The following is a 448,839-nucleotide window of genomic DNA, read 5'->3' as shown; positions in this document are numbered from 1 at the left end:
TGGAGGTCGCGGGTCGTGGCCTGGACATCGAGGGGACCGTGGCGGCGTTGCACCGCCGTCTCGGCGAGGCCGGCGTCGAGCAGCCGAAGGCCGTCGTCGAGCGTCTCGGGGAGAACATCGCCAAGGCCGGGGAGGTCACGATCGTGACCGACGCCGGGGAGGTGCTGCACGGCGATCCGAGCTGGACGCCGCACCAGCACGACCCCGGCGTGGAGGGCACCGAGGACCCGGCGCACGGGGACCGGCCGTTCTACACCTGAGGTCCCCGCGCGCCGCGTCCCGCGGTGACGCCGGTCAGGGCGTGGGCATCCCGCCGTTGACGTTGAGCGTCTCGCCGACGACGTAGCTGGACTCCGGCGAGGCCAGGAAGACGTAGGCCGGGGCCAGCTCGGTGGGCTGGCCGGCGCGGCCGAGCCCCGTCGACTTCCCGAACTCCGGCAGGTCCTGCGGCTGCTGACCGCCGGAGGGCTGCAGCGGCGTCCAGATCGGGCCGGGGGCGACCGCGTTGACGCGGATCCCCTTGGGGGCCAGCTCCTCGGCCAGGCCCTTGGTGAAGTTGTTGATCGCAGCCTTGGTCGAGGCGTAGTCGATCAGCGTCGGGGACGGCTGGTAGGCCTGGATCGAGGTGGTGTTGATGATGGCCGAGCCCGGCTGCAGGTGCGGCAGCGCGGCCCGGACCAGGCGGAACATCGCCAGGATGTTGATGTCGTAGGTGGCCTCGAGCTGCTCGTCGCTGATCGCCTCGATCCCGTCGGTGGCGACCTGCTTGCCGCCGTTGTTGACCAGGATGTCCAGACCGCCGAGCGCGGAGACGGTCTGCTCGACGAGGGTGGCGGCGAAGGCCTTGTCCCGCAGGTCACCGGCGATGGTCTTCACGGTGCGGCCCTCCGCCGTGATGACCTCGGCGACCCGCTGGGCGTCCGACTCCTCCTCGGGCAGGTAGGTGATGACCACGTCGGCGCCCTCACGGGCGTAGGCGATCGCGGTGGCGGCGCCGATGCCGGAGTCGCCGCCGGTGATGAGCGCCTTGCGCCCGGTCAGGCGCCCGGTGCCGCGGTAGGACTTCTCCCCCAGGTCGGCCTTCGGGGTCATCTCCGAGTCCAGGCCGGTGCCGGGAAGCGGGGTGGCCGGCGGCTCGATCGACGGGTAGCGCTTCGTGGGGTCCTGCAGGGTCAGCTGGTCGGTGGTGGTCTGGTCGGCGTCCTGGGACATCGGCGCTCCTCGGGGGTGGTTGGTGCGGGGGTTGCGGCGACGACCGGCTCGACCTGCTGGGGCGGCGCCGGCCGTCGCTCTCCCTGCCCCCTACCCGCCGTGGCAGGGGTCTCACACTTGCCCCCGCGGACGCCCTCTGCCGTGGCACGATTGTTCAACACGCGTTGGAGCCGAGCCGGAGGGGAAGGTCATGGCGGGGATCGCCGTCGAAGCCGCCCTGCACGCCCTGCGCGCCGAGATCTTCGAGGGCCACCTGCGCCCGGGCGACCACCTCGACGAGGTCGGGCTGGGGCGGCGCCTGGGGGTGAGCCGCAACACCCTGCGCGAGGCCTTCCGGGTGCTGGCCGAGGAGCGACTGGTCGAGCACCGCCCGCACCGCGGGGTCTTCGTGCGCGCGCTCACCGTGCCCGAGGCGCGTGCGGTCTACCAGGCGCGCCGCGTCATCGAGTGCGGTGCGGTCCGTGAGGCTGCGGTGCGCCTCGCCACGACGCGTATGCCGCCACAGGCCGCCGTGGAGCGGGTCCGGGCCGGCGTCACTGCTGGTCGGGAGGCTGCGGCGGCCGAGGACTGGCGCGCCGTGGGCAGCGCCAACAGCGCCTTCCACCTGGCCATGGTGGCGCTCGCGGACAACCCGGTGCTGGACCGGGCAATGCGCCAGGTGCTGACCGAGATGCGGCTGCTCTTCGTGGTGGTGGGCCCGGCCCGGGAGGTGCACGAGCACTACGTGGAGCACAACGAGCAGCTGGCCCGCCTCGTGGAGGCCGGCGAGCTGGTCCGGGTCGCGGTGGCGCTCGAGGACTACCTGCTGCAGGCCGAGGAGCACCTCGTCGGGGAGTTCGCGCGAGCGGTCCCGGCGGCGGGCGCAGAGGCGCCCAGGGCTGCCGCAGCCGGGTGAACATCTGATTCGTCAGACAATTGTCGGTCTCACCTCTTGTCCTGATTGTTCAACAAAGTTAGGGTCCGGTCCGGTCCGGACTGTGGCGCCCGTGCCGAGTCTGCCGGGCCGCGTCCCGGCTCCCTCGACCAGGTGGTGCTGCCATGTGGGTGCTCCTCGCCGTCGTGATCGTCGTCGTCGGCTTCGCCCTGCGACTCAACGCGATGCTCGTCGTGACGGTCGCCGGGATCGCCGCCGGCCTGATCGCCGGCCTGTCCCCCACGAAGATCGTCGAGTCCTTCGGCACCGGTTTCGCGAGCTCGCGCTCGGTGACCGTCTTCGTGATCGTCCTGCCCGTCATCGGGCTCATCGAGAGCTTCGGTCTGCAGGAGCAGGCGCGCCGCCTCATCAGCCGGCTGCGCACCCTCACCACGGGCCGGCTCCTCGCGACCTACCTGTTGATCCGCCAGGGCACCGCGGCGCTCGGGCTCGTCTCCATCGGCGGACCCGCCCAGGCCGTCCGCCCGATCGTGGCGCCCATGGCCGAGGCCGCCGCCGAGCGTCGCCACGGCCCGCTCAGCGAGCGCATGCGGGAGCGCATTCGCTCCTTCGCCGCGTCCGCGGACACCGTCGGCCTGTTCTTCGGTGAGGACATCTTCGTCGCCGTCGGGTCGATCCTGCTGATCACCGGGTTCGTCGACGCGACATACGGCCTCAAGCTGGGCGCGCTGCACATCGCGCTGTGGGCGATCCCGACCGCGATCTGCGCGCTGCTGATCCACGGCTTCCGGATGCTGCGGTTCGACCGGCAGCTGGCCCGCATGGCCGCCGAGGACGGCCAGCACGCCCGGGAGGCCCACGACGGTCACGAAGGTCAGGGCGGCGCGACCCGCGCGGAGGTGACCCGATGATCAAGGTCGAGTGGTTGTTCTGGCTGGTCGGAGCATTCTTCGCGGCGGTGGCGGTCATCCGCCTCACCGACCCGACCGACCGCAAGCGCGTGGGCGGGGCGGCATTCTGGGCGGTCCTCGCCGGGTTCGGCTTCCCCGGCAAGGGTGGTCGGGAGACCACGACGGAGGAGCAGAAGGTCGAGCGCGCCCACCGGCACGGCTCGCGGTTGTTCCTCCCGGCGCTCCTGATCCCGCTCATCGCCGTGGTCTTCGGCAGCCTGCTGGTCAAGGTCAAGGTCGGCGGTCACCCGCTGCTGGAGACCAAGTCCGCCACGATCATCGGCCTGGGCGTCGCGTCCCTCGTCGCGGTCGGCGTGGCGATGCTGCTCTTCCGGGTGCCCAACCCGGTGACCCCGCTGCGTGAGGGGGACCGGCTGCTCGACCACATCGGCTGGGCCTCGATCCTGCCGCAGTACCTCGCCACCCTCGGCATCCTCTTCACCGCCGCCGGTGTCGGCAAGGCCGTCGGTCAGGTCACCGGCGCCGTGCTGCCCCAAGGGTTTCCTGCTCGTGGCGGTCATCGTCTACTGCCTCGGGATGGCGCTCTTCACGATCATCATGGGCAACGCCTTCGCGGCGTTCCCCGTCATGACCGCCGCCGTCGGCTGGCCGGTGCTGGTCCAGCAGTTCCACGGGTCGCCCGCGCCGATCTTCGCCATCGGCATGCTCGCCGGCTTCTGCGGCACCCTCGTGACCCCCATGGCCGCCAACTTCAACCTGGTGCCGGCGGCGCTGCTGGAGCTCAAGGACCAGTACGGCCCCATCAAGGCGCAGCTGCCGACAGCCGTCGCCGTGTTCCTCTGCAACATCGTCCTGATGTATCTCCTGTGCTTCCCGAGGTGACCCCGATGAGCTGGCAGCGCCAGTACGCCCAGGCCTGGGCCACGACCATCCCCGACGTGCTGGCGCGCACCTACCCCTACGCGGCCGCGCACGTCGCCACCGGGCCGCAGGACTGCGACGTCACCCCGACGCGCCTGCACCCGTCCTTCCACGGCTGCCTGGACTGGCACTCCTCGTGCCACATGCAGTGGTCCGCCATACGGCTCCTGACCCTGGCGACCGTCGAGCTCGACGACCAGGCGCGCGACGGCCTGGTCGCGGTGCTCGACGACCGGCTCACCCCCGAGAAGGTCGCGGTCGAGGTCGACTACCTGCGCCGTCACCCGCGGTTCGAGCGGCCCTACGGCTGGGGGTGGGCGGCCATGCTCGCGGCGGCCGCGCGGGAGTGCCCGCTGCCCGAGGCCCGCGCGTGGGAGGCAACGACCCGGCCGCTTTACGACGTGGTGCTCGAGCTCGTCTCCGACTGGCTGCCGCGGCTGCACTACCCGGTGCGGTCCGGGGAGCACGCCAACGTCACGTTCGGCCTCGGGCTCGTGCTCGACGCCGGCACAGCGCTGCCGTCACCGCAGGTCGAGGCGGTGCGGGAGCTGGTGGCGGAGCGCGCGCGGTTCTGGTTCGGGGAGGACCGGGACTACCCGGCGGCATGGGAGCCGGGCGGCTCGGACTTCCTGTCGCCCGCGCTGGCGGAGGCCGACCTGATGCGTCGGGTGCTGCCGGCGGAGGAGTTCGGTCGGTGGCTGGACGCCTTCCTGCCGTCGCTGGGGTGCGCCGAGCACCCGCTGCTGCAGCTGCCGGAGGTGGTCGACCCCACCGACGGCAAGGGCGCCCACCTGCTCGGGCTGGCGCTGCACCGCGCGGCGGCGCTGCGGTCCGTGGCGGTGGCCCTGACCCCGCGCGAGCGGGAGCGCATCCAGACGGTGACCCAGGGCCACATCGAAGCCACCGAGCGCCACATCGTCGCCGGCGACTTCATGGCCACGCACTGGCTGGTGTCGTTCGCGATCCTGGCGGCGACCGCGGGGGCCTGAGCGGCGCGCCATACGGACCACAACCGCACCCTCCGGGGTGGTTGTGGTCGGTATCCCGCCCGCGGACGACCACAACTGCACCCTCGGGGGTGGTTGTGGTCCGTATGCCGCCACCCCCGCACGACCACCACGAGCCTCGGGCCGGCTGCGCCCCGGCCACCGCCCGACACCCCACCCCTAGACTCGCGACCGGACCCGGATCCGCCCGGGACGAGAGGGGACGTGCGTGCGTGCTGTCGTGATGGACCAGCTGGCCGGACCGCTGCAGGTGCGTGACGTGGCGGACCCGACGCCCCCTGCGGGCGGGGTCGTGGTCGACGTCCACGCCACCGGGTTGTGCCGCAGCGACTGGCACGCCTGGGCCGGGCACGACGACGTCGCCCTCCCGCACGTGCCCGGCCACGAGCTGGCCGGTGTCGTCAGCGCCGTCGGCGAGGGCGTGCTGCGGTGGCAGGAGGGGGACCGAGTGACGGTGCCGTTCGTGTGCGGGTGCGGTCGCTGCGCCTGGTGCACGGCCGGCGAGGCCCAGGTGTGCCCTGACCAGCAGCAGCCCGGGTTCACGCACTGGGGCTCCTTCGCCGAGCGGGTGGTGCTCCACGCCGCCGACACCAACCTGGTCCGGCTGCCCGACTCGGTGTCGATGGCCGCGGCGGCGGCGCTGGGGTGCAGGTTCGCGACGGCATACCGCGCCCTGACGGCTCGGGCGCGGCTGCAGCCCGGCGAGTGGGTCGCGGTGATCGGCGCCGGGGGCGTCGGGTTGAGCGCCGTCATGATCGCCCGGGCGATCGGCGCGCGGGTCGTCGCGGTGGACCGCGGGCAGGCGGCCCTCGAGCGCGCGGCCGAGCTCGGCGCCGAGCACACGGTGCTCGCGGGGGCCACGACCGGTGGCGACGTGCCCGCGCAGGTCCACGCGCTGTGCGGCGGCGCGCACGTCGCCGTCGACGCGGTGGGGAGCGAGGCGACAGCGGCGGACGGCATACGGTCGCTGCGGCGCCGCGGCCGTCACGTCCAGGTGGGTCTGCTGCCGCCGGTCGACGGGCACCCGCGGATCCCCATGGACCGCGTGATCGCCTGGGAGCTGGACCTGCTCGGCAGCCACGGCATGGCGGCCACCGACTACCCGGGGATGCTGGAGCTCATCGAGAGCGGATCCCTGCGGCCGCAGGACCTCGTCGAGCGCGTCGTGGACCTGACCGAGGCGGCCCGGCTGCTGCCCGCCATGGACTCGGCGGCGCCCGCGGGGATCACGATCATCGACCCGCGCCCCGCGCCAGGCACCCCCGCGCGAGGCACGATGGGTCCATGACGAAGCCCATCCACCACCGCGACGACGTCGACCCCGCCGAGGGCGAGCGCACGTATGGCGACGTCGAGTTCGCGGACCCCGTCAACAAGAAGTACCCGATCGACTCGGCCGGGCACGTGCGCGCCGCGTGGAGCTACATCAACAAGCAGGGCAACGCGGACAAGTACACCTAGGCCGAGGTCGACCGGATCAAGGCGGCGGCGCGCAGGCACGACGTCGACATCGCGTCCGACGAGGGCTGACGCGTCGCCACCCCGCCGCGCTCAGGCGCCGGCGTAGGACCCGATGGAGTACTGGTTGCCCTCGGCGTCGGCGACGCTCGCCGAGCGGCCGCCGTAGTCCTGGTCTGCGGGCGCCATCAGCGAGACGCCGCCGGCGGCCAGCGCCCACTCGTGGACCTGGTCCACCTCGTCGTCCGACGCGACCACGAGGTAGCAGGTGGCCACCCCGACGCGACGCTGGTAGCCGCTGCCGTCCGGCACGTCCCGCCGCGCCGAGCCGACCATGACGCCGCCGTTGTCGCGCCAGGAGTACTCCGCGTGGACCACCAGCGAGGGGTCGTCCTGGTCGCGGTGCAGCGCCCGCTGCCGGAAGCCGAGCGCCTCGAGGAACGCGATGCCCGCGTCCGCGTCGTCGAAGTGGATGCTGTGGAAGAGGGTCGGAGTGCTCATGCCGTCGAGCCTGCCGCAGCCGCCGCCGGCGCGTCTTGAACGACGGGGAACACCTCGGTCCGCCACTGGGTCGGGGTCTGTCCCCCGAGCGCCCGGAACTCCCGCGACAGGTGCGCCTGGTCGGCGTAGCCCGCGCGCACGGCGACGTCCGCCCACGGCCGCCCGGCCCGGCCCAGCTCCAGCGCCGCGCCGAAGCGGTGCAGCCGCGCGACCTCGCTCGGTGCCAGCCCGAACTCCCCCGCGAACCGCGTCACCAGGTGCCGCCGGGACCACCCCAGGTGGTCGGCCAGCGCCGCCACCCGGACCCGCCCGTGGCCGCGGCGCAGCACCGCCCAGCCCCGCACCAGGTCCGCCGGCGGCGCCGCCTGGCGACGGTCGCCGCGGTCGAGCAGCCCCAGCAGGTGCCCCTCCAGCAGCGCGAACCTCCCCTCCCAGGAGGTCGTGGCCGCCAGCCGGGCGTGCAGGTCGGCGGGGATCCCGAGCGGCAGGTCGGCGAGGTCGGCGAGCGCCCGCGCGATCCCGGACATCGGGATGCCCAGCAGCGCACGGCACCCCGTCGGGGTCAGGTCCAGCTGTATGCCGTGCTGCACGCCGTGCGTCCGGATCAGGGCGGGGCGGGTGTGGAGCCCGGACGCCAGCATCCAGTGCCGCCCGCTCGACGCCCCCAGCCACCCCACGTCCAGCGGCTCGTCGAAGCTGATGATGACCGTCGCGCTCGGCCCGGGCAGCCCGTGGTGCACCGCCCGCGGGTCGAGGCGGAGGTCGTATCCCGTCATACGGCTCACGTGCTCGCGGAGCCCGGGGTGCACGGTCCGTGCGGCCTGCATGGACCCAGCCTAGGGAGGGGTGCCGGTGATGGCGAGGGTGAGTTAGATAGACAATCTATATAAATTTTCGTACCGTAGCGCCCATGACCTCCCCCGCCGACCTCGGCTACCACCTGCTGCTGGACGTGGGGCGGTTGCACCGCTGGGCCAGCCACCGGTCGTCGTTCGCGGTCCCCGCGGCCCAGCTGCGGCTGCTCGCGCTGGTCGACCAGCTCGGCCCGGCCCGGGTCGGCACCCTCGCGGTCGCCGACCACTCGTCGCAGCCCAGCCTCACCGCCCAGCTCAACAAGACCGATGCGGCGGGCTGGACCACCCGGGCACCGGACCCCATGGACGCCCGCGCCCAGATGGTCACCCTCACCGCGACGGGCCGCGAGGCCCTGGACGCCGCCCGCCGGGCCCGCGCCGCCGTCATCGCCCCCGTCGTGGAGCAGCTCGACGAGCAGGGGCTGCGCCGGCTGGCCGACGCCGTCGCGGTGCTCGACGACCTCATCGCACGACTCGACCCCGAGAGGACCCCCGCCTGATGTGGCGCCAACCCAAGACCGTCTGGACCGTTGCCTTCGCGTGCGTGATCGCCTTCATGGGCATCGGCCTGGTCGACCCCATCCTCAAGCCCATCGCCGAGGAGCTCGGCGCCTCCCCCAGCCAGGTGTCGCTGCTGTTCACCAGCTACATGGTGGTGATGGGGGTCGCGATGCTCGGCACCGGCTGGGTGTCTAGCAGGTTCGGGGCCAAGCGCACCCTGATGGCCGGCCTGGCCATCATCATCGTCGGCGCCGGCCTCGCCGGCTGCATGAACGGCATCGACGGGATCGTCGCCTTCCGCGGCGTGTGGGGCCTCGGCAACGCCCTCTTCATCGCCACCGCGCTCGCCACCATCACCGCGGCGGCGCGCGGGTCGGTGGGGCAGGCGATCGTGCTCTACGAGGCCGCCCTCGGGGTCGGCATCGCCGCCGGGCCGCTGCTGGGCGGCGCGCTGGGCGGGATCTCCTGGCGGTTCCCGTTCTTCGGGGTCGCGACGCTCATGCTCGTGGCGCTGCTCGGCGTCGGGCTGCTGCTCCCGGCCACCCCGCCGAGCGGTCGCCCCAGCTCGATCACCGCGCCGCTCAAGGCGCTTCGCCACCCGGCACTGCTCACGGTGGGGCTGACCGCACTCCTGTACAACTTCGGCTTCTTCACGCTGCTCGCCTACACGCCCTTCCCGCTGGACCTGCCCGCGACCCAGGTCGGGCTGGTCTTCTTCGGCTGGGGCCTGATGCTCGCGCTCACCTCGGTGGCCGTGGCTCCCTGGCTGCAGCGGCGCATCGGCACCACCGCCGGCATCCTCGTGGCGCTGCTCGGCTTCGCAGCGATCCTGGTGGTCATGGGCGTCTGGACCGGGTCCAAGCCGGTGCTCGTGGTGTGCGTCGTCGCGGCCGGCGCCTTCCTCGGCGTCAACAACACCCTGATCACCGAGACCGTCATGAAGGCCGCCCCCGTCGAGCGCCCCGTCGCCTCGGCCGCCTACAGCTTCGTGCGGTTCACCGGCGGCGCGATCGCACCGTGGCTGGCCGGCCACCTCGGGGAGGCGGTGGACGCCCACCTGCCGTTCTACGTCGGTGCCGGTGCGGTCCTGGCCGGAGTGCTGCTCCTCGGCTCGCAGCGCCACCTCCTGCACGCGATCGACCGCGAGCCCGGTCACGGCGCCGAGCAGCCGCACTCGCTCCAGGAAGCCGCCGTCGTCACCACCGCCGACGCCTGATCCTTGCGAGGATGGGCCGTATGACGAGCCACCAGCGACGTGTCCTCATCACCGGCGCGACGGGCGGGATCGGGCTGCTGCTCGCCGACCGGCTGCGCGACGACTACGAGGTGGTGCAGCACGGCCGCACCCCCAAGAACGACGAGCAGGAGCGGGTGCTGCAGCGCGCCGACCTGGAGGACCTCGACGAGGTGCTCGCGCTGATGGACGGCGTCGACACGGTGCTGCACCTCGCCGGCGCCGCCTCCCCCGACGCGGAGTGGGAGGAGGTGCTGAGCGCCAACGTGGTCGGGCTGCGCAACGTCCTCGAGGCGGCCCGCCGGGGCGGGGTGCGGCGGGTGGTCTACGCCTCCTCCAACCACGCCATGGGGATGTACGACCGGCTCGAGCAGTGGCCGGTCTACCCCCACCAGCTGCCGCGCCCCGACTCGCTCTACGGCGTGTCCAAGGTCTTCGGCGAGACGCTCGGGCGGTTCTACCACGACGAGCACGGGCTCGACGTGATCGCGCTGCGCATCGGCTGGATGACCGGCGACCCGCTGGCGTCCGACGAGGACGTGCTGCACGCCATGTGGCTGAGCGAGGACGACTGCGAGCAGGTCTTCCGGTGCGCCATCGAGGCGGAGGTCCGGTTCGGGCTCTACTACGCTATCTCCGACAACCCCAACCGCCGCTGGGACCTCACCAACACCATGCTCGACCTCGGCTACCGGCCGCGGGACTCGTGGACCGACCGCACCGACGAGCCGGAGGAGGTCGTCGAGGGCGGCGCGCCCGTGCGCGACAGCTGGCCCCGCGACTCCTGAGCCGTATGCCGTGGCCGCCCTCAGGCCAGGCTGCGGCGCATCACCAGGCGCGGCAGCTGCGACGCCACGGCATCCGTCGTGCCGACCACCTCGAAGCCGGCCCGGTCGAACATCGCCCGCGTGCCGACGAACGCCATCGTGGTGTCCATCCGGCCGGGCGGGTCCACCGGGTAGGCCTCGACGGCGGGGGCGCCCCGGCTCTCGGCATACGACACGGCCCCCTCGATCAGGGGACCGGTGACGCCCTGCTTGCGGTGGCCACCCCGCACGACCAGGCAGATGATGCTCCAGACGGGGACGTCGTCGACCGGCCGGATCAGCGCGGACGCCACCAGGCGGGGGATCTCCGACCGCGGGGAGAGGTGGCACCAGCCGACGGGGACGCCGTCGCGGTAGGTGACGACCCCGGGGCGGGTGCGGCGGGCCGCGAGGCGGCGCATCGCCTGCTCCCGGTCGCCGCCCCCGAGCTCCTCGATGTCCCGGGCGCGCAACCGGTGTGACAGGCACCAGCAGTGGGTGGCGCGGCGGTTGGGGTTGATGACGTCGGCGAAGTCCTCGAACCGCGCGGGCGTCAGCGGGTGCGTCGTCCAGGTCGACCCGTCACCAGCCATGCCTCCACCCTGGCAGACGACCACGCAGCCGGCCCGGTGAGGGCCGGCTGCGCGCTGCATCGGCTGGCCGGTTTCAGCCCAGCCGGGACCGGACCTCGGCCAGAGACGGGTTGGTCGCCGAGCTGCCGTCCGGGAAGAGCACCGTCGGCACGGTCTGGTTGCCGCCGTTGATGGTCTCGACGAGCTCCGCGCTCGCCGGCGCGTCCTCGATGTTGACCTCGGTGTAGCCGATCCCGGCCCGGTCCAGGTCGCCCTTGAGCCGGCGGCAGTAGCCGCACCAGGTGGTGGAGAACATCGTGATGGTGCCCGACTCGGGCAGGGACACGCCGGGGGGAAGGATCTCGCGCACGTTCATGGCCAGCGCAACACCGGCCGGTCGCGCCGGATTCCCCGGCCGCTCGCGCCGAATTCCCCGGCCGCTCGCGCCCCACGGCGGACGCGCGGCGCGCAGGATGGGAGCCATGAGCACGCCGACCCCCGCCCATGACGCCACCTGCGAGTTCATCGGCACCGCCACGACGTTGCTGCGGCTCGGCCCGTTCACGGTGCTGACCGACCCCAACTTCCTGCACCGGGACCAGCTGGCCTACCTGGGCAAGGGACTGGTCAGCAGGCGGCGCACCGAGCCGTCGCGTGACCCCGCGACCCTGCCGGACCTGGACGCAGTGGTGCTGTCGCACCTGCACGGCGACCACTTCGACCGGGTGGCGCGCCGCGAGCTGCGGCGCGAGGCACCGGTGCTCACGACCTCGCACGCCGCGCGGCGGCTCGACCGGTGGGGCTTCCACCCGGTGGCGATGGGGCGCTGGACCACCCACACGCTCGAGCGGGACGGCGTCGGGCTGCGCGTGACCGCCACGCCCGGGCGGCACGCGCCGGGCCCGGCGCAGGCGCTGCTGCCCCCGGTCATGGGGTCCGTGCTCGAGCTGGACGACGGGGCGGGCAGGCCGTTCCGGGTCTACATCACCGGCGACACCCTCTACCGACGGTCGCTGCGCGCGGTCGTGGACCGGTGCGGCCCCCTGGACGCGATGGTGATCCACCTCGGCGGCACCCGCATCCTCGGCATGCTCGTCACGATGGACGACCGGCAGGGCGCCCGGCTCGTGCAGGCGGTCCGGCCGGCGGTCACGGTCCCGGTGCACTTCGACGACTACGGCGTCTTCCGTTCCCCCCGTGCAGACTTCGAGCGCCGGTTCGCCCGCGACGGGCTCCCTGGGGACCTGCGGCTGGTCGAGCGCGGCCAGACCGTCTCGCTGGTGCCCTGACCGATGCGCGACACCCACGACCTGCGACGGATCCTCGCGCCGCGGCGGCTCACCGAGGTGGTCGACATCGGCGCCAACCCGCTGGAGGACGAGGCCCCCTACCTCGCCATGCTGCGGGCCGGCCGCTGCCGGGTCACCGGTTTCGAGCCGCAGCCGGAGGCGTGGCGGCGGCTCCAGCAGGCCGCCGGGGACCTCGAGCGCTACCTGCCCCACGCCGTCGGCGACGGCCGGGAGCACACGCTGCACGTCTGCGCGTGGTCGGGGTTCTCGAGCATCTTCGAACCCGACCCGGCGCAGCTGGCGCTGCTCACCGACTTCCCGCGTATGGCGCAGGTCGTCGAGCGTCTCCCGGTGACCACAACCCGCCTCGACGACGTCCCCGACCTGGGGGTCGTCGACCACCTCAAGATCGACGTGCAGGGCGCCGAGCTGATGATCTTCCAGGCGGCCCGCGAGACCCTGGCGGCCACGACGAGCCTGCAGGTCGAGGTCGGCTTCCACCGGCTCTACCGCGGCCAGCCGACCTTCGCCGAGGTCGACCTCGAGCTGCGCGGGCAGGGTTTCGTGCCACAGGGATTCGTCACCACCAAGACCTGGCCGCTCGCCCCCCACGAGTGGGCCGACCCCGACGAGGGGCGCGCCCGCCAGCTCGTCGAGGCGGACGTCCTCTACGTCCGCGACCTCACCCGGCTCGACCTCCTCGACGACGAGCAGCTGCGCCACCTCGCGCTCGTCGCGGCCGAGGTCTACGACCAGGTCGGCGTCGCGCGGATCGCCACGGACGAGCTGCGCCGACGCGGTGCCGTCACCGCGTGACCGGCATACTGGCCGTATGGCGCAGCGCAACGTCCTCGGCGGTGAGCTGGAGGAGTGCGGCCTGGACCCGCTGACCGGCTTCTGGCGCGACGGCTGCTGCACGATCGGCCCGGAGGACCTGGGGCACCACTCCATCTGCGCCGTGATGACCAGCGAGTTCCTGCACCACCAGCAGCTCATCGGCAACGACCTGTCCACGCCCCGGCCGACCTACGGCTTCCCGGGGCTGCGGCCCGGGGACCCGTGGTGCGTGACGGCGCGCAACTGGTGGCTGGCGCACGAGGCGGGGGTCGCCGCCCCGGTCCGGCTGGCCGCGACCAACGCGGCGGTCCTGTCGATCGTCCCGCTGGACGTGCTGCGGACCTACGCGGTGGACGTGCCCGGCGACCTGAGCTCGCTCGACAGCTGACGACGAGCCGCGCCCGATCGCGGGTGCGAGCAGGGCTGCTGGCGGCGCCGAGCCCAACCCACGGCGGGCCGGCTACGTCACCCAGGTGCACCCCCGGAGGTCGAGCGTCGCCCTTCCGGTCGAGGAGGAGGTGGCTGGTGACCTTCGGCGAACGCCTGCGCAAGGCCCGCACGGCCTGCGGCATGTCCCAGGCCGAGCTGGCGGGGGACCAGCTCTCGGTCAGCTACGTCTCCCACCTGGAGTCCGGCCGGCGGGAGCCCACGACCTGGGTCGTCGAGCACTGCGAGCGCCGGCTGGGTCGGGAGCGGGGGACGCTGACCGGGGCAGTGGTGGGGGGCCGCCGGGTTCCCGCCCGTGGTGGACGCCTGCCCCGAGGCGGGGGCCGTGCTGGAGGTGCTGGTGCAGCGCTCGGTCCGGGCGTGGCGGATGGGTGTCGTGCCCGTGGCCCTGGAGGCCTCCGGCGCCGGCGCCGGCCTCGCGGCCGCCCTGGGCCTGCCTGAGGCGTGGTGGCAGCTGTCGATGGTGCAGGCCGAGGCCGAGCTGGACCGCTCCAACTTCGACGCGGCGGCGCACCTGGCCGAGGCCATCGCCGACCACCCGTGGACGGCGGACCGGCCCGACCTGCAGGCCCAGGCGTGCCTGGTCGCGTCGCGGGCGCACCGGCTCGCGGACGACCGGGCCGACGCCCTGGTCCTGGCCCAGCGCGCCCTGGCGGTGATCGGCGAACGGCCCGCCGAGGACCCCGTGCAGGCGGCCGCGCTGGTGTGCGTCCTCGCGGCGCTCCCCACCCCTGACGAGCGCCTGGTCGCGCAGCTGGAGGCCGGGCTGGAGCGCAGCACCGACCCCGCGGTGCGCGGGCCGGTCGCCTGGACCCTCGGCAACCTCGCCTTCGAGCGCGGGCAGGTCCAGCGCGCCCTGGCGCTGCACGAGGAGGCCGAGCGCTCGCTGCGGCCCCGCGTGAGCCTGCGCCAGTGGGCCAGGTTCGCGCGCTCCGCCGCGGACGAGCGCCTCAAGGCCGGCCGGGTGGAGGAGGTCGAGCCGTTGCTGATCCGGGCGCGCATCGGCCTGGAGGCCCTCGGCAGCCACCACGAGCTGGCGTCGCTCGCCGTGACGGAGGCGAGCTACTTCACCGTCCACGGGTGCGTCGGCGCCATCATCGGGCGTCAGGTCGCGTCGACCAGCGGCACGTCCAGCCGGTCGCGAAGCTCGTCCACCGTGGTCCCGTGCACCTCGCGCACCACCACACCGCGCTCCTCGATCAGGAAGACCGCCTCGCTGGTGTAGACCCGCTTCACGCAGCCCAGCCCGGTGACCGGGTAGGTCAGCTCCGGCACGATCTTGGCGCTGCCGTCCTTGGCGAAGAGCGACATCATCACCCAGGTCTGCTTGGCGCCGATCGCGAGGTCCATCGCCCCGCCGACCGCCGGTATGGCGTCCGCGGCCCCCGTGTGCCAGTTGGCCAGGTCGCCGGCCGCCGACACCTGGAAGGCCCCCATCACGCACACGTCCAGGTGCCCGCCGCGCATCATGGCGAAGCTGTCGGCGTGGTGGAAGTAGGACGCCCCGGCCAGCTCGGTGACCGGGATCTTGCCGGCGTTGATGAGGTCGACGTCCACGTCTTCGCCCCGCGCCTGGGGACCCATGCCGAGCATGCCGTTCTCGGTGTGCAGGGTGATCTGCTGCTCGTCGCTCAGGTAGTCGCTGATCAGGGTCGGCTGCCCGATCCCGAGGTTGACGAAGGACCCCGGCTCGATGTCGCGGGCCACCAGGGCCGCGAGCTCCTCCTTGCCCAGGGCACCGCCGTTGCCCAGGGTGGCCGTGGCGCTGGTGCCCGGTCGCTCGCTCATCGCCGTCCGTCCTTGTCGCTGCTGGCGGTGCGCACCGGCACCACGGTGTCCACGAAGATCCCCGGCGTCACGATCACCTCGGGGTCGAGCGCGCCCACAGAGACGAGCTCCTCGACCTGCACCACGCTGCGGGTCACCGCAGTGCACATCACCGGCCCGAAGTTGCGGGCGGTCTTGCGGTAGACGAGGTTGCCGACCCCGTCGCTGCGCAGCGCCTTCACCAGCGCCACGTCCCCGCGGATCGGCGCCTCGAGGACGTACCCCCGCCCGTCGATGACCCGCGTCTCCTTGCCCTCGGCGAGGAGCGTGCCGTAGCCCGTCGGGGTGAAGAAGCCGCCGATGCCGGCGCCCCCGGCGCGGATCCGCTCGGCGAGCGTGCCCTGGGGCACGACCTCCAGCTCGACCCGCCCGGCGCGGTAGGCCTCGTCGAAGTGCCACGAGTCGCTCTGCCGGGGGAAGGAGCAGATCATCTTGGCGACCTGGCCGTTGCGGATCAGCGCCGCGAGGCCCTCGTCGCCGTTGCCGGCGTTGTTGTTGACGACCGTGAGGCCCGAGGCCCCGCTGCGGATCAGCGCCTCGATCAGCTCCACGGGCTGGCCCGCGATGCCGAAGCCGCCGATCAGCACGGTGTCACCGTCCTGGACGACGCCGACCGCCTCGTCGACGTCCGCCGCCACGTGCAACCCGCTCATCGGACCTCCTCCTCGTCGATCTGGGCCAGGGTGCGCTGCGCGATCTGGAAGGCCGTGTTGGCCGACGGCACGGAGCAGTAGATCGCGCTCTGCAGCAGCACCTCCGAGAGCTGCTCGCGGGTCATGCCGTTGCGCATCGCCGCGCGGACGTGCATCGCGAGCTCGTCGTGGTGGTGCCCCGCCACCAGGGCGGTGATGGTGATGGCGCTGCGGGTCACCCGGTCCAGGCCGGGACGGGTCCACACCGACCCCCAGGCGTAGCGGGTGATGAGCTCCTGGAAGTCGCGGGTCAGGTCGTCGGTGCGCGCGACCGCCCGGTCCACGTGGGCGTCGCCGAGCACCTCCCGGCGCACCGCCATCCCCGCGTCGTAGGAATCCTGTGCCACGGCGCCGCCGGCGAACGCGTCGAGCAGCGTCCGGGTGGTCCCGGCCGGGTCCTCCACGGGCGCCTGGTGGGCGACCCCGTCGAGCACCACGGCGCGCGCGTCGGGCACGGCGTCGGCGATGACCTGCGCCGCGGAGGGCGGCGCGACCTGGTCGTCCCCCCCGTTGAGCACCACCAGCGGGTCGCGCACCTCGTCGAGCCGGCCGGTCAGGTCGTATGCCGCGAGCGCCTCGCAGCACGCGGCATACCCCTCGTCGCTGACGTCGTGGGACAGCTCGTGGAGCAGGCGGGAGGCGGTCTGCGGCTCGCGGTCGAGGAAGCCGGGGGCGAACCACCGGGCGGCCGAGCCCTCGACCAGGACGGCGGTGCCCTGGCTGCGGACGGTGGCGGCGCGGTCGTGCCACGCCTGCGGCTCGCCGAGGGCGGCGGCGGAGCAGACCATGAGCGTCCCGGCGAAGGTGCCGGGGTGGTCCACCGCGACCTGCAGACCGGTGGCGCCGCCCAGGCTGACGCCCGCGTAGTAGGCGGGTCCCCCGCCGGGACGGACCCGCCGGACGAGGTCGACGACCGCGTCGGCGAGCTCGGCCACGGTGAACCCCTCGGTGGGGACGGGGCTGCGGCCGTGGCCGGGCAGGTCCCACCCGACCACGTGGAAGCGGTCGGCCACCCCCGGGACCACGCGGGCCCACAGGGTCTCGACGGCGACGCCGAGCGACGAGCCGAGCACGAGCAGCGGCTTGGGGGCGTCAGGGGGTCCGGGTTCGCTCAGCTGCGTGGCGGCCACGGTGGGGATCACGGGTGCTGTCTCCTGTCTGGTGCTGGGCGGGCGGGGCGCTCGGCCGCGCGGGCGCGGTGCTCCCGCAGGATCCGGTCGGTCAGCTCGTGGGCCTGCCCGAGGTAGTCCTCCGGCGCGCCGAGCGCGTCGGGCTGGTCCCGCTGCCCGGGCGGCAGCGCGGCGCGCTTCTCGGACAGGAGGTCGGGCAGCGCCCGGTCGAGGTTGGCGCGCAGCGCCGCGGGGTCCACCTCGAGCCCGCCGAGCAGCTCGGCGGCCTTGGGGGCGGCGCCCCCGAGGAGGCGCAGCAGGTCCCGCACCGTGGACCACTCGGCGTGCCAGGCGCCGTCGGGGCGTTCGTCGACGGCGGAGCCGGCCGCGAGCGCCACGGTGGCCAGCAGTCCGGGAGCCTGCAGCGCCGCCGAGCGCAGCAGCACCGACAGCACCGGGTTGCGCTTGTGGGGCATCGCGGAGGAGCCGCCGCGGCCCGGGGCGGCCGGCTCGCGCAGCTCGCCGATCTCCGGGCGGGAGGCGGTGACGACGTCGGCGGCGATGGTCCCGAGCGCGGCCAGGACGCCCGCCACGGCCGTGGCCAGGCGCAGGACCACCTGGCGGTCGGTGTGCCAGGGCGGCACGTCGCGCAGGGCGAGGCGTCCGGCGAGGAGGGCCGTGCCCTCGTCGGCAGTCACGGTCAACCCCGCGCTCGCGAGCCGGGTCACCAGGTTGGCGCGGGTGCCGGCGGCCCCGCCCCACTGCAGCGGCAGCGCGGCCCGCGCCCGCGCCAGCTCGTCGGTCGCCGCGGACAGGCCGGCCAGCCACCCGGCCGCCCGGAGCCCGAAGGTCGTGGGCAGCGAAGGCTGGCCGAGCGAGCGCGCCACGGCGATCGTGTCGCGGTGCCGCTCGGCGAGGTCGACCAGGGCCGCCAGCGCCGCGTCCAGCTCCGGCAGGGCCGCGTCGAGGACGTCGGCGGCGAGGAGCATCAGGGCGGTGTCCAGCACGTCCTGGCTGGTGGCGCCTGCGTGGACCTGGGAGGCGGCCGGGTGGTCCCCGAGCTGCTGGCGCAGGTCGGCCAGCAGCGGGATGAGCGGGTTGCCGCCCATCGGGCAGCGGCGGGCGAGCGAGGGACCGTCATACGACTCCGCGGCGAAGACCCCGGCGCCCTGGTCAAGGCCCTCGAGCGCGGCCTCGGGGGCCAGCCCGACCTCGACGCAGACCGCCAGCCAGGCATGCTCGACGTCGAGGAGGCGCTGGACCACCGCTCGGTCGTCGGTGCGGTCGGCGACCGGCGTGCCCGCCCACACAGGCGCGAGCAGGCCGAGGTCGCCGGCGACGGGCGGGGTCACGAGGCGGGCCCTCCGGAGCCTCCCGGCCCGGCGGTGAAGCCGTCGTCGAAGGCCAGGAAGACCGTCTCGCCCTCCCCCTGCAGGCGGATGTCGAAGCGCAGCGAGCCGTCCTCCTCGCGGCGGCACACCAGCGTCTCGCGCTCCGCCTCCGACAGCGACGCGAGCAGCGGGTCGTCCTGCAGCCCCTCGGAGTCCGGCAGGTAGGCGCGGGTCAGCAGCCGGTTGAGCAGGCCGCGGGCGAAGACCGTGACCGCGATGAACGGTGGCCGCCCCGGCGTCGTCGGGCCGGGCTCGACGGTCGTCACGCTGTAGCGCCCGACGTTGTCCACGGCCACCCGCGCGAAGCCGGTGAAGGTCCACCCGTCGCGGGTCAGGGACCCGTGCTCCTGGCTGATCCGGCCCTGCTCGTCGGCCTGCCAGAGCTCCAGGAGCGCGTCGGGGATCGGCGTGCCCTGGCCGTCGTAGACGGTGCCGTGCAGCCGGACCGCGCGGGGGTGGGAGGGGGCGACGATCTCGTGGCCATGCTCGACCGGCAGCGCGAAGCCGTAGAACGGGCCGACGGTCTGGCCGGGGGTCGGGACGAGGCGGGTCATCGCTGGTCTCCTTCGACGTCGGACTCCAGGAGCGTGCGGCGGCTGCCGGTGAGCACGATGTCCCAGCGGTACCCGGTGCACCACTCGTGCTGGGTCACGTCGTGGTCGTAGCGGGCCACCAGCCGGTCGCGGGCCTCCTGGTCGACGATCGACTGGTAGATCGGGTCGAGGGCGAAGAGCGGGTCCCCCGGGAAGTACATCTGGGTGACCATGCGCTGGGTGAAGTCCGTGCCGAAGAGCGAGAAGTGGATGTGGGCCGGGCGCCAGGCGTTGTGGTGGTTCTTCCACGGGTAGGGGCCGGGCTTGATCGTCGTGAAGCGGTAGGTGCCGTCGCCGTCGGTGAGGCACCGCCCCACCCCCGTGAAGTGCGGGTCGAGCGGCGCCGGGTGCTGGTCCCGCTTGTGCACGTAGCGGCCCGCCGCGTTGGCCTGCCAGATCTCGACGAGCTGGTGGCGCACGGGTCGTCCCTCACCGTCGAGGACGCGTCCGGTCACGACGATGCGCTCGCCGATCGGCTCGCCGCCGTCCTGGATGGTCAGGTCCGCCTCGAGGGCGTGCACGTCGCGCTCCCCGAAGGCGGGCGCCCACAGCTCGATCTCCTCGGGGTCCACCCGGTGCAGCGCCTTGGTCGGGTGCCGCAGCACGCTGGAGCGGTATGGCGGGAAGTCGAGCCGCGGCTGCGTCTCGCGGCGGGACCGGTCGTAGCCCGCGTGGATCTGCTCCATCTGGGCGCTGATGTCGGCCTGCGTGCTGGTGGCCGAGTCGCTGTCGATCACCGCGCTCTGGTCGAACGTCTCCTGGTCGGACGTCATCGTCACTCCTCTCGGGCGGCCCATTGGGTCGAGGCTATAGTGTGTTCGGTATTTGCACCAGTGTTCGCATGCCGAACGAATACCTGCACCTCCGTCTTGCCATATCTCTTGCCATATGACAGGAAACCTGTATCAATGGCTGCTTGTCTGACTCGTGCCACACCTGGAGAACGAAGAGGTTCCTTCATGGCCACCATCCGCACCCCGCTCGGATCGCCCGGGCACGTCGCACCCCTGTGCTGGTCCGCGGTCCTCATGGACGGCTACGACGCCGTCGTGCTGGGCACCGTCATCCCCACCCTGCTCAAGCGCAAGGAGTGGGGCATCACCACGGCGGGCGCCACGGCCACCGCCACCCTCGGCCTGGTCGGCATGGTGGTCGGCGGCCTCTGCCTGGGCCTGCTCACCGACCGGCTCGGTCGGCGGCGCGTGCTCATGGGATCGGTGGCGGCCTTCAGCCTCTTCACCTTCCTCGCGATCTTCGCCCCCAACCTCGGCACCTTCATGGTGCTGCGCTTCCTCGCCGGCATCGGGCTCGGCGGCTGCCTGCCCACCGCGATCGCGATGGTCGGGGAGTTCTCCCACCGGGACCGCACCTCCAACGCCACCACCACCGTGATGACCGGCTACCACGTCGGCGCCGTGGCCACCGCCGCCCTGGCGATCGTGCTGGTGTCGCGGTTCGGCTGGCAGGCGATGTTCGTCGTCGCGATCATCCCCGCGCTGGTCATCCTGCCGCTGATGTGGCGCTCGCTGCCCGAGTCCCCGTCCTACCTCGAGTCGATGGGGCGGCACGAGGAGGCCGAGGCGGTCGCCCGGCACCACGGGCTGCACGTCGAGCGGGCGACCGACGAGGTGCGCGAGTTCGGCGACCCCTCGCCCACGCACCCGGCCACCGACCAGCGCGGGCTGCGGCTGCTCCTGCAGGGGGACTTCGCCCGCAACACGCTGGCGATCTTCGTCGCCTCCTTCATGGGGCTGCTGCTCGTCTACGGCCTCAACACCTGGCTGCCGCAGATCATGGCCAAGGCCAGCTATGACCTCGGCAACGCCCTCGGGATGCTGCTCGTCCTCAACGTCGGCGCCATCGCGGGGCTGCTCGTCGGCGGCCGCATCGGCGACCGCATCACCCCGCGGTCGGCCGCGATCCTGTGGTTCCTCGCGGCGGCCTGCTTCCTCGCGGCGCTGACGATCCGCCTGCCGCTGCTGGGGATGTACGTCCTGATCTTCCTGACCGGCTTCTTCGTCTTCAGCTCGCAGGTGCTGGTCTACGCCTTCACCTCGAGCAACTACCCGCCGGCGGTGCGGGCGACGGCGCTCGGCATGTCCGCGGGCGTGGGGCGGCTGGGCGGCATCTCGGGGCCGCTGCTCGGCGGCTTCCTGCTCGAGCGGGGGCTCGCCTACCCGGCCGGGTTCTTCATCTTCGGTGCGGTGGGGCTGGTCGGTGCGCTGGCGATGCTGGGCTCCAAGACGCTGCGCGTCAGCACCCCCCGCTGACGCGCCGGCGCCCTCCGGCGACGCGCCGCAGGGTCAGTCGGCGTCGAGCGGGCGCAGCCGCATCGCCGCGCGGCACGACGCCAGCGCCTCGGCGAAGGCCTCCCGCTGCGCCTCGTCGAGGTCCCTGACCATCCACGCCTCCAGCTCGGCGACCTGCTCGGCCTGCTCCCGCAGCAGCTCTCGCCCCGACTCGGTGAGGCTGATCAGCCGCCGGCGCCGGTTGGCGGGGTCGGGGTCGCGCCGGATCAGCCCGCGCCGCTCGAGCCCCGCCACGAGGTCCGCCGCGGACTGGGCCCGCACGAAGGAGTGCCGGGCCAGGTCCGCGGAGGTCATGCCGGAGCGGCGCTCGAGCACGGTGAGCGCGGTGTACTGCAGCGCCGTCACCCCCGCGTCGCGGAGCAGGGCGTCGAGGTGGGCCCGGGTCGACAGCTCCAGCTGCTTGACGACATACAGCAGTGACGGCGTGCCGGCGGGCATCCCCGACGGGCGGGTGTCGTCGTGGTCACGGTCGGTCACCCCGACATTGAACCGCATGAGGCCCGCGACCCCGGATCGCGCCCGCCCCTTGTGCCGACCTCGCACACGTGCCATTATCAGGAAACCTGCTATTCTAGGATGATCCGGGAGGGCCGATGAGTTCCGCTGTCGTGCACGACGGTTGCGAGATCCCCGAGACGCTGGCCCTGCGCCGCGAGGGCGCCGTCGGCGTCATCACCCTCGACCGGCCGGCCAAGCGCAACGCGCTGTCCGACCGCACGATCCTCGGCCTGGAGCAGGTGCTCACCCACCTCGACCCGGGCGTGCGGGCCCTGGTCCTGGACGCCGCGGGCGACCACTTCTGCGCCGGCCTGGACCTGGCCGAGATGGCCGAGCGCGACACGATGGCCGGCATCGCCCACTCCCGGATGTGGCACCGCGCCTTCGACACCCTCGAGCGCTCGGCGGTCCCGGTGGTGTCCGTGCTCAAGGGCGCGGTCGTCGGGGGCGGCCTGGAGCTCGCCGCCGCCACGCACGTCCGGGTCGCGGAGCGCTCCACCTTCTACGCCCTGCCGGAGGGCCAGCGCGGCCTCTTCGTGGGCGGCGGCGGCTCGGTCCGCGTGCCGCGCCTCGTCGGGGCGCACCGCATGGTCGACATGATGCTCACGGGCCGCCGCTACGACGCGGTCGAGGGTCACGCGGTCGGCTTCGCGCAGTACCTCGTGGACGACGGCGCCGGCCTCGACCACGCGCTGGGTCTCGCCGAGCGCATCGCCCGCAACGCGCCGCAGACCAACTTCGCTGTCGTGCAGGCACTTCCGCTCATCGCCGAGGCCAACCCCCGTGAGGGCTACCTGATGGAGTCGTTGATGGCGGCGATCGCCCAGGGCACCGACGACGCCAAGGGGCGCATGCGCGACTTCCTCGAGGGTCGGGCGGCCCGCGTCACCGAGGACTCCCGATGAGCGCCGGCCGCTGGACGCCGGGGACGCCGGCCGCCCAGGGCGACGAGGTGTGGGCGCCGCCGCCGGACGTGCTCGAGCGCAGCCAGGTCGGGCGCTACCTCGCGTGGCTGGCGCGCACCCGCGGCCACCGTTTCACCAGCCACGACGAGCTCTGGCGCTGGTCGGTGAGCGACCTGGACGGCTTCTGGGGCTCGGTCTGGGACTACTTCCAGGTCCAGGGCCGTATGCCGGCCGCCACCGTCCTCGCCGACCGCCGGATGCCCGGGGCGCAGTGGTTCCCCGGGGCCACGCTCAGCTATGTCGACCACGCGCTGGGGCGACCCGAGGACGCGGACCTCGTGGCGGTCATGGGGCGCTCGCAGACCCGTGAGGACGTCGACCTGACCTTCGGCCAGCTGCGCGAGCAGGTGGCGGCGGCGCGGGACGCCCTGCAGCGCCTGGGGGTTCGTCGCGGTGACCGGGTCGTCGGCTACGTCCCCAACATCCCGGAGACGCTCGTGGCCTTCCTCGCGACGGCGAGCCTGGGGGCGGTCTGGGCGGGCTGCGCCACCGAGTTCGGGCCGCGGGCGGTGATCGACCGGTTCGCCCAGGTAGACCCGGTGGTGCTGCTGGTCGTGGGCGGCTACCGCTACGGCAGCAAGGACGTGGACCGCACCGCCGAGGTCACCCAGATCCGCGCGGCCCTGCCGACGGTGCGTCACGTCGTCGATCTCGGCTACGGCCCTTGGCGCGCCCCCGACACCCTGTCCTGGCGCGAGCTCCTCGACGCCGCACCGGAGCCCGAGCGGGTCGACGGCCTCGCGCAGGTGCCGACCGAGGCGGTGCCCTTCGACCACCCGCTCGTCGTGCTCTTCTCCTCGGGCACCACCGGGCAGCCCAAGGCGATCGTGCACGGGCACGGCGGGATCCTGCTCGAGCACTTGAAGAACCACGCGCTGTCCTGGGACATGGGCCCGGGCGACCGGATGCTGTGGTTCTCCACCACCGCCTGGATGATGTGGAACGCCCTGGTCAGCTCGCTGCTCGTGCGCGCCGGCGTCGTGATGATCGACGGCAACCCGCTGTGGCCGGACCTGGAGTGGCAGTGGCGGCTCGCGGAGGAGACGGGCGCCACGATCATGGGCGCCAGCCCGGGCTACCTCATGGCCTGCCGCAAGGAGGGCGTCGACCTGCGGGACCGGCGCGACCGGTTGGCGCTGCGCATGATCGGGTCGGCCGGGGCGCCGCTCCCTCCCGAGGGCTACGCGTGGGTCACCGAGCAGCTGGGCCCCGACGTCCAGCTCAACGTCGGCTCGGGCGGCACCGACGTCTGCTCGGGCCTGGTCCAGAACTCCCCGCTGGTGCCGGTCTGGGCGGGTGAGATCTCCGCGCGCTGCCTGGGCGCCGACGTGCACGCCTGGTCCGAGAGCGGCGAGGAGGTCGTCGGCCAGCTCGGCGAGCTGGTGATCACCTCCCCGATGCCGTCCATGCCGGTCGGGTTCTGGGGCGACGACGACGGCGAGCGGCTGCGCTCGACCTACTTCGACCACTACCCGGGCGTGTGGCGCCACGGCGACTGGATCGTCTTCTCCCCCAACGGGTCCTGCCACGTCGCGGGCCGTTCTGACGCGACGCTCAACCGCGGCGGGGTGCGTCTCGGCACGGCCGAGTTCTACCGCGTGGTGGAGTCCCTCCCGGGCATCGCCGACTCCCTCGTGGTCCACCTCGAGGACCCCGAGGGCGGCAACGGGCACCTGCTCCTGCTGGTCAGCCTGGACGCCGGCGTCGACCTCGACGACGCGCTGCGCAGCACCATCGCCAGGGAGCTGCGGACCGCCCTGTCCCCCAGGCACGTCCCCGACGAGGTGCTCCGGCTTCCCGTCATACCGCGCAACCTCACCGGCAAGAAGCTCGAGCTGCCCGTCAAGCGGATCCTCCAGGGCCGGCCCCTCGAGCAGGTGGCGAGCCGCGACTCCCTCGCGGTGCCGGATGCGCTGGATCCGGTGGTGGCCCTGGCGAGCTCGCGCCGCGCGAGGGACAAGGAGGCCGACCGATGACCACGTATGTCGCCCCCGCCGCCGTCTCGCGCATCGCCGTCGTCGGCGCGGGCGCGATCGGCGCAGCCTGGGCCACCCTGGCGACGTCACGGGGTCTGGAGGTGGTGGTGGCGGACCCCGCCCCCGACGCCGAGCAGCGGTTGCGGGCCACCGTCGAGCGGCAGCGCGAGCAGCTGCCGGCGCCCGAGACCCGCACCGGCACCGGCGATCTCGCGCTGGTGCGGGACGTGGCCGCCGCCGTCCGTGACGCCGACCTGGTCATCGAGGCCGGGCCGGAGCGGCTCGACGTCAAGCGGGAGATCTTCGCCGCGGCCGACGCCGCGGCCCGCCCCGAGGTGCTGCTGACCAGCAGCTCGTCGGGCCTGACGCCGAGCTCCTTCCAGGACGCCTGCCCGGGGCACCCCGGCCGCGTCCTGGTGGCGCACCCCTTCAACCCGCCGCACCTGGTGCCCCTCGTCGAGATCGTCGGGGGCGCAAGGACGGACGAGGCGGCCCTGGACGCTGCGATGGCCGTCTTCGCCCACCTGGGCAAGCACCCGATCCGGATCCACGCCGAGCTGCCGGGGCACGTCACCAACCGGCTGCAGGCGGCGCTGTGGCGCGAGGCCTACGACCTCGTCGCGCGGGGGGTGATCACGGCCGCGGACGTGGACACCGCGATCGCGTCGGGCCCCGGGCTGCGGTGGGCGCTCTACGGCCCCTTCGCGACGCAGCACCTGTCGGGCGGTCCGGGCGGGATCGCCCACGTGCTGGAGCACCTCGGCCCGCCGATGCTCGACTGGTGGGCCGACCTGCGGCAGCCGGACCTGACGCCCGAGCTGTGCCGCACCATCGCCGAGCAGACCGAGGCGGAGCTCGCGGGTCAGGACCTCGACGAGGTGACCCGTCGGCGCGACGAGGCGCTGCAGGCCCTGATCGCGCTCAAGGTCGCGACGGGCATCGACGGCACCTCACCGATGCCTGAGACCGATCCCGCGGCCGCTCAAGGGGGTTCGCATGCGTGACGCCGGCATGGGGTCGTGGCCGCGACGGCGGGCCCGGATGACCCCGGACCACGTGGCCTTCGTCCACCGGGGCGTGTCCACGACATACGGGCAGGTGCAGGAGCGCGCCGACCGGCTCGCGCACGGGCTGCGCGCCCTGGGGGTCGAGCGCGGCGACCGCGTCGCCTACCTCGGCCTCAACTCGGTGGAGCTCGTCCTGACGATGTTCGCCACCGCCAAGCTGGGCGCCGTCACGGTGCCGCTCAACACCCGCCTCGCGCCGCCGGAGACGGCCTTCGTCCTGCAGGACTCGGCGCCGCGAGTCCTGGTGTGGGACGAGGGGTTCGAGCACGTGCTCGGCTCCGACGACGTCGCCGGGCTGGGGCTGCAGACGGTCAGCGTGGCCGGCGCCGACGGGCACCGTCCCTTCGCCGAGCTGCTGGCGGACGGCTCGGCGGAGGTGCTGGACGAGCCGGTCTCGCTCGACGACCTCTTCATGATCCAGTACACCTCGGGCACCAGCGGTCGCCCCAAGGGCGTGATGATGACGCACGCCAACATCTCCTGGAACGTCTACAACGTGCTCGTCGACCTGGACCTCACCTCCACCGAGCGGTCGCTCGTGAGCGCGCCGCTCTTCCACACCGCGGCCCTCAACCAGCTGATGTTCCCCACGTTCCTCAAGGGCGGCACGAGCTATCTCGAGTCCTCGTGGGACGCGGGGCGGGCGCTCGAGCTGATCGAGACCCAGGGCATCACCTGGCTCTTCGGCGTCACGACGATGCTGCTGTCGCTGCTGCGGCACCCGCAGTGGGCGACCCGCGACCTGTCCAGCCTGCGCATCGTGCAGTCCGGCGGGGCGCCGCTGCCCGAGCCGCTGCTGCGCGCCTACCTGGACCGGGGCCTGATGATCATCCAGGGCTACGGGCTGACCGAGTCCTCGCCCGGCGCCACCATGCTCCGCGCCCACGAGGGGGCCACGCGGATCGGGTCGGCGGGCACGCCGTGCTTCTTCAGCGACGTCCGGGCCGTCACGCCCGAGCTGCAGGACGCCGCGACCGGGACGCCCGGCGAGGTGCTCGTCCAGGGCCCCAACGTCTCCCCGGGCTACTGGCACCGCGAGGACGCCACCGCCGAGGCCTTCCTGGACGAGGGGTGGCTGCGGACCGGGGACCTCGGGACGCGCGACGAGGACGGCTACCTGCGCATCGTCGACCGGCTCAAGGACATGATCATCTCCGGTGGGGAGAACATCTACCCGGCCGAGGTGGAGCAGGCCATCTATACCCACCCCGCCGTCGCGGAGGTCGCCGTCATCGGCGTCCCCGACCCGCACTGGGGCGAGGTCGGCCGGGCGGTGGTCAGCCTCCGCCCCGGCGAGACCGCCTCGGAGGCAGAGCTGCTCGCCCACCTCGACGGGCGGCTGGCCCGCTACAAGATCCCCAAGTCCGTCGTCATCATCGACGAGCTGCCGCACAACGCCTCCGGCAAGCTCGTCAAGAACCGCGTGAAGGAGCAGTGGGGGCACCATGACTGAGCTCACGATCGACCTGGACGCCATCACCGCCATCGACGTGCACGTCCACGTCGAGTCCGACGGGCACGGGTGCCTGTCCCTGGACCAGGAGCTGATGGACGCCTCCGCGGCCCACTTCCGCTCGTCGGACAACCGGACCCCCACCGTGGAGTTCCTGGCCGACCGCTACCGCGAGCACGCCATGGCCGCAGTGGTCTTCACGGTCGACGCGACGACCAACCTGGGCCACCCGGGGATCTCGAGCGTGGAGGTCTGTGACCGGGCGGCGCGCCACCCCGACGTGCTGGTCCCCTTCGGCTCGGTGGACCCGCTGCAGGGCGCCGCCGCGGTCGACCTGGCCCGGCGGCTGGTGCGCGAGCACGGGGCCCGCGGCTTCAAGTTCCACCCCTCGCTGCAGGGCTTCTCCCCCGACGACCAGGCCTTCTACCCCTTGTGGGAGGCGATCGAGGAGCTCGGCGTGCCCGCGCTCTTCCACACCGGGCAGAACGGCATCGGCGCCGGCCTGCCCGGCGGGCGCGGCATCAAGCTGCGCTACTCCAACCCCATCCTGCTCGACGACGTGGCCGCGGACTTCCCTGCGCTGCAGGTGATCCTGGCGCACCCGTCGGTGCCCTGGCAGGCCGAGGCCATCTCGATGGCCACGCACAAGGCCAACGTCCACATCGACCTGTCGGGGTGGTCTCCGCGCTACTTCCCGCCCGAGCTCGTCAGGGCGGCGGGCGGGATGCTGCGCCACAAGGTGCTCTTCGGCAGCGACTACCCGCTCATCTCGCCGGAGCGATGGATCGCGGACGTCCAGCAGCTCGACCTCAGGCCAGAGGTGCTGCCGGGCATCCTCAAGGACAACGCCGCCCGCCTGCTCGGCCTGGGCTGAGGCGGCGGGCGGGGCGGCATACGAGCGACGAGGCCTGGAGGACAGTGGTGTTCAGCCTGGACGATGACCATCGAGAGCTGCAGGCCGTGGCCCGCGAGGTGGCCCGCGACCTGGTCGCGCCGCACGCCGCGCGGGTCGACGCCGAGGGCGTCTTCCCCCGGGAGTCGGTGGCCGGGCTGGTGCGCGCCGGCCTGCACGCGGTCGGCCTGCCCGAGGCGTATGGCGGGCAGGGTGCCGACCTCCTCGGCGCCGCCGTCGTGGCCGAGGAGATCGCGCGCGTGTGCACGACCACCCAGCAGGTCGTGGGGGGCAACGAGCTCTTTGCGTGGCCGCTGCTGCTCGGCGGGTCCGAGGAGCTCAGGCGGCGCTACCTGCCGCGGATCGCTTCCGGGGAGTGGCTCGGCGCGTTCGCGCTGTCGGAGCCGGAGGCCGGCAGCGACGTGGCGGCGATGACGACCCGTGCCCGCCGCGACGGGGACCACTACGTGCTCAAGGGGACCAAGCGCTGGATCACCAACGCCGGGGAGGCCGCGGTCTACGTCGTCTTCGCGGTCACGGACCCCGACGCCGGGGCTCGCGGCATCTCGGCCTTCGTGCTCGAGGCCACCGACGACGGCATCGAGCTCGGCGGCCTCGAGCGCAAGATGGGGCTCAAAGGGTCCCCGACCCGCGAGGTCGGGCTGCGGGACGTCCGCATCCCCGCCGACCGGCTCGTGGGTGAGGAGGGGCAGGGGCTGCGGCTGGCGCTCGGGACCCTGGACCGGACCCGCTGCATCGTGGCGGCGCAGGCGGTCGGGCTGGCCCAGGGGGCGCTCGACGTCGCCGTCGACCACGCCCGGCAGCGACGGCAGTTCGGGCAGCGGATCGGGGACTTCCAGGGGTTGGCCTTCCTGCTCGCCGACATGGAGGTCAAGGTCCGGGCCGCGCGGCTGCTGACCTACGCGGCCGCGGAGGAGGCCGAGCGCGGCGGGCCGGACCTGAGCGCGGCGGGGGCTGCCGCCAAGTGCTTCGCGTCGGACACCGCGATGGCCGTCACGATCGACGCGGTGCAGGTGCTCGGAGGCGCTGGCTACACCGCGGACCTGCCCGTCGAGCGGATGATGCGCGACGCCAAGATCACCCAGATCTACGAGGGCACCAACCAGATCCAGCGGGTGGTCATCGCCCGGGCGCTGCTGCGCGACCGGTGAGACACTCCCCCCATCACCAGCAAGGAGGCTCGTCATGACCACGGTCACCGCCACCCCCGTCGCGATCGTCGGCGCCGGCCCGGCCGGCCTGATGCTGTCGCACCGGCTCGCGCAGCGGGGCATCGACTCCGTCGCGATCGACACGCGGACCCGCCGGGAGATCGAGACCACCCACCGGGCCGGGATCCTCGAAGCCGACAGCGCCCAGATGCTGCTCGACGGGGTGTCCGACCGGATCCTGCGCGACGGCTACGAGCACGAGGGGGTCGAGCTGCGGCTGCACGGCCAGGGCCACCGCATCGACTTCCGGGAGCTGGTGGGAGCCTCGGTGTGGCTCTACCCCCAGACCGACGTCTTCATCGACCTGGCCGACGCGCGCGAGCGCGACGGGGGGACCGTCCACTTCGGCGTCACCGACGTGGCGGTGTCCGGCATCGAGTCCGACTCTCCCGTCGTGGGATTCACCGACGCCGACGGCCAGCGCCACGAGCTGCGCGCCCAGGTGGTCGTGGGCTCGGACGGCTCCCGCAGCCAGTGCCGCAAGCTCGTCCCGGAGGCGCGCCGCCGGATCTACGGCAAGGAGTATCCCTTCGCGTGGTTCGGGATCCTGTGCGAGGCGCCGATGAGCGCGCCGGAGCTGATCTATGCGCAGTCCTCGCGAGGCTTCGCCCTGATCAGCCAGCGCACCGAGTCGCTGCAGCGGATGTACCTCCAGTGCGACCCCGACGAGGACGTCGACGCGTGGAGCGAGGACCAGATCTGGAGCGAGCTGCAGGCCCGCGTCGCGGGCGACGGCTTCGAGCTCCGGACCGGGCCCATCGTCGAGCGGGCCCGGCTCAACTTCCGCTCCTTCGTGCAGGAGCCGATGAGCCACGGTCGACTCGTGCTCGCCGGCGATGCGGCGCACACCGTGCCCCCGACCGGCGCCAAGGGGCTCAACCTGGCGCTCGCGGACGTCAAGGTCCTCGCCGAGGTGCTCGAGCAGGCCTTCGGGACGGGCGATCTCGCGGTGCTGGACACCTATGGCCCGCGCGCGCTGGCCCGGGTGTGGCGAGCGCAGAACTTCTCCTACTGGATGACCCAGATGCTGCACACCCCGCCGGGCGCGGACGCCTTCGACGTGCGGCGGCAGATGGGCGAGCTGGAGACCGTGACCTCGACGGTGCAGGGCCGGGCCTACGTGGCGGAGTGCTACACCGGCTGGCCCAGCCACCCGGTCGCCGGGTGAGCCCACCCCCACCTCCCTCCCTCGCCCCGCCTCCCTCCCTCGCCCCGCCTCCCGTCCTCGCCCCCTCCCTCGTTGAGAGGCGACAAACCGGGCCCATCCGGCGCCGATAGCCCCCATCTGTCGCCTCTCACCGAGGGGTCGTGGAGCTCGGCGCCGCCCAGGCTCCCAGCCCACGGGCGTACCGTCGTCGGGTGAGCCTGGACCACCGTGCGACAGCGGACCGGCCGGGCGACCGAGGCCCGGTCGCCTGGGGGGTCGGGCTGGCCTCGGGGGCGGTGACCGTCGGCGTCGCCGAGCTGCTGGCCGGCCTCCTCCAGCGTGGCGGCTGGTCCCGGGGCACGCCCTCCCCGATCGACGCGGTCGGGGGCGCCTTCGTCGACCGCACTCCGCCGTGGCTCAAGGACTTTGCCGTCTCGACCTTCGGCACCCACGACAAGGCGGTGCTGTATGCCGGGATCGCCGTCACCCTCGTGGTGCTCGCCTGCGGGCTCGGGGTCCTGGCCCTCCGCACGGCCCGGGGTGCCCTGGTGGCGCTCGCGCTGCTCGTCGGGGTCGCGATGGCGGCGGTGCTGTCCCGCCCGCACGCCGCCGTCACCGACCTGGTCCCGCTGCTGGTCGGGGGCCTGGCCGGGATGTGGGCGCTGTCGCGCTGGTCGTCCGGCGGTCGGCAGCGGGTGCGCGCGTGCCCGACCGAGTCGCCTCAGGTGTCGCGCCGGGTCCTGCTGGGGTCCGGCGTCGCCGCCGTCCTGGCAGGTGCGGCGGCCGTGGCGGTCGGTCGCCTCGCGGCGGGTGGCGCACGAGCCGGGGCGCTCGCGCGGGCGGCGTTCGTCGTGCCGAAGGTTGCCAGGCCCGTGGTCGTGCCCGCGGGGGCCGAGCTGGGCATCCCCGGGGTAACTCCGTTCGTCGTCCCCGACGCCGACTTCTACCGGATCGACACGGCGCTGGTCGTGCCGCAGGTCGATCCCGCCACCTGGTCCCTCCGCGTGACCGGTCTCGTCGACCGCGAGATCACCCTCGACTGGTCGACCCTGCTGGCCAAGCCCATGCAGGAGTCGATGATCACGCTGATGTGCGTCTCCAACGAGGTGGGCGGCACGCTCAACGGCAACGCCGTCTGGACCGGCTGGCCGGTGCGAGAGCTGTTGCGCGAGGCCGGGGTCCGCGAGGGGGCGGACATGGTGCTGTCAACCAGCGTCGACGGCTTCACCGCCGGCACGCCGCTGGAGGCCCTGACCGACGACCGGGACTCGCTGCTCGTGGTCGCGCAGAACGGCCACGCCCTGCTGCCCGAGCACGGCTTCCCCGTGCGCCTGGTCGTGCCTGGCCTCTACGGCTACGTCAGCGCTACGAAGTGGGTGACCGAGCTCAAGGTCACGACCTTCGCGGCGGACCAGGGCTACTGGACACCGCGCGGCTGGTCGGCGCTCGGTCCGGTCAAGACCCAGTCCCGCATCGACGTCCCCCGCGACGGGGCGACCGTGGCCGCCGGCACCGTCGCCGTGGCGGGCGTCGCGTGGGCGCAGCACCGCGGGATCACGGGCGTGCAGGTGCAGGTCGACGGCGGCCCCTGGGTCGACGCCCGGCTCGGCGCGGACGCCACGTCCGACGCCTGGCGCCAGTGGGTCTACGAATGGCCGGCCACGGCGGGGCGACACACGATCGCCATACGGGCCGTGGACGCGACCGGGGAGCCGCAGACCGCCGAGTCCGCGCCACCGGCACCCAACGGCGCGAGCGGCCACCACACCATCTCGGTCACCGTCTCCTGACCGAGCCGCCCCCGACCGCCCGACCGCCCGACCGCCCGACCACGCAGCCCCCTCCACCGACGGGTGGCGCACGGGGACACCGACCACCGGCTACCGCACCCTGTCCAAGGTCATGGCCGACCCCTAGCCGGTCCGCCGGGGGACCAGCCGCCTCGCCAGCCACGCCAGGGCCTGGGCCGCTCCAGCGCCTGCGCCCCGCTGGTGGTCCACGGCGTCCACGTCGAGCCAGTCGACCAGCGCACCCCGACCCTCGTAGTCCCGACGCAGCTCACGGGCCACCGCACGCGGCACCACCTCGTCCTGCAAGGAGTGGTAGAGCAAGGTCGGCGCTACCGGCGCGCGGCGGCCGAGGAGCTCCCCGTCGAGCACGCACGCCCAGTCCGGGGCGTCCCAGGGCAGGTCGCGGACGGTGAGCTCGCGCAAGGGAGCTCGGTGCTCGAGCAGCAGCCGACGGACATCGAGGTCGACGACGCGTGCGGCGGCGGCGCGGCCGCGCGCGTTGAGGATGCGCCACAGCTCGGGCCGGTCGTAGGCGTGCGCCAGGCCCACGAGCACGGCGAGCGCCAGACCCGAGCACGGGCCCGCGTCGAGCGCTCTCGCGAGGCTCCGGAGGTCGGCGGGCACACCCCCTGCTGCGACACCCCTCAGCGGCAGCTCGGGAGCGTAGCCAGGGTGGACCTCGCCCGCCCAGGCCGCGCAGCGCCCGCCCTCGGAGTAGCCCCACAGGGCCATCGGCGCACGGGCCGACACACCCGGCACGGCATACGTCCCGGCCCGCAGGACGTCGAGCATCGCGTGACCGCCGGGGTCCCCGGCCCCGTAGGTGTGCGGTCCCGCCATGCCCAGCCCCTCGCCGTCCGTCACCGCCACGGTCCAGCCGCGGCCCAGGGCCAGACCGATCAGCGGCAGCTCGGGCTCGTGACCCGTGCGCAGCAGGTATGACGGGGCGCAGTCGCGGCCGAGACCGTGGACCCCGACGCCATAGCTGACGACCGGCCGCTCCCCCGGACGCCGCCAGGACCGGGTCGGCACCAGCACCGTGCCGGAGACGGCCGTGGGCCGGCTGCCGGTCCCCACCGACCCGTGCACCACCTGCCACGCGCGGGCAGGGACCCCGGTGGCGAGCTCCACCTCACGGATCCGGACGACCTCACCGGGCGCGGGGGACCCGTCCACGGGGGCGTAGAAGGGGTCGAGCGACGGTGGGCGGGTCATGGGTCTCCTCCTGGCAGGTCGACGTCCCGCACGCTGCCGGCCAGGCCTGTCATCGACCTGTCACCGGGGGCGTCGACCCTGACAGGGCGGTGAAAGGGGCCCGTCCGACGCTCGTCCCTCATCCAGCAGGAGGGGACATGACCACCACCACCGAACCCGCGCCCACCACGCTCACGACCACCGGCGCCGGGGTGCCCCGCGCCATCCACGTCCGACCCCTCGCCGCCGGCGACACCGCGACCGTGCACGAGGTGGTCGGGCAGCTGTCGCCGGACTCCGCCTACCTGCGCTTCCACACCGGGATGCGCCGGCTGCCCGAGCCGGTGGCCGTCCGGTGGGCCCAGGTGTCAGCGCAGCGGCAGCAGGCTCACGTGGCCGTGGACGGCGCGACGGGGCGTGCCGTCGGTATGGCGCAGTGGTTCCGCACCGCGGGGACCGACGAGGCCGAGGTCGCCGTCATGGTCGCGGACCTGTGGCAGGGACTTGGTATCGGGGCTCGACTGGTGGCGGAGGCGATCCGGTCGGCGCGCGCGGCTGGGGTGGTCGAGCTGCGGGCCGACGTGCTGCCCGAGCATCGGCTCATGCGCGGCTGGCTGGCGAGGCTGGGGGCCTGTCAGGACCTGTCCGACCCGACCGTGCTGCGCCTGTGGATCGCGTCGGCGGGGGAGGTGCCGGCGTCCGCACCTGTGGTTGCATGACCAGGTGCGGGTAAGGGTGCTCGGCCCCCTCGGGGTCGAGCTCGAGGACGGCATCGCGGTCGCCCCGCGGGGGGACCGGCCGCGCGCGCTGCTGTCCGTCCTGTGCGTCCGCCACGGCCGACCGGTCACGGGGGACGCGCTGCTCGAGCAGGTCTGGGGCGAGCGTGGCGCCGCTCTGACGGCCACGGCCGTCCACACCGTCGTGGCTCGGCTGCGCCGCGGGCTCGGGGCCGACCTCGTCCGGACCTCGCCGCTCGGCTACCTCGTGCCGCCCGAGGTCGAGGTCGACGCGGACCGTTTCACCGAGCTGGCGCTTCAGGCCACCGAGGCGGTGGCCGGGCCGGGGTGCGAGCGGCTGTGCCGTGATGCCCTCGCCCTCTGGCGGGGGCGGACGGCATACGACGGGGTCGAGGCCGAGGTCGTGCTCCCCGAGCGCGTCCGGCTGGACGAGCTGCGGCGACTGGTGCGGGCCACCCTGGCCACCTGCCTCCTGGCCCGCGAGGGCGGCCGCGAGGCCCGCGACGCCGCCGCGGCCGAGGCCCTGCTGACGGCGCGGGATCTGACCAGCGACAACCCCCTGGACGAGCGGGCCGCCATGATCGCGATGCGAGCCGCTCATCGCCTGGGACGCACGGGAGAGGCCCTCCTCGTCCACGAGGAGCTGCGTCGGGCGTTGCGGACCCAGCTCGGGGTCGACCCCGGGACGGCCGTCGTCGACCTGCACGCCCGGATCCTCGCGCAGGACAGCGCCCTCGACCGTCCGGCTGCCCTGCCCCTGCACCCCGGTCGCCGGCTGCCCGTGCCGGCCACCCCGACCGTGGGCCGCGAGGAGGAGCTCGCCACCGTGCTCCAGCTCCTGGACAGCGGCAGGCGGCTCGTGACCATCACGGGCCCTGGTGGCGTCGGCAAGTCGCGCCTGCTGGCCGACGTGGGTGCCGCGCTGCGCCCGGGCGCGGAGGTCGTGCACCTGACCCTGGCCGGCTACGGCGGCCGCACCGCCGACGACCTGGCGACCGACCTGGCCCTCGCCATGGGCGTGCCGCTCGGCGGCGAGGACGCCGTGACCTCGCTCGTCCGGTCACTGCGGTCGGCGCAGGGGATCGTGCTCCTCGACGAGGCCGAGTGGGTGGTGCAGCCGGTCGCCGAGCTGACCCTCGCCGTCCTCGCGGGTGCGCCCGACGTGCAGGTCGTCGTCGCGTCCCGGATCCCGCTGCAGGTGGTGGGAGAGCGCGTCCTCGAGCTCGAACCCCTCCCGACCCCTCCCCCCGACAGCCCGCCGGAGGTGCTGCGCGCCTCCCCCGCGATCCGGCTGCTCGCCGACCGTCTCGACGACCGTGGCGTGACCAGCTCATCCGCTTCCCGGAGCAGCTCGCTCGCCGAGCTGCGGGTGCTCGCCGAGGTCGCCGCCCGGCTGGACGGCCTGCCTCTCGCGCTGGAGCTGGCCGCGGCCGCCGCGGACATCACGTCACCCGCGCAGCTGGTCGACCTCGTGCGCCGACCACTCGACCTGACGTCCACCGAGCACGGACGCCCGGACCGTCAGGCGTCGTTGCGCCGCACCCTCACCTGGAGCGTCGCGCGCCTCGATCCCCTCGAGCGCCGGGTCCTCGGGAGGCTGTCGGTCTTTGCCGGACCCTTCACCCTCGTGGCCGCCAGGGGGGTCGCCGGGCTCGACCCGTCCCAGGTCGACGCCGCCGTGCGACGGCTGGCCACCCACCACCTGCTCGCCGTCGACCGCAGCGCCGAGGTCATGACCTTCCGGTTGCTGCGGACCATCCGGGACCTCGCGCGCGAGGAGCTCGTCGCGCCCGACGAGCTCGCGGACGCCCGGGCGCGGCACCGCTCCTGGTTCGCCGGCCTCTGGCGGGACGTGCCCCTGTGCGACGCCCTCGTCGAGCACCTCGGGCGCACCCACGAGGACCACCACGAGGCCCTCGACGACGCGCTGGCCGCCGGCGACGACGTCGCGGCCGCGGACATCGTGACCGCGCTGTGCCGGTGGTGGCTCTTCGTCGAGGCCCCGACCCAGGGACTCCGGTGGACGGCAACGCTGCTCGCGCGCCCCGGCCTCGGGCACCACCAGCGCGCGCGGCTGCAGATCCTGCGCGGTGCCTTCGCCCACCGGCTCGTCCTCGCCCCCCAGGACTACGACGCGCTCACCCTCGCCCTCGCGGACGACCCCGACTGGACCTGCCTGCTCGAGCTCCTCCTCACGATCGATGCGTATGCCGCCGGCGACCTCCCCCTCGCCGACCGCCACCTCGCTCGCGGGCTCGGCACCGCCACCGACCGGGCACCCCACCACCTGCCCGAGCTCGTGGCGACGCGGGCCGTCCTGGACGCAGCGGCCGGTCGCGCCGAGGCCGCGGTCGCGAGCGCGCACGAGGCCATGGCCCGGGTCGGCCCCACCACGAGTGCCGTGCACCACGTCACCGTCGTGCCCAAGGTCGCCCTGGCGCTGCTCGACGCAGATCGCCCCGCGGAGGCCCTGGACCTGCTGCACCGGTCCGTGCGCGAGGCCGTAGCACGGTTCGGCATACAGCCGACGGCCACGGTCGCGACCAACGCGGGCTGGGCCGCTCTCGCGCTGGGCCGGGACGAGGACGCCACCGGGTGGTTCCGGCACGCGATGGTCGGGCCGCACGCGTTCGTGTCCGCCGCGGCGCTGGGCGAGTGCTGCGTGGGGATGGCGGCCGCTCTCGCACGGCGCCGGCCCGCCGTGGCCGCCGAGCTGCTGGGCCTCGGGGACCAGCTGCTCGCGCAGGAGGGCGCCGTCCTGCCGCCGTCCCTCGCGGCGCATGCCGACCGGGCCCGCGCGGCCCTGGACCCGTCTCGCCCGCCGTCGTCGTGGACCCCGGAGCTCGCGATCGCGCGTGCGGTGCAGCTCGTCGACGACCTCGAGGCCGGGGGCCCTCTGCGGTGACAGGCCCGTGAGCCCACCTTCCCTTCGCCTCGCCCCCTCGCCTCCCCTCGCCCCGCCTCCCGTCCTCGCCCCCTCGCCTCGCCCCCTCGCCCCGCCTCCCGTCCTCGCACCCGCCTCCCCTCGTTGAGAGGCGACAAACCGGGCCCATCAGGCGCCGAAAACCCCCATCTGTCGCCTCTCAACGAGAGGTGGTCGACGCGCCATGATGGGCGCATGGGACGGCTCGTCTACACCAGCATCGGTTCGCTGGACGGCTACGTCGCCGACACGACCGGCGACTTCGGCTGGTGCGCGCCCGACGAGGAGGTCCACGCCTACCTCAACGCTCGGGAGCGCGGCGCGGTCACCCAGCTCTACGGCCGGCGCCTCTACGAGGTCCTGCGGGTCTGGGAGACCTACGGCACCGAGCCCGACGCCCACCCCGTCGAGCGTGAGTATGGCGAGCTCTGGCGCAGCCAGCACAAGGTCGTCTTCTCCAGGACGCTGGACGACGTCACCACCTCCCGCACCACGCTGGCCCGGACCTTCGACCCGGCCCAGGTCCGGCGCCTGGTCGACGACACCCACGGCGACGTCGGCATCGGCGGGCCCGAGCTGGCTGCCGTGGCGCTGCTGGCCGGCATCGTGGACCAGGTCGAGTACTACGCCAGCCCGGTGATCGTCGGCGGCGGCACGCATTGGCTGCCGGCGGGGCTGCGGCTGGGGCTGCGTCTGGTCGACGCCCACCGGTTCTCGTCCGGCGTCGTGCACCTCGTCTACCAGGTGACCTGAGGTCCGCGCGCCTGCACCGAGAGTTCTCCCCGGGTTTCCCAGATCGTCCCAATGTATGACGTTACGGGGTGTCACATGACACAGACCAGCCGGGACATCTCGTCACTGTCCGCCACCGATCGCCTGGCGCGTTTCCTCGAGTGGCCGACGGTCCGTCGCGGCCCCTACGGCTGGGGCCGGGTGCTGGCCGGCTTCGCCCTGCTGGTCCTCGGCTGCGGTCTCGTGGCGGTCGGGGCCGGCACGCTCCTCGGGATCGGCGCGTCCGTCGAGGGCGAGCCGACGCAGCCGACGTCCCCCGCCCGCGGCGTACTCCAGGCCGGGCTCCCGATCGCGCTGTGGGGCCTGGTCGTCGTGGCCGTCGCCCGGATGGTCTTCAGGATGCGCGTGGATGACCTCTTCTCCCACCTGCCGGGCATCCGCTGGGGGCTGCTGGTGCGTGCCGCCCTGGTGGCGCTCGTGTGCCCCGGGATCCTCTTCACCATCATGAGCGTGGTCAAGGGACGCAGCGCGCAGCTGACCACGCCGGCCCTGCTGGGCGTCCTCGCGGCGGTGATCGTCATACCGCTGCAGTCCATGGCCGAGGAGCTCATCTTCCGTGGGTTCTCGATGCAGATGGTCCTCGGCAAGCTGGGGACCTCCACCGCCCGCTACTGGGTGGCCAGCCTGGTCTTCGGCATCCTCTTCGCGTCCATCCACGCCGCCTCCAACCTGACGGTGTGGCTGGCGCTCATGGCCTTCGCGCTGCTCTTCTCCTACCTCGTCTGACGCCTGGCCGGGCTCGAGGGGTCCATGGGCCTGCACATCGGCAACAACGTCGCCCTCGGCATCCAGGGCGCGCTCGTCGGCACCGACCTGGCGACCCGCCAGTCCAACGCGACGGCGACGGTGGTCGAGGCCCTGGCCCAGCTGGCCGTCGCGGCCCTCGCTGCGGCCATCATCGTGCGGCTGGGTCGCTGCGACGAGGTCCGCCGGCCGCGCGAGGTCTGACCCGGAGGTCAGTGCGGGAGGGCCTCCGGATAGACCGGCTGCCACATGGCGTCCTGCACCGCCTGCACGACGTTGTCGTGTGGCAGCAGTCTGGCACCGCGCGTCGTCCGCCCGCTCCACGTCGTAGTAGCGGTAGCCGGTGCGCTCATCCACCGTCGTCGCGGGCAGGACCCCGGCGTCGTGGTAGTGCCGCAGCCGCTTGACGCTGAGGTGCGTCATGCGGGCGAAGGTGCCGATGGGGACGAGGGTCATGGCGACAGCCTGACGTCTCCCGTCATGGGAGGGTCAAGCCCGCTGCCTCTCCGGGCCGCGACAGGACGTGTCGAGCGGGTGGCCGTGCTAGTGGGGACCGTTGGCGCGCAGTCCCGCACGCTGGGCTGCGGCGGCGAGCTCGTCGTCATACGTGAGCATCTCGTCGACGTCGAGGCGCAGCGCGGTCGCGAGATGGATGGCGTCCGCGCTGCGCAGGCCCCATCCGGATGATGCCGCGCGCATCAGGTCGTCTCGCGTGACGTCGACCAGGGTGACCGCGTCCAGCGTGTCCCGGACCGACACCGGGTCGAGCTCCCGCCGACGCCCGAGGGCGCAGTGCAGCTCGGTGTGGAGCAGCATCGAGGCGACCAGACGGTCGCCGTCCCGTGCTCCCCGCGTCAGGGCGTCAGCCAGCGCGGCGGACTCGGACTCGTCGACGAGCAGCTTGAGCGCGGCAGAGGTGTCGAGATATCGGATCATCGGTCGCCGCGGAGGTCGGCGAGGATGTCCGAGGACGGCTCCGAGGCCACTCGCCGGATGCGGGTGAAGTCGGTGCGTGGTCGCCTCGCGGGGCGCAGCTGCCCAGCCAGCTCCAGTCGCGCGAGCGTGGACGCGGTCGGCGGGGACAGGATGGCTGCCACGGTGCCGTGGTTGGTCACCGCCATCGACTCGCCGGCCGCGACCCGCGCCAGGATCGCACTGCTGTTGTTGCGCAGCTCCCTGTGCGGGATGGTCTCCATGGCCTCCTCCTCCGCAGATCGCCTGCCGTAGCAATCGTAGCAGTCGTGGGTGGAGGGAACTGGCCGGGACCCGGGTCGCGGACCTGGCGGGCTGCCGATCAGCTGGCCGTATGCCGCCCGCCATGCCCGGCGGGGCGTCCGACGGCTCGTGGTCCCGCTGGTGCGGCCGGTCAGCGGGCGCTGACGGTGCGGGTCGGGCAGTATCGGCTCTCAGGGCCGCTGCTCCTGTCCCGGCGCATAGGCGGGACAGGCGCTGCGCACGACCCGCCACCACCTCCAGCAGAGGATCCACCATGACCCACAGCAGGACCATCGTCATCACCGGCGCGAGCGACGGGATCGGCGCGGCCGCCGCGCGACAGCTCCGGGAGCGCGGCCACCAGGTCGTCGTGGTCGGGCGCTCGGCGACCAAGACCGCCGAGGTGGCGCGCGAGCTCGGGGCGCCGCACCACGTCGCCGACTTCGGTGACCTCGCTCAGGTCCGCGCTCTCGCGGACGAGCTGCTGGCCGCCTACCCGCGCATCGACGTGCTGGCCAACAACGCGGGCGGCGTCTTCGCGCAGGAGACCACCGCGGATGGGTTCGACAAGACCTTGCAGGTCAACCACCTCGCCCCGTTCCTGCTGACCCACCTGCTCATGGGGCGGCTCGTCGAGTCGGGGGCGAGCGTCGTTCAGACCTCGAGCATCGCCCACCGGATGGGGCGGCTAGACCTGGACGACCTCGACAACGCGCGCAGCTGGAGCCCCAACAAGGCGTATGGCGACAGCAAGCTCGCCAACATCCTCTTCACCCGGGAGCTGGACCGCCGCCACGCGGACCAGGGGGTGCGGGCCGTGTGCTTCCACCCGGGAGGCATCCGCACCAACTTCGCCAACGACACCACCAGCATCATGCGGTTCGTCTACCACACCCCCCTGCGCCGGCTGATCCTGGAGGACGTCGACAAGGGCGGCGCCCGCCTCACCTGGCTGGCCGACGGGACGGCCGGCAGCACCTGGGAGCCGGGCGGCTACTACGAGAAGAACCGGCTGGTCACCAAGGTCAACCCCCAGGCCGACGACGCCGGCCTGGCCCAGGCCCTGTGGGAGCGCAGCGAGGCGCTGCTGATGCTCTGAGCCCGTCCCGGCGGGAGCCACCGTTGGGCGCCGCTGTTCGCCATACTGCAACGACCGGATCCACACGACAGCCGCACCAGCAGCACGCGGCGGGGCAAGGAGAGGTCAATGGCGACGCACGTCGAGAAGTCCATCGAGGTGTCCGTGCCGGTGAGCACGGTCTACAACCAGTGGACGCAGTTCGAGGACTTCCCCCAGTTCATGGGCGGGGTCCAGAGCGTGACCCAGCTCGGCGACGACCGTCTCGAGGGGGTCGCCGAGATCGCCGGGGTGCGCCGCCAGTGGCAGGCGCGCATCCTGGAGCAGATCCCGGACCAGAAGGTCGCCTGGGCCGCCACCGAGGGCGCCACCAACGCCGGCGCCGTCACCTTCCGCGACCTCGGCAACGGCCGCACGTCCGTGCCCCTGTCGCTGTCCTACGAGCCCGAGGGTCTCGTCGAGAAGGCCGGCGACAAGCTGGACATCGTCGGGAAGCAGGCCGAGGGCGACCTCGAGCGCTTCAAGACGTTCATCGAGGCCGAGGGCTACGCGACCGGCGCCTGGCGGGGCACGGTCGGCGCGGGCGCGCAGGCGGGCACCCCGGGCGTCGAGGACGCCGCCCTGTCGCGCGGGGACAGCGGCAAGGCCGGGGTCTCCCCCACCGCCGTCGCCGCCGGCGTCGGCCTGGCCGCTGCAGGTGTCGCGGCTGCCGCCATGGCCGGCAGGAAGAAGTCGTCCGACGACGACGTGACGTATGTCGAGACCGCCCCGGTCGAGGCGGCGCGCATCGAGACGGCACCCGTCGACGCGACGCGGGACGACTCCACCCCCGTGATGGACACCACCCGCACCGACCGGGTCGAGGGCGACGCCGACGTCCGGATCATCGACCCCATGGAGTACGGCCGAGACGCGGACGACCTGCATGACGGTGACGCCGGTCGCTTGGACGACGGCGACGCCACTCGTCGCTGATCGCGACCAGCCACCGCGGAGCCACTCAGCCTCATCACGAAGGAGTCATGATGCGAAACCCCCTCGCCACCACCGGTCCTCGCAGAGCCATCGGCACGGCCGCCCTGGCCCTCGCCCTCTCGATCGGCGCGACGGCACCCGCCGACGCGATGCCGTATGCCGCGTCCGGCGCCCCCGCCCGCCTGCCCGCGGCGTCGTCGGCTGCGGCCACGGATCTGAGCGCCTACGCCGACCCGCAGCTCGGTCCGAACGTGCTCGTCCTGAAGCCGACGATGACCACCGCGCAGATCCGGGGCGTCTTCGACGCGGTGGCGCAGCGCCAGGTCCCCAACCACTTCGGGCCGGAGCGGTACGCCATCCTCTTCGAGCCCGGCACGTACGGCTCGGCGGCGGACCCGCTGGTCGTGCAGGTCGGCTACGGCACGCAGGTCGCCGGGCTGGGGCGGACCCCCGCGGACGTCGTCGTGCACGGCTCGATCAACGTCTACAACCAGTGCGACGCCAACGGCTGCATCGCGCTCAACAACTTCTGGCGGTCCCTGTCCAACCTCACGATCAACGTCGCGGGCGGTGAGGGTTGCCGCAAGGACACGCAGTTCTGGGCGGTGTCCCAGGCCGCGCCGATGCGCGACGTCGTGATCAACGGCAGGACCACGCTCATGGACTACTGCACCGCCGGGCCGCAGTACGCCAGCGGCGGCTTCATCGCGAACTCCACCCTGACCGGGCCGCCCGTGGTCAACGGCTCCCAGCAGCAGTTCTTCGTCCGCAACACGGCCCTGCCGGGGTGGAGCAACGGCGTGTGGAACCAGATGTTCGTCGGCTCGCCCGGCGCGCCGGCGACGACCTTCCCGAGCACCGACCCCGGGCCGTACACCACGATCGACCGCACCCCCGTCGTGCGGGAGACCCCGCGGCTCGTGACCCGGCCGGACGGCACCCGCGCCGTCCTCGTGCCCGGCGTGCGCACGGACAGCGCGGGCCCGGCCACGGCGGCCGGGCGCGAGATCCCGCTGGGCCAGTTCGTCATCGCCACCCCGGCCTCGAAGGTGCCCGCCATCAACAAGGCCCTGCGCGAGGGCAAGCATCTGCTCCTCACCCCGGGCACCTACTCGCTGCAGCAGACGATCAAGGTCACGCGGCCGGGGACGGTCGTGCTCGGCCTGGGCCTGCCCGCCCTGTCGCAGCGGACCGGGCAGCCGGTGCTCGCGACCGCCTCCGTGCCGGGGGTGACGATCAGCGGAGTCATGATCGACGCGGGCGCGAAGCGCTCGAAGACGATCCTCCAGGTCGGTGACGCGCACGGCAACGCGGGCTCCACGCGCCGGTCCGGCGGGTCCGGGGACACACCGACCCTCGTGTCGGACGTGTTCCTGCGCGTGGGTGGCGCGGCGGCCGGGTCCACGACCACGGCGATGACGGTCGACGCCTCCGACGTCGTCCTCGACAACATCTGGGCGTGGCGCGCCGACCACGGTGCGGGCGTCGGGTGGGCCACCAACCCGGCCGATCACGGCGTCGTGGTCAACGGGGACGACGTCACGGCATACGGCCTGTTCGTGGAGCACTTCCAGCGCACCGAGGTGGTCTGGAACGGCGAGCGCGGCCGCGTCTACTTCTTCCAGAACGAGAAGCCGTACGACGTGCCGTCCCAGTCCGCCTGGATGATGACCCCGGCCTTCAAGGGCTACCCGGCATTCCAGGTCACGTCTGGCGTGCGCTCCTTCGAGGGCTGGGGCATGGGCAGCTACAGCTTCTTCAACCAGCACCAGGGCATCCACCTGTCCACGGCCTTCGTCGCGCCGACCAAGCCCGGCGTGCGCCTCAACCACCTACTGACCCGGTGGCTCGACGGCGACGGCGGCATCGACTCCGTCGTCAACGGCGTCGGCGCGCCGGTGGACGCGGCGCACCCCGGGCCCTCGACGGTCGTCAGTCACCCCGTCGCGACGCGCTGACCGGGCTGTGCGGCGCCCCGACCCTCCTCTCGGGGGTCGGGGCGCCGACGTGCTGTCGCACGGCGTCCGTCGTCGCGAGGCGTGAGGGGTGGGAGCGGTGCGTGAGCGTGGCGGCGGGCCATTGATTTTCGTCGCGTCAGGAGCGTTGACGGGTCCGGTCCAGGCTCCTGACGATCGGCCGAGAGACTGTGTCCGGCGGGGATCGGGGTTGCGGACCTCGCGGGGTGCCGATCAACTGGCCGTATGACGCCCGCCCTGTCCCTGCGGCCGCTGCGCGTCGCGGACGCCGACGCCATGGTCGAGGTCCTCGCGGACCCGTCGCTCCATCTGTTCACGGGCGGCGAGCCGCCCACCCGCGAGGAGCTGGCCGCCCGCTATGCCCGGCAGGTCGTCGGACGCTCGGCGGACGGCTCCGAGCAGTGGCTCAACTGGATCGTGCTGGCAGGCCCCGACCCACGGCCGGTGGGCTACGTGCAGGCGACGGTGCCGGTCGACGGCGACACCGCCGAGATCTCCTGGGTGATCGGGACGCCCTGGCAAGGCCGTGGCCACGCCACCGGCGCCGCCCGCCTCATGGTCAAGGAGCTGGCACGGCGCGGCGTGCACCACCTCGTCGCCCACATCCACCCCGACCACGAGGCATCTTCACGTGTCGCCACACACCTCGGTCTCGTTCCCACGGACGTGATGATCGACGGCGAGATCCGCTGGACGGGTTCAGCCGGCCCGGCCTGACAACGTGGGTCGCGTCAATCATCGGGCGCGCAGGACCCAGGCCACACAGGGATCCGTCATCTCGCCGAGCATTACGCCCAGCGACGCTGCTCAGGATCCGAGCGCGGATGAGGTGGAACAGATCCGTTTGTTGGTGGAACAAGACCCAGAGGGGTGTACCACCCACGTCGGCAAGCCTCGGAACGACGGCCACAGCGCAGTAACTATCGCGGCCCGGCCAGACACAGACATATCTCCCCCAGAATGCACCCATGTCCCGCGCGGGCAAGAGACGCGAGCTGGGATCCGTCAAGCCCCTGGTGACCTCCCTCACCAACTGTTGCAGGTCGCCCTCGCGCTCGCGCCAACCCACGAGATCGGGACCAGAGAAAGGGGCGATGAAATGGCCCGACAGGGTGGCGCACATGGCACGTAGCTGGGCCACGTCAACGACTATCGACCATCGCCTGTCGCAGGAGGGGATCGTCGAACAGCATCCACACGGCCTGGGTCGCTGCGGGTTCTCCCATCTGGGTGAACCATCCCAGCCCGGCGAGGCGGCCGAGCAGGGGCCAATGGGCCCCACCGTCTAGAGGTTTGTGCGCCGCCGAGGGTGCCCGCTGCTCAGGACTTGTCATCGGCATCCTTGTCGGCGTCGCGCCCGCGGGGTGCACGCTCGACAACCGCGCAGGAGGCCCGGCCGCCGATCAGACGTGCTCGAGTGAAGGGGGCGTCGGCGGCCTCGCTGACCGTGAACTCGTGCCCGTACTTCGTGTGGAAGTAGCGCGCCTCGTTCGCCCTCAGCCCGGCGAGCGCATCGCTGACCGCGGAGGACTCCAGGCCCTGGGCCGACACGTTCGTGAAATCGACGAGTTGGCCCACGCAGGCTCCTCGAGTCGGGGTGGATGCTTGCAGTGTGCCGGTGGAAGTCCCGACGGGGCCCCGAACGCGTCACCGCACGACCGCGGTCAGGCGTTGCCGATCAGGTTGTCCGTGACGGACTTCAGGTGAGCGCGCATCGCGCGCTCGGCCCCAGCAGGGTCACGGTCGTTGAGGGCCTCGAGGATGCTGACGTGCTGCTGGTGATAGCAGCGTCGTCGCTCCGGTGTGGAGGTGCGCCGCTTGAGGCTTCCCCAGACGGGGAGCGCGCGACCAGCGTTGATGACGTCGAACATGGCCAGGACCAGATCGTTGTGCGTCGCTTCGCCGATCGCCCGATGAAACTTGCTGTCCCACGTCTCGAAGCTGTCGAAGTCCTCCGACCTGCCTCCCTGATCGGCGAAGCTGGCGATGCGGGCCAGGTCCGCCTGGGTCGCCGCATGCGCCGCGAGGACGGCGACGGAGGGCTCGAGGACCATGCGCGCCTGCATGATGTCCGCCGGACTGGCGTCCCTGGCCACCCCCTCCGCCACGTAGCCCTCCCGCAAGAAGGTCCCCCGGCCCACCTGGCGCACCACCATCCCCTCCTGCTCGAGGCGGGACAGCGCACGGCGGACAGCACTTCGCGGCAGCTGCAGCGTCGCAACGAGCTCACGCTCCGTCGGCAGCTTGGACCCAGGCGCCAGCTCACCACGGGAGATCCCGTCCTCGACGAGGGCACGCAACGCGCGATCCGGGCTGAGCATGCCCAAGTCTAACCTGATAAACCAATTCAGACCAATAGGCCAGCATGGTCGCGACGCTGCCAGCAGGAATCTAGGGGGTAGACGGCAGGGGACGGGCCGTCTACTCTGGAGGTGGTCTACATTGGTCGTATTGGTCTCGATTGGAGCAGCATGAAGTTCATGACCTTCACCCACGGGGACTCGGTCCGGCGAGTCGGTCTGGTCACGGGGGAGGGCGACACCGCCGTCGTCCATGACCTCACTGACACGCTGCCGGGGGGAGCCGATCTCGTCGACCTCATCGAGCGCTGGTCGACGCTGGCCCCGCAGCTCGCCCAACCGGCAGACCTGCCCTCGACAGCCGTCTCGTCGGTTCGGGTGCTCGCACCCATCCCGGTGCCCCGGCGAAACATCTTCTGCGTCGGCAAGAACTACCGGGAGCACGTGGTCGAGTTCGGACGATCTGGCTACGACTCCCCCGACCGTTCCGAGGCCATCCCCGAATTTCCGGTGGTGTTCTCCAAGGCTCCCAGCTCGGTCACCGGACCCTACGACGACATCGACCCCCACCCCGGGGTCACCTCAGAGCTGGACTACGAGGCCGAGCTGGGCGTCATCATCGGCGTGGGCGGACGCGGCATCTCGCGGGAGCAAGCAGCCGAGCACGTGTGGGGTTACACGATCATCGACGACTTCACCGCCCGCGACCTGCAGCGCAAGCACAAGCAGTGGTTGATCGGGAAGTCCCTTGACACCCACTGCCCCATGGGCCCGCTGGCGGTGACCGCAGACGAGATCCCGGACCCGACCACCCTCCGCGTGGAGAGCTTCGTCAATGGTGAGAGGCGGCAGTCCGCCACCGTGGCTGACCTCATCTTCGACATCCCCACCCTCATCGAGACGATCTCGGCCGGCATCACCCTGCAACCGGGAGACATCATCGCGACCGGCACGCCGGCCGGGGTCGGGATCGGTTTCGAGCCACCGAAGTTCATGACCAGCGGCGACGTCGTCGAGGTCTCCATCACCGGGCTTGGCTCCCAGCGCAACAGCGTGGCCTGAGCCCTCAGACATGCCCCAACCCGAAGGAGCTGGAACACAATGAACATCAACGGACACGAACTGGCTGTCGAGATCAGCGGCAGCGGACCGGCCGTTCTCATGGTCCATGGTCTGGGTGGCACCTCGAACTTCTACCAGGTGCAGGCCGACGCGCTGCAGGACAACCACACGGTCATCCGTGTCGACAGCGCCGGCGCCGGTCGGTCAGAGCTCGCGGCCGACATCAGCATCGAATCCCACGCCGACGACCTTGCAGCCGTGCTCGGGGAGCTCGACTGCGGGCCGGCTGACGTGGTCGGCCACTCCATGGGCACCCTGGTCGTGCGATCCTTCGCGTCCCGTCACCCAGACCTCGTCCGCAAGGTGGTCCTCCTCGGCGCCGTCGACGTGCCTGCCGAGGCCGCTCGACAGGCACAGCGGGATCGCGCAGCCTTGCTGCGCGACCAGGGCACGGCGGCCGTCGCGCCGGGCGTCGTGGCCAACGCCCTGTCCGCGCAGACGCGCGAGTCCAAGCCCGAGGTAGCCGCCTTCGTACGCGAGCTGATCATGCGCCAAGACCCTGAGGGCTATGCCCGCAACTGTGAGGCGCTCGCCAATGCGACCGAGCCTGGCGCCCTGCCTGCTGACCTCCCCCTGCTCCTCATCACCGGTGACGAGGACAAGGTGGGACCGCCGGCGGCCAGCCAGCGCCTCGCCGAGGCTCGCGACAACGCCTCGGTGGTCATCCTCCCGGGCGTGGGTCACTGGACGGCCCTGGAGGCAGCTACCGAGGTCACCGAGCAGCTCGTCGCTCATCTCTGAGTCAAGTGGAGAGATCTCCCCACACGTCTTGCCCTACCACCATCCCGACCTGCACGCTCAACGAGGAGCAGTCATGAGTACGACCAGCAACGCCGTCCACTTCCGGGACGTCAACATCATCGATTCCACTGGTGCACAGCCATACCGGGGCGACGTCCTGGTGACGGACGGACGGATCCGTCAGGTCGGGCACGTCGACGCGACCCCTGAGGGCGCACGCACCATCAACGGACGCGGCCGCACGCTGATGTCCGGGCTGTGCGACGCCCACACGCACTTCACGTGGAACAACAGTGCAGACCTGGACGGCCTCGGAACGCTCCCGGTGGAGGAGCACCTCCTGTTCGCCCTCGAGTCTGCGCGGACCTATCTCGACTCGGGCTACACCATGTGCTTGGGCGCCGCGTCCGCCAAGGACCGTCTGGACGTCGTCTGCCGCGACGCCATCGCTGCCGGTCGATTCCCCGGCCCGAGATATCTCGCCAACGGACCTGAGATCGCCGTCACCGGAGGTGCTCTGGTCAAGGGCATCACCAAGTTCGCCGATGGCCCCGAAGGCATGCGCCGAGTTGTGCGAGAGCTGGTCGACATCGGCGTGGACCAGATCAAGCTCTCGATGACCGGGGAGGAGATCACGGGGTCCAAGCACGCCGAGGACACCTACTTCTCCGACGAGGAGGTCGCAGCGGCCGTCACCGAGGCGCACCGTCGTGGGCGCCGGGTATGCGCCCACGCACGTTCCGCCGAGAGCGTCAAGATGTGCCTGCGGCACAAGGTCGACATCATCTATCACGCCAGTTACACGGACGCCGAGGGCCTCGACCTGCTCGAGGCCAACCGCGACTGGGTGTTCGTGGCGCCTGGACTGAACTGGCTCGTTGCGACCCTCTACGAGGCGGAGGCGTTCGGCTTCCCCCAGGAGGCAGCCGAGGCGGTCGGTTACAAGCGAGAGCTGGATGCGGCCATCTCGGGACTGAAGGAGATGCACCGCCGGGGCGTCAAGATCCTGCCTGGTGGAGACTACGGGTTCGCCTGGACCCCGCACGGCACCTATGCCAGGGACCTGCAGCACTTTGTCGAGCTGCTCGACTTCACGCCGATGGAGGCGATCATCGCGGCGACGGCATGGGGCGGTGAGATCATGCTGCAGCCCGATGAGCTGGGCAAGGTGCAACCGGGCTACCTCGCCGACCTGATCGTCGTGGATGGTGACCCCCTCGAGGACATCACCATTCTCCAGGACCCCTCCAAGATGGACTTCGTCATGAAGGACGGTCGCTTCCACAAGGAACCTGAGGACGAAGCATTCCGTCCACCCGCACCAAGCGACGCCGCCGACATCCTCCACGACGAAGCGGCCGAGACGGTCCTGCAGCGACCGTGACGGGTGGGGCGGGCGGCCGCGACGTACGGCTGGCCCGCCCCACCTTCGCACCCACCATCATGACGATTCTTATCTGCGGGACCTGTCCCCGCTACGACCGGCCCAACCGAGGCTCCTTCGGCCCCCGCATGCAGGCCGCCCTGGTGGCCCAGAACGGGCCCGAGGAGGTGGACGGAAGGCCGCTCCGCGCCCGGTTCGTCCAGTGCCTCGGTGGTTGCCCCAACCACGGGGTCGTGGCCATCGATGCCCCGTTCAAGACGCGAATCCGCCTCAGCGGGCTCGACCCGGGTGATGCCCTGCTGACCGGGGCGATCCTTCGGGCGGCCCTGGCCCACGAGCAGAGCCACGACGGGGATCCTGACGAGCTGGCGATCGCGCAGGCCCTGCGCCCTCACATCAGCGCGGTCACGACGAAGCGGCGCGCGTCACCCATGCCCACGACCACTGCAGCACCGCAGTGCACGCAGTGAGCGACGCCTGAGCGCGGGCCCCGACACCACGTCCCGCGAGGCGCCCGCGCGTCACGGCGCCATGCCATAGACGCGGTCCACCACGATGCGCAGCACGAGGCGCCGCTGCTCGACCATCGCCGCGCGGTACTCCTCCCAGTCCGGGTGCCCGCCGCTCAGCTGGCGGTAGAGCTCGACGAGCTCGTCCGCCGCGGCGTCGTGCGGATCGCTCGCCACCTCGCCCACCCGGGCGGTGCCCTCGGCGACGACATACTCCCACTGGCTGTCGCCGGCCACGAGGTAGCTGGCTCCCGGGTCCCGCCGCAGGTTGCGGGTCTTGGCGCGGTCGTCGGTGACCGAGACGGACAGCGTGCGCGTGGCCGGGTCGTAGTGATGCCTCACGACCGACATCTGCGGGCGGCCGTCGCGCTTGATCGTGGTCAGGACCCCGGTGCGGTCCGGGAGCTCCAGGATGCGGTGGAGGGATTCCTCGCTCATGCCTGCAGCGTATGGCGGTCTGCCGCCTCCCGCCCCCGGTCCCGATCCTGTCAGCGGCGGTATGGCGCCGCAGTCGCGACCTGGCCGCGCTGGGGCTCGGCTCCGTGCTGGTCTTCGCCGTCCCTCATGCCGCCTACCACCTCGTGCATGGCTCGGGGCCCTGGCTCGACGCCGGGCTGGGTGCGAGCGTCGGCGCCTACGGGCGCAAGCAGGGTTCGACGGACCCGCGCCTGGCCTACAACCGGTTCCAGTGCGCCCCCGGGCTGCTCTGGCTCGCCGAGGCCCTCGGTGAGGACCCCGACACGGTGCGACGGGCGATCGCCGCAGTCGAGGCAGGTCCTGCCCGGGGGGCCAGCCAGAGTCGCGCCGTCCGCGAGGTCATCCCCGGGTCTCATCCCCCACACGCCCATCCCCCCGGGTCCTCGGCGGGAGTGCCGACGACCCCTCCCCCTCCCACGACCGTGGGTGAGATCGCCGGTGGTCCTCGGCGATCTCACCCACGGTCGCGATGAGGCGGGGTCAGACGGGGGTGTCGAGGAGCTCGCGCAGGTGCGCGTCCAGCTCGTCGAGATAGGACTGCTCGAAGCCGAAGAGCCCGTAGTGGCCGGCGATGCTGTGCAGCATCCGCACCTCGGCGCCCGGCGTCATCGCGGCCTCGGGCTCGCAGTCGCGCGGCGGGAAGAACATGTCCTGCTCGATCGGCATGACGAAGACCTTGGCAGTGACGCGCGCGAGGGCGGCCGCGAGGTCGCCGCCGGCGTTGCGGGCTACGTCGCCGCGCTGCCACTTCCAGGCCATCGTCAGCAGCGCGTTCGGGTCCATCATCGTGAAGAGGGCCCGCACGAAGTTCTGCTGGAACTCCTCGTAGGTCGAGAACTCCAGGCCCTCGGTGATCGGCTGGACGCCCCTCCAGAACTCCGTCTTCCAGAAGTCCGTCGTCAGCCCCATCGTCGCCCAGATGTCCGCGTGCCGGGTCAGGCCGTCGCGCACATCCTCGTGCGAGGCGTACTCGCCGCCGGCCCAGCCGGGGTCGGAGGTGATGGCGTCCATGAGCGTCTTCGCGAAGAGCGTGTCGTGCGGCGTGTTCTGCGCCGTCCCGGCGATCGGCGCGGCCCGCAGCACCTTGTCGGGGTAGCGGACGGCCCACTCCCACGTCTGCTGGGCGCCCATCGAGCCGCCGACGACGAGCGCGAACCGCTCGACACCGTAGTGCTCGCGCATCAGCTGCTCCTGTGCACGGACGTCGTCGCCGATGCGGACCTGCGGGAAGCGCGACATGGCGATGGACGGGTCATCGGTCGTGTGGGGCGAGGTCGAGAGGCCGTTGCCGATCTGGTTGACGACGGCAAGGAACCACTTCGTCGGGTCGAGCGCGCGACCCTCCCCGATGTACACCTGCCACCACGTCGCGTGCGTCCCGGAGAACCACGTCGGCACGAGGATCGCGTTGTCCCTCGCCTCGTTGAGCTCGCCGAAGGTCGCGACGGCCAGCTGGAGGTCGGGGATGACGCCGCCCTCCTCGAGCTCGAAGCGGCCGATCGACCGCAGCTCGTACGGCCCCTGGATCTCGGGCGTGTAGAACGGGTTATCCAGGGGCATGGCGGGTCCTCTCGTCGCGACGCTGCTGACCGGCTGATGCTAGGCGGTGCGCGCCCCCGGCGGAACCCCGCCCGGGATCCGGACGGTCTCAGCGCGGTCCAGGGGGTCAGGGGGCCGGCGGACGGCGAGGACGCAGGGCACACGCGTGACCACGACGAACCCGCCGAGGTCGACCGACTCCCGCGGCGAGTGCGCGAGCCGGACGTCGCCAGGGCCGTACTGGAGCGTCGGCACCCCGGCCGCGGCGTAGAGGCGCAGATCCGAGCCGTAGGGCGCGCCGCCGCCACGGGTCGCACCGCCCCGACGGCCTCGGCGGCGTCCGCCACCTCGTCGGCCAGCGGATGGCCCGCCGGCAGCCGCCCGGACGCGAACGCCCCGCCGGCCAGGTGACGACGTGAAGATGCTCCCGCAGGCGAATCCGCGCATGCCGAGTACCCGAACCGCCCCCCAATCTCTTAACACCAGCTCTGCGACTGCATGAAAGGCAGGACGCTCAGCGTCCGGGTTGCTCACAGCCATGCTGCTCAAACTAGAGTCCGCTACTCACCAGGAAACGTTGGCAGCCCGCACATTTTCGGCATCCCCGAGCCGGACGCACGCAACGACAACCGCTGGTACGACCCCACCACCGGACGCTTCAACCAACCCCTACCTCTACGCCGCAGGCAACCCCTCCAACGCCACCGACCCCACCGGAAACTGGCCTTCTAAAGAGTCCTGGGGGTGCAACATGGGTATGGGGTTGCTGTCCGCTGACGTCGGGCTCGCCCTCGCCGCTGCGGGCGCGGCCACCGGCGTAGAGATCGCTGTCGCGCTAGGGATAACTGTAGCGGCACCGTCATTTGTGACGGCCTATAGAAAGGAGCAGGGTGAATAAAAACGTCCAGGCAACAGCCACTTCTTTGGGGATCGTATTCTCAATTATGGTTGTGGCGGCCTTCTTGATGAAGAACACTGCGTTCGGCATTATTATGCTGGTGCCGGCGCTTCTCTGTACCGCAATTGCGTTTCGAGAGGTTCTGCGCAGAAAATGACTACCGGCTGGGGCGGGGCGGCGGCGGGTGTGCGGCCGCAGCCCCGCCATCGTTGTCGAGGAGCAATCCGTGGGTCGGGAGCCGACCCCGTTCTTGCAAGATTGAGTGCATATCGACAGAGGGCGCCGGACATCTTAGACAGAATGTGGATTGCTCTAATTTAGAGCGCTTCTCGACAAACATCCGTTGTCGAGATGCGGCCTAGGTTGCACAGCCGCCCGCGGGCTACTTTGCACAGATCGACCCTCACCGGCGCGGTCGTGCAAAGTAGCCGAACATACCGCTGAGCCGGCCGTGCCTCCCCGGACCCGCCAGTTCGGCTCGGGCTGCGGACAGCTCACTGCCGGGCGCTTGCACGCGCTCACGCTTGCCTTCGTGATCTCCAGTCACCTGCTGGAACCGCAGGAGTGATTCCACCTGCTTAACCCTGGCTTCCTTGGCTGCCTGGGCGACGCGCTCGGCGTGCTCCTCCCGGGACTTCACGACTGCCTCGACCACGGCATGACCCTCCGGTCCCAGGACGGAGGAGTTGCTGAAGACGTCGAGCATTTTGTCCAGTGTCTTGCCAATGGTGTGCACGGAGTGAACCTCCGCAGGGGCAACACCACCCATGGGGATCCATTACACGAGGTTTATGAAACATCCGAAGTGCGTTTGTGAAGTCTCCGCTGCATCTCGACATCCGTTGTCGAGATGCAGGCAAGACTGCACGGTCGGGTGCGGGCCACCTTGCATGATCGGTGCACCTGGGCGTCGTCGTGCAGATATCTCTAGACTGGCCCATGACGGATCCTCGCTTTCGCAGCGTTCACTCGGGTCTGTCGCTGAGGGCGTAGTGGAGTCCAGCAGAGTGGTGTACGACGGACCTGAGTGAGCGCGTGCCTGCGACGTAGGCGCGGCCACCGGGTGGATCCTTCGAGTGATCTGCGAAAACCGACTCGAAGAAGGACACCACGATGACCGCTGGACCCAGTATCGACCCTGCCCGGTTCCTCGAGGAGCAGCTGGCACAGGCGAGCCCTGACCTGTTGCGTGACCTGCTGGCCACGTTCGTCAACGCGCTGCTTTCGGCCCAGGCCGACGCGGTGTGCGGCGCCGGGTACGGCGAACGCAGCAGCGAGCGGGTGAACTCCCGCAACGGCTACCGGCACCGCGACCTCGACACCCGCGTCGGCACCCTCGACGTCGCCGTGCCCAAGCTGCGACAGGGCAGCCTGTACCCGGAGTGGCTGCTGGAACGCCGGAAGCGGGCCGAGCGGGCGCTCACCTCGGTGGTGGCGACCTGCTACCTGCTCGGGGTCTCGACACGGCGGATGGACAAGCTCGTGCAGGCCCTGGGCATCACGGGCCTGTCCAAGTCGCAGGTGTCGGTGATGGCCAAGGAGCTCGACGAGCACGTCGAGCAGTTCCGCACCCGACGCCTGGAGGACGCCGGGCCGTTCACGTTCGTGGCAGCCGACGCCTTGGTGCTCAAGGTCCGCGAGGGGGGCCGGGTGGTGCCGGCGCACGTGCTGGTCGCGACCGGCGTCAACGCCGACGGCCACCGCGAGATCCTCGGGGTGCAGGTCACCACCAGCGAGGACGGCGCCGGCTGGTTGGCGTTCTTCCGCGACCTGACCGCCCGCGGCCTGGCTGGGGTCAAGCTGGTCACGTCCGACGCGCACGCCGGCCTGGTCGCCGCGATCGGGGCGAGCCTTCCTGGCGCCGCGTGGCAGCGGTGTCGCACGCACTACGCGGCGAACCTGATGTCCGCGACGCCGAAGAACTCGTGGCCGTGGGTCAAGGCGCTGCTGCACTCGATCTATGACCAGCCCGACGCCGAGGCCGTGCACGCCCAGTTCGACCGGGTCGTCGACGCCCTGGCCGAGAAGCTGCCCGCCGTGGCCGAGCACCTCGAGGACGCCCGCGCGGACATCCTCGCCTTCACCGCCTTCCCCAAAGACGTGTGGAACCAGATCTGGTCGAACAACCCCGTGAACCGCCCCGGGTTCAGTGGAGAGTCGTGTGTGCTTCGGCGGCGGTTGCCGTCGAAGGGTTGCGGGCAGCGTAGTAGGCGTTCTCGTACGCTGCGGGTGCGAGGTAGTCGCACCAGGAGTGCGGGCGGGTCGTGTTGTACCAGTCGACCCACCGCAGGACCTCGAGCTCGACGTGCTCGAGCGTCTTCCACGGGCCTTGGCGGCGGATGAGCTCGGTCTTGAACACGCGGTTCAGCGCTTCGGCGGCGGCATTATCGTAGGAGTCGCCCTTGGACCCGACCGAGGCAACGATCCCGAGCTCCTCCAGGCGCTCGGTGTAGCGGATGGCTCGATATTGGACGCCGCGGTCGGCGTGATGGACCAGGCCGGTCAGGTCTCGTCCCTGACGCTGGCGCTGCCAGATGGCGTGCTCGAGGGCGTCCAGGGCCAGGTCGGTGTGCAGCGAGCTGGTGACTCGCCAGCCGACGACGCGCCGGGAGAACAGGTCCATGACGAAGGCGACGTAGACGAACCCGGCCCAGGTCGGCACGTAGGTGATGTCGGCGACCCACCGGTCGTCCGGGGCTGGGGCGGTGAAGTCCCGGTTCAGCTGGTCGGCCGGGTGGACGTCCTTGGCCGGGATCGTCGTCCGCGGTCGCTTGTGGTCGCCGGCGACCGCGCCGACCAGGCCCAGCGCCTTCATCCGCCTGGCCACGGTGCACCGCGCCACCGGCGGGTAGCGCCGTCCGGTGGGCCGGCCGTGCTCGTCGAGGACCTCTTGCCGGTTGAGCACCTTCCACATCTTCATCACCCCGTAGACCTGGTAGTTGGCCTCGTAGGTGGTCTGGATGCGCTCATCGAGGGCGGCGTCGGTCAGGGCCCGGTTCGACGGCGGGCGCTTCATGGCCGCGTAGTAGGTGCTCGGGGCGATCTTGGCGCCGGCCTCGGTGAGGACGGTGCAGATCGGCTCGACCCCGAACTGGTCCTTGTGCTGGTCGACGTAGTCGATCAGCGACTTGAGGGGCGGTCGAGCTCCGCCGCGAAGAAAGCCGACGCCGACCGCAGAATCGCGTTTGCCCGGCGCAGCTCTCGGTTCTCCTTCTCCAGCTGCACGAGCCGCTCGTGCGGATCGGTCGTTGTCGCTGTCGACCCGGGTGACTGGCCAGGGCCTCGGAACCAGTTCCGCAGGGTCGGCCCCGGGATGCCCAGCTGCTCACCCACCTGGCTGCAGGCGCGCTTGACCGGCATCCCCGGGTTCTCCCTGATCGTCTCGTTCACCGTGCGGATCGCACGCTCACGCAACTCGTCGCTGTACTTCCTCGGTGCAGGCATGACTCCACTCTCCCGTAGAGATCAAGACCCTCCACCAAACCCGGCGCGGTTCACCGCCGAACGCCTCAACCGCGAGATCCGCCGCCGCACCGACAGCGTGGGGATCTTCCCCAACAGGGCAGCGATCGTGCGCCTGATCGGAGCCGTCCTGGCCGAGCAAACCGATGAATGGGCCGAAGGACGCCGCTACCTCGGCCTCGACGTCCTCGCCCGCTGCCGCATCAACCTCATCACCGACACCGACACCGACACCGGCCCCGAGATCGGAGGCGACAACCTGCCCGCCCTCACAGCCTGACCCCCAACGAAGGAACACCCACCGCTACACCACTAGGGACTGTCCGCTTAGCGGTGTAAGTGGCGTTTTCATACTCAGCGGTCTTCGGCGGCCGGCATGCGGTCGGCGAAGGTGATGGCGAAGGCGTTCAGCGCTGGCTTCCAACGCATGGTCCATCGTGTCTGGCCGGTGCCCTTGGGGTCCAGACTCCTGGTCACCAGGTACAGGACTTTCATCGCGGCCTGCTCGTTGGGGAAGTGCCCTCGGGCACGGACCGCGCGTCGGTACCGGGCGTTGAGCGACTCGATCGCGTTGGTCGAGCAGATCACCTTGCGGATCTCCACGTCGTAGTCCAGGAACGGGATGAACTCACCCCAGGCGTTCTCCCACAGGGTGCGGATCGCGGGGTAGGCCTTGCCCCACTTCTCGGCGAACTCCTCGTACCGGTCCCGTGCCGCGGCCGCGGTGGGGGCGGTGTAGATCGGTTTGAGGTCCTTGCTGATCGAGTCCCAGTACTTTCTGCTGGCGTAGCGGAAGGTGTTGCGGATCAAGTGGATGATGCACGTCTGCACGATGGCCTGCGGAAACACCGCGTTCACGCTGTCGGGTAGCCCCTTCAGGCCGTCGCACACGACGAAGAAGACATCCTTGACCCCGCGGTTGCGGAGCTCGGTCAGCACGGCCAGCCAGTACTTGGCCGACTCACCATCCCCGTCACCGGCCCACATCCCCAGCACGTCCTTGCAGCCGTTCAGATCCACCCCGATCGCGGCGTAGAACGGCCGGTTACGCACCTGCCCGTCACGGACCTTCACCACGATGGCGTCGATGAAGACCGCGGCGTAGACCTTCTCCAACGGCCGCGCCCACCACGTGGTCATCTCCTCCACGACGCGGTCGGTGATGCGGCTGACGGTGTCTTTCGACACCGATGCCCCGTACACCTCGGCCAGATGAGCTGAGATCTCGCCGGTGGTCAGTCCCTTGGCGTACAGGGACAGGACCATGGCGTCCAGGTCACCCAGGCGGCGTTGGCGCTTCTTGACCAGCTGCGGCTCGAACGAGCCGTTGCGGTCCCGGGGCACCTCGATCTCGACGGGGCCGGCGTTGTCGGTGATCACGGTCTTGGACCGCATCCCGTTGCGGGAGTTGCCGCTGCCACGCCCTGCCGGGTCGTGCTTGTCGTAGCCCAGGTGCTCGGACATCTCTTCATCCAGAGCTGTCTCGACGACCATCTTCGTCAGCTGCTTGAGCAGCCCATCCGGGCCGGTCAGGTCCATCCCGGCGTCCTTGGCAGCCAGCACCATCTGCCGGATCACGGCCGCGTTCGCTGCCGACAGATCCTGCCCAGCCGGGGGCTGCCCGTCCGGCGCTGCCGCGCCGAACGCCTCACCCGAGGCGTCCTCGAGTGGCTCCTGCGGTTCGAGTTCGTCCACGTGCTTCAGTGTCTCGGTCATGACGACCCTCCTGCCCCTTCCAGGGCGATCAGGCCACTTACACCGTTAGAGCGACAGACCCCACCACTACCCGGGACTTGACCGAGGGGGTTGAGAATGTCGGGGGTCATGGATTCGGCTGGCAGGGGTGACGCAGGTCAGTGGTGGCTGTTGTGGTCGGGCGGAATGGTGACGGTCGGGGCGGGCAAGGGTGTGTCGCCGGCGGTGAGGGCGGGTCCGACGACGAAGGCAGAGAGCGCGAACATGACGCTGAAGGCGAGGACTCCCAGGGTGGGGGCCCAGCGGGTGTGGAAGCGCCGGTGCAGGCGTCGGAGCAGGGGAATGCTCAACACCAGCCCGACCACGTACAGCAGCAGGTTGCCTGCGGTACCGGTCAGCAGGGCGACGCCAGCGAGCAGTCCGATGTGGTGGACGAGGTGTGGGAGGAGACCGAGGGCCACCCCGATGGCTGCCTTGAGCCAGACCCATGCCGCTGCGATCCGTCCCCGAGTGCCGGTGTCGTGGCTTTCGGGAGCGTCGTTGCCTGTTGGCTCGGTGTCGAGCTGCGCGGCAGTTGTCTCGGGCATGCCAGCGGGTCCCTTCGTGATATCCGGGGCGACTGGGCTTCTTAGCGCAGCGCGTGCCCTCCGCGGTTGAGTGTGGCTGTGTCAGGTGATGTTCTGGGTGCGCAGGCGTAGCGCGTTGGTGATGACGCTGACGCTGGACAAAGCCATAGCGGCAGCGGCGATGATCGGGGAGAGCAGCAGTCCGAGGACGGGGTAGAGGACTCCGGCTGCGATGGGGATCCCGAGGGTGTTGTAGATGAAGGCCAGGAACAGGTTCTGGCGGATGTTGGACATCGTCTTCTCGGACAGGCGTCGGGCGCGAACGATGCCGGTGAGGTCTCCCTTGAGGAGGGTGACGCCGGCGCTTTCCATGGCGACGTCGGTGCCTGAACCCATCGCGATGCCGACGTCGGCTGCGGCCAGTGCTGGGGCGTCGTTGATGCCGTCGCCGGCCATGGCGACAACGTGGCCTTCGGCGCGCAGCTTGGACACGATGTCGCTCTTGTGGTCGGGCAGTACTTCGGCTTCGACGCGGTCGATGCCGAGGGTCTTGGCGACGGCGTTGGCGGTGACGCGGTTGTCGCCGGTGAGCATGACGACGCCGATACCTTCCTTGCGCAGTGCCTCGAGGGCAGCCGGGGTGGTCTGCTTGACCGGGTCGGCAATGGCAAACAGCCCCGCGGGTCGGCCGTCGATGCCGATGTGGATGACGGTGGCCCCGTCCGCGCGAAGCTGGTCGGCGCGCTCGGCCAAGCCGGCGGTGTCAATGCCTTCGGAGGTGAGGAAGGCAGCGCTGCCGATGACGACTCGGTGGTCGTCGACGGTACCGAGAACCCCGCGACCGACGGGGGAGTCGAAGTCGGTGACGTCGGGGATGGGCAGGTTCTTCTCGCTGGCTGCGGTGACGATCGCTTGGGCGAGGGGGTGCTCGGAGGCGCGTTCGACGCCCGCCGCGATGCGGAGCAGGTCCTCCTCGCTGCGCCCGTCGGTGACGACGATGCTGGTCACAGTGGGCCGGCCCTCGGTGAGGGTACCGGTCTTGTCAACGACGAGGGTGTCCACCTTTTCCATCCGTTCGAGGGCCTCGGCGTTCTTGATCAGGACACCGAGGCCGGCGCCGCGCCCGACACCGACCATGATCGACATGGGGGTGGCCAGGCCCAGGGCGCAAGGGCAGGCGATGATGAGGACGGCGACGGCGACGATCAAGGCGTGGGCCAGCTTGGGGTCCGGCCCGACCAGCGCCCAGACGATGAACGCGACGACCGCGACCACGATCACGATCGGGACGAAGATGCCCGAGACCTTGTCGGCCATCCGCTGGATGGGGGCGCGGGAGCGTTGCGCGTCGGCGACCATGGCGACGATGCGGGCGAGCATGGTGTCGCGTCCGACTTTCTCGGCGACCATGACGAGCCCACCGCTGCCGTTGATGGTGCCGCCGATCACGGTGTCGCCGGCCTCCTTGGTCACGGGCATTGACTCACCCGTGACCAGGGACTCATCAACCGCAGACCGACCTTCCTGGACGGTGCCGTCGACGGGGACGGCCTCGCCGGGGCGGACCCGTAGCCGGTCCCCGAGCTGGACCTGGTCGAGGGGGACCTCTTCGTCGGTGCTGTCGTCGGTGATGCGGCGGGCGGTCTTGGGGCTCAGGTCCAGCAGGGCCTTGATGGCTCCGGAGGTCTGTTCGCGAGCCCGCAGCTCGAGGACCTGCCCGAGCAGGACCAGGGTGGTGATGACCGCTGCGGCCTCGAAGTAGACGTCGACGGTGCCATCCTCCCCACGGAATGAGCTGGGGAAGACGCCCGGCGCGAGGGTGGCGATCACGCTGAACAGCCAGGCGATGCCGGTGCCCATTGCGATGAGCGTGAACATGTTGAGGTTGCGGGTGCGCAGCGAGGCCCAGCCGCGGGTGAAGAAGGGCCACCCTGCCCACAGCACGACGGGTGTGCCGAGCGCGAACTGCAGCCAGACGGAGGTTGGGCCCGGGATCGTGTCGTGCAGCCATGGGATGAAGTGCCGGCCCATCTCCAGGATGACGATGGGGATGGTGAGTGCGGTGGCGATCCAGAACCGCCGGGTCATGTCGGCTAGTTCCGGGCTGGGCCCGCTGTCTGCGGTGAGCGTGACCGGCTCGAGCGCCATCCCACAGATCGGGCATGACCCTGGTGCGTCCCGGCGGATCTCCGGGTGCATGGGGCAGGTCCACTCGACCGCGTCGCCATGCCCGTTGGTGTCGGATGGCGGCGCGGGCCACGTATCCTCCGAGACCGTCTCCATGTACTTGGCGGGGTTCGCGGTGAACGCGGCTTGGCAGTGTGCTGAGCAGAAGTGGAACCGGCGGCCGTCGTGCTCGGCGCTCAACGCGGTGGTGGGGTCGATGGTCATGCCACACACGGGGTCGCGGACCAGCTGCTCGGCGGCGGCTGGATGGCCGACGTGCTGGTGGTGTTCGGTCATGGTCTCTCCAGCGTGGGGTGGGTGGGTCAGAGCAGGCCCTGCATGGTGGTGATCTCGGCCTTCTGAGCCGTGATGATCGCGTCGGCCAGTTTCTTGACGTCCGGGTCCTGGGTGGTGGCCAGGACCTGCTCGGCCATCGACACCGCTCCTCGGTGGTGGTCGATCATCATCGTGATCCACATCCGGTCGAAGTCCGCGCCCTGAGCGGCTTTGAGCTTGTTCATGTCGGCGGCGCTCATCATGCCGCTGCCGTGATCCATCCCGCCGCTGGCCGACGGCGAGGCTCCCCATGACGTCAGCCATCCGCGCATGGTGGCGATCTCGGGGTCCTGGGCCTTCTTGATGTCGGTGGCCAGCCCCTTGACCTTCCCTGAGGCGGTGGTCTTCGACAGGGCCATGTCGGCCATCTCGATCGCCTGCTGGTGGTGCGGGATCATCATCTGGACGAACATGACGTCCCCGGCCTTGGAGTCGGCGGAGGAGCCGGCGGTGGCGCTACTCGTCATGGGTGTCGCGCTGTGGTCCATGCCAGGCATGGAGCTGTCGGTGGTGTTCGAGCACGCAGTGAGCGTGGCGGCGGTCAGGACACCGGCGGCTGTGAGCAGCGCGGCGCGCGAGGTGAGGCTGGGCATCGGAGGTCTCCTCGGGGGGTTCGGGTGTCTGGTCGAGCCTTCGCCACACACGTCGCGGTCCGACAGTGGTGGGGCTGAGATTTGGTCAAGGTCACTTGGCCCAGCTGGCTAATGCCTCATGCCGCCGTTGTTGCCGTGGTTCATCCACAGCATCATCACGCCCATCATGGCCAGGCAGCCGAGGGCGTAGAGGAGCCCGCCGGCACCCAGTCCCCCGGTGACGATGAGAGCACCGACGAGGATGAGCATGGGTAGGCACATCAGCCACATCAGCCATCCGTGGGAATGACCCCCGGAGGGGGAGTGCTCCGGCGTCGGCTGATCCGTGGGGGCGGGGGGAGGCGGAGCGAACGGGGCGTAGCTCTGCGTGGGGTTCTGCGGCTGGGACTTCATTGGGTCTCTCCTTCCTAGGGTCCGGGCGTTGGTGCCTGACATCTCAGAGTCCTAGGTCACCGTGTTGGCGACATCGAGGTCGGGTGAAGGACGGGTCAAGATCCCTGGCGCCGTTACTGGACGAGGATCTGTGTGCTGGCGCCGGCGTCCATGGTGCGGATCACTGTGTCGCCGACGACGGCGATGATCTCGAGCTGCCCGTCCGGGCTGCGTTGGGCGTGCAGTGCCTCGGCTGCGCCGATGCTCTTGGGGTGCAGGGTCCAGGTACGTCCTGAGTCGGTGCTTGTGGCCAGGCGGCCGGTGGTGGTGACGATCACGGCGGTGGAGTCGTCGGCCCAGGCCGCCAGCACGGCGACCTCGGGCGGTGAGAGCGTGGTCCAAGTGGTGCCGTTGTCGGTGCTGGTAAATAGGCCTCTGCTGGTGGTGGCGAGCAGGGTGCCAGTCCGGGGAGCGGCTGCCAGGTCGCGTGGTGGCGCAGGGATGGTGTGCTGGGTCCAGGTGGTGTTGTCGGTGGTGGTGCGGAGTGCACCGTCGAAGCCGGTGACCGTGCCGGCACCAACGGTCAGGGCGTGGAAGTCGGACTGTCCACCGCGTGACGCGACCTGCCAGGTGGCGCCGCCGTCGGTGGAGGTGATGAGACCGACGGGTTGCGGCAGGTCGGTTTCGGTTCCGGGGTGTCCAGAGGCGTAGAAGGTGCCGTCGGAGGCGACGGCGAAGCTCATCAGGTCGATGACTGGCCCGGTCTGGCGCAGTTGCCCGTCGATCTGCCGGAACAGGCCCTCGTGGGTGGCCAGCAGCAAGTCTCCCGTCCTCGGGTGGCGGGCGACCGCATGGATATGGGTGATCGCGATCGGCGGCTGAGCTGTCGGCTGCCGGGTGGACGAACCCTGCTCCGCGGCGGGGGCGCTGGTCATCGTCGAGAATGTGGCACGTCCCGGTTGCGGGGTCACCGAACCGGCGCACGCTGAGAGCGTGGCCAGCGCCGCGACGATCCCGGCGGCGACGAGAGCATCTCGTTGCAGGCGCCTCATGCGGTGTAGTTGAGGGCGATCATCAGGCCGGCCTCGGCGTGGTAGATGTTGTGGCAGTGGATCATCCAGTCCCCGACGTTGTCGGCGTCCAGGTCGATGGCGAACGACTGCATCGGCGCCATCAGCACCGTGTCCTTCCGCAGCCCCGACGGCAGGGCGAAGGTGTGACCGTGCAGGTGCAGCGGGTGGGTCATCATCGTCATGTTGGTGGCGTGGATCCGCAGCCGCTGCCCGGCCTTGACGGTCAGTGGGTCGTTGTCGCCGAACGTGGCGCCGTTGATGCCCCACTGGTAGGGCTTCATGGAGCCGTTCAGGGTGAGCTGGGCCTGGGCGTCCGGTTCGCGCTCGGGGAGTTTCGCGGATGGGGCCGGCTGGAGCTGGGAGCCGATCAGAATCTGTCCGGTGAGTTCGTTCGGGGTGATGTCCGCACCGGGAGGGGTCCCGCTCCCGGTGCGGACCAGGGCCATGGCCTGGCCGCCGCTGGTCTTGCCGAACGGCCTGGCCACGAAAGGGAAGGCCCCGTCCTTGAGGGTGACGACCGCGTCGTAGCGTTCACCCATGCCGATGTAGAGGGCGTCGACCTCGGCCGGCTCGACCGCGTGCCCGTCGGTGTGGGTGACGGTGAGCCGGTGCCCGCCGAGGGCGACCGTGAAGATGGTGTCGGAGGCGGCGCTGATGATCCGCAGCCGGACCCGTTGCCCGGGTTTGGCGGTCAGGACATCCGGGTCGTTCGGTGGTCGCCCGTTGATGAGGAACAGGGGGTAGGCGACGTCCCCGGCGTCACCCCAGGGGCCGGCTCCCATGCCGCCCATGGAGCCGTGGTCCATGCCACCCATGCCACCCATGCCCCCCATGGAGCCGGTGGCGGGGCCGCCGTCGGCGATGAGCTTCTTGAGGACCTCGTCCGGGGTGGTGCCGGTGCCGTCGACCCAGTCGTCCAGCACGAGAGTCCATTCGGTGTCGTAGTTGCCGGGCTCGTTGGGGTCCTCGATGACCATCGGGGCATACAGCCCCCGGTCGAGTTGAACTCCGACGTGAGGGTGGAAGAAGTACGTGCCGGGGTCGGGAGCGGTGAACTCGTACACGTACGTGGAGCCGGGCCGGATGGGGTCCTGGGTCTGTCCGGGCACGCCGTCGGCGGCGTTGCGCAGCCGGATGCCGTGCCAGTGGATCGTGGTGTCGGCCGGGAGCTGGTTGTCGAGGTTGATTCGCAGGAGATCACCTGCCTTGGCCCGCACCAAGGGACCGGGCACGGTCTCGCCGTAGGCCCATGTCGATACCGACCGGCCACCCAGGTCCAAGGTCACCGGTTTGGCGGTGAGTGCCTTCTCGACGACCCTCTGCCCGGCCGATGGTGTGACCGGGGCCGGTGCCCCGATGGTGCGTGTGGGGGTGCCGGTGGTGCCGCGGGCGCCGGTGCAGGCCGTCAGGGTCGCGGTGGCTGCCACCCCGAGGCCGCCCAGGAGGAGGTTGCGGCGGGTCAGTGCGTGAGTGCTCATGGTGCCTTTCGTGCAGTGCGTTGGTGAGTCAGTGACCGTCGACGATCAGACGTCGCCGCTGCTCGTACTCCTCCGGGTTGACATCGCCGCTGGCCAGGCGCTCCTTGAGCAGGGTCAACGGGTCAGGACGCTGCGTAACGTCCCTCTTTTCCCGACCCGGGAGCAGTGCCCGCAGGGCCAGGACGATGACGACCCAGAACGCCAAGGTTCCGGTTCCCATCGCCAGCCACATCCACCACGTCATGCCGTAGCCGTTTCCCCACATCATCGGCGGGCTCCTTCCCGATCTGACCGGACGTGAGAGGTGCCCGGCACGATCCAGCGTCGGGTCCCGGTCTGAAGGCCCAACTGCCGCCAGGTTCAGGTTTGACGAAGATCCCCGTGGGTCGTGCGCAGGCACCCGTGGACGCGGCACGCGCGTGGGAGAGACTGGCGGATGTGAGGACGACAGCATCAGATGCGCCAGCGACCGTGCTGGTGATCGAGGACGAGACCACCCTCGCCGGGATGGTCGCCGCCTACCTGTCCCGCGCCGGGTACCAGACCCTGGTCGCCCACACCGGTCCGGAGGGACTGGCGCTGGTCCGCGAGTCCGGACCGGAGGTCGTGATCCTCGACCTGGGGCTCCCCGGCCTGGACGGCATCGAGGTGTGTCGGCAGATCCGCACCTTCAGCGACTGCTACGTCATCGTCGTCACCGCCCGCAAGGACGAGGTCGACACCCTCATCGGGCTGTCGGTGGGGGCAGACGACTACGTCACCAAGCCCTTCAGCGTCCGTGAGCTCGTCGCGCGCGTCCAAGCCGTCCTGCGCCGCCCGCGGGCCGGCTCACCGGCACAGACCCAGAGTCAGCCCGCGTGGGTGTTCGGCGCGCTGCGGGTGGACTCGGCCGGTCAGCAGGTCCACCTGCACGGCGAACCGGTCGCCCTCACACCCACCGAACGTGACCTGTTGATGGTCCTGGCCGCGCGTCCGACCATGGCCTTCTCCCGTCGGCAGCTCATCGAGGAGGTCTGGGGGGGCGGCTGGGTCGGCGATGAGCACCTCGTCGACGTCCATATCGCCCACCTGCGCAAGAAGCTCGGGGACAGCCCGGACAGCGGCCAGTACATCGCGACGGTCCGGGGTGTCGGCTACCGGATGGGCCGAGGATGACCGCCAGACAAGCTCCGAGCCGGGCATGGCCACGAGGTCTGGCCGGTCGCCTTCTCGCAGGTCAGACGATCGTGCTGCTCGCCGGGGCCCTGACCGCCGGGCTGGTCGCCACCTTGGTGGGTCCCCCGATCTTCCACGATCACCTTCTTCAGTCCGGCCATCGAGAGAACTCGCCCGAGCTGGCCCACATCGAGATGGCCTACCGGGATGCCTCCCTCATCTCCGTGGGTGGCGCACTGCTGATCTCGCTACTGGCTGCGACCGCAGTCAGCTGGTTCCTCACCCGCCGCCTACGGGATCCGCTCAACCAGATCACTGGTGCTGCCCGAGAACTGTCCCGAGGTCACTACGGGACCCGGGTGCCGAGCATGGGGGCCGGCACCGAACTAGAGACCCTCGCCGACACGTTCAACGACATGGCCGCACGCCTGGAAGGGGTCGAGGACACCCGTCGGCGCATGCTGTCCGACCTGGCCCACGAGCTGCGGACACCGATCGCCACCCTCAGCGCCTACCACGAGGGACTGCACGACGGGGTGGCGCAACTTGGCCCCGAGTCCCGCACCGCACTGGCCGAGCAAACCGGCCGGCTGGCCCGCTTGGCCGACGACATCGACGAAGTCTCCACCGCAGAGGAGGGCCGCCTCGGACTCGACCGGCAAGACATCCCCTTGACCACACTGCTGTGGGCCGCCCACGAGGGCATGCGAGACCACTACGCCGACAAGGGCGTCAACCTCGTGGTCGACACGGACGCCATCGCGGGTCTGCACGTCACCGTCGACCGCAACCGCATCGGACAGGTTCTTACCAACCTCCTGTCCAACGCGCTCCGGCACACCCCTGTCGGGGGGACCGTGACCATTGTCGGCGGCCGGGCCGATCGGGAGGCGACCATCACCGTCGCGGACAACGGGGAGGGCTTGACCACAGAACAGCTCGCTCACGCCTTTGAACGCTTCTACCGAGGCGACTCTGCTCGGACCCGGGACCGCACCGGCTCCGGTATCGGTCTCACCATCAGCAAAGCCATCGTCGACGCCCATGGCGGCAGCCTGACCGCGGACAGCCCCGGTCTCGGGCAGGGCGCGTCGTTCACGATCACGCTGGGCCTGGCATGACGCAGCGCCGGTCGAGTCCGTCCTGGCTCAGCCGACCGGTGCGGCGCACTTATCAGGGATGATCACGTTCGTGACTGACGCATACCTCAGCCCGCGGACACCACGGTGGTCGCCCACAACGGAGGGTGACATCGAATCGGCCTTGCGAGATGGGCTGCTCGAGGAAACGCACTTCCTCGATCTGAAGCGCGAGATCGCGCCAGGTCGAGCCGCCAACAAGGAGCTTGCTCGCGACCTCGCCCAGTTCGCTATCGACGGCGGCACGCTGCTTGTGGGCGTTGCGGAGGTCAAGGACTCCCTTCCCCAACTGGAACCCCAGCCGCTACACGGACTCAGCGAACGCGTGGAGCAGGTTGCTCGCTCACTGGTCGACCCGCCCCTCGCGGTCACAACAGCCCCGATTCAAGGCGGCAAGGACGCCGGCATGGGTTACCTCGTCGTGCAGGTTGCAGCTTCTGGGCAAGCCCCCCACATGGTCGAGGGCGTGTACTACGGCCGAGGCGACAAGACACGGACGCGGCTCTCGGACGAGGAGGTACGGCGCCTGCACGCAGGCAGAGCAGCAGACGTGGAGCCAGCGCGCCACGAACTGGCCAGATACGTCGAGCGGGACCCGATCCCGGCGGATCTTCGACGCCAAGCCCACCTGTTCGTCGTTGCGGTCCCGCTAACCCCCCAACCGGAGATGATGCTGTCCGAGACACACTCACAGGACGCGCACGCGCAGCTCTACTCTCTGTTGACCGAGGGCGGGAGACTTCCAGACGGTCTCGGCCAGTCGTTCGCACCCAACCTGTCCAGTTCCGCGACCTTTCAAAGACGCAGCGACGGCGCGGCGATGACCAGCGGGCTCGACAGCGGTCGGGTGTTGGTGGACCGAGGCACCGGTCGCTTCAACGAGGATGTCTTCGAGGTCGAGGTCTCCGAGGACGGCGTCATCCGGCTCCTCACAACCCGGCTCAGTGATGAGGTTCGTGACGGGAGCCAGATGCTGTTCCCGACCATGATGCCCATCCTGGTACGGCAAGCCGTCGGCATCGCAGCCGCCGTGGCTCACCGTGTCAACGACGGCCGAAAAGTGAGCAGGAATCGACGCCTGAAAACTGAGCAGGTCCGGGCGCCGTCCGACTGAGATCACAGGCCAAAAGCGCCTCCTTGGACAAGGATCACGACGCCCAAGATGATCAGGACGAGTGGGAACAGGATGTGTTCGGACTTCTCGAGGGACTCGTCGATGCCCGGCCGGGTGGCCACGAACTTCGCAATGGCCACGAGGACTGCGACGAACAGCAGGAAGACTGCGCTGTAGGTCAGGATGCTGGCTGGACTGACACTGAGGAAGACGGGGACGTAGACACCGATGTTGTCCCCGCCATTGGCGAAGGTCACAGCCGCGACGGTCAACGGCGCGACCTTCTTGCGGTCATCGAGCTCGTCATCGTCCTCGCCCTGCCATGCCTCCCACGCGGCGCGAAGCCCCAAGAGCAGGGGGATCAGACCGAAGTAGGGGATGGCGGATTCCGGCAGGGCCAGGCTCGCGCCCCAAGTAGTCAGGAGAGCCGCGCCAAGGATGCCCAGGAATCCCAGGTACTGACCCACGACGATGCGTCGCGTGGTTCCTGCGCGGCCAGCGCCACGAGCGAAGAACAGCGACAACACGATGACGTCGTCGATGTTGGTCGCGACGAACAGGCCGACGGCCTGGATCATGGTGGCCAACATCAGCGGACCTCCTGGCAGGCGCTATCGCTGCAGGCCGGATCGAGACAGGGTGCGGCGTCGTTCACGGCCAGTGTCACCTCGACCAGCGAAGTGAGAGCGTCGCGCAGGTGATGATCGGCGATGTTGTAGCGGACCTTGCGCCCCTGCATCTCGGCCACGACAATGCCGCAGTCACGCAGGCAGGCCAGATGGTTCGACACGTTCGACCGGGTCAGGTCCAGACTCTGGGCGAGTTCGGCGGGATACGAGGGCGCATCCAGCAGGCTCAACAGGATGCGCGCTCTGGTGGGGTCAGCCAGGGCCCGTCCGATTCGGTTCAGGGCGTCAAGACGCGAAGCAATGGTCAGCATGTGCTGAATAGTACAGCAGCAGCTGACGTGTTGATGGGTGAGCCCTGGCGCGAGGTGGGGTGCCCCCCAGCCACGCATCTTCTTCTCTGCCCCTAGTTGTTGCGGTCTTTGGTGAGGAGTTCTCGGCGGGCGCGGGTGCGGTAGGACTCGCCTGAGAGGGCGAGGACTTCGGCGTGGTGGACGAGGCGGTCGATCATGGCGGCGGCGATGACGTCGTCGGAGAAGGTTTCGCCCCAGCGGCCGAAGGGCAGGTTGCTGGTGACGATGATGGAGCCTTGTTCGTAGCGGGACGCGACGAGTTGGAAGAACAGGTTGGCTGCGTCGGCGTCGAAGGGCAGGTAGCCGACCTCGTCGACGATGACCAGGCGGTACCGCTTGATCTTCTTGAGTTCGGCGTCGAGTTGCCCTGCCTGATGGGCGGTCTGGAGTCGGCTGATCCAGGCGCTGGCGGTGTCGAACAGGACGCTGTGGCCGTTTTGCGCGGCCTTGATCCCCAGGCCGATCGCGAGGTGGGTCTTGCCGATGCCGGGCGGCCCGAGCAGGACCACGTTCTCGGCCTTCGACACGTAGGTGGAGGTGGCGAGGTGGGCGAGCAGGTCGCGGCGTAGGGACGGGAGGTGGTCGTAGTTGAAGTCCTCGAGGGTCTTCATGGCTGGGAAGTGGGCGGTGCGGATCCGCATCATGGTGCCGGCGGCTTCCCGGTCGGCGGCTTGGCGTTCGAGGACGGCGGCGAGGTATTGCTCGTGGGACCAGCCCAGGTCGCGGGCCTGGTCGGCGATCTCGGACCAGGTCTTGGCGATGGTGGGCATCTTGAGCACGCGGGTGAGGAAGGCGAGCTGGGAAGCGATCCGTTCCCCGTCCTGACTGGTAGACGCTGTGAAGCCCGTGGTGGTGGTGGGCTGGGTGTTCGGGGCGGTGGTCTTGCTGGTCATGAGGCTCCTTGGTGGGTGTGGAAGTCGACGCCGAACAGGGCGTCGTAGTCGGGCAGGGCGCGGATCGCGACGACGTGTCCGTCGTCGTGGGCGCGGGTGGTCGGGGTGTGGCGGGCGCGCTGGTTGTAGGCGTGGCGCAGGTCGTGGGCGATGCGCTGGTGGGCGGGGTCGGTGATCGTCTGGCCCGTCGCCCAGCAGCGGGTGTGGAGCCCGACCAGGGCGTCGTCACACAGGATCCGGACCTGGTCGCCGGTGGTGGTCGCGGTCACGAACCGGCCGATCGCGCGCGGGTCCGCGGAGTAGTCGTTGCCGTCGATACGGATGTAGTAGTCGCGGGCGAGGCGGACTCGGTGGTGCAGACCCACGACGGGCGGCAAGGGTGGCAGGTCGAGCATCGCGGCCCGATCCGTGGTCCAGCGTTCGGTGGGGCTGGCCCCGAGGGCGCGGATACGGCGCTGGTTGGCGTGGGTGGCCAGCCAGTCGGTGACCTGGGTGTTGAAGTCGGCGGGGCTGGTGAAGACCCGGCCGGGCAGGAAGGACGTTTCGAGGTAGCCGTTGCGGCGTTCGACCAGGCCCTTGAACTCCGGGTCGCGGGGCGGGGCGAGGTGGAGGCGGACACCCAGCGTGCCGGTGAACGCGGCGGCCTCGGCCGAGGGTTTGCCGGTGCCGCCGATCGCGGCTTCCCGATCCCACACCAGCGTTCGCGGGACGCGCCCCCACTGGGTGAGGATGTGCCACGTGCCGGCCAGGATGTCGCCGGCCTTGCGGGAACAGATCATCACCGCGCTGGTGTGGCGGGAGTAGCCGCAGGTCATGGTCAGCACCGGCAGGATCCGTTCGGTGCCGTGGCCGACGGGGATGGGTGTGGCGGGGAACCACAGGTCGCACTGGGCGAGTTCGCCGGGCTGGTAGGTGATCCGGTCGGTGGGGTCTGGTGGCTGGAAGTACGGGCGCAGGATGCGGATGCGGTCCTTGAGGATGGTCATGGAGTGGCCCCAGCCGATGCGTTCGGCGATCACGGTCGCGGGCATCGTCGGGTACTGCGCGAGGAGTTGGCGGATCTGTGTCTCGAACGGGTCGACCAGCGACCCGGACGGTGGGCGGTGGTACTGGGGTGGCCGGTCGGACTTGAGCGCGGCGGCGACGGTGTTGCGGGAGATGCCCAGATGGCGGGCGATGGCGGCCTTCGAGAGGCCCTCAGCACGGTGCAGCCGACGGATCTCGGCCCAGTCCTCCACAGTGATCACCCCTGACAGGTTCCTCCGGGCTGCTCAGTTTTCGCCCGTCGTTTCCTGCATAGGTTTCACCCGTCGTCGACACACCGAGCCTCTTACGGCGGCATGTGGTCCATCGGTGTGGCCGCCACCGGTGTGGCCGGGCTGCCGATCTACGACGGCCGCGCTGGATGGGACACCGGGCGCGTGAGCTCGGACCTGGCGAGATACGAGCGGTTCACGCAGGCGTCCAGCGTTGAACTCGCTCAGCACCCCGGCGACGTCGCTAATCGCCTCGTGGGACGGTTCCTTCGTGGCGCGGGCATCGGCCGCTGCCTGCGGCGACTCGAAGAAGGTCGAATTGCTCGCCACAGGCTCAGCCTCCCACCCGGGAGCGACAGGAGCGTGTCAGCCGTCGGGGCAATCGATAACATTCGGCCCTGCTCTCGCGAAATGTCGAGGTGCAGCGAAGGTTGCACGGTCTCGGCGCAATATCTTGCGCAACCGGCGCGGCGGCTGCGCTTTGCGCAATTTACTGGCAACGGCACGGAGCGTCGGGGATGGCCGTCGGAGTTGACACCTGCTCCAGCCATGCCCTCGTGATTCCCTGGTCACGCCTCGGGTGTCGGCCCGTAGACGTGGCTCCCACCGCTCCCCGAGCGGCACTCCACCAGAGTCCGCAACTCGCGCGCGGTCCAGTAGTCACCACCGGGCAAGCACCGCATCGACGTTCGGGGCGCCCTTCGCCAACGTGGTGCGCCAGTCCAACTTCCTGAGATGCTGCAAGTGGCCCACGAGAACGATCGGCGCGAGGTCCACATCTGCCGCGGCCTGAGTGATACAGGGCCCGCTCAGTCGATTAGGAAGCTCCGGCAGCCCATCCGGCAGGACCCACCGGGCGGCTGTCTTGTTGGCCTCACGTTCCTGGGTCGCCTCACGTGAGTGGTCATCGGGGTCGTCGTCAACGTCTATCGTCTCGACGATCGGCGCATCGTTCTTGACGTGGCCATGAGTCAGGTGAGCGATCTCGTGCACAAGGGCAAAAAGCACCTTGTCGAGTCGCTTCCCTCGACCAGACAGGCCAATGACGTGGGTCTCGTCGACAATCATCGCGCAGCCATCGATCTTCGCGCCTGGGAGGGCGGGGACGTAGACCAGTCGGACACCGACGCGGCCAAGCATCTCCGGCAAGGTGGCAAAGTCCCCAGGGGTCTTGAGGATGCGCGGTAAGGCCGCACCGACGGCTTCGAGAGCCTTCCGCGAGTACTTGGCCGTTGGCGCCTTGTGGCGTGCAGTGTGACGGACCATGTACAGCCACGAGGTTTGGAGGGAGGAGAGGGCTTCGCCGTGATTGGAGCGCTTGGCGGCGGCCGCAAGGCGCGGCTCATCATCGAGCGACTTCAATTCGAAGAACCGCATGACCTCGTCCTCGAGTTCGTCCAGCGACTTGCCGGTAAGGACGCCTGTCTTCCTGAGTAGCGGGATGGGACCTTTGGCGTTGAGACGGGCACGACGGCGAACGTCGTCCAGGTCACTCTGCGACTTGGAGTCCTGCTTCTGCAGCCAGAGAAGGTACTGGTCCTGGAGGCTGAGCCACATCTCGGCGCTGGTCCCGAGGGCAGCGCCGATCTGCGCAGCGGACTCGCGAGTGATCTCCTTCTTACCGGAGATGATCTCGGAGACGAACTGCGCCGGGCGGTCGAGGATGGCGGCAAACTCGGCCTGAGTCCAGCCGCGGGCCTCGAGCTCGTCGGCGAGGAACTCCCCTGGGGGGAACACCTCGGCTAGTACTGCTTTCATCTCGTTCTCACTATCGATGTTCAGTGGTAGTCCACGACCTCAAGGAGCACCGCTACGCGGCCTCCTTCGGTCTTGAAGGTCAGGATCAGCCGGAACTGATCGTTGAGTCGCATCGACGTCTGGCCCTGGCGGTCGCCCTTCAGCTTCTCCATCCGCAGACCCCGCATCTCGTACAGGTCACGCTCGTCCACCGCTGCGGTGATGAGCTGGACCTTCTTCCGATACGACTTGATGACCGTCGGGTCCCACCCCTTCGGTGCGTACGCCAACTCCTCGGCGAGCCGGCGCAGCACTTCGTCGTGGTACTCGACGCGCAACGTGACCTCGTTCCATCACCCCAGAGATGAAGACCCGCACCTCACGGATCCTAGGCGGCCCATGCTGCCACTCCGGCCCGACAGACTCCGACACGCCGAGTTGTCATCTTGTCATCATCCCTTAGGTGATGATCATCATGCTACCATGTACGGGCCAAGGAAACCGCCGGTTCACCAACCTCTCAGGAGCCAACATGTCCGACAACACCAGCGTCCAGACGCACGCGAAGACCTACGCGGTGGTCATCAACGGGACCCCGCACACGCTCGACGACGAGATCGTCAGTTACGAGAGCCTGGGCGCGCTAGCCTTCCCGGGCCACGACCCGGCAGCGATCTTCACCGTCGCCTACAAGAACGCGATCGCGCCCCACGGAGGCAGCGGCACCCTCGTGGCTGGCGAGTCGGTCAAGGTCAAGAAGAAGGGAACGAGCTTCGATGTCCGCCTCACGACTCGTTCGTGACAGCCCCGACCTGCAGCGCCTCGCCAGCGAGGGCTACACCGTCCGGATCGTCAAGAACTACCTCGTTGTGGACGACATCCCGTACGTCGACTCCGAAGGGGAAGTTCAGGCAGGATCGTTCATCTGTCCGCTGGAGACGGCCGGCGATCGAACCGTCAAGCCCAGCAACCACGTCATGGCGTTTGTCGGGTCGGCTCCGTGCAACAAAGACGGGGGTGAGATCTCGCCCGGGTTCGCCAACGTCGGCCTTACCTCCGGATGGGCAGCCGGACCGGAGCTGACGCCCGCCGTCGGCTTCTCCCAGAAGCCCCGGCCCGACGGGTACGTCGACTTCTACGAGAAGGTCATGACCTACGCAGCCATCCTGCTCGGGCCCGCGCAGGCGATCGATCCGACCGTGACACCCCTGCAGGGCAAGCCCTTCACCACGGACGAAGACGACGGGGTGTTCGTCTACCTCGACACCTTCTCCAGCCGTGCCGGCATCACTGCCCGCAACGAGCTGCTTGAGTTGTCGAAGGTCGCGATCGTCGGCCTCGGCGGCACCGGCGCCTACATCCTCGACCTGCTCGCCAAGACCCCGATCCGGAACGTCCACCTCTACGACGGGGACACCTTCAGCACGCACAACGCGTTTCGAGCACCAGGCGCCGCGTCCGTCGTTGACCTGAACGCGCGGATGGCAAAGGTCGACTTCTACGCGGCCATGTACGCCAGCATGCGCCGCAACATCCACCCCCACGCCGCCTACATCACCGCAGCCAATGTCTCGGAAGTGACCGACGCTGACTTCGTGTTTCTGGCGATGGACTCTGGACCCGACAAGTGGACGATTGTGAACTCGCTCATCGCGGCCGGCGTCCCTTTCATCGACACCGGCATTGGGGTAAGCGACGACAGCGGGATCGCGGGGCAGATTCGCGTCACCACAGGGCTCCCGGGTGCAACCGACCACGTGACCCAAGGCGGGCTAATCTCCGTCGTCGCCGGTGACGCCGCCGAGTACGACACGAACCTCCAGGTCGCCGAGCTCAACATGGCTGCCGCGGTGATGGCCGTCATCCGCTTCAAGAAGTGGCTGAAGTTCTACGCCGATACTGAGGGCGAACTGCACAGTACCTATCGCATCGACACCAACGAGACTCTCAACAAGTACGCACGGATCTCCGAGCAAGCGGACTCGGGCGAAGGTGCCGGCGTAGCGTGAGTCTGCACAGACTTGAGCCGATCTACGTGACGTATGTGCCCAGCGACCTCGAGCAGGGACGTCTCTACATCTCGATGGAGTACTCGACCGCCGTGCACCTCTGTGCGTGCGGTTGTGGAGCGAAGGCTGTGACCCCGCTCGCGAGTGACGGCTGGACCCTCACGTTCGACGGGTCTGTAACTTTGCGACCATCCGTCGGGAATGGCCAATTGTTCTGCCGGTCGCACTACCTGATCACTCGGGACGCGGTCGAGTGGCTACCGCCCATCGGCGTTGCTGCGACGCGGGCGGCCATCGTGCGAGACCAGACTGCAGCGGCAGCCGATCGCGCTCCAGCACACTCGACCTGGTGGAAACGACTCGTGGACGCGCTGCGAAGACGTCGCGCATAGGGCAGGCTGACAGATCACGCACGCTTGTGGAGCGCGTATGCGAGTTCGAGCTGTTGCTGGTCATCGAGGGAGTTCTCGAACAGGCGGTAGAGGGCGCGGTCCTTGGCCGTGGGCGTCTTGCCTCCCCAGGCGGGCGAAATGTCGATATGGGCGTGGGCAACGTGGACCCACTGCCACGTCAGTCCGTAGGGCGAGCTGGTGTAGCGGGTGCCGGGACGGTACTGGCGAGCCCACTCCTGGAACCAACGACTCGTCAGGTGCCGACGGTGCTCGATCTTGGCTTCGGTGGCGCGGTAGTCCCGCCGGTCCACGTCCTGGATGGCTGCCCAGATCCGATCTTGCCAATCCGGTGCAGCGATCAGCATGGTGCGCGTGCAAGCGCGTGCGCAGCGGGTGCCCATGGGTCCGGGCATACCGAGGGCTTCGGCGGCGGCGGCCCAGGTTGTCACGTCGGGATGCATCCTGGCCAATGAGAGGGAGGCGAAGAGTCGGACCGTCTCCTCGCCGCTCTCGGAGGCACCGGCCAGATGCTCGGTGTACTGCTGGTGGGGGATGACCTGTGGGACGACCTTGTGGTTGATCTTCATCGCAACTCCGGATGGCGGGTGGGTGTCGAGGTGGTGGGACAGACGGCGGTGACCTGACCGTGCAGACAGCACGAGCCTGGTCAGCGTCGGCGTCATGACGGTCCGATCTGCCAGCCATCCAAGCGGCCCCTCGTTCGTGGGCGGGGTTAGCTCGGTCCACGGCATCAACGCAGCCGCGGCGGCCTCGAGATCGGGCGCCTTAAGGATCGCGTCGGCGGTGGCCAGCGTCTCTGCCCGCAGCCCTGGGTCCTCTGGCGGGCGCAGGCCCCAGCGTGGTCCACGATCCCCGGTGCGCCGCTGCGCTTCCGCGGCGAGGCGGGCTGGCCACGTGGCGAGTCTGCGGGCGCCGGGTTGGCTGGCGAGGTGCAGCAGGAGGATGGCTAGGTGTCGCAGGTCGGCCAGGTACATGGCCCCGTCGACCCGGCCGCCCAGGACGACGACGGCGTTCCGGCTGAGGGCGTCCTCGACGCGAGTCTGCATGGCGAGGACTTCTTCGTCGGCGATCTCGACAGAGATGGTGGTGAGGTCGTGCTGGCACTGGCTGGTAGGTCCGGCCGCGAGCGGGTTCCCGCACACGGTGGCGGCGCCGACCCGGCGCAGGTGAGAGTAGCGCTGGTCGCGGAACGGGCGGTTGCAGCCCGGGCATTCGGCGACCAGCAGAGTGCGATGGCGTGTGCAGGCGGTGACGATGAGCAGGCGCCAGCAGGTGCGCCAGGCTCCGTCCTCGGCGAGGCAGGTGGGGCAGATCTGGGTGCCGTGGGCGGGGGTCCAGCCGCGGGCGGCGACCTGCCGGTAGGAGTGCCGGTCGTCCGGGTCGAGGCCAGTCAGGTCGAGCGCGGTTCCGTCGAACGCACTGACGGTCGCCGCTGTGATGGTCTGCTCTGGGATGCGGGCCAGCGCGGCGAGGGCGGCGATGGTCGCCGGCGCGGGGGCGAGCGTCAGATACCGGGTGTTGGCGCCGCGGCTACGAAGGTGGGTCAGGAGTTGGGCGGTGGTCAGGCCGTTGGCGTCGGCGAGGTGCTCGAGCCAGGACTCGATCGACTCCCCGTCGCGGGGTGTGACGGAGATCGGCAACGCGGATGCAATGGTCATGCGGTCCTGCGTCGTGGCTTGTTGGGGTCGCGGAGGCGGTAGGTGTCTTCGCGGCCGTTGCGGTACGCGCGGCCGCCGGCGATGCCGGTGTACCCGGACAGTTCGGCCAGGTCGACGCACTCGACGAGTATGGGGCATCCGATGCAGACCTCGGCCGGTGCCAGCAGCGCCCGGGCTCGGTCGTCGACGGCCTCGGCTGCCAGGTAGTGGCGTTCCCACCGGCCCCAGCGGGCGGCCATGCCTTTGCAGTTTCCGTCCTCCAGGCTCCAGGCGGCGGCGCGGGCGAGAGCCTCGCGGCTGATGCCCCTCATCGACGGACTCCTGTCTGGGTGCACCGGGCGGGTTCGAGGGTCGCGCTGCTGATAGTGATGCTGGCCGAAAGTTCAAGGTCGGGGCCGTGGGCGCACCGCAGCTGGTGCTGCAGGTCGGCGCGTGCCTCGGTGGCCTCCTGCTCGCTCAGGTAGCAGGCGACGGGGTCTTGGCAGTCCCAGACGATCCAGACCCGCTGCTCCGGCGTCGGCGACCGAGCCTGTGTGGGGTCGAGGAAGGCGTCGACGATCAGGCGTAGCTCCTCGAAGTAGTGGGCGTAGAAGGTGGCGTCCATCGCGCCTATCGGGGTGTCGTCGATCGTCCGGAGCAGACGCCTGGCCAGCCGCTCCACTGACTCCACTGACTCGCCGGGTGTGTTGTCGTCGGGTGTCATCGGTACCTCCTGGCGATGCCGGCCCACGTGGTCTGGATCGCTGGGATGTGGAGCAGGTCGGTGTCGGCGATGAGTTGCTGCCCGGTCTCGTGAAGCAGCAGGCGCGTCTCCGGGTCGATGTTTTGGTTGAAGGCGTGAACGTCGCGGTCGGGTGTGGTCGGCCAGGGGCTGGAGCGCATGGGGCCGTGGGTGAACCGGGTCCACATCCACGCCAGCGCCAGCCTCCTGAACGCCGGTTTCGTGGTGATCGCCGAGGGCAGCCGCAGGAGGGTGGTCCTCGGCAGCCGGGTGACGGCCCGAAGTATGTCGCGGCGGCGCTGGTAGTCGATCAACCCGGCTGCGAGCAGCTCCTGCAACGCGGTGGTGAGCAGGTCGCCGTCCTGCTCGCGCAGGCCCTGCCCGGCGTGGACGCCGTCGATGAGCACGCAGGAGGGGATGCCTGTGACCCCCAGGGCGGCCATCGCCTCTCCCTGCGTCTCGGCCTGGCCGCTGGCCTGGCTGATGAGCATGTGCAGGGCGGTGGCCGCGCGGGTCAGCGACAGCCACGCCCCGGGCTTCCGCTCCTCCTCACCTGGGGGTGGCGGGAGCATGCTGGGCACGTGGTCCGGGCGCAGCCCGTCCTGGTGGACGTGGTGACGCAGCCGAGTCAGGAACCAGTCCAGCCGGTCGCGGTCGGCGTCGGTGAAGAGGGCCGATTGATGGCAGCGCAGGTGAGCGGGCTTGCTGCGTCGACCACGACGTCGGCCGGTGAGGACCAGCAGCGCTGCGACGGTGGTTGGGTCCGGGCAGGGGTAGGCACCCCACCTTCGAGCCGCGGCGAGGTCCACCGGAGGCAGGTCGCCACCGCGGCCCAAGGAGTCGCTGCCGATCGTGGCGGCCAGGTCTTGGCAGCGGCGACGCCGCCGGTACAGCACCTGCCTGGCATCGCGGTCCGCTACCGAGGCCTCGGCCAGCCCTACGAGGGTCTGGACGACCTCGAGGACGCGCGGGTGTGCGGGGACCGCGGCGTGCGGGGAGCCGGCTCGTACCAGGTAGCAGGAGCAGCGCAGGCAGACCGGAACCAGCGCGGTCTGCCACAGCAGCTCCCGGTGGCCGGTCGGCACCGTGCAGGACGGGCACACCCAGGCCACGGCGTGGTGCAGTCGCCACCCGTGGCGACGCTGGGGACCGTGGCCACGGACAGTCAGCGGGTAGCGGTCCATCGTCAGCTGCGTCGCCGCCGCATGGTCGAGCGCGGCGAGGGAGCCGATCGTGGACAGTTCGCTCGGCGGGACGTCGATGTCGTGCCGTCGCGTCGGCAGGACCCGGCCCCGGGCCAGGCCGTTGGCGTCTGCCAGCCGGGCCGCATACGAGGACAGCGGTTCCCCGGGGCAGGGCGCGGGCCGGACCGGCAGGAGCGATGCGTTCACGAGGCACCGACCTTGGCCCGACGCTTGGACGCCTTGGGGGTGGCGGTGCGCAGGTCGACCTCGCCGGCGGTGGCCCTGGCGGAGAGCGGGACGGCGTCGAGGTGGTCGGTAGTGATCGTCTCCGAGCCGTCGTCGAACGCGGCCAGCAGGGCCTCGGTGAGCAGGAGGGCGGTGTCGCCGACGTAGCCCTGGGTGCGACGCCAGATGTGGCCGGCGAGGTCTCGGGCGAACACCCCGGCCGGGGCGCAGTCGAAGTAGGGCAGCAGGACAGCCTCGGCGTCCTTGAGGAACCGCTGCCAGTCCCGTTTCTCCTCCTCGGTGCCGAAGCCGTACGGGTGAAGGGTGACGCGTTCGAGGCGGGAGTTGATCTGCGGGTCCAGGTAGATCGGTGAGTCGTGCAGGTCGGCCCCGATGAGGATCATCGTGCCGCTCAGCTCGCCGAGCTCGGTGTTGAGGTACTTGAGGAAGTCGAGCATGTCGCGGGAGTCCTTGTTGGACACGTCGAGGAAGTGGGCGTCGTCGATGAGCAGCAGCCGCACGCCGTGCTGGCGGAAAGCGTGCACCACCCGGGTCGTGGTGACCCGGACCAGGCCCTCGCTGGGGTAGCCCATCGTCAGCAGCAGCGCGGCGAGCACGTCACGGATCCTGGAGGCCGCCCGCAGCGTGATGTAGACGTGCGGGATCCAGTCCGCGGTCACACCCGGTTCGGGGTTCCACGTCGGCCGCGGGTCCGCGCAGGCGGGGCCGAGCAGGTCCCGGTATGCCGCCTGGGCCCAGTCCTTGACGAACGTCGACTTTCCCGACCGCGAACGGGGCGCTGACCGACCCGATGGCCTTCGCACCCGGCGGGCGGAGGGTGTTGCGTCCCACCAGCCGGGTCAGTCGCGTGGCTGCCCGCCGCGCCAGGACCGACGGCAGTACGACGGTGGCCAACCCGGAGCTGAGCAGCTCCCAGTAGGCGTCCTGGGCCGCGTCCGGCAGCTCGTCGAACACCTCCACCGGGACAGGCGAGGGCAGAGCGATCGATGGTGCGGTCGCTTGCTGGTGAACCGCCCCGGGTTCAGTGGAGAGTCGTGTGTGCTTCGGCGGCGGTTGCCGTCGAAGGGTTGCGGGCAGCGTAGTAGGCGTTCTCGTACGCTGCGGGTGCGAGGTAGTCGCACCAGGAGTGCGGGCGGGTCGTGTTGTACCAGTCGACCCACCGCAGGACCTCGAGCTCGACGTGCTCGAGCGTCTTCCACGGGCCTTGGCGGCGGATGAGCTCGGTCTTGAACACGCGGTTCAGCGCTTCGGCGGCGGCATTATCGTAGGAGTCGCCCTTGGACCCGACCGAGGCAACGATCCCGAGCTCCTCCAGGCGCTCGGTGTAGCGGATGGCTCGATATTGGACGCCGCGGTCGGCGTGATGGACCAGGCCGGTCAGGTCTCGTCCCTGACGCTGGCGCTGCCAGATGGCGTGCTCGAGGGCGTCCAGGGCCAGGTCGGTGTGCAGCGAGCTGGTGACTCGCCAGCCGACGACGCGCCGGGAGAACAGGTCCATGACGAAGGCGACGTAGACGAACCCGGCCCAGGTCGGCACGTAGGTGATGTCGGCGACCCACCGGTCGTCCGGGGCTGGGGCGGTGAAGTCCCGGTTCAGCTGGTCGGCCGGGTGGACGTCCTTGGCCGGGATCGTCGTCCGCGGTCGCTTGTGGTCGCCGGCGACCGCGCCGACCAGGCCCAGCGCCTTCATCCGCCTGGCCACGGTGCACCGCGCCACCGGCGGGTAGCGCCGTCCGGTGGGCCGGCCGTGCTCGTCGAGGACCTCTTGCCGGTTGAGCACCTTCCACATCTTCATCACCCCGTAGACCTGGTAGTTGGCCTCGTAGGTGGTCTGGATGCGCTCATCGAGGGCGGCGTCGGTCAGGGCCCGGTTCGACGGCGGGCGCTTCATGGCCGCGTAGTAGGTGCTCGGGGCGATCTTGGCGCCGGCCTCGGTGAGGACGGTGCAGATCGGCTCGACCCCGAACTGGTCCTTGTGCTGGTCGACGTAGTCGATCAGCGACTTGAGGGGCGGTCGAGCTCCGCCGCGAAGAAAGCCGACGCCGACCGCAGAATCGCGTTTGCCCGGCGCAGCTCTCGGTTCTCCTTCTCCAGCTGCACGAGCCGCTCGTGCGGATCGGTCGTTGTCGCTGTCGACCCGGGTGACTGGCCAGGGCCTCGGAACCAGTTCCGCAGGGTCGGCCCCGGGATGCCCAGCTGCTCACCCACCTGGCTGCAGGCGCGCTTGACCGGCATCCCCGGGTTCTCCCTGATCGTCTCGTTCACCGTGCGGATCGCACGCTCACGCAACTCGTCGCTGTACTTCCTCGGTGCAGGCATGACTCCACTCTCCCGTAGAGATCAAGACCCTCCACCAAACCCGGCGCGGTTCATGGTGCCACAGGCGTGCGTCCATCAGATCGCCTCCTCGTCGTAGTCCGGAAGCGGGGCGTCGAAGTCAAAGGAGGAGTCCTGCGCCCGGTCGAGGGTGGTGTTCCCCTCTGCTCCGTGGATCCTCGGGAGTCCTGCTGCGGCCTGCTCTTCCAACTGAAGGTGTGCGTCGGCGACCTCGGCGTGGTCGCGTTGCGACTGCTCCCAACGCAGTTGCGCGGCAGCGAGCTTGGAGCGCCACTCGTCCGTGGTTGGGGCTGCGGTGAGCTCGCCGATCTCATCGATGATCTGGCGCATGACGCGGGTCTTGTTGATGGACCGGTTGCCCCCGCGTTCCTTGAGGCGTTCCAGGGCCCTGTCGCGGACGACATCGCCGAGAGGTGCGTGGATCAGGTGTCGCGCCTTCCACGGGACCTCGTGGATCCGGTCGGTGTCCGGGTGACGGAACCAGAGTCGGGTGACGTCGCGTGGGTCGATGTGGAATGGGATGGCCGAGTCCTGCGCACGGAAGGTTCCGGGTCTGACCGAGCGGAATTCTTCGAGGACGGCCGCGTCATAGGTCAGGTTCTTGTGCTCGACACCGGCGTGCCCGGGGGACAGCCAGATGATCGGGAGGAACTGGTAGAGCAGATCGGGGTGCTGCGGCACGAGGATCCGGCCCGTTGCGTCCGCGAGGGCGTCGTGCATCTCCAAGGGGGTCAGGCGGATGCCCGGTGCTCCGGGCAGGGTGAGTCCGTCGTGCGGCATCCGGTGGTAGTCGAGGGCGACCCACCGTCGGAAGTGGCGCTCGAGCTCGTCGGCGGTCAGGAGCGGCTCGTCCGCCTCGATGCCGATGAAGCGTCCCCGCTGGTGGATGGAGCGGCCCTTGTATCCGGGCACCTGCTGGTAGGCGCGTTCGAGGTCCTCCATCTTCCGCTCGGAGTGCGGGTTGTCCGTGGGCTTTTTGCCGCGCGAGAGGCGCAACTCGATGCCGAAATGGTTCAGCAGGGCACGGAAGTGCTCGCCGACGAAGATGCTGCCGTGGTCGCTGCGCAGCGCGGTGGGGGCCACCCCGGGCAGGTAGTGCACTCCTTGGATCGTCAGGTCACGCTTGACGGCGGGTCGTCTACCGATGTGGACGGGGTTGCCGCCAAGGTCGAGGGACTCGGGGATGCCGCACCAGCGGAAGTCGTCGATGGTGGTTCCGTCGACGACCATGGCGAACTGCCGCATGGCGTCATAGACGAGGAGCCCGACGTCGATGCCGCGGGCTCCCCGCGGAAACACTCGTATGCCGTGGATGACCCGGGTGGCGATCGAATGGATGACGCCGACCTCGACGTTGATGGCGCGCTCCCGCAGGGGGTCGAGGACGAAGTTGTTGGCGATGGTCAGGTCGGTGGCGAGCTCGGACGGGTGCTGGGCCGGGTAGCTCTGGTGACCGGCGACTCGGCGCAGGGCCTTGGAGCGTTGGGCCCGCACTGAGGACCCGGTCGCGCGCCAGTGGTAGCTGAGGAACTCCTGGGTGATCCGGTCCGGCAGGTGCGGGTCGGTGATGCCCTCGTTCTTGAGGGCCACGCGGACCTGCCGTTCGATCTCCTGCAGGTTCGGGCGGCTCTTCGAGCCGTCGTACTGCGCGAACTTCTCCAGGGCAATCCGTCGGAAGTCGGCGTCGATGACATCGAAGGCCTGGCGGCCCTTGATGGCTCGCCCGTCCACGAGGGTGCGCAGCCCACCGCCGACCCAGAGGTTGTCCCAGCGTTGCAGAGTGCGGGGGGCGATCCGGTGGTCCTGCAGTTCCCCGTCGTAGACCCGGCGCATCACCGCCCGGTCGACGGAGCGTTCGAAGGAGACGACCTTGCTCATCTCGCGGTACCGCGCGGCCAGGCTGAGGCCGAAGTCGTCGCCGAACGGGTAGAAGGGCTCACCGGGCTGGGCGAGCTCGCGCAGCCCGAAACGGAACCCGGTCCGTGCCTCGAGGACGCACTCCTGCTTGAAGAGTGCCTCGCGGCGCACCGATTCCTCGAGCTGGGGCCACCACGGGAACAGGGAAGCATGGACGGCCTGTGGACCGTCCTCACCGACCGCTCGCGCCTGAAGCTGGGTGAAGGCCACGGACCGGTCTTCTCCAGTGGAGAAGCGCAGACGCACCCCATGGCGTTCCAGGTCCGTGACGACCGCGTAGCCGTCCGCGGTCAGGATCCGCGACCCGAGAGTGAGGGGAACGGCCGGGTCACTCATGGCACGTCCCGGAGCGCACGAATAGGCGTCGTCCGGCCAATCGGTTGGTCGAGGTCGACGACGAGGGCGCTGATCCAGGCGTAGTGCCACATCGCACTGACCAGGTGGCCCGCACCGCGGTCCGCGTCCAGGACCACCCCGACGGTCGCGCCGGGATCCCGGCAGATCCGGAGGAGCTCGTCCCGGGCGGCCGGGTACCACGGCATCGCCCGCCGGTATGCCGTCAGCCACCGCACGTTGTCCCGCCGCACGGGCGACCCTCCCCCGTAGACCCGGTAGCCCCACCCCACCTCGTCGCACGCCGCCTCGGTCAGGTCGCGGCTCTCGACGAACTTCTCGTCCTGCCGCTCGACGGGCCGGACGTCCCAGATGGTCACGGCACCCTCCCGCCCGAGGACCAGGGGTCAAGTCCGCTGGGGTGGTGTATGAGGTTGATCCCTCGGTTGGGCGTGTCGGTCAGGCCGTGAGGGCCTGAAGTTCGAGGTCGGTGCTCACCTCCTCGGCGTGCTGGGTGTCGACGGCTTGGGCGCGGGCGAGGACGTCGAGTCCGAGGTAGCGGCGGCCTTCGGCCCACTCGTCGTGTTGCTCGGCCAGGACGGCGCCGACGAGCCGGATGATGGATGCGCGGTCGGGGAAGATCCCGACCACGTCGGTGCGTCGGCGGATCTCGCGGTTGAGCCGTTCGTTGGGGTTGTTCGACCAGATCTGACGCCAGACCTCCTTTGGGAACGGCGTGAACGCGAGGATGTCGGCACGAGCGTCCTGGAGATGTTCGGCGACGGCGGGAAGCTTCTCGGCCAGGGCGTCGACGACACGGTCGAACTGGGCGTGGACGGCGTCGGTGTCGGGCTGGTCGTAGATCGAGTGCAGCAACGCCTTGACCCATGGCCAGGACGACTTTGGGGTCGCGGACATCAGGTTCGCTGCGTAGTGGGTGCGGCAGCGCTGCCAGGCAGCGCCCGGGATGGTCGCGGCGATCGCGTTCACGAGCCCGGCGTGCGCGTCGGACGTGACGAGCTTGACGCCGGCCAGGCCGCGGGCTGTGAGGTCGCGGAAGAACGCGAGCCAGCCGGCGCCGTCCTCGCTGGTGGTGACCTGCACGCCGAGGATCTCGCGGTGCCCATCAGCGTTCACGCCGGTGGCTACCAGCACGTGCACCGGCACCACCCGCCCACCTTCGCGGACCTTGAGCACGAGCGCGTCGGCGGCGACGAAGGTGAACGGCCCGGCCTCTTCGAGCCGACGGGTGCGGAACTGCTCGACCTGCTCGTCGAGCTCCTTGGCCATCACCGAGACCTGGGACTTCGACAACCCGGTGATGCCGAGGGTCGCCACCAGCTTGTCCATCCGCCGGGTCGAGACCCCGAGCAGGTAGCAGGTCGCCACCACACTGGTCAGTGCTCGTTCGGCACGCTTCCTGCGTTCGAGCAGCCACTCCGGATACAGGCTTCCCTGGCGGAGCTTGGGCACTGCGACGTCGAGAGTCCCGACCCGGGTGTCGAGGTCGCGGTGGCGGTAGCCGTTGCGGGAGTTGACCCGCTCCGGGCTCCGCTCGTTGTAGCCGGCGCCGCACACCGCGTCGGCCTGGGCGGAGAGCAGTGCGTTGACGAACGTGGTGAGCAGCTCCCGCATCAGATCAGGGCTCGCCTGGGACAGCTGCTCGTCGAGGAAGCGGGCAGGGTCGATACTGGGTACAGCGGTCATCGTTGTGGTTCCTTCTTCGAGTCGGTTTTCGCAGATCACTCGAAGGATCCACCCGGTGGCCGCGCCTACGTTGGAGGCACGCGCTCACTCAGGTCCGTCGTACACCACTCTGCTGGACTTCACTGGACCAGGAGGTCGGGAGTGTGCACTCTGGACCGGCCGTTCGCCGTGCTGAGCGCGAGCCGGGCGGGTTGCGACACCATCCAGACCACGTCCGGGTCTCGGTCGAGCTCACGCACCAGATCGTGCTCGAGCCCGGACTCCAGACGGATCGGACCCTCGAGGGTGACGGAGTGAGCCTGGACTGGGATGTGGCGACTCTTCTCCGTCGACCGTGGGGCACGGATCGAACGCAAGGCGCGCACATCAGGCGGCCCGGTCGTCCAGTCCCAGACCTGAGGGCCGGCGTCGAACCGGAACGTCCAAGAGACCACACGGGCTGGCCGCGGGCACGCGGCATCCCTAGACTGACCCATGACGGATCCTCGCTTTCGCAGCGTTCACTCGGGTCTGTCGCTGAGGGCGTACCGGTAGCAGCCGGTGCGCCCTCACTCCGTCTGGAGCGGGGGCATAGAGACCTAAGGGGAACCTAGCGGAGTGTTGCCGCTCGCGCAACCATTTCCGTCCAGGAGTGCGGGCCCCGCAGCTTGGCGGTGGAAACCGGTGACGTGTCGCTCCTCGAGCGTGCCTGCCGGGGGTTCCTTGCTGCGACCTGTCCACATGTGAGCATTTGCGCAGGTCAGCTCGGCTAGTCATAAATCGACCGGTGAGCCACATCTAGACTCAGGATTAATGACTAGAGGAGGTAACATGGGGCGCCTACCAACCACGATGCCTGACCAGCATCCCGAGCGCCGAGGTGGCGCCTTGAAGCGAACCTTGCAGACCTACCTGCAGTCCGTCGCGGACCCGTCGCCGATTGACGTCGTACGCGGCCTGGACGAGACCGTGCAGCCGGGGACCGAGTACCCCTGCCTGAATCCCGTGTGCGATCAGATGTGCGCGTGGCCCTCCGGCTACGCGGCCGGACGACCGACCAGGTTCTGCTCGCGCAGCTGCCGTCAGATGTTCGACCGGGTGCGAGCACGTCTCGCGTGGGAGGTCGACACGCTCGAGGAGTGGCTTCAGCGCGGCGACCTGCTGGCCAAGGATCGCGCCGCACTCGAACGCGCCGCCGGCCAGCGCCGCTGGGCCCTGGAGCGCTACCCCGTCACCGGGGTGGGGGCCGGCCGGCCAACGTCCTGAGCTTGGAGTGGGGTCAGGCTGACCCGCGCAGTGTCTCCCAGAGCTTCATCATCCCCATGATGGTCAGGATCTCCTCGCGGGACCGGTCGGCGGCGAGGCGTTCAAGCCCGCGCTGCTGGCTGTCGGTGGCCTCGACGATGACCTCCTGGATGGTGTGCCACAGGTCTGGCCCGGAGAAGAAGTCCGGCTTGTTGTTCGCAACTGCCTGGGCCCGCAGGTCGTCGTTCTCGAGCATCTTGCGCAGCACGGTCTCGACCGCGGAGACCTGGTCGCCGTCGGAGAGGCCGTCGCCGTCGAAGAGGGTGTTGATGTGGGCCAGCACCTCCGACCACGGAACCAAGTCGACGTCGTGACGGCCGCGTGAACCGGCTGCCAGGACCGACGCCAACCCCTCGGCCTCGCCCGCATCGAGGTCGAGGTCCTGATCGGGCTGCTTGTGCAGCGCGTGGTGGGTCAGGGTGACATCGGCCAGGTCGATGGTGTCCTCGTGCCGGTTGGAGTCCTTGAGTGCTTCGGCGAGCAACCGCGCGAAGGTCGCCCGCTTCTCCAGGTCGACGTCGTCGTAGTCGACGATCGCAGCGAGGAAGTCATACGTGCCGACGAAGGTGCGCAGATCCCGGCGGAAGGTGTCGAGCCGGTCGACCTCGCTGTCGTCACGACTCTGCAGTGCCCGCCGGTATGCCGTGTTAAACCTCTCCTTGACCGGCGCCAGAGCAGCGGACAGCTTCCCCTGATTGGGCTTCGTGGAGCCGTCGCCCCAGTAGGCCCTCGCGCAGGTGTCAACGTCGACGTCGTCGAAGAGAGCAACGCCGGCGAGCTTGTCCCACTGGTCGAAGACGATGTTGGGATCGCTGGCCTGCGTGAGGTAGGCGCCCTCGTAGTAGACCTTGAACGCGTCGAGGACGTCCTCGGCGTGGTTGACGAAGTCCAGGACATAGGTGGTCTTGCCCGGGTAGGTGCGGTTGAGCCGGGAGAGGGTCTGGACGCACTGCACACCGTCGAGCCGCTTGTCGACATACATCGCGCACAGCAGCGGCTGGTCGAACCCGGTCTGGTATTTGTTCGCCACGATGAGCACCTGGTACTCGTCGGTGCCCAGCGCCTCCGGGATGGTGCGGCCGCGCAGGTCTCTGTTCATCGAGTGCTCGGTGAACTCATCCGGACCTGACTCCGGGTCGTCGACCGAGCCGGAGAAGGCGACGAGGGTGGCGACGTCGGTGAGGTGGTGCTCGGCGATGTACTTGTCCATCGCCCGCTTGTAGCGCACCGCGGACTTGCGGGAGTCGGTCACGACCATGGCCTTGGCGTTGCCGTCGAGCAGGGGCGCGACGTTGGAGCAGAAGTGCTCGACGATGATCGCGACCTTCTGACTGATGTTGTAGGGGTGCAGCTTGACCCACCGCATCACCGACTTCATCGCCTTGGACTTGTCGACCGTCTCGGAGTCGTAGTCCTGCCCGCCGTGGACCAGGCGGAACGCCGTCCGGTAGGTCGTGTAGTTCGTGAGCACGTCGAGGATGAAGCCCTCCTCGATGGCCTGCTGCATCGAGTACAGGTGGAACGGGACCTTGTCGACCTCCTCCCCGGTGTCGGAGGTGCCGAACAGCTGAAGCGTCTTGCCCTTCGGGGTTGCAGTGAAGGCGAAGAAGGAGACGTTCGGCAGCGCGCCGCGCCCCTCGAGCTCCAGCCGCACCAGGTCGTCGACGCCGACCGTGCCGTCCTCTTCGGTGACGTCGTCGAGAACCTTGCCCGACAGGGTCTGTCGCAGCTTGTTGGCCGACTCTCCCGTCTGGGAGGAGTGGGCCTCGTCGATGATCACCGCGAACCGCTTACCCGCCAGCGACTTCGACTCCCGGATCGCCTCCAGCGCGAACGGCACCGTCTGGATCGTGACGACGATGATCGCCCCGCCGGTGGTCAGCGCCTCGGTCAAGGCCTGCGACTTGGAGGAGAACCGCTTGGCGAAGTCGCTGTCTGTGCCCTGCCCGATCGGCAGCACCACGCCCCGCTTGTGGTCGATCTGGTAGATCGCGTCCTGCAATTGGTCGTCCAGCACCGTCCGGTCGGTGATCACGAGCACCGAGTCGAAGACCTTGACCGAGGCCGCGTCGTGCAGCGTGGAGAGCTGGTGCGACAGCCACGCGATCGAGTTGGTCTTGCCCGAGCCAGCCGAGTGCTGGACCAAGTAGCGCTGCCCGGGGCCCTTCTCCTTCGCGTCGGCGAGGAGCTTCGTGACGGCGTCGTGCTGGTGGTAGCGCGGGAAGATCACCGTCGAGGACCGGCTGACCCTGCCGGTCGGCGGGTCCTTGCGCTTGGTCACCTGGACGTGCATGAACTTGCCGAGGATGTTCAGCCAGGTGTCCGTGGCCAGCACCTCTTCCCACAGGTATGCCGTGGCCGTCCCGTGCGGGTTCGGCGGGTTCCCGGCGTGGCCGGCGTTGCCGCGGTTGAAGGGCAGAAAGCGAGTCTCCGGACCGTCGAGCCGGGTGGTCATGTAAACCTCGGAGTTGTCGACAGCGAAATGCACCAGCGCCCGGTGACCGGGACTCAGCAACGGCTCCCGGCGCCGGGTCTTCGGGTCTACCGGTGGGCGGTCGTGCCGGTACTGGCGGATCGCCTCATGCACGTCCTGCTGGAACTCGCTCTTCAGCTCGGCTGTGGCAACCGGCAACCCGTTGATGAAGAAGACCAGGTCGATCGAGTCGGTCTTGTTCTCCGAGTAGTAGACCTGCCGCGCGACCCGCAGCCGGTTCTGGGCATAGCGCTTCGTGGTCGTCGGGTTCATCGATTCCGCCGGACGGAACTGGCACAGGTCCAACTGCTTGGTGAACTTGAACCCGTAGCGCAGAGCCGCCAGCGTCCCTCCGCCCGCATCCAAGGGACGGTCCAGCGACTCGGCGAGCCGGTCCAGCAGTCGCTGCCGGTCCTTGTCGGTCTTCACGACCGCGGCGAGTGTTTCCGGCTGGGTGGCCTCCAGCCAGGCGAACAGGTCAGCGGGCCACAGCGCCCGCTTCTTGTCATAGCCGGTGGAGCCTGGCTCGTAGACCCAGCCATGCGCCCCGAGGTAGTCGCATAACTCGTCTTCGAGCTGCCGCTCATGCTCCACCGCCACGCCTCAGCCCGCCTTCCCGTAGGTGGTGACGTCCAACGTGCCCGTCACCGCCGCCGTGATCAAGGCCGCACGCCGTTCCCGCATTGTGCCCATGAGCGCCCGTGCCTTGTCGACCACTGCATCGATTCGCCTCGTCTCGCGGTCGATCCTCGCTGCCATGGACGTCTGCTGCTCAAGGGGTGGCATCGCAACCCTCAGGGATGCAAGATCGCCGCAGGTCAGTCCCCCCTTGGTGCTGCCGTTCTCATCGCTCATTCGGCGCAGCTCGCCGTATGACGCGCGAAGCTGCCAAAGCAGAAAGCCGGAGTCCCAGTGCCGCTCTGAGGGCTGGACGAATGCCAAGTGCTGACTGGTGGTGGTGTCGATGCCGGTGAGCGTGGCCATCCCCCGAGTCTTGCCCTGTCCCGTCAGGCCAACGAGCAGACTGCCTGCCCTGACTGGGGGCGAGTGACACTGAGCCACGGCCAACTCTGTCACGAGGGCCGAGGGCCCCACCGCAAGTGCTTGATTAACGACGGAGCTGTTCATCCAAGGGATCGTCCCGTCCTCCCAGTAGTCGGGATTGTCGCGGCTCGGTGTCGAACCATTGCCGATGCGAGTCCGACGGCCGAGCTTGTCCAACGGCCAACCCATCGCTTCGAGCGAGGATGGAGCAGCCGAGGAAACGACGGCTGTCCGATGTTCGTTGAGCGCGTCGACAAGTTCCTCCTGCTTGGCGATGAGCGCATCGATCTTCGCCGTTTCGCGGTCGAGGAAGTCGGCGACAGCACGCTGGACATTCAGCGGCGGGATCCGAACGCCGATGTCTCCAATAGCGGCGGCCGATGTCGCAGGGTAACTGACGCCAGCGCTGATGGACTCGACGGTGGAGATGAAGTTGTCTGCCTGGAGCTGCCACGTCAGATAGCGCGGGTACACACGCTGCCGGTCCGGACTGATCACGGCGAACCCTGTCGAGAAGACAAGGGGGCCCTCAGTTGCGGGCACCTCCGTCACGGCCCGCAGATAGGTCCGCACCGTGGAGACGACGGTGTCGCCAGCTACGGCGAGCCTCCTGGCTCTGCTGGGAGCGACTGCGAAATGGGTTGGTTCGGCCGGAAGCGCGAGGGTCCCCTGACCTACGGCCGAGATGTCTACGTACAGGAACTCAAAGCCAGGATCGGCATCCTCCTCTAGGACGTCCTCGTTGATCGAGCTGACGTACTTGAGCCGGATCATCTCGCTCACGAGTCGAGCTCCGCGAAGAGGTCCTGGATCTCGGCGATCAGCCGCTTGACGTCGGCGTCGATCTCCTCAAGCGGACGCGGCGGGACGTACTCGTAGTAGTGCCGGGTGAAGGGAATCTCGTAGCCGACCTTGGTCTTGGCGTGGTCGACCCAGGCGTCGGGGACGTACGGGAGGACCTCGCGAGCGACATACTCGTCGATGTCCTGACCGAGGGGGACGTTCTCGGTGTCGCGCAGCTTTGGGTCCGGCTCGGGGTTGCCCTTGGCGTCCGTGCAGACCTCCGCGGACTCGTCACGCTCACTCAGTGCTGCGTGGATCGCCTTGCGGACCGGTGATCCAACCTGGAGACCGGCGGCGCCGAGCGCCTGGCCTAAGGCCTGATCGAAAGCCGGCCGCGCTCTCCACACGGTCTCGCGGTCGAGGGTCTGCAACGCGCGGCGGAGCTGCTCCTGCGTGCTTTCGTCGAGCTTCTGCACCGCCTTGGCCTGGATCGCCTAGTCGATCCGCACGGCCGTCGCCTGGTAGGCCAGCCGAAGGGGTCGTTCGACAGTGATGGTGTGGAAGCCGAAGGTCTCCCCCGGGAAGACCTTGGAGCGATTGTCGTCAGCGTCGTCGAAGGCGGCATACAGCTTGACGAGGGTCTCGATGTCGGCGGGCAACAACTCCTTGCGCTTCGATCCGAGGGACTTGCGCATCTTGGTGAACATCTGCGAGCCGTCGATGAGCTGGACGTAGCCGCGCCGTTCGGTCGGCTATTTGCGGTCGAGGACCCAGATGTAGGTGGCGATGCCGGTGTTGTAGAACATGTCGGTCGGCAGGGCGATGATCGCGTCGAGGAGGTCGGACTCGATGACCCAGCGGCGAATCTCCGACTCGCCCGACCCTGCGCGCCCGGTGAACAACGGCGATCCGTTGAGGACGATCGCGGCCCGGCCGCGGACGTTCTCGTCGTCGGGGTCGACGGTGCGCATCTTGTCGATCAGGTGGAGCAGGAAGAGCATCGACCCGTCGGAGACGGCCGGCAGGCCGGGGCCGAAGCGTCCGTTGAAGCCGAGCTGCTTGTGCTCCTTGACGACCTCGCGCTGGGAGGTCTTCCACTCCACTCCGAACGGAGGGTTGGAGAGGCAGTAGTGGAAGTCCTTGCCCGCGTGGGCGTCGTCGGTGAGGGTGTTGCCCAGGGCGATGGCGTCAACCGGCTGGCCCTTGATGATCATGTCCGCTTTGCACACGGCATACGAGCTGGGGTTGATCTCCTGCCCGGCCATGAGCAGCCGGGCGGCCGGGTTCTGCTCGCGCAGGTGCTCGTCCATCGTCGAGAGCATCCCGCCGGTGCCGGCCGCGGGGTCGTAGACGCGGCGGTTCACGGCCTTGCCCGGGGTGGTCGCGTCCTCGTCGCCCACCAGCAGCAGGTCGACCATGAGGGCGATGACCTCACGGGGGGTGAAGTGCTCACCAGCGGTCTCGTTGCTCGCCTCCGCGAACTTGCGGATCAGCTCCTCGAAGACCGATCCCATCTCGGTGTTGCTGACGTGCTGGGGTCGCAGGTCGAGCTTGGCGAACTCTTGGACCACCAAGTAGAGGGCGTTGGCCTCCTCGAGCCGCTGCACCTGCTCCTCGAACCCGAACCGGGTGAAGACGTCGCGGACGTTGTCGCTGAAGCCGTCGACGTAGGAGAGCAGGTTGGCCTTGATGTTGGCGCTGTCGCCCGTCAACGACGGGAGCGTGTACGGCGAGGTGTTGTAGAACGAGTACTTCGCTGCCTTGCGCAGCTTGACGTCCAGCAGGTCCTTGGCCGTCCGGTCACCGGAGCGCTTCTGCTCGGACAGCACAGCGTCCTTGGTCGCCGCCAGGACGCAATCCAGCCGGCGCAGGATCGTCATCGGCAGGACGACGTCGCCGTACTCCTTGGGCTTGTAGGGCCCGCGCAGCAGGTTAGCGATCGACCAGATGAAGTTGGCGTCCGGCTTCGACGGCAAGGTGAGGTGTCCTCTCGTGGTGCGTGGCCCCATCCTTGCCCATCACGCCAGCCTCTCGGTGGAGCGGTCTTGCCCGCGCCGTTCGAGGCGGGGGCAAGACCGAGGGTCAGGCCGCCCGGATCAGCACGAAGCCTCGGCGGCGACTCTCATCAAGGTTGTCCCTCAGCTCGCGAGCGACAACATCCTCGATGTGTGGTGGGACCTGGCAGCCGCACGAGGAGCCCCCGCCACGACCGTAGCCGTCAGGAGCTGCCTCCTCGCAGCGCAGCTCCGGCGGGACCCCTCGGGTGAGGGTGACGCAGAGGTCGTGCTCGCACGCGCGACCCACCAGTTTGACGTGACAGCGATGCGGAGACATCGCCACCTCCTTCGCGGCCCACGTTGGGCCGGGTTCGGGAGGTCTCTAGACTTGGCGATTGCTACATCGAGGTTGTCTAGATGACCTCCGGCGGGGCGAGCGTCGCAAGCGCTCGTCCCGCCCTTTTCTTGGACATGCACCCGATTCTCGGGGGCGGCCCCATCCTGACAGCCCCCACTGATAGCAGCCGGGGCTCACTGGGCCAAGCGACACCGGACGCTCCGGCGGCGGGACCATGCATAACGCGACCGTTGGATTGACCGCGCATCCATAAGCAAATGAGTACGTTACATACGAAGCGTCGCTGCGCAAGATTGGCTGCATCTCGACAACTGCCTCGACCACGGCATGACCCTCCGGTCCCAGGACGGAGGAGTTGCTGAAGACGTCGAGCATTTTGTCCAGTGTCTTGCCAATGGTGTGCACGGAGTGAACCTCCGCAGGGGCAACACCACCCATGGGGATCCATTACACGAGGTTTATGAAACATCCGAAGTGCGTTTGTGAAGTCTCCGCTGCATCTCGACATCCGTCTAAAAGTTAGTGGCCATGTTGGTGAAGCGGGAGTAGTGGCCCTGGAAGGCGACCACGATCGTGCCAGTGGGACCGTTTCGGTGCTTGGCCACGATCACGTCGGCCTCGCCCTCGCGGGGAGATTCCTTCTCGTACATCGACTCTCGGTGCAGCAGCACGACCATGTCGGCATCCTGCTCGATCGAGCCCGATTCGCGCAGGTCCGAGACCATCGGCTTCTTGTCGGTGCGCTGCTCGGGCCCACGGTTCAGCTGCGACAGGGCGATGACCGGCACCTCGATCTCCTTGGCCAGGAGCTTGAGGGCGCGGGAGAACTCCGAGACCTCCTGCTGGCGGGACTCGACGCGCTTGCCGGAGCTCATCAGCTGCAGGTAGTCGATGACCACGAGCTTGAGGTTGTTGCGCTGCTTGAGGCGGCGGCACTTGGCGCGGATCTCCATGAGCGACATGTTGGGCGAGTCGTCGATGAAGAACGGCGCCTCGCTGAGCCGCCCGGTCGTGCGGGCGATCTTGGTCCAGTCGTCGTCCTGCAGCTCGCCCTTGCGCAGCTTCTGCAGCTGGATCGAGGCCTCGGCCGAGAGCAGTCGCATGGTGATCTCGGTCTTGCTCATCTCGAGGCTGAACAGGACGGTGGCCTGCTGGTTGTGGATCGCCGCCGACCGCGCGATGTCAAGCGCGAGCGTGGAGTTGTGGGTCGGGATCATTGACCTGCCGGCGAGATACAGGTGGTCGTCGTTGCTCACCTGGATGCAGCGCACGGGCACCGAGGCGATGGGCTTCACCTTCGTGATGAAGCGGGAGTTTCTCCGCTGGAACTGGCGGCGACGAAGCTCCTTGTGCAGCAGCCTCTTGCGCTCCAGCACGAACACGTCCTCGTCCGAGGAGAAGGTGATCGTGAAGGCCGTCGAGCTCGCCGCCGAGCGGCCGCGCACCTTCTTGCGGCACATGCCACTTCGGTAGCCCAAGCCGGAGATGAGTTCATGTACGTCCTCGGCGAGGCGCAGGCTGGTGGTGGTGAATTGCACGCACCCGCCTGCAGACACGGTCCCGTCGGTGTCAAGGAGGCCAGCCAGCAGGGCGCGCCGCTGGGACTCGCTGGCCCGCTGGTACTCAACGGGGATGTGCTTGTCGCCGAGGACGCCGATCGTCCGGAGGCGGGCCTGGAGGGTTCCATGATGCTTCCGGCATGCCATGCACTGGCGGCCCGTCGTGGTGGGGCCGCCGCAGTCGGGGCAGACTGGCGTGGCGATCGGCTTCTGAAACGTCTTGAGGCGCCCCCCGCACGACTTGCCACACGTCCTGACGTAGGCGACGGGGTTGGTGAACGGCGTCCCACACACGGCGCAGCTCCTCTGCTCAGCGACCACCTCGGTGGCGAGCTGCATGAGATAGCGCATCGGGGACGACGTCTTGGTCACGACCAGTCCATCGGCCTCGAGCCTCATCACGATCTCGGGGTCCGCCGTCGTGATCTGCGCAGCAGCAGAGGTCCCGTCTCCCAGCCAGGCCCCCAGCGTGTACGGCTGGACCAGGAGCTCCCGCTCCGCGAGGGCGAGCGCAGCCGCCAGCGGCACGCTGTGGTTGAGGCGTGCGTCGGCTGTGCCCGTGCGCACCGTCGCAGCAATCTCCTCCGTGGTCCGGATCGCGGCGAACGTCCGCTGATTGCGCTGACCGTTCCTGCCGTCACGAGCGGCCTGAAAAGACTTGCGGCTGGCGCGCGTATCCGTCAGCCACTGGTGCTGGGCGTCGGCCACGATGGTCGAGCCGTCCGAGAAGGACACCTCGTAGCAGGGTCGGTCGGTCATGACCTCGGTCGCAGCGACCACGCGGGTCGGACGACCGTCGGCCCCAATGACCTCGTCACCGACCTGGACCTCACCCATCGTGGTCCAGCCGGTCGGTGTCACGAGGGGGGTGTCGAGCGCAAGCGCCTTGCCGACGGCGGGGCGCGCGGCGATCACGATCATCTGGCCGGGGTGCAGTCCGTTGGTGAGCTGGTCGAGCTCGGTGAAGCCGGTGGGCACGCCGACCATCTCGCCGTTCTTGCCCGAGGCGTGCTCGATCTCGTCGATCGTGGCCTCGAGCACCTCGCCGACAGCGATGTAGTCCTCGCCGCCGCGCTTGTCGGCGACCTGGTAGACCTCGGCCTGCGCGGCGTTGACGATGTCCTCGACGTCGCCGCCCTGGCCATAGCCCATCTGCACGATGCGCGTGCCCGCGTCGACGAGGCGGCGCAGGACGGCGCGCTCCTGCACGATCTCGGCGTAGTAGCCCGCGTTGGCCGCCGTCGGCACCGCGTCGATCAGCTGGTGCAGGTAGGCCTGCCCGCCGATGCGCTGTATCTCCCCGCGCTTGGTCAGCTCGTCGGCGACGGTGATGGCGTCGGCCGGCTCCCCGCGACCGTAGAGGTCGATGATCGCCTCGTAGATCGTCTCGTGCGCCGGGCGGTAGAAGTCGAGCCCGCGCAGCGCCTCAACGCAGTCAGCGATCGCGTCCTTGGACAGCATCATGGAGCCGAGCACCGACTGCTCCGCGTGGACGTCCTGCGGCGGCACCCGGTCGTCGCCGCCCCCGCCACCGCCGCGTCCACCCACCTCGGGCCCGTAGTCCCGGCGGTCGTCCAGCTCGGCGATCGACACGTCCTGCTCCCTCGTCCTGCGCTCGGGTCTGCCCCTCGACACCGACTCAACCACCCACCTCTGACAGACCCCCGTCGACAGCCCTCGGGTGCCGGCACGAGCCAGGTCCCACCACGCGCGCGCGGCACGGGGCTGTGGATAACTGGTGGATTGAACGGTCAAGCCATCCCTCGGATGGGCTGATGCAGCACGCTAAGGGTCGCGAATCCGCCTCTGCAACCACGCCCTGTGGACAACGTGTGGACAACACGCGGGACAACGCGGCCAAGTCGGTGGACAACCCTGTGGAGGGTGTGTGACTTTTCCGCAACCTCCCCGTCGAGACCACCCCTGACCTGCTCGTATGCCGTCCCCACGCTGTGCAAGGAAACTTCTCGCTGGGGATTACGCCATCTGAGGAGCCTGGCTCACGGTGTGGACAAACCGGACCATTCAGGACCCCACCCGTGGGCGTCCCTCACCCCTGTGGTAGCCGTTCGTGATCGAGGCGTTACGTTACGGAGCGGTAGGCGGCGTTGACCTGCGGTTTTCCACACCACCAGCCTATCTGGCCCCACTTCTGTGGAAACCGCCACTCCCCGAACCGTCCTCGCCCCCACCTCCACCCCACCCCTATCCTCGCCAGGGTGTCCCCGTCGATCCCGCCGTCACCCGCCCGCGAGATCACGCGCCTCGCCGTCCCGGCCTTCCTCGCCCTGGTCGCCGAGCCCCTCTTCCTGCTGGCGGACAGCGCGATCGTCGGCCACCTCGGCACCCCCCAGCTCGCCGGCCTCGGCGTCGCCAGCGCCGCGCTGCTCACCGCCGCCAACATCTTCGTCTTCCTCGCCTACGGCACCACCAGCGTCGTGGCCCGCCACGTCGGCGCCGGCGACGAGCGCGGCGCGGTCGCCAACGGCCTCGACGGCGTGTGGCTCGCCGCCGCCCTCGGCCTCGTCACCAGCCTCGTGGTCGCCGCAGCAGCCCGGCCGCTGGTGTCGCTCTTCGGCGCCAGCGCCGACGCCGTCACCCACGCCGAGCAGTACCTCCGGATCAGCGCAGCCGGCATACCGGCCATGCTCGTCGTGCTCGCCGCCACCGGCATCCTGCGCGGCGTCCAGGACACCCGCACCCCCCTGGTCGTCTCCGTCGCGGGGTTCACGGCCAACGTGGCCCTCAACCTGCTGCTCGTCTACGGCCTGCACCTCGGCATCGGCGGCTCCGCGCTCGGCACCGTCATCAGCCAGTGGGGTATGGCGATCGCCCTGCTCGCCGTCGTGGTCCGCGCCGCCCGGCGGCTGCAGGCCGACCTCCGCCCGCACCCCGGGAGGGTGCTCGTCGCCGCCCGCGGCGGGGTCCCGCTGCTCGTCCGCACCCTCGCGCTGCGCGCGGTGCTGCTGCTGACCACCTGGGCCGCCGCGGGGCTCGGCGACGTCCCGCTCGGCGCCTACCAGGTGAGCGCCACCGTCTGGAGCTTCCTGACCTTCGCCCTCGACGCGCTGGCCATCGCCGCGCAGGCCCTCACCGGCAAGGCCCTCGGTGCGGGCGACGCCGCCGGGACCCGCGCCATGACCAGCCTGATGGTGCGGTGGGGGCTGGTCGGGGGCGCCATCCTCGGGCTGCTGCTGCTGGCGGTGCACCGGGTCCTGCCGCCGCTCTTCACCCCCGACCCGGCGACCCAGGCGGCCCTCGCCGCGGGCCTCGTGGTCGTGGCGCTCGGCCAGCCCATCAGCGGGTGGGTCTTCGTGCTCGACGGCGTGCTGATCGGCGCCGGCGACGCCCGCTGGCTCGCCCGGGCCCAGCTGGTGCTGCTGCTCGCCTACCTCCCCGTCGTGCTCGCGGTCCGCCACGTCGCCGCCCCGGTCGGGGACGCGGCCGCGCTGATCTGGCTGTGGGCCGGGTTCACCGTCTTCATGACCCTGCGGGGGATCGCGCTGGCGCTGCGGGCCCGCACCGACGCCTGGCTGGTCACCGGCGCCACCCGGTAGCCACACCCCCGCCACTCCGATCACCACGCCGCAGCCCACGACCCGCCGGCTACGGCCCCACGGCCTCCTGCGCCGGGCTCAGCGCCAGCGCCACGCACCCGCCCACCGCGAGCGCCACGCCCGCCAGCGCCACCGGCGCCCAGCCGCCACGCACCCCGTCTCCAAGCACGGCCACGCCCACCACGCCCGGGAGCAGCACCTCGACGACCCACATCACCGCGGTGACCGGGCCGAGGGAGCCGAGCTCGAGGCCGCGGGCATACATGACGGCACCGGCGACGCCCGACGCCACGAGGGCCCACGCCACCGGCTGCGCGGCCACCCCCAGCACCATGGCCAGGCCCTCGCCGCTCGGTGCCTGCACCGCGCGGGCGGCGAGCGCCAGCCCCGAGAAGCCGACGCCGGCCAGCGCCCCCAGCGCCAGCGGGTGGCCGCGGCGCCACAGGGCGGCCGACGCCACGAGCGTGACGACGACGAGGGCGACCACGGACCCGGCATACCAGCTCGGGGGTGCGGTCGAGGCCTCCGACCCGGAGGACAGCGCCACCCCGGTCAGCCCGGCCGTGACCACGGCGATGGCCAGCCAGTCGCGCCCGCGCGGGCTCACCCGCAGCACCACCGTCGCGAGGAGCACGGTCACGGCCAGGGAGCCGGCGAGCAGCGACTGGACGACGAAGAGCGGCAGCGCCCGCAGCGCCACCAGCGACGCGACCCACGCGAGGCCGTCGCAGCCCAGGCCCACGAGGTAGGCCGGGTGGGTGACCACCGCGGCGCCCGACGCCCGGCTCGCCGCGAGACCCTGAGCCACCGACGCCACCGCGTAGAGGAGCATCCCCGCGATCGCGGCGACGAAGCCGACGATCACAGCTCGAGACCCAGCAGGGCGTTCTCGACGACCTCCATCAGGGCGGGATGGATCCAGTACTGCCCGCGGGCGAGCTCGGGGACGGTCTGGCCGAGGGACATGCCCTGGATCAGCGGCTGGATCAGGTTGCTCGCGTCGTGCCCCATGATGTGCGCGCCGAGCAGCTGCCGGGTCTGCGGGTCGGCGAGCAGCTTGCAGATGCCGGTGGTGTCCTCCATCGCCCAGCCGTAGGCGGTCGCGCCGTAGTCCTGCACCTTCACGACGTAGTCGCGCCCGGCCGCCTGCAGCTCGCGCTCCGTCAGGCCGACCGACGCGATCTGCGGGTGGGTGAACACGGCGGCAGGGACGTAGCGGTGGTCGCTGGACCGCAGGTCGTCGGGGTGGGCGAGGTTGTGCGCGACGACCCGCGCCTCGTGGTTGGCGACGTGCTTGAGCTGCCAGTGGCTGCTGATGTCGCCGACCGCCCAGACCCCCTCGACGCTGGTGCGCTGCTGCTCGTCGACCCACAGGCGGGGTCCGTCCATCCGGTAGCCGACCTCCGCGAGGCCGAGCTGGTCGGCGTTGGGCACGCGCCCGGTGGCGACCAGCACGGCGTCGGCCACCACCTCGCCCGACCCCGGGGGCCCGGTCGTCGTCAGGTGCCAGGCCCCGTCGCGGCGCTCGGCGGCGCTGATCTGGGTGCCGAGCCGCAGGTCGTAGCGCTCTCCCGCGATCTCGGTGAACCGCCCGGAGATGAGGTCGTCCTCCTTGCGGAGCAGGGTGCCGCTGCGCTGCAGCCAGGTCACCTCCACGCCGAAGGAGTCGAAGATGTGGGCGAACTCGGCCGCGACGAAGCCGCCGCCCACGACCGTCAGGCGCCTCGGCAGCTCCTCCATCCGCATCACGCTGTCGCTCGTGTGCACGCCGAGCGAGGGGGCCGCCTCGCGCAGGCCGTCGACGTCGAGCATCGACACGCGCGAGCCGGCGGCCACGACGATCTGGTCGGCCGTGATGGTGGCGCCGGTGCCGGTGTCGATCTCCTTGGGCCCGACGAACCGCGCGCTCCCGTCGAACACCGTGATGTGCGGGTCCTGGCGGCGGTACTGCTCGCCGCCCGCGGCGATCTGGTCGATCCGCCCGGCAAAGATCCGGTCGCGGATCTCGCGCCACCGCACCTGCGGGTCGCACGGGAAGGACGCGCCCAGGCGATCGAGGTGCTGCGCGGAGGTGATGACGTCGGCCGGGTAGGCGTACATCTTGGTGGGGATGCAGCCGACGTTGAGGCAGGTGCCGCCGAAGGTGCCCCGCTCGAGGATCGCGATGTCCTGGTCGGCCAGCTCGGGGGTGATGAGCGAGTTGCCCGAGCCCGTGCCGATGATGATCAGGTCGAAGTGACGGTCAGCCATGCTCCCGAGCCTAGACGTGCAGCCTGACCCCAGGCTGCCCCCAGGACCGGTCCTCAGGACTCCCCGGCCAGGCGGTCGCCCGTCACGGCCCTCACCTGGTCCATCGCCTCGAGGGTCGCGATGGTCGCGTCGAGGGGCCGTATGCCGCTCTCCACCCGCCCCTCGCCGAGGCAGTGCGCGACCTCCAGCGCCTCCCAGTACAGCCCGTCATGAGCGGTCGCCGCCTCGAGGTGGCGCAGCTGTCCCCCGTCGCGTCCGTGCAGGGTGAACGACCCCGGCTGGTACCACGGCCCGTCCAGCGACACCCACGCGTCGGTGCCGCTGATCGCGGCGACGGTGGGGGTCTCGACCAGGGCGCTCGCGTGCAGCGCCGACTGCGCGTCGCCGTGCCGCAGCATCATCGTCGTCTGCGCCATCGTGCCCGTCGGCCCCCGCACGCCCTGCGCGGCGACCTCGGTGGGCGCCCCCAGGACCCACGTCGCGAGGGTGAGCGGATAGGTGCCGAGGTCCATCATCGCGCCGCCCGCGAGCGCCGGGTCGTGGATGCGGTGGGCGTCGGGGAAGTACTCGCCGATGTCGGCGGACACCATCGTCGGCTCACCCAGGACGCCGTCGTCGAGCAGCCGGCGGAGCACGCGGAACTTCGGCAGGCACAACGACCACATCGCCTCCATCGCGAGGACGCCGGCGGCGCGGGCGGCCTCGGCGATGCGCCGGGCACCCGAGGCGTCGATCGCGATGGGCTTCTCGACGAGCACGTGCTTGCCCGCCGCGATGGCGAGCAGGGCGTGCTCGACGTGCTGCGGGTGGGGGCTCGCGACGTAGACGACGTCCACGCGCGGGTGGGCGACCAGCTCGGCATACGACCCCAGCGGCTCGCCCCCGAGCCGCCCGGTGAAGCGCTGCGCGCCCTCCTCGGACCGGGAGCCGACCGCGGCCACCTGGTGGTTCGTATGGCGAAGGACGGACGCGACGAACCGCTCGGCGATCCACCCCGTGCCGAGGATGCCCCAGCGCAGGGCGGGGCCCCCGGCGGGATCCGGCAGGCGGGGCTCGGGCAGGCTGTGCGGGAAGGACATCGGCGTCGCTCCTTCGCTCGTTGCTGGGCTGTTGCTGGACAGTGGCCGGTTCATGTCAGATAGTACTGACAATTGTCAACGAAGGAGATCGAGCATGCCCTTGCAGCCCGTCCGCATCGGTCTGATCGGCTGCGGCCGCATCGGCCGGGTCCACGCCCTCAGCGTCACCGCAGCCCCCGGGGCCGTGCTCACGACCGTCGTCGACGCCGTCCCCGCCGCCGCGGAGTCGCTGGGCGAGCTGCACGGCGCCCGCGTCGCCGCCACCCCCGCGGAGGTGCTGGCGTCCGCCGACGTCGACGCCGTCATCATCGCCTCCCCCACCGCCACTCACGTCGACCTCATCGACGCCGCGATCGACGCCGGCAAGCCCGCCCTGTGCGAGAAGCCCATCGACCTCGACATCGCCCGCGTCGAGGCGCTGCGCGGCAAGGCGTCGGCCGCGACCACGCCGATCATGCTGGGCTTCAACCGTCGCTTCGACCCGCACTTCTCGGCGCTGCACGCGCGGGTCGCCGCGGGCGAGATCGGCCGCCTGGAGCAGCTGTCCATCATCAGCCGCGACCCCGCGCCCGCGCCGACGGACTACCTCGCGGTGTCCGGCGGGATCTTCCGCGACATGACGATCCACGACTTCGACATGGCGCGGCACTTCGTGCCGGACGTCGTCAGTGTGTTCGCCTCGGGGACGGCGCAGTTCAGCGAGGACATCCGCGGTCTCGGCGACTACGACTCCGCGGTGGTGGTGCTGACTGGCCGCGAGGGCCAGCAGGTGACGATCACCAACTCGCGGCACGCGGCCTACGGCTACGACCAACGGCTGGAGGCCTTCGGCTCGGAGGGGCTGCTCGAGGCCGGCAACGTCACCGACACCGTCGTGCGCCGCTGGACCGCCGACGCGGTCGAGGTGCGCGAGCCCTACCAGAACTTCTTCCTCGAGCGGTATGCCGCGGCCTACCAGCGCGAGCTCGCGGCGTTCGTCGCCGCCATCCGCGAGGACGCTCCGGTGCCGGTGGGCTTCCACGACGGGTGGGCCGCCCTCGTGCTGGCCGACGCCGCCGCCCGGTCCGCCGCCGAGGGTCGCGTCGTGGAGGTCGACCTCGACGCCTGACCCGTCCGGTCAGGCCGGGTCGATCCACCGCGTCGGCAGGTTGTAGCGCGTGATGATCTCCAACGACGCCGGCACGGTCAGCGGGGCGCCCGACACCAGCCGGTGGTGCCTCAGCACCTGACGGACGGCCCGACGGCAGTCGCTCTGCAGGTCGTGGTGGATCACCGCGTCGATGGCCCCCGAGCGGAGCAGCGCGACGTTGTCCTCGTCGAGGTCGTGCGCGACGTAGGCCTCCACCCGTCGCCCCCGGCGCCGCAGCTCGGCGAGGGTGGCGCGGTTGCCACCACCGACGGAGTAGACCGCGCACACGCCCGGCTCCTCGTCGAGCGCCGGCCCGACCAGGTCGCCCGTGGCGGCATCGAGCCCGTCCGCGTCCGACACCACGAGCACGGGCTCCTCCGGCCGCAGCACCGCCAGCTCGTCCTCGAACGCCCGCACCCGCTCATGCTCCCCCAAGAAGGTCGAGCGGCTCATCGTCACCAGCACCCGCCGCCCCTCGCCGTCACCCACGCCTCGCGGGGTCAGCCAGCGCGACACCAGGAAGGCTGCCGTCGCCCCCGCCTGCTGGTTGTCCAGTCCGACATACGCCACCCGCCTGCTGCTCGGGACGTCGGTGACCAGGGTGACCACCGGTATGCCGCGCCCCGCCGCCCGGTCCACCGCCGCCGCGATGGCCGGGTCGTCCGGCGCCTTGAGGAGCAGCCCCTGCGAGGTGCGGCCTCCCGACCCGACCCGGTCGATCGTCTCCACGAGCTCCTCGACGTCGGCCCGCTCGCGCAGGTGGAACCTCGCCCGCACGGCCGCTGGCCGCACCCACGCCAGCTCGGCCTCGAGCGCCGTCCGCACGGCGCCCGTGAACCGCGCCGGCGCCTGCATCACGACGTCCACCAGCACGGTGCGGGCGCCGAGCCGCAGCTGCGACTGCTGGCGGTCGAGCTCGAGCACGGCCTGCTCGACGGCCCGCACGGCCGCGGCGCTCACGTTGCTGCGCCCGTGCAGCGCGCGATCGACGGTGGCCTCGGACAGGCCGGCCTGGGCGGCGATGTCCTTGAGGGGGTGCGGCGGCCTCATTCCCCGACGGTAGGCCTGATCGCGACTGAGGTCTATCTGAGGTCTTTGACCCCAGCCGACGGCCGGTCCGCGAGCCACCATGGAAGGGAAGGACCACGACGACGAGGAGACGCCATGCCGACCACGACCCGCCCGGCTCCCAGCCCGACCTACACGGCGCAGGACTGCCGCCTCGAGGACCTGCGCGCGGTGCTCGAGGCCCGCACCGACGCCACGGCATACCCGCACGCCCAGGCCGTCGAGCAGGAGGTGCTGCTCTATCGAGCCGACCGGCTGCGCGAGGCGCTCGGCAACGGGCCCGAGGCCGCCCGCGAGGTGCAGGCCGAGCTGGCCCACGCCCTGTCCGAGGGGCCGGGGATCGTGGTGCTGCAGGGCGCCTTCGAGCACGACGTGGTCGACCGGGTCAGCGACGGCTTCCGCACGATCATCGACGAGCAGCGCGCCTCCGGCCGCGTGGCGGGCGACCACTTCGCCAGGCCCGGGGCCAACGACCGCGTCTGGAACGCCCTCGAGAAGCTCGCCGTCACCGACCCCGAGGCGTTCGTCGACTACTACGCCAACGACCTCGTGGCGCTGGCGGCGACGGCCTGGCTGGGACCTGGCTACCAGGTCACCTCGCAGGTCAACGTGGTCAACCCGGGAGGCGCCGGCCAGACCGTGCATCGCGACTACCACCTGGGGTTCCTCGGGCCGGAGGTCAGCGAGCGCTACCCCCGGCACGTCCACATGATGTCGCCGATGCTGACCCTGCAGGGCGCCGTGGCGCACGTCGACATGCCCGTCGAGAGCGGCCCCACCCTCTATCTCCCCCACTCGCACCGCTACGAGCCCGGCTACGTCGCCTACTGGCTGCCGGAGTTCCAGGACTACTTCCGCGAGCACCACGTGCAGCTGCCGCTCGCCAAGGGCGACGCCGTGTTCTTCAACCCCGCGCTGTTCCACGCCGCCGGCACCAACCACTCGACCGACATCCTCCGCATGGCCAACCTCCTGCAGATCTCCTCGGCGTTCGGCCGGGCCATGGAGCGCGTCGACCGGCGCCGCGTGGTCGAGGCCGTCTATCCGGTCCTGCTCTCCCGCCAGGACGCCGGTATGCCGACCGCCCGCCTCCACGACGCGATCGCCGCGTCGGCGGAGGGCTATGCCTTCCCCGCCGACCTGGACGTCGAGCAGCCCGTCGACGGGATGGCGCCACCCAGCCAGGCCGACCGGGTGCGCTCGGCGCTGGCCGCTCGGCTCCCGGTGACCGAGCTCGACTCGGCGTCCGACGCGGCGTCGACCGGTCCGCTCGCGAGCGCAGCGACCGAAGCCGCCACGGCTGCGGGCCCCACGACCGGGGGCGCGGCCTGATGCGCGAGCTCCTCCAGGACCGGGTGGTCCTCGTCAGTGGCGGCACCCAGGGCGTGGGTGCCGCCGTGGCGCGGGCCGCCCTGCGCGAGGGCGCCCGCGTCGTTGTCACCGGGCGCCGCGCGGACGTCGGGTCGGCGGCGGCCGACGAGCTGGCACGCGAGCACGGCTCGCACCGCGCGGAGTTCGTGCAGACCGACCTGGCCGACGTGGACCAGGCACGCGCCTCGGTCACAGCGACGGTCGAGCGCTTCGGCCGGGTCGACGGGCTCGTCAACGCCGCCGGCCTCACCTCGCGCGGGTCGCTGCTCGACACCACCCCCGAGCTGCTGCAGCAGCACCTCTCGGTCAACCTCGTGGCGCCGTTCTTCACGATGCAGGCGGCGGTCGAGGACATGCGTCGTCGGGGCGCCCCCGGCACGATCGTCAACGTGCTGACCATGTCCTCCCACGGCGGCCAGCCCTACCTCGCGCCCTACGTCGCCTCCAAGGCCGGGCTGGCCGGACTCACCCGCAACGCGGCGCACGCCCACCGCTTCGACCGCATCCGCATCAACGGCCTCAACATCGGCTGGACCGAGACGCCGGGCGAGGACGAGGTGCAGCGGCGCTTCCACGGTGCGCAGGACGGGTGGCTCGAGGAAGCCTCCGCCGCCCTCCCCATGGGCAAGCTGGGGCAGGTCGACGAGATCGCCGACATGGTCGTCTATCTGCTGTCCGACCGCAGCGGCGTCGTGACCGGCTCCGTCATCGACTGGGACCAGACGGTGCCCGGCGCCCACGACTGACGCCTGCTGCCTCCACGCCCCGGCCGTCCGGAACTGACCGCTCGGCGGGGGTGCGGGGCGCGGGATCACCGACACCCCGCCTCTCGGCATACGGCTCAGACGAACTCGCCCCGGGAGAAGCTCTCCTCGAGCTCCTCGAGGGAGCGGCCACTGGTGTTGGGCAGCATCTTCCAGAGGAAGAAGATCGCCGCGAGCCCGATCACGAAGAACAGGCCGAACATCCCCTGCAGGCCGGCCTTGCCCACGATCACGGGGAAGGAGAAGGTCAGCGCGGCGTTGACCAGCCACATGCACAAGATGGAGATCCCCATCCCGAAGCCACGGATCCGCAGCGGGAACATCTCGGACAGGGCGACCCAGACCGGCGCGTTGAGGCAGCACTGCATGAAGAACACGAAGGTCACGCAGAGCACCAGGATGACCCAGGCGCGGGTGGTGCCCGCCGGGAGGATCGTCGCCGCGAGGGTGATGAGGCCGTGGATCGTCGTCGTGGCGCAGAACCCGATGATGATGAGCTTGCGGCGGTGGACCTTGTCGATCACCACGAACAAGCACAGCGCGGTGCCGACGACCGCGAGGACCCCGTTGGCGACGTTGGCGATGATCGCCGCGCTGGCCGAGAAGCCCGCCTCGGTGAGCAGCTGGGTGCCGTAGTACATGATCGAGTTGATGCCCGTGACCTGCTGCGCGGCGGCCAGGCCGCAGCCGATGATCACCAGTCGACGGATCCACGGGACGGCCATGTCGGACCAGCCGCCCTTGTGGGACTCGGCCTCCTCATCGGCCAGTTGCTCCACCTCGCCAAGCTCGGCGCGGGCGCGGTCCTCGTTGCGGACCTCCATGAGCACCTGCAGCGCCTCGTCGTAGCGACCCTTCGAGATGAGCCAGCGGGGGGACTCCGGCATACGGAGCATCCCGAAGAACAGGAACACCGCGGGGACGGCGCACACCGCGAGCATGTAGCGCCAGACCCCCTCGTGCTGACCCCAGACGCTGGCGATGATCGCGTTGATGATGAAGGCCAGCATCTGCCCGAGCACGATCGCGAGCTCGTTGCGCCCGCTGAGGGTGCCACGGCGCTCGGTGGGGGCGAGCTCGGACAGATAGACGGGGACGGTGGCCGACGCCGCGCCGACCGCCACGCCCAGGACGAAGCGGGACGGGAGCATGACGCCGAGCCCGGGGGCGAAGACGCAGCCGAGCGTGCCCACGAAGAACACGACGGCGATCAGGGTCAGCGTCCGCTTGCGGCCCAGCCTGTCGTTGAGCACGCCGGAGACGAGCGCCCCCACCGCGGCGCCGATGAGCAGCGTCGCCGTCACGAGACCCTCGGTGACGGTGGTCAGGCCGAGGTCCTTCTTCATCGGCTCGAGGGCGCCGTTGATCACGCCCGTGTCGTAGCCGAACAGCAGGCCGCCGAACGTCGCGACGACGGCGATCAGGTCCAGGCGCCGCTGGTGCGGGCCCGGGCGGAGCGGCGGGAGCGTCACCCCGCCGGGGCTGCTGGTGGGACTGCCGTGGGACATCCTCGTCTCCTTCTGCCTTCCGCAGCACGCGGATTCGTAGCGTCCTTGCTCGTATCGCTATCACAAGTCAAGAGGCCGGTGTAGACACTGTCAATAGATTGTCCTTACATTTACCCCGAACCGTTGCACGACGAAGGAGTCCGCATGACCCTCACCGCCGGACCGTCCGAGCAGGTCTCGCAGCACCCGGGGTTCGACCTCGCGGTGTGCTCCGAGATGCAGCTGCTCGATCTGCCCCACCTCGACCGCGTGCGGCGGCTGCACGCGCTGGGGTTCGCCGTCGAGCTGTGGGACTGGACGCCGCGGGACGTCGACGCGCTGGCGGCGACGGGTGCGCGCTTCACCTCGATGACGGGCTACACGCGGGGCGAGCTGATCGACCCCGCGGGCGCGGACGAGCTGCTGCGCACCGCCCGGGAGTCCGTCGCCGTCGCCCATCGCCTCGGCGACCCGCACCTCAACCTGCACGGCACGGGCCTCGGAGACGGCGGTATGCCGAACCGCCCGCAGAGCGTGGTGACCCCCCGCGACTGGCTCGCCGCCGAGCGGACGCTGCGTCGTGTGGCCGCCCTCGGCGAGCGCGAGGGCGTGACCTTCCAGCTCGAGAACCTCAACCTGGACGTCGACCACCCCGGCGTGCCGTTCGCGCGGGCGGCGGACGTGATCACGCTGCTGGAGTCCGTCGGGTCGCCCGCGCTGCGCATGAACCTCGACCTCTACCACGCCCAGATCGGCGAGGGGAACCTCATCGAGCTGTGCCGCCGGGCCCTGCCCCTCGTCGGCGAGATCCAGGTCGCCGACGTGCCCGGCCGGTGCGAGCCGGGGACGGGCGAGATCAGCTATCCCGGCATCGCCCGGGCCCTCGCCGAGATGGGGTATGCCGGGGTGGTGGCCCTCGAGGGGTGGGCGTCCGGCGACAGCGAGGTGGCGCTCGAGCGCTTCCGGGACGCCTTCACCCTCTGACCCGACCCCCGCCCCCACCCGCCTCGAGCCCACCCGGCCCACCCGCCCAAGCTCGTCGAGAGGCGACGAATGGGGGTTATCCGGCTCGGATAACCCCCACTTGTCGCCTCTCGACGAGGGGACGGACGGGACGAGGCGGGCTGTCTGGGAGCCCTAGTCGCGGACCTTGGGGAGGTCCACGGTGGGCGCGTCGATCGAGCCGTGCTCGACGGTGCTGGGGTCGACGACCTTGCCGGGATCGGCGGCGCGCAGCTCGTGCGACAGGTCGGCGAGCTCCTTGCCGCCCGCCATCTCCTCGGTCAGCTCGTCCAGCGAGACCTCGTCACGGTGGGCGTCCAGGACCACGCGCCCGAGCTTGAGGATGACGAAGTGGTTGCCGACGAGGTAAGCGTGGTGCGGGTTGTGGGTGATGAAGACGACGCCGAGGCCGGCGTCCCGCGCCTTCATGATGTACTTCAGCACCACGCCGGACTGCTTGACGCCGAGCGCCGCGGTGGGCTCGTCGAGGATGATCACCTTGGCGCCGAAGTAGATCGCGCGGGCGATCGCGATGCACTGCTTCTGACCGCCGGAGAGGCTGCCGATGGGGCGGTCCAGGTCGGGGATGACGATCCCCATCTTGGTGAGCTCCTCGCCGCAGACCCGCTTCATGGTGGCGATGTCCATCCCGAAGGGCCCCTTCTTGACCTCGTTGCCGAGGAAGAAGTTGCGCCACACCGACATCAGCGGGGCGAGCGCGAGGTCCTGGTAGACGGTGGCGATGCCGCTGCCGAGGGACTCGCGCGGCGAGGAGAAGTGCCGCTCCTCGCCGTTGACGTACATCTCGCCGGCGTTGTAGTCGTGCAGCCCCGCCATGATCTTGATGAGCGTGGACTTGCCGGCGCCGTTGTCGCCGAGGACGCAGGTGACCTCGCCCTGACGGACGGACAGCGAGACGCCGCGCAGGGCGTGGACGTTGCCATAGCTCTTGCCGCAGTCACGCATCTGCAGGATGGCGGTCGTCGGCCCGCCCTCGTGCGTGGCGACGGTCTTGGTCGCGCTCATGCCGCGTCCGCCCTTCTCTTGACGTACATGTTGACCAGGGTCGCGCCAAGGAGCATGACGCCGAGGAAGGTCTTGAGCCAGTCGACGTCCCAGCCGGCGTAGTTGATGCCGAGGTTGGTCATGCCGTAGATCAGGGCCCCGATCGAGGCGCCGAGCACCGAGCCGTAGCCGCCGGTGAGCAGGCAGCCGCCGATCACCGCGGCGATGATGTAGATGAACTCGTTGCCGACGCCCTGGCCGGACTGCACGTTGTTGTAGTTGAACAGGATGTGCATGCCGACCAGCCAGGCGGCGAAGCCGGTGCCCATGAACAGGCCGATCTTGGTGGCGGTGACGGGGACACCGACGGCGCGGGCGGCCGCCGCGTCCCCGCCCACGGCAAAGATCCAGTTGCCGACGCGGGTCCGCAGAAGCAGGTAGGCGAGGATCGCCGTGAGGACGATCCAGTAGACGACCATCGACTCGATGCGGACGGGCCCGATGGAGAATCCCGAGGCAAAGACCTTCTGGGCGCTCGCCCACCCGTCCATGTCGCTGATCGAGTTGGACGACACGCCCCCGGTCACGATACGGGTGACGGCCAGGTTGATGCCCTGGAGCACGAAGAAGGTGCCGAGCGTCACGAGGAAGCTCGGCAGGCCGGTGACGTGCAGCAGCCAGCCGTTGAACGCGCCGACGGCCAGGGACAGGACGAGGGCGAGCAGCACGCCGACCCAGACGTTGAGCCCGAGGTACCACGCGAGGTGCGCCGCGGCCAGACCCGAGAAGGTCACCGCGACACCCGTGGACAGGTCGAACTCCCCGCCGATCATCAGCAGCGCCACGAAGACCGCCATGACGCCGATGGTCGATGCGGCGTAGAGGATCGTGCCGATGTTGGCGACGTTGCGGAAGGCCGGTGCTACTGCGAGGAAGAGCGCGGCGAGCGCGACCGCCCCGATGAGGGCGCCGACGGCCGGCATACCGAGGAGCAGGGCCACCGGGGACTTGGTGCGGACCCGGTCGTCCGCGGCTGCGGGCGCCGGTGACGACGGCCGCCCCGGCTCGAGGTCGGTGGCGGTGCTCATCGGGTGCCGTTCGCGGCGAACTTCGCGACGTTCTCGACGTTCGTCTTGTCGATGAACGCGGGGCCGGTCGCGACGTTCTTGCCACCACCGAGGGTGTTGCCGTTGGTCTTGTAGAACCACAGCGCGTCCACGGCGAGGTAGCCCTGGAGGTAGGGCTGCTGGTCGATGGCCCAGTCGACCTTGCCGTCCTTGACCGCGTTGACGAGCTCCTTGCTCGTGTCGAAGGTGCCCAGCTTGGCCGAGCTGCCGGCGCCTGAGATCGACTTGACCGCGTCGAGGGCGAAGGGCGCGCCGAGGGTGACGACCCAGTCGATGCTCTTGTCCTGGGTCAGCTTGGCCTGGATGGTCGTGGTGACGGCGGAGTCGTCGCGGCCGTTGACGTACATCCGGTCGACGGTGACCCCGGCAGCGCCCTTCTTGACGCCGTCGCAGCGGTCCTCGAGCTGCTGCTGCCCCTGCTCCTGGATCACGCACACCACACGCTTGCCGCCGGCCTTGGCGATGCGCTCGCCGACCGCGACGCCCGCGTCCGTCTCGCCCTGGCCGAAGTAGCCGATGGCGCCGAGCTCCATCGCGTCGGTCCCCCCGGCGTTGAACATCGTGACGGGGATGCCGGCCGCGACGGCCTTCTTGATGACGGGTCCGAGCGCGCCGGTGTTGGGGCTGGTGACGGCGATGCCGTCGACCTTCTTGTCGATGGCCGCCTGCACGAGCTGGGCCTGCTTGGTGGCGTCGGGGTCGTTGGTGTACTCCAGCTGGACGTTGTCCTTCTTCGCGGCGGCCTCGGCGCCCTTGCGGATGATGTCCCAGAACGTGTCGCCGGGGGCCTGGTGGGTGATCATCGCGATCTTCATCGTGGGGGTGCCGGCGTTGCCGCCGGAGGCCGCGCCGGAGTCGGTCTGCTTGCCGCCGGAGGAGCTGCACGCCGCCATCGACAGAGCGGTCGTGGTGGCCAGGGCCAGGGCGACGGTGGTCTTGTGGGTGCGGTTCATGGAGGTGCCTCTCGTGGGGCGGAGCAGCGACGGTGCTCTCCGGTCGTGATGTGTTGATGACAAACTACGTGTTTGTCCTGCGAGGTGGGCCGACAGCTCGGGCGCGTCGGCCGTGCGACCCTGCTCGCCTCCGACGGGCTCGGGTCGGGGAGTCCGGTCCAGCCGCTGCTCTGCGCCTGGAGGCCGAGGTCCACCCGGCTGGGACCACCTTGGCGGGTCCCCTGCCTCACGTCAAGAGTTTGTCTTGACATTTGCACGTCCTGACGCAATCGAGACCATCCCGCTGCGGCCGAGAGGATTTCGTCATACTTTTGAAAACCCTGGCCGGCGTCGCTACACTGGTCATGTCAGGACAAAGTCCTGGCGCTCACCACGATGGCCGTGCGGGACGCGGCCATCCGGGCTCTGCGGCTCCCCGCGGCAGAGAGAAGGAACGTTGTCCCACACCCTCGTCGAAGACGCCCGCACCCCGCAGGCGCAGACGACCCACGCCGCCCTCGCCGTGCAGGCCGCCCTGCTGGCCTCGCTGGCCGTCGTCCTGACGGTCGTCGGGGCTGTGCTGGCGTCCGCGCCCGTCCTCCTCAGCGCGCTGCTGCCGCTCACCGCGACCGTCGCGCTCTTCCTGACCTGGAACGCCCGCGAGCTCAGCCGCATCTGAGCGGCCGCTCCCGCGCGTGAGCCCCCTCTCCCGACCGGGGAGAGGGGGCTCACGGCATCAGGCGTCGTATGTCGTCCGCCCGCTGACCTGCGGCACCGACTCCCACGCGCGGCTCGCCGCCGCCCGCACCACCGCCTCGTCCACCTCGGCCGCCGACCAGGCGTCCGCCGCGGACGGGGCGACCTGCTCACCGGTCAGCACCGACGCGACGAAGTCCCGGCCCTCCACGACCTTGAGGTCGTCGAAGGAGAGGTTCTGGCCCGGGCCGGGCTGGAAGCGGGCGTAGTCGCCGTGCTGCGGCCCGGCCATGACGGTGGTGTAGCCGTGCACGTCCCCGCCGTCGCCGAGCAGGACCTGCACCTTGGACATGTCCTCGAAGTTCCACCGCACGGATCCCGCTGTGCCGTAGACCTCCACGACGTACTCCGCCCGAGGACCGCGGGCCACCCGGGACGCCTCGAGGGTGCCGACCACGCCCGAGTCGAATCGCGCGAGCACGCCGACGTAGTCCTCGTTGCCCACCGGGCCGCGCTCGTCGGAGACGCGCACCTTGGCGTGCCCGACGCCCTGCTCGAGCGGGAGCGGGCGGTCGGTGATGAAGGTGTCGGTGAGGGCGGCGACCTCGGCCACGCGCCCCACGAGGAACTGCGCGAGGTCGATGCCGTGCGACAGCAGGTCGCCGACGACGCCCGGCCCGGCGGTGGCCTTGTCGTAGCGCCAGGTCAGCGGCCCGTCGGGGTCGCTGGCGTAGTCCGCGATGAGCCAGACCCGCACGTTGGTGACCCGCCCGAGCCGCCCGTCGCGGATCAGCTGCCGCGCGAACTGCACGCCGGGCGCCTGGCGGTAGTTGAAGCCCACGCCGGTGACGAGCCCGGCCTCCGCTGCGGCGCAAGCGATCTCGCCAGACTCCCCGGCCGAGACGCCCATCGGCTTCTCGATCCAGAAGGGCTTGCCCGCGGCCACGGCCGCCAGCGCGATCTCGTGGTGCAGGAAGTTGGGGGCGCAGATCGACACCGCCTCGACGGCGGGGTCGGCGAGCAGGTCGCGGTAGTCGGGATACGCCGCGGCGAAGCCGAACTGCTCGACCGCGGCCTCGCGGGCCCCGGCGACGGGGTCGGCCACCGCGACCAGCCGGGGCCGCACCCGCAGCTCGGGATAGCGCTCCGGCAGCGAGGCGTAGGCGCGCGTGTGCAGCCGCCCCATCCACCCGAAGCTGATGACGCCGACGCCCAGCTCGCGGTAGCCGGTCACGCGCCCAGCTCCCGCTCGAGCCGCTCGCGCATCGCGACGTGGATCTCGTCGGCGCGCTCCTCCCAGCCGAAGACGCAGACCGACACCGGCCCGTCATAGCTCGTCTCGCGCAGGTAGCCGAAGACCTCGTCCCACGGCACCTCGCCCTGGCCGATCTCGTTGTGCTGGTGGATGCGGGCGTCCACGCCGGGCGGGTTGACGATGTAGCGGTTGCCGACGTTGGCCAGGTGGTTGTAGACGTCGGCGACGTGGACGTGCCGCAGCCGCTCCCCGGCATACGTCATCATCGCCCGCGCGTCCCCCGCCCCCTGCGACAGGTGGAACATGTGGGGGCAGCAGAACTCGTAGTTGAACCACGGCTTGTTGACGCCGCGGACGATCTGGACGGCGCGGTCGTTGGTCTCGACGAAGTCGTAGGGGTGCGCCTCGATCGTGCACTCCACGCCGTGCCGCTCGAAGTCGGGGATCAGCTCCTCGATGCTCTTGTAGAGCTGGGCCTCGCTGCGCACCGGCTGGTTGGGGTCGCCGGACAGCTCGGTCGCGATCATCGGGACCTCGAGGTCGTCGGCGATCTCGAGCAGCCGGCGCAGGCCGCGCACGGCGTGCTGGCGGTCCTGCTCGTCCGGCGCCGACCAGTTGTAGACGGGGTTGAAGGTCCAGATCTTGACGCCGGTCTCGGCCATGGCCCGCCTGACCTTGGCGATCTCGGCGTCGTCCACCTTGGGGTAGTGGTGCCACTCGTGGAAGTCCGCGCGCGGCGACAGCTCGAGGAACTCGTAGCCGAGGTCCGCGGCCTTGCGGCACTCCTCGGCGACGGTCAGGTGCGGGTGGTACATCGACGGGTCCAGCAGGATCTTGACCATGTCATCTCTCCGGGGACGCTGGGGCACGGACTGGGGGTGGCTCAGATGGATCGAGCCTGCGGCAGGTGGGGGGATCGCCTGCCGCAGGCTCGGGTCGAGGGCCTCGGGTCGTATGCCGAGGGTGGCCTGGTCAGGCGTAGAGCGCCGGCTTGTCGATCATCTCGACAGCGACGACGCCGTCCTCGGTCAGTGCCTTGACACCAGCGTCGCAGACACACGCGGCAGCATAGCCGTCCCACGCCGACGAACCCGTGTGGCGGTCCTCGCTCGCCGCGGTGATCCACTCCTGCACCTCGGTGACGAAGGCCCCCCGGAACCGCTCGTTGTGGTCCTGCACGATCGCGTGGTGGGCCCGGCCGGTGTCGCGGCGCAGGATCTTCTCCTGGTCACCGAGCGACACGACGCCCCGCTCGGCGACGAGCTCGCAGCGGATGTCGTAGCCGTACTGGCAGTTGACGAAGACCTCGTCGTCGACGCGGACCCCCGACTCGGTCTCCAGGATCAGCACCAGCGGGTCCTGCAGGTGCTCGAACCGCAGGGAGGTCTTCCTGGGCCGGTCCACCCGCGCCGACACGAACTCCTCCCCGAGCAGCCACCGCATCGTGTCGATCTCGTGGATCGCGGTGTCGTTGATGGCCATGTCCCAGGTGTAGTGCGGCGGCACCGTCGGGTTGCGGTGCGCGCAGTGCACCATCAGCGCCTCGCCGATCTCGCCCGAGTCGAGGACGGCCTTCATCTGGCGGTAGGACTCGTCGAAGCGGCGCATGAAGCCGACGGTGACGAGCTTCCTGCCGGCCCGCTCCTCAGCCGCCATGATGGCGCGCGAGCCCGCGGCGTCGGGGGTGAGCGGCTTCTCGCAGAAGACCCGCTTGCCCGCCTCGACGCACGCGACGACGTCGGCCTCGTGGGCCGGGCCGTGGGAGCAGATCATCACCGCGTCCACGTCGGGGTCGTCGATCAGCTCCTGGCTTGAGTGGTGACCCTTCACGCCATACTTGCCCGCGACGGTCGCGACGTTGTCCGCCGCGATGTCGGAGACGGCGACGACCTCCCCGCCCGCGATCACGGAGCGGATGCGGTCGATGTGGGCCTGCCCCATCCCGCCGGGGCCGATCATGCCGATGCGCAGCGTCATGAGATTCGTTGTCCCTTCGACTACTTCAGACCGAGACCGCAGGAGGCGAGGTACTCGCGGGTGCGGATGGCGTTGGGGAGCGGGTAGGACGGGTCGCAGCCGTACATGTCCTGCTCGCAGATGACGTAGAGCTCCTTGTCGAGGCCCGCGAGCGCGTCGATCAGGGTGGGCATGTGGGGCTCCCCCGCCGGCGGGGCCACCGAGACGCCCTTGTGGACGGCCGCGACGAAGGGCCAGTCGTCCTCGTGCGCCTGCCGGACCAGCTCGGGGTCCATCGCTTTGATGTGGACGTAGTCGATGCGCTCCGGGTAACGCTGGATGAGGTCGACGCAGTCACCCTGGCCGTAGACGACGTGCCCGGTGTCCAGGCAGAAGCCGACGTAGTCGGGGTCGGTCGCGGAGAAGATGCGGTCGATGTCCTGCGGCGTCTCGATGTGGGAGTCGCCGTGCGGGTGCAGGACCATCTTGAGGCCGTAGTCCTCCTTCATCAGCCGGCCGAGCTTGTTGGCGTTGGCGATGTAGAGGTCCCAGGCCTCCCCGGTGAGGGTGCGCTCGTCGGTGAGGTCGCCGGTCTTCTCGTCGCGGTACATCGGGGGCAGGTGGACGACATACTCCGCGCCCACGGCGGCGTGGGTCTCCCCGATCGCGCGGAAGGTGCGCTCGGTGTCGGCCCAGGCCTCGGCCTTGTGCAGGATCCCCCAGCCCGTGCCGGCGACGACGCGGAAGCCGCGCTGCGCCATCTCGTCGGCGAGGCGGGCGGGGTCGGTCGGGAAGTAGCCGAACGGACCCGTCTCCATCACGGAGAAGCCGGCCTCGGCCATCTCGTCGAGCGCCTGCTGCCAGGGGATCTGCTGCGGGTCCTGCGGGAACCACACGCCCCACTGGTCGGGGCAGACGCCGATGGTGAGCGCGGCGTACCTCGGGTCCTCGGTGTTGCGGGACCTGTCGGTGCGGGAGGTGTGGTCGGCCATGAGCTGTCCTCTCCGGGGGCTGCCCACCCGGGTGTCGGCGGTGACGGGGACGGCAGGTCGCTGCTGCTGCCGTGGCGGCTCTCACGCTAGTAGCGGCCCAAATGTCCTGTCAATAGATCAAAGACCTACCGCCGGTAGGACGATCGACCGGCCTTCCTTCCCCAGGCTGATGGAACCAAGGCCGGCTGATCTGACCAACCCCGGCTGATCGGGTCCGCGCCCGCCTCGGCAACCACGGGGGCGGCGTCGACGCGCGGACGACCTGATGTCAGAATGTCAGAGCAAAGTTGCCTACGGGCTGCCCGACCCGACCGACCGACCTGACCGACCTGCCCGACCTGACCGACCTGACCGACCTGACCGACCAAGGAGCGCATCGATGAGGATCGCCACCGCCCCCTGCAACTGGAACAACGGGGACATCCCGGACTTCCGCCCTTATACCGCCCCGGGCCGGATGATGGACGAGATGGTCGAGGCGGGCTACGTCGCGACCGAGTGGGGCCCCGGTATGCCGGACGACCCCGCCGTCGTGCGCTCGGAGATGTCACGACGGGGGCTGGAGATGGTCGGGGCGTTCGTGCGGCTGGGGTACCGCGACCGCGAGCGCTGGGACGAGGCCGACGCCGCCGCCCTGGCCGTGGCCGAGCGGGTCAGGGCCGCCGGCGGCTCGATCCTGGTGGCGGCAGAGCTCGGGGACGAGCGCCGCGACGCCGAGGCCGGCCACGTCGACGAGGCCCGCGGCCTGACGGACGAGCAGTGGCGCAACCTGGCCGACGGCCTCGCCCACCTCGCCGACCTGCTCGAGCCCATGGGCATGCGCGTCGTCCTGCACAACCACGTCGGCACCTATGTCGAGACGGCCGCCGAGACGCGCCGCTTCCTCGACGAGACGGATCCCGCCAAGGTCGGCTGGTGCCTCGACGTGGGCCACCTCAAGTACGGCGGCGGCGACGCCCTGGACTTCCTGCCCACCTATGGCGACCGGGTGGCGCACGTCCACCTCAAGGACGTCGACCCCGAGGTGCTGCGCCGGGCCCAGGCCGAGCGGTGGAGCTTCGGCGACGCGCTGCGGGGCATCATCTTCCCCGAGCTGGGCGACGGCCTCGTCGACATCGCGGGGGTCGTGCGGTGGCTGCGCGAGCACGACTACGACGGGTGGATCGTCCTCGAGCAGGACACCACGCACCGGCACCCCAAGGACGCGGCCCGCATCAACCGGGAGTACGTCGAGAAGCTCCTCGCCTGACCGCACCTCGCGCGGCCACGGCGGTGGTCGCGGCGTCGGGCGGGGCGGCATACGGCCCCACCCTGGCGCCATTGGTCACCAATGACCTCTGAGGGGTCTATGTGAACGATCCAACGAATGATTGGTGACCAATGGAGCACGTGGGTGGGCACCGCCGATCCCAGGCCAGAGGCCGTATGGCGCTCGCCCCCGGGTCACGTCCCGCCGGTCCCGCCACCGCAGAGCGGTCGCAGATCCGACGTCAGGGTCGTCCTGGCGTGGGATGTGCGACCACTCTCGTGGCACCCGCTCAGGGGCGGGCGACCTGGTGGGTCAGTCGTTCTGGGGGAAGCCGAGGTTGAGGCCGCCGTGCGACGGGTCGAGCCAGCGCGCCGTCACCGCCTTGGTCTTGGTGAAGAAGTGCACGCCCTCCATCCCGTGCGCGTGCGTGTCGCCGAAGAGCGACCCCTTCCACCCGCCGAACGAGTAGTAGGCCATCGGCGTCGGGATCGGCACGTTGATGCCGACCATGCCGACCTGCACCTCGTTCTGGAAGCGCCGCGCGGCGCCGCCGTCGTTGGTTAAGATCGTCGTGCCGTTGCCGAACGGGTTGTCGTTGATGAGCTGCAGGCCTTCGTCGTACGACGCGACCCGCACGACCGACAGCACGGGCCCGAAGATCTCGTCCCGATAGATCGACATCGACGGCGTGACCTTGTCGAAGAGGGTCGGCAGCAGGAAGAAGCCGTCCTTGGACCCGCCGACCCAGTCGCCGGAGCGCCCGTCCACCACGAGTGAGGCCCCCTCGGACACGCCGGCGTCGACATAGCCGCGGACCTTGTCCAGGTGCGCCTTGGTCACGAGCGGCCCCATGTCGACGCCCTCGCCGTTGCCCTCACCCGTCGTGAGCTGCGCCATCCGCTCCGTGATCTTGGCGATGAGCTCGTCCGCGACGGAGTCGACGACGAGGAGGGCGGAGATCGCCATGCACCGCTCGCCGGCCGCGCCGAAGCCCGCGTTGACGGCGGCGTCCGCCGCGAGGTCGAGGTCCGCGTCGGGCAGCACGAGCATGTGGTTCTTGGCGCCGCCGAGGGCCTGGACGCGCTTGCCGGCCGCGACGGCACGCTCGTAGACGTAGCGCGCGATCGGCGTGGACCCCACGAACGAGATGGACTTGACCTGCGGGTTGTCGAGCAGCGCGTCGACGGCCTCCTTGTCGCCGTGGACGACGTTCATGACGTGGTCGGGCAGGCCGGCCTCGCGCCACAGGTCGGCGATCAGGTTGACCGCGGTGGGGTCCTTCTCCGACGGCTTGATGACGACGGCGTTGCCGCAGGCGATCGCCACGGGCACGAACCACAGCGGCACCATCGCCGGGAAGTTGAACGGGCTGATGACGCCCACGACGCCGAGCGGCTGCAGGATCGAGTAGGCGTCGATGCTGGTGGAGACGTTCTCGGAGAACCCGCCCTTGGTGATGTGGCCGATGCCGCAGGCGAACTCGACGACCTCGAGACCGCGGTTGATCTCGCCGACGGCGTCGGGGTAGGTCTTGCCGTGCTCGGCGACGATGGCCTTGGCGATCTCGCCCTTGCGCGCCTCGAGCAGCTCGCGGAAGGCGAAGAGCACGCGAGTGCGCTTGGCGATGGAGGTCTGGCCCCATGCCTTGGCGGCCTCGGCGGCGCCCGTGACGACCTCGTCGACGAGGGCCGTGCCGGCGAGGTCGAGGGTGCCGGTGACCTCGCCGGTGGCGGGGTTGTAGACCTCGGAGGTGCGCTCGGCCGTGCCTTCCCACGGGGAGTGGCCGATCAGGTGGGTGATGCGCGTGGTCATGGGAGTGGTCCTTTGCTCGATGCCGTATGACGGGAAGCTGGGTGCGGGGCACAGACCCGCCGGGGGTAGCGAGATCAGCCTGGTGAAGGAAGGCCGGTCGATCGCGCTACCGGCGGTAGGTCAGGAGAAGGGGAGGCGGGGGTCGACGGGCTGGGCGTCCCAGGTGCCGCGCACCCAGGCGTGCGCGGGGTCGTCGCAGATCAGCCACGCCCGCTGCTCGCCCGGGCCGGCCATCACGTTGAGGTAGTACATGTCGTAGCCGGTCGGCGCCATCGCCGGCCCGTGCCAGCCGTGCGGCACGAGCACCACGTCGCCGGAGCGCACCTCGGCGAGCACGTCGATCGGCCGCTTGTCGGTGCCGTAGACGCGCTGGTAGCCGATCGGGTCCGGCGCGACGTCGTCACGACCCGGCCCGCCGCTGTCTCCACCCGGCCCGCCGCCCTGCTCCACCTGGATCTCGAAGTAGTAGATCTCCTCCAGCGCCGTCTCCTCCCCCGACCGCTCCTCGTCGTGCTTGTGCGGCGGGTAGGACGACCAGTTGCCGGCAGGCGTGATGACCTCGCAGGCGATGATCGAGTCGGCGTCCAGCACGTCCGGCGTCCCGAAGTTCTGCACCTGCCGGCTCGCCTGCCCGGCCCCCCGCAGCTCGACGGGGATCTCGGCCTTGCGCAGATGTTTCACGGGGAACGCGCTGCGAGCGGTCGCGTGGCACAGCGCGATCCGCCCACCCCGCGGCGCGGTGACGGTGAAGGTCGCGTCGCGCCCGACATAGAGACAGTCGGCCGGGCCGGCGAAGACCGAGGGTCGCCCCTCCAGCTCGTATGCCGCACCGCCCGTCTCGACGACCGCCGCTTCGCAGGCCAGCGGCACCACGACGAACTCGTGCTCCCCGGTGGCGATCTCCCGGGACTCGCCCGGCGCGAGGTCGGCCACCAGCAGGCCGGTGTGCGCCCAGCCGGGGTCCCCGGGCCGGATCCGCACCGCGTAGTCGTCGTCCCCGGTCGTCTGCCAGGGCTTGAACCAGTCGCTCATCGTGCTCCTCCAGAGGGTGCGTGGCTGCGGTGGGCGGGGTTGCCGTGGGCGGGGTTGCCCGCGTGGTCGCCGTGGACGAGCCGCGCGGCGATGTCGACGGCCGCGGCGACGTCGCCGTCGGGTGGGTAGAGCAGCGCCCGACCGACCACGAGCCCGGCGGCGTTGGGGCAGGTCAGGGCGTCGGCCCAGGTGGCGTAGGTGTCCTCGGGGTCGCCGGTGGGGTCCCCGCCGAGGAGCAGCGCGGGCATCGTCGAGGCGTCCAAGACGCGGGCCATGTCGTCGACGACCGGCAGCTTGAGCCAGGTGCGGGCGCTCGTGGCGCCGAGCCCTGCGGCGACGTGGACGGACCGGATCACGGAGTCGGGGTCGAGGTGGTTGACGACCCGCCCGTCGGCGTCCCGCGAGGACCAGAACGGCTCGACCATCGCCATCAGCCCGGCGTCGGCGAGCTCGGTCACGGCACGGGCGCTGGCCTCCAGGGTGGCCACCGTGCCCTCCTCGGACAGCGCGATGCGGGTCAGCATCTTGCCCCCGTCGAGCCCCCGTCGGGCGAGGTCCGAGGCGGCATACGCCGTGAACCGGTCGTCGAGCTCGAACGACGCGCCCTGCAGGCCACCGCGATTCATCGAGCCGACGACGACCTTGTCGTCGAGCAGGCCGAGCAGCAGCAGGTCCTCCAGGATGTCGGGGGTGCCGAGCACGCCGTCGACGCCGGGGCGGGACAGGGCCGTGGCGAGACGCGCGAGCGTGTCGGAGCGGCTGGCCATCGCCATACGGTCGTCGCGGACCCCGAGGGAGCCGCGGGCCGGGTGGTCGCAGGCGACCAGGAGCAGCCGGCCGTCGTCCCCGACGAGGGGGCGGCGCCGGCGGGCGGCCCAGAGCCGGTCGATGCGCTCGGGCTCGCGCAGCCGGGTCGTGGTGAGGGCGCGGACGTCGACGCCGACGCGGTCCATCACCGGGCTCCTGCGCGCTCGGCGAGCAGCTGCTCGACCTCGTCGGGCGTGGGCATGGCGGTGGAGCACTCGAGCCGCCCCACGACGAGGGCGCCCGCGGCGTTGGCGAACCGTACGATGCGCTCCAGGTCCCAGCCCTCCAGCAACCCGTGGCAGAAGGCCCCGCCGAAGGCGTCCCCCGCCCCCAGCCCGTTGACCACGTCCATGAGGATCGGCGGCACCTCGACGCGCTCGTCGCGGGTCTTGGCGAGCACGCCCTTGGGCCCCTGCTTGACCACGGCGAGCTCGATCCCGCGCTCGAGCAGGGCGTCGGCGGCGCGCTCGGGGTCCTCCTCCCCGACGGCGACCCGGCACTCCTCGCGGTTGCCGACGGCGACGGTGCAGCGGTCCAGGACGGCCTCGACCTCCCGCGTGGCGGTGGCCTCGTCGGGCCAGAACATCGGGCGATAGTCCAGGTCCAGGATCGTGTGCGTATGCCGGGCGCGCGCCTCCCAGGCCCCGTGGTGCGCCGCGCGGCTCACCTCGTGCGAGAGCCCGGTGACGGTGGCCCAGAAGATGCGGGCGTCGGCGATGGCCTGCAGCGGCATCTCGTCGGCTGCCATCACGAGGTCGGGCGCCTGCGGGTAGCGGTAGAAGTAGAGCGGGAAGTCGTCGGGCGGGAACATCTCGCAGAAGGTCACCGGCGTGGGCAGGCCCGGCACGGGGGACACGAAGCGGTCGTCGACGCCGAGGCGGGCCAGCTCCCGGTGCACGAACCGGCCGAAGGGGTCGTCGCCGGTGCGGGTGATCACCGCGGTGGCGTGGCCGTGCCGGGCCGCAGCCACGGCGACGTTGGTGGCGCTGCCGCCGAGGAACTTCCCGAAGGTCTCGACGTCCTCGAGGCCCACCCCGATCTGGTGGGGGTAGATGTCGATGCCGACCCGTCCGATCGTCAGCACGTCGAGGGGGCTCGGCGTCGCGGGGGGCGGTGCGTCGGTCATGTCATCCCTTCGGTGGGGCGATCACGGCGGTGGGAGCGGTTCCCAGCCTGCCGCAGCGCTCGCCATACTGTCAAGGTTTGTTAGGACAAACGGACTTTAGTGAGCTCGTGACACTTTGACATATTGCTATTACGCTCACGTAGCGTGACCGTGCAGCTCCCCGTGATCATCGACCGCGCCAGCCCCGTGCCTCTCTACCACCAGCTGGCGCAACAGCTCACGGCCGCCATCGAGGGCGGGGCGCTCAAGCCGGGCGACCCGTTCGAGAACGAGCTGTCCCTCGCGGAGCGCCTCGACCTGTCCCGTCCCACGGTCCGCCGCGCCATCGCCGAGATGGTCGCCCGGGGCCTGCTGGTGCGCCGCCGCGGCATCGGGACCACCGTCGCCAACGAGGTCATCCACCGCCGTGACGAGCTCACCTCGCTCTACGAGGACCTCGCCCGCTCGGGTCGCACCCCGGTCACGCAGGTGTTGAGCTTCGAGCCGGAGTCCTACTCCGAGCGCGCCGCCGAGGCGCTCGGCCTGAGCGCGGACACTCCCATGCTCTCCATCGAGCGCCTCCGCCTCGTCGGGGACCAGCCCCTCGCGGTGCTGCACAACTGGCTGCCGCCGCGCTACGCCGACATCAGCGAGGCCGAGCTGACGGAGCACTCGCTCTACGAGCTGCTGCGCGAGCGCGGCGCCAAGATGGTCGTCGCCCAGCAGACCATCGGGGCCCGCTCCCCGGGCGGGCGCGAGCGCAAGCTCCTCGAGGTCTCCAAGTCCGACCCGCTGCTGACCATGACCCGCAAGGCGTATGCCGCTGACGGGGTTGCCATCGAGTTCGGTGACCACTGCTACCGCGCCGACCAGTACGCCTTCGACATCACCGTCCACGAGCGCTGAGCTGCGGGCTGCACCACGCTGGCATGCGCTGTTGCACGTAGCCTAGAAGCCATGCTGGTTGTAGCGTAGGAATGATGCTGGTTGTAGCGTAGCGCTATGGCCTACACCCGCCGCGTCATCGACGAGGAGCTCGACGCACTCTTCCCCCATGTGGCGGCGATCGCCATCGACGGTCCAAAAGCAGTCGGCAAGACCACGACGGCCCGCGAGCGCGCCCGTGCACAGCTGCAGCTCGACGAGCAGGGTCTGAGGACGACCATCGAGGCCGACCCGACCATGCTGCTGCGTCGCGATCGCCCACTGCTGATCGATGAGTGGCAACGCGTTCCACCGGTGTGGGACGTCGTGCGTCGCGCCGTCGACGACGACTCGCGCGGCGGCCAGTTCCTGCTCACCGGCTCCGCGACGCCGTCGGCCGAGGCGTCGCTGCACTCCGGGGTCGGACGCATCGGCCGCCTGCGCATGCGGCCCATGACACTCCCCGAGCGCGGAGCCACCCACCCGACCGTCAGCCTGAGCGCTCTGCTGAGTGGGCGGCGCCCACCCCTCGAGGGATCGACCGGCCTCACGCTCGCGGACTACGCCCACCACGTCACCTCCTCGGGATTCCCCGCGATCCGCACGCTCGGCGATCGGGCGCGACGCTTCCAGCTCGACTCCTACCTGGCGACGGTCGCTGAGCACGACTTCCCGGAGCTGGGGCACCCCCTGCGTCGCCCCACCGGGCTGCAGGCGTGGCTGCGCGCCTACGCCGCCGCGTCCTCCACGACCGCGAGGCTGGAGGCGATCTCCGACGCGGCCGCCGCCGGCGAAGGCAGCCGCCCGGCTCGCACCACCACGCTCGCCTACCGCGAGACGCTCATGCGGCTGTGGCTCCTGGACCCCCTCCCCGCCTGGACCCCCAGCACCAACCACCTCACCCGCCTGCAGCAGTCCCCCAAGCACCACCTCGCCGACCCCGCCTTGGCCGCCCGCCTGCTCGGCCTGGACGCCGACGCCCTGCTGGATGGCGAGGGTGAGGTCGTCGGCCGTCGCGGGGCGATCATGCTCGGGACCTTGGTCGAGTCCCTGGCCACTTTGAGCGTCCGCGTCTTCGCCCAAGCCGCGGAGGCCGACACCGCGCACCTGCGCACCGCCAACGGTGACCACGAGGTTGACATCGTCGTGGTCACGAGCAGCGGCAAGGTGGTGGCCCTGAGGGTCAAGACCACTACGGCGGTCGACGACGACGACACCCGCCATCTGCGCTGGCTGCGCAGCAAGCTCGGCGATCGCATGCTGGACGCGGCCGTGCTGACCACCGGGCCGGACGCCTATCGCCGCAGCGACGGGATCGGCGTCATCCCGCTGGCGCTGCTGGGGCCATGAGCTCGCCGGCAGAGCCTCGCCGTCGTGGCCTGCTCGACGTGGGTGGCGGGCAGCAGGTCTACTGGGAGGAGTGGGGCGACCCGCGCGGCGTCCCCGCCCTCTATGTGCACGGCGGTCCTGGCGGGACGCTGGGCAGCAGCGCCTACCGGCACCGCTTCGACCTGCAGCGCACCCGGGTGATCGGCGTCGAGCAGCGTGGCTGCGGTCGCTCCGTGCCGCACGCGAGCGACCCCGCGGTGTCCCTCGACAGCAATGACACGGCGCACCTGGTCGCCGACATGGAGGCCGTGCGGTCCCACCTGGGCGTCGAGGGCTGGGTCCTCAACGGCGTCTCCTGGGGCTCGACCCTGGCCTTGTCGTATGCCGTCACCCACCCCGAGCGGGTCCTGGGCGTGGTGCTGGTCGCGGTGACCACGACGAGCCGGGCCGAGGTGGACTGGATCACCGAGGGCGTCGGCGCGATCTACCCGGAGGCGTGGGACCGTTTCGCCGCTCACGCCGAGGACGCGGGCGTCGGCTACACCCGGGGCCGCGGGCGCCTGGTGGAGGCCTATGCGCGACTGATGGAGTCGCCCGACCCGCGCGTGCGCGACGCCGCGTCGCGGGAGTGGGCGCTGTGGGAGGACACCCACGTCTCGATCGGTGCTGGCGGCTTCCACCGCGACCCTCGCTGGGACGACGACGCGTTCCGGGTGGCCTTCCTGCGCCTGACCACCCACTACTGGTCCCACGACGGCTTCCACGACCCACCTCTGCTCGAGCGGTGCGACCGGCTGGCGGGGATCCCCGCCGCGCTGATCCACGGCCGTCGAGACATCTCCAGCCCGGCGGTCACCGCCTGGCGACTGCACACCGCCTGGCCTGGGTCGCGACTGATCATCGACGAGGGCGACGGTCACGGGGGCGCGTCGATGGTCGAGCACTGGCGCGCCGCCAACGACGCCCTCGTCGACCGCCACACCACCTGAGCCAGCCCCCGCTCGCGGCCGCACGCACCGCCGTCAGGCCAGCCTGCACCTCGGCCACCAGGCGGGGACCAGGCCAAGAGGCAGGCCGAGCAGTGCGGCATACCCGTGGTAGTCCCCGGCCACGACGAACAGCACGACACAGGCCAACGCCCCGAGGGCCAGGTTGCGCGCTGTCCTTTCCCGCGCGATACGTCGCTCGATCAGGATCCTTCACCGCGCCGACCAGTACGCCTTCGACATCCCCGTCCACGAGCGTTGACCCGGGTCAGACGCCCCGTGCCCCCGCAAGACCGCCGCTCACGGCTCCTGGTGCTTGTCCGGCCATGGGCACGCGCAGCCCCCGCAGCCTGCAAAGTGCTGGACCCACCTCAGCCGGCACGGGGGTGCACCACCGTCCAGCGACGTGTCCGGGCGGTCAGGGGACATGGCCCTTGGCGCTGTCGATCACGATGAGGAGCGCCAGGACGAGGTAGACGGCCGCCGCAAGATATTCGAGGGCCCTCTGGGCTCCCGCATGGGACAGGAAGCGGTCTCGGAAGGCGCTGGCTCCGACGCCTACCGCCCCGTAGAGGACTACCTCGGTCGCGACGTTCACCGCGCCAAGCATCGCCATCTGCGCTGTCGTGCTCTGAGCCTGGCCGGCGAAGCGGGGCAGGACGGCCAGGAAGAACAAGATGAGCTTGGGGTTGGTCAGACTCACCATCGCCCCGCGCAGGAACCACCGTTGCGACACCACCAGCGGCTCACCGGCCGCTGTCCGCGCGGCTCTGGCCGTGATGATGGCCAGCCAGAGCAGGTAGGCGGCCCCCGCCAGCTTCACGGCATCCAGCGCTGCGGGGTACGTCGCTGCGACCGCCCCGAGGCCCAGGGCGACAGCCGCCGCGTACACGCTCATCCCGGAGCCGATTCCCAGGATCGCTCTCACCGCAGCCGTGCGGCCGCCCTGCAGACCAACGGCGAGCATATAGGTCATGTCCGGACCCGGAGGTGCGAGGAACACGAGGACCACGCCGATGAAAGCGGGAAGGACCGACATGTCGAGCATGGCCACCTCGATCTCCACGACGCAGGGTTGGAACCGGCTTAGGTGGTTCCAATCGTAGAGGCACGTGGGTGCCTAAGGTGGTCCCCATGGGCAGCGCCGAGACCCCAAAGTTCCGCACCGGTGACGTCTTGGCCACGGTCTTCACCGGCACCCTGACCGAACGGCACGGCGACACGGTCGAGTGGATCCCCACCCCCGGCCGACTGCTGGACTGGTTGGCCGTGAACGACCTTGCGGTGGAGCACTGTTCCGACGCCGAGCTCGCGTCGGCTTACCGGCTGCGCGAAGCGATCCACCTCGCCGGCACCGCCGCCGCAACCGGTGAACCCCTGCCTGCATCCGCCCTGCGGACCATCAACGAGGCCGCACGTGGGGGACGCGCCTGTCCCCAGCTCAGCCCCCATGAACAGCTCCGCTGGCGCCTGGGCGACTCCGGGGCTGGCTGTGTCGATGACGCGCTGGCGGTCGTGGCGGCCGACGCGCTCGTCCTCCTGGCGCCAGCCAACCGCGACCGGCTCGCGCTGTGCGCTTCACCAACCTGCCAAGAGATGTTCGTTGACAACAGCCAGAGCCACACCCGCCGCTGGTGCGACATGAACATCTGCGGCAACCGGAGCAAGAAGGCCCGCCATCGCGCCGCAACCCGACCACCTCGATCGGGCGCCTGAACCCCGCGGCCGTCCGTCAGAGACTGTGCTCCAGGAAGCCGACGAGAGCGGCTACGACCTGGCTCGGGTTCTCCTCTGCCATGTGGTGCCCGCTGTCGATGCGTGCGGTCGTGATCGGCCCAGCCACCCAGTCCCTCCACAACGCGGCCGGGTCCCCGTAGAGCTGTTCCAGGTCGTCGCGGATGGACCAGCCGACCAGGGTCGGGCACGGGATCGTGCGGCCTTCGGTGCGCGCCGCGCGGTCGTGGTCCAGGTCGGCGCTCAGGCCTGCTCGATAGTCCTCGAGCATGGCGCGGATGGTGTCGGGGCGCCGGATCGCCGCGGCCACGTAGTCGAAGTTCTCCGGCCCCATCGCGGCCCGCTTGTCGGCGTCGAGCTCGTACCACGCGTCGGGATCGGCGGTGATGACCCGTTCGGCGTGCGGGGAGCCGGTGTAGAAGAACCAGTGCCACCACTCGGTGGCGAAGCGGGTGTTGACCCGCTCGTCCGCTTCGAGGCGCGGCACGGCGTCGAGAACCCCCAGCGCCGTGACTCTTTCGGGGTGGTCGAGGGCACACGTGTAGGCCACTCCCATGCCTCGATCGTGGCCGATCACGGCGAATCGGTCATGACCGAGGGCCTCGGCAAGCGCCACCGTGTCGCCGGCCTTCGCCTCGGCGCAGTAGAGCTTGTGCGCCGCGTCCGGGGTGGGCTTGCTGGAGCGTCCGTAGCCCCGCACGTCCGGGCAGATCACCGTGTAGCCGGCATCCGCCAGACGGGGAGCGACCTGGTACCACGTGGTGTGCGCCCGAGGATGACCGTGCAGCAGCACCACCGCCGGACCCTCACCTCCCGAGCGTCCGTGAAGCGTCACCCCCGTCTCCAGGGACAGGTCCCACTCGTCGAAGCCGCCGAAGAAGGTCACGAGCTCACGCTAGCCGCGGATGGGGTCGTGCGGGGGGCCTCGCCAGGACCCGCGAGGCACCGCTTCTGGGGATCGCGATCACGCGACCTTTTGTCACCGGTCCCGGGGCAGCGCAGCCGCTGAGGCGACCCCGACACCGGGGAAGGATGGTGACGCTATGGCGACACCGAAGCTCCCCAAAGATGGGGCGGCGGTGGCGGGGGTGAGGTGGTGGCCCTCAGGGGCGCCCACCATGCGGTGAGCGCCCCTGCAGCACCAGGGATTACCGACGCGGACGCGACGGGGTGACGGAGGACGACAGGGTCGAGTCGCCCGGGCCGTCCCAGCCCACGAGCGCCGTCGGCGTGCCGACCGCCGGTCGCGTGACCGGCACCCGCACCGCGACCTTGCCGCGTCCGGGCACCTCGACGGTCCGCTTGCCGAGCACGCCCGAGGCGTCCATCAGCGAGACGTGGGCCACGCCCGCCGCAGCGGCGCGGATGGTGACCACGGCTTCGCCATACGCCGGGCGCACCGACTCCACCCAGCCCCCGGTGCGCAGCGTCGCGGACGGGCCGCCCGCGAGGGCGACGTTGTCGACCACGGCCTGGGCCACGGACTGCGGGGAGTCCAGGGAGGACAGCGCCTCGAGCGGGATGACCGGCTCGGTCGGGGTGGTGGAGCGACCGGCCGGCGGGGTGTAGCCGTCGAGCCGGACCTGGCCCCAGCGGTAGGGGTCACCCTGCACGCCGCCCCACACGGACCAGCCGATGCGGGTCTGCCCGGTCTTGTCCTGCGTGTCCGAGTCGTAGGGAAGGATGTTGAGCCCCATGTGGTTCGGGTCCACGGCCGCCGGCAGCTCGCTCATCGGGATCGCCACCTCGGCGGTGTACCCGGTGTACGGCTCGTTGACCTTGACCGCCCACCTCATCCCGGGCGCGGTGGACGCCGCCGGGCCCTGGTGGTTGTCGGCGTCGCGCAGCCCGCACGCCGGGCCCTCCGCGGTGAAGGGGAGGATCGCGGCCTTGAAGGTCGTCGACGTGTTCTCCGAGGTGCCGCGCGGGTCGACGGCGATCTCGAGGGAGTCGGTCCGCCAGTGGCGCTTGCAGTCGTTGGTCGCGAGCGCCGTGCCCTTGACGTCGTCGGTGACCTTGACGGCGACGTAGAGCGTGTCGGCGTCCCAGCTCACCCACGCCTGGGCGGAGCAGTCCGCGGCGGAGGTGCACTCGTCACCCTCCCAGCGGCGCGAGACGTCCAGTGCCGCACCGGGATACTCGCCGGGCGCGATGACACCGTCGAGGGTGGGCTTGGCCTGTGGGGCCGTGGCCTGTGGCACGAGCTCGAGCGCCTGCTGCCCGGTCGAGGTGCCCGTCGAGCTGGTCGTCGTCAACGTGTAGGCGTAGTCCCCGCCGGGAGCGCCGGTCTTCAGCGACGCGTCGGTGTTGGTCACGGTGAACTCGACCGAACCCGTCGCGCCCGCGGCGAGCGTGTAGGGGCGTGAGGCGGGTTCGACGGTGAAGCCCGCCGGCGGCGTCAGGGTCACCTGCCCGCTCTGGCTCGCCTGGGTGTTGTTGGTCAGGTCGACCCGTATGCCGCGTCGCCCGCCGCTCGCCAGCGTGAGCACCGGGGCAACGGTGCCGCTGAGCTGGGGCACGCCGACCTCACGGGTCCACGCCTCGAACTGCTCCACCTGCGGCAGCCACTGCTGGTGCGCGGTGACGGCCGGGGCCACGAGGACCGACTGGTCGACATACCCGCTCCCCTGGGCCGCCTTGAGCCGCAGCGCGATCCGGGCGCGAGCACCGGTCGCGGCGGCCGCGGGCGCGGACAGGGTGAAGGGGATCCGCACGGTCGCGCCGGCGCGGACGGTGGCCGGCACGGCGCCGGCCTGCACGGTCCACCCGGCGGGCAGCACCGGCTGGGCCGTCAGCCCGGTGAGGGCCTGCCTGGCCGGGGCGGTCACCGTCAGCGTGCCGGCGACCCGGCCGCCGGGCTGGACGTCGGCCTGGGCGGTGGTGATGGTGGCCCCGGTCCCGAGGGGGAGCGCCCCGCTCGGGCGGGTGAGGGCGCCGGCGATGGCGCCGTCGGCCGCGGTCGCGGCCGCCGACCCGGGCTCGGGGATCGGCACCCGCGACGCGATCTGGGTCATGGTGTCGCAGCCGATCTTGGCGGGGTCGCTGGGGACGTCGGGGAACCCGGCCCAGCCCTGGGTGACGTACTCCCGCTGGGCGGACCGCTCCACCGCGGCCCAGGTGCGCCCGTCAGGCGCCCGCTCCCCGCCCCACACGCCGTAGACGTCGCGCGTCGGGTCCTTGGGTGCCAGGGTGCTGCCGCAGGTCGGGCCGGTGGAGGAGGTGCCGGAGTAGGAGCGGGTCAGCAGCCGCGAGGGGGCCCACGGCTTGAGGCCCTCCTTGGTCACCTGGTCCGGGAAGCGGCCCGGGTCACCGGCCGCGTAGAAGGCCTCGACCGCGATCCGGGCGGCCTCCTGATGGTTGCCGTGGTTGCCCGGCGACGGGGCCGGGTCCATGGTCATGAGCACCTCGGGGCGGGTCTGCCGGATCACCCGGACCGCCCGGGCCAGGGTGTCGTCGTGGCCCCACACCTTGCGGGTGAGCGGCTCGGAGACGGTGTAGTAGAAGTCGACCTTGTCCAGGTTGTAGATGTTGCTGATCCCGGCCTTGCCGACGGCCCGCCGCTCCTCGGCCTCCCGCAGCAGCCCGAGGGCCGGCCCCTCCTCGGGCCCGACCGCGTTGCCGCCACCCTCGCCGCGGGTGATGGTGATGACGCCGGCCTTGACGCCGTACCGCTGGCGCCACAGGCCGAGGGTGGACAGGGTGCCGGCCTCGTCGTCGGGGTGGGCGCCGACATACAGCAGGCCCAGGTCGACGGGTGTGCCGATCGAGGTGTCCCGGGTCTGGGGGCCGCGGGCGAAGGCGGACAGCGTCCCGGTGCGATCTCCGTGGCCGTCGCCTGCCGGGGCGGCGATCGCGGATCCGATGGCCGTGGTGCCGGCCGTGAGGGCCACCGTGACGGCGGCCAGCGTGGTGCGTGCGGTGCGTCGTCCTTGACGACCGCGCGGGGTTGGTGCCATGCCGTGCTCCTTCTGGGGGTTGGAGCCGGACTACTCGCGGACGGCGCCCTCGAGCATCCCGGCGATGAAGTGGCGTTGCAGGAAGAGGTAGACGATGACCACCGGCAGGGCCACGAGCACGGCACCGGCGGCCAGGAGGGTGAAGCCCTGGGTGTACTGACCCTGGAAGAAGGCCAGCCCGAGCGGCGCGGTGCGCAGCTCGTCGACGTTGGCCATGACCAGCGGGATCAGGAACTCGTTCCAGGTCCACATGAAGGTCAGCACCAGCAGGGTGGTGATGGCGGGGCGCGCCAGCGGCACCAGCACCTGCCACAGCGTCTGCCAGCTGCTGGCGCCGTCGAGGCGGGCCGCCTCGACGACCGAGCGGCTGGACGCGCGGAAGTAGGTGCGCAGCCAGAAGGTCCCGAAGGCGATCGACTGCGCGACCTGGGGCAGCACGATCGCCCAGATCGTGTTGGTCATCCCGAGGCTCTGCAGGTCGTAGTAGAGCGGCACGATGATCGCCTCCGCCGGCATCATGATGCCGAGCAGGAAGACGTAGAACAGCACGCTCTGGCCCCGGAAGCGCAACGCGCCCAGGGCGTAGCCGGCCATGATCGACAGCGGCGTCGCGATGAGCAGCACCAGCGCCGACACGAGCACGCTGGTGCGCATCAGCGTCGCGAAGTGCCCCTGCTCCCAGGCGGCCCCGAAGTTGGCGACGCCCCCGGGCGACCCCGGGTCGCGACCGAAGGCCCCCACCACCACGGTGAGGATCGGGTAGAGCGCGAAGAGCGCGAAGACCCCGAGGATGAGGTAGTTGGCGAGCTGCTCGCCGCGGCTGATCCTCATGCGTCCCTCCGCTCCACGAACCGGGTGATGAGGAAGGAGATCGCGAAGACGACGATGGTCAGGGTGACCCCGATCGCGCAGGCCAGGCCGACCTGGCCGGTCTCGAAGGCCCGGTGGTAGACCTCGTAGGAGGGCACCGAGGTCTGGTTGCCGGGGCCGCCGCGGGTCGTCACGTAGACCAGGTCGAAGGTCTTCAGCGCCGCGATCACGGTCAGCGTCAGCGCCACCGAGACCTCCCCCCGCAGCGCGGGCAGGGTGATCGCGAAGAACTCCCGCACCGGGCCGGCGCCGTCGAGGCGCGCCGCCTCGTAGAGCGTCCGGTCGATCTGCCCCATCCCGCCGAGCATCAGCACCGTGACCAGCCCGGTCTCGAACCACGTGCCGACGAAGCCGACGGCCGGAAGCGCGAGCGCGTAGTCACCGAGCCACGCCCGGGTGAGCCCGTCCAGCCCCACCGCCCGCAGCACCGAGTTGAGGGTGCCCTCGGGGGCGTAGATGCGCCGCCACGCGACCGCCACGACGACCATGGCCACGACCTGCGGCAGGAAGACGACGGTGCGGAAGAAGGTCAGCCCCCGCACCCGAGCCCGCCCCAGCACCGCCGCGAGCAGCAGCCCGACGACGAGCGGCACGACCGCGAAGAAGAGCATCAGGACCAGGGCGTGCCCGAAGGCGGCGCGCAGCCCCTCGTCCTGCACGACCTTGCTGTAGTTGCCGAGGCCCACCCAGGCGCCGAGCGTCAGGCCGTCCCAGTCGTAGAAGGAGATCTGCACCGAGCGCAGCAACGGGTAGAGCAGGAAGGCGCCATAGACCAGCAGCGCGGGGGCGGCATACGCCCACCCGATCGCCCGAGGCTCGCCCGGGGGACCACCGGACCGGCGGGAGAGCCTCGGGCTGCGGGTGCTCGTGCTCATCGGTCAGCCCTTGCCGCCGGTGAAGTCGCCGTAGTCCTTCTGCAGCTTGTCCAGCGTCTGCTCCGGGGTCGCCTTCTTGGCGAGCAGGTCCTGCAGCGCCGCCCCGATGGTGTCGCTCATGGTCGGGGTCGCCCAGTCGAGGTAGGGCAGCAGCCCGTCCGAGGACGTGGTGGTCGCGAACGCCGTGAAGACCTGCTGGCCGAGGGGGTTCGGGGCCTTCTGCTGCGCGGTGTCGACCACCGGGAGGTTCTCGGTCTCGGCGATCACCTTCATCGCGTCGGGGCTGGTGATGAAGTTGATGAACGCCGCTGCGGCGTCAGGGTTCTTGGCCTTGCTGGTGATCGCGAAGGGCTGCCCGGACGCGCCGGTGGTGTAGGTCTTGTCGCCGGCCTTCGCGGGCGGCGGGAGCATGAAGGACACCTTGTCGCCCATCGCCTTGGAGATGTCGGCCTGCAGCCAGGTCCCGGCGATCAGGTAGGTGCCCTGCCCCTTGGTGAAGGCCTGCCACGCCGGGTCGTAGCCCTGGCCGTTGAAGCCCTGGTTGAAGTAGCCCTTGTCGACCCACTCCACGAGCTTGCCGGCGGCCTGCTTGTTGCCCTCGGAGGTGTAGGACGCCCCCGGGTTGCCGAAGCCGAGCTTGCGGATCTCGTCGGGCTTGGCGTACTGCCCCTGCAGCACCCCGAAGACGTGCACCGCCGGCCACTTGTCGAGGTTGCCGAGCATCAGCGGCACCTCACCCTTGGCCTTCAGCGCCGCGAGCGAGGACTCGAAGGACGCCCAGTCCGTCGGCGGCTGCAGCCCGGCCTTGGCGAGCTTGTCCTTGTTGACGTAGACCCCGACGACCTCGCCGACCTGCGGCAGGCCGTAGAGGTTGCCGGACCCGAAGGTCTTGCCGTCGGGCGAGTAGGACACCACCGACCGCAGCGACTGGCTGTAGCGCTTGTCCCACCCGTAGGACTTCATCCACGGGTCGAGCGGCACCAGCTGCCCGGCCTTGACGAACTGCCCCATCTGGGAGCGGGTGTTGTTGGCCTGCACGATGTCGGGCGCGTCGTTGCCGGTCAGCGCCAGCCGCAGCGTCTTGACCAGGTCGTCGAAGGAGCGCGAGACCCGCTTGATCTTGATGTTGGGGTACTTCTCCTGGAAGCTCGCGATGTTCTTGGTGAGCTGGGCGTTGCCGCCGCCGCGGACCTCCTGGTCCCACAGCGTCAGGGTCACGTCGCCGAGCTGGGCGGCGTCGGTCTTGACCGATCGGTCCGTCGCGGAGGCCGAGGAGCCACCCGAGGAGGACGACCCGGGCGCGCAGGCGGCCAGGCCCATCCCGACGACCACGACGAGCGCGGGGACTGCTGTGCGGTTCATGTTGACTCCTTTGCGGGCGGCGGCGGTCACACGTCGGACCGTCGAGCGATCGTGGCGGCTGCGCGGCGCACCGCCCCTGGGGGCACCTCGGGGACCAGGTCGTCGAGGAACTCGTAGCGTCGCAGCACCGCGCGGTGCAGGGCCGTCGGCGCGCTGGACCTGCGCTGCAGCTGCCACCAGTCGGCGATGTCGCCCCACCCGGGGGCGGCGAGGGACCCGCCGAACTGCTGCACCGCGAGCGCCGAGCACAGCGCCCCGAAGGACAGCCGGTGCTCGAGCGGCCACCCGGCGAGCGTGCCGAGGGACAGCGCGGCGCAGAAGACGTCGCCGGCGCCGGTCGGGTCGATCGAGTCGACGCGCAGCGCGGGCACGGTGGCCTCCTCGCCGGTCGAGCTGTCGACCGCGAGGGCGCCGTGGGAGCCGTTGGTCACCACCGCGAGCGGCACCCGGTCCGCGAGGGCATAGAGCGCGTCGTATGCCGTGTCGGTGCGGGTGTAGGCCATCGCCTCGACGGCGTTGGGGGTGAAGGCGTGGCAGTGGGCCAGCGGCTCGAGGACCTGCGGGTCCCAGCGACCGGTCCCGTCGAAGCCGACGTCGGCGAAGAGCAGCGACCCCTGGTCGTGGGCCGCGTCGATCCACGCCAGCTCCTCGCTCTGGTCGCTGGGCACGAGGTCGAAGAGGACGGCGCGGCTGCGCGGCGGGGTGCCGATGAGCGCGGAGGCGGAGACGGGGGACTCGTGGCCGTGGGTGATCATGCGCCGGTCGCCCTCGTGGGAGATGGAGACGGTGACCGGGGAGTGCCAGTGCTCGAACCGGCGGGAGCAGGACAGGTCGATGCCCTCCTGCTCGGCCAGGGTCCGCCAGCAGAAGTCGCCGTAGTCGTCGTCGCCGAAGGCCGCCGCCAGCGAGGTCCGCAGGCCGAGCCGGGCGGTCGCGACCGCGAGGTTGGCGACCCCGCCGGGGCACGAGCCCATCCCGTCGGCCCAGATCTCCTCGCCCCCGGAGGGGATGCGGGTGAGCCCGCTGAAGATGATGTCGAGGAAGACCATGCCGTGCAGCATCACGTCGACCTCGGGGTCGCCCGGACGGCGCAGCCCTGCCAGCGGGTCGAACGTTGTCGGAGTCACCGAGAGCCTTCCTCACCTCGTCGTGATGCAGTCATGATCGTCCCGTACGTCACGAAGCGCAAGCAATAACGCTCATGCAACGATCATGATTGCGTGGCCTTGAGCGTTTGTGATTGCTAGGCTGAGCATCGTGAAGCCCATGCGTCAGGCCGCGGTGCTCGCCCACCTGCGCGCCCACGGGTTGACCAGCGTCGACGACCTCGCGGCCCGGCTCGGCGCCAGCCACGCCACGATCCGCCGCGACCTGCACGAGCTCGAGTGCGCCGGCCAGGTGCTGCGGGTCCACGGCGGCGCTAGCCTGCCCCCCGACGTCGACAGCGACGAGCCGGTCCCCTTCGAGCGGGTGGCCACCCACGAGCAGCGGCACAAGGAGGCCATCGCCGCCCGCGCCGCACGTCTCGTCGTCGACGGTGACGTGGTCCTGCTCGACATCGGCACCACCACGATGCTGCTGGCCCGCGAGCTGCGCGGCCGCCACATCACCGTCGTCACCTCGAGCCTCGCGGTGCTCGACGAGCTCCGCCACGACCGCCACGTCGAGCTGATCCTGCTCGGCGGCATCGTGCGCCGCACCTACCACTCCCTCGTCGGCGTGCTCACCGAGGACACGCTGCGGCAGGTGCGCGTCACCCGCGCCTTCCTCGGGACCAGCGGCATCACCGCCGCCGGCGACGTCCTGGACACGACCCTCGTGGAGGTCCCGGTCAAGCGCGCCATGATCGCGAGCGCCGAGCACGTCGTGCTGCTCGCCGACCACACCAAGCTCCCCGGCCACGGCACGCTGCGGGTGTGCGGGGCGGGCGACATACGGACCCTCGTCACCGACGACAGGGCCGACCCACAGATCTGCTCCGCGCTCGCGGAGCTGGGCACGGAGGTGATCACGGCATGAGGCTGACCATCCTGGGCGGTGGGGGATTCCGGGTCCCCCTGGTCTACGGCGCGCTGCTGGGCGACACCCACGAGCAGCGCGTCGACGAGCTGGTGCTGCACGACGTCGACGAGCGTCGGCTCGGCGTGATCGACCACGTCCTGCGGCAGATGGCCGCCGGCCACCCGGGGGCGCCCCGCGTCAGCGCCACCACCGTGCTCGACGAGGCGCTGGACGGGACCGACTTCGTCTTCTCCGCGATCCGGGTCGGCGGGCTCGAGGGCCGCACCTGCGACGAGCGTGTCGCCCTCGACCTCGGCGTGCTCGGGCAGGAGACGACCGGGCCCGGAGGCCTGGCCTACGGCCTGCGGACGCTGCCCGTCGCGCTCGACATCGCCCGCCGCGTCGCCCGGCTGGCGCCCGAGGCGTGGTTCATCAACTTCACCAACCCGGCCGGGATGATCACCCAGGCCATGCAGACCGTCCTCGGCGACCGCGTCATGGGGATCTGCGACTCGCCCCTCGGCCTCGGGCGCCGCGCGGCCCACGCGCTCGGGCTGCACCTGGACGCAACGCGATTCGGCTACTCGGGGCTGAATCACCTTGGCTGGCTGCAGACCCTGGTGGCCGATGGCCGAGATCACTTGCCGGAGCTGCTCGCTCGCCCCGACCTGCTGCTGACCACCGAGGAGGGACGCCTCTTCGGCCCCGAGTGGCTGCAGACCATCGGCGCCATCCCCAACGAGTACCTCTACTACTACTACTTCACCCGCGAGGCGATCGCCGGGATCCGTGGGTCCGCCGAGACCCGCGGCGAGTACCTCCTGCGCTCGCAGGCCGACTTCTACCGCGCCGTGGGCGACGCGCCCGAGCGGGCGCACGACCTGTGGGTGCAGACCCGGCGGGCGCGGGACGAGACCTACATGGCCGAGGCGCGCTCCGAGGGTGAGGAGCGCGACGCCGCGGACGTCGCGGGCGGCGGCTACGAGGGTGTGGCGCTCGCGCTGATGGCGGCGATCGCGCGCAACGAGCGCGCGTCCATGCTGCTCAACGTGCGCAACGGCAGCGCCGTGCCGGGGCTGGCCGCCGACGCCGTCGTCGAGGTGCCGTGCGTGGTCGACGCGACCGGGCCGCAGCCGCTGTCGGCCGTGCCCCTCACCGGGCACCCGCTCGGGCTCGTCCAGCAGGTCAAGGCCGTCGAGACGCTGACGATCCGCGCCGCGCAGGAAGGGTCCGAGCGGCTCGCCCTGGAGGCCCTGGCGCTGCACCCGCTGGTCGACTCGGTGACCACGGCACGGCTGCTGCTGACCGGCTACCGGGAGCGGATCCCCGCGCTGGACGCCGTGTTCCGCTGACCCTCCCCTTCCCTCCCCCGCCCTCTCCCCCTTCCTCTCCCGAGATCGTGGTCGGTCTGGGCGCCTGGGCGACCAAAAGGGTCCACGTTGGCGGGAGAGGTGGTCCCGTCGGCGGGAGGGCGGGGAATGGTGGGTGAGCTGCGGATCAGGTCGTGCTGCGTATGACGAGCCGCGGGGCCACCACCACCGGCGCCCCACCGGCCGGCGCACCCTCCGCCCGGGTCGTCGCCAGCCGCAACGCCTCCTGCGCGAGCCGGCGTGGCTCCTGCGACACGGTCGTGAGGTCCACCGTGGCGAGCGAGGCAAGGCGCGAGTCGTCGTAGCCCACCACGCTGACCTCCTGCGGCACCCGGACGCCCTCGGCACGCAGGGTCAGCAGCACCCCCGTCGCCACCATGTCGTTGTGCGCGACCACGGCGGTCGGGCGGTCCGCCGGGGCCCGGGCCAGCAGCTGCTCGGCGGCCCGCACACCGGACTCCTCGCTCGGGTAGCCGGCGATGACGTCGGTCGCCAGCCCGTGGGCCCGCGCCGCGTCCAGGTAGCCGCGCCGCCGCGCCTCGCTCATCACCGCGTCACCGCCGTCGACGAAGCAGACCCGCTCGTGGCCGAGCCGCACGAGGTGGTCGACGACGAGCCGCATGCCGAGGTGGTCGTCGGCCCGCACCGTGTCCACGCCGGCCGCCTCGAGGTCCGACCCGACGACCACGGTCGGCAGCCGCTCCCCCAGCGCGGCCAGCTCGGCGCCGGTCAGCTGCGGGCTGATCAGCACGATCGCGTCGCACCGGTCGTGGCGCAGGCTCTCGATCGCGTCGGTGACCGACCGGGCCGCCGTGGTCCCGCTGAGCACCAGGTCGTAGCGGGTGGGCGCGACGGCGGCATACAGCTCCTCGACCAGGGTTGCGTGGAAGGTCTGGTGCAGCCAGAAGGTCACGCCGACCAGGTGCGAGCGGTGCTCGCGCAGCCCCTGGGCGCGACGGTCGGGGCGGTAGCCCAGCCGCGCGGCGGCCTCCTGCACCACCTCGCGGCTGCGGGCCGACACCCCGGGGTCGCCGCGCAGCGCCACCGACACCGACGAGACCGACAGCCCCGTCTCGCGGGCGAGGTCGCGGATGGTGACCCGGGCGGGCGGCATACGGCTCTCCTCTCGCCCGGGTCACTCTCGGATCGGGCGTTGACAGCGTAACCGGAACGTTCTAGTTTCGATGCACCGGAACGTTCCGGCTCAGGCGTCACGATGCGAGGAGGCATCCCATGAGCGACCCCACCACGCCGCTGTCCGTCGCCGTCATCGGCGCGGGTATGGCGGGCCGTAGCCACGCCAACGGGTGGCGCATGGCCACCACGGTGTTCGACCTGGAGGGGCTGCCCCCGGTGCGGCTCGCCGCCGTCGCCGACGTCAACCTCCCGCTGGCCGAGGACTGCGCGCGGCGCTACGGCTACGAGCGGGCCGTCGGCAGCTGGCAGGAGATCGTCGACGACCCCACCATCGACGTCGTCTCGGTCGTCGTCGGCAACGACCTGCACCGGCCCATCGCGGAGGCGCTGGTGCGCGCCGGCAAGCACGTCTTCTGCGAGAAGCCGCTCGCCGGCACCCTCGAGGACGGGCGCGCGATGGCCGAGCTCGAGCAGGGCGCCGCCCGCGAGGCCGGGGTCGTGACCGGGGTCGGTTTCACCTATCGCCGCAACCCCGCGATGGCCCGCGTCGCCCAGCACGTCGCCGACGGCGACCTCGGCCCGCTGTCGCTGGTGGAGGGCCGCTACGACTGCGACTACGCGTGCGACCCGCGCGGGCCGCTGACCTGGCGCTTCACCGGGCCGCTGGGGAGCGGGGCGCTCGCCGACGTCGGGGCGCACCTCATCGACCTCGCCGAGCTTGTCTGCGGACCCATCGAGTCCGTCGCCGGCGGCCAGCTGACGACCCTGATCGGCGAGCGGCCGAAGCCGACGGGATTCGTCGTCGGGCACCGCGCCGCGCCCGTGTCCGACGAGACCGGGCCGGTGACCAACGAGGACACGGCGACCTTCACGGCGCGGTTCGCCGGCGGGGCGGCTGCGACCTTCGCCTGCTCCCGCACGGCCTTCGGGATGCCCAACGGGCTGCGGCTCGAGGTCTACGGCCTGCAGGGACGCGCGGCCGTCGACTGGCACCGCCCGGCCGAGTACACCTTCGACGACGAGCAGCCCACCCGCGCCACCCGCGGCGCCCGGCAGATCATCGCCGGGCCCGACCTGCCCTACTTCGCCGGCGGCTACCCGATGCAGGCGGCCGGCAACGGCGGCGGCAACGCCGAGATGTTCGCCTACGAGTGCCGCGCCTTCCTCGACCAGGTCGCGGGGATCGACGGCGGCACGCCGCCCAACGCGTCCTTCACCGACGCCTACCGCACGATGCTCGTCGTCGACGCCGTCGTGCGCTCCCACGAGTCGGGCGGCGCCGCCGTCGCCCTCCCCACCCCCGGAAGCGAGCTCTGACATGAAGTTCGGCGCCTACACCGCCTGCCTGGCCGACCGGTCCGTCCCCGAGATGCTCGACACGCTGCGCGACCTCGGGCTGACCTCGGTGGAGGTCAATTCGGGCGGATTCATCCCCACCCCGCACCTGCCCGTCGACGGGCTGCTCTCCTCCGCGTCGGCCCGCGACGACTACCTCGGGCTGTATGCCGAGCGCGGCATGGAGCTGACCGCCCTCAACTGCAACGGCAACCCGTTGTCCCCCAACGCCTCCGACGGGCCCAAGCACGCGTCGGACGTGCGCCGGTCGATCGAGCTGGCCGCGCTGCTCGGGGTCCGGCACGTCATCACGATGTCCGGGCTGCCCGGCGCGGAGCCCGGCGCGACCCTGCCGACCTGGGTCGTCAACGCCTGGCACGGTCAGGACCAGGAGATCCTCGCCCACCAGTGGCCGATCGCGGTGAGCTTCTGGCGCGAGATGGACGCCTACGCCCGCGACCACGACGTCCGCGTCGCGCTCGAGCTGCACCCGCGCAACCTGGTCTTCAACACCACGACCTATCAGCGCCTGCTGGAGGAGACCGGCGCCACCAACATCGGTGTGGAGATGGACACCTCGCACCTCATGTGGCAGCAGATGGACGTGCCGACGGTCATCCGCACGCTCGGCGACCGCATCTTCTTCGCCGCCGCCAAGGACATCCAGATCTGCGACGGCGTGCGGACCAAGGGCGTCCTGGACGTCGACTTCACCCCCGTCCCCGCCGACGCGGACGGCCGGGTGCCGGTGGGCTACCACCACTGGTGCGCCTCGTGGCCGCAGGACCCGGCGTGGCGGTTCGTGGCCGTCGGGGCCGGGCACGGCGTCGACTACTGGGTCGAGGTGCTGCGGGCGCTGCGCGAGGTCGACGAGGACATGGTGATCAACATCGAGCACGAGGACGCCGCCATGTCGACCATGGACGGGCTGCGTATGGCGGCCACCGCCCTCCTCGACGCCGCCGCCCGCCTCTGACCACCGCCTCCATCCCCGCGATCGTGGACGCCCTGGGCGCCCTGGGAACCACAACCGACCACGATCGCAGGGGGGTGGGGCCGCGGTCGCGGTCACGGTCAGGGTCACAGGAGGGTCAGCTGCAGCGCGCTCAGCGCGACGCAGGCCGTCACGACCCGCGCGAACCACACCTGGTCGATGCGCGCCACCACCCGCCGCCCCACCCACGCGCCCAGCAGCACGACGGGCGCGAGCAGCGGCAGCAGCACCAGGCCCCGCGCGGTGACCAGCCCCAGCCCCACCATGAACGGCAGCTTGACCACGTTGACGGCGACGAAGAACCAGGCGGTCGTGCCGAGGAAGGTCCACTTCTCGTAGCTCTCGCGCAGGAGATACAGATTCATGGCCGGTCCGCCGGCGTTGGCCACCATGGTCGTGAAGCCGGCGAGCGCTCCATACGCCCGGCCGCTGGCACGAGAACCTGTGCCCGACAACGGTCGTCGCGCGGCGGCCAGCTGGATCCCCAGCAGCACCAGCAGGATCGCCCCGATCGTGCGACGCAGCACCCGGTCGTCGACGAGCGCGAGGAAACCCACCCCGAGACCGACGCCCACGAGGACGGGCAGCACGAGCCGCACCAGCAGACCTCGATCGACCGTATGCCGGTAGGCCCACGTCGCGACCATGTCACCGACCAGCAGGAGCAGCAGCAGCGTCCCGGTGGACTCCTTGGCGGGCAGCGCCATCGCGAAGAGGCCGACCGCCACCATCGCGGCGCCCCCGATCGCCGTCTTGGAGAAGCCGACGACCAGGGCGCCCCCCACGAGCAAGGACCAGGCGAGGAGGCTGAGCTGCGGCATACGGCCTCCTCAGAGGTGGTGGCGCTGGGCCTTCTTCTCCTCGGCGTACTCGGCGTGGGCCCGCTGCGTAGACTCGAGCTCGGACACCTCCGACACCGGCACGTCCCACCAGGCGTGGCCGGGGGGGTTGGGGCCGGTCAGGTCCGTCTCGATGTAGAGGACCGTCGGGCGGTCGGACGCCGCCGCCGTCGCGTAGTGGGCGCGGAACTCCTCGATCCCGGTGCAGCGCAGCACGTCCGCGCCCCAGGAGGCGGCGTTGGCGGCGAGGTCGAAGGGGACGTTCGCACCATCGAGGCGCCCCGACTCGGGGTTGCGCATGCGGTACCTCGTGCCGAAGCGCTGCGACCCGCGGGACTCCGAGAGCGCCCCGATCGAGGCGAAGCCGTGGTTCTGCAGGAGGACGACGATGACCTTGAGCCCCTCGGACACGATGGTCGCGAGCTCCATCGGCATCATCTGGTAGGTCCCGTCGCCGACGATCGCCACCACCTGACGGTCCTCGTGGCCGTCGCTGTCGAGCGCGAGCCGCACGCCCATCGCGGCGGGGATCTCGTAGCCCATGCAGGAGTAGGCGTACTCCAGGTGGTACTGCTCGGGGGTGCGCGCACGCCACAGGGCCTGCAGGTCACCGGGCATCGAGCCGGCGGCGTTGATGACGACGTCCCGGTCGCCCATCAGCTCGTTGAGCGCGCCGAAGACCTCGGTCTGCGCGGGGAGCGGCTGGTGGTCGCGGTGGTAGCACTCGTCGATCACCCGGTCCCACTCGGCCCACAGGTCGGCGGCGCGCTGCTGGTATGCCGCCCCCGTGGTCCAGCCCTCGAGCGCCCCCTGGAGCGCGGTCAGCGCCTCGCGGGCGTCGGCCACGACCATCGTCGCGCTGTGCTTGGCGGCGTCGAAGGGCAAGACGTTGACGTTGACGAATCGCACGTCAGGAGAGGCGAATACGGTGTGCGAAGCCGTCGTGAAGTCGCTGTAGCGCGTCCCCACCCCGATCACCAGGTCGGCCTCACGCGCGAGAGTGTTGGCGGCACTGTTTCCCGTGGAACCAACCCCGCCGACCGACAACGGGTGGTCCCAGTTGATGGCGCCCTTGCCGGCCTGGGTGTCGGCGACGGGGATGCCGGTCGCGGTGGCGAAGGCCCGCAGCGCCTCGCTCGCCCCGCTGTAGATCACGCCGCCGCCCGCGACGAGCAGCGGCCGCTCGGCGGACTTGATAGCCGCGACGGCGCGCTGCAGCGCGGCCGGCTCGGGCACGGGGCGCGCGACGTGCCACACCCGCTTGGCGAAGAGCTCGGTGGGCCAGTCGAAGGCCTCGGCCTGCACGTCCTGCGGCAGGCAGATCGTGACGGCACCGGTCTCGGCGGGGTCGGTGAGCACCCGCATCGCAGCGAGCAGGCTGGGGATCAGCTGCTCGGGCCGGTTGATCCGATCCCAGAACCTGCTGACCGGCTTGAACGCGTCATTGACGGAGACGTCCAGGCTGCGCGGGTCCTCGAGCTGCTGCAGCACCGGGTCGGGGTAGCGCGTCGCGAACTGGTCGGACGGCAGCAGCAGCACCGGCAGCCGGTTGGTGGTGGCCAGCGCTGCGCCGGTCACCATGTTGGTGGCGCCCGGCCCGATGGAGGTCGTGACCGCCAGGGTCTGCAGGCGGTCCTTGGTCTTGGCGTAGGCCGAGGCCGCGTGGACGGCACCCTGCTCGTTGCGGGCCAGGTAGTAGGGCAGGTGCTGGGCCGCGCCGTCGGTGTCCCCCTCGTCGCCCGCAGACCCGTCGGCGTCGGCTGAGACCTGATCCTGCAGCAGCGCCTGCCCCACCCCTGCCACGTTGCCGTGGCCGAAGATGCCGAAGCAGCCGGCGATCAGCCGCTGCTCGTGGCCGTCCCGCTCGGACCACTGGTTGGCCAGGAAGCGCACCACCGCCTGGGCGACGGTGAGCCGCACGGTGGGCGCTGCGGCATACGGGTAGGTCGAGGTCATCGTCGTCCTCCTCGGTGTGGTCGCGTCAGGGTGCCGGGACGAGGATGTCACGCACGACCTGGTCGAGCTCCTCGTCGGCGGCGAGGAACTGGCGCAGCGTCTTGCGGGTCGCGCCGAAGGAGTCGAACTCCTCCGGGGTCATCCCGTCGACGTCGTAGGCGCGGCGGAACTCCGGCACCTTGGCGTAGAGCTCGTCGACGATCGCCTGGTCGACCGGGGCGCTCATGCGCTCCGGCAGCTCGGCCCCAGAGTCGACGATCTTCTGCTGCCACGCGAAGGGCGGCGAGATCACGATGTCGCCGCCGACGAGCTCCGACAGCTGCCGGGTGTTGCGGAAGGCCGCCGACAGCAGCCGGGCGCGCAGGCCGCGCTCCTGGAAGATGCCGTAGGCCTTCTTGAACGCCGCGATCCCGGCCCACTCGAGGTGCTCGGGGTCGATGTCGATGCCCTCGGCCTTCACGGAGTCCTTGAGCCAGTCGTCGAGGCGACCGCACATGATGGTGACGACCGGGGCCATGCCCTCGACGCTGCGACCCTCGGCCTCGCGCCGCCTCAGCCCCCGCTCGATGGCCTCGCCGGCGGCGACGGCCTGCGGGACCGTGAAGGAGACCGTCACGTTGATGTTGACCCCGCGATAGGTCGCCTCCTCGATCGCCTCGATGCCGCGGCGGGTGGCGGGGATCTTGACGATGATGTTGTCGGCGAGCCCGTTGAAGTGCTCCGCCTGGTCCGCGAGCTTGGCCGCGCTGCGGGCGAGGCGCGGATCCGTCTGCATCGAGAGGCGGCCGTTGCGCCCGGCATACCTCTCGAAAGCCGGCTCCAGCAGCTTGGCCGCGTCGATCGACAGCTCCTCCACGACCTTCCACCCGATCTCGGACTCGGTCGCCTCGGGCATCTCCTCGTCCAGCTCGCGGATCCGGGCGCTCCACCGCGGCAGGTCGGCCTTGATGCAGGTGACCGCGATGACGGGGTTGCAGGTGGCCCCCACCGCGCCGTACTCGATGGACTGCTTGAGCTCGACCGGGTCGGCGGAGTCGTTCCACAGGACCGTGGTCGGGTTGCTCTCGACCATGGCGTTGAGGTTGGTGGTCATGCTGTGCCTCCAGAGCACGTCGGCGTGCGCGGACGGGGGTTCCGGACCATTCAAGTCCCGGCGACACAACCCTGTCAACCTAATGTCCTGACAATTAGACATGTGCATGTTCGGGGCTCGTGACGGGGATGCGGTCCGCTAGATTGCCCTGGTGCCGACCGCGTTGCCCGTGAGTCTGGACCGGGCCTCCTCGGTCCCGCTCTACGACCAGCTCGCCGCCCAGCTCCGGGCGGCCATCGACGACGGCGTGCTGCGGCCCGGCGACCCCTTCGAGAACGAGCTGTCGCTCGCCGCGCGGCTGCACGTGTCGCGCCCCACGGTCCGCAAGGCGATCGCCCAGCTCGCGGCCGACGGGCTCCTGGTGCGTCACCGCGGCATCGGCACCCGCGTCGCCTCTCCCGTCGTGCACCAGCGCGACGACCTCACCCCCCTGTATGCCGAGCTCGACCGCACCGGCCGCCGACCCACCACGCACGTGGCGCGGCTGACCCCGGCGCGCCGCAACACGGTCGCGGCCACGGCGCTCGGGCTGGACCCCCGCACCCCGCTGGTCTACCTCGAGCGGGTGCGCTGGTCCGACGGCCGCCCGCTCGTGGTGCTGCGCTCCTGGCTGCCGCCCCAGCTGGCGACGCTCACGGCGTCGGAGCTGACCGAGCGGGGCCTCTACGCCCTCCTCGCCGAGCGGGGCGTCGTCCCGGACCGCGCCCGGCAGCGGCTCGGCGCCCGCCTGGCCACCCTCACCGAGCGCCGGCAGCTCCAGCTGACCCGCGCCGACGCCGTGCTCACGGTGCTGTGGCAGTCCTACGCCGCCGACGGCTCCGCCATCGAGTACGGCGACCACGCCTACCGCGGCGACCAGTACGTCGTCGACAACACCCTCACCTGGTAGCCCACGGCGGACACGCCGCAGGCCCGGCGCCCTGCCCCGTCGAGGGAAGGCGCCGGGCCTGTCGGCATACGGCTCGTGAGACCAGCCTGGTCGGTCCCTCGACCTGGGGTGCTGACCCAGGCGAGTGTGCCGACCTCAGGTCGTCACTTGGCGGCGACGACGTCCAGCTTGACGGTCGCGGAGATCTCCGGGTGGAGCCGGACCGTGGCGGTGTGAGCGCCGAGGGAGCGGATCGAGCCCTGGACCTCGAGGGTGCGACGGTCGACCTGGGGGCCACCGGCGGAGACGATCGCGTCGACGATCTGGCCGGAGTTGACCGAGCCGTAGAGGCGGCCGCCCTGGCCGGACTTCACCGGCACCTTGTAGGCCTTGACCTCCAGACGCGCCTTGGCGTCCTTGGCCTCCTCGATCGACTTGTGCTCGCGGGCGACGCGAGCCTTCTGGATCGCCTCGACCTGCTTCTGACCACCCTTGGTCCACGGGGTCGCCAGACCGCGCGGCATCAGGTAGTTGCGGGCGTAGCCGTCCTTGACCTCGACGATGTCGCCGGGGGTGCCGAGGCCGGTGACCTCGTTGGTGAGGATGAGCTTCATGTCAGTGCGTCCTTTCCCGGGCTCAGCGAGCAGAGCTCGAGTAGGGCAGCAGCGCGACCTCGCGGGCGTTCTTGACGGCCCGGGCGATCAGACGCTGCTCCTGGACGGAGACACCGGTCACGCGACGCGCGCGGATCTTGCCGCGGTCGGAGATGAACTTGCGCAGCAGCGCGGTGTCCTTGTAGTCGATGTTCTCGATCTTGGCGGCCTTGAGCGGGTTCGCCTTCTTCTTGGGCTTGCGCACAACGGGCTTGGCCATTGTGGGACTCCTTGGGGTGTGCGATGCGTGGCGCCGCGCGTGCGATGACGTGCGGCTTCAAGAGATGAGATGTCGTATGCCGGGCCCTGTGGCCGGCACCGACGCTGCTCGATCAGACCTGAGGTCGGACGGGGCCGGTCAGAACGGCGGCTCGTCGTAGGACGGCGCGCCGCCGCCCCAGCCGCCACCCTGGCCCTGCTGGCCGCCCTGGGCGGAGCCACCACCGGTCGACCACGGGTCGTCCGACTGGCCGGCGTTGCCGCCCCAGCCGCCGCCCTGGCCGCCCTGGCCCTGCTGGCCGCCGAAGCCGCCCTGGCCGCCGCCCTGCTGGCCGCCGAAGCCGCCGCCAGCGCCACCCCGCTGGGTCTTGGTGACCTTGGCGGTGGCGTAGCGCAGCGAGGGACCGACCTCGTCGACCTGCATCTCCATGACGGAGCGCTTCTGGCCGGACTCCTTGTCCTCCCAGGACCGGGAGACGAGGCGGCCGGTGACGACCACGCGCATGCCGCGCTGCAGCGACTCGGCGACGTTCTCCGCCGCCTCGCGCCACACCGAGCACCGCATGAAGAGCGTCTCGCCGTCCTTCCACTCGTTGGACTGACGGTCGAAGGTGCGCGGGGTGGACGCCACGGTGAAGTTGGCGACCGCGGCCCCGGACGGGGTGAACCGCAGCTCAGGATCCTGGGTGAGGTTGCCGATGACGGTCAGCGTGGTCTCTCCGGCCATGGTGTCTCCTCGAGCTAGTCGTCTGTCAGGTGATCTGAGTACGCGAGGCTCAGGCGCCCGGGCGCAGGAGCTTGGTCCGCAGGATGGACTCGTTGAGGCCGAGCTGGCGGTCCAGCTCCTTGGCCGTGGCGGGCTCGGCGGTGAAGTTGACCACCGCGTAGTAGGCCTCGGCGTTCTTCTTGATCTCGTAGGCCAGGCGGCGCTTGCCCCACAGGTCGACGTTGTCGACGGTGCCCTTGTCCTTGGTGATGACGGTGAGGAACTTCTCCAGCGACGGCTGGATGGTGCGCTCCTCGAGAGCGGGGTCGAGGATGATCATCAGCTCGTACTGACGCATGCGTTAACCCACCTCCTCTGGTCTCGGCGGTCACGGTCTCTCCGTGACAGGAGGGTGTGCATGTCGCTCGTGGTCACGACCCGGCACCGGCCGGGTCGTCGCACAAGCCTTCCTAGGCTACACGACCTTGAGCAGGACCCGGTCCGGGGCGCCCGCGGCCACCCCGGCCAGGGGGTCGCGCTCGGGACGGCCGGCGGTCGCGGCCTCCCGGTCCGGCACCTCGTCGCGCGCCCGGCGCGTCACCGACCAGGCGAGCCACGCCCAGGCGGCGAGGCGGGCGACCGCCAGCACGGCGAACCAGCCGGCCGGCAGCCCGCGGTCGGGGTTGGTGCGGGCGGCGATGTGCAGCCACACCCCGACGAAGTAGGCCACCTCCACGCCCGCCCAGGTCAGGTGCTCGCGCCACCGCAGCCCGGTCAGCGCGAGCAGCGGCACCAGCCACAACGACCACTGCAGCGGCAGGGACCGCGCGGTCAGGCCGACGCCGACCAGCAGCAGGAGCAGCACCTCGGCGATGCTGGGGCGGCGGGCGGCGCCGAGCGTGAAGAAGGCCGCCAGCACGATCGTCACCACCCACCCGGCCACGGACAGCAACGTCAGCAGGCCCGTGGGGGCCGCCACGCCGAGGGAGGTGAGGACGTAGGCGAGCGAGCCGTAGCCCGCCTCGCTGGTCGCCCACCCCGTGTAGACGTCCAGCGCCTGCCTCCCCGAGAAGGCCACCACGAGACCGATGACGGCGACGGCGGTGAGGAGCGCCATACCGGCCGTGAGGGCCCAGTCGACCAGGCGACCGGCCCGCAGGCAGACCAGGCCGATCGCCACGACGGCCAGCACGGCCGGGGTGCGGCAGGTGGCCGCCAGACCCAGCAGGATCCCCGCCTCGACGGTGCGCCGCCGGCCCCACGCCACGAGTCCCCCCACCGTGAGGGTGATGGCGAGCAGGTCGAAGCTGACCAGCGCGGTCGTCGCCACGACCGGGCTCAGCGCGAGGTGCGTCACCGACCAGCGGGTCCGGGGCGCGGCGCGGACCAGCAGCGCGACGAGCAGCACCAGCAGCACCGTCAGCAGCCCGGCCCACGCGCCGAAGTAGACCTGGGCGGCGTGCAGCGTGCGCGACTGGCCGGCATCGCCCGGGACCAGCACCGACACCAGCCACATGGCCAGGCCGGTGCCGGCCGGCTGGCCGACGCCCGAGCCGTGGCCGTAGGCGAAGCCGCCGTCCGCGAGGCCCGAGCCCTGGTAGACCACCGGGATGTCGGAGTAGCAGGCGTGCCAGAACTGGTCGCCGGCCTTCCAGCCCTGGGACAGGCAGTGGCCCCGCAGCAGCACCGACAGGGCCATGACGACCGTGGCGGCGCAGGACAGCACCACCAGGGCCGGACGGATGCCCTGCCGCCCGATCGCGGCGTAGCGACCCAGCGGGCCGCCCATCCACTCGCTGGTCGCCCGAGCCACCGGGTCCTCGCGCGTCGGAGCGATGGTGCGCGTCGGGTCGCTCGGGTGCATGGGCCCATCATGCCCGGTGGCCACGGGTGGGCGGCGTGCCGCTGGGCGCACCCGCAGGATCAGAGCGCGCCCGCAGGGTCAGGGGGCGGGGGTCGGCGGCCCGGCCGTCGCCGCCGTGGCGGTCGGCGCCGGCGGCTGAGGGGTGGTGGGGGCGGGCGGGGCGACCGTGGCGCGCGGGCTGGGCGGCTGCTGGCTCGGCGCCGGGGCGCTGGGCGCGGGTGCCGACGCGGTCGGTGCGGGTGCAGGGACGGCAGGAGCCGAGGACGTGGGGGTCGTCGTGCCCTGCCCGCCGATGCCGCCCGTGCCGGCGTTCGGGTCGGACGCCTGGGCGGTGCTGGTGGAGCGCGGGCTCCGGCCGAAGTTCTGCCGGTTGTCGTCGTTGAGGCCGACGCGGTCGGGGAAGGACTGCTCGGGCTGGCCCGCCATCACCGTGCGCATGAACTGCGTCCAGATCGGCACGCAGTACTTGTAGCCGCCGACGTTGCGACCGAGCGGCTCGTTGCTCGCGCCGTCGGGGGCGGGCTTGTAGATGGCGCACCCGGCGGTGAGCTGCGGCACCGACCCGATGAACCACACCTCCTTGTGGTCCTCGGCGGTGCCGGTCTTGCCCATGGCCGGGCGGTTGAGCCGCTGCGCGTAGGTCGCGGTGCCCTCCTGGATCGGGTAGGTCAGCGCGTCGATCGCGTCGACGGCGACGTCCCGCGGGATGGCCTGGGTGCTGGCGTTGCCGGCCGTGTAGTCGATCGCCCCGTCGGCGCTCTCGGCGGTCTTGATCATGTGCGGCGTCGCACGCTTGCCCTCGGCCGTGATGGTCGCGTAGCCGTTGGTGTTGTCCAGCACGCTCGGCGTCGCCGTGCCGAGGGTGTTGACCGGGACGTCCTCGATGTTGACCTGCTTGCTGTCCGGGATGCCCGCCTGCACCGCCGCCTTGTGGGTGGCCGCGGGGCCGATCTTGACGTTCATGCGCACGAAGGCGGTGTTGACCGAGTCCGCGAGCGCCTGCCGTATGTCGATGAAGCCGTACTGCTGGTTGTACTCGTTCTCGACCTCCGTGGTGCTGCCGGGGAGCTGGAAGGGCGAGGAGCCGCTCACCTTGGACTTGGTCGAGTAGCCGTTCTCGAGCGCCGCGACGGTCGTGTAGGCCTTGAAGGTCGACCCCGCGGACAGGTGGGCGTCGACGGCGTTGTTGTAGGGCCGCTTGGCGAAGTCCTCGCCGCCGTAGAGCGCCTGGATCTCGCCGGTGCCGGGCTTGATGGCCGCCATACCGGTCTGGGCGCCCGGGATGTCGTCGCTGGCGCCGCGGTCGTTGATCGCCTCGATCATGGCGTCCTGGTACTTCTTGTCGATCGTGGTGACGATCCGCAGGCCACCCTTCTTGATCTGGTCGTCGTCGAGCTTGACCTGGCTGGTCAGCTCCTTGCGCACCATGTCGACCAGGTATCCGTTGGTGCCGCCGGTGACCTCGAGCGGCTTGGCCTTGACGACGGTGGGGTAGACCGCCTTGGAGCGCTCGGCGGGCGACAGCCAGCCCTGCTCGACCATCCCGTCGAGGATCCAGGACACGCGCTCCTTGCTGCGGGCGAGGTTGGTGGCGGAGCGGGCCGGGTCGTAGATCGACGGCCCCCGGATCACGGACGCCAGCAGCGCCCCCTCGGCCGGGGTGAGCTGCTGGACGTCCTTGTTGAAGTAGGCCTTGGAGGCGGTCTGGATGCCGCTCGCGCCGCGGCCGAAGTAGATGGTGTTGAGGTAGTCCTCGAGGATCTGGTCCTTGCTGCGCTGCTGGTCCAGCTTGACCGAGATGATGATCTCCTTGACCTTGCGCTGGACCGTCTGGTCGCTGGTCAGGAAGGTGTTCTTGACGTACTGCTGGGTGATCGTGGAGCCACCCTGGGTGGCACCGCCCTCCAGCGCCACCTTCACGGCCCGCCCGATGCCGGTGAGGCTGACCCCCTTGTTGCTGTAGAAGCTGCGGTCCTCGGCGGCGAGGAAGGCCTTCTGCACGTGGGGGGGCACGTCGGACAGCGAGACGTTCTCGCGGTTGGTGCCCCCGGAGAGCCGGCCCATCTCGGTCTGGCCGTCGGCGAAGTAGACCGTCGAGATCTGGGCCTGGGTGGCCCGGTTGGGCTCCGGGATGTCGATCGTGGAGTACAGGTAGGCGACGACCCCCACGCCGACGAGGGCGAGCACGGCGAGCGTCAGCGCGAGCCAGCCCAGCACGCGGGCCCACAGGGGGCGCCGTCGCTTGGTGGGGGCGTCGGTGGCAGGGCGCGCCGGGGCCGAGGCAGGACTCACACGATCTCCTTCGCACGGGGGCGGCTGGGCGCCCCAGGTCAGGCCAGTATGCCGACCCTCCCTGGTCACTGTGTGGATACGCCGCCGGGCACCCCGTGACCGGCGTACATGACAATCTCGCTCCGACATGACAAAGTCGGCCTTTGTCATCTCATCTCTCACCGAGGAGCACCCATGCCTGCTGTGCGCGTCGCCGTCGTCGGCGTCGGCAACTGCGCGACGTCCCTGATCCAGGGCGTCCACTACTACAAGGACGCGAAGCCGGAGGAGACCGTCCCCGGGCTGATGCACGTGACCTTCGGCGACTACCACGTGGGTGACGTGGAGTTCGTCGCGGCGTTCGACGTCGACGACAAGAAGGTGGGCAAGGACCTGTCCGAGGCCATCAACGCCTCCGAGAACAACACGATCACGATCTGCGAGGTCCCCACGCTCGGCGTCGAGGTGCAGCGCGGCCACACCCTCGACGGGCTCGGCAAGTACTACCGCCAGACCATCGACGAGTCCTCGGCCGAGCCGGTCGACGTGGTCCAGGTCCTCAAGGACACCCAGGCGGACGTGCTGGTCTCCTACCTGCCCGTGGGCTCGGAGGAGGCCGACAAGTTCTACGCGCAGTGCGCGATCGACGCGAAGGTCGCCTTCGTCAACGCCCTGCCGGTCTTCATCGCCAGCGACCCCGAGTGGGCCGCAAAGTTCACCGAGGCCGGGGTCCCGATCATCGGCGACGACATCAAGTCGCAGGTCGGCGCCACGATCACCCACCGCGTGATGGCCAAGCTCTTCGAGGACCGCGGCGTAACGCTGGACCGCACCTACCAGCTCAACGTCGGCGGCAACATGGACTTCAAGAACATGCTCGAGCGCGAGCGCCTGGAGTCCAAGAAGGTCTCCAAGACCCAGGCCGTCACGTCCAACCTGCACGGCTCGCTGGCCGGCAAGAAGGAGGACCGCAACGTCCACATCGGGCCGTCCGACTACGTGGCGTGGCTGGACGACCGCAAGTGGGCCTACGTGCGGCTGGAGGGGCGGGCGTTCGGCGACGTGCCGCTCAACCTGGAGTACAAGCTCGAGGTGTGGGACTCCCCCAACTCGGCCGGCATCATCATCGACGCGATCCGGGCGGCCAAGATCGCCAAGGACCGCGGCATCGGCGGCCCGCTGCTGTCCCCCGCGGCCTACCTGATGAAGTCCCCGCCGGAGCAGCGCCCCGACGACGAGGGTCGCGCGCGGCTGGAGGCCTTCATCGTGGGCGCAGAGCCCCGCTGACCCTCCCCATCCCCCGACACCCCGACCCCCGACACCCCGACCCCCGACCCCCCGACCCCCCGGACCCCCCCGACAACGTGGACTCCTCTGGTCGTGTGAGGACCAGAACAGTCCACGTTGTCAGGTCGGGGGGTGCGGGAGGTGGGCCGGGGGTCTACGGTCGAGTCATGCAGCTGGCCGAGGAACTCCTGCTCCTGCTCACCGACGACGAGACGGGCCGGATGGCGGTGCCGGAGCGGACGCTGGACCTGGCCGTCGCCGGGGGCGCGCTGAGCGAGCTCGGCGCCGTGGAGCGGGTCCGGGTGGTCCAGGAGCACGAGCACGTGCTGGGGTCGCTGGGGCAGCCGGTGCAGTCCGGGCGCCTGGTCATCGACGACGAGGTCTCGCACACGCCCGATCCCGTCCTGGACGGCGCGCTCGAGGTGTTCCGGGGGATGCAGGGGCGCAAGCTCACCAACGTGCTGCCCATCATGGGGCGGGCGCTCTACCCGACGCTGCACCGCGATCTTGCCGAGCAGGGGGTGCTGCGCCGGGAGGCGCCGCAGCGGCAGTCGATGATCCCGCGCACGTCGTGGGTCGCCGTCGACTCGTCCCACGAGGACGCCATACGGCGTCACCTGGGCGACGTGCTGCTGCGCGACGCCGAGCCCGACGACCGGGCGCGCCACCTGATCGGTCTGCTGCACGCGATCGGGGCGGTGCTGGTCGCCATGCCGGAGCTGGAGGTCGACCGTGAGCGGGCGCTGCAGACGGCCCTCGAGGTGCGCTCGCTGACGGACGTGCACGGCCCGTGCGGGCGGGTGCTCGCGGCGGTCGACGAGCTGATGGCCCGCTGACCAGGCCCGGGAGGACCGGCATGCGAGCCGCTCCCCGCCGGTTCCCCCGGCGGTCCCCCCGGCCGCTTCCCCGGCGGTTCCCCCGGCCGAGACTTCCCCGGGCGGGGCGCCCCGGTCGGACCGGGGCAGGAGTCTAGGATCGACGGGGAATCAGCCTCACGCGTCAAGGAGTCTCGTGAAGATCACCGTCGTCGGTCTGGGCAAGATCGGCCTCCCCCTCGCCGTCCAGTTCGCCAGGTCCGGTCACACGGTGGTGGGCGCCGACGTGTCGCAACGCGTCGTCGACCTCGTGACGGAGGGGACCGAGCCGTTCCCCGGCGAGGCGCACCTGCAGGATTACCTCTCGGAGGTCGTGTCGGCGGGCTGGCTGAGCGCCACGACGGACACCGCGGCCGCGGTGAGCGACTCCGACGCGGTGGTGGTCGTCGTGCCGCTCTTCGTCGACGAGGAGGCCCGCCCCGACTTCGGGTGGATGGACTCGGCCACCGACGACATCGCGCGGGGGCTGCGCCGCGAGCGCAACACCCTGGTGGTCTACGAGACCACGCTGCCGGTCGGCACCACCCGCACCCGGTGGAAGCCGCGGCTCGAGCAGGGGTCCGGGCTCGTCGAGGGCGAGGACTTCCACCTGGTCTTCTCCCCCGAGCGGGTCCTCACCGGCCGGGTCTTCGCGGACCTGCGCAAGTACCCCAAGCTGCTGGGCGGCCTGTCCGAGGCGGGGGCGCAGCGCGCCGTCGAGTTCTACGAGCAGGTGCTGCAGTTCGACGAGCGCCCGGACCTCGAGCGCCCCAACGGCGTCTGGGACCTGGGCTCCGCCGAGGCCGCCGAGATGGCCAAGCTGGCCGAGACGACCTACCGGGACGTCAACATCGGGCTGGCCAACCAGTTCGGGAGGTTCGCGGCGGCGCACGGGATCGACGTCTACCAGGTGATCGACGCCTCCAACAGCCAGCCCTACAGCCACATCCACCGGCCGGGCATCGCCGTCGGCGGCCACTGCATCCCGGTCTACCCGCGGCTCTACCTGTGGAACGACCCCGACGCCACCGTCGTGCGGGCCGCCCGGGAGGCCAACGCGGCCATGCCGTCCTACACCGTCGGGCTCGCCGCCGGTGCCGCGGGCGGCTCGCTGGCCGGCAAGCGGGTGGCCGTGCTCGGCGCCTCCTACCGGGGCGGCGTCAAGGAGACGGCCTTCTCCGGGGTCTTCGCCACCGTCGACGCACTGCGTCAGCAGGGCGCCGAGGTCCTCGTGGAGGACCCGATGTACTCCGACGACGAGCTGCGCGGCTTCGGCTGGGAGCCCTACCACGTGGGCGACCCCGCCGACGTCGTCATCGTGCAGGCGGACCACAAGGGCTACGCCGCCCTGACCGCGCAGGACTTCCCCGGCGTCGAGGTCGTCGTCGACGGCCGCCGCGCCCTGGACCGCTCCGGCTTCGAGGGCGTCCGCTACCTGACCGTGGGGACCGCCGAGACGGTCGGCGAGCTCCCGCAGACCAAGGAGATCCGATGACCCGCGAGGGCGTACGCATCGTCGACTCGGCCGACGTGGCCGACTCCGCCCAGATCGGGCCCGGCTCGAGCATCTGGCACCTCGCCCAGGTGCGCGAGGACGCCGTGCTGGGTGAGAGCTGCATCGTCGGGCGGGGGGCGTATGTCGGCACCGGCGTCCGGATGGGCAACAGCTGCAAGCTGCAGAACTACGCGCTCGTCTACGAGCCCGCGGTGCTCGAGGACGGCGTCTTCGTCGGCCCGGCCGTGGTCTTCACCAACGACCACTACCCGCGGTCGATCTCGCCGGACGGGACCCTCAAGCGCGGCGACGACTGGGAGGCCGTGGGGGTGACCTGCCGCCAGGGCGCGTCCATCGGCGCGCGCAGCGTCTGCGTCGCCCCGGTGACCATCGGGCGCTGGGCCCTGGTCGCCGCGGGGTCGGTCGTCGTCAAGGACGTCCCGGACTTCGCCCTCGTCGCCGGGGTCCCCGCCAAGCGGCTGCGCTGGGTCGGCAAGGCCGGCGTGCCGCTCGAGCCGAGCGGCGACCACGAGTTCACCTGCCCCCAGACGGGCGAGAGGTATGTCCAGGACGGTGAGACCCTCACCGAGGCCCCGATCGAGACGGAGTAATCACGCATGGCTGACTTCATTCCCCCCGCCAAGCCGCTCATCGGAGAGGAGGAGATCGAGGCGGTCACCCGCGTCATGCGCTCCGGCATGATCGCGCAGGGCCCCGAGGTCGCGGCCTTCGAGAAGGAGTTCTCCGAGCACTTCGGCCTCGGGCGCGCGTCCGTGGCCGTCAACTCCGGCACCTCCGGCCAGCACATCGGCCTGCTCTCCAGCGGCGTCAAGGCCGGCGACGAGGTCATCGTCCCGTCCTTCACCTTCGCCGCCACCTGCAACTCCGTCGCGCTGACCGGCGCGACCCCGGTCTTCGCCGACATCGACGCGGACGACTTCTGCCTCTCGCCGGCCGCGGTCGAGGCCACCATCACCGAGCGCACCGTCGGCATCATGCCGGTGCACCTCTACGGCCACCCCGCCAAGATGGACCAGCTCGTCGCCCTGGCCGACAAGCACGGCCTGCAGATCTTCGAGGACGCCGCGCAGGCCCACGGCGCCTCGCTGCACGGCAAGCCGGTCGGCACCTTTGGCTCCTTCGGGATGTTCTCGCTCTACCCCACCAAGAACATGACCTCGGGCGAGGGCGGCATGATCACCGTCGCCGACCCGGAGATCGAGCGGCGCGCCCGGCTCTACCGCAACCAGGGCATGCTGCAGCAGTACCACAACGAGGTCGTCGGGCTGAACAACCGTATGACGGACATCCACGCCGCCATCGGGCGCGTGCAGCTGACCAAGGTGGACGCCTGGACCAGGCAGCGTCAGGCCAACGCGGCCTTCCTCTCGGCCAACCTCGAGGGCGTCACCCCGCCGCCGGTCGCCGACGGCGCCGTGCACGTCTACCACCAGTACACCGTCCGCGTGCCCGAGGACCGCGACGGTCTGGCGAAGGCCCTCAAGGAGCAGTACGACATCGGCTCCGGCATGTTCTACCCCGTGCCCAACCACCAGCTGAAGCCCTTCGCCGACCGCACCGACGACGCCGCGCTGCCCGAGACCATGCAGGCCGCCCGCGAGTGCCTCTCGCTGCCGGTGCACCCCTCGGTGGACCAGGCCGGGCTCGAGCGGATCGTGGCGGCCGTCAACGCCCTCGCCAAGGCGGGTGCGTGATGACGACGCTGCGCGCCGGCCTCATCGGCCTCGGCATGATGGGTCGCCACCACGCCCGCGTGCTCGGCTCCCTGGAGGGCGTGGAGCTCGTCGCCGTCGCCGACCCGGGCGGTGACGTCCACGGCGTCGCGGGCGGACGCCCCGTGCTGGGCACCATCGAGGAGCTGCTCGACCAGCGGCTCGACTACTGCATGGTGGCGGCGCCGACCGGCCTGCACGAGGAGATCGGCCTCCAGCTCGCCGAGGCCGGCGTGCACTGCATGGTCGAGAAGCCGCTCGCCCACGACACCGCCTCCGCCGAGCGGCTGGCGGCGGCATACACGGAGAAGGGCCTGGTCGGGGCCGTCGGCCACATCGAGCGCTACAACCCGGCGCTGCAGCAGGCACGGGCCCGCATCGAGGCCGGTGACCTGGGCGACATCTACCAGGTCGCGACGCGCCGGCAGGGTCCGTTCCCGGGGCGCATCGCAGACGTCGGGGTGGTCAAGGACCTCGGCACCCACGACATCGACCTGACGGCGTGGGTCACCCAGCAGGAGTACGTCTCGATGTCGGCGCGCACGACCACGCGCTCCGGGCGCCCGCACGAGGACATGGTCTCCGCGGTGGGGCTGCTGTCGAAGGGCACCATCACCTCCCACCTGGTCAACTGGCTGTCGCCGCTCAAGGAGCGCACGACGGTCATCACCGGGGAGAAGGGCGCCTTCGTCGCGGACACCCTCCACGCCGACCTGACCTTCTTCGCCAACGGCAACGTGGAGACGACCTGGGACGACGTGTCGCGGTTCCGCGGGGTCTCTGAGGGCGACGTGGTGCGCTACGCCTTCCCCAAGCCGGAGCCGCTGCGGGTCGAGCACGAGGCCTTCCGCGACGCCGTGCTCGGCAAGGAGTCGGACATCGTCACGATGGAGCAGGGCCTCGCGACGGTTCGCGTCGCCGAGGCGATGATCGAGTCGGCCAGGACGGGCCAGGTCATCACCCTCTGACGGTCGCTGGTGCCCGGTGGGGGCGGTCCCGGTCGGGGCCGCCCCCACCGGCGTCTGCGCCCCCGCCGGCCGCGGATGACAGGATGAGGCCATGACGAGCACCGCCCCGCGACGCCGGCTCCGCATCCTCGCCGTCACGACGTGGTACCCCACGCCGGCAGCCCCCGTCGCCGGGGTCTTCGTCCGCAAGGACGTGCACGCCCTCGCCGAGGACCACGACGTCTTGCTCGTGCACCTCGCCCCGCCCGCCGCCTTCGCGTCCGCCCCGGCCCGGGAGCAGGACGGCCCGGTGGCCGTGCGCCGCCTCGAGTGGGACCCGCGCCGCCCCCTCACGGTCGTGGCCGCGCTGCGGGCGCTGCGACGCGCGGAGCGTGGGGCCGACCTGGTGCACACCATGGCCTTCTCCAGCCTGCTGCCGTATGCCGCCCGCCGTCCCGCCGTCCCGTGGGTCCACACCGAGCACTGGTCCGGCCTCACCGCCCCCGAGAGCCTCGTGGCCCCGCTGCGCCGCGTCATGCCGGGGCTGCGGCACCTGCTGGCGCTGCCCGACGTCGTGGTGCCCGTCTGCGAGTTCCTCGCCCGCCCGATCCGCGCGGTGCGCAGCGGCCGGACCGAGGTCATCCCCTGCATCGTCGACCAGCCGGCGAGCGTGCCGGCCCGCCGGGACACCCCGGGCTGGGACCTCGTCTCGGTGGGTGGCCTCGTGGCCGGCAAGGACCCCGCGACGGCCGTCCGGGCGCTCGCCGAGCTGCGGGCGCGCGGCCACGACGCCACGCTGACCTGGGTCGGCGGCGGCCCGCTCCGCGACCAGGTGGAGCAGCTGGCCGACGAGCTCGGGGTCGCCGCGGCCCTCACGCTCACCGGACCCGTCACCCCCGCGGAGGTGGCCACCCACCTCGACGCCGCGGACCTCTTCCTGCTCCCGACGCGCTTCGACAACTTCTGCGTCTCCGGCGCCGAGGCGCTCGCCCACGGCCGGCCCGTCGTGATCGGCGCCCACGGCGGCCAGGCGGAGTACGTCACCCCCGAGGTGGGCACGCTCGTCGCCGAGCAGACCCCCGGCGCGTATGCCGACGCCGTCGAGGCCACGCGGTCCCGCCTCCGGCACGCCTCGGCCGACGAGATCGCCGCCGACGTGCGGACGAGGTTCACGACCGCGGCGGTGCGTCGCGCCTGCGCGGCGACCTACGACTCGCTGCTGGGCTCCCCGGCCGCCGGGCGCTACCGCAGCGCGGCGAGCGTCGACGTGGTGATCGCCATACACACCCCTGACCGGGAGATCGAGCGCGCCGTCGCGTCCGTGCTGGCCGACGACACCCCCGACACCCGCGCGCTCGTCGTGGTGCACAACACCGACGTGGCGCCCATCGAGGGAAGGCTGCGGGAGGCCGGCCTGGTGCCGTCCGACCGGGTGGTCCTGGTGGAGCACCACGACGGGATCCGCAGCCCCGCAGGGCCGTTCACGGCCGGTCTGGCGGCGAGCGACGCCGCCCACGTCGCCGTGATGGGGTCCGACGACTTCCTGCGGCCGGGGGCGCTCGCGGCGTGGCTGGGGCACGCGACCGCGGGGGCCGAGGCCGTGATCGCCCGGGTCGAGCACCAGGCGGGTGGGCTGGTCCGCACGCCGCCCACCCGGCTCGGCCGGCGGCACCGGCGTCTGGACCTGGTGCGGGACCGCCTGGCCTACCGCACCGCCCCCCTCGGTCTGCTCAGCGCTGCCATGCTGGAGCGGGTCGGCGCCACCTTCCTCGCGGGCGTGGCGACCGCGGAGGACCTCGACTTCGGGCTGCGGGTCTGGCACGGGGCCCAGGGCATCGTCTACGCCGGGGACGACCCCGCCTACGTCGTCGGCGCCGACGCACCGACCCGGGTGACGATGACGGTGCGGCCGGTCGCGGACGACCTCGCGGCGGCGCTGGCGCTGGTCGCGGACCCGTGGTTCCAGGGGTTGCCGGTCGCCAGGCGCCGGGCCGTCGTGGTCAAGGTGCTGCGGATCCACGTCTTCGGTGCCGTGGTCAACCGGGTCGCCACGACGTGGACGGCTGCCGAGCGGGACTCGCTCGCGGCGTGCGCCCGCACGATCGTCGCCGGCGCCCCCACGGCCACCTCGGCATTCTCCCGCGCCGAGCAGGCGCTCTGGGACGCGATCGTGGACCCGTCCGTGCCGGACGACCAGCTGGTCGCGCGCTCCCAGGCCCGGCTGCGCCACGGGCGCCCCGACACCGTGCTCACGGCCGACCCGCTGCGGGTGCTGGACCGTCAGGCGCCGGCGCGGCTCATGGTGTCCAGCGCGCTCATGTCCTGACGACGGTCCTGACGACGCTCCCGTGGACGGTCCTGACGACGGCGGCCGACCAGGTCCCAGGCGAGCACGGCCACGACGGCCAGCACCGGCTCGATGCCGAGCAGGAAGACGTCGCCGGGGATGACCCGGTGCAGCCGGGCCGGGTAGAGCTGGTCGAGGTAGACCAGCCCCGAGCAGGCGAAGAGCAGGACGGGCATCCACCAGCGGGACCGCCCGAGCGCCAGCGCCGCGACGAGCACCAGGATCTCGCCGGGATACATGTACCGCTCGCGCATGTGCGGCAGGAAGGTCGGCACCGCGAGCGTGCTGAAGGCGGCCAGCACGACGACCCGCTGCGGCGTCCAGGGGCGCCGCACCACCAGCGAGAGCAGGCACACCCCACCGACCACGACCAGCGCGACGAGCAGCGCCCGGTGCTCCCACTGCGTCATGGCGACCGGCGTCGGGGGCCGGGGGACGAGGTACCAGACGTTGGGCGCGTAGGACAGCGGGAGCCCCGACGAGGCCTGGCTCCGGTAGACGTCGAGCAGGGACGACAGCGGCCGACCGGCCAGCAGGCACGGCGCCCACGACGCCGCGATCACCAGCGGTGCCAGCACCGGCGTCCACCAGGACCGCCGCACCCGGACCAGCCACACCACGCCGAGCGCCGGCAGCAGGAAGACCGCCTGCAGCTTGACCGCGAGCGCCATACCGAAGAAGACCCAGGCCCAGGCGTCGCGCTCGCGGGTCAGCGCCAACACCGACAGCACCAGGAAGCTGGTGTAGATGGCGTCGCACTGCCCCCAGGCCGCCGAGTTGAGGACGACGCCCGGCGCGAGGAGCATGCCGGCGGCGGCCAGGGCCGCCCACCGGCGCCCCACGAAACGGCTCGCCAGGAGGAAGACCGACCCGGCCAGCAGCACGTCGCCCGCGAGCGAGATCAGCTTGATGCCGAGCAGCGGACCGACGGGCGCGAGGGTGCCCAGGTAGAGCAGGTAGAGGTAGGGCGGCGCATAGTCGGCGAAGACCACCCCGAGACCCGCGAAGCCCTCACGGTCCAGGTGCCCCCACCACCGCGACAGGTAGTGCACGTAGTCCGGCGACTCGTGCGGGAAGAAGCGCAGCCGTATGACGAGCGCCAGGGCCAGCAGCGCCACCACGGCCAGGGCCGGCAGCAGCCGGGCGAGGGGACGGCTCGTGGCGGACGACAACCCCCGCGTGCTCGGCATGTGGCTCAGGGTAGCGGCCCCCCGGCTGTCGCACCGGGACGGGACCCGCGTCCCCCCGCCCTAGACTGGCTCGGTGCGTCACCTACCCGGCCTCCGCCAGCACCTGCGCCCCGGGCTTCCGCTGGGGGAGGACTCGGGCCAGGGCCTGGCCACCCAGAGCGTGCTCAGCGCCGTCGGCATGCTCGCGCAGGGGCTGGTCCGGTTCCTCTACACCGTCTTCATCAAGTGGGGTTTCGGGGCCGCGGGCATCGTCATCGTCGGGCAGGTCAACACCCACATCGCGGTCGCGATGTTCGCGAGCGTCCTGGTCCCGCTCGCCGCGTCCAACGCCGTCGCCAAGCAGCTGGCGCGGCTGAAGGGCTCCGGGCAGACCGAGCAGATGCGCGACGTGGTCGCCTACCTCGGCCGCGTGACCTGGACCGCCGCCGTGCTCATCGGCATCGGCTCGACCGCCTTCGTGCTGTGGCGCGAGGACGTCCCGGTCGTCGCCGCCGTGCTGACGGGCCTCCTGGCCATCGCCTTCTCCATCTACACCTTCACCCGCGGCACCCTGCTCGGCCTGGGCCTGCTGACCCGCGCCACCCTCTGGGACCTGCTGGCCTCGGTCATCGCGATCGTTGGCATCGCCGCCCTGGTGCTGGCGCGGGCCACCCCCTGGCTGCTCGTGCCGCTGGTGGTCTGCTACGCGACCTACGCCCTCGGCAGCTATGCCCCGCTGCGCGGCGGGTCGGTGCCGCTGGAGCTGCGGCAGGAGATCGGTGCCTTCATGCGGATCTCGCTGATCCAGACCGCGGCGACCACGGGCTTCCTGCAGGGCTCGCAGATCGCCGCCCGGCACTTTGGCACCGACGTCACCACCGGCCACTTCGCCCTGGCGCTGTCGCTGGCCACGCCGGCCTCGCTGGTCGCGCGGTCGCTGCAGGTGGTCCTCTTCCCCCGGATGGCTCACGCCCACGGGCGCGGCGACCACGCCGAGCTCGCCCGGCAGACCGACCAGGCCACCCGGTGGCTGGTGCTGCTGTGCGTCGTCGTCTACGGCACCCTCATCCTCGGCACCCCCACCCTGCTGCAGATCTACGGCCGCGACGCCTACGCCGCCGCCCCCACCCTGGTCATCCTGCTGCTCGCCTGCCTCGTGCAGAACATGGTGGTCGCGACCACGGACAACCTCATGTCCCGCGAGCACCGCTACAACCGCATCATCCGCAACGTCTCGGTGGCCGGCGCGGTCGTCGGCGCGCTGACCTGGGCGCTCATCGGCCCTCACCTCGGCGTGGAGGGCGTCGCCTACGGCTACCTCGTGGGCATCTGCGTGACCTCGCTGATCCCGACCGCGATCGTCTGGCGCCTCGACCGTCAGCGCTGGGTGGGGCTGGCCGTGCGGACCGGCCTGGCGCTGGCCGCGCTCGCGGCCGCCTCGGCCTGGATCGTCACCACCCGGGCGGGGGTGCTCGTCCAGGTGGCGGCGGTGCTGGTGCTGCTGCTCGGCTGGGGCGCCGCGTCGCAGCGTGACGTCCGGTCCATGCTCGCGATGCGTCGACGCTGACGGGCCCGCGGCCCTCGATAGGGTGACGCCATGCGTCGACCCGTCATCCGTCTCGCCACCCGCATCTTCGCCCCGGAGGTCGGCGCCGCCGCCTTCCGCGAGCGGGTGCTCGCCGACGCCCTCGCTGCGTGCGGGGCGCAGGTGGAGGTGCTCACCTCGATCCCGCCCGCCGGGCACGCGCCCTACGACGACGGCGAGCTACGGGTGCGCCGGTGGCCGGCGCTGCGCGACGCGGGGGGCAACATCCGCGGCTACGTGCAGTACCTCTCCTACGACCTGCCGCTGCTCGTGCGCATGCTCTCCCGACGCCCCGCCGACGCCTACGTCGTCGAGCCCCCGCCCACGACCGGTGCGGTCATGCGGCTCGTGGCCACGGTGCACCGCCGGCCCTACGTCTGGTACGCCGCCGACGTGTGGAGCGAGGCCGCCGGCGCCGCCGGGGCCCCCGCGGTGCTGGTCCGGGCGCTGCGCCTCGTGGAGTCCGCCGTCATCCGTGGCGCCCGCCTGGTGCTCGCGATCAGCGACGAGGTCGCCGCCAAGGTCCAGGACCTCGGCGCCCGGCCCGACCAGGTGCTGGTGGTGGGCAACGGCATCGACACCGGCATCTTCCGGCCCGACGGGGAGGCCGCGACGGCCCCGAGCCCCTACTTCGTCTACACCGGCACCATGAGCGAGTGGCAGGGCGCCGGGGTCTTCGTCGAGGCGCTGGCGCGGCACCGCGCGCGGGGCCACGACTCGCGGCTCGTCTTCCTGGGCCAGGGCAGCGAGCTGCCGAGGCTGCAGGCCCTGGCGGAGCAGGTCGCGCCGGGAGCCGTCGACTTCCTCGGGGTCGTCCCTCCCACCGAGTCCGCGCGCCACATCCGCGGCGCCGTGGCCGCGCTGGTGTCCATCAAGCCGGGCCTCGGCTACGACTTCGCCAAGCCCACCAAGATGTATGCCGCCACCGGCTGCGGCATCCCCGTGATCTTCGCCGGTCAGGGCGCCAGCGAGGAGCTGGTGCGCTCCGAGGCGCTCGGCTGGGTGTCTCCCCACGACCCGGACGCCGTCGCCGACGCACTGGACGCGGCGGTCACCGGGTCAGGTCGCCCGGACCCCGAGCACCTCGTGGCCTGGACCGAGGCCAACGCCTCGCTCGTGGCCAAGGCCCGCGTGGCCGCCGAGGCGATCCTCGACCGGATCTGAGGCCCGCGACCTGAGGTCAACCGCCGACCGAGGTCGCCCGCCGCCGCTCCCGCCTCGCGGCCCCGGGAGGCGTCAGCCCCGCTCGCGCCAGCGCTGCAGCTCCTGCACGACCCGGGTGGCGGCGTGGCCGTCGCCATACGGCGTGGCCTCGGTGGGCGCGGGCTGGGGGCGGTCGACGTCCCGGGCGAGCGTGGCCGGGTCCGTGACCAGGACGTTCCAGCCGAGCTCCACCGTCTCGACCCACTCGGTCTCGGTGCGCACCGTGGTGCAGGGCACCCGCAGCAGGAAGGCCTCCTTCTGCAGGCCGCCCGAGTCGGTGATGACGCCCGCCGAGCCCATCACGGCGCGCACGAGCTGCGGGTAGGGCAGCGGGTCCGCGGCGACGACCGATCCGGCGGACAGGTCCAGGCCGAACTCCGCGGCCTTGGCCCGCAGCCGGGGGTGGGCGAGCAGCAGCGTCGGGACGTCCAGCGACGCCAGGTTGTCCAGGATCGTCCGCAGCTGCTGCTCGTCGTCGGTGTTGTCGGCGCGGTGCAGGGTCGCCACGCGGTAGGGCTGCGTGGTGTCCACGGGCAGCGAGGGCTCGAGGTCGGCGACCCGGTCGCGGACCTGGTGGAGCACGTCGGTCATGACGTCCCCCACGAGCACCGCACGGTCGGTGATGCCCTCGGCCGCGAGGTGGGCCATCGCCACCTCGGTCGGGGCGAGGCACAGGTCCGCCGCGTGGTCGGTCAGGACCCGGTTGTGCTCCTCGGGCATGCGGCGGTTGAAGGACCGCAGCCCGGCCTCGAGGTGGGCGAGCGGCACGTGCATCTTCACCGCGGACAGGGTCCCCGCCAGCGTGGAGTTGGTGTCGCCGTAGACGAGCACGCCGTCCGGGCGGTGCCGCTCCAGGACCTCGTCCATCCCGGCCAGCATCGCGCCGGTCTGCCGGCCGTGGGTGCCCGAGCCGACGGTGAGGTTCTCGTCGGGGGCCGGGATGCCGAGCTCCTCGAAGAACGAGTCGCTCATCGCGTGGTCGTAGTGCTGCCCGGTGTGGACGATGACGTGCTCGACGCCCGCCTCGGCCATGGCGTGCGCGATGGGCGCCAGCTTGACGAACTGGGGACGGGCTCCGACGACGCTGAGGATCTTCACGCCGCCACGATATCGACCGTGCCGGACCACGCCGGCCACCGCGCCGGTGCGCCCCGCGGGCCGAGCCTCAGCCCTGGGAATCCGGCTGCTCGGCCCACCACTGCTTCAGCCGCAGGGCCGCCTCCTCGCGCCCGATCACGCCCTCGTCGAGCCGGACCGCGAGCAGGTGCTTGTAGGCGCGGCCCAGCACCGGCCCGGGCGCGATCCCCAGGACCTCGGCGATCTCGTTGCCGTTGAGCTCGGGGCGCACCGCGGCGAGCTCCTCCTCGGTCTGCAGCCGCTCGATGCGGGCCTCCAGGTCGTCGTAGGTCCGCTGCAGCCGCCGCGCCTTGCGGACGTTGCGGGTCGTGCAGTCCGCCCGGGTGAGCAGGTGCAGGCGGGACAGCAACGGCCCGGCGTCGGTGACATAGCGACGCACCGCGGAGTCCGTCCACTCGCCCTCGCCATACCCGTGGAACCGCAGGTGCAGCTCGATCAGGCGGGACACCGCCTTGGTGGTCTCCTTGTCGAAGCGCAGCGCCTTGAGCCGCTTGGTCGCCATCCGGGCCCCCACCAGCTCGTGGTGGTGGAAGCTCACCCCGCCGTCCGGCTCGAACCGCCGGGTCGCGGGCTTGCCGATGTCGTGGAGCAGCGCGGCCAGCCTCAGCACCAGGTCAGGCCGTATGACGCCGCCGCCGTCACCCGGGGCCGGCGTCTCGAGCGCGATCGCCTGCTCCAGCACGGTCAGCGAGTGCTCGTAGACGTCCTTGTGCCGGTTGTGCTCGTCGACGGTGGCCAGCATCGCGGGCAGCTCGGGCAGCACGATCTCGGCGAGGCCGGTCTCGACCAGGACGGTCAGCCCGGAGCGGGGGTCGTCGGAGAGCAGCAGCTTGACCAGCTCGTCGCGCACCCGTTCGGCGGAGATCATCCGCAGCGACTCGGCGCGCTCGGTCATCGCCTGGCGCACGGCGGGGTCCAGCGTCAGGCCCAGCTGCGCCACGAACCGCGCGGCCCGCATCATCCGCAGCGGGTCGTCGCCGAAGGACTCGGCCGGGGTGCCGGGGGTCCGCAGCACCCCGCGCGCCAGGTCGCCGAGCCCGTCGTGGGGGTCGACGAAGGTCAGGTCGGGCAGCCGCAGCGCCATCGCGTTGACGGTGAAGTCGCGGCGCACGAGGTCGTCCTCGAGGGTGTCGCCATACGTGACGGCCGGCTTGCGGCTCGTCCGGTCGTAGGCGTCCTTGCGGTAGGTCGTGACCTCCACCTGCCAGTCGCCCTTGCGGGCCCCGATGGTGCCGAACGCGCGACCCACGTCCCACAGCGCGTCCCCCCAGCCGCGCAGCAGCCGCTCGGTCTGCTCGGGGCGGGCGTCGGTGGTGAGGTCGAGGTCGGTGGAGGTCCGCCCCAGCACGGCGTCCCGGACGGGTCCCCCGACGAGCGCGAGCTCGTGCCCCGCGGCGCCGAAGACCGCGCCGAGCTCGCTCAGCAGGCCCGTGACGGGGGCGAGGCGGCGGGCGGCAGCGGCGAGCAGCTCGTCGGTCGGGGCAGGGGTGGGTCCAGGCACAGCACACCACCTTAGAAGAGTTCGCGCGGGACGCCGGACTCGTGCGGCCGCCCGACGTGGCAGACCCTGCGGCCCAGGCTCTCTCGTTACAGTGCTGGGGTGAGCACTCCCTACCCCTCGAGCCCCCCGGCGCGCTACCCGCGCCGGCTGCCGGCGGTGGAGGAGGTCTCGGCCGGCGGGGTCATCGTGCGGGTGCAGCGGGGGCTGGCGGAGCTCGCGATCATCGCCCGCCGCAACCGGGCGGGCCGCATCGAGTGGTGCCTGCCCAAGGGGCACATCGAGGGCGCGGAGACCCTCGAGGAGACCGCGGTGCGGGAGGTCGCGGAGGAGACCGGCATCCACGGGCGGGTCATCGCCCCGCTGGGGTCCATCGACTACTGGTTCACGACCGCGTCGTCGCGGGTGCACAAGGTGGTGCACCACTACCTGCTCGAGGCGCTCGGGGGGCACCTGACCATCGACAACGACCCCGACAACGAGGCGATCGACGTGGCGTGGGTGCGTCTGGGGGACAACACCACCGAGCTGACCTTCCCCAACGAGAGGCGGATCGCCGCGGCGGCCTGGCAGCGCCTCGCAGGTGACCGGTGAGCGGTCGGCTCGTGCGGCTCGGCGCCGCGGTGGCCGCGGCCCTTTCGCTGGCCTCCGCCGGTGCAGGCCGTATGCCGCCTGCCCACGGCGCCCCTCACCGCCCGCTCGCGCCCCCGGCGGTGGCTCCGGGGATGGCACTGGGGGTGGCCCCCGGGGCGGCTCCGGCCACGACGGTCACGACGGCCACGACCGCTCCGGTGCAGGTCCGCCTCGACGAGCTCAGCCCGACGGTGGTCCGCCCCGGTCAGGACCTGCGGGTCCAGGTCACCGTCTCCGCAACCGCGGGGTCTGGGACCGGCCCGCTGACCGCGAGGGTGCTCACCGGGGCCTCGGCCGTCACCGGTCGCGAAGAGCTCGCGTCCTGGCTGCACGACAGCTCGCCCCGCCCGCTCGCCGGGCGGGTGGCCACGACCCAGCAGCTGCCCGCCGGCCTGCCCGGAGGGGGCTCGACCACCCTGTCGCTGACCGTGCCGCGGTCCCAGCTGTCCCGGGGCGCGCCCTTCGGGGCCTACCCGCTGGCCGTCGAGGTCCGCAGCGCCGAGGGGCAGGCCGGGATCGCCCGGACGGTGGTGCCCTGGGTCGGCCGGGCCGAGGAGTTCGAGCCGCTGCGGCTGGCCTGGGTGGCGCCGCTGACGCTGCCCGCCGACCCCGAGCTGACGGCCGGCACCGACCAGCAGGTCGGGGCGGCGTGGACCCGGGCGGTGGGCCCGGGCGGGCCGTTGCAGCACCGGCTTGACGCCGCCTCGGGCACCCCGGTCACGTGGCTGGTCGACCCGGCGGTGGTGGCGCCCCCGACCCGGGCGGGCGGGCTGGTCACCGCCTCGTCGCCCGAGCCGGCGCCCTCCCTGAGCACACCGGCCACACCGAGCACTCCGACGTCCCCGACCAACCCCACCACCCCAGCCCTGCCGACACCCGGCGCCACGTCATCCCGGACGGGTGCCTCCAGCCCCGCCACCTCGGCCGGCTCCGCCGCGACGGCTCCGGCAGCGCCGGCGACCCCGGGCACGGCAGCGCCCTCGACTCCCTCGCCCGCACCGCCCGCCGCCTCCACCCCCGCGGCCCTGGCCGGGGCCGCCCGCGACGCCCAGCAGCTGGCCGCGCGGCTCAAGGCCCTCGGCGACGACCAGCCGTTGTGGGGCCTGCCCACCCATGACCCCGACACCGCGGCGCTGCTGGACAGCGGGCTCGACGACCGGCTCCGCGAGGTGCTCTACCCGAGCGGTGCCAGCCCGCTGGACGCACCGCTCGGGCGGTCCCTGCCGAGCTCGGTGGCATGGCCCGCGGACGGGCGGTGGGACACCGACCGCTCGACGCAGTGGCCGCTCCTCACGGGTCACGGCGCACCGACGGCGGCCCTGGTCTCCTCGGCCACGGTCGCGTCGTGGCGCGGCACCACCCCCGGCGCAGCGCAGCGCAGCGCCGGCGGCCTGCCGCTGCTCGCCTACGACGAACGCCTGAGCGCCGTCACCGCCGGCACCCGCACCGCCTCGGACGCCCAGCTGGTGCAGGAGTTCCTCGGCCAGTCGCTGACCCTGCTCGGCGAGCTGCCCGGCACCCGGCGCACCGCTCTGGTCACGATCCCCCGGGACACCGCGATGTCCGGTCCCGCGCTGCGGCGGCTCTGGACCGCGAGCGGCACCGCGCCGTGGCTGCGGCAGGTGGCCACCAGCAGCATCCTGGGCCAGAGCCCGGACGCGTCCGGACCGGCCACCGGCTCGCCCCACGTCGGCGTCTCCCCCCTCGACGCCGAACGCATCTCCGCCCTGGAGCAGGACGCCGCCACGGCGTCGGGCCTCGCCCAGGTGCTGCCACCCGAGCAGGTGTCCGCCGGGTCGTGGACCACCGGGGTGCGCGACCTCGCGTCGGCCCGCTGGCGGGGTCAGCCCGGGTCGTGGGAGACCCTGCGGCACGCCGTCACCGGTTCGCTGTCCGGCACGGCCCAGGGGATCCAGGTCCGGCCCAGCACCATCAACTTCCTCGCCGACACCGGCACCATCCAGATCACGGTCACCAACGCCCTTCCGTATGCCGTCCACGGGGTCCGCCTCGAGCTCGTCCCCGGCAGCCCCAAGCTGCGGGTCGACCGGTCGCCGGGCCCGATCTCGGTCGCGGCGGGCAGCCGCACCACGACGCAGGTGCAGGTCACGGCGCTGGGCGCGGGCACGGTGCCCCTCGAGGCCCGCCTGACCACCCCGGACGGCACGGTCCTCGGCGTCCCGACCACCGTCGACATGAACGTCCGCCCGACCAGCGTGTGGGTCTTCGTGCTCATCGCCGGTATCGTCGGCGCGATCCTGGTGCTCGGGCTCGCCCGCTCGCTGCGCCGCAGCCCGACCCGAGCCCAGCGCGAGCTGGGCGACACCCACGCGGTCGCCGACGCCGTCCTCGGCCCCCATCGCTCTCCCAAGGACCTGAGATGAGCAGCACCCGCCACGACACGCGCGACCCGCAGGACTCACGGAAGTCACCGGACCCGAGCGGCCCCGACCAGCCCGAGGGCGCGCTGCTCGACCCCGAGGAGACCAGCGGCGCGGTGCCGGACCCCGACGCCGCCACCGCCGCCGGGCAGCGCGAGGAGGAGCGGCAGGCGCGGCATACGGACTCCGCCGGTGCCGGCAGCGGGGGCGTGGTCCGGGAGCAGAGCGTGGGTCGCGCGAGCGCGCTGATGGCGGCCGGCTCGCTCGTGTCACGCCCCCTGGGTCTGGTGCGTCAGCTGATGCTCGTCGCCTGCCTGGGCGTGACCGGGGCGGCCGCCGACGCGTTCAACACGGCCAACCAGCTGCCCAACACCATCTACATGCTGCTCTCCGGCGGGTTGCTCACCGCCGTGCTGATCCCGCAGATCACCAAGGCCATGAAGCGGCCGGACGGTGGGCAGGACGTCGTGGACCGGCTGCTGACGATCTGCATCGGCGCGATCCTGCTGGTCGCGGCGCTCGCCACCGCCCTGGCCTATCCGCTGGTGGTGCTCTACCAGGTGGGTCCCGCAGCGCGGGGCCTGGCCACGGCCTTCGCCATCATCTGCCTCCCGCAGATCTTCTTCTACGGCCTGTATGCCGTCCTCGGCCAGGTCCTCAACGCCCGCGGGCGCTACGCGTCCTTCATGTGGACCCCGGTGCTGGCCAACCTTGTGCAGATCGTCGGCATGGGGATCTTCCTCTGGTCCTGGGGGACCCGGCCGCAGGTCTGGACCCCGCCGATGATCTGGCTGCTCGCCGGGACCAGCACGGCCGGCATCGCCCTGCAGGCCCTGGCGCTGGTCCCCGACCTCCGCGCGAGCGGCTTCCGGTGGCGCCCCCGCTGGGGCTTCCGCGGCTACGGCTTCCGGTCGGCCTCGACCATGGCCGGGTGGGCGTTCGCCGCCCTCGCCGTCGCCCAGCTGGGTGGCTACACCTGCGTGGCCGTCATGAACCGCGTGGCCGGCTGGGCCCACGACTCCGGGCAGGACGTCGCGGGTGTCACGGTCTACCAGCTGGCCTTCCTGATCTTCATGCTGCCCCACGGGGTGATCACGGTCTCGATCCTCACAGCCCTGTATCCCCGCATGTCCCGGGCCGTGCACGACGCGGACACCGCCGGCCTGCGGCGTCTCGTGACCCGGGGTCTCACGATGCCGTCGGTCGCGCTGGTGCCCGTCACGGCCGTGGCCCTCCCCCTCGCGGTGCCGGGGATGTCGCTGGTCCCCGGCGTCCACGGCCATGCGCTCGGCGAGACCGCGCTGGTCTTCGCCATCATGGTGCTCGGGCTGATCCCGTTCGGGTGGACGACCCTGCAGCAGCGGTTCCTCTTCGCCCTGGAGGACGGTCGCACCAACCTCTACCTGCAGGCGTTGCTGACGGCGGTCCAGGTCGCCGCCGCCCTGCTGGCGCTCGCCGGTCCCCGGGAGCACGTCGTGGCGCTCATCGCCGTCGGTCAGACCGTGGGCAACCTGGTGGCCGCCCTGGCCTTCGTGGTCATCGCCGGACGTCGCGTCGGTGGGTTGCCGCTGCAGCACATCGTCCGGCTGCACGTCCGCCTGACGCTGGTGTCGGCCCTGTCCGCCCTGGCCACCTGGGGGGTGGTGGAGCTCGGGTCCCGGTTGGCCGGGTCCGGCACGGTGTCCTCCCTCCTGCAGCTGGCCGTCGGGGGGCTGGTCTTCGCCCTGCTCTTCTTCGCGCTGTCGCGCGTCTTCCACCTGCGGGAGGTCGACGAGCTGTTGTCGCCCCTCACCACGCGGCTGCGTCGCCGGACCTCAGCAGGCACGACGCCCTAGGATGCGATGAGCGCCACCGTGCGCGAGCCGACGTCCCGGGCCGCGCACCACGACGAGAGGGAGTGACGTATGCCGGCTGTGGGACCGGGCACGTCCATCGGAGGCCGCTACCACCTCCGGCAGCGGCTCGACCACACCGAGCGCGCGGAGCGCTGGGAGGCCGACGACACCACCTTCGGCCGGCGGGTGTGGGTGACCGTGCTCCCCGCCGACGACCCGGTGGCCCCCGCCGCCCTGGACGCCGCGCGCCGTGCGTCCTCCCTCACCGACCCGCGGCTGCTGCCCATCCTGGACGCCGGTGACGACGACGGCCTGGTCCACGTGGTGGAGGAGGCCCCCGAGGGCGCCGCGACCCTGACCGACCTGCTCGGCGACGGCGGGCTGCCCGCACCCGAGGCCCGCCGCATCGTCCGCGACGTCGCCGAGGTGCTCGAGCGAGCCCGCACGCGGGGGCTGCACCACCTCGACCTCACCCCGGACGACGTGCTGCGGCAGCGCGACGGCGCGGTCAAGCTGCGCGGCCTCGCCGTGCAGGCCGCGCTGCGCGGCCGCGACGACGTCAGCGACGCCGACGCCTCCCGCACCGACGCCGCGGCGCTCACCGCCCTGCTGTACGCCGCGCTCACGGCCACCTGGCCGGGGACGGGAGAGGTCCGGCTGCGTCCCACCCCCGTGGTCGCGGGCGCCCCCGTTGCTCCGTCCGAGCTGGTGGCGGCCGTCCCGGACGACCTCGAGCACCTCGTGGTGTCCGGCCTGGGCGCCCGGCGTCCCGACCGGCCCGAGTCCCCGGCGGCGGTCGCGAGCCTGCTCAGGGCCGGCGACGAGCCGGCCGACCCGCGCCCCGGGCAGAGCTCGACCGGCACCCACGGCGCGTCCGGCTCCCTCGGGAGCCCCGCCCCCTCGGACCCCTCGGACTCACGCGACGCCCCGACCCACCCGGCGCCTGCGGTGTCCACCGCGGCACCGGCGCCCTTCGCCCTCGCCGACGACCTGCGCACCGACGTGGACCACCCGCCGAGCAAGGCCGAGGCGGCGGCCCTCGCCGCGGCCGGGGCCACGGCCGCGGGGGCCAGGGCGGTCGTCGGCGGCGTCGGCTCCGTCGCCAGGTCGGCCGCTCGCCGGGCCGCCGCGCGGCGCGCAGAGCGCCACGAGCGTCAGCTCGACCGGCAGCAGGACAAGATGGCCGGTCGCGTCCCCTTCTCCACCCTCGCGACCGAGGCCGACCACCGGGCCGAGCCCGTGGCCCCGGTCTTCGTCAACGACGTGCCGACCGGCACCCCCTCGCGCCGCCAGTCCAACTTCGTCCTCGCCGTGATGGCCGCCCTCGTGGTGCTCGGGCTGGTCCTGGGCGTGATGGGCATCTCCGCCATGGTCGGCAACATCCGGCGCCAGCTGGACGCACCGCCCGTCGCCCGCACCTACACGGCCAGCGCCCCCGCCGTCACGGTCACCGTCGGGCCCGACGGCAAGGTCGTGGGTCGCCAGACCGCCGCCGCGCCGCCCCCGGCCGGCACGCCGCTGCCCATCGTCGGCGTCTCCGCCTACGACCCCGAGGGCGAGGACCACGCGGAGAACAACGACATGGTCAACAACGTCCGTGACGGCAACCCGGGGACCTACTGGCGCAGCCAGCGATACAAGACCGACCGGTTCGGCAACCTGAAGTCGGGCGTGGGCCTCGCCGTCTTCCTCGGCGACACCCAGAGCGACCTGCACCAGATCAAGCTGGTGCTGCCCGACAGCGGCGGCCAGGACATCGAGGTCTACGGCAGCGACACGGCCACCAAGGACGGCGCCACCCAGCTCGGGAGCGTCAAGGGGGCCAAGGGGGAGATCGCCATACCGGTGCAGCCCGGCGCCGGCCGGCACCCCTATGTCATCGTGTGGTTCACCAACAGCCCGGAGATGTTCGGCGGCCACTACGCCGCGCTCTCCGAGATCGCCCTGTCCTGATCCCGGACCGCGCCGATGACCGGGACCCTGGACCTCGCGACGGCGGACGACCGTGCCCTCATGGCGGCCCACAACGACGGTGACCCGGACGCCTTCGGCGAGCTCTACCGACGCCACCGCGACCGCATGTGGGCCGTCGCGATGCGCACCTGCTCGGACCGCGAGCTCGCCTCGGACGCGGTGCAGGACGCCTTCATCGCCGCCTTCCGCCGCTCGGGCTCCTACCGCGGCGACGCGGCGGTCACGACCTGGCTGCACCGCATCGTCGTCAACGCCTGCCTGGACCGGCTGCGCCGGGCGCGCCCCACGTCCGAGCTGCCCGAGCACGACCTGAGCGACGGCCGGGATGCCCACGCCTCCCTGGAGGTGCAGCTCGACGTGCGCCAGGCGCTCGCCCAGCTGCCCGAGGGGCAGCGGCTGGCCCTGGTGCTCGTCGACATGCACGGCCTCAGCGTCGCGGAGGCGGCGCAGGTCCTCGACGTCGCCGAGGGGACCATCAAGTCGCGGTGCGCTCGCGGTCGCACCGCCATGGCCGAGATCCTCGGGCTCGGCGCCCGCCCGTCCCGACCGACGACCCGTCGGTCGGGAACCATCCCGTCCGACGGCGCGTCCTAGACATGGTGGAGATGCGCCCCGCCGCCGGCTCGTCCCGCCGCGTCGCACCTGCCGCGCCGAGCTCCTGCACGACCGCCGACCACCGGCCCGACCAGATCCCGAGGGAGGTGTCCCGCCCATGACATCGCCGCACCCGAGCACCTCACGCCCCGACGACGAGGATCCCACCGGGGTGCGTGACCTCCTCGCGTCGCTCCCCGACCCGGGCCCGATGCCCCCCGACCTGGTCGCCCGCATCAACGCCTCCCTCGAGGCCGAGGCCCACGGCCGTCGCATCACCCCCGCGCCGGGGCACGGCGCCCCCGGTGAGAGGCCGATCGCCACCGTGGTCCCCTTCGACGGGGCCACCCGGCGACGCCCGTCGGGGCGGCGCCTCTTCGGCGCGGTGCTGGGTGCCGCGGCCGCCGTGTCGGTCTTCGGCGTGGTCGCCTCCAACCTGGTCGACCACGGCCAGTCCAGCTCCTCCTCCGCGGCCGCCAACCTCAACGGCGACGCCAGCTCGGTCCGCTCGGCCCCGTCGACCAGCCCCTCCGCCCCTCTGTCGACCTCGCCGTCCACCACCTCACAGACCGACCCGGGGTCGGCCGGTGCCGCGACGGCTCCGCTCGCGCCCGAGGCCCCCGCGGTGCAGATCCGCCTCGCGCGCAGCCCGCTGCCGGGCGGGGCCGCTCTGGCGGCATACGGCCGGGGTTTGCTGCAGTCGCCCTGGACGCCCCCGACGCCCCACACCGTCGAGCAGCCGGGCGTGGGACCCATCGGCACCCCGACCGGGGTGCGCGAGTGCCTCGCGGCTGTCCACGGGGCCGCGAGCGGGCGCATCGCGGCCGAGATCGGCAGCTACCAGGGCCGACCCGCGGTACTCATCGCCGTCGAGCAGGGCAGCGACCGTCGTCAGGTAGGGGTCTACCTGGCATCGCTGCCGTGCGCACCCGCCGGCGCGCAGCTCCTCGAGCAGCCCGCGGTGTCGACCCGCTGAGTCGGGCCTCCCAGCGGCCCCAGCCCGGCACGCGCACCCGCGGCCGAGCTCGACGTTCCACGTGAAACCGGACGACCGCCCCGGCCCCGCACCCCACGGAATGAACACGCCGACGCCACGGTTACCGCCGGTGCGCGCCGGATGGGACAGTGGGACTCCCGGTCTCGGCCGACCTGATCACCGCACACCGACGAAGGACCCCATGAGCAGCGACGTCCGCAACCTCATCATCATCGGCTCCGGCCCGGCGGGCTACACCGCCGCCGTCTACGCGGCCCGAGCCAACCTGGAGCCGCTGGTCTTCGAGGGGTCGGTCACCGCCGGCGGCGCGCTCATGAACACCACCGAGGTGGAGAACTTCCCCGGTTTCCGCGACGGCATCATGGGCCCGGACCTGATGGACGAGATGCGCGCCCAGGCCGAGCGGTTCGGGGCCGAGCTGGTGCGGGACGACGTCACCGCGGTCGACCTGACCGGCGACGTCAAGGTCGTCACCGACGGCGAGGGCAACCAGCACCGCGCCCACGCGGTGATCCTGGCCATGGGCTCCGCCTACCGCGAGCTCGGGCTGCCGGACGAGAAGCGGCTCTCGGGCCGCGGCGTCTCCTGGTGCGCCACCTGCGACGGTGCGTTCTTCCGCAACAAGCCGATCGTCGTGGTCGGCGGCGGCGACTCTGCCATCGAGGAGGCCACCTTCCTCACCCGCTTCGGCGAGCGCGTCACCATCGTCCACCGGCGCGACGAGCTGCGGGCCTCCAAGATCATGGCGGACCGGGCGTTCGCCAACGACAAGATCGACTTCGCGTGGAACTCCGCCGTCGCCTCCATCAACGGCGACACCAAGGTCGAGTCCGTGACCCTGCGCGACACCGTCACCGGCGCCGAGCGCGACCTCCCGACCTCGGCGGTCTTCGTGGCGATCGGCCACGAGCCGCGCAACGAGCTGGTCCGGGGCGTCATCGACCTCGACGACGAGGGCTACGTCCTCGTCCAGGGCCGCACCACCGCGACCAACGTCGCGGGCGTCTTCGCGTGCGGCGACCTGGTCGACCACACCTACCGCCAGGCCATCACCGCGGCCGGGTCCGGCTGCGCCGCCGCCCTGGACGCCGAGCGCTTCCTGGCTGCGCGCGACGAGGCCGGCAGCCCGGCCCCCGACGCCTCCCTGACCGCCGAGCCCCAGGCCACCGAGCTCGCCCGCTGACCCACCCACCCGACCCGGAAGGACACCCATGGGCACCAACACCAAGGACACCACCGACGCGACCTTCGAGCAGGACGTGCTGCAGAGCAGCAAGCCCGTGCTCGTCGACTTCTGGGCCTCCTGGTGCGGCCCGTGCCGCCAGATCGCCCCGGTCCTGGACGAGATCGCCGGCACCTACGCCGACAAGATCGACGTCGTCAAGCTCAACGCCGACGAGAACCCCCAGACCACCGCGCGCTACGGCGTCACCGGCCTGCCGACCATCAACGTCTACGTCGGCGGCGAGGTCGTCAAGAGCATCGTGGGCGCGCAGCCCAAGCCGCGCCTGCTCAAGGAGCTCGCGGACTACATCTCCTGACCTCGCGGCGCTCACCTGAGCGCCCGAGACGTATGGCGCCCGCCGCCGGCCCCTGGGTCGCGGCGGGCGCTGTCGTGCGCCTAGGTCGCCGCCGGCGCCGTCGTGCGGCTACGTCGCGGCGGGCGCCGTCGTGCGCTCGGGCACGAGCCGCCTCAGCGCCGCCGTCACGTCCTCGGCCACGGTGGCGACGGTGCGCAGGTCCAGCCGCAGCCGGGGCGTGGTGGGGTGCTCGCGCACCACGACGAACCCGATGTCCGTGAGCAGCCGGGTCGGGATGCGGCACACGTCCGGCGGGGGCCACGGCAGGTCATGCAGGGCCGCGCCCGGGCCCGCCCCGGAGAGGCACCCGGGGACCACGGCGGGGCCGCCATACGCCTCGATCGCGCGCACCTGGCGGCGCACCACCTGACGCACCAGCCCGTGGAGCGCGGCCTTGGTGTGCACCCGGCTCTCGGAGGACAGCGACAGCAGGAGCACGGCGTCGGCGCTGACGGGCGCGGTGGCCGGGATGGCGGCGCGGGGCACGAACGCCGAGGGCGCCGCCACCGCATGGGCCACGGTCCGACCCTCGACGCGGACGACGACGCCCGGAGGACCCCAGCGTCGCGTGACGTCACCGGCCCACTCCCGCTGCCGGGAGACAGAGCGCCGCTCGCCGGACGCGCGCGCCTCCACGGGGTCGCGCAGCCAGCGCACGCACCCTCTGCAGGGGTCCCGCAGCAGGTCGACGGTCGCCGCCGACAGCGGCACCACCTCGCGCCCGCTCACGGGCCTCTCCTCTCGACGACGCGTCCCGGACCTGCCGACGCCACCTGGGGGCATCGTGACAGACTGCAGGTCTCGGCTCCCCCAGGCTACGGGCCCACCCTGCTGCCCGCACGGGCCGGGATCCTGCTGACCGAAGGAGCGCCGCATGAACGACCACCATCCCGTCGGCTCGCGCCTCGACCCCTGGGTCGAGTCGTATGCCGCCCGCACCTCCGGGATGAAGGTCAGCGAGATCCGAGCTCTCTTCGCGGTGGCGTCCCGACCCGAGGTGGTGTCGTTGGCGGGCGGCATGCCCAACATCCAGGCGCTGCCGATGGACATCCTCGGGGACACCGTCCAGCAGCTGTTGATGAAGCAGGGGCTCACGGCGCTGCAGTACTCCTCGGGGCAGGGCGACGAGCGGCTGCGCGAGCAGCTGCTGGAAGTGATGGCCCTGGAGGGGTTGCGGGCCCACCCGGACGACATCGTCATGACCACCGGGTCCCAGCAGGCGCTGGACCTGGTCACGCGGGTCTTCGTGGACCCCCAGGACGTCGTCCTGGCCGAGTCCCCCTCCTACGTGGGCGCGCTCGGCGTGTTCGCGGCTTACCAGGCCGATGTGGTGCACGTGCCGTGCGATAGCGACGGGATCGTGCCGGAAGCCCTCGAGGAGCACATCGTCCGGCTGCAGGGGCAGGGTCGGCGCATCAAGTTCCTCTACACGGTCCCGACCTTCCAGAACCCCGCGGGCACCGCGCTGTCCGACGAGCGGCGCCCGCGGGTGCTGGAGATCTGCCGGCGGCACCACATCCTCGTGGTGGAGGACAACCCCTACGGCCTGCTCGGCTTCGAGGGCCGGACCTACCCGGCGCTGAAGTCGATGGACGAGGACGGCGTCATCTACCTCGGTACCTTCTCCAAGATCTTCGCCGCGGGGCTGCGGGTGGGCTGGGCCGTCGCTCCGCACGCCGTGCGCGAGAAGCTCGTGCTCGCCAACGAGGCCGCGATCCTGTGCCCTAGCGCCTTCTCCCAGGCGGTCGCCTCGCGATACCTCGCCGAGTGGGACTGGCAGGCGCAGACCGCGAGCTACCGCGAGCTCTACCAGGAGCGTCGCGACGCGATGGCGGCGGCGCTGACGTCGCTGCTGCCCCAGGCGACCTGGCACCTGCCGCGCGGCGGCCTGTTCTTCTGGATCGAGCTGCCCGAGGGGCTGGACACCAAGGCCATGCTGCCCCTCGCGGTCAAGGAGCTCGTCGCCTACGCCCCCGGCACCGGCTTCTACGCCGACGGCACGGGCCGCCGCAACGCCCGGCTCAACTTCTCCTACCCCTCCGTGGAGCGCATCCACGAGGGGGTCCGCAGGTTCGCGACGGTCGTCGAGCGGGAGCAGGAGCTCCTCGACACCTTCGGGCCCTACGACGACTCCACCCGCTCGCGGACCTCCCGGGTCCTCCTCCCCTCACCGGATGTGTCATGACCACTGTCCTCGTCCTCGCCGGTGGCCTCTCGCACGAGCGCGAGGTCTCCGTCCGATCCGGTCGCCGCCTGGCAGAAGCCTTGCGCAGCAAGGGATTCGACGTCCACGTCGCCGACCTGGACCGCACCCTGCTGGGCACCATCGACACCCTGGTGCCCGACCTGGTGTGGCCCACCCTGCACGGCAGCCCGGGCGAGAACGGCTCGCTGCGCGACGTCCTGCACCACCTCGGGGTCCCCTTCGTCGGGCCGCGGGGCACCGGCGCGCGGCTGGCCTGGGACAAGCCGGTCGCCAAGGCGCTCGTGGCCCGCGCCGGCCTCGCGACCCCGGCCCATGTGGCCGTGGCCCACAGCACCTTCCGGCAGCTGGGGGCCGGTCTCGTCCTCGAACGCCTCGCCGGTGACCTCGGGCTGCCGCTCGCGGTCAAGCCGGCGCGGGGTGGCTCCGCCCTGGGCTTCCACGTCGCAAGGACCGCCGCCGAGCTGGGCGCCGCCCTCGTCGATGCCTATGCGTATGACGAGCTGGCCCTCGTCGAGCATCTCGTCGAGGGGACCGAGGTGTCGGTGACGGTGCTGGCGCGACCCGGCGGCGAGCTGGAGGCCCTGCCGCCCGTCGAGATCTGCCCCGTCGACGGCGTCTTCGACTACGACCACATGTACAACGCCGGCGAGACGGAGTACTTCACGCCCGCGCGGCTGTCGCCCGAGGCCACCCGTGCAGCCCTGGCGGCGGCGGTCACGGCCCACGAGGTGCTGGACCATCGCCACCTCTCCCGGACCGACCTCATCGTGGACGCGGCGGGGACGCCGTGGTTCCTGGAGTGCAGCGTCTCACCGGGCCTCACCGAGACGAGCCAGGTGCCGCTCGCCCTGGCCGGCGCCGGGCTGGATGCGGCCGAGGTCTTCGCCGAGCTCGCTCAGGCGGTCATCGCCGAGCACCACGCGTGACCGAGCGCCGCTGAGGATGCCGCTGTCGCAACGCTAGACATCCGTAGATGAGCCGATCGACGCCGAGAGAACCCTAGAGGTACTCTCGGCGTCGATCGTCGGGCGTGGCGGTGCGAGCTGGTACGCGCGCGGCGCGCGCGGCTACGCGTCGTGGGTGTCGTGGCCGTCGGGCCCTTCGTGTCCCATGAGGGCCAGGATGCGATGCAGGTCCTCCATCGAGGCGAACTCCACGGTGAGCCTGCCCTTGCGCTTGCCCATCGACACCTGCACGCGGGTCTCGAGCTGGTCGGCCAACGAGCTCGCCAGGTCGTCCAGCTCGGGGCGTGGCTCGGAGCTGCGGGGAGCCCGCTGCTTCGGCTCGCTCGACCCGTCGCCCCCGAGGGCGACGATCTCCTCGACCGAGCGCACGGACAGCCCCTCGGCCACGATGCGCTGGGCGAGCCGCTCCATGGCCGCGGCGTCGTCCAGACCCAGCAGGGCACGGGCATGGCCGGCGCTGAGCACCCCGGCGGCCACGCGGCGAGCCACCAGCGGGGGGAGGCGCAGCAGCCGGATGGTGTTGGAGATCTGCGGTCGCGAACGACCGAGCTTGGACGCGAGCTCGTCGTGGGTGCAGCCGAAGTCCTCGAGCAGCTGCTGGTAGGCGGCGGCCTCCTCGAGCGGGTTGAGCTGGGCGCGGTGGAGGTTCTCCAGCAGCGCGTGGCGCAGCATCTCGTCGTCGTCGGTCTGACGGACGATCGCGGGGACGGTCGCCAGCCCGGCGGCCTGGGTGGCGCGCCAACGGCGCTCACCCATGATGAGCTCGTACTCCGCGTCCGGGTGGTCGGGGTGCGCGGCCTCGCGCAGCGGGCGCACGACGATCGGCTGCAGGACACCGATCTCGCGCACGCTGTGCACGAGCTCGGACATGTCGTCCTCGTCGAAGACCTGGCGCGGCTGCTTGGCATTGGGCTGGATGCTGCCGACCGGCACCTCGGCGTAGGCGGCTCCGGGGACGGCGGTCAGCCCACCCTCGCCGCGGGTGGCCGCTTCGGAGGTCACGGACGCGATGAGGCTGGGGTCCAGGGGACGCCGACCCAGACCGAGGCCCCGCAGGTCGTCGGGAGCCATGACCGCGTCAGCAGCACCCCGTGGCGTGGATTCACGTGAAACATCGGCGTCCGTCCCGGGCGCGAGCCGCTCCGCGTCGGGGAAGAACACGTCGACCGGGCGATCGCCGGCCGGGGCCTGCGGGATCAGGGCGCCGAGGCCGCGGCCCAGGCCGCGTCGCTTCTCACTCATCGGTTACCTCCCTCGCCGGCACCCTGCCGGGCGATCTCGACCGCGGCCGCGGCGTAGGACAGGGCCCCACTGCTGGTGGGGTCGTAGGTCATCACGGTCTGACCGTGGCTCGGCGCCTCGGAGATCCGCACCGAGCGCGGCACCGTGGAGCGCACGACCTGCTGGCCGAAGTGCCGCCTGACCTCGTCCGCCACCTGCGCCGAGAGTCGGGTCCGACCGTCATACATGGTGAGCAGGATGGTCGAGACGTGCAGCGAGGGATTGAGGTGGGCCTTGATGAGCTCGATGTTCTTGAGCAGCTGCGACAGGCCCTCGAGCGCGTAGTACTCGCACTGGATGGGGATGAAGACCTCCTCTGCAGCGACGAAGGCGTTGATCGTCAGCAACCCGAGGCTCGGGGGGCAGTCGACCAGGACGTAGTCGATCCGCTGGTCCTCGTCCTCCATGCGTCGCAGGTATGCCGTGAGCGCGCGGGCCAGCCGCATCTCGCGCGCCACCAACGACACGAGCTCGATCTCGGCGCCGGCCAGGTCGATGGTCGCGGGCGCGCACCACAGGTTGGGGACGTCGGGGCACGCCTGCACGACGTCGGCGATCGGCGCGCCGTCGACGAGGACGTCGTAGACGCTCGGCACCTCGGCGTGGTGCGGGATGCCCAGTGCGGTGGAGGCGTTGCCCTGCGGGTCGAGGTCGAGCACGAGCACCCGCAGACCCGCCTGCGCGAGGGCTGCGGCCACGTTGACGGTCGTGGTCGTCTTGCCGACCCCGCCCTTCTGGTTGGCGACCGTCATGACCCGGGTGCGCCTCGGGGCGGGGAGGGGGTCGCCGGTGGCCTGCGCGCGACCCAGCGGTGACGGGGCATCGGCTGCGCTTGAGGAGCCGAACGTCGCGCTCTCCCGCGGCTCGTCGGCCGAGGCCGGTGCTGCCACGGGGGTCCCCGGTGCGTCGATGGTCGCCTGGGTCATGGAGAGGCTCTCCTCGGTGCGGTCGTCAGGGGCGTCCTGCTGCGCAGCGAACGTCGAGACCACGTCCACCTCGGGTGTTTCACGGGAAACCGGCTCGTCGGTGGTGACGGCCGCCGCCATCTCGGCGAGCTCGGTCCTCGCGGCGTGGGAGGCGTCGCCGAAGAGGGCCGCGTCGGGGACCTGACGACTGGGAGCGTCCTGCCACGCGACGGCGAGGCGGGACTTGCGGTCGTCCGAGCCCGTCCCTCCGAGGAATCGGCTCTGCACCTCGGCGTGGGCGGCCGCTTCGGCGCCGCGGGGGCGGTGGGCCCGCAACCGCTGCTCCGGCTGATAGCCCTCGCCGGGCAGGTCGTCGCTCCAGCTCTGGGCGATGCTGCCGAGTCCGTCGCCCAGTCCCTCGGCGGGCGAGGTGGCTTCCTCGAGCACAGGATCCTCGAGCACGGGCTCCTCGACCACAGGCTCCTCGAGCACTGGCTCTTCAACCGAGGCATGCTCAGGCACGGGCTCCTCGTACGCCGCCTCCTCCGGCAGGCCGTCCTCGTCCGGGACCGCCGTGCGCAGGGTCTCGTGGCGCGCGCCGGGTGTTTCACGTGAAACAGGGGCGGGCCAGCCGAGCCCGGAACCACCCCCCGGCAGCTGAAGGTCAGGCCATCCCAACCCGGTCGCGACGCTCACACCCACACTCCTCGTGCCACATGCTGATGCCAAGCGTCCACTCTAGACGCGGGGGCCACCGTCACGGACCAGGCGCCACGGGGCGGTGCTGCCCATTTTGGGCGCGTTCGGAGGACGCGGTGTTTCACGTGAAACGCAGCCCTGCAGACCCGCCATGGACGCGCCCGCACGTGGCACAACGATAAGGATGGGGTGGGGAGCCTCAGGAGGCACTGTCGCGCCGACGGCCCTTCCCTGCCCGGCCGCGTCGCAGGCCGGGCCCATCCCCGCGGACGGCGACCCCGGGTCGGTGGTCGGCGGCCAGAACAAGCCGGGCCACCGTGGTCGGCACCTCCAGCACGTCCGCACCGCAGCGCACGATGTCGAGCTCCACGACGTCGGCGGCGCGCAGCGCCCTGGCGTCCTCCGTCAGCTCACGCTCCACGCTGGACCCCTTGAGGGCGAGCAGGACGCCGCCGCCCGGCAGCAGGGGGGCGCACCACAGCGCCAGCTGACCGATCCGCGTCACCGCCCGCGCCGTGGCGACGGGGGCCACCACGTCGCCCACGACGTCCTGGGCCCGACCCTGGTGGACCACGACGTTGTCCAGGCCGATCGCCGCGGCGGTCCGGGTCAGCCAGTCGGTGGCGCGGTGCCGGGGCTCGACCAGGTGGACCTCGCTGCCGGGGCTCGCGATCGCCAGGGCCAGACCCGGCAGGCCGGCGCCCGACCCGATGTCCACGATGCCCTCGCCGGTCGGGACGAGCTCGGCGACCACCGCGCAGTTGAGGACGTGCCGCTCCCACAGCCGGGGGACCTCGCGGGGCCCGATCAGCCCGTGCTCCACGCCGGTGCTCGCCAGCGCCGCGACGAAGCCCTCGGCCAGGGGCAGCCGCTCCCCGAAGACCTGGCGCGCCGCCTCGGGCACATGCGGCAGCGCCGCCCCCTCCTGGGGGGCGGCGCTGCCGGTCTCGCTCACGGGGCGCGGGTCGTGGTCGGACGTCATGACGCAGGCAGCACCACGACGTGGCGATGCGGCTCGGCACCCTCGGACTCGGAGGACAGGCCCGCGGCCAGCACCTCGTCGTGGACCACCTTGCGCTCGAAGGCCGACATCGCCGGCAGCGCCTTCTCCTGCCCGGACTCCTTGACCTCCCGAGCGGCGTCGCGCGCCAGCTCGACGAGCTCGGTACGCCGCGCGGCCCGGTGCCCCGCCACGTCCAGCATGAGGCGGGAGCGCTCACCGGTCTCGGCCTGCACGGCCAGGCGGGTCAGCTCCTGCAGCGCCTCGAGCACGCGGCCACGGTCACCGACGAGCTTGCGCGGCACCCGGCCCTCGTCGGAGTCCACGATCGCGATGGAGGCGCGGTCGCCGTCGACGTCCACGTCGATGTCACCGTCCATGTCGGCGATATCGAGCAGCGTCTCGAGGAAGTCCGCCGCGACCTCCCCCTCGCGCTCGAGCAGCTCCAGCCGCGACGAGCGGCTGGTGCTCTCGACCTGGGGCGTCTCGGCCTGGGGCGTCTCGGTGCCGGGCTCGTCGGCGGGGGCCCCGGCGGGGGCGACGGTGCCCGCGACCTGGCTCTCCTGCGTCGTCTCGCTCATGGGATGTGCCTTTCTTCTCGTGGTGACCGGCGGGAGGACGAGGGTCGTCCCGGAGGCGCCGGTCGAGGTCTGGGGGGGCGCAGGGCCCGAGGGTCAGCCGCGCGCCGAGCTCGAGCCACCCGACGCAGGCCCGCCCGATGTGGACCCACCCGACGTAGACCCGCCCGACGTGGACCCACCCGGTCCGCGGCCGGATCCCTTGCGGCCCTTGCGCTTCGGCTGCTGCCGCTGACCGCTCTGGCGGACCGGCGACTCGACGACCTCGCCCTCGACGGTGGCCTGGCCGGCGTCGGAGCGCTTCAGCGAGTGGGCGCCGGGCATCGCCTTGCCCTGCGCCTTGCGCTTGGCCTCGAGCCGCTCGTAGGCGGGCGAGCCGGGGGTCGGCATACGACCGATGGTGTAGAACTGCTGGCCCATCGACCACAGGTTGGTGACGAGCCAGTAGATGAGCACACCGATGGGGAAGTTGATGCCGGAGACGGCGAAGACGACGGGCATGACGTAGAGCAGGATGCGCTGCTGCTTGAACATCGGGTTGTCCATCGCGGACGCCGGCATGTTCTTGGTCATGGCCTGGTGCTGCGACGTGAACTGCGTGATGGACATGAGCACGATGAGCACGATCGTGATGACCTTGGCGTTGAGGTCCTCGCTGCCCACGAACTTGTCGGACAGCTGCACGCCCCAGAAGGTCGAGGCCTCGGCCTGGTGGGCGACGGCGGCCGTGATCGGGCCGACCGCGTCGCGGGTGCCCTTGGCGATGGCGCCGAGCCCGTTGAGGACGTTGAAGAGCGCGAAGAAGATCGGCATCTGCAGCAGGATCGGCATGCAGGAGGAGAACGGGTTGGTCCCGGACTCCTTGTAGAGCGCCATCGTCTCTTCCGTCATCTTCTGACGGGACTCCGGGTCGGTCTTGCCCTTGTACTTCGCCTGGATCTTCTGCAGCTCCGGCTGGATCAGCGTCATCTTGCGCGACGCGTGCAGCTGCTTGATGAACAGCGGGGTGATCAGGATCCGGATGACCACCACCAGCCCGACGATGGACAAGCCCCAGGTGAGACCCCCCTCGGGGTCCATGCCGATGGTCGTGAACAGCTGGTGGAAGCCGTACATGATCCAGGCGACGGCGATCTCGATCGGCCGCAGCAAGGTGCTCAGGAAGTCCATCTCGTCCTCTGTGGTCAGGCGGGTGCGCCAGGGGTGGTGCCAGGTCGTGGCCGGATCGGTCTGTGGTCCAGTCTGCCCTGTCCGTCCGGCGCGGCGGGGGAGCAGGTGCGGGCCGTATGCCGCCGCGGGCGGCGCCTACGGCGCGCGGCGCGGGCGACCGTCCTCGCCACGCTCAGGAACGTGGTCGACGCCGCCGGGGTTCCAGGGATGGCACCGGCCGAGCCGGCGCACCGCGAGCCAGGTGCCCCGCCACGGCCCGAACCGCGACACCGCCGTGATCGCGTAGGCGGAGCAGCTGGGGTAGAAGCGGCAGGTCGGGGGCGTGAGCGGGGAGATCCACAGCTGGTAGAAGCGGATCAGCCCGAGCGCCAGCGTGCGGGCCGGGTGGCGCCACCACTCGTGCCACAGGCCGGCACCGCTGCGCGAGCCGGTCGCCGCGGCGTGCCCGCCGGGTGCCTCGTGCGCGGTGGGCGCGCCGGGCCCGTCGGGCTGGGTGCGCGCGCCGGGCCCGTGGGGCGCCTCCGGCGCGCTCACCGGGCGACCTTCGCGAGGGTCCGGGCGAGGAGCCGGTCCAGCTCGGCGCCCAGGGTGCCGTAGTCGGCGGTCCCGGCAGGGGGGTTGGCCCGGACCACGACGTCGACCCCCGCGGGGAGCTGCCCGACGCGGTCCCGCAGCGCGTGGCGCAGTCGGCGCTTCGTGCGGTTGCGCTGCACGGCGCCGCCGACGGCCTTGGACACAACAAGACCGACCCGCGGCGGCTGAGCCGCTCGCGCGTCGGTCTGGTTGGCGTGCACCACGAGTAGGGGGCTGCCCGCACGCACCGCGGATCGTCCTCGCACGGTGGAGGCGAAGTCTGCGCTGTCGCGCAGTCGGTGCTGCGCCGACAGCACGCCGGCTCGCCTCAGGCGGAGAGCTCGGCGCGACCCTTGCGGCGACGGGCCGCCAGGATGGCGCGGCCGGCGCGGGTGCTCATGCGCAGACGGAAACCGTGCGTCTTGGCGCGACGACGGTTGTTGGGCTGGAAGGTGCGCTTGCTCACGGGACAACTCCGTTGACGGTGTCGGTCGGCCCACGTGGCGTGGACCCGGTCGGGCAGGTGGTCTGCACGCCTGCGGGAGGACCCGCCGAGCCGCCCTCGGACCGGTGGTCCGGGGTCAGGCTCCACGAGCGCAGCGGAACGGCATGCAAAACGGGTCGGCGCGAACCGACCGCCCTCCAAGGTACGTCAGCGCGCGAAGCGGGGTCAAACCGGCCGGGAGCGCACACGCTGCGGGCGCTCATGATGGACCAGCCCTCATCGACGCCCCTGCCGACACGCCGCCCGGGAGGGTCGATGTCACCGCGCCGGAGCAACCTGCCCGTTGGTCGCACCCCGCCCCGGTTGCTAGCGTGGTGTCTTCCGGTCGCTCGGCTGCACCCCGTCTATGCTGTTTGTCCACAGCCTGTGGACAAAGATGTGGACCCCGCCCGACCTGCGTCGACCGGGCCACCAGCAGGCTCGGCCCGACCGCCGTCCACAAACCAGCACCACGCGAAACGAGGACCACGTGACCGAGGCCCAGGTGGACGTGCCCCGCGTCTGGCGCGACACGCTGCGGACGTTGGAGGCGCGCGGGATCTCCGCCCAGCACCGCGGGTTCCTGCGCCTGAGCCGCCTCGTCGGTCTCCTGGAGGGGACCGCGCTGATCGCGGTGCCCAACGACTACACCCGCGACATTGTCGAGAAGCGGATCCGCGCCGAGCTGGTGCTGGCCCTGCAGGAGCAGCTCGGTCGCGACGTGCGCCTGGCCGTCACCGTCGACAGCTCCCTCGAGCTCTCCGAGGCCGAGGACCGCGACGACGACCTGCACCGCGGCGCTGGCGACGAGCACCCCACGGTCCTGACCTCGGACGACCGCTCCCGGGAGCAGGTCGAGGCGCCCCTCCAGCACGACGCCGGCCCCGGCCACCCCGGTCACCCCGGCCATCACAGCGACGGCCTCCGCGCCACGGACCCGGTCCGCGCCACCGACAGCCTGCGCCTGGTCCGCGACGAGCGGATCCACCGCGTCGGTCCCGCCGGCCCCGGCCACGGGCACGACGAGCAGCACCGGCCCGAGGGCGGCGACCACGGGTGGCAGAGCGGCATACGGGCCGTGCCGGCGGCGGACGACGACGACGAGGACCGCGAGCTGCTCGCCGAGGGCGCCGGCATCCGCGAGATGTTCCGCAAGCCCTTCGTCCCCGAGGACGGCGGCGACGCCCAGCTCAACCCCAAGTACACCTTCGACACCTTCGTCATCGGCTCGAGCAACCGGTTCGCGCACGCGGCCGCCATCGCCGTCGCCGAGGCCCCGGCCAAGGCCTACAACCCGCTGTTCATCTACGGCGGCTCCGGCCTGGGCAAGACGCACCTGCTGCACGCGATCGGGCACTACGCCCAGCAGATCTACCCCAACGTGCGGGTGAAGTACGTCAACTCCGAGGAGTTCACCAACGACTTCATCAACTCGATCGGCGCCAACAAGGCGAGCGACTTCCAGCGGCGCTACCGCGACGTCGACTTCCTGCTGATCGACGACATCCAGTTCCTGCAGGGCAAGGTGCAGACGCAGGAGGAGTTCTTCCACACCTTCAACACGCTGCACAACGCCAACAAGCAGGTGGTCATCACCAGCGACGTGGCGCCCAAGCTGCTGAGCGGCTTCGAGGAGCGCATGCGCAGCCGCTTCGAGTGGGGGCTGCTCACCGACGTGCAGCCGCCGGACCTGGAGACGCGCATCGCGATCCTGCGCAAGAAGGCCGTGCAGGAGCGGATGACCTCGCCGGACGACGTGCTGGAGTTCATCGCGAGCCGCATCTCCACCAACATCCGCGAGCTCGAGGGCGCGCTGATCCGGGTGACGGCGTTCGCCAGCCTCAACCACCAGGCCGTCGACATGACCCTCGCCGAGATCGTCCTGAAGGACCTGATCCCAGCGGACCAGACCAACCAGATCACGCCGGCGACGATCATGGCGCAGACGGCCTCCTACTTCGGGCTCACGGTCGACGACCTGTGCGGCACCTCCCGCTCCCGTGTGCTGGTCACGGCCCGCCAGATCGCGATGTACCTCTGCCGGGAGCTGACGGACCTGTCCCTGCCCAAGATCGGCCAGCAGTTCGGCGGGCGCGACCACACCACGGTCATGCACGCCGACCGCAAGATCCGCGAGCTGATGAGCGAGCGCCGCGCCATCTACAACCAGGTCACCGAGCTGACCAACCGGATCAAGTCCAACCCCGCCTGAGGCGCCCGGGCCGTATGCCGCCCCACACCCCGCGTCGCCCTGGACCTGAGCCCATGGACCTCAGCCCTGGACGTGACACGGGGTGACGCTGTCCACAGAGTTGTCCACAGGTCTGTGAGTCGTCACTCCCTTATCGACATCGATGACTCTGCGTCAAGGGTTAAGCCGATCAAGATCACTCTCCCGGAGTATCCCCAGTTGTGGAAAACCCTGTGGACAGTCCTCGGCGGGGTGACATCGTGTCCTGTCGGGCACATCCGGTCGCCGTGTGTGCGCACGGTGGAAAACTCGGGCATAAGTCCCACACGACATGGGGACGAACGGACGAGATCGGTGGATCGCCTGTGGACACCGCACCGTCGTCCACAGGACGCGCTGCGTGTCCACGGGACCATCCACACGGAGTACACACCGATTGCAGCGCCTCGACGTGCGACGACGGCAGTTGTCCACAGCATCCACACCCCCGATGACAACGATGAGACCTTGCCACCATGGATCGATCCGCCCCACGTACATCTGGGGACGAGCGGTGAGGCAGGGGACGTCGAGGCCGGTGGTGATGGGCTGCGGGGAGAACTACACGTGCGTCAGCCTCGTGCACTACTGTCGTGCGCGACTGCGTGTCACATGGCGGGGCAGGTCTGACGATGAGGAGTGATCGACGGTGAAGTTTCGACTTGAGCGCGAGGTGCTCACCGAGGCAGTCACCTGGGTCGCCCGGGCGCTGCCCACGAGGCCGCCCACGCCCGTCCTGGCCGGCGTGCTCATCGAGGCCTCGTCCGACGACACGGTCACCCTCTCGGCCTTCGACTACGAGATCTCGGCCCGGCTGACCATCGCCGCCGAGGTCACCGAGCCCGGCTCGGTCCTGGTCAACGGTCGACTCCTCAACGACATCTGCCGCAACCTGCCCGCCAAGCCGGCCGAGCTCGCCACCGACGGGTCCAAGGTGCAGCTGACGTGCGGCTCGAGCCGGTTCGCGCTGCTGCAGATGCCCGTCAGCGACTACCCCACCCTCCCGGCCAGCCCCGAGCCCAGCGGCTCCATCGACGGCACCACCTTCACCCAGGCCGTCGCGCAGGTGCAGGTGGCCGCCGACCGGGGCGACACCCTGCCGATCCTCACCGGGGTGCGCGTCGAGATCGAGGGCGACCGGATCACGCTGCTCGCGACCGACCGCTACCGCCTCGCCATGCGCGAGCTCACCTGGAGCCCCGCCAACCCGGGCACCAGCCACGTGGCGCTCATCCCCGCCCGCCTGCTGTCCGACACCGCCAAGTCCCTCGGCGCCTCCGGGTCCGTGGAGGTCGCGCTGGGCGACGCGGCCGGTGGCGATGGGCTGGTCGGCTTCGAGGCGGGCACCCGGCGCACCACCACCCGCCTGCTCGACGGGGAGTACCCCAAGGTCACGTCCATCTTCCCGTCCTCGGTCGACACCGAGGCGGTCATCGACACGGCGGCGCTCGTCGAGGCGGTGCGGCGCGTGGCCCTGGTCGCCGAGCGCAACACCCCGGTGCGGCTGCGCTTCACCGACGGACAGCTGGCGATCGAGGCGGGCACCGGCGACGACGCCCAGGCCAGCGAGGCCATCGAGTGCACCCTCACCGGGCCGGAGCTGGAGATCGGCTTCAACCCCCACTTCCTGCTCGACGGGCTCGGCGCCGTCGGCACCAGCCACTGCCGCATGCAGTTCACCCAGCCGAGCCGCCCCGCGGTGCTGGTGGGCCAGCCCGAGGCCGACGCCGAGCCGGACATGAGCTACCGCTACGTCCTGATGCCGGTGCGCTTCCCCGCCTGATCGCCTCGCCTACCGCCCCCGCCCCGGGGGTATGTCGTCCCCGACCACTCCCGCTGGCGGCCCCGCCGCCCCAGAAAGGTGCACCCCATGCAGCTCGGACTCATCGGACTCGGCAAGATGGGCGGCAACATGCGCGACCGCATCCGTGCGGCCGGGCACGAGGTCGTCGGCTACGACCGCAACCCCGACGTCAGCGACGCCGGCTCCCTGGAGGACCTGGTCGCCCAGCTCCAGGCCCCCCGCACCGTGTGGGTCATGGTGCCCGCCGGTGACCCGACCCGCGACACCATCAAGGCCCTCGGCGACCTGCTGGACGAGGGCGACCTGGTCATCGACGGCGGCAACAGCAAGTTCACCGACGACGCGGTCAACGCCGAGCTGCTCGCCGCCAAGGGCATCGGCTATCTCGACTGCGGCGTCTCCGGGGGCATCTGGGGCAAGACCAACGGCTACGGCCTCATGGTCGGCGGCGACGACGCGCTCGTCGAGCGCGCCATGCCCATCTTCGACGCCCTGCGCCCCGAGGGTCCCCGCGAGGAGGGCTTCGTCCACGCGGGCAAGGTCGGCGCCGGGCACTACGCCAAGATGGTGCACAACGGCATCGAGTACGGCCTGATGCACGCCTACGCCGAGGGCTTCGAGCTGCTCATGGCCAAGGACATCGTCGAGGACGTCCACGGCTGCTTCAAGGCGTGGACCCGCGGCACCGTGGTCCGGTCCTGGCTGCTCGACCTCATGGTCAAGGCGCTGGAGGAGACCCCCGACCTCGAGGGCATCAGCGAGTTCACGACCGACTCCGGCGAGGGCCGCTGGACCCTGCAGGAGGGCATCGAGCTCGCCGTCCCGATGCCGGTGCTCGCCGCGTCGCTCTTCGCGCGGTTCGCCTCCCGCCAGGAGAACTCCCCGGCCATGCAGGCCGTCGCCGCGCTGCGCGGGCAGTTCGGTGGCCACGCGGTCCAGATGCTCGAGGGCACCCCCAAGTCCGACGTCCACGCCGGCGCCCGCGAGAAGAGCGACGACTCGGGGGCCAAGGACGCCAGCGGCCGCCGCGGCCACGACGAGTCCGGCACCCAGGACCTGCAGCAGCACTGAGGTGTACGTCCGGCACCTGTCCCTCGGCGACTTCCGCAGCTATCACACCGCGGAGCTGCCCCTCGGGCCTGGTGTCACGACCTTCGAGGGCCTCAACGGGCAGGGCAAGACCAACCTCGTCGAGGCCATCGGCTACCTCGCGACGCTCGGCTCCCACCGCGTCGCGCAGGACGCCCCGCTCGTGCGCTTCGGCGCCGAGCAGGCGATCGTGCGCGGCGTGGTGGTCCGCGACGGGCGCGAGACGCTCGTCGAGCTCGAGATTTCCCCGGGACGCGCCAACCGCGCCAAGCTCAACCGCAGCCCCCTCACCCGCACCCGCGAGGTGCTCGGGTCGCTGCGCACGGTCCTCTTCGCCCCCGAGGACCTGGCCCTGGTCAAGGGCGACCCGTCGGAGCGGCGCCGCTTCCTCGACGACCTGCTGGTGCAGCGCCAGCCCCGGTGGGCGGGCGTCCGGGCCGACTACGACAAGGTGGTCAAGCAGCGCAACGCCCTCCTGAAGTCGGCTGCCCCCGTGCTGCGCAGAAGGGGGCGGCGCCGGCCGGCATACGACCGGCCGCCGGAGGCGGAGGACCGCTCCAGCGCGCTGCACACCCTCGACGTGTGGGACCAGCACCTGTCGCAGGTGGGCGCCAGCCTGCTCTACGCGCGGCTGCGGCTGCTGCGTGACCTGGGCCCCTACCTGACCACCGCTTATGACGAGGTCAGCGCGGGTGCCTCGGACGCCCGCGCCACCTATCGCTGCTCCCTCCACGAGGAGGCTGCCGCCGCGATCGCCGCCGGCGAGGTGCCCGAGCTGCCGGAGCTGAGCGAGCTGCTGCTGGACTCCCTCGGCCGGGTGCGGGAGCAGGAGATCGAGCGCGGCGTCACGCTGGTCGGACCGCACCGCGACGACCTGGTGCTGCAGCTGGGCGAGCTGCCGGCGAAGGGTTATGCCTCGCACGGTGAGTCGTGGTCCTTCGCGCTCGGGCTGCGGCTGGCGTCCTTCCAGCTGCTGCGGCACGACCTGCGCGAGGACCCGGTGCTGATCCTCGACGACGTCTTCGCCGAGCTCGACGCCGGCCGCCGCTCCCGGCTCGCGGGCATGGTGTCGGACTGCGAGCAGGTGCTCATCACGGCGGCCGTGGGGGACGATGTGCCGACGGAGCTGGCCGAGGGGGCGAGGTTCCACGTGAAACGCGGGGAGGTGAGCCCGGCATGAGCGAGTCTGACGAGCCGTATGACGCCCCCGCCGACCCACCCTACGAGGGTTTCGCGGCTCGGCTCGAGGAGTCGGCCGACGAGCCCGACCCGCGGCTGGACCCGGACGCGGCGCGCCTCGCGGCCGCCGACGCACTGCTCCGGGCACGCTCCGTGGCCAAGGCCAAGGGGTTGCGCCCCGGGTCGGCGCCGCGTCGGCGTCGGCGACCGTCGGAGGTCATGCTCAGCGGCAGCGCGGTCGAGGTCGACGGCCGCGACCCCTTGCTGCTCGGCGACACCCTGGCCCGGCTGGTGGCGGGGCGGGGCTGGCAGTCGGAGGTGAAGGTGGGGTCCGTCATGGGCCGGTGGCCCCAGGTGGTCGGGGCGGACGTGGCGGAGCACAGCGAGCCGCTGACCTTTGACGACGGGGTGCTGACGGTGCGGGCCTCGTCGACGGCGTGGGCCACGCAGCTGCGACTGATGACCTCGTCGATCCTCGGCCGGTTGGCGGCCGAGGTGGGTGAGGGTGTGGTGGAGGAGCTGCGCGTGGTGGGCCCGACCGCGCCGCGCTGGTCCCGCGGGCCGAGGCGGTCGAGTGATGGTCGGGGCCCTCGAGACACGTATGGCTGACCGACGACACGGCGCGCGCGGCGACGAAGTCGACGCGGGACCGTGAGGAGGTCGGCCGGGAGGTAGGGCTGACCGACGACACGGCGCGCGTGGCGACGGAGTCGACGTCGGGTGCTGACGCGGGTTGGTGACGTGGAGGGGCTGCCAGGGTGCTCGGTTACCGTGGGTGCATGTCTGTGCGCTGTCTCGCTGCTCCGTTGACCGTCCTGGCCCTGCTGGTGGCGGGGTGCTCCGGTGGCGGGGCCACCCAGACCACCTCGACCACGACGACCACCACGACGGCGCCGACCAGCTCGGCGACGACCAGCGCCGCGATGCCGTCCCCGCTGACGTCGCGGTCGGGGACACCGACGGCCCCGGCCACGCCGGTGGCCCTGCCGGCGGGCACCAAGTGGCTGGCCGTCCCGGCGCTCAAGACCCGGCTCGCGATCCCGACGTCGTGGAAGGCCGTGGACCTGGCGGCGCTGCGGGAGCAGAAGGGGACTCCGGCGTTCGCCAAGGCGGCGGCCGGCCTGGGATACACCGAGCAGGAGCTGGCCGACTTCACGGCGTCGGGAGCCGTGGCGATGGCGGTCGGTCCGGACGCCGGCGAGACGGCGCCCAACCTGCTGGTCCGGTCGGTGGGCGGGGGCACCTTCAGCGACGGTGAGCAGCTCACGTCGGGCAGCCGCGGCGCGACCGGCACGCTGGACGCCCAGAGCAAGGCCACGACGCCCGGTGGCCCGGCGGTCCGCGGCGACTGGCACGCGCCGCTGGACGGCCTGACCGTCCATGCCTCCCAGCTCGCGGTCGAGGTGTCGGGCCAGCAGGACATCGTCACGGTCGCGGCGCAGGATGCGCAGACCGTCAAGAAGGTCATGGACGGCGTCGTCGCAAGCTACTCCCCCGCACCCTGACACCGGACCGCGGAGCCTGCCCGCTGACGTCGGCAGGTTGCCGCCTCGCGTGAAGGTGGTGCTGCCGGCCGCCGCGTCGGGGCCGGTTGGCGCTGGTCCTCCAGCGACCACAACGTCACCGTGGGGTGTGGTTGTGGTCGGTATGGCGTCCCCGGGCGGCCACGACCTGTCCCGGGGGTGTGGTTGTGGTCGGTATGCCGCCCCTGGGCGAGCCCCCGCGGTCAGCCGTGTCGGCGCACATCCTCGGACCACTTCACGAGCAGGCCCTGCAGCGGGAGTCGCCCGATGGACACGGCCTGCCACCGCAGCGGCCGGCGCCGCCACAGCCACGCCATCTGCACGTTGGCGGGGAACACCGCCACGAAGAGCGCGGTCGCCGCAGCCCCGCCGGCCCGCCGGGTGCGCGGCACCACCAGCAGCACCGCCGTCACCAGCTCGGCCGCACCCGAGGCGAGCGTCCAGAACCTCGCCGAGCCGGGCACCTGCGGCGGCACGATCGAGTCGAACGGCTCCGGTCGCCGGAAGTGCTGGATGCCCGCCACGGTCAGCAGCGTGGCCAGGCCGAGCGCGGTGCGCCGCGCGGCGGGCGGGTTCGTCATACGCCCGACCCTAGATCACGCGGGGAGGACTCAGCGGCGGAGGACTCAGCGGCGGACGCTCGGGGCACGGTAGAGGCATGACGACCTTCCTGGACACGCTCGGCGTGACCGACGACGACCCTGCCCGCACCGACCGCCCCGGCGACGACGTCGGCGTCCGCCTGGTCCCGACCGAGGAGCACGCCAACGTCAATGGCGGTGTGCACGGCGGGGTGCTCGCCACCCTGCTCGACAGCGTCATGGGACAGGCGGCGCGCAACCACCTGCCGGAGGACAAGAGCGCGGTGACGGTGTCGCTGACCGTCACCTTCCTCAACCCCGCTGCGGTCGGTGAGGAGCTGGTCGCGAGCGCCGAGGTGCGCAAGGAGGGCGGCAGCCTCGTGATGATGGAGGCGGATGTGGTGCGGGCGGAGGACGAGCGGCCGGTGGCGCACGGGGTCGCGACGTTCTCGGTGGTCGACGCCCGGTAGGCGCAGCCGGGCCCCAGGCCAGCACTCGCGGCGCGGGAGACAATGGCCCCGATGTCCTCCGATGCCCTGCGCCGTCACGCCCGCTCCGTCCTCGCGCTCAACCCCTCGGCGCCGCGCCGCGTCGTCGCGGTCAAGGCGGCGCTCGCGATGGGGCTGCCGCTCGCGGCGGCGCAGCTCGCGGGTCGGCTGTCGCTGGGGCTGCTGGCGAGCCTCGGGGTGCTCACGATCCTCTACGGCCCGGCGACGCCGGGGCGGTTCCGGGCGCGACTGATGGCGGTCGTGGGCGCCGGGCTGGTGGCGAGCGTGTCCCTCGGCGCCCTGGTGGCCGGGCGACCGGTCCTGACCGTGGTGGCGCTGGTCGCGGTGGCGGTGCTCGCGACCTTCGCCTGCGTCACCCTGAAGGTCGGGCCGCCCGGCGCCTACTTCTTTGCCCTGACGCTGGGTGTCGCCAACGTCGCCGTCGCGCACGGCACCAGCGCCGGCACCGCGATCCTCGCGACCTGCGCGGGAGCCCTGGTGGCGTGGTGCGTCGGCATGAGCGACCTGCTGGTGGGTCCGCACCGCCCCGAGGCGCGGGCCGTGGCCGCGGCCGACCGGGCGGTCGCGATCTATGAGTCCGCCCCGCAGGACGAGGTCGAGCCCAGCCGCGCCGCGGCGTCCCGGGCCCTGCACGCCGGCTGGACCGCGGTGAGCGACGGGGGCAGCCATCCGCCGCAGGTGGCGGCGCTGGCCCAGGTCCAGGAGCGGTATGCCGCCGCCACCGCCCGCCTCGCCCACCACCGCCTGGGCGCGGTGGCCGAGGCCACGGGGACGCTGCCCGACGACCCGGGCGCGAGCGGAGCCGAGCCGCAGCCCTGGGGCTCGGTCGACGACGACGCCGCCCAGGACGACATCGACCGACCGACCCGCGTCGACCCGTTTCTGGACGCCGAGCAGCTGCGCGACTCCTCCCTCGGTCGGCCCCGGGCGGGATATGTGCTGCGGGCGGCCGTGCGCCGGCCCTCGGAGGTGCTGCTGATCAGCACCCGCGTCCTCGTCGCGACCGCCCTCGCCGGGACCGTCGCGGTGGTGAGCGGGCGCGGGCACGCCTACTGGACGGTCGCCTTTGCCATGCTGGTGCTGCACCAGGGCGGCACCCGGGAGACGCAGACGGTCCGGGGCATCCACCGCACCATCGGCACCCTCGGTGGCCTGCTGGTCTTCGCGCTGCTCGTCATGCTCCACGTGCAGGGCTGGTGGGTGGTGCTGGTGGTCGTGGCGCTGCAGCTGGTGGTCGAGCTGCTCGTCACGCGCAACTACGCGCTCGCCGTCGTGGCCATCACCCCACTGGCGCTGACCATCGGGACCGCCTCGGCCCCGGGAGCACCCGTGGACACCACCGTCGCCGACCGGCTCGTGGACACCCTGGTGGGGGTCGCGTCCGCCCTCGCGGTGCTGTGGCTCACCGGCCGGAGCCGAGCGGAGCTGCAGCTGCGCGGCCACGCCCGCCGCGTCGTGGTCGCCATCGAGCGGGTGCTGGAGGACCTGGCCGCCGACGCCCTGACGACGCGCACGGCGCTGGACCACCGGCGCCACCTCTACTACGAGCTGCTGGAGTGCGACGCGGTGGCGCGGCGGGCCGCGGCGGACGCGCCCCGGGCCGTCGCCCCCTACCGGCGGATGGAGCGCTCGGTGTCCGCCCTCGGTTACCTCGTGCTGGGGGCCTGCTGGCACCCCGACCTGCGACGGTCGCACGCAGCCTTCGACCTGGCCCGCGAGCCGCTCGCACGCATCATGGCCGAGCCCGTCACCCGGCCGCGCCCCGCCGAGACGATCGAGCGGGACGTTCGGGCGGTGGAGGGTCTGATCGCCACGCTGCGCCGCGACGGCTGACCCTGCGGCCACCTCTGCTACCTCTCCTGCCACGTCCCCCCTCACGTCGCCCCCGCCTCACGCCTCTCCCCCTCTCAGCCTCTCCGATGCTCCGTCAGACGCGCGCAGGGGCCCCTGACGGACCCGGTCGTGAGGGGGACCATGGGGATGGGCCTGTTTTTTCGTGAAATCGCCCGCCAAGGGCCTTGTCGGGCACGGTTTGCGTCGCGGGACCGATAGACTGGACGACGGCTTGCCATGGTGGCGAGCAGCACCGATCCGGTCCGGGTGTGCGTCGAGGCGGCCGATCGGCATACGAAGCACAGACAGTGAGGAGCACCGTGGCGGACGTCGAGGAACCCACCGGCCCCGAGGCGGTCGAGCAGCTCGCGCAGGAGCTGGCCCAGCAGGCACCGGGCGGGGGTGGCGACTACGACGCCAGCTCGATCCAGGTGCTCGAGGGTCTGGAGGCGGTGCGCAAGCGCCCGGGCATGTACATCGGGTCCACCGGTGAGCGCGGCCTCCACCACCTCGTGTGGGAGATCGTGGACAACGCCGTGGACGAGGCGCTCGCCGGCTACGCGACGCGCGTCGACGTGACCCTCCTCGCCGACGGCGGGGTGCGCGTGCAGGACAACGGCCGTGGCATCCCGACGGGTATGAACGAGCAGTACGGCATGAGCACCGTCGAGCTCGTCCTCACCCAGCTGCACGCGGGCGGCAAGTTCGGCGGCGGTGGCTACAAGGTCTCCGGCGGTCTGCACGGCGTCGGGTCCTCGGTGGTCAACGCCCTGTCGACCCGCCTCACCGCGGAGATCCACCAGCTCGGCCACGCCTGGCGGATGGAGTTCGACCACGGCGAGGCCGTCGCGCCGCTGGCGCAGGAGGAGGCGTCCGACCTCACCGGGTCGATCATCACCTTCTGGGCGAGCCCGGAGATCTTCGAGACCACGACCTACGACTTCGAGACGGTCCGGGCGCGGTTCCAGCAGATGGCCTTCCTCAACAAGGGCCTGACGATCACGCTGACCGACGAGCGCCCCCAGGCGCAGGCCGACGCGGACGCCGACCTCGAGGCCGAGCAGATGGGCGCCGTCGACGAGACCGCCGACGCCGCGGCCGAGGGCGCCGAGGACGCCGTCGCGACCGACGCCAAGAGTCGGGCCAAGGGCCGCACCGTCACCTACCGCTACGACAACGGCCTCGTCGACTACGTGCAGCACCTCAACTCGTCCAAGCGAGCGGACGTGGTCAACGACGAGATCATCGACTTCGAGCTGGAGGACCCCGGCAAGGCGCTGTCCGTCGAGGTCGCGATGCAGTGGACCACGGCCTACTCCGAGTCGGTGCACACCTACGCCAACACCATCAACACCCACGAGGGCGGCACCCACGAGGAGGGCTTCCGCGCGGCGCTGACCAGGCTGATCAACGACTTCGCGCGGAAGCAGAACCTCCTCAAGGACAAGGACGACAACCTCACCGGCGACGACATCCGGGAGGGCCTGACGGCCGTCATCTCGGTCAAGCTCGGCGAGCCGCAGTTCGAGGGGCAGACCAAGACCAAGCTCGGCAACTCCGAGGTCAAGGGCTTCGTGCAGGGGGCGATGACCGACCAGCTCGGCGACTGGCTCGAGCGGCACCCGGCCGAGGGCAAGGAGATCGTCCGCAAGGCGATCCAGGCGTCCGCGGCGCGCATCGCCGCCCGCAAGGCCCGCGAGGCCACCCGCCGCAAGGGCCTGATGGAGTCCAACTCGCTGCCCGGCAAGCTCAAGGACTGCCAGTCCAAGGACCCCTCGGTCTCCGAGGTCTACATCGTGGAGGGCGACTCGGCGGGTGGTTCGGCCACCCAGGGCCGCAACCCGATGACCCAGGCGATCCTGCCCATCCGCGGCAAGATCCTCAACGTCGAGAAGGCCCGCATCGACAAGGTCCTCGCCAACCAGGAGGTCCAGGCGCTGATCTCGGGCTTCGGCACGGGCGTCGGCGAGGAGTTCGACATCACCCGGGCGCGCTACCACAAGATCGTGCTCATGGCCGACGCCGACGTCGACGGCATGCACATCCGCACCCTGCTGCTGACGCTGCTCTTCCGGTTCATGCGCCCGCTGATCGAGGCCGGCTACGTCTACCTCGCGCAGCCGCCGCTCTACCGCATCAAGTGGACCAACCGGGAGCACGAGTTCGCGTTCTCCGACCGGCAGCGCGACGAGATGGTCGCGGCCGGGCAGGCCCAGGGCGGCCGGCTGCCCAAGGACGCGCCGATCCAGCGCTACAAGGGCCTCGGCGAGATGAACTACCAGGAGCTGTGGGAGACCACCATGGACCCCGACTCGCGGGTGCTGCTCCAGGTCACGCTCGACGACGCCGCGGCCGCCGACGAGATCTTCTCCGTGCTCATGGGCGAGGACGTCGAGTCCCGTCGCTCGTTCATCCAGCGCAACGCCCGAGACGTCCGGTTCCTCGACGCCTGACTCGCCGTATGGCGACCCCGCCGCCTTTTCGTCATACGTCACCTCCTGAGAGGCCTGAGATTTCATGAGTGAGCAGACTCCGCCCATCGTCGACCGGGTCGAGCCGGTCGACCTCAACGCCGAGATGCAGCGCAGCTACATCGAGTACGCCATGAGCGTGATCGTCAGCCGCGCGCTCCCGGACGTGCGGGACGGTCTGAAGCCGGTGCACCGCCGCATCGTCTACGGCATGTATGACGGGGGCTACCGCCCCGACCGCGGCTACAACAAGTGCTCCCGCGTGGTCGGCGACGTCATGGGTCACTACCACCCGCACGGCGACTCGGCGATCTACGACGCCCTGGTGCGGCTGGTGCAGCCGTGGTCGCTGCGCTACCCGCTGGTCGACGGGCAGGGCAACTTCGGCTCCCCCGGCAACGACGGCGCCGCCGCACCGCGCTACACCGAGTGCCGGATGATGCCGCTCGCCATGGAGATGGTCCGCGACATCCACGAGGAGACCGTCGACTTCAAGGACAACTACGACGGCAAGACCCAGGAGCCAACGGTACTGCCGGCGCGGTTCCCCAACCTGCTGGTCAACGGCTCGGCGGGCATCGCGGTCGGCATGGCGACGCAGATCCCGCCGCACAACCTGCGCGAGGTCGCCGACGCGGTCCACTGGCTGCTGGCGCACCCGGAGGCCAGCCGCGAGGAGCTGCTCGACGCGTGCCTGCTGCGCATCAAGGGCCCGGACTTCCCGACCGGCGCGCTGATCATGGGCCACAAGGGGATCGAGGAGGCCTACCGCACCGGCCGCGGGTCGATCGTGATGCGCGCGGTGGTCAACGTCGAGGAGATCCAGGGCCGGCAGTGCCTGGTCGTCACCGAGCTCCCCTACCAGGTCAACCCGGACGCGCTGGCGCTCAAGATCGCCGAGCTCGCCAAGGAGGGCCGCCTGCAGGGCATCGCCGACATCCGTGACGAGACCTCCGGGCGCACCGGGCAGCGGCTCGTCATCGTGCTCAAGCGCGACGCGGTGGCCAAGGTCGTGCTCAACAACCTCTACAAGCACACCCAGCTGCAGCAGTCCTTCGGCGCCAACATGCTCGCGCTGGTCGACGGGGTGCCGCGCACGCTGCCGGTATCGGCGTTCATCCGCTACTGGGTGGAGCACCAGGTCGAGGTCATCGTCCGGCGCACGAAGTACCGCCTGCGCAAGGCCGAGGAGCGCATCCACATCCTGCGCGGCTACCTCAAGGCGCTGGACGCCCTGGACGAGGTCATCGCGCTGATCCGCGCGTCGCGGACCGTCGAGGTCGCCCGCGACGGGCTGATGGAGCTGCTCGACATCGACGAGGTCCAGGCGCAGGCGATCCTGGAGATGCAGCTGCGCCGCCTGGCCGCCCTGGAGCGGCAGAAGATCGTCGAGGAGCACGACGAGCTGCAGGCCAAGATCGACGACTACAACGACATCCTCGCCAAGCCGGAGCGGCAGCGCGCCATCATCGGGGACGAGCTCACCGAGCTGGTCAGCAAGTATGGCGACGACCGCCGCAGCGAGATCGTCCCCTTCGACGGCGACATGTCGATGGAGGACCTGATCCCCGAGGAGGACGTCGTCGTCACCATCACGCGGGGCGGCTACGCCAAGCGCACCGTGACGCGGGAGTACCGCTCCCAGCACCGGGGCGGCAAGGGCGTGCGCGGCGCGACGCTGCGCGGGGACGACATGGTCGAGCACTTCTTCACGACCACCACCCACCACTGGCTGCTCTTCTTCACCAACCTGGGGCGGGTCTACCGGGCCAAGGCCTACGAGCTGCCCGAGGGTTCCCGTGAGGCCAAGGGTCAGCACGTCGCCAACCTGATGGCCTTCCAGCCCGGGGAGACGATCGCGCAGGTCCTGGCGATCAAGGACTACATCAACGTCCCCTACCTGGTGCTCGCCACCCGCAACGGCCTGGTCAAGAAGTCGCGGCTGGACGACTACGACTCCAACCGGTCCGGCGGCCTCATCGCGATCAACCTGCGCGACGGCGACGAGCTCGTCGGCGCCTCGCTGGCGTCGGCCGCCGACGACCTGCTGCTGGTCTCGGTCAAGGGGCAGTCGGTGCGGTTCACCGCGTCCGACGACGTGCTGCGGCCCATGGGGCGCAGCACCAGCGGCGTGACCGGCATGAAGTTCCGCAACGGCGACCACCTGCTGGCGATGAACGTCATCGAGGAGGACACCGACCCGGACGTCTTCGTCGTCTTCGAGAACGGCCTGGCCAAGCGCACCCTCGCGTCGGAGTATCCCGTCAAGGGCCGCGCCACCCTCGGGGTCCTCGTCGCGAAGGCGTCCGAGCGGGGTGGCGACCTGGTCGGCGCCCTGGTCGTCGCGCCGGACGACGAGGTCATGGTCGTCATGGAGAAGGGGCGGATCGTGCGCTCCCGCGTCGACGAGGTCCGCTACACCGGCCGCAACACGCAGGGCGTGAGCTTTGCCAACCCCGGCAAGAACGACGCCATCGTCGCGGTCGCCCGCAGCACCGAGCGGGAGGTCGAGGAGGCCGCGGACGAGCAGGCCGAGCTGGAGGGCGAGGGCGTCACCCCGACCGCCGACGGCGCTGCGAGCGCGGACGAGCCGGGTGCAGGCACTAGCGTGGAGGCGGACGACGCTGACGGCACCACCCAGGAGGACGACCAGTGAGCAGCTCCCAGGACGACCGCACCGAGACGCTCCCCGCCTCGTCGGTCGACGAAGCCCCCCGCGGGGCCTCCCGTCCGGGACCCTCGTCGGGCGTGACCAGCACCGCCGGCCCGCGCCAGGCGCGGCTGCGGGTCCAGCGCATCGACCCGCTGTCGGTGCTCAAGCTGGCCTTCCTGCTGGCCGTGGCGGCGGGCATCGCCGGGGTCGTCCTGGTCGCGGTGCTCTGGATGATCCTCAACGGCATGGGGGTGTTCTCCTCCATCAACGAGTCGATCCTGTCGCTGCTGCCCTCGGGCAAGCACTTCGACCTGATGGACTACGTCGGCTTCAGCCGGGTGCTGTCGCTGGCGATCGTCATCTCGTTCATCAACGTCGTGCTGCTGACCGCGCTCGCCACCCTCGCCGCGTTCCTCTACAACATCTGCTCGAGCCTGGTCGGCGGCGTCAAGCAGACGCTCACCGACGACTGACCGTTTTGGTCGGCGCGCGGCGCATGCGGTAGCGTTAGTCCTCGCGCCGAGCCCTTGGTCGACAGGGGCTCGCGGCGCGGGTGAGGGCCTATAGCTCAGACGGTTAGAGCGCTTCCCTGATAAGGAAGAGGTCACAGGTTCAAGTCCTGTTAGGCCCACCACGGCAGGAGCCATCGTCCGGGACGGTGGCTCCTTTCGTCATCCCTGGCTAGATTCACGGCATGGACGTCACGCGGCGCAGCGTGCTCGCGGCCGGCCTCGCCACGGCCGCCACAGGCCTGGCAGGGTGCGGCCAGGGGGCCCGGGTCGCCACGGTCATCGGGGTGTCGCACTCGCCCGGCACCGAGCTGGAGCCGGGCGCGAGCCTCCCGACGACGGCCTCCCCCCCGCCGATCGCGACCCCGGCCTCGCCGGCAACAGCTGGTGGCCCGCCGGGCGGAGCCGCGGCTCCGTTCGCCCGACCTCTGGTGACGCGTCAGACCGCGGCGCAGGAGCGCGCCACCCTGGCGTCGTGGCGGACCGTCGGGTCGCCGCCGCTGCACGAGCTCAGCTGGGCCGGCGAGGCCGCACACCTGGACCCCGCGTCGGCGGAGCAGGCGGGGGCTGCGGCCGAGCGGCTGCCCTTCGGGTGCACGATCTTCGTGGCGGCCGGGGACCACGGCCGCGTGGTGGTGGGCCGCAACTTCGACTGGGACCCCAACCCGGCGGCCGTCATACGGTCTCGGGCGACGGGTGGGCCCCGATCGATCGGGATGTGCGACCTGTCGTTCTGCGACCTCCCGCAGGACCAGCTGGGTCGGCTCGGGGAGCCCGACGTGCGGCGTCGGCTGCTGCGGGCGCACGGCCGGGTGGTGGACGGCGTCAACGAGCACGGGCTCTTCATCGGGCTGGCCCAGGACCCGGAGGGACGCTCCGAGCAGCGGCCGGGGACGGCGCCCGTGGGTGGGGTTGGCATCGTGCGGCTGGTGCTCGACCGGTGCCGGGACGTCCCCGCCGCGGCCGACCTGATGAGCCGGTGCTCGCTCGACTTCACGGGCGGACCCGCGCTGCACTACCTGCTGGCCGACCGCAGCGGCGCGTCGGCGACGGTGGAGCTGGTCGACGGGCGCCCCCGGATCGAGGAGCGCGGGCGCGGCGTGGCGTGGCAGTGCCTGGAGAACTTCCAGCTCGCGAGCACGCCGGTCGCTGCGCGCGCCGCGCACCCCCGGTATGCCCGGGTGCCGGGAGGTCTTGAGCGGCAGCCGGGGCCGGCTGGACGAGGCGCGCGCGCTGCGGCTGCTCGACGAGGTCCGGCAGGGCCACACGCAGTGGTCGGCCGCCTACGACCTGACGGCGGGGACGGTGGCGGTGCGGCGCCTGACCGGCCGGGAGGTCCACCGCTACCGCGTGTGAGCGCCCTGATCGTCAGGGCCCGGGGGTCGAGCGCGCAGCGACTAGGCTGGAGGCTCTGCGAGAGGAAGGGGAACCTGATGCGACGGATCATCGTGGGCACCGGTCTGCTGCTGGCGGGCCTGTGGGGGCTGCAGCGCGAGCGAGCCCGCCGGGCCGAGGACGCGCTGTGGGCCGAGGCGACCAAGCCGGTATAGTCGTCCGAGCGCCTCGCGGCGCACCGGGGCCTTGGCGCAATTGGTAGCGCACCTGCTTTGCAGGCAGGGGGTTAGGGGTTCGAGTCCCCTAGGCTCCACCGACACCGACACAGGCCGTTCCCGACCCGCCGCGGACCCTCTGGCTCAGGCGGGCAGGCGCTTCTTCAGCGCCACCAGCAGGAAGACCAGCGCCAGCGTCAGCAGGATGTGGCCGAGCCCCGCGATCCCGGCGAGGGCGGGCGACGTGGCCGAGCTCGAGCCCAGCACCTGCAGGGTGCCCTTCACCGTCAGCATGGTCGCGGTGATCACGAGCCCCGCGTTGTAGGTGATCCACATCGGCATCCACTGCGCGGTCCGGCTCAGCCCGAACCCCCGCTCCAGCAGCAGCAGGATCAGCCCCAGCAGCGTGCCGAGGGCCAGCAGGTGGGTGTGCACGAACGCCAGCTGCGTCACCCCGTGGAAGTCGTGCGCCTTCGTGAATTCGCGGTAGTAGAGCCCGCTCGCCAGCCCCAGCGTCGTGTAGGCCACGACGGCCCAGTAGATCGGGGTCAGCGCGGCGGGTCGGTGGTCAGGCTGGGAGGGGGCGTTCGTCATACGGCCAGTCTCCCCGACCACGCTGGGCGCCTCGTCCATCGGACGATGGATGCCCGGCCCGTATGCCGCAACGGCGGCCCCCCGCATCGGGGGGCCACCGTCGTCGCGCAGGTGCGGGAGGCCGAGGATCAGTGCTGGTCGCGCGGCTTGTCGTCGCGGTGCTGGCCCGCGCCCGGGTCGGCGCCCTTGTCGATGGCCTGGCCGGCGCCGTCGTCGGTGCGGTCGTAGGCGGTCGCGTCGGACGGCGTGGTCGCGGCGTACTGCTCCTGGTCCTTGGAGTCCAGGATGACCGGCTCGGTGGAGACGGCGGACAGCGGGTCGCCGGCCTCGTGGTCGGAGACGATCGGGGCGGCGGAGGTCGAGGTGGTGCTCGACATGGTGGTCGTGGTGCTCGACGTGGAGGTGCCGGTGCCGATCGTCGAGGACTGCGGGCCGGTGTAGGGGTCGGCCAGCGGGGTCGCCCACGGGTCGTCCTGCGGCGCGGTCTTCTTGTAGACGACGGCGGCCACGGCCGCGGCGGTCGCGAGCAGACCGAGGGTGATCAGGAAACCGCCGCCACCCTTCTTGTTCTGCTTGGCGGCCTTCTTCAGCTCCTTCTTGAGCTGCTTGTTGGAGACCTTGGGCTCGACCTGCTCGATGAGCTTCTGGCCGGCCTCCTTGGAGGCGATGAAGCCGAGGGCGCCCTTGCCGAGCTCGGCGCCCTTCTCGCTGGAGGCGGCGCGGGCGGCCGTGCTCCCGGCGGCGATGCCGGCGATGGCCTCGACGACCTTGGGCAGGATGTCGTCGACGATGGTGTCGTGCGCCTTGTCCACGAGCGGCGCGGCCTGCTCGACGGCCTCCTGGGCCTTGGGGGCGGCGATCTCGACGCCGTGGGCGACCGAGTCCTTCACCTTGTCGGCGGCCGTGGCGGCGCCGGCGGCGACCGCTCCGGCGGCAGCCAGGGCGGCGGGCTTGGCGTTGCTCTTGACGTTGTCGGCCTTCTTGGCGGCCGACACGCGGAACGCGCCGGCCTTGGCGGCAGCGTCCTCCTGCGCGAGCTCGAGCTTGCTCTTCTTCTCGATCTTGTACTTGTTGCGGAACATAGGTCCTCCTGGAGATCGATACGCGGGGCGTCGCAGCCCATCTTGCCCGTTCCGGGACAACGTGTGCACGTTTCCTTCGGTTCCCCCCTACCCGGGCCGTCGGGGTCCTATGCCGGGGTCCTGTGCCGGGTCGTGTGCCGCGGTCCGTGCGAGGATGAACGTCATGAACTGGACGCTGCACACCAACCACGGTGACATCACCCTCACGCTCTTCCCCGAGGCTGCTCCCACCACGGTGGCCAAGATCACGGGCCTGGCCAAGGAGGGCTACTACGACGGCCTCACCTTCCACCGGATCATCCCCGGCTTCATGATCCAGGGCGGCTGCCCCCAGGGCACCGGCACCGGCCAGCCCGACAAGCCCGGTTTCCCCTTCGACGACGAGATCTCCCCCGACAAGGACTTCACCAAGCCCTACATGCTCGCCATGGCCAACGCCGGCAAGCGCATGGGCCGCGGCACCAACGGCTCGCAGTTCTTCATCACGGTCGGTGCCACGACCTGGCTGCAGGGCAAGCACACGATCTTCGGCGAGTGCGCCGACCAGTCCTCGCGCGACGTGGTCGACAAGATCGCGGCCGTGAGCACGGGCGCCATGGACAAGCCGGTCGAGCCGGTCGTCATCGAGAGCACGACCGTCTCCGAGTGACCCTCGCCTGACCACGGGGTTCTGGTGGCGTATGCCGCGGAACCCCGCCCGACCGCGGCCCGTTGCCGAGGTGGCGCCCCACGTGCGGTGCCCCCGGAGCGGGCCGCGGTCGACGCACACCCGGACCGGTGACGCGCCCCTGCGACCCTCGAGGACCCCGACCGATGACCTCCCCCCAGCTGCCGCCCGACCAGCAGGCCCCCACGTGCCCGCGCCACCCCGACGTGGTCGCCTACGTCCGGTGCTCGCGCTGCGGCCGGCCGGCGTGCCCGCAGTGCCAGCGGCAGGCCGCCGTCGGCATCCACTGCCTCGACTGCGTGCGGGAGAACGCCCGGACCGCCCCCCGGGCCCGCACCTCGCTGGGCGCCCCCGCCGGCGCGCTCGCGCAGGGGACCTCGGTCACCCTTACCCTGGTGGTGGCGTGCGCGGTGGTCTTCCTGCTGCAGAGCTTCGTCCCCGGGCTCGAGCGTGAGCTGTGGTTCACGCCGTATGCCGGCCGCGAGGAGCCCTGGCGGTTCGTCACCGCGGCGTTCCTGCACGGCGGGCTGATGCACATCCTCTTCAACATGCTGGCCCTGTGGACGGTCGGCCAGCCGCTCGAGCGCGCCATGGGGTGGGCGCGGTTCCTGGCGCTCTACCTGGTCAGCGCGGTCGGCGGGTCGGTCGGCTACCTGCTGCTGGCGCAGGCGACGAGCAGCCCGATGCAGGCCTCCGGGATGTGGCAGGCCGCCTGGTGGACCCCGACCGTGGGCGCGTCGGGCGCGGTGTTCGGCCTCTTCGCCGCGGACCTGGTGCTGGCCCGCCGCCAGGGCCGCGACGTCCGCTCCATGCTGATCTTCCTCGCGATCAACCTGGTCATCGGCTTCACGGTGCCCAACATCGCGTGGCAGGCCCACCTCGGCGGCTTCGTCACCGGCGCTGCCCTCGCCGCGGTGATCTGGGCGACCCGGTCCCGCGACCGGGCGCGCTGGCAGTGGCCGGCCGTCGGTGCCGTCCTCGCCACCCTCGTCGTCCTCGCCGTCGTCAAGTACTCCCTGTCCCCCGCGCCCCTCGGCTGGCTCGGAGCCGTCGGCCTGGGCTGAGCCCCGCCGGATCTACGACCACACGGTGTCCCACGGGTGTGGTTGTGGTCGGTATCCCGCCCGCCACACCGCGCACGGCCACTCCGTCCACAGCGCCGCTGTCGTTATCCCCGGCCCCAAAGCTCTCTCCCCAGGGTTGTCCACCGAGTTGTCCCCAGTTGCTGTGGATAACCCGGTGGACAGAGGTCTTACACGGCTGTAATTACCCACATGCTGGGGACAAGCCTGTGGATAACTCACCCCGTCTCGGTGGAAGACCAGCCCCGCCCACACCCCAGCACGACGACAGCCCTGCCGGTCCGGAAGGACGGGCAGGGCTGCACGCGGCGACGCGGCGGTGAGGTCAGCGCCAGCGGGTCGTCATACCGAATCCGAGGAGCATGAGACCGAAGCCGATCGCGAGGTTCCAGTAGTGGATGTTGGGGATCGGGTAGCCACCGGCCGTGAGGTAGAAGGTGACCACCCAGATCAGGCCGAGCACCATGAGGGAGACCATCACGGGGGCCCACCAGCGTGGGCTCGGCTCCTTGATGCCGGAGCCCCTCTCGGCGGGCGGGGTGTACGTCGACTGCTTGCGGCGCTTGGACTCGGGCACGGTCTCTCCTGGTAGGCGGTTCACCGGGGCGCGGGGGTGCACGGGATACGGTGGTTCCAGCGATCTGCTGACACCTTAGCCAAGCGAGGGAGGGCCGTGGTGGACGCCGGCGACCGACGCGCACGCACGATGCGGCTGCTCCTCGGCGGGCGACCCAGCGTGTGGGGGCTGCTCGTGCCGGTGGTGCTCGTCGTGGCGGGGCTGCTCTTCGCGGCGAGCGCGGTGACGGCCAAGGGCAGCTCGCTGCGCGCCTCCGACACCCGGGGCCTGGCCGACGTGGTGGCCTCCCAGGACCGCACGCTCAGCGCGAAGGAGAGCCGGGTCGCGGACCTGCGCGACCAGGTCAAGACGCTGTCGGCGCGCAACGCGCCGTCCGGGTCCTCGGCCACGGCGCTGACCGACGCGGCCGCGCGCCTCAACCAGCCGGCGGGCATGGAGGCCGTGCGGGGCCCGGCGCTGCAGGTGACGATGACCGACTCGACGCGGTCGGTGGACTCGTTCGGCGGGCAGTTCAGCGCGGACGACCTGGTCATCCACCAGCAGGACGTGCAGGCGGTGGTCAACGCGCTGTGGTCGGGGGGCGCCGAGGCGATGATGATCCAGGACCAGCGGGTCATCTCGACGAGCGCGGTGCGCTGCGTGGGCAACACGCTGATCCTGCACAACCGCGTCTACTCCCCGCCCTTCGTCATCAAGGCCATCGGTGACACCGGGTCGATGCGCAGGGCCCTGGACCAGGACTCTTCCGTGCAGGTCATCCAGCAGTATGTCGCGGCCGTGGGCCTGGGCTACGACGTGTTGGACCTCGGCGACCAGACCTTCCCCGCGTATGACGGGTCGGTGACGCTGCAGCATGCGACAGTAGCCAAGTGAGATCCATCCGAGTGGTGACGGGTGTCCTCGGTGAGGTGCTCGTCACCGTGGGTGTGCTCACGCTGCTCTTCGTGGGCTGGCAGCTGTGGTGGACGGACGTCGCCGCCTCGGCGGCCCACGACGACACGGTCAGCACGCTGGAGCGCGACTTCGCCCGACCCGGTGCGGCCCGGCCCGACCTCGCGACCCTCAAGGACGTCCCGGTCAGCGACCCCTTCGCCGTCGTCCGCATCCCCGCGCTCGGCCGCGGCTACGCCGTCCCGGTCGTCGAGGGCACCACGCGGGACGTGCTGCGCCGCGGCATCGGCCACTACCGCGGCACCGCGATGCCCGGGCAGGTCGGCAACTTCGCGCTCGCCGGCCACCGGATGACTACGGCGGCCCCTTCCGCGACATCGAGAAGGTGCTCCCCGGTGACCGGGTGATCGTCGAGACGGCCACCACCTACTTCGTCTACCGGGTCGGGCCGCACACCCTGGTCGACCCCTCGCACGTCGCCGCCATCGAGCCCGTCCCGGAGCGACCGGGGGTCCGCCCCGACAAGGCCTACCTGACGCTCACCGCGTGCCACCCCAAGTACGCCGCCCAGCAGCGCTGGATCGTGCACGGCGAGCTCGAGCGCGCGATCCCCCGTGGGCAGGGCCTCCCGGCCGCCTACGTCGAGCTGTCCGGGGGTCGCTGACGTGTACTCCCTGCTCTGGCGAGCCCTCCCCGGCCCCGCGTGGCTGCGGGCGCTGCTGTGCCTGCTGCTCGCCGCCGTCGTCGTGTGGGTCTGCTTCACCTGGGTCTTCCCCTGGCTGGCGGACCTGATGCCGTTCAACGACCAGACGGTCGAGCCGACCGCCTGACCGGCCGGGCTAGGGTTGGCGCACCCGCACCCCGTCAGAAGGCCGTCATGACCCGCATCCTCGTCGTCGACAACTACGACTCGTTCGTCTTCACGATCGTCGGCTACCTGCAGCAGCTGGGCGGGGACTGCGACGTGGTCCGCAACGACGCCGTCACCCCCGAGGAGGGTGGGTCGTATGACGGGGTCCTCGTCAGCCCCGGCCCTGGCACCCCCGAGGAGGCCGGCGTCTCGATGGCGATGATCGCGGCCTGCCGGGACCGCGCGCAGCCGATGCTCGGCGTGTGCCTCGGCCACCAGGCGCTCGGGGTCGTCACCGGCGCGACGGTCTCGCGGGCGCCCGAGCTGCTGCACGGCAAGACCTCCGAGGTGCACCACGACGGCCAGGGTGTGCTGGCGGGGCTGCCCGACCCGTTCACGGCCACGCGCTACCACTCGCTCACGATCGAGCCGGAGACGATCTCCGACGAGCTCGTCGTCACCGGCCGCACCGAGAGCGGCATCGTCATGGCCGTCCAGCACGCGAGCCTGCCGCTGCACGGCGTGCAGTTCCACCCCGAGAGCGTGCTCACGGTGGGTGGCCACCGGCTGCTCGCCAACTGGCTCGAGGTGTGCGGGTCCACCACCGCGGTGGCCGCCTCCGAGGGGCTCAGCCCGCTGCTGCAGCGCTAGCGGCACCGACCAGCAGTCTCCGGGCGCCGACGAACACGCTTCGACGGCGAGCAGGCTCAGCAGCTCAAGGGCTCAGGGGGTCGGCGGCGTCGTCGGGGGTGCCGGCGTCGGCTGCGTGGTCGGCGGGGCGGTCCCCGTCGGGGTGGGCGTGGGGGTCGATGTCGGGCGCGGGCTCGGCGGCGCCGGCGCGGGGGTGGTCGGCGGGGGCGCCGGCGCGGTGGAGGTCACGGTCACGGTGGTCGTGGGCGTGACCACCGCGACCGTCAGGGTGATCTTGGTGCCGGGCGGCTGCGAGCCGTCGTTGATGTCCTGGTCGAGCACCGTCCCGGGCGTCTGCGTGCTGGGCTTGTCCTGCCGCGCGACGCGGAAGCCGGCGTCGGTCAGCGCCTTGGCGGCGCCCTCCCAGTCCTGGCCCACGACGTTGGGCACCGGCATCTTGCCCGACGACACGAAGAGCGCGACCTTCGACCCCACCGGCACCGTCTGGCCGATGGCGGGGTCGGTGCGCACGACCTGACCCTCGGGGATGGTCTTGTCGTCAACGACCTTGACGGCGCCGGCCGCCAGGCTCGCGTTGGTGAGCCGCTGCTGCGCCGACGCGGTGGTGTACTTGCGCACGTCCGGCACCACCACCTCCGACGGCCCGGAGGACAGCACCACGGTGACCGGGTTGGCGGGGTCCTGCTGCGAGCCCGCGGGCGGGTCGGTCTCCACGACGGTCCCCTTGGGCGACCGGCTCGTCTTGGTGGTGAACGACCCCTGCAGCCCCGAGCTCTGCAGCTTGGAGCGGGCGGTGGCCTCGGTCTCCCCGACGAGGACCGGCACGGTCTTGTAGGCGATCGGGTCGGGCCGGGTCAGCCACCACACCCCGAGCCCGGTCAGCGCGAGCAGGGCGACGAGCACGGCGATCCACGCGACGTAGCGCCGGTTGTCGTCCTCCGCCACGGCCGGGTAGCTCGACGTCACCGGTCCGTCGCGACCTGGACCCTCCACCCCCGGCCGTATGCCGGCCGCCGTCGCGCCCGCGGCTGCGCCGAGCCCGGCGCCGGCGGCGGTCGCCCCCCCGCCGGCTCGCGCGCCGTCGGCATACGACGCCGGAGGCGCCTCGGTGCGCTGGATCGACTCGGTGGGGGCGAAGAGGGCGGACGCGGTGGCGCGGGCCTCGTCGCTGAGGGGGCGCCCGGCGCGGGCGGCCTCGAGGTCGCGGCGGAAGGAGTCGGCGCTCTGGTAGCGGCGCTCGCGGTCCTTGATCAGCGCGTGCATGATCACGGTGTCCAGGGAGCGCGGGATCGAGTGCTCGTGGCTGGAGGGCAGCGAGGGGTCCTCGCCGACGTGCTGGTAGGCGATGGCGAGGGGGGAGTCGCCGACGAAGGGCGGTCGGCCCGCGACGAGCTCGAAGAGCAGGCAGCCGGCGGAGTAGAGGTCGGAGCGGCCGTCGACGTCCTGGCCGCGGGCCTGCTCCGGGGAGAGGTACTGCGCGGTGCCGATGACCGCCTGGGTCTGGGTCATGGTGGCGGTGGCCTCGGCGCCGCCGCGCGCGATGCCGAAGTCCATGACCTTGACGTCCCCGGCGGGGGTGAGCATGACGTTGCCCGGCTTGACGTCGCGGTGCACCAGCCCCCGGTCGTGCGAGTAGCCGAGCGCGGCGAGGACCTTCTCGACGATGCGCATGGCGTCGTCGGGGGCAAAGGGGCCGTGGTCGTGCATGAGCTGGCTGAGGGTGTGCCCCTGCACCAGCTCCATGACGATGTAGGGGATGACCTCCTGCACGCCGACGCTGGTGGTGAGGACGTCCTCGCCGGAGTCGAAGACCGCCACGATGTTGGGGTGCGAGAGGCTGGCGGCGGCCTGCGCCTCGCGCCGGAAGCGGCCCTGGAAGCTGCGGTCGCCGAGCCGCCCGGCGTGCAGCATCTTGATCGCGACCGGGCGGCCCAGGCGGGTGTCGTAGGCGGCGTGCACCGTCGCCATACCGCCGCGGCCGATCTCCTCGCCCAGCTCGTAACGGCCTCCGATGAGCCGGCTCACTGCCCGATCACCGCCTGGATGACCTTCTTGGCGATGGGGGCCGCGGCCTTGTTGCCGCCGGTCTCGCGACCCGCGGTGCCGCCGTCCTCGACGACGACGGCGACGGCCACCTGGGGCTTGTCGTCGGGGGCGTCCAGCGGCGCGATGGCCGTGAACCACGCGTGCGGCGCCCGGCCGTTGCCCTGCTGGGCCGTGCCGGTCTTGCCGCCGACGGCCACGCCGGAGATGCGGGCGTTGCTGCCGGTGCCGTTCTCCACCACGGACTGCATCATGCGCGCGATCGTCTGGGCCTGCTCGCTGGTCATCGCCTTGGACAGCTGCGCCGGGTCGGTGCGGTCGAGCACCGCGAGGTTGTCGCCGCGCACGGACTTGACGAGGTAGGGCTTCATGACGACGCCCTTGTTGGCGATCGCGGCGCTGACCATGGCGACCTGCAGCGGGGTGACGCGGACGTCGTACTGCCCGATCGCGGCCTGCGCGGACTGGGCCTTGTCCATCCCGGCCGGGACGGAGGACGGGGTGACGCGCATCGGGACCCGCAGGTCGTCGCCGAAGCCGAACTTGGCCGCCTGGTCGCGCAGCGCGTCCCCGCCGAGGGCGATGCCGATGCCGCCGAAGGCGCTGTTGCAGGAGGTCTCGAGGGCCTCCTGCAGGGTGATCTCGGTGGAGCCGGTGCAGCGGCCGTTCTGCCAGTTGGTGAGCGGGGTGGACGACTGCGGCAGGGGCAGCTGGGCGGGGGCGGGGATGCGGGTGTCCTGGGTGTACTTGCCCGAGGAGAGCGCGGCGGCCGTGGTCACGAGCTTGAAGACGGACCCCGGCGGGTAGAGGTTCCCGCCGATCGCGCGGTTGACGAGCGGCTGCTCGGCTCCCGTCGTGAGGGACTTCCAGGCCTGCGTGACCTCGGCGAAACGGTGGCTGGACAGCTGAGCCGGGTCGTAGCTCGGGTGGCTCACCATCGCGAGGATCGCGCCGGTCCGCGGGTCGAGGGCGACGACGGCGCCGCGCTGGTCCCCGAGGGCCGCGTCGGCGGCCTGCTGGACCCGGGGGTCGATGGTGAGCTCCACCGACGCGCCGGCCGGCTGCCGGCCGCTGACGAGGTCGGTGAGGCGGCGGTAGAAGAGCTTGTCGGAGCGCCCGGAGAGGATGTCGTCCTCGGCGCCCTCGATGCCGCCGCCGGCGCCATACGTGAAGGAGTAGTAGCCGGTGACGTGGCTGTAGAGCGCCCCCGCGGGATAGCTCCGCTCCCAGCGCAGGTCGTCCTGGCTGGGCACCGACTTGGCGATGGGGGTGCCCCCGACGAGGATCTGCCCGCGCTCGCGGTCGTAGCTGGCGAGCAGCGACCGGCGGTTGTCCGAGCGCGCCGCCAGCGACTTGGACTGGAAGAACATGATCGTCGTCGACGACACCAGCAGGCAGGTGAAGAGGAAGGCGACGACCATCGCGAGGCGGCGGATGGGGGGGTTCACCGGGTCTTCACCACCTGCGTCGCGGCGGCGCCGAGGTCGGCCTCGTCGCCCTCGTCGATGGGGCGGCGGGCCTGGTCGCTGATGCGCAGCAGCAGCGCGACGATGCTCCAGTTGGCGATGAGGCTGGACCCACCGGCCGACAGGAAGGGCGTGGTGAGGCCGGTCAGCGGGATGACCCGGGTCAGGCCGCCGACGACGACGAAGACCTGCAGCGCCACCGAGAAGGCCAGGCCCGCGGCGAGGAGCTTGCCGAAGCCGTCGCGGACGCCGATGGCGGTGCGCAGCCCCCGCTCGACGAGGATGGCGTAGAGCGCGAGGATCGCGAACAACCCGACGAGACCGAGCTCCTCGGCGAGGCTCGCCACGATGTAGTCGGACTTGGAGAAGGGCGTGATCTCGGGGTGCCCCTGGCCGAGGCCCGCGCCGAGCAGCCCCCCGGACGCCATGCCCATGATCCCCATCCCGACCTGGGACAGCCCGTGGTGGAAGGGGTCGAGCCACAGGTCTACGCGGGTCTGCACATGACTGAAGAGCAGCCACGCGACGTAGGCGCCGCCGCCGAACATCAGCAGGCCGAGGGCGATCCAGCTCACCCGCTCGGTGGCGACGTAGAGCATCGCGACGAAGAGGCCGAAGAACAGCAGCGACGAGCCGAGGTCCTTCTCGAAGACGAGGATGCACAGGCTGAACGCCCAGGCCACGAGGATCGGGCCGAGGTCCCGCGCCCGCGGAAGCGGGAAGCCCACCACCCGGCGCCCCACCAGCGACAGCACGTCGCGGGTCTGCACCAGGTAGCCGGCGAAGAACACCGCGAGCACGATCTTGGCGATCTCCCCCGGCTGCAGGCCGAAGGGGCCGATCCGGATCCAGATGCGCGAGCCGTACTGCGCGTCGCCGATGACGGGCAGCAGCGGCAGCAGCAGCAGGATCACGCCGGCGGCCATGAAGGTGTAGGTGTAGCGCCGCAGCCGGCGGTGGTCGCGCAGCCACAGCAGCAGCACGATCGCGCCGATCACCGACACGAAGCTCCACAGCAGCTGCCGCGGGGCGAGCACCCCCTCCTGCGTGTGCTCCAGGTCGATCCGGTGGATCATCACGAGGCCCAGGCCGTTGAGCAGGATGGCGATGGGGACGAGCAGGGGGTCGGCATACGGCGCGCGCCAGCGCAGCGCCAGGTTGAAGGCCACGCCGATGCCGAGCAGGCCGGCGCCGTTGGTGAGCATGTCGGTGGGCAGCCGGCCGCTGGTCTGCAGGCCCACGTTGGCGTAGGCGAGCATGACCAGGGCGACCGCGAGGACCATCAGGCCGAGCTCGATGGTGCGTCCGGTGCGTGGGCGGTATGACGAGACCGTGGTCACGGCGTCGCTCCCGTCGTGGGCGTCGTGGGCGGCGTCGGCCGGGGCCTCGGCCCCGAGGTGGTGGTGACGGTCGCGGCGGGCACGGTGCTGGTGGGGGTCGTGGCGGGGGTGCCGGCGCCGGGGCCGCCGCACGCCTGGCCGTGGGCCTTGGCGTTGGCGCAGGCCTGGGCCTGGGTGCGCAGGTCGGTGACGATGCCGCGGGCGCTGTCGAGGGAGCCCGCGGTGACGCCGGTCTGGACCCGGGTGCGGTAGAAGTCGGGCAGGTCGGCGACCGGCACGTCGGTCTGCTCGGCGACGCTGGACAGCTCGATCGGGCCGAGGGTCTGGTCCAGGCCGCGGTAGATGGTGACCCGGCCGTCGCGGTCGGTGACGAAGTACTGCTGCTGGGTCCAGCGCCACGCGGCGTAGCCGATGCCGACGAGGACGAGCAGGGTGAGCAGGCTCGCGGCGAGGATCCGCGCGAGGCGCCCCCACCGGGAGCCGACGCCCTCCTCGGCGAGCGCCACCGGCTCCTGGTCGCCGGCGCCGCTCGCGGTGCGGGCGAGCGCCGCGGCGCGGGAGGCGGGGGTGTCGGGGGCGGAGCGGTTGAGCTGGCGGGCGGCGGCGGCGCCGACCACCTGCGGGCGGGTCGAGGGGGCGGCCTCGTCGGCGAGCCGGACGACGTCGGCGACGATCGCGGTGATGTTGTCCTGGCCGCCGGAGCGCAGCGCGAGGTCGACGAGCCGGTCCGCGGCCCGGCCGGGGTCGGTGACCTCGGCGAGGATCTCGGCGATGGTGTCGTGCGCGACGAAGCCGCTGACCCCGTCCGAGCAGATGAGGTAGCGGTCGCCGTGGCGCAGCTCGCGCCAGGACACGTCGGGCTCGTCGCCGTCCTGCCCGGTGAGGACCCGCGTGACCATGGAGCGCTGCGGGTGGTGCTCGGCCTCCTCGGGCTCGATCCGGCCCTCGTCGACCAGGCTCTGCACGAAGGTGTGGTCGTGGGTCAGCTGCGTGAGCGTCCCCCCGCGCAGCAGGTAGGCGCGCGAGTCGCCGATGTGGGCGACCGCGAGCTTGTTGTCGGCGCGCAGCAGCGCCGTCACGGTAGTGCCCATCCCGTGCAGCTCGGGCTGCTCCTGGGTGATGTCGTGCAGCTGGGCGTTGGCGTTGGCCACGGCGTCCTCGAGGTGCTGCAGGGCGCGGGTGCCGTGGGAGTCGTCGTCGAGGTGCGCGAGGGCGCCGATCGCGGTGGAGCTCGCGACGTCGCCGCCGGCGTGGCCCCCCATGCCGTCGGCGACGACGAGGAGGTGGGGGCCGGCATACGCACTGTCCTGGTTGCTGTCGCGGACCAGGCCCACGTGGGACCGTGCCGCGTAGCGCAGCGCCATGGGCATGGTCAGGTCACCGCCTCAGCTCGAGGACGGTGCGGCCGATCCGCAGCTGGCTCCCGAGGCCGACGGGCGCGATGTCGGTGAGGCGTTCGTCGCCGAGGTAGGTGCCGTTGGTGGAGCGCAGGTCCTCGACCTTCCAGCCGTCGTCGTCGCGGTAGATCCGGCAGTGACGCCCGCTCGCGAAGTCGTCGTCGAGGATCAGCGCGCACTCGGGGTTGCGGCCCACCAGCACCCCGGACTCCTTGAGCGTGATCGACGTGCCGCGCAGCCCACCCTCGGTGACCACGATCCGGCCCGGCTCGTTGCTGCGGCGCCGCGGCCGGGCCGCGACCTTGCGCCCTGCCCGCGGGGCGACGCGCGTGCCGTAGATGTCGCGGCGCAGCACCCCCGCCAGGCTGAAGACGAAGAACCACAGACCGACCAGCAGGCCGAGCCGGATGATGGTGAGGGTGAGCTCGCTCACGGACCGTCCTTAGCGCTTGCCGAGCCGGAAGGTGAAGGAGGTGCGCCCGATGGTCACCCGGTCGCCGTCGGCCAGGCGCTGGCTCGTGACGCGGTGCCCCTCCACGAAGGTGCCGTTGGTGCTGCCGAGGTCGCGGATCGACCCCACGAGGTGCGGGCCGTCGTGGTGGACGCGGATCTCGGCGTGCCGGCGGGAGATGCCCGGGTCGTCCAGGACGATGTCGGCGACGCCGTCGCGGCCGATCACCGTGATCGCGCCCAGCAGCGGGTAGCGGTCGCCGTCGATGTCGAGCCACGGCCGGCGGGTCGGGTCCAGCCGGGGCCGCTGCTCGGGCGGCTGCACCGGCTGCTGGACCTGGGTCGCGCCGAGGCCCTCGTCATCGAGGTAGTCCCGAGCGCGGTCGGACTCCTCGCGCATCGGCGCCACACGGCGCTGCTGGTCGTCCAGCGGCAGGCGCGGGCCGGCCAGCCCGCTCTCGGCCACACCCCCCGGGACGTGGGCTGCGCCCGCCTCGTATGCCGCACCGCCCGCGCGTCCCTGCGCGGCCGCGCCGTCGGCGTAGTCGTCACGACCGCCGGCGTAGTCGCCGCGGGGGCCGGCGGACTGGCCGCCGGGTGCACGCTCGTGGTCGCGGGTGAAGGGGTCCTTGGCGCTCGCCGGCCGCAGCCGGAACACCCCGGTCTCGAGCTGCGGGTCCTGGGAGAGGATCACGCGCACCGGGCCGGCCGGCTGGTAGCGCTGGCTGTCGGCGTGGTCCTCGGCGGCCGCGACGAGCTCGTCGGTCAGGCCCTCGGCGTAGGCGCTCAGCTGGTCGTAGTCACTCGGGCTGAGCGCGATCGTGTAGAGGTTGGGCACGATGGTGCGGCCCCGCCCCACGACCGCCGCCTTGTCGTCCATCGCCGTGCGGATCGCGCTGGCGATCTCCACGGGCTGCACGCTCGACTTGAAGGCCTTGGCGAAGGCGCCGTTGACCATGGACGACAGCTTGCTCTCGAGATTGTCGAACAGTCCCACCGGCGCTCCTCCTCCCTCTGCGACCTACGGCGACACGCGGACTCGTCTGGCATCGTAACGGCGGCGTCTGTCAGGCCGGTGGAGGCCGCGGCCCCGAGGGGTCTCGGTTTGGTGACTTGGGGGCGGATGGGGCATCATGGGACGTCGCACGCGGTCCCCCGACCGTGAGCAGCCACGGGCAAGTGGCGGAATGGCAGACGCGCTGGCTTCAGGTGCCAGTGTCCGCAAGGACGTGGGGGTTCAAGTCCCCCCTTGCCCACCAGCTCGGCCCTCGGATCCCGCATCCGGGGGCCGTTCTCTTAGCCCCCGTCACTCGCCCCGGCTGCCCCCAGTGCTTGGGTGAGGCGAACGGAGTCGCCGCTGGTTCGGACGCCGAGGTCTTCCAGGGTGAACCAGGCGACCTTGAGCCCTTCCTCGACGGCTTGCCGACCGGGGGCCTCGAGCAGGAACGTCTTCCCGGTCTCCGACGGGCCGCACACCACCGGGTTCTCCCGTCGGTGGACCCACCCCTCAGGGTCGGCTCAGTTGGCGGCGGGGCTCAACGTGGCGCGGATCTTGTTGTTGGCCTTCTCGACGTCGAGACGACTGAGGAAGAACAGGATGATGGCGGTGGCGATGGCGGGGATCCACAGGTACATGAAATAGAGCATGTTGATCGCCGAGGCGCTCTGGGTAGCGGCCTTGCCGACGTAGCCGCTGGCGGCGAGCAGCCAGCCGGCGAGTGCGGTGCCGATGCCTCCGCCGATCTTCACACCCAGGGTGGTGCAGGAGAACATCATCCCGTCGATGCGCTTGCCCGTGCGCAGCAGCGTGTGCTCAGAGGCCTCGGCGATGAGGGCGTTCAGGGTGCCTCGAAGGGGGCTCATGCCGAACGAGGCGATCGCAGAGAAGGCGAGCATCAGGGGGATGTTGCCCAGATAGCCGCCGATCACGACGCCGATGCGGCCGACGACGGCGATGATGTAGCCCCACAGGTTGACCTTGTACATCTGTCCGAACCTGGCGACCAGGACCGGGGTGAACAGCAGGCCGAGGATGATCGGGATGTTGATGGCCCACGCGAACATGCCCAGAAGGGTCGCGTCGTTGAGGACGTAGGTCATGAAGTAGATGCCCATGTTCAGCGTCGCGGTGAAGATCTGCTGCACCAGGTAGACGACCAGGATGATCAGGTAGAACTTGTTCGCCAGGAGCAGGCGGGCGCCTTCCTTGAAGGTGTACGTCTCGGCGGCCTGGACGTCGCGTCCTTCGTCGAGCTCGGTGGCGGGCAGTTCCTTGACCGACAGCACCGACAGGGTGTTGACCGCCAGGCCGATGACGGCGTAGATCACGGCGATCCAGCGCCATCCGTCGGCGCCGCCTCCGAGGGCGCGCACGCCCTGGACCGTGAGGGTCGTCCTGGGTCTGGAGACCGCCGAGACTGACCAACTGCGATTCCCCGCGAACATGCCCGTGGTCCTGACCGACTCCCGCACCCTGTCGCTGCCCACCGTCGGACTCGACCAGGCAGGTGGCGCGCAGCTGGCCGTCGAGCACCTGCTCGGCACCGGCGCCCACACGGTGCACCTGGTCGCGGGCCCCAAGAACTCGATCCAGTCCCAGCAGCGGCAGCAGGGGTGGCGACGAGCTCTTCAGACAGCCGGTCGCCCGATCCCCTAACCCCTCCATGGCGACTGGACCCCCGCCTCGGGATACCAGGCGGGACGGCACCTAGTGGCGCAAGACGGCGTCCGGGCCGTCTTCGTCGCGAACGACGAGATGGCAAGCGGTGTCATGCGCGCGATGCACGAGGCCGGGCTGCGAATCCCCGACGACGTCGCCCTGGTCGGTTTCGACGACGTCAGCGCGGAGTGCCTCTGGCCTCCCCTGACCAGCGTGAGGCAGGACTTCCGCGCCATCGGCGAGCACCTGGTCACCCTCCTGCTTGAACGCCTCGACAACCCACCTGCCCAAGGCGCCATCCCAGTGTCCCAGGCCATCGTCGTCCCACCGCGCCTGATCGTCCGCGCGAGCACCGCACGACGGTGATGACCGGCCGGACGGGATTTGCGGTGTCGCCCAGCGTGATCGCATATCGGACCACCCGACGGCGCTGACGCCCGACGAGGAGCCGCCGACGTTCCAGCCGATCCCCCTGGCCAACGTCCCCGCCTCCGCCTGACCGGTGCTCACGAGATCGGGGCTGCTCCTGGTGATAGGCACCAGAAGCAGCCCCGATCTTGTGCGCTCGCCCCGTCCGGGCGGGTAGGGCGGCTCGGCATACGAGCGTCTCTGGGCTCTCCCGGTCCGGCGAGACGGTATGACGACCCGCCCGGAGCAGGCCCTGCCGCCCTCAGCTCGCGACGGTGAAGCGCTCGCCGCGGTGGGCGGGGCGCTCGAGCTCGTCGACGAGGGCCACCGCGAAGTCCTCGGCGCTGACCTGGTCGCCGGCGGGCACGTCGAGCTCGACGGTGTAGCGCCCGGTCCGCTCGCCAGGCGCGATGACCGGCGCGGGGGCGAGCATCGTCCAGTCCAGCCCCTCGGCCTCGCGATAGAGGTCGAGCACGGCGGCGAAGGTGTCGGACTCGGGCTTGTACTCCGCGGGGAAGCCCGGGGTGTTGCGCAGCTGGGTGTCCCCGACCTGAAGCGCACCGGCTCCGCCGACGACGAGGAGGCGACCCTCGGGACGTGCCTCGATGAGCGCGCGGTGCGCGGCGAGGGTCGGCTCGTGGCTGCCGCCGTCTCGTGCCGGGGGCACCGAGATGACGGTCGCGTCGCTGGCGGCCATCTGGGCGATGACGTCGTCGGTGTCGGACAGGTCGATGGTCAGGGCCTCGGCCCCGTCGACGGGAGTGCCGCGGCGCGATCCGGCGACGACCTCGTGGCCGCGGGAGAGTGCCTCCGCGACGACGCGCTGACCGACCATGCCGGTGGCCCCGATGACGGTGATCTTCATGTCTGCCTCCTGTGATGATGTGCTGCCTGGACCAACGATAGTATGGATAGGTAACCAAGTACCTCAAGGTAACCATCACCCCCAGGAGCAGATTCGTCGTGGACCGCCAGCCCCGCTTCGACGTCCTCGACCCCGGCTGCCCCTCGCGCAGCGTGCTCCGCCACCTCACCGACCGGTGGACCCCGCTGGTGGTGGGGGTGCTCGCGGAGGGCCCTGCGCGCTTCGGCGAGGTCCGGGACCAGGTGGGCGGCGTCACCGCCAAGGTGCTCACCCAGACGCTGCGCTCCATGGAGCGGGACGGCCTCGTGAGCCGGCGCGCCCAGCCGACGATGCCGCCGCGGGTGGACTACGAGCTCACCACGCTGGGGCTGACGCTCGTCGAGCCGCTGGACGCGCTGCGGGGCTGGGCGGAGCAGCATGCGGGCGAGGTGCTGGAGGCGCGATCGTCCTACGACCTGGGGCCTGCGCCGGCGCTTGACGGCGGCTGACCGCCGATCAGGACAGGACCCAGCCGTCGGGGGTCTCGCGGATCACCCGGTCCGCGCGCGACCGGGTCGCCCGGATCAGCTCGGCGTTGACCTCGTCGACCTCGTCCACCCAGGCCCGTGCCGCTGCGGCCGCCTTGCCAAAGGCCGTATGCCGGGCGACCAGCCGCTCGCGGCGCACCGCGTCGTCGAGCTCGACCCACCACACCTCGTCGCACGCGGCGCGCGCCTGCTCCCACCCCGGCAGCAGGAGGTAGTTGCCCTCCGAGACGACGACGCGCGCCGCCGCCTGCACGACCAGGGCCGCTGCGAGGGGCTGCTCCAGCTCGCGCTCGAAGCCGGGCACGTAGACGTCCCCGTCGGCAGTGCTGACCCGGGCGAGGGTGGCGGCGTACCCGTCCCGGTCGAAGGTCTCGGGCGCTCCCTTGCGCTCGCGCAGGCCCAGCCGGTCGAGCTGCGCGTCGGCGAGGTGGAAGCCGTCCATCGGCAGGTGCGCGGCGAAGCCCTCGCCGTGCCGGGCGCGCAGCGCGTCCAGGAGGGCCAGCGCCAGCGTGGTCTTGCCGGCGCCGGGCGGCCCCGTGATTCCGAGGACGAGTCGCCGGCCCCCGTCCGGGCCGCGCTCGCCCGGGCCGCGCTCGCCCGAGCCCGGCCCGCCAAGCCCCTCGATGAGCGTCTCGACGAGCTGCGAGAGGGTGGCGGTCGTCATACGGGACCACCCGGGTGAGCGGTCGAGTCCCCCCGCCCCCCAACCCGGCTCACCAGATCTCGAACGACCCGCGGAACACCCGGGCGGCGTCGTCCTCGGTCACCTCCTTGGGGCAGGCGCTGAGCAGGCGCTGCTGCTTCATGGTGCCGGTGACCAGGTCGTCAACATCCGCGTCGCTATAGCCGACGGCGCCTAGCCCGTTGGGCAGCGCGATGTCGCGCATCAGGCGGGACAGCACGGTCGGCAGCAGGTCGGCCGGGTCGTCGGTCATCGGGGCGTCCGGGTCGAGCATCCGGGCGGCCTCGACGTGCCGGTCCGGGTTGGTGTCGAAGGTGAACCGGAAGGCTTCCGGCGCCGTCAGCGACACCGACATGCCGTGCGGCACCATCGGCTCGTCCCCAGCGTAGTCGTCGGGGTGGAAGTCCTTGACCTGCCCCGCGATCGGGTAGGCATTGGCGTGCGGCAGGTGCACCCCGGCGTTGCCGAAGCCCATCCCCGCGAAGGTCGCTGCGAGCGCCATGTCATAGCGCGCGTCCTCGTCGTCGCCGTGGTGCACCGCCTGGCGGAAGGCGTGCGAGAGCAGCTGCAGCGCGCGGCTGCACCACATGTCCGAGACCGGGTTGGCGCCGCAGTACGGCACGCGCTGCTCGGGCTGCTTGCGGGGGTAGGCGGCATACGGCTTGGCGGTCCAGCTCTCGAGCGCGTGGCACAGGATGTCCATGCCGGCGCTCGCGGTGACCCCCGCGGGCTGGGTCAGGGTCAGCCGCGGGTCCACGACGGCCAGGGTGGGGCGCAGCCGCGCGTGGCTGATCCCCGTCTTGACCTTCTGCGCGAGCACGTCGAGCACGCAGATGGTGGTGCTCTCGGCGCCCGTGCCGGTGGTGGTGGGCACGGCCACGAGCGGCTTGAGCGGGTTGACTGGGTCGCGGCCCTCGCCGACGGGCACGTTGACGTAGTCCATCAGCTCGCCGGGGTTGGTCATCAGCAGGTTGATCGCCTTGGCGGTGTCGATGCTCGACCCGCCCCCGACCGCGACGTAGGCGTCGTAGGGGCCGTGCGCGCGGGCGTGGTCGATGGCCTCCTGCAGGCTCGCATCGGTCGGCTCCACGTGCACCTGGTCAAAGACGTCGGCCCGTATGTCGAACCGGGCCATCTGCTCGGCAACGCGCTGCGGGGTGCCGGTGGCGGCGATGCCGGGGTCGGTGACGACGAGGACGCGCTTGGCGCCCGTGAGGGACAGGTCGTAGCCGATCTCCTCCGACGCGCCGAGCCCGAACTTGAGCTGGGGGGCGCCATACGTGAAGACGGTCTCCCGGTGCGCGTGCTCGCTCACTTGATCACCACCGGGTTGACGGGCGTGCCCGCGGCCTTGGCGACCTTGAGCGGCGCGGCGACGTAGAAGAAGGTGAACTGGCCGTCCTCGGCGCAGTCCGCGGCGAGCTCCTCGAGGTCGCAGATCTCGGTGAGGGCGACGCCGAGGTTGCGCATGAGCGCGCAGTGAAGCGGGAGCGCGACGCCCGAGCCCGGGTCGTAGGTGACCTCGTTGGCGATGGTGTCGGTCGCGAGGTTGGGGATCTCCATGTCCTGGAACCACTGAGCGAGCTCGAGCGAGTAGGTCAGGCCCGGCTCGCAGAAGTCCTCGTAGAAGGCGTCACCCTTGTCGAAGAAGTGCTTGAGGTAATTGGTGCGCACCACGAGGATGTCGTGCTTCTCGATCGGGGTGCCCTGCGCCTCCGCGCACGCGACGAGGTCCTCGTGGGTGAACGTCTCGGCCGGGTCCAGGGCCTCCTTGCCGCGCCACCGCGCGATGTCGAGCAGGATGCCGCGGCCGGCCACGCCCCGCTCAGCGATCGGCATGATCGACGCCTTGTCGAGCCCGCCGACGGTGGTGTCGGCGTCGTAGCCGTTCCAGATCTTGCCGTCGTACCAGAGGTGGCCGAGGGCGTCATACTGCGTCGATCCCTGCAGGAAGGCGTCGAGCTTGTCGTCGGCGTAGTGCAGGCCGCCGGGGTACTCGGGGCCGCCTGCGCCGTCGTACCAGTTGGACTCGTCGAGGATCTGGGTGCGCACCGCGGGGGTGCGGCCGGGCCAGACCGGGTCGCCCTTGGGGTCGCCGATCATGCGCTGCAGCGTGAAGACGCGGCCGGTCCTGACGCTGCCGATCCCGCGCATCACCTCGCCCGGGGTGAGGTAGTTGAGGGCGCCGACCTCGTCGTCGGGACCCCACTTGCCCCAGTTGCTGGGGGCGTCCTTGAGCAGCTCGTTCATCGAGGGTGCATCGGTCATCGTCGTCCTCCTGCACTGAGGGGTGGGGCACCTCGTCGCGGCCCTACGCACCAGTAGACCCCGTCGGCCCGGACACCGCTACTCCGGGATCAGGGCGTATGCCGGGGCCCGCCGCGCGACCCCGTGACGTGCTGGCGCCGTGGGGCAGCGCGTGGGCTAGCGTCCGGGCTAGTCACTCCGGGCCATCTTTCAGGTCATCGAGGCACCTGGCGCGCACGAGGGTGGACCCGTCACGCAGGATGAACCCGTCGTGACCTCCCGACAACACCGACCACCCGAAGGGCCCACCCCGCATGTCCGCTGCCTCTGTCTCCGCCTCCGCCTCTGCCGTGCTGGCTGCGGCCCTGGCCGTCTGTGCCGTCCCCGCCTTCGCTGCCTCCGCCGCACCGGCCGCTCCGGCAGCTGCGCCGTCCCCGCCGCCGCTGCAGCTGGCGAGGTTCCAGGCCGACGCAGGTGGCACCAAGGTCAAGGACGACAAGAAGAACGTCAACGGGGAGTACCTCCAGGTGCGCAACACCTCCGCGAAGGCGATCAACGTCACCGGCTACTGGTTCCGTGACACCCACGGGAACCGGTTCGTCTTCCCGCGGGGGTCGGTGATCGGGGCGCGCACGACCGTCACGGTCTACACCGTAGGTGACGCGTGGCTGCCACTGGCCTGCTGGGCCTCGCCGCCAGTCGATGACCAGTCCAGGGTGCGGCTCAGCAGATTCGTTGGTGGGCGCCACCCAGCAGTGACGCCGAGCTCTCAGGCGTGGGGGCGGCGGTGGCGCGGCGGTGCTGTCGTTCACGGGACGATCGCGCAGGGGTGTCCCTGGGCGGCCCGGAGGCGGGGAGGCGGTAGGCATGACGTGGGCATCATGCCGGGAGGGTGTGACAGTCCGCCCTCGTCCTCGACCGCGGGACGCTTCGGGCCCGCGGTCGGTGGCTGTCGGTCCGCCACCGCCCTCGGCCGCGGGGCGCCCGTCGGTGAGATCTCGTTGGGGTGGGCTGCCGGGACGGGGCGGTAGCACTGCCCACCCCGGCGGAGGTCAGGCGACTCGGCCGGGGGTGGCGGCGCGGTAGGCCTGGAGGATGGAGACCGGGACGCGGCCGGCGGCCGGGACCGCGATCCCCTGTCGCCGCGCCCAGGTGCGAGCGGCGGCGTCCTCGGTGGCAGGGCGGGCGCTGGCGCGGCGTCTGGAAGGGCCCCCCTGCAGCCTGCGCAGCTCAGACTCGAGCTCGGCGATCCGTCTGGTGCGGGCCTTGGCTTCCTTGCGGGCCTCCAGGTCGCGGGCCAGGTCCTGCAGCTGGTCGTGCAGCTGGGTGGCCTTGCGCATCAGCTTGGGGGCGCCGCTGGCCAGCGCCTCGGCCAGGATGGCAGATGCGTCCTGGCATACGTTGCGGGGGGTGGAGGTCACGGCTGGCTCCTTCTGGAGGGGGCGGGTGGGGGTGATCCGACGGGCATGGGTGCGGCGGGCCTGGTCACGGAGTGGTGCTCGAGCGCAGTTGCTGCAGGGTGCGGGTCGCTACCTGGAGCTGGCCGTGGGTCAGGCCTCCCGCCCCCAGTGCCTTGTGCGCTGCGGTGTTGAGCGTCTCGATGGCCTCGGCCAGGCGCTCTGGGTCGGCGTCGCGGTGCCCGCAGAGGTGGTTCAGGACGGTGGCGATGGCCGAGGCGTCGCGGATGGGGATGGGCATGAGTGCTCCTGTGTTGGTGGGCGGTTAGTGGTCGTAGGCGTGAGGGGTGGGGTCGTGGGAGCCGACATCGCCGTAGTCGCTGTCGTCCAGGTCCCAGACCTGCATCCCCTGTCGGGCGAGCTCGACGACGGTGTCATGACCGCACCCTCGGCATCGGTAGGCGAGCAGTCGGCGCGCAGGGTGAGCGCCTTCGGCTGCGGTCGTCCCCGTGCAGGTCAGCCGGGGCTGGTTGGTGCGGCACGTCGCGCACCGGATCTGGTCGTGGGTTCCGCGGCCGCAGATGAACGTCTGCGGCTCCTCTCGCCATGGCTCCCAGGCGACCTTGCGGCCGTCCCACCGTGGTGGGAGGTCGTGTGCCGTGCCGCGGCCGGGCAGAGGTACCAGCAGGGGCAGCATCGCGTCGCCGGGGCCGGCTCCCTGCGGGCCGGTCGGAGCGCTCGTGCGACGACCGGTCACGGCGCGACCTGCGGCTCGCGCAGGAGGGGTGCCTGCGCCGGCTCTTGGGCCGTGAAGCCATGCTGAGAGCAGGGCGGGAGGTGTGGACTCGTGGGCGTGCGGTCGGTGGCTGCGGCGCTGCTGGGGGTCGAGCGGAGGTCGGCGTGGGTGTTGGGGTGGTGGGCCATGGGGTCCTCGTGCGTCAGGTGGGGGTGGAGCCTGGTGGGTGGCGGTCAGGGGCCACGCCACCCACCAGGGGTCTTGGCAGACACGGGCGAAGGGTCCTGTCGCGTGCCGCCGGGGGCCGTCAGGCCGCGGTGAAGCAGGAGTGCTCGCGCAGGTGGTCGAGGTCGTGCACGTCGCCCAGGACGTCCAGGCCGCACGGCGTGACCTGGAAGAGGGGCTCGCCGCCGGTGGTGGCAGTGATCAGGTCGTGCTCGAGCAGTCGGTCCAGGTGGGGCTGGGCGGTGCCAGGGTCAAGCAGGATGTGGCGCTCGAGCTGGAGGATGGGGGCGGGACCGGTCTGGGCCACCACGAGCAGGACGGTCCAGTCGTAGGGGGCGATGGTGCGGCGTCTGAGGGCACTGCTCCTGCCGGGTCGGGTGCTGGTGGTGTGGACGCTCATGAGCGCACTTGCTCCTCAAGGACGTCGCCGAGGCCGAGGTCAACGGTGAACAGCCCGCAGTGGCGGGCCACGGCCTCGGAGGCTGCGACGTCGCCGGCGGCGAACAGGTCGCCGACGAGCTCGGCGTGAGCGACCCGGCGGGATTGGTCCTGACGGTCCTCGTAGGCGGCCAGGACGGCGGGAGCAGGTGCGCTCGGATCGGTCACGGCGCCGCCCGTGATGCGGGAGTACACCTGCGCGACCGTGGCAGCCGCGCTCCTCTCGCCGCGCACCCACCCCAAACGCGCCCGAGGCCACCCGGGCGCTCGTGCTGCAGCTGCGCCGCACGCTGACGGCCGCCGGCCACGACGCCCGGGTCGACAACCATGCGGGCGGTGCACGATGACCTGGCTGGCGGCCCTGGTCCTGGGCATGGTGCAGGGGCTGACCGAGTTCTTGCCCATCTCCTCCACGGCGCACCTGCGGGTCGTGGCAGCCCCCGCCGGGTGGCCCAACCCCGGCGCCGCGTTCACCGTGGTCACCCAGCGCGGCACCGAGTCTGCGGTGCTGCTGTACTTCCGCCGCGACACCGCGAGCATACTGCGCACCTGGACGCGGTCCCGTGGACCCCGGGCCTGCGGGCGGACCCCCAAGGCCCGGCCCGGCTGGCCGTCTCCCCTCGCGGGCGCAGCCCGTTCCCCGGGGGATGCGGACTGCCGCGGCCCGCGCGACCACCCGGACGACGATCCGGGGTATAGGTGAGCCATGAGCGACTCGCAGCCCTCCACACGGGACGAGACCGAGGCCGAACGGCTCGACCGCAACTTCGCCGATCAGCTCCAGGAGCTACGCATCGCCCAGGCGGGCGTCCAGATCCTCTTCGCGTTCCTGCTCACGATCCCCTTCCAGCAGCGGTTTACGACGCTGACCGACCTCCAGCGGTCGATCTACGTCGTCACCCTGCTCGCCGTCGCCGTCAGCACCCTCGTGTTCATGGCACCCGTCGCGATGCACCGGATGCTCTTCCGGGAGGGGCTCAAGGACTTCGTCGTGCGGCACACCGACACGCTCATCAGGACCGGCCTCTTCTTCCTCGGCGTCGGCATCATCGGAGGCGTCGTCCTGGTCCTCGACGTGCTGCTCTCGCAATCGACCGCGTTCTGGCTCGGTGGCGGCCTGACGGTCCTCGCCTTCACCCTGTGGGTGCTGCTCCCCGCGTCACAACGGCGTCGGCGGCGGCGTGAGGACGCCGAGGCCTGAGGAATGCCGAACGCCCCCGAGCTGGCTCGGGGGCGTTCGGCGCCCTTCGTCGCGACGGACGGCACGGCCTACCTCTACTGGAAGAACGACGGCAACGCCGTCGGCAAGGACACGTGGATCTCGGTGCAGCGCCTCTCGGCCGACGGCCTTCGCCTCGAAGGAGAGCCGAAACGCCTGCTGCGACAGGACCTCCTGTGGGAGGGGCGGCTCGTCGAGGCGGCCTTCGCCCGCGGGCGCGACGCAGCTTCCACCTCTTCTACTCGGCCAACGACTACGGCAGCGACGCGTACGCGGTGGGACACGCCACCGCGTCGTCGCCGACCGGACCGTTCACGAAGGACCCCGAACCGGTCCTGACGAGCACCGACGTCGCGGCCGGTCAGGGGCACTGCGCGATGCTCGAGACCCAAGGACGGCCGGGTGCTCATGGTCTACCACGCGCGGGCGCCCGACTCGGTCGGCTCGGAGGTCCTCGGCCGCACGATGTGGCTCAGCGAGGTCACCTTCGACGGACGCAAGGTCAGCGTCACGCCGCCACGGACGCAACTGCCCACCGGCCTCGGACCGGCCTCTGACCATGCGGCCGGACCGTCACGTCTTGGCCGAGGCGAGCACCTTCCCCGTGTCGGTGCGGACCTCCAGCGCCTGGATTTCGTTGGGCCGCAACGCCGTCGCGCCGGTCACCTTGGAGTAGCCCGTCGCCGTCGCGCGCCACGACGCGGCGGCCGTTGCGTGACCCTTGCCGTCGATGACCCAGAGGACCAGGGCGCCGGTCTTGGGCATGTCCTCGCAGTCGATGTCGAGCTGGGTGCCCCAGCCGCGGGTCACGAGCGCGATGTCGACGCGCACCGAGCTGCCCGGCACCGCGGCCGCGGCCACGTGCGTCGTCGGCGGGGTCGGGGTGGTCGCCTCGGTCAGCTTCGGCCCGAGCCACGCGCCGCCGGCGAAGAACACGGCGGCCGCCGCGGCCGCGAGGCCCGAGAGCCACGTCCGCCGGCGGCGTCGACGGCGGGCGACCTCGCCGAGCAGGCTCGTGACGCGCTCGTCGTCGGGCTCGGTCATGAGCGGGGTCGGCGCGGCGGCGGGGCCGTCGGACAGGTGGGGACCGCCCTCGGGTCCGGCCAGGTCGAGCAGTCGGGGCAGCCCGGACACCTGGCCGAGCTCCGTCTGGCACGGTCCGCACGTGCGCAGGTGCTCGCTGTAGGCGCGGTGGTCCTCGTCGGACAGGCCACCGAGCACGTACGCGCCGAGCAGCACGTGCAGGTCGTCCGATGCGGGGTTCATCGGGTCACTCCCATCTCGTCGAGGATGACGCGCAGGTTGCGCACGGCGTAGTAGGCGCGAGACTTCACGGTGCCCTCCGGCACCCCGACCCGCACGGAGGTCTCGGCGGCGTGAGCCGCTCGTAGTAGAGGCAGCGCTCGATCTCACGATGGTTGGCCTGCAGCCGGCCGAGGGCCTCTTCGACGAGCACCTGGTCCAGCGCCCGGTCGAGGGCGAAGTCCTGCTCGGCGACCTCGACGAGCTGCGCCTGCTGCGGACGGCGGCCGGCGGCGCGGTACTGGTCGACGATGAGGTGGCGGGCGGTGGTGATGAGGTAGGCGCGCAGGTTCTCGGCCTCCGGCGCCTGCTTCCAGACGCGCAGGATGACCTCCTGGACGATGTGTCGTCGACGCGGTTGGCGTCGCTCGTGGCACGCCAAGACGACCCGCCGCAGCATCGGCCCGTGCTCGCGGTAGATCTCCGCGGCCGCGTCGTCGTCGAGCGGCATGCCGCCGCCACCTCCTCACTGGTGCTCCCAGGGTCGGAGACGCCCGCGAGCCGACTCCGGTTCACCGGTCAGCTCCCTGCACCGTCTCACGAGATCACCGAGGACGTATGCCGTCCGCCGCGGTCCCGGCCTAGCGTGGGGCCAGGTGCCCTGCCACCTTCCCGAACCCGGCCCACCATCCAGTCACGGGTGGCCTCTTCCTGTCCCCGGTCCCGGCAGGACCGGCCGGCCGGGCGACCCGGCGGCGATCGAGACGCCGGTGGCGGCCACCGCCGCGCAGGTGCGCAGCCTCGCGAAGGGGGCGGACGGCATACGCGAGTCTGCGTTCGGGGCTCTGGGTGCTGCGGCGGTTCCGGCCCGCTCCAGTCGGCGCCTCGGGTGTGACGCTCACGTCGTCGAGCTCTCAGCTCGACGACCACGACGACGAGCGCTGCGAGAACGAACCCGGCCAGGGCGAACCAGATGCTGTTGGACGGGCCATCACCGGCGTGCCTCCAGGAGTTGCTGCAGCTGCTTGATCTCGGCGGTCTGTGCCGTGTCGATCGCGCGGGCGAGCGTCAGGACCTCGGGCTCTGTCGCCAACCGGAGAGCGGCCTGTGCCATCTGCACGCCGCCTCTGTGGTGGGCGATCATCATGGTGAGGAACTGGCGTTCGGCCTCCACGCCCGTGGCCTGCTGCAGGGATTGCAGCTGCGCCGGTGTGGCCATGCCCATGGCTCCCGCAGCTGTCTCGTTCGGGGTGCTCGAGCTGGCGCTGTCGCGCATCCCCGGCATTCCGGCATGGGTGGCGGACGGTTCCGGCGTGCTCGTCGTGCCGCTAGGACGATCGCTGCCGCTGGTCGGGTCTTGCGAGGGGCCGTCCTCTGGCTGGTGGTGCTCAGCGGTCATCCACGCCATGGGGCGGTCCGGGGAGGTCGCCGGCAGCCCCCAGTGGGCCAGCCAGCCGTACATCTGCCCGGCCTGCTGGGACTGGCTCGTGGCGATGTCGTACGCGACCGCGCGCAGGGTCGGATCGGCGGTCTTGTCGCGGATGATGAGAGCCATCTGCACGGCCTGGTTGTGGTGGGCCTGCATGTCACGGGCGAAGCCGACATCGGCGCCGCCCTCCCGGGGGGCGTCGCCGGCGCGACCGAGCTGGTAGCCGGCGAACCCGGCCAAGGCTACGAACACGGTCACGAGCACGGCCCCCACGAGCGCGACCCGTCCCGTCAGGACGCGCAGGGTCGGCGCGCGAGAGCCGCTCGCATCCTCGGGAGTCCCGGTCGAGAGATAACCGGTGTCGGCGTCCTTGGTCACCGTCACATCCCCTGCGGGACGGGAGCGCCGGTTCCGTCGGTCCCGCCGGTGCATGTTGCGCCCGGCTCCGGGGTCTGGGGCCCTTGGCGGTAGACCTTGACGAACTCGGCCAGGCGCGGGTCGGCGGCGCTGTCGAGGGTCAGCTGCTTGCCCCACGCCGAGGCGACGACGGGAGCGGTCAGGCCCTTGTACGGCGACAGGACGATGTAGGTGTCGGGCAGCGCCGCTGTCAGCTTCTTGACCTGGTCGGCCGGCAGGCCCTCGCGGTAGGTCACCCAGACCGCGCCGTGCTCCATGGAGTGCACGGCGTTCTCATTGGGCACCGGCTTGGTGTACGTGCCGCAGTTGAGCCACACGGGGGCATGCTCGCCACCGGCCGGCGGGGTCTGCGCGTAGGCGACGGGAGTGCTGACGTGGCCCTGGCTGACGGTGTAGGAGCGGACCGCGTCGAGCGTCGGACGGTCGGCGCGCTCCTTGAGCACGACGATGCCGACGGCGGCCACCATGGCGACGATGACCGTGGCGACACCACCCCAGAGCAGGACCGAGCGGCGTCGTTCCTGAGCTTTCTGCGCGGCGGCCATCGTGGCGGCTCGGTGGCGGCGCTCCTCGCGGTCAGCGCCGCGGTTGTGCGGGGTAGCAGGCATGGGACCTCCAGGCAGGGGCCCGCGCGGCACCGTCGCGGCACCGGCAGGGCGGTCGTGTGAGTTGTCGTGCTGGCGCGTGCACCCGGTTCGGACGGGCGGTCCACAACGCATTGCGCGTACCGTAACATCTGAGCATGCGTTCAGATGAAGCGGTCCTCGTGATCGATGCCTGCACCGACCACTGCGTCCACCCGGAGACGGTGCGCCACGTCCGGGCCCGCGCCCTGCCCGAGAACGACCTGGTCCAGGTGTCGGCCGTGTTCAAGCTGCTCGGGGACCCGACCCGGGCCAAGCTGCTCTACGCCCTGCTGGAGGCCGGCGAGCTGTGCGTGTGTGACCTCGCCGCAGCCACCGTTGTCGCAGAGACGACGGTGTCGCAGTCGCTGCGCCTGCTGCGCGCGTCGCAGGTCGTCACCGCCCGCCGTGACGGACGCCTCATGTACTACCGCCTCGCGGACGCGCACGTGCGGATGCTCTTGGACCTGACGCGTGAGCACATGACCCACGAGCACACCGCGACCCAGCCTGCTCCGGTCGAGCACGTGGAGCCCACCACCGCTCAGTCGGTGACCTCTCGCGTCTCTACGCGGCGCGCCGCTTCCACGCGAACGGGAGCAAGCGCATGAGCCACGGACACGGGCATGGACACGGCGGGGGCGGCTCTGCCGCCGGCGCCCACCGCTGGCGCCTGCAGCTGGCCTTCGGGCTGGTCGCATCGTTCTTCGTCGTCGAGCTGGTCGTCGGGCTGACCTCCCAGTCGCTGGCCCTGATCAGCGACGCCGGCCACATGGCGGCCGACGTCGTCGCGCTGGGGGCGGCGCTGGTCGCGACCCGCATCGCCACCCGCGCAGACACCACCGGGCGACGCACGTTCGGCTCCTACCGGGCCGAGGTCTTCGCCTCGGGCCTGGCCGTGCTGCTCATGCTGGGTGTGGCCGTCTACATCTGCATCGAGGCCCTCGGACGCATCGGCGCCGAGCCCGAGGTCGCCTCCGGCCCGATGCTGGTCGTCGGAGCCCTCGGTCTGCTCATCAACCTCATCAGCATCGTGCTGCTGCGCGCCGGCGCCAGCGAGAGCCTCAACGTCAAGGGCGCCTACCTCGAGGTCCTGGCCGACACCCTCGGATCTGTTGGGGTCATCGCCGCCGCCATCCTCGTGGGCACCACCGGGCAGACGTGGTGGGACACCGTCGTGGCCCTGGCGATCGCCCTATTCGTGGCCGTCCGCGCCGTGATGCTCGGCCGCGAGGTGCTGGCCGTCCTCGGGCAGCACGCGCCGGCGGGCATGCACCCCGACGAGGCGGAGCAGGCCCTGTCGGAGATCTCCGGTGTGGTCGAGGTCCACGACCTGCACGTGTGGACGCTCACCTCCGGGATGAACGTCGCCACCGCCCACCTCGTCATGGCAGACCCGCACGCCGGCGCCCCCTCGGCGAACTCCGCCACGATCCTCACCCAGGCCGCAGCGGTCATGCGTGAGCGCTTCGGCATCGAGCACGCCACCTTGCAGGTCGAGCCCGCGGGCTCCAGCGCCTGCGCCCAGACCTCATGGTGAGCGACACCGTCCCGCTGACTCGACGCCGCGCGCTGCAGCTGGCCTCCAGCCTGGTGGCCGTCGGGGGCGCCGCGTTGCTGGCGGGCTGCGGCGCCCGGCACGACGCTGGAAGGGCGGCCCTGGTCCAACGCAGACCTGCACGGGACGGTGCTCGTCGTGAACGTGTGGGGGTCGTGGTGCCCGCCCTGCATCAGCGAGTCGGCCGATCTGCAGAAGGCTTGGGAATCCGTTCAGCGACGACGCCTTCCCGTCCGGTTCCTCGGGCTGGACAAGATGGAGACCCCGGCCACCGGACTGTCCTTCCAGCGCCAGCACCGCATCACCTACCCGTCCTTGGCCTACGACGGCGGCGTCCCGATCCTGGCCCTGCAGGGCAAGGCGGTTGCCACCCCGACGACACTCGTCCTGGACAGGTCCGCCCGCATCGCCGCCCGCGTGTCCGGGCCGGTGACCGCCAGCGTCCTGACCGGACTCATCGACGACGTTCTGGCCAAGGGCTGAGACTATGCACGCTCACCGTCGCAGACTTCGGTCGCGTTGCGGGGCTATCGCTGTTGCCGTCGCGCTGCCGCTGCTTGCTCTGGGTCCGGGGGCTGCGAAGGCCGACGAGCCGGCTCGTGCAGCATCTCAGACGCAGCTCGACAGAATGGTCCCCGCGGCGGCCGCGGCTCCTTCGCAAGTCCCCACACCGACGCCTAGCTGGACCATCCCAGGCCCCATCGACGAAGACCCGGCCCACACCGTCCCGCCACCCACTGAGCCCGGGAACCACTCCTGGGCCTGGGCCGGTATCGCGGCCCTGTTGCTGGGGATCATGCTCACGCTCTGGCTGCGTGACCGGTCCCGGGGAAAGGGCACCGGATGAGCGCCGTGACCCAGGCCCTGACCCTGGTCGCGTTCCCGGTGGCGGCAGCCGCTGCGGGCACGGCGATCTCCATCCTGAGGCCGCCCAGGCCTCGGCTGGTCAGCGCCATCCAGCACTTCGCCGCGGGCGTCGTGGTCGCCGCCCTGGCAGGTGAGGTCCTCCCTAGCCTGCGCGAGGAGGGCAACCTGCCCTACGCCGTCCTCGGGTTCACCGCCGGCGTCGCCGTCATGCTTGCGATGGCCGCCTACTCCCGCCGTCAGGAGGCCGCGGCCGCCCGAGAGCCGACGCCCACAACGGGGTCGGACTCGGCAGCAGCCTCAACCGTGAGCTCGCCACACGGACGCGGACTGGCTACCTCCGTCACCCGACAGGTCGCGCGCCGAGCGGCGGTCGCCCTGCCCCTTGGCCTGCTCGTCGCCGTCGGGATGGATCTCGTCATCGACGGACTCCTCGTCGGTCTCGGGGCAGTCCTCGGTGCGGCACAGGGCATCATCCTCACCATCGCGCTGACTCTCGAGATCCTGTTCCTGTCGCTGTCGCTCGGCAGCGAGCTCACCGAGGCCGGCCTGAACCGGGCCCAGTCCGCCGCGACCGTCGTCGGGCTGGGCCTGCTGACCGCCGTCGGTGCGGTCGGCGGAGCCGCGCTCCTCGCCGGTGCGGGACCAGCCGCCCTCGCCGCCGTTCTCGCCTTCGGCGCTGCCGCCCTGCTCTACCTGGCCGTGGAAGAGCTGCTCGTCGAGGCGCACGAGCAGACCGAGACCACGGCCCTGGCGGCGATGTTCTTCCTCGGCTTCCTCGCCGTCTACGTCCTCGGGGAGCTCACCGGGTAGGGCTACCCGCCCTAGCGCGCCATCACGCGCGGGTCGCCAAAGGCGTACCTGACTCGCAATCCGGCTTCAGCCTGCAGCCCCCAGCCCCCAGCCCGATGAGCAGGTGGGGTTTGCCGGGACCGCGACCGTAGTCCGCAGGCTCCCTTCTAGCCGCTATCATCGGGACATGACAATGACGACGATGGATGTGCCGGCTGCCGCCGACCTGATGCGCGGAGCGGCGCTGTTTCACGGACTGGGAGAGCGGACCCGGCTCGCGATCGTGGCGCAGCTGGCCGCCGGCGAGCGGCGGGTCGTCGACCTGACCACCGTCCTCGGGCTTGCCCAGGGCACCGTCTCGGGGCACCTGGCGTGCCTGCGTGACTGCGGGCTCATCGTCGGGCGCCCCGAGGGCCGGCAGATGTTCTACTCCTTGGCCCACCCTGAACTGATGGATCTGCTCGCCAGCGCCGAGCGTCTGCTCGCGCTGACCGGTGAGGCGGTGGCGCTGTGCCCGAACTACGGCTGCAGCGACGATCTGCCGTCCGCGGCCTCCACCGGGGTCCGGGCACGCGCAGCAGAGGAGGGGGCCACGAATGAGTGACGCATGTGGCTGCGGCGGCGATGAGCCGGTGAGCGCACCCGAGGGCGGCGAAGAGGCGCCGCAGCGGCTGGTCGAGGTCGACGAGCTGCGTGCGGGCGCGGTTGCCGGGGTGCTGCTGGTGGCGGGCTATGTCACCAGGTGGCGGGGCGGCCCGGACGTGCTCGAGCAGGTGCTGTTGTGGGCGGCGCTGCTCGCGGGCGCGTCCACCTTCGTGCCCGGCACGGTGAAACGGCTGGTCAAGGGCAAGATCGGTGTCGGCACGCTGATGACGATCGCCGCGGTCGGCGCGGTGCTGCTCGGCGAGGTGGGCGAGGCCGCGATGCTCGCGTTCCTCTACTCGATCAGTGAAGGGCTCGAGGAGTACTCACTGGCCCGGACCCGTCGCGGGCTGCGTGCCCTGCTGTCGCTGGTTCCCGAGCAGGCGACGATCCTTCGTGACGGAGCCCAGGTCGTCGTGGCCCCGGCCGAGCTGCGGGTCGGGGACCTGATGCTGGTTCGTTCCGGGGAGCGGGTCGCCACCGACGGCGTGATCCGCACCGGCCGAACCGCCCTGGACGTCTCGGCCATCACCGGCGAGTCCGTGCCCGTCGAGGCCGGCCCCGGCAGCGAGGTGTTCGCCGGGTCGATCAACGGCACCGGCGTCCTCGAGGTGCAGGTCACCACGACCGCCGCCGACAACTCCTTGGCCCGGATCGTACGGATCGTCGAGGCCGAGCAGTCCCGCAAGGGCGCCAGCCAGCGCCTGGCCGACCGAATCGCCAAGCCCCTCGTGCCGGGAGTTCTCATTGCCGCCACCCTCATCGCCCTTGTGGGCAGCGTGCTCGGTGAGCCGGCAACATGGATCGAACGAGCCCTCGTCGTACTGGTGGCGGCCTCGCCCTGCGCGCTGGCCATCTCCGTACCCGTCACCGTGGTCGCCGCGGTGGGTGCGGCCAGCCGCCTCGGGGTCCTCGTCAAGGGCGGCGCCGCCTTGGAGGCCCTCGGCGCGGTTCGCGGGATCGCGCTGGACAAGACCGGCACCCTGACCGCGAACCGGCCCCGTGTCGTCGAGGTCACCACTGTCGATGGCGTCAGCCGGGCAGAGGTGCTGGCGGTGGCCGCCGCGCTCGAGGCCCGCAGCGAACACCCCCTGGCCCGGGCCATCCTCGCGGCCGTCGACACGGTGACCGACGCCCAGGACGTCGAGACCGTCACCGGAGCCGGCCTGACCGGCACCATCGACGGACGCCAGGCTCGGCTGGGCCGACCCGGCTGGCTACCGAACGGGCCCCTGGCGGCCGACATCCAGCGGATGCAGCGCGGCGGCGCCACCGCGGTGCTCGTCGAGCTCGACGGGGCCGTGATCGGCGCCATCGCCGTGCGTGACGAGCTGCGTCCCGAGGCCGCCGAGGTCATCGCGGACCTGCGCGGATCCGGGTACACGGTGACGATGCTGACCGGTGACAACCGTGCCACCGCGACCGCGCTGGCCACCGAGGCCGGGATCACCGACGTGCACGCCGACCTCCTGCCGGAGCACAAGGCCGCGATCATCACTCGCCTTCGCGAGCAGCGTCCGACGGCGATGGTCGGCGACGGCGTCAACGACGCGCCGGCCCTGGCGACCGCTGATCTCGGGATAGCGATGGGTGCGATGGGCACCGACGTCGCGATCGAGACGGCCGACGTCGCGCTCATGGGTGAGGACCTGCGGCACCTGCCGCAGGCGCTCGAGCACGCCCGTCACGCCCGCCGGATCATGCTGCAGAACGTCGGCCTGTCCCTGGCGATCATCACGGCGCTGATGCCGCTGGCCCTGTTCGGGATCCTGGGGCTCGCGGCCGTCGTGCTCGTCCACGAGGTCGCCGAGGTCGTCATCATCGCCAACGGGGTCCGCGCCGGTCGTGCCCCGGCCCTGCCGGCCAGCCGCGTGTCCGGCTTGGCTGGGTCGCCCAGCCTCTCGGACGCTCGATGAGCACGCTGCCGCCCAGCCGCCAGGGGGCTCCGGCGGCCGGGCGACGGGCCACCGTGTTCGCCGCCGCGGCCGTGGTGGCGATGGTTGATCTCGGTGTCAAGGTGTGGGCACAGGCCGTGGTGCCACCCACCGGGATCGAGGCGGGCCCGGTGGACCTGCGCCTGGGATACAACCCGGGGGTGGCGTTCTCGTTCGCCGCGGAGGCGCCGCCGGGGGTGGTCCTCGCCGTGACTGCGGTCGTGACCGCGGGGGTGGCCGCCCTCGTGTACCGGGCTGCGCCGAGCGGGTCCCGGCTGCAGCTGCCCGCGTTCGCCGCGGTTCTGGGTGGCGCGGTCGCGAACCTCACCGACCGCGCCGGTGACGGGGTGGTGACCGACTACCTGCACTCCGGCTGGTGGCCCACGTTCAACCTTGCGGACGCGGCCATCGTGGCCGGCGTGATCCTGCTGGTCCTCAGCAACGTGGTCCGCAACGGCCCGGACCGGGCCGACGCGCCCGCCGGTGCACGAGGAGCGCGCAGGTGAGCTCCCGCTCGCCAGCAGGCGCGACAGCACGCCCGGTCACGATGCGGATCGCGGCCGGTCTGGCGCTGCCGTTGACGGCTGCCCTCCCAGGGGTGTGGTTGCGCGTCAGCGGCACGTCTGTTCCCCCGGCAGCCGCGGCCGCCGGGTATGCGGCCGCGGTGATCGGCGCCGCCTTTCTACTGACGTGGGGCACCGAGCTCGCGGAGATCGACCTGGGCGAGGGGCTGGCGCTGGCGTTGCTGGCGCTCATCGCGGTCCTACCCGAGTACGCAGTCGACGTCGTCTTCGCCTGGCTGGCCGGCCAGGACCCGGCCACCTATGCGCCACTTGCGCTGGCGAACATGACGGGGGCGAACCGGCTGCTCATCGGTGTCGGCTGGTCCGTGGTGGCATTGGTGGCGATCACGGCGGCCCGCCGTGCCCGCCGCTCCGGCCAGCCCGTGCCGGGCGCGCGCCAACCGGAGGTCGGCGGCACCACCGAAGCCCACGGGTCAGGTTCCGAGGCTGGAATGGGCCCTGACGGTGAGGGCGGGGAGGCGCGTAGTGCGGTGCGGCTGCAGCGCACTCAGGTGGTCGAGCTCGCCTATCTCGCCGTCGCCACCGCTTACGCGTTGACGCTGCCGCTGCGCTCGAGCCTCACGATCATCGACACGGTCATCCTGTTCGCCATCTTCGGCGCGTACCTGTGGCGGGTCAGGGCCCTCGAGCCCCAGCGCGATCCCGAGCGCCAACGCGAACCGGAGCAGGACCCGGGTCCCGCCACAGACGACAGCGACGATGAGGCCGATGAGGCCGATGAGTTGTTCGGTCCCGCCGCGGCGGTCGCGCAGCTGCCCACACGGGTCCGCCGCATCATCACCGTCGGTATGCTCGCGGCCGCAGCGCTCATCATTCTCGCGGTCGCCGAACCGTTCGCCGAGAGCCTGGTCGCCACCGGCGAACAGCTGCACGTCAGCCAGTTCCTGCTCGTGCAGTGGGTCGCGCCGCTGGCCTCGGAGACGCCGGAGTTCATCGCGGTCCTGCTGCTGGCGCTCAAGCTGCAGTCGTCGGCCGCCCTCGGGGCGTTGATCTCCTCGAAGATCAACCAGTGGACGCTGCTGGTCGGGATTCTGCCGCTGGTGTTCGCGCTCTCGGCAGGCTCACTGACCGGGCTCCCCATCGACCCGGTGCAACGAGAAGAGCTGCTCCTGACCGCCGCGCAGTCGGTGTTCGCGGTCGCGCTGGTGGTCACCGGCACACTCACCCGGGCCGGAGCCTGGTCGTTGCTGGGATTGTTCACCGCCCAGTTCGTGGCCGCGTGGACGGCGCCGGCCGACTGGGCCGGCACCGTGCGGCTGACCATCGCCGGGGTGTACCTCGCGCTGGGTGCCGCCCTGCTGGCGGCACGCCGCCACCATCTGACGCGGGTCATGCGCACCGGTCTGTGGCCCGCTCGCGCGCGGGTCGGGCACTCGTCCGCGCCGCCCGATGGCTCGACCGGCGCGGGCGGCCACAGGTGAGCTGGGGGATCGCGCTCGTGCTGGGTTTCGTGCAGGGACTGACCGAGTTCCTGCCGATCTCCTCCTCGGCGCACATGCGCGTGGTGGCGGCGTTGGCCGGCTGGCCCGACCCGGGCGCCGCGTTCACCGCTGTCACGCAGCTCGGGACCGAGTCAGCGGTGCTGCTCTACTTCCGCCGCGACATCACCGCCATCGTGACGGCGTGGACCCGGTCCGTGCGCGGCAGGGTGCCGCGGTCGGACCCCCACGCTCGCCTGGGGTGGTACGTCATCATCGGCACCGTCCCGATCGGCATCCTCGGGCTGGCCTTCCAGGACACGATCGAGACGGCGCTACGCGACCTGCGCCTGGTCGCGGCCACCCTGATCGTCTTCGGGCTTGTCCTCGGCCTCGCCGACCGGGTCGCGGCCAACCGCCGACCACTGGAGGCGCTCACCACCCGGCAGGCCCTCGCCCTCGGCACGGCGCAGGCACTGGCGCTCATCCCAGGGGTCTCCCGCTCCGGAGGCACGATCAGCGCCGGCCTGCTGCTCGGTTACACCCGAACCGCCGCGGCCCGGTACGCGTTCCTGCTGGCCGTTCCCGCAGTGCTCGCCTCCGGCGGGCTGGAGCTGACGAAACTGGGCGAGGGCCCTGCACCGGAGTGGGGACCCACCGCCCTCGCAACGGTGGTGGCCTTCGGCACCGGCTACCTCGTCATCGCCTGGTTCCTGCGCTACATCAGCACCCACCGGTTCACGCCGTTCGTCTGGTACCGGGTCGGGCTCGGCGTCCTGTTGCTGGGGCTCCTCGGCGCCGGACTCATCACGCCCTGAAGGCCCGAAGCCTGACAAACCCGACGCCGCCCGCGGCCTAGCTGCGCCCAGTGCTGCGCGCAGTGCTGCGGGCAGCCAGACCGGTGCGGCCCCGCGCAATGCTCCTGCGTACCAGTCCCGGACCGCGACCGGCCAGCAACGCCGCGCAGCCCGGCTCGGCCCGCGCGAACGACAGCAACATGCCCAAGGCCAGCAACGTGGTGACCATCGAGGACCCGCCGGCGGACAGCAACGGCAGCGGCACGCCGACCACCGGGACCAACCCGATGACCGAGCCGATGTTGATGACGGCCTGGCCCATCAGCCACGCCATCACCCCGGCGGTGGCGATACGCACGAACGGGTCACGAGCCCTGACCACCAGCCGGTAGCAGCACCATGCGAGCAGCCCGAACAGGACCAGCACGACCAGGGTCCCGGGGAGTCCGAGCTCCTCGCCGATGATGGCGAAGATGAAGTCGTTCTGCGCCTCAGACAGCCACGCCCACTTCTCCTTCGAGGCACCCAGGCCGACGCCCCACCACCCCCCGTCCGCCAACGCATACAGCCCATGCACCGACTGTCCGCACGCGCCGTTCGGGTCGGCACGGCAGGCAGCATCGAGAAAGTTGCTGATTCTTCCCACGCGGTTACCGCTGCCGCCAACCAACAACAGAACACCTGCAGCCACCGCAAGACCACCGACGAGGAACACCCGAAGTGGCGCCCCCGCGACCGACAGCACCGCGGCGATCAGGATGCTCATCACCATGGCTGTGCCCAGATCATGACCGGCGAGCACGAGCGCCAGAACCATCCCCGAGATCGGCACCACATACGGGAGCAGGACGTGCCGCCAGTCCCCGACGCGGCTGCCCTTGTTCGCAAGAATGGTGGCCCCCGTCAGCACCAAGGCGATCTTCGCGAACTCGGACGGCTGAACCGTGACCGGGCCCAACGCCAGCCAGTTCTGGTTGCCGTTGACGTTCACCCCCAACCCGGGAACGAAGACGGCGGCCTGCAGGACCAGCGCGCCCAGCAGCACCGGCCCGGCCAGCCGCCGCCACCCACGCAGGGACACCCGGGCGGCCGCAACGGCCACAACGGCGCCGACAGCGGCGAAGATCAGCTGCCGGACGAAGATGGCGTACGAGGCCTGACCCTGCAGCAGCGCCTCCACACTCGAGGCCGAGTAGACCATGACCAGCCCCAAGACCACGAGCGTCACGGTGACACCCACCAGGAGGTAGTACGTCGTCAGCGGCGACTCCAACCGGCTGATGTGGACAACCGGGCGGCCCTCGAGAACATCCACACCCCCGGGGCCTGCCCCCGGCGGCCGGGACGCCGGAGTGGGCCCTCGCCCGGCCGGACTCACGCCGTCACCGGACCGAGACATCGGCTCGTCAGTGAACCCGCCACCCGCGCTACCGACACCGCGGCGGCCACATCCCGCGCTTGGGTCTGGTCTGGGCAGGCAGCCCCTCGGCCCCGCGAAAAACAACACATGAGTTGCAGTGTCTCCCGGGCCAGGAGATTTACAGCGGACCCACCTCTAGAGATCGTCCCCCGTGTCGTGTGAAGACGTTCCTCAAGGGCGCCGAGCAGCGCGATAGACGATCTCGGGCAGTCGTCGTGTCAGCCCGCGGGTCGCGCCTTGCCACCCATCACCCGACTCGAGTCCTGACAACCTCTCGGCTCGCGACGGCTAGGCCACTACTCGTTCACGAGGACGGGTACGCCGACGGCCGCTGCCTTGGCGCGGCCCTGCAGCTCCTTGGGGACGATGATCCTGACCTTCTCGAGCTCGGTGGGCGGGCCTGCGTGCTGGTGCGCTGGGGCGCTCTCGTCGTTGTGGTAGTCGAAACGGCCGGTACCGATGAGGGCGCCGTTGGCGTCGTAGAAGCCGGCCAGCGCCCCGAACTCGAGCACGTTACTCACGTCGCTGATGATGGTGGCGGACGCGGTGACGGACCTGCCGTCAAAGCGAAGACCCGTCATGGTGAAGCGGTCGTCGAAGGGGCCGGCCGCTTGGACCGCGCTGCCTGGACGGGGACGCAGCGTGGACAGCGACGGCAGGCCGGGCTCCCCCGTGGCCGGGATGTTTCCGGGCAGTGACACGCGGGCGGCTGCAGGCCCCTGAACCGAGGCCGGGCGGGCGGGCGGGCCCGTCACAGCGCGTGTGACGGCCCCGGCCGCCGCGAAGACGGTGACGGCGAGAGCGGCGGCGAGGACGGCCGCGGTGAGGGCCGAGCGCTTCATGGTGGGGTGTCCTTGGGATGAGCGTGGGCCGATGGCCAAGGTGTGCTGAGAGCCGCGCTGCCAGGGTCGTGACGAGCCGTGGTGGGCCACGCGGCATGCGACCGCGGGGCCCACCACGACTCAGCTGGGCACGTCTTCGCGTCCGCGACGCGCCTCGTAGGTGTCACTTGAGGCGCAGGGCGCCGGTGACGACGTCGAAGAGGTCGGTGTTGTCGATCTCGCCACCGAGCTGCTGCGACCCGGGACCGTAGGCAAAGACCGGCACGTCGGCGCCGGTGTGGTTGCCGGACAGGTAGGTGAGCCACAGGCTCGCCTCTAAGGAGCCGTCCTTGACGTCCGCCGGGTCATCCTTGGTGCGGAAGGTCGCGGGCGCGAAGTTCTTGGGGTCCCCGGCACCGGCGCCGTTGATGATGCCGGTGGAGCGGGTGCCGTCCTTCACGTTGCCGGACGCGCGGAGGGTCGCGGAGTTGTTGGCGGTGTTGCCGCTGTCGACGTTGGTCGGGGGCGCGGCGGCCTCGGCGTTGGTGAAGGTGCCCTTCTCGATGATGTTGAAGCCGGCGCACTCGTGGTCGGCCGTCACGATGACGAGGGTGTGGCCGTCGCGCTTGGCGAAGTCCATGGCGACCTTCACGGCGTCGTCGAAGGCCTTGGTCTCCTCGAGCGTCTGGGCGGCGTCGTTGGCGTGGGACCGCTTGTCGATGAGGGCGCCCTCGACCTGGAGGTAGAAGCCGTTGCCGGACTTTGCCTTGGCGTCGAGCAGGTCGATGGCCTTGGAGGTCATCTCGCGCAGCGAGGGCTCGGCGTCCTGCGGGGCGCTCGGGTTCTCGCGCTTGAACTTCTCGATGGTCAGGTTGCCCTTGTTGAACAGGCCGAAGACCTTGCTGCCGCTGGCGCCCTGAAGGTCTGAGCGGGTCGCGACGGTCTGGCTGGCTGGCGAGCCGAGCACGGAGTAGCCCTGTGCCTTGAGCGCGTTCTCATCGGAGGTGTCGAAGCGCGAGAGCCCGCCGCCGAGGATGACGTCGGCGGTGCCGTTGCGGGCGATCTGGTCAGCGATCGGTGTCACGCGGATGTCGCTCGTGGGAAGCGGCTGGCCGGTGATCGCGAGGTCCTGGCACGAGCTGGCGCTGTAGTTCGGGCCCTGGCAGCCGCGCGCGAGGGCATGGCTGGCCTGGCCGGCCGGGGTGGCGTCGGTGATCTCGGCGGTCGAGACGTTGCCGGTGGCGTAGCCCGCAGACTTCGCGAGCTCCATGGCCGTCGGGACGACCTTGCCCTTGGCGTCGACGCCCAGAGCAGCGTTGTACGTCTTGACCCCGGAGGCCCAGGCGGTCGCCGCCGACGCCGAGTCGGTGACGTAGTTGGGGTGGAAGTCGGCCTTGCCCGGCTGACCGGAGTTCTTCTCGACCGAGTAGGTCGCGTTCTGCCCGACGACCGGCAACTGCTCCATGTTGAGCTTGCCGTTGGCGCCGTAGTAGCGCAGTCGCGCGGCATCCACGTGGGTGCGGCCCATGCCGTCACCCAGCAGGTAGACCACGTTCTTGACCCGACCGTCGTCGGCCCCCTGTGCCCCTGCCGCGGGGGCGGCCATGGCACCCGCGGTTCCTGCGACCGCGGCGAGGGCCGCAAGGGCCGCGCTGGTCACCTTCATCCTGGTTCGCATCTGAGCATTCCTCACTCACGTTTCGATGGGCGCCGCAGCCGGCGCCCAGCCGGACGCTAGGGCCGCGAGGGTCGGCTGCGGCCGACGGTCACGTGACCAGACGATGAACGCTCGCCGACGAGCGGCCTGCCGCGCCGGGACCGCGCACGAAGTACTGGTCACAACGCCCGGTCATCAGCGTGAGGTGTTTAGCGTCAAGGGCTGGGCGGGTGCCATGTCTCGTCGTTGGTCTGCATAGCTAATCGAGGTCGTGCTCGGCAGAGTGTGATCGGTGGGTCGACGACGGGCCGGGGCGCCGCGCGAGGGCGGGCCGTTTGCGGGCCTGCATGACTGGCCGGTGCTTGGACCCCTGCTGTGACGTTGGACCGGCACCATGGCACGACCTGGACGAAGGCGCCGGGCGCGCCGCTGCTCACCATGCTCGCCTGGGCCGACAAGGCCACCGCAGCCGGGATCACCATCGACGGCACGGTCGCCGTCAGCACCGACGCGGGCCGGACCTGGAAGGCCGGCGCGGCACGACCAGACACTCCCGCCCAAGCGATCAGCGCGAGCCGCATCACCAACGGCAAGCTCGAAGTGCTCCTGGCCACCCAAGACACTGTCAACGCCATTATCGACGGCGGGGCCACGCTCGGAGCCGCCAACTGAGGAAAGCCCACCATCGGCACCCAGCGTCAAGGAACGCGGGCCGACGCAGGTGAGCCGCGCGCGACCCCAGCGGTGGGGTTGGCCGGGCGACCATCCCCCGCCCCCTCCGGGGCAATGGAATGAAGGCGCGGCCAGGAGCCGGTGGGTGCACCCCGCAGGGGCCGGAGCGAAGCGGAGGACGTCGGGCAGCCCCGGAAGCCGAAGAGTTTGGGGAGGAGATAAGCGACGAAGGAGCGCCGACCCAAAGTCTTCGGTTGGAGGGGCCGAGGCGGAGCCGAGCCGACGTTGCGCACGCCAGCGGGGCCGCGACCATGAAATGCCCCGGAGGTGGAGGGGAAAAGACAGCGGCGCCCGGAGCGAAGCGGAGGGTGTCCGTCAGCCGGCTGAGCAGGCCTGCTTGTGGCCTATTGGGCCCGTTGTTCGTCGCTGGGTCCGCCGGGGTCGGCCTGTCGGTGATGGGTGGCTAGTCGCGACCCGGAGGGGAGGTACCAGACGTGGCGGTGAGGCGCCTCTGGCGTTGATGGCCTCGGTTGTGTTTGGTGCGGTCGTGCAGGCCTGCACCTGGCCGGCCGCTGGCCAGGGTGTCGTCCAACGTCGTCGGCAGCCGCCTTGGGGCTCTCCGCGGTTCGTCGCCTTGTCGTGTCGGTGCCTAGTGGGACAATCCCGACATGCGTTCCTTACCCGCCTTCATCCGCGCGACCGATTCTTGGTCGCGCTACGGGTGCTTGGTCGGGTCTGAGGCCAGACGATGACACCTCCTCCCCCGGCGACGCCCGGTCAGCGATCGGTCGTCGAGACTCATTACGAGCGCGTCGGCCAACAGCCGGTGGCCTTCATTGACGAGACCTACTCCGCTCAGCAGGGGCAGCTGAACTTTTACGTCATGGGCGCGGTCGTCGTCTCGGCCAAGGACCGCGACGGGTTGCGTAGTGACCTCGACGAGCGCGTGGAGAGTGGGTACTGGCACACCACCGATGTCCTGCGCTCTGACGAGGGCCAGGATCAAGCGCTCGATCTGCTCCAGTGCCTGGACGAGGTCCACGAAGCGTGCGTCATCATCCACCGGACCGACGTGGATCCGGATGACACAGACGGCGAGGAGGCCAGGCAAGAGTGCCTCGGCCTCCTGCTGGAGTCCCTGTTCCATGCAACCGGGGGGACTCACGACCCGGTCGGCCTCATGATCATGGAGGAGCGCCGAACCGCCCGGCAGAACAACAACGATCGCCGGACCCGCGCGCAGTTGATCCAGGACAAGCGCATCGACCCGACTGCGCAGCTCCTGCACGTCTCTCCCGGCACCGACCACTTGCTGTGGCTGCCTGACCTGGTCTGCTCGGCCTATCGTCAGCGGCTGTTGGGCCGTGGGACCGCACTCTTCGACGAGGTCGAGCGGCTCGCAACGGTGACCACCTTCGCCGGAGATACAGCAAACCCCCGGCTGCCGTAGCTACACCGGGGGCCAACCTGACTCACACGCATCGCGGGGAGCCGAAGCCTTTGCTGAGAGACACATTACCAAGTTTTCTTGGTAGCGCCCAATCTCATGGAGATATATCTCGATGAGACCCGGTCTTAAATCCTGGTTAGCTCAGTGTCCAGAGGGGGTCGAGCGATCCCAGCCTTGAGCGCGAGGGCCAGTTGTCTCCGTGGCCCTTCCTCTTCTCATCGTCGCGTGGCCGCGACCTGGGGCGCTCGGGCAGGGGTGTCTCTTTATGCTCGTCGCCGGCGCTTGGGTTCATCGACGAGCGGTGCTCCTGCGCCGCGGGTCGACACTCCCCCTTGCTCTAGGGCGCGACGGATCGCTGTCTGGCTGCGGCCGGTGAGCTCGGCGAGCTCACCTGTTGACTGCACCCACAGCGGCGTTGCGAACGGGCGCTTGGCTGCTGCGATGGAAGGTTGGCTTCATGGCTGCGGCGCGAGCTGGGCGGGACGTTGCACGGTTGGTTCTGCCGCGTTCGGGGGCAGTGGTGGCGGCCCCTGGTGTGGGGTGGCAGGTGGTCGACGCGGCAGGTCGCCCGGTTAAGGAGATCACGGCCTTCTTGATCGACATCGCGGCGACGGGCGCGTCGGTGGCAACCCGCCGTTCGTACGCGTATGACCTGCTCCGGTGGTGGCGGTTCTGCCTGGCTGTGGAGGTCCCCTGGCGGGAGGCCTTCCGTGAGGAGGTGCGCGACTTCGTCCTGTGGCTGCAGGGCGCCCCGAACGGCCAGCGGCGCCGGGCCGCGGACCCGGCTGCGTCCGTGTCGGAGGAGAGTTCTTCTTCGGGCGAGCGGTCGACGTCGCGGCCGGCGGCGGGATCGATCAACGCGGTCACGGGCAAGGCGTATCTTCCGGCGGGGTACGCGCCCCGGACGATCAACCACGCGTTGACGGTGATCTCGTCGTTCTATGAGTTCGCGGTCGCTGCCGGGCTGGGCCCGCTGGCCAATCCTGTCCCGCGGTCCTCAGCGCGGGGTCGAACCGGGCCGTCTCGCCGGGTCGGGGCCAGGTCTGGGCTGCCTCGGCGCGGCACCTACCGGCAGCGGCAGCCGCGGATCCAACCGCGGTCCATTGGGGAGCCGCTGCTGCAGGAGCTGTTCTCGGTGTTGGGGAATGACCGTGATCGGGCGTTGGTGGCGGTGACGCTGTCCTCCGGGGTGCGGGCCTCGGAGCTGCTGTCGATGACACGCCATGGCGTCAACGCCGGCGAGGGCGTGTTGAGCGTGGTCGGTAAGGGGCAGGCCGGTCTGCGGGTGTGGGTGCCTGCCGCGCCGGAGTCGTTCGTGTGGATCGCCCGGTACCTCGCCGGTCACGTCCGCTCTGGGTTCGATGCAGGCATGGGCGACCAGCCGCTGTGGATGACGTTCGGCAACCCGCCTCGACCGTTGACGTACTTCACTCTGCGGCAGGTCCTGGGGTCAAGTCCGCTGGGGTGGTGTATGAGGTTGATCCCTCGGTTGGGCGTGTCGGTCAGGCCGTGAGGGCCTGAAGTTCGAGGTCGGTGCTCACCTCCTCGGCGTGCTGGGTGTCGACGGCTTGGGCGCGGGCGAGGACGTCGAGTCCGAGGTAGCGGCGGCCTTCGGCCCACTCGTCGTGTTGCTCGGCCAGGACGGCGCCGACGAGCCGGATGATGGATGCGCGGTCGGGGAAGATCCCGACCACGTCGGTGCGTCGGCGGATCTCGCGGTTGAGCCGTTCGTTGGGGTTGTTCGACCAGATCTGACGCCAGACCTCCTTTGGGAACGGCGTGAACGCGAGGATGTCGGCACGAGCGTCCTGGAGATGTTCGGCGACGGCGGGAAGCTTCTCGGCCAGGGCGTCGACGACACGGTCGAACTGGGCGTGGACGGCGTCGGTGTCGGGCTGGTCGTAGATCGAGTGCAGCAACGCCTTGACCCATGGCCAGGACGACTTTGGGGTCGCGGACATCAGGTTCGCTGCGTAGTGGGTGCGGCAGCGCTGCCAGGCAGCGCCCGGGATGGTCGCGGCGATCGCGTTCACGAGCCCGGCGTGCGCGTCGGACGTGACGAGCTTGACGCCGGCCAGGCCGCGGGCTGTGAGGTCGCGGAAGAACGCGAGCCAGCCGGCGCCGTCCTCGCTGGTGGTGACCTGCACGCCGAGGATCTCGCGGTGCCCATCAGCGTTCACGCCGGTGGCTACCAGCACGTGCACCGGCACCACCCGCCCACCTTCGCGGACCTTGAGCACGAGCGCGTCGGCGGCGACGAAGGTGAACGGCCCGGCCTCTTCGAGCCGACGGGTGCGGAACTGCTCGACCTGCTCGTCGAGCTCCTTGGCCATCACCGAGACCTGGGACTTCGACAACCCGGTGATGCCGAGGGTCGCCACCAGCTTGTCCATCCGCCGGGTCGAGACCCCGAGCAGGTAGCAGGTCGCCACCACACTGGTCAGTGCTCGTTCGGCACGCTTCCTGCGTTCGAGCAGCCACTCCGGATACAGGCTTCCCTGGCGGAGCTTGGGCACTGCGACGTCGAGAGTCCCGACCCGGGTGTCGAGGTCGCGGTGGCGGTAGCCGTTGCGGGAGTTGACCCGCTCCGGGCTCCGCTCGTTGTAGCCGGCGCCGCACACCGCGTCGGCCTGGGCGGAGAGCAGTGCGTTGACGAACGTGGTGAGCAGCTCCCGCATCAGATCAGGGCTCGCCTGGGACAGCTGCTCGTCGAGGAAGCGGGCAGGGTCGATACTGGGTACAGCGGTCATCGTTGTGGTTCCTTCTTCGAGTCGGTTTTCGCAGATCACTCGAAGGATCCACCCGGTGGCCGCGCCTACGTTGGAGGCACGCGCTCACTCAGGTCCGTCGTACACCACTCTGCTGGACTTCACTGGTCCTGGAGCGGGCCAACGCGAAGCTCGGCGCGAACCTGACGTGGCACGACTTCCGTCACACCTTCGCTCACCGTCTGCTGGCCGACGAGCGGATGACGCTGACCGATGTCCAAATGCTGCTGCGGCATCGCAACATGGATACCTTGCAGGCGTACTCGGCGGCCCGGCTCGATGAGCTCGTCGCCTCCCTGCATCGGCATCTGAGCCGACCGGCGCCAGCCGCGGCCCGGCCCGCGCCGGGCTACGCCGCCAGCGACCTGCACACCCTTTTCCCGGGCGTGACGCTGTGACCACGCACTTGGCGAAGGGCGGCAGGCCAAACAACCCCCCGCTGCAGCCGATGACGTTCACTCAGGTCCAGTTGGCGGCCACCGGGCAGGACCTGGGGTCGGCTGCCCGGTCGGTGCTGGAGCCGTTGATGGTGAGCCTGATCTGCCACTGGCGCCCGGTGACACCGCAGTTGCCTCGCGCCACCCGTGATGGCTCGGCTACGCGTGCGACGAGCCGGCTGCTGGACTGGCTCGAAGGCCACCCGGGCACGACATGGCGCCAGCGGTGGGAGGCAAGTGAGTCCGCTGGGGTGCGCGGGACCGCCTGGTATGAAGCCGCCGGCTTCGGCCGACCGGCCCTGCGGTCAGAGATCAGGTACGCCCTCAACGCCGTCCTCGTGCTCAAGGCGGTCCGCCCCAGCCACGTGTGGATCATGGAAAGCCGGCGGGAACGACTCTGGACCGACTTCGTCGAGGTCCACGACACCGACCTGTTCGCCCACGTCGCGGCCATGACCGCGCAGGCCCCCCACCCCGACCAGACGACCTGGCGGGTACGGACCAACCTGGTCAACCTGTGCCTGGTCACCGGACGGTCCCTGACCGAGCTGACTGGCGCTGACTTCATCAGCGCCCGGCGCGAGCTGATGGACCGCCAGCGGGTGGGTCACCGCATGCACACCACCTGGGAGTACGCCCGCCGCGCGGGGCTGCTCCCCGGGGAACCGGACTACATGCTGCAGGTCACCAGCGCCCCTCCCCTGACGCCCGAGCAGCTGGTGGCCCGGTACAACATCGAGGACCCCGACATCCGTGCCGTGTTCGTGGAGTACCTCACCGAGCGGTGCACCGAAACCGACTACTCCACCCTCAACGGCATCGCCATCCACCTGCTCGGGAAGTTCTGGTGCGACATCCAGGCCCACCACCGCGGCATCGCCACCTTGCGGCTGACCTCGGAGCAGGCCACCGCCTGGCGCACCCGGGTCGCGACCCTCTCGAACGGGAAACCGCGAAAGGACTGGGCCCAGCTGCTCGCCCGGGTCCGGTGCTTCTATTCCGACATCTCCCACTGGGCCCACGAGGACCCCGCCCGCTGGGCGCGCTTGATCCGCGCGGTCAGCGCGATGATGTCCTCGAGCTCGTCCAGCGCCATCTCAGCGACGAGGCCACGCACCTCGTCCACGCCAGCCGCGCCCTGAGCCACGGTCAGCAGCCAGGCGTGCAGCGCCTGCTGGTGCTTGGCCAGGTCTAGCGACCGCGGCTTGGGAGCGTGGGCCGGGTCCAGCTCGTGCACCCGCCACAGCAGGCTGTTGATCGTGCGGGTCCGGGTGTTCACCAACGCTTCTCGCCGGTCGACCAGCAGCTTCGCCTCCCGGGAGGCCTTGTCGTGCGAGGCCACCGGCAGCTCCGGTTCGCGCAGGAACGCGCGCGCGACCGCCAGCGCGTCGATCGGGTCCGACTTGCCCCGGGTGCGCGCGACCCGGCGCTGCTCGGCCATCATCTTCGGCGGGACCCGCACCACCGCCTGCCCGGCGCCGAGCAGGTCTCGCTCCAGCCGCGCGGACAGGTGCCGGCAGTCCTCGATCGCCCAGGTCAGCTCCTCGCCGAACTGCTGCCGGGCCCACCCCAACGCCTTCAGATGCCCGGCCGTGGTGGCCGCGACCGTCAGCTGCCCGACCTGCTTGCCGACCGCGTCGACAGCGACGAACGTGTGCGTCCGCTTGTGTACGTCAGCGCCAACAACAACCATGGTGGTTGCCTCCTTCACCTGATCAGTGACTGGACGGTTGGGCCGGTCGGCGGACACATCTCAGTGGGGGCGATGCCACGCTCCTATCAAGTCACGCCGGCCGGTCCGTCACACCGGTCGCCGGCAAAACGCATGAACGCCAACCCGGGGGCGGCACCGAGGCTATGAGCCAGACGACCAATGATCAGGACCCAACCACCGCGTGAGCGGTGCTGTCACCCTGACACTGAGACCGAGGCTAGCGGCGACCTCCGACAAGGCAGCGAGGTTGTTTCGAAAGGGGACCCTCCAACGGGACCCCTCCTCCGCAGCCGGCGGCGCACCAAGCCTGTGACTCCCGGCGGAAGTTGGCGGGCTCCTGCCGGGACTAAGTGGCGGTGGGCTGGCCGGGCGTTCGATCCGCTGACCAGCTGGCCGTGGGTGCCGTCGTCGCGGTGAACGGACCTGACGGGCAGGAGTGGGGCGACGGAGCCACGACGGTGTCCGGCGCCACTGTTACCCAGCGCCTTGGCGATGGCCTCCCGGCCGGGGACTTCCAGGTCGCTTGCGCTCCGTGTCCGGTGACGGCCACCCTGTCGACGGGACCTTCCGCTTCACCGTTGAGGCGGCGCCTGAAAGCGCGAGCACATCTGAGCCGTCGCCCGAGCGTGCCGACGAAGGGGCGACACCGACCTGGCCGCCTACAACGCGATGCTCGCACGCCTGGCCCGGCGCGCCGATGCCACCGCCCCTGGGCGCACCCAGCAACCAGGGGCCCCCCAAGCGCTCGGCGGAGGTGTCGAGGGACTGAGCGGCTACCAGGTCAGGTCTGAGCACTCGTGCTGCTGCTGGGCCGTCTCCACCTGGAGCGTGGCGTGGGCGATGCCGAAGCGATCCCGCAGGATGTCCCGCGCGGCGGCCAGGACCGCGGCGTGATCCGATCCGCTGCTCGCGACGAGGTGAGCGGTGGCGACGTTCATCCCGGAGGTCAGCACCCACAGGTGCAGGTCGTGGATGGCGCTCACGCCGGGCACGGCGCTCAGCTCTCGGCTGACGGCCTCCGGGTCGATGCCGGCGGGTGCGTGCTGGCCGAGTACCGCGACGACCTGCCGCCCCAGGGTGACGGCACGCACGATGACGAAGATGGCGATCGCCAGGGCGACGACGAGGTCCCAGACCGGTCGCCCGGTGGCGATGATCAGAACACCGGCGACCATGACACCGACGGAGCCGGCAGCGTCGGCCACCACTTCGAAGTAGGCGCCCCGGACGTTGAGGCTGTCCTTGGACCCGCTGCGCAGCAGCAGCATGGAGACAAGGTTGATCACCAGGCCCACGAAACCGACCGCGAGCATCACGCCCGAGGGTAGGGACGGGTCCTCGCCGATCCGGCTGATCGCCTCGACCACCACGTACACCCCGACGCCGAGCATGATCAGCACGGTCAGGCCGGAAGCGAAGACTTCCGCGCGGTACGAGCCGTAGGTTCTTCTTCCGGTGGGGTCGGGGCGGGTGGCGATCCGGGTGGCGAGCAGGGACGCCCCCAGGGCCACGACGTCGGCGGCCATGTGCCCGGCGTCGGAGATCAGCGCGAGCGAGCCGGAGATCAGCCCCGCTGCCAGCTCGACGGCGAAGAACGTCGCGGTCAGGAAGAACGCTGCGGCGAGGCGGCGGCGGTAGCGCCCGCCGGCGTGCTCAGCGACGGGGGCGTGAGCGTGCCCGGCGCCCATCAGCGGATCCCTTCGTGTCCGGTGTGCTCGCGGCACACGTCCAGCAGCATCCGCACGTGGGTATCGGCCAACCGGTAGTACACCCGGCGGCCCTCTCGCCGGTTGCCCACCACCCCCGAGGCCCGCAGTAGACGCATCGTCTGGGACACCGACGCCTCTGGGACCTGCACCGCTGCGGAGATGTCGCACACGCACAGCTCACCGGCCTCCAGCAGCGCGTAGAGGATCTTGGTGCGCCGTACGTCACCGAGCAACCGGAACAGCTCGGCCAGCGTCCCTGCCTCGGCGTCGTCCGGGACGCTGGCGCGGACCAGCGCCACGCGCTGCGACAGGGGATCATCACCGACGCAGCCGTCCAACGGCAGGACCCGACCCATGGGCATCTCCTCATCTACGCGGATCTTCAGATAACGTCACCCTAGCGCTGCGATCGCCGTGGGGTCGCAACCGGTCGATCGGTCTTCAGACCCATGTCGCTGTCAGGGACGCAGGCGGGGAGGAACGTATGCAGGACGACCCGGGCGTTACGGGGCCGGTGTGGCTGCCGACCGCACCGGCGTCCCTGGAGACGATGCTGGCACCGACGCTGCAGCCCGTGCCGGTCCTTCCGGTGCTGGCGGTGGTGCTGCTGGTGCTGTACCTGGCGGGCGCGTGCCGGCTGTGGCTGCGGGGTCGGCGCTGGTCGATCGGTGCGACCATCTCGTTCACGGTGGGCTGTGTGGTGCTGGCGCTGGTGACCGGTGCGGGCATCGAGGGGTACGGGTTGCGGCTGTTCTCGGCGTTCATGTTCCAGCAGCTGACGTTGATGATGCTCGTCCCACCGCTGCTGGTGCTGGGGCGGCCCGGCACGTTGCTGCTGCGCGCGACCCCGCACCGGGGGGTGGGCACGGTGGTGCTGGTCACGGCGCGGCGGGCCCTGCGCAGCCGGGTCAGTCGGGTGGTGCTGCACCCGGCGGTGATGGTGCCGTTGTTCCTGCTGGCGTTCTACGGGCTGTACCTGGCCGAGCTCGCCGACCCGCTGCTGCGCACCTGGACCGGGCACCTCGCCCTGGAGGTGGGGTTCCTGGTGGCCGGTCTGCTGTTCACCGTGCCGGTGCTGTCCACCGACCCGTTGCCTATCCGGCAGACCCATCACGGCCGGGCACTGGACCTGCTGCTGGAGATGCCCCTGCACGCGTTCTTCGGGGTGATCGTGATGATGGCCACCGCGCCGATGGTCCCGCTGTTCGCCGCGCCGCCGGCCGGCTGGGGGATCGATCCCCTGCGCGACCAGCAGCTGGCCGGTGGGCTGGCCTGGTCCTACGGGGAGGCGCCGGGACTGCTGATGCTCCTGCTGATCGCCAGCAGGTGGCAGCGCAACGACACCGAGCGCTCCACCGCCCGAGACCGGCAGATCGACCGCGACGGCGGCGCCGACGCCGAGCTCGAGCAGTACAACGCCTACCTCGCGCGCTTGAACGGCTCGCGGCCCTCGGGGGCGCCACCTGCACAACCGTGATGGTCGAGCCTCACGGGACCGCAGCATCGGACGTTGTCGACACCGCGGTGGTGGTCTTCTCGACGATGTCCTGGCCGAGCCGTATCCCGGTGTAGGCCGCGACGGCCATCAGCACGAGGAACCCGACGATCAGGCGCCACTCCAGCCACGAGGGCCACACGCGGGTGACCCACACCCGGCCCGGCACCCGCAGGGCTCGCACCCGCTGGGCCCGCACCCGCAGCGTCGGGGCGTGGTCGTCGGCCGCGCGGAGCCGCCGCGGGAAGGGGCGGCGGCTGCGGTCGCGGCCGGGTCGTCGACTGCCTGCCAGCGCACCGCTGACGACAGCGGCCGCCGCCAGGACGTAGACGGCCGTCTGCGGCGTGGTGCCCAGTCGCGCCGCCGGGGTGAGCGTGGTGCGCAGCGGGAGCGAGGCGATGAGCTCCTCATCGGTGAACAGACCGGTCCGCGCCACGACCGTCCCGTCCGGCATGATCATCGCGCTGACGCCCACGGTGGAGACCTGGACGGTCGACCTGCCGTGCTCCACCGCCCGGAAGCGGGACATCGCCAGCTGCTGGGTCGACTCCGGGGTGCGCCCGAACGAGGCGTTGTTGGTCGGGATGACGATCAGCTCTGCCCCGTCGAGGACCCCTTCGCGGATGAGGTCTGCGTAGGCGACCTCGAAGCAGATCCCGGTGGCCAGGCGCACGTCACGTCCGAGCGCGTCGATCCACACGTCCATGACGGCGGGGTCGCCGCCGGCTGCCATGTCCGTGGCGACCCGGTCGACGAGCGGAGTGAGCTGGCGGAAGAATGCGCGGAAGGGGACGTACTCCCCGAAGGGGACCGGGTGCTGCTTGGCGTAGGCGTCGCCACTCCCCGCACCGGCGGTCCAGGAAATGATCTCGTTGTAGCGGATGTCCTGCCCGTCGGGGAACCGCTGGGTTCCCAGCAGCAGTGGGGCGCCGACCGCTGCGGCGGCGCGGTCCACGGTCGAAGCCTGCGCCAGGTCGGTGCGGGGGTCGATGTCGGCGGCACTCTCCGGCCACACCACCAGGTCCAGCTTGCGCCTTCCGGCGGTCGCCGCGAGCCGCTCGGTGCCTTGGGCGTGGTTGGCCGTGACGTCGCGGGCCTGCTCGGCCCAGTCGGCGCCCTGCTGCGGGACGTTGCCCTGGACGGCGCCGACCAGCAGTGAGCCGTTCTCCGGGCCGGCTGTCAGGGGAAGCCGGCCCGGGGCGCCGGCCAGGAGCACCGCGGCGAGCAGCGCCCGAGTCGCGGCGATAACCGCGGTGCGGCGCAGGTACTGCAGCGCCAGCGCGATCAGCGCCCCCGTCACGGCGACGAACGCGGAGACCAGGACCTCCCCTCCGTAGGGCGCGAGACGTAGCAGGGGCGCCTCGGTCTGGGAGAACGCCAGGAAGCCCCACGGGAAGCCCCCGAAAGGCCAGGAGCCGCGGACCTGCTCGATGGCGACCCACAGCACGGCTGCGGTGACCGCCTGGGCCAGCGGGCGACCGGTGAGCCAGACGGCCCTGCGCGCGTAGGTCCACAGCGCGCCGAAGCCGGCGACGTACAGCGCCTGGAACACGCTGAGCGCGACCCACGGGAGCGCCGATCCGGTGGCCTGCACTGCCCAGTGGACCAGCGGCAAGAAGAAGGCCAGCCCCCAGACCAGGCCGATGCCTGCGGCGCGGACCAGTGACGCGCCGCGCATCGCGAGCAGCAGGCACGCCATGCCGGCGTAGGCCAGCGGCCACCATCCCCGGTCAGGAAACGCGAGACTCGTCGCCCAGCCACCCACGCCTGCTCCGACCAGCACCAGCCCCGGCGGCATGAGGCCAGGCAATGAGGCGCCACCGTTGCGGCGTCGCGCATTCACGCGCTCGACCTCCTGCCGGGGCGACCCGGCGCGGACACGAAGCACCAGCAAAGCGACGCCGGTGACGATCGCGGTGTCGGCGATGTTGAAGGTCGGGAACCACCCGCTGTGCAGGTAGTCGGTGACCACCCCGTCCCCAGCCCGGTCCACGACGTTCGCGATCGCCCCACCCAGGACCAGGGCGAGGGCAGGCAACCGCCCGCGCGAAAGAGCGGCGCCGGTCCGCCAGGCGACCACACCGACCGCAGCCGCTCGGCCTCGTGCTCCTCGGCTTCCTCGCCGCCGGGGGTGGTCTCGTCGTCGCTGCAGCCGCAGGCGTCGCTCATCGTGCACTCTCCTTGGCGATCGGGTCAGAGGTGGTGGGACTTGCGTAGGTGGGGCACAAGGCCACAGCGTTGCCGGTCGCGGCCAGCAGGCCCTCGGCCACAGCGAGAAGGTCCATCAGCTCCGGGCGGGTCAGGTGGTAGACCGACGCGCGTCCCTGCGCGCGGTAGTCGACCAACCCGCAGTCCCGCAGGCAGGCCAGGTGTGAGGACACGGTGGACTGGCTCAGGCCCAGCTCGGTGCACAGGTCCACGACCCGCGCCTCGCCCCTCGCCAGGCGGCGCACCAGCGCCAGGCGCGTCGGGTCGCCCAGGCCTCGGAACAACGCCCCTGCGGGCGCGAGCTCGGCCCGGCCACTTACATCAGGACTTGCGGTGATCATCGGCATGGGTCGATGCTAGCGCCTATCGGGTGTGGGTTCGACCCGGTCGGGCTCTGGAGGCTGCTGTGTCCGATCTATCGGCCGCCCCGGCCACAGCCGCGAGTAGCGCGCGGGCCTCGCACCGCAACCAACCGAAAGGCCCCTCGATGGACTTGGCCGTAGCCGTCCTGCAGGCCGTCGGTCTGTTCCTCGTGACCAACATCGACGACATCATCGTGCTCTCACTGTTATTCGCCCGCGGCACCGGCGCCCCAGGCACCACCGCCGAGATCATCGCCGGGCAGTACCTCGGCTTCGGCGCCATCCTCATCGCCTCCGTCCTGGTCGCACTCGGCGCCAACGCCTTCCTGCCTGAAGACGCCATCGCCTACTTCGGACTCATACCCCTGCTCCTGGGCCTCTACGCCGCCTGGCGGGCCTGGCGTGGCCGCGACGACGACGGTGACGACCCGGGCAAGGCCGTCGCCGTCTGGACCGTCGCAGCGGTCACCTTCGCCAACGGCGGCGACAACATCGGCGTCTACGTCCCGGTCTTCCTCACCGTCGGCCCCGCCGCGACCGCCGCGAACGCCGTCGTGTTCCTCGCCCTGGTCGCCGTGCTCGTCCTGGCCGCCAGGTACGTCGCCACCCGACGACCCATCGCCGAAGTCCTCGAACGCTGGGAACACGTCCTGTTCCCCCTCGTCCTGATCGGACTGGGCATCGTCATCCTCCTCGAGGGCGGCGCCTTCGGGCTGTAGAGCCGTTGGCCGTTCCCGGTGGCGGCGGAGAAGGTCATCGTCGGCGGGCGATTGCCGGTCACGGTTCTCGGCCGCCCCCTGGCCTGCTGCCGATGCGCGGACGGCGGTCGCGGCTCAGAGGTACCGACAGACGTCGGTCGGGTCGCAGGCCCCGGGGTCAGGTGCGGCGGCGGCGTCTCGCAGCTCGGTGACGTTCTCGCGCAGCGCCTGAAGGTCCGCGATCTGGCGGTCGAGCTGGTGGACGCGGCTGTCGAGCAGCTGGCGGACGTGGTGGCAGGGCGCCGCACCGGCGTCTCGTACGTGCAGCACCTCTCGGATCTGCGCCAGGGTCAGGCCGGCGGCCTGACCACGGCGGATGAAGTTCAGTCGCTGGAGGGTCGCGGGCTCGTAGTCGCGGTAGCCGGTGGTGGTGCGCTCGGGCGCCGGGAGGAGCCCTGCCTGTTCGTAGTAGCGCAGCGTCTTGGTCGTGGTGCCGCTCGCCTGGGCCAGCTCTCCGATACGCACATCGCCTCCAGCTGCCGAGCCTACCGGCCTTGACCTTCCAGTGCGCTAGAAGGTCCAGGCTGGCGCCTGGAGCAGGACCGACGACGAAGGGATCTGGCATGAGCGCGGGCTATGACGTGGACCTGGCGGTGGTCGGCTCCGGTGGTGCGGCGATGGCGGCTGCGATCACCGCTCGGCAGACTGGGCACACCGTGGTCCTGATCGAGCGCGGCGTTCTCGGTGGGACCTGCGTGAACATCGGCTGCGTGCCGTCCAAGACGCTCCTGGCGGCCGCCGGCGCCCGACACTCCGCCCTGACCAATCCCTTCGACGGCGCTCCCACGTCCGCAGGTGGCGTAGACCTACGAGCGCTGGTTCACCAGAAGGACGAGCTCGTCGAGCGCATGCGCAGTACGAAGTACGCCCACGTCGCCGCCGCCTATGCGTTCGAGGTCGTGCCTGGGCACGCCAGGTTCCTCGATCGCGACACGCTCGCGGTCGACGGCGAGCCGCTGCGCGCCCAGGCGTACGTGGTGGCCACCGGGGCCGCGCCGGCGGTGCCCGAGCTGGCGGGTCTGGACAGCGTGGACTGGTTGACGTCGACGACGGCCATGGAACTCGAGCAGGTGCCGAGGTCCCTGGTGGTGATCGGTGGCGGCTACGTCGGGCTCGAGCAGGCGCAGCTCTTGGCCCGTCTCGGTGCGAGGGTGTCCCTGGTCGGGCGCGTGGCCCCCCGGGCCGAGCCGGAGCTGGCCGAACGCCTGCGTGCGGTCTTTGCCGAGGACGGCATCGGTGTCCTCGAGGAGCACGCCGTCGCCGTCTCGGTCGACGGAGGCGAGGTCGTCGTACGGGCCGCCTCGGGTGCTGCCGTCCGCGCAGAACGGCTGCTGATCGCCACCGGTCGCACGGCCCGCACCGACGGGCTGGGGCTCGCCGCAGCCGGCGTCGACGTCGACGAGCGGGGTTTCGTCGTCACGGATGAGTTCCAGCGCACGACCAACCCGCGCGTCTACGCCGCAGGCGACGTGTCCGGTGCCCCGCAGTACGTCTACGTCGCCGCCGCCGCAGGCCGCGCCGCCGCCACCAACGCACTGACCGGCCCGGACGGTCCTGGGGCGCGGGTCGACTACACCGGCCTGCCCACCGTGGTCTTCACCAACCCCCAGCTCGCCTCGGCCGGGCTGAGCGAGAAGGAGACCCTCGAGCGCGGCCACGACTGCAGGTCCCGAGTACTGAACCTCTCAGAGGTCCCGCGCGCCCTGGTCAACCGCGACACCCGAGGGGCCGTGAAGATCGTCGCCGACGCCACAACAGGCAAGGTCCTGGGGGTGCACGCCCTCGCCGACGGTGCCGGCGAGATCATGCTCGCCGCGACCTACGCCATCAGAACCGGCATGACGGTCGACGACCTCGCAGACACCTGGGCGCCCTACCTGACCATGGCCGAGAGCCTGCGGATCGCCGCAGGGCTGTTCCGCAACCATTTGCCGACGTCCTGCTGCGCCTGACCGGTCCAGCGCCCTCGACGCCCCCGCTGTCATTCCGGCCGCGCTATGTGCTGACCGCACCAAACCCGGCACTGTCGCTCGCGACCCGGATGCTGTGGCCAGCTTCGGCCCCATGCCGCCGAGCTCAGCCACACGCCCGGTTCTACACCTGGCGGCGGCTGGGCGCTCTGGGCCGCCCGCCGTTCCGCGCTGAGCCGAACCAGGCGCTGCCGCCGACCGTCTCACGCCATCGCCGGAAACGAACGTTTCCGCTACACCGGAGTCGAGATTCCGGTGAGGTCTGACATCGACCCGGATCGTGTAGCGGAACTCAGTGCCGAAATCTACGGTTCGGAACTTCCCGGTGGGGATGAGTTTCGCTACGCTCGACCGGTGGGGCATCTGCTGGGGTACGCGCGCGTGTCCACCGCTGATCAGGACGCGGCGTTGCAGATCGACGCCCTGAATCGGGCGGGGTGCTACCGGGTGTTCGTCGACACGATCTCCGGATCGCTGCAGCAGCGCCCCGAGCTGGACAAGCTGCTCGACCAGCTGCGTCCAGGGGACACCCTGGTGGTGTGGCGCCTGGATCGGCTGGGCCGGTCGATCCGGCACCTGATCGACCAGCTGCAGGTCCTATCCGACCGCGGCGTGGGGTTCCGGTCCCTGCAGGAGACGATCGACACGACCTCCCCAGGAGGACGGTTGGTCTTCCACGTCTTCGCCGCCCTGGCCGAGTTCGAGCGCGACCTGATCCGGGAGCGGACCAACGCCGGCCTGGAGGCCGCCCGCGCACGGGGCCGCACCGGTGGGCGCCCCTCGGCGCTGTCCGGCGACCAGGTCCGGGCGGCCCGGCGGATGTATGAGCAGAAGGACATGACGGTCGCCCAGATCGGTGAGGTGCTCGGGGTTTCCCGCACCACGATCTACCGGGCACTGAACCGCCCACCCGCTGCGCCGGCCTCGCCGCGACGAGCCACGAGCGCCGTGTAGCAACGTGGATGCGGGCGGGCGGTGGCAGATCCTGCGGCTGCATGTCGAGGACCAGGTCCCGCTCGCCGCGCTGGCCCGGCATCACGGCCTGGGTGTGCGCACGCTGGAACGCTGGCACGCCCGCTACCGCGCAGGCGGCCTGGCCGCCCTGGACCGGACACCGCGGGCGGACGTCGGCGGGCACCGTCTGCCGGCGGAACTCGTCACGCTGATCGAAGGGCTGGGCCTGACCCGGCCCCGCCCACCAATCGCCGCGATCCACCGGACGGTGGTGAAGGTCTGCGCCGGCGCCGACTGGCCGGTCCCGTCCTACGGCGTCGTCCGCTCGATCATCACCGCCCTGGACCCCGGCATGGTCACCCTCGCCCTTGAGGGACCAGGCTCCTACCGGGACAAGTACGAGCTCGCGGTGCGCCGGGCGGCGGACCGGCCCAACGCGATGTGGCAGGCCGACCACACCCTGCTGGACATCGTGCTCGTCGGCACGGATGGCAAGCCGGCCCGGCCGTGGCTGACCGTCGTCATGGACGACTGCTCGCGCGCGATCTGCGGGTACATGGTCTTCTTCGGCGCGCCGGCCACGATGAACACCGCCTTGGCGTTACGGCAGGCGATCTGGCACAAGAGCGACCCACGGTGGCCGATGTGCGGGATCCCCGAGGTGCTCTACGTCGACCATGGGTCGGACTTCACCAGCGACCACCTGGCCCGCACCACCGTCGACCTGCACATCCGCCTAATCCACTCCGCCGTCGCCCGACCACAGGGGCGGGGCAAGGTCGAGCGGTTCTTTGGAACCGTCAACACCGAGTTGCTCACCACCCTGCCCGGACACCTCCACCACGGTGCCGGGCGCTGGCCGGCGCCGGCCCTGTCCTTGGCCGACCTGGACGGCGTGGTCGGGGCGTTCGTCCTGGACTACAACGACCGCACCCACAGCGAGCTCGGCATCTCGCCGCGGGCGGCGTGGATCGCCGACGGGTGGCTGCCACGCACCCCCGACAGCCTCCAGGCTCTGGACGGGCTGCTGCTCAGCGTGGCCCGATCCAGAACGGTGCGCCGCGACGGCGTCCACTTCCAGGGCCTGCGCTACGTCTCCCCGACCCTCGCCGGCTTCGTCGGGCGCCCCGTGGTCATCCGCTACGACCCCAGAGACATCACCGAGATCCGCGTCTTCGACCACGACCAGTTCCTGTGCGCCGCCGTCGACCAGGACCACCACGGGCGCCAGATCAGCCTCAAGGAAGTCCAGGCCGCCCGCAACGCCCGCCGCCGCGCGCTGCGCCGAGGCATCAACGAGCGGATCGCCATGGTCGGCGCCCACACAACCGACCCCCGTGCCAGGCCACTGCCGCCACGGACCCCAGCCTCGGGCCCGGTGAAGCTCAAGGTCTACAAGGAGGACCTACGGTGAGCGAACGCTTCATCGTGACCAAGGAGCACCGCCGCTTCACCGAGTTCGCCGACTCCGTCCGGCGAGGGCGCACCATCGGGCTGTGCTTCGGACCGGCCGGGGTCGGCAAGACGGTCTCCGCCCGCCGCTACGCCCACTGGGACCAAGCCCACGAGTTGGTCACCGCCTGGGGCCCACGCAGCGACGACGACGCCAAGGTCTACGCCGCCCTGGCCAAGAACCGCACCGCCCTCTACACCCCCGGGGTCCTGACCACCCCGCGGCTGCTACGCGAGGACCTGGACCGGATCATCACGCGCACCAGCATCTGCATCCAGCAGCACCTTGAAGCCCCGGGCCGCGCCCCTGTGGACCGGGGCGGCGCCCGGCGCACCACCAACTACGTCCAGCTCGTCATCGTCGACGAGTCCGAACGTCTCAGCCCCACCGCGCTCGAGCTCCTACGGGACCGCTACGACCGCGACCAGATCGCCCTGATCCTCATCGGCATGCCGGGCCTGGAGAAGCAGTTCAGCCACTACCCCCAGTTCTACAGCCGCGTCGGGTTCGCCCACCAGTACCGCCCCCTGAGCAACGACGAGCTCCTCTTCGTCCTGCAACGCCACTGGCGCACCCTCAGCAAGACTCTCAACCCCGACGACTTCACCGACGCCCAGGCCATCGCCGCGATCAGCCGCATCACCCGCGGCAACTTCCGCCTCCTGGAACGACTCTTCCCCCAGATCGAACGCGTACTGAGAATCAACGAGCTGCAGACCATCACCAACGACGTCGTCGAAGCCGCCGCGAGCACCCTCGTCATCGGGGTCGAGTGAGCCCGCCAGGAATCGGCTGCCGCAGGCCGCCACCTACCGGCGAAGGTCACACACCAAGCCGTGCTCGCGGGCGCGTCCCGTACAACCCGCCCGCGAAAATGCCCGGTCATCGGGGGCTAACCGGTGACACTGGGCGAATGGCTGCCTTAAGCATCGGATACGCCCGGGTCTCGACTGCCGACCAAGACCTCACCGCGCAGCGTCAGGCTCTCACCGCTCTGGGGGTGGACCCGAACCGCATCTACGTCGACCACGGGCTCACTGGCACCAACCGCGCCCGACCCGGGCTGCGCGAGGCGCTAGCTGCCTGCCGCGCCGGCGACACCTTCGTGGTCACCAAGCTTGACCGGCTCGCCCGTTCCGTCCCCGACGCCCGCGACATCGTCGACGAGCTCACCTCGCGCAGCGTCAAGCTCAACCTCGGCGGCTCCCTGCACGACCCCACCGACCCCGTCGGACGGCTCCTGTTCAACGTGCTGGCCATGGTCGCCGAATTCGAAGCCGACCTCGCCCGCGCCCGGACCCGAGAAGGCATGGCCGTCGCCAAGGCCAAAGGCCGCCTGCGCGGCAAGCAGCCCAAACTCACCCCCAACCAGGAGAAGCACCTGGTCACGCTGTGGCGCGACGGCACCCACACCAGCACCGACCTCGCTGAGCTCTTCAGCGTCGGCCGCTCCACCGTCTACCGCGCCATCCAACGCGCAGGAACCGCCTGAGCCAGCAGGGCGGCGAGTAGGCGAGGATCAAAGCGCCAGACCGCAACACCACGGACCGAGACGACGTCCTCCAAAGGAGTGCTTGATAACTCACACCCTGACGCTAAAGGCAGGGGCGAGGCGTAAACCAAAGCATACGAATGCTACAAAGATGCTGAGTGCGGCTACTGTGCCAGCGGAGGTGTCCAAAACGTTCGAGATGATGGAGTCCGGGGTGGCCAGATCGTAGAAGCATGCGAGAGAGACGATCAAGGTCAGAAACCATGCGCCTTCGCCGACGAAGAATCGGCTCACTAAACCAATCGCCGCGAAGGCCCACCACAGAGCTATGACGTGCTCACTGGGCCAAGATGCTACGAAAATCCGATAGAGGCCGAGGGAGGCGAGGGCGGCGGTAGCAGCACAGAGAGATTGCAGCCCACCGACCCTGACTGGGTTGAACCAGTTCCATCCCTCAAGATGTGACTCCACGCACAGGCCTACGGTGAGGGCCGCCGGCAGGCACCAGGCCACTACGGTGGGCAACGGAACCTTGCTCAACGGCAGGTCAATCTCTGGGCCTGCAAGTCCCAATACGACGATCTGTAGTGCGATCGAAGCCAACACTAATGACAGCTTTTGCGCCTTGAGCGCGATCATGGGTTCGGCATGTCCAGCTTGAATGGGAGCGACGGCATAGCGGAGCAGGACTGTAGTTGGGCCTGCGTGCGTCGTGCCCACGATGCCTGCTGTTCCTTGGTCGTCATGTTCATCCAAGCCTGCAGGCTGGGGTCGCCAGTGCGGTAGCCAGGTTCGACCTGCGACATCAGCCACTCGGCCAAGATACTTCTGACGATCTGCCAAGCGCCGTTGCCGAGCATCCCGCAGTCTGATGGCCCAGCAATGGACGACACCACGTCAGTGGGGTCGGGGGGATCGAAGTTGACGTTGAGCGTGCTGACTTGAAGCACGCCGACACTGTGGCTCCCGCCATTTGGAGGAAACTGCTGGTACCGAGAAGGAACCGATAGTCCTAGTCCGTCGAGGCGTCGCGCGGCGCGGTTGATAGCGACAGCCCACTGCCCGGTTTGGCGGGTATTTCCGAGCACGAAACAGACTTGGATGGGGTCACCCTCACAGGAGTATTGCAGAGGCTCACGCGGGACCCAGATGGTGCGCTGCGCGGCTTCGGTGAGCGACAAACCACCGACCACAAGAAGTGCGACGGATCCCGTCGCGACGAGAAGCAGGCGGCTCCTCTGCTTTGTACCGCTGACGATCCAGAGCAAGCCCAAGTTCACCAGGATGAGCATCCCGAAGTGCATGGAGAGGACGCGCGTATCGGGTTCCCACTGGGCTACAGAGCCAGTGACGGCGTACGGGCCGAGGAAGGAAAGGTGTGTGTCCCGGGTGACGGCTATAAGCAAACCGTATGACACGGCAGCCGCGCCCAGACTGGCTGGAACAGGGCGCAAGAAGGTGCCGAGCGCTACTCCTAGGACCGCGTTGAAGCAGTACAGCGGCAGAGCGCGACAGACGGCGACGACATTGACGGTGTCGGTTGGAGAGTAGGAGGCGGTAACAACCAGCATCGTTGTCGAAACGATGAGCCACACAAACAGCCCGACCGCAGCAGGCGCCAGGGCTGGTGCTAGCACGGCTTGTGTTCGTCGCGTTGCCGTCGGCAGTACCAAAGCCTCGTTCAGCCCTCGGAACTGAGCACATGCGAATGCGCATCCAGCAGCGACGGCCGGTCCGAGGAGGACCAGAATCGACTCGGTCATCCCGAGGGTGCGGCCCCACTCCCCACGCCACTGAGCGGATCGATTCAAGGCAACCGTTGCGCAGGTGATGACAGCGGCTAGGGCAGTGACCCACGCAACGCGGGAACGAAGCGCGGCCCTCACGTCGCTACCCTTCGCTGCTGCATGATGGCTTCGAGAAACAAGCGCTCTAGCGAAGCCGCATCCCGGCCGCGTTGTGAGGGCTCTTCGTGACAGACCCGGCCGTCGTACAGGAAGACGACATGATCTGCCAACACTGCTACATCCTCGATGATGTGACTGCTTACCAGGATGTTGCAGTTCACGCTCAGGCCGCTGAGCAGGCTTCTGATCGAGGCTCGCTGCTCGGGATCAAGCCCTGTGGTCGGTTCGTCTAGTAGCACCCAATTCGGCTCGCCCATTAGCGCTTGGGCGATCAAGAGCCGTCTGCGCATCCCACCAGACAAATGCGCGATCCGGTCGTTTGCGCGGCTCTCCAGGTCGACGGACCGGAGCGCCTCTTTGGCTTGAGTCGCTCGAGACCTCTTGGGGACCTTCCGCAGCCATCCGAGGTATGTCAAGAACTCGGAGCAGGTGAAGTGCGCCGGAAGGTCGGCCTCTTGGGGGCAGTAGCCCAGACGCCCCAGCCTGCTGAAGGGGTCAGTGCCATCGATCGCCACCGAGCCCTTGGTCGGGGCGATTTGGCCCACGGCTAGTTTCATGAGCGTGGACTTGCCGGCTCCGTTCACGCCGACGAGGCCGACCACCGCGGCCTCGAGACGCAGAGAGACGTCACTCAGCGCCTCGGTTGACCCGAAGCGCTGAGTGACGTGATCGAAAACGAGCAAGGTCCGACCTAGTACGTGAAGGACGGAACGGCCTGCGAGCTACAGGAGTCCGGGCGGTAGGAGATGTCCAGGCAGGTCTGGATCGTTGCTCGGACCTTGCTGGCAGTCGACACCAGCGGGAAGCGCAGCACCTGCCACTGGAACGCTGTGGACGAAGTACGGCCCGTCTCCTTGGCCGGATCGATGTCCGTTCCACCGCCGTCCAGGTACCACGTGGGCCAGGCCTCGTCGTAGTTGTAGGTTCCGGTGGTCACCGCCCGGTGCCAGTTCCCCACGTAGAGCGTCGTCTGGTTCTCATTCTGGATGTTGCCGTAGGCCTGGCCAGTGTACTGGTCTCCGATCTTGCCCCAGTCGACCTTGCTTGTGTAACTGGCATACGCCGCGTTTGCCCCCATCGTGAGGGCTCCTGCGGCGACGAGGGCGACCACACTCGTCCGTGTGGCTCGCCGGTTCAGAATCGACATGAAGTGCTCCTGCCTTCTCCCCTAGTGGACCGTCATTGGTCCGAGCCGGAACATAACAGCCAATCAGGCTGCGGGGCTCAATACAGGACTCCATGTCAGGAGGAGCCGAGGAGCGTCACCACGCTCGAATCTGGCTCTTCCGACCTGAGTGTGGGTTGAGCATGGCGGCCCGGTGGGGGTTGGGGTAGGGGTCGAGGTCCCTGGCAGGATCGGAGGACTCTTACCTCGTCCGATCGCCGAAGGACCTCGACTGTGCCTGACTCTACTTCGCTGTGCTCTGGTGTTGGTTCGTGCTCGTCGTGCGATACGTGGTTGGGCCTGCCCGGGATGCGGGTGCTCGACGTCGTCGACGGGCAGGCTCAGGGTCGGTTGGTGGTGCGGGTCGAGTCGCTGCCGGATGTGGCGGGGTGCCCGGTGTGCGGGGTGGTCGCGCACGCCCACGACCGTCACGACGTGACCCTGGTCGACGTCCCCTCGTTCGGTCGGCCGGTGCGGCTGGTGTGGGTCAAGCGCCGGTACCTCTGCCCCGAACCAGCCTGCGGGGCAGGCACTTTCAGTGAGCAGAACGACGCCGTTGCGGGGCCGCGCGCGCTGCTGAGCACCCGGGCCGTCGAGTGGGCGGTGACGCAGATGCGGCGCGAGCACGCCACGGTCGCCGGCCTGGCGCGCCAGCTCGGCGTTGACTGGAACACCGTGTGGCGAGCCGTCAAGGCGCGCCTGGCCGCCCTCGACGCGGACCCGTCCCGGTTCGACGGGGTGACCATGCTCGGTGTCGACGAGCATGTGTGGCACCACGTGGACCAGCGGGTGCGGGGTCCGAAGATGCTGACCGGGATGGTCGACCTGACCCGCGACGAGCACGGCATCGTGCACGCCCGCCTCCTCGACCTCGTCCCGGGCCGGTCCGGGACGGTGTACGGCGACTGGCTCACCCGGCGCGGCACGAGATTCCGTGCGGGCGTGAAGGTCGCGACGCTGGACCCCTTTCACGGGTACAAGAACGCGATCAGCGAGCACCTGACCGACGCCGTCGCCGTGGTCGACGCGTTCCACGTCGTCAAGCTCGCCACCGCGTGTGTGGACGACGTGCGGCGCCGCGTCCAGCAAGACACCCTCGGGCACCGCGGCCGCACCGGCGACCCGTTGTACGGGATCCGCACGATCCTGCGCGCCGGGGTCGAGAACCTCACCGACAAGCAGCACGCCCGCCTGACGGCGGCGTTCGCCGCCAACGACGCCCACATCGAGGTGCAGATCGCGTGGCAGGTCGCCCAAGACGTCCGCGCCCTGTTCCACGCCCCGACCCCCGCGGCAGGCCGCGCCCGCGCTGAGCGAATTCTGAAGATCCTGCCGACCTGCCCCATCCCCGAAGTCACACGCCTCGGCAAGACCTTGAAGCAGTGGGCCGAACCCCTCCTAGCATACTTCGACACCAACGGCGCCAGCAACGGCGGCACCGAAGGCATCAACGGCCTCATCGAGCTCCACCGCCGCATCGCCCGAGGCTTCCGCAACCGCACCAACTACCGCCTACGCTGCCTGCTCATCGCCGGCGGACCGGCGTGGGCACCAACCGCGGCGCCGCGTTCTACTGGAAGCAGGGCTTCCACAAGTGGAACAACACGGGCGACACGGCCAGCCTCCACTCCCCCAAGAACGTCCGGCTGGACGTGTGCACCTACAAGAAGAACGTCGCCGGGTTCGTCAGCTGCTGACCTGCTCGAGGCGAGCCGTGATGCGTGGGCGCCCGCCCCACTGGTCACCCCCAGGCTGCCTGCACCTCAGGACCGAGAGGTCAGCCCGGCGAGGGGGCACAAAGTTCGCGCGACACGCCGTCGTCCGCGTCATCTGCGCCCCCTCGGTGCGCACGCGAGCCACGTCGGAGCGCACGACCCGCCCGGACGACCCGCACGCGCCTGGCTAGGGCTTCCACGTGCCTCGCGCCACGTCCGGGACGAAGTCGTCGAGGTCGACAGGGAAGGTGACGGTCCTGCCGGTCTGCGCGGACAGGTAGGCCGCCATCAGCAGCTCCACCACCGCCACCCCGTTGGCGAGGGTCTCGACGGGTTGCTCGCCGCGCAGGAAGCACGTCGCCAGACGCGTGTTCTCGTCGGTGTAGCCGTAGGCCAGCGCCTCGTCCGACACGAGCGGCATCAGCCCCTGCTCGGCGTTCTGCTTCTCGACGAGGTCCTCGCCCTCGCTCTGGGTCAGCGCGCGGGAGAAGAAGACCTTGGCCTCGGTGTCGAGGGTGTCGGCGGACATGGAGTACTCCGGCCCAAGCAGCTCGAAGCTCAGCCGCAGCCCCGCGCCGACGAAGCTCCAGGACGTGGTGCCCTCGGCGATGACGGTCTCGCCGTCGCCGTTCACGAACTCGAAGTTCGCCCGCGCGTAGTCCTCGGACGGGCGCGAGCGGTAGTCCGGTGCGCCGGGATAGGCCGACAGGAGCTCTTCCGCATAGCGGGGCCGGCTCCACTTCAGCGACTGGATCGACGCAGAGACGCTGACCGGCGTGAGCCAGGTGGAGGGGTCGACGCCGGGCGGGGTGAGCAGGTAGCGGCCCGCCTCGACGCTGTGGCACATCATGTCGTTGAGGACGCCGCCGCCCTGCTTGACCCCGTCCCAGAACCACGCCTTGTGCGGGCCGGAGTGCTCCTCGGCGCAGCGCGCGAGATAGGGGTTGCCGGCGGCGGCCGCGCCGCGCTTCCACAGCAGGTCGTGGGCGCGGGTGATGGATGGCGCATAGAGCTGGTTCTCGAGGTAGCCGTGAAGCAGGCCGGCCTCCTCGATCATCGCGAGCACCTGCTTGGCCTCGCCGAGGGTGCGGGCGAGTGGCTTCTCGATGGCGATGGCCCGCAGCGAGGACCGGCCGGCGCGCACCTCGTCGCAGATGGCGCGGACCACCTCGACGCGGGTGTCGTTGGGGGTGAGGACCCAGACGGCCTCGACGCGCTCGTCTCGCACCAGGGACGCGACGTCGTCGTATGCCGTGACCCCGGTCCCCACCCCGAGCGTCTCGGCCTCCTCGGCGAGGGCCTGCGCCGACGCCAGCGTCCGCGACCCGATGGCGACGATGTCGGCGTCGCGGACGCGGGTCCACGACCGCACGTGGAACTGGCCGATGAAGCCGGCGCCGATCAGGCCGACACCGAGGACCTTGCGTTGCATGGGAGTTCCCTTCTCAGCTGCGGAGGCGACGTTGCCGGCCGTAGACGGCCAGCAGGGCGATGAGGACGAGGCCGTTGACGACGGTGCGGCTGGCCGTCGACATGTTCATGGTGGTGAGGAGGCTGGTGAGGACGGTGAGGACGATGGCGCCGACGGCGCTGCCGGCATAGCTGCCCACGCCGCCGGAGATGAGGGTGCCGCCGATGATGACGGCGGCGATCGACGGCAGCGCGAGCCCGTCGGCGAGGTTGAGGAACACGGTCTCGGTGTAGCCCACCATCAGGATCCCGCCGAGCGCCGCGAAGACGGACGACAGGACGTAGGCCAGGATCACCGTGCGGTTGACCCGGATCCCGGAGAGCCGCGCGGCCAGGCGGTTGGCGCCGACGGCATACAGGCTCAGTCCATAGGTGCTGCGCCGCAGGATCAGGGTGACCAGCAGCCCCAGCGCGAGCCACAGCAGCAGGACACCGGGTATGCCGAGCAGCAGCTCGCCGTTGACGGCGCCGACCAGTGCCGGAGCCGCCCGGCCGTCGGCGGCCCCCTTGGTGTAGGCGAGGACGATGCCCTGGACGACCCCGAGCATGCCGAGCGTCATCACGAACGGCGGGATGCGCAGGTAGACGACGCCGATGCCGTTGACCAGCCCGATCGCGGCGGCGACGACGACCGCGAGGAGGACGCCCCACAGGATCCCCCCGTCGTCACCCTGCATCTGCCGCGAGGCGATGATGGCAGCGAGGGTGGCGACCTTGCCGACGCTGAGGTCGATGCCCTCGCCGCCGCTGAGGATGACCAGCGTCTGCCCGATCGCGATGACGCCGAGGAAGGACGCCACGCGCAGCATCGACACGACCTGGCCGTAGGACCCGAACCCCGGCGAGACGATCTCCCCCACGACGACCAGCGCGACGGCGAGCAGGAACGCGACGACCACGGGGTTGGTGAGGACCCGCCGGGCGGGGGCGGTGCGGCTCTCGGTGGCGAGCGTGCTCATGCTGCCTCCTGCCCGCGGGCGCTCAGGGCGGACAGGGCCAGGGCACCGATGACGACGAGTCCTTGGGCGAGCTGGCGATAGGTCGTCGGTATGCTGAGGAAGAACAGGATGCTGCTGACCAGGGAGAGCACGACGGCGCCGGCGATCGCGCCGATCGCCCCGCCCTCGCCCCCGCGGAGCGCGACGCCGCCGATGACGACGGCGGCGACGGAGTTGAGCGCGAAGTCCCCACCGACATAGGGGTCTCCGGAGCCGCTGTTGGCCAGGACGGCGACGGCGGCGAGCCCGGCGAAGGTGCCGGCGAAGGCATAGGTGGAGATCTGGGTGCGGGTGACCGGGACGAGCGAGGCGTAGGACGCCTGGACGTCCCCGCCGATGGCATAGACGTGGCGCATGAAACGGGTGCGGCGCAGCAGGAGCCAGGACAGGCCCAGCAGCAGCGTGAGCAGCAGGGTGACGGGGAGGCCGGCGACCGCCATACGGAAGGAGGTGGTGAGTGCCGCGGGCACGGTGCCGCCGGGCTTGGGGAGCACCCACAGGGTCGCGCCGGTGAAGGTCGAGGCCGTCGCGAAGGTCGTGATGAGGGGTTGCAGCCGGACGACCGCGACGATGAGGCCGTTGACGAGGCCGCAGGCCAGACCCGTGGCGAGGGCGGCCAGGACCCCGAGGGGCAGCCGGCCGTCCTGACCGTCCATGACCAGCAGCCCGACGACGCTCGCCAGGCCGAGGGAGGCGCCGAGGGACAGGTCCAGCCCGCCGCCGATGATCACGACGGCCTGCCCGACGGCGAGCAGCACGAGGGGCAGGAAGCCGGAGAACGACGAGGCGATGGAGTACGCCGAGAAGAAGTCCGGCTGCAGCACGGCGCTCAGGCCGATGGCCACCGCGAGCAGGAGCCAGGTCGTGCTGCGCGAGACGCGCGCCAGCAGCAGCGCGGTCGCGGGGTTGGTGGACGGCACGACGGTGGGGGTGGTCACTCGGCCTCCTCGGCGGTGGTGGCGGGCACCCGCATGGACGAGCCGACGAGGCGTTCCTCGGTGAGGTCGGCGGCGGCGAGGGTCTCGACGACGGCCCCTTCGTAGAGGACGAGAACCCGGTCGCACAGGGCGACCAGCTCGCTGTCCTCGCTGGAGTTGATCACCACGACCGCCCCGTCGTCGGCGAGGGAGCGGATGATCCGATAGATCTCCTCCTTGGCGCCGATGTCGACGCCCTTGGTGGGGTCGTCGAGCAGCAGGACGGCGGGCTCGTTGAGGATCCACTTGGCGAGGACGACCTTCTGCGCGTTGCCGCCGGACAGCGTCGAGACGGGCTGGCCGAGGTTGCCGACGGCGATCCGCAGGCGCTCCACCATGTCTCGCGCGACCGACGACTCGACGGCCTGACGGGTGAGGCCCGCCGTGGCGCGCCGCCCGACGCTGGCGATCGAGATGTTGTCCTGGACGCTGCGCTTGGCGAACAGGCCCTGGGCGTTGCGGTCGCCGGGGACGAGCGCGATGCCGGCGCGGGCCGCGGTGACCGGGGAGGAGAGGTCGACCTCGCGACCGTCGACGCTCACCGTCCCCGAGGTGGCGGGCATGGCGCCGAAGAGCGTGAGCAGCAGCTCGGACTGACCCTGCCCCTGCAGGCCGCCGAGCCCCACGATCTCGCCGCGCTCGGCGGCCAGGGAGATCGCGTCGATGCCGGGGCTGGTGAGCTCGTGCATCTGGAGGCGCACGTCCCCGGTCGGCTCGTGCGCGCCCCGTCGGGTCACGTCGCCGACGTCGCCCACCATCAGGCGGATCATCTCGTCGGGCGTGGTGGTGCGGGCGTCGACGGTGGCGACGGTCGACCCCGAGCGCAGGATCGTCGCCCGGTCGCAGAAGTCGACGATCTCGTGCAGGCGGTGCGAGACGAAGATGATGCAGCACCCCGCCTGGCGGCGGTCCTCGACGAGCTCGCGCAGCAGCGCCACCTGGTCGCGGTGCAGCGACGCGGTGGCCTCGTCGAGGATGAGGATGCGCGGGTCGCGCAGCAGGGCCTTGCCGACCTCGACGAGCTGCTGCTGGGCGGGCGTCAGGCGGCGGACCGGGTCGTCGAGGCGGACCGGTGAGCCCATGACGGGCTGGAGGGTGTCGAGCATCTGACCCGCGCGCTCGCGGGCCTGGCGCCCGCGGACGAGACCGAGCCGCGTCGGCTCGAGGCCGAGCACGAGGTTGTCCGCCACCGACAGCTGCGGCACGAGGCTGAGCTGCTGATAGACGGCGCTGATGCCGAGGCGGTGGGCGGCCATCGGGGAGTCGATCGTGACGGGGGCCCCGTCGAGGTGGATCGTGGCGGAGTCGGGCCGCACCGACCCCGCCACGACCTTGTTGAGGGTGCTCTTGCCGGAACCGTTGGGGCCGAGCAGGCCGTGGACCTCGCCCGCCGTGACCTCGAGCGAGGCGCCCCGCAGCGCCCGGACGCCACCGAAGCTCTTGGTGGCGTCCCTGACGGCGAGCAGCGGGGTGGGCACGGGCGGGGCCTACTTGGCCAGGAGGCCGGCGACCTCGTCCTTGGTGAGGATCGAGTCCAGGACGTAGGTGTCGGGCTTGTCCTTGACCTTGTCCCACTCGGCGGTGAAGTTCTCCGGCGTGATGGCCGGCTCGAGGTCGAGGACGACGGAGTGCCCGTCGGTCAGCTTGGCCGGGTCGATCTTGCCGCCCTTGAGCTCGGCCATGGCGAGGTGCAGCGCCGTGGCGCCGGTCCCGGGCGGGTTGACGACACCGACGGACTTGAAGGCCTTGCCCTGCTGGCTCCACAGGCGCATGAAGCCGTTGCGGGCCTCGCCGGTGGTGACGATGGAGCTCTGCTTCTTGGCGGCGACGAGCGCCTTGAGGACTCCTTGCGCCATACCGTCCTGGGTCCACACGCCGTTGATGTCGGGATAGGTGGCCAGGAGGTTGGCCATGGCCTGCTGGCCCTTGGCCTGGTCCCAGCCGCCGTCGGCGGTGGTGAGCACCTGTATGCCGGCCGCGTCGAAGACCTTCTTGGCCGCGCCCCACCTGGCCTCGTTGGCCGGATGGCCGGAGATCCCGTTGACGGCGACGACCTTCTTGCCGGACCCGAGCTGCTGGGCGAGCCACGTGGCGCTGGTCTCGGCCCACTTGCCCTGGTCGATGCCGACGTTGGTCACGGACTTCTCGGTGACCGCCTGGTCGATGGCATAGACCTTGATGCCCGCGCTCGTGGCCTCCTTGAAGACGGCGTCGAGGGCGGAGCCGGAGTTGGGGTCGACGATGATCGCGTTGACCCGGGCCTTGATGAGGTTGCGGACCTGCTGGATCTGACCGTTGACGTCGGTGTCCTGGTTCTCCAGCACGAGCTGCTTGAGCTCGCCGGCGTCCTGGTAGGGCTTGGCGGCGTCCTGCATGTCCTGCACCATCTGGGTGCGGTACTCGCTGCCGACGAAGCCGTTGCTGATGCCGATCGTGAACGGCCCCTTGGCCGCTGAGGACCCGCTGCCGGAGCTGCTGCTCGTCGACGAGACGGTGCTGCACCCGGCGAGTCCGAGGCTCGCGACCGTGACGGTCGCGACGACAAGGTTCCTACGTCCCATTGGAGGCTCCTCGCTCTCACCCTTATTTGCACTATGCGAAAAAGGGTGTCTGCAGAGTAGACCCGGCGACGGGCCGGGCGCCAGAGGTGACGCAGATCTCGTCAGTCGAGCAGCTGGGACAGCGCGCCGTAGGTGTCGAGGGCGACGTGCGCGGCCCCGAGCAGGGCTCCGGCGTGGCCGGTGGACTCGGGGGCGATGCGGGGGACGGACAGGACGCGGCCGGTCAGCCGGCTCTCGAGCTCGCCGTGCAGGTGGTCGGCCAGCGGCGCGAACCACCCTGCCAGCACAATGACCTCGGGGTCGATGAGGGCGCACACGTTGACCAGGGCCGCGGCGAACTGGTCGAGCACGAGGGTGCTCAGGTCGCGGGCGGCGGGGTCGGTGCTGGTGAACAGCTGGGCAAAGATGTCGGACTCGGGCCGTATGGCGATCCCCGCATCAGCGGCCCGGCGCGCGAGGCCCACCGACCCGAGCTGCCGCTCCAGGTCGCCGTAGCCGACGTAGACGTTGGCGATGGCCGTGCTGTCGAGCAGCATGCGCCCGATCTGCCCCGAGCAGCCGGCGTTGCCGGGCCACAGCGCGCGGTCCACGACGATGCCGCTGCCGATCCCGTCGAACACCGCCAGGACGAACAGCGATGCGGCGTCGCGGTAGTCGCCGACGCGGCTCTCGGCGATGGCGATGAGGTTGGCGTCGTTGGCGACGGCGACGGGCAGCCCGAAGCGCTCGCGGAGCAGGTCGCCGAGCGGCAGGTCGTCCCACACCAGCGACGGCGAGAACCGCACGACACCGGCCGAGGTGACCGGGCCCGGGACGGAGACGCCGAGGGCGAGGCAGCGGGGGTTGTCGTGCTCACCTGCGTCGTATGCCGTGGCCTCCGTCAGCGCCTGCTCGATCACGTCGAGGGTGTGGGCCAGGCGCGCGTCACCCGTCATCTCCGCGGCGTCGGGCACCCAGGTGCGCTCCCGCAGGACCGTCCCGTCGAGCCCGACGAGCGCGACCTGCGTGTGGTGGTCCGCGATGTCGACGGCGAGGGTGGTGGCCGCCGCGGCGTTGAGCCGGACGTGTCGGGTCGGCCGGCCGCCGGTGACGGCGCCGTCCTCCGACTGCACCAGCAGGCCGCTGCCCAGCATCTCGGCCACCAGTCGCGACACCGTCGACACGCTCAGCGCGGTCGCCTGCGCGACGTCCGCACGCGCCATGGGCCCTCGTGCGCGCAGCAGCTCCAGGATGCGACCGCTGTTGGTGCGCGCGATGGTTCGCGTGGTCATCGCAGGTCACGGGGCCGGTAGGTCATCGCCCCACCCTAGGCCGCTGATGGGACCCGGATCATGGGCGGATGACTCGGAGGGCTTGAATCGGCGTCGGCAAGACACCGATGCCATCACGCGACCAGAACGGGATCAGTTGGATCACTGTTTGGGACGACGACTTTGGCCAGTCCCCACTCGTGTGCCGCCTGCAACAAGACCGGCTCGCCACGAAGGGACGCCAGCGCTCCCGACTCGATCTGGCGGATGCGCTCTCTCGTCACACCGAAAGAACGCCCGATCTCGTCCAGCGTCATGGGGTCGCGACCGCCCAGACCGTGCCGCAACGCCAGGACCCGCGCCTCCCGTGGGGTGAGGAACTCCCACATCTGGGCGATGAGTTCACCGTGACCCAGCGACGTCAGCAGGTCCTGCACGTGGTCTGCGGCGTCAGGACGCTCCAGAATGTTGGGTACGTCGTCAAAGCCCGGAACCGGCGCAAGGTGAGTACGAGCGTCAACAACTTGGCTGAGAGTGACCTCCTCACCGAGGCAGGTGGGTTGGTCGTAGCACTCGCGCCACGTGAGGTCGTGCGACCGCCGAAGCCGATTGACCCGCACGGCCACCTCATGAGCGTGCACGGGGACTCGGATAGTGCGGGACTGGTCGGCCATCGCCCGCGTAATGGCCTGCCGGATCCACCACGTCGCGTAGGTGGAGAACTTGTTGCCCTGGGTGTAATCGAACTTCTCCACGGCACGGATCAGACCGAGGTTGCCCTCCTGAATGAGGTCCAGGAAGAGCATGCCGCGACCGGTGTAGCGCTTGGCCAGCGACACCACCAGCCGCAGGTTGGCCTCGATCAGGTGGTTCTTGGCGAGCTTCCCGTCCTGGGCAACCCACTGCAGCTCGGACCTGAGGTCTACATCGATGGTGCCGCCAGACGACAGCAGGTTCGTCGCAAACAGGCCGGCCTCGATCCGCTTCGCCAGCTCGACCTCCTTCTGAGTGTTCAGGAGGGCGACCTTCCCGATCTGCTTGAAGTAGTCCTTGACCGGGTCGGCAGTGGCGCCGGCGGTCAGGACTTGGCGAGAGGGTGCATCGTCCTCCTCCTGAGCCCAAACCAGGACGTATTCGTCGTCCGCCGATGCCACCGGTAGCGGCGTTTGATGGATCACTGAAGGGGCCGTGACGATTGAGGTCGCTGCCACATCGGGCGCGGCGGTCGCTGCTGGCTGACGACGGTGCCGTCTGGGGTAGGCGTCCGTCAGGGAGGTCTCCGCGGTGCCCAGCTCTGGAAGATCCTGCCTCGAGGGGAGCCTGATGAAGACTTCGCCAGCGCCACGGCCAGCGATCCCCTGAAGGAAGCGCTTGAGGGGCCCAACCCCCTCCCGTTCGAGGTCGACGGTGACGACCTCGAGCGCCCATGGCAGCAATTCCTCGAACTCGGTGGCATCTGGCCCGCCTGACGTGGGGTCCTCAGTCGTGTGGCTGGCAAAGAGGACGATGAATGTCGCTGGGCGGCCATCGGGCTTGCGTCGCACCACGCGGCCGAGGCGCTGAATCATCTGCCGTCGACGTCTGCTGCGGGCCAGGACGATGCCGAGGTCCACGTCGGGGACGTCGACGCCCTCATCGAGGATGCGAGGCGCCGCCAGCGCCTGCAGATCGCCCCGACCGAGCGCCACGAGATGCTCCTCTCGTTCGTCCTCTTTGGTCTCGCCGTGGACGCTCTCTGCCTGGCAACCCTGCGACCGCAGGACAAGGGCAGCAGCGTCTGCTGAGGAACGAGTCTGAGTGAAGATCAAGGTCCCCCGGCGAGTGGCGACGTCATCCGCTATGGCGGCAAGGGCCCGGACCTTTGCTCGACACTCGGCGAGGACGGCACGGCGGTCGCTGAAGGCCCTGAGGAACTGCCTGGCGGTGATGGCCCCTGGGGCAGATTGGTCGATCAGCCGTTGAGCTGCCTGCAGCAAGCTGCCCATCTGCGTGCCATCGAGGCCATAGACGCTGACGAGGGTGCTTCGCGCCCTGGCCATGCGGTCTGATGCGTCCTCATAGCGCGTCCGCTCGTCACGGTCGAGATCCACGCCGGCGAAGGCGACACGGTACGGCGCAATGACCCCGTCGCGTAGAGCCTTTTCGTATCCCAGGGTGTAGACGACCCCCGCGAAGTACGCCTTCAGGATCGCGTCGCCGGCGTCCCCGCGCTCGACCGTGGCAGACAATCCCAGCCTCCAGGTGAATTGGGTACGCAGTGCCCGGGCCCAGGTCTCGGCGCCGTACCGATGGCATTCGTCAGCCACCATCAATGGCGTCTCGCCGGGGGCCAGGTCTAGGTGGACGGCGCTGTGCACCGTTGTGACCAGGACGTGCCAGTCGCTCTTGCGGGGATCGTCGCCGATGGCGTGATGCGGCAGCGCCTCCCGCAGCACGCGGATCCACTGGGCCCGGAGGACGATGGTCGGCACGATGACGACGGCGCGATTGCCCGACTCCAGCGCAGCAGCGATGGCGGTGATACCCACTCGCGTCTTACCAGCACCTGTTACCGCCTCCACAATGCCGACGTTTCCCCCGCCAGCCCACGCCTCAAGGGCCTCCTGCTGCCACGGAAAGAGGGGGAGCCCTGAGAGGTCGATGGGCAAGCCAGCCGGGGCCATGCTCCCAATCCCTCGTGCCTCTCCGGGTCGTGGTCCCGTGGACACCAGAGAGCGGCGTGCGAGCTCGAGCTGCTCGCGGATCTCCGTCAACCGTTGCTCCACGTCCGCGAGTTCGGTCGTGACCTCCGCCTCGGCAAGCAGGAGCGCCTGAAGCATCTCGTCGTGGACGTCAGCGTGCGCAACATTGCGCTGGCCCTCGGTGGTCATGCCTGGTTTTTACCCCATGGCACCGACATACCTAGGGGGGAAGGGGTGCTGATCCATGCGACTGGAGCATCAGCGCGTGTACGCACGGTTAGCATGGCGCCCATGCGCGTGGATGCGAAGGGGACGACCGCCGAGGACGTCGCGCCCGGTTCGATCGTGTGGATCCGGGACGAGGAGTGGTTGGTCACCCAGGTGGGACGCAACCGCGACGGGATTCTTGCGTCCTGCCAGGGTCTCTCGGAGCTGGTCGCGGGCACGTCGGCGCAGTTCTCTGCGGCGTTCGATGACATCGAGGTCGCCGATCCCCGCGCCACCAGGGTGGTCCCCGACGACAGCCCCAACTACCGGCAGTCACGGCTTTGGTTGGAGGCGGCCCTCCGCAAGACCCCGCTGCCGGTGGATGACCCCCACCTCGCCGTCGTCGACGGGATGCTCGCGGACCCCCTCGACTACCAGCGCACCGCCGTGCGCCAGGCGCTCAACCCCGACATCCTGCGTCCTCGCATCCTGCTTGCCGACACGGTGGGCCTGGGCAAGACGCTCGAGATCGGCATGATCCTGAGCGAGCTCGTGCGTCGCGGTCGTGGTGAGCGGATCTTGATCGTCACGCCGAAGCACGTGCTCGAGCAGATGCAGCACGAGATGTGGTGCCGCTTCGCGCTGCCCTTCGTCCGTCTTGACTCGGTGGGGATCCAGCGCGTCCGCCGGCGCCTGCCGGCCACGCGCAACCCTTTCGGGCTCTACAAGCGCGCGATCATCTCGATCGACACCCTCAAGAACGACCGCTATCTCGCCCACCTGCGCAAGCACCACTGGGACGCCGTCGTGATCGACGAGTCCCACAACATCACCAACTCGTCGACGCAAAACAACCGCTTGGCCAACGTGCTTGCGCCCCAGACGGATGCGCTGATCCTGGCCAGCGCGACCCCGCACAACGGCAAGAAGGAGTCCTTTGCCGAGCTGGTCCGGCTCCTCGAGCCGACGGCGGTCACGCCCGAGGGTGACATCGACCCCGACGAGCTGCAGCGGCTCGTCATACGACGCCACCGTCACTCCCCTGAGGTCGCCACCATCGTCGGGACCGATTGGGTCGAGCGGCAGCAGCCTCACAACATCCTCGTTAATGCATCCCCCGATGAGGACGCCATCGCGGAGGAGCTCGCCGACCACTGGCTCTACGCCACGCGCGAGGGTCGGGGCGCCGGCGACTCGCTCTTTGGCTGGACGCTCGCCAAGGCCTTCCTCTCCTCTCCCGCCGCCCTTGCCGAGACCGCCAGCAATCGACTCAAGCGCGCTCAGGCAGCGGATGCCTCAGACAAAGCCTCCCTTGAGCTCTTGATCGAGCTCGCCAGCAAGGCAAGCGAGCAACGGGCGGGGAAGTATGCCGCCCTCCTCACCGAGTTCGACCGGATCGGGATTGGCGCAAGGAATCCCGAGCGAGTGGTCGTGTTCGCTGAGCGCGTGGCCACCCTCCATTGGCTAAGGGACAAGGTCATGCGGGACCGCAAGCTCACCGCAGACCAGGTGCGTGTCCTCCACGGCGGCCTCACGGACGTCGAGCAGCAGCAGATCGTCGAGGAGTTCAAGCAGGAGAGCTCCCCCATCCGCGTTCTCATCACCGGCGATGTCGCCAGTGAGGGTGTCAACCTCCACCTGCAGTGTCACGAGCTCATCCACTTCGACATCCCGTGGTCGCTCATCCGGATCGAGCAGCGCAACGGCCGCATCGATCGCTACGGCCAGCGGCACGCACCGCGCATCACCACCCTGCTGCTCAACCCGAGTCACCAGCACTTCCAAGGGGATCTGCGGGTCCTCACCTCCCTCATGCTCAAGGAGCACGAGGCTCACCAGGCGCTAGGCGACTCAGCCTCCCTGATGGGGCAGCACAGTGTGCAGGCGGAAGAAGACGAGATTCTCAAGGTCCTCCAGCACAAGAAGACGCTGGACGAAGCCGTCCAGACGCCTGAGCAGGTGCTGCGAGGGGGCGACCTCGACGCCCTCCTCGCCCAGCTCAGCACTGCTGTGGCGGAGTCAGCCCAGACGCCACTGCCCACCCCCTCCTCGCCACACTCGGCGTCCGGCCTCTATGACAGTCACGCCGACTTCCTCCGGGAGGCTGTGTCTGCCGCCTACCCCAGGCCGGCCCAGGCGCCAGGTGATCGCGGCGCCGGCGGGGTGGGGTGGGTCGAGCACCAGGCCGACCAGATCATCCAGCTGACCCCGCCAGAGGACCTGAAGGCTCGTCTGGCCGTGCTACCCCAGAGCTACCTGAGCGATCGGCAAGTCACCACCACCTTGCGCCTGGCCACGAGCGCCACGAAGGGCAAGACCGAGCTGGCACGTGCTCTCAGCGACGAGCAGTCGTCGTCCTGGCCGGCCGCGCACTTCCTCGGCCCGCTCCATCCCGTTCTGGATTGGGTCAGCGATCGTGTCCTGGCGCGTCTGGGTCGTGGCGAGATCTTTGCCGTCCGTGGCGACGGCGACTCGACCAGCGTCCTCCTGCAAGGCACCCTCACCAACAAGGCCGGCCAGACGGTGTCGGCGGTGTGGATCCAGGTCGAGTTCCCGGACCCAAGCTCGGGGTTCGCCATGGTGCAGGTGCACGATTCCGCAGCCGGGATGCTTGAGGCAGTCGGGGTCCATGGTCGTATGTCGAACCCCGGCACCATCGCCGACATCGAAGTCCTGCGGGATCGCATCCCTGCGGCCGTGGATAAGGCTGAGGCAGCGCTGGAGCAGACCTTTGCCGCCGCCGAGGCTGCCGCGGCGGCCCGAGTGGATGCGTGGGCCGGGCGGGTCCAACGCTGGGACCAAGAAGCCAGCGCCCTCATCCAACGGGGCGACATCAGACAGCGTCGCGTGAGCGTCGAGCAGGAGCGGGCGCTGGCGGATGCTCGCCGACCGGACCGCCGCTTCTTGAGACCGCTCCTCGTCGTCGTTCCCGCCGACCATCCCGTGTCCACCAGCGACGCCCTGATCGTCGGCGAGGACTGGATCAGCGAGCACTACTTCACGACCGACGCCACCAAGGAGTCCTTCCAGGCTCGCGTTCTGGATCGACGGAAGGCATGGGACGCGGCCGAGGAGGCCACCACTCGGTCGCGATTCCTCAGCCGGCGCGGCGAGCTGGAGCGGGCCCTTGTTGCGCTCAGCGGCGCCATCGACGGCGACGACAGTGGCCCGGGGGGCCACGCAGCGGTCGATGAGGATGGCGTCAGGGATGTGGCGGACTGGCTGCTCGACGTGCTCGGCTACCGCACCGGTCAGTGGCGGCTGGTCGAGGACGGTCCGCTTGTCGGGGTGTCATCGCCTGATGCCGAGCTGGTCGACGAGGTCCTTCACGCGCCGCTGGTAATCCTGAAGGGTCGTCCAGTCGCGGCGGTCGAGGAGCTCGTGGCCAAGAACGCCGGGTCCGATGGGGGTGGGACAGTCCCGGCCCGGACCCTGCTGCAGCCGTGGGAGCGGGAGGGCCAGGATCCTGTCGTGTCGGTGGCGTCCGCCTTGTCGACCTTGATGACGGAGGCGGAGGGGCCGTCATACGCGCTGGTCCTCGCGGGGAGGTGGGCTCTGGTCGCGGAGAAGGAGCGTTGGCCGGAGGGCCGGTGGCTGGCCATCGACCTGCAGCTCGTGGCCGAGCGCAATGACACCCGCAAGGGTGGCGAGATCGATCGAGCACTGACCTGCATCGATGCGCAGTCGCTGGCGCCGGACGCGGCCGGTGGCGTGTGGTGGCGCGAGACCTTGGAGTCCTCGGTCAAGCACACCGTGGGGGTGAGCAAGGACCTGCAGGAGGGCGTGCGCACGTCGATCGAGATCCTTGCCAACGAGGTCGTGAGGCGTCGGCGCGACCAGGGGCTCGACCCCTTGCCCGACGACCAGGCGAACGAGCTCGCCAAGCAGTGTCTGCGGTATCTCTACCGCATCCTCTTCCTCCTCTACGCGGAGGCGTCTCCCGAGCTGGGGGTGCTTCCGGTGGGGGCGAGCGAGTATGACGCGGGCTACGGTCTCGACCGGCTCCGGGATCTGGCGCTCACCGAGATCCACGAGGACCGTAGCCGCCGTGGCACGCACCTCTATCACTCTCTCGACACGTTGTTCCGTCTGGTCGACGAGGGGCACACGCCCGCGGGACCAGAGGGTGCGGATGACGGCCTGACCTTCAACGGGTTGAGCGCGGACCTCTTCCTGCCGGAGAAGACCTGTCACATCGACGAGGTCCGGCTCGGCAACGAGGCGCTCCTGAAGGTGCTGCGCAAGCTGCTGCTCAGCAAGGAGCAGGGCAGGCAGCAGCGAGGCTTCATCTCCTATGTCGAGCTCGGCATCAACCAGCTCGGGGCCGTCTACGAGGGCCTCATGTCTTACACCGGGTCGTTCGCCAGCGAGGACCTCTACGAGGTGGCGCGCGACGGTGATCCCAGCAAGGGCTCGTGGGTTGTCCCCATCACGCGCTCGGACCACCTGGACGGGGAGCACTTCGTGCGGCGGGCGAACGAGGACACCGGGGAGATGGAACCGGTGATGTACCGGCAGGGCGAGTTCGTCTTCCGCCTGTCGGGGCGGGACCGGCAGCGTTCCGCGTCGTACTACACCCCTGAGGTGCTCACGAAGTTCACCGTGCAGCAGGCACTCGAGGAGCTGCTGGACCAGGACGGCCGCACCACGACCGCCGAGGAGGTCCTGAGCCTGACGATCTGCGAGCCGGCGCTCGGGTCGGGAGCGTTCGCGATCGAGGCGGTGCGGCAGCTCGCCGAGCAGTACCTCACGCGCCGTCAGGCTGAGCTCGGGGAACGGATCGATCCGGAGCGCTACGCCCAGGAGCTGCAGCGGGTCAAGGCGCACATCGCGCTGCACCAGGTGTATGGCGTCGACCTCAACGCCACGGCCGTCGAGCTCGCCGAGGTGTCGCTCTGGTTGGACACGATGGTCGCGGGGCTGCAGGCGCCGTGGTTCGGTCTGCGGCTGCGGCGCGGAAACTCCCTGGTCGGGGCGCGGCGCGCGCTCTACCCGGAGCGGATGATCAAGGACAAGACCTGGCTGACCGAGCCGCCCCTGGCCGAGTCCCTCACGGGCCTGGCCGCCGCTGTCGACGGCAGTGACGAGCTCGACCTCGGCGTGTTGAGCACGCGGGTGCACCACTTCCTGCTGCCCGCCAAGGGCTGGGGCTCCGCCCTGGAGGTGCCGAAGTCGGTCAGAGACCTCATCCCCGAGGCGCAGCTCACCCGCCTCAAGACCTGGCGCAAGGGCGTCCGCGCCAGGCCCACGCCCGCGCAGCTCAAACGGGCGCAGGCGCTCGCGATCCGCGTCGAGAAGCTCTGGGGGATCGCGCTGCGGCGGCTACGGATCGCGGAGGCCGAGTCGAGCCGGGCCCTCGACCTGTGGGGTCGCCCTGTCTCCGCCGAGCGTCACGCGGTAACTCGTGCCCAGATCGAGGAGTCCCTGGCCGACCCGGATGGCGCCTATCGGCGGCTGAAGCTCGTCATGGATGCCTGGTGTGCCCTCTGGTACTGGCCGCTGACGGAGCTCGAGACCTCCCCGCCGACGTTCGGGGAGTGGCTCGATGCCTGCGAGGACATCCTGGGCCGGCACGACACCCGCACGAAGGCGCAGCACAACCAGAGCTTCACGTCGGCCAGCGACTGGGACGCGCTCAACGTGTCGGAGGAGCTCGAGCTCGGTATGGCGACCGCCCAGCCCGTCGCCGCGGTCCGCGCGCGGCATCCCTGGGTCGTGGTGTGCGAACGCGTGGCGGAGGCCCAGGCGTTCTTCCACTGGGAGCTGCAGTTCGCGACCGTCTTTGCCCGTGGTGGTTTCGACCTGCAGGTCGGGAACCCGCCTTGGGTCCGACCCCGGAGCGACGTCGAGGCGTTGCTGGCCGAGGGAGATCCATGGTGGGCTCTAGCGCACAAGCCATCCGAGGCGGCAAAGGCGGAGCGGCTTCCAGCCACGCTGCAGAGAGGCAACACCCGGCACACCGTCATCGAAGGAACTGCTGAGGTGGCGACCCTGGCGGAGGTGCTCGGTGACCAGACGATGTATCCCTCGTTGTCGGCCCAGCCAGACCTGTACCGCGCCTTTATGAGTCGAGTGTGGACCCACATGTCCCCTCGCGGTATGTCCGGACTGGTCCACTCCGAATCCCACTTCACCGATGATAAAGCCACCGTCCTACGTCGCGAGACCTACCGCCGCCTTCGAAGGCACTGGCAGTTCATCAACGAACTCGTTCTGTTCGACATCGACCACCACAATAGTTACGGCGTCAATGTCTACGGCGGGCAGCAAGATCCAGCGTTCCTGCACGCCACCAGCCTGTATCACCCTGAAACGGTGACTCGCTCTTTCGCGCACGATGCCTCGGGCGATGAGCCCGGACTCAAGGATTCAGAGGGCCGCTGGGACGTACGGCCCCACAGTGGCCGCATTCAGACGGTCACGTCCAACACGCTTCGCCTCTGGAAGGACGTGCTCGGCGCCCCCGAATGGCCGAGCGCACCCATGGTTTACACAGTGAACTCGGCCGCCGCTCGAACGCTGACCATCTTGTCCCGATCCCACCGACTGGGCAACCTGGGCCTGCAATTCTCGCGAGGTTGGGATGAATCCATCGACCGACAGCAGGGAAGATTCCGGTCTGAGTGGGGGGCGGGGGAGTGGCGGGATGCGATCCTGCAGGGTCCTCACCTCCATGTCTCGACGCCCCTGTACAAGTCGCCTAACGCGACCATGAAGCACAATCAGGACTGGGTATCCACGGACTTCGAGGCGCTTGCTGTCGATGCCAGACCGGTGACGGCCTACAAGCCTGCAGGCGACAGTGCGGTGTACGACCGCAGTTGCACGCACTGGCGCGTCACCGACGACCAGGGCAACGAGGACATCGTCGCGGCCCGCGACCACTACCGCGTCGCCTGGCGTTCCATGGCTGCAAATACAGGCGAGCGAACTCTGATTCCGGCTATTATCCCACCCGGTTCGGCACATGTAAACGGAGTCTTTTGCGTTGGTCTTCCGATGCGCCGCGCACGAGATCTTGCCATTCTGCAGGCCGCTGTTGGCTCCCTGCTTTCGGACTTCAACATTCGCGCGGCCCCCAAAAGTGGGATCTATCTCGGCAATTTCGACCGCCTGCCGCTGGTTCCACTGGACCACCCGCTGCTCGATGACCTGATCGTGCGGGCATTACGGCTGAACTGCGTCACCGAGGCCTATGCCGACCTGTGGGCGGACTGCTGGGAGGCGGGCTTCTCGTCATACGCCCCGATCCTGCCTCGGCACGACGAGAAGCCCATCGGGCCGCAATGGTCCGCGGACACGCCCCTGCGGCGCGCGGTGGACCGTCGGAATGCGCAGGTGGAAATCGACGCCCTTGTCGCGCTCATGCTGGGCGTGCCGGTTGACGACCTGTGCACGATCTACCGGACGCAGTTCGCCGTGCTGTACGGCTACGACCACCGCGAATACACCTATGACGCAAACGGCCGGCTCGTCCCCAACCAGGTGCTCGCCCTGTGGCGCAAGCGCGGCGAACCCCAGGACGGCACGCAGATGCCCGCCGAGGATCGCACCGCGGTGCACCCCGGCAGCGGCATCGCGTACACCTACGAGCTGCCCTTCGGGATCCTGGACCGCGAGGCCGACTTCCGCACGGCCTACGCCGAGTTCGAGCGTCGCCTCGCCGGGGCGGCGGCTTCGGATGTCTGAGGTAACACCCCGTGACATCGCCGAGCGCTTCAGTGTCCCTCCGCTGACGGTACGCAACCACCTGCGCAAGATGTTTCGCCCAGTCCCCGACGGCAGCCGATGGTTCCTCGATGAGGGGCAAGAAGCTGCCATCGTGGCCAGGTTGGTCAGCCTCGGCTACGTGGATGGGGAGGCTGAGGGGCCGGGCATCACCTCACCGGTTGCTCGCCCGTGGACGCCTCCGGCTGTGTCGGATGTGGTCTACGAGCTTCCAAAGGGGGACGAGGGCGCCCGGGTCGTCACCCGCGACGAGTTCGCCCTTCAAAGGGCCTTCGCCGACTGGCTGACGTTGGGCGGGACACCTCCCGCGCTCCTCCCACTGTCTTCGTCGGACGGCGTGGTGCACCCGGACCTGTTCGTGCCCGATCGCGGCTGGATCGTCGAAGCTAAGCGCTCCACCGATCGTGAATATGTCCGGATGGCCATCGGCCAGGTCCTCGACTACTGCCATCTCGCCACGTCGGCGGGCCTGCCCGCGACGCCGGTCATCCTCCTGCCGTCCCGGCCCCCTGTTGACCTGACGGCGCTGGTGGGAGCCCTGGGGATCACGATCATCTACCGGGACTCGACCGGCTTCGCGGTGGTCCGCCCACTCGATGCGGCAACAGGGTGACGATTGCAGACGATGTAAAACTTTGCGCTCTATGAGACTGCTACCGCTGAGCGCAAAGTGTTTGTAAACTGGTCCAATGGATGCTGAGGCGGTACGCGCCCTTGCGGCAGCGGGCGAACTCTGGGACGTGGAGTTCAAGCAGGATGGGCGCGATCGTCTCAACGATCGCCAGCTGGTCGAGGCGGTGGTCTGCATGGCCAACGGGCCTGGTGGGACGGTGCTGGTGGGTGTGGACGACGGTGGTCACATCGTGGGAGCCCAGCCGCGCCACGGGGACATCACCGACCCCGCTCGTGTTGAGGCGCTCATCCTCAACAAGACAGACCCGCACCTCGCCGTTCGTGCGGAGGTGGTCGAGGTCGACGGCAACGATGTGCTCGTCGTCCAGGTGCCGCGCGGTCCACATGGGCCGGTGGGGACAACGGATGGTGTCTTCAAGCGACGGTCGCTGAGGTATGACGGCAAGCCGGAATGCGTCGCCTATCGGCCGAGCGAGATGTTGAGCGCCGGCCTGTCCCTCGCGGGGGTCGACTACGGCGGCGTCCCAGCTCGGGGTGCGACGCTGGCAGATCTTGATCCTGGGGAGCTCGAGCGATTCCGACGTCTCTGTGACCGGGGCAGCGGTGACTCCTCGCTGAGCACGCTCGATGACACGAGTCTGCTGCGGGCTTTGCGGCTCCTTGCGGAGGAGGACGGGCAGGCCACGCCCACTCTTGCTGCGGTTCTCCTCTTCGGCAGGGAGGCCAGCCTTGCACGCTGGGCCGGATCAGCGGAGTGCCTATTCCAAGACGTTCGCGAGGGCCCGACTATGGCCAACGAAACCCTGCGACTGCCCCTGCTCCGCCTCATGACAGAGCTTGAGGAGCGGATCCGGATTCGGAACAGCGAGACCGAACTCATGGTCGGGCTCCAGCGGGTCGACATTCCTCTGGTCTCGACGTCGACCGTTCGCGAGGCGCTAGCCAATGCACTGGTCCACCGTGACTACACCGAACTCGGCCCGGTCACCGTCCAGTTCGCGGACGACTACCTCAGCGTCACGTCACCCGGCGGCCTCGTGCCCGGCGTGACCATCGACAACATCCTTGAGCAGAGCCGTCCGCGCAGCGTTGTGCTTGCTGACGCCTTCAAGCGTGCAGGCCTGGTTGACCGCAAGGGAAAGGGCGTCAACGACATGTTTGCCAGCCAGCTCCGTGCTGGTCGGGATGCTCCCGACTACTCACGCTCAACGGCGCGGTCCGTGTCCTTGCTGATCCCTATTGGCCGAGCCGACCTGGACCTCGTGCGCTTCATCCTGACCTACGAGCACGATGCCCAGCGACCGCTGCGTATGGATGACCTCCGGGTGGTCCACCAGATCCGGGTTGTCGGGCCCTCGTCCTCGCGGGAGCTGGCTGAAGACCTCAACCTTGTGGACTCCGCGGTACGCGGCACGTGTACCCGTCTGATCGAGCTTGGCCTGCTGGATGTCACGGGCGCGGGCCGCAACCGGCGCTATACACTGTCCTCGCAGTTCTACGCACTGGCCGAGGACCGGAATGCCTACGTGCGGGTCAGAGGAATGCAGCCGGTCCAGCAGGAACAAATGATCCTCGAGTACGTCCGTCGCTTCGGCTCCATCACCCGCAGCCAGGCGGGCTCGCTCTGTCAAATCGAGCCGACGCAAGCTAGTCGAATGTTGAGGGGGATGACCTCCCGTAGCCTCCTGGCAATGGAAGGGCACAAGAGGTCGGCCCGCTATGTGCTTCCAGAGTAATGACTATCAGAACGCGAAGACCTTGAGGCATCGTTCCACCAACTGCTCTGTTCGCTGGTCGATCTGGGTCACGTTCCACGAATCCTTCATGGCCAGTTCCCTGTTCAAGTTGAGGCCGTTGCGATAGCCCACAGCGTTCCCTCTTTGATCGATACGGTCCCGTTTTTCAATGAACGACTTGTTTCCCAGCGATGAGTTGTAGCCTGTCAGAGTAAGGTTCCCCAGCCTATGAACCTGCGATTCGAGGGCCGATGCGGCGGCTTCCGGGCCACCCATCATGTCTTGCCACGCGCGGGGGATGTTTGAGCCCTGAGGAAAGATGTGCTCGATGGTCCACACGTAGTACTGCTTGTTCGCCGACCCTGCGCGCCGCCACAGGTCCGTCCGTGTCTCCTTCGTCATCCCCTGCTCCGCGAGGGTGGCAATGATGAAGCGGCACATGGCCGCGTTGTCCTCGTAGATCGGCCGGCTCAGCGCCGCGCGGAATGACTCGTCCGTGCTGGAGTGTGCGAGCAGTGACTCTCTGACGTGATGCACCACCTCCTCGCCCTGGAGGTCTGCCAATTCATGCACGATGGTCTTGAACATCCTCGGGAGCTCGTAGGTGGCCGGGAGGGACGTCAGGTTGCGTCGAACGAAGAAGTTCGTGACAAGGTCCGCGACTTGTACCACGTGATCGTCAGTCAGGCCCAACTGCTGCTGTCGCACGAGCAGATACAGCAAGAGCGCGTTGCCAGGCGCGCCCTGCGCCCGCTGGAGTCGGGTGGTGGCCTCGTCGAGAGCTTCATTCTCCCCGTCCAGATTGACGGTGTCGATGATCCGGCCGTATTGGTGGGCTGCGGCGCTGACGTCGCGCAGGAAGTCGTCCACTCCCTGATCGAGGTACTTTTCGTACAGCCTGATCAGATTGGACTTGGTGGCGATGGGGGTGGCGGCGGCCTCACCGGAGAGCGGCTCGAAAACGTTGTAGTAGTAGCGTAGGAAGCGTTCCTGCTCATTGGGGTTGTCGCCCAGGTTGGTCAGGATGTTGCGCCACTGCTCGTAGGCCTCATCGATTCGTGCCGATCCGAGGCGGTCGGCGCGCATCAAGAGGCTGTTCTTAATGAGGTCGATCGGGGAGAGCGGCATTCCCCGGTTGTTGAGGCTCTCGAACAGGGTGTATGCGCTGGCGTGGTCCTTGACCTCGAGCTTCACGACGATTGAGTTGCTGACCCGGTCGACCAGATCGAACACGTGCTCCAGTCGTGCGCCCGGGGTCATGCCTTCGAGTTCACCACGAAGCTCGTCCTGGAAGAACCTGAAGGCCTTGGCGATGCGTCGAACTCCCCACCAGGATGGCTGTGACAGCGACTCGTCCTTCAGGAGTCCCAGATTCTTCAGCAGCCAGCGGAAGTCATCGTCGTTGTTGCCCTGCTTTTGGAGCCGCAGGCGTGGCCTCCCATCTGCGACGAGACGTAGTTTCAGGTTAAGCAGTATCGTCATCCGGTCGTCGTCGTCCTCAAACTCCGCCCGGCGATCTCTCAGCTCCACGAAGAGTGCAGCCAGCAGGAGTGAGAGCGTGGTCAGTCTCTGCTGCCCATCAATGAGCTCGAGAACGATCTCCTTGGTCACATCACGCGTTGCGTTCATGCAGATGATCGTCCCCAGGAAGTGCCCGTGCCCCGGGTCTTCCTCCTGGATGTCTCGGATCAGGTCTTCCCACTGGTATTTCATCCACGAGTATTCGCGTTGATACTTCGGGATGACGTAGACAAGCTTCTTGGTGTCCGCGCTCAACAGCTCGTGCACCGGCGTGGGGCTGGCTGAATTGATGATCTCACTCAAGGCAGTCTCCGGGTCCTGGCCGGGGAGGCGCCCTGGCCGCACCCCACGCACGATAGCGGCACGCGGGGGTAGCGACGTCAGACACGCGTTAGATCTGGAGCAGTCGGGCTGATATGCCCCGGTTTTGGGTTATGTGAATGCGGTGCTGCGGGTGGAGTTGCAGCAGAGCCCCGGTCCCCGGCCTAGAGTGGCGCTGCCGATAGGCGTTGGCAGGAGCTAGCGCACCGATTGCGAGGACGCATCACCATGACCGAGCTGTTGCCCAGCCTGCAGTCCGATCAGGTCCGTCGTGGCCTGGTGGACTACCTCACGACGACCTTCGCCTTGGCCGATGCCGAGCCGAGGAGGGCGCTCGCGGAGTTCCTGGAGGACGCGACGGACGGGATCTTCAAGGGACCCTACGTACGGCTGCGGCTGCCCTTCGCGGAGGCGGCGCCCACCTGGGGCCAGTGCCTCGATTGGAAGCCCCCGTTCCCGCCGTACCGGCACCAGGCTGAAGCCTATCGACGACTGACGAGCAAAGACCTCGGTGCCGAGAAGCCACGTCCGCTCCCGACGATCGTCACAACCGGCACGGGGTCCGGCAAGACGGAGGCCTTCCTGCATCCGATCCTCGACCACGTGCGCAGAGCCCGTGAACGGGGCGAGGCCGGCATGAAGGCCCTGATCCTGTATCCGATGAACGCCCTCGCTGACGACCAGGCGGGGCGCCTCACTCAACTGTTGACCAACGATCCTGCGCTGTCGAGGGTCACCGCCGGTCTGTACACCGGTGATGCGCGTGAGGGGCAGGCCGGCGAGGGCCGCACGCGGGTCACGCCAGAGGGGCTGATCACCAATCGCTCGATTCTGCGAGACGATCCGCCGGACATTCTGCTGACCAACTACAAGATGCTCGACCAGCTGCTGCTGCGTCCCTCGGACCAACCGCTCTGGGCCAAGAGTGCCCTGTCCCTCACCTATCTGGTCCTGGACGAGTTCCACACGTATGACGGTGCTCAGGGCACGGACGTGGCGATGCTGTTGCGCCGGTTGGGGCTCGCGCTCAGGGACCAGGTGCCGGCGGATCACCCCGAGCGGGCGTCGTTCGACGCCCGTCCCCTAGGCCGACTCACTCCCGTGGCGACGTCGGCCACCTTGGGGGACCGTGGTGATCCTGAGCGAATGCTGTCGTTCGCCCAGCAGGTGTTTGGCGAGGCATTTCCGGACGACTCGGTGATCACCGAGACGCGCGTCGACGTGGACGCACTAACCGAGGCAACGCGCGAGGCGCTGGGTGACAAGGCGATCCGACGGCTCTCCGGCCTCGTGACTGGCGCAGTCCGCGACCTAGCGGAGACCGGTCTCCAGCACCGCGACGACGGGGACTCTTTGGTCGCCACCGTCATCGACGCGCTGTATGACCGTGCGGCCCTCCCCAGGGATCTCGCTGATGCCCAGCTCCTTGCCGCCCACCCCGACGTGCGAGCGATGGTCGAGGCGGCGGGGGATGCCATCCCGCTGGATGACCTCCGCGACGAGCTGCTGCCGCGAACCGCTGTGGCAGACGATCCATCAGCCGCTCGGGGCGCGATCGAGGCCATCCTCGCGGCCCTCAGCCACGTGCGGCTCGGCCATCGCGACTCCGTGTCGGTGGAGGTGACGATGTGGGTGCGAGAGGTGACGCGCGTGGACCGGCTGGTGTCGTCGCAGCCGAGCTTTCGGTGGGGTGACGACGGGCAGCTCGATCCAGCTGCGGAGCTGGCGGGACGTGCGCTGCCGGCCATCTATTGCCGGGCCTGTGGTCGCTCGGGCTGGGGCGCGACACTTGCATCTACCGGCCGTGACCTCGCGGATCGCGACGAGAGCGTCCGCCGCGACCACCTGCTGCATCGGGGTCGCTTCCGGGCCCTGCTGCACGCGCCCGGTGAAGCCTCCTTGCACCTGACCTCCAACGGGGGCGGGGCCGTTGCCTCAGATCGCCGTACGCCCAACCTGCGTTGGCTGCACATGGGTCAGCGGACCGTCCTGGCGCGACGCCCAGCAGATGACGATCCCGACCTCCTTGAGGGTCATGTCCTGCCCGTCCTCATGCTCGATGGTGAGACAGAAGACGTCGAGAAGCGTGCTCAGAACGACGAGTGCCCATCGTGCGGCAAGAGCGACTCGATCCGCTTCCTGGGCAGCGCGATCGCCACGCTCTTGTCCGTGAGCCTGTCGACGCTCTTTGGCGATCGCCACCTCGACCCGCGGGAGAAGCGCGCCCTCGTCTTCACTGACTCCGTGCAGGACGCCGCCCACCGAGCCGGATTCGTGGACCACCGCTCGCACGCCATGTCGCTCCGTGCGGCCCTACGCGAAGCGTTGACGGAGCCGACCGCGCTAGACGTGTGGGTGGACGAGGTGCTGAGACGAGCCGAGGGTGACGCCTTTGCCCGCTATCGGCTGGTGCCAGCCGCCGTCAGCGAGCACGAGCGCTTCGCGCCGTACTGGCGAGCCGACACGTGGAGTCGCGTGCCGACGCGATCCCGCACGGCCGTGCGTCGCCGACTTCTCTTCGACGCGGCGCTGGAGGTGGGCCTGCAGTCCACCTACGGCCGCACCCTGGAGGCGACGGGCTCGGTCGGAGTCCATGTGTCTGCAGGGCCCACCTCTGCTTTGGTCGCGGTGGCTCGAAGGGCGTTGGCTGCCGACGACATCGACGTCCTGCCCGGCGAACTTTCCGACATCACAGAGCAGCAGCTAGCGAGATGGGTCCGAGGCAGCGTCGAGCACCTGCGTCGTGACGGCGCCATTGACCACGAATGGCTCAAGAAGTACGTCAGCGATGACGGAAACCGCGTCTGGATCTGGGGAAAGCGGCGCCGAGATGAGGGTGCCCCCTCCTTCCCGCGCGGGCGCAGCGCCCCTGCGTATGCCGTGACTGGCGGGCCGGCCAACGACCGCAGCGCCTTCGTCCGCGTGACGTCACCCCTGAGCTGGTATGCCCGCTGGGCGCAGAAGTGCCTCGGTATCAACGCGGCTCATGGCGCGGCGGTGGCTGCGCGGCTTCTCGCCGCCCTGGCGCAGCGAGACGTGCTGACGCAAACCACGACGGACAAGGGCGGGAAGGCGTACGGCATACCGCCGGCAAACGTCGTGATCACCCCCCTGAGCGACTCCACGATCGCCACCCAAACCACCCTCCTCGTCTGCGACACCTGCCGGTCTCCGCTGCCTGTCTCCCCGGCGATCGCCGAGGAGCTCCTGGACGGTCCCTGCCCCTCTGTCGAGTGTGTGGGGGCGCTGCGTGCGGGCCACCGTGAGGCCGACTCGTTCTATCGCCGGCTCTTCGAGACGACGGACATGCGTCGAGTCGATGCTCGCGAGCACACCAGCTTGCTGCTCCCCGCGGAACGCCGCGAGATCGAAGCGGGATTCAAGAGGTCGGATCAGCGGCCAGGCGACCCCAACGTGCTGGTGGCAACGCCAACGCTGGAGATGGGCATCGATATCGGTGGCCTGACGACCGTGATGCTCTCATCTCTGCCCGACTCTGTCGCAAAGTACCTGCAGCGCGTGGGCCGCGCCGGTCGCCTCACGGGCAGCTCGCTGGCCCTCGCCTACGTCACGGGCCGGGGTGAGCAGCTCCCCCGACTCGGCGACCCCACGTCGATGATTAACGGGGAGGTCCGGCCACCGGCGACCTATCTCGACGCGGAGGAGATCCTGCGGCGACAGTTCCTCGCGTCCGTCATCGACGGCATGGTGCGGGACGGCTACGAGCGCGTTCCGCGCCGGTCCGGTGACGTCTTGGCCTCCGCCGACCCGGGCACCCTGCTCGGCGACGTCATCGAGCGGGTCCGCGTGCGGGGCGAGCATCTGCTCGACCGATTCGTCGGGACGTTTGACGACCCCAAGACCGCGGGATTGCTGGCGCTGCGTCGGTGGGCTCTGCCCGACCAGGGCGATGACATGCCTGCTGTCGACCCTGCTGTGGAGCAGCAGCTTCCCCAGAAGGTCCGTGGCGTCGACACGCTGGAGGCGACGATCTATCGGGCGGTCCAGGAGCACACCCGTGAGGTGGAGGAGATCAGACGCCAGCGGCGCGAGATCGAGGATGCCCTCCCTGAGCTGCGTGAGGCGGCTGAGCGAACCGCTGCCACCGAGGATGACAGGGCGGCTTTGCGGTCCGCGAAGGGTGCCATCCACCTGCTGAGGCGAGTGCTCAGGGAGCTGACCGAGGAGCCGTGGATCACCGGCCTCGAGATCAGGGGCCTGCTTCCCAACTACTCCCTGCTTGACGACTCCGTCGAGCTGGATGCCCAGGTCTCATGGATGAACCCCGAGACCCAGCAGTACGACACCGATCCCCTGGTCATCGACCGTGGGTCGGCCCGCGCACTGACGGAACTCGCCCCAGGTGCCTACTTCTATGCCCGAGGGCTAGAGATGCGGGTCGATGGCGTCGAGATTGGGCGCGACGACGCAGAGGTGCGGCTGCATGCCGCCTGCGACTCGTGTGGCTACGTGTGCGACCTCGGCCCAGGTGGAGCCAAGGAGGCGCCCCGCGCCTGCCCTCGATGCGGGAGCACGGGCATCGCCGACATGGGCCAACGCTTTGAGGCCGTCCGGCTGAAGCGGGTGTTCTCCGACATACGGCGGGACGACGCACGCATCGGTGACGACTCCGACGAGCGCCGCCGCACGCCCTTTGAGATCGTCACCGCCGTTGACTTCGACCCGGCGCTCTCCGAGGGGCGATGGTCGGTTGAACGCGTCGGTCTAGGAGTGGCCCACTACCGGCGGCTCCCGGTGCGGTGGTGGAACCTCGGCCGGGTGACCGGCGCCCCCACGATCAACCGGCTTGCCGGTCGTGACGTCACTGCGCAGAGGTTCCGCATCTGCGAGGCCTGCGGGAAGCTCGACAAGGATGCCGGGTCGAGCTCACCGTCTGAGCACCGGGCGTGGTGCCGCCACCGAAACGACCCCAAGGAGCACACGCGGTTGCTTGCTCTCGGGCGGGAGCTCGTGACGCAAGGGGTAGCGATCAGCCTCCCGCTCGTGGTGACCGACGGGCTCTACAGTCTCCCCGGCCTGTCTGCCGCCCTGCTGCTTGGCCTGCACAAGACCATGGGTGGCGCCCCTAACCACTTGCGCGTGGAGATCGTGCCCCATCCGGTCGGCGACGGTGGTCAGGTGCTGGAGTCGCTCTTTCTCCATGACACCGTCCCGGGAGGCACGGGCTATCTCACCGACCTCGCCTCGCCAGATCGCCTGTGGGGCATCCTCGTGCGGTCAGCCCAGGTCCTGGAGAAGTGCCCGTGCCAGGACGAAGCGCGCGCCAGCTGCTATAGGTGTCTGCTGCCCTTCGTGCGCCACGCAGATCAGGCTCACCGCGTCGAGGCGTTGCGCGCTCTGAAGTACCTGCTCCAGGTGGACCAGGACGAGTCGGTGGCTGAGCTCGATCCCGATCAGCCCCGATGGTCGATCACGCACGGAACGGCTGGGTGGGTGTCTCCCGAGTCACCGCTCGAGCAAAAGCTCCGCCTAGCCCTGAAGGACCGACTGGGCGGGGTCGCCGCTGTGCGAGAGCGGCCCGGGTCGCGCGGCACTGAGCTGATCGTCACCGGAGCCAACAACCGGACCTGGACACTGGCGCCTCAGGTGGACGTCGCGGGCACTCGACCCGACTTCGTGCTCAGCACCCCCGGAGTCGCCCCCATCGCGATCTATGCCGATGGCCGTGCGTTCCATGCGACGCAGGCACACAACGCCATTGCCGACGATGCTCGGAAGCGAGAGGCGTTGCGGGCCAGCGGATATCAAGTCATTGCCGTGACCGCGGCGGACCTGGATCAGGCCTCGCCTCCCGGTTGGCTCAACGAGGTGCTCATTGGTCAGATGATGGCTCTCCCCGCAGGAGTGTTAGGTGCGGGAGTGTCCCGCGCCGCCGCAGCGGAGCACAAGGGTGGGCCACTGGCGCTTCTGGCGGGGGTCATCCAGTCGCCCGAGGACAGCGCTCGGCTGCGGTTGGCAAACGCTGCACCCCTCCTGCTGGGGCTCTACACGGGGCGCGGTGGACGGTCGAGCATCGCCCCGGACGAGAGCCTTGTCGGCGTCGCCCTCGGCATGATTGCAGCAGCCCACGTCGAGTCCGGGGCTGGCGACGATCTCTTGACCTATCGCATCCCGCACCTGGCGTTCGCGGCCAGGCTGCGCGGCAACCAGCCCGTCGAGATGGCGCTCGTCGTGGACGACACCGACGAAGCTGTCGGCAACGCGGACCACGAGGAGGCGTGGCGTGAATGGCTGCGGCTGTCCAACCTGCTTGGCCAGTCAGACGTTCCCTGCACCATCACGTCTCGAAGCGACCTGGAGTCTCGCGTCGACGTGCGCGACCGGGCCGAGCGCAGTCGGGGAGTGTGGGAGGGCACGGACCTTGAGGGTCTCGACGACGACATCGTGCAGCTCGCCCGCGAGCTGTCCGCCGCTGACGCACCCCCTGCCTCGGTCGGCGAAGAGCTCGACGGTGGTGTGGCTGCAGAGCTGTCCTGGCCCGCACCCAAGGTGGCCGTGGTGTATGCCGAGATGCCCGACGACGACGTCGCCGTGCTGCGCGCTGCAGGATGGGTGGTGCATCGTGCGCAGGACGACGTGAAGGCACTCGCCGACGAGGTACGGGAGTCCCTGAGCAGCCGAGACAAGGAGTAGGGCATGCCCACGCTGATCTGGAGCAAGGTCAAGGACGGGCTGGACCCCTCCATGAAGAAGAAGGCCTACGCCTTCTTTGAGAAGCTGCAGGAGGACGACACCCGGCCCGGACTGCACATCGAGCCCATCAAGGGCAGCGTCGACGAGAGGGTCCGGACTGGCCGCGTCGATGACAACTTCCGGTGTGTGCTGTTCAAGATCACCTCGGGCGACGATTCGTTCTATGTGATCCATGGCGTGTGGCCGCACGACAAGGCGAATGCCATCGCCGAAACTGTCCGCCTGTCGATGAACCCCATCAATGGCGTCCCCGAGGTCGAGCGCGTCGTTGACGCCTACCGTGATGCGGCGACGGGGAACGCGGATCCTGCGGTGACGGCGGCGCCGGACACCGTGTCGCGGAAGGCCGTGCCTGTTGACGCCGCTATTGAGGATTTGGCGGTGTCCTCGGAGCCGAGTGGGCACGACGTCATATCGGGTCAGCCTCCCCAGGAGGCCGCCCCCAGCTGGCCGGCAGGACTGACCCCCGAGTTGCTCCACGCAGAGCTGGGCATCGAGGCCGGGTTGGCGGAGTCCGCACTTGCGGCGCCCACGGAGGCTGCTCTCACGGACGTCATTTCGCAGGCGCGCGTGGAGTGGCATGGTGACGCGTTGCTCGAACTTGCCACCGGGGCGGCCGTGGAGGATGTCCGAGCGACCTTCAAGCTCGACATCCCCGTCGACCTCGGCCAGGGCGCCGAGGAGGAGCAGCTGCTCAAGAGCCTGGAGCACCCGGCCGCCCAGGCGACGTTCCATTGGGTCAAGGACGACGCCGACCTGCGACAGATCATCGAAGCTGGGGACTTCGGCGCCTGGCGCCTTTTCTTGCACCCAGAGCAGCGCAAGTATGTCGACGCGGACTACAAGGGGGCTTTCCGGCTGTCCGGGGGTGCAGGAACCGGCAAGACCGTCGTGGCGGTGCATCGCGCGCATCGGTTGGCGGCCAACAACCCGCAGGCCCGAGTCCTGCTGACGACATACACCCGGAACCTTGCTGATGACCTGGCGGCAAGCTTGTTGCGCCTGGACGACCAGCTCAAGCTGCAATCCCACCTGCGAGAGCCCGGCATCGTCGTGAAGGGAATCGATGCGGTCGCGTGGGCCGTCGTGCAGCGCGCGGAGGTCTCCATCGAGCCCGCTGTCGCGGAGGTGCTGGGTGAGGGGCGCACGTCCGTCTTGGGGAGCAGCAGACCTGGCCTGTGGGATGAAGCCCTTGCCGAGGCGGGCTCTGGCCTGCCTCCCGAGCTGGCGACCGAGACTTTCCTCGAGACCGAATACGCGCTCGTCATCCTCCCAAACAGCATCACGAGCGAGACGGAGTATGTGCGTGTGCGGCGGGCGGGGCGTGGCGTGGCCCTAGACCGTGCGAAGCGGAAAGCCGTGTGGGGGGTCGTTGAGTGGTATCGCTCCAAGGCCCGGGCGGACGGCACGACCGACTTCGACGAGAAGGCTGCCATCGCCTGTGCATGGCTGGAGCAGAACGGACCAATCTTTGACCACGTGCTCGTGGATGAGGCTCAGGACCTGACGCCATCGCGGCTGCGTCTGTTGCGTGCGCTCGTCGCCGACGGGCGGAACGATCTCTTCATCTGCGAGGACTCGCACCAGCGCATCTATGGGCAGAAGGTGACGCTCTCGCACGTCGGGATCAACATCCGTGGCCGCTCTCGCCGGCTGACGCTGAACTATCGGACGACGGCGCAGAACCTCCGATGGGCGATGGGGATCCTCTCTGCAGGCGCGTTCACCGATATGGAGGGCGAGGACGAGGCGCACGGCTATCGATCGGCGCGCTCGGGACCCGTGCCCCACCTCATCGAAGCTCCGTCGATGGCGGGTGAGCTGGACATTGCCGCTGAGCTGATTCAGTCCTGGCTGCCGGGGTCCCAGCCCATGGCGGAGGGACGAGCGCCGGCACCCGAAGCGATCGCAGTGCTCGTGCCAGATAGGTGGGTCCGCAGCAACGTCGTCAACGGCCTGGCCGAGCGCGGCCTGGATGCGCGCTCGGTGGAGCAGGAGAACGTCAAGCCCGGCAAGCCCTTGGTGATGACCATGCATCGGGCCAAGGGCCTTGAGTTCACCCATGTGTTGCTCTTTGGCGTGCACGAGGGGGCCGTTCCTCGGGTCGTCAAGGACTATGAGGTGAGCGAGCAGGACAAGGCTGACGCGCTCCTGCGGCAGCGATCCCTCGTCTACGTTGCGGCGACGCGGGCCCGAGACGTCCTTGCTGTGACGTGGTCCGGGGCTCGCTCACCCTTCATAGGCTGACTCGCGTCCGTCTGCTCACGCGCCCGGTCCAGATCAGTCGGCGGGGCGAGGGCTGCTTCGCGTTGGGCGGTGGGAAGCTGTCGCCATGCTGAGTCTTGAGGACGAGACGCGCCTGCGGACCGAAGCCATGGCGTGGCTTGCCGCCCGGACGAACGATGGGCGGGACGCCATCACGCGCCAGGAGCTGACTCAGTTCGAGTTCGACGGGCAGCGACTCACGCTCATCGACACCGGTCGAGGCATCCGAAAGCCGAAAAGCTGCCGAGCCGCACTCACGATCATGACCGTCCACACGCCAGAGGGGCGCGAACGTCCCTACGAGGACGTGCTCGGATCTGATGGGCTGCCTCGCTACAAGATGCGCGGCGATGCGCGCAGTGGCGCCGACAACCGCGGCCTTCAGGCCGCCATGGAACTCGGTCTCCCTGTCATCTGGCTAGTCGGCGTCGCTCCAGGACTGTTTCAGACGGTGTTCCCGGTATTCCTCATCGGCGAGGAGCCGGCTCTGCATCAATACGTGCTTGCGTATGACAAGGATCAGGTTCATCAGGCACCCGACTCACCTCTGGAGGAGGTCATGCGGCGCTGGGCCACCCGCGAGACCGAGGTGCGGCTGCATCAGCGCGTCTTCAGATCCATGGTGATGCTGGCGTACAACACGACGTGCGCCGTGTGTTCGCTCAGGCACAGCTCACTTCTCGACGCGGCCCACATCGTCGAGGACAGGCACACGCTGGGTGTCGCGGCCGTTCGGAATGGTTTGTCGCTCTGCAAGATCCATCATGCTGCCTACGACGCGGGCATCCTGGGCATCAGCCCCGAGCTCACCATCCACATCCGTGCGGACATCCTGGATGAGATCGATGGGCCACTGCTCGAGTACGGCATCAAGGGCCTGCACGGACAGAAGGTGTCAGTGCTGCCTGAGCGGCGTGGAGATCGCCCCGACCCTCAGCTGCTCGATTGGCGCTACCAGCGCTTCCTCTCGGCCTAGGCCGCGCGACCATCCAGGTGGGCTGTCGCGGCAAAAGCCGGCGCCTGACACCTTCTCTACGTTAAGTTGCAAGTTGTCACTCTATGTAGTTGGGCCAGTCGGGAGTCGAAGATGACAGACGTGTTGAGCCATGACGCCGCGACGGTGCGATCGGCGCTAGAGGCGGTCTTGCCTCCAGAGCCGGAGGCCTGGCCCGGCGGCTACCCCGACGATGTCGAGCTTGCGCTCATCGACGCAGTCCTATCGGTGAGGACTCATTACGGACAGCCCCACAACGGTGTGCGTGGGCGAACCGCGAAGTGGCGCGACCACAGGGCCGGCTCAGCCAACGACCTAGCGGCCTTGGCCGGGGACCCGGACCTCGCGGCGGTGCTTGATACCACGCAGAAACTCGGCGGCGGCAAGGTGCTCAAGACGGATGCGATTCGTGAGGCTGCTCGGCGTCTCAGTGAGGCAGGCCTGCGCACCGCTGCCGACGTGGTTGGCCAGCCCGCGATGGCCAGATCGGCCTACACGAGCGTCAGAGGGTTGGGCGGCGTGACGTTCGCCTACTTCATGATGCTGGCGGGCGCCGAGGGCGTGAAGGCCGACACCTGGGTGCTTCGGTTCCTGGAGCAAGCTCTGGAACGGCCCGTCGGCCCCACCGAGGGCGAGGAACTGCTCAGGGCCGCGGCGGAGCAGCTGGGTCACTCGCCCAAGCAGATCGACCACCTGGTGTGGAAGTACATGCGGGGCTGAGCAGCACGAGCTCAGCGTCAAGTGACGTTCGGCGCTGAAGGGTATGTCGGTGGGCGGCGCCATCATGTGAAGCATGCCCCTCATCAACGAGTTGCTCGCTGTGCAGCCGACTCCCGTCCCCACTCTGGTGTCGACGGGGTGGCCGACGCTCGACAAGGTCATGGGCGGGTTCCCCAAGGCCGGGGTCTGGGTCGTCACAGGCGGGCCGAGGAAGGGTGCCAGCACGGTCCTCGTCGAGTGGGTGGGGCGCCTCGCGCTCGCCGGCGTCCCGTCGTTGCTGACTGGACCGGAGCTGGACCCCGTCGCGACCGCTCATCTCCTGGCGGGGGTGAACCGAGGGCGATCGGATTGGGGCGACGTACCTCTCCACATCGAGCGCTCCCCCTCCTTGCCTCGCAACGTGGCGACCTGGCGGGCGGTTGCGCTCGACCGGGCGGACCGCGTCCGTGGCGCAACTCCAGGCGCCACACGAGCGATGGCGGATGAGGGCCGGTGCGTCATCGCCAATGTGCCACGGCGCAAGGTCGTGCATGGGGCTGGGGCGACGGCCGGGTCAAGTCCGCTGGGGTGGTGTATGAGGTTGATCCCTCGGTTGGGCGTGTCGGTCAGGCCGTGAGGGCCTGAAGTTCGAGGTCGGTGCTCACCTCCTCGGCGTGCTGGGTGTCGACGGCTTGGGCGCGGGCGAGGACGTCGAGTCCGAGGTAGCGGCGGCCTTCGGCCCACTCGTCGTGTTGCTCGGCCAGGACGGCGCCGACGAGCCGGATGATGGATGCGCGGTCGGGGAAGATCCCGACCACGTCGGTGCGTCGGCGGATCTCGCGGTTGAGCCGTTCGTTGGGGTTGTTCGACCAGATCTGACGCCAGACCTCCTTTGGGAACGGCGTGAACGCGAGGATGTCGGCACGAGCGTCCTGGAGATGTTCGGCGACGGCGGGAAGCTTCTCGGCCAGGGCGTCGACGACACGGTCGAACTGGGCGTGGACGGCGTCGGTGTCGGGCTGGTCGTAGATCGAGTGCAGCAACGCCTTGACCCATGGCCAGGACGACTTTGGGGTCGCGGACATCAGGTTCGCTGCGTAGTGGGTGCGGCAGCGCTGCCAGGCAGCGCCCGGGATGGTCGCGGCGATCGCGTTCACGAGCCCGGCGTGCGCGTCGGACGTGACGAGCTTGACGCCGGCCAGGCCGCGGGCTGTGAGGTCGCGGAAGAACGCGAGCCAGCCGGCGCCGTCCTCGCTGGTGGTGACCTGCACGCCGAGGATCTCGCGGTGCCCATCAGCGTTCACGCCGGTGGCTACCAGCACGTGCACCGGCACCACCCGCCCACCTTCGCGGACCTTGAGCACGAGCGCGTCGGCGGCGACGAAGGTGAACGGCCCGGCCTCTTCGAGCCGACGGGTGCGGAACTGCTCGACCTGCTCGTCGAGCTCCTTGGCCATCACCGAGACCTGGGACTTCGACAACCCGGTGATGCCGAGGGTCGCCACCAGCTTGTCCATCCGCCGGGTCGAGACCCCGAGCAGGTAGCAGGTCGCCACCACACTGGTCAGTGCTCGTTCGGCACGCTTCCTGCGTTCGAGCAGCCACTCCGGATACAGGCTTCCCTGGCGGAGCTTGGGCACTGCGACGTCGAGAGTCCCGACCCGGGTGTCGAGGTCGCGGTGGCGGTAGCCGTTGCGGGAGTTGACCCGCTCCGGGCTCCGCTCGTTGTAGCCGGCGCCGCACACCGCGTCGGCCTGGGCGGAGAGCAGTGCGTTGACGAACGTGGTGAGCAGCTCCCGCATCAGATCAGGGCTCGCCTGGGACAGCTGCTCGTCGAGGAAGCGGGCAGGGTCGATACTGGGTACAGCGGTCATCGTTGTGGTTCCTTCTTCGAGTCGGTTTTCGCAGATCACTCGAAGGATCCACCCGGTGGCCGCGCCTACGTTGGAGGCACGCGCTCACTCAGGTCCGTCGTACACCACTCTGCTGGACTTCACTGACGGCCGAGCTGGACCACGTGTGGGCGGAAGCGGCCGATGTCATCGTCGAGGTGGAGCTGTATCGCGGCCTGGGGAAGCAACCCGAGGACCACGAGGTGGCCCTGTCAGTGCTGCACAACCGGCACGGGCCGATGACTTAGGCTGTGGGGACCTGGCTCCGAGGGTATTCGCCCATCACGGAGTACGACCTCTGACAGTGGGATGCCTTGCGCCTGGCGGCATCACTCCTGGCTTGGCCTCAAGGGAAAGTCTGGGCCGGGGAAGTGCCGGACCTCCACCAGGTGGTTGCTCAGGTCTGGGACCGCACCCCTGATGGTCACCTCCACCAGCGCATCCCCCGACTTGCCACGCTTCCGCTGCCAGGCGGCGTGGTCGTAGTCGGCGAGGCGCTTGAAGGTGGTCTTGCCGCGGACGGGCGCGTTGGGCACGTGCGCCGAGCCCGAGTTGTAGGGCGACAACTCGATGAGGTCCTCGTAGCCAGACACCAGTGACGCGGTGTCGAGCGTCAGCACCACCTGCTGCATGGCGCGGTAGTGGCGCCCGTTGAGGAGCCGGAGCAGTCGCGCCTCGCTCGCCCAGAAGAAGCACCGGCTGTCGAGGATCTCGAGGAACTGCTCAACCGACGTCTCGTCGTCAAGCACCTGCGAGAGGAACTTCAGGGGCTTCTGATCGCGCAAGATGGCGACATGGCCCTCACCGGGCAGCGTGACGAGCTCAGAGTCAGCGCGGCGTGCGGACGGGGTCGACGCGCCGAGGCCGGCCGTATCCCTGAGCTGGTTGGCCGGCAGCAGGCCGAAGCGCTGGATCGCCGGCCACGCTCGCGCGTCCGCCGTGTGGTAGATCCGCGGGTAGCGGCTGATCAGCTCGTCTGGGGTCACCGGCCGATCGTAGGGCCGGGCCTGCGGCGACGATGGACTGGCGGTTGTGCAGGGAGCCGGCCGCTGGACGTCTGAGGCGGGCAGGATGGAGGCATGGCTCCACGCTGCAAGGTCCTCAAGGTCACGCTCATCAGCGGTCGTGGGGAGGAGTTCGACCCCGCTCCGGGACGGGTCTTCGCGATCCCGCCACGCACCACCTATGCGGCCCTCGCCGAGGCCATCGACCGATCGTTCGGCCGCTACGACCTGGGCCACCTCGTCCAGTTCGCGTTCGAGGATGATCTGGTCGTCACGGACGAGGAGACGATCGACGAGCTCGACGACGGCAGCGGCACGCCGCGCTACAAGCCGCTGGAGAGTCCGCTGACCGAGCTCAAGGTGGGTGTCACGTTCACCTACACCTTCGACTTCGGCGACAACTGGCTGCACCACTGCGAGGTGCTGCCCACGATGGACCCGTACGAGGTGCTCGGCGGCCTGGTCCTGCAGGTCGTGCCCCTTGACGGGTGGGGTGACGTGCCCGACCAGCACGGGCGGAAGGTCTGACCCCGACGAGCGTCCCTAGATCGAGCCTGGCTCGGCGTTCGACGGAGTCCTGCACGCGATCGAGGAGGAGGAGGCACCCCCGCCGCAACCCCGAGCAGTGCGCGGAGCCGACGAAACACGGTGGCCAGCGCCGCGACACAGGGCGGTAACGCGTGAGGCCTAGCTTCTCGGCATACGGCCAGGACACCCGCTGAGGAGCACCCATGCCGAGCACCGACCCCGCCCACCTCGTCGCCGCGCTGGAGCACGGGCTCGGGCGACGGCGCCTGCTGCAGGCCGCTGCCGCCACCGGGCTGGGCGTCACCGCCGCCGCCGTCGGGGCCGAGCAGGCGCACGCATCCCACCAGCTGCCAACGGGATTGACCGAGGCGCCGCTCGCCTGGCGCAACCCCAGGGGCGTGCTGCAGCCGCACACGGGACCGATCAAGGGGCAGCACTACCTGGCGTCGGAGACCGACGAGGTGCTGTGGGGCTACGTGCCGACGGTGCACGCCACGCCCGTGCTGACCGTCCGCTCCGGGGCCACCGTCACGATCGACGCGCTGTCGCACGAGGGGATCCTCGAGGACCAGGGACGCGACCCGGTGGCCTGGTTCGGGTCCAAGGGGGTGCCGCGCGCCGGGGTGCTGCGCGACGCCGTCGACGTGGCGGCGCACTACGACCGCACGCCGCGCAGCTTCGACAAGGACGGGCCGCACGTCGTCACCGGACCGATCGCGGTGGCGGGCGCCGAGCCCGGCGACGTCCTCAAGATCGAACCCCTGCACCTGCTCCCCCGCGTCCCCTACGGCGTCGTGTCCTCCCGCCACGGCAAGGGCGCGCTCGCGGTCAAGGCGGACGGCACTGCGCCGGCGGGCATCTCGCTGCCGAGGTCATGCCGCCGCGCGCCACCGACGGCCGAACGAGCGGCGACCCGACGCGCTACGGCAACGTCTCGGTCTTCACCGGCATCGAGCGCGGCAAGGCCGTGATGCGCAGCGGCAGCCGCTCGATCCGGTTCCCGCTCAACTACTTCTTCGGGATGATGGGCGTCGCGTATGCCGACGCCGACGGCCTCACCGACCCGCTCGCCAACTCGGTCCCGCCCACCCTCGGCGGCGGCAACATCGACATCCGCCAGCTCGGGGTCGGCTCCACGTTCTACCTGCCGGTGCGCGCGCCGGGCGGGCTGTTCTACGTCGGCGACCCGCACATGGCGATGGGCTCCGGCGAGGTGGCGCTCACGGCGATGGAGGGCTCGCTGCGCGGCACCTTCCGACTGACGGTGTGCAAGAAGGGATCCGGCGACGCGCCCGCCGTCGCCCACCGCTATCCCTGGGCCGAGACCCGCGACCACTGGCTCCCCATCGGCCTGTCCGACCCCGACGGCTCCGGTGGCGACAGCAACGACTCCGACCTCGACGTCGCCATGCGCCGGGCGGTGGTCAACGCCCTGGACTTCCTCGAGCAGGAGCAGGGCATCGACCGCGCGGTGGCCTATGCCTACCTGTCGGCGGCGTCCGACTTCGTGGTGTCGCAGGTCGTCGACCGCACGACGGGGGTGCACGGCCTGATCAGCAAGGCCGACTTCCGCTGAGCGCCGTCCTCAGTGCATTCCTCAGTGCATTCGTCACTGACATCACTGCATTCGGCACTGTTCAGTGAAGGAGGTAGCACGCCACCGATTGCGGAAGCCTGAGCACCGTCCAGCGTGCCCAGGTTTCCGCAATCGGGCCTGCTGAGGCCTTCACCGTGACGTATGCCGCTGCGGGGCGTCAGAGCGATCAGGGGGTGTAGCGCTGCGCCGTGAATGCTGGCGCCGGCCCGGAGCACCTGCCGATGACGTCCGGGTTGAGCACCGCTCCCTTGGCGCTCAGCTCGGAGCACAGCGGCACGTCCTGACCGGACCAGACCTTGATCCAGCGCCCCTTCTTGACGCCCCACATCGCCATGCCGCCACCGCAGCCGGAGCCGAACTCGCTGACCATGGCCGAGCTCTGGGCGTCGAGGGCCTCCACCGTGATCGTCATGGGGCAGCGGTCGTTCTCCTGGGTGACCTGGGCGAGCTGAGCGCGGGCGAAGGCGCGAAGCCCGTTGCTGTTCGGGAGCTTCTGTACGTCAGAGGGCTCGGCGATGGTGAGGTTGGGGCGTGTGACGGGGCCGAGAGCACCGGTCGCGCCTGTGCCGCCAGACGAGCCAGAGGACGGCGCCGCCCGGATGAACCACGCCTTGGTGATGCGCTCCTTGGTGATCTTGCCGGTCTTGACGGTGTTGTAGCCCAGGGGCCCCCGGCGGGCGTACCAGACGTCGCCCTCCTTGATCAGGCCTGAGCCGCCTGGGTTGCCGGGCGGGGACAGCAGCGCCTCCGCGTCCTCGTGGCAACCCTTGCGACAGCCGTAGGTCGCTGCAGCCTCCTGGGGCCCGGGCGGCCAGATGCCCCCGGATCGGTAGTTCCACCGCGAGCCGTCGGCCAGCTCGATCCCCAGCGGGGCGGGGTCGGACGGCTTGTGGGTCGTCGGCAACGTCCCGTCGACGGCGAAGCGTGTAGCCGCCTTGGCCCACGGATCCGTGGCGCACAGGACGTGGGCGCCATCACCGTCATCGACGCAGGCGACCGCGTAGTCAGCGTTGGAACCGCACCGATAGGTCCTACTGGTTGTGGCCATGGCCGACGGATACTCGCTGCACTCCACGGCGTGGTCCGCGTTCTCGACCTTCCACCCGCCGTCAGGGTTGGGCAGCGTGAGCACGATCTGCTTGGTGGCGGCTCCCCCGGTCGCCGTTGAGGTCGCGGTGGCTCCCGGCGTTGCCGGCGCGCTCGCCGTGCCCGACGCAGCGGTCGACGCCGGTGCCGCCGTGGCGCTCGTGCTCGTCGGCGATGCCGTCACCGTCACGGTCTTGGCGGACTGCGCGCCGGGCGACCCTCCGCCCCCGCACGCAGCCAGCAGTGCCGCGGTCAGCGCGGCGATTCCCCAGCGTCCTGCACGCATGTGAGCCCCCCTCTGAGATGCAGTGACAACACTGTGGCATCCCTGATCGCTGCGTGTGAGCAAAATCCCCCAGCTGGCCGCCTGACCAGCGTCACCCCATACCCCGCCGCCCCAATCGACCAAGATTGCGGAAACCTGAGCACCGTCCAGCGTGCCCAGGTTTCCGCAATCAGGTGTGCCAAGGGTTCCGCTGTGTCTGCACGCGACGCCAGGCTGGAGGACCGGCAGGGTCATCTGGGTGGGTCGCTACATGATTTTTGGAGTAGGCCCCACGCGGCTCCGGGCAGAGCGGATCCACGACGGGCATGCAAGACCCAGGAGTGTGGCGCAGGTCACATCCACAGGTCTAGCGTGGGGACGTGGAGATCCAGCTCGTGCGATCCTTCCTCGCCGTGGTGCGGACGGGTTCCGTGACGGCGGCGGCGCGTGAGCTCGGCTACTCCCAACCGGCCATCACCGCTCATCTCAACGCCTTCGACCGCCAGGCCGGCGGCTCGGTGATCATGCGGGGCCGGCGCGGCGCCATCCTCACCCCGCTCGGGGAGCGGCTGCTCCCGAGAGCCGTGCGGCTCGTCGCCGAGCACGACGCACTGCTTGCGGAAGCGCGCGAAGCCGGCGGGGCGGCTCCGCACCTCGTCGTCGGATTCGCCCCCTCGACGGTCCGGCCGTATGCGGAGCGGCTGGCCGGCCTCGCGGCCCGGGTCCTGCCGCGGGTGCGGCTCAGCCTGGTCCTGCTGGAGCGCCCCGCCCAGATCGGCAACGACCTGCTGGCCCACCTCGCCGACCTGCAGGTCGTGCCGGGCCCGCTCGACGACCCCCGGCTCGTCTCGCGGCTGCTGCACCCGCTGCGGGTGGGGGTCCGGGTGACGGCCGCCAGCCCCCTTGCCGCGATGGCGGTCGTGCCGGTGGAGGCGATCCTCGGGAGGCCGCTGCACCGCCTGGAGGGCGTCCCCCTGACGTGGGACCGCTACTGGTGCGCGTGGACCGATCGCGGCGCTCCGCCCCGGCTCGCCCGTGACGTCGACCGGTTCGCGCAGTGCCTGGAGCCGTTGGAGGACCCGCGGCACGTGATGATCTCTCCCTCGGCGCCGTTCGTGGTGCCGCCGGACGGCGACGTCTGGCGCCCACTCACCGGCGTGGCCGAGTCCTGGCTCGAGGTCGCCCATCGCGCCAACGACCACCGCCCGGAGGTCCGGGCGGTGGCCGCGTTGGCTCCGGCCACGGTGTCGTCCATGCTCTCGACGCGGTCGACGCGGTCGACGCGATCGACGCCGAAGACGAGCGTCTCCACCGCCGACGAGCCCGGTCAGGGCTCGGGCGCCTCGACCACGGTGGCGGCGAGGGTCTCGAGGGCCTCCGCCATCGGATAGGGCCGCCCCGCCTCGAAGGCCGGCGGCGTCGGCTCGCTCGGGATCACGACGTCGCGTGAGGGGTCGGCGTCGTCGTGGAGCCACAACCCCATGAACAGGCACGCCGGCACGCGCAACAAGCGTTGCTCCAGCGGAGCCCCTCCGCCGAGCTCGTCGTCCAGGCCCCGCGCCGCCTCGCTCAGCCTCGCGACGCCCCGGGCGAGGTCGCCATACGAGACCTGCCGGACCTCGGGCGAGGCATCTCCCGGCACGTCCAGCTCGGCCAGCGCGGTCAGTCCGGCGCGGTGCACGACGGACAGCCAGCCGATCGGCATCGCCTGCGACAGCGCGTCGCCTGACCGGAGGGCGTCGGCGCCCAGGTGGTAGGTCGGCCACGACTGGGGCGGGGCCCCGCCTGCCTGGTCGTCCCCGGGTTGGCTCGCCCGGGCAGCGATGAGATCGGTGACCGTGCCGGCGATCTCGTCACGGAGGCCGGGCGGTGGTTCGGGCACGTAGGTGCTCATCGGCATACCTCTCAGCGTGTCAGGTAGGAGTGGGTCACCCTGCCGGTGCCCAGGTAGGAGCTGTTGAGCGTGGAGAGCCGCACGTCGGTGGCGCCGGACCAGGGGTCCTCGACCCCGACGAACTGGTCCTGCGCGAGGTAGCCGTCGACGACGACGAAGTGGCCGCCGCCGCCGCTCCACTCGATGCGGACGCAGGCAGGTCTGCCGCCGTCGATCTCGCCCTGGATGGTGGCGAAGCTCGGTTGCGACGGCGAGACGCTCGCGAGGTGCCCGGCCGTCCGCAGCGCGTCACCCAGGCGGGCCTGCTGGTTGCAGGGCCCGGACCCGCCGGCCGCGGTGCAGCAGTCGGTGCGGCTGAGGAAGGTGTTGGCGAAGGTGCACTGGGTGAGGGATGCGCCGTAGAAGTTGGCCACGCTGACCGTCACCGCGCACCAGCACCAGTTGGTCTGCAGCTGGTGCTGCACGGTGAACGCGAGGCGCCGCCAGTCGAGCGGCGGGTGCTGCGAGCCGCGCGGGCGGTCCAGCAGCACGACGTCGGTGACCACGTCGAGCGGCGCCCCCCACGCGACGTCCACGACGAACGTCACGCCGTGGTTGGCGTCGTAGGGCGGGCCGTGCGGGGTGACGTTGCGAACCGTGATGCTGGCGTCCCCGACGAAACGCTGTGACGTCGCGGGCGCGGCCCGGTTGAGGGTGTACTCCGACGCCGTGACGTAGACGGCGGAGTCTGCGTCGACCTGGTCCCAGTTGATGTTGAGCGGGACCCGGCCCCGAAGCCCGGACCAGTACTTGCGGATCGCGATGTCGCTCATGGCGTCCCGATCCAGACCGGCTTGGAGTCCAGGACTGTGATGTCGGTGACCACGTTGAGCGGCGTCCCCCACGCGACGTCCACGACGAAGGTCACGCCGTGGTTGGGGTCGTACGGCGGGCCGTGCGGGGTGACGTTGGCGACGGTGATGCTCGCGGCGCCGACGAAGCGCTGGGAGGTGGCGGGGGCCGCCGCGTTGAGGGCGTACTCCGAGGCGGTCACCAGGACGACGGAGTCGTGGTCGATCGCGTCCCAGTTGAAGTTCAGGGCACGGCGACCCTTCAACCCGGTCCAGTGGTGTCTGATGGTCTGGCTCATGGCGATGACGCTAGGGACGCCATCGGCGCCCCGGTCCGCATCATCACGATCCCTGATGACCTACCTCGGGCCTCCACTCAATGAGAGCATAAGGACCATGACAGCGACGTCGCCGCGAGGCACCACCGCCACCGAGGTCCAGCGCCGACGGGTCGAGACCACCGGCATCGAGATCATCGACGAGGCGGCGCGCACCGCCCGCCCGCACGACCTGTTCTGGCCGTGGTTCGCCGCCAACGTGAGTGTCTTCGGGATCTCGTATGCCGCCTACGTGCTCGGCTTCGGCATCTCGTTCGCGCAGGCGGCCGTGGTCGCCGTGGTCGGCGTCGTGCTCAGCTTTGCGCTGTGCGGGATCATCGCGATCGCCGGCAAGCGCGGGTCGGCGCCGACGATGATCCTGAGCCGCGCGGCGTTCGGCGTGCAGGGGCAGAAGGTGCCCGGCGTCATGTCCTGGCTGGTGTCGATCGGGTGGGAGACCTTCCTCGCGATCATGGCGGTGCTGGCGACGTCCACGATCTTCGGTCGGCTCGGGTGGGACGGGGGGACGTCGACCAAGGTCATCGCCACCGTCGTCGTGGCCGCGATCATCGTGCTGGCCTCGGTCGCGGGCTACCACATCATCATGCGGCTGCAGTCGGTGCTGACCTGGCTGACGGGCGCGGCCACGATCGTCTACATCGCCCTCACGCTGGGCCACGTCCACTGGGACGCGGTGCGCGGACTCCCTTCGGGCTCCTGGCAGTCCGTCGTCGGGGCGCTGGTGATGGTGATGACCGGGTTCGGTCTCGGGTGGATCAACATCGCTGCGGACTGGTCGCGCTACCAGCGCCGCGACGCCTCCAGCGGCGCCATCGTCGCGTGGAACACGCTGGGCGGCGCCATCGCTCCCACCCTGCTGGTGCTCTACGGCCTGCTGCTCGCCGGCTCCGACCCCAAGCTCGCCGAGGGCATCACCGCCGACCCCATCGGCACCCTCGCCACCATCCTGCCGACGTGGTTCCTCGTGATCTTCCTCGTCGCCGCGGTGCTCGCGCTCGTCTCCGGAGCGGTCCTCGGCATCTACTCCTCCGGCCTGACGCTGCTCTCGCTCGGCGTCCGGATCCCCCGTCCCGCAGCGGCTCTCGTAGACGGGATCATCCTCACGGCCGGCACGATCTGGGTGGTCTTCTTCGCGCAGAGCTTCCTTGGACCGTTCCAGAGCTTCCTGATCACGCTGGGCGTCCCGCTGGCCGCGTGGGCCGGCGTCATGATCGGCGACATCGCCCTGCGGCGCCACGACTACGACGAGGACGCGCTCTTCGACGCGCGCGGTCGCTACGGCAGCGTCGACTGGATCTCGTTGGCCCTCATGGCGGTTGCGTCCGTCATCGGCTGGGGGCTCGTGGTCAACACCTTCGCCGCCGACGCCGCCTGGAACAACTGGCAGGGCTACCTGCTCCAGCCGCTCGGCCTCGGCACGCGCACCGCGCAGGGCTGGGACGGCGCCTGGCCCTACTCCAACATCGGCGTGCTGCTCGCGCTGCTCATCGGCCTCGTCGGCGGGATCGTGCTGCGGCGCGGTCGAGTTCGTCGTCAGGAGTCCGTCGATGCGCGGTGACCCCGGCAGCGGCATACGGCCCTGGCTCGTGGTGATCGACCCGCAGGTGATCTTCGCCGCGCCCGAGAGTCCTTGGGGGTCACCGATGTTCCCTGCCATCGTGCCCCGGGTGCGCGCTCTCGCAGCGGGATTCGCGGACCGGGTGGTGGTGACCCGGTTCGTCGCGCCGGTCGAGCCGCAGGGGTCCTGGCGGCCCTACTACGAGCAGTGGCCCTTCGCGCTCGTGCCCGACGACCACGCGACGTATGCCGTCGCCCCCGCGCTCGCCGCCACCCTGGCCGCCGCGCCCGTGGTCACCGAGCCGACCTTCGGCAAGTGGGGTGCCGGCCTGCGCGAGATCGTCGGCGACGCACCGCAGCTCGTCCTGACCGGCGTGTCGACGGACTGCTGCGTCATCGCGACGGCCCTCGCCGCGGCCGACGCCGGCGCCACCGTGACCGTGGTGACGGACGCGTGCGCCGGCTCGACGCCGGACAACCACGCGGCGGCGCTGCAGGTGATGAGCCTCTTCGAGCCGCAGATCAGGCTCGCGGCCACCGCCGAGGTGCTGGCCACGGTCCCGCAGGCTGACGGTGGCGTGCCTGGGCCTCAGGGTCGGTAAGGGACCACGGCCGAGCCGTCCCAGCACTGCCCGACGACGGCGGGGTTGAGGCGAGCGCCTTTGGCGCGCAGGTCAGCACACGCGGGGACATCCTGACCGCCCCACACCTCGACCCACCGGCCGCCCTTGCGACCCCAGATGACCGCGTATCCCCCGCACCCCGAGAAGCCGCCCGCCAGCGACGTCTCGGGGTCGAGGGCATCGACGGACAGCGCCATCCGGCAGCCGTTGTCCTGGTCGGCGCGCGCCAGCTGCTCCTTGGCGAACGCGCGCAGCCCGTGCGCCTCGGGGAGCTGGGCGTCGATCTCCTGGGGCGTGCGCAGCGGCGCGCCCACCCTGCGCACCGGGCCCTGAGGCGTGGCGCCGGGGGTGGGTGAGCTCGTATGCCGCGTCGCCGCCGTCCCGCTCGCGGACGGCGTCGCAGCGGAGCTGGGGATCGCCGGCGTGACGGAGGGGGCGGCGGTGCCGGTCGACGGGGCGCCCGGCGCCCCGGTGCTGGCTCCGGTGGCGGTCTCGGTGGCCGACGGTGACGCGCTCGCGGCGCCGGTGGTGTCGGCGGGTCCGCTGCACGCCGTCATCACCGGCATCACCGTCACCACGAGAGCCGCAGCAGCGGCCGCCGTCGTCCACCCCGGATACCTCATGCGTCCCCCTCGCCACGGTGCGTGACCAAGACTGCCATCTGCGTGGCGTCCGGGGAAGCAGTTCGCGGCGAGGGGGTCGGGTGGGACGGCGCCTCGGTCAGAGCTTGCGCGAGTAGGCCCCTGGGAGCGGCATACCGCGCTCGGTCGCGGGGCCGGCCTGCGTCACCGACCCGGGCGGGGCCGACCGCCGTCGATCAGGTCGTAGGCGGCGACGCTCAGGGATGCGTGGCCGAGCGCCCGCAGGACTTGGGCCAGGCGTCCGTAGGACACCGTGCCCGCCACCACGCGGGTCACCACCACGTCGTCCGACGGCTCCTCCGCAGCATCAGCGGCAGCCTCGGCCGGCCGGTGCATGGCCGCCAGGTCCCCGCGCGCCAGCTCGTCCAGCAGCCGGCCGTACCGCGCCAGCACCTCGGGTCCCGCAGGGATCGCCGCCGCCTCCATCGACCGCAGCAGCGCGTCCAGGGCCGCCCGCGGGCCGGACGGGATGTCGGGCCACCCCAGCTCGGCGAGCAATGGGCGCACCCGTGCGTCCTCGTCGGGCGGGACCGGTGCGTCGTGAGGCGCCGCGGGCAGCCCCAGCGCGATGGCCTGGGCGATCTCCAGCGCGGTCAGCAGCGGCTGGTCGGGGTCGTCGAGGACCTGCACGAGCGCCCGGATGTCGCTGATGGACGCCCCGGCCTCCTCGCGCAGCGTCCCGACGAGGCGCAGCCGCTCCAGGTGCCGGCGGTCGTACTCCTGCCGCGTCGCCGTCACCCGTTCCCCCGCCGGCAGCAACCCCTCGCGCCGGTAGTACTTGATGCTCGCGACGCTCACGCCGCTCGTCTCGGCGAGCTCCTGCAGCAGCATCGACACCTCTTGCTCCAGCGCCCGGATAGTGCTCTGACCAGCGACTATCTTGATGGCGCCACATTGGATACCGACACTATCTTAGGTGCCATGACCGAGTTCACGCCCCTCATCGCCAGCCATGCCGTCGCCGCCCTGGTCGTGCTGCTGCTCGGCCCCCTGCAGATCTGGCGGCGCCGCCGCGACCGCGCCCACCGATACCTCGGGCGCACCTGGGCGGTGGCGATGGTCGTCACCTGCCTCACCAGTTTCCTCATCCACCCCCACGGCTTCAGCTGGCTGCACGGCCTCTCGCTCGTCACCCTCGGCTCGCTGACCCTCGGCATCGTCGGGATTCGCCGCCGTGACGTGCGCATGCACACCCGCAACCTCATCGGCTCCTACCTGGGGACGGTCGCCGCCTTCGCGTTCGCCGCCCTGGTCCCGACCCGGCTCATCCAGACCACGCTGCACCAGGACCCGGCCACGATCCTCGGCGTCGCGGCCGCCGTGCTCCTGGCCGTCGCGGCCTGGAGCGCCGGCGTCCTGCGCCTCACGCGCGCCAGGTCGCCTCGACCAGCGCGGCGACCTGGCGCGGGTGCTGCAGCATCACGTGGTGACGCCCGGGCCGTATGACGTGAAAGCCCACCGGCCCCATCGCCGTTCGGGCGAGCGCCGCGGCCTGGCGACCCTGCTGGGCGCCCCACCGGGACCACGACGCCGGCCACCACCCGGGCAGCGCCGCCACCACGGTCACCGGGACCGCGGGCAGCGGGTGGGTCGTGCGCAGCGTCGCGAGCTCGGCGCCGAGCCGGCGGTAGGCGGAGTCCTCGAGCAGCATTGTGCGCCATACGGACTCGTGGGCATAGGTGACCGCGCAGCGGGCCCGGTGCCCGGCGCGCCAGGGGGCGCGGGGCAGCCCCCGGTCGGCGAGGCGCCGCAGCAGCGGCCCCGTCCGGCCCCACCCCACGGTCGCGGACACCGCCGAGACCAGCAGCGAGGCGAGGCGCGGCCCGCGGGAGGGGCCGGTCGCCGAGGTCGCCCGGCTCGGTGCGGAGTTCGGCTCGGCCGGGGCAACGCTGCCGTCGAAGAGCACCAGGGCGCGGACGCGGTCAGGGTGTCGCCGGGTGGCCGCCTCGACCTGCCAGGCCCCCATGGAGTGGCCCACCAGCACAGCCGTGCGGGCGCCGAGCGCGTCGAGGACCCCCACCACGTCGTCCGCCCACCGCACGAGCGAGACGTCAGGGGGAGCAGCCGGCGCAGGTGAGTCCCGCACCCCGGCCGGTCGACCGCGACCACCCGGGCGACCCCGGCGAGGGCGGCGGCAACCCCTTCCCAGTCGAACCACGCGCCCCCGAGGCCCGAGTGCAGCAGCACGACCGGCAGCTCGGCCGGGGCCTGCGGCGCCCAGTCGTGGACGTGCAGCCGACGGCCGTCGACCTCGACGATCACCGGCGGCCCCCACGGCGGACCCCACGGCGCACCCACGGCCGGACCCGCCACGGCGGCCGCACCGCCACCAGCAGCAGCCAGCCGGCGATGGCGCTCAGCTGCAGCCGCTGGCTCCACCCGAGCGCGTCCAGCCCGACGAGCACGGGCAGCAGCTCGGAGTGCATCGCCTCCACGATCTCCACCAGCACCCATGCCGTCACCGCGACGAAGAACGCCGCGTAGGCGGCGTAGAGCTGCGCCAGCCGGCGCCGCACCCCGCACGCCGCGACCCGCAGCGCCAGCGCGGTCGCCGCGATGCCGACCGTGACCCCGACCCCGGCGATGGCGCTCGACACCCCGTGGATCTGGTGGTGCAGCTGCACCGCACCCTGCTGCTCGGCCAGACGGCCCGCCTCCGAGGCGGTGGGGGTGCACGACAGCGGCGCCAGCGCGTCGACGATCGTCGCCACCCCGAAGAGCCCCACCCCCACGATCGCCGCACGTAGCCAGAGCCGGTCCCCGCCGAGACGGCGGCGGGCGCGCCATACGAGCGAGACCCCGAAGGTCACCAGCAGGCCCGCGAGCAGGTCGGTGGCGCGCAGCTGTGAGGCCCCCGGCTGGTCGTGCACGAGCAGCTCGCTGACGAAGGATGTGCGCGGGTCCAGCGGCGACGGCGACAGCACCCACAGCATGTAGAGCACCGCCGACACCACCGCCATGACCCGCGCCACCGTGAGACCGCGCGCCTGGAAGTCGTCGACCTCGTCGCGTGCGCCCCCAACCATGCGGTGATCATCCCAGAGGCGGCTGGGTGGTCGCGTGAGACGGCGGCGTACCGTCATGCGGGATGGACCCGGTCACGGGGCTGCCCGGACGGGCCGGGCGCGAGGGGCTGGGCCATGATGGACGGGCCTCATGCGAGACGACCCCTGCCGAAAGAAGTACCCCCATGGCATCAAGCCCCGCCAGCGACATCGTCCAGAGCGTCGGTGGACCCTCCAACATCGTCAGCCTCACGCACTGCGCCACCCGGCTGCGCTTCCAGCTCCACGACGCCTCGGGCGTCGACACCGACCGCGTGGAGCAGATCCCGGGCGTGATGGGCGCCGTCCCGCAGAGCGGCGACCGCTACCAGGTCGTCATCGGCGGCGCCGTGCAGAACGTCTACAACGACATCATGTCGCTGCCCGAGATGGCCTCCGGCGCAGGCGGGTCCGGTGCCGGCGCCGGCGCGGGCTCGGGCTCTGGTGCCCGGTCGGACGCGGACGTCAAGGCCGAGCTGCGCGCCAAGGGCCCGCGCGGCAACCGCGCCTGGCTGGACAACTTCTTCGAGTTCCTGTCCGACTCGTTCCGCCCGATCCTGGGCGCGCTGCTCGGCGCCTCCCTCTTCATCACCTTCATGGCGCTGATGTCCACCCTCGGCGTCATCGGCAACTGGGCCGACCCGCGCGTCAAGCTCGAGGGCGGCTGGGCCTTCATCAACATGCTGTGGCAGGGCGTCTTCACCTTCCTGCCGCTGATGGTCGCCTACAACGCCTCCAAGAAGCTCGACGCCGACCCGTGGGTGGGCTTCGCCATCATGGGTGTCCTGATGCTGCCGGGCTTCACCGCGCTCGGTGAGGCCGCCCGCACCGCAACGGTCTTCGGCTCCCAGGTGAAGATCTACGACGTCTTCGGTCTCCCGCTGACGATCTTCAACTACGGCTCGACGGTGTTCCCGCCGCTGCTCATGGCCGCCGTGCTCGGGCCGTTGTACCGCCTGCTCAAGCGGATCATCCCCGCCAACCTGCACCTGATCTTCGTGCCGTTCTTCGCGATGCTGATCATGATCCCGCTGACGGCCTTCCTGATCGGGCCCATCGGCGTCTACGTCGGCGCCGGCCTCGGCAGCCTGCTCAAGTCCATCAACGACCTGAGCCCGTTCATCTTCGCGATCGTGATCCCGCTGGCCTACCCCTTCATGGTGCCGCTCGGCCTGCACTGGCCCATCAACGCGATCATGCTGCTCAACATCCAGACCCTGGGCTACGACTTCATCCAGGGCCCCATGGGTGCGTGGAACTTCGCCTGCTTCGGCGCCACCGCCGGCGTGCTCTACCACGCCATCAAGGACAAGGACGTCGCGATGCGGCAGACCGCGACGGGCGCGCTCGCGGCCGGTCTGCTCGGCGGCATCTCCGAACCCTCGCTCTACGGCATCCACCTGCGGTTCAAGCGGATCTACCCGCGCATGCTGGTCGGCTGCCTCGTCGGCGGTCTGATCATCGGCATCGGCGGCGGCGTCACGACCAAGGCCTTCGTCTTCACCTCGCTGCTGACGATCCCGGCCTTCGACAGCAACATCCTGCTCTACGCGGCCGCCGTGCTGGCGTCGTTCTTCGTGTCGATGCTGCTCATCGTCTTCACCGACTACCGCACCGCCGAGGAGAAGGCTCACGCCGTCGCCACCGGCGAGGCCGCGGGCGCGCCGACCGAGGAGGAGCCCGCGCTCGTCGGGGCCGGTGCCCCGGTGGCCGAGCGCTCCGCTGGCGCGGGTGACGCCCCGCGGACGGGTGACGCGCCGCTGACGGGTGACGCGCCGCTGACCGGTCACGCCCCCCAGGCGCCGGCCGGGGAGTCCCGTCCCGAGGCCGCAGCCGGTGGCGCCAGCGTCGTGACGGACACCGCGGGTGCCGGGACGGCCGGGGCGGGTGCTGCTGCCGGCGGCGCTGCGGCCGGTACTGCCGGCGCGGCTGGTGCTGCCAGCGCCGCTGGTGCTGCTGGGGCAGCTGAGCCCGCTCGGGGTGGCGTCGTCGAGATCGGCGCCCCCTGCGACGGCGACCTCGTGCCGCTGGCGGAGGTCCCGGACAAGGTGTTCTCCGCCGGGCTGGTCGGACCGGGCGTGGGCATCGACCCCCGCGAGGACACGATCTGCGCCCCGGCCGCCGGCACGGTGGTCGTCGCCCAGGCGACCGGTCACGCCTTCGGCCTGGCGGTCGAGGGTGGTGTCGAGCTGCTGATCCACGTCGGCATCGACACCGTCAACCTCGACGGCAAGGGCTTCGACGTGCACGTCAAGGCCGGCGACACCGTGGCTGCGGGCGACCCCCTGGTGACCTTCGACCGGGCCGTGATCGAGGAAGCGGGCTACTCGCTGATCACGCCCGTCCTGGTCACCAACTCCTTCGCGACCGGGCCGGTGGAGCCCCTTGACGCGACGGGCCCGGTCACGCGCGGGACCCCGATCCTCCGCGTCCGCCCCGCCTGACCTACCTCAGGTAGTCGCAGCAGCCTGGCCTTCGCACGCCAGGCTGCCGGCCACCTGCTCAGACCGTATGCCGAGCGGCCCGGCGCCATCCCCCATCGGGGCCTGGCGCCGGGCCGCTCGCTTCCCGGGGCGGGTGGGATCGGTCGTCGCGGCGGATCCGCCGTCGCCGCGGACGTCGCCCAGCTGGTGTCCACCCACGGCGACACGTATGCCGAGATCGTCGCCACCGCCGACTGGCACGGCGACCCGGGGAGCCGCTGGTCGGCCACGCCCGACTGCGTGGGCATCGCGACCGACCACCGTTGACAGGCGACAAACGGGGGTCATCCCGGCCCATAACCCCGATCTGTCGCCTCTCAACGGGAGAGGTGGGGGCGCACGTGGGTGAGAAGGGCGCCGGGCCGCTTGCTTCCGCGAGGCGGGTCGGCTCGGTCGTCGTGGCGGGCGACGTCGCTGCGGTGACCGGGTGGGATCGACCGGCGTTGTCGGTGGTGTTCTCCACCCGTTGGGGCAGGCCCGCCCGCTAGGTAGGTTGCACACAACCGAGTTGCGCACAACCTAACTCCGTGCCAGGCTGGACGCATGGAGCAGGACCTCGCACTCGACCGGCAGCTGTGCTTCGCGCTCTACAGCGCGGCGCGGGCGGCGACCGGTGCCTACCGCGAGGGCCTGGCCAGGCTGGGCCTGACGTACACGCAGTACGTCACGCTGCTGGTCCTGTGGGAGACCGACGGGCTGTCCGTCGGCGAGCTCGGGGCCAGGCTGCAGCTCGACAGCGGCACCCTGTCGCCCGTGCTGCGGCGGTTGCAGGAGGCCGGCCACGTCGAGCGGCGCCGCAGCGCCGACGACGAGCGCCGCGTCACGATCCACCTCACGGTGGCCGGCCGCGCGCTCGAGACCCAGGCTGCCGCCATACGCGCGCAGCTGCACAGCTCCGTCGACCTGACGTCGGCCGAGGCCGAGACGCTGCTCGCGCTCGCGCAGCGCGTCGCCCGCGCGCCCGGTCCCCGCTCCTGACCCGCCCGAACGCCCGCCCGAACCCCCGCCCGACCCCGATCGGAAGGAACACCCCCATGCACACCCTCTACACCGCCGAGGCGCTCGCCACCGGCGCCGGCCGCGACGGCCACACCCGCTCCAGCGACGGGCGCATCGACCTCGACCTCGCCGTCCCCACCGAGATGGGCGGGTCGGGCCAGGGCGCCAACCCCGAGCAGCTCTTCGCCGCGGGATACGCCGCCTGCTTCCACTCCGCCCTCCAGCTCGTGGCCCGTGAGGCCAAGGCCGACCTCGGCGACTCCTCCGTCGGCGCCCGCGTCGGCATCGGTCAGCGCGACGGCGGTGGGTTCGGCCTGACGGTGGCGCTCGAGGTCGTCATACCGGCCCTGCCCCACGACCAGGCGCAGCAGCTTGCGGACCGGGCCCACCAGGTCTGCCCCTACTCCAACGCCACGCGCGGCAACATCGACGTCACCGTCACGGTGGTGGAGGACTGATGACCCAGCTGCCCACCACCACCCGCCAGATCGTCCTCGCCTCCCGCCCGACCGGCTGGCCGACCCCCGAGGACTTCCGCCTCGAGACCGTGGACCTGCCCGAGCTCACCGACGGCCAGGTGCTCGTGCGCAACACCGCGATGTCCGTCGACCCCTACATGCGGGGCCGCATGAACGACGTGAAGTCCTACGTCCCGCCGTTCCAGCTCGACCAGCCCCTCGACGGTGGCGCCGTCGGCGAGGTCATCGCCTCGCGCGGCGACATCCCCGTCGGCACGCAGGTGCTCCACGGCCTCGGCTGGCGCGAGCACGCCGTCGTCCCCGCCGACAAGGTCTCGCCCATCGACACCGCGCGGGTCCCCGACTCGGCCTACCTGGGTGTGCTCGGGATGCCCGGGCTCACCGCCTATGCCGGGCTCATGGCCGTGGCGGACTTCCACGAGGGCGACGCGGTCTTCGTGTCCGGCGCGGCCGGCGCGGTGGGCTCCCTCGTCGGGCAGATCGCCCGGCTCTCCGGCGCCTCCCGGGTCGTCGGCAGCGCGGGCTCGCCCGCCAAGGTGCAACGCCTGCTCGACCTGGGCTTCGACGCGGCCTTCGACTACCACGACGGGTCCGTCACCGAGCAGCTGAAGCAGGCCGCCCCGGACGGCATCGACGTCTACTTCGACAACGTCGGCGGTGACCACCTCGAGGCCGCGATCGCCCGGCTCAACCTGCACGGCCGGGTCGCCATGTGCGGCGCCATCGCGCAGTACAACGCGACCGAGCCGACGCCCGCCCCGCGCAACCTCGCGCTGGCGATCGGCAAGCAGCTCACGCTGCGCGGCTTCCTCGTCGGCTCCTACAGCCACCTGGCCGACGAGTTCCGATCCCGTATGACGGACTGGGTCGCCGCCGGCCTCATCACCGTCGACGAGACCCGCCGCGAGGGGCTCGACGCGGCGCCGCAGGCCTTCATCGACCTGATGCGCGGCGCCAACACCGGGAAGATGGTCGTCACGCTCTGACCCGCCGCAGGTAGACACATCCGCCTGGCTTCGCGCGCCAGGCGGATGTGTCGACCCCAGGCTGGTTCCTCGAGGCCAGGTAGGTCCGGCGAAAGCGGCCTACGGTCGCGGGGGCGGTCAGTGGGCCGTCCAGGCCCCGTCCATCGGGTAGGAGGACCCCGTCATCGAGGCGGCCGTGGGGCCGGTCAGGAAGGCCACCAGCTCGGCCACCTCCGCGGGCTCGACCAGCCGCTTGAGCGCCACCGGGGTCAGCATGATCGTGTCGACCACCTCGTCCTCGCTGATCCCGTGGGTCCGCGCCTGGTCGGCGATCTGCTTCTCCACCAACGGGGTCCGGACGTAGGCCGGGTTGACGGTGACGCTGGTGACGCCGTGCTCGGCGCCCTCCAGGGCCACGGTCTTGCTCAGTCCCTCGAGCCCGTGCTTGGCGGTGACGTAGGCCGACTTGAAGGCGCTCGCTCGCAGTCCGTGCACCGACGAGACGTGCACGATCCGACCGAAGCCGCGGGCGTACATGTGCGGGATCGACTGACGCACCAGGTAGAACGGGGCGTGCAGCATGAGCCGCATGATCAGCTCGAACTTCTCCAGGGGGAAGTCCTGGATCGGGCTGACGTGCTGGATGCCGGCGTTGTTGACCAGGATGTCCACGTCGTGCGGCAGCCGCTGCACGGCGTCGAGGTCGGACAGGTCGCACGGCAGCGCCTCGACCCCGTCCACCTCGTCGACGAGGCGGTCGAGGCCCTGCGCGTCCAGGTCCACGGCGAGGACATGGGCGTCGCTCGCGGCCAGCGTCTCGCAGACGGCGCGGCCGATGCCGCTGGCCGCCCCCGTGACGAGGGCGCGGCGTCCGGAGTGGTCGATGGTGCACTGATACATGGGTCAGGGTTCCTCTCAGACGAGTCCGGTGGCGTAGTAGACGGCGATGGCGACGAAGACGGCGACGGTCTTGATGACCGTCATGACGAAGATGTCCTTGTAGGACTGCCGGTGGGTCAGCCCCGTCACCGCCAGCACCGTGATGACGGCGCCGTTGTGCGGCAGCGTGTCCATGCCGCCGGAGGCCATCGCGGCGACCCGGTGCAGCACCTCCATGGGGATGCCGCTGGCCTGGGCGTTGGCGATGAACTGGTCCGCCATGGCACCGAGGGCGATGCTCATCCCGCCCGACGCGGACCCCGTGATGCCGGCGAGGGCGGTGACGCTGATCGCCTCGTTGACCAGGGGGTTGGGGATGGCCTTGAGCCCGTCGGCCACGACCGCGAAGCCGGCGAGGGAGGCGATCACGGCGCCGAAGCCGTACTCCGACGCGGTGTTCATCGTCGCCAGCAGCGCCCCCGAGATCGCCGGCTTGGACTGCTCCGCGAAGGTCTTCGTGATCGGCCGCCACGCCGTGGCGAAGACCATGAGGATCCCGAGCAGGAGCGCGCCCTCGACGGCCCAGATGGCGACGTTCTCCGCCGTGGGGACCGTCACGGGCTTGATCTTGCCGACCACCGTGGAGTCGAAGGTCGAGGCCTTGCCGAGCCAACCGGGGATGAGGGTGGTGAGAACCTTGTTGGCGACGCCGACGAGCACCAGCGGCAGCAACGCCACCAGCGGGTGGGGCAGCTTGCCGCCGCGGTAGGGCTCCGGCTCGTTGGCGTGGCCGGTGCCGTAGCCCTCGCCGCGGGCGTGGGCGCGGCGGCGCTGCCACTCCAGGTAGGTCATGCCGAGGCACAGCACGAAGACCGCCCCGACGAGACCGAGGACCGGGGCGGCATACGCGTCGGTCTTGAAGAAGGTGGTGGGGATGATGTTCTGGATCTGCGGGGTCCCGGGCAGGGCGTCCATGGTGAAGGTGAACGCGCCCAGCGCGATGGTGGCGGGGATGAGTCGCTTGGGGATGTCGCTCTGGCGGAACATCTCGGCGGCGAACGGGTAGACGGCGAAGACCACGACGAAGAGGGAGACACCGCCGTAGGTGAGGATCGCGCCCACGAGGACGATCGCGAGCATCGCCCGCTTGGCGCCGACGAGGCGCATCACGGCGGTCACGATCGAGGTGGCGAACCCGGACGTCTCCATCAGCTTGCCGAAGAGCGCGCCGAGGAGGAACACCGGGAAGTAGTTCTTGATGAAGCCGACCATCTTGTCCATGAACAGCCCGGTGAAGACCGGCGGGACCAGGTCCGGCGAGGTCAGCAGGACCGCAAGCATCGCGGCGATGGGGGCGAAGAGGATCACGCTGTGACCGCGGTAGGCCATGACCATCAGGAAGACCAGCGCCGCGACGACGATCAGAAGGCTCAAGGGGGCTCCGTCCATCCGCTGCGACCGTCCACGTCGGCGATCGCCCGCGGCGGAACCTAAGCACACGCCGCGCGGGTCCCGCCACCGGGGACCGCGGTGCGACCACTGTGCCTGCGGTGACAGGTGAGGTTGATGAGGCAGGTCGCGGCCACTCATCTCGCTCGCTGCCAAGTCCCTGCCGCCTCGCCCGTCACGGGATGCTGGAGGTCCTCGTCCCGAAGGAGCACCGATGCACACCGAGCGGCACCAGACGCCCGCCACCGTCGACCAGGTGTGGGCGGTCATCGCCGACGGCTGGAGCTATCCCTGCTGGGTGGTGGGCGCCTCCCGGATGCGCGCCGTGTCTGGAGACTGGCCCGCGCCCGGCGCGCGCCTGCACCACTCCGTCGGCGCGTGGCCCGCGCTGCTCGACGACGACACCGAGGTGGTCGAGTGCGAGCCCGGCCGACGGATCCTGCTGCGGGCCAAGGCGCGTCCGTTCTTCGGCGTGGCCGCCGTGGAGATCACCCTCGAGCCGCAGGGCGGCGGCACGCTCATCAGCATGCGTGAGGACGCCTCGCAGGGGCCGGGCCGGTTCGTGCCCCAGGCCGCCAGGCAGGCGGCGATCGCCCGGCGCAACAGCGAGACCCTCACCCGGCTCGCCCTGATCGCCGAGCACGCGACGGAGCCGCGCCGCTCCTGACGAGCGAGCCGGCGACACCGGCAGGCCGTATGCCGATATCCCGCCCCCGGTGCTGCGGTCAGCGCAGGGTGGGGCGCTCGGCATACAGGCGGTGCAGGGTGGCCAGGGAGAGGTGACGTGCCGGTCGGCCCCACCAGGCCTGGTCGGCCAGGGCGGCCCGGGCGGCCAGGTAGCCGCAGCCGCCGTGCACGCCGCCGCCGGGGTGCGTGGCGGCGCTGCCGAGGTAGAGCCCGTCCACGTGGGTGCGGGGGCCGCCGAGCCCGGTCACCGGGCGCCAGATGGCCTGCTGCCACAGCTGCATCGTGCCGCCGCCGACCGCGCCCTCGCCGAGGTTGGCGTTGCTGTCGTGCAGCGCCCGCGGCGTCTGGTCCCATCGGTCGATGACGTGGTCGCGCCACCCGGGCGCCAGGTCGTCGAACATCGCCTCGCAGCCCTCGGTCAGCCGGGCCGCGCTGTCGGGGTCGGTGACGCCCCGCGGCAGGTGGGTGTAGAGCCACAGCGCCTCGGTGCCGTCGGGCGAGCGGGTCGGGTCGATCGTCGTCATCTGCCCCACCAGCGCGAACGGCCGCTCCGGGACCCGCTCCGAGCCGAGGTCGGCCGACCAGCGCACGAGGCCGTGGCGGTCCTGGCCGGCGTGGACCACCGCGGCGCCGTGGGCGTGGCGCGCGGTCCACGGCATCGGCGCGGCGAGGCGGTAGTTGAGCTTGAGCGTCGGCAGGTCCCACGCGAACCGGTCCAGCCGGCTGCGCAGCCCGACGGGTATGGCGTCCTGCGGCAGCAGCCTCTCGTAGAGGTCGGGCGCGCTGGTGTCGGCGATGACGGCGCGGCGGGCCCGGATCCGACGGCCGTCGGCGGTCTCGACGCCGTGCGCCCGGCCGCCGGCTAGGGCGATGCGGGTGACGAGCTGACCGGTCTCGACGCGGGCTCCCGCCTGCTCGGCGCGCGCTCGCAGCGCCTGGGCCAGGGCGCGGGTGCCGCCGCGCGGCGACGGGAATCCGACGTCCTGGGCGAGCATCGTCATCAGCCAGCCGAAGAGCCCGCTGCCGGGGGCCTCCGGCGGGATGTCGGCGTGCATGGCGTTGCCGGCGAGCAGCTGGCCGCCGCGGGCCCCGCCGAAGAGCTCGACGCCCATCCGGTCCACCGGCAGCATCGCGAAGCGCACGAAGTCGGGCAGCTGCGTCGCGCCGACCCGGGCAAGCACGGGCCCGAGCGAGCGCACCGGGGGCCACCGGGTCAGCAGCGCCGCCAGCAGCGGCTCGCGCAGCTGCTCCCACTGCCGGCACAGGCGCAGCCAGCTCTCGCCGTCGCCGGCGTGGTCCTGGTCGAGCAGCGCCGCAGTCTCCTCGGCCGTCGGCTGGACCACGGACCCCTCGGTGTCGTCGCCAGCGGCGACGTGCACGACGGGGCGGGGGGCGTGGCACCAGCTGAGGCCGTGCTGCTCCAGGTCGAGCTCCCGCAGTACGGGGGAGACGGCCCCGAGCGGGTGGCAGGCGCTGAACTCGTCCAACACCCAGCCGTCGACGTCCCGGGAGGCGACGGCGCCGCCCACGGTGTCCCGGGCCTCCAGGACCAGGACGTCCCAGCCGGCGTCGGCCAGCGTGCTCGCCGCGACGAGACCGTGGTGGCCGCCCCCGACGACGACGGCGTCGACGGTCTCCACGGGGCCGGCCGACCGGGACGGGCTGCTGCTGCGCGAGGTGGTCATGGAGGGGTCATGCCCCGACGCGCGCCCGTCCACCCGTCAGCGATGCGAGGTCGTCGTCGCCTCGTCGCCGCGGTCGGTGGCCGTCGCCCCCACGAGCTCGCGGTCCTCGCGGTGCCCGAGGTCCTGGTGGCGGGCCCGGCGCCGGTGGGCGAAGAGCAGCAGCAGGCCCAGCGCCAGCAGCAGCGCGCCGAGGACGAAACCGACGGGCCCGAGCAGGTCCCGCACGAAGGCGAGGGCCTTGGCCTTGGGGGCGTACTCGTCGGCGAGGGCCTTCTGGGTCGCGTCGGTGTAGGCGATGGTGCCCTTGACGAGCGTCACCCGGCCCGCGTCGGACACCAGGGTCCGCTCGATCTGCTCCTGACCCTTGAGGATGACGCCGGTCGTCGGCTCTACCCAGAAGGTGCGGGTGTTGGCGTAGTCCACGGAGGCGTCGACGCTGCCGATGGCGTCCGCCACGAACATCGACCGCGGCACCGACTGGCTGCCGGGCAGGCGGGTCGTGGGGATCTGCTGCTCGTAGACCTGGGTCGTGACGCCCTGGATGGTCTCGTTGCGGACGTAGGACGCGTCCCGCGCGCCCTTCAGCTCGGCGTCCCAGAAGGGGTAGGAACGCTTCTGCGCGTCGAAGGGGAACTTGAAGAACAGCCCCTCGTGCCGGCTCGACGCGGTCCGGCCCGGCTCGTCGAGCGTGCCCACCGACGTGTAGTCGCCGCAGCAGTTGGTGGTCATGGCGCTGACTCGGTCGAGCGAGACGCCCTCGTTGGTCATCGCGATCGGCTGGACGTCCACGATCTCGGTCTTGAGACCCATCTGCCAGAAGGCCTGGGTGTCACGCTGGGACTCGGGCACCTTGCCGGGGATGCCGGTGACGTTGCGGGTGTTGCGGACCCGCTGGCCGGTCAGCGGCGCGAAGTGGACGGTCTTGCCGTCGCCCCACACCCGCATGACGGAGACGCCGGTGCCCTCGGACACCGCCGTCGTGGACTGGTCCAGCTTGACCTTGGCCAGCCGGTGGTAGACCGCGTCGGCGCGCAGCCCGAGGACGAGGGCAAGGACGCCCAGGAAGACGGCGAGACCGCCGAGGATGCGACGCATGGGTGGGACTCCTGCTCAGGGAACGGCGACGGTGACGTTGACGAGTGGGTGAGTCGTGGACCCCGACGGGTCTACTGGTGGGTAGCGACGGAGGTTTCCGGGACTGTACCAGCCGGTAGCCCCCTTGTCTGCCCCCCTCCTCGCCCCCACCGCCGCACGGGTTACCGGGGGGTCACAAACGCGCCGCCGCCGACTACCCTCCTGCCATGCTCCAGCGCCGGACGACCAGGTTCGTGGCCCTCGACGGCCTGCGGATCGTCGGCGCGCTGCTGGTGCTGACGACCCACGTCGGCTTCAGCAGCGGCGACTCGCTGCACGGCGCGTGGGCGGGCCTGCTCGCCCGGATGGACGTGGGCGTCCCGATCTTCTTCGTGGTCTCGGGCTTCCTGCTCTACCGCCCGCACGTCCGGCTCCGCCTCGGCAGCGCCACCGACGCCGAGGCGGCCCGGGCCCGTGACCTGCGGTCCTACTGGCGCCACCGGGCGCTCCGGGTCCTGCCGGCGGCGTGGGTCGCGGTGCTCGCCGCCGCGCTGCTCGTCGAATGTCCCGCCCACGTCGGCCCCGAGCAGTACCTCCGGATCGCGACGCTCACCCAGATCTACACGCCACAACCCTCGGTGCCCGGCCTCACCCAGATGTGGAGCCTGTCGACGGAGTGGGCCTTCTACCTCGTCCTGCCGCTGCTGGCCTGGCTGCTCTCCCGCCTGCGGGGCCGCCGCTGGGCCCGGTCGGCCCTGCTGACGCTCGCGGCCTCGCCCCTGGCAGCCACGGCGTGGATCGTGCTGACGCACGATCGCTGGTCCGGGACGGCCAACCTGTGGCTCCCGGCCTACCTCGGCTGGTTCGGAGCCGGTATGGCGCTCGCGGTGTGGCACGAGGGCCGCCAGGTCGACGCGTTCCCCCGCACCGCGGTGGACGACCTCGTGGCAGCGCCGGGCACCCTGTGGGCCGCGGCCGCCGCGGTCTACCTGCTGCTGGCCACCCGCCTGGCCGGCCCCCTCGGCCTCGACCCGGCGACGACGCTGGAGGCCGCCACCAAGAATGTCGGCTACACCGTCCTCGGGCTGCTCGTCGTGCTCCCCTGCGTGGCCGTCGACGTCACCGGCTCCCGGGTCGTGGCGGCGCTCGGCTCCCGGCCCGGCCGGGTCCTCGGCGACCTGTCCTACGGCGTCTTCTGCTACCACCTCGTGGTGCTCCAGCTGGTGGCGGACGCGATCGGGCACCGGCCCTTCGACGGGGACTTCGCGGTCCTCTGGCCGGTCACGCTCGTGGGGTCGCTGGCCGTGGCGACCGTCAGCCACCGCTGGCTGGAGGCGCCAGTGATGCGCTGGGCCCGGCGGCAGGACCGCCGACGCGGGGTCAGGGGCGGCGCGTGGCGCCGGCCGGCCCTGCGGATGGCTGGGGCTGGCGCTGGGGCTGAGGCTTGGGCTGGGGTTGGGTCTTCGTCGGCTGCGACTGGGACTCGTGCTGAGACTGGGGCGTCGTCGGCTGGGACTGAGGCTCCAGCTGTCGCGGCGGGCGCCGACCTGACACCCACCGCCCCGGCAGGTGCAGCGTCGCCAGCGCCACGGCGGTGAGGGTCGCCGCCTGCACCCACCACGAGTGGATCGCGGCGCCCCCGGCTCCCCAGGGCCGGGCCGCGACGAGCGCCACCGCCACCGCCCCCGGGACGACCGTGGCGGCGGCCCGGGCCACGCCCTCCCGGCGCCACAGCGCCCCGGTCACGCTCCACGCCGTCGCCAGCAGCACCGCGACGACCCCGGCGGCGCCACCCACGAGCGGCAGCAGCACCACCGCGGCGGCGGCAGCCAGCCAGCGGGCTCCCCGCGCCTCGCGCAGCGGCCCCGCGCCGGCGTGCCGTGCCGCGACCCGGCGCTCCCACCACACCCCGGCCCCGACGAGCAGCAGGGCGAGGAACCCGGCGGCGAGGGTGACGGCATACGGCACCTGGGGGGTGAAGGTGGGCCGGACGACCGTGGCGGGCCCGGCGGGGACGACCCAGCCCTGGCGGCGGCCGTCGAGCCGGATCGGCGTCAGGGGGTGCCCGGCGTCGTCGGTGGCGCGCCAGCCCGGGTTGGCGTTGTGGGGCAGCACGAGGACGGTCGCCGTGGCACGCTCCGGCAGGGGGTAGCCGCCGTCCCGGGCCGCGACGTCGGTCCCGGTCGTCGCGCCGCGCCGGACGGGGGCGGCCAGGGTCGCGAGCTCGAGCGACACCGGTTGCACGGACTCGGAGGCCGCGGCGGACAGGAGGTGGTCCCCGGGGTCGAGGGTGAGGGCTTCGGCGCCGTCGCAGGGCAGCCAGGCGAGCGGGCGCTGGTCGAGGACGTCGCCGACCGTGGCCGCGAGGCGGGACCGCCAGGTGCGGCCGTCGACGCGCAGCTCCGGGCCGTCGCCGCACCGCTGGCCCACCGGGGCGCCGCGGTCAAGCGGCCGGACCAGGTCCTCGGCGCCGAGCAGGACCACCTCGGTGACGCCGACGGGGAGGGTCTGCACGTAGCGGGACACCGGCTCCATCGAGCGCGCACCGTCCCAGCGGGTGAAGGTCACGCTGAGCCGGTCCGTCGTCGCGGTGAACCGCACCGTGCCGTCCAGCGCGACCGGCAGGTCCCGCACCGAGCCGTCCCCGAGCCGGACCTCTACCCGGCGGGGGCGCGAGGCCGGGAGGTAGGGATCGTTGTCCAGCCGCAGCCCGGTCAGGCGGCGCGGCGCCGGGAGGGTGAGGCGCAGCGTGGGTCGGGGGTCGGTGGGCGCGGCGATCCAGCCGGTGTGCGGGTCGGCGTCGACCACGGCGCCCGGACGCGCCACGATCGACGGGATCCGGCTCGAGCTGGCGGTCGCCCGCACCCGCGTGGGGGCGTCGAGCAGGCTGGCGGCGTCCTCGGTGGAGCGCATGGACACCGTGCCGGACCAGCCGTAGGTCGCGTTCTTGCTGGTCGAGAGCTCGCGATAGATCCCCCCGGCCTCCTCGCCGGACTGCGTCAGGGTGTCGGCGCACAGCGGGCGGCCGCCCTGGCGCAGGCAGCCGGTGCGGCCGGTCTCCTCGCGGCGCACGAGCACGACGTCGGGCGAGCCGGACGGGGTCGGGGGCATGACGAGCCGCGGCACCGCCCGCAGCCCCGGTATGGCGATCTCGCTGACCGCGAAGCCGCGCTGGACCCCCTCGGTGGTGGTCCGCAGCGTCAGCCGCACCCGCGCGCTGGGGCCCGGGGGCAGCAGCAGCGTCCCGGCGGCCCCGGGCGAGCTGTCGGCGTCGACGCGCATCGTGGTGGTACCGGCGTCCGTCGTGACGTCCACGAGCACCGGCGCCGCAGCACCCGGCCCGGGCGAGGCGAAGGTGACGAGGGTCCCGGTGAGGTCGCGCGGCGCGGTCAGGCGCACCTCCAGCCACTCGCCGACCGACCGCTGGTAGGTGCCCGAGAGCCAGTGCGTCCCCGGGTCCCCGTCCAGGGCGGCCGCCGGGGAGTCCCCCGACGAGGTGTGGACCAGCGTGCCGGCGTCCGAGGCCGAGCTGGAGGCGCTGACCCCGGCGATCCCCTCCCACCGCAGCACCGTGCGCGGCGCCCGCGGGTCCACGAGGTAGTCCTTGACCCGCCGCGCGGTGCTGCCGGGGTCGTCCGCCGTGAGCACCGGTGACCGGTTGTCCGAGGCGCGCCCGAAGCTCACCTCCCGCCGCTGGTTGCCGTCGGCGAGGACCTCGGGCAGGCGGGTGCCGGCCGGGAGGGCCGCGCGGTCGTCCCCGAGGACCGTGACCCCGCCGGGCAGCCGACCGCCGACGGCGGGCACGTCCTCGGGGCCGCCGGTCAGCGACACCAGGTCGGTGACCGGCACCAGCCGGGCGTCGGTGACCGGCCCGGCGTCGTAGACCTCCAGGCTCGGGTAGGGCAGCAGCGTGTGCTCGTCGACCGTGAACGCGTCGCTCTCGTAGGCGCTGCCCGTCGGCGGCCCGAAGGTCTGCACCCGAGCGATCCCCGCGTCGGCGAGCGCCTGGTGCACCGCGATGACGGGGGCCTGGCGGGCCGCCGCGCGCAGGTCGTTGCGGACCACGAGGTAGCGGATGCCCGCGTCCACCAGGGACTGCCGCAGCGCCGGCGTGGCCGACCCCGTCCGCAGCGCCCGCTCCACCTCGTCGAGGTAGCGCGTGCTCCCCGCCGACCCGAGCGGCACCGCGTCGCGGACGGCGAAGGGCCGGCGCATCAGGGCCTGCAGGGGTTCGTCGCGCGGCGACCCCCAGGTCAGGTCCGCGAAGGGGGCCGCGGGGACCACGAGGACCGTCCCCGGACCGGGCCGGTCGTCGAGCCAGCGCGCGGCCTCGCGCCAGTAGTCGGGGATCTGCTCGTAGGCGCCGTCGCGCGGCAGCATCGCCGCGACCCCCGGCGCGGCCGCGGTCACCACGAGCGCTCCGACGAGCGCGCCGACCACCTCCCGGCGGATCAGCGGGGCGCCGGCGCGGCGGTGCCGGGCGGGGCCGGCCAGCGCGTGCGCGGCGTGGACCAGCCCGACCAGCACCGGGATCCGCAGCACCAGCTCGAACTTGTGGATGTTGCGCAGCGCCGCCAGTGGACCGTCCAGAAGGGCCCGCACCGGCTCGGCGACCGGCCCGTGCCCCGCACCGGAGAAGCCCAGCGTCAGCAGCACGAGCCCCGTCACCGTGGCGAGCCGCCAGAACCCCGCCTGCGGCAGCCCCTTGAGCGCCATACCGGCCAGGCCGAGGATCGCCGGGACCGTGGTGACCACGACCAGGACCGGCTGCGACACGACCAGCCAGCCGGCCGGCCAGGTCGGGCCGTCGGACAGGCGCAGGTAGGCCAGCCAGTGGGTGGTGCCCTGCACGGCGCTGAACGCGCTCGCGGTGCTCGTCGTCGCGGCGGCGTCCTCGATCCAGTCGAGGAAGGGCGGGCTGTAGCGGCCCAGCACCAGCAGCGGGCCGAGCCACCACGACCCGGCGAGCAGGCAGGCGACCAGCCAGGCCGCGAGGTCGCGCAGGCCCCGCCGCAACGGCGCCCGGGTCAGCCACCAGAGGGTGGGCAGCACCAGCGCAGCGCCGGTGGCGACGGCGTTGACCCCGCCGATGCAGCCGAAGGCCAGCGCCGACTGCAGCACCCGACGACGGGTGTGGCGAGGCCGGGGGTCCACGAGCGGGAGCAGCACCCAGGGCGCCATGGCCATCGGCCACACCTCGATCGAGGTGATCGCGATCTCGGTGAGGAATCGCGGCGACACCGCGAAGAGCAGCGCCCCCAGGTAGCGGCTCCACGAGCCGCCCACCCCGATGGCCCGGGTCAGCCGCCAGAAGCCGAGGAAGGCGGTGCACAGCACCAGCGACCACCACAGCCGCTGCGTCACCCACTCCGGGACCTGCGCGAGCCGCAGCAGCAGGTGGACCGACCCCATCGGGAAGAGGTAGCCGTAGGCCTGGTTCTGCAGCTGCCCGAGGTGCCCGGCAGGGTCCCACACGTGCAGCGCGCGCTGCAGGAAGGCCAACGGGTCCAGGGTCAGGTCCAGCTTGGTGTCGGGCACGACGCGACCACCGCCCTGCAGGAAGGCCAGGGCGGTGAGGAGCAGGCAGGCGGTGACCACACGGACCCGCCACACGACCGGTGGGGTCGAGGTCATCGCACCCGCAGCACGACCACGGCGTTCCACGAGGCGACCTCACGGACCAGGGGCACCCGGATCAGCCAGCGCGCCCAGGCCGGGTGGTAGCGCGGCAGCACCTCGACGGTCTCGACCCGGCCGTCGCGCTCAGCGGCGCGCAGCCAGGTGAGCATCCGGGCGATGGAGCAGTCGTAGAGGGAGCGCCCGAAGTCGTTCTTGGGGCGGTGGCCGTGGCGGCGGGCATAGCGGTCGGCCGCGCGTCGCCCGCCCAGGTAGTGCCACGGCGCGGTCTCGTGACCACCCCACGGCGACAGCCACGGCGTCCAGGACAGCACCACGGTGCCGCCGGGCCGGGTGATCCGCACCATCTCCTCGACCATCGCCTCCGGGTCGGGGACGTGCTCCAGGACGTTGCTGGAGTAGGCGAGGTCCACCACGTCGTCGGCGACCGGCAGCGCCAGCCCTGACGCGCGCAGCGTGTTGCCGGCGACCGTGCCGCGCCGCTCCAGCTCGCCGGCGTCGGGATCGATGCCGGCGTATCGCGCCCCCGCCTCGGTGAACGCGTCGGCGAAGTAGCCCGGCCCGCCCCCCACGTCGACCATCGTGGCGCCGTCCAGGTCGCACCACCGGCTCGCCTCGCGGACCGAGTCGAGCGCCAGCAGCCCGTAGAAGTAGGCGGGGTCGGTCTGCTCGACCGTGAACGCCCGGAAGAGCTGCACCGAGCGCCGCAGCGACCCGACGGGCGCCAGCGGGGGCAGCCGCCGCCCGGTCGCGGCGTGCCTCGGCGGACGGCGCGGCGGGTCGGCGGGGGTATGCGGCATACGGCCTGGTCGGGGGTCCGAGCCGTATGCCGCGAGCCCCGCTCCCGGGGCCGGCGTGGTCGCGTGGGTCATGCGCTGACCCGGCTGGGCTCGCCCGTGGGCGCCGTCACGACCTGGTCGGTGACGGCCACGGGCGGCTGGTGGGCGGCGGTGCGGGCGAGCAGCCGCTCCCAGCTGGTGACGGTGTCCTCCCAGGAGAAGCGCGCGGCGTGCTCCTCGGCGGCGAGGGCCATCCGGTGCCGCAGGTCGTGGTCCTCGAGGAGCCGCGCCACGGCCGCGACGAACCCGGGCAGGTCGTCGGCCAGCAGCCCGGTGTGGCCGTCGACGACGGACTCCGAGAGGCCTCCCGCGCCGTGGAACGCGACCGTGGGGGCACCGTGGGTGGCCGCCTCGATGACGTTGAGGCCCCAGCCCTCCTTGAGGCTGGGCGCGAGCGAGACCCACGCCGACGCGAGCTCGCGGTGCTTGGTCACCTCGTCGACGAACCCGAGGATGTCGACGACGTCCGCGGCCCCGACACGCTGGGCGTGCTCGACCACCTGCTCGCGCCACCACCCATCGCCCACGACCCGCAGCCGCAGCCCCGGGAACCGGTGCCGCAGCGCCTGCACGGCGTCGATCGCGAGCTCGACCCGCTTGTGCGGCACGAGGCGACCGAGCACGACGAGGCTGGGGTGCGGTGTGCGGGAGCTGCGGGTGGACCAGGGCACGTCGGTGCCGTTGTGGATCACGGAGACGTCGTCGGCCGCCACCCCGAGCTCGACGAGCTCGTCGCGGGTGCGCTCGGAGACCGAGACGTACTGGCAGCCGCGGTAGAGCCACGGCGCGACGCGCGACTCGAGCCACCAGCCGAGGTCGGCCACCGCGCGGTGGAAGACGACCGGCCACTGCTCCTTGTGGACGTGGTGGACGAGCACGACGACCGGGGACAGGGTGCCGAGGCGGGACCCGAAGGGCAGGCCGTTCTGGATGTCGACGACGACGTCGACGTGACCCTCCTCGCGCTCCAGGGCGCGCAGCCGCCGCACGGCCGCCGGGTAGACGCCGGCGCGTCCGCCCTGCCGGAGGATGCGGTAGCCGTCGAGGTGCTCCTCGGCGGGGGCGTCGCCGTGGGCGGCGCACAGGAAGGTGATGTCGTGCCCGCGCACGGCGAGGCCGGCGCAGACGTTCTGGGCGTAGCGCTCCGCTCCGCCACCCTCGGGGTGGGTGAGGTCGCGCCAGCTGAGGAAGGCGATACGCACGGCGGTGGGCGTAGGCCAGGTGGCGTGACGGCCGGGGCCGTCAGCCGCCGTAACCGATGATCTCGGCCGGCTTGACGCTGGTCTCGTGCCCGGTCGTGGCGGCCTTGGCGTCGTCGGGCGCGGAGGCGGCGAGGGCCTGGGCGGCCAGCGTGGCGGCCCCGATCCCGAGGAGGCAGGACAGGGCGGTGATCAGGGCGGCGACCTTGCGGCCGTGGTGCTGCGAAGGCATGGACGGACCTCTTCGTCATTCAGGCGGAAGGGGGAGCTCCACGTGGGGAGGCGCCACGCAACCCGGCGGGGGTGAGCCAAGTTACTGGTCGGTTACCTTACGTCGGATCATGCCGGTCGTGGTGTGATCTGCCTCACAACACGCTCGTATGCCGCCCCGCGGTCCCCCGGTCGGCGTCACGGTTGCCCGGTGCACCGTCGAGCGGCTGATGAGAGCCCAGGGTCTGCGCGGGATCCCGCGGGAGAAGACCCGCACGACCACCATCGCTGACTGCGCGCAGAGCGAGCGGCCCGAGGCCTGCAGCGCCACACAGCACCACACCCGAAGGGTCAATCAAACCTTCAGCAGTCCCGCGTATGTCATACCGATGAGTGCGACTGGCCTGCTGGGGGTTACCTGGTCGTTATGGGCTGTGGTGTGCCGTTTCGGGAACGGCCGCGACGACGAAGACTATGACGCGACACGGGATTCGATGAGACGGGGCGAGGAGCCCGAGGTCTCACGCGACCAGGTGGACGGCTGCCACTGCCGATAGAAAGGTGTCAGCTCCGATCTGGAGCTGTTCTACACTGTTTCCACGCTGGAACGATAGTGAGTGGCGACCTGGGATGGTTCTTACGGTTCTGGACGTAGGCAGTGCTGTCTGCCGTAGAGCCGGCTCCGTCTGGCACAGTGGTACAGGAGCCGTGCTACGGCACCGGCGGTCACTCTCGTGATGCGGCACCTGGCACGGATACGACGGGGCGAACCCGTGCTCACCACGCGAGTCAAAGGATCGCTATGGATGCCCATGAATGCCGGCTCTTGATCGACGCGCTCCCCCTTGGCGTCGTGGTCCACGGGCGGGACGGCCGAGTTCGAGACGCCAACCCCGCCTTTGCGGCCATGTTGGGGTATACCCGCGAGGAGGCGCTTGAGCTCTCGTTCACCGACGTGATCCACCCTGATGATCTCAGAGCGAGAAACCAGGATGCAGCCAAGCTGCTGGAGCAGAAGGTCACGGGGTTGCGGACCCAGCGCCGGCTGCTGACGCGATCGGGTGAGATCGTCCATGCTCGCGTGACCAAGTCTGCCGTCGTCATTGATGGCGAAGTGACCGTGATGGTGATCATCGAAGACTGGAGCGAGAACCGGGCCCACCTGGACGATCTCGAGAGAGCTGCCAACCATGACGCTTTGACGGCGCTGCCCAACCGGCGGCGCTGGCAGGCATACGTGGCGGGCCGGTCAGCGACCAGTAGCATTCTCGCTGTCATGGACGTCGACGGGCTGAAGTGCGTCAATGACACCTACGGGCATCCCATCGGTGACCTAGTCCTGGAGTCCGTCGCCCGCGGGTTGACGGAGCTGCAGAAGCAGGGATGGTTCATCGCTCGCGTCGGGGGTGATGAGTTCCTCCTCGACGTGGTTGGGGCAGACCTGGACCCTGAGAGCATCGCCGTCACCGTCCAGTCGGTGGGCATCGGGCGGGTCGAAGCCCCTCACGGGTGGATCCCCTACGCGGCCAGCGTCGGTGTGGCTCGATGGGGCCCGGGCGATGACTACGAGCAGGTCCTGGCGGCTGCTGACGCCGATCTCTACCTGCGTCGGGCTCGCCTCGGGGTTCTGCACCATCCGGAATCGCCCGCTATGGAGCCACCCAAGAACGCACCGCGTTGAGGAAGTAGCGACCGGGGCGCCTGATCCTCCCGCCTCACCTGGGCGCCAACCGCTATCGCGGGCGATCTCGAGACCGGTCGAGACCGCCCGCGCGGGGAAGGGGGGTGAGGGTCTGCCGCACTTCGTCTGCGAACGTCCCTCCTCCATCTCTATCGTTGCACGAAACGATCGGCAACGGCCGAAAGACAGGGCGCACCAGGCCCCTTTCGTGCCGAGGGCATCCAGCGCGACGGACCACACCCAGGTTCCATGCCTCGTCTAGGCGGGTGCAGCTGATGAGACTGTCCGGCTCCTGGTTGGTTGCAGCGACGGCGTACAGCAGGAACGTCTAGCATCGGGTCATGAGACGGCAAGAACGATGGGTGCTTCTGTTATGCACCGTTAGTGTCATGGTCATCTCGTCTGGACAGAAAAAGGGGGTTAGTACCGTTTCAACCCCCGCACCGACGCCCTCACGCTCGTCGTTGGCTACCCTCACTCGCCGGCTAAGAAGCCTTGTCCGCAGCCTCATCGCCACCTACCGCGCCGGTGGTGGGAGATTCCACTAACCGGCCGCAGAACGGTTCTGGCCCACAACATGGGCCGCCGGCGGCCAGGGCGTCTGCCCCGTTCCTGAGCGTGGTTGCTCTGACCATCCGGTAGCGCACGACCTATGTGGGCGTTAGGCACCTCACGCTCGTGGTGCACTTCCATTGGTTTGCTGCGCGATCACGTCCGTGATTCGTAGCTTCGCTCAGTTTTGCAGAGTCGGTCCTCGTCCAGGGGGTCTTCCGTGGCCTGGACGTCAGGGTCTTGCCCGGCGGGTGCCCAGGACGGGTCTTCGTGCAACACGCGTCCCTGGTCGGTCACGATCGTCACGGGCTCGCCGTTGCGGAGGTTCTCGGCCATGGTGGCGACCACCGCGCGCGGCTGTTCGATTCGGAGTGCCTGGAGTCGCGTGGCGAGGAGGTCTGCTATGTCGGCCTCACGTCCCCCGCGTCCCGACAGTTCGACCAGTGCCGCGACGAGGTGCCGCGCGCGTAACTCGTCGAGCTCGTTCTAAATCGGCGTGGTCAGGGTCGGAACTTCGCTGCGGCCCTCATGCTCGTGTCCGGTCTCGATCATGGGCACGAGACCTCCGTCCGGTGCGTGGTGGTCGACGGCCCGTCCTGGATCCATCTTCCGCCAACTCTACGCACTATTTCGATGGTCCAAGGAATTCTCCTCGCCCGGCCGGGCCGGACCGTGATCATGCCGTGAACTCCGAGCAGCGCGATAGCAGCTCTTCGGGTTGGAACCCGAAGATCTGCCACCAGCCTGAGGGGCCGCGGTCAGGGGGATGCTGCGGGGTCGTCCAGCAGCCACACGAGCAGCGGCCCGGACGTGACGATCGGGCGCAGGCCGGAGGCCGCAGGTGCTGGGGCTGGCGTTGCGTTGGCTGGGGCTGGCGCTGCCGTTGCCGGGGCTGCTCCCGGGGTGCCCTGCCAGGCCACGACGGCCCGGATGCCGGCCGCGCGCAGCGCATCGAGGTCGCCGCCGGCCCAGGCGCGAGCGAGCGTGATGTCGTCGGACCCGACCACGAGCTCCCTGCCGTCGCGGCGGACATGCAGGTCACGCGCGGCGACGACGCGGCCGGGCAGCGCGAGCGGCACCGGGTCGAGGAAGGGTTGCGGCCCGGCCCACGCCTGCTGCCGGAAGGCCTGCCACGGCAGCACCAGCGTCGTGCGGTCACCGACGGCAGCCACCGCCGGCGCCCACCCCGCCGGGAAGGTCACCGGGCGGTAGGCCTGGTGCAGCCGCGCCGGGGCGTCGGGTGCGGTGAGCAGGGCGAGAGCGGCCACGGTCACGGCGGCCGCGCCGGCGGCGACGTGCCCCAGCCGCTGGTCGCGGCGCCGGACGAGCCGCCCCAGCGCCGCCACGCCCAGGCCGACCAGCACGGCCGTGGCCAGCACCGACAGGCCCTGCAGGCGATGGGTGTCGCGGGCGAGGCCCAGCCCGGGGAGCCGCTGGGCCGGGCCCCAGACCACCAGTCCTGCCGGGGTCGCGAGGGCGAGGGCGACCACCGGCGGCAGGATCAGCGCGAGACCCAGCAGCACGACCTCCGGTCGCGAGAGGCCCTGCGGCGATAGGCCCCGCCATGCGCCCGGCATCCGTCGAGGGCGCGGTCCACCACCGCGCAAGGCCGTCGGCGCCGGCCCGGCCCTCCCGGCCCAGGCCAGGGTGACGGCGAGGGCGAGCGCGACGGCGAGGGCCAGGGCGAGCAGGATCAGCGAGGCGGTGAGCGCCCCTGGGGCCTGGCGGGAGGCCAGGGTGGCCGCCGGCGCCCAGATCCCCCCGCCGGTGAGCACATCGAGCACGCCGCCGGGACCATCCGTCCGCACCGCGAAGGCCTCGGCGCCCGCGACCTCGCCGGCTCCGGTCGTGCCGCGTACGGCGACCACCAACCAGGGCAGGCACCACAGCAGGCCCAGTCCCAGCACGGCGAGCGGCTCCCACCGGGCCCGGTCGGTCCGGCCCCGGGTCGCGAGCGTGGCGACGAGGGCCGTCGCGAGCGCCAGCACCCCGCCGAACGGTGTGAGCGCCGCCGGCAGGGCCGCAGCCAGCACAGCCGCGAGGCGTCGCCACCACGGCCCGTCCAACCGGGTCGCGGCCACGAGCCACGGCACCATCGCCCAGGCGAGCAGGGTCGGGGGCTGACCGAGGAGCAGCCGCTCGGCGGCGTAGGGGCTCCAGACGGCCACGACGGCGGCCGGCGCCGTCGCGGCGACGCCGTGCCGCCGCAGCAGCACCGCGATCCCGCACCCGGCGAGGGCGACCGAGGTCACCAGCAGGAGCTGCTGCTGGGCCCCGGAGGGGACGACGTGCGCGAGGACGGCGGTCACGGCGTCCAGGGGCACCGCCCGGGGTGGCTGACCGTCGACGCCGAGCGCCGCGGGCCCGAGGACCGGGTCCGGCACCTGCACGAAGTCGCGGTAGAGGAGCTGGCCCCTCCCGAGGGCCGGCCACAGCCACAGCAGGGCCACGGCGATCGCCGCAAGGGACCCGGTGACGGCGGCGACGCACCCGGGAGATCCGGGCCACACCCACCGCCGACGCATGCGGGCACTATGGCACGCTGACCACCCTGACCAGCGCTCTCCCCGGCGAAGGAGCCCCTCGTGCCGCGCACGCCTCGCGCCCTGGCCCCGGGCGGACTGCTCTTTGCGGGCACCTTCGCCGGTGCCCTCCTGGGCTACGCGTTCTTCGTGGTGCTGGGCCGGGTGCTGAGCGCCGACGACCTCGGGGCGGTCGGCTCGCTCATCAACCTGTCGACGATCCTGTCGGTGCCCGGGCTCGGGCTGCAGCTGGTCACCGCCCGCGGCGTGGCGGCCGGCCGGGGCCGCGAGGTCAGCCAGGGCCGAGAGGTCAAGAAGGGCCGAGAGGTTGGCCAGGACCGGACGGGCGGCCCGGGCCGCGCCGCCGATCCCGGGCTGCTGGCGGCCGCGGTGCTCGTCGGAGGTGTCCCGGGCCTGCTCCTCGTGGCCGCCGCGCCGCTGCTCGCGCCCCTGCTGCACCTGCCCGGCCCGGGCGCCCTGGTGGTGCTCGCCGTGTCAGCGGTGCCCATGACCGTCGCCTTCGCCGGGCTCGGGGTGCTCCAGGGGGCCGAGCTCTTCGCCTCCCTGGGGCTGGCCGCCCTGGTGACCGGCGTGGCCAAGGTCGCCGCGGCGGTGCTGGCCGCCGCCCTCGGGCAGGGGGTGCTCGGGGTCATGGGGTGGTACACCGCCGGGTGGTTCGCCGTCGCCGCGCTCGTGGTGCTGCTCGTCCTGCGGGGTGCCGGCCGCGGCCACGTCGAGGCCGGCGGCGGTGTCTGGGCCGCCGGCTGGGCCCGCGCCCGGGCCGGCCTCGCCGGGGCGCTCCCCACCGCCGGGCTGCTCGTCCTGGCCAACCTGGACCTGATCCTGGCCCGCCACTTCCTCGGGCGCGCCGAGTCGGGCGTCTACACCATGGGGTCGCTCTTCGCGAAGGTGGCCTTCTGGGGCCCGCAGTTCGTCGCGACGATGTACTTCCCCCGCATGGCCCGCCCCGAGGAGCGCGCCGCGGCGTTGCGGTCCGCCCTGGCCCTGACCGCCGGGGTGGGCGCGGTCGGGGTCCTGGTCGCGGCGCTGGCGGGACGCCTGCTGGTGGCCGTGGTGGCCGGGTCGGGCTATGTCGCCGAGCTCGGTCCGCTGGCCTGGGTCTTCACCGCGGTGGGGGTGGTCCTCGCGCTGGTGCAGGTGCTGGTCTACGCCGACCTCGCGGTGGCCGGCCACCGGGTGGGGGCCGTCGTCTGGGTGGGGGCCGCCGCGGTCGCCCTCGCGGTCGGCGTGTGGCACACCGGGGTCGCGGTGGTGGTGAGCGTGGTCCTCGGGACGCTCCTGCTGCTCGTCGTGGCCGCGGCCGGCCTCACCCGCCGCGGCGTCAGCGGCTGACCGCACGACCCCACGCCAGAGCGGCCTGGTCGGCGGCTCTGCGTCCCCGCACCCAGCCCTCACGGTCCCGCCCGGCCGACATGCGGACCCGCCGCAGCCGGGGGAACAGCTCCTCGACGTAGCCCTCCACGGCAGCGGTGCGCTCTTGCAGGACCGGGACCAGGTCCCGGCCCCCGCCGGCGGCGAGGTCGGCGGCGGCCTGGCTGGTCTCGGCCTCGGTCACGGCGGTCAGCCGCTCCCCGATGCGGGTGGCGAAGGCGGCGAGGAAGGACTGCCGGAAGCTGCGGGTCCGCGACCCGCCGAACCGGTCGAGCCGCCGCCCCTCGGCGTGCATCGCCCGGGTGGCCTGCACCAGCAGCGACGTGTAGAGGGTCTCGACCGCATCGAGGTCGGGCCCGAAGCCGAGCAGCGTGACGAAGCCGTCCTCCTTGGACCACACGGTCCGCGACCGGTTGGCCTCGGCGACGGCGCCCAGCAGCAGGACCTTCTCCCGGACGTAGGGCGTCTCGATCCACAGCCGCCGCCCGTCCGGGCGCTCGGCGGCCCCGGGCCGGGCGGCCGCCGCCAGCATGGCGAGGTCGATGCTGTGCCGGCTCATCAGGGCCTGCGCCCCGGCCGTGAACGTCTCGGCCTCGGCCTCGTAGGGCGTGGACTCGGCCTTGGCCAGCAGCTGCCGGACGCGGGCCAGCACCTTGTCGTCGACGTGGGCCTGCGCAGCCGCCGCCCGCGGCGCGACCGCCTCACCCGGCAGGGCGCCCAGCTGCTGGATCTCCGGTAGTGCCCGCAGCACGTGCTCGAGCCGCAGCAGCGCCTCGACCGCGAGCGTCTCGCTGCCCCAGCTGCGGCCGCGCGCGCCCAGGAGCGTCTGTCCCTCCGGCCACCACACCGCTGCCTCCGCCAGCTCCAGCTGGTCGTGCCACCGGCGCTCCACCGTGGAGCGGGGGTAGGCCGCCAGGTCCAGCGCCATCACGTCGCCCAGCAGCTGCGCGACCTGCGCGACCGTCTCGGGCGCGGCCTGCCGGTGCAGCCGCTCCCGCTGGACCACGTGGTGCAGGTCGAGCGGCTGCCAGCCCGCCCGCCACTGCTCGGCCACGACCTGCCGCGCCCGGTCGACCAGCGTCTGCTCGACCACGGCCCGGGCCTGCTCCTCGTGGGCGAGGGCGACCAGGCCCGTCACGGCCACGTCGAGCGCCCAGGTCGAGCCGGCCGCCAGGCCTCGCACCCCCTCCAGCGCCAGCCCCCGGGTCGCCGCCGCGACGTCCGCGCGCCGCCCGCTCTGCCCGGAATCGTCCATCCCGCCCGGGAAACCCCTGCCACCCATCACACCCACACCTCTCGCCGGCCGACCTCGGCCGCTCGTCGCTGCCCCCAGCTCTGACACGGACACTCAAGCACGGAGGTCTGACAGACCCTTCCCGCTAGCCTGTCAGGCGTCACCGCGTCGACGGGAGGTCACCGTGTTTCGGCAGAGCGTCACCGTGAGTGGCGTGGTCGCCGCCACCCCCGAGCAGGTGTGGCGGGTGCTCACCGATCTGGAGCGCGCGCCGCAGGTGCGGTCCAACCTGCGCGAGCTCGAGCCGGTCACGGGGCTGGCCTACCGGGTCGGCTGCCAGTGGCGCGAGACGCGGGTGACGCTCGGACGTCCGAAGCGCCACCTGATGCGGGTGGCCGAGATCCAGCAGCCGTGGCGCACCGTGGTGACCGGCACGACCGACGGCGTGGACCACGTCACGACCACCGACCTCACCCGGCACGCGCGCGGGACCCGGCTGGCGCTCACGCTGGGGGTGCGGCACGCCGACGCCACCCCCGCCCAGCGGCTGCTCTGGTGGCTGCTGCGGCCCGTCTGCGTCCGCGTCGCGCGGACCATGCTCGCGACCGAGATCGCCGACATCGGGGCGGAGGCGGAGCGGGCGGGGCGCTAGCACGGCATACGGGCTGGAATAATGTCGCGTTATGCAGACTTGTCGTCTGCGTTATCCATCCCTGCGTCAGAGAAGGTCCCATGTCCAGCTCCGCGAGCGTCACGCCCACCAGGCGCCTCCGGCTCCCCTCCTTCAGCATCCAGATCCTGCTGGCCCTGGTCCTCGGGCTCGCGCTCGGCTGGGTCGCCCGCGCCATCGGCCCCACCGCGGACGGCGGGGACAACTGGCTGACCGTGACGCTGTCCACCATCGGCAGCACCTTCGTCACCTTCCTCAAGGTGCTCGTCCCGCCGCTGGTCGTCACCGCGATCATCGCCTCCATCGCCAACCTGCGCGGCGTCGCCAACGCGGCCCGGCTCGCCGGCAAGACGCTGCTGTGGTTCGCGATCACGGCCCTCGCCTCGGTGCTCATCGGCATCGGCCTCGGCCTGCTGGTCCAGCCCGGCCACCACACGAGCGTGAGCGAGACCGCCGCCAAGGCGCCCACCACGCAGGGCGGCTGGCTCGACTTCATCGACCAGCTCGTGCCCGCCAACATCTTCGGCCTGTCCGTCACGACCCACCAGGTCGACGGTGCCCTGGAGACCTCGGTCTCCTTCAAGGCGCTGCAGCTCGTCGTGATCGCGCTGGTCATCGGCATCGCCGCGCTCAAGGTCGGCGAGCAGGCCGAGCCCTTCCTGCGCCTCAACGCCAGCGCCCTCGCCATCGTGCAGAAGGTGCTGTGGTGGGTCATCCTGCTCGCCCCGCTCGGGACCATCGGCCTGATCGGGCGCGCGGTCGCGACCTACGGCTGGTCCTCGCTCGGGCAGCTCGGCACCTTCGCCCTCGCGATCTACGCCGGTCTCGCCCTGGTGCTGCTCGTGCTCTACCCGGTGCTGCTGCTGGCGCACGGCCTCAGCCCGCGCAGCTTCTACAAGGGCGCCTGGCCGGCGATCCAGCTGGCCTTCGTCTCGCGCTCGTCGCTCGGCACGCTGCCCGTGACCCAGCGGGTGACCGAGTCGCTCGGGGTGCCGCGGGAGTACGCCTCCTTCGCGAGCCCGCTCGCCGCGACCACCAAGATGGACGGCTGCGCGGCGATCTACCCGGCCATCGCGGCCATCTTCGTCGCGCAGTTCTTCGGCCTGTCGCTGTCGCCGCTGGACTACCTGCTGATCGTGGTCGTCTCCGTCATCGGCTCGGCCGCGACGGCTGGTCTGACCGGCGCGATCGTCATGCTGACCCTGACGCTGTCCACGCTGGGCCTGCCCCTCGCAGGGGTCGGGCTGCTGCTCGCGATCGACCCGATCCTCGACATGGGCCGCACCGCCACCAACGTGGCGGGCCAGGTCCTCGTCCAGGTCATCGTCGCCCGGCGCGAAAAGCTCCTCGACACGGCCGCGTATGACGCCGCCGCCCCCGTCTCGCTGTCCGCCGAGCCCGCGGCGGCCCACGCCTGACCTGCCGCTGCGACCACCCTGCCGTGGCCCGTCGGCGCTCTGCCCGAGAGCGTCGGCGGGCCACGGCTGCGTGGCGCCAGGCCCCGACACACCCATACTTGGAATGAGAACCGATATCATTTAGCCTGCGGCCATGCACACCCCCTCCCTCCGCGTCCTCGCCGGGCTCGCCAGCTCCGTCGCCCTCCTCGCCGCCTGCGGTCAGCCGGGCGCCGAGACGTCCACCACGTCCACCACCGGCACGGCGTCGCCCGCCGCCGCCGGCTCCGGCGAGCGCGAGGTCGCCTCGCTGTCGCCGCGCCTCGTGATGAGTCACGAGCAGGGCCTCACCACCATCGACACCCGGACCGGCAAGAAGCACAAGACCGCCGCGCCGCACCACGGGGTGGCCTTTGAGCTCGGCGACGGCTCGCTGATCACCACGCAGGGCACGCAGGAGTCGCGGTCCACGGTGCAGGTGCTCAAGGACGGCAAGGTCGTCGCCGAGACCCGGGACTGCCCGGGCGTGCACGGCGAGGCGGCCGCGAAGCCGACGGCCACGGGGGACACCGCCGTCTTCGGCTGCACCAACGGCCCCGTGGTCTACCGCGACGGGGCCTTCCACAAGGTCAAGGTCGCGGACGCCTACTCACGGTCGGGCAACCTCGCGGGCGGCCACGACTGGCCCGTCGTGCTCGGCGACTACAAGGTCGACAAGGCCGCCAAGCAGGAGCGCCCCACCCGCGCGGCGCTGATCGACACCCGCACGGCGACGCTGTCGACGGTCGACGTCGGCTCGCCCTACTGGTTCCGCTCGCTCGCGCGGGGACCGCACGGTGAGGGGCTCGTGCTGACCTACGACGGCAGCGTCAAGGTCATCGACCCGCAGACCAGGAAGGTGACCGCCTCGATCAAGGCCATCGAGCCGTGGCAGGAGAAGGAGGACTGGCAGCAGCCCGGTCCGGCCATCACGGTGTCCGGCTTCAAGGCCTACGTCACCGACGCCGACCACCGCAGGCTGACCGTCATCGACCTGTCCGCAGGCACGGTCGACAAGACCTTCGACCTGCCGCACGTGCCGGTGGAGGTCGCGGTGGTCAACGGGCGGCTCGAGACGACGGGCAGCCACCGCCACTGACCGGTGCCGACGACCGCTCGTGATCGCGGCCGGCTCTGACCCTGCCCGAGGAGGCGGCAGGGTCAGAGCGTCGCGAGGTCGATGTTCTTGAGCTCGCGGCCGTAGTGCGCGCGCATCGCCACCTTGTGCTCGAGCGCCCCGATGATCGCCGGGACGAAGTCGACCCCGTGCAGCGCCTCGCACGACCCGAGCCCGCCGGGGCTGAAGACGTTGACCTCCATCAGCTTGTCGCCGACGACGTCGAGCCCGACCAGGAACATCCCGTCGGAGACCAGCTTGGGCCGGACGGCGTCCACGAGCGCCAGCATCTCGTCGGTGACCTGGGCCTTGACCGCCTTGCCGCCCGCCGACATGTTGGAGCGGATGTCGTCGCCGCTGGCCCGGCGCCGGAAGGCGGCCGGCTTGCCGTCGACCTCGAGGAGCCGGCCGTTCATCACGAACATCCGCACGTCGCCGTCCGTGGCGTCGGGGAGGTACTCCTGGGCGACGACGTAGCCGTCGCGGGCGATGGCCTCGATGATCTGCTTGAGGTTGGGGGACTCCTTGCGGTCGACCAGGAAGACCCCCGAGCCGCCCGACCCCTGCAGCGGCTTGAGCACCGCCCGCCCGCCGAGCTCGTCGACGAAGCCGGAGATCCGCTCCTGGTCGCGGGAGATCAGCGTGTGCGGCCGCACCGCCTCCGGGAAGTGCTGGACGTAGGCCTTGGACAGGGCGCTCGCCAGGGTGGTGGGGTCGTTGACGACGAGCACGCCGGCGTTGGCCATGAGCTGGCCGAAGGCGACGCCGGCGTTGTTGGCCCAGGGGTTCTCGTTGGCGTCCTCGGCGGGGTCGCTGCGCAGCATCACGACGTCGAGGTCGCCGAGCGGCAGGATCTCCTCGTCGTCGGGCTTCTGCACGTCGGCGAGGTAGCGCTCCAGCGACCGGTAGTTCTTGGCGGTGCCGCGGCGGGCCCGGGCCGAGAGCGACCCGTCGGGCTCGTAGCCGAAGTCGCCGATGCCCATCAGCCAGGCCTCGTGGCCGAGCTGGGTGGCGCCCATGGCGAGGCGGGTGGTGGTGTAGACGGACTGCTCGGTGGCGACGTCGTTGACGACGAATCCGATCTTCATGTGGTGGCCTCCATCGTGAGGTCGGTCAGGTGGTCGGCGGCCGCGGCCCGCGCGATGCGGTCCGTGGCCTCGGGGTCGAGCAGGTATCGGGGGGTGACCAGGGGCTCGGCGAGCACGCCTCGCGCGTGCAGGTCGCTGACCAGGGGCAGGTCGCGCAGCGAGAACTTGCCGAGGAAGAACAGGTCCAGCGCTCCCCCGCGGGACACGTGCTCGAGCAGCTCGAGCAGGCCGCGCAGGTAGATCGCGTCCTTCGTCAGCCCGCCCGCGCGGTAGACGCGCATCGTGGTCGTGAAGGCGCTCGCCCGCGGCACGCCGGCCTCGGTCAGCCCCTGGTAGGCCTCGCTGAACGACGCCCCCGAGGTGATCCGGTGCACGGTCACGACGCGCGCGCCCAGCTGGCGCAGCCGCGCGACGGTCAGGCCGCCGCAGGCGATCTCGGCGAGCACCGCGAGCCCCTCCTGGGTCTCGTCGTATGCCGCCAGACCCGCCCCGAGGCAGCGGATCGGCTGCCGGGCGCCGTTGACCTGGGTGACCAGGTGGGTCCCCACCTCGTGCTGGAGCAGGGCGTCGGCGCGGCTGACGGCGATGCGGGCGTGCTCGGGGATCATCAGCGCGTTGCCCTCGACCATCACCCCCGAGACGTCGTCGCGCAGCTGCACCCGCATGTCGACGTCCGGGTCGAGCGCCCGGTAGTGCCCGATCTCGGCCTCGGCGACGGCGAGGAAGGCCTGGGCGTCCAGGGGCGCGGCGTCCTCCTCGGGAGGCAGCGCGGTCAGCAGCTTTTCGCCGGTGGCGAGCAGCCACGGCGACACCCCGCCGTAGGCCTCCAGGGACAGCGCGAGGAAGTCGTCGGTGCACCGCGCCCGCAGCATCTCGGCCTGCAGCTCGATCTCGCGGTGCTTGGCGCGGAGCAGGTGCGCGAGGGTGGGGTCCTGCACGGCGTCCAGGTCCACCCCGCGCAGCATCTGCTCGACGACGTCGGGGTCGGTCGACAGGTCGCGGTAGGCGAACTCCGGCTCCCCGCCCTCGGTCACGAACCTGTCCCGCACCGCCGCCGCGTCGGTGGGGGTCACGTCCAGCAGAAAGCGGATGTCCGTCGAGATCTGCGCCAGCGCGTGGTCGGCGGCGAGGTCCGCGGCCGCCAGGCCCCCGGCGGCGGGGGCCTGCGGGCTCACCGGCCGCCCCGCCCCAGCTGCGCCAGGGCCGCGGTCACGGGCTCGTGGGTCGCCGCGAGGGCGTCGCGCAGCTCGACCAGCCGCGCCTGGTCGACCTCGCCGGTCCACTCGTCCATGAAGGTCTTCCTGAACTCCAGCGCCAGCGCGCACCCGAGGCCGCGGTAGCGCGTGTTGACCCAGCGCGACAGGTGGGCGCCGCGGAACCGGACGTTCTCCCGCACGTCGAGGCGGCCCGTGCTGGTCTCCACGGCCGCCAGCGACCCGGTGAAGGCCGCGACGACCGGCGCGAACCGCTCCCGGTCCAGCGAGCCGGTCCCGAGGTTGACCTCGGGGTTGTCGCGTCGGGCTCGGCCGGTTGGTCGGCGCCGGCGCGGCGGTGGTTGTAGGAGTGGACGTCGTAGACCACGAAGGGCCCGCGGGCGGCGACCTCGTCGAGGCGGGCGGCGAGGTCGCGGTAGAACGCGTCGTGCAGCTCCCGGGAGCGTTCGGCGACGTCGGCGGGCAGCGGGTTGGTGCGCCATACGCGCAGGCCCCAGCACTCGGAGGGGGTGCGGTAGACGCTGCCGTCGCGGTCCCGGTTGAGGTCGACCTCGAAGCGGGAGCGGTGCACCACGACGGTCGCGGGCGTCCCGGCGGCGATCACGCCGGTGTGCGGGTCCTCCTCCCGCAGCCGGTCGCCCTCGTCGAGGGTCATCAGGGCGGCGGTCTCCGCGCGCAGGTCGTGCCCGGCGTGGATGGCCGTCGCGACCAGCGGGCCGCTCCAGTCCCCGGTCAGGTCGTGTGCCGTGGTGGCGCTCATGTGGCCACGGATGCCCGATCGCGGGGTCGTCGTAGCCGCGCGACCCGCGGAGTTCACCCGCGCGCCACGAAACCGCTGTGCTTGTCGACCACGTTGCGCAGGCTCCGCCCAGCCACGTAGCGGCGCAGGTTGTCCTCGAAGAGGGCGGCCAGCTCGTCGCGCCACCCCACGACGTCGCCGCACATGTGGGCGGACAGCGCGACCTGCTCGAGGTCCCACAGCGGGGAGTCGTCGGGCAGCGGCTCGGTCTCGACGACGTCGAGGGAGGCCGCGGCGATCTCGCCCCGCTGCAGCGCGGCCACGAGGGCGGTCTCGTCGACGAGGGCGCCGCGTCCGACGTTGATGAGGTGGGCGGTGGGTTTCATGGCGGCGAGCACCTCGGCGGACACGACGTGGCGCGTCTGCGGGGTGAGCGGGGCGATCAGGACGACGTGGTCGGCCCAGCCGACGTGCTGCGCGAGCTCGCTGGTCAGCACGATCTCGCCGAGGTCGGGGTCGCCGGAGACGGCTCGGCGACCGGCGCCTCGGACCTGCAGCCCCGCGGCGCGCAGCAGCTGGCCGCAGGCCCGCCCGATGGCGCCGGTCCCGACCACGAGCACATGTCGCCCTGCGGTGCGGGTGACCTCGCGGTGGCGCCACTCGTGCCGCCGCTGCAGCGCCTTGCTCTCGTGCAGCAGCTTGTCGTGGGCGAGCACGGAGGCGAGCACGAACTCCGCGATGGGCTGGTCGAAGACGCCGCGGGAGTTGGTCACGACCACCGAGGACTCGGCGAGCTCGCCGAAGAGCATCGCGTCGACCCCGGCGGCGGCCACGTGGACCCACCGCAGCGCGTCGGCGGCCGGCCACGCCGCGCGGAGCGCGCCGCTGAAGAAGTCCCACGAGAAGAGCACGTCCGCGCCCGGCAGCGCCTCGGCCAGGTCCGCCTCGGTGGCGTAGCGGAGGTCGGCGAGGGACCGGAGCGCGGCCTCGTTGCCGGGGGGCTGCGTGCCGTCGGCGGTGAGGACGACGAGGCGGGGACGAGGCTGCGACATACGGCCATCGTAGTGAGAGTTGCAGATTGTTGACAATCCGACCAACGCGGGGACAGGATCGGCTCATGACCTCCCTGAGCCCTCTCCTCAAGCAGGCCACACCCGTCGTGGTCGACCACGCCTCCGGCTGCTGGATCCATGGTCAGGACGGCCGTGACTACCTCGACTTCACCACGGGCATCGGCGTCACCAGCACCGGCCACTGCCACCCGCGGGTCGTCGAGGCCGCCCGCGAGCAGGTCGGCAAGATCATCCACGCGCAGTACACGACGGTGATGCACCAGCCGCTGCTCGACCTCACCGAGCGGCTCGGCCAGGTCCTCCCGGAGGGGCTCGACTCGGTCTTCTACGCCAACTCCGGCTCCGAGGCCGTGGAGTCGGCGGTGCGGCTGGCCCGCATGGCGACCGGACGCCCCAACATCGTGGTCTTCCAGGGCGGCTTCCACGGCCGCACGGTCGCGGCGGCGACCCTCACGACCGCGGGCACCCGCTTCGCGGCCGGCTTCTCCCCGCTCATGGGCGGGGTGCACATGGCGCCCTTCCCCTACGCCTACCGCTACGGCTGGGACGTCGACACCGCGATCGACTTCGCGCTGCGCGAGCTGGACCACCTCTTCGCGACCCGCACCTCCCCGGCCGACACCGCGGCCTTCCTCATCGAGCCGGTGCTCGGGGACGGCGGCTACCTGCCGACCCCGCCGCGCTTCCTGCAGGGGCTGCGCGAGCGCGCCGACGAGCACGGCATCCTGCTGGTGCTCGACGAGGTGCAGGCCGGCTGCGGGCGGACCGGCCGGTTCTGGGGGCACCAGCACGCCGACGTCGCGCCCGACATCCTGCTGACCGCCAAGGGCATCGCGTCGGGCTTCCCCATCAGCGCGATGGCCGCCTCCGAGGCGCTCATGAGCAGGGGCTGGCCCGGCTCCCAGGGCGGGACGTATGGCGGCAACGCCGTGGCCGCGGCCGCCGGCTGCGCGACCCTCGACGTGATCCGGGACGAGGGGCTCGTGGACAACGCGCGGGTCCGCGGGGACCAGCTGCGGGCGGGGCTCGACGCGCTGGCCGCCGACGTCGACGCGATCGGCGACGTGCGCGGCCTGGGGCTGATGCAGGGCATCGAGTTCACCACCGCCGACGGGCGCCCCGACGCGGCGACCGCGCTCGCGGTGCAGCAGGGCACGACCGCCCATGGTCTGCTCACCCTCACCTGCGGTCCGCTCGGTAACGTCGTCCGGGTGATGCCCGCGCTCGTCGTCTCCGAGGAGGAGATCGAGCTGGGGCTGCAGCGCTTCCGCGCCACGGTCGAGGAGGTCGTCCCGGGCTGAGGGCCGTGACGACCCGCTCGATCCCGCTCGACCACGTCCCTCACCGCCCGACCCCGGAAGGACCCCCCCATGACCGTCCAGCTCGTCACCGCCAGCGAGTCCCAGGCCCGTCGCGCCCAGGAGGTCCTGGCCTCCGTGCACACCGGCGTCTTCATCGACGGCGCGTGGGGCGACGCCGCCTCCGGCAAGACCCACGACGTGGTCAACCCCGCCACCGAGGAGGTCATCGCGACCATCGCGGACGGCGGCCCGGAGGACGCGCGCCGCGCCATCGAGGCGGCCGCGGCGGCCCAGCGCGACTGGGGCCGCACCGCCCCGCGCGAGCGCAGCGAGATCCTGCGCCGCGCCTACGACCTCATCATGGAGCGGCAGGACGACTTGGCGCTGATCATGACCAGCGAGATGGGCAAGCCGTTCGCCGAGGCCAAGGGGGAGGTCGCCTACGCCGCGGAGTTCTTCCGGTGGTTCTCGGAGGAGGCGGTGCGCATCGGCGGGGACATGATGCTCTCCGGCGACGGCAAGACCCGCATCCTCGTGTCCCGCCAGCCGGTGGGGCCGTGCGTGCTGGTCACGCCGTGGAACTTCCCGCTGGCGATGGGGACCCGCAAGATCGGCCCGGCCATCGCGGCCGGCTGCACCATGGTCTTCAAGCCCGCCCACCTGACCCCGCTGTCGTCCTTCGCGCTGGTCGACATCCTCGTCGAGGCGGGGCTGCCCGCGGGGGTCCTCAACGTCGTGTGCTCCTCCGACGCCGGCTCGGTCGTCGAGCCGTGGATGAGCAGCGGGCTGGCCCGCAAGGTCTCCTTCACCGGGTCCACCGCCGTCGGGGTGAAGCTCCTGGAGCAGGCGGCCCAGCACGTCATGAGGTCCTCGATGGAGCTCGGCGGCAACGCGCCGTTCATCGTCTGCGAGGACGCCGACCTCGACAAGGCCGTCGACGGCCTGATGGTCGCCAAGATGCGCAACATGGGCGAGGCCTGCACCGCCGCCAACCGGATCTTCGTGCACCGCTCGATCCACGACCGGCTGGCCGACAAGCTCGCCGAGCGCATGGGTGCCCTCTCGGTCGGCGACGGTCTCGGCGACGGCGTGGACGTGGGGCCGCTGGTCGAGCCCAAGGCGCTCGCCAAGGTCAGCGAGCTGGTCGGCGACGCCGTGGAGCGTGGCGCCACCGTCCGCTGCGGCGGCGACCGCCCCGAGGGAGCCGGCTACTTCTACGCCCCCACCGTGCTGACCGACGTGAGCCCGGAGTCGGACCTGATGACCCAGGAGATCTTCGGCCCCGTCGCGCCGCTCATCCCCTACGACTCCGAGGAGGAGGTCGTCGAGCTCGCCAACGCCACCCCGTGGGGGCTCATGGGCTACGTCTACACCGAGAGCCTGGAGCGGGCCTTCCGCCTCGGGGAGGCGATCGAGACCGGGATGGTCGGCCTCAACACCGGCCTGGTGTCCAACCCTGCGGCGCCCTTCGGCGGCGTCAAGGCCTCCGGGCTGGGGCGCGAGGGCGGCAAGCTCGGCATCGAGGAGTTCCTCGAGGTCAAGTACCTCGCCACCCCCCGGGCCTGACGGAGCGACATGACCGAGCGCGAGATGACCTTTACCCCGGCGGAGTACGCCGACCGCCTGGCCGCCGTGCGCGCCCGTATGGCGCACCAGGGGCTGGCCGCCCTCGTGGTCACCGACCCCGCCAACCTGTTCTACCTGACGGGTTACAACGCGTGGTCGTTCTACACCCCGCAGCTGCTCTTCGTGCCGTCCGAGGGGGACCTGGTCCTCTTCGCGCGGGCGATGGACGCGCAGGGGGCGCACCGCACCTCCTGGCTGCCGATGGAGCAGGTCGTCGGCTACCCGGAGAAGCTCGTGCACCGGCCCGACACCCACCCCTTCGCGTGGGTGGGGGCGCAGCTGCAGCGGCGCGGCATGGTGGCGCCCTTCGCGGGGCAGTGCGTCGGGGTGGAGACCGACTCGCACTACTTCTCGCCCAAGGCCTACCGCCACCTGGAGCATGCCCTGCCGCAGTGGCGGCTGGTCGACTCCTACGAGCTGGTCAACTGGGTGCGGGCGGTGAAGTCCGACGCCGAGATCGCGCTGATGCGCAAGGCCGCGCAGGTCACCACCAAGGCGATGCAGGCCGCCGTCGACACCATCGAGGTGGGCGTGCCGCAGCACGTCGTCGCCGCCGAGATCCAGCGGGCGCAGGCCCTCGGTGACGGCGACGTGTGGGGCGACTTCCCGGCCATCGTGCCGATGCTGCCGACCAGCGAGTCCGCCGACACCCCGCACCTCACGTGGACCGACCGGCGCCTGGTCGAGGGCGACGCCGTCGTCGTGGAGCTGGCCGGCGCGCACCGCCGCTACCACGTGCCGCTGGCGCGCACGATCGTCCTCGGCACCCCCGACCCGCGCCTGGAGCGGCTCGAGGAAGCCGTCGCGGCGGGGCTGGACGCCGTGCTCGCCACCACCCGCGCGGGCGTCCCCGTCATCGAGCTCGCGCGCGCGTGGAACGACTGCCTCGCCCGCTACGGCCTGTCCAAGCCGTCCCGCCTCGGCTACTCGATCGGGATCGCCTACCCGCCGGACTGGGGCGAGCGCACCATCTCCATCCGCAGCGACGACGACACGGTGCTCGCCGCCAACATGACCTTCCACGTCATCTGCGGCATGTGGATGCAGGACTTCGGCTACGAGGTGTCGGAGTCCATCCGCGTGACGGATGACGGCGCCGAGTGCTTCACGGCATACGACCGGGGTCTGCTGCGGGCCTGAAGGCCCGACGACCCGGCCACCCACGCACGCCCCCGGACCGAGGAGGACCACATGCTGACCACGATCGACTCGCTGCGCCCCCGCCCCACCGAGGGCATCGCCGGGTCGGCCGACCAGGGCCTGCAGCCGCTCGCGGCGCGCGCCGACGGGCTGGTGGGCTCCGTCATCGACTCGTCGACGTCGCTGCTGGCGGCGCAGACCCACGACATCGTGAGGTTCGCGATGGGGGCGCCCGCGCCGGAGGTGATCCCGGTCGACATCTTCAAGCAGCTGGCGACCGAGGCCCACGACGAGGGCTCCTTCACCTACGGCGCCACCGAGGGCGAGCCCGGGCTGATCGAGGCGCTCGTCGACGTCTCCGCCGACACCGACGAGCCCACCCGCGCCGAGCGGGTGGTCATCACCTCGGGCGGGATGCAGGGACTGGACCTCGCGTTCAAGCTGTATGTCGATCCCGGGGACCTGGTCGTCGTCGAGTCCCCGACCTACACCAACGGCTCGGGCACGGCCCTCGCCTACGGCGCCGACCTGCTGGAGGTGCCCTGCGACGACGACGGCATGGACGTCGACCAGCTGGAGCGGCTCGTCCGGGAGGCCGGGCGCACGCCCAAGGCGATCTACACGATCCCCAACTTCCAGAACCCCTCCGGCGTGACCCTGTCCGAGGAGCGGCGGGTGCGGCTCGTCGAGCTCGCCCACCGGTGGGGGTCGGTGATCGTGGACGACGACCCCTACGGGCTGCTGAGGTTCGAGGGGGAGCGGGTGCGCGGCTTCGCCGAGATCAGCCCGGACGACCCGCTGATCTTCTCGGTCCGGACCTTCTCCAAGATCCTGGCGCCGGGGCTGCGCGTCGGCTGGGTCGACGCGGACCCCCGGCTGCGGCAGCTGCTGATCAACGCCAAGCAGGCCATGGACACCTGCACCAACGTGCCCAACCAGCACGTCGTCGAGGGCTTCATCCGGTCCGGTGGGCTGCAGGCGCACCTGGAGGGGCTGCGCAAGGAGTACCTCACCCGCAAGGACGCGATGCAGGAGTCCATCGCGCGCCACCTCGGCGACCGGGTCCGCACCACCGACCCGCAGGGCGGCTTCTTCCTGTGGGTGACGCTGCAGGGCGAGGACGCCGCGGTGTCCACGCAGCGGCTCTTCGAGATCGCCCTCGCCGAGGGCGTGGCCTTCATCCCGGGGCCGGCCCTGTCGCCGTCGGGCCGTTTCGACGACGCCTTCCGGCTGTGCTTCGCCTCGACCACGCCGGAGCGCACCGACGTGGGCATCGAGCGGCTCGCGCGGGCCCTGGACCGCGCCCGGGCCGAAGGCTGAGGCCGTGGTGACCGCGGCCGAGCGTCGCGTCCTCGAGCTGCTGGACGAGGCCGAGCTGGTCGACCTGACCTTCGCGCTGGTGCGGGCCCGCGGCGAGAACCCCGGCGAGACCGAGGGGCCCACCGTGGACGTGCTGGCGGCGGCCTGCCGCGAGCGGGGGCTGACGGTGGCGACCCGGGAGGTGGCGCCGGGGCGGCCCAACCTGGTGGCGACGCTGCCGGGGTCGGGGTCGGGGTCTGGTCCGGCGTCGGGCTCTGGGCCGGGGCTGCTCTTCCTCGGGCACTCCGACGTGGTGCCCGCGGGACCCGGCTGGTCCGGGGATCCCTTCGAACCGCGGCAGGAGGCCGGTCGGCTCGTCGGTCGTGGCGTCGCGGACATGAAGGGTGGCCTCGCGGCCGTCGTGCTCGCCGTGGACGCCGTCCGCCGCGCCGGGGTCCCGCTGACCGGGGCGGTGACCCTCGCGTGCACGGTCGACGAGGAGGACCTCGACCTCGGGATCCGGGACCTCGTCGCCCAGCCCGACCTGCTGCCCGGCCCGTATGCCGCCTGCGTCGTCGCCGAGCCGACGGACCTGTCCGTCGTGGTGGCCTGCCGCGGCGACGCCTACCTCGAGGTGGAGGTCACCGGCGTGGCCGCGCACTCGGGGCGGCCCGCGGACGGGCGCAACGCGATCGACGCGGCGGCGCGGATCGTCGACCTGGTCCGGGCCGACCACGAGCGGCTCGTGGCGGCCGCCGAAGACCGGCTCGGCTCCGGCACCTGGAACGTCGGGCGCATCGAGGGCGGCCGCGGCACCTCCATCGTCGCGCCGGGCTGCCACCTGTGGCTCGACCGGCGGCTCATGCCGGGCGAGGACCCGGAACGCATCGCGGCGGAGCTCCGCGACCGCGTCGAGGCCGCGGGGATCGTCGGCGACGGCATCGGCGTCGAGCTGCAGGTGACCATGGAGATGCCCGGCTTCGAGACCGAGCCCGACCACCCCCTGGTGACGGCCGGCGTCGACGCGACGCGAGCCGTGGGTCGTCCGGGGGAGGTCGACGTGTGGACCGCGGCGTGCGACGGCGGTTTCGTGGTGCGGGATCTCGGCATACCGGCCGTGGTCCTGGGGCCGGGCAGCGTCAGCGAGCAGGCCCACCAGGCCGACGAGTCCGTGGCTGTCGCCGAGCTGCTCGACGCGGCGCGGGTCTATGCGCTGCTGATCCTGCGGCTGGTGGGCACGTCCTGATCGGGCTAGCCGCCACGTCACCGACAGTGATTGTCCGATTGTAGACTGGGGCCTCAGGGGGTCCCGCGCGGCCCACCCGACGACGAAGGCACCCGCATGGCCCCGCAGCAGCCCCGCCCCACCCGACCGCCGCTGGCACCCATCGTCCAGGACTCCACCCCGTCCCTGATCGCGGCGCGGCTGCGCGAGGCCATCGCCACCGGGGTCCTCGGGCCGGGCGAGCAGCTCGGCGAGACGGCGCTCGCGGCCAGCTTCGGGGTGAGCAGGGGGCCGCTGCGCGAGGCCATGCAGCGGCTCACCCAGGAAGGGCTGCTGGTCAGCCACCGCAACCGCGGGCTCTTCGTCATGGAGCTGGACCCCGGGGAGATCCGGGACATGTACCTCGCCCGCGAGGCCCTCGAGCGCGCCGCCGTCGAGCAGATCGTCGGCTCCGGGCTCGCGCCGGAGGCCGCGTCGCTGCTGGACATCGTCTCCGAGATGCGCGGCGCCGAGCCCGAGGGTGCGGCGAGCGCCGACATGCGCTGGCACGTCGCGTTGGTGCGGCTCGCCCGCAGCCCGCGGCTGCGCTCCATGCACGCGTCGATGATCACCCAGATCCGCATGTGCCTCACCCGGATGGGTGACACGTATGACGGCGCCGAACGCCGCGCCGACGAGCACGAGCAGATCACCCGAGCGATCCTGGCCGAGGACCTGCCCCGCGCCGACGCGCTGCTGCGCGAGCACATGCGTGACGGCTTGGACCGGCTGGAGCACGCCGGCCGCTGACGGGCGCCGCGCTGCTCGTATCGGGTGGACTTCACCATCGAAGACGGTGGTTTTTCCCCCCCTGCGGCCGGACGGTGGTTTGGCCTACCTGCCGCCGCATCGCTGCTCGTATCGGGTGGACTTCACCATCGACGTCGGTGGTGTTTCCCACCCGCTGCGGTCTCACGGTGGTGGGGCGCCCCGCCGACGCATCGCTGCTCGTATCGGGTGGACTTCGCCGTCGACGTGGGTGGTGTTTCCCACCCGCTGCGGCCAGACGGTGGTCGTGAGCGCCCCCGCCGAGCGCCGCACACTCGGCATACGGGTGAGAAAGGTGCACTCAGGCTCTGGTCAGACGAGCCCACCCCCGCTAACGTCGGATTGTCAACAATCCAACGAACCGCGCCCCCCCATCACCGCGCGGCCTGGAGGAGGTCACCATGGGACCCAGCACGCACGGTGTGGACCCGGTGCACGACGAGGTCGAGCCCGGCCTCCTCAAGCGAGCCATCGCCGCGTCGGCCATCGGCAACGCGGTCGAGTGGTTCGACTACGGGATCTACGCCTACGGCACGGCCTTCATCGCCAAGGCGCTCTTCCCGGCGGACGCGGCCAACGCGATGATCTTCACGCTCGGCGGCTTCGCGATCTCCTTCGTCATGCGGCCCCTCGGCGGCCTCATCTGGGGTCCGCTCGGCGACAAGATCGGGCGCAAGGCGGTCCTCGCCACCACGATCACCCTGATGGCGGCGGCCACCGTGCTCGTCGGCCTCATCCCGTCCTACGGGACCATCGGCATCGCCGCGCCCGTGGTGCTCTACCTGCTCCGCATGGTGCAGGGCTTCTCCGCGGGAGGTGAGTATGGCGGCGCCGCCACCTTCATGGCCGAGTACGCCCCCGACCGCCGCCGCGGCTTCCTCGGCAGCTTCCTGGAGTTCGGCACGCTCGCGGGCTTCAACCTCGGCGCGCTGCTCATGCTCGGCCTCATCGAGCTGACCTCGGCGCAGCAGATGGAGTCCTGGGGCTGGCGCATCCCCTTCCTGATCGCCGGTCCGCTCGGCATGGTCGGGATCTACCTGCGCTCCAAGATGGAGGACACCCCGGTCTTCCGCGAGCTGGAGGCCGCCGAGGAGCACCAGCACTCCCACCGCGGCATGGTGGACACCATCAAGGTGCTCTTCGCCCATCACATAGGCTCGATGCTCAAGCTCATGGGCCTGGTGCTCGCTCTCAACGTCGTCAACTACACGCTGCTGAGCTACACGCCGACCTACCTGCAGGGCCTCGCGTTCACCCCGACCCAGGCGCTGCTCGTCCCGATCTTCGGGCAGCTGCTGATGATGGTCTTCCTGCCGCTGGCCGGGACGATCTCCGACCGCTGGGGCCGCAAGCCCAGCTGGTTGATGTCGCTGCTCGGCATCGCCGTCCTCGCGCTGCCCTGCTACAAGCTGATGCAGACCGGGTTCGCCGGGGCCATCGCCGGCTTCGCCATCCTAGGTCTGGCCTACATCCCGCAGCTGGCGACCATCTCGGCCACCTTCCCCGCGATGTTCCCGACGCACGTCCGCTACGCGGGGGTGGCGCTCGGCTACAACATCTCGACGGCGCTCTTCGGCGGCACGGCCGGCCTGGTCAACGAGTGGCTGATCAAGCGCACCGGTGACGAGCAGTGGCCGGCCTACTACATGATCGCCGCCTGCCTGATCGGTCTCGTCGCGCTCTTCTTCACGGTGGAGACCAAGGGCGTGTCGCTGCGCGGCACCCACACGCCCGGCACCGAGGAGGCCTTGGCCGAGCAGCGGGCCGCGAGTGCCGGTCACGGGGGCGCCGCCCCGGCCTGAACCGCCACCGGGCGCCCGGATGGGCACATCTGCACCCCTCCTCCCAGAGTCGGGCACTACACTCTGTAGTGAGAAACCGCGGGGGGAGGGTGCATGTCCGTCGTCGTCGGCGTGCCGACCTATCGACGTCCTGACCTGCTGCGTCGGCTGCTCGGTCAGATCGTGAAGCAGGCGACGGAGCTGCGCTCCGGCGAGCCGGTGGCGGTCGTCGTGGCCGACAACGCCTGCCAGCCCGAGGTGGCCGACCTGGTGCAGGCTCTGGCCGCCGAGGCCCCGGTGCCGATCCACTATCGCGCGGTGCGCGAGCGGGGGATCTCCCAGGCGCGCAACGCCCTGATCCGCGGCGCCTACGCCGTCGCCCCCGACTGGGACTACCTGGTCATGTATGACGACGACGGGTCGTTGCGGCCCGGCTGCCTCGCCGCTCTGGTCGCCACCGCCCGCCGTTACGACGCCGACTGCGCCGGCGGCCCCGTCGAGATGGGCCGGCTCGACGGGCACTCCCGCCTCATCCGCGCCTACCTCGCCTCGTCGCTGGTGGCCAAGAAGACCGGCCCGGTCGTGGCGCTCAACGGCGCCCAGAACACCCTCGTGGCGCGGCGACTCGTCGAGCGGCTCCGCGACCCGTGGTTCGCCCCCAACCGGGGCTTGTCCGGGGGCGAGGACTTCGCCTTCTTCCTCGACGCCAAGTCGGTCGGGGCCCGCTTCGTGTGGGACGCCGACGCAGTGGTCGACGAGCCACTGCCGCCGCAGCGGCTCACCCGCGCCTCGGTGCTGCGCCGCGCCTTCGAGGAGAATGCCGCCAACGCCCACACCGAGGTCGAGCACTTCGGCTACGGCCACTCGCTGGCCGTCCTCGGCAGCAGCGCCCGGTGGCCGCTGGTGCTGGGGATCGCCGGGGCGGTGCACCGCGACCCGGACCGGTGCGCCCGGATGGTGGTCAGCCTGTGCGGCATCGCGGGCCGCGTCGCCGGCACCGCCGGGCTCAACCCCCAGCCCTACCGCTGAGGCAGCACCCGCCAGTAGCGCTCGATCTCGGGCAGCCCCTCGGGCACGTCCAGCGGCAGCTCCTTGTCGATCAGCAGCGGCACCTGGCTGGCGTAGGCCGCGACCCGGGCCGCCTTGGCCACCCGGTCGACCCGCACCTCGACCGCCTCGACCTCCTCGGTGGCCAGACCGTGACGCTGCGTGAGCAGATCGATCTCCGCCTGACCCGGCCGGCCGTAGACGTAGGGTACGTCCTCGTAGAACCCCAGCGGCGCCCCCGCGGCGAGCAGGTGCTCCGCGAGCGTGTCGCGGACCCAGCGGTGGTCGCCGTTGACGCCGGGGCCCACGACCACCTCGGGCACCGGTCCGCGACGCCGCGCCAGGACCCGCTCGGCCACGGCGCGAGCCACCCGCACCCCGAGCCGAGCCGCCTTGCGCACCACCCGGACCGCGAGCGGGCGCGCCGGGCCCGGCACCCAGGGCAGCTCCCCGGTGGCGGTGGGCAGCAGCACCAGGCCGCCCTCGTGCTCGGCGAGCCAGGCATCGACCCAGCCGGTGAGGGTGGCGGCGTCCGCGTCGGGGCGGCCGCCGTCGAGGCCGCCGAGAGGGTTGCCGCCAAGGCTGCCGAGAGCGTCGTCGAGCAGGTCGCTGGGGAGGTACTGCCGGTCCAGCAGCCCCAGCAGGTGCCGCCGGTGCGGCGTGCCCGCGAAGGCCCGCTCGTCCTCCGCCAGCCGCACCGTCATCGCCGCGTCCGAGTCCGCGAATCCCGCTCGCACGTCCCAGTCCTCGCGCACGGCCTGCTCCGGTCGCCCGGTGCACACCGTCAGCACGTCCAGCGGCTCGGCCTGCCCGACGAGAGCCTCGCAGGACAGGACGACGTCGTCCAGGTGCGGGGAGACGACCAGCAGCGGCCGGCCCTCGAGCAGCGCGGCGGCCGGCGGGGGCAGCGGCATACGGCTCACGGGCGCGCGTCGCAGAGGGCGTAGGAGGCGCCCGCCGACGCGGCCGTCACGACGCCCACGGCCGGCCACGCGCCGATCGACCTCGCGAGGACGTGCGAGCCGACGAAACCACCCACGTAGACGGCCGACAGCAGCGCCGTCGTCGCCGGGTCCGTCCGGGCGAGCCAGGTGCGGCCGGCCAGCACGCCGGCGGCGCCGAGGAGCACGCCCCCGAGCGGGCGGATGCCGGTCTCGCGGGCGAGCGCGAAGCCACCGGCCAGACCGAGCACGGTGAGGGGGGCGGTGGACACGTCGGTAGCGGGCTTGAGCTTCATGCCCCTACCGTATGCCGCCGCCCTGGACGGCACCGGGTGAGGCGCCCGGCGGCGGGGTATGTCCGGCCCATGAGCGGACAGGACATGCAGGACATGACCGTGCAGCCCGACCAGGGTCCCTTCCACGAGGCCGGGGGCAACCAGACGCCGGAGAGCAGCGTCAACCAGGCCCAGGAGCAGGCGACCCGCCCGGCCTACCCGGACGCCGACCAGGACACCGGCGAGGACGAGCAGCCGCGCGTCGCCGAGCCCACCTCGGGCGACCCGCAGACCCCCGGCGAGGTCGAAGGTGAGGGCAACGCCGAAGGCCTGACCCAGGGCATCAACGCCGGCTGACCACGGGCGTCGCCGGAGCGCGACCGCCAGGGGTGGACAGCGTCCGGCTCGTCCTCGGGACCGCCGCCAGGGCGGCCCCGAGCAGGCACGCGGCCGCGCATCCGAGCAGCACCGGCGTGACACCCCACGCGCCCATGGCGGGGGCGATCAGCGCGAGCCCGAGCGGCGCGCAGCCGTAGGAGACGAGCAAGGACCGATCCGGCACCCGCGACGAGCTGGCGGCCCGCGGGGTCGCGACCTACCTCAACGAGTCCGAGTGCCCGAAGGGCGCCCGCACGATCGCCGACCCGATCGAGGCGCAGCTGACCGACTACCGCAACCTGGGGCGGCTCTTCGGGGTGCAGGCGCGGGCGGACCAGCTCGTCGCCGAGCAGCGCGCCGCGGTGGCCGAGGCCCGCCGGCACCGGCCGACCGGTGAGCCGCCGCGGTTGCTGTGGATCTACTCCGCCTACGACGGTCAGCCCTACGTCGCGGGCAAGGCCGGCCTGGCGTCGGCGATGTCGCGCGTCTTCGGCGCCGTCAACGTCTTCGACGACGTCGACGACAAGTGGCCGGAGGTGCAGTGGGAGCAGCTCGCCGCCCGCAACCCCGACCTGATCGTCGTCGCCGACCTCGAGGAGCGCGGGCGCCCCGGCGACGCCGCCCGGGAGCTGCGGGCCAACCCGGCGACGGCGCAGATGGTGGCCGTCAAGGAGGGCCGGTTCCTGGTCGTGCCGGGCGTCGAGATGGACACGTCGGTGCGGTGGACCCGCGCGCTGACGCAGCTGCGCGACGAGCTGGTGCGCCGGGGCCTGGTCCGATGACCGTGACCGCGACGCCCGGGACCGGGGCGGCCCCGACCCGGCCGGCCGTGGTGGCGGCCACCGCGTCGGGGCGGGCCCGCACCCTGCTGACCTGCGGAGTCCTCGGGCTGGTCGCCCTCCCGCTGGCTGTCGTGGTGTCCTTGCGCCTCGGCGCCGCCGACATCACCTACGCCCAGGTGCTGCACGTTCTCGCCGCCCACCTCGGCCTGCCCTCGCAACCCGTCCCGGCGACCGCGGACGCCGTGCTGTGGGACCTGCGGGTGCCGCGGGTGCTCGCTGCGGCGGTCTTCGGGGCCGGTCTGGCGGTCTGCGGGGCGACGCTGCAGGCCCTCACCCGCAACGCCCTCGCCGAGCCCTACCTCCTCGGGATCTCCGCCGGCGCCTCGGCCGGCGCCGTGGTCGTGGCGGTCCTCGGCGTGGGGCTCGCCATCGGGCTCACCGGCGGGGCGCTCGTGGGGGCGCTGCTCGCGCTGGGGCTGCTGCTCCTGCTGCTGCGCCGCAGCGGCCTGGACTCCACCCGTGTCGTGCTCACCGGCGTGGTCGTCGGTCACCTCTTCTCCGCCATCACCTCGCTCGTGCTGATGGCGGCCGGCGACGCCGAGGCGACCCGGGCGATCACCTTCTGGCTGCTCGGGTCGATGGGCTCGGCGCGATGGGCGACGGTCGCGACGGGGCTCGTCGTGCTGCTGCTCGGCCTCGCCGTGATCAGCTGGTATGCCGGTGCCCTCGACGCCCTCGCCCTCGGCGGCGACACGGCGTCCTCGCTCGGCGTCGACGTCCGGCGGGTGCGGCGGCTGCTGCTCGTCGTCACCGCCGTCATGACGGCGTCCGCCGTCGCGAGCGTCGGGGCCATCGGCTTCGTCGGGCTGATCGTGCCGCACGCCATGAGGTTCGTCGTCGGGCCGTTGCACCGGGCGCTGGTGCCGGCGAGCGCGCTGCTCGGGGCGGTGCTGCTCGTGGTGACCGACGCGATCTGCCGAGTCGCCTTCTCGCCGCGGGAGATCCCCATGGGCGTGTGCACGGCGCTGATCGGGGTGCCGATCTTCCTGGCCATCCTGCGACGGAGGGGCGACCTGTGAGCATCGAGCTGCGCGACGTGACCTGGTGCGCCGGGGAGCGCACCATCATCGAGGGCGTCACCGACGTGCTGCCCACCGGCGGGGTCGTCGGGCTCGTCGGCGCCAACGGCAGCGGCAAGTCGACGCTGCTGCGCTGCCTGGTGGGCCTGCGCCGACCCACCGCGGGCACCGTGCTGGTCGACGGCTCCCCGGTGCACCGCTGGCCGGCGCGGCGGCGGGCCCGCGAGATCGCCTTCGTGGAGCAGGTGGTCGAGGTTGCCGAGGACCTGCGGGTCGTGGACGTGGTGGGCCTCGGGCGCACCCCTCACCAGGACCGCTGGCGCGGTCCCCGGCCGTATGACGAGCAGGTCGTGGCCGCCGCCATGGAGCAGGTCGGCATCGCCCACCTGGCGACCCGGCCGTGGCGTGCGGTGTCCGGCGGCGAGCGGCAGCGCGCCCACCTCGCCCGAGCCTTCGCCCAGGAGACGGCATACCTGGTGCTCGACGAGCCGACCAACCACCTGGACGTGCGCCACCAGCTGGAGCTGATGGAGCACCTGCGGGCGTGCGGGCGGACCGTCGTGGTGTCGCTGCACGACCTCGGGCTGGCCGGGCGCTACTGCGACCACGTGCTGGTCATGGCGGGGGCCGGCTGCTTGCGTCCGGGCCGCCGGCCGAGGTGCTCGAGCCACGCCTGATCCGAGCGGGGTTCGGGGTGGCGGCGGCCGTGGACGCCAGCGCGGAGGGGACCTGGTCGCTGTCCTACTCCCCGCTGGCGACCGAGGACCGGCACACCTCGGCGGCGCTCACCTGAGCGGGAGCTCGAAGTGCACGGTCTCGAACCGGTCGTCGTCCTCCTCGCCGCGGGCGTCGTGGACCTCGACCATCCCCACGCCGCGCCAGAACTCCAGGGCGCCGGGGAACTTCGCGTTGGTGTGCAGGTAGATCACCCGGTAGCCGCCCTCGTCGCGCACGAGGTCGACCGTGGCCTCGACCAGCCGTCGCCCCAGCCCGTGGCGGCGGTGCCGCGGGTCGGTGACCAGCCGGACCAGCTGCGCGACGGCCGCTCGGTCGGCGTAGCGGGCGGCCAGCCACTCGGGGTGGGGCGGGCTGGCGGGGCCGCCGACCCGCGCGGCGCAGGTGCCCACCACCGCGCCGGTCTCCTCGTCGACGGCCACCAGCAGGGCCTGGCGGGGGTTGTCGACATACACCTCGCGCAGGTGCTCGACGTCCCAGTGCCACTGCGGCTGGAAGCCGTAGCCCTGGTCGTCGCGGAAGCTGGTCAGCAGGAGCTCGCGGGCGCCGGCGAGCTCGTCCGGCGTCGTGGCGCGGCGGATGGTGATGGTCATGTCCACACGATAATGCAAGTCATGCGCAAGTAGAGGATGTGTGCCGGGGTGGGGGTCGGAGACCCGGGCTCGGGGTGGCGGCCTAGCAGCCGAGACGTGCGCGCAGCCTCCGGACGTCGTGGACCGCGTGGCCGTGCCCGTCGTTGTTGAAGTAGCCGAGCACGCGGTGCCCCGCCCCCTGCCACTCCCGGATCCGATCGGCCCACCAGTCGAGGTCGGCGTCGCCGTAGCTGCCGGCATACAGGTGGTCGTGGCTCGGGCCGTGCCACCGCACGTAGACGAGGGGGGCGGTCGCGCGCAGGACGCACGGCAGGTGGGCCCCCGACATGACGACGTAGGCCGCGCCGTGGCGCTCGAGCAGGGCGAAGACCTCCTCGCGGTGCCAGGACTCGTGCCGCAGCTCGACGGCGACCTCCAGCCAGGACGGCAGGGTCGCGAGGGCGTAGTCCAGCCGGGCGTCGTCGCGCTCCATGCCGGGCGGCAGCTGGAGCAGCAGCGGCCCCCGGCGGCCGCGGAGCTCGTGCAGCCCCCGGCCGATGATCTGCGACCACCGCTCGGGCGCGTAGAGCCGCTTGGCGTGGGTCAGCCCGCGCGGCGCCTTCACGGTCATGACGAAGCCCTCGGGCAGCCGCCGCCGCCAGCTCGCGAAGCTCGCGTCCCGCGGCCAGCGGTAGTGGCTCGCGTTGAGCTCCACCGTGTCGAGCTCGCTGACGTAGCAGGCGAGCCGGTCGCTCGGGCGCATCCCGTGCGGGTAGAGGACACCCTCCCAGTGGGCATAGCTCCAGCCCGACGTCCCGAGGAGGACGCTCACCCGTCGAGCTCGGCCAGGGTCCGGGGGATCTCAGCGAGCAGCTCGCGCGCGAGGAAGCCGCGGCGGCCGTGCACGGCCACCAGGCGCTCGCCGGCGCGGCCGTGGACGTAGGCACCCCACACGCCGGCCTGGGCGGGCTCCGCGCCGCGGCCGAGCAGACCCAGCAGCACCCCGGCCTTGACGTCGCCGGAGCCGCTGACGGCCATGCCCTCGCCGCCGGTCTGGACCGCCCACATGTCGGCGGTGGCCCGGGTGCCCGGCGTCGTGACGTAGGTCGTGGCGGCGCCCGACACGACCACGGCCCCGGCGCGGCGGCTCAGCCGCAGCGAGGCGCCGATCGGGTCCTGCGCGACCGCGTCCTCGTCCTCGCCGAGCGTGGTGGCGAGCTCACCGGCGTTGGGGGACAGCACGACCCGACCGTCCAGGTGCTGCACCCCGTCGGCGTGCTCGGTGAGATAGGCCATGCCCAGCGCGTCGATGACGACCGGGACGTCGAGCCGCGGGACGACCTGCTCCAGCAGCGCCACGGCGGCCTCGGGCGCCATGATCCCGGGGCCCAGCAGCACCGCCGCGCAGCCCTCGGCGAGCTCGACGATCTCGTCGGCGGCCTCGGGCGCGAGGTTGCCGTCGTCGTCGGCGGCGAGGCCCGCGACATACGCCTCGGGGATGGCGATGGCCATGGGCACGGCGAGCGGCTCGACGGTGGCGATCTGCAGCTTGCCCGCGCCGGCGCGCAGGGCCGCCTCGGCCGCCAGCAGCACCCCACCCGGCATGCGGACGTTGCCGCCGACCACGAGCACGCGGCCGTTGCTCTCCTTGTCCCCGCCCTGGCCGGGCAGCGCCCAGTCGCGCAGCAGGCCGGAGGAGACGACCTCGGGCTGACGGCTCATCGGTCGGCCCCGGTCGCGGCCGGCTCCTCGCGCGTGGTCTGCGTGCCCTCCTCGTCCAGCGGTGCGGTCTCGGCGTAGGTGTCCAGCTCCAGCGAGCCGTCCTCCGCGCGGTCGTAGCTGGTCATCGAGCAGTTGGGCAGCGGCGTCTCGTTGTCGATCGTGATGATGCCCTTCTCGTCGAGGCCCTCCAGCACGAGGCGGAAGCTCATGATCACCGCCTGGTGGCTGAAGACCCACACGTGCTCGTCGGCATACTCCTGCCGGATGTCCGCGAGCACGCTGCGCACCCGCAGCGCCACGTCGCACCAGGACTCGCCGCCCGGCGGTCGGTAGTAGAACTTGCCGACCTTGGTGCGCCGCTCGGCCTCCTCGGGGTGGTCGGCCCGGATGCCGTCCCCGGTCAGCCCGTCGAAGATCCCGAGGTCCCGCTCGCGCAGCCGCTCGTCGAGGACCAGCGTGTCGTCCAGCCCGGCCTCGCGCAGCGCCGCCAGGGCGGTCCCGCGGGCCCGCTCGTACGGCGAGCACAGCACCACCTCGGGGCGCTGCTCGTCGGCCAGGCCGGCCAGGTGCCAGCCGAGGGCGCGCGCCTGCTCGTGCCCCAGCTCGGACAGCGGGGTATCGGCGTCGCGGTAGTCGAGCGCCAGCCGTCCCTCGCCGGCCTTACGGGCGGCGGCGTCGGCGACGTTGCCCTCGCTCTGGCCGTGGCGGACGAGCACGAGCCGGCGCGGCGCGGTGCGGCGGCCGGCGGCGATCGAGTCAGGGTTGTCGGGCACGGGTCCTCCTCGGTTCGGTCTGACCGATGGCCTACCCGTTCGGGCCGGGGTGCAGACGGGCCCGTGGGGTCGCAGGGTGCCGAGGTGCTCCCCGGCCCCGGATGCGAGAGCATGCAGACTTCGGCATACGCACTCTCCGACGGAGGACGACGTGAGCACATCCTCGACCGCGGCCCAGCCGCAGACCCGGCCCCGCGGGGCGAAGACCCTGATCGGGACCGGCGTCGGCAACGCCCTCGAGTGGTACGACTGGAACGTCTACGCGACCTTCGCCACCTACATCGCGGCGCAGCTCTTCTCCAAGGTCGACCCGACCTCGGCGTTCCTGTCGACGCTCGCGATCTTCGCGGTGGGGTTCGTGGCGCGGCCCTTCGGCGGGTTCGTCTTCGGCTGGCTCGCCGACCGGATCGGGCGCAAGCACTCCCTCATGGTGGCCGTCCTCGTGGCGTCCGGGGGTTCGCTGCTGATCGCCCTCGCTCCCACGTATGACGCCGCCGGCGTGTGGTCCTCGCTCATCCTGCTCGTCGCGCGGCTGCTGCAGGGCCTCGCGCACGGCGGCGAGCTGCCTTCTGCCCAGACCTATCTCGCGGAGGAGGCGCCGCGCGAGCGACGCGGCTTCTGGGCGTCGTCGATCTACGTGTCCGGGACGATGGGGCTGCTGCTCGGGATGTTCCTCGGGCTGGTGCTCGAGTCGACGCTGAGCGACGCCCAGATGGACGCCTGGGGCTGGCGGGTGCCCTTCGCGCTCGGCGCAGTGCTCGGGATCTTCGCGCTGTGGATGCGCACCCGGCTCGAGGAGTCCGAGATCTTCGCCGAGGAGGTCGGCGAGGGCGGCGAACGCGCCCCGCGCGAGCACATCCTCGCCGGCGTATGGCGCCACCGCCGCCAGGCACTGCAGGTCATCGGCATGACGATGGGTCTGACCATCGCCTACTACGTGTGGTCGGTGAGCACCGCGGCATACGCCATCAAGGTGCTGAAGTTCGACAAGTCCGACGCCTTCTGGGCCGGGATCATCGGCAACACCGTCTTCATCCTGGCGCTGCCCGTGTGGGGACTCATCTCCGACCGAATCGGCCGCAAGATCCCGATCCTGATCGCGCTGCTCGGCGCGGCGGTGCTCTACGTGCCGATGACGGCGCTGATCCACCACGCGATGTGGCAGCTGGCGCTGGCCATCTCCGTCATGCTCGTGCTCCTCGCCGCCTACCTGGCGATCGCGCCGGCTGTGTACGCCGAGATGTTCCCGACGGACGTGCGGGCGACCGGGTTCGGGGTGCCGTATGCGATCTGCATCGCCTTGTTCGGCGGCACCGCGCCCTACGTGCAGAACTGGATGGCCTCGGCGATCCAGTGGCGGTGGGCCTTCGCGGCGTACGCGATCGTGGCGCTGCTGATCTCGGCGGCGACGGTGCTGACGCTGCCGGAGACCCGAGCGAAGGACCTGAGCCACTGAGGGCGTGGTGGTGGGGTTGGCCGCCCCCGCTGGTCGGAGCGGGTGGATTTGACCGCCGTGGTCGATGGTGGAGTCCACCCGTTGCCATTGAGGGCCGCGGTGGTGGGGTTGGCCGTCCGCGCTGATCGCAGCGGGTGGGCTTGACCAGCGTGGTCGATGGTGGAGTCCACCCGTCGTCGTTCAGGGGCTCGGTGGTGGGGTCGCGGGGGTCGCCGTGGCCGCAGCGGGTGGACTTGACCGCCGTGGTCGATGGTGGAGTCCACCCGTAGCCGTTGAGGCCCGCGGTGGTGGGGTCGCGGGGGTCGCCGTGGCCGCAGCGGGTGGACTTGACCAGCGTGGTCGATGGTGAAGTCCACCCGTTGCGACTGGGGGTCGGGCTAGCGTCGGCCGAACAGACGCTTGAAGAAGCCCTTCTCCTCCGACGCCTCGGCGGGCTCCTCCGGCGCGGCGGGGGGCGTGGGCTCGGCGCGGGGCGCAGGGGTGGGCTGCTGCGGCTCGAGCATCGGCTCAGGCTGGGCCGCGGGCTCGGGCGTCGGCTGGGCCGCGGGCTCGGGCGTCGGCTGGGGCTCGGGCTGCGGCGTCGGCTGCGGCTGGGGGTCGGGCGTCGGCTGGGGCTCGGGCATCGGCTCGGGCTGCGGCGTCGGCTGCGGCTGGGGGTCGGGCGTCGGCTGGGGCTCGGGCATCGGCTCGGGCTGCGGCGTCGGCTGCGGCTGGGGGTCGGGCGTCGGCTGGGGCTCGGGCATCGGCTCGGGCTCGGGCATCGGCTCGGGCTCCGGCGTCGGCTGCGGCTGGGGGTCGGGCGTCGGCTGGGACGCCGGCGTGGGCTCCGGCTCGCGGATCGGCTCGTCGACACGGATCCCGGGTTCGCCGAAATCGCCGCCCTCCGGCTCGATCACCTCGACGACCGGCTCCGCAGCAGCCGCGGCGGGCTCGGGCGCCTTGATCTGCTCAGGCGCCACAGGCTCAGGCGCTGCCGCAGCGGCCTCCGGCTCGGCGGGCCGGGATTCGGCGGGCCGGGACTCGACAGGCCCGGGCTCGGCGGGCTGGGGCGCGGGCTCCTCGTCGCCATACGACATCCCGACGAACCTCTTGCGCCCCTCGTCGAACACATGCACCCCGTCCTGCGCGGCCAGGTGCGCCACGATCCCGCGGGCCTCCTCGGCGTGCTCGCCGTCCGCGTCGGCGGCGCCCGACATGTCGATGACGGTGGTCGCGTTGACGAGGGGTCGACGGCGGGCGCCCTCGGGGAGGTAGTCGGCGTACATCTCCCCGACGCGGTCGGCGTCCTCGAACCAGTAGGTGTACGTGTAGCCCTCGCGCGTCCACGTCAGCTTGAGCGCGGTCTGCTCGGTGGTGCCGCCCGGGGCGGACTCGTCGAGCAGCGCCACGAGGCGGGCCTTGTCGAGCCCGGCCGCCTCGGTGGCGAAGATCATGTGCGGGTATGCGCTGGCCATGGCTCCAGTCTCCCCGATGCGCCCGCCGCTGGCGACAAGGCGCGTATGCCGCCCGCCCCGCCCGACCGGGGTCGGCGGCTCAGCGCACGGTGGTGGTGGGGGCGAGCCGCTCGAGGCCCTCGGCATACCGCTGCTCGACCAGGGTGAGCAGGCGCGGGTGCGTGCCGAGCGGCTCCGTGGTCCGGTCGGCGCCGGCCCGGGTCACCACGTCGGCGAAGTGGCCGGGGCCGATCAGGTATGCCGCCACGACGACCCCTCGCGACCCCGCCGCCCGGGCCGCGGTCACCGCCTCGGCGATGGTGGGGGCCGCGGCCGAGCCGTAGCCCACGCTCACCGGGCCGGCCCACCGGCGCGCCACCTCGGCCACCAGCGCGTCGACGTCGGCCTGGGCGCGCTCGCGGCTGGAGCCGGCGGCCGCCACGACCAGGGCGTCCCCGGGCTCCGCCCCGGCCTCGCGCGCCCGATCGACCAGGATCTCGGCGAGGATCGGGTCGGGCCCGAGAGCCCATGTGGCGCAGACGCTTTCGCGCCCGGCAACCGCCCGGGCGATGTCGACCTCGACGTGGTAGCCGAGCGACAGCAGCAGCGGCACGACCACGACCGGCAGCCCCGCGGCGGTCAGCGCGGCGACCCGGTCGCCGACATGCGGCTCCTGCACGTCGACGTAGGCGAGCTCCACCTGCAGCTCCGGCCGACGCTCGCGCAGCCGCTCGGCGATGCCGGTCACGGTGCGCTGGCCCTTGGCGCTGCGGGTGCCGTGGGCCACGAGCAGCAGCACCGGCGTCGACGTCATCGCCACGCGCCCCGCCAGTAGGCGGGCGGGTAGGGCGCGTCGTGCGGGCCGACGCCCAGCTCGTGGGCGGCGCGCAGCGGCCACGAGGGCTCGCGCAACGCGGCCCGCGCGAGCAGCACGGCGTCGGCGAACCCCGCGCCGAGGATCTCCTGCGCCTGTCGCGGTTCGGTGACCAGTCCCACTGCGGCCGTGGGGATCTCGGCTCCCTCGCGCACCTCGGCGGCGAGCGGCACCTGATATCCCGGCCCGATCGGGATCGCCGCCTGCGTCACGCCGCCGCTGGACACGTCGATCAGGTCGGCGCCGTGCTCGCGCAGCGTCCGCGACAGCGCGGTGGTCTGCTCGATGTCCCAGGCGCCGTCGATCCAGTCGGTGCCCGACAGGCGCACCAGGACCGGCTTGTCCTGCGGCCACACCGCCCGTATGGCGTCCAGCACCTCGACCACGATGCGCGAACGCCCTTGCAGGTCACCGCCATACGCGTCAGTGCGGTGGTTGGCGAGCGGCGACAGGAACTGGTGCAGCAGGTAGCCGTGCGCCGCGTGGACCTCGACGGTGTCGAAGCCCGCCTCGTCGGCCCGGCGCGCCGCGTCCGCGAAGTCCCGCACCACCTGGGCGATCTCGTCGGTCGTCAGCTCGTGCGGGACCGCCAGGCCGTCACCGGGCTCGGCCGAGGGGCCGACCGGCTCCCAGCCGCCCTCGGACGGCGGGACGGTGCCCTCGGGCTCGCCCTCCCACCAGCGGTAGGTCGACGCCTTGCGCCCCGCGTGGGCGAGCTGCACGCCGATCGCCGACCCCTGCCCGTGCACGAACTCCGTGATGTGCGACCAGGCGTCGCGCTGCTCGTCGTTCCACAGGCCGGTGTCCTCGGGGCTGATGCGGCCCTCCGGGGACACCGCGGTCGCCTCGGTCAGGATCAGCCCGAAACCGCCCTGCGCCCGCGCGCCCAGGTGCACCAGGTGCCAGTCGGTGGGGACGCCGTCCCGCTTCTCGACGGAGTACTGACACATCGGCGCCAGCCACACCCGGTTGCGAATCGTGAGTCCACGCAGGGTCATCGGGTCGAACAACGAAGTCATGCCCAGTGCAACCAGCACGGCGCCGAGATGTTCCCGGAGGTCCACCGCCGACCACCTGCCTAGGCTGGCCCCATGAACCCCTTCCTCACCGAGGCCTTCGCCGACTCCCTCCTCGACCAGACCATGGGCGGCGTCGCCGAGCGGGGTGGCTGGCTGGGCTCGTTCGTGGCCAAGCGGCTGACGACCGTGTCGGCCGGTTCGCTGATCGAGATGCCCGGCCCGTATGCCGACGCCCTGTCCCGCCTCAAGGCCGTGCGCGGTGAGGCCCCGGACCCGCGGGACACCGACGAGGGGCGCGCGTGGGGGTACTCCTGGGTCGAGCGGAGCGGCGTCATGCCCGTCGTGCTCGTGGCGTGGCTGATCGAGGGGCAGTCGCCGGTCCACGTGGAGGCGTTCACCAAGGCCAAGGCGGGCGACACCGCCTCCGCCGAGCGCGCCATCGCCGACCTGGCCGCCCGGCTGCGCGTCGAGGGCTGACCTCTCGCCCCCGAGCCCGACCTCTCGCCCCCGACCGCTCGCCCCCCTGCCCCCGACTTCTCGTGCACGAGCCTCCCGTTGAGAGGCGACAGATCGGGGTTGTGCCGCCGTCAGAACCCCCATTGGTCGCCTCTCAGCGACAGGAGGGCGGAGAGGGGGCGGGCGTCGCCAGGAGGGCGGGGGGCCGGGGCGAGACGCGGCTCGGCGCTGGTCGGGGGTTCGCGATGTGGGCGGGCCTTCCCGGCATGCGGACTGCTCCCTAGGCTCGCCGCACCCGCCGAGACGGAGGCGGCCAGCCCGGAGGTCGCCGTGAGTGCCCAGACCGCCCCGCCGCCACGGCGGCTGCACCCCGCGTGGATCGTCGCGGCCGTGACCCTGGGCGCGCTGGTGGCCGCGGCGGCGTTCCGCTCCTCGACCGGGGTGCTCCTCGAACCCATCGAGCGGGAGTTCGGCTGGAGCCGAGCCACCACGTCCGGCGCGGTGAGCCTCAACCTGGTGCTCTACGGCGTGGTCGCGCCGTTCGCCGCGGCGGTCATGGAGAGCTGGGGCGTCCGCAAGACCGTGGCGATCGCGCTGCTGGTCGTCGGCGTCGCCAGCGGCCTGACCACGGTGATGACCGCGGCCTGGCAGCTGTGGCTGCTGTGGGGGCTGTGCATCGGCATCGGGACCGGCGCGATGGCCCTGGTGCTGGGGGCGATCGTCGCCAACCGCTGGTTCGACGCGCGGCGCGGCCTCGTCACCGGGATCTTCTCAGCCGCCAACGCGACCGGCCAGCTGCTCTTCCTGCCGCTCATCGCCGCCGCCGCCGAAGGCCCCGGCTGGCGCTGGGCGGCCGGCGTCACGGCCGGGCTCGCTGGGCTCATGGCGCTGCTCGTGGTCGCCTTCCTGCGCGACCGTCCCGCCGACGTCGGGCAGTGGCCGTATGGCGCGACCGCGCCGCCGCCCCCCGAGGTCGCCCGCTACGCCAACCCCGCCACGCACGCGCTCGACGTGCTGCGCCGGTGGTCCGGCAGCTGGCCGTTCTGGGCGCTGGTGGCGACCTTCTTCGTCTGCGGCTGGTCGACCAACGGCCTGGTGCAGACGCACTTCGTGCCGGCGGCGCACGACCACGGGATGCCGGCCACCACGGCGGCCGGGCTGCTCGCCGTCGTCGGGATCTTCGACATGGCAGGGACCGTCGCCTCCGGGTGGTTGACCGACCGGGTGGACTCGCGCTACCTGCTCGCCGCCTACTACGGGCTGCGCGGGATGTCGCTGCTCACCGTCCACGAGCTGCTGGCGTCGACGGTGCAGCCAGCGCTGTGGGTCTTCATCGTGTTCTACGGGCTCGACTGGGTGGCGACGGTGCCGCCGACGGTCGCGCTGTGCCGCCAGTTCTTCGGTATCGAGGACTCCGGGGTGGTCTTCGGCTGGACCTACGCCTCGCACATGATCGGGGCCGGCATCGGCGCCAGCGTCGCCGGGGGGATCCGCGAGTCGACCGGCAGCTACCACGGCGCGTGGATCGTCGCGGCGGGGCTGTGCGTCGCGGCGTGCGTGTGCGCGCTGACCATCCCGAGGCGTGGCGCGCCGGTGCACTTCGAGATGGCGATGGAACCGTCCGACCCCTAGAGGTCGCGCACCCAGCGGTCGCCGTCGCGGGCAAAACCCATGGCGTGCAGGTACCTCCGGTGCGCGTCGGTGTCGGCCACCGCCACCACGCGGCGAATCCCCTTGCCCCGCAAGGCGCCGGCGCGGTCGGCATACAGCCAGCGCCCGATGCGGGAGTCCCGGTAGGCGTGCATCACGTAGTCGAGGTCCACGTGCAGGTCACGACCGTCCTTGCGCCCCAGCAGGGCGCCCGCGGGCAGGCCGTCGCGGGTCAGCACGAAGGCGACGTCGTCCAGGTGCGCGGTGGTGAATCCCGGCTGGCTGCGGTGGATGTCGTCGAGATGGGTGCGCAGGAAGTCGGTGAGGTAGGGGTCCTCGCGGTGCACCTCGACCATCCCGAGGTCCTGCCGGGGGCCGAGCTCCTTGCGGAGGTACCACACGTTGATCAGCGCGATCGCGGCGTTGGTGACGACCACCGGCCAGGCGCCGATGAGCAGGCCGTAGACGACGAAGGTCACCGACCCGACGAAGGAGATCACGCGCAGCCGCACCACCGAGGACATCGCGAGGGAGAGCACGATGAGCGCGGAGGCGACGTAGCCGATCAGCTCGGTGGCCATGGTCCACCTCACCACGTGCGGGGAGGTTCGTGGCGGAGGCGGGACCTCGAGCGGCGTGGGCCAGGTGGGCGGTGGGCCCAGGTGGCCGGGTAAGCCCGGCTGGCCGGGTCGGTCAGGCCGTGGCCACGGGGAGGCCGGCCTCGACCCACGCCCGGAACCCACCCGTGACGGCGGCCACGGGGCCGTGCGCGGCGGAGCGGAGCTGGTGGGCCAGGCTCGCCGCCTCGTCGTCGGTGTCGGCGAGCACGAAGACGCGCGGCGCCGGCGCCGGGGTCGTGCCGCCCGTGAGGTCGGCCACCAGCCGCGGCGCGAGGTCCGGGTGGATCGCCCCGGTGCTGCGGTCGCGGCGGGCGTCGACCAGGGCGGCGCGGGCATAGAGCGCGAACTGGTAGGCGGCCCGGGCGGACACGCGTTCCTCGACGCGGCCGACGGCGGGCCGGCCGGGGGAGCTGAACATCGTCGTCTGGGCGGTGGTGTCGTCCATGGGGGTCTCTCTCGTGGGGCCGGTCGGCGTCGGCCGGGTCGGCAGGGCAGGGCTGGTGGGGCGCTCAGCGCGTGCCGCGCCAACACTGGGCGGCCGCGGCGAGGCGGCACATCCGGTGGCTGCGAGAGGTCATGACAGACAGGAGACCATGGGGCCAGCATCATCGGAAGTAACTTCACTGATAATCCCGCGTTATGAGACGGTCCGCGCCGCTGCCGGAGCGCCGGGCGCGCGGGCCTCGGGACATAGAGTGGTCGCAGATCCGACATCTGGAGCGCCCTGATGTCGTGGATGCGACCATTCTGGCTGGGCCGGCGGCGTGTCCGGCCCCCGTCCGACCCGCCCCCGGCCGGGGACCGTCCCGCGCCGGCGATGAGGAGGACACCATGCGCATCGACCTCAACTCCGACCTCGGCGAGTCCTTCGGCTCGTGGCGGATGGGTGACGACGACGCCATGCTCGACGTGGTGACCAGCGCCAACGTGGCGTGCGGCTTCCACGCGGGGGACCCCTCGGTGATGCTGCGCGCGGTCTCCGCGGCGGCCGAGCGGGGCGTCGTGGTGGGCGCCCACGTCGCCTACCGCGACCTGGCCGGCTTCGGGCGGCGCTTCGTCGACGTGGCGCCCGACGAGCTCGTCGCGGACGTCGTCTACCAGATCGCCGCCCTGGACGGCATGTGCCGCCTCGCGGGCACCCAGGTCGCCTACGTCAAGCCCCACGGCGCGCTCTACAACACGATCGTGCACCACGACGCCCAGGCCCGCGCCGTGGTCACCGCGCTCACGTCGTATGACGACGCCCTCCCGCTCATGGGGTTGCCCGGCAGCGCGGTGCAGCGTCACGCCGAGGCCGCCGGGGTGCCCTTCGTGGTCGAGGCCTTCGCCGACCGCGGCTACCAGCCCGACGGCACGCTGACCCCCCGCTCCGCCCCGGGCGCCGTCCTGCACGACCCCGAGGCCGTCGCGCAGCGGATGGTCCGCATGGTCACCGACGGTGTCGTCGAGGCCGTCGACGGCACGACGATCCCGCTGCGTGCCGACTCGATCTGCACCCACGGTGACTCGCCCGGTGCGGTCGCCATGGCCCGAGCCACCCGCGCCGCCCTCCAGGAGGCCGGCGTGCAGGTGGCGGCGTTCCTGCGATGACGCAGAAGTCCTCGATGGCGCAGGTTTTCTCCTGGCGCCGCGTCGGCGACACCGGTGTGCTCGTCGAGCTCGCCGACCTCGACGAGGTGCTCGCCCTCGACCAGCAGGTGCGCGACGCCCTCGGCTCCGATGCGTCCGACGGGCGAGTCCTCGCCACCGCGATCGACGTCGTCCCGGCGGCCCGGACGCTGCTCGTGACCGTGCCCGCGGGCCAGGACCTGGCTCGGCTGGCCGCCGAGCTCCGGTCACTGGCGGACGGCCTCGAGGTCGCCGCGGGCTGGGACCGGCTCGAAGAGATCGAGCTGCCCGTCCACTACGACGGCCCTGACCTGCAGGAGGTCGCCTCGCTCACCGGCCTGACCGTGGCGGAGGTGGTCGCGGCCCACACGGGGACACCGTGGCGAGCCGCCTTCGGCGGGTTCGCGCCGGGGTTCACCTACCTCGTGGGGGGCGACCCGCGCCTGCAGGTGCCCCGCCGCAGCGAGCCACGGACCGCCGTGCCGCCCGGCTCGGTCGCGCTCGCGGGCGAGTTCAGCGCCGTCTACCCCCGGTCGTCGCCCGGCGGGTGGCAGCTCCTCGGCCAGGTCGACGTCGCGATGTGGGACGTGGACCGCGACCCGCCGGCCCTGGTCCGGCCGGGGATGCGGGTGCGTTTCGTCGACGCGGGCCGCCCCCGCGACGGGGCAGGTCCGGGGCGCGCGCGACCTCAGCCCGCGCCGGCGCCCGTCCGCCCCGCGCCAGCCCGGGCCCCGTCGAAGGCGCCAGCCCCGGCCACGTCGGCCCCGCAAGCCCCGGCCACGTCGGAGGCCGGCGGCCGCCGCCGGGGCTCGCTGACCGTCCTCGAGACCGGCCCCATGGCGCTGCTGCAGGACCGGGGCCGACCGGGCCTGGCGCACCTCGGCGTCGGCCGCTCGGGGGCCGCCGACCGCGGCGCCCACGCCCTCGGTCAGCGGCTGCTCGGCAACGACCCCGACTGCGCCGCCATCGAGCTCACGCTCGGCGGCCTCGTCCTCACCACCGACACCGACTGCCTGGTCACCGTCACCGGTGCCCCCGCGCCGGCGGAGCTCGACGGCGGGCCCGTGGGCCACGCGGCGGTCCTGCGCCTCGGGGCAGGGCGGGTGCTGCGGGTGGGCGCCCCGGCATACGGCCTGCGCAGCTATGTCTCGGTGCGCGGAGGCATCCACGTGCCGCCCGTGCTCGGGTCACGGTCGACCGACACGCTCGCGGGGCTCGGCCCGGAGCCGCTGCGCGCCGGCGACGAGCTGCCGCTCGGGGAGCCGCGCGGCACCCTCCCGGCCCTCGACCAGGCGCCGCTGCGACTCGGCCCGACCCCTGTGGCGACGATGCGGCTGGTCCCCGGCCCCCGCGCGGACTGGCTGGCCGACCCCGACGTGCTCATCCGCACCACCTGGGAGGTCTCGTCGCGCAGTGACCGGATCGGGGCCCGGCTCACCGGGGCGACCGTGGCGCGCCACCCCGATCACCACGGCCAGGAGCTCCCGACCGAGGGGGTCGCGCGCGGGTCGGTGCAGGTGCCCGCGGGTGGCGAACCCGTCCTCTTCCTCGCCGACCACCCCGTCACCGGCGGCTACCCCGTGGCTGCGGTCGTGCTGGACGCGGACCTGGACCGGGCGGCCCAGCTGCGGCCCGGGGATGCGCTCAGGTTCGCGTGGGCGAGGCCCGGCGGCAGCCGAGAGCCTTGTTGACATGTGTCGCAAACATGTACACAGATGGAGTCTGGACGCCGGGGTTCACCCGATCGGACGATAGCGGTACTCGACGCCGCGTCAACGGCGACCCTCGTCCGGCGCAACCGCGCCGCCATCACCCCTCGGAGCCTCTCGTGCGACAGCTCAGCGTGCGATCAGCCCTCTCCCTCACCCTCGCGGCGGCGACCGCGAGCGGCGCCTGCCTCGTCGCCGGTCCGCTCGCCGCCACCGCGACAGCCACCACGGCGCCAGCCACCACGACCCCAGCCACCGCCACCGCGCGGCAGGACGCCGCCGCGACCACGCAGCCCCGTCCCGCCCCCGGCGGCAACGACACCTCCCAGGTGTGGGTGGTGAGCGACGCCCAGGAGTTCGCCCACCACTTCGGCGCCGCCACCCGTCTCGCCACGACCCGGGACAAGGCCGGCACCGCCGTCGTCCTGTCCACGACCACCTCCGACAAGCTGGCGACCGTCCACGGCGTCGAGCGCGGCAAGCGCTGCCCCGGCTTCCGCGCCTTCGCGAGCCGCGCCGAGGCCGAGACCTTCCTGGCCAACGACCTGACGGTGCAGACGATCTCGCAGGCGCTGGCGACCTACAGCATCGACAACCAGGCCACCGTCAACGGGTGGCTGTCGCAGGTCGACCAGACGCGCATCAAGGCCACGATCAACACCTGTCGACGGCCTACCCCAACCGCTACTACGCCAGCACCTACGGCCGGCAGGCCGCCACGTGGATCCGCGACACCTGGGCCGGCCTCGCCGCCGGACGCAGCGACGTCACCACCGAGCTGTTCACGGGCTGCACCACCTGCTCGACCCAGCCCTCGGTGCTGCTCACGGTCAAGGGCGCCGAGCTGCCCGGCGAGGTCGTCGTGATCGGCGGCCACATCGACTCCATCTGCAACACCGGGACCGGCGACAGCATGCGTGCGCCGGGCGCCGACGACGACGCGTCCGGCACCGCCACCGTCACCGAGGTGCTGCGCGTGGCGCTCAAGGACGGGTGGAAGCCCAAGCGCACCGTCGTCTTCGCCGGCTACGCCGCCGAGGAGGTGGGGCTGCGGGGCTCCGACGCCGTGGCGCGGTCCTTCAAGGCCCAGGGCAAGAACGTCGTCGGCGTCATGCAGCTCGACATGACCAACTACGACCCCGGCAACGGCATCGACATGGCCTTCCTGACCGACAACGTCAACGCCGGCCTGACCTCCTTCGGCAAGCAGCTCTTCGACACCTACCTCAAGCCGAGCGGCCTCGTCCGCGGCGACATGACCTGCGGCTACGCCTGCTCCGACCACGCCTCGTGGACCAGCGCCGGCTACCCCGCGATGATGGCGGCCGAGCCGGAGATCTTCCCCTCCCTGCACACCACCGGCGACACCCTCGCCAACCTCGGCAACACCGCGCAGCCTCGGAGAAGTTCGCCAAGATGGGCCTGGCCTTCATCGGCGAGGTCGCCAAGACCGCCGGCTCCCAGCCCACGCCCACGCCGACCCCCACCCCCACGCCGACCCCGGGTGGCTCGGTGCTCTCCAACGGCGTCCCCGTCACCGGCCTGTCCGGCGCCGCCGGCTCCATGACCGGCTACAGCATCAAGGTCCCGGCCGGGGCCACCAACCTGCAGATCACCACCTCCGGCGGGACCGGCGACGTCGACCTCTACGTCAAGGCGGGTAGCGCGCCCACCACGACGAGCTACGACTGCCGTCCTACCGCTCCGGCGACGCCGAGACGAGCTTCTTCGCGACGCCCGCGGCGACGACCTACTACGTCGGGCTGCGGGGCTACACGTCCTACTCCGGGGTGACCCTGCAGGCGCCCTACACCGCGCCGTGACGCGTCGTCCCCCCTCCCGCCGGTGCGCGGGAGGGGGACCTCGTCCCGGGGTCGTCGTCGTATGCCGACTGCAGTGCCCGCCCGGCCTCACACCGTCGCGACCAGCTCCTCCGTGATGTCGTCGAGGCGCTCCACCACCGTCACCTGGGCGAGCAGCTCGGCGGCGGGCGGGTGGAAGGCCGGCGGCACCGCGATCACCCGCATCCCGGCGGCGAGGGCGGACCGGATGCCGTTGGTGGAGTCCTCCACGGCGACGCACCGGGCGGGGTCGGCGCCGAGGCGGCGGCATACCTCGAGGTAGCCGTCCGGCGCGGGCTTGCCCGCGGCGACCTCCTCGGTGGAGACCGTCGCCGCGAAGAGGTCGCTGACACCCATCTCCTCCAGGGCCGCGTCGATGAGGACCCGCGGGGAGGAGGAGGCGAGGCCGAGCGGCGCGAGGGCGGCCAGGCGGCGGATGGCCGCGACGGCGCCCGGCATCAGCGGCAGGCCCTCGTGGTAGGCCGCGACCATGGCGTCGATGGTGCGGCGCGCCGAGGTCTGCGGGTCGCCGCTCAGCCCGACCGACTCGGACAGGTAGGTCGACCACTCGGGGGTGCTCATCCCCATCATCGCGGTCGTGGCCTCCGGCGGCCACGGGACGCCGTCCTCCGCGGCGAGCCGGCGGCGGATGTGGTCCCAGGTCTCCTCGGTGTCCGTCAGGGTGCCGTCCATGTCGAGGACGATGGCGTCCAGCAGCAGGTCGTGGGTCATGCCCTCATTGTGGCCGGGGTGAGCCGGTGCACGACGAGGAGTCCGACCAGCGCCCAGACGACGGCGACCAGCGCCGAGGCGACCGCGTCGCTCGGTCGGTGCCAGCCCGCGAGGACGACCCCGAGGCCGGTGGCGGCCGTCGCCAGCGACGCCGCCAGGCCGACCAGGACACGGCCGGCGCGGGAGAGGGCGACGACCGCGGCCACGGCCAGGGCGGCGATGGCTCCGGTGTGGCCGCTGGGGAAGGAGTTGAGCGTCAGGTGCGACACCCCGAGGTCGGGCCGGACGAGGGTGTACTTCAGGACCTCCGCCGACACGAACGTCCCGGCGGCGCAGGCGACCCCGACCAGCGCCGGGAGGGCGCGGCGCTGCGCCACGGCGAGCGCGGCGATGACCCCGAGCGCGAGGAGGCAGCGGGCGGGGGTGATCTGGGAGAGCGTCAGGGCCACCGAACGGCCCGCGACCGGGGACGCCGCGTGCAGCTCCCACCACAGGCGCTGGTCCCACCACTGGCCGCGGGTGGTGCAGACGGCGACGGCATACAGGCCTGCGAAGGCGGCGATGGAGGCGGCCAGGCCCAGCACGGCCGGGACCGGGGCGCGTCGGGCGACGCTGGCGGAGGTGGTCATGGGAGTCCTTCCGACGGTGCCGACCAGGCTAGGACATCCGCCTGGACCGAGCCTGGGGTTGCCTGGGTGTCCGCTGTGCGGACGGTGACAAGGCGCGCACCCCGGGGAAAGGACCCGGGGTGCGCGATCCCGCCGCTCAGCCCACCGGCACGAGCCTGACGAGGTCGTTGCGGGTGCGGCTGCTGGTCTCGCAGGTCACGAGACCCAGCTGGCGGGGACCGGCATGGTCCACGATCCAGGCCGGGAGCTGGTGCTTGTCGACGCCGGGCAGCACCTCGGCGACGCGCCAGGTCTGACCGGCGACGGTCGCGGTGTCGCCGACCCGCAGCTCGCGGATGTACTCCAGCGCGCCTGCCGTGTCGGCGCTGCGCGTCGAGTGGCCGACGATGATGGTGGTGCCGGCGGTGGCGGCATACGGCTGGCTGCCGCTCCACCGGCACACCGCCGCGATGTCACCCGGAGGGGTGACCTCGCCGCCCTCGGTGGCGCACGACGTCACGGGGGCGCGGACCCCGAGGACCGGGATCTGCAGGGTCCGGGAGCCGTCGTCCGGCGTCGGGCGGGGCTTGCTCGCGCCGGTCGCCGGGGCGGAGCTGGTGGACGCGGGTGTCCCGGCGGCAGGCGCGCTGGCCGTGCCGGCGGTGGCACTTGTGGTGGCGGCGGCGCTCACGCTCCGGGTTGCGGTCGTGGTGCCGCTGGCGGTGCCGGTCGCCGAGGCGCTGGTCGATCCGCCCGGGGTGGCGCTCGCGACCTCGGTGCGGTGGTGCGTCACCGGGGCCGCCTCGGAGCCGCCCCCGCAGCCAGCGAGCAGCGCGAGCGCCGCGGCGGCGGCGGCCAGGTGCGTGGGGCGGATCATGGGACTCCTTCGGAGGGACACGCTGTCGTATGCCGTGGCCGAGGCCCCCCGCTCCGAAGAGCCGGGGGCCTCGTCGCCGAGCCGGGGCCGTGCTGCGTCGCGGCGTGTCATCACGTCGCCGGGTCGGTCAGGCGTGCTGCCGACGGCGGGCGGCGGGGACGACCAGGGCGGCGCCCAACAGGGCCAGCGCACCGGCGCCGAGGCCGAGGCCGGACGGGGAGGCGTCACCCTCGACCCCGGAGTTGAAGACCGGGGCGCCGTTGACCGTGGCCTTGGCAGGGGCCACCGGGGCGGCGGTCGGCGCGGCGACCGGGGTGCCCTGGGAGACCACGGTCACGGGGACCACGACACCGGCCGGCTTGACCGCCGCGGGCTTGACCGGCGCCGGCTTGACGGGGGCCGGCGTGACCGGGGTGGCGGGCTTGGCCGGGGTGGTCGGCGTCACCGGGGTGGGCTGCTCGCCGCCGGGGGTGACCGGGGGCGTGGGGCAGGTGTGGTCGCAGTCCTCGCTCGGGGTCGGCGCCGGGGTGTTGCAGGACTCGGCGGCGTCCTTGAAGACGTACTCGACGACGTCACCGGTCGGGAACGTGTAGTGGTCCGCGGAGATCGCCTTGATCACGATCGTGCCGTCGGCCCAGGTGCCGCGCTCCCAGATCACGCCCTCCGCCGCGGGAAGGGTGATCTCGTCGTTGTCGGCGCCGCACACGGGCGTCACGACCGGGGCGGGCGGGGTCACGGTCCGGCAGATCGGGCACTGGCCGTCACCGGGCTGCTCAGGCTTGGGCTGCTCGGGCTTGGGGTGCTCGGGCTTGGGGTGCTCGGGCTTGGGCTGCTCGGGCTTGGGCTGCTCGGGCTTCGGCTGCTCCGGCTTCGGCTGGACCGGACCGCAGTGGTCCTCGTTGATCCCGCCGTGGTTGCCGTGCTGGACGCAGTCCTTGCCCTTGCCCGGGTTGGGGTCGGCCTTGGCCGGCTTGCCGGACGCGCCGTGGTCGCTGCCGTCGGCCTCCTCCGCGTGCGGGCCCTTGGCGGCCTGGGTGGTGACGGTGTCCGTCGGCGCCCCGGAGTGGCCCGACGCGGCAGCGGTGCCGGCGGTGCCGAGCGCCGCGGCGATCGCGAACGCCCCCGTGACGACGATGCGGGTGGTGCTGAGCGTGCGGTTCATGGTGCAGTCCTTTCGCCTGGGGCCGTGAACCCCTGCTGTGTGATGTCCCGCCCAGCCGAGTCGTGGTCTCGGGTGTCGGACCTCGCGTCGGTGCGATTTCCCTGGTGCGGTCCCCCGTTGACATTCATTCAAGGCGGAATTCCTCGCAGCTCCCGAAAGAATGCCGTCAAGTGCGGCCGAAGAAGGGACCAAGAACCACGTGGAGTCTACCGTTCAATACGCTGCGTAGAACCCACGGTCGCCGGGTGCGGCTGACGCTGGACAGCGCTCTGAGCAGCGCATTTACGCCATCATGTCCCGATTTGTCAGGTCCAGTGGTGGCGATTTCGGCCTTACTGACAGCGCTCCGTAAAGGAACAAATACGCACTGCAGCTTTTGCCGACAATGGCGTTCGCCTCCAGGCCGGTGAGGGTATTCGTCGGCGCCAGTTGGCCCTCATTGTTTCGGAGCGTAAATGTGCGGACACTCGCAGTAATGGCGACGACGGAAGTCGAGCATCGAGCCACCCGGCGTGGCTCGCGGACCGGGGCCAGGCTGGCGCGACGGGATCGAGGTTGTTGCGCTGGCCGGCTTCACCGGGTTCAGGACCGCCACCACACCGAGAGGATGCTCGACGCGGCCACCGTGATGGACCCAGCAGCAGCTCCACGGTCATCGCGGACGCAAGGGTGACCCAGTTATCGTTCGCCTGGTCGACGACCGTCCGTCAGAGGATCGCTCGCCACATCTCGACCGGACCGGGTGACGAGTCGGCCACGTGAAGTCGGTTGCACCGTCAGGTTGTCCCTGCCGTCGGGAGGCTGATCACGAATGTCGAACCTTGCCCGGGGCCGGGGCTGCCCGCCTTGATGGTTCCGTGGTGGGCGTCGATGATGGCTTTGCTGATGGTCAGTCCGATGCCGGATCCGGAGTTGTCGCGGCTTCGGGCGGCGTCGCCGCGATAGAACCGTTCGAAGACGTGGGGCAGGTGCCCCGGGTCGATACCTTCCCCGGTGTCCGTGACGGTGATGTCGATCTCGTCGTCGACACGGCGGGCGGAGACGGTGACGAAGCCGCCCGCGGGCGTGTGGCGCAGGGCGTTGGTCAGGAGGTTGCTCAGCACCTGCCCCAGACGTTGCCGATCAACCTTCACCGTGAGCCCCGTCGCGCCGCTGGTGTCGACGGCGAGGTTGACGCCGGCGTCGCGATAGCGGTCCCTGACGGATTCACCGGCGTTCCACAACAGGTCTGAGACCGCGACCGCTTCGGGCAACACGCTGAGGCGCCCTTCTTCGGCGGTGGAGACCTCGTCGATGTCCTCGGCGAGGCGCGCGAGCCGGTCGGTCTGTTGGGAGAGGGCGGTCTGGGAGTCGGGGCCGAGTTGGACGACTCCGTCGTGCAGACCGTCGTGGTAAGCGATCAGGGTGGTGATGGGGGTGCGCAGCTCATGGGCGAGGTCGGCGAGCATGCGCCGGCGGGTGTCCTCGATCCCTTCGAGACGGGCGGCCATGACGTTGAAGGCGCCGGCGAGGGTCTCGAGCTCGGTCCCGGTCCCGACCTCCGGGACCCGCGCGGAGTAGTGGCCGCGGGAGAGCTCGCGGGCGGCCAGGGTGAGCTCGGTCAGCGGCCTGCGCAGGCGCCTGGAGAGGAACCAGGTGACCCCGAGGGCCGCAAGCAGGGCGATGAGCAGGCCCAGCCCGAGGGAGATCAGCGAGGCGTCCCGGTAGGCCATCTCGATGTGGACCATCTCGGGGGAGTTCTCGCTGTGCCCGGCTTCGAGCAGGTGCTGGTGGAAGATCGAGGGCCCCAGCAGGGTCGCCACCAAGGCAGCCGTGAGGGCGCCTGCGAGCAGGACGATGCTCTGACCGGCCAGCAACCTCGTCGCCAGCCCACGCGCTCGCCCGGGCCCAGCAGTCTGCGTGTTCATCCCCTGCCCATCCGGTAGCCGACGCCCCGCACGGTGGTCACGTATCGGGCGGTTTCGGGGTCGTCGCCGAGCTTGCGGCGCAGGTGCGCGACGTGGACGTCGACGAGGTGCTCGTCGCCGACCCAGCCGCTGCCCCACACCTCGTCGATGAGCTGGCGGCGGCTGAAGGCCATGGCGGGCCGGGCCGCGAGGGTGATCAGCAGGTCCCGCTCGGTCGGTGTCAATGCGGCCGGCTCGCCGCCGAGGTGGACCTCGTGGCCGACCGGGTCCACCCGCAGGTTCCCGAACGTCCAGCTGGCCGTCTCTTGGTTGGCGTGGGCTCGGTCGCCGGTGCGCGGCCGGCGGAGCACCGCCTGGACTCGGGCGGTGAGCTCGCGGACGCTGAACGGTTTGGTCAGGTAGTCGTCGGCGCCCACCGACAGCCCGATGAGGGTGTCGACCTCATCCTTGCGGGCGGTGGTGATGATGACGTAGCAGTCGGAGAAGGTGCGGACCTGCCGGCATACCTCGATGCCGTCCATCCCCGGAAGGCCCAGGTCGAGGACGACGACGTCGGGATGGGCTTCTCGCACAGCGGCGACCGCGTCCGTGCCCGTGTGGACCACCTCGGTCTCGAACCCGACCCGCGACAGGTACGCCGCAACCATGCCGGCCAGGGTGCGCTCGTCCTCGACGACGAGCACCCGGCCCAACGGTCCCGGTGCCTCAGCTCTGCTCACCGGGTCAGTCTCCCTGCCGGGACGGTCGGAGGCGCCACCTTCCCGGCCCCCAGGGCTCGATCTTCGTCAAACCTCAACCTGACCATGACGGCATCCGCAGGCGCAGCCATGAGCGTGGGACGTGCCGGGCCGCCATGGCTCGGCGCCAGTGGCCTGCGAGAGAGGGAGCTCACCATGATGTGGGGAAACGGCTATGGCATGGGCTGGGCGATGTGGCTGCTCATGGGCGGCGCGACGCTGGCGTTCTGGCTGGTGGTGGTCCTGCTGATCCGCTCCCTGCTCCCGAACCGCGGCACTTCGCCCATCGAGACCAGGCTGGGCCCGCTGACACTGCTCAAGGAGGGCCTGGCCCGCGGTGAGCTCTCCCCCGAGGAGTTCGAGCAGCGCCGCCGCCTCATCGCCGACACCCGATGACCCGAACGACCTACGGAGAGCCCTTTCGTGACCGACTCTGACCTGCCTCGCCGGACCCTGCTGCTCGGGGGTCTAGGTGTGGCCTCGCTAGCCGCCCTCACAGCGTGCAGCGCCTCCGGTGCAACAGGCGCCCGTATGCCGCCCCGCACTGTCGGCGCCCCCGTCCCGGTCTCGCCGTCGCCGGGTCAGAAGACCGTCACCGCGACGTTGACTGCCAAGCCGGCCACCCTCGACCTGGGCGGACGCACCGTGAGCACGTGGGCCTACGGCGACGCCGTGCCCGGGCCCGTGGTCCGCGCCACGGCCGGTGACTTCCTGCGCCTCACCCTGGACAACCAGCTGCCCGCGGACACCACGATCCACTGGCACGGCATCCGGCTGCGCAACGCAGCTGACGGCGTCCCCGGCTTGACGCAGGACCCGGTCAAGCCTGGCACGAAGTTCGTCTATGAGTTCACCGCCCCCGACCCCGGCACCTACTTCTTCCACCCCCACGTCGGCGTCCAGCTCGACCGCGGCCTGTACGCCCCGATGATCATCGAGGACCCGAATGAGCCGGGCGGCTACGACGCCGAGTGGGTCGTCGTCCTCGACGACTGGCTCGATGGCACCGGCACCACCCCCGACGACGTGCTCACGAAGCTCATCGCCGACGGCGGCCCTGCCAACTCCGGCGGCATGGGTGGGATGGGCGGCATGGACCACGGCTCGATGGGGGGCATGGGCGGGATGCCGACGGGCGGACCCCCATGGGGCGACGCCGGCGACGTCACCTACCCCTTCTTCCTCATCAACGGCAAACCCCCGACCGACCCCGACGTCCTGACGGCCAAACCCGGCCAGAAGGTGCGCCTGCGGGTCATCAACGCCGCCTCCGACACCATCTTCACCCTCGCCCTCGGTGGACACCGGATGACCATCACCCACACCGACGGTCACGCCGTGCAACCCACCGAGGTGGGCGCCTTCTACATCGGTATGGGCGAACGTTACGACGCCGTCGTCACCCTCGCCGACGGCGTCTTCCCGCTCGTCGCCCGACCTTTCGGCAAGACCAGCGGAGGACAGGCCATGGCACTGGTCCGCACCGGATCTGGTGCCGCACCCACCGCCGGGGTCAAACCTGCCGAGCTGTCCGGGCAGGTCCTCATCGGCTCCCAGTTGCAGCCCGCCGACTCCGCCCGCCTGCCCGACAGGAATCCGGACGCCACCGCACGGCTCGATCTCCAGGGCTCGATGAAGCCCTACCGGTGGGGCATCAACGGCGCCCCCTTCGGGAGCAACGAGCCGCTGACCGTCAAGGCCGGGCAACGGCTGCGGATCACCGCGACGAACATGACGATGATGAGCCACCCCCTCCACCTGCACGGGCACACGTTTGCGCTGCCCTCGGGTCTGCGCAAGGACACCGTCCTCATGGCCCCGATGGAGTCCCTGTCGATCGACCTCGACGCCGACAACGACGGCGACTGGATGATCCACTGCCACAACATCTACCACGCGGAGGCCGGCATGATGATCGCCCTCAGCTACGTCGCATGAGAACGCCACGACACAAGCGGCTGCTACTCGCCGCGACGGCCCTCGCAGGGAGCATGCTCCTCGGCACACGCGTCGTGGGACCCGCCGAAGCCCTCTGGGCCGGCCGAACCGACACCGGCAAGGTCGAGGTGATCATCGCCCTGCACGACCAGGTCCTGCGCACCACCGACAACGGGACGACCACCAGCGAGGCCCTTGCCTGACCGGGAGTATTGCCGAGATCGACACACCGGTACCCGACTCATGAGGGCCATCATGGCTGGTTGAACCACGTCGACCGCTCCGCTGATCGGCACCGGCAACCTTCATCGAATCTCAACCCCATCGGGGTCATACCGTCACGGCGACGCAGCAGTTTCGGTACCGCGCAGGCCTCCACAGACCGTGGGGCCCGTACCGGACCAGGAGTCACCGATGAGCGCCATCACCAGCCAACAACCCACCACCCGCAACCAGTCGTCCCTGGTCCCGGCCTTCGCCGGCATCGCTGTGGCGGCAGCCGTCCTCGGCTACCTGCTCCCCGACCGCACGGTCGGAGCCGGGATGGGCAGCATGCCCATGACCCACTACATGGGTCTGCTCTCGGTCAACCAGCCGTGGAACCTGCTGATGTTCATGGCGGCCCCCGTCATCCTCGCCGAGACCCTTGCCATCACCGAGCTCGTCCTGCTCTTCAGCGCCAACCCGCCCGCCTGGGTGCCCAAGCTCAGCCGGTTCGCCGGTCTCGTCGCCGGCCCCCTCATGGTCGGCATCGCCGTCCACCTGCTACGCAACGCGGTCATCCCTCTGACGACCGGCGGCGGCTGGCGCGGCCCCGCCGACGTGCTCGCCGTCCTGTCCTACCTGCTGGCGGCCATCCCCCTAATCGGCATCACGCTGGTGGAGCTCGGGGTCATCGGACGCGACGCTCAGCACGGCCGCAAGCTCCACACCGTCTTCGTCGGGGCCTTCCTCGTCGTGGCCCACGTCGCCATGATCTTCGGCATGCTCGACCCCACCGTGCTCGGCTGGAGCCCCGCTCACGTCATGCCCGGCGGTGCAACCATGCCCGGTATGAATCACTGACGAGACCCGGCCCCGGACGAAGCGTCCCCGGCCCACCTTGACCAAACCTCAACACAAGGACAGTCTCGCGACAACCCGGGGACCGAAGGCTGCGTAGGAGGTGTCCCCCGACACCTCCTACGCCTCCACATCCCAGGAGCTACCTATGCGCCAGCCCGTCCGACGCACCATCCCCGTGGCGGTCGCCGCACTGATCGCCGCCAGTCTCGCCGCCTGCTCGAGCACTGCGAACGACTCCGGTATGAGCGGCATGGACCACAGCGCCGGTCCGATGGTCAGCAGCAGCTCGCCTACGGTCGGGGGCAGCTCTGCCTCCCGCAGCGGCGACGTCATGTTCGCGCAGATGATGATCCCGCACCACCAGCAGGCCATCGAGATGGGCGACCTCGCCCTCAAGAACCCGACGTCCTCTCCGGAGGTCCGCAAGCTGGCCACCGACATCAAGAAGGCCCAGGATCCCGAGATCCAGACCATGCGCGGTTGGCTGTCCAGCTGGGGCGCAGCCACCAGCGCAGGCGGACACATGGACCACGGCACCGGCATGATGAGCGACGCGGACATGGCCAAGCTCGAAACCGCCCAAGGGGCCGAGTTCGACCGGATGTGGCTGTCCATGATGGTCCAGCACCACCGAGGGGCCGTCACCATGGCGCAGCAGGTCCTCACCACGACCAACGACCCTCAGGTGAAACAGCTCGCCGACGCGATCATCAAGGCGCAGAACGCCGAGATCGCCACCATGCAGGGAATGCTCTGACCGTGTCCGGCCCTTGAGCACCCCGCCACCGCCGACACCGGAAGGCCGCCATGTCCACCCGCGAACACCCGCCGACGTCCCCACCACAGACCGCGGCTGAGACCGACCCGGTCTGCGGGATGACCGTCGACCCGGCCACGGCACTCACCGTGGAGCACGGTGGACATCAGGTCCGCTTCTGCTCCGAGCACTGCCGCGACCGGTTCGCCGCCGACCCGGCGAAGTTCGCCCCCGGTGACGTCCAGGCTGAAGCCCAGCCGGACCATGAGAACCCCCGTGACGAGTCCACGGCCAGTGAGTGGACCTGCCCGATGCACCCGGAGATCCGCCGGTCGGGCCCGGGAGCATGCCCCATCTGCGGCATGGCACTCGAACCAGTGGACGTGAGTGCACAGGCCGGCCCCAGCCCCGAGCTGGCCGACATGACTCGCCGCTTCTGGCTCGCGGTCGCCCTCACCATCCCCGTCGTCATCCTCGAGATGGGCCGCCACCTCATCCCGTGGCTGGACCGCGCGATCCCAGGTCCGGTCTCCATCTGGGCCCAGCTCGTGCTGGCCACGCCTGTGGTGCTGTGGGCCGGCTGGCCGTTCTTCGTCCGCGGCTGGGAGTCCGTGCACAGCCGCAACCTCAACATGTTCACCCTCATCGCGATGGGCACCGGCGTCGCCTGGCTCTTCAGCGTCGTCGCCACCCTCGCGCCCGGCATCTTCCCCGCCTCGTTCCGCGCGGCGGACGGCACGGTCGGTGTCTACTTCGAGGCTGCCGCAGTCATCACCACGCTCGTCCTGCTCGGCCAGGTCCTCGAGCTTCGTGCTCGCGAGCAGACCTCCGGCGCCATCAAGGCACTCCTCGACCTCAGCCCCAAGACCGCACGACGACTGGCCGAGGACGGGACGGAGGCCGAGGTCCCGCTCGAAGACGTGCACCTGGCAGACCGCCTCAGGGTCCGGCCCGGCGAGGCGGTCCCCGTCGACGGCACCGTCGAGGAGGGGCGCTCCGCCGTCGACGAGTCGCTGGTGACGGGCGAGTCCATGCCGGTGACCAAGACGACCGGCGACACCGTCATCGGCGGCACCATCAACGGCAGCGGCGGGCTGGTCATGCGCGCCGAGAAGGTCGGCCGCGACACGATGCTCGCCCGCATCGTCGCCATGGTCGCCGACGCCCAACGCTCCCGCGCACCCATCCAGCGCATGGCCGACAAGGTCTCGGGCATCTTCGTGCCGATCGTCATCGTCATGGCCGTCGTCGCGTTCATCATCTGGGCGCTGGTCGGGCCCGAGCCCAAGCTCGCCTACGCCCTCGTCGTCGCGGTCGCCGTCCTCATCATCGCCTGCCCCTGCGCCCTCGGACTCGCCACGCCCATGTCCATCATGGTCGGCGTCGGTCGCGGAGCTGGGCTGGGCGTCCTGATCAAGAATGCCGAGGCCCTCGAGCGGATGGAGAAGGTCGACACCATCGTCCTGGACAAGACCGGCACCCTCACCAAAGGCCGACCCACCGTCACCGCCACCGAACCGGTCGGCGACCGCGCACCCGACGAGCTGCTTCGCCTCGCCGCCGCGGTCGAGCGTGCCTCCGAGCACCCCCTCGCCCATGCGATCGTCGAGGCCGCCACGGACAAGGGTCTCGAGATCCCGTCGGTCGCCGACTTCGACTCCCCGGTCGGCAAGGGCGTCACCGGCACGGTGGAGGGACACCAGGTCACCCTCGGCAGCGCCGACTTCCTCACCTCCCAAGGAATCGACACCACCGCCACACACGGTCACGCCGACCAGCTGCGCGGCGACGGAGCAACCGTCATCCACGTCGGCGTCGACGGCCAGGCTGTCGGCCTGTTCGCCATCGCCGACCCCGTCAAGGAGAGCACCCCAGCCGCGCTGCAGGCGCTGCGCGAGGACGGCATACGCGTCGTCATGCTCACCGGCGACAACCGCGTCACCGCCCAAGCCGTCGCCCGCACCCTTGGCATCGACCAGGTCGAGGCCGAAGTCCTGCCCGACCACAAGGCCGATGTCGTCACCCGGCTGCGCAGCCAGGGACGCGTCGTGGCCATGGCCGGCGACGGCATCAACGACGCCCCCGCCCTCGCCGCAGCGGACGTCGGCATCGCCATGGGCTCCGGCACCGACGTCGCCATGGAAAGCGCCGGCATCACCCTCCTCAAGGGCGACCTCACCGGCATCGTGCGCGCCCGCCGCCTCTCCGAGAAGACGATGGGCAACATCCGCCAGAACCTGTTCTTCGCCTTCGCGTACAACGCCGCCGGAATCCCCATCGCCGCCGGCGTCCTCTACCCCGTCTTCGGTCTGCTCCTCTCGCCGATCATCGCCGCCGCCGCCATGTCCTTCTCCAGCGTCAGCGTCATCGGCAACGCCCTACGCCTCCGCGCACAAGAGATCGCCTGACTGTGGGTCGCTGCCTGAGACGCCCAACCACGTCACCAGAGGGTCGAGCGCATCCCCGACCTCTGTGAACAAGTGGGGGCCGGGAGTCCTCGACCATGCACCTGGCGGGGTGGGATCGAGGTTCTCGCGCTGGACGGCTCTGCCGGGTTCAAGACCGCCACCCCGAAGAACTGACCGACGCGTGGAAGGCCCGGTATGTGCCCGCCGTGACTGAATGACTACACTGAGTGATACTGTGCGCCCGAGAATTCACAAACCTGCAGCTCACCATTACGTGGTTGATCACTCTGAGTAATGAGGGGGTGGGTGTGATGCCAGGTCGAGGGACCACCAGGGTGGAGTCGCTGCCCAACATCGGGCCCAAGCTCGCCGCCGCCCTGCGGCAGGTCGGGGTGCCGGACGCCGAGACCTTGCGCGCCCGCGGGGCCGAGGCCGTATGGCGCGAGCTGCGGTCCGCCGGCTTGTTCGACTCGGCCATGTCGCTGCAGGCCCTCGAGGGCGCGGTCCAGGGGATGCGCTGGCACGACCTGGACCGCACGCTGCGCGCACGGCTGGTGGCCCTCGCCGCCGACCCCGACGGCACCGGCGACCCCGACCGCACCGCGGACCCCACCGGCACCGCGTCGGCTCCCGGGCAGCCGTCATCGCCCACGTAGCGTCCCCGGGTGGAACACTGGCTGCATGACCACACCTGACTCCGTCGCTCCGGCCGTCGCCGTGCCGGTCGCGCTGGCCATCGCCGGCTCCGAGGCCACCGGTGGCGCCGGCGCCCAGGCCGACCTCAAGACCTTCCAGGCGCTCGGCACCTTCGGCATCACGGCACTCACGTGCATCGTGTCCTTCGACCCGAAGGCCGACTGGGGGCACCGGTTCGTCCCGGTCGAGCCCCAGGTCATCGCCGACCAGCTCGAGGCGGAGTTCGCGGCATACGACATGGACGCGGTGAAGATCGGGATGCTGGGGACGCCCGCCACGATCGAGACCGTCGCGCGGGTCCTGCGCGAGCAGCGACCGCAGCGGCTGGTCCTCGACCCCGTCCTGATCTGCAAGGGGCAGGAGCCGGGGGCGGCGCTGGACACGGACACCGCGCTCAAGGAGCAGGTGCTGCCGCTCGCGGGCTTCGTGACGCCCAACCACTTCGAGACGATCTCGCTGTCCGGGCTGGACGCGATCGACGACGAGGACGACCTGGCCCGCGCCGCCACGATCATCCACGAGCGCTCGGGGGCCGTCGTGCTGGCCAAGGGCGGCGTCCGGCTCGCCGGTCCCGACGCGGTCGACGTGTTCTACGACGGCACCACGCTGGAGGTGCTGCGGACCCCCAAGGTCGGCGAGCTGGCCGTCAGCGGGGCCGGCTGCACCCTCGCGGCGGCCGTGACGGCCGAGCTGGCCAAGGGGGCCGAGCCGCTGGAGGCCGCCCGCACCGCCAAGGACTTCGTCACCCGGGCGATCCAGCGGCGGATGCCGTCCCGCGCACCGTTCGAGGCCGTCCGCCAGGGCTGAGCGTGGAGGACCGATGCCGGAGACGAGCGCCCGAGGCCACGGCCGGGTCGCCCGCCTGGCCGTCGTCGGCACCCTGGGTCTCGTCGTGTGGTCCGTGGTCGCCCTCGTCACGGTCTACCTGCAGCACGACCAGGGGATGGAGCAGCAGCTCAAGCACGCGAAGGTGACGCGGGTCGTGTCCGGCGACAGCCTCGAGATCACCTCCGTGCGCCAGCGACTGACCGTGCAGCTGGTGGCCGTGCAGGCCGCCGACCCCGGAACGGGCTGCCTAGCCGACCCCGCCCGAGACGCGCTGCAATCGCTGGTGCCGGTCGGCTCGACGGTGTCCATCACCGAGGTGCGCGGCGCCGTGCCCCGGCCGGGCCTGCTGGCGGCCACCGTCAGCCGCGACGCCCGACCCGTCGAGGTCGAGCTGATGCGCACCGGCCTGGTGGCGGCCAGCGGGCTCGATGCCCCCGGCCTGCCCGACCTGCACCGCGCCGCAGACGACGCCCGGGCCGCCGGCGTGGGCTTCTACGACGGGCGGGAGCCGTGCACGGTCCCCGGCCAGGTCCACGACGCCGTCGCCCGGGTCGAGGTGGCCATGCCCGACCTCCAGCAGCCGGGGCCGCCGGCCGCGACGGAGGGAGCCCGGCTCGACGAGGCCCTCGTGGCCGCCACCCGGCTGCGCGCGCGGCTCGCCCCGAGCCCCGCGCCGCCCACGTCCTCCGACGCCGCGCCACCCCCGCTCCCGCCCGAGTGGCGGGCGCTGTCCGGCAACGACGTGGCCCTGCTGCGCGCCCGGCTCGACGCTGCCATCGTCGGGGGCCAGGCGGTGCGGCTGGCGCTGGCGGCCGGCACGACGCGCTGACGGCCCCCTCAGTCGGTGGCGCTGCCGGGGTGGGCCAGCAGGCGTTCGACATACTTGGCCAGCACGTCGACCTCGAGGTTGACCGGATCACCGATCCCCTTGTGGCCCAATGTCGTCAGGCCCAGCGTGGTGGGGATCAGCGACACCGAGAAGGTGTCCTCGCCGACCGCGCTCACCGTCAGCGAGACGCCGTCGACGGTGATCGACCCCTTGTCCACGACGTAGCGTGCAAGAGCCGCCGGCAGCGTGAACGTCACCACCTCCCAGCGATCGCCGGGCTCGCGCGCCAGGATCTGCGCCGTCCCGTCCACGTGCCCCTGCACCACGTGGCCGCCGAACCTGCCCCCCGCCGCCATCGCCCGCTCCAGGTTGACCCGGGACCCCGGCCCGAGCGCCCCGAGGCTCGACCGCCGCAGCGTCTCGGCCATCACGTCCACCCGGAACCTCTCCTGGTCGTGCTCGACCACGGTGAGGCACACCCCGTTGACCGCAATCGACGTGCCGTGCTGCGCGTCGGCGACCACGAGCGGCCCCCGCACCGTCAGCACCGCGCTGTCCTGCCCGTGCTCGATCGACTCGACCGTGCCGAGCTCCTCGACGATCCCCGTGAACACCCTGGCCTCCTGTCCGTTGGCAGCCGGATCAACCTAGTCCACGCGGCCCGACCGCGTCCTGGCAGAGCCCCGGTGGGGCGGTGGCGCGCCATACCCTGGGGATCATGCGAGCCGAACGCCTCACCGACAGCCTTTGCTACCACGGGGAGGGCCCCGTCTGGTGGCCCACCCAGGAGCTGCGCTGGGTCGACATGCTCGCCGGCGACGTCCTCAGCCGCAGCCTGGACGGGCGGGTCGAGCGCACCCACGTCGGCACCGTCGCGGCCTGCCTGCGCCCGCGCGAGGGCGGCGGCGCGATCGTCGCGCTCGAGCACGGCCTCGCCACCACCCACCGCGACGACCTCACCGAGCTGGTCGAGCACCCCGACGTGGTCACCGACCCGGGCATCCGCTTCAACGAGGGCGGCTGCGACGCCGCCGGCCGGTTCTGGTGCGGGACGATGGCCTACGACCAGCGCGAGGGAGCCGCGACCCTCTACCGCTTCGGCCCAGCGCTCGAGCCGTATGCCGCTCTCGAGGGCCTCACCGTCGCCAACGGCTTCGACGTGAGCCCGGACGACCGGCTGGTCTACCACGTCGACACCTCGACCGGAGAGGTCAGCTGCTTCGAGCTGGACGACGACGGGCAGGTGCAGGACCGCCGCACCTTCGTCGACGTCGGCGACCTGCACCCCGACGGCCTCACGGTCGACGCCGAGGGCGGCGTCTGGGTCGCCATGAACGGCGCCGGCGTGGTCCACCGCTACAGCCCCGAGGGGCACCTGGACGCCGAGGTGCAGGTCGGCGCGCGCCAGGTCACCGCCTGCACCTTCGGCGGGGAGGACCTGCGGACGCTCTTCGTCACGACCTCGCGGGAGGGGCTCGGCGAGGGGGACGACCCGGCCGCCGGCAGCGTCTTCTGCGTCGACCCCGGCGTCGTCGGCCGACCCGTCCGGGCGTGGCGCGGGTGAGCACCGGCGTCACCTTCCTCGTCGCCGGACTCGGCCTGCTGCTCGGAGCGTTCCTGCCGCGCGCGCTGCGCGAGCGTGCCGTGTCCGCGCCCCTGGTCGTGCTGCTCGTCGGCGTCGCCGCCGGCTGGCTGGTCCCCGGGGACGAGCCGATCGCCCCCGTGATGCAGGAGGCCGTCACCCAGCACGTCGCCGAGGTCTGCGTGCTCGTCGCCCTCATGGGCGTCGGCCTGGCCATCGACCGCCCCTTCGCGTGGCGGTCCTGGCGCCCGACCTGGCGGCTGCTCGGGATCGCGATGCCGTTGTGCATCGCCGCCGTGGCCCTCCTCGGGTGGTGGGCGCTCGCGCTGTCCCCCGCGGCGGCCATCCTGCTGGGTGCCGCGCTGGCCCCCACCGACCCGGTGCTGGCCTCGGACATCCAGGTCGCCGGCCCGTCGGTGAGCGACCAGGAGGAGGAGTCCGAGGAGCACCCGACCCCGGCCGAGGACGAGGACGACGAGGTGAGGTTCGCGCTGACCTCGGAGGCGGGCCTCAACGACGCGCTGGCCTTCCCCTTCGTGTGGCTCGCGCTCTACCTCGCCACCGCGGGCCCGATCGGTGAGTGGGGGTGGCACTGGCTGGCCTACGACCTGGTCCTCAAGATCGTCGTCGGTGCGGCCATCGGGCTCGCGGGCGGCTGGGCCTTCGGCAAGGTCGTCTTCCGGTCCCGGTGGGAGACGCTGCGGCTGGCGGAGGTCGGCGAACCGCTGCTCGGCATCGCGCTGGTGTGCACGGTCTACGGCCTCGCCGAGATCGCCCACGGCTACGGCTTCCTCGCGGTCTTCGTCGCCGCGCTGGCGCTGCGCCACGCCGAGCGCGGTCACGCCTACCACGGGCGGCTGCACGACGCGATCGAGCACCTCGAGTCGGTGCTCACGCTGCTGATCCTGCTGCTGCTCGGCGCGTCGCTCTCCTCCGGGCAGCTGGCCGACCTGAGCTGGCAGGGCGTCGCCGTGGGGCTCGCGCTGGTGCTCGTCGTCCGGCCGGTGTGCGGCTGGGTGGCGCTGCTCGGCACCCACGAGCTGCAGCCCCGCGAGCGAGTCGTCACGGCGATCTTCGGGGTGCGTGGCGTCGGGTCGATCTACTACCTGGCCTTCGCCACCGCCCAGCACCACTGGCCCGAGGAGCGCACCCTGTGGGCCACCGGCACCGCCGCGATCATGGTGAGCGTCGTGGTGCACGGGACCCTCGCGACCCCGATGATGCGCCGGCTCGAGCAGCGACGCGAGGCCGGCCTGCGCGTCTGAGCTCGCCGACCGGCGACGCGCCGACTGGCCAAGGGCCGACCGGCCAGGCGCCGACCGGCCGGACGCCGCTGACCGACCGTGCTCCCCTCAGCGGGAGTCGCCGGGCGCCTCGGGGTTGTAGGGCTGCTCCAGCGGCAGGCGGACCCCGCCGATGGTGGGCTGGAACCTGCTGCCCAGCTGATTGACCGCCAGCCGCCCCACCAGCTGCTGGCGGGTCGTGGTGCGCTCGGCGCGCCCGGTGGACAGGAACGCGATGGCCCAGTGGAGCAGCGTCGTGATGCGGTTCTTGAACCCGACGATGTTGATGAGGTGCACAAAGAGCCAGGCCAGCCAGGCCGGGACCCCGGTCAGCTGCACCTTGCCGATGCTCGCGATCGCGCCGAACCTGCTGATCACTGCCATCGAGCCGCGGTCCTTGTAGTGGAACGGCTCGGTGATCCGGTCGCCGGCCACGTCGGAGGCGATGACGCGGGCGGCATACTGCCCGCCCTGGATCGCGACCTGAGCCACCCCCGGCAGCTTGTCCAGGCTCATCATGTCGCCGACGACGAAGACCTCGGGGTGGCCCGGCAGGGTCAGGTCCGGCTGGACCGCCACGCGGCCGGCGCGGTCCACCTCGGCGCCGGTCTGCCGGCCGAGCTGGGCGCCCAGCGGGCTCGCCTGGACCCCGGCGGCCCAGACCTTGCAGCCCGCCTCGATGCGCTCGGTGGTGCCGTCCTTGAGCTTGACCGTGACGGACTGCGAGTCGAGGTCCGTGACGAGGGCGTCGAGCTTGACCTCGACCCCGATCCGCTCCAGCTCGGCGCGCGCCTTGCCGGACAGGTGCTCCCCGAAGGAGCCCAGCACCGCCGGCGCCCCGTCCAGCAGGATCACCCGGGCCTGGGTGGGGTCGATGCTGCGGAAGTCGCCGCGCAGCGTCTTGGTGGACAGGTCCTTGATCTGGCCGGCCATCTCGACGCCGGTGGGACCCGCACCCACGACGACGAAGGTCATCAGCCGGTCGCGCTCCGCCGGGTCGTTCGTCAGCTCGGCCACCTCGAAGGACCCGAAGATGCGGGCCCGCAGCTCCAGCGCGTCGTCGATGGTCTTCATGCCGGGCGCGAAGACGGTGAAGTGGTCGTTGCCGAAGTAGGACTGACCCGCGCCGGCCGCCACGATCAGGTAGTCGTAGCTGAACGTCGACTCGTGCTGCAGCGCCTCCGCCGTGACCGTCCGGGCCTCGACGTCGATCGCGGTGACCTCGCTCATGAGGACCCGGACGTTCTTGTAGCGCTTGAGCACCTCGCGGGTGCTCGGGGCGATCTCGCCCGGGCTGAGGATGCCCGTCGCGACCTGGTAGAGGAGCGGCTGGAAGAGGTGGTAGACCGTCTTGCCGACGAGCGTCACGTCGACGTCGACGTCCTTGAACGCCTGCGCGGCGAAGAGGCCGCCGAAGCCGGAACCGATGATGACCACGTGGGGGCGGGTGCGAGCCATGTCACTCAGGCTAGCCTCGCCTGCCTGCCCGCGGCGCGCCGAGCGCGCGCGGATCTCGTATGCCGACCCCGCGCGCATCTCGTATGCCGACCCGCGCGGCATACGGCTCACATGCGCTCGGGGGTCTCCACGCCGAGGAGGTCGAGGCCCTGCACCAGGGTCCGCAGCGTCAGGGCGCACAGCGTCAGCCGGGACTGGCGGGTCTGCTCGTCGTCGGCCTTGAGCACCGGGCACTGCTCGTAGAAGGACGAGAAGGCCTGGGCGAGCTCGAAGAGGTAGGTGCACAGGCGGTGCGGCTCGCTCAGCTGCCCCACCTGCGCGACGACGCCGCCGAAGTCGAGCAGCGTGAGCGCCAGCTCACGCTCGCCGGGCTCGGTGAGGACGATGGGGGCGTCCTGCTGCTCGGGGTCGATCCCGGCGGTGCGGAAGATGGAGCGGATGCGGGCGGTGGCGTACTGCAGGTAGGGGCCGGTGTTGCCGGTCAGCGCGAGCATCCGGTCCAGGTCGAAGACGTAGTCGGAGTCGTGCGAGACGGACAGGTCGGCATACTTCACCGCGCCGATCCCGACCATCCGGGCGATCTCGGCGCGCTCGTCCTCGGGCAGCTCGGGCCGGGCGCCGTCGATGTAGGCGCGGGCGTGCTGGACGGCCTCGTCGAGAAGGTGCATCAGCCGCAGCGGGGCGCCGGAGCGGGTCTTGAGGATCTTGCGGTCCTCCCCGAGGACCGAGCCGATCTTGACGTGCTCCACCTCGACGCGCTCGGGGAGGTAGCCCGCCCGCCGCGCGGTCTCGTAGACCATCTGCAGGTGCAGGCTCTGCGTGACGCCGATGACGTAGAGGATGCGGTCGGCGTGCAGGTCCTCGACGCGGTGCTTGACGGTGGCGACGTCGGTGGTGCCGTAGCCGTAGCCGCCGTCGGACTTGCGGATGAACAGCGGCACCGGCTTGTCCTCGCGGCCGGTGAAGCCGGGCAGGAAGACGACCAGCGCGCCCTCGTCGTGGGTGGCGATCCCCTTGGCCTCGAGGTCCTTGCAGATGCCCGCGAGGTCGTCGTTGTAGGTGGACTCGCCCGCGAGGTCCGCGTCGGTGAGCGTCACGCCGAGGGTCGAGTAGACCTTGTTGAAGTAGGTCTTGGACAGGTCGTAGAGCGCGCCCCACAGCCGCAGCGTCTCGGGGTCGCCGGCCTGCAGCTTGACCACCCGGGCACGCGCGCGCGTCGCGAAGTCCTCCGAGCTGTCGAACTTCTGGCGGGCCGCCTGGTAGAAGGCGTTGGGGTCGGTCTGGACGACGCGGGCCTCGTCCGAGTCCTCGCCGACCTCGAGCAGGTGCTCCACCAGCATGCCGAAGGGGGTGCCCCAGTCGCCGACGTGGTTCTGCCGGATGACGTGGTGGCCCAGGTGCTCCAGGGTCCGTGCCAGCGCGTCGCCGATGATCGTGGTCCGCAGGTGCCCGACGTGCATCTCCTTGGCGACGTTGGGGGCGGAGTAGTCGATCGGGATCACCTGCCGCTGCTGCGTCGCCACCCCGAGCCGCGGGTCGGTCTGCGCGGCCAGCGCCTGCTCGGCGAGCCACCCGTCGGCGAAGGTGATGTTGACGAAGCCGGGCCCCGCCACCTCGGCCGCGCTCACCAGCTCGCCCGCGTCCAGGTGGTCCACGATCGCCTGCGCAACGTCGCGCGGCTTGCGCCCCAGCTTCTTGGCGAGCGCCATCGCGGCGTTGACCTGCACGTCGGCGAACTGGCTCGGTCGCAGCACCGGGTCCGCCCCACGGACCTCCTCGCCGAAGGCGGCGACGAGGGCGGACTGCACGGCCGGGGTGAGGGCGTCGATCGGGGCAACCATGGGTGCAAGGTTAGTGGCGGCGCGGGGGAGTCCACGACCGCGTTCCACCGCCCCCGTCACGCGGCGTTCACGCGGACCCGGTTGGATGGGGGTGACCCGTCGTCGACCCCGCGGAGCTGGCCATGGAGACCGTGCACGAGACCGCCCCCCGCATGCGGATCGCGGTGCTGACCAGTGGCGGCGACGCCCAGGGCATGAACGCCGCCGTCCGCGCCGTCGTGCGCACCGCGCTGCACCTGGGGGCGGAGGTCTTCGTGATCTACGAGGGCTACCAGGGGATGGTCGACGGTGGGGACGGCATCCGACTGGCCGGCTGGGACGACGTCGGCAACGTGCTGCACCGGGGTGGGACGGTCATCGGCACCTTCCGCAGCGCGGACTTCCGCGAGCGAGCAGGCCGTATGGCGGCCGCCGCCCACCTCCTCGAGCACGGCATCGACCGGCTGGTCGTCATCGGGGGCGACGGCTCGCTGAGCGGGCTGGACCTCTTCCGTCAGGAATGGCCGGGGCTGCTCGCCGACCTCGTGGAGCAGGGCCGGATCAGCGCCGCCACGGCCGCGGCGCACCCGACACTCATGATCGCCGGCCTCGTCGGCTCGATCGACAACGACCTCGTCGGCACCGACATGACGATCGGCGCGGACAGCGCGCTGCACCGGATCGTCGACGCCATCGACGCGATCGCGAGCACCGCGGCCAGCCACCAGCGCAGCTTCGTCGTGGAGGTGATGGGGCGGCACTGCGGCTACCTGGCCCTGATGAGCGCCATCGCCGGCGGCTGCGACTACGTGCTCATCCCGGAGCACCCGCCCGCCCCGGGCTGGGAGGAGCGGATGTGCGCCGAGCTGCGGCGCGGTCGCGCGGCCGGGCGACGCGACTCCATCGTCATCGTCGCCGAGGGGGCCCAGGACCGGGACGGCCGACCGATCACGGCGGCCTACGTGCGGGACACCATCGAGCAGCGGCTCGGGGAGGACACCCGGGTGACGATCCTCGGCCACGTGCAGCGGGGCGGGCGGCCCAGCGCGTTCGACCGCTGGGCGTCGACCTGGCTCGGTTACGCCGCCGCGCACGAGGTCCTGTCCGCGACGGCCGAGACGGTGGCCCCGGTGGTCGGCATACGGGGCAACCGCGTGGTCACCGTCCCGCTCGTCGAGGCGGTCGAGCGCACCAGGGAGGTGCCGGCCGCCATCGCGAGCGGCGACTACGCGCGGGCGATGGCGCTGCGGGGCGGGTCGTTCACGGAGATGACGCAGATCTTCACCGAGATGAGCGAGCCGCCGACGCCGCAGGTCGACGGGACGCCCCGGCGCATCGGGATCCTGCACGCCGGCGGTCTCGCCCCCGGCATGAACACCGCCGCCCGGGCCGCCGTCCGCCTCGGGCTCGACCGCGGCCACACCATGCTGGGGATCCAGGGCGGCTACCCAGGGCTGCGGGACGGCGACATCCGCGAGCTGGCCTGGGGCGACGTGGAGGGGTGGACCGCGATCGGCGGCGCCGAGCTGGGGGTCCGCCGCAGCCTGCCGGAGGTGGAGCACCTCTACCCGATCGGGCGGGCGCTGGAGGAGCACCGGGTGGACGCGCTGCTCGTCATCGGCGGCTGGAACGCCTACGTCGGCGCCCAGACGCTGTGGCAGGAGCGGGACCGCTACCCGGCGTTCCGGATACCCATGGTGTGCGTGCCCGCCTCCATCGATAACAACCTGCCGGGGTCCGAGCTCGCCGTCGGCGCGGACACCGCGCTCAACGCGATCGTGGACGCGCTGGACCGGATCAAGCAGTCCGCGTCCGCACGCCGGCGCTGCTTCGTCGTGGAGACGATGGGCCGCTACTGCGGCTACCTCGCGCTGATGGGCGGCCTCGCCGGGGGCGCCGAGCGCGTCTACCTCCACGAGGAGGGCATCACCCTGGACGACCTGCAGCGGGACGTGCAGCGGCTGCGGTCCTCCTTCGACGCGGGGCGCCGGCTCTTCCTCGCGGTGCGCAACGAGCGCTCCTCGGAGCAGTACACCCTGGACTTCCTCGCCCGGCTCTTCGACCAGGAGGGGCAGGAGCGGTATGACGTCCGCCAGGCGGTGCTGGGGCACGTCCAGCAGGGGGGCGACCCGTCACCGTTCGACCGGATCCTGGCCACCCGGCTGGTCGCTCACGCGATCGACCTGCTGACCGGGGAGCTGGCCGCCGGTGGGCAGGAGGCGCAGCTCGTCGGCCTGGTCCGCGGTCGCGTCCGGGCCACGCCGCTCGCCCGGATGCCGGAGCTCATGGACCTCGTCCACCGGCGTCCCCGGGACCAGTGGTGGCTGGACCTGCGGCCGGTCGTCCGGGCGGTGTCGGAGCCGGGAGCCGCTGCGCCGACGGGGCTCTGAGGCCGGCGGGGCCGTGCGTGGTCGGGGCCTCTTCAGGCCTCTGACCTGCGCGGATGCCGCGACCGGGGGTCCGGCAGATTTTCTGGGGATCGGGGGTTTGGGCCCAGCAGGGGGTGGGCAAGTGATGACCAGCGAGGCGCCGCTGCCCCATCCGGGGACGGTGGCAGCCTGCACCGGCAACTACTGGTAACCAACGAAAGGCGGAACCCCAGCATGGTCAGCAACGAGCACATCGAGCAGATCCTCGGCGGAGTCGTCGTCGACAACAACGGCGACAAGATCGGCAAGGTCGGCGACGTCTACAACGACGACCGCACGGGCCGCCCGTCCTGGGTCACGGTCAACACCGGCCTGTTCGGCACCGCTCACACGTTCATCCCGCTGGACGACGCGCAGGTCGAGGGCGACACGGTGCGCGTGCCCTTCTCCAAGGACAAGGTGAAGGACGCTCCCCGCGTGGACGCCGACCGTCACCTGGACGCCGACGAGGAGCGCGAGCTCTACCGCTACTACGGCCGCGACTACGACGAGGGCTACGACGACCGCCGCGGCGTTCGTGACCACGACGGCGACGCTGACGCCGGTGTGGCCGGCACCGCCGGGCTCGCGGGTCGTCGCGACGACCACGGCGCCGACCACGGTGCCGACGGCGACGCGGACGCCATGGGCCGTGGCGGCGACCACGGTGCCGACGGCGACGCGGACGCCATGGGCCGTGGCGGCGACCACGGTGCGGACGGCGACGCCGACGCTCGCCGTGGTGTCGCGGGCCGCGGCGACGGCACGATGACGCGCTCCGAGGAGGAGCTGCGCGTCGGCACCCGTGAGCGTGAGGCCGGCACCGTCCGCCTGCGCAAGCACGTGCGCACCGAGCGCGAGACCGTCGACGTGCCCGTCACCCACGAGGAGGTTCGCGTCGAGCGCACCCCCATCCGTGACGGCCAGGCCGGCAACGCCCGCATCGGCGACGGCGAGACCGCCGAGGTCCGCCTCCGCGAGGAGGAGGTCGTCGTCGACAAGGACGTCGTGGCCAAGGAGCAGGTCTCCCTGGGCAAGGAGCGCGTGACGGAGAACCAGCGCGTCACCGAGGACGTCCGCAAGGAGGAGATCGAGGTCGAGCGCGAGGGTGGCGTTCGCGGGACCGACGCGGGTCGTGGTGGGGTCGGCAACGACCGCGACTACGACAACGACGGCAAGGTCGGCCTCGGCGACAAGATCAAGGACAAGCTGGACCGCGACAACGACGGCAAGGTCGGTAGCTGACCCAGCTGACGTACCGTCGGGGGTGATCCCACCCTCGGCCGTATGCCGAGCACCGCAACCGCCCGTTTCCCCGATCAGGGGAGGCGGGCGGTTTCGTCATACGCCCCCGGCCCGGGCTACGCCCTACCCACCTGACAACGTGGACGATTTTGGTTCCCACCGAGCCAAAAGAGACCACGTTGGCGGGGAGGGGGTGATGGGTCAGGCGGAGAACAGGGCGAAGCTGACGGCCGACGCCGTCTCGGCGGGCGTGCGGACCTGCGCGGCTCGGCCCCCGGTGGCCCGCGCGATGGCCTGGAGGGCACCCATGTCGGCCTCGGCGCCGTAGCCGATGCACACGATCCGGACCGGCCGGTTCGGGTCCTGCACCTGCTCCAGGTAGGTCAGGAGGTCGCCCAGCTGGTCGGGGCTGGTGGTGTCGCGGTTGGCGCCGTCGCTGAGCACGACCAGCTGGTTGATGTAGCTGGGGTCGTACGCGCTCAACGTGTAGGCGTAGGCCTCGCGGACCGCCTGGTAGAGCGGCGTCCCGCCCTTAATGGTGACGTTCTCGAGCGCCCGGGCGACGCGATCGCTGTGCGCGCCGGCGCCATACGGGGTCTTGTTGACCTCCAGCGGGGTGGCGCGCTCGATGAGGGGGGTGCCGCCCTCGTCCACGGTGTGGAAGAACCACACGCCCGAGCGGGCGCGGGGGGAGGCGGTGCGGTAGGTCTGGCCCACGAGGCCGCGCACGAGGTCGATGCGGCTGAGCCGGTCCCCCGGGAACCGTTGGTTCATCGAGCCCGACGCGTCGATCAGCGCCATCGACGAGATCCGCACGTGCATCACCGCGAAGATCTTGGCGGCCCCCTGCACGCTCTGCGGCGTGACGGCGGCCGGCGGCCGGGAGGCAGCCGCGTAGGCCACGCCGAGCGGCTGGTCCGTGGGCGCGGCCCCGTCTGGTCCACGCAGCCCCGCCGCGCGCAGCGCGACGCGCCCCGCGTCGGAGCCCAGGTAGCCGACGAAGGCCTCGGCGTATGCCGCCCCCGGGGTGGACGTGTCGAGGCTGCCGACGCGCACGGCGGTCAACGGGATCGACGCCGACCCGCCCCCGAGGGGCACCGCGGCGAGGGGGACGGTGGGGTGCGCGGCGTTGTGGTCCGCGACCGCCTTCTCGGTGGTGACGTAGGCGGAGGCCCGCCGCACGATGTCGGCCATGGATTGCTCCCGCCCGGGGAGCACGCCCGCGTCGTCCGGGGTCACCGACGACACGCGGTGCTCGACCTTGATGACGGACAGAGCGCGCTCGTCCGGCGCGGTGTAGTCGGGTGGGGCCGTGAGCGGGGCGCCGTTGGCGAGGGACGCGAGGGCGCCGAACCCGATCGCCGCGGTCGGGCTGTGCGCCGGGTCGGCCATCTGGATCGACAGCTGACCCCATTCGGGGTGGCCCGCACCGGCCCACGTCTGGCGGCCGAGCATCCAGGCGCGCCAGGCCTCCACGGTCAGGGGCTGGGTGGGCCATCCCCACGCGTCGGCCATGGGGGCGGGCAGGGCGAGGACCACGGGTGAGCTGGCGACCGCGGTGGTGGCCCCGTGGGGGAGCGACCGCGGCAGGGCCGCGACGTCGGCGGTGCTGCGGGCCACCCACACGGCGGCGCGTCGGGGCGGCACGACGTCGGGGAGCGTGGCGGGGCCGGCGACCGGCTCCACCACCACGGGGCTGCACGCCGAGCCCCGGGCGCGCCGGAACTCGTCCGCCACCCGCGTCAGCGCGCCGGTGAAGTCGGGCGAGGCGAAGGTGGTGGCCGCGTCGGAGCAGGGCGCGGCGAGGCTGGTGGTCGGGGGCGAGGTCGGGGTGACCCCGGCGGCCGAGGAGGCGCCGGGCGTGGGCCGGTCGCGGACCGCGATGTAGCCCGCCCCGGCCAGGGCGCCGACGGCGATGAGGGCAGCGGCGACGTTGCCAGCGCGCTCGCGGGGGCGGCGGCCTCGGTGGCGACCGAAGGTCTGGGTCACGGAGCGTCCCCCCGGGGGTGCGCGGCGCGGGGGAGCCGGCGGCGGGTCAGCGATCAGGCGATGGCACGATGGTCGCACATCTACGCACGAGTAGCCTCGCTCCGTAACCGTGACCACCCGTCAGAGGGAATGGCGCCGGGCCGGTTGAGTTCACCTGTCACGCACAGTGATTCATGAGCCGCTGAGAGGCGCGGTCAGGTCATCCAGGGTGACGCAGCGTAGCGAGAGTCGGACGCTCACAGCCACGACAGGTGGTCCTTGGCCAGGGCGTAGCCCACGAAGGCCACGACGTCGAGGATCGTGTGCGCCACGACCAGGGGCAGCACCCGCCCGCTGCGCTGGTAGAACCGGCCGAGCAAGAGCCCCATCACGACGTTGCCGACGAAGGCGCCCCACCCCTGGTAGAGGTGGTAGCTGCCGCGCAGGACGGCGCTGAGGCCGAGCGCCAGGCGGTCCGGCATACCGGCCTGGCGGAGCCGCCCCAGCAGGTAGCCGACCACGACGACCTCCTCCAGGACGGCGTTCTGGACGGCGGCGAGGACCAGGACCGGCACGGTCCACCAGGCACCATCCAGCCCGGACGCGACGACGTGCGTGGTCAGCCCGAGGTGCCGGCCGACCACGTAGAGGCCCAGGCCGGGGATGCCGATGAGCGCCGCCAGCAGGGTCCCCTGCAGCAGGTCCCGGCCGGGGCGGCGCCGGCCCCAGCCCATCGTGGGGTCGCGCGGCGGGTCCCGGTGCCGCAGCAGGAAGACGGCCATCGCGGGCGCCACCAGGCCGAGCCCGATCCCGACGAGCTGGTAGGCGAGGTCCAGCCAGGGGCGGTCCGGCGTGACCGACTGGTTGAGGGTGGACGTCTGCTGGTTGAGGGCGACGTGCCGGGTGGAGCGCTCGATGATCCGCAGGACGGAGTAGACCGCCGACGACCCGAGCGACAGCCCGAGCAGCAGCAGGACCTCGACCGTGTGGTCGCGGCGGCTGCTGGGGGTGCGCATGGCGCCCACCCTAGGGCCTCGTTGCCGTTTCGTGACCTGACGGCCGCGCCCTGGCCCGCGCTGCCGATGCCGCCTCGCGCATACCTATCGTGGGCCCTCTGCTGCACCGCCCGCCCGCCCCAGCATGAACACTCGGCACCCGCTCCGAGCAGCGGATCGGGCGGCCTCCCCGGTGTTTGCGGGGAGGCTCGGCTGCGCTTTGATAGGCACGGACACCGGCACCGACGCCGCCCGGCTCGTGGCCCCGACCAGCGAACGAGGTATCCGCATGACGACCCAGCGCCGCGCCTACGTCGGCTCGGAGGTCGGTCAGCTGCGTCGCGTGCTGCTGCACCGGCCCGACCGGGAGCTGGCCCGCCTGACCCCCTCCAACAAGGACGTCCTGCTCTTCGACGACCTGCCGTGGGTGGAGGAGGCGCAGAAGGAGCACGACGACTTCGCCCGGGCGCTGCGGGAGCTTGACGTGGAGGTGCTCTACCTGCAGGACGTGCTGACCGAGACGCTGGAGCACCCGGCGGCGCGGCAGTTCCTCTTCGACCACCTCCTCGACGACGAGGTCTTCGGGCCGCAGGCGATCGACGCGATGCTGCAGGTGCTGTCGACGCTGGGCTCGGCCGAGCTCGCGTCGGTGCTGATCGGCGGGATCACCAAGGAGGAGATGCTCGGCCGTATGCCGTACGAGCCCGCCTCCCTCGTGCTGAACTCGATGGCGCCCACCGACTTCATGCTGGCGCCGCTGCCCAACCACCTCTTCACCCGGGACACGACCTGCTGGGTCTACGGCGGCATCTCCATCAACTCGATGCGGATGACCGCGCGGGTCCGGGAGTCGCTGCACTACGAGGCGATCTACCACTGGCACCCGGAGCTGTCCGGGGGTGACCACTCGCTGACCCGGTGGAGCGACGGGCTCGGCACGGGGCTGGCCACCATGGAGGGCGGCGACGTGCACGTCCTCGGTCGCGGGGGCGTCCTTGTCGGCATGTCCGAGCGCACGACCCCGCAGGCCGTCGAGCGTCTCGCGCAGCAGCTCTTCGCGGCGCACGCGGCGACCTCGGTGGTGGCGGTGGCCATGCCCAAGGAGCGGGCGATGATGCACCTGGACACCGTCATGTCGATGGTCGACGAGGAGACCTTCACCAAGTACGCCGGCCTCGGCATGCTGCCCTCCTACACGCTGCGGCCGGGCGACGAGCCGGGGCGGCTGCAGGTGCAGGCGCACCCCCCGGAGGAGATGCACCGGGCCATCGCCCGGTCGATCGGTCTCGACGACATCCGCACCCTGACCGCCGACCAGGACCTGGCGGCGGCGGAGCGGGAGCAGTGGGACGACGGGTGCAACGTGCTCACCGTGCGTCCCGGCGTGGTCATCGCCTACGAGCGAAACATCACGAGCAACAACTACCTCCGTGACAACGGCGTGGAGGTGGTCACCATCAAGGGGAGCGAGCTGGGCCGGGGCCGTGGTGGTCCGCGCTGCATGAGCTGCCCGATCGAGCGAGAGGGCATCTGATGTCGTTCACCCTGCGCCACCGCAACTTCCTCAAGGAGGTGGACTTCACCCCGGCCGAGTGGAAGCACCTGCTCAAGCTGTCCGCCGACCTCAAGGCCGCGAAGTACGCCGGCACGGAGCAGCCGCGGCTGCGGGGCAAGAACATCGCGCTGATCTTCGAGAAGACCTCGACGCGCACGCGCTGCGCCTTCGAGGTCGCGGCCTACGACCAGGGCGCCGGGGTCACCTACCTCGAGCCGACGGGCTCGCAGATCGGCCACAAGGAGTCGATGAAGGACACCGCCCGGGTCCTGGGTCGCATGTACGACGGCATCGAGTACCGCGGCTCCGCGCAGTCCCTCGTCGAGACGCTGGGCGAGTTCGCCGGCGTGCCGGTGTGGAACGGTCTCACCGACGAGTGGCACCCCACCCAGATGCTCGCCGACCAGCTCACGATGATGGAGCACTCGGACAAGCCGCTGTCGCAGATCTCCTTCGCCTACCTCGGCGACGCCCGCAACAACGTGGGCAACTCGCTGCTGGTCTCGGGTGCCCTGGCCGGGATGGACGTGCGCATGGTCGCGCCGGCGTCGCTGCAGAACTCCGCGGAGATCGTGGCGATGGCGCAGGGGATCGCCGACAAGACCGGTGCGCGCATCACCGTCACCGACGACGTGGAGGCGGGCGTGCGCGGCGCGGACTTCCTCTACACCGACGTGTGGGTGTCGATGGGTGAGCCCAAGGAGGTCTGGGACGAGCGGATCGGGCTGCTCAAGGACTACCAGGTCAACACGGCCACGATGGAGGCCACCGGCAACCCGCGGGTCAAGTTCATGCACTGCCTGCCGGCCTTCCACGACCGCAACACCAAGGTCGGCGAGGACATCTTCCAGGCCACCGGCATGGAGGCGCTCGAGGTCACCGACGAGGTCTTCGAGTCCGACGCGTCGATCGTCTTCGACCAGGCCGAGAACCGCATGCACACGATCAAGGCGGTCATGGTCGCCACCCTGGGGGACTGAGCCGTGCGCATCGTGGTCGCCCTCGGCGGCAACGCGCTGCTGGAGCGCGGGGAGAAGCCGGACGCGAAGACGCAGCTGGAGCGGGCCAAGCTGGCCGCCAAGGCCCTGGCCCCCCTGGCCGAGGAGCACGAGCTGGTCATCACCCACGGCAACGGCCCGCAGGTGGGGGTGCTGGCGCTCGAGTCGGCCAACGACCCGTCGCTGTCCGAGCCCTACCCCTTCGACACGCTCGGCGCGCAGACGCAGGGGATGATCGGCTACTGGCTGCTGCAGTCCCTGCAGAACGCCCTGCCCGGGCGCCAGGTCGCCGCCATGGTCAACCAGACCCTGGTGATGGCGCACGACCCGGCCTTCGGCGAGCCGACGAAGTTCGTCGGGGAGACCTACACGGAGTCCGAGGCCAAGGCCAAGGCGGACGAGCGGGGCTGGACCGTCAAGGAGGACACCAAGGGGTGGCGCCGCGTGGTCGCCTCCCCGACGCCGCAGCGCATCGTGGAGACCCGCATCATCCGGCTGCTGCTGTCCTCCGGGGCGGTCGTGGTGTGTGCGGGCGGCGGTGGCATCCCCGTCATCCGGGACGACAAGGGCAAGCTCAAGGGCGTCGAGGCGGTCGTCGACAAGGACCTCACTGCGGGTCGGCTCGCCGAGGCGCTCGAGGCGGACGCGCTCTTCATCCTCACCGACGTCGCCAACGTCATCGACGGCTTCGGCACCGAGCACGAGGAGGCCATCACCCGGGCCACCCCCGGTCGGTTGCGGGCCATGGACCTGCCGGCCGGCTCGATGGGTCCCAAGGTCGAGGCGGCGTGCCGGTTCGTGGAGCTCACCGGGGACCTGGCCGCGATCGGGCGGCTGCAGGACGTCGCGGGGATGCTCGAGGGCGAGGCCGGGACGATCATCACGCCGGGCGGCAACTACGGCGGCCCCGACGATCTCAACCCGCGCCACGAGCTTACCGTCGACATCTGATCCCCTACCGGCGGCGGCACGATCGACCGGCCTTCCCTGACCAGGCTGATCGCGCTACCGGCGGCGGATTTCTCCGGCTGTCAGCCCAGGCCCAGGCCAATCGGCCCAGGCCCAGGCCCAGGGCCCAGGCCCAGGCCCAGGCCCACGGCTCTCGGGCCTCGGCCGACCAGGCCCCAGCCGTATGCCGACAACGGCAACCGCCCGTCTCCCGGATCCCCGGGAGACGGGCGGTCGCGGCATACGGGGCTCAGACGTCGACGTCCTCGTAGCGGTCGTTGGGCGCGAACCACTGGCCGGGGCCGTGACCGGGCCGCCGGTGCCACACCTCGCCGGGGATCCCGGGCGGCATGTGCGGGTTGTCGTCGAGGTCGAAGCCGGCCGTGAGCGGGTCGGGGCTGGCCTCGAGGTCGCGCAGCGCCGCGATCGCGTGCTTGCCGAGGAAGATCAGCGCGACGAGGTTGAGCACCGCCATGAAGGTCATGGCGAGGTCCGCGAGGTCCCAGACGAAGGCGAGGCTCTGCATCGCGCCCCAGGCCACCGCCGCGATCGTCAGCAGCCGGATCCCGAGCTCGCCGATGCGGCCGCCGCGCATGAAGTCCATGTTGACCTCGGCATACGTCTCGTTGCCGATGACCGAGCTGAACGCGAAGATGAAGATCAGGAAGGCCATGACCGGTGCGACCCAGGCCCCGAGCTCGCTGGCGAGCGCGGTCTGGGTCAGGGTGGCGGCCTGGTCGCGGGTGGTGATGCCGGGGGTGTAGATCGACGGGCCGGACAGCAGGATCATCACGGCGGTCGAGGTGCAGACGATGATCGTGTCGATGAAGACGCCGAGGGCCTGCACCATCCCCTGGTGGGCGGGGTGGGAGGTGGTGGCCGCGGCGGCGGCGTTGGGGGCCGAGCCCATGCCCGCCTCGTTGGAGAACATCCCGCGCTTGACGCCGTTGAGCATGGCCGCGACGACGCCGCCGGCGGTGCCGGCCAGCGCCTGGTCCAGCCCGAAGGCGCCCTTGAAGATGTCGCCGATGGCGCCGGGGACGTCCCCGATGCGCATGACCAGCACGGCCACGGCGAGCAGGAAGTAGGCGAGCGCCATCAGCGGGGCCATGTACTCGGTGACGCGCGCGACGGACTTGAGCCCGCCGAGCACGATCGCGGCGGTGATGATCACCAGGATGACCGCGGTGGCCCAGGTGGGGATGCCCCACGTGCCCTCGAAGACCCCGGCGATGGTGTTGGCCTGCACCATGTTGAAGGCGAGCCCGAAGGTGAAGATGAGGCAGACGGCGAAGGCGATGCCCATGGGCCGCGACTTCAGGCCGCGCTGCATGTAGTAGGCCGGGCCGCCGCGGAAGGTGCCGTCGGTGTGCGGGACCTTGTAGAGCTGGGCCAGCGTGGCCTCGACGAACGCGGTGGCCATGCCGAGGAAGGCCATCACCCACATCCAGAAGATCGCCCCGGGCCCGCCGAGCGCCAGCGCGATGGCGACGCCGACGATGTTGCCGGTGCCGACGCGGGAGGCCAGGGAGATGGCGAAGGCCTGGAAGCTGGAGATGCCCTCGCCGCCGCCGCTGCGGGACCCGACGGCCACCTTGACCATCGTGCCGAACCGGCGGAACTGGGCGCCCTTGCTCCACAGGGTGAAGAGGATGCCGGCGGCGGCAAGCATGACGATCAGCAGCCAGGTGAGCTTGTCGTTGACGGCGAGGATGCCGTCGTGGATGGCGTTCATCGAGGTCCGTTCGTGCGGGATGGCGTCCGAGCCCGGGAGCGGGCACAGACGCGGGACAGCGTATGCCGAACCGCCCGGCTGCGTGGTGCCGGGGCAGCCGGGCGGTGAGGACCTGCGGGTGGGTCAGCGAGGGTGTCAGCGGGCGGGGGTGATGCGGCCGCGGCACTCGCCGAGGCCGATGCGGCGGCCGTCGGCGCCGCGGGCCGTCCCGGAGATCACGACCTCGTCGCCGTCCTCGAGGAAGGTGCGGGTCGAGCCGTCGGCCAGGGTGATCGGGTCGCGGCCGCCCCACGTCATCTCGAGGAATGCCCCGCGCTGGTCGACCTCGGTGCCGGAGATGGTGCCGGAGGCGTAGAAGTCGCCGGTGCGGACGCTGGCGCCGTTGATGGTGGTGTGGGCGAGCATCTGGGCGGGGGTCCAGTACATCTGGGCATAGGGCGGCCGGGAGACGACCTCGTCGTTGAGCCGCACCTCGAACTCGATGTCCAGGCCCCACGGTTCGCCGGCGACGTCCTTCAGGTAGTCCTGCAGCGGCACGTCGCGGGCGGGCGGGTCGACGCGGGCGTCCTGCAGCGCGGCGAGGGGGAGCACCCACCCGCCGATGGTCGTCGCGAAGGACTTGCCGAGGAAGGGCCCGAGGGGGACGTACTCCCAGGCCTGGATGTCGCGGGCGGACCAGTCGTTGGTGATGGTGACGCCGAAGACGTGCCGCTCGAAGTCGCCCACGGCGATCGAGGACCCCCGCTCGGAGCCCACGCCGACGACGTAGCCCAGCTCGACCTCGATGTCGAGCCGGACGGAGGGCCCGAAGACGACGTCGCCGTCGGGGGTGCGCCGCTGCCCGCGGGGGCGGGGGACCTCCGACCCGGACACGACGACGGTCTGCGAGCGGCCGTGGTAGCCGATCGGCAGGTGCTTCCAGTTGGGCGTCAGCGGCTCGGAGTCGGGGCGGAAGATGCGGCCGACGTTGGAGGCGTGGTTCTCCGACGCGTAGAAGTCGACGTAGTCACCGACGGTGAACGGCATGAGCATCGTCACGCCGTCGAGGTCGACCAGCGACGGCTCGACCAGGGAGCGGTAGCTCTCGTCGCTCAGCCACGTCTGGATGTCGCTCCGCAGCCGAGCCCACGCGTCGGGCCCCGCTGCGAGCAGCACGTCGAGGGTGCCCTCCTCGACCACGTCGGACCACTCGCCGGGCAGCTCGGTGGCCGCCTCGGTCAGGTCGAGCGCGTGGTCGCCGATGCGCACCCCCAGGTGGGGGAAGTCGTCGCCGGTGTCCATCGAGCCGTAGGGCAGGGCGTCGAGGCCGAACGGGCTGTCCTGCGGGATGTCGACCCAGGTGGTCGTCACGGGTGCTCCTTCATGGGGCTGCGGTGGTGGTCGTATGCCGCGCACGCCCGGCGTCTCGCGGGGTGCGGTCTCGGGCCGGGCTACTGCTGCTGGTCGATCTGCTGGGTGGGGTCGCGCTCCTCGCGCACCGACGCCGCGGTGGTGAGGCCGAGGGCGGCGAGGTCCTCGATCGGGGTGGCGGTGCTGCAGGACCCGTAGGCCACGAAGACGTCCCGCGCGGCGCGCTGCTCGGCCGGGTCGGTGGCGCGCACCTCTGCGGCGAGCGAGGCCCCATCGTCCGAGGTCAGCCCCGCGAGGACGGCGTCCCGACCGGCGTCGGCGCGGGCCCGCAGCACGGCCACCAGGATGTTGAGGAAGCCGTGGTGGGTGAAGCCCGTCGCGTCGTCGACGTAGCGCACGGCGTGGTGCAGCCCGGCGGTGCCCTTCAGCCCGGCGGTGCCCTTCAGCCCGGCGTCGCTCCCGGTGTCGCCTTCGGCGTCGCTCCCGGTGTCGAGCTCGGTCGCGGCGAGCAGCACGTCGGCGAGTTGCTGGGCGGTGGGGAAGAGGTCGGCGCTCACCCCGCCGCAGCGGACCTTGGCGCCGAGGCCGGCGCGGTGGACCGCCTCCAGCGCCGCGCGGGTCCGGCCCTCCTCGGCCTGGGCGAGGGGGATCTCGACGTAGGCCGGGGCGCCGGTCCCGCCGAGGGCGGTCTGCACCGCGACCACGGCCTCCTGCAGGTCGCCGAAGGGCAGCCGCACCTCGACGCCGGCCAGCTCCAGGCGGGGGTCGTCGACCAGGCTGAGCAGCACGTCGGGCAGGTCGGTGAGGGGCACGTCGGCGATCACGCCCACGCGGAAGGTCTCGCCCTCCCGCAGGGCCTGGCGCAGCTCATCCAGCCGGGACGCCGGGACGAGGAAGCGCCCGGTGTGCACCGGGTGGGCGGTCTCGTCGTCGGCGCGGTGCCGGGCGACGGCCTCGTCCATGGGCAGGGCGGTCGGGGGGAACAACCCGGCGTCGTCGACGAGCGCGAGCACCAGCGGGACGGTGGCGTCGTGAGCCTCGGGTGCGGTGGCGGCGGTGGGGTCCGGCATACGACCGATCATCCCTGACCGAGGCGGCGCCCGCCCGACCAGCTGTAGGGGTAACGCTCGTCCTCGGTCGCCAGCGCGCCCTCGCCGAGGTCCAGCGGCCGGAAGGTGTCGACCATGACCGCCAGCTCGTCGAAGAACTCGGCCCCGATGGACCGCTCGTAGGCGCCCGGCTGCGGCCCGTGCGCGTGACCCGCCGGGTGCAGCGAGATCGAGCCCTGCCCGATGCCCGAGCCCTTGCGCGCCTCGTAGTCGCCGCCGCAGTAGAACATGACCTCGTCGCTGTCCACGTTGGAGTGGTAGTAGGGCACCGGGATGGCGAGGGGGTGGTAGTCGACCTTGCGCGGCACGAAGTTGCAGACCACGAAGTTGTGCCCCTCCCACACCAGGTGGGCGGGCGGCGGCTGGTGCACCCGCCCGGTGATCGGCTCGAAGTCGGCGATGTTGAAGACGTAGGGGTAGAGGCAGCCGTCCCACCCGACCACGTCGAAGGGGTGCTGCGGCTGGACGTGGATCGTGCCGTCCAGGCCGGACGGGCCGCGCCCGCGGTGCTTGATGTAGACCTCGACGTCCTGCTCGTCGACCTGCTGCGGCTCGCCCACGTGGCGGAAGTCGCGCTCGCAGTAGGGCGCGTGCTCGAGCAGCTGCCCGTGCTTGGACAGGTAGCCGCGCGGCGGGCTGATGTGGCTGTTGGCCTCGATGGCGTAGACCCGGACCGGTTCGTCGCCCGTCGGCACCCACCGGTGGATCACGGCGCGCGGGATGATCACGTAGTCGCCCTCGTGGACGTCCACGTGGCCGAGCTGGGTCTCCAGCGTGGCCGTCCCGGACTCGACGTAGCAGCACTCGTCGCCGGCGGCGTTCTTGTAGAGCGGGCTGGTCTCGGTGGCCGCGACATAGCTGAGGCGAACGTCGCCGTTGCCGAGCAGCAGCCGACGCCCCGTCACCACGTCGCGCCCCTCGTCGCCGAGGTCGTGGGTCCGCAGGTGGCGCGGCAGCAGGGGGTCGTTGGGCGTGAGGGTCTGGTCGGGCAGCTCCCAGGGGCGCACGTCGACGATCGCGCTGGGGATGTAGCGGTGGTAGAGCAGGCTCGAGTCCGAGCTGAACCCCTCCTCGCCCATGAGCTCCTCGTAGTAGAGGTCGCCCTCGGGGGTGCGGTGCTGCGTGTGCCGCTTGGGCGGGATGCTGCCCGCGCTGCGGTAGTGAGCCATGACGCCCTCGTCTCTCGCACAACTGATACATCGGTGTACTATCTGGACTGTAGCGGATGGGTCCGACAGACGCCAGGGGGTGCCATGAGCGAGCTCGACTTCTGGTCCTTCGTGCGGGAGGCCCGCTCCCGCCTCACCGACGAGGGCTACGCCGACCCCGGGGCCACCGAGCTGCTCCTCACGCTCAACCGCGCCTCCGGGATCGTCACCTACGACCTCGAGTCGTCGGTGCACCGGCCGGCGGGCCGGTCGTGGTCGGCCTTCCGCATCCTCTACGTCCTGTGGCTGGCGGGTGCCATGGAGCCCAAGCGGGTCGCGGAGCTCACCGGCCTCACCCGCGCGGCCGTCTCCAACCTCACCGGCGGCCTGGTCGACGACGGGCTCGTATGCCGCGAGCCCGCACCCCACGACGGGCGCTCCGTCCGGCTCGGGCTGACCGAGGCGGGGCTCGTGGAGATCCAGACCCTCTTCGCGCAGCAGCACGAGCGCGAGCAGGCGTGGGCGGCCGCGCTCAGCCCCGTCGAGCGGCACCTGCTGGTGACCCTGCTCGACAAGCTGGTGGGGTCCCGCGACGACCTGTCCCCGCGGCTGCGGCGCTGAGCGAGGCCGGGCTGCCGCCCGAGGCCGGCTGCTGCGCTAGGCCGGCTGCTGCGCTAGGCCGGCTGCTGCGCGAGGCCGGGCTGCCGCCCGAGGCGGGACTAGCATGACGCCACCCCCGCAACCAGGAGGCCGTCCCGTGCCGCCGTCCACCAAGACCGACCCTGTCGACCCTGCCGACCCGTCTCACCCGACTCGCGCGTCCGGCACGTCCGCCCCGCCCCGCCCCGCCACCTCGGGCGAAGGCCTGCTCGCCGCCATGTCGACGGTGGTGGAGGCCGCCGACCAGGCCGTCCCCGTCGAGCCCAACGCCGCCAACGACATCGAGATCGCCGAGCCGCGGGTGCTGCCCTGGATCGGCGTGACCTTCCTGGTCTTCGCCGCCCTGCTGGTCCTGTGGATCTGCTACATCGCGATCAGCCTGCCCAGTCGCCAGCTCTCTCCCAACTACGACGTCGCGTGGGCCGGCTTCGACGTGATGCTGCTGCTCGCGCTCGTCGGTACGGCCTGGAGCGTGCTGCGCCGGTCCCGCTTCCTCGCGATGGCGGCGGGGTGGACCGCCGGCCTGCTGGTGACCGACGCGTGGTTCGACACCGTGACGTCGCCCGTGGGGTGGGACCTCGTCGAGTCCGTCGTCCTCAGCGTGCTCGTCGAGCTGCCGCTGGCGGCCGTCTGCGTGTGGCTGGCGCTGCGCGCGACCGACATCACCGAGCGCCGGATCCGGCTGCTGCAGCGTCGGGCCCGCCGGGCGCGCCCGGCCCGGCTCCGCTAGCCGGAGGCGCCCCCGCCCCGCCCGGTGCGGCAGACTCGGGGCATGGCCTGGACCGAGCACGTCATCTGGTGGCACGTCTATCCCCTCGGCGCGGTGGGCGCGCCCATCCGCGAGGCGTATGACGACGCCGTGGTCACCCACCCCCTCGAGCGGCTCGACGGGTGGCTGGACTACGCGATCGCCCTGGGCGCCAACGGGCTCCAGCTCGGGCCCATCTTCGCGTCGAGCACCCACGGCTACGACACCGTCGACCACTTCCGGATCGACCCGCGGCTCGGCGACGACGGAGACCTCGACGAGCTGGTGCGGCGCTGCCACGACCGGGGCCTGCGGGTCATGCTCGACGGTGTCTTCAACCACGTCGGGCTCGAGCACCCGCTCTACCAGCAGGCGCTCGCCGACGGCCGAGAGTCGCACGCCGCCAGGCACTTCCGCATCGACTGGGACGCGGACGGTGGGCCCCGCCCGGACGTCTTCGAGGGCCACGGGTCGCTCGTCGCGCTCGACCACGCCCGCGACGAGGTCGTCGACCTGGTCGCGGAGGTCATGCTGCACTGGCTGCGACGCGGCATCGACGGGTGGCGGCTGGACGCGGCATACGCGGTCGACCCGGCGTTCTGGGCGCGCGTGCTGCCGCGCGTGCGGGCGGAGTTCCCGGAGGCGACCTTCGTCGGGGAGGTGATCCACGGCGACTACGCCGCGATCGTGCGCGAGTCGACGCTGGACTCCGTCACGCAGTACCAGCTGTGGAAGGCGCTCTGGTCCTCCCTCGACGACCGCAACTTCTTCGAGCTGGCCCACGCCCTGGAGCGGCACGGCGCGCTGCTGGAGTCCTTCGCGCCGATGACCTTCGTCGGCAACCACGACGTCACCCGCATCGCCTCCCGCGTCGGCCCCGCCGCGACGGTGCTCGCCGTAACCTGCCTGCTGACGGTCGGCGGCACCCCGTCCCTCTACTACGGCGACGAGCAGGCCTTCGAGGGCGTCAAGGAGGACCGGATCGGCGGTGACGACGCCGTGCGACCGCCGCTGCCCCATCGCCCCGAGGAGCTGAGCCGCCTGGGGGAGTGGATGTTTCACGTGCATCAAGGGCTGATCGCGGTGCGGCGGCAGCACCCCTGGCTGGTCCGGGCGCGGACGAGGGTGGTCGAGCTGGGCAACCAGCGGTTCGTCTACGAGTCGCGCCCCGCCGCCGGCGCCCCGGAGGACGGCGACCCCGCTGCCGTCATACGGGTCACGCTGGACGTGTCGGGAGAGCCGCGCGCCCAGGTCGAGGTGCCCGGCTCACCCACCTTCACCTGGCCCGCCCGCTGACCGCCGCGCCCACCTTCCCCTCCTTCCCCGCCAGCCCGCCTTCTTCGTTGAGAGGCGACCGATCGGGGTCAACAGGCGCCCATGACCCCGATCTGTCGCCTCTCGACGAGGGGCTGGCGCCCTCAGCGGCGCCTGGGAGGATGGCCGCATCGACGACAGGAGCACACCATGAGCGACCCGACCGAGGGCCACGTCGAGCAGGGTGACGGCCCGGACCGCCGGCCCGGCACCACCGACGGCACGTCGACGCTGGTCGAGGAGTTGTGCGGCCGGGCCGGCTCCCGCGGGGGACGCCCGGGCGCGACCGCCGTGATCGACAACGACAGCGCCAAGGTGGTGGCGTTCGAGTTCGCCGAGGGTGACGAGCTCAGGGAGCACGCGGCGCGACATCCCGTGCTGATCCAGGTGATTCGCGGGCGGGTGAGCTTCGAGCTGCCCGACCGCACCGTCGAGCTCGCGCCCGGCGCGCTGCTGCACCTGACGCCGATGCTGCGCCACGCGGTGCGCGCGCTGGAGCCGACGACGCTGACCGTGACGATGCTGCTGCCGCACGCCTGAGGCGTGCCTCTCAGCGGCGCAGCACGCGCCGGACCGCGGCGCCCACCTCTCCCGGCGTCGCGACGATCGCGGCCAGGTGCGCGTCCGGCCGTATGACGACCGCCTGGCGCCCGTCGAGGTGCAGGCTCGCGGCGACGACCCCGTCCGGGTCGACGGCATCCAGAGCGACGACCGTGACACCGCACCCGAGCTCGGCGACCGCGTCCTCGCAGGCGTCCCGGTCCACGGCCCGCCCGACGAGCACCAGCAGGCCCCGGCGGGCGAGCTCGCGCAGCCGGCACACGCCGGGCCAGCCGGTGAGCGGGACGTCCGGGACGAGGACGCCGGGCACGGGCTCGGGGTCCTCGCCCTTGGGTGGACGGCCCGGCCACGGACGGTCCGGGGCGGGCGTCGTGAGCTCGGAGTCGGTGTACCAGAAGGGTTCTGACAGACGCCCCGAGTCGACCTGGTTGCGTCGCTCGGGGTCGAGGATGGACTCCTCGAGGATGTCGAGGCGGCGCGCGTGCTCCTCCGGGGTCTGCGGGACGAGGAAGGCCATGGTGCGCGAGGTGACCTCGAGGTTCTCGGCCGCCGCGGCGTGCCGCTCGGAGTGGTAGCTGTCGAGCAGCGACTCGTCGGCCCAGCCGTGCAGCACGAAGGCGAGCTTCCACGCGGCGTTCTCGGCGTCGAGGACTCCCGAGTTGAGGCCGCGCGCACCGAACGGCGACACCAGGTGCGCGGCGTCGCCCGCCACCAGCACCCGCCCCACCCGCATCCGGTCCACCTGGCGAGCGTGGAAGCGGTAGAGCGACTTCCACACGATCTCGTAGTCGCTGTCCGCACCGATGATCTGCCGGATCCGCCGGTCCAGGCCGCCGCTCGCCTCGTCCTCCTCCAGCGAGAAGTCCGGCGGCACCTGCCAGTCGATGCGGAAGGTCGAGTCGGGGCAGGGGTGGATCAGGACCTGGCGGCCGGGGTTCCACTCCGGGTCGAAGTAGAACCGGCGCTCCTGCTCCCACCCCGGCATGTCCGCCCGGATGTCGCAGATCAGGAACTGGTCGTCGAAGGTCAGGCCGTCGAAGGTCAGCCCCAGCAGGTCGCGGATCGGGCCACCCTTGGAGCCGGGCGCCGCGACGGCATACGAACCGGTGAGATCGACCGGGCCCGAAGAGGTCTCGCAGGTCAGCGTGACCGAGTCGGCGCCCTGGCGCAGCCCGACGACGTGATGCCCCCAGGCGTAGCTGATGAGGTCAGAGCGGGCGATCTGCTCGTCGAGGAGCTGCTCGGTCCGGGTCTGGCTGATGTTGACGAAGGGCGGGAACGGCGACCGCCCCTTGTCCACGAAGCCCTGGCAGAAGAGCTCGGTGTCGCGGTAGAAGGTGCGCGCGCGGGTCCAGGTCACGCCCTCGTCGGCGACCTGACGGCCCGCACCGACGTGGTCCCACACGTCCAGGACGTCGCGCTGCTGGCACAGCGCCTTGGAGCCGATCGGGTCGCGCTCGGGGCGAGAGTCCAGCAGCGTCACCGGGACTCCCCAGTGCGCGAGCAGCAGCGCGGCCGTCTGCCCGACCGGGCCCGCGCCGATGACCAGCACGCGCCGGTCAGCGGGCAGGGTTGGGGTGGTGAGGGATTCGTGAGGCATGACGTCGTTGTCCTTGCTCTCTGGGGGAATTCGCCGGGTCGCTTACGACTGGAGCTGGTCCCAGACCACGCGGTCCCGCTCCGCCGTCCAGATGCGCGGCCAGTCGATGCCGTCGAGCTCGTCCCACACCCGCTGCACGTCGAAGGGCGCGCAGTGCTCGAAGATCGGCCACTTCCCGTACTTCGGGGCGAGCGCCGCGTGGGTGGCCTCGAAGGCCTCCCGGAGCGTGCCGCCGCGCTCGTGCACCGCGCCGACCTCACGCAGCATCGTGGTGAGGAAGTCGCGGGTCTGCTCGATGGCCGCGTCGACCTCCTCCCGCCCGTGCGCGATGGCGCCGCGGCCGCCGATGAGGTGCTCCGCGCCGTACGCCTTGATCGCGTCGAGGGTGCCCGTGGACCAGTCGCGGTGGAAGGCGTCGCCGGTGTAGAGGGCGGCCTGCGACTCGACCAGGTCGCCGGCGAAGAGGACCTTGTGCTTGGGGACCCACATGATGATGTCGCCGGCGGTGTGGCCGCGGCCGCAGTGCTTGAGGACGATGTCGCCGCGGTCGCCGCCGAGCGGGATGACGAGCTCGTCGTCGAAGGTCTGGTCCGGGTGCGTCAGCCCGGGGATCGACTCCGGCTCCTTGAAGAGCCTTGGCATCCGGCCGAACTCGCTGTCCCAGTCCTGCTGTCCGCGCTCGTCGATGAGCGTCTTGGTCATGTCGTGGGCGACGATCGTCTCCGCGTCGAACGCGCTCGCCCCGAGCACCCGCACCGCGTGGTAGTGGCTCAGCACGAGCCACCGCACCGGCTTGTCGGTGTGCTGCCGGAGCCGCGCGAGCCACTCGCGCGCCGCCACGGGAGTCGCCAGCGCCTCGAAGCAGATGACGAAGTCCTCGCCCTCGACCGCCCCGATGTTGGGGTCGCCCTCCGCGGTCAGGGCATAGACGCCGTCGGCCAGCACCTCGAGGGTCTGCTCCTTGGGTCCCAGGTCGGCGGACGACGCGAACGGCTTGGCCATGGTGGAGACTCCTCTGTCTCGGGGCGCACGGCGAGCCATTGAGAGAGTTCTCATATAGAGTCACCAGTGCGTTTATCGGTCTGAGATCGACTGTATGGCGATCCGGAGCCACCGGCAAGAGGAGGACGGCATGCCACACGTCGACCCGGCGCGCGGGCAAGACGGCTTACGGGCTGGATCAGGTGGGGCCCGGCAGACCGGGAGCCAGACGCTCGACCGGGGTCTGAGCCTGCTCGAGGTGCTGGCCGCGTCGCCGCGCCCCATGACGATCGGGCAGGTGGCGCAGGCGGCGGGGCTGCACCGGTCGATCGTCTACCGGCTGCTGCGCACCCTGGAGGACCACCGCCTCGTCTCGCGCGACGACAGCGACCGGTTCCGGCTGGGGTACGGCCTCGTCGCGCTCACCCGCACCCTCGACCCGGACCTGCGCGCGGTCGCGAGCCCGCACCTGCGCAAGCTGGCGGACGAGGTGGACCTGACGGCGTTCCTGGTGGTGGAGGAGCGCGACCACTGCGTGACCCTGCTGGTGGCCGAGCCGACGACGCCGGGCACCTGGTTCACGCAGCGGGTGGGGACGGTCCACCCGGTCGATCGCGGCGCGCCGGGGCTGGCCCTGATGACGCACCGGCCGCCGACGGCAGGCGAACCCGCCGAGGTGGGCCTCGGCCGCGAGCGGGGCTGGACGCAGAGCTGGGGGGAGGTGCTGGACGGCGTCGGCGCGGTCGCGGCGCCGCTGCACGGGCATCGCGTCGCCGCCGCCATCGCCGTGTCGTATGTCGGCGACCCGCCGCGCACCGACCTGGCGGATCGCGTCGTGGCCTGCGCCGAGCGCATCGCCCGCCGGCTCTGACCCCGCCCGCCGCGTCAGCGGAAGACGACCCAGGCGATCGCGATGTAGTGGACGATCGCCGCGAGGATCGTGCAGGCGTGGAACACCTCGTGGAAGCCGAACCACGTGGGCGACGGGTTGGGCCGCTTCAGGCCGTAGCAGACGGCGCCGCCGGTGTAGAGCAGCCCCCCGACCGCGATCAGGATGACGGTGACGGCGCCCCCGGCGGCCCAGAACTGCGAGAGCCACCCGACCGCGGCCCACCCCATGGCGACGTACAGCACGGTGTAGAGCCACCGCGGCGCATCGATCCACAGGGTGCGGAAGAGCACGCCGGCGATCGCGCACGCCCAGATCAGCGCGAGCAGGATCACCCGCGAACGACCCTCGAGCAGCAGCAACGCCAGCGGGGTGTAGCTGCCGGCGATGAAGACGTAGATGTTGGCGTGGTCCCAGCGCCGGAACACCGCGTAGACCTTGTCGTTCCAGCGGCCGCGGTGGTAGGTCGCGCTGGTGCCGAAGAGCATCAGCGCGGCGACGAGGTAGACGGCGCTGCCGATGCGGGCGGTCAGCGTCGGCGCGAAGACGCACAGCACCAGCCCCGCGACGAAGATCACCGGGGTCATGCCGGCGTGCAACCACCCCCGCAGCTTGGGCTTGACGTTGCGCAGGGCCTCGACCGGGCGCTGTGCGACGCTCGGCGAGGTGGCGCCGCGGGAGCTCCCGGCGGCGGTGGGACGATCGGTGGTCACGGCCATATCTTGACGCTACGCGCGCAACCTGGGTCGCAGCCACGCTCGGGACACCGGATCACGCCCCGTCCCTGCTCGCGCGGCGACAAACCCCGGCCCCACGGCCCGGCGCCCCTCATCGGGGAACCTGGCGTCCGTATGCCGCACTCGGCGTTCCCCGATCCTGCACGGCGGCGTCGGCTCAGGCCAGCTCCATGATGCGTTCCCACGACGGGCCGTCCAGCGACACCGCGGCGGCGGGGAAGAGGCCGTTGTCCTCACGGTCCATGTGCACCCGCAGCCGGTCCTCGAACGCCTTGTAGCCGCCGAAGTCGCCCTGCTTGACCGCGTCGAACAGACCCCACAGGTCCCCGTGCTCGGCGCAGAGGTCGTCGACGTGCTCGGTGAAGTCCTCGTCCTCGCGCAGCACGGCGAAGAGGCTGCGCTCCTCGGAGTCGAAGTGCGGTTGCATCAGCCCCGCGAGGTGCGCGCAGGCCGCCTGCACGGCGTCGAGGTCCTGCTTGTCGCAGGCTCGGCGCAGGATGCCGAGCTCGTTGACGAGCTGCTCGTGCTCGTCCATGTATCGGCCGATGAGATCGATGTCCTTGCACCCGCAGTAGGAACACATGGTCTCATCGTCCGCCCCGTCATTAGCACGGTCAAATGCGGGTCAAAACCCCGGCCCGGTCAGGCCGGGGGGTTCAGCCCGGGTGGGACACATCCGCCTGGGGTGCCGCCCCCGGCGGATTTGTCCACCTGAGGCAGGTCAGTGCCCGGACATGGTGTGGAGGGGTTCGTTGGTGCGATCCTTGAACAGCAGCACCGCCACCAGCGAGATCGCCGCGACACCCATGAGGTACCACGCCACGTTGACGACGCTGCCGGTCGACTTGGTGATGGCCTCGGCGATCATCGGGGCGAAGGCACCGCCGAAGATCGCGCCGATCGCGTAGGCGAAGGACACCGCCGAGAGGCGGATGTGCGCGGGGAAGGCCTCCGCGAACATCGCGGACTGCGGGCCGTAGGTGAGCCCCTCGGGGACCGCGATCCACAGCAGCGCGACGGCGACCCAGAAGAGGGTGCCCTCCTTGACGGCCATGAACATCGGGACCATGCCGAGGATCATGAGCACGTAGCCGATGATGTAGACCTTCTTGCGGCCGATCTTGTCGGACAAGATCGCCGCCCACATGGTCGTGACGAGCCACAGGGCCGCGGACGCCATGACCCACAGCAGGACGTCGGTGCGCGCCAGCGGCGGCTTGGCCGACTTGGTGGCGTAGGCGAGCACGAAGCCGCCGACGAGCATGTAGCCGAGCGCGTTGTTGCCCATGAAGGACGCGGCCGCCTTGATGACGTCGCCGAGGTGGTGCTTGACCAGCGTGGTCTGCGGCACGGCGCTGTGCTCGCGGGCCTCCTTGAGCTCCTCGAAGACCGACGACTCCTCGACCTTGGAGCGGATGTAGTGGCCGACGAAGACCAGCACGATCGAGAAGACGAAGGGGATGCGCCAGCCCCAGCTCTCGAACTGCTCCTTGGTCGTGGTGGCCGACAGCACGGTGAGGAAGGCGGTGGCCAGCATCATCCCGATCGGCACGCCGATCTGCGGGTAGGCGCCGAACTTGCCGCGCTGGCCGTGGGGGGCGTGCTCGACGGCCAGCATCGCGGCCCCGCCCCACTCACCGCCGGCGGAGAAGCCCTGGGCGCAGCGCAGGATGATCAGCAGGATCGGGGCGGCAATGCCGATCGACTGGGTCGTGGGCAGCAGGCCGACGCAGGCGGTGGCGACGCCCATGAGGATGAGGGTGAAGACGAGGACCATGCGCCGGCCGTAGCGGTCACCGACGTAGCCCATCGCGATGGCCCCGGCGGGGCGGAAGAAGAACGAGACCCCGATGGTCGCGAAGGAGACGAGGTCCTTCCAGTCGCCGAGGCCGCTGAAGAAGAGCTTGCCGAAGAGCAGCGCCGCGACGTTGGCGTAGATGAAGAAGTCGTACCACTCGATGGTGGTGCCCACCATGGTCGCCATGGCGACGCGGCGGTACTCCGTAGGGGCCGTCGTCGGGGCGTCCGAGTCGTGGTAGATGTCCGGCTCGCCGGCGGCTGAGGAGTGAGAGGCCATGCTCGTCCTTGAGGATGGTGGGGACAGATCAGCTCGCATATCGAGACATGTGCGCGTTATGCGATTGGTTGCATGACCGTACGGGCTTGCCGGGGTCGGCACAAGGCCCGGATGACGACTTCTCGGGTGTCCGCCGGTGACCGGTGTCGTGGGTCTGCCCAGTGGTCGCGATCACCCACACTGGTGCGTATGCCGAACCACCCCGCCCGCCCCCTCCACGATCCCCGCGCGGTGGCGGACGAGCTGCGTGACCTCCTCGCCGAGGCGCTCGCCGGGCATCGGGTGGACGCGCTGGCGGGGCGGGTCACCCGCCTCATCGAGGCCTACCGCTCGGGCTCGGTGCCCGCCTCGGTCATCCTCGCCGACCCCGTCACCGTGGCCGCGTATTCCGCCTATCGCATGCCTGCCACCGTGGCCGCGCTGGGGGCGGTGCTCGAACAGGCGTCGTCGGCCGTGCCCTCGTTGCGGGTGCGGCGGCTCGTGGACCTCGGGGGCGGCACGGGGGCTGCGGGCTGGGCCGTGGCGGCCTGGGCGCCCGAGCTGGAGCAGGTCGACGTGCTCGAGCAGTCCGAGCTGGCCCGGTCGCTGGGGGCACGGCTGGCGAGGGCGTCGACCGTTGCCGCCCTGCGTGAGTCCCGTTGGCACGCCTGGACGCTCGGTCGCAGTGCGGTGCCCCCCGGCCTCGCGGGAGAGGAGGCTGGCCTCGCCGACCTGGCCGTCCTCTCGTACGTCATCGGCGAGCTGCCGGACCCGCTGCGGCAGGAGGCCGTGGCCACCGCCATGGCTGCCGCGAGCACGGTGCTGGTGGTCGAGCCCGGCACGCCCGCGGGCCATCGCCGGGTGCTGGCGGCGCGAGACCAGCTGCAGGGCGAGGGTTTTCGTGTGGCCGCGCCCTGCCCCCACCAGGGCCCGTGCCCGCTGACGGGCGACGACTGGTGCCACCTGCCCGCCCGGGTCGAGCGCTCGGCCCTGCACCGGGCCGTCAAGGGCGCCGAGCTGTCCTCGGAGGACGAGAAGTTCAGCTATGTCCTCGCCACCCGCCTGCCCGTCGAGCCGTATGCCGCCCGCGTGATCCGCCACCCGATGATCCGCAAGGGTCTCGTGGGACTGCCGCTCTGCCAGGCCGACGGCACCGCCGCGCAGCGTCTCGTGTCCAAGCGTCAGGGCGCGGCATACAAGGAGGCCCGCAAGCTCGACTGGGGTGACGCCCTCCAGGCCGGCTGGAGCGCGCAGGCATGACGAGCGGCGGCCCCTTGACGTGGGGGTGACGTGGTGAGGGACCCTGGTCCCATGGACCCGCAGCTGCGCATCGAGCTCTTCCCCGCCGACCTCGACGCGTCCCTGGCGTTCTACGCGGCCCTCGGGTTCGAGCTCCGCGGGCGCAAGGACGGCCCTCCGCGCTATGCCAACGTGCGCCTGGGCGGGGTGCGGCTCGGGCTGTGCGAAGCCGCTGCGGTCGACCCCGCGGCTCGCCGCCTCCCCGCCGGGACCGAGCTGGTCGTGGACGTCGACGACGTGACCGGGCTGCGCGACGAGCTGGTGGGTCGCGGGGTCCAGCTCGACGAGGACCTGGCCGAGCGCGAGTGGGGGCTCACCGACTTTCGCGTGGTCGACCCGGACGGCTACTACTGGCGGTTCACGAGCCGCCGCTGAGGTCGCCCCGCGGGTCGCGGGGAAGGTCGGCTACCGATAGCGGTACCTGATCTTCCCCGCGAGCGTGTCGGGACCTGCCCCGCGAGCGCGTCCCTCAGTAGGAGCTCTGCTCGCCCTCGCCCTGCGCCGGCTCGGAGGTGTCCTGACCGCCCGCCGCGGCGGGCACGTCGTCGAGGTCGGTCTCCTGGCCCAGCGCCGTCGGCTGCCCGTCGGTGCCCTCGACGTCGGTCTCGGGCCGGTCCTCGCGCGTCGCGTCGTTGCTCATGGACCCAGGCTAGGCGCCGGGGGCCGCTCACGCCCACAGGTCCTGCCCCAGCACCTCACCCTCACGACACCCCCGCGGTATGGCGAACACCGCTGACCCGATGGGCGTGGTCCACGTGTTGAGCAGGTCGGCCTCGGCGAGCCGCCGCTGCACCGAGAGGTACTGCTCGAGGTCCGCCTGGAAGGCCACGAAGAGCAACCCGGCGTTGGTCAGCTGCCCGGGGGCCGGCGCGTCGTCGTAGCTGTACGGCCGTCGCAGGAAGCGGTCCCGCCGTCCGGCCTCGTGGGGCATCGAGCGACGCACGTGGGAGAACTCGTCGATCACCGGCAGACCCAGGTGGTCCGTCGCGGCCAGGTCGGGGGCGTCCGTCTCGACGCGACCGGTCAGCGGCGCCCCGTCCTTCTGACGTCGCCCGAGGGAGGTGTCGCGGGTGAGCGGGTCCGCCTCCTCCCAGGTCTCAAGGTTCATGGCGATGCGGCGCAGCACCATGGTCGTGCCGCCCTGCAGCACCCGGGGCGCGGAGGGCCCGCACCACACCACCGCGTCGTCCGGGCCGCTGACCGGGTTGACGGTGCCGTCGACCTGCCCGAAGAGGTTGCGCATGGTCTCCCCGGGGTGGGTCACGCCGTGCCCCTGCCGGAAGCCGCGCTGCACCCACCGGATCGTGGCGATGGTGCGGGCCTCCTTGGTGAGCACCCACTGGGCGTGCGAGACGGTGATGGGGGAGTCCGCGCAGATCTGCAGCAGCAGGTCCCCACCGGCCCACCGGGGGTCGAGGCGGTCGATGCGCGGGAAGGGCGGCAGCGGGCCGAGCCAAGGTGGCCGCGGCGTCGTCACGCCCCGCAGCGTGAAGGCACGCGGCCCGAGGCCGACCGTCACGGTCAGCGAGGCGGTGGTGGCGGTCATCTCGGGCTCGAAGTCGGCATACGGCGCCTGACCCGCCATGAGCTGGGCGATGTCCTGGGTCCAGATGCGCAGGAGCCGCTGCAGCGCGGTCACGTCGGCGTCGGGCACGAGGTCCAGCGCGACCCAGGCGCCGTGCGCCTGCGGCGCGTCCATGATCCCGGGCTGGTGCTCGCCGTGGAAGGCGCGTCGCTGGTGGCCCGCCAGCTGCACCGTCGGCTCCGGTCGAGCGGGCCCGGCCGGGGCGGGGGCGGCGCCGGAGCGCGCCACCCCCACCCCTCCGGCGGCACCGGCGGCCAGGCCACCGAGCGCCGACAGGCCGCCGACGAGCACGTCACGCCGGTCGACGCGGTGCTGGTCGGCCGACATCAGTGGCCGTGCGCGGTCGTCGACGCGGCCGGCGTCGCGGGGGCGTTGGGGGTCATGGACATCCCGCCATACGTCTCCTTGGCGCCGTTGAACTCCCGCCCCGGCGCCTCGATGTGCACGTGGCCACCCTTGGCGTCCGTGAGCGTCACCGTGGTGCTGGTGCCGGACAGGATGGGCTTCCGCAGGCCCATCAGCATCACGTGGTTGCCGCCCGGCCGGAGCTCGACGGTGCCGTGCGCCGGCACCGTGAAGCCCTGCTTGGTCTCCTTCATCACCATGGCGCCCGAGGCGTCCTTCTCGGTGACGTGGAGCTGCACGCTGGTGGCGACGTCGCTCTCGGCGGCGACGATCGTGACGGGCTTGTCGGTGTCGTTGACCAGGGTCGCGAACATCCCGGTCATCCCGCCCTTGACCGCCTTGATCCAGGGGTCCTTGACGGTGAGGAGGTGGTGGTCGACGGCGCTGCTGGTCGAGGTCCCGGCGGTCGCAGCGGTGGTCGAGGTGGTCGTGCTCGTCGTCGCCGTCGTGGTGGCGCCCGACCCGCACGCGGCGGTGGTGAGGGCGACGAGGGCAAGGGCGCAGGGCAGCGCGAGGCGCGTGGTCATGATGTGGGTTTCCTTGGGTCTGGTGGTCTGCGGTCAGCGAGGGCAGGCCACCAGCGGCGGTCCGCGCCGCGGTGCGATAAGCGCCACGTCCGCGGTGACGAGGCGCGGCAGGTCCAGGACCGGCAGGGTGGGGCGCGGCCGGTGCGCGGGACGCACCAGCAGGACCCGTATGACGGGCGCCAGCCACCCGGCCAGCAACCACAGGGCGCGCTCGCCCCGCGCGAGCACGAGGGTGGTGACGACAGTGGCGATCGCGTGGGCCAGCAGCATCGGCAGCGACAGGTGGTGGCCGCCGTGCGCCGCGAGGTGCTCGACCGCGGCCGCAGCATCACCGGCGGGCGCGTGGGTCACGAGCACGGCGTGGTGCCCGCTGCCGACGACGTGACCGAGCGACGCCGGGTCGGCGCCGGTGGTCCCGAGCAGCGCGAACGCCTCGTGCAGCGCCAGCTGGCCGCCGCCGAGGATCGCGCCGATCGACCAGGTGCCCAGCCGGCGCGAGCTCGCGACCAGCGCGGCGGTGCCGACGACCGCCACCAGGACGGCCAGGACGCCGGGGCCGGGCAGCGTGCCGCCCCCGACGAGGTGGGCGAGCGCCGCGAGGCAGACCACGACGACGGCGAGCACCGCGGCGCGCAGCAGGCGCACCCGTCCCCCGTCCGGCGTGATCACGGCGCCAGTCTAGGGGCGGGGCGCGATCCGGTCAGGGCGCGAGAGGTGCCGCCGACCACGGTGTGGTTGCATGAGCGCAGCCCCAGGCCCAGCCCCCAGACCCCGCCCCCAGACCCGCCCCCACGAGGAGCAGCCGTGGCCGACATGACCGGAGTGGTCTTCCCGCAGCAGGACGGGCAGCGCAGCAGCAGCGCGCTCGGACGCGAGGTCGTCGCGGCGGCGCTCGCCGGGGTCGACGACGTGGGGGCGGACGCGGTGCGCCGCGAGACGGCCTGGCGCAAGGACTACCCGCGGCACTTCCGGCGCCTGGTGGAGGTGGGGATCCACGACGGCGACGCCGCCCGGACCGTCGCGCGTCAGGGCCTCGAGGCGTTGCACCGGCGGATGCGCTGGGTGGGGCCCGGCGGCGAGGACGAGCCCCTGGCACGGGCGTGCGAGGAGCCGGGCACCCCCCTCGCCGGCGCCACGATTGAGGGTCAGGGCGAGCCGGAGCGCGAGCTGTCGCTGCCCTACCGCGGGGAGCGGCTGCGGGGCGACGAGCTGCGCCGCCGCCTGGAGGAGTGGGTCCGCGCCGGGGTCGTCGAGCCCGGTGTGCAGCAGGCCGTCGAGCGCGTCCTCGACCATCCCGAGTGGCTGGACCTGCGCGACCAGCGCGTCGTCGTCCTCGGCGCCGGCGCCGAGATGGGCCCGCTGCGGTCGATCCTGCGGTGGGGCGGGGACGTCGTCGGCGTCGACCTGGCCCGGCCCAACCTGTGGCGCCGCCTCGTGGCGGTGGCGAGGCAGGGCGCCGGGCGGCTCGTCATACCGGTCCCGCAGGGAGTGGCGACGGACGAGACCCGCGACGACGACCGGCTCGCCCGGCACGCCGGCGCGGACCTGCTCCACGACCTCGGCGCCGTGGCCCACTGGCTCGAGTCCCTCGACGGCCCACTGGTGCTCGGCAACTACGTGTATGCCGACGGCGCCACCAACCTGCGGCTCGCCACAGCGGTCGACGCCCTCACGACCTGGCTGACGGGGCGGCGCGACGACGTGGCCCTGGCGTTCCTCGCGACCCCGACCGACGCGTTCGTCGTGCCGGGGTCGGCGGTGGCGCAGTCGACGAGCAGCTATGACAACCGGACGGTCGGCCGGGTGGTCCGGACGCCGCTGCGGGTGGCGAGCGGCGGCCGGTTGCTGCGGCGGCAGTATCCCCCGGGCGAGGCGGTCGGGGTCTCGGACAGCATCGTCGAGCAGCAGGGGCCCAACTACCTGCTGGCCAAGCGGGTCCACCGGTGGCGCGCGACGGTGGCCGCCGCCGACGGGCTGCCGGTCTCGCTCAACGTCGCGCCACCCACCCGCACCCGCTCGGTGACCAAGAACCGCGCCCTCGCGGCGGCCTACGCCGGGGCGCACTGGTTCGGGATCGAGGTGTTCGAGCCGGCGACGTCCAACACGCTGATGGCGGCGCTGCTGGTGGACGACCTGCGGCACGGCGGGGGCGCGGGGCATGAGGCGTCCCGGCGGCCGTGGACGGACGAGGCCCGGGCGGCCGTCCACGGCGGGCTGTGGCGCACCGGGTACGACCCGCGCAGCGCCCTCGGCGTCGCGGCGCTGCTCGGTCTGGGGGCGGCCCGGCACTAGTGCGGGCCGACTACCTGTCATCGGGGCCCGTGAGTGCATAGGGTCGGACCATGGCCTCACGACCTCATGCCGCCGCCCTCCTCGAGGACGCGTGGAACCGTCATGTCACCGGGGTGCTGCGCGATCGGGGGTGGCGCTGCGAGGCGATCGGCCACACCGGTTACGGCACACCGGACCGGGTGCGGGTGCTCGGCCGGATCAAGCTGGCGCGCCCCGGCGACCCGGGCACGCAGGACTCGCCGCAGCGGGACGCCGCCGTGCGTGACCTGCGCGGGGAGGAGCGGGCCCGCGGGTGGCGGTCCTTCGCGACGCCGCCGCCGGCGACCAACGCCCCGGTGACGGTGCGGCTCGGCGACGCGGTCGTCGAGTCCCGGACCGACCGGGGTGGCTACGTCGACGTGCTGGTGGAGGGCGCCGGGCTCGAGCCGGGCTGGCACACGGCCACCATCCAGTCGCAGGACTCCGACCCGGCGGACGCTCCCGTGCTGGTCATCGGCCCCGAGACGCGGTACGGCATCGTCTCGGACATCGACGACACGGTGATCTCGACGATGCTGCCGCGAGCCCTGATCGCGGCGTGGAACACCTTCGTGGTGCACTCCAACACCCGCCGCGCGGTGCCCGGCATGGCGCCGCTCTACCGCGAGCTGCAGGAGATCTTCCCGGGCGCGCCCGTGATCTACGTGTCCACCGGGGCGTGGAACACCTTCCAGACGCTGACGCAGTTCCTGGCGCGGCACGGCTTCCCGGCCGGGCCGCTGCTGCTCACCGACTGGGGTCCGACCAACACCGGGTGGTTCCGCTCGGGGCAGGAGCACAAGCGGGCGTCGCTGCGCTCGCTGTGGCAGACCTTCCCGGACGTGCACTGGCTGCTCGTCGGGGACGACGGGCAGCACGACCCCAAGCTCTACAGCGACTTCGCCGAGGACCACCCCGACGTCGTGGAGCTCATCGCGATCCGTGAGCTGACCCCGGCCGAGCAGGTGCTGTCCCACGGTCTGCCGGTGTCCAACGAGGAGCTGCAGCCGATCGAGCGGATCAACGCCACCACCCCGGTCTACCGCGCGCCCGACGGCTACGGTCTCGCGCAGCGCCTGCGGGCGCAGTACGCCGCGGCCGACATCGGGGCCCACCACCACCCGGACGTCGAGGACCCGGAGGTGCACGCGGCCGCGGTGCGCGCCCAGCCGGACCGCGACGACCAGAACCCGTTGTGAGCCATGCCCGAGCTGCCCGAGGTCCAGGCCCTGGTCGACTTCCTGACCGAGCGGATCGTCGACGACGCGATCACGGCCGTCGAGCTGGGGTCCTTCTCGGTGCTCAAGACCTATGCGCCCGCGCCGCAGGCCTTCGCCGGGCTGGTCGTGTCGGGGGTCTCGCGGCACGGCAAGTTCGTGGACATCGACTGCGACGGGCTGCACCTGGTCTTCCACCTCGCCAAGGCCGGATGGCTCAGGTGGTATGACGAGGTCCCGCGTGCTGCCTTGCGCCCCAACAAGTCTCCGGTGGCGGTGCGGGTGCGGATGCTGTCCGGCGGGGGGTTCGACCTGACGGAGGCGGGCACCCGCAAGTCGCTGGCCGCGTACATCGTCGACGACCCCGCGCAGGTGCCGGGGATCGAGCGGCTCGGCCCCGACCCGCTGGCGGACGACTTCACGCTCGACGTCTTCGCGCAGGTGCTGGCCGGCCGCTCGGCCCAGATCAAGGGCGTGCTGCGGGACCAGTCGATGATCGCCGGCGTCGGCAACGCCTACAGCGACGAGATCCTCCACGTCGCCCGGCTGTCGCCCTTCGCCAAGGCGTCGGCGCTCGACGAGGATCAGGTGGCGCGGCTCTACGAGGCGCTGCGGGAGACCCTGCGGTCGGCCGTCGTCACCGCGTCCGGCAAGCCGGCCGCCGAGCTCAAGGACGCCAAGCGGGCCGGGATGCGGGTGCACGGCCGGACCGGCGAGCCGTGCCCGGCGTGCGGCGACACGGTGCGGGAGGTGTCCTTCGCCGACTCCTCGCTGCAGTACTGCGCCACCTGCCAGACCGGCGGCAAGCCCCTCGCGGACCGCCGCACCTCCAAGTTCCTGAAGTAGCGTCTTCCTCTCTATCCGCGATCGTGGACCCTTCGGGCGCCCAGGCGACTGTGCTGTCCGGATACATGTGAGACGTGGTGTCCGGATAGATGTGAGACAGGTTAGGCCGCGATTCGTCCTTGGTCGGTGGTGTCCCAGTCGATGGTGAGGTGCCCGATCCAAGTGCCCTCGTGATCGTGGACATTGGCGTGGTTGCCGTCGACAAGGATCGTGACGGTGCTGCCGGCTCGGGATCGTCCGACGCTGAACCGCAGCCTGCCGAAACGGACGCGGCCCTCGGTGCTGACCTTCGCTGCGCGGATGTCAGCGTCTCGTTGGGCAGGCAGGCGGGTCGGGCCGCCGAGATCGCCGCGCGCGGCGGCCTCGGCCCACGCCTGGGCGGGTGTGCTGTTCAAGGCAGAGTGCCAGCGGCGCTGGTTGTAGTACTCCTGGTACTGGTCCACGAGGGCCTGGACATCGGCGATGCAGGTCGGTGGATGACCCGCGGCGGTGAGCTCACGCACACGGCGAGTCAGCCACTGCTTGCTGGTCTGGTGGTGCCGCTCGCACTTGCCGCAGGTCTGCGGGTGGTACGGGCTGGAGTGGATCAGTCGTGTCCCGTGCCGGTCGACCAGCTCGAAGAACTTGGTCGGCGCCGGGGTGGCCCCGGCGCGGGAGTGTCTGGCGAACGCGGCCCCGTTGTCGGACAAGACGATCCCGGGCGCGCCGAAGGCCGCGATGGCCCTGGTCAGCGCGGCCCGCGCGTCAACACTGGTCTCGGCGGCGCACACGTGCGCGGCGACCAGGGTGCGGGTGGCGTCGTCGAGGACCTCGATGATGCACACCGTGCCGGTGCCGAACCCGAGCCCGGTCAGGTTGGTGCCGTCGATCTGGTAGCAGTCCCGCGGGCGGGCGTAGGCGAACCGTCGATAGGACGACCGAGGTCGCTTCTTGGGATTGGTACGCAGCATCCCCGCCCGTTTGAGGACCTGGTTGATCGTCGAGCGGGCCGGCACGACGAGCCCCTTGCTCGCCCACTGGTCGCGCTCGGCCTCGGCGATCAGCACCGCCCGGATGAAGTCCGCGCCCTCGTCCAACTCGGCCCCGGCGCGCAGCGCCACGATCCGCCCGGCCACGAAGTCGGGCACCTGCTTGGGACTGGACCCAGGACGGCGCGACCGGGGCTGCCACGACCCTTCCCGCAGCGCCCTTTCCCGGTGCCGGTAGGCCGTAGCCTTCGGTATCCCATGGGCCCGCGCGAAGGCGGCGAACCCATCCGGGAACGCCGCCTTCGTGCCGTACTGCGCCTCGATCCTGCACGCGTTGTCCAACATAGCCATACGCGCCGCCTGCTTCCCCGCCATGCACTACGCATAGCGATCAAGCACGCCCCACACGCCTATAACAGCAGTCTCAGATCTCTCCGGACATCCCGGTCTCACATGTGTCCGGACTTCACAGCGCCCAGGCGACACAAACCGACCACGATCGCGGGGGAGAGAGCGGGGGGGAGAGGGCGGGGAGGGGGGTGCACGGGGGCCTGCGATGTATGGCGGGCCGGGCTGCGGCGGTGGCAGGGTGGACCCATGACGATCCCCGCAGACGCCCAGCCCGACGTGCCCCAGATCAGCCGCGACGAGCTCGCCGACGACGCGCTCGTCCTCGACGTCCGCAACCAGGACGAATGGGACCTGGGCCACGCGCCGGGCGCTATCCACATCCCGCTGGACCAGCTGGTGCAGCGCCGGGACGAGCTGCCCGAGGTCGACGTGCTGCCGGTGACCTGCCGCGGCGGTGGGCGGGCCTCCCGCGCGACCGCGTGGCTCAACCAGAACGGCTGGGACGCCGCCAACCTCACCGACGGCATGCTCGGGTGGAAGGCTGCGGGTCGGCCGCTCGTGGCCGACGGCGGCGGCGAGCCGGACGTGCTCTAAGGCTCGACCTCGATGGGGTCGTATCCGCCTCTCTAGGACACCCTCTAGACAGGGTCAGAGAGTGGCATCGAGGGTGGTCAGGCGTTCTCGGAGGGGAGCTCGCCGACCCGCTTGGCGTCGCTGAGCGGCGTCGGGATCTCGCCCGCCGCGCCGGCGCCCTCGGCCTGCTCCTCGCGCGAGACCTGCGAGGTCCGCGCGCGGTCGGCCTCCTCCCGGACCTCGCGCGCCTCCTGGTCGTCGACGTGGCGGCGGGCGGCCTCACCGGCCGGGCCGGTCTCGCCGGCGTCGCGCTGCGCCGCCCCATCCCGCTGCGCCACGGACGCCTGCTGCGCCGCCCCATCCCGCTGCGCCGCCGTGTCGCGGGCCTGCTTCTCGCGCAGCGCACCCATGCCCCAGCAGTCGATGACGCCGGTGAGCGGGTCGGGCTCGGGCACCTCGATGGTCGTCGTCAGCGACGTGACGGCCGGCTCGGTCGGCGTCGACCCGAAGCCGAACCGCACGGGCGGCGACACCGGCCCGAGCGCCCCGAGGTCCTGCCCGTCCCAGCTGGCCCGGGCGGATCGGATGGCGTGGAGGTCGGTGGCGCCATACGTGGCGGGCAGGCCGTTGGCGGTGGTGCCCTGGGTGCGGACGCCGCGCAGGAGGGCCTGCGCGATCGGGTCGGTGACGCGGCTCCACCAGGCCTTGCTCGCGAGCGCGGCGGGGACCGCGTGCAGGGCGCGGCCGAGGGTGGTGCGGTCGCCGAGGGTGAGCTGCAGCGTCAGCGGGCCGGCCGTGAGGTGCAGGGTGTGGCCGTCGGTCCGCTCCTCGACGTCGGTGACGACGACCTCGTCGAAGGTGTAGAGCTGCGCCACCGTCTCGGCGATCTCGTCGGTGGGGGCGAGCAGCACGCGGTGCCCGCCGGGCCGCTCGACCATCACGTCGGTGAAGGCGCCGAAGGGGGATTCCGCCCAGCGGCCCACGACGACGCGGGTGCCGTCGGAGAAGCCGAGGCCGGCGATCCTGCCGGTGAACGTGTGTGTGCCGGTCTGCAGAGTCATGGTGCCACCCAAGTGAATTCGTTGCCGAAGGGATCGCGGAGGTAGGTGCGTCGGGGGTCGGGGTTGGTCTCCTCGCACACGGTCGCGCCGAGGAGCAGGAGGACGTCGGGGGTCTGGGCCGTCACGGCGAGGCGCATCGAGTTGAAGACGGCCTTGGGCTCGGTCTCGCGCGCGAAGACGATGGACTCGAAGGGCGCTCCGGGCACCGGCTCGATGAACGCGGTGTCGCGGTCGTCCGGCACCGGGTGGACCTTGGTGTCCAGGACCCGGCCCCACCAGGCGGCGTTGGCCTCGGGGTCGCTGGAGTCGATGACGACCTGGTACATCCGGCGCTTCTCGCTGGGGCGGACGACGACGCCGAGCTCGCGCTGCTCGGGGTCCAGGGCGAGGTCCCAGGGGTAGCTGTCCTGGTCGACGATGGTGCCGCCGGCCTGCACGAGACCGTCGGTGTCGGCGGCGTAGATGTCGAGGTGGACGCGGCGGCGCTCGTCCCGACGCCGAGCGGTGGGGCGGATCCACACCGTGTCGGTGGCGTCGTCCCCCGACAGCTCGTAGCCGTCGGCGCCGTGGTCGATCATGCGGAGCCCGAGGGCGCGCGACCAGAACCGCGCCAACGACTCGGGGTCGTGGGCGTCGATCGTCAGGTCTACGTAGCGGGCCAAGGCCATGGGATGAACCTACCTGGCGGCTGTGTCGCGTGGTCGGGCGTTGCTCGGCATACGGCTGTCTCGTCGTGTCTATCTCTGGGGCTAGTCTCCCGCAGAGTGTCCGATCGGGCGACACGATCAGACCGTATGCCGAAATCTGCTGCCGTCTCTAGATGGCCGCATAAGGTGCGAGTGTGGATCCGATCAAGAACCCGTATGCCCCCGGTGCCGGCCAGCGGCCCCCCGAGCTGGCGGGGCGCGACGAGCAGCTGAGCGCCTTCGAGGTGGTCCTGCAGCGGGTGGCGCACGGCCGGCCCGAGCGGTCCATCGTGTTGACCGGGCTGCGGGGTGTCGGAAAGACCGTGCTGCTCAACGCGCTTCGCTCGGCCGCGGTCCGGGCGCGTTGGGGGACGGGCAAGCTCGAGGCGCGTCCCGACCAGCGCCTGCGCCGACCGCTCGCGTCCGCCCTGCACACGGCCGTGCGCGAGCTGGGGCACCCGCAGGGCGACGACGTCGACCAGGTCCTCGGCGTGATCAAGGCCTTCGCGCAGCGGGACGTGGATCCCAAGGCCAAGATCCGCGACCGGTGGAACCCGGGCATCGACGTGGCCGCCGTTACAGGGCGGGCCGATTCGGGCGACATCGAGATCGATCTCGTCGAGCTCTTCACGGACTGTGCGGGTCTCGCGGCGGACGTGGGGCGGGGGATCGCGGTCTTCATCGACGAGATGCAGGACCTGCACGCCGAAGACGTGTCGGCGCTGTGTGCGGCCTGCCATGAGCTGTCCCAGCAGGGGTCGCCGCTGATCGTGGTCGGTGCCGGGCTGCCCCACCTGCCCGCCGTGCTGTCGGCCTCGAAGTCCTACAGCGAGAGGCTGTTTCGCTACAACCGGATCGACCGACTGGCGCGCGGGGCGGCCGATCAGGCGCTGCAGTCGCCGGCCGAGTCGGAGGGTGCGGCCTTCGCCGAGGACGCGTTGGCGGAGATGTATGCCGTGACCGGTGGGTACCCCTACTTCATCCAGGCGTATGGCGCAGTGGCGTGGGACGCGGCCCCGGCCTCCCCGATCACCGCCGAGGACGTGCGCGTGGCGGCGCCGGCGGCGGAGGAGGAGCTGGCGGTGGGCTTCTTCGGGTCGCGGTACGAGCGGGCGACGCCGGCCGAGCGGGAGTATTTGCGGGCCATGGCGGACGCGGCGCTGGCCGAGGCGGAGGCCGGGCGGCCGTTGGACGAGACCGAGTCCGTGGCCACGTCGGCCGTCGCGTCGCTGCTCGGCCGTAAGCCGCAGTCCCTGTCGCCGGCGCGGGACGCCTTGATGAAGAAGGGGTTGATCTACTCGGGGGAGCGGGGGCGCATCGCGTTCACCGTGCCCCACTTCGGCCGCTACCTGAGGGCCCACGCCGGCGACGAGTAGTTGCAACTGTCCTGTCAACGGCGAGCCATTTTGAGATTTACCCGAGAGTACGAGACGGCGTGAGACAGATCGCCGCTCCAGCGGCGGACTTTGAGACACCAGCCGCGGAGTTTGAGACGGCTTCTCCGGTCACATCCCCATCTGGCGGTTGATCGCGGTCGCTCCGATCTCGACCGCGAGATCCCGGCCTGCGTTGCCGAGGTATGCAGCGGTCTTGCGCAACCAGCCCTTCCGCTCTGGGTCCGGCTCGCGTTCCGCGGCCTCGTCAAGGGCGGCGACGAGGCGATCGGCGATGCTTTCGGGGTGTGGGCCACGCGCCGACCGCTCGTCTTGCGTGACCAGTGGGCTTGCCAACGAGGCTGATCCCACCGGAGGCTCGTCGCTCCAGCTTGGTGATGAACGGTGGGTCTTCACCTTCCAGAGCCCGCAGCGCGGCCTCGACGTGGTCAGCGTCCACACTCGATTGCTCCACGATTTCGTTCGGGCGCATGACTCGCCCGGTGCGCTCGAACACCTCCACGATCGCCGTGAGCACGGGCAGGTCTCTGCTGGCCCAGGTCTCGTCCATGTCCCCATTCACTCAGATGCCACTGACAAGGCCAGCGAGTGCGGCACGCTGGGTACATGACAAGCGGCGACGACATGGGCGAGCGTGACGTCATCCCCGAGTTGGCGGCCGCCATCGATGAACTGCGCTCTCTCCTCCGAGCCTTCGACGACGTCCGGCCTTCGGACATGGACGAACGCTTCTACCTCCATGCCTACAACGAACTGGACCTGGCTGGCCGGACGGTCATCGACGCTTTCGACCGAGAGCGGGACACAGACGAGGGGCTGTGGCGCAAGTAGGTGGCTCTCCCGGACGGGGACGCTGCACCACCCTTAGGGTTGCGAGTAGTGAATACCGGTAATGGCGACCCCCAGCTGGCGGCGGAGCAGCGTGCGCGCGTGCTGATCGACCGCCAGCTCGCTGATGCCGGGTGGTCGGTGCAGGACAAGAAGTCGCTGAACCTGATCGCCCACCAGGGGGTCGCCTGCCGTGAGGTCGTCATGAAGGCCGGGCACGGTCGCGTCGACTACCTGCTCTACGTCGATCGCAAGGTCGTCGGGGTGATCGAGGCCAAGCCTGAGGGCACGACCCTGTCGGGCGTGGAGTGGCAGTCCGCGGTCTACGCCAACGGTTTGCCGGCGGAGGCCGAGCTGAAGTCGATCACCGTCGACGGCCGGTTGCCCTTCGTCTTCGAGGCCAGCGGCTCCGAGACCCACTTCACCAACGGCTATGACCCTCATCCGAGGGCTCGCCGGATCTTCAACTTCCCGACCCCATCGACCCTGGCCAAGCAGATCCGCGATGCCGAGGCCGACCCCGCCAGGCCCACGTGGCGAGCCAAGGTCCAGGATCTCCCGCCGCTCGACGAGGCGCCACTCCGTCCGGCCCAGATCACTGCGATCAAAGGCATCGAGCAGAGCCTGGCCAAGCAGCATCACGACCGGTCCCTCGTCCAGATGGCCACCGGAGCCGGTAAGACGTACACGGCCGTCACCGCGGCATACCGCCTCCTGAAGTTCGGCGGATTCCGGCGGATCCTCTTCCTCGTCGACCGCAACAACCTGGCCGAGCAGACGATCGCCGAGTTCCAGAACTACCGCACCCCCGACGACGGACGCCGCTTCACCGAGCTCTACAACGTAGACAAGCTGACCAGCGCCGGGATGCTCGGCTCCTCCCACGTCATCGTCTCCACCATCCAGCGGGTCTACTCGGCCTTGCGCGGCCAGGAGGTCACCGAGGGTGACGACCCGAACCTCGATGACTTCGTCCCCGATGCCCCGGTCACCGTCACGTACTCACCCGAGATGCCGCCCGAAGCGTTTGACCTGGTCATCGTCGACGAGGCCCACCGCTCGATCTATGGCGTGTGGCGCGGCGTCCTCGAGTACTTCGACGCCCACGTCGTCGGCCTCACCGCGACCCCGGGCAAGCAGACCTTCGCGTTCTTCCGGCAGAACCTCGTCTCCGAGTACACCTACCCGCAGTCCGTCGCCGACCGCGTCAACGTCGACTTCGACCTCTACCGGATCCGCACGCAGATGAGTGAGCAGGGAGGCGCGATCGAGGCCGGCACGATCGTGCCTAAGGTCGACCGCCGCACCCGACAGCAGCGGCTTGAGGCGATCGAGGAGGACTTCGAGTACACGCACAAGCAGCTCGACCGGGCGGTCACGGCGAAGTCGCAGATCCGCCTCGTGCTGGAGACCTTCCGCGACAAGCTCTTCACCGAGATCTTCCCCGGCCGCTCCACCGTCCCCAAGACCCTGATCTTCGCCAAGGACGACGCCCACGCCGAGGAGATCGTCACCACCGTCCGTGAGGTCTTCGGCAAGGGCAACGACTTTGCCGCCAAGATCACGTATGCCGCCCGCGACCCGAAGAGCCAGCTCCAGGCCTTCCGCACCTCACCGTCGCTGCGGATCGCGGTCACCGTCGACATGATCGCCACCGGCACCGACGTCAAACCGCTGGAGTGCGTCTTCTTCATGCGCGACGTCCGCTCCGCGCAGTACTTCGAGCAGATGAAGGGCCGCGGGGCCCGCACCATCGCCCCGGCCGACTTCCAGTCCGTCACCCCCGACGCCTCAGCCAAGACCCGCTTCGTCATCGTCGACGCCGTGGGGGTCACCGAGCACGACTTCGTCGACCCCCCACTGAACCGCGACAAGTCGATCACGCTCAAGAAGCTCCTCGACAAGGCTGCCACCCTCACGTTGACCGAGGACGAGACCGCCACTCTCGCGTCCCGGCTGGCCATGCTCGAGCTCAAGCTCACCGATGCCGAGCGCAAGGAGCTCGACGACGTCGCCGGCCGCTCGGTGCGTGACATCGTGCGCGGGCTCGTCGACGCTGTCGACCCTGACGTCCAGGCCAAAGTCCTCGACGGAGCCCAGGACCCTGAACAGGCTCGCCGGGACCTTCTTGAGCGGGCCGTCGAACCGATCGCCGGCAACCCCGACCTACGCACCCGCCTCCTCGAGCTGCGCGCCACCCACGACCGGACCATTGACGAGGTCAGCGTCGACACCCTCCTCGACGCCTACGGTGTCGTCGACACCAGCCGCGCCAAGTCTGTCGTCGAGTCGTGGGCGAAGTACCTGCTCGAGCATCGCGACGAGATCACCGCCATCCAGCTCGTCACCGAGGCCAAGGAACGCCGCATCGCCTTCGCCGACGTCCAAGAGCTTGCCGACCGGATCTCCCGACCGCCCTACAACTGGACCCCCGACATCATCTGGCACGCCTACGAAGCCATCGACGTCGACCGGGTTCGCCACAGCGACCGGCACACCCTCACCGACCTGGTGTCACTGCTGCGCTATACCGTCGGCCTTGACAACGAGTTGGTCCCGTATGCCGCCCGAGTTCAGGAGCGGTATGCCGCGTGGCTGGCTCAGCAGGAACAGTCGGGGACCGAGTTCTCGCCCTTGGAGAGGTGGTGGCTGGACCGCATGGTCGACGTCATCGCGTCCTCCGCCGGCGTCACCGCCGACGACCTCGACCGAGCACCCTTCACCGAGAAGGGCGGCGTCGACGGAGCACTCCGCGACCTCGGCGATCGCGCCGAGATCTATCTCGACGAACTCAACGCGGAGCTCACCGCGTGATGCCTATCCCCTTCAGACCACTTGGCGAAGTGCTCTTGCCGATGCCCAACAAGAGACTGCTGCAGCAGGGCTGGAGTCCTCGTTGCCTCCCCACTCCGTCTCCTGATCCCGAGCGTTGGGCCGTAGTCAAGACAACAGCAATCCAGGCTGGGTGGTTCGACGACACACAGAACAAGGAACTGCCCCAGCCGCTGAAGCCTCGGCCTGCTATCGAGATTCAGGCAGGTGACCTCCTGATGACTTGCGCAGGTCCTCGATCCAGATGCGGCGTACCAACTCTGGTGCGGAGGACGCGTCCGCGGCTGATGATGTCCGGCAAGATGTATCGGTTTCGACCACAGGACGCGCTCCTGCCCGAGTTCTTGGAGAAATGGCTTCTCAGCCCAGAGGCGCAACGGCGAATAGATCTAATGAAGACCGGTATCAGCGATAGCGGTCTGAACCTGACACAAGACCGCTTCCTGAAGTTGCCTGTTCCGGTACCTAGCGTGGCTGAGCAGCGGCGGATCGTCGAGGTGCTCGAAGAACACATTTCCCGCCTTGACGCCGCCCACAGCAGTTTGACGCTCGCTCACGCGCGGCAAGCTGCGTGGATGAAGGCCACCCTTCAACCGTTGGTGTGGGACGAGTCGTTCCCGCTCACAACTGTCGCTGAAATTCTTAGGGAACCGATGCGGAATGGCCGCTCGGACCGGTCATCCGAGGACCCGTCCGCGGTTCGGACACTCACCCTCACCGCCGTTACTCAAGGTGACTTCTCGGAGCGCAACACCAAGCGGACGACCACGACTCACGCCGTCGCCGCGGGGCTATGGCTGGAGCCAGGCGACGTGTTTGTGCAGCGATCCAACACGCCAGAACTCGTCGGCACGAGCGCCCGCTACGACGGGCCTCGTGAGTGGGCGATCTTCCCGGATCTCTTGATCCGATTGCGGCCCGACGAGGGCTTGATGGACAGCAGGTTCCTTGTTGCCGCTCTGCAATCCGAACGAGCCCACCGCACTATGCGGGCTCGCGCCAAAGGGCTCGCTGGTTCCATGCCGAAGATCGACCAACCGGCCGTGGGAGACACGGTCCTGCCGCTGCCTTCCATGGTGCGGCAACGGGAGATCATCGGACACTTGGCACAGAGAAGGAGTGAGTCCAATCGCCTCAAGTCCTCGTTGGACGCAGCGACCCGACGAGGTCAGGCGCTGCGGGGTGCCGTGCTCGCGGCGGCGTTCGCGGGGAAGCTGACGGGACGGCATACCGATGCCGAAGTGATCGAGGAGTTGGCGCAGCAGTGACTGGCAAGCAGGTGAAACTGTTCCTTGTCGACGGGACGCCGGGCGGGCTGACGACGGCTGAGATCACCAACTGGACCGGGCACGTTCTCTCCGCCCGGCGTTCCGATCTGGCGGATCTCCTGAAGCGCGAGGAAGTGCAGCGCACCGGGGTGTACCTCCTGCTCGGCGATGACGAGACAGCGCTGGGGGACACCCTCTGCTACATCGGAGAGGCTGACGTCATCGCGACCCGCCTTAGGTATCACGCGAACAGTCAGGACAAAGCGTTCTGGGACCGAGTCGTAGTCATCACGTCGAAAGACACGAACCTGACCAAGTCTCACGGCCGGTACCTCGAGTCCCGCTTGATCCAGTTGGCGACCAAGGCAGGCCGCGTCTCACTGGAGAACGGGACAGCTCCGCCGACGCCGAACCTCCCTGAGGCGGATGCCTCGGACATGGAGTACTTCATCGGGCAGTTGCAGATCATGTTGCCGGTCTTGGGGGTCAATGCGATTCGAGTGCGGAAGGCGCCCACTCCGGTCGCTTCTGACCCCGTCGAGTCCCCGATCTTCACGCTGAGCAACGCCAAGGCCGGAGTTCAGGCGTCTGCCCAGCAAATCGATGGTGAGTTCACACTCCTGGCTGGCTCGCGCGTGGTTCCGCACTGGCATGGTGTGGGCAAGGCGATGAGCACCCAGCGCGCCTACGCGGGCTATCGGGCCCGGCACGAGAGCCTCCTGGCGGACGGCTCGATCGTCGCCGAAGGCGGCGTCGGGCTCGTGACCCGGGACATCGCCTTCTCCTCCCCGTCCACGGCAGGCGCCGTAGCGCTCGGTCGCTCCTGCAACGGACGCGTCGAGTGGGTGTCGGCCGAGGGCTCCTTCGGTGCTTGGGAGAGCCGTGGCATCGACTGAGGAACCTCTGGTTGATGCGCGAGCCGTGCTTCGAGGCTTGGCTGCCAAGCGACCCGTCTTCTACTCCGAAGCTGACTTCCAATTCGCGTTCGCGTGGGAGGCCAAGCTTCAACGGCCAGACCTGGCGGTGCGGCTCGAGACTCATCCCGAGCCAGCAGTCCGTCTCGATCTGGAGCTGATCACGCCTGCGGGAGACCGTGGGCTGGCAGTTGAGTTGAAGTACATGACCCGACTCTGGGCGGGAATGGATCGCGGCGAGTCTTTCGCACTGAAGAACCACGGAGCCTCGGACCTGCGCGGCTACGACGTCGTCAAGGACATCCACCGCGTAGAACGCTTCACACTCAACCGGCAAGGGTGGACAGGGCTGGTGGTCGTCCTGACCAATGACGCCAGTTACTGGCGTCCGCGTACCCACGGCCGGATCACCAATGCCGACGCATTCAGGCTCGGCGAAGGCGCCGTGCTGGAGGGCCCACGCGCTTCGGGACCCAACACCGGCGGCACCTCTCGCGGCAGAGAAGCGGCACTCGACCTGCGTGGCTCATATCCGCTGACGTGGATCGACTACTCGACCCTCGGTTCCGGTCCAGCGGAGACATTCCGCGCGCTCATCATCCAGATTGGAGAGACCAATGAAGTGGGGTCGTGAGGAGTCCGAGTGGCAAGAGCTCGTCGAGGCGACAGGCCAGTTCCTCGCCGAGCAGGCGCGATTGGCACGATTGACCACGTACACCGAGGTAAACACCGTCCTGCACCAGCGGACAGGCCACCGACGCTTCGACTTCAACCAAGACAGCGAGCGGGCGGCGCTTGGAGCCATCCTCGGAGAGGTCGCCACCGAGAAGCTGGCCGAGGTGGGCGCACTGATCTCGTCGATCGTTGTCTACCTGGGCCAGAACGACGCAGGCCCTGGCTTCTTCCGACTGGCCTCGTCGCTCGGCCTACTCACCCCCAAGCCCACACTGGACCAGAAGCTCGAGTTCTGGGCCGAGCAGGTAAAGAGGACGCATGACCACTACAGCCACTGACTCCCGACGACTCGTCGACAAGTTGTGGTCGTACTGCGATGTCCTGCGCGATGACGGCGTCGGTGTCATCGAGTACACCGAACAGCTGACCTACCTGCTCTTCCTCAAGATGGCGCACGAGCGCGCCACGCGGAAGCTCCGACCGCAGCGGATCGTGCCGGAGGAGTACTCGTGGCAGCGGCTCCTCGACGCGCAGGGAGACCAGCTGGAGTTCGAGTACACCCGCATCCTCAACGGTCTCGCCCGGCAGCCCGGCGTCATCGGCACCATCTTCCGCAAGGCACAGAACCGCATACAGGACCCAGCAAAGCTCAAGCGCCTCGTCGTCGACCTCATCGACAAGGAGAACTGGAGCGGCACCGGCACCGACATCAAGGGCGACGCCTACGAGGAGCTGCTCAGCAAGGGCGCCTCCGACAAAGGCTCCGGCGCGGGGCAGTACTTCACTCCGCGTGCTCTCATCCAGGCCATCGTCGACGTCATCCAGCCAACGGTCGATGACACCGTCGTGGACCCCGCGTGCGGCACCGGCGGCTTCCTCCTCGTGGCGAGCGAGTATGCCGCGCAGGGCGCCGAATCCATGACACCCACCGAGCGGGACAAGCTCCGAGACAGCTTTGTCACCGGCTTCGAGCTCGTCGATGGAACCGCCCGGCTGGCAGCGATGAACCTGCTGCTCCACGGGATGGGTTCCGCAGACGGCGACTCCCTCATCCAGGTCCGGGACTCGCTCATCGCGGACCCGGGTCAGCGCTGGACCGTCGTGCTGTCGAACCCGCCGTTCGGGAAGAAGTCGTCGCTGACGATGATCGGTGCCGACGGGCGAGAGGTCCGCGAGGACCGCGAGATCGAGCGCCAGGACTTCGTCGCGACAACGAGCAACAAGCAACTCAACTTCGTCCAGCACATCATGACGATCCTCGACACCAACGGCCGTGCGGCCGTGGTCCTCCCGGACAACGTGCTCTTCGAGGGCGGCGCTGGCGAAGTCATCCGCCGGAAGCTGCTCACCGACTTCGACCTGCACACCATGCTGCGCCTACCGACCGGGATCTTCTATGCCCAAGGCGTCAAGGCCAACGTCCTCTTCTTCGACAAGAAGGTCGCACGCCCCGGCCAACCCTGGACTGAACGTCTATGGGTCTACGACCTCAGAACGAATAAGCACTTCACCCTCAAGCAGAACCCCCTCCGGCGAGCCGATCTCGAGGACTTCGTCACGGCGTACAAGCCGGGAAGAGGGGGCGAGCGGGAGGAGAGCGAACGCTGGAAGCCGTTCACCTACGACGAGATCACTGGCCGTGACAAGGCCAACCTCGACATCACCTGGCTGCGCGACGAGAGCCTCGAGGACCTCGACAACCTGCCGTCACCGGACGTCCTAGCGCGCGAGATCGTCGAGGACCTCACTGCAGCGCTTGAGGAGTTCGAAGCAGTCGCGACCGCGTTGGAGGAGCAACTGGGGCGGCCGGCCTCCTGAATGCGCTGGGGGTCACGGTCCGAGGAGCGCGAGAGGGATGACGGCGACCCCGTCCCGGCGGCGGTAGGCCGTGGCGCCCGTCGTGATGACGGCCAGGTCG

406 protein-coding genes, 3 tRNA genes, 12 pseudogenes and 2 other annotated features (2 of these 423 cut by a window edge) are annotated in these 448,839 nt (G+C 71.2%); of the genes and pseudogenes, 213 read left to right on the top strand and 208 right to left on the bottom strand.

What is annotated here, in order from left to right; genetic code table 11:
• On the top strand, positions 1–260 hold the 3' portion of the coding sequence (locus ADJ73_RS06080; RefSeq protein ID WP_050347521.1) for a hypothetical protein. 121 nt of this gene lie to the left of the window's left edge; 260 of the gene's 381 nt are visible here — the last part of the coding sequence; its start codon lies off the left edge, out of view; it ends in the stop codon at positions 258–260.
• 34 nt (positions 261–294) lie between these two features.
• On the opposite strand, the gene ADJ73_RS06075 is transcribed toward ADJ73_RS06080, so the two are convergent.
• Positions 295–1,212 (bottom strand): SDR family oxidoreductase, encoded by a 918-nt coding sequence (locus tag ADJ73_RS06075; protein ID WP_050347520.1) that lies wholly within the window; start codon positions 1,210–1,212, stop codon positions 295–297.
• A gap of 190 nt (positions 1,213–1,402) precedes the next feature.
• Here ADJ73_RS06075 and ADJ73_RS06070 point away from each other — a divergent pair, with 190 nt between their 5' ends.
• The 7 genes and pseudogenes from ADJ73_RS06070 (at position 1,403) to ADJ73_RS06045 (ending at position 6,386) form a co-directional block, all read left to right on the top strand.
• Positions 1,403–2,107: a GntR family transcriptional regulator gene (locus ADJ73_RS06070; protein ID WP_050347519.1), complete on the top strand. Its 705-nt coding sequence runs from the start codon at positions 1,403–1,405 to the stop codon at positions 2,105–2,107.
• Positions 2,108–2,250: 143 nt separating this feature from the next.
• On the top strand, positions 2,251–2,997 hold the full coding sequence (locus ADJ73_RS06065; protein WP_082176781.1) for a DUF969 domain-containing protein: 747 nt from the start codon (positions 2,251–2,253) through the stop codon (positions 2,995–2,997).
• A pseudogene (locus tag ADJ73_RS17515) lies at positions 2,994–3,476 on the top strand (5-oxoproline transporter, DUF979 family subunit); the annotation flags it as partial. The gene ADJ73_RS06065 and the pseudogene ADJ73_RS17515, both read left to right, overlap by 4 nt.
• A 70-nt stretch (positions 3,477–3,546) precedes the next feature.
• On the top strand, positions 3,547–3,879 hold the full coding sequence (locus ADJ73_RS17510; RefSeq protein ID WP_253272710.1) for a 5-oxoproline transporter, DUF979 family subunit: 333 nt from the start codon (positions 3,547–3,549) through the stop codon (positions 3,877–3,879).
• Positions 3,880–3,884: 5 nt separating this feature from the next.
• Positions 3,885–4,907 carry a DUF2891 family protein gene (locus ADJ73_RS06055; protein WP_050347518.1) on the top strand — a complete coding sequence of 341 codons (1,023 nt, stop codon included), beginning with the start codon at positions 3,885–3,887 and terminating at the stop codon, positions 4,905–4,907.
• Between the two features lie 226 nt (positions 4,908–5,133).
• The gene (locus tag ADJ73_RS06050) at positions 5,134–6,213 is read left to right on the top strand and encodes a zinc-dependent alcohol dehydrogenase family protein (protein WP_050347517.1); all 1,080 of its coding nucleotides are present in this window, start codon (positions 5,134–5,136) and stop codon (positions 6,211–6,213) included.
• Positions 6,210–6,386: a DUF6582 domain-containing protein gene (locus tag ADJ73_RS06045; RefSeq protein WP_216593679.1), complete on the top strand. Its 177-nt coding sequence runs from the start codon at positions 6,210–6,212 to the stop codon at positions 6,384–6,386. Before ADJ73_RS06050 ends, ADJ73_RS06045 begins: the two co-directional genes overlap by 4 nt.
• Before the next feature lie 90 nt (positions 6,387–6,476).
• Here the strand turns inward: ADJ73_RS06045 and ADJ73_RS06040 are convergent, their stop codons facing one another.
• Both ADJ73_RS06040 and ADJ73_RS06035 read right to left on the bottom strand, forming a co-directional pair.
• On the bottom strand, positions 6,477–6,884 hold the full coding sequence (locus tag ADJ73_RS06040; protein WP_050347516.1) for a hypothetical protein: 408 nt from the start codon (positions 6,882–6,884) through the stop codon (positions 6,477–6,479).
• On the bottom strand, positions 6,881–7,711 hold the full coding sequence (locus ADJ73_RS06035) for a helix-turn-helix domain-containing protein (protein WP_082176780.1): 831 nt from the start codon (positions 7,709–7,711) through the stop codon (positions 6,881–6,883). Before ADJ73_RS06035 ends, ADJ73_RS06040 begins: the two co-directional genes overlap by 4 nt.
• Positions 7,712–7,794: 83 nt before the next feature.
• Here ADJ73_RS06035 and ADJ73_RS06030 point away from each other — a divergent pair, with 83 nt between their 5' ends.
• The 3 genes from ADJ73_RS06030 to ADJ73_RS06020 are packed head-to-tail and all read left to right on the top strand — an operon-like array spanning position 7,795 to position 10,261.
• Positions 7,795–8,238 (top strand): MarR family winged helix-turn-helix transcriptional regulator, encoded by a 444-nt coding sequence (locus ADJ73_RS06030; RefSeq protein WP_050347514.1) that lies wholly within the window; start codon positions 7,795–7,797, stop codon positions 8,236–8,238.
• Positions 8,238–9,455: an MFS transporter gene (locus ADJ73_RS06025; protein ID WP_050347513.1), complete on the top strand. Its 1,218-nt coding sequence runs from the start codon at positions 8,238–8,240 to the stop codon at positions 9,453–9,455. Before ADJ73_RS06030 ends, ADJ73_RS06025 begins: the two co-directional genes overlap by 1 nt.
• Before the next feature lie 20 nt (positions 9,456–9,475).
• Positions 9,476–10,261, top strand: coding sequence for an NAD-dependent epimerase/dehydratase family protein (locus tag ADJ73_RS06020; RefSeq protein ID WP_050347512.1), 786 nt, complete (start codon positions 9,476–9,478; stop codon positions 10,259–10,261).
• A 20-nt stretch (positions 10,262–10,281) separates the two neighbouring features.
• Here the strand turns inward: ADJ73_RS06020 and ADJ73_RS06015 are convergent, their stop codons facing one another.
• Positions 10,282–10,872 (bottom strand): GNAT family N-acetyltransferase, encoded by a 591-nt coding sequence (locus tag ADJ73_RS06015; RefSeq protein WP_050347511.1) that lies wholly within the window; start codon positions 10,870–10,872, stop codon positions 10,282–10,284.
• 73 nt (positions 10,873–10,945) lie between these two features.
• A complete protein-coding gene (locus ADJ73_RS06010) occupies positions 10,946–11,227 on the bottom strand; it encodes a mycoredoxin (protein ID WP_050347510.1) in 282 nt (93 codons plus the stop codon).
• Between the two features lie 106 nt (positions 11,228–11,333).
• Here ADJ73_RS06010 and ADJ73_RS06005 point away from each other — a divergent pair, with 106 nt between their 5' ends.
• The 4 genes from ADJ73_RS06005 (at position 11,334) to ADJ73_RS17815 (ending at position 13,865) form a co-directional block, all read left to right on the top strand.
• Positions 11,334–12,140, top strand: a complete 807-nt coding sequence (locus ADJ73_RS06005) for an MBL fold metallo-hydrolase (protein ID WP_050347509.1) — start codon at positions 11,334–11,336, stop codon at positions 12,138–12,140.
• A gap of 3 nt (positions 12,141–12,143) precedes the next feature.
• A complete protein-coding gene (locus tag ADJ73_RS06000; RefSeq protein ID WP_050347508.1) occupies positions 12,144–12,956 on the top strand; it encodes an FkbM family methyltransferase in 813 nt (270 codons plus the stop codon).
• Between the two features lie 16 nt (positions 12,957–12,972).
• Positions 12,973–13,365, top strand: a complete 393-nt coding sequence (locus tag ADJ73_RS05995) for a DUF2237 family protein (RefSeq protein ID WP_050347507.1) — start codon at positions 12,973–12,975, stop codon at positions 13,363–13,365.
• Between the two features lie 182 nt (positions 13,366–13,547).
• Positions 13,548–13,865, top strand: coding sequence for a helix-turn-helix domain-containing protein (locus ADJ73_RS17815; protein WP_367379598.1), 318 nt, complete (start codon positions 13,548–13,550; stop codon positions 13,863–13,865).
• 663 nt (positions 13,866–14,528) lie between these two features.
• On the opposite strand, the gene ADJ73_RS05990 is transcribed toward ADJ73_RS17815, so the two are convergent.
• The 6 genes from ADJ73_RS05990 to pcaH are packed head-to-tail and all read right to left on the bottom strand — an operon-like array spanning position 14,529 to position 19,809.
• Positions 14,529–15,212 carry a 3-oxoacid CoA-transferase subunit B gene (locus ADJ73_RS05990; protein WP_050347506.1) on the bottom strand — a complete coding sequence of 228 codons (684 nt, stop codon included), beginning with the start codon at positions 15,210–15,212 and terminating at the stop codon, positions 14,529–14,531.
• Entirely contained in the window at positions 15,209–15,904 is a 696-nt protein-coding gene (locus tag ADJ73_RS05985) for a 3-oxoacid CoA-transferase subunit A (protein WP_050347505.1), read from the bottom strand. Before ADJ73_RS05985 ends, ADJ73_RS05990 begins: the two co-directional genes overlap by 4 nt.
• Complete coding sequence (gene pcaDC, locus ADJ73_RS17810; protein ID WP_082176777.1) at positions 15,901–17,085, bottom strand: bifunctional 3-oxoadipate enol-lactonase/4-carboxymuconolactone decarboxylase PcaDC; 1,185 nt, start codon at positions 17,083–17,085, stop codon at positions 15,901–15,903. The genes ADJ73_RS05985 and pcaDC overlap by 4 nt, the downstream gene beginning before the upstream one ends.
• Positions 17,082–18,404: a lyase family protein gene (locus ADJ73_RS05975; protein WP_050347504.1), complete on the bottom strand. Its 1,323-nt coding sequence runs from the start codon at positions 18,402–18,404 to the stop codon at positions 17,082–17,084. Before ADJ73_RS05975 ends, pcaDC begins: the two co-directional genes overlap by 4 nt.
• A complete protein-coding gene (pcaG, locus tag ADJ73_RS05970) occupies positions 18,401–18,997 on the bottom strand; it encodes a protocatechuate 3,4-dioxygenase subunit alpha (protein WP_050347503.1) in 597 nt (198 codons plus the stop codon). The genes ADJ73_RS05975 and pcaG overlap by 4 nt, the downstream gene beginning before the upstream one ends.
• Positions 18,994–19,809: a protocatechuate 3,4-dioxygenase subunit beta gene (pcaH, locus tag ADJ73_RS05965; protein ID WP_050347502.1), complete on the bottom strand. Its 816-nt coding sequence runs from the start codon at positions 19,807–19,809 to the stop codon at positions 18,994–18,996. Before pcaH ends, pcaG begins: the two co-directional genes overlap by 4 nt.
• Before the next feature lie 186 nt (positions 19,810–19,995).
• Between pcaH and ADJ73_RS05960 the strand changes: the two genes are divergently transcribed.
• On the top strand, positions 19,996–21,306 hold the full coding sequence (locus ADJ73_RS05960) for an MFS transporter (protein WP_050347501.1): 1,311 nt from the start codon (positions 19,996–19,998) through the stop codon (positions 21,304–21,306).
• A 33-nt stretch (positions 21,307–21,339) separates the two neighbouring features.
• Here the strand turns inward: ADJ73_RS05960 and ADJ73_RS05955 are convergent, their stop codons facing one another.
• A complete protein-coding gene (locus tag ADJ73_RS05955) occupies positions 21,340–21,822 on the bottom strand; it encodes a MarR family winged helix-turn-helix transcriptional regulator (protein ID WP_216593678.1) in 483 nt (160 codons plus the stop codon).
• Between the two features lie 116 nt (positions 21,823–21,938).
• Here ADJ73_RS05955 and ADJ73_RS05950 point away from each other — a divergent pair, with 116 nt between their 5' ends.
• From ADJ73_RS05950 to ADJ73_RS05915, 8 genes are all read left to right on the top strand, one after another.
• The gene (locus ADJ73_RS05950) at positions 21,939–22,748 is read left to right on the top strand and encodes a crotonase/enoyl-CoA hydratase family protein (protein WP_050347500.1); all 810 of its coding nucleotides are present in this window, start codon (positions 21,939–21,941) and stop codon (positions 22,746–22,748) included.
• Entirely contained in the window at positions 22,745–24,784 is a 2,040-nt protein-coding gene (locus tag ADJ73_RS05945; protein WP_082176775.1) for an acetoacetate--CoA ligase, read from the top strand. Before ADJ73_RS05950 ends, ADJ73_RS05945 begins: the two co-directional genes overlap by 4 nt.
• Positions 24,781–25,788: a 3-hydroxyacyl-CoA dehydrogenase NAD-binding domain-containing protein gene (locus ADJ73_RS05940; protein ID WP_050347499.1), complete on the top strand. Its 1,008-nt coding sequence runs from the start codon at positions 24,781–24,783 to the stop codon at positions 25,786–25,788. Before ADJ73_RS05945 ends, ADJ73_RS05940 begins: the two co-directional genes overlap by 4 nt.
• Positions 25,781–27,304 carry an acyl-CoA synthetase gene (locus ADJ73_RS05935; protein ID WP_050347498.1) on the top strand — a complete coding sequence of 508 codons (1,524 nt, stop codon included), beginning with the start codon at positions 25,781–25,783 and terminating at the stop codon, positions 27,302–27,304. The genes ADJ73_RS05940 and ADJ73_RS05935 overlap by 8 nt, the downstream gene beginning before the upstream one ends.
• Positions 27,297–28,178, top strand: coding sequence for an amidohydrolase family protein (locus ADJ73_RS05930; RefSeq protein ID WP_156188140.1), 882 nt, complete (start codon positions 27,297–27,299; stop codon positions 28,176–28,178). The genes ADJ73_RS05935 and ADJ73_RS05930 overlap by 8 nt, the downstream gene beginning before the upstream one ends.
• A gap of 47 nt (positions 28,179–28,225) precedes the next feature.
• Entirely contained in the window at positions 28,226–29,368 is a 1,143-nt protein-coding gene (locus ADJ73_RS05925; RefSeq protein WP_253272678.1) for an acyl-CoA dehydrogenase family protein, read from the top strand.
• Between the two features lie 34 nt (positions 29,369–29,402).
• The gene (locus ADJ73_RS05920) at positions 29,403–30,596 is read left to right on the top strand and encodes a 4-hydroxybenzoate 3-monooxygenase (RefSeq protein WP_050347496.1); all 1,194 of its coding nucleotides are present in this window, start codon (positions 29,403–29,405) and stop codon (positions 30,594–30,596) included.
• A 191-nt stretch (positions 30,597–30,787) separates the two neighbouring features.
• Entirely contained in the window at positions 30,788–32,365 is a 1,578-nt protein-coding gene (locus ADJ73_RS05915) for a molybdopterin-dependent oxidoreductase (RefSeq protein ID WP_082176773.1), read from the top strand.
• A 123-nt stretch (positions 32,366–32,488) separates the two neighbouring features.
• On the opposite strand, the gene ADJ73_RS05910 is transcribed toward ADJ73_RS05915, so the two are convergent.
• Positions 32,489–33,580 carry a lipase family protein gene (locus tag ADJ73_RS05910; protein ID WP_050347495.1) on the bottom strand — a complete coding sequence of 364 codons (1,092 nt, stop codon included), beginning with the start codon at positions 33,578–33,580 and terminating at the stop codon, positions 32,489–32,491.
• A 137-nt stretch (positions 33,581–33,717) separates the two neighbouring features.
• Between ADJ73_RS05910 and ADJ73_RS16900 the strand changes: the two genes are divergently transcribed.
• The 5 genes from ADJ73_RS16900 (at position 33,718) to ADJ73_RS05885 (ending at position 38,959) form a co-directional block, all read left to right on the top strand.
• Complete coding sequence (locus ADJ73_RS16900; RefSeq protein WP_050347494.1) at positions 33,718–34,278, top strand: GNAT family N-acetyltransferase; 561 nt, start codon at positions 33,718–33,720, stop codon at positions 34,276–34,278.
• 16 nt (positions 34,279–34,294) lie between these two features.
• The gene (locus tag ADJ73_RS05900; protein WP_050347493.1) at positions 34,295–37,201 is read left to right on the top strand and encodes a BTAD domain-containing putative transcriptional regulator; all 2,907 of its coding nucleotides are present in this window, start codon (positions 34,295–34,297) and stop codon (positions 37,199–37,201) included.
• Between the two features lie 213 nt (positions 37,202–37,414).
• Positions 37,415–37,972: a dihydrofolate reductase family protein gene (locus tag ADJ73_RS05895; RefSeq protein ID WP_050347492.1), complete on the top strand. Its 558-nt coding sequence runs from the start codon at positions 37,415–37,417 to the stop codon at positions 37,970–37,972.
• A 75-nt stretch (positions 37,973–38,047) separates the two neighbouring features.
• Positions 38,048–38,737 (top strand): CPBP family intramembrane glutamic endopeptidase, encoded by a 690-nt coding sequence (locus ADJ73_RS05890; RefSeq protein ID WP_050347491.1) that lies wholly within the window; start codon positions 38,048–38,050, stop codon positions 38,735–38,737.
• 24 nt (positions 38,738–38,761) lie between these two features.
• Positions 38,762–38,959, top strand: a complete 198-nt coding sequence (locus ADJ73_RS05885; protein WP_050347490.1) for a hypothetical protein — start codon at positions 38,762–38,764, stop codon at positions 38,957–38,959.
• Between the two features lie 168 nt (positions 38,960–39,127).
• Here ADJ73_RS05885 and ADJ73_RS17805 read toward each other — a convergent pair.
• The 3 genes and pseudogenes from ADJ73_RS17805 to ADJ73_RS05875 all read right to left on the bottom strand — a co-directional run.
• A pseudogene (locus tag ADJ73_RS17805) lies at positions 39,128–39,178 on the bottom strand (hypothetical protein); the annotation flags it as partial.
• A gap of 120 nt (positions 39,179–39,298) precedes the next feature.
• A complete protein-coding gene (locus ADJ73_RS05880; protein ID WP_050347489.1) occupies positions 39,299–39,691 on the bottom strand; it encodes a type II toxin-antitoxin system VapC family toxin in 393 nt (130 codons plus the stop codon).
• Entirely contained in the window at positions 39,688–39,951 is a 264-nt protein-coding gene (locus ADJ73_RS05875) for a type II toxin-antitoxin system Phd/YefM family antitoxin (RefSeq protein ID WP_050347488.1), read from the bottom strand. Before ADJ73_RS05875 ends, ADJ73_RS05880 begins: the two co-directional genes overlap by 4 nt.
• Before the next feature lie 293 nt (positions 39,952–40,244).
• Between ADJ73_RS05875 and ADJ73_RS05870 the strand changes: the two genes are divergently transcribed.
• From ADJ73_RS05870 to ADJ73_RS05855, 4 genes are all read left to right on the top strand, one after another.
• Positions 40,245–41,069 carry an SDR family NAD(P)-dependent oxidoreductase gene (locus tag ADJ73_RS05870; protein WP_050347487.1) on the top strand — a complete coding sequence of 275 codons (825 nt, stop codon included), beginning with the start codon at positions 40,245–40,247 and terminating at the stop codon, positions 41,067–41,069.
• 108 nt (positions 41,070–41,177) lie between these two features.
• Positions 41,178–42,023 carry an SRPBCC family protein gene (locus tag ADJ73_RS05865; RefSeq protein WP_082176770.1) on the top strand — a complete coding sequence of 282 codons (846 nt, stop codon included), beginning with the start codon at positions 41,178–41,180 and terminating at the stop codon, positions 42,021–42,023.
• Positions 42,024–42,070: 47 nt separating this feature from the next.
• A complete protein-coding gene (locus ADJ73_RS05860; protein WP_253272677.1) occupies positions 42,071–43,981 on the top strand; it encodes an adenylyl cyclase in 1,911 nt (636 codons plus the stop codon).
• 243 nt (positions 43,982–44,224) lie between these two features.
• Positions 44,225–44,716 carry a GNAT family N-acetyltransferase gene (locus ADJ73_RS05855; protein WP_050347486.1) on the top strand — a complete coding sequence of 164 codons (492 nt, stop codon included), beginning with the start codon at positions 44,225–44,227 and terminating at the stop codon, positions 44,714–44,716.
• Positions 44,717–45,424: 708 nt separating this feature from the next.
• Here the strand turns inward: ADJ73_RS05855 and ADJ73_RS16545 are convergent.
• Positions 45,425–45,577 (bottom strand): annotated as a pseudogene (locus tag ADJ73_RS16545) (phage tail protein); the annotation flags it as partial.
• A gap of 86 nt (positions 45,578–45,663) precedes the next feature.
• Positions 45,664–46,320 carry a FadR/GntR family transcriptional regulator gene (locus tag ADJ73_RS05845; RefSeq protein WP_050347484.1) on the bottom strand — a complete coding sequence of 219 codons (657 nt, stop codon included), beginning with the start codon at positions 46,318–46,320 and terminating at the stop codon, positions 45,664–45,666.
• Positions 46,321–46,479: 159 nt separating this feature from the next.
• Here ADJ73_RS05845 and ADJ73_RS05840 point away from each other — a divergent pair, with 159 nt between their 5' ends.
• From ADJ73_RS05840 to ADJ73_RS05825, 4 genes are all read left to right on the top strand, one after another.
• Positions 46,480–47,361: a fumarylacetoacetate hydrolase family protein gene (locus tag ADJ73_RS05840; protein ID WP_253272676.1), complete on the top strand. Its 882-nt coding sequence runs from the start codon at positions 46,480–46,482 to the stop codon at positions 47,359–47,361.
• Between the two features lie 39 nt (positions 47,362–47,400).
• Positions 47,401–48,162: an alpha/beta fold hydrolase gene (locus ADJ73_RS05835; RefSeq protein WP_050347482.1), complete on the top strand. Its 762-nt coding sequence runs from the start codon at positions 47,401–47,403 to the stop codon at positions 48,160–48,162.
• A 73-nt stretch (positions 48,163–48,235) separates the two neighbouring features.
• The gene (locus ADJ73_RS05830) at positions 48,236–49,546 is read left to right on the top strand and encodes a metal-dependent hydrolase family protein (RefSeq protein ID WP_050347481.1); all 1,311 of its coding nucleotides are present in this window, start codon (positions 48,236–48,238) and stop codon (positions 49,544–49,546) included.
• 59 nt (positions 49,547–49,605) lie between these two features.
• Positions 49,606–50,016, top strand: a complete 411-nt coding sequence (locus ADJ73_RS05825) for a hypothetical protein (protein ID WP_156188138.1) — start codon at positions 49,606–49,608, stop codon at positions 50,014–50,016.
• A 51-nt stretch (positions 50,017–50,067) separates the two neighbouring features.
• Here the strand turns inward: ADJ73_RS05825 and ADJ73_RS05820 are convergent, their stop codons facing one another.
• From ADJ73_RS05820 to ADJ73_RS05800, 3 genes are all read right to left on the bottom strand, one after another.
• Positions 50,068–50,493 carry a PPOX class F420-dependent oxidoreductase gene (locus ADJ73_RS05820; RefSeq protein WP_050347479.1) on the bottom strand — a complete coding sequence of 142 codons (426 nt, stop codon included), beginning with the start codon at positions 50,491–50,493 and terminating at the stop codon, positions 50,068–50,070.
• Between the two features lie 519 nt (positions 50,494–51,012).
• A complete protein-coding gene (locus tag ADJ73_RS05810; protein WP_050347477.1) occupies positions 51,013–52,092 on the bottom strand; it encodes an alpha/beta fold hydrolase in 1,080 nt (359 codons plus the stop codon).
• 1,280 nt (positions 52,093–53,372) lie between these two features.
• Positions 53,373–53,705, bottom strand: coding sequence for a hypothetical protein (locus ADJ73_RS05800; RefSeq protein ID WP_050347475.1), 333 nt, complete (start codon positions 53,703–53,705; stop codon positions 53,373–53,375).
• 377 nt (positions 53,706–54,082) lie between these two features.
• On the opposite strand from ADJ73_RS05800, the pseudogene ADJ73_RS16535 reads away from it, so the two are divergent.
• A pseudogene (locus ADJ73_RS16535) lies at positions 54,083–55,108 on the top strand (IS256 family transposase); the annotation flags it as partial.
• A gap of 7 nt (positions 55,109–55,115) precedes the next feature.
• On the opposite strand, the pseudogene ADJ73_RS05790 reads toward ADJ73_RS16535, so the two are convergent.
• Positions 55,116–56,413 (bottom strand): annotated as a pseudogene (locus ADJ73_RS05790) (IS3 family transposase).
• Positions 56,004–56,132: a sequence feature (AL1L pseudoknot), on the bottom strand. It overlaps the preceding pseudogene by 129 nt.
• Between ADJ73_RS05790 and ADJ73_RS05780 the strand changes: the two are divergent.
• A complete protein-coding gene (locus tag ADJ73_RS05780; protein WP_253272750.1) occupies positions 56,319–56,711 on the top strand; it encodes a transposase in 393 nt (130 codons plus the stop codon). The pseudogene ADJ73_RS05790 and the gene ADJ73_RS05780 overlap by 95 nt on opposite strands.
• 74 nt (positions 56,712–56,785) lie before the next feature.
• Here ADJ73_RS05780 and ADJ73_RS05775 read toward each other — a convergent pair whose 3' ends face one another.
• The 8 genes from ADJ73_RS05775 to ADJ73_RS05740 all read right to left on the bottom strand — a co-directional run bounded on the left by ADJ73_RS05775 (position 56,786) and on the right by ADJ73_RS05740 (position 64,978).
• Complete coding sequence (locus ADJ73_RS05775) at positions 56,786–57,997, bottom strand: IS256 family transposase (protein WP_156188300.1); 1,212 nt, start codon at positions 57,995–57,997, stop codon at positions 56,786–56,788.
• A 287-nt stretch (positions 57,998–58,284) separates the two neighbouring features.
• Entirely contained in the window at positions 58,285–58,713 is a 429-nt protein-coding gene (locus ADJ73_RS05770) for a hypothetical protein (RefSeq protein ID WP_050347471.1), read from the bottom strand.
• 81 nt (positions 58,714–58,794) lie between these two features.
• Positions 58,795–61,155 (bottom strand): heavy metal translocating P-type ATPase, encoded by a 2,361-nt coding sequence (locus ADJ73_RS05765; RefSeq protein ID WP_050347470.1) that lies wholly within the window; start codon positions 61,153–61,155, stop codon positions 58,795–58,797.
• 26 nt (positions 61,156–61,181) lie between these two features.
• Complete coding sequence (locus tag ADJ73_RS05760) at positions 61,182–61,787, bottom strand: DUF305 domain-containing protein (protein ID WP_050347469.1); 606 nt, start codon at positions 61,785–61,787, stop codon at positions 61,182–61,184.
• Between the two features lie 108 nt (positions 61,788–61,895).
• Positions 61,896–62,036: a hypothetical protein gene (locus ADJ73_RS17495; RefSeq protein ID WP_253272675.1), complete on the bottom strand. Its 141-nt coding sequence runs from the start codon at positions 62,034–62,036 to the stop codon at positions 61,896–61,898.
• 257 nt (positions 62,037–62,293) lie between these two features.
• Entirely contained in the window at positions 62,294–63,094 is an 801-nt protein-coding gene (locus tag ADJ73_RS05750) for a F510_1955 family glycosylhydrolase (protein WP_253272674.1), read from the bottom strand.
• A 113-nt stretch (positions 63,095–63,207) separates the two neighbouring features.
• Positions 63,208–64,710 (bottom strand): multicopper oxidase family protein, encoded by a 1,503-nt coding sequence (locus ADJ73_RS05745; RefSeq protein WP_050347466.1) that lies wholly within the window; start codon positions 64,708–64,710, stop codon positions 63,208–63,210.
• Positions 64,711–64,738: 28 nt separating this feature from the next.
• Complete coding sequence (locus tag ADJ73_RS05740) at positions 64,739–64,978, bottom strand: SHOCT domain-containing protein (protein ID WP_050347465.1); 240 nt, start codon at positions 64,976–64,978, stop codon at positions 64,739–64,741.
• A gap of 239 nt (positions 64,979–65,217) precedes the next feature.
• Between ADJ73_RS05740 and ADJ73_RS05735 the strand changes: the two genes are divergently transcribed.
• The 3 genes from ADJ73_RS05735 (at position 65,218) to ADJ73_RS05725 (ending at position 68,118) form a co-directional block, all read left to right on the top strand.
• Positions 65,218–65,865 carry a response regulator transcription factor gene (locus tag ADJ73_RS05735; protein WP_253272708.1) on the top strand — a complete coding sequence of 216 codons (648 nt, stop codon included), beginning with the start codon at positions 65,218–65,220 and terminating at the stop codon, positions 65,863–65,865.
• Positions 65,862–66,986, top strand: a complete 1,125-nt coding sequence (locus ADJ73_RS05730; protein WP_050347463.1) for a sensor histidine kinase — start codon at positions 65,862–65,864, stop codon at positions 66,984–66,986. The genes ADJ73_RS05735 and ADJ73_RS05730 overlap by 4 nt, the downstream gene beginning before the upstream one ends.
• A 70-nt stretch (positions 66,987–67,056) precedes the next feature.
• Positions 67,057–68,118 carry an AlbA family DNA-binding domain-containing protein gene (locus ADJ73_RS05725; protein ID WP_156188137.1) on the top strand — a complete coding sequence of 354 codons (1,062 nt, stop codon included), beginning with the start codon at positions 67,057–67,059 and terminating at the stop codon, positions 68,116–68,118.
• A 2-nt stretch (positions 68,119–68,120) separates the two neighbouring features.
• Here the strand turns inward: ADJ73_RS05725 and ADJ73_RS05720 are convergent, their stop codons facing one another.
• The 6 genes from ADJ73_RS05720 to ADJ73_RS05695 all read right to left on the bottom strand — a co-directional run bounded on the left by ADJ73_RS05720 (position 68,121) and on the right by ADJ73_RS05695 (position 73,321).
• Positions 68,121–68,696 carry a cadmium resistance transporter gene (locus ADJ73_RS05720; protein WP_375804525.1) on the bottom strand — a complete coding sequence of 192 codons (576 nt, stop codon included), beginning with the start codon at positions 68,694–68,696 and terminating at the stop codon, positions 68,121–68,123.
• Positions 68,697–68,707: 11 nt separating this feature from the next.
• Entirely contained in the window at positions 68,708–69,058 is a 351-nt protein-coding gene (gene cmtR / locus ADJ73_RS05715; protein WP_050347461.1) for a Cd(II)/Pb(II)-sensing metalloregulatory transcriptional regulator CmtR, read from the bottom strand.
• Positions 69,059–69,150: 92 nt separating this feature from the next.
• A complete protein-coding gene (gene istB / locus ADJ73_RS05710; RefSeq protein ID WP_040161810.1) occupies positions 69,151–69,990 on the bottom strand; it encodes an IS21-like element helper ATPase IstB in 840 nt (279 codons plus the stop codon).
• Entirely contained in the window at positions 69,987–71,237 is a 1,251-nt protein-coding gene (gene istA, locus ADJ73_RS05705; protein ID WP_156188136.1) for an IS21 family transposase, read from the bottom strand. Before istA ends, istB begins: the two co-directional genes overlap by 4 nt.
• A 669-nt stretch (positions 71,238–71,906) precedes the next feature.
• Entirely contained in the window at positions 71,907–73,004 is a 1,098-nt protein-coding gene (locus ADJ73_RS05700; protein ID WP_050347459.1) for a HigA family addiction module antitoxin, read from the bottom strand.
• 20 nt (positions 73,005–73,024) lie between these two features.
• Positions 73,025–73,321, bottom strand: coding sequence for a type II toxin-antitoxin system RelE/ParE family toxin (locus ADJ73_RS05695; protein ID WP_050347458.1), 297 nt, complete (start codon positions 73,319–73,321; stop codon positions 73,025–73,027).
• A gap of 194 nt (positions 73,322–73,515) precedes the next feature.
• Here ADJ73_RS05695 and ADJ73_RS05690 point away from each other — a divergent pair, with 194 nt between their 5' ends.
• The 3 genes from ADJ73_RS05690 to ADJ73_RS17800 all read left to right on the top strand — a co-directional run bounded on the left by ADJ73_RS05690 (position 73,516) and on the right by ADJ73_RS17800 (position 75,384).
• Positions 73,516–73,785, top strand: coding sequence for a multiubiquitin domain-containing protein (locus ADJ73_RS05690; protein ID WP_050347457.1), 270 nt, complete (start codon positions 73,516–73,518; stop codon positions 73,783–73,785).
• Entirely contained in the window at positions 73,760–74,992 is a 1,233-nt protein-coding gene (locus ADJ73_RS05685) for a ThiF family adenylyltransferase (protein WP_050347456.1), read from the top strand. The genes ADJ73_RS05690 and ADJ73_RS05685 overlap by 26 nt, the downstream gene beginning before the upstream one ends.
• Positions 74,993–75,066: 74 nt before the next feature.
• Entirely contained in the window at positions 75,067–75,384 is a 318-nt protein-coding gene (locus ADJ73_RS17800) for a DUF6527 family protein (RefSeq protein ID WP_367379597.1), read from the top strand.
• Positions 75,385–75,398: 14 nt separating this feature from the next.
• Here ADJ73_RS17800 and ADJ73_RS05680 read toward each other — a convergent pair whose 3' ends face one another.
• The 9 genes and pseudogenes from ADJ73_RS05680 to ADJ73_RS05635 form a co-directional block, all read right to left on the bottom strand.
• Entirely contained in the window at positions 75,399–77,063 is a 1,665-nt protein-coding gene (locus tag ADJ73_RS05680; RefSeq protein WP_050347455.1) for a TniQ family protein, read from the bottom strand.
• Positions 77,060–77,374, bottom strand: a complete 315-nt coding sequence (locus ADJ73_RS17150; RefSeq protein WP_172669705.1) for a hypothetical protein — start codon at positions 77,372–77,374, stop codon at positions 77,060–77,062. The genes ADJ73_RS05680 and ADJ73_RS17150 overlap by 4 nt, the downstream gene beginning before the upstream one ends.
• Positions 77,371–77,766 (bottom strand): hypothetical protein, encoded by a 396-nt coding sequence (locus ADJ73_RS05670; protein ID WP_050347453.1) that lies wholly within the window; start codon positions 77,764–77,766, stop codon positions 77,371–77,373. Before ADJ73_RS05670 ends, ADJ73_RS17150 begins: the two co-directional genes overlap by 4 nt.
• Positions 77,763–79,175, bottom strand: coding sequence for a TniQ family protein (locus ADJ73_RS05665; RefSeq protein WP_050347452.1), 1,413 nt, complete (start codon positions 79,173–79,175; stop codon positions 77,763–77,765). Before ADJ73_RS05665 ends, ADJ73_RS05670 begins: the two co-directional genes overlap by 4 nt.
• On the bottom strand, positions 79,172–79,873 hold the full coding sequence (locus ADJ73_RS05660; protein ID WP_050347451.1) for a TniB family NTP-binding protein: 702 nt from the start codon (positions 79,871–79,873) through the stop codon (positions 79,172–79,174). Before ADJ73_RS05660 ends, ADJ73_RS05665 begins: the two co-directional genes overlap by 4 nt.
• Before the next feature lie 362 nt (positions 79,874–80,235).
• Positions 80,236–81,533: pseudogene (locus ADJ73_RS05655) on the bottom strand (IS3 family transposase).
• Positions 81,124–81,252: a sequence feature (AL1L pseudoknot), on the bottom strand. Its footprint overlaps the pseudogene before it by 129 nt.
• Positions 81,534–81,608: 75 nt before the next feature.
• Positions 81,609–83,678, bottom strand: a complete 2,070-nt coding sequence (locus tag ADJ73_RS05645) for a DDE-type integrase/transposase/recombinase (RefSeq protein ID WP_156188132.1) — start codon at positions 83,676–83,678, stop codon at positions 81,609–81,611.
• 122 nt (positions 83,679–83,800) lie between these two features.
• Positions 83,801–84,181 (bottom strand): hypothetical protein, encoded by a 381-nt coding sequence (locus ADJ73_RS05640; protein WP_050347447.1) that lies wholly within the window; start codon positions 84,179–84,181, stop codon positions 83,801–83,803.
• A 79-nt stretch (positions 84,182–84,260) separates the two neighbouring features.
• Positions 84,261–85,508, bottom strand: coding sequence for an IS256 family transposase (locus ADJ73_RS05635; RefSeq protein ID WP_050346957.1), 1,248 nt, complete (start codon positions 85,506–85,508; stop codon positions 84,261–84,263).
• Positions 85,509–86,375: 867 nt separating this feature from the next.
• On the opposite strand from ADJ73_RS05635, the gene ADJ73_RS05625 reads away from it, so the two are divergent.
• A complete protein-coding gene (locus ADJ73_RS05625) occupies positions 86,376–86,753 on the top strand; it encodes a hypothetical protein (RefSeq protein ID WP_156188131.1) in 378 nt (125 codons plus the stop codon).
• Between the two features lie 13 nt (positions 86,754–86,766).
• On the opposite strand, the gene ADJ73_RS05620 is transcribed toward ADJ73_RS05625, so the two are convergent.
• From ADJ73_RS05620 to dnaB, 6 genes are all read right to left on the bottom strand, one after another.
• Positions 86,767–89,865, bottom strand: coding sequence for a type I restriction endonuclease subunit R (locus tag ADJ73_RS05620; RefSeq protein ID WP_050347444.1), 3,099 nt, complete (start codon positions 89,863–89,865; stop codon positions 86,767–86,769).
• A 3-nt stretch (positions 89,866–89,868) separates the two neighbouring features.
• Complete coding sequence (locus ADJ73_RS05615; RefSeq protein ID WP_253272707.1) at positions 89,869–91,083, bottom strand: restriction endonuclease subunit S; 1,215 nt, start codon at positions 91,081–91,083, stop codon at positions 89,869–89,871.
• 5 nt (positions 91,084–91,088) lie between these two features.
• On the bottom strand, positions 91,089–91,568 hold the full coding sequence (locus tag ADJ73_RS17795; RefSeq protein ID WP_082176763.1) for a hypothetical protein: 480 nt from the start codon (positions 91,566–91,568) through the stop codon (positions 91,089–91,091).
• An 18-nt stretch (positions 91,569–91,586) separates the two neighbouring features.
• The gene (locus ADJ73_RS17790; protein WP_367379593.1) at positions 91,587–91,799 is read right to left on the bottom strand and encodes a hypothetical protein; all 213 of its coding nucleotides are present in this window, start codon (positions 91,797–91,799) and stop codon (positions 91,587–91,589) included.
• Positions 91,800–91,844: 45 nt separating this feature from the next.
• The gene (locus ADJ73_RS17785) at positions 91,845–93,068 is read right to left on the bottom strand and encodes a type I restriction-modification system subunit M (protein ID WP_367379592.1); all 1,224 of its coding nucleotides are present in this window, start codon (positions 93,066–93,068) and stop codon (positions 91,845–91,847) included.
• 891 nt (positions 93,069–93,959) lie between these two features.
• A complete protein-coding gene (gene dnaB / locus ADJ73_RS05605) occupies positions 93,960–96,554 on the bottom strand; it encodes a replicative DNA helicase (protein WP_050349272.1) in 2,595 nt (864 codons plus the stop codon).
• 671 nt (positions 96,555–97,225) lie between these two features.
• Between dnaB and ADJ73_RS05600 the strand changes: the two genes are divergently transcribed.
• Positions 97,226–98,563 (top strand): MATE family efflux transporter, encoded by a 1,338-nt coding sequence (locus tag ADJ73_RS05600; protein ID WP_050347442.1) that lies wholly within the window; start codon positions 97,226–97,228, stop codon positions 98,561–98,563.
• A gap of 49 nt (positions 98,564–98,612) precedes the next feature.
• Here ADJ73_RS05600 and ADJ73_RS05595 read toward each other — a convergent pair whose 3' ends face one another.
• Genes ADJ73_RS05595 through ADJ73_RS05585 form a run of 3 tightly spaced genes read right to left on the bottom strand, consistent with a single transcriptional unit; the run spans position 98,613 to position 101,892 of the window.
• Positions 98,613–99,428, bottom strand: a complete 816-nt coding sequence (locus tag ADJ73_RS05595; protein ID WP_050347441.1) for a hypothetical protein — start codon at positions 99,426–99,428, stop codon at positions 98,613–98,615.
• On the bottom strand, positions 99,425–100,813 hold the full coding sequence (locus tag ADJ73_RS05590) for a mycothione reductase (protein WP_050347440.1): 1,389 nt from the start codon (positions 100,811–100,813) through the stop codon (positions 99,425–99,427). The genes ADJ73_RS05595 and ADJ73_RS05590 overlap by 4 nt, the downstream gene beginning before the upstream one ends.
• 53 nt (positions 100,814–100,866) lie before the next feature.
• Positions 100,867–101,892 (bottom strand): Gfo/Idh/MocA family protein, encoded by a 1,026-nt coding sequence (locus ADJ73_RS05585; protein WP_050347439.1) that lies wholly within the window; start codon positions 101,890–101,892, stop codon positions 100,867–100,869.
• Positions 101,893–101,986: 94 nt separating this feature from the next.
• Between ADJ73_RS05585 and iolG the strand changes: the two genes are divergently transcribed.
• Positions 101,987–103,000: an inositol 2-dehydrogenase gene (gene iolG, locus ADJ73_RS05580; RefSeq protein ID WP_050347438.1), complete on the top strand. Its 1,014-nt coding sequence runs from the start codon at positions 101,987–101,989 to the stop codon at positions 102,998–103,000.
• Positions 103,001–103,009: 9 nt separating this feature from the next.
• Here the strand turns inward: iolG and ADJ73_RS05575 are convergent, their stop codons facing one another.
• Complete coding sequence (locus ADJ73_RS05575) at positions 103,010–104,071, bottom strand: LacI family DNA-binding transcriptional regulator (protein WP_050347437.1); 1,062 nt, start codon at positions 104,069–104,071, stop codon at positions 103,010–103,012.
• A gap of 114 nt (positions 104,072–104,185) precedes the next feature.
• Between ADJ73_RS05575 and ADJ73_RS05570 the strand changes: the two genes are divergently transcribed.
• Both ADJ73_RS05570 and ADJ73_RS05565 read left to right on the top strand, forming a co-directional pair.
• Positions 104,186–105,421 carry a phytanoyl-CoA dioxygenase family protein gene (locus tag ADJ73_RS05570; RefSeq protein WP_082176761.1) on the top strand — a complete coding sequence of 412 codons (1,236 nt, stop codon included), beginning with the start codon at positions 104,186–104,188 and terminating at the stop codon, positions 105,419–105,421.
• A complete protein-coding gene (locus ADJ73_RS05565) occupies positions 105,421–106,206 on the top strand; it encodes an SDR family oxidoreductase (RefSeq protein WP_050347436.1) in 786 nt (261 codons plus the stop codon). The genes ADJ73_RS05570 and ADJ73_RS05565 overlap by 1 nt, the downstream gene beginning before the upstream one ends.
• A 95-nt stretch (positions 106,207–106,301) precedes the next feature.
• Here ADJ73_RS05565 and ADJ73_RS05560 read toward each other — a convergent pair whose 3' ends face one another.
• Entirely contained in the window at positions 106,302–107,732 is a 1,431-nt protein-coding gene (locus ADJ73_RS05560) for a sugar porter family MFS transporter (RefSeq protein ID WP_050347435.1), read from the bottom strand.
• Positions 107,733–107,876: 144 nt separating this feature from the next.
• Between ADJ73_RS05560 and ADJ73_RS05555 the strand changes: the two genes are divergently transcribed.
• Positions 107,877–108,695, top strand: a complete 819-nt coding sequence (locus tag ADJ73_RS05555; protein ID WP_050347434.1) for a TIM barrel protein — start codon at positions 107,877–107,879, stop codon at positions 108,693–108,695.
• A gap of 153 nt (positions 108,696–108,848) precedes the next feature.
• On the opposite strand, the gene ADJ73_RS05550 is transcribed toward ADJ73_RS05555, so the two are convergent.
• From ADJ73_RS05550 to ADJ73_RS05540, 3 genes are read right to left on the bottom strand one after another with little or no spacing between them, the layout of a single operon-like run.
• Positions 108,849–109,739: an ATP-binding cassette domain-containing protein gene (locus ADJ73_RS05550; RefSeq protein WP_050347433.1), complete on the bottom strand. Its 891-nt coding sequence runs from the start codon at positions 109,737–109,739 to the stop codon at positions 108,849–108,851.
• The gene (locus ADJ73_RS05545) at positions 109,736–110,806 is read right to left on the bottom strand and encodes an ABC transporter permease (RefSeq protein WP_050347432.1); all 1,071 of its coding nucleotides are present in this window, start codon (positions 110,804–110,806) and stop codon (positions 109,736–109,738) included. The genes ADJ73_RS05550 and ADJ73_RS05545 overlap by 4 nt, the downstream gene beginning before the upstream one ends.
• Positions 110,803–111,798, bottom strand: a complete 996-nt coding sequence (locus ADJ73_RS05540) for a sugar ABC transporter substrate-binding protein (RefSeq protein WP_050347431.1) — start codon at positions 111,796–111,798, stop codon at positions 110,803–110,805. Before ADJ73_RS05540 ends, ADJ73_RS05545 begins: the two co-directional genes overlap by 4 nt.
• Positions 111,799–112,234: 436 nt before the next feature.
• Between ADJ73_RS05540 and ADJ73_RS05535 the strand changes: the two genes are divergently transcribed.
• Positions 112,235–112,456, top strand: coding sequence for a hypothetical protein (locus ADJ73_RS05535; RefSeq protein ID WP_050347430.1), 222 nt, complete (start codon positions 112,235–112,237; stop codon positions 112,454–112,456).
• A gap of 57 nt (positions 112,457–112,513) precedes the next feature.
• On the opposite strand, the gene ADJ73_RS05530 is transcribed toward ADJ73_RS05535, so the two are convergent.
• The 4 genes from ADJ73_RS05530 to ADJ73_RS05515 form a co-directional block, all read right to left on the bottom strand.
• Positions 112,514–113,707, bottom strand: a complete 1,194-nt coding sequence (locus ADJ73_RS05530) for a Gfo/Idh/MocA family protein (protein WP_050347429.1) — start codon at positions 113,705–113,707, stop codon at positions 112,514–112,516.
• Positions 113,704–114,570 carry a sugar phosphate isomerase/epimerase family protein gene (locus ADJ73_RS05525; protein WP_050347428.1) on the bottom strand — a complete coding sequence of 289 codons (867 nt, stop codon included), beginning with the start codon at positions 114,568–114,570 and terminating at the stop codon, positions 113,704–113,706. The genes ADJ73_RS05530 and ADJ73_RS05525 overlap by 4 nt, the downstream gene beginning before the upstream one ends.
• 130 nt (positions 114,571–114,700) lie before the next feature.
• Entirely contained in the window at positions 114,701–115,705 is a 1,005-nt protein-coding gene (locus ADJ73_RS05520; RefSeq protein ID WP_050347427.1) for a Gfo/Idh/MocA family protein, read from the bottom strand.
• Positions 115,706–115,725: 20 nt separating this feature from the next.
• Complete coding sequence (locus ADJ73_RS05515) at positions 115,726–116,676, bottom strand: TIM barrel protein (RefSeq protein ID WP_050347426.1); 951 nt, start codon at positions 116,674–116,676, stop codon at positions 115,726–115,728.
• 379 nt (positions 116,677–117,055) lie between these two features.
• On the opposite strand from ADJ73_RS05515, the gene ADJ73_RS05510 reads away from it, so the two are divergent.
• Positions 117,056–117,925 (top strand): TIM barrel protein, encoded by an 870-nt coding sequence (locus ADJ73_RS05510; RefSeq protein ID WP_050347425.1) that lies wholly within the window; start codon positions 117,056–117,058, stop codon positions 117,923–117,925.
• A 312-nt stretch (positions 117,926–118,237) separates the two neighbouring features.
• Here ADJ73_RS05510 and ADJ73_RS05505 read toward each other — a convergent pair whose 3' ends face one another.
• The 4 genes from ADJ73_RS05505 to iolC form a co-directional block, all read right to left on the bottom strand.
• Entirely contained in the window at positions 118,238–119,737 is a 1,500-nt protein-coding gene (locus ADJ73_RS05505) for a CoA-acylating methylmalonate-semialdehyde dehydrogenase (protein WP_050347424.1), read from the bottom strand.
• A gap of 120 nt (positions 119,738–119,857) precedes the next feature.
• A complete protein-coding gene (gene iolB, locus ADJ73_RS05500; RefSeq protein WP_050347423.1) occupies positions 119,858–120,769 on the bottom strand; it encodes a 5-deoxy-glucuronate isomerase in 912 nt (303 codons plus the stop codon).
• On the bottom strand, positions 120,766–121,722 hold the full coding sequence (locus ADJ73_RS05495) for a class I fructose-bisphosphate aldolase (RefSeq protein ID WP_050347422.1): 957 nt from the start codon (positions 121,720–121,722) through the stop codon (positions 120,766–120,768). Before ADJ73_RS05495 ends, iolB begins: the two co-directional genes overlap by 4 nt.
• Positions 121,722–122,702 carry a 5-dehydro-2-deoxygluconokinase gene (iolC, locus tag ADJ73_RS05490; protein WP_050347421.1) on the bottom strand — a complete coding sequence of 327 codons (981 nt, stop codon included), beginning with the start codon at positions 122,700–122,702 and terminating at the stop codon, positions 121,722–121,724. Before iolC ends, ADJ73_RS05495 begins: the two co-directional genes overlap by 1 nt.
• Before the next feature lie 144 nt (positions 122,703–122,846).
• Between iolC and ADJ73_RS05485 the strand changes: the two genes are divergently transcribed.
• The 3 genes from ADJ73_RS05485 to ADJ73_RS05475 all read left to right on the top strand — a co-directional run bounded on the left by ADJ73_RS05485 (position 122,847) and on the right by ADJ73_RS05475 (position 125,923).
• Positions 122,847–123,587, top strand: coding sequence for a GntR family transcriptional regulator (locus tag ADJ73_RS05485; protein ID WP_050347420.1), 741 nt, complete (start codon positions 122,847–122,849; stop codon positions 123,585–123,587).
• Positions 123,588–123,683: 96 nt separating this feature from the next.
• Positions 123,684–124,955: an ATP-binding protein gene (locus ADJ73_RS05480; RefSeq protein WP_050347419.1), complete on the top strand. Its 1,272-nt coding sequence runs from the start codon at positions 123,684–123,686 to the stop codon at positions 124,953–124,955.
• Positions 124,952–125,923 carry an alpha/beta fold hydrolase gene (locus ADJ73_RS05475; protein ID WP_050347418.1) on the top strand — a complete coding sequence of 324 codons (972 nt, stop codon included), beginning with the start codon at positions 124,952–124,954 and terminating at the stop codon, positions 125,921–125,923. Before ADJ73_RS05480 ends, ADJ73_RS05475 begins: the two co-directional genes overlap by 4 nt.
• 415 nt (positions 125,924–126,338) lie before the next feature.
• On the opposite strand, the gene ADJ73_RS05470 is transcribed toward ADJ73_RS05475, so the two are convergent.
• The gene (locus ADJ73_RS05470) at positions 126,339–126,986 is read right to left on the bottom strand and encodes a LysE family translocator (RefSeq protein WP_253272673.1); all 648 of its coding nucleotides are present in this window, start codon (positions 126,984–126,986) and stop codon (positions 126,339–126,341) included.
• 68 nt (positions 126,987–127,054) lie between these two features.
• Between ADJ73_RS05470 and ADJ73_RS05465 the strand changes: the two genes are divergently transcribed.
• Positions 127,055–127,636, top strand: coding sequence for a CGNR zinc finger domain-containing protein (locus ADJ73_RS05465; protein ID WP_050347417.1), 582 nt, complete (start codon positions 127,055–127,057; stop codon positions 127,634–127,636).
• Between the two features lie 16 nt (positions 127,637–127,652).
• Here the strand turns inward: ADJ73_RS05465 and ADJ73_RS05460 are convergent, their stop codons facing one another.
• The 6 genes from ADJ73_RS05460 to ADJ73_RS05435 all read right to left on the bottom strand — a co-directional run bounded on the left by ADJ73_RS05460 (position 127,653) and on the right by ADJ73_RS05435 (position 135,844).
• Positions 127,653–128,540 carry an alpha/beta fold hydrolase gene (locus tag ADJ73_RS05460; protein ID WP_050347416.1) on the bottom strand — a complete coding sequence of 296 codons (888 nt, stop codon included), beginning with the start codon at positions 128,538–128,540 and terminating at the stop codon, positions 127,653–127,655.
• A gap of 262 nt (positions 128,541–128,802) precedes the next feature.
• Positions 128,803–131,610 carry a sugar-binding protein gene (locus ADJ73_RS05455; RefSeq protein ID WP_082176760.1) on the bottom strand — a complete coding sequence of 936 codons (2,808 nt, stop codon included), beginning with the start codon at positions 131,608–131,610 and terminating at the stop codon, positions 128,803–128,805.
• Between the two features lie 30 nt (positions 131,611–131,640).
• On the bottom strand, positions 131,641–132,441 hold the full coding sequence (locus tag ADJ73_RS05450) for a carbohydrate ABC transporter permease (protein WP_050347415.1): 801 nt from the start codon (positions 132,439–132,441) through the stop codon (positions 131,641–131,643).
• Positions 132,438–133,355, bottom strand: coding sequence for a carbohydrate ABC transporter permease (locus ADJ73_RS05445; protein ID WP_050347414.1), 918 nt, complete (start codon positions 133,353–133,355; stop codon positions 132,438–132,440). Before ADJ73_RS05445 ends, ADJ73_RS05450 begins: the two co-directional genes overlap by 4 nt.
• A 3-nt stretch (positions 133,356–133,358) precedes the next feature.
• Positions 133,359–134,717 carry an extracellular solute-binding protein gene (locus ADJ73_RS05440; protein ID WP_050347413.1) on the bottom strand — a complete coding sequence of 453 codons (1,359 nt, stop codon included), beginning with the start codon at positions 134,715–134,717 and terminating at the stop codon, positions 133,359–133,361.
• A 26-nt stretch (positions 134,718–134,743) separates the two neighbouring features.
• Positions 134,744–135,844: a carbohydrate kinase family protein gene (locus ADJ73_RS05435; protein ID WP_050347412.1), complete on the bottom strand. Its 1,101-nt coding sequence runs from the start codon at positions 135,842–135,844 to the stop codon at positions 134,744–134,746.
• 139 nt (positions 135,845–135,983) lie between these two features.
• Here ADJ73_RS05435 and ADJ73_RS05430 point away from each other — a divergent pair, with 139 nt between their 5' ends.
• Complete coding sequence (locus ADJ73_RS05430; RefSeq protein WP_050347411.1) at positions 135,984–136,736, top strand: DeoR/GlpR family DNA-binding transcription regulator; 753 nt, start codon at positions 135,984–135,986, stop codon at positions 136,734–136,736.
• Positions 136,733–138,070, top strand: a complete 1,338-nt coding sequence (locus ADJ73_RS05425; RefSeq protein ID WP_050347410.1) for a 6-phospho-beta-glucosidase — start codon at positions 136,733–136,735, stop codon at positions 138,068–138,070. Before ADJ73_RS05430 ends, ADJ73_RS05425 begins: the two co-directional genes overlap by 4 nt.
• A gap of 145 nt (positions 138,071–138,215) precedes the next feature.
• On the opposite strand, the gene ADJ73_RS05420 is transcribed toward ADJ73_RS05425, so the two are convergent.
• Positions 138,216–139,202, bottom strand: a complete 987-nt coding sequence (locus tag ADJ73_RS05420; RefSeq protein ID WP_050347409.1) for a LacI family DNA-binding transcriptional regulator — start codon at positions 139,200–139,202, stop codon at positions 138,216–138,218.
• A 119-nt stretch (positions 139,203–139,321) separates the two neighbouring features.
• Here ADJ73_RS05420 and ADJ73_RS05415 point away from each other — a divergent pair, with 119 nt between their 5' ends.
• Together ADJ73_RS05415 and ADJ73_RS05410 are read left to right on the top strand one after the other, a co-directional pair.
• Positions 139,322–140,542: a Gfo/Idh/MocA family protein gene (locus ADJ73_RS05415; RefSeq protein ID WP_050347408.1), complete on the top strand. Its 1,221-nt coding sequence runs from the start codon at positions 139,322–139,324 to the stop codon at positions 140,540–140,542.
• 1 nt (position 140,543) lies between these two features.
• A complete protein-coding gene (locus ADJ73_RS05410) occupies positions 140,544–141,536 on the top strand; it encodes a sugar phosphate isomerase/epimerase family protein (protein ID WP_050347407.1) in 993 nt (330 codons plus the stop codon).
• A 104-nt stretch (positions 141,537–141,640) separates the two neighbouring features.
• Here ADJ73_RS05410 and ADJ73_RS05405 read toward each other — a convergent pair whose 3' ends face one another.
• From ADJ73_RS05405 to ADJ73_RS05395, 3 genes are read right to left on the bottom strand one after another with little or no spacing between them, the layout of a single operon-like run.
• The gene (locus ADJ73_RS05405) at positions 141,641–142,375 is read right to left on the bottom strand and encodes a sulfite exporter TauE/SafE family protein (RefSeq protein WP_050347406.1); all 735 of its coding nucleotides are present in this window, start codon (positions 142,373–142,375) and stop codon (positions 141,641–141,643) included.
• A 9-nt stretch (positions 142,376–142,384) separates the two neighbouring features.
• Positions 142,385–144,349 carry a 3D-(3,5/4)-trihydroxycyclohexane-1,2-dione acylhydrolase (decyclizing) gene (gene iolD / locus ADJ73_RS05400; RefSeq protein WP_050347405.1) on the bottom strand — a complete coding sequence of 655 codons (1,965 nt, stop codon included), beginning with the start codon at positions 144,347–144,349 and terminating at the stop codon, positions 142,385–142,387.
• A 25-nt stretch (positions 144,350–144,374) separates the two neighbouring features.
• Positions 144,375–145,442, bottom strand: a complete 1,068-nt coding sequence (locus tag ADJ73_RS05395) for a transaldolase family protein (protein ID WP_050347404.1) — start codon at positions 145,440–145,442, stop codon at positions 144,375–144,377.
• A gap of 151 nt (positions 145,443–145,593) precedes the next feature.
• On the opposite strand from ADJ73_RS05395, the gene ADJ73_RS05390 reads away from it, so the two are divergent.
• On the top strand, positions 145,594–146,331 hold the full coding sequence (locus ADJ73_RS05390; protein WP_050347403.1) for a GntR family transcriptional regulator: 738 nt from the start codon (positions 145,594–145,596) through the stop codon (positions 146,329–146,331).
• A 143-nt stretch (positions 146,332–146,474) separates the two neighbouring features.
• On the opposite strand, the gene rplI is transcribed toward ADJ73_RS05390, so the two are convergent.
• From rplI to ADJ73_RS05360, 6 genes are all read right to left on the bottom strand, one after another.
• Complete coding sequence (rplI, locus tag ADJ73_RS05385) at positions 146,475–146,924, bottom strand: 50S ribosomal protein L9 (RefSeq protein WP_050347402.1); 450 nt, start codon at positions 146,922–146,924, stop codon at positions 146,475–146,477.
• Between the two features lie 22 nt (positions 146,925–146,946).
• Positions 146,947–147,183: a 30S ribosomal protein S18 gene (gene rpsR / locus ADJ73_RS05380; RefSeq protein ID WP_050347401.1), complete on the bottom strand. Its 237-nt coding sequence runs from the start codon at positions 147,181–147,183 to the stop codon at positions 146,947–146,949.
• A gap of 138 nt (positions 147,184–147,321) precedes the next feature.
• Positions 147,322–147,909, bottom strand: coding sequence for a single-stranded DNA-binding protein (locus tag ADJ73_RS05375; protein ID WP_050347400.1), 588 nt, complete (start codon positions 147,907–147,909; stop codon positions 147,322–147,324).
• A 49-nt stretch (positions 147,910–147,958) separates the two neighbouring features.
• On the bottom strand, positions 147,959–148,246 hold the full coding sequence (gene rpsF / locus ADJ73_RS05370; protein ID WP_050347399.1) for a 30S ribosomal protein S6: 288 nt from the start codon (positions 148,244–148,246) through the stop codon (positions 147,959–147,961).
• Positions 148,247–148,363: 117 nt separating this feature from the next.
• Positions 148,364–149,752: a glycosyltransferase family 87 protein gene (locus ADJ73_RS05365; RefSeq protein ID WP_050347398.1), complete on the bottom strand. Its 1,389-nt coding sequence runs from the start codon at positions 149,750–149,752 to the stop codon at positions 148,364–148,366.
• A 78-nt stretch (positions 149,753–149,830) separates the two neighbouring features.
• Entirely contained in the window at positions 149,831–152,044 is a 2,214-nt protein-coding gene (locus tag ADJ73_RS05360; RefSeq protein ID WP_050347397.1) for a transglycosylase domain-containing protein, read from the bottom strand.
• A gap of 174 nt (positions 152,045–152,218) precedes the next feature.
• On the opposite strand from ADJ73_RS05360, the gene ADJ73_RS05355 reads away from it, so the two are divergent.
• The 7 genes from ADJ73_RS05355 to ADJ73_RS05325 all read left to right on the top strand — a co-directional run bounded on the left by ADJ73_RS05355 (position 152,219) and on the right by ADJ73_RS05325 (position 160,665).
• Positions 152,219–153,310 carry an inositol-3-phosphate synthase gene (locus tag ADJ73_RS05355; RefSeq protein ID WP_050347396.1) on the top strand — a complete coding sequence of 364 codons (1,092 nt, stop codon included), beginning with the start codon at positions 152,219–152,221 and terminating at the stop codon, positions 153,308–153,310.
• Between the two features lie 167 nt (positions 153,311–153,477).
• A complete protein-coding gene (locus tag ADJ73_RS05350; protein ID WP_050347395.1) occupies positions 153,478–154,146 on the top strand; it encodes a GOLPH3/VPS74 family protein in 669 nt (222 codons plus the stop codon).
• 175 nt (positions 154,147–154,321) lie between these two features.
• Positions 154,322–155,659: a nucleotide sugar dehydrogenase gene (locus ADJ73_RS05345; protein ID WP_050347394.1), complete on the top strand. Its 1,338-nt coding sequence runs from the start codon at positions 154,322–154,324 to the stop codon at positions 155,657–155,659.
• Positions 155,656–156,270 carry an acyltransferase gene (locus tag ADJ73_RS05340; protein WP_050347393.1) on the top strand — a complete coding sequence of 205 codons (615 nt, stop codon included), beginning with the start codon at positions 155,656–155,658 and terminating at the stop codon, positions 156,268–156,270. Before ADJ73_RS05345 ends, ADJ73_RS05340 begins: the two co-directional genes overlap by 4 nt.
• A 6-nt stretch (positions 156,271–156,276) precedes the next feature.
• Complete coding sequence (locus tag ADJ73_RS05335) at positions 156,277–157,374, top strand: DegT/DnrJ/EryC1/StrS family aminotransferase (RefSeq protein WP_050347392.1); 1,098 nt, start codon at positions 156,277–156,279, stop codon at positions 157,372–157,374.
• Positions 157,374–158,360, top strand: coding sequence for a Gfo/Idh/MocA family protein (locus tag ADJ73_RS05330; protein ID WP_050347391.1), 987 nt, complete (start codon positions 157,374–157,376; stop codon positions 158,358–158,360). The genes ADJ73_RS05335 and ADJ73_RS05330 overlap by 1 nt, the downstream gene beginning before the upstream one ends.
• A 91-nt stretch (positions 158,361–158,451) precedes the next feature.
• Positions 158,452–160,665: a glycosyltransferase gene (locus ADJ73_RS05325; RefSeq protein WP_050347390.1), complete on the top strand. Its 2,214-nt coding sequence runs from the start codon at positions 158,452–158,454 to the stop codon at positions 160,663–160,665.
• Here ADJ73_RS05325 and ADJ73_RS05320 read toward each other — a convergent pair.
• Positions 160,620–161,876, bottom strand: coding sequence for a glycosyltransferase 87 family protein (locus ADJ73_RS05320; RefSeq protein WP_156188130.1), 1,257 nt, complete (start codon positions 161,874–161,876; stop codon positions 160,620–160,622). The genes ADJ73_RS05325 and ADJ73_RS05320 overlap by 46 nt on opposite strands.
• A gap of 73 nt (positions 161,877–161,949) precedes the next feature.
• Between ADJ73_RS05320 and ADJ73_RS05315 the strand changes: the two genes are divergently transcribed.
• Both ADJ73_RS05315 and ADJ73_RS05310 read left to right on the top strand, forming a co-directional pair.
• On the top strand, positions 161,950–163,422 hold the full coding sequence (locus ADJ73_RS05315) for a lipopolysaccharide biosynthesis protein (protein ID WP_156188129.1): 1,473 nt from the start codon (positions 161,950–161,952) through the stop codon (positions 163,420–163,422).
• A 30-nt stretch (positions 163,423–163,452) separates the two neighbouring features.
• Complete coding sequence (locus ADJ73_RS05310) at positions 163,453–164,604, top strand: glycosyltransferase (protein ID WP_050347387.1); 1,152 nt, start codon at positions 163,453–163,455, stop codon at positions 164,602–164,604.
• Positions 164,605–164,676: 72 nt separating this feature from the next.
• Here ADJ73_RS05310 and wecB read toward each other — a convergent pair whose 3' ends face one another.
• Complete coding sequence (wecB, locus tag ADJ73_RS05305; protein WP_050347386.1) at positions 164,677–165,741, bottom strand: non-hydrolyzing UDP-N-acetylglucosamine 2-epimerase; 1,065 nt, start codon at positions 165,739–165,741, stop codon at positions 164,677–164,679.
• A gap of 67 nt (positions 165,742–165,808) precedes the next feature.
• Positions 165,809–167,281 (bottom strand): CCA tRNA nucleotidyltransferase, encoded by a 1,473-nt coding sequence (locus ADJ73_RS05300; protein ID WP_050347385.1) that lies wholly within the window; start codon positions 167,279–167,281, stop codon positions 165,809–165,811.
• A 99-nt stretch (positions 167,282–167,380) separates the two neighbouring features.
• Between ADJ73_RS05300 and ADJ73_RS05295 the strand changes: the two genes are divergently transcribed.
• From ADJ73_RS05295 to trxA, 8 genes are all read left to right on the top strand, one after another.
• Entirely contained in the window at positions 167,381–167,872 is a 492-nt protein-coding gene (locus tag ADJ73_RS05295) for an NUDIX hydrolase (RefSeq protein WP_253272672.1), read from the top strand.
• The gene (locus ADJ73_RS16895; RefSeq protein ID WP_156188128.1) at positions 167,869–170,295 is read left to right on the top strand and encodes a DUF6049 family protein; all 2,427 of its coding nucleotides are present in this window, start codon (positions 167,869–167,871) and stop codon (positions 170,293–170,295) included. The genes ADJ73_RS05295 and ADJ73_RS16895 overlap by 4 nt, the downstream gene beginning before the upstream one ends.
• A complete protein-coding gene (gene murJ / locus ADJ73_RS05285; RefSeq protein ID WP_050347382.1) occupies positions 170,292–172,127 on the top strand; it encodes a murein biosynthesis integral membrane protein MurJ in 1,836 nt (611 codons plus the stop codon). Before ADJ73_RS16895 ends, murJ begins: the two co-directional genes overlap by 4 nt.
• Positions 172,128–172,196: 69 nt before the next feature.
• Positions 172,197–174,080 (top strand): hypothetical protein, encoded by a 1,884-nt coding sequence (locus tag ADJ73_RS05280; RefSeq protein WP_050347381.1) that lies wholly within the window; start codon positions 172,197–172,199, stop codon positions 174,078–174,080.
• A 15-nt stretch (positions 174,081–174,095) separates the two neighbouring features.
• The gene (gene sigM / locus ADJ73_RS05275) at positions 174,096–174,695 is read left to right on the top strand and encodes an RNA polymerase sigma factor SigM (protein WP_050347380.1); all 600 of its coding nucleotides are present in this window, start codon (positions 174,096–174,098) and stop codon (positions 174,693–174,695) included.
• A 118-nt stretch (positions 174,696–174,813) separates the two neighbouring features.
• Entirely contained in the window at positions 174,814–175,671 is an 858-nt protein-coding gene (locus tag ADJ73_RS05270) for a hypothetical protein (protein ID WP_050347379.1), read from the top strand.
• A gap of 202 nt (positions 175,672–175,873) precedes the next feature.
• Positions 175,874–176,875 carry a thioredoxin-disulfide reductase gene (trxB, locus tag ADJ73_RS05265; RefSeq protein ID WP_050347378.1) on the top strand — a complete coding sequence of 334 codons (1,002 nt, stop codon included), beginning with the start codon at positions 175,874–175,876 and terminating at the stop codon, positions 176,873–176,875.
• Positions 176,876–176,903: 28 nt separating this feature from the next.
• Positions 176,904–177,233 (top strand): thioredoxin, encoded by a 330-nt coding sequence (gene trxA / locus ADJ73_RS05260; protein WP_050347377.1) that lies wholly within the window; start codon positions 176,904–176,906, stop codon positions 177,231–177,233.
• 108 nt (positions 177,234–177,341) lie between these two features.
• Here the strand turns inward: trxA and ADJ73_RS05255 are convergent, their stop codons facing one another.
• Positions 177,342–178,001, bottom strand: a complete 660-nt coding sequence (locus tag ADJ73_RS05255) for a hypothetical protein (protein ID WP_050347376.1) — start codon at positions 177,999–178,001, stop codon at positions 177,342–177,344.
• Positions 178,002–178,146: 145 nt separating this feature from the next.
• Between ADJ73_RS05255 and ADJ73_RS05250 the strand changes: the two genes are divergently transcribed.
• Together ADJ73_RS05250 and ADJ73_RS05245 are read left to right on the top strand one after the other, a co-directional pair.
• A complete protein-coding gene (locus ADJ73_RS05250; protein WP_050347375.1) occupies positions 178,147–179,457 on the top strand; it encodes an aminotransferase-like domain-containing protein in 1,311 nt (436 codons plus the stop codon).
• Positions 179,454–180,404: a D-alanine--D-alanine ligase family protein gene (locus ADJ73_RS05245; RefSeq protein ID WP_050347374.1), complete on the top strand. Its 951-nt coding sequence runs from the start codon at positions 179,454–179,456 to the stop codon at positions 180,402–180,404. The genes ADJ73_RS05250 and ADJ73_RS05245 overlap by 4 nt, the downstream gene beginning before the upstream one ends.
• Before the next feature lie 141 nt (positions 180,405–180,545).
• Here the strand turns inward: ADJ73_RS05245 and ADJ73_RS05240 are convergent, their stop codons facing one another.
• The 8 genes from ADJ73_RS05240 to rpmH form a co-directional block, all read right to left on the bottom strand.
• The gene (locus ADJ73_RS05240) at positions 180,546–181,685 is read right to left on the bottom strand and encodes a ParB/RepB/Spo0J family partition protein (protein ID WP_050347373.1); all 1,140 of its coding nucleotides are present in this window, start codon (positions 181,683–181,685) and stop codon (positions 180,546–180,548) included.
• Positions 181,682–183,151, bottom strand: a complete 1,470-nt coding sequence (locus tag ADJ73_RS05235) for a ParA family protein (protein WP_441293941.1) — start codon at positions 183,149–183,151, stop codon at positions 181,682–181,684. The genes ADJ73_RS05240 and ADJ73_RS05235 overlap by 4 nt, the downstream gene beginning before the upstream one ends.
• Positions 183,152–183,527: 376 nt before the next feature.
• On the bottom strand, positions 183,528–184,310 hold the full coding sequence (gene rsmG / locus ADJ73_RS05230) for a 16S rRNA (guanine(527)-N(7))-methyltransferase RsmG (RefSeq protein ID WP_082176754.1): 783 nt from the start codon (positions 184,308–184,310) through the stop codon (positions 183,528–183,530).
• The gene (locus ADJ73_RS05225; RefSeq protein WP_050347372.1) at positions 184,307–184,909 is read right to left on the bottom strand and encodes a Jag family protein; all 603 of its coding nucleotides are present in this window, start codon (positions 184,907–184,909) and stop codon (positions 184,307–184,309) included. The genes rsmG and ADJ73_RS05225 overlap by 4 nt, the downstream gene beginning before the upstream one ends.
• Before the next feature lie 93 nt (positions 184,910–185,002).
• Entirely contained in the window at positions 185,003–186,076 is a 1,074-nt protein-coding gene (yidC, locus tag ADJ73_RS05220; RefSeq protein ID WP_082176753.1) for a membrane protein insertase YidC, read from the bottom strand.
• A 135-nt stretch (positions 186,077–186,211) separates the two neighbouring features.
• The gene (gene yidD, locus ADJ73_RS05215; RefSeq protein WP_441293940.1) at positions 186,212–186,610 is read right to left on the bottom strand and encodes a membrane protein insertion efficiency factor YidD; all 399 of its coding nucleotides are present in this window, start codon (positions 186,608–186,610) and stop codon (positions 186,212–186,214) included.
• A complete protein-coding gene (gene rnpA / locus ADJ73_RS05210; protein WP_050347371.1) occupies positions 186,607–186,966 on the bottom strand; it encodes a ribonuclease P protein component in 360 nt (119 codons plus the stop codon). The genes yidD and rnpA overlap by 4 nt, the downstream gene beginning before the upstream one ends.
• 11 nt (positions 186,967–186,977) lie before the next feature.
• On the bottom strand, positions 186,978–187,115 hold the full coding sequence (rpmH, locus tag ADJ73_RS05205) for a 50S ribosomal protein L34 (protein WP_050347370.1): 138 nt from the start codon (positions 187,113–187,115) through the stop codon (positions 186,978–186,980).
• Positions 187,116–187,623: 508 nt separating this feature from the next.
• Here rpmH and dnaA point away from each other — a divergent pair.
• From dnaA to ADJ73_RS05170, 6 genes are all read left to right on the top strand, one after another.
• Positions 187,624–189,345: a chromosomal replication initiator protein DnaA gene (dnaA, locus tag ADJ73_RS05200; protein ID WP_050347369.1), complete on the top strand. Its 1,722-nt coding sequence runs from the start codon at positions 187,624–187,626 to the stop codon at positions 189,343–189,345.
• A 667-nt stretch (positions 189,346–190,012) separates the two neighbouring features.
• A complete protein-coding gene (gene dnaN, locus ADJ73_RS05195; protein WP_050347368.1) occupies positions 190,013–191,146 on the top strand; it encodes a DNA polymerase III subunit beta in 1,134 nt (377 codons plus the stop codon).
• 87 nt (positions 191,147–191,233) lie between these two features.
• Positions 191,234–192,238 carry a phosphogluconate dehydrogenase (NAD(+)-dependent, decarboxylating) gene (gene gnd / locus ADJ73_RS05190; RefSeq protein WP_050347367.1) on the top strand — a complete coding sequence of 335 codons (1,005 nt, stop codon included), beginning with the start codon at positions 191,234–191,236 and terminating at the stop codon, positions 192,236–192,238.
• 1 nt (position 192,239) lies between these two features.
• The gene (gene recF / locus ADJ73_RS05185) at positions 192,240–193,436 is read left to right on the top strand and encodes a DNA replication/repair protein RecF (protein WP_050347366.1); all 1,197 of its coding nucleotides are present in this window, start codon (positions 192,240–192,242) and stop codon (positions 193,434–193,436) included.
• A complete protein-coding gene (locus tag ADJ73_RS05180; RefSeq protein WP_082176752.1) occupies positions 193,433–194,044 on the top strand; it encodes a DUF721 domain-containing protein in 612 nt (203 codons plus the stop codon). Before recF ends, ADJ73_RS05180 begins: the two co-directional genes overlap by 4 nt.
• 170 nt (positions 194,045–194,214) lie before the next feature.
• Entirely contained in the window at positions 194,215–194,940 is a 726-nt protein-coding gene (locus tag ADJ73_RS05170) for a hypothetical protein (RefSeq protein ID WP_156188127.1), read from the top strand.
• A gap of 221 nt (positions 194,941–195,161) precedes the next feature.
• On the opposite strand, the gene ADJ73_RS05165 is transcribed toward ADJ73_RS05170, so the two are convergent.
• Positions 195,162–195,539 (bottom strand): DoxX family protein, encoded by a 378-nt coding sequence (locus ADJ73_RS05165; protein ID WP_050347363.1) that lies wholly within the window; start codon positions 195,537–195,539, stop codon positions 195,162–195,164.
• A gap of 77 nt (positions 195,540–195,616) precedes the next feature.
• On the opposite strand from ADJ73_RS05165, the gene ADJ73_RS05160 reads away from it, so the two are divergent.
• The 8 genes from ADJ73_RS05160 (at position 195,617) to ADJ73_RS05125 (ending at position 205,162) form a co-directional block, all read left to right on the top strand.
• Positions 195,617–196,009: a PaaI family thioesterase gene (locus ADJ73_RS05160; RefSeq protein WP_050347362.1), complete on the top strand. Its 393-nt coding sequence runs from the start codon at positions 195,617–195,619 to the stop codon at positions 196,007–196,009.
• Between the two features lie 51 nt (positions 196,010–196,060).
• Positions 196,061–197,881: an FUSC family protein gene (locus ADJ73_RS05155; protein WP_156188126.1), complete on the top strand. Its 1,821-nt coding sequence runs from the start codon at positions 196,061–196,063 to the stop codon at positions 197,879–197,881.
• Between the two features lie 377 nt (positions 197,882–198,258).
• Complete coding sequence (gene gyrB / locus ADJ73_RS05150; protein WP_050349266.1) at positions 198,259–200,334, top strand: DNA topoisomerase (ATP-hydrolyzing) subunit B; 2,076 nt, start codon at positions 198,259–198,261, stop codon at positions 200,332–200,334.
• Positions 200,335–200,398: 64 nt separating this feature from the next.
• Complete coding sequence (gene gyrA / locus ADJ73_RS05145; protein WP_050347360.1) at positions 200,399–203,008, top strand: DNA gyrase subunit A; 2,610 nt, start codon at positions 200,399–200,401, stop codon at positions 203,006–203,008.
• A 92-nt stretch (positions 203,009–203,100) separates the two neighbouring features.
• Positions 203,101–203,478 (top strand): DUF3566 domain-containing protein, encoded by a 378-nt coding sequence (locus ADJ73_RS05140; RefSeq protein ID WP_082177116.1) that lies wholly within the window; start codon positions 203,101–203,103, stop codon positions 203,476–203,478.
• A gap of 84 nt (positions 203,479–203,562) precedes the next feature.
• Positions 203,563–203,639: transfer RNA gene (locus ADJ73_RS05135), tRNA-Ile, on the top strand.
• 60 nt (positions 203,640–203,699) lie between these two features.
• On the top strand, positions 203,700–205,064 hold the full coding sequence (locus tag ADJ73_RS05130) for a linear amide C-N hydrolase (protein WP_050347359.1): 1,365 nt from the start codon (positions 203,700–203,702) through the stop codon (positions 205,062–205,064).
• Between the two features lie 25 nt (positions 205,065–205,089).
• Positions 205,090–205,162, top strand: a tRNA-Ala gene (locus ADJ73_RS05125).
• A gap of 46 nt (positions 205,163–205,208) precedes the next feature.
• On the opposite strand, the gene ADJ73_RS05120 is transcribed toward ADJ73_RS05125, so the two are convergent.
• Positions 205,209–205,658, bottom strand: coding sequence for a DUF2871 family protein (locus ADJ73_RS05120; RefSeq protein WP_050347358.1), 450 nt, complete (start codon positions 205,656–205,658; stop codon positions 205,209–205,211).
• Positions 205,659–205,786: 128 nt separating this feature from the next.
• Positions 205,787–206,740: a hypothetical protein gene (locus ADJ73_RS17705; RefSeq protein WP_050347357.1), complete on the bottom strand. Its 954-nt coding sequence runs from the start codon at positions 206,738–206,740 to the stop codon at positions 205,787–205,789.
• Positions 206,741–206,903: 163 nt separating this feature from the next.
• On the opposite strand from ADJ73_RS17705, the gene ADJ73_RS05110 reads away from it, so the two are divergent.
• Positions 206,904–207,389 (top strand): peptidylprolyl isomerase, encoded by a 486-nt coding sequence (locus ADJ73_RS05110; protein ID WP_050347356.1) that lies wholly within the window; start codon positions 206,904–206,906, stop codon positions 207,387–207,389.
• Positions 207,390–207,553: 164 nt separating this feature from the next.
• Positions 207,554–208,471, top strand: a complete 918-nt coding sequence (locus tag ADJ73_RS05105; protein WP_050347355.1) for a rhomboid family intramembrane serine protease — start codon at positions 207,554–207,556, stop codon at positions 208,469–208,471.
• 343 nt (positions 208,472–208,814) lie between these two features.
• Here the strand turns inward: ADJ73_RS05105 and ADJ73_RS05100 are convergent, their stop codons facing one another.
• A complete protein-coding gene (locus tag ADJ73_RS05100; protein WP_050347354.1) occupies positions 208,815–209,066 on the bottom strand; it encodes a cell division protein CrgA in 252 nt (83 codons plus the stop codon).
• A 96-nt stretch (positions 209,067–209,162) separates the two neighbouring features.
• Here ADJ73_RS05100 and ADJ73_RS05095 point away from each other — a divergent pair, with 96 nt between their 5' ends.
• The 4 genes and pseudogenes from ADJ73_RS05095 to ADJ73_RS05080 all read left to right on the top strand — a co-directional run bounded on the left by ADJ73_RS05095 (position 209,163) and on the right by ADJ73_RS05080 (position 211,458).
• A complete protein-coding gene (locus tag ADJ73_RS05095) occupies positions 209,163–209,939 on the top strand; it encodes a DUF881 domain-containing protein (protein WP_253272671.1) in 777 nt (258 codons plus the stop codon).
• Positions 209,936–210,621: pseudogene (locus tag ADJ73_RS17780) on the top strand (class E sortase). Before ADJ73_RS05095 ends, ADJ73_RS17780 begins: the two are co-directional and overlap by 4 nt.
• A gap of 1 nt (position 210,622) precedes the next feature.
• Positions 210,623–210,787, top strand: a complete 165-nt coding sequence (locus ADJ73_RS17145; RefSeq protein ID WP_172669702.1) for a hypothetical protein — start codon at positions 210,623–210,625, stop codon at positions 210,785–210,787.
• Positions 210,788–210,834: 47 nt separating this feature from the next.
• On the top strand, positions 210,835–211,458 hold the full coding sequence (locus tag ADJ73_RS05080; protein WP_050347351.1) for an aminodeoxychorismate/anthranilate synthase component II: 624 nt from the start codon (positions 210,835–210,837) through the stop codon (positions 211,456–211,458).
• 72 nt (positions 211,459–211,530) lie between these two features.
• On the opposite strand, the gene pknB is transcribed toward ADJ73_RS05080, so the two are convergent.
• Genes pknB through ADJ73_RS05050 form a run of 6 tightly spaced genes read right to left on the bottom strand, consistent with a single transcriptional unit; the run spans position 211,531 to position 219,151 of the window.
• Entirely contained in the window at positions 211,531–213,483 is a 1,953-nt protein-coding gene (gene pknB / locus ADJ73_RS05075) for a Stk1 family PASTA domain-containing Ser/Thr kinase (protein WP_050347350.1), read from the bottom strand.
• Positions 213,480–214,949 carry a peptidoglycan D,D-transpeptidase FtsI family protein gene (locus tag ADJ73_RS05070; protein WP_050347349.1) on the bottom strand — a complete coding sequence of 490 codons (1,470 nt, stop codon included), beginning with the start codon at positions 214,947–214,949 and terminating at the stop codon, positions 213,480–213,482. Before ADJ73_RS05070 ends, pknB begins: the two co-directional genes overlap by 4 nt.
• Positions 214,946–216,307, bottom strand: a complete 1,362-nt coding sequence (locus ADJ73_RS05065; protein ID WP_050349263.1) for an FtsW/RodA/SpoVE family cell cycle protein — start codon at positions 216,305–216,307, stop codon at positions 214,946–214,948. Before ADJ73_RS05065 ends, ADJ73_RS05070 begins: the two co-directional genes overlap by 4 nt.
• Complete coding sequence (locus ADJ73_RS05060) at positions 216,304–217,671, bottom strand: Stp1/IreP family PP2C-type Ser/Thr phosphatase (protein WP_253272669.1); 1,368 nt, start codon at positions 217,669–217,671, stop codon at positions 216,304–216,306. Before ADJ73_RS05060 ends, ADJ73_RS05065 begins: the two co-directional genes overlap by 4 nt.
• 13 nt (positions 217,672–217,684) lie before the next feature.
• A complete protein-coding gene (locus ADJ73_RS05055; protein WP_050347347.1) occupies positions 217,685–218,137 on the bottom strand; it encodes an FHA domain-containing protein FhaB/FipA in 453 nt (150 codons plus the stop codon).
• A 9-nt stretch (positions 218,138–218,146) separates the two neighbouring features.
• Positions 218,147–219,151 (bottom strand): FhaA domain-containing protein, encoded by a 1,005-nt coding sequence (locus ADJ73_RS05050; RefSeq protein WP_050347346.1) that lies wholly within the window; start codon positions 219,149–219,151, stop codon positions 218,147–218,149.
• Between the two features lie 176 nt (positions 219,152–219,327).
• On the opposite strand from ADJ73_RS05050, the gene ADJ73_RS05045 reads away from it, so the two are divergent.
• Positions 219,328–219,413, top strand: a tRNA-Leu gene (locus tag ADJ73_RS05045).
• A 37-nt stretch (positions 219,414–219,450) separates the two neighbouring features.
• On the opposite strand, the gene ADJ73_RS17700 is transcribed toward ADJ73_RS05045, so the two are convergent.
• Positions 219,451–219,630, bottom strand: coding sequence for a hypothetical protein (locus tag ADJ73_RS17700; RefSeq protein ID WP_301280703.1), 180 nt, complete (start codon positions 219,628–219,630; stop codon positions 219,451–219,453).
• A gap of 42 nt (positions 219,631–219,672) precedes the next feature.
• On the bottom strand, positions 219,673–220,599 hold the full coding sequence (locus tag ADJ73_RS05035) for an MFS transporter (protein WP_082176750.1): 927 nt from the start codon (positions 220,597–220,599) through the stop codon (positions 219,673–219,675).
• Here ADJ73_RS05035 and ADJ73_RS16510 point away from each other — a divergent pair.
• Both ADJ73_RS16510 and ADJ73_RS05030 read left to right on the top strand, forming a co-directional pair.
• Positions 220,598–220,810: a hypothetical protein gene (locus ADJ73_RS16510; RefSeq protein WP_082176749.1), complete on the top strand. Its 213-nt coding sequence runs from the start codon at positions 220,598–220,600 to the stop codon at positions 220,808–220,810. The two genes, ADJ73_RS05035 and ADJ73_RS16510, sit on opposite strands and share 2 nt — an antisense overlap.
• A gap of 54 nt (positions 220,811–220,864) precedes the next feature.
• Positions 220,865–221,179, top strand: a complete 315-nt coding sequence (locus ADJ73_RS05030; protein ID WP_050347344.1) for a substrate-binding domain-containing protein — start codon at positions 220,865–220,867, stop codon at positions 221,177–221,179.
• Between the two features lie 304 nt (positions 221,180–221,483).
• On the opposite strand, the gene ADJ73_RS05025 is transcribed toward ADJ73_RS05030, so the two are convergent.
• Positions 221,484–222,086 carry an NAD(P)-dependent oxidoreductase gene (locus ADJ73_RS05025; protein ID WP_050347343.1) on the bottom strand — a complete coding sequence of 201 codons (603 nt, stop codon included), beginning with the start codon at positions 222,084–222,086 and terminating at the stop codon, positions 221,484–221,486.
• A gap of 98 nt (positions 222,087–222,184) precedes the next feature.
• Between ADJ73_RS05025 and ADJ73_RS05020 the strand changes: the two genes are divergently transcribed.
• Positions 222,185–222,574, top strand: coding sequence for a winged helix-turn-helix transcriptional regulator (locus tag ADJ73_RS05020; protein ID WP_156188125.1), 390 nt, complete (start codon positions 222,185–222,187; stop codon positions 222,572–222,574).
• A gap of 7 nt (positions 222,575–222,581) precedes the next feature.
• Here ADJ73_RS05020 and ADJ73_RS05015 read toward each other — a convergent pair whose 3' ends face one another.
• From ADJ73_RS05015 to ADJ73_RS05005, 3 genes are read right to left on the bottom strand one after another with little or no spacing between them, the layout of a single operon-like run.
• Positions 222,582–223,277: a nucleoside/nucleotide kinase family protein gene (locus tag ADJ73_RS05015; protein ID WP_082176748.1), complete on the bottom strand. Its 696-nt coding sequence runs from the start codon at positions 223,275–223,277 to the stop codon at positions 222,582–222,584.
• Positions 223,278–223,326: 49 nt separating this feature from the next.
• Complete coding sequence (locus ADJ73_RS05010) at positions 223,327–224,610, bottom strand: hydroxyacid-oxoacid transhydrogenase (protein ID WP_050347342.1); 1,284 nt, start codon at positions 224,608–224,610, stop codon at positions 223,327–223,329.
• The gene (locus ADJ73_RS05005; RefSeq protein ID WP_019285919.1) at positions 224,607–225,563 is read right to left on the bottom strand and encodes a cyclase family protein; all 957 of its coding nucleotides are present in this window, start codon (positions 225,561–225,563) and stop codon (positions 224,607–224,609) included. Before ADJ73_RS05005 ends, ADJ73_RS05010 begins: the two co-directional genes overlap by 4 nt.
• Positions 225,564–225,856: 293 nt before the next feature.
• Between ADJ73_RS05005 and ADJ73_RS17775 the strand changes: the two genes are divergently transcribed.
• Positions 225,857–226,573 carry a lamin tail domain-containing protein gene (locus ADJ73_RS17775; RefSeq protein ID WP_082176747.1) on the top strand — a complete coding sequence of 239 codons (717 nt, stop codon included), beginning with the start codon at positions 225,857–225,859 and terminating at the stop codon, positions 226,571–226,573.
• 21 nt (positions 226,574–226,594) lie between these two features.
• Here the strand turns inward: ADJ73_RS17775 and ADJ73_RS04995 are convergent, their stop codons facing one another.
• From ADJ73_RS04995 to ADJ73_RS04975, 4 genes are all read right to left on the bottom strand, one after another.
• The gene (locus tag ADJ73_RS04995; protein ID WP_019285917.1) at positions 226,595–226,963 is read right to left on the bottom strand and encodes an Lsr2 family DNA-binding protein; all 369 of its coding nucleotides are present in this window, start codon (positions 226,961–226,963) and stop codon (positions 226,595–226,597) included.
• Positions 226,964–227,027: 64 nt separating this feature from the next.
• Positions 227,028–227,240 carry a hypothetical protein gene (locus ADJ73_RS04990; RefSeq protein WP_019285916.1) on the bottom strand — a complete coding sequence of 71 codons (213 nt, stop codon included), beginning with the start codon at positions 227,238–227,240 and terminating at the stop codon, positions 227,028–227,030.
• 742 nt (positions 227,241–227,982) lie between these two features.
• Positions 227,983–228,300 (bottom strand): MarR family winged helix-turn-helix transcriptional regulator, encoded by a 318-nt coding sequence (locus tag ADJ73_RS04980; protein WP_019285913.1) that lies wholly within the window; start codon positions 228,298–228,300, stop codon positions 227,983–227,985.
• Entirely contained in the window at positions 228,297–228,533 is a 237-nt protein-coding gene (locus ADJ73_RS04975; RefSeq protein WP_156188124.1) for a hypothetical protein, read from the bottom strand. The genes ADJ73_RS04980 and ADJ73_RS04975 overlap by 4 nt, the downstream gene beginning before the upstream one ends.
• Here ADJ73_RS04975 and ADJ73_RS17890 point away from each other — a divergent pair.
• Complete coding sequence (locus tag ADJ73_RS17890; protein ID WP_441293939.1) at positions 228,520–229,041, top strand: undecaprenyl-diphosphate phosphatase; 522 nt, start codon at positions 228,520–228,522, stop codon at positions 229,039–229,041. The genes ADJ73_RS04975 and ADJ73_RS17890 overlap by 14 nt on opposite strands.
• Positions 229,042–229,044: 3 nt before the next feature.
• Positions 229,045–229,539, top strand: coding sequence for a DUF6328 family protein (locus ADJ73_RS04965; RefSeq protein ID WP_019285910.1), 495 nt, complete (start codon positions 229,045–229,047; stop codon positions 229,537–229,539).
• A 591-nt stretch (positions 229,540–230,130) separates the two neighbouring features.
• On the opposite strand, the gene ADJ73_RS04960 is transcribed toward ADJ73_RS04965, so the two are convergent.
• The 4 genes from ADJ73_RS04960 to ADJ73_RS04945 all read right to left on the bottom strand — a co-directional run bounded on the left by ADJ73_RS04960 (position 230,131) and on the right by ADJ73_RS04945 (position 233,253).
• The gene (locus ADJ73_RS04960; RefSeq protein WP_050347339.1) at positions 230,131–230,823 is read right to left on the bottom strand and encodes a zf-HC2 domain-containing protein; all 693 of its coding nucleotides are present in this window, start codon (positions 230,821–230,823) and stop codon (positions 230,131–230,133) included.
• A 64-nt stretch (positions 230,824–230,887) separates the two neighbouring features.
• Complete coding sequence (locus ADJ73_RS04955) at positions 230,888–231,310, bottom strand: sigma factor (protein ID WP_239266252.1); 423 nt, start codon at positions 231,308–231,310, stop codon at positions 230,888–230,890.
• Positions 231,311–231,790: 480 nt separating this feature from the next.
• Positions 231,791–232,606 carry a DUF305 domain-containing protein gene (locus ADJ73_RS04950; protein WP_050347338.1) on the bottom strand — a complete coding sequence of 272 codons (816 nt, stop codon included), beginning with the start codon at positions 232,604–232,606 and terminating at the stop codon, positions 231,791–231,793.
• Positions 232,607–232,608: 2 nt separating this feature from the next.
• Entirely contained in the window at positions 232,609–233,253 is a 645-nt protein-coding gene (locus tag ADJ73_RS04945; protein WP_037214245.1) for a DUF3105 domain-containing protein, read from the bottom strand.
• A gap of 134 nt (positions 233,254–233,387) precedes the next feature.
• Between ADJ73_RS04945 and ADJ73_RS04940 the strand changes: the two genes are divergently transcribed.
• The 9 genes from ADJ73_RS04940 (at position 233,388) to ADJ73_RS04900 (ending at position 241,878) form a co-directional block, all read left to right on the top strand.
• Positions 233,388–233,879 carry an ArsR/SmtB family transcription factor gene (locus tag ADJ73_RS04940; protein ID WP_082176745.1) on the top strand — a complete coding sequence of 164 codons (492 nt, stop codon included), beginning with the start codon at positions 233,388–233,390 and terminating at the stop codon, positions 233,877–233,879.
• Positions 233,876–234,808, top strand: coding sequence for a cation diffusion facilitator family transporter (locus ADJ73_RS04935; RefSeq protein WP_050347337.1), 933 nt, complete (start codon positions 233,876–233,878; stop codon positions 234,806–234,808). The genes ADJ73_RS04940 and ADJ73_RS04935 overlap by 4 nt, the downstream gene beginning before the upstream one ends.
• Before the next feature lie 147 nt (positions 234,809–234,955).
• A complete protein-coding gene (locus ADJ73_RS04930; RefSeq protein ID WP_313535945.1) occupies positions 234,956–235,309 on the top strand; it encodes a TlpA family protein disulfide reductase in 354 nt (117 codons plus the stop codon).
• 360 nt (positions 235,310–235,669) lie between these two features.
• Positions 235,670–236,503: a ZIP family metal transporter gene (locus ADJ73_RS04925; protein WP_037214236.1), complete on the top strand. Its 834-nt coding sequence runs from the start codon at positions 235,670–235,672 to the stop codon at positions 236,501–236,503.
• Positions 236,504–236,669: 166 nt separating this feature from the next.
• The gene (locus tag ADJ73_RS04920) at positions 236,670–237,086 is read left to right on the top strand and encodes an ArsR/SmtB family transcription factor (protein WP_050349261.1); all 417 of its coding nucleotides are present in this window, start codon (positions 236,670–236,672) and stop codon (positions 237,084–237,086) included.
• Positions 237,079–239,040: a heavy metal translocating P-type ATPase gene (locus ADJ73_RS04915; RefSeq protein ID WP_037214234.1), complete on the top strand. Its 1,962-nt coding sequence runs from the start codon at positions 237,079–237,081 to the stop codon at positions 239,038–239,040. Before ADJ73_RS04920 ends, ADJ73_RS04915 begins: the two co-directional genes overlap by 8 nt.
• On the top strand, positions 239,037–239,564 hold the full coding sequence (locus tag ADJ73_RS04910) for a signal peptidase II (protein WP_019285899.1): 528 nt from the start codon (positions 239,037–239,039) through the stop codon (positions 239,562–239,564). The genes ADJ73_RS04915 and ADJ73_RS04910 overlap by 4 nt, the downstream gene beginning before the upstream one ends.
• Positions 239,561–241,063, top strand: a complete 1,503-nt coding sequence (locus ADJ73_RS04905) for a sodium/calcium exchanger protein (protein ID WP_050347336.1) — start codon at positions 239,561–239,563, stop codon at positions 241,061–241,063. The genes ADJ73_RS04910 and ADJ73_RS04905 overlap by 4 nt, the downstream gene beginning before the upstream one ends.
• Complete coding sequence (locus tag ADJ73_RS04900) at positions 241,060–241,878, top strand: undecaprenyl-diphosphate phosphatase (protein ID WP_037214229.1); 819 nt, start codon at positions 241,060–241,062, stop codon at positions 241,876–241,878. Before ADJ73_RS04905 ends, ADJ73_RS04900 begins: the two co-directional genes overlap by 4 nt.
• Before the next feature lie 37 nt (positions 241,879–241,915).
• Here ADJ73_RS04900 and ftsW read toward each other — a convergent pair whose 3' ends face one another.
• The 3 genes from ftsW to ADJ73_RS04885 all read right to left on the bottom strand — a co-directional run bounded on the left by ftsW (position 241,916) and on the right by ADJ73_RS04885 (position 245,776).
• On the bottom strand, positions 241,916–243,172 hold the full coding sequence (gene ftsW, locus ADJ73_RS04895; RefSeq protein ID WP_050347335.1) for a putative lipid II flippase FtsW: 1,257 nt from the start codon (positions 243,170–243,172) through the stop codon (positions 241,916–241,918).
• A 401-nt stretch (positions 243,173–243,573) separates the two neighbouring features.
• Positions 243,574–244,119 carry a hypothetical protein gene (locus tag ADJ73_RS04890; RefSeq protein ID WP_019285895.1) on the bottom strand — a complete coding sequence of 182 codons (546 nt, stop codon included), beginning with the start codon at positions 244,117–244,119 and terminating at the stop codon, positions 243,574–243,576.
• A gap of 163 nt (positions 244,120–244,282) precedes the next feature.
• Positions 244,283–245,776, bottom strand: a complete 1,494-nt coding sequence (locus ADJ73_RS04885) for an alkaline phosphatase (protein ID WP_239266025.1) — start codon at positions 245,774–245,776, stop codon at positions 244,283–244,285.
• Between the two features lie 354 nt (positions 245,777–246,130).
• On the opposite strand from ADJ73_RS04885, the gene ADJ73_RS04880 reads away from it, so the two are divergent.
• From ADJ73_RS04880 to ADJ73_RS04870, 3 genes are all read left to right on the top strand, one after another.
• Positions 246,131–246,427 (top strand): hypothetical protein, encoded by a 297-nt coding sequence (locus ADJ73_RS04880; RefSeq protein WP_019285893.1) that lies wholly within the window; start codon positions 246,131–246,133, stop codon positions 246,425–246,427.
• A gap of 748 nt (positions 246,428–247,175) precedes the next feature.
• Positions 247,176–247,877, top strand: coding sequence for a hypothetical protein (locus ADJ73_RS04875; protein ID WP_156188123.1), 702 nt, complete (start codon positions 247,176–247,178; stop codon positions 247,875–247,877).
• A 592-nt stretch (positions 247,878–248,469) separates the two neighbouring features.
• Positions 248,470–249,390: a tyrosine-type recombinase/integrase gene (locus ADJ73_RS04870; RefSeq protein ID WP_156188122.1), complete on the top strand. Its 921-nt coding sequence runs from the start codon at positions 248,470–248,472 to the stop codon at positions 249,388–249,390.
• Here the strand turns inward: ADJ73_RS04870 and ADJ73_RS04865 are convergent.
• Positions 249,380–250,627: an IS256 family transposase gene (locus tag ADJ73_RS04865; protein WP_050346957.1), complete on the bottom strand. Its 1,248-nt coding sequence runs from the start codon at positions 250,625–250,627 to the stop codon at positions 249,380–249,382. The genes ADJ73_RS04870 and ADJ73_RS04865 overlap by 11 nt on opposite strands.
• Positions 250,628–250,629: 2 nt before the next feature.
• Between ADJ73_RS04865 and ADJ73_RS16500 the strand changes: the two genes are divergently transcribed.
• Both ADJ73_RS16500 and ADJ73_RS17480 read left to right on the top strand, forming a co-directional pair.
• On the top strand, positions 250,630–251,043 hold the full coding sequence (locus ADJ73_RS16500; protein ID WP_082176743.1) for a tyrosine-type recombinase/integrase: 414 nt from the start codon (positions 250,630–250,632) through the stop codon (positions 251,041–251,043).
• 50 nt (positions 251,044–251,093) lie between these two features.
• Entirely contained in the window at positions 251,094–252,224 is a 1,131-nt protein-coding gene (locus tag ADJ73_RS17480; protein ID WP_156188121.1) for a hypothetical protein, read from the top strand.
• On the opposite strand, the pseudogene ADJ73_RS04850 reads toward ADJ73_RS17480, so the two are convergent.
• From ADJ73_RS04850 to ADJ73_RS04840, 3 genes and pseudogenes are all read right to left on the bottom strand, one after another.
• A pseudogene (locus ADJ73_RS04850) lies at positions 252,116–252,793 on the bottom strand (IS110 family transposase); the annotation flags it as partial. The gene ADJ73_RS17480 and the pseudogene ADJ73_RS04850 overlap by 109 nt on opposite strands.
• Positions 252,794–253,569: 776 nt before the next feature.
• Positions 253,570–254,484: a cation diffusion facilitator family transporter gene (locus tag ADJ73_RS04845; protein ID WP_013882289.1), complete on the bottom strand. Its 915-nt coding sequence runs from the start codon at positions 254,482–254,484 to the stop codon at positions 253,570–253,572.
• Positions 254,484–254,861, bottom strand: a complete 378-nt coding sequence (locus ADJ73_RS04840; protein ID WP_013882290.1) for an ArsR/SmtB family transcription factor — start codon at positions 254,859–254,861, stop codon at positions 254,484–254,486. The genes ADJ73_RS04845 and ADJ73_RS04840 overlap by 1 nt, the downstream gene beginning before the upstream one ends.
• Positions 254,862–254,989: 128 nt before the next feature.
• On the opposite strand from ADJ73_RS04840, the gene ADJ73_RS04835 reads away from it, so the two are divergent.
• Positions 254,990–255,982, top strand: coding sequence for a cytochrome c oxidase assembly protein (locus tag ADJ73_RS04835; protein ID WP_019285889.1), 993 nt, complete (start codon positions 254,990–254,992; stop codon positions 255,980–255,982).
• 10 nt (positions 255,983–255,992) lie between these two features.
• On the opposite strand, the gene lnt is transcribed toward ADJ73_RS04835, so the two are convergent.
• Together lnt and ADJ73_RS04825 are read right to left on the bottom strand one after the other, a co-directional pair.
• Positions 255,993–258,038 carry an apolipoprotein N-acyltransferase gene (gene lnt, locus ADJ73_RS04830; RefSeq protein WP_156188120.1) on the bottom strand — a complete coding sequence of 682 codons (2,046 nt, stop codon included), beginning with the start codon at positions 258,036–258,038 and terminating at the stop codon, positions 255,993–255,995.
• Between the two features lie 127 nt (positions 258,039–258,165).
• On the bottom strand, positions 258,166–258,555 hold the full coding sequence (locus tag ADJ73_RS04825; protein WP_013882302.1) for an ArsR/SmtB family transcription factor: 390 nt from the start codon (positions 258,553–258,555) through the stop codon (positions 258,166–258,168).
• A gap of 140 nt (positions 258,556–258,695) precedes the next feature.
• Here ADJ73_RS04825 and ADJ73_RS04820 point away from each other — a divergent pair, with 140 nt between their 5' ends.
• Complete coding sequence (locus tag ADJ73_RS04820; RefSeq protein WP_048700088.1) at positions 258,696–259,289, top strand: cadmium resistance transporter; 594 nt, start codon at positions 258,696–258,698, stop codon at positions 259,287–259,289.
• A gap of 114 nt (positions 259,290–259,403) precedes the next feature.
• Here the strand turns inward: ADJ73_RS04820 and ADJ73_RS04815 are convergent, their stop codons facing one another.
• Positions 259,404–259,793, bottom strand: a complete 390-nt coding sequence (locus ADJ73_RS04815) for a heavy metal-responsive transcriptional regulator (RefSeq protein ID WP_019285885.1) — start codon at positions 259,791–259,793, stop codon at positions 259,404–259,406.
• A gap of 98 nt (positions 259,794–259,891) precedes the next feature.
• Here ADJ73_RS04815 and merA point away from each other — a divergent pair, with 98 nt between their 5' ends.
• The 5 genes from merA to ADJ73_RS04790 all read left to right on the top strand — a co-directional run bounded on the left by merA (position 259,892) and on the right by ADJ73_RS04790 (position 265,197).
• Positions 259,892–261,280 (top strand): mercury(II) reductase, encoded by a 1,389-nt coding sequence (gene merA / locus ADJ73_RS04810; protein ID WP_048700091.1) that lies wholly within the window; start codon positions 259,892–259,894, stop codon positions 261,278–261,280.
• A 399-nt stretch (positions 261,281–261,679) separates the two neighbouring features.
• Positions 261,680–262,252, top strand: coding sequence for a recombinase family protein (locus ADJ73_RS04805; RefSeq protein WP_441293938.1), 573 nt, complete (start codon positions 261,680–261,682; stop codon positions 262,250–262,252).
• 4 nt (positions 262,253–262,256) lie between these two features.
• Positions 262,257–263,666 (top strand): Mu transposase C-terminal domain-containing protein, encoded by a 1,410-nt coding sequence (locus ADJ73_RS04800; RefSeq protein WP_013882286.1) that lies wholly within the window; start codon positions 262,257–262,259, stop codon positions 263,664–263,666.
• Entirely contained in the window at positions 263,663–264,481 is an 819-nt protein-coding gene (locus tag ADJ73_RS04795) for an AAA family ATPase (RefSeq protein WP_013882285.1), read from the top strand. The genes ADJ73_RS04800 and ADJ73_RS04795 overlap by 4 nt, the downstream gene beginning before the upstream one ends.
• A gap of 137 nt (positions 264,482–264,618) precedes the next feature.
• Complete coding sequence (locus tag ADJ73_RS04790) at positions 264,619–265,197, top strand: recombinase family protein (RefSeq protein ID WP_050347330.1); 579 nt, start codon at positions 264,619–264,621, stop codon at positions 265,195–265,197.
• A gap of 90 nt (positions 265,198–265,287) precedes the next feature.
• Here ADJ73_RS04790 and ADJ73_RS16880 read toward each other — a convergent pair whose 3' ends face one another.
• The 4 genes from ADJ73_RS16880 to ADJ73_RS04775 form a co-directional block, all read right to left on the bottom strand.
• The gene (locus tag ADJ73_RS16880) at positions 265,288–265,836 is read right to left on the bottom strand and encodes a hypothetical protein (protein WP_156188119.1); all 549 of its coding nucleotides are present in this window, start codon (positions 265,834–265,836) and stop codon (positions 265,288–265,290) included.
• Positions 265,833–266,960 (bottom strand): hypothetical protein, encoded by a 1,128-nt coding sequence (locus ADJ73_RS04785; RefSeq protein ID WP_156188118.1) that lies wholly within the window; start codon positions 266,958–266,960, stop codon positions 265,833–265,835. Before ADJ73_RS04785 ends, ADJ73_RS16880 begins: the two co-directional genes overlap by 4 nt.
• A gap of 119 nt (positions 266,961–267,079) precedes the next feature.
• Positions 267,080–267,787 (bottom strand): ABC transporter ATP-binding protein, encoded by a 708-nt coding sequence (locus ADJ73_RS04780; protein ID WP_050347328.1) that lies wholly within the window; start codon positions 267,785–267,787, stop codon positions 267,080–267,082.
• Between the two features lie 8 nt (positions 267,788–267,795).
• Positions 267,796–268,251, bottom strand: coding sequence for a hypothetical protein (locus ADJ73_RS04775; protein WP_050347327.1), 456 nt, complete (start codon positions 268,249–268,251; stop codon positions 267,796–267,798).
• Between the two features lie 252 nt (positions 268,252–268,503).
• Between ADJ73_RS04775 and ADJ73_RS16490 the strand changes: the two are divergent.
• Positions 268,504–269,808 (top strand): annotated as a pseudogene (locus ADJ73_RS16490) (ISL3 family transposase); the annotation flags it as partial.
• A 5-nt stretch (positions 269,809–269,813) separates the two neighbouring features.
• Positions 269,814–269,966 (top strand): hypothetical protein, encoded by a 153-nt coding sequence (locus ADJ73_RS16875; RefSeq protein ID WP_019284501.1) that lies wholly within the window; start codon positions 269,814–269,816, stop codon positions 269,964–269,966.
• A gap of 205 nt (positions 269,967–270,171) precedes the next feature.
• Here ADJ73_RS16875 and ADJ73_RS04765 read toward each other — a convergent pair whose 3' ends face one another.
• The 7 genes from ADJ73_RS04765 to ADJ73_RS04735 all read right to left on the bottom strand — a co-directional run bounded on the left by ADJ73_RS04765 (position 270,172) and on the right by ADJ73_RS04735 (position 280,110).
• A complete protein-coding gene (locus tag ADJ73_RS04765; protein WP_019284500.1) occupies positions 270,172–271,416 on the bottom strand; it encodes a Gfo/Idh/MocA family protein in 1,245 nt (414 codons plus the stop codon).
• A 13-nt stretch (positions 271,417–271,429) separates the two neighbouring features.
• A complete protein-coding gene (locus ADJ73_RS04760) occupies positions 271,430–272,413 on the bottom strand; it encodes an ABC transporter permease (RefSeq protein ID WP_050347325.1) in 984 nt (327 codons plus the stop codon).
• Positions 272,410–273,390 carry an ABC transporter permease gene (locus ADJ73_RS04755; RefSeq protein WP_216593673.1) on the bottom strand — a complete coding sequence of 327 codons (981 nt, stop codon included), beginning with the start codon at positions 273,388–273,390 and terminating at the stop codon, positions 272,410–272,412. The genes ADJ73_RS04760 and ADJ73_RS04755 overlap by 4 nt, the downstream gene beginning before the upstream one ends.
• Entirely contained in the window at positions 273,387–274,907 is a 1,521-nt protein-coding gene (locus tag ADJ73_RS04750) for a sugar ABC transporter ATP-binding protein (RefSeq protein ID WP_050347324.1), read from the bottom strand. Before ADJ73_RS04750 ends, ADJ73_RS04755 begins: the two co-directional genes overlap by 4 nt.
• A 9-nt stretch (positions 274,908–274,916) precedes the next feature.
• Positions 274,917–275,990, bottom strand: a complete 1,074-nt coding sequence (locus tag ADJ73_RS04745; RefSeq protein ID WP_050347323.1) for a substrate-binding domain-containing protein — start codon at positions 275,988–275,990, stop codon at positions 274,917–274,919.
• A 101-nt stretch (positions 275,991–276,091) separates the two neighbouring features.
• Positions 276,092–277,261, bottom strand: a complete 1,170-nt coding sequence (locus tag ADJ73_RS04740; RefSeq protein ID WP_050347322.1) for an ROK family transcriptional regulator — start codon at positions 277,259–277,261, stop codon at positions 276,092–276,094.
• A 113-nt stretch (positions 277,262–277,374) separates the two neighbouring features.
• Entirely contained in the window at positions 277,375–280,110 is a 2,736-nt protein-coding gene (locus ADJ73_RS04735; RefSeq protein WP_050347321.1) for a sigma-70 family RNA polymerase sigma factor, read from the bottom strand.
• 102 nt (positions 280,111–280,212) lie between these two features.
• Between ADJ73_RS04735 and ADJ73_RS17475 the strand changes: the two genes are divergently transcribed.
• The 3 genes from ADJ73_RS17475 to ADJ73_RS04720 all read left to right on the top strand — a co-directional run bounded on the left by ADJ73_RS17475 (position 280,213) and on the right by ADJ73_RS04720 (position 290,225).
• Complete coding sequence (locus tag ADJ73_RS17475) at positions 280,213–287,817, top strand: helicase-related protein (protein ID WP_082177114.1); 7,605 nt, start codon at positions 280,213–280,215, stop codon at positions 287,815–287,817.
• Positions 287,810–288,469 (top strand): hypothetical protein, encoded by a 660-nt coding sequence (locus ADJ73_RS04725; protein ID WP_019284492.1) that lies wholly within the window; start codon positions 287,810–287,812, stop codon positions 288,467–288,469. The genes ADJ73_RS17475 and ADJ73_RS04725 overlap by 8 nt, the downstream gene beginning before the upstream one ends.
• Before the next feature lie 76 nt (positions 288,470–288,545).
• Positions 288,546–290,225 (top strand): DNA glycosylase AlkZ-like family protein, encoded by a 1,680-nt coding sequence (locus ADJ73_RS04720; RefSeq protein WP_050347319.1) that lies wholly within the window; start codon positions 288,546–288,548, stop codon positions 290,223–290,225.
• A 6-nt stretch (positions 290,226–290,231) separates the two neighbouring features.
• Here the strand turns inward: ADJ73_RS04720 and ADJ73_RS04715 are convergent, their stop codons facing one another.
• The gene (locus tag ADJ73_RS04715; protein ID WP_156188117.1) at positions 290,232–292,049 is read right to left on the bottom strand and encodes a DUF262 domain-containing protein; all 1,818 of its coding nucleotides are present in this window, start codon (positions 292,047–292,049) and stop codon (positions 290,232–290,234) included.
• Between the two features lie 246 nt (positions 292,050–292,295).
• Here ADJ73_RS04715 and ADJ73_RS04710 point away from each other — a divergent pair, with 246 nt between their 5' ends.
• The 4 genes from ADJ73_RS04710 to ADJ73_RS04695 all read left to right on the top strand — a co-directional run bounded on the left by ADJ73_RS04710 (position 292,296) and on the right by ADJ73_RS04695 (position 302,760).
• Positions 292,296–298,721 carry a DEAD/DEAH box helicase gene (locus ADJ73_RS04710; protein WP_050347317.1) on the top strand — a complete coding sequence of 2,142 codons (6,426 nt, stop codon included), beginning with the start codon at positions 292,296–292,298 and terminating at the stop codon, positions 298,719–298,721.
• 3 nt (positions 298,722–298,724) lie between these two features.
• Positions 298,725–301,028 (top strand): UvrD-helicase domain-containing protein, encoded by a 2,304-nt coding sequence (locus ADJ73_RS04705; RefSeq protein ID WP_019284484.1) that lies wholly within the window; start codon positions 298,725–298,727, stop codon positions 301,026–301,028.
• 85 nt (positions 301,029–301,113) lie between these two features.
• Positions 301,114–302,022 carry an HNH endonuclease gene (locus ADJ73_RS04700; protein ID WP_050347316.1) on the top strand — a complete coding sequence of 303 codons (909 nt, stop codon included), beginning with the start codon at positions 301,114–301,116 and terminating at the stop codon, positions 302,020–302,022.
• Between the two features lie 111 nt (positions 302,023–302,133).
• Positions 302,134–302,760 (top strand): hypothetical protein, encoded by a 627-nt coding sequence (locus tag ADJ73_RS04695; protein WP_050347315.1) that lies wholly within the window; start codon positions 302,134–302,136, stop codon positions 302,758–302,760.
• Between the two features lie 605 nt (positions 302,761–303,365).
• On the opposite strand, the gene ADJ73_RS04685 is transcribed toward ADJ73_RS04695, so the two are convergent.
• Together ADJ73_RS04685 and ADJ73_RS04680 are read right to left on the bottom strand one after the other, a co-directional pair.
• A complete protein-coding gene (locus tag ADJ73_RS04685; RefSeq protein WP_050346957.1) occupies positions 303,366–304,613 on the bottom strand; it encodes an IS256 family transposase in 1,248 nt (415 codons plus the stop codon).
• 347 nt (positions 304,614–304,960) lie between these two features.
• A complete protein-coding gene (locus tag ADJ73_RS04680; protein ID WP_019284475.1) occupies positions 304,961–305,617 on the bottom strand; it encodes a DUF7002 family protein in 657 nt (218 codons plus the stop codon).
• Between the two features lie 93 nt (positions 305,618–305,710).
• Here ADJ73_RS04680 and ADJ73_RS04675 point away from each other — a divergent pair, with 93 nt between their 5' ends.
• The 3 genes from ADJ73_RS04675 (at position 305,711) to ADJ73_RS17465 (ending at position 307,739) form a co-directional block, all read left to right on the top strand.
• The gene (locus ADJ73_RS04675) at positions 305,711–306,163 is read left to right on the top strand and encodes an IS1096 element passenger TnpR family protein (protein WP_019284474.1); all 453 of its coding nucleotides are present in this window, start codon (positions 305,711–305,713) and stop codon (positions 306,161–306,163) included.
• A gap of 203 nt (positions 306,164–306,366) precedes the next feature.
• Positions 306,367–307,134, top strand: coding sequence for a hypothetical protein (locus ADJ73_RS17470; protein WP_253272668.1), 768 nt, complete (start codon positions 306,367–306,369; stop codon positions 307,132–307,134).
• Positions 307,038–307,739, top strand: coding sequence for an acetamidase/formamidase family protein (locus ADJ73_RS17465; protein WP_253272667.1), 702 nt, complete (start codon positions 307,038–307,040; stop codon positions 307,737–307,739). Before ADJ73_RS17470 ends, ADJ73_RS17465 begins: the two co-directional genes overlap by 97 nt.
• A gap of 187 nt (positions 307,740–307,926) precedes the next feature.
• Here the strand turns inward: ADJ73_RS17465 and ADJ73_RS16860 are convergent, their stop codons facing one another.
• A complete protein-coding gene (locus ADJ73_RS16860) occupies positions 307,927–309,132 on the bottom strand; it encodes a hypothetical protein (RefSeq protein WP_156188116.1) in 1,206 nt (401 codons plus the stop codon).
• A gap of 359 nt (positions 309,133–309,491) precedes the next feature.
• Between ADJ73_RS16860 and ADJ73_RS04655 the strand changes: the two genes are divergently transcribed.
• On the top strand, positions 309,492–310,502 hold the full coding sequence (locus ADJ73_RS04655; RefSeq protein ID WP_050347312.1) for a LysR family transcriptional regulator: 1,011 nt from the start codon (positions 309,492–309,494) through the stop codon (positions 310,500–310,502).
• On the opposite strand, the gene ADJ73_RS04650 is transcribed toward ADJ73_RS04655, so the two are convergent.
• From ADJ73_RS04650 to ADJ73_RS04640, 3 genes are read right to left on the bottom strand one after another with little or no spacing between them, the layout of a single operon-like run.
• Positions 310,439–311,005: a hypothetical protein gene (locus ADJ73_RS04650; protein ID WP_050347311.1), complete on the bottom strand. Its 567-nt coding sequence runs from the start codon at positions 311,003–311,005 to the stop codon at positions 310,439–310,441. The two genes, ADJ73_RS04655 and ADJ73_RS04650, sit on opposite strands and share 64 nt — an antisense overlap.
• 11 nt (positions 311,006–311,016) lie before the next feature.
• Entirely contained in the window at positions 311,017–311,817 is an 801-nt protein-coding gene (locus ADJ73_RS17130) for a C39 family peptidase (protein WP_050347310.1), read from the bottom strand.
• Positions 311,814–312,134, bottom strand: a complete 321-nt coding sequence (locus ADJ73_RS04640) for a hypothetical protein (RefSeq protein ID WP_050347309.1) — start codon at positions 312,132–312,134, stop codon at positions 311,814–311,816. Before ADJ73_RS04640 ends, ADJ73_RS17130 begins: the two co-directional genes overlap by 4 nt.
• Positions 312,135–312,231: 97 nt before the next feature.
• Between ADJ73_RS04640 and ADJ73_RS04635 the strand changes: the two genes are divergently transcribed.
• Both ADJ73_RS04635 and ADJ73_RS04630 read left to right on the top strand, forming a co-directional pair.
• Positions 312,232–313,731, top strand: coding sequence for a purine-cytosine permease family protein (locus ADJ73_RS04635; RefSeq protein ID WP_050347308.1), 1,500 nt, complete (start codon positions 312,232–312,234; stop codon positions 313,729–313,731).
• Entirely contained in the window at positions 313,721–314,332 is a 612-nt protein-coding gene (locus ADJ73_RS04630) for a cysteine hydrolase family protein (protein ID WP_050347307.1), read from the top strand. Before ADJ73_RS04635 ends, ADJ73_RS04630 begins: the two co-directional genes overlap by 11 nt.
• Here ADJ73_RS04630 and ADJ73_RS04625 read toward each other — a convergent pair.
• Positions 314,320–314,667 carry a hypothetical protein gene (locus ADJ73_RS04625; RefSeq protein ID WP_172669701.1) on the bottom strand — a complete coding sequence of 116 codons (348 nt, stop codon included), beginning with the start codon at positions 314,665–314,667 and terminating at the stop codon, positions 314,320–314,322. The two genes, ADJ73_RS04630 and ADJ73_RS04625, sit on opposite strands and share 13 nt — an antisense overlap.
• 34 nt (positions 314,668–314,701) lie before the next feature.
• Here ADJ73_RS04625 and ADJ73_RS04620 point away from each other — a divergent pair, with 34 nt between their 5' ends.
• Complete coding sequence (locus ADJ73_RS04620; protein WP_050347305.1) at positions 314,702–315,001, top strand: hypothetical protein; 300 nt, start codon at positions 314,702–314,704, stop codon at positions 314,999–315,001.
• Positions 315,002–315,138: 137 nt separating this feature from the next.
• Here the strand turns inward: ADJ73_RS04620 and ADJ73_RS04615 are convergent, their stop codons facing one another.
• A complete protein-coding gene (locus tag ADJ73_RS04615) occupies positions 315,139–315,825 on the bottom strand; it encodes a MerR family transcriptional regulator (RefSeq protein WP_050349258.1) in 687 nt (228 codons plus the stop codon).
• 90 nt (positions 315,826–315,915) lie between these two features.
• Between ADJ73_RS04615 and ADJ73_RS04610 the strand changes: the two genes are divergently transcribed.
• Positions 315,916–316,440, top strand: a complete 525-nt coding sequence (locus ADJ73_RS04610; protein ID WP_050347304.1) for a DUF2306 domain-containing protein — start codon at positions 315,916–315,918, stop codon at positions 316,438–316,440.
• Here the strand turns inward: ADJ73_RS04610 and ADJ73_RS04605 are convergent.
• Both ADJ73_RS04605 and ADJ73_RS04600 read right to left on the bottom strand, forming a co-directional pair.
• Positions 316,358–317,080: an alpha/beta fold hydrolase gene (locus ADJ73_RS04605; protein WP_172669700.1), complete on the bottom strand. Its 723-nt coding sequence runs from the start codon at positions 317,078–317,080 to the stop codon at positions 316,358–316,360. The two genes, ADJ73_RS04610 and ADJ73_RS04605, sit on opposite strands and share 83 nt — an antisense overlap.
• Positions 317,081–317,252: 172 nt before the next feature.
• Positions 317,253–318,020, bottom strand: a complete 768-nt coding sequence (locus tag ADJ73_RS04600; protein ID WP_050347302.1) for a DUF998 domain-containing protein — start codon at positions 318,018–318,020, stop codon at positions 317,253–317,255.
• Positions 318,021–318,184: 164 nt separating this feature from the next.
• Between ADJ73_RS04600 and ADJ73_RS04595 the strand changes: the two genes are divergently transcribed.
• The 4 genes from ADJ73_RS04595 (at position 318,185) to ADJ73_RS04580 (ending at position 322,985) form a co-directional block, all read left to right on the top strand.
• Complete coding sequence (locus tag ADJ73_RS04595) at positions 318,185–320,482, top strand: glucose PTS transporter subunit IIA (RefSeq protein WP_050347301.1); 2,298 nt, start codon at positions 318,185–318,187, stop codon at positions 320,480–320,482.
• 582 nt (positions 320,483–321,064) lie between these two features.
• A complete protein-coding gene (locus tag ADJ73_RS04590; RefSeq protein ID WP_050347300.1) occupies positions 321,065–321,499 on the top strand; it encodes a MarR family winged helix-turn-helix transcriptional regulator in 435 nt (144 codons plus the stop codon).
• A 56-nt stretch (positions 321,500–321,555) separates the two neighbouring features.
• Entirely contained in the window at positions 321,556–321,978 is a 423-nt protein-coding gene (locus ADJ73_RS04585) for an organic hydroperoxide resistance protein (RefSeq protein ID WP_050347299.1), read from the top strand.
• On the top strand, positions 321,978–322,985 hold the full coding sequence (locus tag ADJ73_RS04580; RefSeq protein ID WP_050347298.1) for an NADP-dependent oxidoreductase: 1,008 nt from the start codon (positions 321,978–321,980) through the stop codon (positions 322,983–322,985). Before ADJ73_RS04585 ends, ADJ73_RS04580 begins: the two co-directional genes overlap by 1 nt.
• A 117-nt stretch (positions 322,986–323,102) precedes the next feature.
• Here the strand turns inward: ADJ73_RS04580 and ADJ73_RS04575 are convergent, their stop codons facing one another.
• Together ADJ73_RS04575 and ADJ73_RS04570 are read right to left on the bottom strand one after the other, a co-directional pair.
• Complete coding sequence (locus tag ADJ73_RS04575) at positions 323,103–323,864, bottom strand: 3-hydroxybutyrate dehydrogenase (protein WP_050347297.1); 762 nt, start codon at positions 323,862–323,864, stop codon at positions 323,103–323,105.
• A gap of 15 nt (positions 323,865–323,879) precedes the next feature.
• Complete coding sequence (locus ADJ73_RS04570; protein ID WP_050349257.1) at positions 323,880–325,277, bottom strand: GntP family permease; 1,398 nt, start codon at positions 325,275–325,277, stop codon at positions 323,880–323,882.
• A gap of 229 nt (positions 325,278–325,506) precedes the next feature.
• On the opposite strand from ADJ73_RS04570, the gene ADJ73_RS04565 reads away from it, so the two are divergent.
• Positions 325,507–325,959 carry an SRPBCC family protein gene (locus ADJ73_RS04565; RefSeq protein ID WP_050347296.1) on the top strand — a complete coding sequence of 151 codons (453 nt, stop codon included), beginning with the start codon at positions 325,507–325,509 and terminating at the stop codon, positions 325,957–325,959.
• A 58-nt stretch (positions 325,960–326,017) separates the two neighbouring features.
• Here ADJ73_RS04565 and ADJ73_RS04560 read toward each other — a convergent pair whose 3' ends face one another.
• Positions 326,018–327,664, bottom strand: coding sequence for a phytoene desaturase family protein (locus tag ADJ73_RS04560; protein WP_050347295.1), 1,647 nt, complete (start codon positions 327,662–327,664; stop codon positions 326,018–326,020).
• 36 nt (positions 327,665–327,700) lie between these two features.
• Positions 327,701–328,759, bottom strand: a complete 1,059-nt coding sequence (locus tag ADJ73_RS04555; RefSeq protein WP_050347294.1) for a DUF3068 domain-containing protein — start codon at positions 328,757–328,759, stop codon at positions 327,701–327,703.
• Positions 328,760–328,965: 206 nt separating this feature from the next.
• On the opposite strand from ADJ73_RS04555, the pseudogene ADJ73_RS17460 reads away from it, so the two are divergent.
• Positions 328,966–329,994, top strand: a pseudogene (locus tag ADJ73_RS17460) (acyltransferase family protein); the annotation flags it as partial.
• A gap of 124 nt (positions 329,995–330,118) precedes the next feature.
• Here the strand turns inward: ADJ73_RS17460 and ADJ73_RS04545 are convergent.
• The 4 genes from ADJ73_RS04545 to ADJ73_RS04530 are packed head-to-tail and all read right to left on the bottom strand — an operon-like array spanning position 330,119 to position 336,645.
• On the bottom strand, positions 330,119–334,372 hold the full coding sequence (locus ADJ73_RS04545; RefSeq protein WP_050347292.1) for an alpha-(1->3)-arabinofuranosyltransferase domain-containing protein: 4,254 nt from the start codon (positions 334,370–334,372) through the stop codon (positions 330,119–330,121).
• Positions 334,369–335,247, bottom strand: a complete 879-nt coding sequence (locus ADJ73_RS04540) for a class I SAM-dependent methyltransferase (RefSeq protein WP_253272666.1) — start codon at positions 335,245–335,247, stop codon at positions 334,369–334,371. Before ADJ73_RS04540 ends, ADJ73_RS04545 begins: the two co-directional genes overlap by 4 nt.
• A complete protein-coding gene (locus ADJ73_RS04535; protein WP_082176735.1) occupies positions 335,244–336,416 on the bottom strand; it encodes a glycosyltransferase family 4 protein in 1,173 nt (390 codons plus the stop codon). Before ADJ73_RS04535 ends, ADJ73_RS04540 begins: the two co-directional genes overlap by 4 nt.
• A gap of 40 nt (positions 336,417–336,456) precedes the next feature.
• A complete protein-coding gene (locus ADJ73_RS04530) occupies positions 336,457–336,645 on the bottom strand; it encodes a hypothetical protein (RefSeq protein ID WP_050347291.1) in 189 nt (62 codons plus the stop codon).
• A gap of 172 nt (positions 336,646–336,817) precedes the next feature.
• On the opposite strand from ADJ73_RS04530, the pseudogene ADJ73_RS17885 reads away from it, so the two are divergent.
• Positions 336,818–336,916: pseudogene (locus tag ADJ73_RS17885) on the top strand (IS3 family transposase); the annotation flags it as partial.
• Between the two features lie 509 nt (positions 336,917–337,425).
• Positions 337,426–338,304 (top strand): GGDEF domain-containing protein, encoded by an 879-nt coding sequence (locus ADJ73_RS04520; RefSeq protein ID WP_050347289.1) that lies wholly within the window; start codon positions 337,426–337,428, stop codon positions 338,302–338,304.
• 1,310 nt (positions 338,305–339,614) lie between these two features.
• Here ADJ73_RS04520 and ADJ73_RS04510 read toward each other — a convergent pair.
• On the bottom strand, positions 339,615–341,381 hold the full coding sequence (locus tag ADJ73_RS04510; protein WP_050347287.1) for a hypothetical protein: 1,767 nt from the start codon (positions 341,379–341,381) through the stop codon (positions 339,615–339,617).
• 60 nt (positions 341,382–341,441) lie between these two features.
• Between ADJ73_RS04510 and ADJ73_RS04505 the strand changes: the two genes are divergently transcribed.
• Complete coding sequence (locus ADJ73_RS04505; protein ID WP_050347286.1) at positions 341,442–342,731, top strand: hypothetical protein; 1,290 nt, start codon at positions 341,442–341,444, stop codon at positions 342,729–342,731.
• Here the strand turns inward: ADJ73_RS04505 and ADJ73_RS04500 are convergent.
• Complete coding sequence (locus ADJ73_RS04500) at positions 342,721–344,025, bottom strand: DUF2786 domain-containing protein (protein WP_050347285.1); 1,305 nt, start codon at positions 344,023–344,025, stop codon at positions 342,721–342,723. The genes ADJ73_RS04505 and ADJ73_RS04500 overlap by 11 nt on opposite strands.
• Before the next feature lie 193 nt (positions 344,026–344,218).
• Between ADJ73_RS04500 and ADJ73_RS04495 the strand changes: the two genes are divergently transcribed.
• The 3 genes from ADJ73_RS04495 to ADJ73_RS04485 all read left to right on the top strand — a co-directional run bounded on the left by ADJ73_RS04495 (position 344,219) and on the right by ADJ73_RS04485 (position 347,209).
• Positions 344,219–344,656: an SRPBCC domain-containing protein gene (locus tag ADJ73_RS04495; RefSeq protein ID WP_050347284.1), complete on the top strand. Its 438-nt coding sequence runs from the start codon at positions 344,219–344,221 to the stop codon at positions 344,654–344,656.
• Positions 344,657–344,736: 80 nt separating this feature from the next.
• The gene (locus ADJ73_RS04490) at positions 344,737–346,092 is read left to right on the top strand and encodes a dicarboxylate/amino acid:cation symporter (RefSeq protein WP_050347283.1); all 1,356 of its coding nucleotides are present in this window, start codon (positions 344,737–344,739) and stop codon (positions 346,090–346,092) included.
• 133 nt (positions 346,093–346,225) lie between these two features.
• Positions 346,226–347,209, top strand: a complete 984-nt coding sequence (locus tag ADJ73_RS04485) for a hypothetical protein (RefSeq protein ID WP_050347282.1) — start codon at positions 346,226–346,228, stop codon at positions 347,207–347,209.
• Positions 347,210–347,271: 62 nt separating this feature from the next.
• On the opposite strand, the gene ADJ73_RS04480 is transcribed toward ADJ73_RS04485, so the two are convergent.
• The 5 genes and pseudogenes from ADJ73_RS04480 to ADJ73_RS04465 form a co-directional block, all read right to left on the bottom strand.
• The gene (locus ADJ73_RS04480; protein WP_050347281.1) at positions 347,272–348,315 is read right to left on the bottom strand and encodes a glutathione synthetase; all 1,044 of its coding nucleotides are present in this window, start codon (positions 348,313–348,315) and stop codon (positions 347,272–347,274) included.
• Positions 348,312–349,490, bottom strand: coding sequence for a flavohemoglobin expression-modulating QEGLA motif protein (locus ADJ73_RS04475; RefSeq protein WP_050347280.1), 1,179 nt, complete (start codon positions 349,488–349,490; stop codon positions 348,312–348,314). Before ADJ73_RS04475 ends, ADJ73_RS04480 begins: the two co-directional genes overlap by 4 nt.
• Entirely contained in the window at positions 349,487–349,738 is a 252-nt protein-coding gene (locus ADJ73_RS17455) for a hypothetical protein (protein WP_253272749.1), read from the bottom strand. Before ADJ73_RS17455 ends, ADJ73_RS04475 begins: the two co-directional genes overlap by 4 nt.
• 146 nt (positions 349,739–349,884) lie before the next feature.
• Positions 349,885–350,184, bottom strand: a pseudogene (locus ADJ73_RS17450) (N-formylglutamate amidohydrolase); the annotation flags it as partial.
• A 158-nt stretch (positions 350,185–350,342) separates the two neighbouring features.
• The gene (locus ADJ73_RS04465; protein ID WP_050347279.1) at positions 350,343–351,320 is read right to left on the bottom strand and encodes a D-2-hydroxyacid dehydrogenase; all 978 of its coding nucleotides are present in this window, start codon (positions 351,318–351,320) and stop codon (positions 350,343–350,345) included.
• Positions 351,321–351,385: 65 nt separating this feature from the next.
• Here ADJ73_RS04465 and ADJ73_RS04460 point away from each other — a divergent pair, with 65 nt between their 5' ends.
• The 8 genes from ADJ73_RS04460 to ADJ73_RS04425 all read left to right on the top strand — a co-directional run bounded on the left by ADJ73_RS04460 (position 351,386) and on the right by ADJ73_RS04425 (position 361,549).
• Entirely contained in the window at positions 351,386–352,642 is a 1,257-nt protein-coding gene (locus tag ADJ73_RS04460; RefSeq protein WP_050347278.1) for an aspartate aminotransferase family protein, read from the top strand.
• Positions 352,643–352,711: 69 nt separating this feature from the next.
• Complete coding sequence (locus ADJ73_RS04455) at positions 352,712–354,208, top strand: NAD-dependent succinate-semialdehyde dehydrogenase (protein ID WP_050347277.1); 1,497 nt, start codon at positions 352,712–352,714, stop codon at positions 354,206–354,208.
• A 9-nt stretch (positions 354,209–354,217) separates the two neighbouring features.
• Positions 354,218–355,408: a M24 family metallopeptidase gene (locus ADJ73_RS04450; RefSeq protein ID WP_253272665.1), complete on the top strand. Its 1,191-nt coding sequence runs from the start codon at positions 354,218–354,220 to the stop codon at positions 355,406–355,408.
• A gap of 51 nt (positions 355,409–355,459) precedes the next feature.
• The gene (locus ADJ73_RS04445) at positions 355,460–356,728 is read left to right on the top strand and encodes an aminotransferase-like domain-containing protein (RefSeq protein WP_082176733.1); all 1,269 of its coding nucleotides are present in this window, start codon (positions 355,460–355,462) and stop codon (positions 356,726–356,728) included.
• A gap of 4 nt (positions 356,729–356,732) precedes the next feature.
• Entirely contained in the window at positions 356,733–357,953 is a 1,221-nt protein-coding gene (locus ADJ73_RS04440; protein WP_050347276.1) for a M20 family metallopeptidase, read from the top strand.
• 96 nt (positions 357,954–358,049) lie between these two features.
• The gene (locus tag ADJ73_RS04435) at positions 358,050–358,721 is read left to right on the top strand and encodes a GntR family transcriptional regulator (protein WP_050347275.1); all 672 of its coding nucleotides are present in this window, start codon (positions 358,050–358,052) and stop codon (positions 358,719–358,721) included.
• A gap of 419 nt (positions 358,722–359,140) precedes the next feature.
• Positions 359,141–360,541 (top strand): MFS transporter, encoded by a 1,401-nt coding sequence (locus ADJ73_RS04430; RefSeq protein ID WP_050347274.1) that lies wholly within the window; start codon positions 359,141–359,143, stop codon positions 360,539–360,541.
• 93 nt (positions 360,542–360,634) lie between these two features.
• Positions 360,635–361,549 carry a glycosyltransferase family 2 protein gene (locus ADJ73_RS04425; RefSeq protein WP_050347273.1) on the top strand — a complete coding sequence of 305 codons (915 nt, stop codon included), beginning with the start codon at positions 360,635–360,637 and terminating at the stop codon, positions 361,547–361,549.
• Here ADJ73_RS04425 and ADJ73_RS04420 read toward each other — a convergent pair.
• Together ADJ73_RS04420 and ADJ73_RS04415 are read right to left on the bottom strand one after the other, a co-directional pair.
• Positions 361,540–362,481 (bottom strand): hypothetical protein, encoded by a 942-nt coding sequence (locus tag ADJ73_RS04420; RefSeq protein WP_050347272.1) that lies wholly within the window; start codon positions 362,479–362,481, stop codon positions 361,540–361,542. The two genes, ADJ73_RS04425 and ADJ73_RS04420, sit on opposite strands and share 10 nt — an antisense overlap.
• A 5-nt stretch (positions 362,482–362,486) precedes the next feature.
• Entirely contained in the window at positions 362,487–362,804 is a 318-nt protein-coding gene (locus tag ADJ73_RS04415) for a hypothetical protein (RefSeq protein ID WP_050347271.1), read from the bottom strand.
• 69 nt (positions 362,805–362,873) lie between these two features.
• Between ADJ73_RS04415 and ADJ73_RS04410 the strand changes: the two genes are divergently transcribed.
• Positions 362,874–363,140: a hypothetical protein gene (locus ADJ73_RS04410; RefSeq protein ID WP_156188114.1), complete on the top strand. Its 267-nt coding sequence runs from the start codon at positions 362,874–362,876 to the stop codon at positions 363,138–363,140.
• On the opposite strand, the gene ADJ73_RS04405 is transcribed toward ADJ73_RS04410, so the two are convergent.
• Positions 363,127–363,330 (bottom strand): hypothetical protein, encoded by a 204-nt coding sequence (locus tag ADJ73_RS04405; RefSeq protein ID WP_156188113.1) that lies wholly within the window; start codon positions 363,328–363,330, stop codon positions 363,127–363,129. The genes ADJ73_RS04410 and ADJ73_RS04405 overlap by 14 nt on opposite strands.
• Positions 363,331–363,355: 25 nt before the next feature.
• Between ADJ73_RS04405 and ADJ73_RS04400 the strand changes: the two genes are divergently transcribed.
• The 4 genes from ADJ73_RS04400 to ADJ73_RS17695 are packed head-to-tail and all read left to right on the top strand — an operon-like array spanning position 363,356 to position 365,815.
• Positions 363,356–363,943, top strand: coding sequence for an ABC transporter substrate-binding protein (locus tag ADJ73_RS04400; protein WP_082176732.1), 588 nt, complete (start codon positions 363,356–363,358; stop codon positions 363,941–363,943).
• Positions 363,940–365,022 (top strand): FecCD family ABC transporter permease, encoded by a 1,083-nt coding sequence (locus ADJ73_RS16855; protein ID WP_156188112.1) that lies wholly within the window; start codon positions 363,940–363,942, stop codon positions 365,020–365,022. Before ADJ73_RS04400 ends, ADJ73_RS16855 begins: the two co-directional genes overlap by 4 nt.
• Positions 365,019–365,699 carry an ABC transporter ATP-binding protein gene (locus ADJ73_RS16470; RefSeq protein ID WP_050347267.1) on the top strand — a complete coding sequence of 227 codons (681 nt, stop codon included), beginning with the start codon at positions 365,019–365,021 and terminating at the stop codon, positions 365,697–365,699. The genes ADJ73_RS16855 and ADJ73_RS16470 overlap by 4 nt, the downstream gene beginning before the upstream one ends.
• Positions 365,681–365,815, top strand: a complete 135-nt coding sequence (locus ADJ73_RS17695; protein ID WP_301280701.1) for a hypothetical protein — start codon at positions 365,681–365,683, stop codon at positions 365,813–365,815. Before ADJ73_RS16470 ends, ADJ73_RS17695 begins: the two co-directional genes overlap by 19 nt.
• Here the strand turns inward: ADJ73_RS17695 and ADJ73_RS04385 are convergent.
• From ADJ73_RS04385 to ADJ73_RS04370, 4 genes are all read right to left on the bottom strand, one after another.
• The gene (locus ADJ73_RS04385; RefSeq protein ID WP_050347266.1) at positions 365,808–366,350 is read right to left on the bottom strand and encodes a GNAT family N-acetyltransferase; all 543 of its coding nucleotides are present in this window, start codon (positions 366,348–366,350) and stop codon (positions 365,808–365,810) included. The two genes, ADJ73_RS17695 and ADJ73_RS04385, sit on opposite strands and share 8 nt — an antisense overlap.
• Before the next feature lie 82 nt (positions 366,351–366,432).
• The gene (locus ADJ73_RS04380) at positions 366,433–367,161 is read right to left on the bottom strand and encodes a DUF72 domain-containing protein (protein WP_050347265.1); all 729 of its coding nucleotides are present in this window, start codon (positions 367,159–367,161) and stop codon (positions 366,433–366,435) included.
• Positions 367,158–368,051 carry an NAD(P)H-hydrate dehydratase gene (locus ADJ73_RS04375; protein WP_050347264.1) on the bottom strand — a complete coding sequence of 298 codons (894 nt, stop codon included), beginning with the start codon at positions 368,049–368,051 and terminating at the stop codon, positions 367,158–367,160. The genes ADJ73_RS04380 and ADJ73_RS04375 overlap by 4 nt, the downstream gene beginning before the upstream one ends.
• Positions 368,048–368,824: a histidine phosphatase family protein gene (locus ADJ73_RS04370; protein ID WP_050347263.1), complete on the bottom strand. Its 777-nt coding sequence runs from the start codon at positions 368,822–368,824 to the stop codon at positions 368,048–368,050. The genes ADJ73_RS04375 and ADJ73_RS04370 overlap by 4 nt, the downstream gene beginning before the upstream one ends.
• Before the next feature lie 151 nt (positions 368,825–368,975).
• Here ADJ73_RS04370 and ADJ73_RS04365 point away from each other — a divergent pair, with 151 nt between their 5' ends.
• On the top strand, positions 368,976–370,280 hold the full coding sequence (locus ADJ73_RS04365; protein WP_050347262.1) for an MFS transporter: 1,305 nt from the start codon (positions 368,976–368,978) through the stop codon (positions 370,278–370,280).
• 377 nt (positions 370,281–370,657) lie between these two features.
• Here ADJ73_RS04365 and ADJ73_RS16850 read toward each other — a convergent pair whose 3' ends face one another.
• The 3 genes from ADJ73_RS16850 to ADJ73_RS04350 all read right to left on the bottom strand — a co-directional run bounded on the left by ADJ73_RS16850 (position 370,658) and on the right by ADJ73_RS04350 (position 373,606).
• Positions 370,658–371,734, bottom strand: coding sequence for a hypothetical protein (locus ADJ73_RS16850; protein WP_050347261.1), 1,077 nt, complete (start codon positions 371,732–371,734; stop codon positions 370,658–370,660).
• Positions 371,735–371,813: 79 nt separating this feature from the next.
• Positions 371,814–372,527: a sirohydrochlorin chelatase gene (locus ADJ73_RS04355; protein WP_050349252.1), complete on the bottom strand. Its 714-nt coding sequence runs from the start codon at positions 372,525–372,527 to the stop codon at positions 371,814–371,816.
• Positions 372,524–373,606, bottom strand: coding sequence for an NADH:flavin oxidoreductase/NADH oxidase (locus ADJ73_RS04350; protein WP_050347260.1), 1,083 nt, complete (start codon positions 373,604–373,606; stop codon positions 372,524–372,526). The genes ADJ73_RS04355 and ADJ73_RS04350 overlap by 4 nt, the downstream gene beginning before the upstream one ends.
• Positions 373,607–373,678: 72 nt before the next feature.
• Here ADJ73_RS04350 and ADJ73_RS04345 point away from each other — a divergent pair, with 72 nt between their 5' ends.
• Positions 373,679–374,083 (top strand): hypothetical protein, encoded by a 405-nt coding sequence (locus ADJ73_RS04345; protein ID WP_050347259.1) that lies wholly within the window; start codon positions 373,679–373,681, stop codon positions 374,081–374,083.
• 309 nt (positions 374,084–374,392) lie between these two features.
• Positions 374,393–375,694, top strand: coding sequence for an MFS transporter (locus tag ADJ73_RS04340; protein ID WP_050347258.1), 1,302 nt, complete (start codon positions 374,393–374,395; stop codon positions 375,692–375,694).
• Here the strand turns inward: ADJ73_RS04340 and ADJ73_RS04335 are convergent.
• Positions 375,691–376,293, bottom strand: coding sequence for a GNAT family N-acetyltransferase (locus ADJ73_RS04335; RefSeq protein ID WP_050347257.1), 603 nt, complete (start codon positions 376,291–376,293; stop codon positions 375,691–375,693). The genes ADJ73_RS04340 and ADJ73_RS04335 overlap by 4 nt on opposite strands.
• 112 nt (positions 376,294–376,405) lie before the next feature.
• Positions 376,406–376,777, bottom strand: coding sequence for a hypothetical protein (locus ADJ73_RS04330; RefSeq protein ID WP_050347256.1), 372 nt, complete (start codon positions 376,775–376,777; stop codon positions 376,406–376,408).
• Positions 376,778–377,163: 386 nt separating this feature from the next.
• On the opposite strand from ADJ73_RS04330, the gene ADJ73_RS04325 reads away from it, so the two are divergent.
• The 4 genes from ADJ73_RS04325 (at position 377,164) to ADJ73_RS17770 (ending at position 381,443) form a co-directional block, all read left to right on the top strand.
• Complete coding sequence (locus ADJ73_RS04325) at positions 377,164–377,922, top strand: LamB/YcsF family protein (RefSeq protein WP_050347255.1); 759 nt, start codon at positions 377,164–377,166, stop codon at positions 377,920–377,922.
• Entirely contained in the window at positions 377,919–379,631 is a 1,713-nt protein-coding gene (locus tag ADJ73_RS04320; RefSeq protein ID WP_050347254.1) for a 5-oxoprolinase/urea amidolyase family protein, read from the top strand. The genes ADJ73_RS04325 and ADJ73_RS04320 overlap by 4 nt, the downstream gene beginning before the upstream one ends.
• A gap of 631 nt (positions 379,632–380,262) precedes the next feature.
• Positions 380,263–381,216 carry a M20/M25/M40 family metallo-hydrolase gene (locus ADJ73_RS17260; RefSeq protein ID WP_050347252.1) on the top strand — a complete coding sequence of 318 codons (954 nt, stop codon included), beginning with the start codon at positions 380,263–380,265 and terminating at the stop codon, positions 381,214–381,216.
• Positions 381,213–381,443, top strand: coding sequence for a PPC domain-containing protein (locus ADJ73_RS17770; protein ID WP_367379596.1), 231 nt, complete (start codon positions 381,213–381,215; stop codon positions 381,441–381,443). The genes ADJ73_RS17260 and ADJ73_RS17770 overlap by 4 nt, the downstream gene beginning before the upstream one ends.
• A 116-nt stretch (positions 381,444–381,559) precedes the next feature.
• On the opposite strand, the gene ADJ73_RS04305 is transcribed toward ADJ73_RS17770, so the two are convergent.
• The 6 genes from ADJ73_RS04305 to ADJ73_RS04280 all read right to left on the bottom strand — a co-directional run bounded on the left by ADJ73_RS04305 (position 381,560) and on the right by ADJ73_RS04280 (position 387,423).
• Positions 381,560–382,222, bottom strand: coding sequence for an HAD family hydrolase (locus tag ADJ73_RS04305; RefSeq protein WP_050347251.1), 663 nt, complete (start codon positions 382,220–382,222; stop codon positions 381,560–381,562).
• Complete coding sequence (locus tag ADJ73_RS04300) at positions 382,219–382,851, bottom strand: phosphatase PAP2 family protein (RefSeq protein ID WP_050347250.1); 633 nt, start codon at positions 382,849–382,851, stop codon at positions 382,219–382,221. The genes ADJ73_RS04305 and ADJ73_RS04300 overlap by 4 nt, the downstream gene beginning before the upstream one ends.
• Positions 382,852–382,987: 136 nt before the next feature.
• Positions 382,988–383,707: a class F sortase gene (locus tag ADJ73_RS04295; protein ID WP_050347249.1), complete on the bottom strand. Its 720-nt coding sequence runs from the start codon at positions 383,705–383,707 to the stop codon at positions 382,988–382,990.
• 127 nt (positions 383,708–383,834) lie between these two features.
• Positions 383,835–384,869 (bottom strand): hypothetical protein, encoded by a 1,035-nt coding sequence (locus tag ADJ73_RS17255; protein ID WP_050347248.1) that lies wholly within the window; start codon positions 384,867–384,869, stop codon positions 383,835–383,837.
• Between the two features lie 776 nt (positions 384,870–385,645).
• Positions 385,646–386,776 (bottom strand): HAMP domain-containing sensor histidine kinase, encoded by a 1,131-nt coding sequence (locus tag ADJ73_RS04285; protein WP_050347247.1) that lies wholly within the window; start codon positions 386,774–386,776, stop codon positions 385,646–385,648.
• The gene (locus tag ADJ73_RS04280; protein WP_156188292.1) at positions 386,773–387,423 is read right to left on the bottom strand and encodes a response regulator transcription factor; all 651 of its coding nucleotides are present in this window, start codon (positions 387,421–387,423) and stop codon (positions 386,773–386,775) included. Before ADJ73_RS04280 ends, ADJ73_RS04285 begins: the two co-directional genes overlap by 4 nt.
• 246 nt (positions 387,424–387,669) lie before the next feature.
• On the opposite strand from ADJ73_RS04280, the gene ADJ73_RS04275 reads away from it, so the two are divergent.
• The 9 genes from ADJ73_RS04275 (at position 387,670) to ADJ73_RS04240 (ending at position 396,034) form a co-directional block, all read left to right on the top strand.
• Positions 387,670–387,909 (top strand): SHOCT domain-containing protein, encoded by a 240-nt coding sequence (locus tag ADJ73_RS04275; RefSeq protein WP_050347245.1) that lies wholly within the window; start codon positions 387,670–387,672, stop codon positions 387,907–387,909.
• A 135-nt stretch (positions 387,910–388,044) separates the two neighbouring features.
• On the top strand, positions 388,045–389,451 hold the full coding sequence (locus tag ADJ73_RS04270; RefSeq protein WP_253272664.1) for a multicopper oxidase family protein: 1,407 nt from the start codon (positions 388,045–388,047) through the stop codon (positions 389,449–389,451).
• A 53-nt stretch (positions 389,452–389,504) separates the two neighbouring features.
• A complete protein-coding gene (locus tag ADJ73_RS16840) occupies positions 389,505–389,654 on the top strand; it encodes a hypothetical protein (RefSeq protein WP_172669699.1) in 150 nt (49 codons plus the stop codon).
• 211 nt (positions 389,655–389,865) lie between these two features.
• Positions 389,866–390,516 (top strand): DUF6803 family protein, encoded by a 651-nt coding sequence (locus ADJ73_RS04265; protein WP_050347243.1) that lies wholly within the window; start codon positions 389,866–389,868, stop codon positions 390,514–390,516.
• 145 nt (positions 390,517–390,661) lie between these two features.
• Positions 390,662–391,273: a DUF305 domain-containing protein gene (locus tag ADJ73_RS04260; protein WP_050347242.1), complete on the top strand. Its 612-nt coding sequence runs from the start codon at positions 390,662–390,664 to the stop codon at positions 391,271–391,273.
• A 119-nt stretch (positions 391,274–391,392) separates the two neighbouring features.
• Positions 391,393–393,681 (top strand): heavy metal translocating P-type ATPase, encoded by a 2,289-nt coding sequence (locus ADJ73_RS04255; RefSeq protein ID WP_050347241.1) that lies wholly within the window; start codon positions 391,393–391,395, stop codon positions 393,679–393,681.
• Positions 393,682–394,016: 335 nt separating this feature from the next.
• Positions 394,017–394,337 (top strand): TfoX/Sxy family DNA transformation protein, encoded by a 321-nt coding sequence (locus ADJ73_RS04250; RefSeq protein ID WP_050347240.1) that lies wholly within the window; start codon positions 394,017–394,019, stop codon positions 394,335–394,337.
• A gap of 25 nt (positions 394,338–394,362) precedes the next feature.
• Positions 394,363–395,184 (top strand): hydroxymethylpyrimidine/phosphomethylpyrimidine kinase, encoded by an 822-nt coding sequence (locus ADJ73_RS04245; protein ID WP_050347239.1) that lies wholly within the window; start codon positions 394,363–394,365, stop codon positions 395,182–395,184.
• A gap of 13 nt (positions 395,185–395,197) precedes the next feature.
• Positions 395,198–396,034, top strand: a complete 837-nt coding sequence (locus ADJ73_RS04240; RefSeq protein WP_050347238.1) for a hypothetical protein — start codon at positions 395,198–395,200, stop codon at positions 396,032–396,034.
• An 8-nt stretch (positions 396,035–396,042) separates the two neighbouring features.
• On the opposite strand, the gene ADJ73_RS04235 is transcribed toward ADJ73_RS04240, so the two are convergent.
• Positions 396,043–396,648 (bottom strand): riboflavin synthase, encoded by a 606-nt coding sequence (locus ADJ73_RS04235; protein WP_050347237.1) that lies wholly within the window; start codon positions 396,646–396,648, stop codon positions 396,043–396,045.
• A gap of 104 nt (positions 396,649–396,752) precedes the next feature.
• On the opposite strand from ADJ73_RS04235, the gene ADJ73_RS04230 reads away from it, so the two are divergent.
• On the top strand, positions 396,753–397,598 hold the full coding sequence (locus ADJ73_RS04230; protein ID WP_050347236.1) for an SMP-30/gluconolactonase/LRE family protein: 846 nt from the start codon (positions 396,753–396,755) through the stop codon (positions 397,596–397,598).
• Entirely contained in the window at positions 397,595–398,881 is a 1,287-nt protein-coding gene (locus ADJ73_RS04225; RefSeq protein ID WP_050349251.1) for a cation:proton antiporter, read from the top strand. Before ADJ73_RS04230 ends, ADJ73_RS04225 begins: the two co-directional genes overlap by 4 nt.
• 87 nt (positions 398,882–398,968) lie before the next feature.
• On the opposite strand, the gene ADJ73_RS04220 is transcribed toward ADJ73_RS04225, so the two are convergent.
• Together ADJ73_RS04220 and argS are read right to left on the bottom strand one after the other, a co-directional pair.
• Positions 398,969–400,357 carry an NAD(P)/FAD-dependent oxidoreductase gene (locus ADJ73_RS04220; RefSeq protein ID WP_156188106.1) on the bottom strand — a complete coding sequence of 463 codons (1,389 nt, stop codon included), beginning with the start codon at positions 400,355–400,357 and terminating at the stop codon, positions 398,969–398,971.
• 107 nt (positions 400,358–400,464) lie between these two features.
• Positions 400,465–402,198, bottom strand: coding sequence for an arginine--tRNA ligase (gene argS, locus ADJ73_RS04215; RefSeq protein WP_050347235.1), 1,734 nt, complete (start codon positions 402,196–402,198; stop codon positions 400,465–400,467).
• A gap of 122 nt (positions 402,199–402,320) precedes the next feature.
• Here argS and ADJ73_RS04210 point away from each other — a divergent pair, with 122 nt between their 5' ends.
• Together ADJ73_RS04210 and ADJ73_RS04205 are read left to right on the top strand one after the other, a co-directional pair.
• Positions 402,321–404,567: a 6-phosphofructokinase gene (locus tag ADJ73_RS04210; RefSeq protein ID WP_050347234.1), complete on the top strand. Its 2,247-nt coding sequence runs from the start codon at positions 402,321–402,323 to the stop codon at positions 404,565–404,567.
• Positions 404,568–404,780: 213 nt separating this feature from the next.
• A complete protein-coding gene (locus ADJ73_RS04205) occupies positions 404,781–405,830 on the top strand; it encodes a DUF2382 domain-containing protein (protein WP_050347233.1) in 1,050 nt (349 codons plus the stop codon).
• A gap of 201 nt (positions 405,831–406,031) precedes the next feature.
• Here the strand turns inward: ADJ73_RS04205 and ADJ73_RS04200 are convergent, their stop codons facing one another.
• Together ADJ73_RS04200 and ADJ73_RS04195 are read right to left on the bottom strand one after the other, a co-directional pair.
• Positions 406,032–407,819, bottom strand: coding sequence for a vWA domain-containing protein (locus tag ADJ73_RS04200; RefSeq protein WP_050347232.1), 1,788 nt, complete (start codon positions 407,817–407,819; stop codon positions 406,032–406,034).
• A 236-nt stretch (positions 407,820–408,055) separates the two neighbouring features.
• Entirely contained in the window at positions 408,056–408,814 is a 759-nt protein-coding gene (locus tag ADJ73_RS04195; protein WP_050349250.1) for a CPBP family intramembrane glutamic endopeptidase, read from the bottom strand.
• Positions 408,815–409,082: 268 nt separating this feature from the next.
• Here ADJ73_RS04195 and ADJ73_RS04190 point away from each other — a divergent pair, with 268 nt between their 5' ends.
• From ADJ73_RS04190 to ADJ73_RS04180, 3 genes are read left to right on the top strand one after another with little or no spacing between them, the layout of a single operon-like run.
• On the top strand, positions 409,083–410,327 hold the full coding sequence (locus ADJ73_RS04190) for an arginine deiminase (RefSeq protein WP_050347231.1): 1,245 nt from the start codon (positions 409,083–409,085) through the stop codon (positions 410,325–410,327).
• Positions 410,327–411,328: an ornithine carbamoyltransferase gene (gene argF, locus ADJ73_RS04185; protein WP_050347230.1), complete on the top strand. Its 1,002-nt coding sequence runs from the start codon at positions 410,327–410,329 to the stop codon at positions 411,326–411,328. The genes ADJ73_RS04190 and argF overlap by 1 nt, the downstream gene beginning before the upstream one ends.
• 3 nt (positions 411,329–411,331) lie before the next feature.
• Entirely contained in the window at positions 411,332–412,297 is a 966-nt protein-coding gene (locus tag ADJ73_RS04180) for a carbamate kinase (protein ID WP_050347229.1), read from the top strand.
• Positions 412,298–412,544: 247 nt separating this feature from the next.
• Here the strand turns inward: ADJ73_RS04180 and ADJ73_RS04175 are convergent, their stop codons facing one another.
• The 4 genes from ADJ73_RS04175 to ADJ73_RS04160 all read right to left on the bottom strand — a co-directional run bounded on the left by ADJ73_RS04175 (position 412,545) and on the right by ADJ73_RS04160 (position 417,657).
• Positions 412,545–414,029, bottom strand: a complete 1,485-nt coding sequence (locus ADJ73_RS04175) for an alanine/glycine:cation symporter family protein (RefSeq protein WP_082176727.1) — start codon at positions 414,027–414,029, stop codon at positions 412,545–412,547.
• Positions 414,030–414,164: 135 nt separating this feature from the next.
• On the bottom strand, positions 414,165–415,379 hold the full coding sequence (gene fahA, locus ADJ73_RS04170) for a fumarylacetoacetase (protein ID WP_050347228.1): 1,215 nt from the start codon (positions 415,377–415,379) through the stop codon (positions 414,165–414,167).
• Positions 415,380–415,459: 80 nt separating this feature from the next.
• Positions 415,460–416,449, bottom strand: a complete 990-nt coding sequence (locus tag ADJ73_RS04165; protein WP_050347227.1) for a hypothetical protein — start codon at positions 416,447–416,449, stop codon at positions 415,460–415,462.
• A gap of 8 nt (positions 416,450–416,457) precedes the next feature.
• Positions 416,458–417,657, bottom strand: coding sequence for a homogentisate 1,2-dioxygenase (locus tag ADJ73_RS04160; RefSeq protein ID WP_050347226.1), 1,200 nt, complete (start codon positions 417,655–417,657; stop codon positions 416,458–416,460).
• Between the two features lie 84 nt (positions 417,658–417,741).
• Here ADJ73_RS04160 and ADJ73_RS04155 point away from each other — a divergent pair, with 84 nt between their 5' ends.
• From ADJ73_RS04155 to ADJ73_RS04140, 4 genes are all read left to right on the top strand, one after another.
• Positions 417,742–418,257 carry a MarR family winged helix-turn-helix transcriptional regulator gene (locus ADJ73_RS04155; RefSeq protein ID WP_050347225.1) on the top strand — a complete coding sequence of 172 codons (516 nt, stop codon included), beginning with the start codon at positions 417,742–417,744 and terminating at the stop codon, positions 418,255–418,257.
• A gap of 136 nt (positions 418,258–418,393) precedes the next feature.
• The gene (locus ADJ73_RS04150) at positions 418,394–419,026 is read left to right on the top strand and encodes a hypothetical protein (protein ID WP_050347224.1); all 633 of its coding nucleotides are present in this window, start codon (positions 418,394–418,396) and stop codon (positions 419,024–419,026) included.
• A gap of 42 nt (positions 419,027–419,068) precedes the next feature.
• A complete protein-coding gene (locus tag ADJ73_RS04145; protein WP_050347223.1) occupies positions 419,069–420,340 on the top strand; it encodes an alpha-amylase family protein in 1,272 nt (423 codons plus the stop codon).
• Positions 420,341–420,508: 168 nt separating this feature from the next.
• Positions 420,509–420,898 (top strand): cupin domain-containing protein, encoded by a 390-nt coding sequence (locus ADJ73_RS04140; protein WP_050347222.1) that lies wholly within the window; start codon positions 420,509–420,511, stop codon positions 420,896–420,898.
• Between the two features lie 10 nt (positions 420,899–420,908).
• Here ADJ73_RS04140 and ADJ73_RS04135 read toward each other — a convergent pair whose 3' ends face one another.
• Both ADJ73_RS04135 and ADJ73_RS04130 read right to left on the bottom strand, forming a co-directional pair.
• The gene (locus ADJ73_RS04135) at positions 420,909–422,519 is read right to left on the bottom strand and encodes an FAD-dependent monooxygenase (RefSeq protein WP_050347221.1); all 1,611 of its coding nucleotides are present in this window, start codon (positions 422,517–422,519) and stop codon (positions 420,909–420,911) included.
• A gap of 42 nt (positions 422,520–422,561) precedes the next feature.
• Positions 422,562–423,521, bottom strand: coding sequence for an MBL fold metallo-hydrolase (locus tag ADJ73_RS04130; protein ID WP_050347220.1), 960 nt, complete (start codon positions 423,519–423,521; stop codon positions 422,562–422,564).
• A 238-nt stretch (positions 423,522–423,759) separates the two neighbouring features.
• Here ADJ73_RS04130 and ADJ73_RS04125 point away from each other — a divergent pair, with 238 nt between their 5' ends.
• The gene (locus tag ADJ73_RS04125) at positions 423,760–424,371 is read left to right on the top strand and encodes an IclR family transcriptional regulator (protein WP_172669698.1); all 612 of its coding nucleotides are present in this window, start codon (positions 423,760–423,762) and stop codon (positions 424,369–424,371) included.
• Between the two features lie 14 nt (positions 424,372–424,385).
• On the opposite strand, the gene trhA is transcribed toward ADJ73_RS04125, so the two are convergent.
• From trhA to ADJ73_RS04110, 3 genes are all read right to left on the bottom strand, one after another.
• The gene (gene trhA / locus ADJ73_RS04120) at positions 424,386–425,102 is read right to left on the bottom strand and encodes a PAQR family membrane homeostasis protein TrhA (RefSeq protein WP_253272663.1); all 717 of its coding nucleotides are present in this window, start codon (positions 425,100–425,102) and stop codon (positions 424,386–424,388) included.
• Positions 425,103–425,283: 181 nt separating this feature from the next.
• The gene (locus ADJ73_RS04115) at positions 425,284–425,709 is read right to left on the bottom strand and encodes a hemerythrin domain-containing protein (RefSeq protein ID WP_050347218.1); all 426 of its coding nucleotides are present in this window, start codon (positions 425,707–425,709) and stop codon (positions 425,284–425,286) included.
• Between the two features lie 138 nt (positions 425,710–425,847).
• Positions 425,848–427,203, bottom strand: a complete 1,356-nt coding sequence (locus ADJ73_RS04110; protein WP_082176724.1) for an MFS transporter — start codon at positions 427,201–427,203, stop codon at positions 425,848–425,850.
• A 189-nt stretch (positions 427,204–427,392) separates the two neighbouring features.
• On the opposite strand from ADJ73_RS04110, the gene ADJ73_RS04105 reads away from it, so the two are divergent.
• A complete protein-coding gene (locus tag ADJ73_RS04105) occupies positions 427,393–428,442 on the top strand; it encodes a small ribosomal subunit Rsm22 family protein (RefSeq protein WP_050347217.1) in 1,050 nt (349 codons plus the stop codon).
• Positions 428,443–428,493: 51 nt separating this feature from the next.
• Positions 428,494–428,856: a VOC family protein gene (locus ADJ73_RS04100; protein WP_050347216.1), complete on the top strand. Its 363-nt coding sequence runs from the start codon at positions 428,494–428,496 to the stop codon at positions 428,854–428,856.
• 94 nt (positions 428,857–428,950) lie between these two features.
• Here ADJ73_RS04100 and ADJ73_RS16835 read toward each other — a convergent pair whose 3' ends face one another.
• Genes ADJ73_RS16835 through ADJ73_RS04085 form a run of 4 tightly spaced genes read right to left on the bottom strand, consistent with a single transcriptional unit; the run spans position 428,951 to position 431,667 of the window.
• Entirely contained in the window at positions 428,951–429,121 is a 171-nt protein-coding gene (locus tag ADJ73_RS16835) for a hypothetical protein (RefSeq protein ID WP_156188105.1), read from the bottom strand.
• Between the two features lie 27 nt (positions 429,122–429,148).
• Positions 429,149–430,393, bottom strand: coding sequence for a Dyp-type peroxidase (locus tag ADJ73_RS04095; RefSeq protein ID WP_050347215.1), 1,245 nt, complete (start codon positions 430,391–430,393; stop codon positions 429,149–429,151).
• Positions 430,393–430,998, bottom strand: coding sequence for a copper chaperone PCu(A)C (locus ADJ73_RS04090; RefSeq protein WP_050347214.1), 606 nt, complete (start codon positions 430,996–430,998; stop codon positions 430,393–430,395). The genes ADJ73_RS04095 and ADJ73_RS04090 overlap by 1 nt, the downstream gene beginning before the upstream one ends.
• Before the next feature lie 33 nt (positions 430,999–431,031).
• The gene (locus tag ADJ73_RS04085) at positions 431,032–431,667 is read right to left on the bottom strand and encodes a hypothetical protein (RefSeq protein ID WP_156188104.1); all 636 of its coding nucleotides are present in this window, start codon (positions 431,665–431,667) and stop codon (positions 431,032–431,034) included.
• A gap of 144 nt (positions 431,668–431,811) precedes the next feature.
• Here ADJ73_RS04085 and ADJ73_RS04080 point away from each other — a divergent pair, with 144 nt between their 5' ends.
• From ADJ73_RS04080 to ADJ73_RS04070, 3 genes are read left to right on the top strand one after another with little or no spacing between them, the layout of a single operon-like run.
• Complete coding sequence (locus ADJ73_RS04080) at positions 431,812–433,290, top strand: hypothetical protein (RefSeq protein ID WP_050349247.1); 1,479 nt, start codon at positions 431,812–431,814, stop codon at positions 433,288–433,290.
• Between the two features lie 50 nt (positions 433,291–433,340).
• A complete protein-coding gene (locus tag ADJ73_RS04075; RefSeq protein ID WP_082176723.1) occupies positions 433,341–434,507 on the top strand; it encodes an App1 family protein in 1,167 nt (388 codons plus the stop codon).
• 3 nt (positions 434,508–434,510) lie between these two features.
• The gene (locus tag ADJ73_RS04070) at positions 434,511–435,371 is read left to right on the top strand and encodes an Fpg/Nei family DNA glycosylase (RefSeq protein ID WP_050347212.1); all 861 of its coding nucleotides are present in this window, start codon (positions 434,511–434,513) and stop codon (positions 435,369–435,371) included.
• Positions 435,372–435,472: 101 nt separating this feature from the next.
• Here ADJ73_RS04070 and ADJ73_RS04065 read toward each other — a convergent pair whose 3' ends face one another.
• Positions 435,473–436,498 carry a DDE-type integrase/transposase/recombinase gene (locus ADJ73_RS04065; RefSeq protein WP_050346700.1) on the bottom strand — a complete coding sequence of 342 codons (1,026 nt, stop codon included), beginning with the start codon at positions 436,496–436,498 and terminating at the stop codon, positions 435,473–435,475.
• Between the two features lie 438 nt (positions 436,499–436,936).
• On the opposite strand from ADJ73_RS04065, the gene ADJ73_RS04060 reads away from it, so the two are divergent.
• Positions 436,937–437,284, top strand: a complete 348-nt coding sequence (locus ADJ73_RS04060; protein WP_050347211.1) for a rhodanese-like domain-containing protein — start codon at positions 436,937–436,939, stop codon at positions 437,282–437,284.
• A gap of 77 nt (positions 437,285–437,361) precedes the next feature.
• Here ADJ73_RS04060 and ADJ73_RS17250 read toward each other — a convergent pair whose 3' ends face one another.
• Both ADJ73_RS17250 and ADJ73_RS04050 read right to left on the bottom strand, forming a co-directional pair.
• Entirely contained in the window at positions 437,362–438,324 is a 963-nt protein-coding gene (locus ADJ73_RS17250) for a hypothetical protein (protein WP_216593670.1), read from the bottom strand.
• A complete protein-coding gene (locus tag ADJ73_RS04050; protein ID WP_050347210.1) occupies positions 438,321–438,992 on the bottom strand; it encodes a VOC family protein in 672 nt (223 codons plus the stop codon). Before ADJ73_RS04050 ends, ADJ73_RS17250 begins: the two co-directional genes overlap by 4 nt.
• 173 nt (positions 438,993–439,165) lie before the next feature.
• Between ADJ73_RS04050 and ADJ73_RS04045 the strand changes: the two genes are divergently transcribed.
• Positions 439,166–440,386 carry an ATP-binding protein gene (locus ADJ73_RS04045; protein ID WP_050347209.1) on the top strand — a complete coding sequence of 407 codons (1,221 nt, stop codon included), beginning with the start codon at positions 439,166–439,168 and terminating at the stop codon, positions 440,384–440,386.
• Positions 440,387–440,515: 129 nt separating this feature from the next.
• Here the strand turns inward: ADJ73_RS04045 and ADJ73_RS04040 are convergent, their stop codons facing one another.
• A complete protein-coding gene (locus ADJ73_RS04040) occupies positions 440,516–440,800 on the bottom strand; it encodes a hypothetical protein (RefSeq protein ID WP_156188103.1) in 285 nt (94 codons plus the stop codon).
• A 210-nt stretch (positions 440,801–441,010) separates the two neighbouring features.
• On the opposite strand from ADJ73_RS04040, the gene ADJ73_RS04035 reads away from it, so the two are divergent.
• The 7 genes from ADJ73_RS04035 to ADJ73_RS04005 all read left to right on the top strand — a co-directional run bounded on the left by ADJ73_RS04035 (position 441,011) and on the right by ADJ73_RS04005 (position 448,739).
• A complete protein-coding gene (locus tag ADJ73_RS04035; protein ID WP_050347207.1) occupies positions 441,011–441,235 on the top strand; it encodes a hypothetical protein in 225 nt (74 codons plus the stop codon).
• Between the two features lie 99 nt (positions 441,236–441,334).
• Positions 441,335–444,046 (top strand): type I restriction endonuclease subunit R, encoded by a 2,712-nt coding sequence (locus ADJ73_RS04030; RefSeq protein ID WP_253272662.1) that lies wholly within the window; start codon positions 441,335–441,337, stop codon positions 444,044–444,046.
• A 305-nt stretch (positions 444,047–444,351) separates the two neighbouring features.
• Positions 444,352–445,332, top strand: a complete 981-nt coding sequence (locus ADJ73_RS04025) for a restriction endonuclease subunit S (protein WP_050347205.1) — start codon at positions 444,352–444,354, stop codon at positions 445,330–445,332.
• Positions 445,329–446,228 carry a GIY-YIG nuclease family protein gene (locus tag ADJ73_RS04020; protein WP_050347204.1) on the top strand — a complete coding sequence of 300 codons (900 nt, stop codon included), beginning with the start codon at positions 445,329–445,331 and terminating at the stop codon, positions 446,226–446,228. The genes ADJ73_RS04025 and ADJ73_RS04020 overlap by 4 nt, the downstream gene beginning before the upstream one ends.
• Positions 446,215–446,880, top strand: coding sequence for a hypothetical protein (locus ADJ73_RS04015; protein WP_172669697.1), 666 nt, complete (start codon positions 446,215–446,217; stop codon positions 446,878–446,880). The genes ADJ73_RS04020 and ADJ73_RS04015 overlap by 14 nt, the downstream gene beginning before the upstream one ends.
• A complete protein-coding gene (locus tag ADJ73_RS04010; RefSeq protein WP_050347202.1) occupies positions 446,864–447,259 on the top strand; it encodes a hypothetical protein in 396 nt (131 codons plus the stop codon). Before ADJ73_RS04015 ends, ADJ73_RS04010 begins: the two co-directional genes overlap by 17 nt.
• Positions 447,240–448,739 (top strand): type I restriction-modification system subunit M, encoded by a 1,500-nt coding sequence (locus tag ADJ73_RS04005; RefSeq protein ID WP_050347201.1) that lies wholly within the window; start codon positions 447,240–447,242, stop codon positions 448,737–448,739. The genes ADJ73_RS04010 and ADJ73_RS04005 overlap by 20 nt, the downstream gene beginning before the upstream one ends.
• A gap of 12 nt (positions 448,740–448,751) precedes the next feature.
• Here the strand turns inward: ADJ73_RS04005 and ADJ73_RS04000 are convergent, their stop codons facing one another.
• On the bottom strand, positions 448,752–448,839 hold the 3' end of the coding sequence (locus ADJ73_RS04000) for an ATP-binding protein (protein ID WP_050347200.1). The gene runs 1,160 nt beyond the window's last position; 88 of the gene's 1,248 nt are visible here — the last part of the coding sequence; its start codon lies off the right edge, out of view; its stop codon occupies positions 448,752–448,754.

Origin of the sequence: Arsenicicoccus sp. oral taxon 190, assembly GCF_001189535.1 — a bacterium.
In the GTDB taxonomy this organism is placed as follows: domain Bacteria; phylum Actinomycetota; class Actinomycetes; order Actinomycetales; family Dermatophilaceae; genus Arsenicicoccus.
This window is presented reverse-complemented; position numbering and strand designations above follow the sequence as displayed.

Excerpts from the sequence above, each read along its gene's own strand:
- ADJ73_RS06075 (WP_050347520.1), bottom strand. The coding sequence starts at position 1,212 with ATGTCCCAGGACGCCGACCAGACCACCACCGACCAGCTGACCCTGCAG.
- ADJ73_RS06070 (WP_050347519.1), top strand. The coding sequence starts at position 1,403 with ATGGCGGGGATCGCCGTCGAAGCCGCCCTGCACGCCCTGCGCGCCGAG.
- ADJ73_RS06065 (WP_082176781.1), top strand. The coding sequence starts at position 2,251 with ATGTGGGTGCTCCTCGCCGTCGTGATCGTCGTCGTCGGCTTCGCCCTG.
- ADJ73_RS06055 (WP_050347518.1), top strand. The coding sequence starts at position 3,885 with ATGAGCTGGCAGCGCCAGTACGCCCAGGCCTGGGCCACGACCATCCCC.
- ADJ73_RS06045 (WP_216593679.1), top strand. The coding sequence starts at position 6,210 with ATGACGAAGCCCATCCACCACCGCGACGACGTCGACCCCGCCGAGGGC.
- ADJ73_RS06040 (WP_050347516.1), bottom strand. The coding sequence starts at position 6,884 with ATGAGCACTCCGACCCTCTTCCACAGCATCCACTTCGACGACGCGGAC.
- ADJ73_RS06035 (WP_082176780.1), bottom strand. The coding sequence starts at position 7,711 with ATGCAGGCCGCACGGACCGTGCACCCCGGGCTCCGCGAGCACGTGAGC.
- ADJ73_RS06030 (WP_050347514.1), top strand. The coding sequence starts at position 7,795 with ATGACCTCCCCCGCCGACCTCGGCTACCACCTGCTGCTGGACGTGGGG.
- ADJ73_RS06025 (WP_050347513.1), top strand. The coding sequence starts at position 8,238 with ATGTGGCGCCAACCCAAGACCGTCTGGACCGTTGCCTTCGCGTGCGTG.
- ADJ73_RS06020 (WP_050347512.1), top strand. The coding sequence starts at position 9,476 with ATGACGAGCCACCAGCGACGTGTCCTCATCACCGGCGCGACGGGCGGG.
- ADJ73_RS06015 (WP_050347511.1), bottom strand. The coding sequence starts at position 10,872 with ATGGCTGGTGACGGGTCGACCTGGACGACGCACCCGCTGACGCCCGCG.
- ADJ73_RS06010 (WP_050347510.1), bottom strand. The coding sequence starts at position 11,227 with ATGAACGTGCGCGAGATCCTTCCCCCCGGCGTGTCCCTGCCCGAGTCG.
- ADJ73_RS06005 (WP_050347509.1), top strand. The coding sequence starts at position 11,334 with ATGAGCACGCCGACCCCCGCCCATGACGCCACCTGCGAGTTCATCGGC.
- ADJ73_RS06000 (WP_050347508.1), top strand. The coding sequence starts at position 12,144 with ATGCGCGACACCCACGACCTGCGACGGATCCTCGCGCCGCGGCGGCTC.
- ADJ73_RS05995 (WP_050347507.1), top strand. The coding sequence starts at position 12,973 with ATGGCGCAGCGCAACGTCCTCGGCGGTGAGCTGGAGGAGTGCGGCCTG.
- ADJ73_RS17815 (WP_367379598.1), top strand. The coding sequence starts at position 13,548 with ATGTCCCAGGCCGAGCTGGCGGGGGACCAGCTCTCGGTCAGCTACGTC.
- ADJ73_RS05990 (WP_050347506.1), bottom strand. The coding sequence starts at position 15,212 with ATGAGCGAGCGACCGGGCACCAGCGCCACGGCCACCCTGGGCAACGGC.
- ADJ73_RS05985 (WP_050347505.1), bottom strand. The coding sequence starts at position 15,904 with ATGAGCGGGTTGCACGTGGCGGCGGACGTCGACGAGGCGGTCGGCGTC.
- pcaG (WP_050347503.1), bottom strand. The coding sequence starts at position 18,997 with ATGACCCGCCTCGTCCCGACCCCCGGCCAGACCGTCGGCCCGTTCTAC.
- pcaH (WP_050347502.1), bottom strand. The coding sequence starts at position 19,809 with ATGACGTCCGACCAGGAGACGTTCGACCAGAGCGCGGTGATCGACAGC.
- ADJ73_RS05960 (WP_050347501.1), top strand. The coding sequence starts at position 19,996 with ATGGCCACCATCCGCACCCCGCTCGGATCGCCCGGGCACGTCGCACCC.
- ADJ73_RS05950 (WP_050347500.1), top strand. The coding sequence starts at position 21,939 with ATGAGTTCCGCTGTCGTGCACGACGGTTGCGAGATCCCCGAGACGCTG.
- ADJ73_RS05945 (WP_082176775.1), top strand. The coding sequence starts at position 22,745 with ATGAGCGCCGGCCGCTGGACGCCGGGGACGCCGGCCGCCCAGGGCGAC.
- ADJ73_RS05940 (WP_050347499.1), top strand. The coding sequence starts at position 24,781 with ATGACCACGTATGTCGCCCCCGCCGCCGTCTCGCGCATCGCCGTCGTC.
- ADJ73_RS05935 (WP_050347498.1), top strand. The coding sequence starts at position 25,781 with ATGCGTGACGCCGGCATGGGGTCGTGGCCGCGACGGCGGGCCCGGATG.
- ADJ73_RS05930 (WP_156188140.1), top strand. The coding sequence starts at position 27,297 with ATGACTGAGCTCACGATCGACCTGGACGCCATCACCGCCATCGACGTG.
- ADJ73_RS05920 (WP_050347496.1), top strand. The coding sequence starts at position 29,403 with ATGACCACGGTCACCGCCACCCCCGTCGCGATCGTCGGCGCCGGCCCG.
- ADJ73_RS05910 (WP_050347495.1), bottom strand. The coding sequence starts at position 33,580 with ATGACCCGCCCACCGTCGCTCGACCCCTTCTACGCCCCCGTGGACGGG.
- ADJ73_RS16900 (WP_050347494.1), top strand. The coding sequence starts at position 33,718 with ATGACCACCACCACCGAACCCGCGCCCACCACGCTCACGACCACCGGC.
- ADJ73_RS05895 (WP_050347492.1), top strand. The coding sequence starts at position 37,415 with ATGGGACGGCTCGTCTACACCAGCATCGGTTCGCTGGACGGCTACGTC.
- ADJ73_RS05890 (WP_050347491.1), top strand. The coding sequence starts at position 38,048 with ATGACACAGACCAGCCGGGACATCTCGTCACTGTCCGCCACCGATCGC.
- ADJ73_RS05885 (WP_050347490.1), top strand. The coding sequence starts at position 38,762 with ATGGGCCTGCACATCGGCAACAACGTCGCCCTCGGCATCCAGGGCGCG.
- ADJ73_RS05880 (WP_050347489.1), bottom strand. The coding sequence starts at position 39,691 with ATGATCCGATATCTCGACACCTCTGCCGCGCTCAAGCTGCTCGTCGAC.
- ADJ73_RS05875 (WP_050347488.1), bottom strand. The coding sequence starts at position 39,951 with ATGGAGACCATCCCGCACAGGGAGCTGCGCAACAACAGCAGTGCGATC.
- ADJ73_RS05870 (WP_050347487.1), top strand. The coding sequence starts at position 40,245 with ATGACCCACAGCAGGACCATCGTCATCACCGGCGCGAGCGACGGGATC.
- ADJ73_RS05865 (WP_082176770.1), top strand. The coding sequence starts at position 41,178 with ATGGCGACGCACGTCGAGAAGTCCATCGAGGTGTCCGTGCCGGTGAGC.
- ADJ73_RS05860 (WP_253272677.1), top strand. The coding sequence starts at position 42,071 with ATGATGCGAAACCCCCTCGCCACCACCGGTCCTCGCAGAGCCATCGGC.
- ADJ73_RS05855 (WP_050347486.1), top strand. The coding sequence starts at position 44,225 with ATGACGCCCGCCCTGTCCCTGCGGCCGCTGCGCGTCGCGGACGCCGAC.
- ADJ73_RS05845 (WP_050347484.1), bottom strand. The coding sequence starts at position 46,320 with ATGCTCAGCCCGGATCGCGCGTTGCGTGCCCTCGTCGAGGACGGGATC.
- ADJ73_RS05840 (WP_253272676.1), top strand. The coding sequence starts at position 46,480 with ATGACCTTCACCCACGGGGACTCGGTCCGGCGAGTCGGTCTGGTCACG.
- ADJ73_RS05835 (WP_050347482.1), top strand. The coding sequence starts at position 47,401 with ATGAACATCAACGGACACGAACTGGCTGTCGAGATCAGCGGCAGCGGA.
- ADJ73_RS05830 (WP_050347481.1), top strand. The coding sequence starts at position 48,236 with ATGAGTACGACCAGCAACGCCGTCCACTTCCGGGACGTCAACATCATC.
- ADJ73_RS05825 (WP_156188138.1), top strand. The coding sequence starts at position 49,606 with ATGACGATTCTTATCTGCGGGACCTGTCCCCGCTACGACCGGCCCAAC.
- ADJ73_RS05820 (WP_050347479.1), bottom strand. The coding sequence starts at position 50,493 with ATGAGCGAGGAATCCCTCCACCGCATCCTGGAGCTCCCGGACCGCACC.
- ADJ73_RS05810 (WP_050347477.1), bottom strand. The coding sequence starts at position 52,092 with ATGCCCCTGGATAACCCGTTCTACACGCCCGAGATCCAGGGGCCGTAC.
- ADJ73_RS05775 (WP_156188300.1), bottom strand. The coding sequence starts at position 57,997 with ATGGTGCTGGCTGCCAAGGACGCCGGGATGGACCTGACCGGCCCGGAT.
- ADJ73_RS05770 (WP_050347471.1), bottom strand. The coding sequence starts at position 58,713 with ATGCCCGAGACAACTGCCGCGCAGCTCGACACCGAGCCAACAGGCAAC.
- ADJ73_RS05765 (WP_050347470.1), bottom strand. The coding sequence starts at position 61,155 with ATGACCGAACACCACCAGCACGTCGGCCATCCAGCCGCCGCCGAGCAG.
- ADJ73_RS05760 (WP_050347469.1), bottom strand. The coding sequence starts at position 61,787 with ATGCCCAGCCTCACCTCGCGCGCCGCGCTGCTCACAGCCGCCGGTGTC.
- ADJ73_RS17495 (WP_253272675.1), bottom strand. The coding sequence starts at position 62,036 with ATGCTCATCCTCGTCGGTGCTCTCATCGTCACCGGGGGACTGGGTGCC.
- ADJ73_RS05750 (WP_253272674.1), bottom strand. The coding sequence starts at position 63,094 with ATGACCAGCGCCCCCGCCGCGGAGCAGGGTTCGTCCACCCGGCAGCCG.
- ADJ73_RS05745 (WP_050347466.1), bottom strand. The coding sequence starts at position 64,710 with ATGAGCACTCACGCACTGACCCGCCGCAACCTCCTCCTGGGCGGCCTC.
- ADJ73_RS05740 (WP_050347465.1), bottom strand. The coding sequence starts at position 64,978 with ATGATGTGGGGAAACGGCTACGGCATGACGTGGTGGATGTGGCTGGCG.
- ADJ73_RS05735 (WP_253272708.1), top strand. The coding sequence starts at position 65,218 with ATGGTCGCCGCCTACCTGTCCCGCGCCGGGTACCAGACCCTGGTCGCC.
- ADJ73_RS05730 (WP_050347463.1), top strand. The coding sequence starts at position 65,862 with ATGACCGCCAGACAAGCTCCGAGCCGGGCATGGCCACGAGGTCTGGCC.
- ADJ73_RS05720 (WP_375804525.1), bottom strand. The coding sequence starts at position 68,696 with ATGATCCAGGCCGTCGGCCTGTTCGTCGCGACCAACATCGACGACGTC.
- cmtR (WP_050347461.1), bottom strand. The coding sequence starts at position 69,058 with ATGCTGACCATTGCTTCGCGTCTTGACGCCCTGAACCGAATCGGACGG.
- istB (WP_040161810.1), bottom strand. The coding sequence starts at position 69,990 with ATGACCAGCAAGACCACCGCCCCGAACACCCAGCCCACCACCACCACG.
- ADJ73_RS05700 (WP_050347459.1), bottom strand. The coding sequence starts at position 73,004 with ATGAAAGCAGTACTAGCCGAGGTGTTCCCCCCAGGGGAGTTCCTCGCC.
- ADJ73_RS05690 (WP_050347457.1), top strand. The coding sequence starts at position 73,516 with ATGTCCGACAACACCAGCGTCCAGACGCACGCGAAGACCTACGCGGTG.
- ADJ73_RS05685 (WP_050347456.1), top strand. The coding sequence starts at position 73,760 with ATGTCCGCCTCACGACTCGTTCGTGACAGCCCCGACCTGCAGCGCCTC.
- ADJ73_RS17800 (WP_367379597.1), top strand. The coding sequence starts at position 75,067 with ATGGAGTACTCGACCGCCGTGCACCTCTGTGCGTGCGGTTGTGGAGCG.
- ADJ73_RS05680 (WP_050347455.1), bottom strand. The coding sequence starts at position 77,063 with ATGACCATTGCATCCGCGTTGCCGATCTCCGTCACACCCCGCGACGGG.
- ADJ73_RS17150 (WP_172669705.1), bottom strand. The coding sequence starts at position 77,374 with ATGAGGGGCATCAGCCGCGAGGCTCTCGCCCGCGCCGCCGCCTGGAGC.
- ADJ73_RS05670 (WP_050347453.1), bottom strand. The coding sequence starts at position 77,766 with ATGACACCCGACGACAACACACCCGGCGAGTCAGTGGAGTCAGTGGAG.
- ADJ73_RS05635 (WP_050346957.1), bottom strand. The coding sequence starts at position 85,508 with ATGACCGCTGTACCCAGTATCGACCCTGCCCGCTTCCTCGACGAGCAG.
- ADJ73_RS05615 (WP_253272707.1), bottom strand. The coding sequence starts at position 91,083 with ATGATCCGGCTCAAGTACGTCAGCTCGATCAACGAGGACGTCCTAGAG.
- ADJ73_RS17790 (WP_367379593.1), bottom strand. The coding sequence starts at position 91,799 with ATGTTCACCAAGATGCGCAAGTCCCTCGGATCGAAGCGCAAGGAGTTG.
- ADJ73_RS05590 (WP_050347440.1), bottom strand. The coding sequence starts at position 100,813 with ATGGCTGACCGTCACTTCGACCTGATCATCATCGGCACGGGCTCGGGC.
- ADJ73_RS05585 (WP_050347439.1), bottom strand. The coding sequence starts at position 101,892 with ATGTCCTTCCCGCACAGCCTGCCCGAGCCCCGCCTGCCGGATCCCGCC.
- iolG (WP_050347438.1), top strand. The coding sequence starts at position 101,987 with ATGCCCTTGCAGCCCGTCCGCATCGGTCTGATCGGCTGCGGCCGCATC.
- ADJ73_RS05575 (WP_050347437.1), bottom strand. The coding sequence starts at position 104,071 with ATGAGGCCGCCGCACCCCCTCAAGGACATCGCCGCCCAGGCCGGCCTG.
- ADJ73_RS05570 (WP_082176761.1), top strand. The coding sequence starts at position 104,186 with ATGCCGACCACGACCCGCCCGGCTCCCAGCCCGACCTACACGGCGCAG.
- ADJ73_RS05565 (WP_050347436.1), top strand. The coding sequence starts at position 105,421 with ATGCGCGAGCTCCTCCAGGACCGGGTGGTCCTCGTCAGTGGCGGCACC.
- ADJ73_RS05560 (WP_050347435.1), bottom strand. The coding sequence starts at position 107,732 with ATGTCCCACGGCAGTCCCACCAGCAGCCCCGGCGGGGTGACGCTCCCG.
- ADJ73_RS05555 (WP_050347434.1), top strand. The coding sequence starts at position 107,877 with ATGACCCTCACCGCCGGACCGTCCGAGCAGGTCTCGCAGCACCCGGGG.
- ADJ73_RS05550 (WP_050347433.1), bottom strand. The coding sequence starts at position 109,739 with ATGAGCGCGACCAAGACCGTCGCCACGCACGAGGGCGGGCCGACGACC.
- ADJ73_RS05545 (WP_050347432.1), bottom strand. The coding sequence starts at position 110,806 with ATGAGCACCGCCACCGACCTCGAGCCGGGGCGGCCGTCGTCACCGGCG.
- ADJ73_RS05540 (WP_050347431.1), bottom strand. The coding sequence starts at position 111,798 with ATGAACCGCACCCACAAGACCACCGTCGCCCTGGCCCTGGCCACCACG.
- ADJ73_RS05525 (WP_050347428.1), bottom strand. The coding sequence starts at position 114,570 with ATGGTCAAGATCCTGCTGGACCCGTCGATGTACCACCCGCACCTGACC.
- ADJ73_RS05520 (WP_050347427.1), bottom strand. The coding sequence starts at position 115,705 with ATGACGCTGCGCATCGGCATGATCGGCCCCGGCGGGATGGGGCAGGCC.
- ADJ73_RS05515 (WP_050347426.1), bottom strand. The coding sequence starts at position 116,676 with ATGGCCGACCACACCTCCCGCACCGACAGGTCCCGCAACACCGAGGAC.
- ADJ73_RS05510 (WP_050347425.1), top strand. The coding sequence starts at position 117,056 with ATGAGGATCGCCACCGCCCCCTGCAACTGGAACAACGGGGACATCCCG.
- ADJ73_RS05505 (WP_050347424.1), bottom strand. The coding sequence starts at position 119,737 with ATGACCACGCGCATCACCCACCTGATCGGCCACTCCCCGTGGGAAGGC.
- iolB (WP_050347423.1), bottom strand. The coding sequence starts at position 120,769 with ATGAGCGACTGGTTCAAGCCCTGGCAGACGACCGGGGACGACGACTAC.
- ADJ73_RS05495 (WP_050347422.1), bottom strand. The coding sequence starts at position 121,722 with ATGGACCGCGTCGGCGTCGACGTCCGCGCCCTCACCACGACCCGGCTG.
- iolC (WP_050347421.1), bottom strand. The coding sequence starts at position 122,702 with ATGACCGACGCACCGCCCCCCGCGACGCCGAGCCCCCTCGACGTGCTG.
- ADJ73_RS05480 (WP_050347419.1), top strand. The coding sequence starts at position 123,684 with ATGGCCTACACCCGCCGCGTCATCGACGAGGAGCTCGACGCACTCTTC.
- ADJ73_RS05475 (WP_050347418.1), top strand. The coding sequence starts at position 124,952 with ATGAGCTCGCCGGCAGAGCCTCGCCGTCGTGGCCTGCTCGACGTGGGT.
- ADJ73_RS05465 (WP_050347417.1), top strand. The coding sequence starts at position 127,055 with ATGGGCAGCGCCGAGACCCCAAAGTTCCGCACCGGTGACGTCTTGGCC.
- ADJ73_RS05455 (WP_082176760.1), bottom strand. The coding sequence starts at position 131,610 with ATGGCACCAACCCCGCGCGGTCGTCAAGGACGACGCACCGCACGCACC.
- ADJ73_RS05450 (WP_050347415.1), bottom strand. The coding sequence starts at position 132,441 with ATGAGGATCAGCCGCGGCGAGCAGCTCGCCAACTACCTCATCCTCGGG.
- ADJ73_RS05445 (WP_050347414.1), bottom strand. The coding sequence starts at position 133,355 with ATGAGCACGAGCACCCGCAGCCCGAGGCTCTCCCGCCGGTCCGGTGGT.
- ADJ73_RS05440 (WP_050347413.1), bottom strand. The coding sequence starts at position 134,717 with ATGAACCGCACAGCAGTCCCCGCGCTCGTCGTGGTCGTCGGGATGGGC.
- ADJ73_RS05430 (WP_050347411.1), top strand. The coding sequence starts at position 135,984 with ATGCGTCAGGCCGCGGTGCTCGCCCACCTGCGCGCCCACGGGTTGACC.
- ADJ73_RS05425 (WP_050347410.1), top strand. The coding sequence starts at position 136,733 with ATGAGGCTGACCATCCTGGGCGGTGGGGGATTCCGGGTCCCCCTGGTC.
- ADJ73_RS05420 (WP_050347409.1), bottom strand. The coding sequence starts at position 139,202 with ATGCCGCCCGCCCGGGTCACCATCCGCGACCTCGCCCGCGAGACGGGG.
- ADJ73_RS05415 (WP_050347408.1), top strand. The coding sequence starts at position 139,322 with ATGAGCGACCCCACCACGCCGCTGTCCGTCGCCGTCATCGGCGCGGGT.
- ADJ73_RS05410 (WP_050347407.1), top strand. The coding sequence starts at position 140,544 with ATGAAGTTCGGCGCCTACACCGCCTGCCTGGCCGACCGGTCCGTCCCC.
- ADJ73_RS05405 (WP_050347406.1), bottom strand. The coding sequence starts at position 142,375 with ATGCCGCAGCTCAGCCTCCTCGCCTGGTCCTTGCTCGTGGGGGGCGCC.
- iolD (WP_050347405.1), bottom strand. The coding sequence starts at position 144,349 with ATGACCTCGACCTACCCGTATGCCGCAGCGCCCACCGTGCGGCTCACC.
- ADJ73_RS05395 (WP_050347404.1), bottom strand. The coding sequence starts at position 145,442 with ATGACCACCAACCTCAACGCCATGGTCGAGAGCAACCCGACCACGGTC.
- rplI (WP_050347402.1), bottom strand. The coding sequence starts at position 146,924 with ATGAAGCTCATCCTCACCAACGAGGTCACCGGCCTCGGCACCCCCGGC.
- rpsR (WP_050347401.1), bottom strand. The coding sequence starts at position 147,183 with ATGGCCAAGCCCGTTGTGCGCAAGCCCAAGAAGAAGGCGAACCCGCTC.
- ADJ73_RS05375 (WP_050347400.1), bottom strand. The coding sequence starts at position 147,909 with ATGGCCGGAGAGACCACGCTGACCGTCATCGGCAACCTCACCCAGGAT.
- rpsF (WP_050347399.1), bottom strand. The coding sequence starts at position 148,246 with ATGCGTCAGTACGAGCTGATGATCATCCTCGACCCCGCTCTCGAGGAG.
- ADJ73_RS05365 (WP_050347398.1), bottom strand. The coding sequence starts at position 149,752 with ATGCACCCGAGCGACCCGACGCGCACCATCGCTCCGACGCGCGAGGAC.
- ADJ73_RS05355 (WP_050347396.1), top strand. The coding sequence starts at position 152,219 with ATGCCTGCTGTGCGCGTCGCCGTCGTCGGCGTCGGCAACTGCGCGACG.
- ADJ73_RS05350 (WP_050347395.1), top strand. The coding sequence starts at position 153,478 with ATGCAGCTGGCCGAGGAACTCCTGCTCCTGCTCACCGACGACGAGACG.
- ADJ73_RS05340 (WP_050347393.1), top strand. The coding sequence starts at position 155,656 with ATGACCCGCGAGGGCGTACGCATCGTCGACTCGGCCGACGTGGCCGAC.
- ADJ73_RS05335 (WP_050347392.1), top strand. The coding sequence starts at position 156,277 with ATGGCTGACTTCATTCCCCCCGCCAAGCCGCTCATCGGAGAGGAGGAG.
- ADJ73_RS05330 (WP_050347391.1), top strand. The coding sequence starts at position 157,374 with ATGACGACGCTGCGCGCCGGCCTCATCGGCCTCGGCATGATGGGTCGC.
- ADJ73_RS05325 (WP_050347390.1), top strand. The coding sequence starts at position 158,452 with ATGACGAGCACCGCCCCGCGACGCCGGCTCCGCATCCTCGCCGTCACG.
- ADJ73_RS05320 (WP_156188130.1), bottom strand. The coding sequence starts at position 161,876 with ATGCCGAGCACGCGGGGGTTGTCGTCCGCCACGAGCCGTCCCCTCGCC.
- ADJ73_RS05310 (WP_050347387.1), top strand. The coding sequence starts at position 163,453 with ATGCGTCGACCCGTCATCCGTCTCGCCACCCGCATCTTCGCCCCGGAG.
- murJ (WP_050347382.1), top strand. The coding sequence starts at position 170,292 with ATGAGCAGCACCCGCCACGACACGCGCGACCCGCAGGACTCACGGAAG.
- ADJ73_RS05280 (WP_050347381.1), top strand. The coding sequence starts at position 172,197 with ATGCCGGCTGTGGGACCGGGCACGTCCATCGGAGGCCGCTACCACCTC.
- sigM (WP_050347380.1), top strand. The coding sequence starts at position 174,096 with ATGACCGGGACCCTGGACCTCGCGACGGCGGACGACCGTGCCCTCATG.
- ADJ73_RS05270 (WP_050347379.1), top strand. The coding sequence starts at position 174,814 with ATGACATCGCCGCACCCGAGCACCTCACGCCCCGACGACGAGGATCCC.
- trxB (WP_050347378.1), top strand. The coding sequence starts at position 175,874 with ATGAGCAGCGACGTCCGCAACCTCATCATCATCGGCTCCGGCCCGGCG.
- trxA (WP_050347377.1), top strand. The coding sequence starts at position 176,904 with ATGGGCACCAACACCAAGGACACCACCGACGCGACCTTCGAGCAGGAC.
- ADJ73_RS05250 (WP_050347375.1), top strand. The coding sequence starts at position 178,147 with ATGAACGACCACCATCCCGTCGGCTCGCGCCTCGACCCCTGGGTCGAG.
- ADJ73_RS05245 (WP_050347374.1), top strand. The coding sequence starts at position 179,454 with ATGACCACTGTCCTCGTCCTCGCCGGTGGCCTCTCGCACGAGCGCGAG.
- ADJ73_RS05240 (WP_050347373.1), bottom strand. The coding sequence starts at position 181,685 with ATGAGTGAGAAGCGACGCGGCCTGGGCCGCGGCCTCGGCGCCCTGATC.
- rsmG (WP_082176754.1), bottom strand. The coding sequence starts at position 184,310 with ATGACGTCCGACCACGACCCGCGCCCCGTGAGCGAGACCGGCAGCGCC.
- ADJ73_RS05225 (WP_050347372.1), bottom strand. The coding sequence starts at position 184,909 with ATGAGCGAGACGACGCAGGAGAGCCAGGTCGCGGGCACCGTCGCCCCC.
- yidC (WP_082176753.1), bottom strand. The coding sequence starts at position 186,076 with ATGGACTTCCTGAGCACCTTGCTGCGGCCGATCGAGATCGCCGTCGCC.
- gnd (WP_050347367.1), top strand. The coding sequence starts at position 191,234 with ATGCAGCTCGGACTCATCGGACTCGGCAAGATGGGCGGCAACATGCGC.
- ADJ73_RS05180 (WP_082176752.1), top strand. The coding sequence starts at position 193,433 with ATGAGCGAGTCTGACGAGCCGTATGACGCCCCCGCCGACCCACCCTAC.
- ADJ73_RS05170 (WP_156188127.1), top strand. The coding sequence starts at position 194,215 with ATGTCTGTGCGCTGTCTCGCTGCTCCGTTGACCGTCCTGGCCCTGCTG.
- ADJ73_RS05165 (WP_050347363.1), bottom strand. The coding sequence starts at position 195,539 with ATGACGAACCCGCCCGCCGCGCGGCGCACCGCGCTCGGCCTGGCCACG.
- ADJ73_RS05160 (WP_050347362.1), top strand. The coding sequence starts at position 195,617 with ATGACGACCTTCCTGGACACGCTCGGCGTGACCGACGACGACCCTGCC.
- ADJ73_RS05155 (WP_156188126.1), top strand. The coding sequence starts at position 196,061 with ATGTCCTCCGATGCCCTGCGCCGTCACGCCCGCTCCGTCCTCGCGCTC.
- gyrA (WP_050347360.1), top strand. The coding sequence starts at position 200,399 with ATGAGTGAGCAGACTCCGCCCATCGTCGACCGGGTCGAGCCGGTCGAC.
- ADJ73_RS05130 (WP_050347359.1), top strand. The coding sequence starts at position 203,700 with ATGGACGTCACGCGGCGCAGCGTGCTCGCGGCCGGCCTCGCCACGGCC.
- ADJ73_RS05120 (WP_050347358.1), bottom strand. The coding sequence starts at position 205,658 with ATGACGAACGCCCCCTCCCAGCCTGACCACCGACCCGCCGCGCTGACC.
- ADJ73_RS17705 (WP_050347357.1), bottom strand. The coding sequence starts at position 206,740 with ATGTTCCGCAACAAGTACAAGATCGAGAAGAAGAGCAAGCTCGAGCTC.
- ADJ73_RS05110 (WP_050347356.1), top strand. The coding sequence starts at position 206,904 with ATGAACTGGACGCTGCACACCAACCACGGTGACATCACCCTCACGCTC.
- ADJ73_RS05105 (WP_050347355.1), top strand. The coding sequence starts at position 207,554 with ATGACCTCCCCCCAGCTGCCGCCCGACCAGCAGGCCCCCACGTGCCCG.
- ADJ73_RS05080 (WP_050347351.1), top strand. The coding sequence starts at position 210,835 with ATGACCCGCATCCTCGTCGTCGACAACTACGACTCGTTCGTCTTCACG.
- ADJ73_RS05060 (WP_253272669.1), bottom strand. The coding sequence starts at position 217,671 with ATGGCGCTGCGCTACGCGGCACGGTCCCACGTGGGCCTGGTCCGCGAC.
- ADJ73_RS16510 (WP_082176749.1), top strand. The coding sequence starts at position 220,598 with ATGCCCGTGGTCCTGACCGACTCCCGCACCCTGTCGCTGCCCACCGTC.
- ADJ73_RS05035 (WP_082176750.1), bottom strand. The coding sequence starts at position 220,599 with ATGTTCGCGGGGAATCGCAGTTGGTCAGTCTCGGCGGTCTCCAGACCC.
- ADJ73_RS05025 (WP_050347343.1), bottom strand. The coding sequence starts at position 222,086 with ATGAAGATCACCGTCATCGGGGCCACCGGCATGGTCGGTCAGCGCGTC.
- ADJ73_RS05015 (WP_082176748.1), bottom strand. The coding sequence starts at position 223,277 with ATGACGACCGCCACCCTCTCGCAGCTCGTCGAGACGCTCATCGAGGGG.
- ADJ73_RS05005 (WP_019285919.1), bottom strand. The coding sequence starts at position 225,563 with ATGACCGATGCACCCTCGATGAACGAGCTGCTCAAGGACGCCCCCAGC.
- ADJ73_RS17775 (WP_082176747.1), top strand. The coding sequence starts at position 225,857 with ATGTCCGCTGCCTCTGTCTCCGCCTCCGCCTCTGCCGTGCTGGCTGCG.
- ADJ73_RS04990 (WP_019285916.1), bottom strand. The coding sequence starts at position 227,240 with ATGCCCATCCCCATCCGCGACGCCTCGGCCATCGCCACCGTCCTGAAC.
- ADJ73_RS04980 (WP_019285913.1), bottom strand. The coding sequence starts at position 228,300 with ATGAGCGTCCACACCACCAGCACCCGACCCGGCAGGAGCAGTGCCCTC.
- ADJ73_RS17890 (WP_441293939.1), top strand. The coding sequence starts at position 228,520 with ATGCGGGAGTACACCTGCGCGACCGTGGCAGCCGCGCTCCTCTCGCCG.
- ADJ73_RS04965 (WP_019285910.1), top strand. The coding sequence starts at position 229,045 with ATGAGCGACTCGCAGCCCTCCACACGGGACGAGACCGAGGCCGAACGG.
- ADJ73_RS04960 (WP_050347339.1), bottom strand. The coding sequence starts at position 230,823 with ATGAACCCCGCATCGGACGACCTGCACGTGCTGCTCGGCGCGTACGTG.
- ADJ73_RS04955 (WP_239266252.1), bottom strand. The coding sequence starts at position 231,310 with ATGCCGCTCGACGACGACGCGGCCGCGGAGATCTACCGCGAGCACGGG.
- ADJ73_RS04945 (WP_037214245.1), bottom strand. The coding sequence starts at position 233,253 with ATGCCTGCTACCCCGCACAACCGCGGCGCTGACCGCGAGGAGCGCCGC.
- ADJ73_RS04940 (WP_082176745.1), top strand. The coding sequence starts at position 233,388 with ATGCGTTCAGATGAAGCGGTCCTCGTGATCGATGCCTGCACCGACCAC.
- ADJ73_RS04935 (WP_050347337.1), top strand. The coding sequence starts at position 233,876 with ATGAGCCACGGACACGGGCATGGACACGGCGGGGGCGGCTCTGCCGCC.
- ADJ73_RS04925 (WP_037214236.1), top strand. The coding sequence starts at position 235,670 with ATGAGCGCCGTGACCCAGGCCCTGACCCTGGTCGCGTTCCCGGTGGCG.
- ADJ73_RS04920 (WP_050349261.1), top strand. The coding sequence starts at position 236,670 with ATGACAATGACGACGATGGATGTGCCGGCTGCCGCCGACCTGATGCGC.
- ADJ73_RS04915 (WP_037214234.1), top strand. The coding sequence starts at position 237,079 with ATGAGTGACGCATGTGGCTGCGGCGGCGATGAGCCGGTGAGCGCACCC.
- ADJ73_RS04910 (WP_019285899.1), top strand. The coding sequence starts at position 239,037 with ATGAGCACGCTGCCGCCCAGCCGCCAGGGGGCTCCGGCGGCCGGGCGA.
- ADJ73_RS04890 (WP_019285895.1), bottom strand. The coding sequence starts at position 244,119 with ATGAAGCGCTCGGCCCTCACCGCGGCCGTCCTCGCCGCCGCTCTCGCC.
- ADJ73_RS04885 (WP_239266025.1), bottom strand. The coding sequence starts at position 245,776 with ATGCGAACCAGGATGAAGGTGACCAGCGCGGCCCTTGCGGCCCTCGCC.
- ADJ73_RS04875 (WP_156188123.1), top strand. The coding sequence starts at position 247,176 with ATGACACCTCCTCCCCCGGCGACGCCCGGTCAGCGATCGGTCGTCGAG.
- ADJ73_RS04865 (WP_050346957.1), bottom strand. The coding sequence starts at position 250,627 with ATGACCGCTGTACCCAGTATCGACCCTGCCCGCTTCCTCGACGAGCAG.
- ADJ73_RS17480 (WP_156188121.1), top strand. The coding sequence starts at position 251,094 with ATGACGTTCACTCAGGTCCAGTTGGCGGCCACCGGGCAGGACCTGGGG.
- ADJ73_RS04845 (WP_013882289.1), bottom strand. The coding sequence starts at position 254,484 with ATGGGCGCCGGGCACGCTCACGCCCCCGTCGCTGAGCACGCCGGCGGG.
- ADJ73_RS04840 (WP_013882290.1), bottom strand. The coding sequence starts at position 254,861 with ATGGGTCGGGTCCTGCCGTTGGACGGCTGCGTCGGTGATGATCCCCTG.
- ADJ73_RS04835 (WP_019285889.1), top strand. The coding sequence starts at position 254,990 with ATGCAGGACGACCCGGGCGTTACGGGGCCGGTGTGGCTGCCGACCGCA.
- ADJ73_RS04825 (WP_013882302.1), bottom strand. The coding sequence starts at position 258,555 with ATGCCGATGATCACCGCAAGTCCTGATGTAAGTGGCCGGGCCGAGCTC.
- ADJ73_RS04820 (WP_048700088.1), top strand. The coding sequence starts at position 258,696 with ATGGACTTGGCCGTAGCCGTCCTGCAGGCCGTCGGTCTGTTCCTCGTG.
- merA (WP_048700091.1), top strand. The coding sequence starts at position 259,892 with ATGAGCGCGGGCTATGACGTGGACCTGGCGGTGGTCGGCTCCGGTGGT.
- ADJ73_RS04790 (WP_050347330.1), top strand. The coding sequence starts at position 264,619 with ATGGCTGCCTTAAGCATCGGATACGCCCGGGTCTCGACTGCCGACCAA.
- ADJ73_RS16880 (WP_156188119.1), bottom strand. The coding sequence starts at position 265,836 with ATGATCGCGCTCAAGGCGCAAAAGCTGTCATTAGTGTTGGCTTCGATC.
- ADJ73_RS04785 (WP_156188118.1), bottom strand. The coding sequence starts at position 266,960 with ATGACCGAGTCGATTCTGGTCCTCCTCGGACCGGCCGTCGCTGCTGGA.
- ADJ73_RS04775 (WP_050347327.1), bottom strand. The coding sequence starts at position 268,251 with ATGTCGATTCTGAACCGGCGAGCCACACGGACGAGTGTGGTCGCCCTC.
- ADJ73_RS04765 (WP_019284500.1), bottom strand. The coding sequence starts at position 271,416 with ATGCAACGCAAGGTCCTCGGTGTCGGCCTGATCGGCGCCGGCTTCATC.
- ADJ73_RS04760 (WP_050347325.1), bottom strand. The coding sequence starts at position 272,413 with ATGAGCACGCTCGCCACCGAGAGCCGCACCGCCCCCGCCCGGCGGGTC.
- ADJ73_RS04745 (WP_050347323.1), bottom strand. The coding sequence starts at position 275,990 with ATGGGACGTAGGAACCTTGTCGTCGCGACCGTCACGGTCGCGAGCCTC.
- ADJ73_RS04740 (WP_050347322.1), bottom strand. The coding sequence starts at position 277,261 with ATGACCACGCGAACCATCGCGCGCACCAACAGCGGTCGCATCCTGGAG.
- ADJ73_RS04735 (WP_050347321.1), bottom strand. The coding sequence starts at position 280,110 with ATGACCACCGAGGGCCAGCGCAATGTTGCGCACGCTGACGTCCACGAC.
- ADJ73_RS17475 (WP_082177114.1), top strand. The coding sequence starts at position 280,213 with ATGCGCGTGGATGCGAAGGGGACGACCGCCGAGGACGTCGCGCCCGGT.
- ADJ73_RS04725 (WP_019284492.1), top strand. The coding sequence starts at position 287,810 with ATGTCTGAGGTAACACCCCGTGACATCGCCGAGCGCTTCAGTGTCCCT.
- ADJ73_RS04720 (WP_050347319.1), top strand. The coding sequence starts at position 288,546 with ATGGATGCTGAGGCGGTACGCGCCCTTGCGGCAGCGGGCGAACTCTGG.
- ADJ73_RS04710 (WP_050347317.1), top strand. The coding sequence starts at position 292,296 with ATGACCGAGCTGTTGCCCAGCCTGCAGTCCGATCAGGTCCGTCGTGGC.
- ADJ73_RS04705 (WP_019284484.1), top strand. The coding sequence starts at position 298,725 with ATGCCCACGCTGATCTGGAGCAAGGTCAAGGACGGGCTGGACCCCTCC.
- ADJ73_RS04700 (WP_050347316.1), top strand. The coding sequence starts at position 301,114 with ATGCTGAGTCTTGAGGACGAGACGCGCCTGCGGACCGAAGCCATGGCG.
- ADJ73_RS04695 (WP_050347315.1), top strand. The coding sequence starts at position 302,134 with ATGACAGACGTGTTGAGCCATGACGCCGCGACGGTGCGATCGGCGCTA.
- ADJ73_RS04685 (WP_050346957.1), bottom strand. The coding sequence starts at position 304,613 with ATGACCGCTGTACCCAGTATCGACCCTGCCCGCTTCCTCGACGAGCAG.
- ADJ73_RS04675 (WP_019284474.1), top strand. The coding sequence starts at position 305,711 with ATGGCTCCACGCTGCAAGGTCCTCAAGGTCACGCTCATCAGCGGTCGT.
- ADJ73_RS17470 (WP_253272668.1), top strand. The coding sequence starts at position 306,367 with ATGCCGAGCACCGACCCCGCCCACCTCGTCGCCGCGCTGGAGCACGGG.
- ADJ73_RS17465 (WP_253272667.1), top strand. The coding sequence starts at position 307,038 with ATGCCGCCGCGCGCCACCGACGGCCGAACGAGCGGCGACCCGACGCGC.
- ADJ73_RS16860 (WP_156188116.1), bottom strand. The coding sequence starts at position 309,132 with ATGCGTGCAGGACGCTGGGGAATCGCCGCGCTGACCGCGGCACTGCTG.
- ADJ73_RS04650 (WP_050347311.1), bottom strand. The coding sequence starts at position 311,005 with ATGAGCACCTACGTGCCCGAACCACCGCCCGGCCTCCGTGACGAGATC.
- ADJ73_RS17130 (WP_050347310.1), bottom strand. The coding sequence starts at position 311,817 with ATGAGCGACATCGCGATCCGCAAGTACTGGTCCGGGCTTCGGGGCCGG.
- ADJ73_RS04640 (WP_050347309.1), bottom strand. The coding sequence starts at position 312,134 with ATGAGCCAGACCATCAGACACCACTGGACCGGGTTGAAGGGTCGCCGT.
- ADJ73_RS04635 (WP_050347308.1), top strand. The coding sequence starts at position 312,232 with ATGACAGCGACGTCGCCGCGAGGCACCACCGCCACCGAGGTCCAGCGC.
- ADJ73_RS04630 (WP_050347307.1), top strand. The coding sequence starts at position 313,721 with ATGCGCGGTGACCCCGGCAGCGGCATACGGCCCTGGCTCGTGGTGATC.
- ADJ73_RS04615 (WP_050349258.1), bottom strand. The coding sequence starts at position 315,825 with ATGCTGCTGCAGGAGCTCGCCGAGACGAGCGGCGTGAGCGTCGCGAGC.
- ADJ73_RS04610 (WP_050347304.1), top strand. The coding sequence starts at position 315,916 with ATGACCGAGTTCACGCCCCTCATCGCCAGCCATGCCGTCGCCGCCCTG.
- ADJ73_RS04600 (WP_050347302.1), bottom strand. The coding sequence starts at position 318,020 with ATGGTTGGGGGCGCACGCGACGAGGTCGACGACTTCCAGGCGCGCGGT.
- ADJ73_RS04595 (WP_050347301.1), top strand. The coding sequence starts at position 318,185 with ATGGCATCAAGCCCCGCCAGCGACATCGTCCAGAGCGTCGGTGGACCC.
- ADJ73_RS04590 (WP_050347300.1), top strand. The coding sequence starts at position 321,065 with ATGGAGCAGGACCTCGCACTCGACCGGCAGCTGTGCTTCGCGCTCTAC.
- ADJ73_RS04585 (WP_050347299.1), top strand. The coding sequence starts at position 321,556 with ATGCACACCCTCTACACCGCCGAGGCGCTCGCCACCGGCGCCGGCCGC.
- ADJ73_RS04580 (WP_050347298.1), top strand. The coding sequence starts at position 321,978 with ATGACCCAGCTGCCCACCACCACCCGCCAGATCGTCCTCGCCTCCCGC.
- ADJ73_RS04575 (WP_050347297.1), bottom strand. The coding sequence starts at position 323,864 with ATGTATCAGTGCACCATCGACCACTCCGGACGCCGCGCCCTCGTCACG.
- ADJ73_RS04565 (WP_050347296.1), top strand. The coding sequence starts at position 325,507 with ATGCACACCGAGCGGCACCAGACGCCCGCCACCGTCGACCAGGTGTGG.
- ADJ73_RS04560 (WP_050347295.1), bottom strand. The coding sequence starts at position 327,664 with ATGACCACCTCGCGCAGCAGCAGCCCGTCCCGGTCGGCCGGCCCCGTG.
- ADJ73_RS04555 (WP_050347294.1), bottom strand. The coding sequence starts at position 328,759 with ATGCGTCGCATCCTCGGCGGTCTCGCCGTCTTCCTGGGCGTCCTTGCC.
- ADJ73_RS04545 (WP_050347292.1), bottom strand. The coding sequence starts at position 334,372 with ATGACCTCGACCCCACCGGTCGTGTGGCGGGTCCGTGTGGTCACCGCC.
- ADJ73_RS04540 (WP_253272666.1), bottom strand. The coding sequence starts at position 335,247 with ATGACCCACGCGACCACGCCGGCCCCGGGAGCGGGGCTCGCGGCATAC.
- ADJ73_RS04530 (WP_050347291.1), bottom strand. The coding sequence starts at position 336,645 with ATGCCTTCGCAGCACCACGGCCGCAAGGTCGCCGCCCTGATCACCGCC.
- ADJ73_RS04520 (WP_050347289.1), top strand. The coding sequence starts at position 337,426 with ATGGATGCCCATGAATGCCGGCTCTTGATCGACGCGCTCCCCCTTGGC.
- ADJ73_RS04510 (WP_050347287.1), bottom strand. The coding sequence starts at position 341,381 with ATGCGTCGGCGGTGGGTGTGGCCCGGATCTCCCGGGTGCGTCGCCGCC.
- ADJ73_RS04500 (WP_050347285.1), bottom strand. The coding sequence starts at position 344,025 with ATGGACGATTCCGGGCAGAGCGGGCGGCGCGCGGACGTCGCGGCGGCG.
- ADJ73_RS04490 (WP_050347283.1), top strand. The coding sequence starts at position 344,737 with ATGTCCAGCTCCGCGAGCGTCACGCCCACCAGGCGCCTCCGGCTCCCC.
- ADJ73_RS04485 (WP_050347282.1), top strand. The coding sequence starts at position 346,226 with ATGCACACCCCCTCCCTCCGCGTCCTCGCCGGGCTCGCCAGCTCCGTC.
- ADJ73_RS04480 (WP_050347281.1), bottom strand. The coding sequence starts at position 348,315 with ATGAAGATCGGATTCGTCGTCAACGACGTCGCCACCGAGCAGTCCGTC.
- ADJ73_RS04465 (WP_050347279.1), bottom strand. The coding sequence starts at position 351,320 with ATGTCGCAGCCTCGTCCCCGCCTCGTCGTCCTCACCGCCGACGGCACG.
- ADJ73_RS04460 (WP_050347278.1), top strand. The coding sequence starts at position 351,386 with ATGACCTCCCTGAGCCCTCTCCTCAAGCAGGCCACACCCGTCGTGGTC.
- ADJ73_RS04455 (WP_050347277.1), top strand. The coding sequence starts at position 352,712 with ATGACCGTCCAGCTCGTCACCGCCAGCGAGTCCCAGGCCCGTCGCGCC.
- ADJ73_RS04450 (WP_253272665.1), top strand. The coding sequence starts at position 354,218 with ATGACCGAGCGCGAGATGACCTTTACCCCGGCGGAGTACGCCGACCGC.
- ADJ73_RS04445 (WP_082176733.1), top strand. The coding sequence starts at position 355,460 with ATGCTGACCACGATCGACTCGCTGCGCCCCCGCCCCACCGAGGGCATC.
- ADJ73_RS04435 (WP_050347275.1), top strand. The coding sequence starts at position 358,050 with ATGGCCCCGCAGCAGCCCCGCCCCACCCGACCGCCGCTGGCACCCATC.
- ADJ73_RS04430 (WP_050347274.1), top strand. The coding sequence starts at position 359,141 with ATGGGACCCAGCACGCACGGTGTGGACCCGGTGCACGACGAGGTCGAG.
- ADJ73_RS04425 (WP_050347273.1), top strand. The coding sequence starts at position 360,635 with ATGTCCGTCGTCGTCGGCGTGCCGACCTATCGACGTCCTGACCTGCTG.
- ADJ73_RS04420 (WP_050347272.1), bottom strand. The coding sequence starts at position 362,481 with ATGCCGCTGCCCCCGCCGGCCGCCGCGCTGCTCGAGGGCCGGCCGCTG.
- ADJ73_RS04415 (WP_050347271.1), bottom strand. The coding sequence starts at position 362,804 with ATGAAGCTCAAGCCCGCTACCGACGTGTCCACCGCCCCCCTCACCGTG.
- ADJ73_RS04410 (WP_156188114.1), top strand. The coding sequence starts at position 362,874 with ATGAGCGGACAGGACATGCAGGACATGACCGTGCAGCCCGACCAGGGT.
- ADJ73_RS16855 (WP_156188112.1), top strand. The coding sequence starts at position 363,940 with ATGACCGTGACCGCGACGCCCGGGACCGGGGCGGCCCCGACCCGGCCG.
- ADJ73_RS04385 (WP_050347266.1), bottom strand. The coding sequence starts at position 366,350 with ATGACCATCACCATCCGCCGCGCCACGACGCCGGACGAGCTCGCCGGC.
- ADJ73_RS04375 (WP_050347264.1), bottom strand. The coding sequence starts at position 368,051 with ATGAGCCGTCAGCCCGAGGTCGTCTCCTCCGGCCTGCTGCGCGACTGG.
- ADJ73_RS16850 (WP_050347261.1), bottom strand. The coding sequence starts at position 371,734 with ATGGCCAGCGCATACCCGCACATGATCTTCGCCACCGAGGCGGCCGGG.
- ADJ73_RS04355 (WP_050349252.1), bottom strand. The coding sequence starts at position 372,527 with ATGACGTCGACGCCGGTGCTGCTGCTCGTGGCCCACGGCACCCGCAGC.
- ADJ73_RS04350 (WP_050347260.1), bottom strand. The coding sequence starts at position 373,606 with ATGACTTCGTTGTTCGACCCGATGACCCTGCGTGGACTCACGATTCGC.
- ADJ73_RS04345 (WP_050347259.1), top strand. The coding sequence starts at position 373,679 with ATGAACCCCTTCCTCACCGAGGCCTTCGCCGACTCCCTCCTCGACCAG.
- ADJ73_RS04335 (WP_050347257.1), bottom strand. The coding sequence starts at position 376,293 with ATGGCCACCGAGCTGATCGGCTACGTCGCCTCCGCGCTCATCGTGCTC.
- ADJ73_RS04330 (WP_050347256.1), bottom strand. The coding sequence starts at position 376,777 with ATGGACGACACCACCGCCCAGACGACGATGTTCAGCTCCCCCGGCCGG.
- ADJ73_RS04325 (WP_050347255.1), top strand. The coding sequence starts at position 377,164 with ATGCGCATCGACCTCAACTCCGACCTCGGCGAGTCCTTCGGCTCGTGG.
- ADJ73_RS04320 (WP_050347254.1), top strand. The coding sequence starts at position 377,919 with ATGACGCAGAAGTCCTCGATGGCGCAGGTTTTCTCCTGGCGCCGCGTC.
- ADJ73_RS17770 (WP_367379596.1), top strand. The coding sequence starts at position 381,213 with ATGACCGGCTACAGCATCAAGGTCCCGGCCGGGGCCACCAACCTGCAG.
- ADJ73_RS04305 (WP_050347251.1), bottom strand. The coding sequence starts at position 382,222 with ATGACCCACGACCTGCTGCTGGACGCCATCGTCCTCGACATGGACGGC.
- ADJ73_RS04300 (WP_050347250.1), bottom strand. The coding sequence starts at position 382,851 with ATGACCACCTCCGCCAGCGTCGCCCGACGCGCCCCGGTCCCGGCCGTG.
- ADJ73_RS04295 (WP_050347249.1), bottom strand. The coding sequence starts at position 383,707 with ATGATCCGCCCCACGCACCTGGCCGCCGCCGCCGCGGCGCTCGCGCTG.
- ADJ73_RS17255 (WP_050347248.1), bottom strand. The coding sequence starts at position 384,869 with ATGAACCGCACGCTCAGCACCACCCGCATCGTCGTCACGGGGGCGTTC.
- ADJ73_RS04285 (WP_050347247.1), bottom strand. The coding sequence starts at position 386,776 with ATGAACACGCAGACTGCTGGGCCCGGGCGAGCGCGTGGGCTGGCGACG.
- ADJ73_RS04280 (WP_156188292.1), bottom strand. The coding sequence starts at position 387,423 with ATGGTTGCGGCGTACCTGTCGCGGGTCGGGTTCGAGACCGAGGTGGTC.
- ADJ73_RS04275 (WP_050347245.1), top strand. The coding sequence starts at position 387,670 with ATGATGTGGGGAAACGGCTATGGCATGGGCTGGGCGATGTGGCTGCTC.
- ADJ73_RS04270 (WP_253272664.1), top strand. The coding sequence starts at position 388,045 with ATGCCGCCCCGCACTGTCGGCGCCCCCGTCCCGGTCTCGCCGTCGCCG.
- ADJ73_RS16840 (WP_172669699.1), top strand. The coding sequence starts at position 389,505 with ATGCTCCTCGGCACACGCGTCGTGGGACCCGCCGAAGCCCTCTGGGCC.
- ADJ73_RS04265 (WP_050347243.1), top strand. The coding sequence starts at position 389,866 with ATGAGCGCCATCACCAGCCAACAACCCACCACCCGCAACCAGTCGTCC.
- ADJ73_RS04260 (WP_050347242.1), top strand. The coding sequence starts at position 390,662 with ATGCGCCAGCCCGTCCGACGCACCATCCCCGTGGCGGTCGCCGCACTG.
- ADJ73_RS04255 (WP_050347241.1), top strand. The coding sequence starts at position 391,393 with ATGACCGTCGACCCGGCCACGGCACTCACCGTGGAGCACGGTGGACAT.
- ADJ73_RS04245 (WP_050347239.1), top strand. The coding sequence starts at position 394,363 with ATGACCACACCTGACTCCGTCGCTCCGGCCGTCGCCGTGCCGGTCGCG.
- ADJ73_RS04240 (WP_050347238.1), top strand. The coding sequence starts at position 395,198 with ATGCCGGAGACGAGCGCCCGAGGCCACGGCCGGGTCGCCCGCCTGGCC.
- ADJ73_RS04230 (WP_050347236.1), top strand. The coding sequence starts at position 396,753 with ATGCGAGCCGAACGCCTCACCGACAGCCTTTGCTACCACGGGGAGGGC.
- ADJ73_RS04220 (WP_156188106.1), bottom strand. The coding sequence starts at position 400,357 with ATGGCTCGCACCCGCCCCCACGTGGTCATCATCGGTTCCGGCTTCGGC.
- argS (WP_050347235.1), bottom strand. The coding sequence starts at position 402,198 with ATGGTTGCCCCGATCGACGCCCTCACCCCGGCCGTGCAGTCCGCCCTC.
- ADJ73_RS04210 (WP_050347234.1), top strand. The coding sequence starts at position 402,321 with ATGGAGACCGTGCACGAGACCGCCCCCCGCATGCGGATCGCGGTGCTG.
- ADJ73_RS04205 (WP_050347233.1), top strand. The coding sequence starts at position 404,781 with ATGGTCAGCAACGAGCACATCGAGCAGATCCTCGGCGGAGTCGTCGTC.
- ADJ73_RS04195 (WP_050349250.1), bottom strand. The coding sequence starts at position 408,814 with ATGCGCACCCCCAGCAGCCGCCGCGACCACACGGTCGAGGTCCTGCTG.
- ADJ73_RS04190 (WP_050347231.1), top strand. The coding sequence starts at position 409,083 with ATGACGACCCAGCGCCGCGCCTACGTCGGCTCGGAGGTCGGTCAGCTG.
- argF (WP_050347230.1), top strand. The coding sequence starts at position 410,327 with ATGTCGTTCACCCTGCGCCACCGCAACTTCCTCAAGGAGGTGGACTTC.
- ADJ73_RS04175 (WP_082176727.1), bottom strand. The coding sequence starts at position 414,029 with ATGAACGCCATCCACGACGGCATCCTCGCCGTCAACGACAAGCTCACC.
- ADJ73_RS04165 (WP_050347227.1), bottom strand. The coding sequence starts at position 416,449 with ATGCCGGACCCCACCGCCGCCACCGCACCCGAGGCTCACGACGCCACC.
- ADJ73_RS04160 (WP_050347226.1), bottom strand. The coding sequence starts at position 417,657 with ATGGCTCACTACCGCAGCGCGGGCAGCATCCCGCCCAAGCGGCACACG.
- ADJ73_RS04155 (WP_050347225.1), top strand. The coding sequence starts at position 417,742 with ATGAGCGAGCTCGACTTCTGGTCCTTCGTGCGGGAGGCCCGCTCCCGC.
- ADJ73_RS04145 (WP_050347223.1), top strand. The coding sequence starts at position 419,069 with ATGGCCTGGACCGAGCACGTCATCTGGTGGCACGTCTATCCCCTCGGC.
- ADJ73_RS04140 (WP_050347222.1), top strand. The coding sequence starts at position 420,509 with ATGAGCGACCCGACCGAGGGCCACGTCGAGCAGGGTGACGGCCCGGAC.
- ADJ73_RS04135 (WP_050347221.1), bottom strand. The coding sequence starts at position 422,519 with ATGCCTCACGAATCCCTCACCACCCCAACCCTGCCCGCTGACCGGCGC.
- ADJ73_RS04130 (WP_050347220.1), bottom strand. The coding sequence starts at position 423,521 with ATGGCCAAGCCGTTCGCGTCGTCCGCCGACCTGGGACCCAAGGAGCAG.
- ADJ73_RS04115 (WP_050347218.1), bottom strand. The coding sequence starts at position 425,709 with ATGTGTTCCTACTGCGGGTGCAAGGACATCGATCTCATCGGCCGATAC.
- ADJ73_RS04110 (WP_082176724.1), bottom strand. The coding sequence starts at position 427,203 with ATGGCCTCTCACTCCTCAGCCGCCGGCGAGCCGGACATCTACCACGAC.
- ADJ73_RS04105 (WP_050347217.1), top strand. The coding sequence starts at position 427,393 with ATGCCGAACCACCCCGCCCGCCCCCTCCACGATCCCCGCGCGGTGGCG.
- ADJ73_RS04100 (WP_050347216.1), top strand. The coding sequence starts at position 428,494 with ATGGACCCGCAGCTGCGCATCGAGCTCTTCCCCGCCGACCTCGACGCG.
- ADJ73_RS16835 (WP_156188105.1), bottom strand. The coding sequence starts at position 429,121 with ATGAGCAACGACGCGACGCGCGAGGACCGGCCCGAGACCGACGTCGAG.
- ADJ73_RS04095 (WP_050347215.1), bottom strand. The coding sequence starts at position 430,393 with ATGTCGGCCGACCAGCACCGCGTCGACCGGCGTGACGTGCTCGTCGGC.
- ADJ73_RS04090 (WP_050347214.1), bottom strand. The coding sequence starts at position 430,998 with ATGACCACGCGCCTCGCGCTGCCCTGCGCCCTTGCCCTCGTCGCCCTC.
- ADJ73_RS04080 (WP_050349247.1), top strand. The coding sequence starts at position 431,812 with ATGACCGGAGTGGTCTTCCCGCAGCAGGACGGGCAGCGCAGCAGCAGC.
- ADJ73_RS04075 (WP_082176723.1), top strand. The coding sequence starts at position 433,341 with ATGGCCTCACGACCTCATGCCGCCGCCCTCCTCGAGGACGCGTGGAAC.
- ADJ73_RS04070 (WP_050347212.1), top strand. The coding sequence starts at position 434,511 with ATGCCCGAGCTGCCCGAGGTCCAGGCCCTGGTCGACTTCCTGACCGAG.
- ADJ73_RS04060 (WP_050347211.1), top strand. The coding sequence starts at position 436,937 with ATGACGATCCCCGCAGACGCCCAGCCCGACGTGCCCCAGATCAGCCGC.
- ADJ73_RS17250 (WP_216593670.1), bottom strand. The coding sequence starts at position 438,324 with ATGACTCTGCAGACCGGCACACACACGTTCACCGGCAGGATCGCCGGC.
- ADJ73_RS04050 (WP_050347210.1), bottom strand. The coding sequence starts at position 438,992 with ATGGCCTTGGCCCGCTACGTAGACCTGACGATCGACGCCCACGACCCC.
- ADJ73_RS04035 (WP_050347207.1), top strand. The coding sequence starts at position 441,011 with ATGACAAGCGGCGACGACATGGGCGAGCGTGACGTCATCCCCGAGTTG.
- ADJ73_RS04025 (WP_050347205.1), top strand. The coding sequence starts at position 444,352 with ATGATGTCCGGCAAGATGTATCGGTTTCGACCACAGGACGCGCTCCTG.
- ADJ73_RS04010 (WP_050347202.1), top strand. The coding sequence starts at position 446,864 with ATGAAGTGGGGTCGTGAGGAGTCCGAGTGGCAAGAGCTCGTCGAGGCG.
- ADJ73_RS04005 (WP_050347201.1), top strand. The coding sequence starts at position 447,240 with ATGACCACTACAGCCACTGACTCCCGACGACTCGTCGACAAGTTGTGG.